The following is a 356628-nucleotide window of genomic DNA, read 5'->3' on the forward strand; positions in this document are numbered from 1 at the left end:
GACATCAGCGTCTGTTCGGTCCGCCAGGCTTCGTCGAGGGTGATGGCGGGATGGAAGCTCTGGTAGTCGACGGCGATCAGGTGGCGCTGCTCGTAACGCAGGCGCAGGGCGCGCCCGGCGCCGTTGTCCAGGCGGCTGATGTCGCCATGGATGTTGCGCTGCAGCGTCAGGCGGTTGTCGTAGCGGTCGCTGAGGGCGGTCAGGTGACCGTCGCGAAAGTGCAGAAACGGGGCGTTTTCGCCGGGCTGGGCGACGATCAGTTCGTCCGGCTCGGCCCCCAGGTAGATCGCCGCGCGGGCCAGGCTGTTGTGGATGGCCGGACGCTGGGCGTTGGGCAGGGGAAACGTCGTACGGCGGTTTTCCTGGTCGACCCAGGTGACCTGCTCGCTCTCAAGCTCCAAGCGATGGGCCAGGGCATGGCTCCAGCCGCGCCCGAGGCCGACGTCCAGGTCCACCGCGCTGGTGCGGTACAAACGGGTGAAAACAAACGGCAAGCGGCCATCGAGGGTGCCATCGTCGAGGGTCAGCAGTTCTTCGCCGGTGACCATCGACACTGGGCAGCCGCTGGTCTGGGTCTGGGCCGCGGTGTCGGCGCTGTCGCCGTTGGGGTTTTTCGACTGGGCGGGGGCGTCGTCGTGGGGTTCGTGTTTTTTCAGCGTGGTGTTGCGCTGTGCATCCCAGCGCAGTTGCATCCGGCCCTTTTTCACGCCGGCCGCGATACCGCGTGCCGCCACGGTTTTGTAGCGGTCCACGTAGGTCATGAAACCGTTGACCACTGCAAAGATCGCACCGATGAAACGCTGCAAGGCGCCCAGCAGGCGCGCGCCCACATTCCCCAGGCGCATCGACAGATAAGCGATACCGGCACCCGCCCCGGTGAAGGTCAGGACAACACCAATCAACAGGTCGATCAACAACTGGACCGTCGCCCTCGACAAGGCTTCGGCCGTTTCGCCGGCAACCTCACTGGGCGGCAACATATCCAACCAGAGGCTGGCGGTGCGCACCAACAGGCACAGCGCCGCTTCGTCGCTGGCCAACAGTTGCAGCTTGGCCATCACCCGCGGTGTTTTTTTCGCCAGGTCCTCCAACTGCCTGGCGCTTTCGCCCAACCGCTCAACAAACTGACCGGGATCCTTGAGGATGTCCGAGAGCAAACTGATGCTGTCCCACACACTTTCAATCGCCGCCCAACTGCCGGCGAGCAACCCGTTGCCCACCGCCGCCGCCGAAGTCGACAACGATTGTTGTGCCCATCGCGGCTTGAAGCCCTGCCACTCACCGCGCAACCAGTCCGTCAGATTGGTGGTCAAGCCATCGTAGGAAGAAAACAGATTCGCGATTTGCTTGGCGGACACCTCTCCCTGAACGTGAACACGATAGGATTTGCCCGCCTCCCCCATGAAGGTTCCCAGGCCGTGGGCATCCAGGGTGACCGGCGTGACCTCGCCGCTGGCCACATCCACCACGTCCACCACAATGTCGCCCAGTGGGATGTCGTATACCGATTCGAACTTGCTTTCGATCGTCATCGGCCCGCCCTTGGGACACTGGACGACCGTGGAGAGGAAGTCATCATCGCCGGTGCTGACAGCGGTGGTGCTGTCGCCAAAGCGGATCAACCGCTCCATGCCCATAAGCGAGGGCAAGTCAGCCATGTGACTGGCTCGATCCGCCGCTCGGCTGTACCAGCGCTCGAGTTGCTCGCGATAGACCGAAAGGGTGTCTTTGAAGCTGTCGAGTTCCTGCTCGATTCGGCTCACCTGATCCATCAGGACAGGGCTCGCTCAAAGGCCGGCAGGAAAAAACGATCGAACATGGGCAGACGTCTCGCAGCACTCAGGGAGCGCGAGACTTTGCCGGGGATGACTGGGGAATTAAGTCAGGGGGAGGAGACAGAGCCCGTAGGGCGATTCGCTAAATTCGTCTGACCTGCACAACGAATCGCCAGTGGATAACCCTAGAGATCGCGAGCTTCAAGTGATTTGAGCTTGATTTCGGCCAGCGGATGCCCGGCTTTCGCCGCCAAGGTCCACCAACGCGCCGCTTCAACCGGGTCCGGCGCCTTGCTGGCTGTGCCGGCCAGGCTGATCACGCCAACCTGGTAGGCGGCCTTGCCATCACCGGCCAATGCCGCCAGCCGCAACAGGCGAATCCCTTCTTCCCGGGCGCCCAGCCCTTGGCCGCGAAACGTGAGGATATGCCCATAGAAGCTTTGCGCACCGACGTCGCCCAAGTTCGCCATGCGAGAGAACTGCCCCTCGAGCCAGGCCCAGCCACGCGGCTGACGGACGAACCAGGACCAGTGAAACAACCGACGCGCCAGCCAGTAACCGGCCCGCGCCTTGAATCGCCAGAGCACTCAGGCCTCCGCCGACTCGGGGTACTCGTATTCAAATACCCGGACCACTTCCGAAGCGTGCCAGGAAGCAGCGGCCACGCCATCGGAAGGCCCGGAAAAGCGCCCCAGGCGTTCTACACATTCGAAAAACCCCGTGCGCGGCAACCGACTGGCACCCTGGCTGATCACCAATGAACTGCGCAGCGGCTGTTCCGCCCGGGCGTCCAGCGCCGCCAGGTGTTCAAGGGCCGCAGTCAAGGTCTGCATGGCCGGGCTGGGCAGCTGCAGACGCTCCAGCAACGCGCGGTAGGTCAATAAATGCCGCTGGCGGCGCGCCTGGTCCAACTCACCCAACAACCCATCCCAATGCTGCCGACTGATGCGTACGCTCACGATTCTTCCCTCCAACCCGGCACCGTCAACTCCCAGGCCAGACTGCGCCGAATCGCGGCATCGGGCTGACGCTCGCCGCTCTCGATCAAGGCCAGATAAGACGGGCTGATACCTACCGTGCGGGCCAGCGCCTCGATGGCGATGCCCTTCCCTTCGCGTAAACTGCGTAATTGATCCAGGCCAGGGAGAACCTGGCCCGGTGCCGCCGCGTGACGGACTGTCGCTTCGCGCGGCGGAGCTTGATCGATGCCTGCTGCCTTCAACAACGACTGGTACTGATCCCACGGCAAAACCGCGTATTCGGGCTCTCCGTCACGTGTGATTATTTGAATATCCATGTCTACCCCGTAGGACAACAACACTTAGCGAGACAGCCTTTTTTCTTAGAAGTGTAATCCTAATACCGGCTAAGGTCGCGGGGCGATGAATTCTCTGGGGCAAGTGCTACCGAATCAGGTTTTTTTCTGACCTTGGAGTTGAAGTTGTTCCGGGGTATCGGGAAGCCTTTCGACCTGGGCAAGCTTTTCGGGCGACTGCCGATAACGCCAGGCGCGGAAAGCCTCGAGTTCAGCGTCGAGGGTTTTCATGACCCAGGCCAGCACGGCGATATCGTCGAACATGCCAAACATCGGCAAGATATCTGGAATCGCATCCAAGGGGCTGAGGAAATACATGAGCCCTGCCACCACCGACAGCATCGACTTGGCGCTGACAGCGCGGTATTCGCCCCGCCAGTAGGCCAGGCACAAGGCCTGCAACAGATGCAGGTCCTCCTTGAGTTTGCCCAGTCGTCCGCCCTCCCGGGCACCTTTGCTGGCGACGGCGAACAGCAACGTAGGCAATCGACCGCGGGCCAGCAGGCGGCCTGCCAAGGGCAGAAATCGCGCAAAATTCCACGGGGCCTTCATTTTTTCTCCGACTGAAATGTTATCCACACAAATTGTGGATAACCTTGTGAACAGAGCTGCATTTCACCGCTGAAGCCCCCGTTTCATAAGGGCCCGGCTTAGATCGGGCGTTTTTTACTCACATAAAAAAACCCAATATTTCATTGACTTGACCGGCTGACTGCGTCTAGCACAGCGCCTGTAATGCCTATGACTATACCCTGCATCGTGCGTTCGGTTTTTTTGCCATTTTGCCGCAGCCCAGATGCGACAACGCCCCGCATGAGCGAGGCGTTGGCGTTATAGCAGACGCGATTACTTGGCTGCGTCTTCTTTTGCCGGATCCTTGATCGCCAGCAGTTCCAGGTCGAACACCAGGACCGAGTTGGCCGGGATTGCCGGGCTCGGGCTCTGGGCGCCATAGGCCAGGTCGCTCGGGATGTACAGCTTGTACTTCTCGCCGACGTGCATCAGTTGCAGGCCTTCGACCCAACCCGGGATCACGCCGCTGACTGGCAGGTCGATCGGGCTGCCACGTTCAACGGAGCTGTCGAACACAGTGCCGTTGGTCAGCTTGCCGGTGTAGTGAACAGTCACTACGTCGGTCGGCTTGGGCTGTGGACCGTCGGCTTTCTTGACCACTTCGTACTGCAGGCCGGAAGCGGTGGTGGTAACACCGGCTTTCTTGCCGTTTTCTTCGAGGAATTTCTTGCCGGCGGCTGCCGACTCTTCGCTCATCTTGGCCATGCGCTCTTCGGCACGTTTTTGCAGCGCGGCAAAGGCTTCGACCAGTTCTTCGTCTTTCAGCTTCTGTTCTTTCTTGCCGACGGCATCTTCGATGCCCTGGGCGACCGCTTTGGAGTCCAGGTCATCCATGCCTTCCTGAGCCAGGCTCTTGCCCATGTTCAGGCCAATACCGTAGGAAGCTTTCTGCGCCGGGGTCTTCAGCTCTACGCTGGTCTGCGAGTCGCAACCCGCGAGTACCAGGCCAACCAGGGCCACCGCCGCCGCCAACCGATGCTGTTTCATGCTATTTCCTTGTTCATGCGCCTAAAGGGCAATCGAATAAAGCCGCGAGCTTATCAGGCGGCCACGACCAATGGCTACCGGCATGTGAGCCACAAAGTCATGATAAGTTCAGGTCCGCAAACGCTTTTTAAGCCTGGACGAATGAAGCATCTGTCATCTGTTACGTACAGGGACAAATTGCCGCTCCCCTACAGGCCAGAGGTAATGGCCACTTGCCCGCCGCGCAGCACTGAGGCATAAGGGCTTATCAAAAAAACAAGGACGTTACCGTGCGCCTTCTCTCTCGCATCCTCTTGCTGCTCCTCGCGCTGCTGATCATTGTCGTGGCCGTGGTGCTTTATTACGTCGCCAATCCTCGCTTGCCGTTCTACACGCCCGTCGAACAGGTGAATTACCTGGACCAATGGAGTGCCGCCGAGCGCCAGACGTATTACTTCACGCCCCAGGGCACCCAGGTCAAAGGCCTGCGCTACGACTGGTTCACCGCCCTCGAATTACCGTTTTCGCAACAACGCTTCGCATCGCCCGAGTACCTGGCGCGCTTTGGGTTCCTGGTCGATCCGGCGCAGAAAGCCTCGTCGGCCAATCCTGGCAACTTGCCGGTAGGGTTTGCGCGGCACCAGAACCCGGGCAGCACCGAGCAGTTCCTGGATATCACTTGCGCGGCGTGCCATACCGGCGAATTGCGCTTCAAGGGCCAGGCAATACGGATCGACGGCGGCACGGCTCAGCACGTGCTGCCCTCCAGTGTTCCTACATTACGCGGTGGCAGTTTCGGACAAGCATTGGTCGCCAGTCTGGCGTCTACCTACTACAACCCTTGGAAATTCGAGCGCTTCGCCCGCAAAGTGCTGGGCAAGGACTACGAAGCCCGCCACGAGGAATTGCGCAAGGCCTTCAAGGCCTCCCTGGACACGTTCCTGCGGGTGGCCTGGAACGACACCCATCGTGGCCTCTACCCCACCGAAGAAGGGCCTGGCCGTACCGACGCCTTCGGTCGTATCGCCAATGCCAGCTTCGGCGACGCCATTTCGCCGCAAAACTACCGGGTGGCCAACGCCCCCGTGGATTACCCGCAGTTGTGGGACATATGGACATTCGACTGGGTGCAGTGGAACGGATCGGCCCAGCAACCGATGGCCCGCAACGTCGGTGAGGCGTTGGGGGTCGGCGCCACGCTGAATTTCTTCGACGCCCAAGGCAAACCGCTGCAGGGCGATGCGCGATACCCCTCCAGCGTGCGTGTGCGCGACTTGAACAAGATCGAAGAGACCCTGCAACTGCTCAAACCGCCTGTATGGCCGCAAGCGCTACTGGGCCCAATCGACAAACCGCTGGCCGCCAAGGGCCGGGCACTGTTTACCGAAAACTGCGCCGGCTGCCATGTACCCAAGGTGGTCCAAGGGCCCGACAGGCCGGTCCAGCAATTGCACATGCTGCCCGTGCAGGTGATCGGCACCGACCCGGGCACTGCCAATAACATCGCCGATCACCGCTTCGACCTGACCAGCCTGCAGTGGGATCCGGCCGAGCTGGCGAAGCTGGAAGTGCAACTGCACCCGAGCCCAACAGAACCGCTGGACCTGAGTCAACTCTCGGTCGCCAAAGGCCTGGCCTACGTTACGGCATTCGTCGAAAACCGCGCTTACCGCGACGCCGGCGTCACCCCCGCCGAGCGCCCGGCGCTGGACGGTTTCGGCTTGCCCATCGGCGTACGTGAAATGCGCGCCTACAAAGCCCGGCCACTGGCGGGTGTCTGGGCCACGCCACCGTTCCTGCACAACGGCTCGGTGCCGACGATCTATCAACTGCTGTCCCCCCAGGATGAGCGCGCGACCACGTTCTATAAAGGCAACTTCGAATACGACCCGCGCCACCTGGGCTATCGCACCGAAGCCTTTACCAACGGTTTTCTCTTCGATACCCGCATTACCGGCAACCACAACAGCGGCCATGAATTCCGCGCGGGCGAGCGAGGCAATGGCGTCATTGGCCGCTTGCTGCAACCACAGGAACGCTGGGCCTTGCTGGAGTATTTAAAGGTGCTGGGCGGGCCATTGGAGTCGCAACTGTAATGATGAACCCCACAGGTAAAAGGAAGTTTCAATGTTGATCACGCTCTGGCTGCGCCTCGGTGCCTTTTTGGGCAAGACGCTCCTGTGGCTGCTGGGCATCGGGCTGCTCGGCTGGGCACTGTCCACAGCCTGGTTTGCCTGGCAACACAAGGGGCCGGTCCCGGACAAGGAACAGGTGGCGCCCGGCGAAGCGGCCATGACCCAGGACATCATCCAGACCGCTATTCGCATCGTCGATCAGCACCGCGAAAGCACGCGTTATCTGCGCGATGCCCACGCCAAGGCCCACGGCTGTGTCATGGCCGAAGTCCAGGTGCCGAGCGACCTGCCGGCACCGTTGCGCCAAGGGGTATTCGCCGAGCCGGGGAAGGTCTGGCAGGCGACGATTCGCCTGTCCAACGGCAATGCCTATCCGCAGTTCGACAGCCTGCGCGATGCACGGGGGATGGCGATCAAGCTGACGAACGTACCGGGCAAGCAACTGCTCGCTGATCGGCAATCACAAGGTGAGCAGGATTTCGTGATGTTCAACCATCCGAACTTCTTTGTCAGTGATGTCGCCGAATATCGTCAGAATGTGGCGGCTCAGGCTGACGGGAAAAAGGCGATGGCCTTTTTTCCGAGCCTCGACCCGCGCAGTTGGCAGATTCGGCATTTATTCATCGCCCTGGCGACCCTCTCACCGCCACCGGCCAGTCCGACCCAGACCACTTATTTCTCGGTATCGCCCTATAAGTTCGGTGAGGCCAACGCCAAGTTTCGCGTCGCACCGGATCCGGACAGTTGCCCAAGCTACACCTTGCCGGCCCAGAACCAGGACCTGCCGAACTTCTTGCGTAGCGCATTGAACCAGCAGTTATCCACAGACCGGGTGCCGGCGTGTTTTGTCTTGCAGATCCAGCGCCAGGATCCGAGCAAGTACATGCCGATCGAAGACACCAGTATTGAATGGCAGGAAAGTGATGCGCCGTTCGAGACCGTGGCACGGATCAAGGTTCCGGCTCAGGATTTTGATACGCCCAAGCTGAACCTGGCTTGTGATAATCAGTCGTTCAATCCTTGGTTCGGCATTGAGGCGCATCGGCCTATTGGTGGGATCAATCGCTTGCGTAAAGCGGTGTATGAGGCGGTCAGCGATTACCGTCACAGCCGTAACGCCGAGCAATAGAGGCAGGCAAATGCCAGACAGCAAAAAGCCCGCTCAATGAGCGGGCTTTTTGTTGGTACCTGGCGTTCAGCATTCCAGATAACCGAATATGGCGCAGCGGACGGGACTCGAACCCGCGACCCCCGGCGTGACAGGCCGGTATTCTAACCGACTGAACTACCGCTGCGCGTAACACTGAAAGTTTGGTGGGTGATGACGGGATCGAACCGCCGACATTCTGCTTGTAAGGCAGACGCTCTCCCAGCTGAGCTAATCACCCTTCACTTTCGATGCGGGGCGCATTCTCTCACAGTTTTTCTTAACGTGCTGATTTAATTAGCAAATTCAGCAAAAAAACATGAGCAACGCACACCACAGGAACTGCAAACAGCAAAAAGCCCGCGTGAGCGGGCTTTCCGTGGTGACCTGGCGTTCAGTGTTCCAGGTAACCGAATATGGCGCAGCGGACGGGACTCGAACCCGCGACCCCCGGCGTGACAGGCCGGTATTCTAACCGACTGAACTACCGCTGCGCGTAACACGTTGAACGAATGGTGGGTGATGACGGGATCGAACCGCCGACATTCTGCTTGTAAGGCAGACGCTCTCCCAGCTGAGCTAATCACCCTTCGCTTTCGGTGTGGCGCGCATTCTACGGAGCACTCTTTAAGCTGGCAAGCACTTTTTAAATTAATTTTTTCAGGCCTTCCAAAGGCTTAGCGAAGGGTTGGCCTATGGCGCCGCGAAGAGAATAATGCCCCCCTTTGTATAAAGGAGAGACTCACCCCATGTGGTTCAAAAACCTGCTTATCTATCGCCTGACCCAAGATCTGCCTTTTGATGCCGAGGCGTTGGAAACTGCACTGGCCACCAAACTGGCGCGTCCATGTGCAAGCCAGGAGTTGACCACTTACGGTTTCGTCGCGCCGTTTGGCAAAGGCGAAGACGCGCCATTGGTGCATGTCAGCCAGGATTTCCTGCTGATCGCCGCGCGCAAGGAAGAACGCATCCTGCCGGGCAGCGTCGTACGCGATGCCTTGAAGGAAAAGGTCGAAGAGATCGAAGCCGAGCAAATGCGCAAGGTCTATAAAAAGGAACGGGACCAGCTCAAGGATGAAATCATCCAGGCGTTCCTGCCGCGCGCGTTCATCCGTCGCTCGTCCACCTTCGCCGCCATCGCGCCGAAACAGGGCCTGATCCTGGTGAACTCCGCCAGCCCGAAACGCGCCGAAGACCTGCTGTCTACCCTGCGCGAAGTGATCGGCTCGCTGCCGGTACGTCCACTGACGGTAAAAATGGCCCCGACCGCCACCATGACCGACTGGGTCAAGACCCAGAAAGCCGCGGACGATTTCTTCGTGCTCGATGAATGCGAACTGCGCGACACCCACGAAGACGGCGGCATCGTGCGCTGCAAGCGCCAGGACCTGACCAGCGACGAAATCCAGCTGCACCTGAACACCGGCAAGGTCGTCACGCAACTGTCCCTGGCGTGGCAGGACAAGCTGTCCTTCGTGCTCGACGACAAGATGGTGGTCAAGCGCCTGAAGTTCGAAGACCTGCTGCAGGACCAGGCGGAACAGGACGGAGGCGACGAAGCCCTTGGCCAACTGGACGCCAGTTTCACGCTGATGATGTTGACGTTCGGCGAGTTCCTGCCGGCGCTGGTTGAAGCCTTGGGTGGGGAAGAGATTCCGCAGGGGATCTAAAGGCTGTTGATCTCTAGTGTGGGAGCGGGCTTGCTCGCGAAGACTGACTGACATTCAACGATGATGTTGACTGACACTCCGCTTTCGCGAGCAAGCCCGCTCCCACATCGGGTTTTGTGGTGTTTTTAATAATAAGGATCAGGTCATGCGCGCATTGGCTGCATTGAGTCGCTTTGTCGGCAATACCTTCGCTTACTGGGTGCTGTTTTTCGCGGTACTGGCATTCCTGCAACCGCAGTGGTTTGTCGGCCTGAAAATCGCCATCGTGCCGCTGCTGGGCCTGGTGATGTTCGGCATGGGGTTGGCGCTCAAGCTGGAAGACTTCGCCGAAGTGGCCCGCCATCCTGGCCGCGTAGCCTTGGGGGTGGTTGCCCAATTCGTGATCATGCCCGGCACGGCATGGCTGCTCTGCCAAGTTTTCAACCTGCCGCCGGAGATCGCCGTCGGTGTGATCCTGGTGGGTTGCTGCCCGAGCGGCACGTCGTCCAATGTCATGACCTGGCTGGCGCGCGGTGACCTGGCCCTGGCCGTGGCGATTTCCGCCATCACCACCCTGCTTGCCCCTCTGCTGACCCCAGCGCTGATCTGGCTGCTGGCCTCGGCCTGGCTGCCGGTGTCGTTCTCGGCGCTGTTCTGGTCGATCCTGCAAATCGTACTGGTACCGATCGCGCTGGGCATCATTGCCCAACGCCTGCTGGGTGCCCGGGTTCGTCATGCCATAGACGTGCTGCCGCTGATATCGGTGGTAAGCATCGTGATCATTGTGGCGGCGGTGGTAGCGGCCAGTCAGGCGAAGATCGCCGAATCCGGCCTGCTGATCATGGCCATTGTGATACTGCACAACAGCTTCGGTTATCTGCTGGGGTATTTCACCGGGCGTTTGTTCAGCCTGCCGTTGGCTCAGCGCAAGACCTTGTCGTTGGAAGTCGGCATGCAGAACTCCGGCCTGGGCGCGGCGTTGGCCAGCGCGCACTTTTCGCCACTGGCGGCGGTACCCAGCGCGCTGTTCAGCGTCTGGCACAACATTTCCGGGGCCCTGCTCTCGACGTACTTCCGGCGCATGAGCGAAAAACAGGACCGTGAACTACAGGCCCGTCAAGCGGCGGACTGAAGGAGAATCTTGACCGACTCGTCAGCATTGGGCACTCTTGCGCCCAATGCGGGGACGACCCCGCAACGCTAGAGCGTTCGTTATCCGGGGACGACCCCATCCATCGATGAGGTGTGTGATGTCCTGGATCATTCTGTTTTTTGCCGGCCTGTTCGAAGTCGGCTGGGCTGTCGGCCTGAAATACACCGACGGTTTCAGCCGCCCTCTCCCCACTGCACTGACAATCGCCGCCATGGCGATCAGCCTCGGCCTGCTCGGCCTTGCAATGAAGGAACTGCCGCTGGGCACGGCCTATGCGATCTGGACCGGGGTCGGTGCCGTGGGCACGGTGATCGCCGGGATCATTCTGTTCGGTGAGTCGATGGCGCTGGTTCGGTTGGCCAGTGTCGCCTTGATCATCGTCGGGCTGGTAGGGCTCAAGATCAGCGCCTGAATTGACCTGCGGGAGCGAGCTTGCTCGCGATTGCAATTTGCCTTCTGATATTGCTGTCACTGGCAGACCGCTATCGCGAGCAAGCTCGTTCCCACAGGTTTCAACCTATCGGACAGTCCCACGCAACTCCCCCACCAACGCCTGCAACTTCGCCGGCTCAGCCACTTCCACCGCAACCGCCGAACCCGCCACCAGCGTCACCCGCGACCAGAACCGACGAAACAGTCCTTTGGCCGGGTCGCGACTGAAGAAGCTGCCCCACAACCCCTGCAGCGCCAAGGGAATCACCGGCACCGGGGTCTCTTGGAGGATGCGTGTCAGTCCACTCTTGAACTCATTGATCTCACCGTCGCCCGTCAGTTTTCCTTCAGGGAAGATGCAGACCAGCTCGCCGTCCTTCAGGTATTGGGCGATTCGCTTGAAGGCTTTTTCGTAGATGTGAATGTCTTCCTGGCGCCCGGCAATCGGGATCGTCCCGGCGGTGCGGAAGATGAAATTCAGCACTGGCAGGTTGTAGATCTTGTAGTACATCACGAAGCGAATCGGCCGACGTACCGCGCCGCCAATCAGCAAGGCATCGACGAAGGAGACGTGGTTGCACACCAACAGCGCAGCCCCTTCATCCGGTATCGCCTCCAGGTTGCGGTGCTCCACGCGGTACATGGAATGGCTCAGCAGCCAGATCATGAAACGCATGCTGAACTCGGGGACGATCTTGAAGATGTAGGCGTTGACGCCGATGTTCAGCAACGACACCACCAGGAACAACTGCGGGATCGACAACTTGGCCAGGCTCAGCAAGACGATGGAGACAATCGCCGAAACCACCATGAACAAGGCGTTGAGAATGTTGTTGGCAGCGATCACTCGCGCCCGTTCGTTTTCGACGGTGCGCGACTGGATCAAGGCGTACAGCGGCACGATGTAGAAACCACCGAAGACCCCTAGGCCAAGGATGTCGATCAATACCAGCCAGGCGTGACCGAAACCGAGTACTTCAAGCCAACCATGGCCATCGACGCTGTCGGGGATTCCACCGGAATGCCACCACAACAGCAGGCCGAACACCGTCAGCCCGAACGAGCCGAACGGCACCAGGCCGATCTCGACTTTGCGCCCGGAAAGCTTTTCGCAGAGCATCGAACCCAAGGCGATCCCCACCGAGAACACCGTCAGGATCAAGGTCACCACGGTTTCGTCACCGTGCATCCACTCCTTGGCATAGGCGGGGATCTGCGTCAGGTAGATCGCACCGACGAACCAGAACCAGGAGTTGCCGACAATCGAACGGGACACTGCCGGGGTTTGCCCCAACCCCAGTTTCAGGGTGGCCCAGGATTGGCTGAAGATGTTCCAGTTCAGGCGCATCTGTGGCGAGGCCGCGGCCGCGCGCGGAATGCCGCGGCTGGCCAAGTAACCGAGCACGGCAACGCCGATGATCGCGGTGGACACCACGGGTGCGTAATGCGCCGAGGACATCATGATCCCGGCGCCTATGGTGCCGGCCAGGATCGCCAGGAAGGTGCCCATTTCCACCAGGCCATTGCCGCCGACCAACTCTTCCTCACGCAAGGCCTGGGGCAGGATCGAGTACTTCACCGGGCCGAACAACGCCGAATGCGTGCCCATGGCGAATAACGCCACCAGCATCAGCGATAAGTGATCGAACAGAAACCCTACTGCACCCACCGCCATGATGACGATTTCGCCGAGCTTGATCAGACGAATCAACGCGTCCTTGGCGAATTTTTCCCCGAACTGCCCCGCCAGCGCCGAGAACAGAAAGAACGGCAGGATAAACAGCAGCGCGCAGAGGTTGACCCAAATCGAGCGGTCCCCCTCGATGGTCAATTTGTAGAGGATGGCGAGGATCAGCGACTGCTTGAAAATGTTGTCGTTGAACGCGCCCAAGGACTGCGTGATGAAGAACGGCAGGAAACGCCGCGTGCGAAGCAAGGTGAACTGCGAAGGGTGACTCATCTTCCATGTTCCTACAGTGGCGTGGACGCTTATTGGAATGAACGTTTTTCGATCCAGGCCACACATTACCTGTCTTTAGCGATTATTTCGCCAGCCCTGCAATGCAGGGCGACACAAACAACTCACCGTGCCAGGCGCCCTGCACCGTACGCCGTCCGACGATCAGCCACATCACCACCAGCATCGCCACCAGCACAGCCCCGAACACGCTGAAAAAACCCAGGCTCAGCAGCTCCGAAAGCTTCAACGTGGTCAACGCGTACACGCCCAGGGGAAAGGTAAAGCCCCACCAGCCGAGGTTGAAGGGAATGCCTGCGCGCAAGTAGCGCGCGGTGATCAGCAGCGCCATCAACATCCACCACAACCCCAGCCCCCACAGCGTGATACCGGCTATCAGGCCCAACCCGGCGGCGATTTCGCCCACGCCGGACAGGCCATTGGCGGCAAAAATCAGTGGGGCATCGTTGCCCAACAGCAACATGCCCAGGGCGCCAGTGCCGATCGGGCCGAGGGCCAGCCAGCTCGAGGCGGCCATGTTTTCGTGAGGCAGTTTGTGCAGCGCCATGCGCAACAGCAAAATCGTCAGGATGCTGAACGCCACCGGCAGGGAAAAGGCCCAGAGCACGTAGCTGGTCACCAGCATGACCAGTTGCCCATGAGCGTCGGCCAGATGCGGCGCCATCAGCCCGCCACTGGCCGCCGCGACTTCGGCGGCCACCACCGGCAAGAGCCACACGGCGGTCATCTGGTCGATGCGGTGTTCCTGGCGGGTGAACATCAAGAATGGGATCAGCACACCACAGGCCAGAGACATGGCCACGTCGATCCACCATAACGCTTCGGCCAACGGCACCACACCGTTGCCCCAGCGCGGCAGCCCGAATACCAAAAAGCCGTTGATGATGGTCGCCAGCCCCATGGGAATGGTGCCGAAGAACATCGAAACCGTGGAGTGGCCGAAGATCCGCCGCGCCTCGTCGAAGAACAACAGCCAACGGGCCGTGTACAAGCCGGCGAACACCACGAACAAGAGGATGTTGAACAACCACAACCCTTCACCGAGTAAGCGCAGGCCCGGTACGTTTCCGGGCCATTGCGCCAAAGCCAACGCCAGCACACCGGTGCCCATCACCACGGCAAACCAGTTAGGCGTGAATTGGCGAACAGCCTCCAGCGGCCTGGGCAAATGGCTCAATGGACGCAAGCGGTTTTTTGCAACGCAGCATGTCATGGCGAACTCCTGTCCTCGGATGAGGGTGGAGCCATGCTAGAGCCGGATCGAATATCTATATAACGGGTAATTTCTCTATCTGTTATCGGTTTCACAGATAACTATCAGACACTGCCCTCGGTCTCGATCACCAGGATTCTCGCTTCGCCCAACGGCCTGGCCACATGTTCAGTGCCCACCGAGGCGTAGAAAATGTCCCCGGCCTCCAGCAAGGTCTCCTTTTCGACACCCTCTTCCCGATAGCACATCCGCACTTGCCCATCGAGCACCACAAAGACTTCCTCGCCGTCATTGACGTGCCATTTATACGGTTGATCGGTCCAGTGCAGGCGCGTGGTGATGCCATTCATGTTGGCGATATCCAGCGCCGCCCAGGCGCGGTCCCCGGTGAAGGATTTGCTGCGGATAATTTTCAAAAGCAATCGACCAAAATAAATGCAGAGGCGTCCAGGCTAGCGCAAAACCGCCAAGGCGGCGCTTGCATTCAACACTTTCAAGGTCGAACCCCGTCGCCCAATGGTTTTACAGATTGACGCAGCAGCCCCAGCAAGGCGCCCGCCGACAACACGATCAGCACCGCGCCATAGCCATCGGTGGTCGGAATCAACCCGAATACCCGTGTCAGGTTCCCGGCCAACAGCGATGGAAGACTGAAGGCCAGGTAACTGAGGACATAGAACGCCGACATCAAGCCGGCCCGCTCGTGGGGCAAGGCCAGCGGCATGATGCTGCGCAGTGCCCCCAGGAACCCGGCGCCGAAACCACTGCCAGTGACCCATGTGCCGACAAAGAACAACGGCAAGCTGGCGCCGTGCACCGCGAGCAACACCAGCGCCAGGCCAATCACCAGCAGGCTGGCGGCCAGACGCAGCATCTTGTCTGCCCCCTGGTTGCGCAGCGTATAAATGGACAGCGCGCCGGTAAGCGTCAACACCGCCACCAGCGCGCCGCCAATCAGGTTGGACGTCGATCCCGTCGCGGCCCGCACCAGCGAAGGTGCCAGGGACAGATAAAAGCCGCCCACCGCCCAGGCCGCCAGGTTCAGCGGCAGGATCAACCACAAGGCGCGCCGCGCCTGGATTGGCACATGCAAGGTCGGACGCAGTGACTGCCAGGCGCCAGGCTGCGGACTGACGCTCTCCGCCAGGCGCCAGATATAAACAGCCTGGAGCAGGAACAACCCGAGCAGGATCCAGTACGTCAGTTGCAAAGGCCGCGGCGCGAATTCCGCCAGAAGGCCGCAACCGAGCGCCCCGCACGCCATGCCCAACAGCGGTGCGACACTGGTGATCAATGGGCCTTGGCGACGGTCGAAATCCAGCAAGGCAGCCCCCAGCACGCTGGTGGCCATGCCGGTGGCAAATCCCTGGATCAATCGGGCACTGATCAACCAGGCAACGTTGTCGGCGCTGATGAACAGCAGCATCGCCAGCATATTGAGCAACAGCGCCACGAAAATCACCGGTTTGCGGCCCAAGTAATCCGACAACGAACCCACCGTCAGCAAAGCCGCCAGCAGACTGAAGGCGTACACACCGAAAATCAGCGTCAGGACGGCCGGGGAAAATTGCAATTGTTCCTGGTAGAGGTGGTACAACGGCGTCGGCGCACTGGACGCGGCGAGAAAACCGAGCAAGGTAAGCGCCAGGAATATCAGGCTGGCGCGGGTCGAAGCTGGACGGGACATGGGCACGCTCCACAGGAGTATTCGCAAAAGCTAATTTTTTGCTTTTGCGGAGTGTGCTACCCGCATGCGCTTAAAGCAAATTCTTTGTGTTAAGGTCTGACGCATGGCGATTAAAGAAGGTTTACGCCCAGGCGGTAGAAGCGCCCGGGTCCAAGAGTCGATTCATTCGGCGGTCCGCGACCTGCTGCAAGAGCAGGACCGCGCGACCCTGACCGTGCCGCAAATCGCTGCGCGCGCTGGCGTGACGCCGTCCACCATCTACCGGCGCTGGGGTGATCTGCCGGCGCTGCTGGCCGACGTCGCCATCGCTCGTTTGCGCCCCGACAGCGACCCCGCCAACACCGGCAGCCTGCGCGGCGACCTGCTCGCCTGGGCCGAACAGTACCTGGACGAAATGAGTTCCGAGCCCGGTCGCAACATGATGCGCGACATCCAGGCCTGCGCCACTGCGGGGTATTGCGTGGGGATCATCAGCCGTCAGTTGCAGATCATTCTGGATCGCTATCCCGATGAGCCCAATCCAGGCGTCGAACGGCTGATCAATGTGATCGTGGCGCCGACGGTGTTTCGCATCCTCTTTGCTAGCGCGCCGCTGGGGGTCGAGGAGTTGCATCGGTTGGTGGATATTGCGTTGGGTGAGTAAGGCCGCCTTCGCGAGCAGGCTCGCTCATTTGATCTGGGTGAACCATGGATTTGTATTCACCCCAGGTCCCTTGTGGGAGCGAGCCTGCCCGCGATGAGGCCCGTCCAAACACCTCATCGCCCCGTGTTTACCGCAACCCGCGACACCCCGCCACGCCTCGACCTTGGTCGACACTGACGAACCCGAGCGGGCATGCGAGACTGTCCTGCCGGGCTCAAGTCCCGGTGTCTTTGTTGGGGAGTTTCCATGTCGTTGTCCAGCGGGCTGATCGCCGTTGTCGCCCTGGCCTATATGGCCATCATGTTCGCCATCGCCTTCTACGGCGACCGGCGCAGCACGCCGCTGCCGCCACGGGTGCGCGCCTGGGTCTACAGCCTGTCGCTGGCGGTGTACTGCACCAGTTGGACGTTCTTTGGCGCCGTGGGCCAGGCTGCTGAGCAGCTTTGGTCGTTCCTGCCGATCTACCTCGGGCCGATCCTGCTGCTGGTGCTGGCGCCGTGGGTTCTGCAGAAAATGGTGATGATCAGCAAACAGGAGAACATCACCTCCATCGCCGACTTCATCGCCGCTCGCTACGGCAAGTCCCAATCCCTGGCAGTGGTGGTCGCACTGATCTGCCTGGTGGGCGTGTTGCCGTACATCGCCTTGCAGCTCAAGGGCATCGTGCTCGGGGTGAACCTGTTGATCGGTGCCGGCGCCGATGCCATGGGCACCCGCGCCCAGGACACCGCGCTGATCGTCTCGCTGATCCTGGCGCTGTTTACCATCGTATTCGGTACGCGCAACCTGGACGCTACCGAACACCACCGTGGCATGGTGCTGGCGATTGCCTTCGAATCCCTGGTCAAGCTGTTCGCCTTCCTGGCGGTAGGCGCGTTCGTGACATACGGCCTGTACGACGGCTTCGACGACCTGTTCAACCAGGCCATGCTCGCCCCACGGCTGGAGCAATACTGGAAAGAAACCATCAACTGGCCGTCCATGGTGGTGCAGACCGGGGTGGCGATGATGGCGATCATCTGTTTGCCGCGGCAGTTTCACGTGACCGTGGTGGAGAACATCGAGCCCCAGGATTTGCGCCTGGCCAAGTGGGTATTCCCCGCCTACCTGGCCCTGGCCGCGCTGTTCGTGGTGCCCATCGCCCTCGCCGGGCAAATGATGTTGCCCAGTTCGGTACTGCCGGATTCGTTCGTCATCAGCCTGCCACTGGCCCAGGCCCACCCGGCCCTGGCGGTGCTGGCCTTCATTGGCGGCGCCTCGGCGGCTACCGGCATGGTGATCGTGGCCAGCGTGGCGTTGTCCACCATGGTTTCCAACGACATGTTGTTACCGTGGCTGCTGCGCCGCAACAACGCCGAGCGGCCCTTCGAAGTGTTCCGCCAGTGGATGCTCTCGGTGCGGCGGGTGAGCATCGTCGTGATCCTGCTGCTGGCCTACGTCAGCTACCGGCTGCTGGGTTCGACGGCGAGCCTGGCGACTATCGGCCAGATCGCCTTCGCCGCCGTGACCCAACTGGCCCCGGCCATGCTCGGCGCGCTGTACTGGAAACAGGCGAACCGCCGCGGTGTGTTCGCCGGCCTCGCCATGGGGATTTTCCTGTGGTTCTACACCCTGGTGTTGCCGATCGCCGCTCACAGCCTTGGTTGGTCGCTCACTAGCTTCCCCGGCCTGGCCTGGTTGCACGGCAATCCATTGAACCTGCCGATTACCCCTCTGACTCAAGGGGTGGTCCTGTCCCTGGCCGGTAACTTCACGCTGTTTGCCTGGGTGTCCGTGCTGTCGCGCACACGCGTGTCGGAACACTGGCAGGCCGGACGTTTCATCGGCCAGGAAATCAGCGCCCGCCCCAACCCCCGCTCAATGCTGGCGGTGCACATCGAAGACCTGTTGCAGCTGGCCGCGCGCTTCGTCGGCGAGGAACGGGCGCGGCAGAGTTTCATTCGCTTTGCCTACCGCCAGGGCAAAGGCTTCAACCCGACCCAGAATGCCGACAGCGAATGGATCGCCCACACCGAACGCCTGCTGGCCGGTGTACTCGGGGCCTCTTCGACAAGGGCTGTGGTAAAGGCCGCCATTGAAGGTCGGGAGATGCAGCTCGAAGACGTCGTCCGGATCGCAGACGAAGCCTCGGAAGTGCTGCAGTTCAACCGCGCGCTGTTGCAAGGCGCCATCGAGAACATCAGCCAGGGCATCAGCGTGGTCGACCAGTCCCTCAGGCTGGTGGCCTGGAATCGTCGCTACCTGGAACTGTTCAAGTATCCGGACGGCTTGATCAGCGTTGGCCGGCCCATTGCCGATATCATCCGCTACAACGCCGAACGTGGCCTCTGTGGCCCAGGCGAAGCCGAAGTGCACGTTGCCCGACGCCTGCACTGGATGCGCCAGGGCCGCGCCCATACCTCTGAACGACTGTTTCCCAACGGTCGGGTAATCGAGCTGATCGGCAACCCGATGCCCGGTGGCGGTTTCGTCATGAGTTTCACCGACATCACCGCCTTCCGTGAGGCCGCACAAGCGCTGACCGAAGCCAACGAGGGGTTGGAGCAACGGGTGGCCGAACGCACCCGAGAATTGTCACAGCTGAACCTGGCCCTGACCGAAGCCAAGAGCACCGCCGAAGCGGCCTATCAATCCAAGACCCGGTTCCTGGCGGCGGTCAGCCACGACCTGATGCAACCGCTCAACGCCGCGCGGCTGTTCTCCGCCGCGCTGTCCCACCAGCACGAAGGCTTGCCGGAGGAAGCCCGACAACTGGTGCATCACCTGGACAGCTCACTGCGTTCGGCCGAAGACCTGATCACCGACCTGCTGGACATCTCCCGCCTGGAAAACGGCAAGATCAACCCCGAGCGCAAGCCATTCGTCCTCAACGAACTGTTCGATACCCTTGGCGCCGAGTTCACCGCGCTGGCCCAGGAACAAGGCCTGAAATTCAGGGTGCGCGGTTCGCGGTTACGGGTCGACAGTGACATCAAGTTGCTGCGCCGGGTTTTGCAGAACTTCCTGACCAATGCCTTCCGCTACGCCAAGGGGCCGGTGCTGCTGGGCGTGCGACGGCGCAATGGGGAGTTGTGCCTGGAAGTCTGGGACCGTGGACCAGGCATCGCCGAAGACAAACAGCAGGTCATCTTCGAAGAATTCAAACGCCTGGACAGCCACCAGACCCGCGCCGAAAAAGGCCTCGGCCTGGGCCTGGCGATCGCCGACGGCTTGTGCCGCGTGCTCGGCCATACCTTGCGCGTGCGTTCCTGGCCGGGGCGCGGCAGTGTATTCAGCGTCAGCGTACCGCTGGCCAGCACCCAGGCCGTCGCCCCCAGCCCGGTGGCCGAACTCAACGGTCACTTACCCAGCGGCGCGCAGGTGCTGTGTGTCGATAACGAAGACAGCATCCTGATCGGCATGGACAGCCTGCTGACCCGTTGGGGTTGCCAGGTCTGGACCGCGCGCAACCGGGAAGAATGCGAGCGCTGGCTTGCCCAGGGCGGACGACCGCAACTGGCCTTGGTGGACTTTCACCTGGACGATGGCGAGACCGGCACCGAGCTGATGGCCTGGCTGCGCACGCGCATGGGCGAACCGATCCCGGGCGTGGTGATCAGCGCCGACGGCCGGCCCGAAATGATTGCCCAGGTGCATGCGGCGGGCCTGGATTACCTGGCCAAACCGGTGAAGCCGGCGGCACTGCGGGCGTTGTTGAGTCGGCATTTGCCGTTGTAGGGAACTCGGGGGATATAAGTGGCCCCTGTGGCGAGGGAGCTTGCTCCCGCTGGGCTGCGCAGCAGCCCCTTTTTGTGAGTGCTGCGCACTCAAGCGGGAGCAAGCTCCCTCGCCACAGGGGTTTGCATCAAGCTTAAGGGTTTCATTAATCCTGGGTTTTTGCCGTTTCTTCAGGCAACTCAGGCAGCCCATCCGCATCGGTCATCGCCCGTTCGAGCAAATCGGCGGGCAAACTCTTGCTCGCCCGGGCACCGAGGAGCTTGAGCTGTTCACTGCGACTGATCAGGTTGCCGCGCCCTTCGGTCAGCTTGTTGCGCGCTGCGCTGTAGGCCTTGTCCAGTTGCTGCAGGCGACTGCCGATCTCGTCCAGGTCCTGGATGAACAGCACGAACTTGTCATACAGCCACCCCGCTCGCTCGGCGATTTCCCGAGCGTTCTGGCTCTGGCGTTCCTGCTTCCACAAGCTGTCGATCACCCGCAATGTCGCCAGCAGCGTGGTAGGGCTGACAATCACGATATTGCGATCGAAGGCTTCCTGGAACAGGTTCGGCTCGGCTTGCAGGGCGGCGGAAAACGCCGCTTCGATCGGCACGAACAGCAACACGAAATCCAGGCTGTGCAGACCGTCCAGGCGTTTGTAATCCTTGCCGGCCAAGCCTTTGACGTGGGCGCGCAACGACGCCACATGTTGCTTGAGGGCATGTTGGCCAATGGCGTCGTCCTCGGCGGCCACGTACTGCTGATAGGCCGTGAGGCTGACCTTGGAATCGACCACCACTTGCTTGTCGCCGGGCAGGTAAATCAACACATCTGGTTGGAAACGCTCGCCGTCCGGGCCCTTGAGGCTGACTTGGGTCTGATATTCACGGCCCTTCTCCAGGCCGGCATGTTCGAGTACCCGCTCCAGGATCAACTCGCCCCAGTTACCCTGGGTTTTCTGGCCTTTGAGGGCACGGGTGAGGTTGGTGGCTTCATCGCTCAGGCGCAGGTTCAACTGCTGCAGCCGCTCCAGCTCCTTGCCCAGGGAGAAACGTTCCCGGGCCTCGGCCTGATAACTTTCTTCGACACGTTTTTCGAAGGACTGGATGCGCTCCTTCAGCGGATCGAGCAACTGGCCCAGGCGCTGTTGGCTGGTTTCGGCGAAACGCTGCTCACGCTCATCGAAGATTTTTCCGGCGAGCTCGGCGAACTGTGCCCGCAACTCGTCGCGCGAACCTTGCAGATCATCCAGACGTTGCTGATGGCTTTCCTGCTGCTCGCGCAGTTCGGCATGCAACGACGCCGCCTGGGCATCGAGCCGCCGCAGTTCCGCTTCCTTGTTGGCGCGCTCAAGGTTCCAGGCGTGGGCCGCATCCCGGGCGTTGTCGCGCTCGATCTGCAACAACTCCACTTCACGACAGGCTGCGGCAAGCTCGGCTTGCTTGGCGGCGTTCGCCTGGCTCAGGTCGCTGATCTCATCGCGGCAGGCATCAAGCTGGGCATTGAGGCCATCGTGGGCCATGTGGGCCGTGGCCAGGCGCTCTTCCAGCAGGGCCAGTTCGGTCTGCGCCGCGGCGGCCTGGCGTTGCAGGTGCCAGGCCAGTGCCAGCAACGGCACCGCAGCGCCCGCCAGGCCAAACAACAGGCTGGTCAAATCCATAGCCATGACAATTCCTGCCGATCAAATAAAGCCCGAAGGTTAACCAAGCGGCCGGGGGTTGCCCAGCTCGGTCTTCGTTTTCAGCCTTCGATTTCACCGAGGGCCCGGCGGGCTCGATCATCGCCGGCACGCGCAGCTTGGCGCAGCAGGTCCTGGCCGATACGGCGATCCCGGGCGTTGCCGCATTCACGGCACATCAATTGTCCGAGGCGACTTTGCGCGGCCACCACGCCTTCACGGGCCGGTTGCTTGAGTAACCGGCCGGCCAAGTGCTTGACGCTGGGGCTATCTCCCAGTCGTGGGCTATCGAGCAGCCACTCAGCCACCCGCATCGAAATACGCTTGGGTGGGGTAACACCAGGGGGTGTGGAGGTAACAGGATTTGATACGGAGCGAAACTTCATAAAACACTGTGGGATAGATCGGAAGGCGCGCCACTCTACTCCTTTTTTCGTACGGGTAAAGCCGAAAAAAACCGGCACGCCCGTGCTAGAGCAAGCGCTTGGGACAATCCACAGAAGCTGTGGATAACTCAGTGGACAACCCCCCCTGAACTCGCGCAAAGCCCTGTGGAACGGGGCCTGCGCTCAAACTGACGATTTTTTCACCAGTAAAAAAAAGCGATGTTTTTCATTGACTTAAATTTTGGATGCAGGCACCCACCCCGGATTGTTTCGACATGACAGTACAGTGACAAGTGGTGCAGCGAGTGTGCACAAGTAACAGCCGAATGGGTTATAACGCTGCGCTTTTTTTGTATGTTTGGCAGCAGAACCTGGGGATAACCTTGATGCCCTGCCCAGCGCAACAGTGGCTTGGATGCACCGCAGTCCTCGGGATCCTGTGCTATGTCGGTGGCGAGGGAGCTTGCTCCCGCTGGGGCGCGAAGCGGCCCTGCTTTTGGGGCTGCTGCGCAACCCAGCGGGAGCAAGCTCCCTCGCCACGGGGGCCGTGTCCATCCTGTCCCCGGTACAGACAGCATGGTTTGGCCTTTCTCTTATGGCCCATTTGAATATTTTTTAGCCAACGCTCTTCCCTTCACGAGTTCGATCCGTTAGTATCCGCGGCGTTAGTACCAAGCTGAAAGTCAATTCCGGGTCGAACACATCTCCAAGGTCAGCCATCCTTCAAAGGACGCCTCACCGAAAAAAGGAGACCGGCCCCCTCGATGGTTTCCAGGTAAACCTTGCGTCAACACAGCCTTTGATCGAATGCAAAGGGTGTTGCCAGGCTCCTTACTCTGACCGAACCAACCTGCAAAATTGATCAGGATCTTCACCCCGGGCCCAGAACCTTTGCCCTCGATGTGTTGCCTGCCCTCCTAAGTACCTACCTGCCAGCCCAAGCGCGCACTTCATATAGCGCTCAAACTGGCTGCTTTGTTCCAGTCGGGTTCTTCGTTCGACCAATGGTGGTCGACGTTACTGGAACGTTTTAACGTTGCACGGTTCTTAACCGTGTCATTTGCAGGAACACCCATAACATGTCCACTCAAATCCACGCACAGGATGCTATCCGCACCCTAACCAACGCTTTTGCCCCGATGAACTGCCTGATCATGGCCGCTCGCAAAGGCTGCTTCAGCTTCACCCTGGTCAACGAACACGGCATCGCCCGTCACAGCGAACGCCTGTACCCCGATCAGTACTCCAGCGCCGAGCCGCTGCAGGCCGTGATCGAGCGTACTCGTCAGGCACTGGTTGCCTGAGACGCCAGAAAGGCTGAAACCCCAAAGGCCCCGCCCCAAAAGCGGGGTTTTTTATTGCCCGGAATTCCTCGATTAAGCGAAACGGCGTAAGTACCAAGGGATATAACAGTTATAACCGTTCGTTGAAGATGTTTTAAAAACAGTCCTTTACAACGCAAATATGACACTAAACTTCAAGTCAAGCGGCATGATCCGCTTCCGGCGGGGCCTGGACCGATCCACCGCTGCCAAGCCCACACTCTTCAGGCTCCGCCCATTTCACACTTCGAGGGTTTTATGGGTATCGCTGCCAGCGAACTGTGTCGATATGTGATCCGCCCGACGCTCCTCTACCTTGAGCGTCACAGTGCAACGGCGGAATCCTTGTTGTTGGGTATTGCCGCCAGCCAGTCCGCCCTGGGTTCAGCCCTGCATGATCGCCGCGGGCATGGCCTGTATCGCATTACCGAGCCCCGACACCAGGCACTCTGGGACCATTACCTGGCGCTGGACCCAGAACGTGCCAGCCTGGTACGCGGCCTGGCCAGCCAGCACGCCTTTCTCAGCGGTCCGCACCTGGAATTGACCGTCAACCTGCGCTATGCCACTGCCATTGCCTGGCTGCTGGTGGAGGAACAGAACACTCCGCTTCCCGAAGCCGATGACCTGCTTGGCATGGCCCGCATCTGGCGACAAACCTTCCACCCCCAAGGGCGCCTGCGAGATTTCACCTGCGCCTGGCGAAGCTGTGTTTCATCACTGAATCAGGTCGCTTGCTGATGGGAAATTTGGAAACTTCCTGCAACGGTCGCGAATCTGGTCGGATTGTCCTACAAAACCCCTCTAAATCAAGCGATACGGGCTATAGCGCTTGCACGAAAATGTTGGTAATTTTCGCCCCGGTGATCATCAGGAGTTCTAACAATGAAAAAAATCATGCTCAAAACCACCCTCGGCCTTGCCGTCACCTTGGCATCCACCCAACTTTTCGCCAGTGGCTTTGCCTTGAACGAACAAAGCATCAGTGGCATGGGCACTGGTTTCGCAGGTCGTTCTTCCATTGCCGATGACGCCAGCACCGTTTTTGGCAACCCTGCCGGCATGTCGCGCCTCAAGCGCCAGCAAGTCACCGGTGGCTTCGCCGCCATTGATGCCTCCACCGATATCAACGATGCCAGCGGCACCCAGTCCGGCACCAACAAGGGTGACATGGTCCCGCTGACCGGCGTTCCGATGGGCTATTACGTCAAGCCTATCGATGATCAGTGGGCTTTCGGCCTGGGTGTCTACGCACCGTTTGGCTTGATCACCGATTATGAAAACGGCTTCCAGGGTCGGAGTTTCGGCAGCAAGAGCGAAGTGAAAGTCGTCACTTTCCAGCCAACCGTCAGCTATGCCTTCAACGACAAGGTATCGATCGGTTTCGGCCCGACCATCAACCGTATTTCCGGCTCCCTGGAATCGCAGTTGGGCGTACCGGGCCTGCCCGAGGCCGGCGTAGAGATCAAGGGTGACGACATTGGCTACGGCTATAATGTCGGCGTGCTGGTCCAGGCAACCGACACCACTCGTGTCGGCTTGACCTACCATTCCAAGGTCAAGTACAAGCTTGAAGGCCACACTGAAGTGAACCCGGGCGCCGGGATGCCTGCCTTCCTGCTTACCGACGGTCGCTACGACGCTTCGCTGGACATCACCACGCCTGAGTCGGTGGACTTTTCGGTCACTCAACAAATCAATGATGCCTGGACCGTCTATGCCGGTAGCACTTGGACTCGTTGGAGCCGCCTGAAAGAAATCACGGTGGAAAACGAAGGCACCAGCAGCGGCGGTGGTTTACTGAACCCGTCTCTCGGCACCATCACCGAAGAACAAAACTGGCACGACACCTGGGCCTACGCCATCGGGACTTCCTACCAGTTGAACAAACAGTGGGTACTGCGTACCGGCCTGTCTTTCGACCAGGCGCCCACCAACAACGCCGACCGCTCGCCACGCATCCCTACTGGCGACCGGACCATCTTCAGCCTCGGTGCCGGCTGGAGCCCAACCGACGACCTGACCATTGACGTGGCGTATTCCTACCTCAAGGAAGAAAAAGTCAAAGTCAGTGGCAGCAATGCTCTCAACCAATCCTACAACGCTGAATACGAAAACAGCGCCAACGGTTTTGGTGTCGGTGCAACCTACCGCTTCTGATGGTGCACGGCGAAGCTGAACGCCTCGCCGCTGAAACGAAAAAAGCCCCGCACTCTGCAAAGAGCCGGGGCTTTTTCGCGGCTGGCGGTCAGGGTTTCGAAGCGATGGCAGCTTCTACAGCCTTGATCAACTCAGGATCATCGGGCTTGGTCCGGCTGGAAAAACTGGCGATGACCTTGCCCTGTCGGTCCACGACGTATTTGTAGAAATTCCACTTCGGCGCACCGGACTGTTCGGCCAAGTGCCTGAACAACGGTATTGCGTCAGCGCCGCGCACCGGTTGTGGTTCGGTCATGGTGAAGGTCACGCCGTAATTGACGTAACAGACCTTGGCGGTTTCAGCGCCGTCCTTGGACTCCTGCTTGAAGTCATTGGACGGCACACCCAGCACTTGCAGCCCCTGGTCCTTGTAGCGCTGGTTGAGCGCCTCAAGACCTTTGAATTGCGGGGCGAACCCACAGAAGCTGGCAGTGTTGACCACCACCAGCGGCTTGCCAGCGAAACGCTGGCACAGATCGATGGTTTCCTTGGCCCGTAGCTTGGGCAACGAACCCTCCAGCAACGGTGGGCAACCAGCGGCCCAGACTTGCCCGGTCACAGCCAGCAACAGGGTGGGAACAGCAAACCAGCGCATCAACATGTCGATTTTCCTTAAAAGCACGTCAGACCAAGACGTTACTCGCAGCGTCCGACGCCGTCCATTGTCAGCAGTTGCTCATGCCCAACTGCATCAAGGCCAATCCGCCCTGATGCCAGCCCCACCAGGCGAACGCCAGCAGCAGGCCGGCACCGGCGGCGATCAACCACGGACCGATGCGACTCATGCTGCGCCTGCCTGGACTTGCAGGCGCGCCACCGGACGTTCACGTACTGGCCAGTTCAACGCCGCCGCCAACAGGCTGAGCAGGATCGACACCTGCCAGATCAAGTCGTAGCTGCCGGTGCGGTCGTACACCACCCCGCCCAACCAACCACCGAGGAACGAACCCAATTGGTGGAACAGGAACACGATCCCACCCAACATCGAGAGATTTCGTACACCAAACAAGGTCGCTACCGTGCCGTTGGTCAACGGTACCGTCGACAGCCACAGCAAGCCCATCGCCATGCCGAACAGGTACGCCGTGGTGGTGGTCACGGGCAGCCACAGGAACAAGCCGATCACCACCGCCCGCACCAGGTACAACCCGGTCAGCAGGCGTGGCTTGGACATGCGCCCGCCCAGCCAGCCGGCCGTGTAGGTGCCGAAGATATTGAACAACCCGACCAGGGCCAGCACGGTGGTGCCGACGCTGGCTGGCAGATGTTGGTCCACCAGATACGCCGGCAAATGCACGCCGATGAACACCACCTGGAAACCGCAAACGAAAAAACCAATCGCCAGCAGCCAGAACCCCGAATGGCTGCACGCCTCACGCAAGGCTTCGCCCAGGGTTTGCTCATGGCCGGCGACCGGCAACGGCGCGTCCTTGAGCATGCTCACCAGCGGCACGATCAACGCCACCAGCAACCCCAGCGCCAACAACGCCGCCGACCAACCGAGCCAGCCGATCAGCCCCAGCGTACCGGGCAGCATGGCGAACTGGCCGAAGGAACCGGCGGCACTGGCGATACCCATGCCCATGCTGCGTTTTTCCGGCGGCACGGCCCGCCCGACCACACCCAGAATCACCGAGAACGACGTGCCCGACAGGCCAATGCCAATCAACAGACCCGCGCTCAACGACAAGGACCATGGCGAATCGGCCATGCCCATGAACACCAGGCCCAGTGCATACAGCACACCGCCGATCAGCACCACTTTCGCCGCACCGAAGCGGTCCGCCAGCGCGCCGGTGAACGGCTGCGCCAGGCCCCAGATCAGGTTCTGCAAGGCAATGGCGAAGGCGAATACCTCACGGCCCCAGCCGAACTCGGCACTCATGGGCGCCAGGAACAGGCCGAAGCCATGCCGTACGCCCAGGGACAACGCCAAGATCAGCGCGCTGCCCACCAGGACCCAACCACAGGTACGCCACATCGATGTCATTCTTGTTCTCCGGTCGCGGGTATATACCCACTTATCATCGAACGAACCGGCTTCACGCCAGTTCATCCAGCAAGGCCAGCAAGGTCGCACGCTTTTCGGCGCCCAGCTTATCAATCAGTTTCTGCTGCGCCGCTTCCCAGGCCGGCAACGCCGCCGCCAACCGGGCCTGCCCCGTCTCAGTGAGCACGACGATGCGGTTACGCAGGTCTTCCCCCTCGGCCAGCGCCACCAGCCCTTCACCTTCCAGCACACGCAGATTACGACCCAGAGTGCTGCGGTCCAGGCCCATGGCTTCGGCCAGGGAAGAAATACTCGGCTGGTCCAGGCGCGCCAGGTTACTCAACAAAGAATACTGGGCAACGTTGATCCCGAAGCCGTCGAGGGCGCCGTCGTAATACCTGCTGACGCCACGCGCGGCGCGACGCAGGTTGATGCACAAGCATTGGGAAGGAAGCATGGTGCGTGTATATACCCGGGGTTGATTGAATGCAAATTTAAATGGCGATTTTCACTTATGCCATGTTCCCTAGCCTCGCTTTCTCCTGGTTTTTGCTTGGTCAGAACAAACGGAATCGTCAACCAGACGGAAATAAATCCCACAAAATCAGGCGCTTTGGCTGACAGCCTTTTCAACCATTACTCATTAGAGTCCCCCACCTGTAATGTCTGACAGGTTTCAGGTGCTTTGAATCAAGCTATAAACGAAACCGTGCTTTCAGCCCTGCCTGCAGGCTTGAAGACGGGTTGTGCGAACCATGCCATCAAGAAGTGGGAAGATTCCGCCACCCCCACGCCATCAAATAATGATGATGAATGGGAGTTTCAGTCATGTATCACAGCACCGCGATTTCTGGACGTTCGGCGCCATACCAGGACCATTACCACTCCACGGAAAAAAAACCTGCTCAAGCGATCCGACTCACCAATCGGGAGAAGGAATTCCTGCAGTGGAGCGAGGCAGGCAAATCTTCTTGGGAGATTGCCGTCATCGTTGATTGCAGCGAGGCCAACGTCAATTATCACTTCAACAACATTCGCCGAAAATTCGGCGTCAGTTCGCGTCATCTCGCGGGAAAAATCGCGCGCGAACGAGGCTTGATCTGAGCGCTCCGACGGCTTGTCAGCAGCGGTCGGGATGTACTTGACCCCTGTAGAGGCAGCAATGAATCTGAACCACACGCCCGAATGCCGCGACATTTTCGGCCTCAGCACCTGTGACGATACGCGAGTGTCGCACAGGCCTTCTTCGGACAACCCTATACGCATCATCCTTGCCGATGATCACCCCGTCGTGCTGACGGGTATCGAAATGGTCCTGGCGGGGGCTGGGTTTTCAGTGGTTGCCAAGGCTCGCAACGCCGATGAACTGCTCCAGCACTTGGAGCGCACCCCCTGCGACCTGGTCATCTGCGACTATTCGATGCCCGATGGGCAGTTCCCGGACGGCCTGGCCCTGATGGGCTATTTGAAACGCCACTACCGCGCCTGCCCCCTGATCGTGATCACCATGCTACGCAATCCGTCCGTGTTGCAGGCCTTGCTCAATACCGGCGTGAACGGCTTGTTCGATAAACGCAGTCCTTTGATGGAACTGAAACAGGCCATCCTCGGTGTCACTCAGGGGCGGCAGTATGCATGCCCGGCTTTTCTTGAGCTTCTGCGAGGGCAAACCTTGGCCGCCACGCGCTCGGACGCCAACCGGGTGAGCCTTTCCGAACGGGAGCTGGAGGTGGTGAGGCTGTTCGTGCACGGGATGTCGGGCAGACAGATTGCAGCCCAGCTCAATCGCAGTGAAAAAACTATCAGCCGACAAAAACGCACCGCCATGGACAAGTTGGGGCTTGGGCATGACGGTGGATTGATGGAGTTTGCTCGGGTGAGTGGGTTAAAGGGTTGACCCCTCAAATCCCGAAACGGCCCACCATCGCGTTTCCCGTCAACTCAGACCCACCCCAACCCCACCAACACCGCTATTTCAAGCAACTCCAGCAACGCCCCGGCTGTATCCCCGGTGCAGCCCCCGAGCCTGCGCAGCATCATCCGCCGCAAGCCAACGAACACCGCGAAAGCAACGGCCAATGCCCAAACGCCGGGCCACCCCGCCACCAGCACACAGCCCAACGCACACACCAACAACACCCATCCACCCGCGCGCCGGGGCAGATGATCGGCAAGCGCTTGACCCAACCCGCCGGCGCGCACGTAAGGTGTGCTGAGAAACAGGCCAAGCAACGCCGCACGCCCCAGCACCGGCACGATGATCAAGGCCAACGCTTGCCCCTGCTCGATCAACGCCAGCAGCGCGGCGAACTTGAGCAGCAGCACCAACACCAAGGTGATCACCGCAATGGGTCCGCTGCGCGGATCCTTCATGATCAGCAGCGTGCGTTCGCGGTCACCAAAACCGCCCAGCCAGGCGTCGGCGCTGTCGGCCAGGCCGTCGAGGTGCAGGCCTGCGCTGAGCAACACCCAGGCCGTCAGCAACAGCGCGGCGTGGAGTAGCGACGGTGCACCCAGCAGCAGTGCATTGAGCAGCCACAGCAAAGCACCGAACACCAGCCCCACCAATGGATAGAACAGCAGCGAACGCCCCAGTTGTTCGGGCTCGGGCATGCCAGGCAGGCGCACCGGCAGGCTGCTGAGAAATTGCAGGGCGATCCAGAAAGGCAACATGGTCAATCCGCCTCTTCGAGCACTGGACCTGCCGACACGGTCAGGGAGAACAGTGCGCCATGGGCGACTTCGACGTTGAGCAATTGCTCCCTTGGCAAGCCGCGGGCCTGGGCCAGCAGCAGGCGCATCACGCCGCCGTGGCTGACCAGCAAGACCCGCTGACCGGCATAAGCCGCGTGCAAGCGTTTGACCGCTGCCAGGACGCGGCTGGAAAACGCCAGCACCGGCTCGCCTTCGGGGGGCGTAAAGGCATAGGGATCGGCCCAGAACTGGCCCAGTGCTTCGGCGTCGGCGTCCATCAACGCCGCTGCGCTACGACCTTCCCAAGCGCCGAAATGCAGCTCTTGCAGGTCCTTGTCCAAGTGCACCGGCACGCCGAGTCGGGCGCCGAGTTGTTCGGCGAAACGGGCGCAACGCTGCAACGGCGAACTGACCAGCCGATCCCAGGGCCCGCCGTCTATGACTGCCGCGTACATTTGTTCCCAGCCCTTGGCAGTCAAGGCATCATCGAGGCTGCCGCGCAAGCCGCCACCCAATTCGGTTTCGCCGTGGCGCAGCAGGTCCAGGCGCAAGGTCATGCCGGGCGATCCGCCACGGCCGCTTCGGCAAACGTCGCCATCTGCCCGTGCAAGTCACAGGCCAGGCGCAACAGTGGCACCGCCAACGCCGCGCCACTGCCCTCGCCCAGGCGCAGGCCAAGGTCCAGCAGCGGTTCGGCGCCGAGGGTTTCCAGCACGTGGCGATGGCCCGGCTCGGCGCCGCGATGGCCGAACAGCAACCATGGCCGGCATCCGGGATTGACGCGTACCGCCACCAGAGCCGCGACACTGCAGATGAACCCGTCCACCAGCACGGCGACGCCTTGCTGGGCACAGGCGAGGTACGCGCCGGCCAACGCGGCGATTTCAAAACCGCCGAGATTGAACAGGGTCTGCAACGGGTCGTCGCGCAGGGCTGCGTGCAGCGCCAGGGCCCGTTCGATCACTTGGGCCTTGTGGCTGACACCCGCCGCGTCCAGGCCGGTGCCCGGGCCGACCAGATGCGCCACCGGGCAATCGAGCAAGGCGCAGGCCAGGGCGCTGGCCGCCGTGGTGTTGCCGATGCCCATCTCGCCGCCGATGAACAAGTGCGTCCCGGCCGCAACGGCACGCTGCACACTGTCGCGGCCGGCTTGCAGGGCTTGCTCGCCTTGGGCCACGGTCATCGCCGGGCCGTGGAGGAAATTCGCCGTGCCAGGGCCGACGCGCAGATGCCGCACGCCGGGCAGGTCCAGCGCAGGCGTCACGGTGCCCAGGTCCACCACTTCCAGCGAAGCGCCCAGTTGCCGCGCCAGGACGCTGATGGCCGCGCCGCCGCTGACGAAGTTGAGCAGCATCTGCCCCGTCACTTCCTGGGGAAAGGCTGAGACGCCCTCCGCCACCACGCCATGATCGCCGGCAAAAATCGCGATCCAGACGTGATCCAGGCTCGGCTTGACCTGCCCTTGCAGCCCCGCCAGTTGCACCGCCACCGACTCCAGCCGCCCGAGGGAGCCGGCCGGTTTGGTCAGTTGTTGCTGACGGGCCGTGGCCTGTTCCAGGGCCTGGGTATCGAGGGGCTTGCACGGGTCCAGCCACCAGCGGTGATTCATAACGCAGTACCTTTGAGAGTCAGGGGCAGGCCGGCGACGGTCAGCACGACGCGCTGACACCGTTCGGCCAAGGCTTGATGCAGCCAACCGGCTTCATCGACATAACGGCGAGTCAACTCGCCCAGGGGCACGACACCCATGCCAGTCTCGTTGCTGACAAAAATGATCTCCCCGGGCAGCGCGGCGAGGCAGTCCAGCAGCGCTTCCCGCTCGGTGTTCAACCGCTCGGGGTCCTCGAGCATCAGCAGGTTGGTCAGCCACAGGGTCAGGCAATCCACCAGCAGGCATTGTCCGGGGGCGGCGTTTTCTTGCAGCACCCGGGCCAGGGCCAAGGGTTCTTCCACCAGCGCCCATTCGGCCGGGCGACGGGCTCGGTGTTGGGCGACCCGTGCGTTCATCTCGCCGTCCAGGGGTTGGCTGGTGGCGATGTAGGTCACTGGCAAGCCCGTTTCGACCGCGAGTTTTTCCGCCAGGCGGCTTTTGCCGGAGCGGGCGCCGCCGAGGATGAGTTGGAGCATGATGTTTTTTACCTTTCAGATGGCGGTGTTGCTGCCGGCCTCAAATCCCACAGAGTTCACGCAACAACCCAGTGTCCAAATGCCGCTCCACCAGATCCGCCAGCCGCTCGATGTCCCGCTCGCGCAAGCCGTGGTAATCCACCGTCTGCACATCCTGCAACCCGGCCCAACGCAACAACGCGCTGCAGGCCTGGGGAGACTCGAACAGCCCATGCAGGTAGGTGCCGAAAATCTGCCCATCGAGACTTTGCGCGCCGTCGCAACGACCGTCTTCCAAGTACACCGCCGCGTGTTCCAGTGCCGGGCCGGTGGTCACCCCGGCGTGAATCTCATAGCCGCTGACTTCAGCCTCTTCCAAGGCCAATCGCCCGCGGACATTGCGCAATTGTTTCTCATGTTCCAGCGTCGTTTCGAGATCCAGCAAACCCAACCCGGCACTGGAGCCCGCCGCGCCTTCCAGCCCCAGCGGGTCGTGGACCTGCTGGCCGAGCATCTGCAAGCCGCCGCAAATGCCCAGCAGCTTGCCGCCATAGCGCAGGTGCCGTTGGAGCGCGCTTTCCCAGCCGTTGGCACGCAGGTAGGCCAGGTCGCTGCGCACGCTTTTCGAACCGGGCAGGATGATCAGGTCGGCCGGCGGGATGGGCTGGCCCGGGCCGATGAATTGCAGGTCGACCTGTGGGTGCAACCGCAACGGATCGAAATCGGTGTGGTTGCTGATGCGCGGCAGCACCGGCACCACCACCTTGAGCAGCTGTTCGGCCTTGTCGGCCTGGCGCTGGTCGAGGCCGTCCTCGGCTTCCAGGTGCAGGTCCATCACGTAGGGCAGCACGCCCACCACCGGTTTACCAGTGCGCGCCTCCAGCCAATCCAGACCCGGTTGCAACAAGGCGATGTCGCCGCGAAAACGGTTGATGACGAAACCCTTGACCCGCGCCTGCTCACTGGGCGACAGCAATTCCAGGGTGCCGACGAGATGGGCGAACACCCCGCCGCGATTGATGTCGGCGATCAGCAGCACCGGGCAGTCCACCGCTTCGGCAAAGCCCATGTTGGCAATGTCACCGGCTCGCAGGTTGATCTCCGCTGGCGAACCGGCGCCCTCCACCATCACTACCGGATAGGCCGCGCTCAAGCGCGCGTGGGAGGCCAGCACCGCTTGCATCGCGATGGCTTTGTAATCGTGATAGGCCACGGCATTCATGGTGGTCACGGCGCGACCGTGGATGATCACCTGGGCGCCCGTGTCGCTGTTGGGCTTGAGCAGCACCGGGTTCATGTCGGTATGCGGTTCGAGGCCGGCGGCCTGGGCCTGCACCGCCTGAGCGCGACCGATTTCGCCGCCGTCAGCGGTCACGGCGCTGTTGAGCGCCATGTTCTGCGGCTTGAACGGCACCACGCTGACACCCTGGCGGCGGACCCAGCGGCATAAAGCCGTGACCAAGGTACTTTTGCCGGCATCGGACGTGGTGCCCTGCACCATCACTGTGGTCATCGGGTGTCCTTGGCATAGGCCTCAAAGGCCTGTTCGAGGCGCAGGAATTCGCTGTCGTCGGCTGGCAGTCCGAAGCGCAGGCTGCTGGTGTTGGTAAACAAGCGCAGGAGAATGCCGCGATGGGCCATGAAATCATGAAGCCCCAGGGCGTGTTCGGTGACCAGCCATTGGAACAACCCGCAGCCGCCCTGCGGCTTGAAGCCGTGGCGTTCGAGCACCAGCGCCAGGCGTTGGCTGTTGGCTTCGCAGCGTTGGCGCTGGTAGGCGTGGGCATCAGTGTCCAGCAAGCACGCCTGCCCCAGCACCCGGGTCGGCCCGCTGACCACCCACGGCCCGACCTGTTCGGCGAGCAACTTGAGCAAGCGGCGCTCGGCCAGTACAAACCCCAGGCGAACCCCGGCCAGGCCAAAGAACTTGCCAAACGAGCGCAGCACGATCAACCCGACCAGATGGGTGTGCGCCGCCAGACTCAGCGCCGGCGTGACGTCCATGAAGGCTTCATCCACCACCAGCCAGCCACCGCGCTGGGCCAGGCGCCCATGCCAGTCCAGCAAGCGCTCGGGTGCAAGGCTCAGGCCCGTGGGATTGTTCGGATTGACCACCACCAGCACGTCGAGGCTGTCGAGAAAGAAATCCACCTCCGACTCCAGCACTTCGCGCACGATGTAGCCGCTGCGGCGCCAGGCTTCGGCGTGCTCGGCGTAACACGGCGACAAGACACCGACCTTGCCGGCCCGGCGCAGGCGCGGCAACAGCTGGATGGCCATTTGCGAACCGGCCACCGGCAACACATCCAACGCACCGTAGTAGTCGCAGGCGGCCTGTTCCAGCCCGTCATCGGTTTCCGGCAGGCGCGCCCAGGCCCGCAGGGGAATCGCCGGAACCTCGAACGGCCAAGGCGCCAGGCCGCTGGACAAATCCAGCCAGTCAGCCTCGGCGATGCCGTATTGCCGGGCTGCGTTACGCAGGCGTCCACCGTGCTCAAGCATAAAACTCAGCTCCCAGGCAGAGAATCAGCAGCCATAACCATACGCCGCGCTGGACCAATTGCCAGCCGCGATCGATGGAATCCGCGCTCGCCGGCACGCCTTCGCCGAGCGGCGGACGTTGGTGCAGTTCACCGTGATAAATCGCCGCCCCGCCCAACTCCACACCCAGCGCACCGGCACCGGCGGCCATGACCGGCCCGGCGTTGGGGCTGTCCCAGGTCGGGCCCTGGCTGCGCCAGCACTTGAGCGCCAGGCGGGTCTTGCCGAGCAGCGCGTAGGTCAACGCCACCAGGCGCGCCGGAATGTAGTTGAGCACATCGTCAATCTTTGCCGCCGCCCAGCCGAAGCGCTCGAAACGCTCGTTGCGATAGCCCCACATGGCATCGAGGGTATTGCTCAGGCGGTACAACACCACACCGGGCGCGCCGGCCACGGCGAACCAGAACAGCGCGGCGAACACCGCGTCGCTGCCGTTCTCCAGCACCGACTCGGTGGCGGCACGGGCCACGGCGGTTTCGTCCAGCTCGCGGGTTTCGCGGCTGACCAGGTAGCCGACACGCAGGCGCGCTTCGTCCAGATCGCCACTGCGCAGCGCCTGGGCCACCGGTTCGACATGTTCGCCGAGGCTGCGCAGGCCGAGGGCGCAGTACAGCGCGAGGATCTCCACCAGCCAGCCAACCATGGGCGCCCAAGACAGGGCCGTGGCGAGCAAGGTCAACGGCACCACGGCGATGATCCACGCCGTCACCCCATGGCTGCGCCAGCCGCGCCCACCGGAGTTGAAACGTTGTTCGATCCGCGAGGCAAAACCGCCGAACGCCACCAGCGGATGCCCGCGCCGGGGCTCGCCCAGCAGCGCGTCCAGCGCCACCGCGGCGACCGTGAGCAAGGCCACACTCATGGGCGCACGCCCCACTGGTTTTCATAGAGCAGTTCATTCAGCGAACGCGGTTGCGCCCAGCCTTCCAGGGCGAGCATCGGCGCCGGGTAAAAAGCCTCGACCGGACCCAGGCAGAGTATCGCCAACGGCTTGGCGCCCGCTGGCAGGCCCAGCAGATCGGCCAGGGCCTGGGGATCGAACAACGACACCCAGCCCATCCCCAAGCCTTCGGCGCGGGCCGCCAGCCACAGGTTCTGGATCGCGCAGGACAGCGAGGCCAGGTCCATTTCCGGCAAGGTCCGGCGACCGAAGATGTGCCGCTCGCGATCCTCCATCAACGCCGCCACCAGCACCTCGGCGCAGTCGTTGATACCTTCGACCTTGAGCTTCATGAATTCATCGCTGCGCTCGCCGAGGGCCTCGGCGGTGCGGATGCGTTCTTCTTCCACCAACTGCTGGATGTTCCCGCGCAAGGCGCGGTCACTGATGCGGATAAACCGCCAAGGTTGCATCAGGCCGACGCTGGGCGCCTGGTGCGCGGCTTCCAGCAGCCGGCGCAGCAAGGCCGGTTCAACCGTGCCACCGCTGAAGTGGCGCATGTCACGGCGCTCGGCGATGGCGCGGTAGATTGCGTCGCGTTCAGCCTGGGAGAAAGCGTTGTCGGTCATGGCCTTTTCGCGGCCTCAAGGTCAGGCGCAAACAGCGCGGCAATCGCCCTCGGATTCGACGGAAAATAAAAATGAACATAGGAAGCCGTCATCCGCCCCTGCCGAAACACCGCTTCTGCTCCACGCCCGCCGTTGGGGCTATGGCCACGGGCAATCGGTTCAAGTTCGGTGCTGGTCAGCGAATGATGATAGGTATGCCCACGCAAGATGCCTTCCGGCAAGTCCACCGATTGCAGCGCCAGGGCCGCCAGACGCTTTTGCATCTGCGCCTCACCCGCCAGCAAACCTAGTAGTTCGGCGCACACACCTTCAACGTCGGTCAATGAGTCCAGCAAATACAACATGCCGCCGCATTCGGCGAGCAACGGTTTGCCGGCTGCATGGTGGGCACGGATCGCCGCCAGCATCGGCGTGTTCCTGGCCAACGCAACGTGGTGCAGCTCTGGATAACCGCCGGGCAGATACAGGCTGTCCGCCTCGGGCAGTTCGGTGTCATGGATCGGCGAAAAGAAGCTCAACTGCGCGCCCATGGCCCGCAGCAGATCGAGGCTCGCGCCATAGGTGAAGGCAAACGCTTCGTCCCGGGCCACGGCGATGCGCACACCGTCGAGCCATGGCTGCGGGTCGATCACCTCAGGCGCGGCGAACTCGACCGCCGGCGGCAGCGCCACTTCGCAACTGCCGGCCAAGGCCTCTGCTGCCGCGTCGAGGCGCAGGTCGAGGTCATTCAACTCGCTGGCCTGGACCAGCCCGAGGTGGCGGCTGGGCAACTCGATGCCGGTTTCCCGGGACAGCGCGCCGTACCAGCGCAGGCCTTCGGTCAGGCTGCCTTCGAGCAACTGCGCGTGGCGCAAGGTGCCAACGCGGTTGGCCAAGACCCCGGCGAACGGCAAGTCCGGCTGATACCGGGCCAGGCCCAGGGCCAGGGCGCCGAAGGTCTGGGCCATGGCCGTGCCATCGATCACCGCCAGCACCGGTACACCAAAATGTCGCGCCAGGTCGGCGCTGGACGGGGTGCCGTCGAACAACCCCATCACCCCTTCGATCAGGATCAGGTCTGCTTCGGCGGCGGCTTCCCACAACAACCGACGACTTTCCTGCTCGCCGACCATCCACATGTCCAACTGATAGACCGGCGCGCCGCTGGCCCGCTCGAGAATCATCGGATCGAGAAAGTCCGGGCCACACTTGAAGACGCGCACCTTGCGCCCCTGGTTGCGATGCAAACGGGCCAGGGCGGCGGTGACGGTGGTCTTGCCTTGCCCCGAAGCCGGAGCGGCGATCAGCACCGCCGGGCAATGGCGACTCGTCATGGACGTGTCACTCACAGCTCGACGCCTTTCTGCGCCTTGATGCCGGCCTGGAACGCGTGCTTGACCATGCCCATCTCGGTGACGGTGTCGGCCAGTTCGATCATTTCCGGCTTGGCGCCACGACCGGTCACCACCACGTGTTGCATTGGCGGGCGGGCCTGGAGATCGCTGAGGACCTGATCGAGGTCGAGGTAACCGTGCTTGAGGGCGATATTGAGTTCATCGAGCACCACCAGGCCAACGGAAGGATCGCCGAGCAACTGGCGCGATACCGCCCAGGCCGCTTCGGCGGCGGCGATGTCGCGCTGGCGGTCCTGGGTTTCCCAGGTGAAGCCTTCGCCCATGACATGAAAACGCACCTGCTCCGGGAAGCGGCGGAAAAACAATTCTTCGCCCGTGCTGTTGCGCCCTTTGATGAACTGCACCACACCACACTGCATGCCGTGCCCCATAGCCCGAGCGAGCATGCCGAACGCCGAACTGCTCTTGCCCTTGCCGTTGCCGGTCAGCACCAGCAGCAGGCCACACTCGTTCGGCGAATTGGCGATGCGCTCGTCGATCACGGCTTTCTTGCGCAGCATGCGCGCCAGGTGGCGTTCGTCGCGATCCGGGGTGTCGATCATGGGGGAGCTCTCCGTTGGGCTTGGATAACGGCGGGCGGGCACAAAAAAAGACGGCAACAAGCCTGGCATCGCCCACCGTGATGCCGTTGGATGAATCAGGCCGGTCTCCGGGCTCATGAGCGGCGTGATGCCGGGCTGCGCGCCTTCCCATGTCCATGGACACAGTGGCCTGTAGGCAACCTTGACTCATTTACCGTTGCGGGGGCAGCGCCGGGTTCGTATGCACTCACCGGCTTCCCTGTTTCACTCTGTCGGCCACGGCCACAGAGCACCTGAAACAAGCGGCGAAGGTTAGAGGGTTGGGGGTGGAGCGTCAATTAAAGCCGCCACGGGTCCAGCGCTGTTTATTGGCCGGGATCAATGGAATGACGTCAATCTTGTGTCACGCTGAGGGAAGTGATATCAAAGCGGCATCACGACCCGATATCACAAGAACAAGAGGGCAATGTATGCAAGGCATGATCATCAGCAATCCAAAACTGGAATTCCTGCGTCCGGTGCTGGAACGTTGGTTTGACTGTATCGACCGCTACAACGCCGTGCGCGGCGATAACGACACGCCTTACTGGTTCGATGAACGGGCCAACCTGGGCCTGCTGTCGGCCGCAGCCTGGATGGCCGAGATGGTCACGCTGCAGGATGCCCCGACCCGCAAGCAGAATGAAGAAGGCGAACGCAACGTCAGCGCCGATCTGTTTATCGCCAGTACCGAGGAGCGCGCCTTCATCCAGGCCACCCAACGCTGGCCCAAGGTCAGCAACCTGAACCTGACCCAGCCCCTGCAGGAAGCCGCCAGCGATGCCAAGCGCATCAGCTATGCCAGCGACCTGAAGCTGGGTTGCCTGTTCGTCTCGCCGCAAAAAGCCCAGCAGAGCGCCACGCCCGAAGAACTGCAGGACATGATCGACGACCTGCAAAAGGAAAACACCTGCGCCGTGGCCTGGTATTTCCCTTACGCCTACCGCAAGTTGCGCAATGAAGCCGGCTTCTATCACCCCGGCATCGCCGTGCTGTTCAAACAGGCCCACGGCTGACTCATTCAAGAACTGTGGGAGCTTGCTCGCGATAGCGGTACGCCTGGCAACATCTATCTTGACTGTCACGCCGTCATCGCGAGCAAGCTCGCTCCCACAGGGTTTCGCGTGCAGTTTGAACCATCCGTGCGTCTACGCTTCTCTATGAATAACTCCATGCATTCATAGGGAAGCCAGCATGCTCAAGCCACCCCATCTCCTGATCGTCGCCCTTGCCGCCGGGCTTGTCGCTTGTGGCGAGTCGTCCACCCTGCAAGTGTCCGACGGCACCGGTCCCGCGCCGAAGCTGCCTGAACCGAACAAGACCCTGGTGCCTACCGTCAACATCGCCGAAGCCGTCGGCTGGGCCAGCGGCGCCAAACCCACCCCGGCCCCAGGCCTGCAAGTGGTCGCCTTCGCCGAAGGGCTGGACCATCCGCGCTGGCTCTATGTGTTGCCCAATGGCGATGTGCTGGTGGCCGAAACCAACGCCCCACCCAAACCGGACGATTCCAAGGGCATCCGCGGCTGGGTGATGAAAAAGGTCATGGGCCGCGCCGGTGCCGGCGTGCCCAGCCCCAATCGCATCACGCTGCTGCGCGACGCCAATCATGACGGCGTCGCCGAAACCCGCACGGTGTTCCTGGAAAATCTCAACTCGCCGTTCGGCATGACCCTGGTGGGCAATGACCTGTACGTGGCCGACACCGACCGGCTGATCCGCTTCCCCTATAAGGACGGTGACACGCAGATCAAGGCGCAACCGACCAAGGTCGTCGATTTGCCGGGCGGCACGCTCAATCATCACTGGACCAAAAACGTCATCGCCAGCCGGGACGGCAGCACGCTGTACGTCACCACCGGTTCGAACAGCAACGTCGCGGAAAACGGCATGGAGGCCGAAGAAGGTCGCGCCGCCATCTGGGAAGTGGACCGAGCCAGTGGCAATCACCGCATATTTGCCTCGGGCCTGCGCAACCCCAACGGCCTGGCCTGGGAACCCCGCAGCGGTGCCCTGTGGACGGCCGTGAACGAGCGGGATGAAATCGGCAGCGACCTGGTGCCGGACTACATCACTTCGGTCAAGGACGGCGCGTTCTATGGCTGGCCCTACAGCTACTATGGGCAGCACGTCGATGTGCGGGTCGAACCGCAGAATCCGGCCCTGGTGGCCAAGGCCATCGCCCCGGATTACGCCGTCGGCCCTCACACCGCATCGCTAGGCCTGACCTTCGCCGAAGGCAGCCGCTTGCCTGCACCCTTCACCGAAGGGGCGTTCATCGGGCAGCACGGGTCCTGGAACCGTAAGCCCCACAGTGGTTATAAAGTGATTTTTGTACCGTTCACTGGCGGCAAGCCCGTGGGACAACCCGTGGATGTGCTCACCGGTTTCCTGAACGCCGACGAAAAAGCCCAGGGCCGGCCGGTGGGCGTGGTGATCGATCAACAGGGTGGGTTGCTGGTGGCTGATGATGTGGGGAACAAGGTTTGGCGGGCGTCGGGTAAATAACCCACCACCCAAGACTTGTGAAAGAACCCTGTTTGGTCCGAGGACATGGTGAACACCCGTGGCGAGGGAGCTTGCTCCCGCTGGGCTGCGAAGCAGCCCCTGCTTCTGGCGGTTGCTGCGCAACCGAGCGGGAGCAAGCTCCCTCGCCACAAAAGCTTTCTAGCATTGCAAACGTTGAAGGGTCAGGGATTGCGCGCCAAATGCTCCGGCTGCAGCACCCGCTTGGCGCCCAGGTAAGCCCTCTGCCAGTAAGCCTTGGACAGGCTATCGAGCTTTACCGTGCCACCGGTGGCCGGTGCATGGACGAAACGGCCCTCCCCCACATAGATCCCGGCATGGCTGACCTGGGAGCCGCCGTTGGTGGCGAAGAAAATCAAATCACCTGTCTGCAACGCCTCCTTGCCCACATCCGGGGCGCGCATGCCGATCATTTCCCGCGTGGAACGTGGCAGGGAAATACCCGCCGCATCGCGGTAGACGTAACCAATCAAGCCGCTGCAATCGAAACCCGAATCCGGCGTATTACCGCCCCAGCGATACGGCGTCCCCACCAAACCCAATGCCCGGAACAGCACATCTTCGGCGGCAGGGGAAAAGGTTTGTGAGGGGGCAAAGACCACCGGAGCCCGCACGGGAGCTGGCGGTGGAGTGCGGCTGGCGCAAGCGCTGAGCAGCGCGGCGAGGAACATGAGAGCGAGGCGGGCCGACGTCGACATATGCAGAACAATCCTGATCTGGATGCGGCTTTTCTGCCGTGGGCATGAAAACAAATCCGCCTGCGGAGTACGCAGGCGGATTGCCATCAAACAATGATCAGGATTCTAGCGGCTATACGACAAACTTCAAGTAAGACTTTAAGTTTGCCTTACAAACTGTGTGCTTACTTGCGGGCAGTGACCACAGTCGGCGCCATGGCGAGGGCGCGCTTGGCTTCGATGAAGGTCTTGCTCCAGTAGCTGTCGCCCAGGCTGTCGATCCGCACGCCACCGCTGCGGCGGCTGCTGGAATGGATGAACTGGTTGTCGCCCAGGTAGATACCGGCATGGCTGACGCGACCGCGACGACCGTTGGTGCTGAAGAACAGCAGGTCACCGGGCTCCAGTTGGTTGCGAGCCACCAGTGGGGCGTTCACGTTGATCATTTCGCGGGTGGAGCGCGGCAGGTTCATGCCGGCCTCTTCGCGGAACAGATAACCGATGAAACCGCTGCAATCGAAGCCAGCTTCAGAGGTGCCGCCAAAACGGTAGCGGGTCCCGATCAACGACATCCCGCGTTCCAGGATGCTGTCAGCCAATACTGGAAGCTGGTAAGGCTTGCTGCCGGCGAAGGCTGCGAGCTCTTTGTCGGAGGCCATTTCTTCCTGGAACGCAACGGAGGAAGACTGGGCGGTAACGGAGTTCTTGACCTGTGGTTCCTGCGCTTGCTGGGACACTGGGGAGTGGGCAGCGCAACCAAACAACAGGGTAACGAGTGCGAGAGGCACGAGGGGTGCGAAGCGATTTAGCATGGGCACGACCGTGGCTGAAGTAGTAAAGATGGCGAGACTATGCCTTCTATCAACCTCATTTGCAAATTCAATCGATGCAAATGTGACTTCTCGGTTTTACGCTTACATCTAAGCGCTTAAGCCCGACCTGAGCGGGTTACAGCCCTACAGCCCAGTAAAACCGCGGGCTTCACCGGACCCAGAAGAGGCTTTAAGCCATCATCGGACGACAGTTTTACCAGCCCAAAGTTTCTTTCAAAAAAGGAATGGTCAGCTTGCGCTGGGCCTGAAGGGAGGCCTGGTCGAGGCGTTCGAGCAGTTCGAACAGCGCGCTCATGCTGCGGGTGCCACGGGTGAGGATGAAATGCCCGACTTCGTCGGTCAGGTGCAGGCCACGCCGGGACGCGCGCAGCTGCAAGGCACGAAGTTTGTCTTCGTCGGAAAGCGGACGCATCTGGAAAATCAGCGCCAGGGTGAGACGGGACTTGAGGTCCGCCAGCTTCACCGGCAGCTCCCGTGGCGACGTCGACGCGGCGATCAGCAAGCGCCGACCGCTGTCGCGCAACCGATTGAACAGATGAAACAGCGCCTCTTCCCAATCAGCCTTGCCGGCCACGGCCTGGAGATCGTCCAGGCAGACCAGTTCGTACTGCTCAAGGTTGTCGAGGATCTCAACACCGCGGTCAAGCAATTCGGCCAACGGCAGGTACACCGCAGGTTCGCCCAATTGTTCGAACCGCAGGCACGCGGCCTGCAACAGATGCGTGCGCCCTACCCCGTCCTTGCCCCACAGGTAGATCAGGCTTTCGGTCCAGCCGGCGTCGGCTTCGCAAAGCCGCTCGACATAGCCGAGTGCAGCGGCATTGGCGCCTGGGTAGTAATTGATAAAGGTGGCGTCATCACGCAGACGCACACCTAGGGGCAGCTGAATCGGTTTCATGCTGACTGAACAGTTCCAAAGGAACCGTTAGTGGCCTCTGTGTAAAGTTCGCAAAGTTTATACCCGTGACACGGACCGCACAATGCGCCGGACCACGAGCAAAATCAAAGGTTTGCAGCGGCAAGAGGACAGAGCGTCGGTTTCCCTGACGCTCCGCCAACGATTTGCCCTACAGGTCGGGGTCTTCAGCGCCGCTATAAATGTCCGAATCCTTGTACAAATCATGCATATGGCGCACCAGCACCATGATCACCGCCGCCACCGGCAGCGCCAACAGAATCCCGGTGAAGCCGAACAACTCTCCCCCAGCCAGGATCGCGAAGATCACCGCTACCGGATGCAGGCCAATACGATCGCCCACCAGCAGCGGCGTCAGCACCATGCCCTCCAGCGCCTGACCGACCATGAACACCGCGACGATGCCCAGCATCGGGTACAGGTCGCCGCCGAACTGGAACAGTCCGGCGATCAATGCCGCGCCAATACCAATCACAAACCCCATGTACGGCACGATGGCGGCCAGGCCGGCGATGAGGCCGATCAACAGGCCCAGCTCCAGTCCTACTAGCATCAGCCCTGCGGCATAGATGAAACCCAGCGCCACCATCACCAGCAGTTGCCCGCGCACGAACGCCCCCAGCACTTCGTGGCATTCGAAGGTCAAGGTCATGATGCGTTCTTCACGGTGACGCGGCAGCAGGCTACGAATCTTCGCCATCATCAGATCCCAATCCCGCAGCAGATAGAAGGCCACCACCGGAATCAGCACCAGGTTCGCCAGCCAGCCGATCAACGCCAGGCCCGAGGCCGTGGCCTGGCTCAACACCACGCCAACGATGTCGGTGGTCTGGCCCATGTGCTCGCTGATAGCCGCCTTGACCTTGTCGAACTTCCAGAAACCGTCCGCCAGCCCTAGCTTCGATTGCACCCACGGCACCGCGCTGTGCTGCAACCAATCGAGCATCTGCGGCGCCAATTCGTACAGGCGCAACAGTTGCTTGGCGAGCATCGGTATCAGCACCAGCAACAGGGCGCTCACAATCAGTGTGAACAGCGCAAATACCGCCACCACGCCCCATGTGCGCGACAGGCCGAGTTTTTCCAGGCGATCCACCACCGGATCGAACAGATAGGCCAACAGCAGCGCGACCAGGAACGGTGTGAGGATCGGATGCAGCAAATAGATAAGGGCGAACAGCAGGGCAACCCCACCCAACCAGAACCAACGCCGCGTATCGCCCATGAACCACTCCTAGCTATATAAAGAAAGAAAACCTACCAGCGGAACCGCAGATTGGCTGCCGGCGCCGGCACAGGTGCTGCAACCGGGGCCGAGCCATCGGCGGCGGGAGGCGCCACTGGCACTGGCGCGACGGCCTCGTCGGGCGGAACTTCCTGAAGTTTCGCCAGGGCCAGTTGCGCCTTCAACTGCTCGGCGCTGCCGTTGACTCGATAGACGATCCGATCACCCTCGACCTGCTGCAACTGCCCACCAAATGGTTCGAGCAAACGCCCAAGCGCCGCATACCGCTCAAGGTTCATGCCCTGCACCTCCAGCAAACGCTCAGTCGCCACGCCCGGCTTGGCGACGAAGCGCGGCGCCAGGCGCTGGTTCACCGCCAACATCACCGCGTCAGCCAATGCGGCCGGATCGGCGCCCTGGGCCGTACCCTGCTCACGCTGATCGCCCAGCCACAGGCGCCAGGCCCCATTCCACTGCCCGCCCTCCTCCTTGGCGTGGACCGCCAGCAAGGCGTCTGTCGCGTAGCGCTCCGAGGCATCGCGCAAAGGCGCCGGATCGCTGCCTTCCAGGTTTGGTGCGGTGGCAACGATCTGCTCGCTCAAGTCCGCCAGCGGCAGGTGCAACGCCAGCCCCCGATGCTGGGCGGCACGCCGCAATGGCGTGGCGCTGGCCTGGCCATCGCCCACCAGGCTGGAGCCCTCGGCTGAGTCGTTCAGCCACCAACCCAGGATCGATGGCCGGTTCGCACTCCACAGTGACAAGCCTGCCGAGCGCAACGCCCGGTCGGTACTCGCCGGGTCGAAGTCCACCTTGAGGCTTTCCGGCGGGCCGGCGTCGTAGCCATATTGAAGAATGATCTGTTGCGGGTCCTTGCGGATCGCCGCCAGGCCAGGATTCTGGGAGGCCTTGGCGTCGCCGGTCAGGCGCAGCACCAACGTGTCCAGCGCACGCAGAGTCGCCTGGTTACGCTCTTCCGGGGTCTGGCTGCTGACCGGCTCGAGCACTTGATACAGGCCATTGACGGTTTCGGCATGGCTCGCCAGGCTGATCAGCGCCAGGCAGCCCATAGACAAGAATTTGAACAAACGCATGGAAGATTCCCGGACATAACGGCTGGAACAGGCCGTGTGAAGAAGATTGAGCATGGCTGTGACCACAACACCCGGCAAAACATTCACACGCCCGATGGAAGTTTCGCATGGTCATCACCATAGCCGGTTACCGCTACACCTTATACAGACGCGCTACGCAGTACCAATATAAGAAATATCGGTTTTTTTCCGTGGATATGTCCCTGCCCGTCGGCGCGAGGATGGCCGCTGCCCCTCAAGCCTGATAAAATCGCGCGCCTTCGCAGACCGGCAATGGCTGGGCTCCCGGAATAATTCGTACAACGGTTATTCAATGGCCCCGGCGTCGGTCGTTACCCAGAAATCCCCCCTAAAGGCCTGGATCATGAGCAAGCAACCCTCCCTGAGCTACAAGGACGCCGGTGTAGACATCGACGCCGGTGAAGCATTGGTCGAACGCATCAAGAGCGTCGCCAAGCGCACTGCGCGTCCGGAAGTCATGGGCGGCCTGGGCGGTTTCGGCGCCCTCTGCGAGATCCCGGCCGGCTACAAGCAACCGGTCCTGGTCTCGGGCACCGACGGTGTCGGCACCAAGCTGCGCCTGGCCCTGAACCTGAACAAGCACGACAGCATCGGCATCGACCTGGTGGCCATGTGCGTGAACGACCTGGTGGTCTGCGGCGCCGAGCCGCTGTTCTTCCTCGACTACTACGCCACCGGCAAACTGAACGTCGATACCGCCGCTCAGGTGGTGACCGGCATCGGTGCCGGCTGTGAACTGTCCGGCTGCTCCCTGGTCGGTGGCGAAACCGCTGAAATGCCTGGCATGTACGAAGGCGAAGACTACGACCTGGCCGGCTTCTGCGTCGGCGTGGTAGAGAAAGCCGAGATCATCGACGGCTCGAAAGTCGCCGCTGGCGATGCCCTGCTCGCCCTGCCGTCCTCCGGCCCGCACTCCAACGGCTACTCGCTGATCCGCAAGATCATCGAAGTCTCGGGTGCCGACATCGAAAACACCCAGCTCGACGGCAAGCCACTGGCCGACCTGCTGATGGCCCCGACCCGCATCTACGTCAAGCCGCTGCTCAAGCTGATCAAGGACACCGGCGCCGTCAAGGCCATGGCCCACATCACCGGCGGCGGCCTGCTGGACAACATCCCGCGCGTGCTGCCAAAAGGCGCCCAGGCCGTGGTCGACGTGGCGAGCTGGACCCGCCCGGCGGTGTTCGACTGGCTGCAAGAGAAAGGCAATGTCGATGAAACCGAAATGCACCGCGTGCTGAACTGCGGCGTGGGCATGGTCATCTGCGTGGCCCAGGAGCACGTCGAGACCGCCCTGAACGTATTGCGTGAAGCTGGCGAGCAGCCTTGGGTCATCGGCCAGATCGCTACCGCGGCCGAAGGCGCTGCACAGGTCGAGCTGAAAAACCTTAAGGCGCATTGATGTCCGCAACCTGTGACGTGGTGGTGCTGCTGTCCGGCACCGGCAGTAATTTGCAGGCCCTGATCGACAGCACCCGGACCGGCGACAGCCCGGTCCGTATCCGCGCGGTAATCTCCAACCGCGCCGATGCCTATGGCCTGCAACGCGCCAAGGACGCGGGGATCGACACCCGCGTCCTGGATCACAAGGCGTTCGAGGGCCGCGAAGCCTTCGACGCCGCGTTGATCGAACAGATCGACACCTTCAATCCGCAACTGGTGGTCCTCGCTGGCTTCATGCGCATCCTCAGCGCCGGCTTCGTGCGTCACTACCAGGGCCGCCTGTTCAATATCCATCCTTCGCTGCTACCCAAATACAAAGGGTTACACACTCACCAGCGGGCGCTGGAGGCCGGAGACACGGAGCATGGCTGCTCGGTGCACTTTGTCACCGAGGAACTCGATGGCGGACCACTGGTCGTACAGGCAGTAATACCGGTAGAGTTGCACGACACGCCGCAAAGCCTGGCGCAACGGGTTCACGCCCGCGAGCACCAGATCTACCCGATGGCCGTGCGTTGGTTTGCCGAAGGAAGGCTGACCCTCGACGATCGCGGAGCCTCACTGGACGGCCAGTTGCTCGCCGCCAGCGGCCATTTGATTCGATACTAGGAGATTTTATGCGTCGCGCCCTGCTCTTCGCTTGCGCTCTGCTTGCCCTGCCCCTGGCACAGGCTGCGGAACTACAACCGTTCTCCGCCAGCTATACCGCCGACTGGAAACAATTGCCCATGAGCGGCACCGCCGAGCGCAGCCTGACCAAGGAAGCCAACGGCACCTGGAAGCTGAGCTTCAAGGCTTCGATGATGATCGCCAGCCTGACCGAAGAAAGCACCCTGACCCTGGACAAGGACACGCTGCTGCCACAGTCCTACCACTTCGAACGCGGTGGCCTGGGCAAAGCCAAGAAGGCCGACCTGGACTTCGATTGGAACACCAAGATGGTCACCGGCACCGATCGCGGCGACGCGGTCAAGCTGCCGCTCAACCGTGGCATGGTCGATAAATCCACCTATCAACTGGCCCTGCAGCACGACGTGGCGGCCGGCAAGAAAAGCATGAGCTATCAGGTCGTCGATGATGGCGAGATCGATACTTATGACTTCCGCGTGCTGGGCTCGGAAAAAGTCGACACCAAGGCCGGCCAGATCGACGCGATCAAGGTCGAGCGCGTGCGCGACCCGACGCAAAGCAAACGCATCACCGTGCTCTGGTTCGCCAAGGACTGGGACTACCTGCTGGTGCGCCTGCAACAGGTCGAGACCGACGGCAAGGAGTACAACATCATGCTCCTGGACGGCACGGTCAACGGCAAGGCTGTGAAAGGCAGCTGATCGACGCAAACACCAGGAAGCCCCGCCATGCGGGGCTTTTTATTGCCTGGATTTCAAGCTCCCACAGGATTTGTATTCATGGAGGATTGCGACATGAAATCTTCTTCATGAAAAACACCTGCGACCGAATGCCGCGCACCACTTGGCCTGCAGGATTATGGCGCTTTCCATGAAAACTTCTTAACGAACCGGGGCATTTACTTAGCACGCTATCCAAATCTATAACAAAGTCCTGCACACGCCTTGCTGCAGATAACAGAGATTGGAGCTTGCAAGATGACTGTGAAAGTAACTGAACGCGATGACGCCCATATGTCCCACGAAGGCATTGCCGCCGGTATCCGGATCTGGGATGTGCATCAACAGGATTTGCTGGTGGGGATGTTCCACTCGGAGACGGATGCCCATAGCTACAAGGCTGAGCTGGAGCGCGAGGAACGGCTGCGCTCGCGAGAAATGACGGAATCCTGAACGACACGGGGCCCCTGTGGCGAGGGAGCTTGCTCCCGCTGGGCTGCATAGCAGCCCTTTCTTGTGAGCGCTTCGCACTCAAGCGGGAGCAAGCTCCCTCGCCACGGGTCGTTTTTTCAGGTTGCCGGCTTTACCACATCAAATCATCCGGAATCTGATACGCCGCGTACGGATCATCGGCATCCACTTCTTCGGTCTGGGTGTTGAGCTGGACGATGCGCTTGGGATCGCGTTCCTGGATCTTCAGGGCCGCCTCGCGCGGGATCACTTCGTAACCGCCGGCATGGTGGACGATCGCCAACGAGCCGCTGCTCAGCTTGTTGCGCATCAGGGTGTTGACCGAGATGCGCTTGACCTTCTTGTCGTCGACGAAGTTGTAGTAATCCTCGGTGGTCAGCTTCGGCAGGCGCGAGACTTCGATCAATTGCTTGATCTGCGCAGCCCGGGCCTTCTGCTCGACCTTTTCCTGCTGCTGACGGTTGAGTTCCTGGTCGCGCTTGACCTTCTCGGCCATGGCCTCCTGGGCCGCGCGCTGCTGGGAATCGTCCAGTTCGATCTGGCCTTTATGGGCCAGGCGTTGCTGCTTCTGTTTCTCTTTGCCGACCTGCTTGGCCTGCTTTTGGTTGACCAGCCCTGCTTTGAGCAACTGGTCGCGAAGGGAAAGGCTCATGGTGCTTACTCACTTAGGCAACGGCCTCAGCCACAGCTGGGCAAATTCTTTTCCTGACGTTTGGCTTCGCCCCACAAGGCGTCCAACTCTTCGAGGGTGCAATCTTCCATGGGACGGTGGGTGTCGCGCAATGCCTGTTCGATAAATCGGAACCGTCGTTCGAACTTCCCGTTGGCGCCACGCAGGGCGGTTTCCGGGTCGACCTTGAGGTGGCGAGCCAGGTTCACCACGCTGAACAGCAAGTCACCGATCTCGTCGCTGATAGCCACCGGATCGTTGTCGGCCATGGCTTCAAGCACTTCGTCCAGCTCCTCCCGGACCTTGTCGAGCACCGGCAACGGGCCTGGCCAGTCGAAACCGACCTGCGCCGCACGCTTTTGCAGCTTCGCCGAACGGGACAACGCCGGTAGCGCCCCCGGCACATCGTCGAGTAACGACAACTGCTCGGGGGCCGCGGCTTTCTCGGCCCGCTCCTCTGCCTTGATCTCTTCCCAGCGCTGCTTGACCTGCTCTTCACTCAGGCGCGGGATGTCCACTGGCGCGTAAAGGTCCCCGGTAGGAAACACATGGGGATGGCGGCGGATCAGCTTGCGGGTAATGCTGTCGACCACGCCGGCAAATTCGAAGCGGTTCTCTTCCCGGGCCAGTTGGCTGTAATACACCACTTGGAACAACAAGTCGCCCAACTCGCCCTGCAAATGATCGAAGTCGCCGCGCTCGATGGCATCGGCCACTTCGTAGGCTTCTTCAAGCGTATGAGGAACGATGGTCGCGTAGGTTTGCTGGATGTCCCACGGGCAGCCGTACTGCGGGTCCCGCAGGCGATTCATCAGGTGGAGCAGGTCTTCGAGGCTATACATCAATCCATCTCATCACAAAATAACCCTGTGGGAGCGGGCTTGCTCGCGATGGCGGCCGGTCAGTGATGGACCGCTATCGCGAGCAAGCTCGCTCCCACATGTTTGGACTGCGCTTAACCTGGCGTCCGGTTACGCCGGGTCTCGATGATGTTCGGCAACTGGGAAATCCGCCCCAGCAACCGCCCCAGCGCATCCAGCCCCGGGATCTCGATGGTCAGCGACATCAACGCGGTGTTGTCTTCCTTGTTCGAACGGGTGTTGACCGCCAGCACGTTGATCCGCTCGTTCAGCAACACCTGGGACACGTCACGCAGCAGGCCGGAGCGGTCATAGGCGCGGATGACGATGTCCACCGGGTAGGTGAGCACCGGTACCGGGCCCCAACTGACCTGGATGATCCGCTCCGGCTCGCGACCGGCCAGTTGCAGCACCGAGGCACAGTCCTGTCGGTGAATGCTCACGCCACGGCCCTGGGTGATGTAGCCGACGATCGCATCCCCCGGCAACGGCTGGCAGCAGCCGGCCATCTGGGTCATCAGGTTGCCCACGCCCTGGATCTGGATATCGCCACGCTTGCCCGGTTTGTAGCCGGTAGCCTTGCGCGGGATCAGCTCCAGTTGCTCGTTGCCCCGCTCCGGCTCCACCAGTTGCTGGGCCAGGTTGACCAACTGCGCCAGGCGCAGATCGCCGGCACCGAGGGCGGCGAACATGTCTTCGGCGGTTTTCATGTTGGCTTTTTCGGCCAGCTTGTCGAAATCCACCTGCGGCAGGCCCAGGCGACCGAGTTCGCGCTCGAGCAGGGTCTTGCCAGCGGCGACGTTCTGGTCGCGAGCCTGCAACTTGAACCAGTGGACGATTTTCGCCCGGGCCCGCGACGTGGTGATGTAGCCCAGGTTCGGGTTCAGCCAGTCGCGGCTCGGCGTACCGTGCTTGCTGGTGATGATCTCGACCTGTTCACCGGTCTGCAGACTGTAGTTGAGCGGTACGATCCGCCCGTTGATCTTGGCGCCACGGCAGTTGTGGCCGATCTCGGTGTGGACCCGGTAGGCGAAGTCCAGCGGCGTCGCGCCCTTGGGCAGGTCGATGGCATGGCCGTCGGGGGTGAAGATATAGACCCGGTCCGGCTCGATATCGACCCGCAGCTGTTCGGCCAGGCCGCCGATGTCACCCAGTTCCTCGTGCCACTCCAGCACCTGACGCAGCCAGGAGATCTTCTCTTCGTAGTGATTGGAGCCGGACTTGACGTCGGTGCCCTTGTATTTCCAGTGGGCGCAGACGCCCAGCTCAGCCTCCTCGTGCATCGCATGGGTGCGAATCTGCACTTCCAGTACCTTGCCCTCGGGGCCGATCACTGCAGTGTGCAGCGAGCGATAACCGTTTTCCTTGGGGTTGGCGATGTAGTCGTCGAACTCCTTCGGAATGTGCCGCCACAAGGTATGGACGATCCCCAGCGCGGTGTAGCAGTCGCGCATTTCCGGGACCAGGACGCGAACGGCGCGAACGTCGTAGATCTGGCTGAATTCCAGGCCCTTGCGCTGCATTTTTCGCCAGATCGAGTAGATGTGCTTGGCCCGGCCACTGATGTCGGCTACCACGCCGGTGGCCTGCAACTCTTCGCGCAACTGGGTCATCACATCGGTGATGAAACGCTCGCGATCCAGGCGCCGCTCATGCAACAGCTTGGCGATCTGTTTGTATTGATCCGGCTCCAGGTAGCGGAAGGACAGGTCCTCCAGCTCCCACTTGATGTGACCGATGCCGAGACGGTGGGCCAGGGGGGCATAGATGTCGAACACCTCCCGGGCGACGCGATTGCGTTTTTCGTCATCGGCAGACTTCACGGCGCGGATGGCGCAGGTACGTTCGGCCAGCTTGATCAGCGCGACGCGCACGTCGTCAACCATCGCCACCAGCATCTTGCGCAGGTTTTCCACCTGGCCCTGGGTGCCCAGCACCATGGACTGGCGCGGGCTGAGGCTGGCGCTGATGGCGGCCATGCGCAGCACGCCATCGATCAGCTTGGCGACCACCGTGCCGAAGCGCTGGCTGACCACCGGTAGCTGGATCTGGCCTTCGCGCACGCCGCGGTACAACACCGCCGCCACCAGGGAGTCCTGGTCGAGCTTGAGGTCAGCAAGAATTTCGGCGATCTCCAGGCCCGTCTGGAAACTCGAGGTGCCTTCGGACCACAGGTTCTTCGCTGCGTTATGTTGCTGCTCCGCCTCACGAGCGAACTCGCAGGCGGCCTTCAAGGCTTCGCGATCCAGAGCCATGTCGACGCTGACCGCATGATCGAGCCAAGCCTCGAGATTGATACTGCCGTCGGTGTTGATCGGCTGGTGTGCTCTCACCTGTACCATCTTTACTTACCTTCCCTACGACGCAGATTCAATGCGTCAACTTCGCTGACCTTCATGCCCGTGTTTACGCCCAGGGCTGTGGCGAGTTGGCACGAACGGGTCAGTCGGACAAGCCATCCTGGCTCGCTTCAAATAACGCCATGGCCTCGACATGCGCCGTTTGAGGAAACATATCGAGAATCCCGGCACGTTTTAACCGGTAGCCCTGCTTGATCAGTTCGACCGTATCCCGGGCCAAAGTTGCCGGGTTGCACGATACATAGACCAACCGTTTGGCACCCAGGGACGACAGTTTGCGCACCACCTCGAAAGCACCGTCACGGGGTGGGTCCAAGAGTACCGCAGAAAAGCCTTCGCCGATCCATTGGGCATCAGCCAGAGGCTGGGATAAATCGGCCTGAAAAAAGGCCGTGTTATTCAAATTGTTACTGACGGCATTGGCCGCCGCACGATCCACCATGGTCTGCACGCCTTCGACAGCCACCACCTGGCGCACGCTTTTGGCCAGCGGCAAGGCAAAGTTACCCAGGCCGCAGAACAGATCCAGCACCCGTTCCTCGGCTCGCGGTGCCAGCCATTGCAGGGCCTGGGCGATCATCGCCTCGTTGACCCCGGCGTTCACCTGGATGAAATCCCCCGGTCGGTAAGCCAGCTCAAGGTCCCAGGCATCCAGGCGAAACCCGAGAGCTTGCCCGGGCTCGACCGGTTGCGGCTCACCTTCACCGTGCAGCCACAACTGGGCTTCATGGAACGCGCAGAAGTCCTTGAGGATCGTCAGGTCGGCCTCCGACAGCGGCGCCATGTGGCGCAGCAATACCGCGAGGGACGAACCGGCGAACAATTCCACATGCCCCAACGCCTGGGGTTTGCTCAAGCGACGCAGCATCTCCGGCAGGCGGCTCATGATCGGCTGCAAGGGCTGTACCAGCACCGGGCAATCACCGATGGCGACGATGTCCTGGCTGCCGACGGCGCGGAAACCGACTTCGAGTTTTTTCGCCTTCTGATCCCAGCGCACCGCCACGCGGGCGCGACGCCGGTAACCGAATTCCGGCCCGCTCAAGGGCGCGGCCCATTCCTCTGGCACCACCCCGGCCACCCGCGACAACTGCTCGGCGAGCATGCGCTGTTTCAGGGCGAGTTGTTCGTCATGGGGCAAATGTTGGACGCTGCAACCGCCGCAGCGACCAGCATGGACGCACGGCGCCGCACGTCGCAGTTCACTGGGCAGGAACACGCGCTCGGTACGGGCCTCGACCACTTTGCCATGGGCACCGAGCACCCGCGCCTCGACTTCTTCGCCGGCCAGGGCGCCGATGACAAACCAGGTGCGCCCTTCAATGAAGGCGATGCCCCGACCGTCGTTGGCCAGGCGCTCGATGGTCAAGCGCTGCTTCTTGCCGGTGGGCACTTGCGGGGCCCGGCTTCCGCCGCTGGGCTGGAAGCGCAGGCCTCTCTCTTGCTTGGCCATCAGTTGGGCGCGTCGAAAATGCCGGTCGACAGGTAACGGTCGCCACGGTCACAGATGATCGCGACGATCACCGCGTTTTCAACTTCCTTGGACAGGCGCAGCATCCCCGCCACGGCACCGCCCGAAGACACGCCGCAGAAGATGCCCTCCTCGCGCGCCAGGCGACGGGTCACGTCCTCGGCTTCGCTCTGGGCCATGTCGATGATGCGATCCACGCGGTCGGCCTGGTAGATCTTTGGCAAATACTCCTCGGGCCAGCGGCGGATGCCGGGAATGGCCGAGCCTTCCATCGGTTGCAGGCCAATGATCTGCACGTTCGGGTTCTGTTCTTTCAGGTAGCGCGAGGTGCCCATGATGGTGCCGGTGGTGCCCATCGAGCTGACGAAATGGGTGATGGTGCCGTCGGTCTGGCGCCAGATCTCAGGGCCGGTGGAGGTGTAGTGGGCCTCTGGATTGTCGCCGTTGGCGAACTGGTCCAGCACTTTGCCACGACCCTCGGCCTGCATGCGCTCGGCCAGGTCCCGGGCACCTTCCATGCCCTGCTCCTGGGTCACCAGGATCAACTCGGCACCGTAGGCCGTCATCGCTGCCTTGCGCTCGGCGCTGGAGTTGTCGGGCATGATCAGGATCATCTTGTAGCCCTTGATCGCCGCCGCCATCGCCAGGGCAATACCGGTGTTGCCGGAGGTCGCCTCGATCAGCGTGTCGCCAGGCCGGATCTGCCCGCGCAATTCGCCACGGGTGATCATCGACAGCGCCGGCCGGTCCTTGACCGAACCCGCCGGGTTATTCCCTTCAAGCTTGAGCAAAAGCGTATTAGTGGTCACGCCGGGCAAGCGTTGCAAACGGACCAGCGGAGTGTTGCCGACGCAATCGGCGATGGTTGGGTACTGCAGAGTCATGGCGTATTCGCAATCCGGACTGCGGGGGCGCCTATCATACCGGCAAACCTGGCGCGGCCATATCACGCAAAGTAAGGGGGTTATGGCTTATGGGAATAAGCGAGACGAAAGCCGAGCATGCTGCTGTGTGGGGAGCTTGTCTCCTCGCCACCAGATCCGCGCTATCCGCGCTCGTGCGCATGACGCTCAAGCCCATGTAATCGACCTTGTATTCCCCGCAGTCCTTTTGCTGCAGATCTGAGAGCTCAAATCGTGCATGCATATCTGTTGTAAGCACCATCTGTAGGCACTCTTCCGCCCTATTTGTGGGTTCGCTCCTCTTATATTGATGACTAAGCAGTCAAAGATGTCTGGCTTTACACCGTGTTCTTTACAGTCGTCCGGCTAAACGTATTAGTAGATATTGAGCAATAACAATGGCCAAGGCGAAACAAAAATATCCACAGCCCAGCGCCCGGCGGACTTGCGGGCAACGCTTGCGCAACCTATTGGAAGAGTACGGCATCTCTCACTCGGCCTTTGCCGAGGTGCTAGGCATCAGCCCTCAATGCCTGACGAACTGGAGCGCGCGGGGTATACCTAGGCTGCGGGTGGAGCCATTGGCACGTTTGCTGAGTGTCAGTGAAGTATGGCTGACGACTGGGGAGGGTGAGCGGACACGTGACCTACATCGGGAGGTGGAACAGGATCAGGCGGGTTCGAGAGGTTAAGACTGGAGCGCCCTCCCGATAAAAGCACCTTCCTCAATTTCCTCGCCTGATTGAAAAGCGCGATTTGGTTACCGGCATTCTGGCTGTAATCAATGGCTAGCTGGGCGTCCGGGCCTGTCACTGCGCCAAGGCTTTATCGTTCGCTTCCTCCATATTCGCTCCATCTAACCGAAAGATCTGTCACTTTCTGTAGTACTTATTACCCCACAAGGGAAGTTCTTTCCTCGCGCCACATAAAAATCTGTAGGAATACGATTTTTTATCGGATCTTTCCTGCGATTCATCGAGACATTCATGAACTAGTAAATCATCAGACATACCGATAACATTATTACCAAGAAATTCAGCACTCAATCTTAACCAAGGAAACAGCCAATTGAAGAAAAACAATGAAGACCTAACAAAGCGAGAACATGAAGTCCTGCAATTACTTCTGCTAGGCGAAACAAACAAAAAAATAGCTTTAGCGCTCGGCATTAGCGATTTCACTGTGCGAGAATATGTCTCCTCAATTTTAAGAAAGAAAGGGGTAAACACCAGAGGAAAATTATTTTCGGAGAGACTCAATAAACATTAAAACCCGCAACTAATTTAAGAATCTTAACCACCCACCCCTTCCAGACAAATTATCAGTCGCGGGACCACCTGAATTAGAAACACAAAAACAACCGGATATATAAACATAAACATCATATTATCTGAAATCGTATATTCAAACACGGACTTACATACCGCAACCAGCCCTCTTAAAGCAAGCCCCATCACTCCTCCTATTAAAATCCATAACAGAATAGACATACCAACCCCATTGAAAACCGATAAGGCAAGCGCTATGAATGCCTAAAACAACAGACATACCATATACATAGCGCCACCGACAAAACAATTCAAATACAAACAAAAGCCAAAGAAATCCAACAAAATCAACTTTTTAAATGGTTAGACTGCGATCAGATTATTTTATTTATTATTCCTCATCCGTCATGCGCCTTGCATTTCGCGACTTAGTCCTCCACCAAACACTCCGACTCCGTAGCCAATGCCACCCCCCTTTATCATATTGATGCTCACCGCGCCTTCCTAGCCATGGAACAGTCAACTAAAGAAAAAGACAAAGACCTAACAAAACAATAGAATGAAGTCCTGCAACTACTTCTACTGGGCGGAGCAAACAAAAAACATATTTAATTCTCGGCATTAGCGACTTGCCACTATCGGAAACGCTCACTGCATAGCACGTGACAATTTCACTAATCGGTCGTATGGCCCTGTAAAAATTGCACCATCCCTTTGGATGGTGCATGTGACAACTTCGGATTTGTAATCGAAAAGAAAGCTGGCATTCCTACCACACGGTAGATATACACCATCATACTTCTCTGAATAGCCGATGGATAGCATTGCGTCCCGCAACAAGCCTAGCTGCATATCAGCCCTCACTCTTAATTCAGAAAACGCCTCATCACAATACATTTTCTTGGCAGTTATCGCCAAGTATCCAATTGTTCCGCCCACAACCTCCCAACCTGAAAAACCATTTCTCAATGAAAACTCATCCATAAAAATAAATATCACAGCTATCAGTAATGAGAACACGATACTTTTTTCAACCAAGACAAAGATCTTGAAAGGATCCCCTGACAATTGCTCACTAAGCTTTAGCTTTTTCAGAACATTTTCTGCCATACTTTCGTCCTCGCTGCGCAACTTTTTTTAAAACACCCACCCAACGCCATTCCAAACAGCACACATGGATCAACGATAACGACGAAATTCGATGATTTGTACCCTACACATGTAGGGATGACCCAAACGGGCATCCATGGGATCTTCCCTGCCTCGCCGCGATGCGGCATGCCTTCCCAAGGGGCTTCGGAATGCAAATATTGTCAGCAAGGAATGCTCACATTGACCTAAGACACATCGCTATTCAGAACAGAAGCTCTAGAAGTCCAGCAAGTGCAATGGTTGGGCAGCATAGTGCTGATTCGCCCACTCTCGTTTACCTTCCTCACAGCCTTCGCCACATTCTTCGCATCAATCGTGATTATTGTTTTCATATGGGGGAGCTATACCAAGCGAAGCACCATGGCTGGGCAGTTACTGCCCTCATCGGACAGATTAAAGTTTATGCACCACAGTAATGACGAGTGCTCGAAAGCTTTATCCATGAGGAGCAATACGTTAAAGCGGGCACGGACTTGCTCACATTATCCAGTGAGCACTATGGCGAAAATTCCGATCCAATTCAGGAAAGCACAGCAACAACTTCAAGGAAAGGAAACTGCCCTTGATTGATGAGCTCAAAAAATAAAAACACTGCAGGCTGATGAAAAAAAAGCCTTACCAACCATTTAAGCACCCTAGAAAATGAGTTGGATATTCTAGCCGGACAAATTTCCAGTCAAAAACAGCTGGTCGCCTTGGCTTTAAATGCCACCAGTCGCTATTCGGGATTAATGGAAAAGGGATATATATGGATCAGCTACAGCAGCGCCAAGCAGAGCTACTCAATCATCGACAGAAATCAAATACCCTTGAACGTGACCGCTCCGCGCTGCGACAACAGATAACCGAGCGCCGCAACGAGCTTTCTGGCTTATCCTCTCGCCATGAAAATCAACTCGCCATCGTGCATAGAATGCTTTCGGAAATTGATCGAGAGTTCATTGAGAGTGAGGCGCGGCGAATATTAGTTATCAAGGCTCCTCAAACAGGTGTCGTGACTGCCATTTTTGCGGAGTCCGGACAGACCACAGGCATCACTAGACCGCTTTTAGGCATCGTTCCAAACAACTCGCTATTGCAGGCCAACCTTTATTCCTCAAGTAAATCCATCGGTTTCATCCGGGTCGGCGATAAATTACGTATTCGCTATCAAACCTGTCCCTATCAAGAATTCGGGCAGCACAACGATACAGTAAAATCCATCTCCAAGGCCTCGATTTCTGCCGGGGGAGCTTGCAAACGCGGTCGGAGAAATACCCGGCATTGGCTTGGACAGCGAACGCTATTATCGAATACGCGTCGATCTGGACCAACAGCATGTTCTAGCGTATGGCGAACAACGGCCATTGCAAACGGGCATGTTACTTGAAGCGGACATAATGCAAGAGACTCGCCATCTTTATGAATGGGTATTAGAGGCTCTTTATAGCCTAACGGGCAGGCTTCAGGCCCCATGCAGATGAATTATATGAATGCAGTCTCACTTTCAGTGGAGACGCCGGCTTCCATTACCGCAGGATCGCAGATTGGAAAGCAACGACAGATCGTCTGATCGCTTTCAATAAGGCAATGACGAACTCTCCTGCGGAGGCGCCGAAGTATTCACAGCAAGACTGCGCATCTTTTCGCGCTCCTGAGCCACCAACCTAAAGCTCAACGGCAGCCTCTTCCTACCACTCTGCACCCACAGTCGTCCTCCTCTGACACTGGTCTATCGGCGGATATTCACTAAGCGTTTCAGATCGCGTTACGACTGGTCTCCGACCGGACCGATGCACGGAGGACATGAATTTTACGAAGATCGCCCGCCCGCAAATCGCTACACTGCGCAGGTACTGCGTGCTGGATGCGCGCACCGCTCAATCAGACGCTGGATGCAGGAGACAAGTGTGCTCAAGAAACTGGGAATCAAAGGCCGCGTGCTGTTGCTGACCCTGTTGCCAACCAGCCTGATGGCGCTGGTCCTGGGCGGCTATTTCACCTGGATGCAGCAATCGGAGCTGCACGCCCAGTTGTTGCAACGTGGTGAAATGATCGCCGAACAACTTGCGCCGCTGGTCGCCCCAGCCATGAGCCGCCAGGACATCGATCTACTGGAGCGCATCGCCACCCAGTCCCTCGAACAGGCGGACGTGCGCGCCGTCACCTTCCTCGCCCCCGACCGCGTACCACTGGCCCACGCCGGCCCGACCATGCTCAACCGGGCGCCGGAGGGCAACAGCACGCAGCTACTGCAACGCACTGGCAACGACGCCACGCGCTACTTGCTGCCGGTATTCGGCAAGCACCGCAACCTGTCGGGCGAACTGATTCCCGAAGAAGCCGACCGCCTGTTGGGCTGGGTCGAGTTGGAGTTGTCCCACAGCGGTATGTTGCTGCGCGGCTATCGCAGCCTGTTCGCCAGCCTGCTGCTGATCGCCGCTGGCCTGTGCCTGACCGGCTTGCTGGCGCTGCGCATGGGCCGCACGATCAACCGCCCGCTGAGCCAGATCAAGCAGGCCGTGGCACAACTCAAGGACGGTCACCTGGAAACCCGCCTGCCGCCGCTGGGCAGCCAGGAGCTGGACGAACTGGCCTCGGGCATCAACCGTATGGCCAGTACCTTGCAGAACGCCCAGGAAGAATTGCAGCACAGCATCGACCAGGCCACCGAGGACGTGCGCCAGAACCTGGAAACCATCGAGATCCAGAACATCGAGCTGGACCTGGCTCGCAAGGAAGCCCTGGAAGCGAGCCGGATCAAATCCGAGTTCCTGGCGAACATGAGCCATGAAATCCGCACGCCGCTCAACGGTATCCTCGGCTTTACCCACCTGTTGCAGAAAAGCGAACTGACCCCACGCCAGCTCGACTACCTGGGTACCATTGAAAAATCCGCCGACAGCCTGCTGGGGATCATCAACGAGATCCTCGACTTTTCGAAGATCGAGGCCGGCAAGCTGGTGCTCGACAGCATTCCGTTCAACTTGCGCGACCTGCTGCAGGACACCCTGACCATCCTCGCCCCCGCCGCCCATGCCAAGCAGTTGGAACTGGTGAGCCTGGTCTACCGGGACACGCCACTGTCGCTGGTGGGCGATCCACTGCGCCTCAAGCAGATCCTCACCAACCTGGTGAGCAACGCCATCAAGTTCACCCGCGAGGGCACCATCGTCGCCCGGGCCATGCTCGAAGACGAGCACGAAGACAGCGTGCAGTTGCGCATCAGCATCCAGGACACCGGCATCGGCCTGTCCAACCAGGATGTGCGGGCGCTGTTCCAGGCGTTCAGCCAGGCTGACAACTCGCTGTCGCGGCAACCGGGGGGCACCGGCTTGGGCCTGGTGATTTCCAAGCGCCTGGTGGAACAGATGGGCGGGGAAATCGGCGTCGACAGCACACCGGGCGAAGGCTCGGAATTCTGGATCAGCCTGCGCCTGCCCAAGACCCGTGACGATGCCGAGGACCTGCCCGGCCCACCGTTGCTGGGCCGGCGTGTAGCGGTGCTGGAGAATCACGAACTGGCCCGCCAGGCCTTGCAGCACCAGCTTGAAGACTGTGGCCTGCAAGTGACGCCGTTCAACACCCTGGAAAGCTTGACCAACGGCATCACCATCGCCCACCAGACCGATCAGGCGATCGACTTGGCCGTGCTGGGCATCACCAGCAACGACATGCCACCGGAGCGCCTCAACCAACACATCTGGGACCTTGAGCACCTGGGCTGCAAAGTACTCGTGCTGTGCCCCACCACCGAACAGACCCTGTATCACCTCTCGGTGCCCAACCCTCACAGCCAGCTCCAGGCCAAGCCGGCCTGCACCCGCAAGTTGCGCCGCGCGCTTTCCGACCTGGTCAACCCGCGCCCGACCCGCAGCGACCCCCACGAACCGGTTTCCAGCCGCGCCCCGAAAGTGCTGTGCGTGGACGACAACCCGGCCAACCTGCTGCTGGTGCAGACCCTGCTCGAAGACATGGGCGCCAAGGTGCTGGCTGTGGAAAGCGGTTATGCGGCGGTCAAGGCCGTGCAGAAGGAAACCTTCGACCTGGTCTTGATGGACGTGCAGATGCCCGGCATGGACGGTCGCCAGAGCACCGAGGCGGTCCGCCAGTGGGAAAGCGAGCGGCACTGCACACCGCTGCCGATCGTCGCCCTCACCGCCCACGCCATGGCCAACGAAAAGCGCGCCCTGCTGCAAAGTGGCATGGATGATTACCTGACCAAACCCATCAGCGAGCGGCAACTGGCCCAGGTGGTGCTCAAATGGACTGGCCTGGCCCTGCGCAACCAGTCACCGGAGCGCAGCGGCGATGCCCCGGGCGGCAGCGAACTGTTGGTGCTCGATCACGAAGAAGGCCTTCGCCTGGCCGCCGGCAAGGCTGACCTGGCGGCGGACATGCTGGCGATGCTGCTGGCCTCCCTGGAAGCCGACCGCGAAGCGATCCGCCAGGCCATCGAGGCCAACGATCACAACGCACTGATCGAACGCGTCCACCGCCTGCACGGCGCCACCCGCTACTGCGGCGTACCGCAATTGCGGGCGGCCTGCCAGCGCAGCGAAACCCTGCTCAAGCAACAGGATCCCAAGGCCGCCGACGCCCTGGAAGAATTGGAGCGGGCCATCAACCGCCTGGCCAGCGAGGCGCGTATCAGCGCCTGATCCAGGGCAATGGCGACCGGAGCGATGGCGGTTAAGCTGGGTCTATTCCAATGCCAGGAGGCCGCCATGCGCGTGATTTTTTTCAGCAGCCAGACCTACGACCGCGACAGTTTCACCAAGGCCCCGACGCCCGCAGGCCTTCAATTGCAATTCCAGCCCGCCCGCCTGAACCTCGACACCGTGGCCCTGGCCGAACGGCATGAAGTGGTGTGTGCCTTCATCAACGATGACCTCAGCGCCCCGGTGCTGGAGCAACTGGCCGAAGGCGGCACGCGGCTGATTGCCCTGCGCTCGGCCGGCTACAACCACGTCGACCTGCTCGCCGCCCAGCGCCTGGGCTTGAGCATCGTCCGGGTGCCGGCCTACTCGCCCCATGCCGTGGCCGAACATGCCGTGGCATTGATCATGGCCCTCAATCGCTGCCTGCACCGCGCTTACAACCGCACCCGGGACGGCAATTTCAGCCTTCATGGGCTGACCGGGTTCGATCTGGTGGGCAAGACCGTTGGCGTGATCGGCACCGGGCAGATCGGCGCGACGTTCGCACGGATCATGGCAGGCTTCGGCTGCCAGTTGCTGGCCTATGACCCCTACCCCAACCCGCAAGTCGAAGCCTTGGGCGCCCGCTACCTGCCCTTGGCCGAGCTGCTCGCGCAGGCGCAGATCATCAGCCTGCATTGCCCGCTCAATGAACAAAGCCGACACCTGATCAATGCCCAATCGCTTGCTGCGATGCAACGCGGCGCCATGCTGATCAATACCGGGCGTGGCGGCCTGGTGGACACACCGGCCTTGATCGAGGCGTTGAAAAGCGGCCAGCTGGGCTATCTGGGCCTGGATGTCTACGAGGAAGAAGCCCAGCTGTTTTTCAAGGACCGCTCCGACCTGCCCTTGCAGGACGACGTGCTGGCCCGGCTGTTGACCTTCCCCAACGTGATCGTCACCGCTCACCAGGCGTTCCTGACCCATGAAGCCTTGGCGGCGATTGCCATGACCACCCTGGACAACATCGCCGCCTGGGCAGCCGGCACGCCGCAAAACCTGGTGGATGGCTGATCCGCTCTAGCCAGCCCCCCCCTGTAGGAGCTCGCTCACATAGGGACTTTGGTCGAGCTCCAATTTCGGCTTCACACAAACCCAATGTGGCGAGGGAGCCTGCTCCCGCTGGCCTGCGAAGCAGGCCTCTGCATTTTTTCAGCCGGACCGCATGATCCGGTTGGCGACTGCTGCGCAGCCGAGCGGGAGCAAGCTCCCTCGCCACGGGTTGTGGGTTGTCTGGGCTGACGCCATCGCGAGCTCGCTCCCACAGGGGTGGAGTTTCGTCGGTCAGATCCCTTATGGAGCATCCAAAGCCATGCCCCGTGCTAGCATGTCGCGCCTATTTGGAGGACCCATGGCCGAACACGATTTCCGCTACACCCTGATGAACCCGCAGCACACCTTGACCGAAGTCCGCGCACTGGCGCCGGGCCGCTACCAGGTCACCGGCAATGGCGGTTCGATCCAGGCCAACGATGTGTTGCTCGTCACGCTCAAAGGCAGCAAGGACTTGTCCATGCGCCTGACCGTGGACACCGTGCGGCACCTGCTCAAGCCCATGGGCCAATGGACCGCCATGACCACCGGCCCGGTGTTCGGTGAACTGGCGATCCACACCTGGCAGGTCAACTGCGACAGCTGCGCCAAGGAACTGAGCTTCGAATTCGCCGTCGATGCCAAGCTCGGCGTCAAGGCCGAAAAACCGGCCGCCTCCGCACGGATCGCCGAACTGGGCTGGATCACAGTGGGTGAAAAACACCTGTGCCCGAAATGCCAGGAAACCGCCTGATGAAACGTTTGGCCCTGTCCGCGTTGATCGGCATGAGCCTGATGGGCTGTGCCGCTGAACCTGTACAGCTGCAACATAACCGCAGCTACATCCTGGAGTGGATCGGTGAACGGCCATTGATGGACTACAGCCACCTGACCATCACCCTTGGGGATGACGGTCGCGCCTATGGCAATGGCGGCTGCAACCACTGGTTCGCGCCCTATACCCTGGAAGGCCACCGTTTGAGCTTCGGCAAGATCGGCAGCACGCGCAAACTCTGCGCCCCGGCGGTGATGGAGCAAGAAACGCGCTTCTTGCAGGCCTTGGAAAAGGTCGAGCGCTGGGACATCTCGCCCATCGAGCAAATACGCTTCTGGCCGGCCCAGGGCAAGCCGCTGCGGTGGTGGTTGGAAGAGGGCTGAGGCCTCCAGACATACCCGGTTGGACCAGGGACATGGTTAACCCTGTGGCGAGGGAGCTTGCTCCCGCTGGGCTGCGAAGCGGCCCCCGGATGCACCTGTCACTTTGATGTTTCAGGCGGAATGCAGGGGCCTGCTGCGCAGTCCAGCGGGAGCAAGCTCCCTCGCCACACAGCCCTCAGCCATGACAGGGGTTATTTGAACGCCTGCAACGCTTCAAGCTTGGCCATCACCCCCGCCGCCGTCTGCTCCCCCAGCAACTGCTCGCGCACCTTGCCCTTGTTATCGATGATGTACGTCACCGGTAGCCCTTCGCTGCGAGGAAGGTCGAAGATCTCGGCCGGATCCCGGGCCAGCACCGTGAAGCGAATCCCCATCTTGTCGCTGGCGCTCTTGAGTTCTTCGCCCTGCACCTGGTCGAAGTTGACCCCGAATACACCGACGTTGCGCCCCTTGAGCTGTTCGGCCAAGGCATTGAATTCCGGGATTTCGGTACGGCACGGCCCGCACCATTCGGCCCAGTAGTTGAGCACCACCCATTGTTTGTCCAGCCGCTGCGAGGCAATGGCCTGGCCGTTCTGGTCCACGCCGTAGTCGTTCCCGCAGCCGGCGAGCAACAAAATGCCGATAAATGTCAGTGCCGCCGTCAATCGCCTTGCCATGTGCCAATCCTTGTCTGAATGTGAACGCTGCTGCGACCCGTCGCCTCTCTCAGGTGCTAGGGGCTTCGCGGCACAGTAGAATAGCCGCCACCTTACGCAAGATGCGACCCACTCATGACCGATCTGACGCTTTATCACAACCCGCGCTGCTCGAAATCCCGCGGTGCGCTGGAACTGTTGGAGGCCCGTGGCCTGACGCCCACCGTGGTCCGCTACCTGGAAACCCCGCTCGACGCCGCGCACCTGGAGCGTCTGCTGGGCAAGCTCGGCATCACCGCCCGGCAATTGCTGCGCACCGGCGAGGACGAGTACAAAGACTTGAACCTGGCCGACGAAAGCCTGAGCCAGGCCCAGTTGATCGCAGCCATCGCCGCCCACCCGAAACTCATGGAACGGCCGATTCTGGAAGCCGGGGAAAAGGCCGTGATCGGCCGTCCGCCGGAGAAGATCCTGGAGATCCTGCCGTGACCACGCCGTACATCCTGGTGTTGTATTACAGCCGCAGTGGCGCCACCAACGAAATGGCCCGGCAGATCGCCCGTGGTGTCGAGCAGGCCGGGCTGGAAGCCAGGTTGCGTACGGTGCCGGCCATTTCCGCCGAGTGCGAAGCGGTTTCGCCAGACATCCCAGAACAAGGCCCGCTCTACGCCAGCCTCGATGACCTGAAGAACTGCGCTGGCCTGGCCTTGGGCAGCCCGACCCGTTTCGGCAACATGGCCGCGCCGCTCAAGTACTTTCTCGACGGCACCAGCAACCTGTGGCTGACCGGCGCGCTGGTGGGCAAACCGGCCGGGGTGTTCACCTCCACCGCGAGCCTACACGGTGGTCAGGAAACCACCCTGCTGTCGATGATGCTGCCACTGCTGCACCACGGCATGCTGATCACCGGCCTGCCCTACAGCGAATCGGCCCTGATCGACACCCTGGGCGGTGGCACGCCCTACGGCCCGAGCCATCACGCCGGGGCCGACGGTAAAAGCGGCTTGAACGAACATGAGGTTGCCCTGTGCCGCGCCTTGGGTTTGCGCCTGGCGAAAACCGCCCTGTTGCTGGAGAACGGCCGTGGCTAAGAAGCCGAAGATCCTGCCTTCGATCCAATGGCTGGAACCGCGCGTACGCATCGCCCGCGCCCTCAGCCTGCTGTGTTTTTTCGTCCTGGTGGGGCTGCTCAGCGCCTATTACCTGCTGATCGCCGACCTGCACGGCGCGCGGCCCTGGGTGATTCTGCTGATCGAACTGGTGCCGCTGCTGATACTCGCGCCCGGCATGCTCAGCGGCAGCGCCCGCGGACACTCGTGGATGTGCTTCGTGGTGAACCTGTATTTCATCAAGGGCGCACTGGCAGCCTATGACCCGAACCGGCAACTGTTCGGTGTGCTGGAAATGGCGGCGAGCGTGGCGGTGTTCTGCTCGGCGTTGTTGTATGTGCGGTGGCGGTTCCAGTTGAATCGACGGTTGGCGGGCGAGGGAGATGTCTCCGTCGCCTGATATACCGCTATCGCGAGCAAGCTCGCACACAGGGTGCCATCGAGTCCCTGTGGGAGCGAGCTTGCTCGCGATGGCCGCAACGCGGTCTCAATGATTCACGGTATACGCCAGCATCATCGATATCTGGCTCATGGGCCTTCCCCCGCTCTCTTCATGCCACTGGTTGAAGGCATTCTGCACCGTCGCCAGGTCCCGCTGGCTGGCGGGGACTTTGTCGATGATGTCCTGGGCATTGAGCGCGGCCACCACGTCATAACTGGGCACGAAGGTGTCCTTGCCCATCATCCGCAAAAAGCGCGGCGCCGACAGGCCGCCCAGTTGATGGCCGCGTTTTTTCAGGTACGTCCACAGGCCGACGATGTCGGTCACTGGCCAGTCGGCGACCAGTGCGGCGAAGCTGCCCTTTTCGTGGGCCACGTCCAATATCAGTTGCGCGTTGCGCGGTACGCTCTTGAGCTTGCCCAGATGGCGGATGATCCGCGCGTCCTGCATCAACCGCTCCAGGTGCTCGGCGCTCATCAGCACGACTTTCTCCGGATCGAACTTGAAGAACACCTCTTCGAACGCCGGCCACTTGGCGTCCACCAGGCTGTGCTTGAGCCCGGCGCGGAACACCCGCAGCGCCATGGTCGAAAGGTAGCGGTCGTCGCCGATCTTGCGCAGTTGCGCCGGGGTCTTGGGAACCGGCAGGTGGGCTTCCAGTTCAGCCGCCGAACCGAAGCGGTTCAGACAATACTCGTGCAGCCACTTGTAATCGCGCATGCCCTCTCCTGGGGTCGGAAATGAAAACGGCGCCAGTGGCCCTTATAGCCATTGGCGCCGTGAATAGAGCGGTTGGCGCCGTCAGAGGTTCACCACGTTGACGAACCGCGGCGTGGCGTTTTCGTCGATGCGCAGGTTGGTGAAGTCGAACAGGTTGCGGTCCGCCAGTTGCGACGGAATGACGTTCTGCAAGCCGCGGAAAATGCTCTCGGTACGGCCCGGCGTCTTGCGCTCCCACTCCTGGAGCATTTCCTTGACCACCTGACGTTGCAGGTTTTCCTGGGAGCCGCACAGGTTGCAGGGGATGATCGGGAATTGCTTGAAATCCGAATAGGCCTGGATGTCTTTCTCGCTGCAATAGGCCAATGGCCGGATCACCACGTTGCGCCCGTCATCGGCTCGCAGCTTGGGCGGCATGGCCTTGAGCGAGCCGTTGTAGAACATGTTCAGGAAAAAGGTCTCGACGATGTCGTCGCGATGGTGCCCCAGGGCCATCTTGGTTGCGCCGATCTCGTCGGCGAAGGTGTAGAGCGTTCCGCGCCGCAGGCGTGAGCACAGCGAACAGGTGGTCTTGCCTTCGGGAATCAGTTCCTTGACCACCGAATAGGTGTCTTTCTCGACGATGTGATATTCCACACCCAGCGATTCAAGGTAGGCCGGCAGCACATGCTCGGGGAACCCGGGCTGCTTCTGGTCCATGTTTACCGCGACGATGTCGAACTTGATCGGCGCAACCTTCTGCAGATGCATCAACACATCGAGCAAGGTGTAGCTGTCCTTGCCGCCGGACAGGCAGACCATGACCTTGTCGCCGTCCTCGATCATGTTGAAATCGGCGACCGCCTCACCGGCCAGGCGGCGCAGGCGCTTTTGCAGTTTGTTCTGGTTGACCGTAAGAGTGCCCATGACGCGAAATCCGTGAGGTGTGACGAAAGGGCGGCATTTTACGCAAAAAACCTCCCGTATGGCACCGCCCCCCTGTGGCGAGGGAGCTTGCTCCCGCTGGGGTGCGAAGCAGCCCCGAAAATGTATGTATCACCGCGGTGCCGGACAGAACGCAGGGGCCTGCTGCGCAGTCCAGCGGGAGCAAGCTCCCTCGCCACATGAATCTCTTCGCCTGAGAATTACGCATACAGATCAAGCCGCGATTAACCTGCTCCTTTACAGCGCGATTTGCTCTAAGCCCACCATCCCCCTTGGGGTGACTCCTTTCTATACTGCGACATAAGGTCGCACACACTTACAGACCTTTACTTACCCGGCCATTTGGCCCGTAGGCGCTCCGTTGGGGGGCGATGGCAATAACAAAGGAGTGACTGACTATGATCCATCATGTCGTGGGGCTCTTTACCCACCCTGATCAAGAATGGAAAGAAATCCGTGGCGATCAGGAGGAAAGCATCAGCCACATGTACCTCACCCATACGCTGATCCTGGCGGCCATTCCCGCGGTATCGGCGTTCATCGGCACCACGCAGGTGGGATGGGTCATCGGCAATCGTGCACCGGTCATGCTCACCCAGGAAAGTGCGCTGTGGATGACCGTCATGTCGTACCTGGCCATGTTGGGCGGTGTGGCAGTGATGGGCGCCTTCATCCACTGGATGGCCCGAACCTATGACGCCAACCCGAGCCTGGCCCGTTGCGTCGCGTTCGCCACCTACACCGCGACACCGTTGTTCATCGGCGGCCTGGCGGCGCTCTACCCGCACATGTGGCTGGGGATGATCGTCGGCACGGCGGCGATCTGCTACACGGTCTACCTGCTGTATGTGGGCTTGCCGACGTTCATGAACATTCCCCAGGACGAAGGTTTTCTGTTTTCCAGTTCGGTGCTTGCCGTAGGCCTGGTGGTGCTGGTAGCCATCATGGCGTTCACGGTGATTGTCTGGGGGCTCGGCGTCGGCCCGGTCTATACCAATTGAAGGATTGAAACGGTCCCGATAGTACCCTCCAATAAAAACAGGATCTGCCGACACAGGCCGCCGCAAGGCGGCCTTCCTGTGTTTGAGCCGCTCGACACGACCGCTGGGCGCCTGGACGATTCGCAACGGCCGACGCTTGCGGCATACTCGGGCTTCTGGAGACCCGTAAAGCATGCTCGAGCAACTCAATACCCGCGTCGAAGAGTGTTACCAACAAGCCGAATCCTTTTTCAAACGTCCTTTCAAACGCCCAGTGGTCAGCTTCAAATTGCGTGGCCAGAAGGCCGGCGTTGCACACCTGCATGAGAATCTGCTGCGCTTCAATCCACAGTTGTACCGGGAAAACGCCGAAGACTTCCTCAAGCAGACCGTCGCCCATGAAGTCGCGCACCTGATCGCCCATCAACTGTTTGGCGAACGCATCCAGCCCCATGGCGAAGAATGGCAACTGATCATGCGTGGGGTGTACGAACTGCCGCCCAACCGCTGCCACACCTACGAAATCAAACGCCGCAGCGTGACCCGCTACATCTACAAATGCCCCTGCGACGGCAGCGACTTCCCGTTCTCGGCCCAGCGCCACAGCCTGGTGCGCCAAGGGCGGCGGTATTTGTGCCGAAGCTGTCGCAATACCTTGGTGTTCAGTGGAGAAACCCGGGTGGAATAGCAGGCTTTTGTGGTGTCTGGGCTTGCCCGCGAAGAGGCCCTAAAGGGCACTACAAAATCACCTTGGCATCCCGCAATTGAGCGATCCGCTGCGCACTGAACCCCAACTCCCCCAACACCTGATCCGTATGCGCCCCCAATCCCGCGCCAATATGCCGAGGCTCAGGCAAGCCTCCGGAAAATCTCAACGGACAAGCCATCTGCGCCTGGCTTGAACCATCGCCCCGGGGCACCTGTGTCACCAGCTCCCGAGCCTGTAACTGCGGATGCCGAACAGCTTCCTCCAGGCTCAGGACCGGCTCGACGCAGGCATCGATCCCGGCAAACAGGCTGCACAGCTCGGCAAAATCGCGTTTTTCAAACTCGGCTTGCAGCGCCTGCTTAAGAGCGTGCTGTTGTTCAGGCTTGGGCGACAACCCGAGGGCCGCCAGTTCCGGCCGTCCCAAGGCCTCGCACAACGCCTGCATGAACACCGGTTCCAGGCTACCCACCGACATCCAGCGACCATCGCGGGTGCGGTAATAGTCATAGAAGCTGCCGCCGTTGAGCATCTGTTTTTCCCGCCCCGGCTCGACACCGCAGGCCAGGTAACCGGCACCGGCCATGGCGTTGAGGCTGAACACACAGTCAGTCATGCTCACGTCAAGATGCTGCCCCTGACCGGTTTGCTGGCGGGCGATGACCGCCGCCAACAGCCCGATCACCCCATGCAACGAACCTCCGGCGATGTCCGCCGCCTGGATCCCCAGCGGCAACGGACCGCTGTCGGCGCGGCCGGTGTGGCTGGCCAGCCCCGCCAGGGCCAGGTAATTGATGTCGTGACCGGCGCGGTCCTTGTAGGGCCCGGTCTGGCCGTAGCCGGTGATCGACACATAGATCAGCCGCGGATTGATGGCTTTCAAGGCTTCGTATCCCAGGCCCAACCGCTCCATCACGCCGGGGCGGAACTGTTCCAGCAGGATGTCGTAGTCCTCCAGCAATTGCGTGACCACCGCCAACGCTTCCGGTTGCTTGAGGTCCAGGGCCAGGCTGCGTTTGTTACGGTTGAGGTAGGCGTGGCTGGCCGAGGAGCCCTGATCATGGGGCGGCAGCACCCGCAGCAGGTCCTGGCGGGTCGGCGACTCGATGCGCAACACCTCGGCCCCCATGTCTGCCAGCAACAGCGAGGCAAACGGGCCGGGCAGCAGGGTCGAGAAATCCAGAACCTTGAGCGATGCCAGTGGGCCTTGCATAGCGATCTCCGGTGGGTGATGGCTAAAGACTAGGCAGGGGTTGGTGGTAGGGCAATCACCGCAGGTGCCAGTCTGGATGACCATTGCGCTCAGCGTGAGAGCTCTTGTGGCGAGGGAGCTTGCTCCCGCTGGGCTGCGCAGCAGCCCCCCCCGCCATTTGTCTGAGGCACCGCGGTGGCAGATACATCTTAGGGTCGCTTCGCAACCCAGCGGGAGCAAGCTCCCTCGCCACAGAAGCCTCCTCGACGGAAGAGTTCTTCCAATAAAAAACCCGCCGAAGCGGGTTTTTCATTACAGCCTGAAGTTTACTTCACAGTGACTGGAGCAGAGGACTCAGCCGCTGCAATCTGCGCCGCCGCGATCTGCTCGTCATCTTCACGGACATCGGCGATACCACGACCACCGGAAGCCAGCTCGGTCTGCAACTGGTCTTCGTCCAGTTCCTTGACCCACTTGGCAACCACGATCGTGGCAACGGCGTTGCCCACCAGGTTGGTCAGGGCGCGAGCTTCGGACATGAAGCGGTCGATACCCAGAATCAGTGCCAGACCGGCCACCGGCAAGGTGCCCACGGCCGACAGGGTGGCCGCCAGCACGATGAAGCCGCTACCGGTTACGCCAGCCGCACCTTTGGACGACAGCAGCAGCACCAACAGCAGGGTGATCTGGTGAGTCAGGTCCATCGGGGTATCGGTGGCCTGGGCGATGAACACCGCGGCCATGGTCAGGTAGATCGAGGTACCGTCGAGGTTGAACGAGTAGCCAGTCGGGATGACCAGGCCTACGACCGACTTCTTGGCACCCAGGCGCTCCATCTTGATCAGCATGCGTGGCAGGGCCGATTCCGACGAGGAAGTGCCCAGCACGATCAGCAGTTCTTCACGGATGTAGCGGATCAGCTTGACGACGCTGAAGCCGTGGGCGCGGCAGATGGCGCCCAGTACTACCAGCACGAACACCACGCAGGTGATATAGAAGCAGATCATCAGCTGGCCCAGTTGCACCAGCGAACCGACACCGTAGGCGCCGATGGTGAAGGCCATGGCACCGAACGCACCGATCGGCGCCAGCTTCATGATCATGTTGATGATGATGAACATCACATGGGCGAAGCGATCGATGAAGTCCAGTACCGGCTTGCCGTAGGCACCCAGGCGATGCAGGGCGAAGCCGAAGAGCACCGAGAACATCAGTACTTGCAGGATGTCGCCGTTGGCGAACGCGCCGACGATGGTGTTCGGGATCACGTTGAGAATGAAGGCAATGATGCTCTGGTCTTTACTGGCGCTGATGAAACCGGCGATCTTGCTGGTGTCCAGAGTCGATACGTCAATGTGCATGCCGGCGCCCGGCTGCACGACGTTGACCACCACCAGACCGATCAGCAGGGCGATGGTGGAGACAATTTCAAAGTACAGCAGCGCATAGCCGCCGGTCTTGCCGACCGATTTCATGTTCTGCATACCGCCGATGCCGCTGACGACGGTACAGAAAATGATGGGGGCGATGACCATTTTGATCAGTTTGATGAACCCGTCACCGAACGGCTTGAGGGCAACACCAGTCTGCGGGTAGAAGTGGCCGAGCAAAATGCCGATGGCAATGGCTACGATCACTTGGAAATACAAGGATTTGTACAGTGGCTGACGAGTCGTCATGGCAAACCTTCCTCAAGAGTCCCGTTTGACGACTTCCACCTGTCGTCCACGGCACCTCAATTGCGAACCCTCCTGCACTGGAGGGATTTGTTTTTTGTCGGCTGCACGCGGCAGACCTGTGTGCTGTATCGCAAGGCTCGTGCCATTTTTCGGAAAACCCCTACAAGCGCTGTCGCAGAAGGGTTCTGGAATTATTCACGAGTTAAACACGGCCGTGGAATGTGGCGGATTTCCGCCCACGGGGTGTTTATCACTCCGGGATTTGGCGGATATCCGCCTTGTCGGGCCGCAGTGCCCTGCTACCATCGCCCGCTTACCGGACGGATTCCAGCCATGCGCCAACGCACGATCGCCAGCCACTTCGCCCGCGCAGCCTTGGGCGGCGCGCGCCGGCAAGGCTTCGACTATGTTCCTGTGCTGCAACAGCTGGGCATCAGCCCAGAGCTGTTGGATGAGCCGCGCGCGCGGATTGCGCCCGAGCAGTTCGCGCGCCTGTTGCAGGCGCTGTGGCTGGCATTGGGGGACGAATACCTGGGATTCGGTAGGGCTGCGAGTAAACCCGGGACGTTTGCCATGATGTGTCACGCGTTGATCCACTGTCGGACCCTGGGCAAGGCCCTTCAACGCGGCTTGCTGTTCTACAGCCTGTTCCCCGACGCGCCGAGCCTGACCCTGGAAGCCGAAGGCGAGCGAGTGCGGCTGGTGCTGGACGATTCGACGCTGTGGGACCCGGATCATTTTCTGACTGAAAGCTTGCTGGTAGTCTGGCATCGCCTGGCCAGTTGGCTGATCGGCCAGCGTATCGGCCTGGAACAGGCGACTTTCGGCTACACCAAACCCGCCCACGGTGCCGAATACGACTTACTTTTTTCCTGTCCACTGGTGTTCGAAGCGCGCAGCAGCAGCCTGTTGTTCCACAGCCGTTACCTGGACATGCCACTGCTGCAGGACGAACGCACCCTCAAGCATTTCCTCGAACGCTCCCCCGCCGACCTGCTGTCGCGCCCGGACGATGGCCATAGCCTGAGCAGCCAACTGCGCCGCCTGCTCAGCCGCGACACCGCCCGCTGGCCCGACCTGGACACCGTCGCCGGCCATCTGCACATCAGCCCGCAGACCTTGCGCCGGCATTTGCGTGAAGAAGGCACCAGCTTCCAGGAACTCAAGGATCAGCTGCGGCGGGATATCGCCATCTACCACTTGGGGCGTGCGGACCTGTCGTTGCAGCAGATTGCCGAGCAGTTGGGTTTCTCCGAACCATCGGCGTTTCACCGGGCGTTCAAGAAGTGGACGGGGCTGACGCCAGGGGCTTATCGGGAGCAGGAGAATTGAGTGGTGACATCCAAATCCTGTGGGGAGCCCGCCGGCCCCTGTGGCGAGGGAGCTTGCTCCCGCTGGGCTGCGAAGCGGCCCCAAGAACTTGCGAGCGCTGCGCACTCGAGCGGGAGCAAGCTCCCTCGCCACAAAGGCCGGCAACCCCACCGAAGTATTCCAGTCAAACCACCGGAAAATGAATCCGGAACGCCGCCCCGCCCAGCTCTGAATCCCCCAGGGTCAACTTGGCGCCGTAGCTCTCGATGATGTCTTTCACCACCGCCAGTCCGATCCCCTGCCCCGGATGCTGGCGATCCAGTCGCTCGCCCCGCTGGAGAATCCGCGCACGTTGATCCGGTGGCACGCCCGGCCCGTCGTCCTCGACACTCAACTCCGTACCGCCAAGGGTCTGGTGCACGCTGACGCGCACCTCGCCCAGGCACAGCCGATAGGCGTTTTCCAGCAGGTTGCCGAGCATCTCCAGCAAGGCGCCCTGTTCGATCGGCACCTGGCAGTGCTCCGGCAGATCGAAACTGACATTGACTCGTTTGTCGCGATAGACCTTGTCCAGGGTGTCACACAGGCTTTGCAACACCGGGCGCAAGCGTACCTGATGGCGCACCAGCCCGCTTTTGCGCAGGCTGGCGCGCTGCAACTGGTAGCCGATCTGCTGGCTCATGCGCTCGATCTGGGTTTGCAGCACCCAAGCCTGTCCACGGTCCTCCGGGCGTCGGGCCATGTCCTCGCTGACGCCCTGCAACACCGCCAACGGGGTCTTCAAGCTGTGGGCCAGGTCATCGAGGGAATCGCGATAACGGCTGCGTTGCTCCCGCTCGCTGTACAGCAGGCGGTTGAGGGAGCCGGTCAGGCGCAACAGTTCCCGGGGATGCTCGGTACTGAGGCTTTCCCGGGCCCCGCTTTCGATTTCGTCCAGTTCCTGGCTCAGGCGCCGCAGCGCCCGAAGGCCCCAGGTCAAGCCGATCCACAACAGCGCCAGCAACACCAACAGGGCCGCGCCAAAGCCCAGGTACAGATTGTCCCGCAGGCCCTGCAGGGTCACCTCATAGTCGCGCACCGGTTGCAAGGTAACGATGCTGAACGCCGCGCTCTGGCCGCCGAGCAGCTTGATCTCGACGTCATAGACAAAAAACTCCTGGCCGTCGTTCTCGCGAATGCGCGCGAACTGGTTGCCCTGGCCGTCATAGCGTGGCGTGTAATTGATGTTTTCTTCCTGGGTCGCCTTCGAGCGCCAGACCAACCGCCCCTCGCGATCGTAGATGTAACCCAGCAGGCGGGCATCGGCGAGGTTGAAGCGCTCATCGGGCAACTGCGCCGGCATCCTCAAGCGGTTGTTTTCCACTCGGGCGGCGGAAATCAGCGTGGTCACGTCCGAAGCCAGGCGTTGCTCGATGGATTCCTGCAGCGCCAGGCTGAACGCGCCTTGCATGGCCGGCAACAAGGCCAGCATGAACAGCACCGCCAGGGTCATGGCGGCCAGCATCAACCGCAGGCGAAGCGAACGAATCACTGGCAGCGCTCGTTGAACAGGTAGCCCAGGCCGCGCACGGTATCGATCGGCTTGAAGCCCGCCGGCGCTTCCAGCTTACGGCGCAGGCGCCCGACCAGCACTTCGATGACATTGGGATCACGCTCGTCGTCATCGGGGTAAAGCTGCTCCATCAAGCGGTCCTTGGCCACCACCTGCTGGTGATGGCGCATGAGGTATTCGAGGATGCGGTACTCGTAGGCAGTCAACGCCAGCGGCTCCTCATCGAGGGACGCCTGCTTGCGGTTGAGGTCGAGCAGCAACGGACCGGCGACGATGGTCGATTGGGTAAAACCGCTGGAGCGGCGCAACAGGGCGTTCAGCCGGGCCTCCAGCTCTTCGAACTGAAACGGCTTGACCACGTAGTCGTCGGCGCCGGCGGCCAGGCCTTCGACCTTGTCCTGCCAGTTGCCGCGGGCGGTCAGGATCAGGATCGGAAACGTCTTGTCCTGCGAGCGCAGCCGGCGGATCAGCTCCAGCCCGCTGATGCCCGGCAAGCCCAGGTCGATCACCGCCAGGTCATGGTTGAATTCCCGAACCTGGTACAAGGCCTCGTCGGCATTGGCCACGGCCTGCACCACATGGCCGCTGTCGGTGAGACGGGTTTGCAGGTGGTGACGCAACAGCGCTTCGTCTTCGACGACCAGTAATTTCATGGAGCCTCTCCCAGGCAAATCAAACAATCCAGTGCGGCGCACTTCAACGAAAGGCGCCGGATCGTCTTCGACCGATCCGGCTGGATACGCTCACCATCAACCGCTTAGAACGTGTAGTTGGCGGACAGGTAGGTCTGGGCGCTGCTGGTCAGGTCCAACGAGCCAACCTTATCGCCACCGTGCGGGCTCATCTCGGTGCTGGCGTTGCTGCGCAGGTAACGGTAACCCAGTTCAACCGAGGTGTTCTGCGAAATTTGTTGCAGCACGCCCCCTTGCAAGCCCACTGCGTAGCCAATGTCGCTGTCGCGGCTGAAGCCGGGAGAATCCTGGGTCAGCTTGGTCAGGCCCGCCGTGCCGCCACCGAACAGCTTGGTGCTGCTGGTGACCGGATAGAACACATCGTAGCTGCCCAGCAGGTTTTCCTGGCGCAGCTTGATGCCGTTGTGGGTGCCCGAGACGTTGTCGTAGGTGGCGTAGTAGCGGCCCTGGTCGTTTTGCTTGCCCAGTCGCAGGCCATACGTGGTGTCCTTGCCGATGACGCCGTCGGCGTTCGGGTTGTTCAGGGCGCTGTCCAAGGCGCTGGATTTCTTCACCTTGTCGCTGGTCTGGCCGAGGGTCAGGCTGGCGAAGTTGTCATCGGCGTGGGCCAGGGCGCTGGCGCCCAGCACGGTGAAAGCCAACAGCAGTTTTTTCATAGCAGTCATGATCAAGTTCCTTTGCAGCGTGGGTGAATTGTGAAGTCGCCGTCACCTTAACCAGCGATACCTGAACCCCCCTTGAACGTTCTCTGAACCTTCGCTGAATGAATCGGCTAGAGTGTCCTGTCTCAGCACTTTTTAAGGAGATCCATCATGCGCAGGCTGCTTGCTGTTGTACTTCTGGCTATTAGCGGCGTGAGCCAAGCCGCCATCCAGACCCAGGAGCTCCCCTACACCAGTGCCGACGGCACCAAGCTGATCGGCTATTACGCGTATGACGACACCGTCAAGGGCCCGCGCCCGGGCGTGGTGGTGGTGCATGAATGGTGGGGGTTGAACGACTACGCCAAGCGCCGTGCCCGTGACCTCGCCGGCCTGGGCTATAGCGCCCTGGCCATCGACATGTACGGCGACGGCAAGAACACCGAGCACCCCAAGGACGCCATGGCCTTCATGCAGGCGGCGCTCAAGGACGGCAAGGCCGCCAGCGCACGCTTCCAGGCGGGGTTGGACCTGCTGAAAAAACAACCCCAGACCGATCCGGATAAACTCGCTGCCATCGGCTACTGCTTCGGCGGCAAGGTGGTACTCGATGCGGCGCGCCAGGGTGTGCCGCTGGCCGGCGTGGTGAGCTTCCACGGTGCGCTGGTGACCAACACCCCGGCAACACCTGGCAGCGTCAAGGCCAAGGTGCTGGTCGAGCATGGCGCCCTGGACAGCATGGTCACCCAGGACAACGTCACCGCGTTCAAGAGCGAGATGGACAAGGCCGGCGCCGACTATAAATTCGTCAGCCTCGAAGGCGCCAAACACGGCTTCAGCAACCCCGATGCCGACCGTTTGAGCCACGGCGAACATGGCGGGCCGGACATTGGCTACAACAAGGAAGCCGATGAGAAATCGTGGGCGGATATGCAGAAGTTCTTCAAGAAAGTTTTTGACTGACGCATAACCCTGTGGCGAGGGAGCTTGCTCCCGCTGGGCTGCGCAGCAGCCCCAACAGCAGCGATGCGTTCAATCTGATACTCCGAGCTGTCAGATTCAGGACTGCTTCGCAGCCCAGCGGGAGCAAGCTCCCTCGCCACAGAAGCTTCTTTTCCACTCACTTGCGCCACTCAGGCTTGCCCCACTACCCAGCCTCCCGTCAACCCGGCAAAATGCCGGGCATGAAGACACTCCCCACCCTGCCCGCCTGTTGCTCGCCTCTGGATGAACACTGGCTTTTGCCCGATGCGCTGCCCGATACGGTGCTGCTGAGCACCCGCTTCGACCCGTTGCTGCTGGTAGGCACCGACTTCCCCGACAGCGCCATCGAACCACCGGCGAGCATCCAGCGATCAGTGGCCAAGCGTCAGGCTGAATTCCTGGCCGGGCGGATCTGCGCCCGGGCGGCATTGCAGCGACTCGACGGCCTGGCCTGCGTGCCGGCCATCGGTGAAGACCGCGCCCCCGTGTGGCCGGCCCATGTCAGCGGCTCGATCACCCACAGCACGGGCCGGGCCGCGGCCATCGTCGCGAAAAAAGACCACTGGCAAGGCTTGGGCATGGACGTGGAAAACCTGCTCGACCCCGAGCGCGCCGAGCGCCTGGCCGGTGAAATCCTCACCTCGCCGGAGCTGCTGCGCATGGCAACGCTTGCGCATGACGACCGCGCCTTGCTGGTCACCCTGACCTTTTCAGTGAAGGAAAGCTTGTTCAAGGCGCTGTATCCCATCGTCAGGCAGCGCTTTTATTTCGAGCATGCCGAAGTGCTGGAATGGACACACGACGGACAGGTGCGACTGCGGTTGCTGACGGACCTGTCGGCCGAGTGGCGTCATGGCAGCGAACTGCAGGCGCAGTTCGGGGTGAAGGATGGGCAGCTATTGAGCCTGGTGGGGATCAAAGCCTGAGAGTTGTGGGTTTGGGAGCCCACCTATCAAGACCTGTCCTGATGCCTCGGCCAACTCAGGCTGAAACAGGCGCCACCCAGGCTCTTGCTCTTGCCGATCAACGCCCGACCGTCATGCCAGTGGATAATCCGCCGCACGATCGACAGCCCCAGCCCATGGCCGCCCGACGCCCGGGCGCGGCTGTCATCCAGGCGCAGGAAGGGCTTGAAGATCCGCTCCCATGCCGCCTCCGGCACACCAGGCCCGTCGTCCTCCACATCCACCCGACAGCGCAACTGGCCCACCTGATAGCTGACGGTGACCCGGGAACTGGCGTGACGCATGGCGTTGCCCACCAGGTTCTGCAGGGCCCGATGCAGAAAGCGTGGCTCGGCCTCGACCCAGGCGCCGTCGCAATCGACGGCCGACAGGCATAGACCGCGCTCGACCGTGATCCCGGCCCGCAACGGCCCCAATTCATCGATCACTTGATTGACCAGCGCATCCAGGTCCACCCGCTGGAAGTTCAGGGCCGGTGAACCCTGTTCCAGCCGCGCATAGGTGAGCATTTCGTCCACCAGCCGATCCAGGTCTTCGATGTCGTGGTCCATGCCCGCCAGGTATTTGTCCCGGGCCTGGGGCGTGGTGGCGCTCCCGAGCATTTCCAGGCCGAAGCGCAGGCGCGCCACCGGGGTACGCAATTCGTGGGACACCGCCCGCACCAGCTCGCGCTGGATGGCCAACAATTGCTGCAAGTGCTCGGCCATGCCGTTGAACGCAGCGGCCAGCCGCCCAACCGAGTCGGCACCTCGGGCCGGTACCCGGGTTTCCAGGCTGCCCTGGGCGATCTGGGTGGCGGCCGACTCCAGGCCGCGCAAGCGCCGCTCCAACTGGCGCACCAACAGGTAGACGATCAAGCCGATCAGGCTCAAGCCCAGCGCCGCGATCAGCACCAGCCATTGCGGCGGATAAGGGTTCATCTGGTACAGCGGACCAATCTCCAGCACCCACGGCGTGCCGACCATGCCGGCGAAGACCCGGATGGAGTCGCCGCCCTTGCCCAACGCCATCACCGTATCGCCCTCGGACACACGACGGCGCTGGTCTTCATCCATGTCCGCCTGCTCGGCGGTCATGAGTCGCAGATCGAAACCAAAACCTTTTTCCTGCGCCAGTTGCGCCAGCCGCTTGGGTTGTTCGGCCACCGGGGAACGCACCAGCTCGTCGGCCAACAGATAGATGGTCGCGCGGGCCAGTTGCTCACTGATCTGCTGGACTTCACCCACCAGCATCAACTGTTCGCCATCGCTGACCAGCCGGTAGACCTTCGCCGCATGGGGTCCGGTCTGCTCCACCAATGCCTGGCCACGCAGTACGCGGGTGCGCTGGCCGAGGTCGAGGTCGGTCTGGGCAAAGGTCTGCAACGCCAGGGGAATGCCCAGCAGGCGCTCCCATACCAGCAACGCCCGCCGCCGTTCGGTGTCGTTCATCGGCCGCAGGTTGTCGGCCATCAACGAAAACGTACCGTGGGCCAGGCGCTCGCGGTATTGCTCGCTGCGGGTCTGGTTGAGCAGGTGCAGGGCCAGTACGCCGAGGACCGCCACCAGCACCAGTGCGGCACACATGCCGCCATAAATACGCAGGAAGATCGAGTTCACGGTGTCGGGTCTACGCAGGCTTCAGGAACGAACAGGTAGCCTTTGCTGCGAATGGTCTTGATCAGCCGTGGATGGTCCGGGTCATCGCCGATCTTGGGGCGGATACGCGAAATGCGCACGTCGATGGAACGGTCCTGGCCGTCATAACCGATGCCGCGCAAAGCGGTGAAGATTTCTTCCCGGGACAGGATGCGCCCGGCATTGGACACCAGCAGCCACAGCAGGTCGAATTCGGCGCTGGTCAGCTCGATACCGTTGCCCTGCAACCAGGCTTCGCGCAGGGCGTCGTCGACCACCAGCGGGCCGAATTGCAGGCGTCGCTGCTTCTGCGCGACGCTCGGCTCCGGTTCGCTGCGCCGCAGCAGGGCCTGGATACGCGCCAAGAGCAAACGCGGGCGAACCGGCTTGCAGACATAATCATCGGCGCCCAGGTCCAGGCCCTGGATCTGATCGGTGTCGTCGGTGCGGGCGGTGAGCATGAGGATCGGCCCGTCATAATGCCCGCGCACCTTGCGACAGATGCTCAGGCCGTCTTCGCCGGGCAGCATCAGGTCGAGGACCACCAGGTCCGGCTGCTCAGCAATGATCCGCGCCGCCGCCACCGCGCCGTCGCCTTCGATGGCGACACGCAACCCGTTGCTTTCGAGGTACTCCCGGGTCAGCTCGGCCAGACGCTGGTCATCCTCGACGATCAATACCTGCCAGGCTTCTTGTTCCATGGGGGCCTCGTTTTGTTATGAAAATAAAGGACCGGATGGCCACAACCCTTGCAGAAGGATCACTACCCCGTGGCGAAGGAGCTTGCTCCCGCTGGGCTGTGAAGCGGCCCCTGTTTTTTGCGATTGCTGCGCAATCGAGCGGGAGCAATCTCTGGCCACAACAGTGTTCATTCCAGAGATTCGAATACAGCCTCCTCTTTTTGTCATATCAAAGGAGGATAAACATGCCAGCACACCGGTCGATTGTATAAACGTCGCACCCCTAGAAAACAAGCGGACAAATGCGTTCGGTCGAAGCAGGTTTTATGTGGTAACGTCCGCGCCCGCAAAAAACCATCGGGCAGTTTTCAGACCGTTGAAACCGATGAAAAAAGGTCCACTCCAGCTAGGTCGCGGCCTACAGAGCAGTTCCACGTTTCGCACACAAATTACGCACAGGCTTATCCACAGGTAGCACGTTGCATACCCCCCAAAAACGCATTATCTTGTAGCCCGCCGCGCAAAAAACCCTACATGTAGGGTTTCAGGCCAAAAACCAAACACAAGTCGGGCAGAGAATTCAAGCGCTTTTCTTGCTTCTGTCCAGCTGAAACACCGTATTTCCCCAAGCCCAGACCGCCCCTGCGGATGGCAACTGTTTCAAGGTCGAAAACGACCGAAACGGTACGGGTGTTGCAGTCAATTGCTGCCACCCCGGCAACCCGGTTTCGAGCCCCGCTCGCAACCTGAGAACTTCGGATGGAAGCGGCATTAAACGCCTGCTTCCTACTGTCCCGAAGTTGTTATGCCCGGCGCCAGTCGGTTGTAGTGCTTCAGGACGGAACGGTGGGCACCGTGATGGTGCCCAAACAAACATAGAGAACGTGGAGACACCCATGCACACCGACACAACTCGCGAGAACCCGCAGGGCACCGCGCCGCTGGCCGCCGATTCGAACCCGGATCTGTCCGCCACCGCGCCGGGCCAACTGCGTGTGATCAAGCGTAACGGCACTGTCGTTCCTTACACCGATGACAAGATCACCGTCGCCATCACCAAAGCGTTCCTCGCAGTTGAAGGTGGCACAGCTGCCGCTTCGTCGCGAATCCACGACACCGTGGCCCGCCTGACCGAACAGGTCACCGCGACCTTCAAACGTCGCATGCCCTCGGGCGGCACCATCCACATCGAAGAAATCCAGGACCAGGTCGAACTGGCCCTGATGCGTGCCGGCGAGCAGAAAGTGGCGCGCGACTACGTGATCTACCGTGACTCCCGCGCCAAGGAACGTGCGACCCGCTCCCCGGCCGACGCACCGGTCCAGGCCCACCCTTCGATCCGCATCGCCCGCGCCGACGGCAGCCTGGCGCCGCTGGACATGGGCCGCCTGAACACCATCGTCACCGAGGCCTGCGAAGGCCTGGAAGAAGTCGATGGCGACCTGATCCAGCGCGAAACCCTGAAGAACCTCTATGACGGCGTTGCACTCAAGGACGTCAACACGGCCCTGGTGATGACCGCGCGGACCCTGGTGGAGCGCGAGCCGAACTACTCCTTCGTGACCGCCCGCCTGCTGATGGACACCCTGCGTGCCGAAGGCCTGAGCTTCCTGGAAGTCGCCGAGAGCGCGACCCACCACGAAATGGTCGACCTGTACGCCAAGGCGCTGCCAGCTTATGTTGCCAAGGGTATCGAGTTCGAATTGCTGAACCCGGTCCTGGCCGAATTCGATCTGGAAAAACTCGGCAAGGCGATCAACCACGAGCGCGACCAGCAGTTCACCTACCTGGGCCTGCAAACCCTGTATGACCGTTACTTCATCCACAAGGATGGCGTGCGTTTCGAACTGCCACAGATCTTCTTCATGCGCGTGGCCATGGGCCTGGCGATCGAAGAGAAGCAGCGCGAAGACCGTGCGATCGAGTTCTACAACCTGTTGTCGTCCTTCGACTACATGGCCTCGACCCCGACCCTGTTCAACGCCGGTACCCTGCGTCCACAGCTGTCGAGCTGCTACCTGACCACCGTTCCGGATGACCTGTCGGGCATCTACGGCGCGATCCACGACAACGCCATGCTGTCGAAATTCGCCGGTGGCCTGGGCAACGACTGGACCCCGGTTCGCGCATTGGGCTCGTACATCAAGGGCACCAACGGCAAATCCCAGGGCGTGGTGCCGTTCCTCAAAGTGGTCAACGACACCGCCGTCGCGGTCAACCAGGGCGGCAAGCGCAAGGGCGCGGTCTGTGCCTACCTGGAAACCTGGCACATGGACATCGAAGAGTTCATCGAGCTGCGCAAGAACACCGGTGATGACCGTCGTCGTACCCACGACATGAACACCGCCAACTGGATCCCTGACCTGTTCATGAAGCGTGTCTTCGACGACGGCAAGTGGACCCTGTTCTCGCCATCCGAAGTGCCGGACCTGCACGACCTGACCGGCAAGGCTTTCGAAGAGCGCTACGAGTACTACGAAGCCCTGACCGAGTACAACAAGATCAAGCTGTTCAAAGTCGTCCAGGCCAAAGACCTGTGGCGCAAGATGCTCTCGATGCTGTTCGAAACCGGCCACCCATGGCTGACCTTCAAGGACCCGTGCAACCTGCGTAGCCCGCAGCAGCACGTGGGCGTGGTCCACAGCTCGAACCTGTGCACCGAGATCACCCTGAACACCAACAAGGATGAGATTGCGGTCTGCAACCTGGGCTCGATCAACCTGCCGAACCACATCGTCGACGGCAAGCTGGACACCGCCAAGCTGCAACGCACCGTGAACACTGCCGTGCGCATGCTCGACAACGTGATCGACATCAACTACTACTCGGTGCCACAGGCGAAGAACTCCAACTTCAAGCACCGTCCGGTCGGCCTGGGCATCATGGGCTTCCAGGACGCACTGTACCTGCAGCACATCCCGTACGGTTCCGATGCCGCGGTCGAATTCGCCGACAAGTCCATGGAAGCGGTCAGCTACTACGCGATCCAGGCTTCCTGCGACCTGGCCGACGAGCGTGGCGCCTACGAGACGTTCCAGGGGTCGCTGTGGTCCCAGGGCATTCTGCCGCTGGACTCGCAACAGATCCTGATCGCCCAGCGCGGCCAGAAATACATCGACGTTGACCTGAACGAATCCCTGGACTGGGCACCGGTTCGCGCCCGTGTGCAGAAAGGCATCCGTAACTCCAACATCATGGCCATCGCACCGACCGCCACCATCGCCAACATCACCGGCGTGTCGCAGTCGATCGAACCGACCTACCAGAACCTGTATGTGAAATCGAACCTGTCGGGCGAGTTCACCGTGATCAACCCGTACCTGGTTCGCGACCTCAAGGCCCGCGGCCTCTGGGACTCGGTCATGATCAACGACCTGAAGTACTACGACGGTTCGGTGCAGCAGATCGAACGCATCCCGCAAGAGCTCAAAGCCCTCTACGCCACCGCGTTCGAAGTGGACACCAAGTGGATCGTCGACGCCGCCAGCCGTCGCCAGAAGTGGATCGACCAGGCTCAATCGCTGAACCTGTACATCGCCGGTGCTTCGGGCAAGAAGCTGGACGTGACCTACCGCATGGCTTGGTACCGTGGTCTGAAAACCACTTACTACCTCCGTGCCCTGGCCGCGACCAGCACCGAGAAGTCGACCATCAACACCGGCAAGCTGAACGCTGTTTCCAGCGGCGGCAACCACGGTGACGATTCGGTCCTGGCGGCTCCAGCAGGCCCTGCGCCAGTGCCAAAGGCCTGCGCGATCGACGAGCCGGATTGCGAAGCTTGCCAATAAGCTGAGTGGGTGGGCGTGTAAAGGCGCCGACTGAAGAAGCCTCCGATAGACCGCTGGTTTATCGGGGGTTTTCTTTTGCCTTGGAAACGACGTCGCCTGGGCTGCCCTCATCCATATTCAGGGTGACATTCATTGTGGCGAGGGGATTATCCCCCCTGGGGCGCGGAGCGGCCCTGAATGCCAGCGACCCGGTGGATCAGGCAGGTCGTATTGACTGCTTGTGGAGGGGGCTGCTGCGCAGCCCAGCGGGGATAAATCCCCTCGCCACAAAGGGAAACCTGGCATGAGGACGGGCTCTAGCACGCATGAAAAAGCCCCTCTTGCGAGGGGCTCCTTGTGCAGCCTTCAAGCAACCATCGACATCAAGCCATCTGGATGATGGTCTGCATGATGGTGCTCTGGGTGGAGATGGTCTTGGCGTTCGCCTGGTAGTTGCTCTGGGCCTTGATCAGCTCGACCAGTTCGTTGGTCAGGTTGACGTTGGACTCTTCCAGGGAGTTGGAGACGATCGAACCCAGGGTGCCGGTTTGTGGGGCATCGTAGCCCGGGATGCCCGAGGCGAAGGTTTCTTTCCAGCTGGTGCCGCCTACCGGCTGCAGGCCTTGCTCGTTGGTGAAGCTGGCGAGCGCGAGCTGGCCGATCGGCTTGGTCTGGTTGTTGCTGAAGTTGGCCAACAGTACACCGCTGCCGTCGATGGTCAGGTTGGTAATCTGGCCCGTGGCGTAACCGTTCTGGGCTGGAATCGAGCGGGCGGTGTCGGCGTTGAATTGGGTGGTGTTGGCCATGGAGATCGTAATAGTCGACGAGCCCGCGCCATTAGCAGTCCATGTACCATTAGTCACAGTGCCTGGGACCCAGCCAACCAGATTCAGATCATTGCTGATGGTTGGCGCAGGTGTCGGAACAGTCGGCGGAACGGTCGGCGGAACCGGAGTGCTGACCTGGGTTAGTCTGCCGTTCGAGTCGAACGTCATTGTGGAAGGAACCGGAGCGTTCGGAGCAACCGGCGCGCTGCCATTGAGGTTACGACCATCGATCAAGGTATAGACGTTCCAGGTATTACCGGCAGTCTTGACCATGTACTGGTCCATGGAGTGCTGGTTGCCCTGGGTATCATAGACCGGGGTAGTGAATTGCTTGGTGAATGTGGCCGTGTCGGTCGGGTTGAACGCAACGGTGATCGGCGTCGCCGTGGAGTTCAGGTTGATCGTCGAAGAAACCAGGCTGGTGGCTTGCGGCGGCAGGTTCGAAGTGTCGATGCGCAGGTCGGTCAGGATCCCGTTCTGGATCTTGCCGTTGGCATCCACGCCATAGCCTTGCAGGCGCGAAGTGCCGTCACTGTTGGTGATGTAGCCTTCCTTGTCGGTCTTGAAGGTACCGGCACGGGTGTAGCTCAGGGAGCCGTCGTTGCTCAGGACAAAGAAGCCCTGGCCCTGGATACCCATGTCCAGCACGTTGCCGGTGTTGTTGACATCCCCCTGGCCGAACTGCTGGGAAACGTTGGCCAGGCGCACGCCGTTGCCGACGGTCTTGCTGCCCGAACCCAGCTTGGTGGCCGAGTAGACGTCTTCGAATTCCGCGCGGGACGATTTGAAACCGGTGGTCGCCACGTTGGCGATGTTGTTGCCGGTCACGTCCAGCTGTTTGTTGGCTGCATAGAGACCGCTAAGGCCGATGTTAAAAGACATGTTGACTCCTTTTGCCGGTTAGTCGGCTCTACATACCAATAGTTTGTACTTTGGACAGGGCAATGCTGCCCAGCCCGGCCAGGTTGAGCATCAGCTCACCGCCCGTCTGGCTGATCGTCACGCTGCTGACCGTGGCCGGCAGGTTGGTGATCAACGACGTGGCCTTGCCGTCGATGGTGGTCGAGGCGGCGAAGGTGTAAGTGCCCGATTCGACGACCGTGCCCGCATCGTTCTTGCCGTCCCAGATGAAAGCGGAATTGCCGGCGTTCTGGCTGCCCAGGTCGATGGTGCGGACGGTCTTGCCGTCCTTGTCCACGATCTTGACCGCGACGGAGGACACCGATGTCGGTACCACCACCGTGCCGTTGAGGCTCTTGGAGGTATCGACCACGGCTTTGTCGCCTGGGGCGATGACCGAGCGACCGACCAGCGACGAGGCCTGCAAAGCCTGGGACGAGTTGTAGTTGCCGGCGATACCGCTGACGGTCTCGTTGAGGGTGGTGATACCTTCCAGGCTGCTGAACTGCGCCAATTGGGCCACGAACTCACCGTTGTCCTGGGGCTCCAGCGGGTTCTGGTTCTTCAGCTGGGTAACGAGCAGTTGCAGGAACGCATCCTTGCCCAGTTCCTTCTTGCCGGTCGCCGCACCTGTCATTGCCCCGAGGGTATCGGAGGTGTTGTTGGTCTTGACCGAGGAATTGGCCAGAATCTCGTTCAGGCTCAAACCGCTGGTAGTGTTGGTAACGCTCATGTGACTCGCCCCTTATCACTGACCGAGGGTCAGGACCTTCTGCATCATGGTTTTGGCGGTGTTCATCATTTCGGCGTTGGTCTGGAACGAACGACTGGCGGAAATCATGTCGGCCATTTCTTCGACAACGTTGACGTTCGGGTAGTAGACATAACCCTTGGCATCAGCGGCCGGATGGTTCGGCTCATAACGGGCTTCGAGGTTGCTCTGGTCTTCGACCACGCCAAGCACCTGTACGCCCTGCCCGGCCGCGTCCTGCTCCTGGAACAGCGAGTCGCTGCCGCCGGACTGGCCGCCCTGGAACATGGTGGCGAATACCGGGTGGCGGGCGCGGTAGGTCTGGTCGATGCTCGACGAAACGGTCTCGGCGTTGGCGATGTTACTGGCGACGGTGTTCAGGCGAGTGGTCTGGGCACTCATGGCACTGCCGGCAATGTTGAATACGCTAGCAATCGACATGGCTTACTCTCCACGCAGGGCCGATACCAGCCCTTTGAATTTGCTGTTGAGCAGGGTGAAGCTGGCCTGGAAGTTCACGGAGTTTTCCGCGTAGTTGGACTGTTCCAGTTGAGCGTCCACGGTGTTCTGGTCGATCGACGGCTGCATCGGCGTGCGATACATCAACGACTCGTCGCCATTACCCAGGCCTTCGGCTTCGATATGACGGCTGTTGGTCATGTTCAAGGCGAAGTGGCCGTTCTTGGCCTTCTCGTTCTGCTCGGCGAGCACTTTGGAGAAGTCCAGGTCCCGAGCCTTGTAGTTCGGGGTATCGGCGTTGGCGATGTTGTTGGCCAGGACTTCGGCACGCTGGGCGCGGAAGCTCAGGGCCTGTTCGTGGATACCGAGCGCTTTATCGAAGCTGATGCTCATGTCGGAAACCTTTGGGTGACCAGAATGTACGTACGTTGGCTATAGCAAGCGGCGTGCCACTTTCCAAAGCCCCGTAAACCGGGGCTTTGCGGGCATCGGCAAGGCGGCAATGCCAGAAAAGCGGCAACTGGCTTCCGCAAGCTGCCGCTTTTCTGCCGCTTCTCAAGGGCAATGGCATTCAAACTGTGGGAGCGGGCTTGCTCGCGAAAGCGGTGTGACAGCGACATTTATCTCGACTGACCGCCGCATTCGCGAGCAAGCCCGCTCCCACAGGGATAATGGTGATAGGGAGGAATGAGCGGGCATAAAAAAACGGGAGCCCGTGGGGACTCCCGTTTTTTGTCAACCCAAGCCAATCACTTCGCCTGGTAAATGATCCCCGGGCTGCACTGGACCATCTGGTAATGATCCGGCAAACCGTTCAACGCCTCGGAGGCGCCGAGGAACAGGTAGCCGCCCGGCTTGAGCGTGCCGTGGATGCGCAGCAGGATGTCTTTCTTCACTTCGGCGGAGAAGTAGATCAGTACGTTGCGGCAGAACACGATGTCGAACTTGCCCAGGCTGGCATAGCTGTCCAGCAGGTTGAACGAGCGGAACTCCACCCGGCTCTTGATCGGCGCCTTGACCACCCACTTGCCCGGCCCTTTCGGGTCGAAGTAGCGTTGCAGGCGGTCCGGCGACAAACCACGGCCGATGGCCAGGCTGTCGTACTCGCCAGTCTTGCAGTTATTGAGCATGGTCCCGGACAGGTCGGTGGCGACGATCTGCACGCCGCCTTTCAACTGGCCGAGGTTGGAGCGTTCGAACTCATCGATGGACATCGACAGCGAATAGGGTTCCTGCCCCGACGAGCAGGCCGCCGACCAGATCCGCAGGCGCTGGCCCGGGCTGGCCTTGATGGCAGCCGGCAGCACTTTGTTCTTCAGCACTTCGAACGGATAGGTGTCGCGAAACCACAGGGTTTCGTTGGTGGTCATGGCGTCCACCACCATCTCGCGCAAACCACTGCGCGGTTGGGTCTGGATACGCTGCACAAGCTCGCCCAATGACTTGAGGCCCTGTTGCTCCATCAATTTATTGAGACGGCTCGACACCAGGTATTGCTTGTTTTCACCAAGCAAGATGCCACAGGCTTTTTCCAGGAAGACCCGGAACTGTTCGAAATCCAAATTACCCGTAGACAAGATACCGCCTCTTTCATCGTGTTGACTTGCCGGGCGCACAACGCGCCCGACCTTTACTTTATTCTGCTGCCTTGATCCGATCGACGACCCGGGACGCCAGGTCATCGGGACGGAATTTCGCCAGGAAATCGTCGGCACCGACCTTCTTGACCATCGCCTGGTTGAAAACCCCGGACAACGAAGTATGCAAGATGATGTGCAGCTTTTGCATGCGCGGATCGCTGCGGATTTCCGAAGTCAGGGTGTACCCGTCCATCTCCGGCATTTCAATGTCGGAGATCATCATCAGGAACTCTTCCTCAGGCTTCTTGCCCTCGTCGACCAGCTTGCGCAGGTAATCCAGCGCCTGTCGCCCGTCGTTCAACGCCACCACCTCGACGCCAACCGTTTGCAGACAACGGGTCACCTGCTTGCGGGCCACCGAAGAGTCATCGACGGTCAACACCCGCAGCGAAATCGCCTTGTGCTGGGTTTCGGCATCCACCACCCCCACGGAGATCGCTTCCGGCGTGGGTGCTACTTCGGCGAGGATCTTTTCCACGTCGATGATTTCCACCAACTGGTTATCGACCCGGGTCACTGCCGTGAGGTAGTGATCGCGGCCGGTCCCCTTGGGCGGAGGATGGATCTCTTCCCAGTTCATGTTGACGATGCGCTCCACCGAGCGGACCAGGAACCCCTGGGTCTTGGTGTTGTACTCGGTGATGATCACAAACGGATTGCTCTGGTCCAGCAGCCGACCGGAACCGGTCGCCATCGCCAGGTCGAGAATCGGGATGGTCGCTCCCCGAATATTGGCCACACCGCACACGACGGGGCTGGACTTGGGCATCAGGGTCAGCTTGGGGCATTGCAGCACCTCGCGGACCTTGAATACGTTGATCCCATACATTTGTTGGCCGTCGAGACGGAACAACAACAGCTCCAGGCGATTCTGACCGACCAGCTGAGTGCGCTGGTTCACCGAATCCATTACTCCCGCCATGCCCTGACTCCTACCTAACGCTAATGTGTCCGACGCGCATTCATCACTAAACGGCACGGGGCTTGCTATTGAACCGGCATGAACGCACAAACGACATTTTCTCGACGCCTGACCACTCACTGCCGCCACTGGCTCGGTGCACTGCTGGCTGTCTGCCTGTTCACTTCGGGCGGTCCTGCCCTTGCTGCTGTTCCGGTTACCTTGCCTGATCTCCTTATCGGCGTCACTCAGGGCTTTCTTGAATTCACCGTAGAAGACTATCTGGCTACCAGTCAAACCGAAGGTCGCTACGAAATCGAAGTCAACCAACTCGACCCGCGCCTGCGCATGCCAATGTGCGACAAGGAATTGACTGCTTCGCTGGAAAGTCCCGCTCGCCCCCTGGGCCGCGTCACGGTGAAGGTTCGTTGCGACAGCGCCGCGCCCTGGACGGTGTTCGTGCCCGCTCAAGTGCGCCTGTTTCGGGAAATTGTCACCACCACGCGTCCGCTCAAGCGGGCCGGGATCGTCGAGCCCCAGGACGTGATGCTGCGTGAACGGGACATCAGCCAGATCACCCAGGGCTTCCTGACCTCCGTCGATCAGGCCATCGGGCAGAAACTTGTCCGACCAATGGTCGCCGATCAGGTCGTGACGCTGGTGCACCTGGAGCAGGCCGAAGTGGTCCGCAAGGGCGACCAGGTGGTCATCACCGCCCGCAGCGGCTCCCTGGCCGTGCGGATGCCCGGCGAAGCCCTGTCCAACGGCGGCATGCGTGAACAGATACGGGTAAAAAACCTCAATTCCCAGCGCGTCATCAAGGCGCAAGTGATGGCTCCAGGCCAAGTGGAAGTGGCGATGTAATGACCCGGTAGAGGAGGTAGAAAGCTGGCGCTTGATCCCGGTGTTCCCTAGACTGTGCCTTACGCAAAGGCAAGCGCAGACGTGCGCACGTTCATTGAATAAATGAGCCTAAAGTTTTTTTGGGAATGGCCGAAAACATGGCAAGCGTCCAAATACCCAGAGGTTTTTTACCATGGTCATCGATTTCAATCGTTTAAACAGCTCTTCACCGCTGACAGGCACTACGCGTACCAGCGCTACCAAGGAAACCGCCGAAGCCGGCAAATCCGCGCCGCTGTCTACACCAGCCGACCAAGTCAGCAATGGGGAGTCGGTACACCTCAGCAATGAGGCTCAGCAGTTGCAGAAGGTCACTGACAAGCTGCGCGATCAACCTGTCGTCGACAACGCCCGCGTGGCCGAGTTGAAAGCAGCAATCGCCGATGGCAGCTACAAAGTCGACAGCAACCGCGTAGCCAGCAAACTGCTCAACTTCGAAGCCCAGCGCTAGGCCGCCGCCTGCGCCAGGCTTTTGGACGCTAAGACCCAAGGCCAGCCATGCACGACACTCATTTATTGCAATTGATCATCGACGACTTCGTTCCAGCGCAACAGCTACTGGAATTGTTGCAGGCCGAATCCGTGGCACTGCACGGTCGTGACATGCCTCTGCTGGAGAATATCCTGGCGCAGAAACAGGCATTGATCATCTTGCTTGACCAGCATGGCCGCAAACGCAGCGAGATCCTCGCCAGCCTCAACCTGCCTGCCAGCCATGACGGCCTCGAGCAACTGGCCAGCCAGTCGACGATCGGCGATCAGCTGCGCTCCCAGAGCAAAGTACTCAACGACCTGCTCGCCCAATGCCAGGCAACCAACGCCCGCAACGGCCAGTCGATCCTGATGCAGCAGGCCGCCACCGCCAACCAGTTGCGCATTCTCAACGGTGGCGAGATCCCGACGCTGTATGACGCTAGCGGTTCAACGGCCAGAATGGTCAAGCACCGCCCGCTCAGCCAGGCATGAAACGAACAATGCCTTCGCTCTATCAACGCGCGATACATGCTGGCAAAATGCCGGCCATTCGTAGTCGTATTTTGCCTGGAGATTGACTCACCGTGTTCAATGCATCAAACGCGGATGATGCTCCGCAGCCCCCCAAGGTCCTCACCACGCCCCTGGAAATCTCCGGCAACCTGCGGATGCTGCAAGAGAGCCACGACCCACTGATCATCACCTTCCACGAACGTAGCCAGCGCTTCCAGAGCTATCTGGTCAACGTCGATCGCGAGACCAACTCCATCGCCCTGGATGAAATGATCCCCCGGGACGGCGAGCGTTTCCTGCTGGCTGGCGAGCCGTTTCGTGTCGAGGGTTTTCATGACGGCGTGCGTATCGCCTGGGATGGCAAGGGTCCACTGACCATCGATGAATCCAGCGACGGTCGCTGCTATCGCGGCGCCCTGCCCGACGAAGTGGTCTACCACCAACGTCGCAACGCCTTCCGCGCCGCCCTGAAACTGGCACAACTGGTAAGCGTTGAACTGGGCGGCGACAAGCTCAAGTCCCCCGTAGATGGCAAGTTGCTGGACATCTCCGCCACCGGTTGCAAATTGCGCTTTGACGGCGACATCACGGAGCGTCTGCAATTGGGCCAGGTGTATGAGCGTTTCATCGCGGCCCTGCCTTTTGGCAACATGACCGCGCCAGTCGAGCTGCGTTACCTGCATTTCGAAGAAAGGATCAACACCACGTTCGCCGGTGTACGCTTCCATAACATCAGTGGCTTGGTGCAACGGCAGGTCGAGCGGTTCGTCTACCAGCTCCAACGAGAAGCCCGGCGCTTCGATAAAGACGACCTCTGATTTTTCGAGGCATGAAAAACGGGCAGTCCCTTACGGCGACTGCCCGTTTTTTTATGCCTGCTTCAAGGCCTGGCCTGGGTAAAACTCGGTGTCTCGGGCGCCTCGGTTTCAGTTTCAGCCTCGGCCGCAGCCTCAGTGGCCGGCTCGGGCTCCACGTCCGGATTGGCCGGCGCCTGCATCTGCTCCTGCACCACCTGCTCATCCACCCGCGGATCAAGACACGCCACCAAAGGCGAACTCGACATGCTGTCCGGCATCGCCACGTGATGCAGCGGTGCGTCATCGACCTGATGCAGGTTGGTCACCGCTTTCGGTCGGATCCGCCACACCAGTACCAAGGCGAAGAAAGCGAAAAAGCCGTAGAGCATCTGGCTGCCGAACATTTTCATCAGCACGCCGGCCACCAGCGGCCCGATGCTGGCTCCCACGCCGTAGGTCACCAGCAGCATCGCGGTCAGGGACACCCTTCGATCAGCTTCGACGTGGTCGTTGGAGAACGCTACCGCCAGCGGATACAGGCAGAACTGCACCAGCGAACAGAAGAACCCCGCGACGAACAGCACCTCCAGCGGCACCGTCGGAAGAATCGCCAATGGCAGCGCACAGATCGTCAGGACCAGCGCAAAGCAGCGGATCAGCAGCGCCCGGTCATATCGATCGGACAGCCAGCCCAGGGGCCACTGCACCAGCAGTCCAGCGAAGATGCAACTACCCATGAACAGACCGACCTGCTCGGTCGACAAGCCCTGCTGAGAGGCATACAGCGGCGCCAGACCATAGAACGAGCCGACGATCAATCCGGAACCCAGCACCGTACTCAATGACTGTGGCACACGCTTGATGAAGAATCGCGGCTCCATGGGCGCCGGATGCAGCGCCGCCGGGTGAATCCGCCGGGTCAGTGTCACCGGCACCAGGCACAAGGCGAAGCACAGCGCCACCAGCATCAACAGCTCAGGCCCCAGGGCCGGGTGCATGACCAGGATCAACTGACCCAGCACCAACCCCAGGTACGAGGCGATCATATAGCCGCTGAACACCACCCCACGCTGCTTGGCATCGGCTTGCTCGTTGAGCCAGCTCTCGATGACCATGTACTGGCACATCATCCCGAGGCCGACAATCATCCGCAGCACGACCCAGGCCGGCAGCCAGTCCACCAAGCCATGGCCCAGCACGGCCGCCCCGACAATCCCGGCGCAGGCCGAATAGGCGCGGATGTGCCCGACGCGGGCGATCAGCCGATGGCCGATCTTGCCCCCCAGCACCAGGCCGAAATAGTTGGCGGCCATCAGCGCACCGACCCAGAGACTGTCCACATGGTCGGCGGCCAGGCGCAAGGCCAGGTAAGTACTCAAGAGGCCCGAGCCGATCAACATCATCAGCGAAGCGAAATAAAGCGCTCGAAAAGGTTTCCAGATTTGGCGCATCGGCGTTCCGAGCGGCTCCTTGAGGTGAGTAAGGGCTACCTGTTGAAGATAGCCCGAATGCGACGGTTCGTTATGCCTGGGCCGCGAGGACACGTCGCTCCCAAGGCGTGATTTCATCGAAGAAGCTGGTCAGCTCCAGGGTCTTGGAGGCGATGTAGCCTTCGATGAACTCCGTACCAAACAGTTCCTTCGCCAGATGACTACGCTTCAGACGCTCCAAGGCGGCATGCAAGGTACATGGCAGCGACAGATTATCCGGCACTTCGAATTCACCCTGGATCGCCGCGCTCGGCTCCAGCCGATGTTCAATCCCATACAGCCCGGCGGCCAGGCTGGCGGCAATCGCCAGGTAGGGGTTGGCATCGGCTCCCGGCAAGCGGTTCTCGACCCGCCGGGCCACCGGCGAGCTGGCAGGAATCCGCAACCCGGCCGAACGGTTGTTATGGGACCAGCAGGCATTGTTCGGCGAGGCGAACGGGTGGCACAGGCGCTGGTAGGAATTCACGTTCGGCGCGAACAACGCGGTGAAATCCGCCAGGCACGCCTGTTGCCCACCGATGAAATGTCGGAAAGTCGCCGTCGGCTCGCCCGCTTCGTCGCTGAAGACGTTGCGGCCGCTGTCCGCCTCGACGACGCTCTGGTGGATGTGCATCGAACTGCCCGGTGTGTGGGCCAGAGGCTTGGCCATGCAGACCACGGTCAGGCCGTGCTTGAGGGCCACTTCCTTGAGCAGGTGCTTGAACAGGAACGTCTGGTCGGCCAGCAACAGCGGATCGCCGTGCAGCAGATTGATCTCGAACTGGCTTACGCCCATTTCATGCATGAAGGTGTCGCGAGGCAGGCCCAGCGCCGCCATGCAGGCATAGACTTCACTGAAGAACGGGCGCAGGCCATTGTTGGAGCTGACGCTGAACGCCGAATGGCCGTCTTCGCGACGCCCATCCAGGCCCATCGGCGGCTGGAACGGCTGGGTCGGGTCCGGATTGGGGGCGAACACGAAAAACTCCAGTTCGGTCGCCACCACCGGCGCCAGGCCAAGGGCGGCATAGCGCGCGACAACGGCCTTGAGCTGGCCGCGCGTCGAGAGCCGGGAGCTTTCACCGGTCAACTCGTCGGCATCGCAGATCGCCAGGGCACGGGGCTGCTGGCTCCAAGGCAGGCGATGAATCTGTTTCGGATCGGCCACCAGCGCCAGGTCGCCGTCGTCGCTGCCGTAGAAACGCGACGGCGGATAACCGCCCATGATGCATTGCAGCAGCACGCCCCGCGCCAACTGCAACCGCCGGCCTTCGAGGAAACCCTCAGCGGTCATTACCTTGCCCCGCGGCACGCCATTCAAATCCGGCGTGACACATTCAATCTCATCAATGCCCGTCAGTCGCTGCGCGAGTGAACGCTGGCCATCGGTCGTCATGACGCAATCCTTGTTATGTGCGAGCCGCGAACGGCAACCCGTACAAAATAGGCTTCGGCTGTTCGGAATATCAAGCACCCGGAGGCAATTAAAATTTACGCAATACGCGTGTGGGAGCGAGCTTGGTCGCGATGGCATCGGCTCAGTCAATATTGAGCTGACTGATACACCGCTATCGCGAGCAAGCTCGCTCCCACAGAGGATTTGTGCTGTTTTTTAAAAAGCGCACGCTCAGGGCAGGTAAAGCCGGAACACCCCACCACCCAACACACCGCCATTGGCAATCTCGGTACGCCCGCTCACGCCGCCGCGCTGGTGCAGCCTGGCGATCCGCGCGGCGAAGTACAGACCCAGCCCGGTGCTGCCGCTGCTGTGGTTGATGCCTTGCACGTACTCGGCCTGACGCTCGATCATCTCAGGCGGGTAACCTTCGCCGTCGTCATTGAGGGTCAGCACCAGTTGCCCAGCCTCGTCGCTCACACTGATCAGCAGCGCCTGGCGCGCATGGCGAATGGCATTATTGATGCAATTGTCGAGCACCGAAGCAATCAGTTCACGGTCGAAAAAACCCAAGGGGCTGAGCGGATCGACTTCATAGGTGACCATGATCCCGCGACTGCGGAACACGTCCTGATGGCCGGCCAGTTGCGCCTCGATGAAGTCATCCAGCTCATGGTAGGCCGGGTGCAGCGGCAACTGGTTGACACCGAGCTTGTACAGCCCCAGCAGTTGCACCAGCAAACCATTGAGATGGGCGAATTCGAACTCGATGACGCCTTGCTCCGAGGTCTGGCGCTCGGCGTCGGGCAAGCGCTCGAGCCATTGCGTATGCGTCTGCATGAGCAAGGTCAGGGAGTTCTTCATGTCGTGCACGGTCGATGCGATCACCGTGGAAAAATCGAGGACCTGTTCGCTGTCATTCATCGCCAAATGCCTTGCTTCGCAGTTTTTGATAGCGCGCAAAACGCGCATCGGTGTCGGGCATCATGCCCACCAGTTTCAGGCAGGCGCGACACTCCTGCAGCAGTTCCGACTCCACGCTGGTGTCGGTGCCATGCAGCAGCGATTGCGCCATGTTCAGGGCAATACTGATGTTCTTCGGTTGCATCTTCAGGGCGCGGCGGAACAGCTCCCGCGCCTCCGGCAACGCGCCGGTCTTGTAGACCCGCACGCCTTCGCGGTTCAGCTCGGCGGCGGCATTGCCTTGATTGAGGATGTTCGGATCGTCGGTCAGCTTGGCGATGCCTTGCATCACCGTCGGGTCATCACCGTAGATTTCCGCGCAGTTCTTGAGCATCGACTCGCCGGCGCTGGCCTGGCCAAGCATTTGTAACTGCTTGGCCACCAGCAACGCGGCCTCGGCGCTCATGAATTGCTCCATGCCATCGAGGCGCTGCAAAGCCTGTTCGGTGAGCTTCTCGGCGGTTTCGGCATCGTTGAGCAACAGGCTGGTGGCCTTCATCAGCCGCGCCCGGACCTGCAACCCCGGGTCGTTGAGGTTCTCCTTCGCCACGGCACTGAGCGTGGTGTTGATCTCCAGCCGGGTGCGGGTATCGAGGCCTTTTTCGCTGCCCTTGCTGATCAGCGCATGGGCCAGGCCGAGGTTGCTTTCCGGATCCTTGAAACGTGACTGCGCGCCCTGCCCGACCGCCTGGCGATAAGCCCGGGAAGCCGTGTCGTAGTCTTCGTTGGTCATCGCCAACTTGCCCAGCAACGACTGACGGCGCACCGCCAGCGGCGACAGGCGCACCGCCTCTTCCAGCACATGCTGCGCCTGCTTGGTGTCACCTTCGGCCATCAACACTTCGGCCATGCCATCGTACAACGCCGGCATCATTGGAAAGACTTTCAGGGCCTTTTCATAAACGGCCTTGGCCTGCCCCACCTGGCCGCGCTTGAACATCAACTTGCCCAGCCCCGCGTAGGCCCACGGCAACGGGCGATCCGCGAGGATGGAGTTGTACAGACGCTCCAGGGCCTCGTTCTGATTCAGGTCGCGTAACGCATCGGCCCGATAACGCAGGCACAACGGCCCGTAGCGCGGGTCCTGCTTGCACAAGGCGATGCAGGCATTGAGCACGTCCATCGGCTTGCCACGATCGAGGGCTTGCAGGATCGGCTTGAGCAGGGTCTTGCGCTGCTCGAGCCGCTCCAGCCGCTGGGCCAGGCCAGAGCGGTTGAACGGTTTGGTCAGGTACGCATCGGGCTCATGCTCCAAGGCACTGAGCACCATCGCCTGGCTGGTCTCGGCGGTCACCATGAGAAACACACTTTCATGGCTGATCAGCTTCTCGACCATCAGGTCTTCCAGCACCTGCTGGCCATTCTTGCGCCCATCGCCCAGATGATAGTCCTGCAAGATGAAGTCATAACGCTTCTGCGAGCACATGCGCAGCGCCACTTCACCGGTGTCGGCGGTGTCCACGTCCTTGACGCCCAGCTCACGCAGCATGGACCGGATCGAACTGCGGAAATCCGAGAAATCATCGACGATCAGAAAACTTTTTTGGTGGTACGCCAGCATCGAGGATGTCCAGGCAAGTAAAAAAATAACCCAATGGCATAACAACGAAACGCCGTGTCACAAGCCCGAGGCGCGCAGATGATAGCCACCAGCCAGCAACGTTCAAGGGATTTCAGCAATCGCTTGGCCTGGCTGTGTCGTGACGCACATTGCGAGCCAAAACGCAGGAGACAACCGGGCTCATCGGGTTATCGGCAGGAAATGGCGTTCCGTTAAGGGGAAGCTGTAGGGAAAACCGAGTGCAGAAAATCAGACCGTGGCGAGAAAGCTTGCTCCCGCTGGGCCGCGCAGCGGACCCGTTTTTTGACGGCTGCTGCGCAACCGAGCGGGAGCAAGCTCCCTCGCCACAAAGAATGCATTAAGAAGTGGGGACCAGGAAAAAAAACGAGAGCCGGGCAAAAAATTCGCTAAATCTTTGATTAATATGGTGTCCCAGGGCAGGTTCGAACTGCCAACCTTCCCCTTAGGAGGGGGATGCTCTATCCAATTGAGCTACTGAGACACGAGTCGACCACAAGAGATGCGGTGCGCAGGACGGCGTGCATGTTAACGACCTGCCCTGCGTTTGTCATGTCGCCCATGGCTTTTTAAGTGTAGGCAAATAGTACTCCCCTGTAAGGCTGGCAGATTCTGGACGCCGAGCGCGGGCCGCCATTCATCTGTCCTGGCTCGCTCATCCTAGTAAATCGGCCATTTGCCACTATCCTGTACAAGACAGGGATGGCACAGTTTTTTGTCCATTTCCGTTATCCGCCAGACGGTATGGCACATAGACACAATTCGACGGTCACAAATGCGAACCTGTTGTTTTTTACCAACCAGTCCGCATTTTTTGATGAAGGATACTGGCAGAACGCCTTTACCCCGATCAGAATTTGTCACAGAATTGGCGCCAATGATCTGGCAATTTTGAGGCATGATGCGGGCCTCTTAACAATTCAGGTTGAACATTTGGCAATGGAGCTTGTCCTATCGACATCCTGCGGCCAATCCCGAGAACCGCTCCCCTGAACTAACCGGTTAAATATATGCGCCCATTGAAACAGGCAATTTATTCCAGCCGTACGGCTGACAAGTTCGTCGTACGTCTGCCAGACGGAATGCGGGAACGCATTGCCGAAGTGGCTCGCAATCATCACCGCAGCATGAACTCTGAAATCATCGCGCGTCTTGAGCAAAGCCTTATTCAGGAAGGCGCGTTGGGTGAAGAGTTGAGCATGCGCCTGGACAGTCCAGAGCTGTCATTGCATGAGCGCGAACTGCTTCAACGCTTCCGACAACTCTCCCATCGCCAGCAGAACGCCCTCGTTTCGCTGATTGCCCATGACGCAGAAATGGCCGCAGACGCGACCTGATAGCCCAAAAATACTCAAGCCAGCCTCGTGCTGGCTTTTTTTTGCCTGGCGTTTGGCCTCAAGCCTGCTTTTCAAGCACTCATAGAGCCATCGAACCAACGCCACTGCTGATCCATGGCAGTGATGCTAAATTGATCCTCTAAAAAGTACGGGCATGGAGGCCTGCATGACAGGTCACGCATTCAAGATCCAAAGAATTCCAGGGCTGGGCGTGGAAATCGTCGAGGCCGATTCAGATCGAACGTTCGTCCGGCATATGCACGAACATTTTGGCATTGGCTTGCTTGTGCGCGGGGCGCAACGTTCAGCCAGCGGCCGAGGCCAGGTAGAAGCGATGGCTGGCGACCTTATATCGGTCAATCCGGCCGAAGTGCATGACGGCGCGCCCATCGGAAACGGAACGCGTCGTTGGCAGATGCTGTATTTCGACCCGCTGCTGATTGCGCAGGCATTCAAGGATATGGAGAACGATGGAGGCATCTGTGCCCAGGAATTCGCTTATCCGGTGCTGCAAAGCCCCCGTGCGGCAGAGTTGTTCCGCACGTTGTATCAAGCCCTCGCTCAAGCCGAGGAATTTGGCGCTCACCTGAAGATCGAAGAAACGCTCGCGCTTTTGCTCGAACATTTGCTGGATCGCTCCATGCCGATATCGTGTTTGCCGAAGGTCGCGGCAAACCGTGCAAAAGCCTTGATCGACGACGATCCGCAGTCGTCCATGTCGCTTGCCCTGCTCGCCAGGGAGGCCGATTTAAGCCGCTTTCAATTGGTACGCGCCTTCACCCGCCTGACCGGTTTGACACCCCACGCCTATCTGCTGCAACGACGCATCCACCGAGCACGACAACTGATCGCTGCAGGCATGCCGCTGGCCGATGCGTCCCTGGCCAGCGGTTTCGCCGATCAGAGCCATATGACTCGATACTTCGTGCGCAGCTTTGGATTTTCACCGGGCATGTACGCCCGGCAAGGACACCCGTAGCAACCTGCAATTTCGTTCAAGACGCCCCTCCTCACAGCAGGCAGGCTGGAGACTTCACAACTGCCAAGGTCGGCGTCGCATGAACCTCGAATTTTTTATCACTTCCCTGATCGTGGCGGCCTCGCCTGGCACTGGCGTGGTCTATACAGTGGCAGCCGGCCTGGCCCGGGGCTGGCGCGCAAGCGTGATAGCGGCATTGAGTTGTACCCTGGGGATCGTGCCGCACATGCTGGCAGCCATCACGGGCCTCGCTGCACTGCTGCACACAAGCCCACTGGCCTTCGAGATCATCAAGTACCTTGGCGTCGCTTACCTGCTGTGGATGGCATGGAGCACGCTCCAGAGCCATGGGGCATTGCATATTGATCCGCACAAGACCCCACGTTCGAACGGCGCGGTGATTTTTTCGGGCATCTTGGTCAATCTGCTGAATCCAAAACTGTCGATTTTTTTCCTGGCCTTTCTACCGCAATTTCTCGCGCCAGGAGAAACGGATGCCATGTGGCGCATGTTGCAACTGAGCTTCATCTTCATGGCGATCACCTTTGTCGTCTTCGTCATCTATGGCGTGCTCTGCGCATCGATGCGCCGCCATGTTCTGGAGCGTCCATCCGTGTTGCAGTGGATACGCCGGCTATTCTCGGCAGCCTTTGTGCTACTGGCTGCACGACTGGCGTTGATGCAGTGATGCGCAGGGGATTTTGCGTGATGAAAAAACCGCCAAACAGACTCGCGAAGGCGATGTGTCAATGTGCTCGCGATAGCGGTGCTGCAGTTGCATAGAGGCTGGACCTGCCTGCTGCTCGTGTCTTTGGTTCTTGACGCCCCGCAAACCAAAAGAAACGCAAAAAAAACGGCGCCGCCCATTTCTGAAGGAAGCGCCGTTTTTTCTATGTGGACAGTATTACGCCAAACAGGCGGGTTTTTCGATGAGCGACTCAGAGCAGGAAAATCGTCGCCAACCCCAGGAAAATGAAGAACCCGCCGCTGTCGGTCACCGCGGTAATCATGACACTGGCACCCATGGCAGGATCGCGCCCCATGCGGGCCAGGGTCATGGGGATCAAGACCCCCATCAATGCCGCCAGCAGCAGGTTGAGCGTCATTGCGGCCGTCATGACCACCCCCAGCGACCAACTGCCATAAAGCAGGTAAGCCACCACACCAATCACTCCCCCCCAAATCACGCCGTTGATCAAGGACACCGCCAGTTCCTTGCGCATCAATCGCGAGGTATTGCCGGTGCTGACCTGGTCCAGTGCCATGGCACGGACGATCATGGTGATGGTCTGGTTACCGGAGTTGCCACCGATACCGGCGACGATGGGCATCAGCGCCGCGAGCGCCACCAGCTTCTCGATGGAGCCTTCGAACAGGCCGATGACCCGGGAAGCGACAAACGCCGTGATCAGGTTGATCGCCAGCCAGGCCCAGCGGTTACGCAGGGACTTCCAGACCGAGGCGAAGATGTCTTCTTCTTCGCGCAGACCGGCCATGTTGAGAACTTCGCTTTCGCTTTCCTCACGAATCAAGTCGACCATTTCATCGATGGTCAGACGGCCGATCAGCTTGCCGTTCTTGTCGACCACCGGTGCAGAAATCAAGTCATAACGTTCGAACGCCTGGGCCGCATCGTAGGCGTCTTCGTCCGGATGGAAACTCACCGGATCGCTGGCCATGACCTCGGCCACCTGCTTTTCCGGGTCGTTGACGAGCAAACGCTTGATGGGCAGCACGCCCTTGAGCACGCCGTCGTAGTCGACCACAAACAGTTTGTCAGTATGCCCCGGCAGTTCCTTGAGGCGACGCAGGTAGCGCAAGACCACTTCAAGGCTGACATCCTCGCGGATCGTCACCATCTCGAAGTCCATCAGCGCACCGACCTGCTCCTCGTCATAGGACAACGCCGAGCGCACACGCTCGCGCTGCTGGCCGTCGAGGGCTTCCATCAGTTCATGGACAACGTCCCGCGGCAGTTCGGGCGCAAGGTCGGCGAGTTCGTCGGCGTCCATTTCCTTGGCCGCCGCCAGCAACTCGTGATCATCCATGTCGGCGATCAGGGTTTCCCGAACCGAGTCCGACACTTCGAGCAGGATGTCACCGTCGCGATCAGCCTTGACCAACTGCCAGACCGTCAGACGCTCTTCCAGTGGCAAGGCTTCAAGAATGTAGGCAACGTCGGCGGAGTGCAGGTCATCGAGCTTGCGTTGCAGCTCGACGAGATTCTGCCGGTGGACCAGGTTCTCGACCCGGTCATGATGCGGGCCTTCCTGGCGATGCGTCAGGTCTTCGACGACCCGCTGGCGCTGCAGCAGCTCAACGACTTGAGCGAGACGATCCTGAAGGCTTTCCTGCGTTTTTTTTACTTCTACTTGGGTCATAGGCGAACTCCACTCCCAGCAGTGGAGCACGCCGGAAGCATCAATCAGTTAATTCATGATTGGCAAAACTTAATATTGAGTAACTACTGGGTAAGTCCATGGATATATTCCAAAGCCCCGGCGGGGCTGACGGGCGCAATCATACACCGCTTGACGCTTTAAAACGCTAAAAAATCATGGCAAGAACAAGCGCTTGCGAGACAAACCTGAACACAGGCTGAACCTGTTCCTTTACGACGACTTATCCGGAAAAGAAAACACACGCCGCGGCAGAAATGCGGCGACTACTCTTCTCTTCTGCACCGTCAAGGAGGACGACCGGATGCACCTCAACCACTGCCTGTTCCTGCTCGCCTGCTTGCCTTTATGGGCTGCCGGGCAGACCGTGCATCGCTGCGAAAACATCGCAGGGCACGTGACATTCACCACCCTGAGCTGCGGCCCGGGAGAAGCTCTGTCACTACAACAGATCCATCCGTACCGCCCAGGTTCGATCGAACCGACAATCAAACCGACGACCGAGGCGATGCTGCCTGAAGCGGAGCGCGGACAAACATCCAGCAACAAAACCACGCGCAAGGAACCAACCGTGATTGGCCAGTTCCAGGACCGCTGCGGGAACCTCATCGACGCCAGGCGACGCCGCGACGCCATCCTGGGCCGACGCATCATCGCCGGCATGAGCCAGCAGGACGTAGAGAGCGCCCTGGGCAAGCCAGACTCGATCAAAGTTCGGAATTCGAGCACGCGCTATACCTACAAGGCGAAGAAAGGCCGCAGCGCAGAGGTCGTGTTCGATGAGAGGGGATGCGTGAAAGGCAAATCGTAGACAGCAAAAAGCCCGCGTTTAACGCGGGCTTTTTGGTGTTTGGTGCACTCGACAGGATTCGAACCTGTGACCGCTCGGTTCGTAGCCGAGTACTCTATCCAGCTGAGCTACGAGTGCAAGTTGTGGTTTTATACCAGATCACAACTGGTTGAAGCCAAGTTATTTGCATTGCTGCAAACAACTCTTAAATGGTGCACTCGACAGGATTCGAACCTGTGACCGCTCGGTTCGTAGCCGAGTACTCTATCCAGCTGAGCTACGAGTGCATTTGTTGCCGCGCATTATAGGTCGTCAATTCCTTTTGTAAAGCGCTTTTTTCAGTAATTTCAATCACTTACTGAGCAAGCCAGGTTTTGACGCACTAAACGAATAATGGCGGAGAACGGGGGATTCGAACCCCCGACACCCTTTTGAGGTGTACTCCCTTAGCAGGGGAGCGCCTTCGGCCACTCGGCCAGCTCTCCGCAACACGGGGCGTATATTAACCACCTTCATCCCCGTTTGCAAACATAAAAATCGATAAAAATTAATGGCTTGGTTCGTCGTCCTTCTCTTTCTTGATACGCAGGTAAATTTCCTCGCGGTGTACAGCAACCTCTTTCGGGGCATTGACGCCGATACGCACTTGGTTTCCTTTGACGCCGAGCACGGTCACGGTGATTTCGCCATCGCCAATAATCAGGCTTTCTGCACACCGACGGGTCAGAATCAGCATACCTTTCTCCTCACGCAATTCACTTAAGGGACAACAGTCTGCAAAAAAAAGGCATTGGACCTACAACCGAAACGGTCGAAGCCTACAGGCCTAGTATTGACCAGCGCGGGCAAAAGAACAGTTTTGGGACGCGCCATTCAGAAAAACAGAGGGCGCGGTCCAGCCGCGCCCTCCAGACAACGCTTTTTACTCGCCCGGCTGGGCAGCAGCGTCGAGTTCGAAAGCCGTGTGCAGGGCGCGCACGGCCAGTTCCAGGTACTTCTCTTCGATCACCACGGAAACCTTGATTTCCGAGGTAGAGATCATCTGGATGTTGATGCTTTCCTTGGCCAGGGATTCGAACATGCGGCTGGCCACGCCTGCGTGGGAACGCATGCCGACACCGACGATCGAGACCTTGGCGATCTTGGTATCACCCACCACTTCCCGGGCACCGATCTCGCCAGCGGTCTTTTTCAGGATCGCTTCGGCAGACTGGTAGTCGTTGCGGTGCACGGTGAAGGTGAAGTCAGTGGTGTTATCGTGCGAGACGTTCTGCACGATCATGTCGACTTCGATGTTCGCGGCACTGATCGGGCCGAGAATCTTGAACGCCACGCCGGGGGTGTCTGGCACGCCACGGATGGTCAGCTTGGCCTCATCGCGGTTGAAAGCGATGCCGGAAATGATCGGCTGTTCCATGGATTCCTCTTCATCAATAGTAATGAGGGTGCCCGGACCCTCTTTGAAGCTGTGCAGAACGCGCAGCGGAACGTTGTACTTGCCGGCGAATTCGACCGCCCGGATCTGCAACACCTTCGAACCGAGACTGGCCATTTCCAGCATTTCTTCGAACGTGATCTTGTCCAGCCGCTGGGCCACAGGCACCACCCGTGGGTCAGTGGTGTAGACACCGTCCACATCGGTGTAGATCTGGCATTCGTCAGCCTTGAGGGCCGCCGCCAGGGCAACCCCGGTGGTGTCGGAACCGCCACGGCCGAGGGTGGTGATATTGCCCTGCTCGTCCACGCCCTGGAAACCAGCGACGACCACGACACGGCCAGCCTTCAGGTCGCCGCGAATCTTCTGGTCGTCGATCTGCAGGATACGCGCTTTGTTGTGCGCGCTGTCCGTCAGGATACGCACCTGGTTGCCGGTGTAGGACACCGCTGGCACGCCACGCTTGATCAGCGCCATGGCCAGCAAGGCGATGGTCACCTGCTCGCCAGTGGAAACGATCACGTCCAGCTCACGGGGAACCGGTTGCTGGTCGCCGCTGATTTGCTTGGCCAGATCGATCAGACGGTTGGTCTCGCCGCTCATTGCCGACAGCACAACCACCAGGTCATCGCCCGCTTCACGGAATTTCTTAACCTTGTCGGCGACTTGTTCGATTCTCTCGACAGTGCCGACCGAGGTGCCTCCAAATTTCTGTACGATCAAAGCCATTTCAAAGCCGCCTCTGCCCATGAAGGGCGCCCAATAAATCACTCAAACAGCGGCCGGGCTCGTCACTAGACCACGAGCCCGCGACGCTGCCTTAAATACCCTGCTCTACGAATGCAACGGTCTGGGCCAGTGCCGCGTCCAGGGCGCCGACGTCGGTACCACCGCCTTGCGCCATGTCCGGACGACCACCGCCCTTGCCGCCCACTGCTGCAGCGGCTTGCTTCATCAAATCACCGGCTTTGAGTTGGCCAGTCAGGTCTTTGGTCACGCCTGCGACGAGAACGACCTTTTCCTCATGGACACTGCCGAGCAGGATCACTGCGCGGCCGAGTTTGTTTTTCAGTTGATCGACCAGCGCCAGCAGTGCCTTGCCATCCTGGCCGTCCAGACGCACGGCCAGCACCTTCACGCCCTTGACGTCCACGGCCTGGGCCGACAGATCGTCGCCCGCGGCGCTGGCGGCCTTGGCCTGCAACTGCTCGAGTTGCTTTTCCAGCAGGCGGTTGCGCTCCAGCACAGCCGACAGCTTGTCGATCAGGTTGTCGCGGCTGCCCTTGATCAGGGTTGCCGCTTCCTTGAGTTGTTCTTCAGCCGCGTTGAGGTACGCCAGGGCTGCGGCGCCGGTGACCGCTTCGATCCGGCGCACACCGGATGCCACGCCACCTTCGCTGATGATTTTCATCAGGCCGATGTCGCCGGTGCGGTTGGCGTGGATACCGCCGCACAGTTCAACGGAGAAATCGCCCATGCTCAGTACGCGCACGCTGTCGCCGTACTTCTCGCCGAACAACGCCATCGCGCCCTTGCGCTTGGCGGTCTCGATGTCGGTTTCTTCGGTTTCCACCGGGGAGTTCTTGCGAATCTCGGCGTTGACGATTTCTTCCAGCGCCTTGAGCTGCTCAGGCTTGATGGCCTCGAAATGGCTGAAGTCAAAGCGCAGGCGCTGACTGTCCACCAACGAACCCTTCTGCTGGACATGCTCGCCCAGCACCTGGCGCAACGCCGCGTGCAGCAAGTGCGTAGCGGAGTGATTCAGCGACGTGGCATGCCGAACGTCGGCGTCGACATGGGCGGCCACCGGGGCGGCGATCATCAGGCTGCCCGACGCCAGCACGCCGTGGTGCAGGAAGGCGCCGCCGGTCTTGGTGGTGTCACGCACGTCGAAACGCGAGCTGCCGGCCTGCAGGTAACCGCTGTCGCCGATCTGGCCGCCGGATTCGGCGTAGAACGGAGTCTTGTCCAGCACGATCACACCTTCCTGGCCTTCGCTCAGGATGTCGACCGATTGCCCATCCTTATAGATGGCGACGATCTTGGCCGAGCCGGTGGTGCCCGCATAACCGGTGAACTCGGTGGCCACGTCTACCTTGACCAGGCTGTTGTAGTCCATGCCAAAGGAGCTGGCGGAACGCGCGCGCACCCGCTGGGCTTCCATCTCGCGCTCGAAACCTTCCTCGTCGAGGGTCAGGTTGCGTTCGCGGGCGATGTCGCCGGTCAGGTCCATCGGGAAGCCATAGGTGTCGTACAGCTTGAACACCACGTCGCCCGGGACCACGTTGCCCTTGAGCTCGGCCAGGTCCTGCTCGAGGATCTTCAGGCCTTGCTCCAGGGTCTTGGCGAATTGCTCTTCTTCAGCCTTGAGCACGCGCTCGATATGCGCTTGCTGGGACTTGAGTTCCGGGAAAGCGTCGCCCATCTCGGCCGCCAATGCCGCAACGATCTGATAGAAGAAGCTGCCCTTGGCGCCCAGCTTGTTGCCGTGACGGCAGGCGCGGCGGATGATCCGGCGCAGCACATAGCCACGACCTTCGTTGGAAGGCAGCACACCGTCGGCAATCAGGAAGCCGCAGGAACGGATGTGGTCGGCGACCACTTTGAGCGAGGCCTGGTTGTCATTGGTGCAACCGATAGCCTGGGCCGACGCGCTCAGCAAGCTCTGGAACAGGTCGATTTCGTAGTTGGAGTGAACGTGCTGCAGCACCGCACTGATCCGCTCCAGGCCCATGCCGGTGTCGACCGACGGCGCTGGCAGCGGATGCAACACGCCATCGGCGGTGCGGTTGAACTGCATGAACACGTTGTTCCAGATCTCGATGTAGCGGTCGCCGTCTTCTTCCGGCGAGCCGGGTGGGCCGCCCCAGATGTCGGCGCCGTGATCGTAGAAAATCTCGGTGCACGGACCGCACGGGCCGGTGTCGCCCATGGTCCAGAAGTTATCGGAGGCGTAAGGCGCACCTTTGTTGTCGCCGATACGCACCATGCGCTCGGCCGGGACACCGACCTGTTTGGTCCAGATGTCATAGGCTTCGTCATCGGTGGCGTAGACCGTGACCCAGAGCTTCTCCTTGGGCAGGTTCAGCCACTTGTCGGAGGTCAGGAAGGTCCAGGCGAAGGTGATGGCGTCGCGCTTGAAATAGTCACCGAAGCTGAAGTTACCCAGCATTTCGAAGAAGGTGTGGTGACGAGCGGTATAACCGACGTTTTCCAGGTCGTTGTGCTTGCCGCCGGCACGCACGCACTTCTGGCTGCTCACCGCACGGGTGTAGGCACGTTTTTCCTGGCCCAGGAAGCAGTCCTTGAACTGGTTCATCCCCGCGTTGGTGAACAGCAGGGTCGGGTCGTTGCCCGGAATCAAAGAGCTGGAGGCTACTCGGGTGTGGCCTTGCTCTTCGAAGAAGCGAAGGAAGGCTTCACGGATTTCTGCGCTTTTCATTAGGTTCTTCCACGGAGGCTGCGGCCAAAGGCCTGTGCAAAACGTCAACAGACGAAGCAACGGCAAAGGGCCGCATTATATCGGCCCTGCGCGTGGGGTACAGCGTGTTTATGCGATAGAAACTGTCAATTGGCCCGGTTGACGGGTCAGTGGCGGGAAAATTCGACGAAAGTGGCGACCACCTGGTCGATTTGCGCCGCGCTCACGTCCATGTGCGTCACCATTCGCAGGCGTGGCGCAGCGCTGAGCTTGACGCCCCGTTCATCGGCAAATGCCTTGATCGCCTCGGCCCGCTCGCCCATTTGCACGTAGACCATGTTGGTCTGCACCGGCTCGACCTCGTAACCCGCCGCTCGCAAGCCCTCGGCGAGCCGCTGGGCATTGGCGTGGTCATCGGCCAGGCGCTGGACCTGATGTTCCAGGGCGTACAGCCCCGCCGCCGCGAGAATCCCGGCCTGGCGCATGCCGCCGCCGACCATCTTGCGCAGCCGACGGGCCTTGCCGATCAGCTCGACGCTGCCGCACAGGACCGAGCCCACCGGCGCGCCGAGGCCCTTGGACAAGCACACCGACACCGAATCGAAATGCTGCGTGATCTGCCGGGCGTCGACATTCAGCTTGACCGCGGCGTTGTACAGCCGCGCCCCGTCCAAATGCAGGGCCAGGCCATGTTCCTGGGTGAAACGCCGGGCCCGGGCCAGGTATTCCAGTGGCAGCACCTTGCCCTGCATGGTGTTTTCCAGGGCCAGCAGGCGGGTGCGGGCAAAGTGGAAGTCATCGGGCTTGATCGCCGCGGCCACTTGCGCCAAGTCCAGGGAACCGTCCGCTTGCACCTCGAGGGGCTGAGGCTGGATCGACCCCAGCACCGCCGCCCCGCCACCTTCGTATTTGTAGGTGTGGGCCTGCTGGCCGACGATGTATTCGTCGCCGCGCTCGCAGTGGGCCATCAACCCCAACAGGTTGCTCATGGTCCCCGTGGGCACGAACAACGCTGCGGCAAACCCCAGGCGTGCGGCCAGTTCGGCTTCGAGGCGATTGACGGTCGGGTCTTCCCCGTACACATCGTCACCAGTAGGCGCGCTGGCCATGGCATCCAGCATGCCGGCGCTGGGTTGGGTGACCGTGTCGCTACGAAGATCGATAACACTCATGAATCTGGCCTCGGGCTCAAGTGGAGGGAAATCCCTTTCGAAGGGCAATTACTGCGGGCATGGCGACGATTAATCAAGACCGACTGGAGGAATATTCCGTGGCGAGGGAGCTTGCTCCCGCTCGGGTGCGAAGCAGCCGCAAAATCTTGGGGCCGCTTCGCAGCCCAGCGGGAGCAAGCTCCCTCGCCACAGTGTTCTCGGGACATCCAGGTCATGCGTTGCGCTGAAATATGTGTTAAAAATCCCCAGCCGCCCCAAACCATGGCGGCAAAAACGTTCTCAGGGCGGGGTGTAATTCCCCACCGGCGGTAATTGCACGCAACGTGCATAGCCCGCGAGCGCTTGGTGGTGCACCGCTTTTTGAGGTGTAGCGACAAGGTCAGCAGACCCGGTGTGATTCCGGGGCCGACGGTCATAGTCCGGATGAAGAGAGAACGGGATTGATACCCAAGGGCCGACTGCGACTGTCCGTGCGCGGCGTACCCTCGAATCCCCTTCGATTCATGACGCCCTGTTTTTCACACAAACAGGAACCAGAACATGCAACCCACTGCAATCGACAGCAAAAGCAAAAGTCATCCGGGCGAGCGCATCGCGTTCATCCAGGCCTGCTGGCACAAGGAAATCGTCGACCAGAGCCGTAAAGGCTTCGTCGCCGAAATGATCATCCAGGGTTACCAGGAAAGTGATATCGACTTCTTCGAAGTCGGTGGCGCCTTCGAGATTCCGCTGCACGCCAAGCTGCTGGCCAAGTCAGGCCGCTACGCCGGCATCGTCGCCGCCGGCCTGGTGGTGGACGGTGGCATCTACCGTCACGAATTCGTCGCCCAATCGGTGATCAGCGGCCTGATGCAGGTCCAGCTGGAAACCGAAGTGCCGGTGTTCTCGGTCGTGCTTACGCCACATCACTTCCATGCCGGGGAAGAACATCAGAAGTTCTTCTTCGAGCATTTCGTGCACAAGGGCCAGGAAGCGGCGAAAACCTGCGCCGATACGTTGCACAAGACCCGGGCGTTGCGCCGTAGTGAGCAGCGGGCGGTAGCGAGCTAAAAACCACTGAAAAACCTGTGGGAGCGAGCTTGCTTGAGATAGCGGTGGTTCAGCCTGCATCGATGTTGACTGATACATCGCTATCGCGAGCAAGCTCGCTCCCACAATGGTTCGGTGTGGGTTTTAGATCAGGTTTTCGTCAGTCGCCGGAACGATCAGAATCCCAGCCCGCAAGCCATTCTTGACCTTGGGGTTCGGAAAGATGATCCGGGCGCCCTCTTCTTCGATCACCCAGCGGGTCTGGGCGATGTCTTCGGCCAGCACGTAGCCTTTCCCCAATTCCGAGAAGTTCTCGATGTCCGCCGGCAGGTTCAGGCGGAAACTGTCGCTGTGCTTGATGATTTCCCGGGCCACGCTGAACAGCTGCAGGCCATCGAGCCCTTCATCCAGCTCCGGCTCGTTGCCCTCGATGATCTGTTGCAGGCGGGTTTCCAGCAGACTGACGTTGACCCCGTCGTTCTGTCCGAATGGCCGAGCCTTGCCCAGTTCCAGGGTGAAGGACTCGGCACCGAGCTGGTCGTAGGTGTAGGCGCTGAACACAATGGACGGCTTGTTCTGCAGCAACACCGCCTCCATGCCCCCGGCACGCAGGCGTGCCAGTTCACGGCGTGAATGCTGGCGACCTTCTTTCCACGGGTAGAGGGCGAACTGCTCGATCTTCGAGCCGCGGATGGCGGTGTGCAGGTCGTAATGCAAGCGACTGCGTTCTGGCCGGCTGAAGAAACTGGCGGCCAAGCGCTCCAGCTCGCAGGCCCGTAGCGCCTCAGGACCGCCGCTCAGCTCATGGCGGCCATTGAACAGGCGGTTGACGTCCTGTTCGACGAAACGCTCACCGCGCCGTATGGCCTCGGGGTTGCCGAACAGGAACAGAATGCGCGCCCGCGGCTTCAAATGGCCACGGGCGATGTCGTGCAGCAAGCGGTCGAGCAGCTCGATCGGCGCGGTTTCGTTGCCGTGGATACCGGCCGACAGCAGCAGGTCCAGACCGTTATCCCGGGCTTCGGGCGGCTTGACCTCCAGCGCGCCCTCGCTCAACCAGCGCATCCGTACGCCTTCGACAGTCAGTTGAGTCTTCTCCGCCGGTTCACGGCCGGCGAGGGTCAGTTCAAGCAGTTTGCCGAGGGCGAGCATAGCGCGGTTTCCTTAATGGTCGTGGCCGCAATCCGGGCCATGGACATGGTCATCGTCGCCGACGTCCGCCGGTTCCATTTCCAGTTGCAGGCTGACCAGGTTGGTCGCCAATGGACGCAACAACAGGTTGGCGTATTCCTCGTCCCCTTCCTCGACATCGACGCCGATCAGCAACTGACCACGGCCATCCTGCTGGATCCACAACTCCTTGCCTTGCCACATCACCGCGACGCGGGTGCAGGAGGTTTCCAGTTGGGTGCCGTCGGTGTCTTCAAGGATCAGCTGCAAGGTATCGCTCATGTCTTTACATTCTCGTCTGGGGATAAGGCAACGCGCCCTGCTTTGACTGTAGTCAGGTCGCGCGCGCTTTCAATTGATCTGGAAAGGATAAACCGAGCCAAGTTTAAGGATTTGTGTCAGTTCATCCAGTGCCCCACGGCATTCGAGCAGCAACTGGGGGTCTGCCAGATCGTTTTCGGTCATGCGGTCGCGGTAGTGCCGCTCGACCCATTGGGTCAGCGAATCGTACAGCGGCGCGGTCATGATAACCCCTGGGTTGACGGCCGCCAGCTCGGTTTCATTAAGGGCCACGCGCAACCTCAGGCAAGCCGGGCCACCACCGTTCTGCATGCTTTGCTTGAGGTCGAAGACCTTCACTTCGCGAATCACCCCGCCAGTGCCCGTCAGGCCTTGCAGGTATTGCCAGACGCGCTCGTTGCCACGGCACTCTTCCGGCACGATCAACAGCATCGAGCCGTCGGGACGCGACAGCAACTGGCTATTGAACAGGTAGGAACGCACCGCATCATCCACCGTCACCGCCGAACGCGGCACGCACACCGACTGAAATTTCCCACCGACTTTGGCGAGTTTGCTGCTCAGCTCGGCCAACATCTTGTCGGTCTCGAGAAACGCGTCCTCGTGATAGAACAGCACTTCGCCATTGCCCACCGCGATCACGTCGTTGTGGAACACACCCTGGTCGATCACCGATGGGTTCTGTTGAGCGTACACCACGCCCTCCTCCCTCAGCCCGTGCAGGCGGGCAACAGCCTGGGAAGCTTCCAGGGTCTGGCGCGCCGGGTATTTCTGCGGCGCGGGATAGCGGGTGTCAAAAGCGCTGCGACCGAACACAAAGAACTCGACACCGGCCTCACCGTAGGCGCGGCAGAAACGGGTGTGGTTGGCCGCGCCTTCATCGCCGAACTGCGCCACCGCTGGCAACGCGGCGTGGTGGGCGAAGTGTTGCTGGTTGGCGAACATCGCCCCCAGCACACGACTGGTGGTCGGATGTTCGATGCTGCGGTGGTATTTGCAATTCAGGTTGGCGGCGGTGAAATGCACGCGACCATCAGCGGTGTCGGCACTCGGGCTGACGGTGGCGGCGTTGGCCACCCACATGCTGGAGGCCGAGCAACTGGCGACCAGCAGCGGCATCGCTTCTTTCGCGGCCTGCTGGATGACCTGGGCATCGCTGCCGGCAAAGCCCAACCGGCGCAGGGCCGCCACGTCCGGGCGCTCCTGCGGCGCCAGCACACCTTGCTGGAACCCCATGTCCATCAGCGCTTTCATTTTCGCCAGGCCCTGCAACGCCGCTTCCTTGGGGTTGGAGGACTGCTGGCTATTGCTCTGGGAGGCGACGTTGCCGTACGAGAGCCCGCCGTAGTTATGGGTCGGCCCCACTAGACCGTCAAAGTTGACTTCATAGGATTTCATCAGCGAGGCTCCACGAGAATCTGTTTTTATAGGCATCAATTACAACCGCGTCGCGGCTATCGCGAGCAAGCTCGCTCCCACAAAGGACTGCACAACCCCCTGTGGGAGCGAGCTTGTTCGCGATCGGGGTTCACACCATTCTCACGCCGGGGGTCAGGGCAGCCGGCATGGCAAGGCTCGGGGTCTCCAGGGACGCCACCGGGTACGCGCAATAATCAGCCGCGTAATAAGCGCTGGCGCGATGGTTGCCCGAGGCACCGACACCGCCGAACGGCGCGCTGCTGGCAGCCCCCGTCAGTTGCTTGTTCCAGTTGACGATACCGGCACGGCTCTCCAGCCAGAACTGCTGGTAACGCTCCTGGGAATCGGACAGCAACCCAGCGGCCAGGCCATATTGCGTATTGTTGGCCTCGGTGATTGCCGCTGCGAAATCTTTGTAGCGGATCACTTGCAGCAACGGCCCGAACAGTTCTTCATCAGGCCGCTCGGCCACGGTCGTCACGTCCAGGATACCCGGCGTCAGCAATGCCGCCTGAGGCTGGGGCTGGGTCATGCTCAACAGCGGCACCGCGCCTTTGCCCAGCAAATGGTTCTGCGCGTCCATCAGCGCCTTCGCCGCGCCCAGGGAAATCACCGACCCCATGAAGGGTGCCGGTTGCTGGTCGAAAGCACCGACTTCAAGGGTCGAGCTGACGGCCACCAGGCGCGCCAGCAAGGCATCGCCCCAGGCTCCTTCCGGCACCAGCAGGCGGCGCGCACAGGTGCAGCGCTGCCCGGCGGAAATGAAAGCGGACTGAATAATGGTGTAGACCGCAGCATCGACGTCGGCCACCTCATCCACCACCAGCGGGTTGTTGCCGCCCATTTCCAGCGCGAGGATCTTGTCCGGACGCCCGGAAAATTGTTGGTGCAACAGATTGCCGGTACGGCTGGAGCCGGTGAAGAACAACCCGTCGATGCCCGAGTTGGCCGCCAGGGCGATACCGGTTTCCCGCGCGCCTTGCAGCAGGTTCAGTACGCCCGCCGGCAGACCAGCCTCGACCCAGCACTTGACCGTCAGCTCGGCGACTTTCGGCGTCAGCTCGCTCGGTTTGAACAGCACGCTGTTACCGGCCAGCAGCGCTGGCACGATGTGGCCATTGGGCAAGTGACCGGGGAAGTTGTAGGGGCCGAACACCGCCACCACGCCATGGGACTTGTGGCGCAGCACGGCGGTGGCGTCGCCCAGGGGGCCGCTCTTCTCACCGGTCCGCTCGCGGTAGCTCTGCACCGAAATGGCAATTTTATTGACCATGGTGGTGACTTCGGTCGCCGCTTCCCACAACGGTTTTCCGGTTTCTTCACCGATGCACTGGGCCAGTTCGTCAGCATGGCTTTTCAGGCTCGCGGCAAAGGCTTCCAGTACCTGGATGCGCTCATCCAGCGTACGCCGAGCCCAGCCCGGAAACGCCTGGCGCGCGGCCTGCACCGCCGACTCCACCTGCGCAGCCGTGGCGCCCTTGCCCGACCACAGCACCTGCTGGGTCACCGGGTTCAACGACTCAAAAACGTCACCTTGGCCTTCCAGCCAACTTCCTGCGATGTACAGCGAATTCATTATTTCGACTCCCGAGCAGCAGACAACGCGACGGCACGCACCTGATCGCCGGCATTGAGTTGAAGACGTTTGGCAGTCAGCGGATCGACCACCAGGGTGCCCGCAGCCAGGCGCGCCGGTGCCGCCGTGATGCGGCAGTCCTCGCGCTTACGGTTATGAATGATGAACGGCGTGGCGTCATCACCCGGCGTACCGATGGCCAGCACCAGCGCCTGGCTGTCACGAATCGCGCGGATCTTGCCGGTTTCGCACTCCACCGCCGGGCCGGCGTCGAAGATGTCGACGTAACCCTGGTAACTGAAGCCTTCGCTCTTGAGCATCGACAATGCCGGTTCGGTGTCCGGATGAACCTGGCCGATCACGGCCCGGGCATCTTCGGACAAGAAACAGGTGTACAGCGGGAACTTGGGCATCAGCTCGGCGATGAAGGCCTTGTTGCCCACGCCGGTGAGGTAATCGGCCTGGCTGAATTCCATCTTGAAGAAGTGTCGGCCCAGGCTTTCCCAGAACGGTGAACGCCCCTTGTCGTCGGACATGCCGCGCATCTCGGCGATGATCTTGTTGCCGAACAGCTGTGGGAATTCGGCAATGAACAACAGCCGCGCCTTGGCCAGCATGCGGCCATTGAGGCCACTGCGGAAATCGGCATGCAGGAACAGCGAGCACAGCTCGGAATTGCCGGTCAGGTCGTTGGCCAGGAACAGGGTCGGGATTTCCCGGTAGATGTTCAGCTCCTGGGAGGCGCTGACCGTCAGGCCGACCCGGAAGTTGTACCAGGGCTCACGCAACCCCACGGCGCCAGCGATGGCGGAAATGCCCACCACGCGACCGTCATCGTCTTCGAGCACGAACAGGTAGTCCGCGTCACCGCGCCCGGCTTCGCCGCGAAAGGTCTTCTCGGCCCAGCCGACCCGATGGGCCAGGCGCTCTTCGTTGGCCGGCAAGGTGGTCAGGCCGGTGCCCGTGCTGCGGGCCAGGGCGATCAGAGCGGGTAAATCGCTGCTGCGTACGGGACGAACGATCATGCTATCTCCTCAAACGGGTCGCTTGCGCCACCCGCGAAACTCAGCTGTAAAGCGTTATACGGCTACCAGGCGCACGCTGGCGCCTTCGCCGACGCCCAAGGCTTCGGCCGCTTCCATGTCCAGCGTCACAGGCTTGCCCGGCGCGTAATCGAGCTCGAGCAGCACGGCGCGGTAATCCTGCAACTGGGCATTGGCCACCAGGTACTGGCGGCCGGCACCCTTGACCGGTTCGCCGATCTTGACCGGCACCACGCGGCTCTGGGCGATCGAGCGGATGCCCGAGACACGAGCATGCAGGGTCGGGCCACCGTCGAAGATGTCGATGTAGTGATCGGTCTCGAAACCCTCGCGCATCAGGATGTCGAAGGTGATCTGCGCCCGCGGATGGACCTGCCCCATGGCCTCTTGGGCGGCATCCGGCAACAGCGGCACGTAGATCGGGTAGTGCGGCATCAGCTCAGCGAGGAAGGTACGGCTTTTCAGCCCGCACAAGCGCTCGGCGGCGGCATAGTTGAGGTCGAAGAAGTTGCGGCCGATGGCGTCCCAGAATGGCGAGTCGCCATTCTCATCGCTGTAGCCGACGATCTCGGTCACCACCGAATCGGCAAACCGTTCCGGGTGGCTGGCGACGAACAGCAGGCGCCCGCGGGAATTGAGTTCCGACCATGGCGAACCCACCAGCTCCGGCACCACGTAGAAACTGGTCAGCAGGCTGTTGCCAGTCAGGTCGTGGCATTGGGAGAGCACGTGGATCTTGTTGTGGATCTTCAGCTCACGGGAGGCGTGAACGAAAGTCTCGTTGCGAAAGCTGTAGAACGGTTCGGAATAACCGGCCGAAGCGACGATGGCCGAACAGCCCACCAGCTTGCCGGTCGTGGTGTCTTCAAGGACGAAGAAATAGCTCTCTTCACCGTTGAAGCTGACTTCGGCGGCAAACGAGGCTTCGCTCGCGGCGATCTTGTCGCTCAGGCGTTCCACGTCATCCGGCAAGGAAGTGACACCGATCGGACTGTCCGCAGCCAGACGCTGTACCTCGCCCAGATCAGCCATTTGCGCGGGGCGCATCACCAGCATGGTGTCACTCCTTAACTTGAAATAAACGGTTCGACCATCAGGGTCGATACACAGAAAAAACTAAACGAACACGCGGGTCCGCATTGCATCTGCGGCGGTCTTCGATTTTTCAGCCGCTGCAAGACTCCTGTGGGAGCGAGCTTGCTCGCGATAGCGGTGTGCCAGTCAACATCGATGCTGGCTGGTCCGACGCCATCGTCGGATCGCCGCCCGGAGCAAGGTCGCCCCCACAAGGGGTCCGACTCAACCTTAGGCTTGGGTCAACTTCGCCACGGCCCGCTCGAAACGATCCAGGCCTTCGTCGATGTCGGCGTCTTCCACCACCAGGCTCGGGGCGAAGCGAATCACGTCCGGGCCGGCTTGCAGGATCATCAGGCCTTCCTGTTCGGCGGCGTTGAAGATGTCCTTGGCCTTGCCTTTCCAGGCGTCGTTCAGCACGCAGCCGATCAGCAGGCCCAGGCCGCGTACCTGGGTGAACAGGCCGTACTTCTCGCCGATCTGCTCCAGGCGCGCCTTGAACTTGGCGTGCTTGGTTTTGACACCACCGAGCACCTCAGGGGTATTGACCACATCGATCACCGCTTCGGCCACCGCGCAGGCCAGCGGGTTACCGCCGTAGGTGGTGCCGTGGGTACCGACGACCAGGTGCTTGGCCAGCGCTTCGGTGGTGAGCATCGCCGCGATCGGGAAACCACCACCCAGGCTCTTGGCGCTGGTGAGGATGTCCGGGACCACGCCGTAATGCATGTAGGCGAACAGGTGGCCGCTGCGGCCCATGCCGGTCTGCACTTCATCGAACACCAGCAATGCGTCGTGGGCATCGCACAGGTCGCGGGCGCCTTGCAGGTAGGCCTGCTCGGCCGGCAGCACCCCGCCCTCGCCCTGGATCGGCTCCAGCACCACGGCGCAGGTCTTATCCGAAATGGCGGCTTTCAAAGCGGCCAGGTCGTTGTAGGGAACGTGGGTGATGCCAGTAATTTTAGGACCGAAGCCGTCGGAGTACTTCGACTGCCCGCCGACGTTGACGGTGAACAAGGTACGACCGTGGAAGCTATTGAGTGCGGCGATGATTTCGTACTTCTCGCTGCCGAAACGATCGAACGCGACACGACGGGCCAGCTTGAAGGCGGCCTCGTTGGCTTCGGCGCCCGAATTGCAGAAGAACGCGCGCTCGGCAAAGGTTGCGTTGACCAACTTATGGGCCAGGCGCAGGGCCGGCTCGTTGGTGAATACGTTGGACACGTGCCACAACTTGTTGGCCTGTTCGGTCAGTGCGCCGACCAGCGCCGGGTGGGCGTGGCCCAGTACGTTGACTGCAATACCGCCAGCAAAGTCGATCAACTCACGACCGGATTGGTCCCATACGCGGGAACCGGCACCACGCACAGGGATGAAGGCAGCAGGTGCATAGTTGGGAACCATAACCTGGTCGAAATCGGCGCGTTGTACCGCGGCTTGCTCAACGGACATCGGAGTCTCCTGATGAGGAACACCCGCCTGGAACTGGCGGGCTTGGTAAGGATTGTAAGGACAGTTTTCAGCCCGGCCTTGCCGCCAAGCGACAACTTCTTATAGCGCCAACCCACGTTTTTCGCGGGTTTACGGCAATGCGACAAATAGCGTCGCAAAGGCGCAGTTTAAACGTTGGCGCGGGGTTTGAGGCAGCGACAATCACATTTCCCCTACTTGCTGGAGCCCCCCCCCCTGTGGCGAGGGGATTTATCCCCGCTGGGTTGCGAAGCGACCCCAAAGCCAGGCAACTCGGTGTGCCAGATAGATTGCATCGACTGTCTTGGGGCCGCTTCGCAACCCAACGGGGATAAATCCCCTCGCCACAGAGTGTTGTGTCTGCCCCACAGATGTTGTGCCAGCCTAGCCACAGGGACTCGTGCCTGCCCTAGCCACAGATGTTGTGCCAGCCTAGCCCCGTTCGGACGGCACCGACGACAGTTCGAACGGGCTGCTGCTGCGGCGCTGGTTGCGGTCTTCCCGCGGTGTGGCGCCGAAAAAGTTGCGGTAGGCGCTGGAGAAGTGCGGCCCCGAGGAGAAGCCGCAGGACAGGCCGATCTGGATGATGGATTTGCTGGTCTGCATCAGCATCTGCCGGGCCTTGTTCAGGCGCAGTTCCAGGTAATACTGACTGGGCACGCGATTGAGGTATTGCTTGAAGATCCGCTCCAACTGTCGACGGGATACACAGACATGCTGGGCGATCTCGTCGGTGGTCAGCGGCTCCTCGATGTTGGCTTCCATCAACAGCACTGCCTGGGTGAGCTTTGGATGGCTGGAGCCAAGACGGTTCTGCAACGGGATGCGCTGACGCTCGCCGCCCTCGCGAATGCGCTCGACCACCAACTCTTCCGACACCGCACCGGCCAGTTCCGCGCCGTGATCGCGAGCCAGCACCGCCAGCAACAGGTCGAGCACCGACATGCCGCCGCAAGCGCTCAGGCGATCGCGATCCCAGTCAAACAGATGGCTAGTGGCGATGACCTTGGGGAAGCGCTCGGAGAAATCGTCCTGCCAGCGCCAATGCACGGCGGCACGGTAACCGTCGAGCAAACCCAGTTGGGCCAGGGGATAGACACCGGCAGACAAACCACCAATCACACAACCGGCACGCACCAGTTGCTTGAGGGCACTGCTCAGGGATGAGGCCAGCGCAGCCGGCGGCTCATCGGCCAGCAGGAAAAGCTTCTGCAAGCCTTCGAGCTTGCCAGCCCAGGGCTCGCCCGGCAGTTGCCAGGCGCCGTCGACCGGTGGTTCGGCCTGCAAGAACGAAAGTTCATAGACCACATCCGGATGCACCCGCTGGGCAACACGCAAGGCCTCCTCGGCCAGCGCCAGCGTCAAGGCTTTAGTGCTGGGCCAAATCAGGAAACCTATTCGATGGGCAGTCATGGCGGGCGATCCGAAGCGAAAACAGTGTTAAAGCCAAAAGCGGCTGCAACCAAATTAGACCATCTGGCGCGCGGTGCGCAGCATGACCCAAATCAGGTGCGTAACGGGAGCGATTACTTGAGGCTGCCCGAAAGAAATTGTTGCAAGCGCTCGGATTGCGGATTGACCAGCACTTCGCGCGGGTTGCCGCTTTCTTCGACGATACCTTTGTGCAAGAACACCAGTTGGTTCGACACTTCACGGGCAAAGCCCATTTCGTGGGTCACCACCACCATCGTCCGGCCTTCCAGGGCTAGGCCCTGCATCACCTTGAGCACATCGCCTACCAGTTCCGGGTCGAGGGCCGAGGTCGGCTCGTCGAACAGCATCACCTCCGGCTCCATCGCCAGCGCACGGGCAATCGCCACACGCTGCTGCTCGCCGCCGGACATGTGGCCCGGGTAGGCGTCCTTGCGATGGGCCACGCCGACCTTGTTCAGGTAGTGCTCGGCTTTCTCCCGCGCTTGAGCCTTGGTCACGCCCAGTACATGCACCGGCGCTTCCATGATGTTTTCCAGCGCGGTCATGTGGGACCACAGGTTGAAATGCTGGAACACCATCGACAGCCGCGAACGCATGCGCTGCAGTTGCTTGGGGTCTGCAGCCTTCAACGCGCCGTCCTTGCCGGCGACCAGCTTCAACTCTTCGTTGTTGAGCAGGATCTTGCCAGCATGGGGTTGCTCAAGCAGGTTGATGCAACGCAGGAAAGTACTCTTGCCGGAGCCACTGGAGCCGATGATGCTGATCACATCGCCGGCGGCGGCTTTCAGGGACACGCCCTTGAGCACTTCGTGACTGCCATAGCGTTTATGCAGGTCTTGGACTTCAAGCTTGTACATGCGGTCGGTTCTCACAAAACGTCAGTCGTTGAGCAGTCGATCGGATCGATGCGTTATCAGTGCTTGCGCGGGGCCAGGTAACCCAGCCAGCGGCGCTCGGCCAGCTTGAACAGGCGCACCAGGATGAAAGTCAGGCACAGGTAGAAAACGCCGGCCGTGATGTAGGCTTCGAACGGCAAGTAGTACTGCGCATTCACCGTGCGCGCGGCACCGGTGATGTCGATCAGGGTCACGATGGAGGCCAGGCTGGTGGTCTGCAACATCATGATCACCTCATTGCTGTATTGCGGCAGCGCCCGACGCAAGGCCGATGGCAGCAGGATCCGGCGATACAGCTTGTAGCGCGACATGCCCATGGCCTTGGCCGCTTCGATCTCACCGTTGGACGTGGCCCGCAGGCTGCCGGCGATGATTTCAGCGGTGTAGGCGCTGGTGTTGATGGCGAACGCCAGGCACGCACAGAAGGTCGCACTGGACAGCCACGGCCAGAGAAAGCTTTCGCGAACGATCGCGAACTGCGCCAGCCCGTAGTAGATCAGGAACAGTTGCACCAGCATCGGCGTGCCGCGGATCACGTAGGTGTAGAGCCAGGCCGTCATGTTGACGACCGGCTGCTTGGACACCCGCATCAGCCCCAGGGGCAACGCCGCCAGCAGGCCGAAGAACAGCGACAGGGCCAGCAACTTCAGAGTGGTCAACAAGCCACTGAAATACAGCGGCAAGGCTTCATAGATGACGTTGTAGTCGAAGATCATAGATCAGCCGCCCTTACGCCTACCGAGTAGCGCTTCTCAAGGTGACGCAATGCCAGTAACGAGACACTGGTGATCACCAGGTACATCGCCGCCACTGCGAGGAAGAAGGTGAAAGGCTCGCGCGTGGCATCTGCCGCCTGCTTGGCCTTGAACATCATGTCTTGCAGGCCCACCACCGAAATCAGCGCGGTGGCCTTGGTCAGCACCAGCCAGTTGTTGGTGAAGCCCGGGATCGCCAGGCGAATCATCTGCGGCACCAGCACCCGGAAAAACACCTGGAACCCGTTCATGCCGTACGCCATGCCCGCCTCGGCCTGCCCCTTGGGGATCGCCATGAAGGCACCGCGGAAGGTTTCCGACAGGTAGGCACCGAAGATGAACCCCAGAGTGCCGATACCGGCCGCCAGCGGGTTCAGGTCGATGTAATCGTCGTAGCCGAGCATCGGCGCCACGCGATTGAGCAAGTCCTGGCCGCCGTAGAAAATCAGCAGGATCAGCACCAGGTCGGGAATACCGCGAATGACCGTGGCATACAGGTCGCCCAGCCACGCCAGCCAGCGCACCGGAGAGAGGCGCAACGCAACGCCAATCAACCCCAGGACGATGGCCAGGGCCATGGACGACAAGGCGAGCTCAAGCGTCAACCATGCGCCATCGAGGATGACAGCCCCGTAGCCTTTCAACATGATTCAGGTCCTCGAAAGTGGGATGAAAAAATGGCGCAAACCGCAGAGATCCTGTTGCTTGCGCCATTTCGCACGAGTGGCGGGACGTCGTTACTTGCCGTAGATGTCGAAAGCGAAGTATTTGTCCTGGATTTGCTTGTACTTGCCGTTCTCGCGAATGGCCGCGATCGCGCCGTTGATCTTGTCCTTCAACGCGTCGCCCTTGCGCACCGCGATGCCGACGCCGTCGCCGAAGTACTTGACGTCGGTAAAGGCCGGGCCGACGAACGCGAAGCCCTTGCCGGCATCGGTCTTGAGGAAGCCGTCATCCAACAGCGTAGCGTCTGCCACGGTGCCGTCGAGACGACCAGCGGACACGTCCAGGTAGATCTCGTTCTGCGAACCGTATGGCTTGATCTCGGCACCCAGCGGGGCCAGGACTTCACGGGCGAAACGCTCGTGGATCGAACCACGCTGTACGCCGATATTCTTGCCCTTGAGCTCGGTCAGACCGTCGCTGACCTGGGTTCCGGCCTTCATCACCAGACGAGCCGGGGTGTTGTAGTACTTGTTGGTGAAATCAACCGACTTCTTGCGATCTTCGGTGATCGACATGGACGACAGGATCGCGTCGATCTTGCGAACCTTGAGCGCCGGGATCAGACCGTCGAACTCTTGCTCGACCCACACGCACTTGACCTTCATCTCTTCGCACAGCGCATTGCCGATGTCATAGTCGAAACCGACGATGCTGCCATCCGGAGCTTTAGAAGCGAACGGAGGGTAAGCCGCTTCGATACCAATCTTCAGGGGTTTCTCATCAGCGAAGGTTGGCAGGGACAGCACGGACAGTGCCAGGGCGCCAAGCAGCACAAGTTTCTTCATCTTGGGACTCCATCGGTAAAGGGCAAAAACGGCAGAGTGAGCAACAGCCCAATATGCGAATGGGTGAAACGAACTTTGGTGCTGCGTCCTAGGAAGCTCACGATTTATTCAACACGAGCCACGACGAGCGAGTGATCGGCATTCTAACGACAGGCCCGAAGCCGATATTTCTTCAATGCGACAACAAATTACAGAAGCACCGAGAAAGCTGTTCGAGCGCATTGACAGCCCCGCAAATTCATGCAAGAGCAAAAGAAGGGAAACCGATCTATGCTGCAAATAGCGGGCCCATTATTCGCAAACCCTTCTAATCCGGCAAGCACAGCGTGTCGGCTTATTTTTGGAGACACCCGGAAGCGCCCTGTATCGGGGCTTGGCGTTTCACATCGCCCCGTTGTGGCGCCTTTGGTTACACATTTCGAAACACCGGTAACGTTCGGAAGCGTCTGACGACGAAGATCGATATTTATTCGCAGACCATGCCGGCCAAACACAAAACCCCGTGGCGAGGGAGCTTGCTCCCGCTGGGCTGCGCAGCAGCCCCAAAGCCATGCACCGCGGTCGTTCGAACACCCAACCTGTGGCGAGGGAGCTTGCTCCCGCTGGGCTGCGCAGCAGCCCCAAAGCCAGGCACCGCAGTCGTTCGAACACCCAACCCGTGGCGAGGGAGCTTGCTCCCGCTGGGCTGCGAAGCAGCCCCAAAGCCAGGCACCGCAGTCGTTCGAACACCCAACCTGTGGCGAGGGGATTTATCCCCGTTGGGCTGCGAAGCGGCCCTAAAACCAGGCAACTCGGTGTATCAGGAAGAATCAGTTGGGAATCTTGGGGCTGCTTCGCAGCCCAGCGGGGATAGATCCCCTCGCCACAAAGGCCATACGGCGCGCACAAAAAAGCCCCGCCAGGCAAATGCCAGGCGGGGCTGCTTGAGGTCACAAACCACCGTCAGGCCACGTTCATGGTCTTGTGCGTCTCGATCAGATGCGCCACCACGCTCGGGTCGGCCAGGGTGGAGATATCACCCAACCCGTCGTACTCCGCCGTGGCGATCTTGCGCAGGATGCGGCGCATGATCTTGCCAGAGCGGGTTTTTGGCAGCCCCGGCGCCCACTGGATCACATCCGGCGAAGCAATCGGACCGATCTCCTTGCGCACCCAGTTCTTCAGTTCCAGGCGCAGGGCCTCGCTGGTTTCTTCGCCGGCATTGAGGGTGACATAGACGTAGATGCCCTGCCCCTTGATGTCGTGCGGCACACCGACCACCGCCGCTTCGGCGACTTTCGGGTGGGCGACCATGGCGCTCTCGATCTCGGCCGTGCCCATACGGTGGCCGGACACGTTGAGCACGTCATCCACCCGACCGGTGATCCAGTAGTAGCCATCCTCGTCGCGACGCGCACCGTCGCCGGTGAAATACATCCCACTGAAAGTCTTGAAGTAGGTGTCGACAAAACGATCATGGTCGCCGTACAGCGTACGCGCCTGGCCTGGCCACGAATCGAGGATCACCAGGTTGCCTTCGGCCGCGCCTTCGATCAGGTTGCCGAGGTTGTCCACCAACGCCGGTACCACACCGAAGAACGGACGCGTAGCCGAACCTGGCTTCAACGCCGTGGCGCCTGGCAGTGGGCTGATCAGCACGCCACCGGTTTCGGTCTGCCACCAGGTGTCGACGATCGGGCAACGCTCCTTGCCAACATTCTTGTAGTACCAGTCCCAGGCTTCCGGGTTGATCGGCTCGCCCACCGAACCCAACAGGCGCAGGCTGCTGCCGTCGGCACCTTCGACGGCGGCAGTACCCGAGGCCATCATCGCGCGGATAGCGGTCGGCGCGGTGTAGAGGATGTTGACCTTGTGCTTGTCGACAACCTTGGCCACTCGGGTGATGTCCGGGTAGTTCGGCACGCCTTCGAACAGCAGCGTGGTCGCGCCGTTGGCCAGCGGGCCGTAGACGATATAGCTGTGGCCAGTGACCCAGCCGACGTCGGCGGTGCACCAGTAGACGTCACCGGGCTTGTAGTCGAACACGCGCTCATGGGTCAGCGCCGCGTACAGCAAGTAGCCGGCCGTGGTGTGCTGCACGCCCTTGGGCTTGCCGGTGGAACCGGAGGTGTAGAGGATGAACAGCGCTTCTTCGGCGCCCATTTCCTTCGGCGCGCAAACGGTGCCGGCCACTTTCATCAGGTCTTCGTACCAGATGTCGCGGTGCTGGTTCCACTTGATGCCACCACCGGTGCGCTTGCACACGATGACCTTCTGGATGCTGCTGGTTTCTGGGTTGGTCAACGCGTCATCGACGTTGGCCTTGAGCGGGATCTTCTTGCCGGCGCGAACGCCCTCGTCGGCGGTGATCACCACTTTGGACTTGCAGTCGATGATCCGACCGGCCAGTGCTTCCGGCGAGAAGCCGCCGAAAACGACCGAGTGGATCGCTCCGATCCGGGCACAAGCCAGCATGGCGACCACGGCCTCGGGGATCATCGGCATGTAGATCGTCACCACGTCGCCGCGATGCACGTCCTGGCCGCGCAGGGCGTTGGCGAACTTGCAGACTTCTTCATGCAGTTCGCGATAGGTGATGTTGCGGCTCTCGGCAGGGTCATCGCCCTCCCAGATAATCGCCACCTGATCGCCGCGCTCGGCCAGGTGACGGTCGAGGCAGTTGTAGGAAACGTTCAGGGTGCCGTCGGCGAACCACTTGATGTCGACATGGTGATCGTCGAAGGACGTCTGCTTCACCGTGGTGAAAGGCTTGATCCAATCGAGGCGCTTGGCCTGCTCGCGCCAGAAGCCGTCCGGGTTGACCACCGACTGCTGGTACATGGCCTTGTAGGTCGCCTCGTCAGTCAGCGTATTGGCCGCAACCTCGGGACGAACGGGATACACAGAAGCCGCACTCATCTTTCTTACCTCGGTGAATAGTTGTTTTTGTATGATCCCGTTGTAGCCCGGGGCGGGCCTATAGAACCATTCGACGATGGTAGTAACAAGTCCCTACAAAATGTCGGTACTAACGTGCAACTCCCTCCCGCCAGGCTTTTCCCTGTGCAGCAGCCGAGCCTGTGGGAGCCGAGCCTGCTCGCGATGGCGGTAGCCCATCCAACATAGATACAGCAGACAATCCCCCCACCTGCAGCGATTATTACCAGATCAACCAACAGTGTTTATCAAAACCGAGTCTTTTTGTGCCCCGCCCCACTCCCTAAAATTCATCTCGCCAACCGGCAAACACGATTAACGCAACACAGCCCCCACGAAGGCCGTTAATCCAACTTCCAATACTTGCTCCACACGCAACCCCAAAAAGGTTGCGTGACCCCACTCGACCTCAAGAAAGGTGAATCAGATGAAAGCTTTATGGGTTCTGGTCCTCGGCAGCCTTTGCGCCACCGCGATGGCAGACGAGCTCCCGACCGATGCTGCACAGCAAAAACCGGCCATTGAGGAGTACACCTACTCCACCCACCTGGACATCGCCAAAGTCATTTCCATGAGCGAAATCCCGAACGTCTGCGAAGTGGTCCCGGCAAAGATGGAATACGACGATTCCAAGGGCCAGCGCCACATCCTGCGCTACAGCGTCATGGGCAACGGCTGCTCCAACGGCTGATCAACCTTTAAACCAATCGGGAGCAACCACCATGAAAACCCCACTGATCCTCGTCCTGACCCTGTCCGTACTGGCCGGCAACACCTTCGCCGCCGACGGATTTGATCGCACCGGTTCTGCGGTCGCTGAAGACGGCTACGACCGCACCGGTTCTGCTACCGTCGCGCAAGACGGCTACGACCGTACCGGCTCCGCTACCGTCGCGGAAGATGGCTACGATCAAACCGGTTCGGCCCGTATCGGCTGATCATTACTGGCATTTTCCACGGCCCGATTTCGATCGGGCCTGGTTGTGTCTGAAAGCGCCGAAAACCCTCCATAAACACAACATGTAGTGCAAAACCGTAAAAAACGCTCATTTTTTGATCAAAAAAACCCGCCCCGCGACCCATGCAAAAAAAATCTTCAGCAGCCAAAGCCTTGTAAACCCTCGCTCCCACGCGGATATGCCCCCCGCCACCTCCTTCGTGGGCGATTTCGCCGCAGCACGTAGGCAAAAAAGTCCTTATAATGCCGCCTTAAACGGGCCTGCAATATTCCCTTACAGGGGATCAAGCCAGCCTGAAGCCCCCGCAGAGGCTTATCGCCTCCTCGCGTACACAGCCGCTTCAGAATGACCCGTACATTTTTCTGTTTATTGCCTGCGTCAGCTGCTGCAACAAACGATTTTTCCAAGATCCACCGCGGCCAGTAGGCCTTCATTGGGCATCTGGCCCTCACGCAGGAGACGACACGTCATGCTGAGCTGGGACGAATTCGACAAAGAAGACGGCGAAGTCGCTGTAAAAGGCGCCAACGCCGGCCACGCTTCTGAAGCCAACATGGACCGCCTCGACAGCGCCGGCGGTGCCGCCGCCCTCGAAGCCCGGGCCGTGACGGCCAACGACTCGGCCGCGATCATTCGCGCCAAGGCCGCCCTCGACAAACTCGACATCGCCGAAGGCCTCGCCGAACTCGAAGGCGCCTCCGCCCGTGTCGCCGTCGACGAAAAGCGCATGATCAACTGCCGCGCCGACCTTAACCAGCTCGTGCCATTCAAATACGATTGGGCCTGGCAGAAGTACCTGGACGGCTGCGCAAACCACTGGATGCCGCAAGAAGTCAACATGACCGCCGACATCGCCCTCTGGAAAAACCCGGAAGGCCTGACCGACGACGAGCGCCGCATCGTGATGCGCAACCTGGGCTTCTTCTCCACCGCCGACTCCCTGGTTGCCAACAACCTGGTCCTGGCCGTGTACCGCCTGATCACCAACCCGGAATGCCGCCAGTACATCCTGCGCCAGGCCTTCGAAGAGGCGATCCACACCCACGCCTACCAGTACTGCATCGAATCGCTGGCCATGGATGAAGGCGAGATCTTCAACATGTACCACGAGATCCCATCGGTCGCGAAAAAAGCCGCCTGGGGCCTGAAATACACCCGTTCGATCTCCGATCCGAAGTTCGAAACCGGCACCCCGGAAACCGACAAAGAGCTGCTGCGCAACCTGATCGCCTACTACTGCGTCCTGGAAGGCATCTTCTTCTACTGCGGCTTCACCCAGATCCTCTCCATGGGCCGCCGCAACAAAATGACCGGCGTCGCCGAGCAGTTCCAGTACATCCTGCGCGACGAATCCATGCACCTGAACTTCGGCATCGACGTGATCAACCAGATCAAGATCGAAAACCCGCACCTGTGGGATGCCGAGATGAAGGAAGAAGCGACCCAGATGATCCTGCAGGGTACGCAGCTGGAGATCGAATACGCCCGCGACACCATGCCTCGCGGCGTGTTGGGGATGAATGCGGCGATGATGGAAGACTATCTGAAGTTCATCGCTAACCGTCGCCTGTCGCAGATTGGTCTGAAGGAAGAGTATCCAGGCACGACTAACCCGTTCCCTTGGATGAGCGAGATCATGGACTTGAAGAAAGAGAAGAATTTCTTTGAGACGCGAGTGATTGAGTATCAGACGGGTGGGGCTTTGAGCTGGGATTGATTTCGAGAGAGAAATCCTGAGCTGAACCACCAGCGACTTAACTTAAAACCCCGTGAAAACGGGGTTTTTTGTGTTCCGCAGAAGCCAAGCCACGTTTAACTCTGGCGCAGGCGCGCTACCTTTGCCCTACGAAAAACTCAGAATCCTTCCGCATTGACGCCGTATCGCCTCGTTACCTATCTTAGTCGCAGGTGCCTAAGAAACGCCCAACGTAGTAGCTGATCGCCAAACATAGAAGCGCGTACCGTCTTAGAAGACGTATGCAACTCTGTATTGCGAAATAGCTTGTTGGGATTTTCTTACATCCTCTACGTCGGGCTCGCGCCGCTAACTTCAAACGTAGAGGTACGGTATGCCCAAAACACTCCACGCTGCTCTCCGCTCACCTCGGAGACCCATCATTTCCGATGCTTACGTTCCCGCAGTATTCACCCGCCACAACCTCCACCTGCACGCCCTCCTCCTGGAAAACCAACCCTGGTTCTGTGCCCGCGATCTCGGACGGTTGATGGGCGTGCATCTGAACGACCGTATGGTCAGCAAACTTGATGAGGACCAGCGACACGTTTTTTTGATTCGTTACCACGGCCGGCCTGAGAAGCGGCTGATGCTCAGTGAGTCTGGTGTATATGCCCTACTGGTTTACCACTATGTGCCAGGGAATCGTTTGTTGCGTGAGTGGCTAACACATCAAGTGGTGCCGGCATTACGGGACGCGCAGTCAAGCGATACCGATCGGCCGATGCTGAGTGTTTTGGATTGGCCAGAGATGTCCCTGAGTCTGCTGCATTGGCAAAACGACGGCTGGATTCGGCTTCGGGATATGCCGTATCTACTGCTCAATCGGACTCGAGGCCGAACGAAGGCGGCTAAGCCTTGGTGGCGTAGGTTGCGTGAGGCGTTTCACGTTCCTGGGCATTCCGTTTCTTAAGAGTGTCCCAAACGAGGTCAGTACCTTCTCTGTAGGAAATTTCGTAGACAGCCGTAATAGCCAGTCAGTATCGTCCGAGGGTTTTTAACCCTCGGCGACTGTATGGATACTCGAAAGGAAAAAAGCGGCTGGAGCGATGAAGAGCTTGAGGCCTCGGTTGATGCTTATCTGAAAATGCTCGACCGAGAATTAAACGGCCAGACCTTCAAGAAGTCGATTGAAAACCAGCGCCTGCGTGACGGACCGTTGGGCAAGCGCAGTGCCTCATCGGTTGAGTACCGCATGCAGAATATCTCGGCGGTGTTGGAGCAAATGGGGCTGCGGCGGATCAGCGGCTATATGCCCGCCAAGAACATTGGCGCAGGTGTGGCTCAACGAATCCGTAAGGTGCTCGCTAATAAAGCGATACCTGACGCGGGCGAATTTGCTCCGACCGCTGATCAGCAGACGTTGATCAGCCGAGCTTCCAAGCTGCAAAAGAAAGGGCTCAAGATCGAACCATCAGGGAACCCAAATCCCCAGCAGGTCAGCACGACTACGATGTCCTACGTTCGAGATCCTAAAGTCCGAGCTTGGGTTGCTGCGCTAGCTAAAGGGGTCTGCGAAGGTTGCGGTCAGAACGCACCGTTCGAGGTGGACGGGTTGCCGTTTCTTGAACTGCATCATGTGAAGCATCTGGCTCTGAATGGCTCGGACAGCATTACCAACGCGGTAGCGCTTTGCCCGAATTGCCATCGACGCTGTCATCTTGCCAGTGACAGAGAGGCTTTCACTTTGTCGCTGTATCAGAAAGTTGGTCGACTGGTCGTTGAGTGAAAAACACTCCGTTGGGGTGGGGCTGCTTCAGCCCAGCGAGGCAAGCTTCCACGCCACGGGTGTTTGGCGTTGAGGCTGGGGTTGTTGCTCACTCTCACAGGTTTTGCGATGTGTTGAAACAATATCAGTGTCCCGTCCCCCCCTTACAGTCGTACCCCTCGGGCCATACTAGACGGCGCTATCTGCAAAACTCACGCTTTTGACACCTATACCACTGAGTGGTAGCTTTGTACTCCAAAGGGAAAGCTTATGCCAATGAGGGTATTCAAAACGAAGACCTTTGCTACCGCAGCAAAGAAAGCAAAGATCACAGATGCTGATCTCTGCAAGGCGGTGCAGGAAGTCGTCAACGGACAAGCCGATGATTTGGGCGGAGGTGTTTGGAAAAAGCGCCTCAATGAGAATCGTCACCGCTCGATCATTCTTGCCAAAGGTCGTAGCTATTGGGTGTATCAGTTCCTGTTTGCTAAGAAAGACCAGGACAACATCACTAAAAATGAACTGGCCGCGTTTAAGAAGCTTGCTGATGCCTATAAAGGTTTGAGCAAGGAGCAAGTCCAGCTTCTGCTGGACGGAAAAGAATTTGTGGAGATATGCAATGGCGAAAAAATTCAAAAGTGAGGCTTTCGAGTCGATTCACAGCTCGGCTGAGGCACTGCTGAAAATCGGCGCTATCGACAAGGCCACCATGCGGGAATTCGATGAGACCTGCATTGCTGAGGTGCCTGTTGAAATCCCGCCTGCTCAGATCAAGAAGATTCGTCTGCGCAGCCACGTCAGTCAGCCGGTTTTTGCCCGCTACCTGAACACAAGCGCATCGACAGTTAAGCAGTGGGAAGCCGGTGACAAACGTCCAGGAGGAATGGCCCTTAAGCTGCTCAGTATCGTGGAAAAACATGGCCTCGAAATACTGGCCTAACAAGGCCACGTTGCGAGATATGCCGGCGGCACTGATGGATGATCCGTTTAGCCAGCACGAATCCTGATGGCGGAAAGCGTCTCGGGTTTTGCGAAGGTTTTGAGGCCCAATCTGAAGCCGTCGTCCGTGTTCGAGCGGCGGTTTTTTGTTGGTGATAGGAATTGGGGGCTGCTTCGCAGCCCAGCGGGAGCAAGCTCCCTCGCCACAGGGTCGGTGTTGAGCTGGAAGAATATCAATAACGTCTCGGGCGCTGTCCATGGGCGGGGCATTGCTACAAATTTGCTCTGAGCTGAAAACAGTCAGTGCAACCCACCCCGCCTCCCGCTATTAATACCCTTCCCCCTCAAGGACCCGAGCCCACCATGAAATTCGACCTCGCCTACTGCCGCAGCCTCGACGACAAGCTGTCGATCTATGACGTTCGCGATTTGAATTTCGACGAGACGGTGGCGTTCGATTCCGCGAAGGAACAGTTCCAGTGCCCCAACGATGCCTGTCGAATGGCGTTTGATGCGGCGAATGTGTTGGGGACGTTCAACGCCAAGAATGTGAATTACGTGCGCACGCCGCACTTCAAGAACATCCCCAGCACACGGCATATCGAAGGTTGTCCTTATGTCAGCCTGAAGGCATCGGCGTCGGGCTTGGAAGTGGATGGTGCGGAATCGGATGACGGTCGGGAGGAGCATTTCCCTTCGGAGTTGTTGCTGACTCGGCGTGAGTATGTGCGCAAGCCGTCCAGCTCGACGGTGGCGGCGGACGTGATGCGCGATGAGCGCCTGCCTTCAGCCGCCAGGCATGACGAGCACCTGGGCCGTGACTCGGCACCGGACAAGACCCATGTCTTCGCCCATCCGGTGGAGTGCTTCGTGTCGAACTTCGCGGACAAGGACCTGCTCAAGCGCATGATGCTGAAGATTGGCGAGCACACGGCGCCCTATGGCTCGTTCTTCAAGAAGGTCGAGTACCTGCTGGATAACAAGGGGCTCATTTACTGGGGCAAGATCAAGGAGATCAAGGATTACACGCAAAGCTTTCGCATCGATTTCGAACCGAAGGTCTGGTTCAGGCAACCGGACGAGACGAAGAAAAAGCCTTACTCAGTCAATGTTTACCTGAGCAAGAAGTTGATCGACAACTACCGCAAGCGCAAAGCGTTCCTGGAAGAGATCAAGCACGCCGCCGACAGTGATGCGCCGTTGTATTGCTTCTTTTATGGCGTGACACCGGAGCTCAAGCAGGTACCGAGCAAGAAAAAACCCGACCAGACGTTCGGGGTGTTCAGTGCCAATATCGAGAACCTCGATCACTTCGTTATTCGGGAGGCACCCGGGTTGGCTGAGGGTTAGTCACCAGTCCCGGGCAACTGAAGTTTGACCGCACCGGGGTGTTGTTTTACGACTGCGTATGGCAGCACCGACCAGCCAGGATCATCACAAACGCGTTGCGCGCGGGCGAAGAACGGTCCCAGGTACAAACCTTTTTCGGTGAAGTACCAATTGGAATATCCCCAGACGCCTTCATCGGTGTAGTCGCAGCTGTCTTCATCCGTTGGCTTCAGCATCTCGTCGGGGTACAGCGTGGTGAATTGCTTGATCAGCCATGGCGCGAATACCTCGCGCTGGTAAGTGTATCGCGCCTGGCTCTCTGCATCGGTCAACGGAGCATCACCCATGTCGTTGTGGCCGGCGTACAGCGGTGGCTTGCCTGTGCCAACCCAGAGCACATCTTCCAGCGACAAACTGTGGCCGGTGTGAGCATCGAGATTGAGCGGCGAATTGCCAAAATCCGGATGCACGCCGCCGCAGTAGTAACTTGTGGAAATGTTCAGGCTGATCACATCGGGCGATAGGAATTTGGGCGCAACGCCTTGGTCGAACTCGGCATTATCCGCGCCCTGCAACAGACAGCCGTGGTAGCTGATGACTTCGGTCCAGAGCCGTCCCAACAATTGCCGATTGACCCGTTGTAGTTCGTCTTTCGAGTAGCCGGACTCGACGCTGAACATGGAAATGCCGGAATCTGGCTCCGTCCACCATTGCAAGTCATGCCCCATGAAAGATTCTTTCTTGCCCGGCTTGAGTTTCAAGCCTTGCAGGCGGAGATACTCATAAGGATCACTTTTTTGCAGCTCGGCGATAACGGGGGAAAGATCAGCCCCAGGTGCCGGGAGCCTGGCCTCGGTCAACTGTACGGGCAGAACTTTGCCCTTGAGACTTTTCCATTCACCCTGCCAGCCGTTGGCCGTTTTTTGCAGCGTCAGGGTTGGCAGCGATTGGCCGTCGTCGTAACGGGTACCGCCCTCGACCAGCGTCAGGGTCTTTCCTTGCTGCGAGCCGCTCAATCCCAAGTCACGATGGTATTTCTCATAGAAATAACGACCGATGACCTCGTCCTCTTGAGCAGTGTTGAGTCCCAGCACAATCGGCATCTTGCCCAAGGTGCCGGTAAAGACGCCACTACCAGCATCGGCACTGGCTGTCGAACAGAGCGCGAGCAGGCACGCGGCGCTGGATGCGAGGAGCAACAGTCCTTTGAACATGGAATCTTCCTGGAAAAAGCGAGCGTCAGCTCACGAAATGAGTGGCGCGAAGTATGACGAATCAGCCTCATAGAATCGATATGCCACCCTCTCCCACAAAATTTTGAGCAATGCCACGCAGCAACTTACCGCACCGATATGCCCAACATCACGACGATCAACAATCCGATATAGACCCCGGCGTGAAATCGATCCGGTATCCGCCCGATCCATGGCGTAGCTAATCGAATCCCCACTAACGAGCCCAGTGTCAAAACCGCAAACGCCTGCAAATCCACATACCCAACAAACCACGGCCCCAAATCAAACTCGGTAAACCCGGCCATGGCCATGTAAGTCAACGTCCCGGCCACCGCAACCGGCAAACTCAGCGGGTTAGCCATGGACGTCGCGCGCGACATGTTCAGCCCGCAACGACGCAATAACGGCACGGTCATGACGCTGCCACCCACGCCCAGAAAAGTGGCGATGACGCCGATGCTGATTCCGCCTGCCGATACCTCTGCCCTGCCCAATCGCCGTGGGACTACAGCGTCAGGCTGCGTCAGAAAACCGCGTCTGAACAAGCAGTCCAGGATGGTCACGCCCAGATAAACGATGAAGGCATAGCGAATGACTTCGCTACTCGCCCACATCGCGGCAACGGCTCCGACGATAGCGCCCAGGCCGATGAAGCCGCCCAACGGCCACACGTAGTGGCGAATGAGGTTACCGGCGCGGTGATGCTTGGCGGTGGCGATCAGCGCATTGACTATCATCACGCAGGTCGAGGTGGCCACGGCAATATGCATCGCCGATTGGCCGATAGGGTCGTCAGCGCCGTGGCTGGCGGTGAGCATGCGGTATAGCAAGGGCACCACGACGAATCCACCGCCGAAGCCGAACAGCACAGCAGTGATGCCAGTCATGCAACCGAAGAGTGCCAGCAAGAGGTAGAACATCGCGCAGCATCCGTAAGTTGAGAGAGGCCGACGATAGAGCGATGGGGCTTGGCCTGCCTCAGCAAGTAGGCCAATAATGTTTGTGCTTACGCCAATCGCTGGATACCGCTCGATGCGCAATGTTTCGATTGACCTGCTGGACGACACGCCACGGCCAGTAGTGGCTATCGGCACGGATTACCCCGACGGTCATCGGTTGCCGCGCCATACCCACCGGCGGGCGCAGTTGCTCTACGGCGCCACCGGAGTCATGCAGGTCAGCACCGCGGACGGCAATTGGGTGGTGCCGCCGCAACGGGCGGTGTGGATCCCGCCCGGGGTTGCCCATGAGGTGCTGATGCTGGGCGTCAGCACGCGAAGTTTGTATATCGAACCGGCTGCGGTAACGGCCATGGACGCCCGTTGCCAGGTCATCAGCGTGTCGCCGCTGATGCGCCAGTTGCTGATGGAAGCCGTGGAACTTGCCCCGGACTATGACGAGGCTGGACGCGACGGTGCATTAATCGATCTGTTGCTGCACGAGCTGGCCCGCAGCGCGCATTTGCCGCTGCACCTTCCACTGCCCAAGGACCCGCGCCTGCTAGGCCTGTGCCAGGGTTTTCTGAAACACCCCAACGCCCACGTCTCGCCCGTGCAATGGGCGGCGCAGCTACATATCAGCTTGCGCTCGTTCAATCGCCTGTTCAGCCAGCAAACTGGGGCAAGTTTCAGCCAATGGCGGCAACAGGCGTGTGTGATGTCGGCATTGTCCCGATTGGCCGTAGGCGATTCGGTAACCCGCATTGCCCTTGATCTGGGCTACGACAGCCCCGCCGCGTTCTCCACCATGTTCCGCCGGGTACTGGGACACGCACCGAGTGCCTGGCTGGAAAAGACCGCTGGTCATTGATCAAAAAAATGAGATTGATCGGGATTCAAAACAACTGTACAAAAACACAGTACTTTTTTATCCCATAGCTTTGGAGCCCCCCCATGGCCTCTCTCGCAATCAAAACCACCCTGCAACGCATCGCTGTCTATCAATTCACCCCTGCTCACAGTGCACAGGCGCGAGCCATGCTGGGCTGGAGTGTCGAGGAGCTGTCCCGCCAATCCGGCGTCTCGGTCCAGGCCATCCGCCGCTTCGAGGCTGGGGGCGAGTTGCTCGATGTGACCCGCCTGGCCCTGGCCTTTCGGCTGGAGGCCGAGGGCCTGGTGTTCTTCCCCGGCTTCGCACCGGGGCGCGGCATGAACATCAAGGGCGCCACGCCGGATCCGATGGAGCGCCCAGACTACGCAATGATCGAATGATCGATGCGTCGGGAGTCAGGCCATGTCGGGCTGGTCCTGATAAGCCGAGGGCTCCACATCCAGCCACCAGGCGCGGCCACGTTTCGGCTGCGTCAGGGTGAATGCTTCGCCCATTTGCGGCGTAGCGATGCTGACGTTTCGCTCCCAGGCCAGGGCCAGGATGCGATCGAAGGGTTCATACCAGGCATGCATCGCCAGGTCGAATGTGCCGTTGTGAATCGGCAGCAACCAGCGGCCCCTGAGGTCGATATGAGCTTGCAGGGTTTGCTCCGGCTGCATGTGGACATGCGGCCAGTCGACGTTATAGGCACCAGTTTCCATCAGCGTCAGATCAAAGGGGCCGTATTGCTCGCCGATGCGTTTGAAACCATCGAAATAACCAGTGTCGCCGCTGAAGAAAATCCGGGTACCGGCGTCGATCATCACCCACGAGGCCCATAACGTGCCGTTGCTGTCGAACAGGCCGCGACCGGAAAAATGCTGGGATGGCGTGGCAATGAACTCGATACCGTCCACTTCGGTGCCTTGCCACCAGTCCAACTGACGGACCTTGCTGGCGTCGATGCCCCATTTGATCAGGGTGTCGCCCACGCCCAAGGGAGCCAGGAAGTGGCGAGTCTTGGCAGCCAGTTTGAGAATGGCCTGATGGTCGAGGTGATCGTAATGATCATGGGAAAGGATCACTGCTTCGATCGGCGGCAGTTCTTCCAGGCTGATGGGTGGCTGATGAAAACGCTTGGGACCGACCCATTGCACGGGTGAGGCACGTTCGGAGAAAACCGGGTCGGTCAGCCAGAACTTGTCCCGCAGCTTGAGCAGCACGGTGGAATGGCCGAGGCGCCAGACACTGTTGTTCGGCGCGGCCAGCAGGGTGTCGCGCGACAGCGGTTGAACCTCGATGGCGCCCGAAGGCCGAGTGGTGCGCGGCTTGTGGAAGATCATGTTCCAGATGATACGCAGGGTGGTGCCAAAGCCTTCCCGAGGCGTGAAGGCATGATTGCGATACTTGCCCTGTTCACGCCGGGATGCGTCTTGGGCGGACGGATTGTCGGTCGAAAGAGAGGGAATGGTCATGGTGCGATAACTCCAAGGGCGTCGGCGCAATTGCGCTTCGCCGTTGTGGGACGCTGGATGGCCGTTGCATGCACGCTCAGCCGCTTGACTCAAAAAACTACACCACTCGGTGTACTTTCTAGATTGCATGAATCCCGGCAGCAAGTAAACTGCCGAGTGTAAGTTCTCTCATCTCACCGACGAATTGCCCATGACCGTACCGCAGCGCCTTACCGAGCGAAAACGCGAAGCCATCCTCCAGGCCGCGATTGCTGAATTCCGTAGCAGCGGTTTCGAGATCACCAGCATGGACAAGATTGCGGCGACTGCCGGCGTATCGAAGCGCACGGTGTATAACCATTTTCCGAGCAAGGAAGAGTTGTTTGCCGAAATTCTGAATCGGTTATGGAACAGCATTACCGCGGAACAGGACATGCCCTACAGCCCGCGAAAGCCGCTACGGGAGCAGCTGCAAACGTTGCTGCAAGCCAAACTGCACATGCTGGCGGACGAGAACTTCCTTGACCTGGCGCGCATCGCCATCGCCGCAACCATTCATTCCCCGGAGCGGGCCCGGGACATGGTGTCGCGCATGGGCCAGCGGGAAGAAGGCCTGACGGCCTGGATTCGCCAAGCCCAGGCCGATGGCCGGTTGAAAGCCGTGGAACCGGCATTTGCCGCCCAGCAAATGCATGGGCTGCTCAAGACGTTCGCCTTCTGGCCGCAGGTCTCGATGGGGCAACCCAGCCTGACCCAGGAGGAGCAGACCCAGGTGATCGAATCGGCCCTCGACATGTTCCTGAGCCGTTACCAGGCTTGATCAAGAAGTCCTGGCGTGAAGGGCTACTGCACCGATGGGTTGTGCACGACCTTCTGGTGCATTTCAGTGGTCAAGTTGTCGATGCGCTCGGTCAATGCCTTGGTCATTTCCGTCAGGCGGGTGTTCTGTTCCAACAACTCAAGTAACTGCGCCGTATTCTGCGCGGCCTGGGCCTGGCGCTCGCTATTGGCGATGGCCAAGGCTTCACGATGCTGGGCATCGGCTTCCGCCTGGGCTTTGTCCCGAGCAGCCTGACGGGTTTGTGCCAGCAAGATCAGCGGCGCGGCATAGGCTGACTGCAGGCTGAACGCCAGGTTCAGCAAAATGAATGGGTAAGCATCGAAATGAAAGACCCCCAGCAGGTTCAAGCTGACCCATATCAACACGATCAAGGTTTGCGCGCCGAGGAACATCGGCGTCCCGAAAAAACGCGCAAACGCCTCCGCTCTCAGCGCAAAGCGGTCATTGCCGAAGGTCGGCGCCAGATGCGCGTGGGGGCGATGAAAACGCAAGTGGTCAACGGGTGCGGCGGGAGTGGGTTGGGAAGACTTCGTCATCGTGATGTTCTCTGCCAAGGGCGGGTGCTTGAGGCACTATAACCGTTGGGGGACGACCATCCATTGAGTCATGCACACCCTACTCGTTAAAAGTCAGCGCCAGCGCAGATTGCGCCCCAGCTCATCGAACAAGCTCACCACCGAGCGCAAGGCCCGGCAGTCGGGGCGAGTCAGGAGCCACAGGGCGGTGTCATACCCCTCCAGCGGTTCGCCAAGGGGTATCAGGCCCTGGTGTTCATCGATCAGAAAGTCTGGCAGCGCCGCCACCCCCAAGCCGGCTCGCACCAGTTCGGTGACCGAGAGCATGCTGTTGCAGCGATAGGCGGGCACCACGGCGGGTAGATGTTGGCGGCGCCAGGCTACGGTGGGGTGATCCGGGAGAAAATCGTCCGACGCGATCCAGGTCATGGAAGCCAGGTCATCCGTATTCGCCAAGCGCAGGTAGGTGGCGCTGGCGCATACCCGGTATGCCACATCGCCCAGGTTCCGACCGACCAGGTGTTCCGGCGGCGTACGGGTCAGGCGTAACGCGATGTCGGCATCGCGGCGGCTCAGGTTGGCGAAGTCGTTCGAGGTGCTCAGCTCAAGGGTCAACGCCGGATACGCGGGCATGAAACGCGCCAGCGCAGGCAGCAGCAACGCTTGCAGGACCGAGTCGCTGCACGTCAAGCGTACCGTCCCGCTGATGACCTCGCCGCCCTGCTCCACCCCCACCCGCGCCGCCTCCAAGGCCTGTTCGGCGCGCTCGGCTTGCTCGGCCAGCGCCTGGGCCAGGCTCGTGGGCAAGTACCCGGAACGGCTTTTTTCGAACAAGGGCTGGCCCAGGGCCGCCTCCAGCCGACGTACCGAACGAAACACCGTGGACACATCCACCTGCAGCAATCGAGCGGCCCGGGCCAGTGAGCCGCCACGGACCAGTGCGAGGATCAGGGACAGGTCGGGATAGTCCAGACGATAGTGCACTGCTGCATTGATCACTTGTATAAACGCCAATATTGATTGCGTGAACGCCAATCTATAGTGGCGACCAGGAATCAACAAGCGGCGACTCTCCCATGGAAAAACAGCGTCCTTTACACATCGCCCTGGTCGGCGACCATGACCCCCAGATAACGGCTCATCGGGCAATCCCCATCGCCCTTGAGCTCATCACCAGACAAACCGGCCAAGACATTCACTTCCAATGGTTGGCAACCGACTCCATCGCTGACAACAGCGTTCTAAATGACTTCAACGGCGTCTGGTGCGTGCCCGGCAGTCCTTACCGAAGTGAAGACGGCGCCGTGCAAGCGATTCGTTTTGCCCGCGAACAGCGTCGCCCTTTCCTCGGCACCTGCGGTGGTTTTCAGCATGCCGTGCTGGAATACGCGCGCAATGTGATGGGGTGGGCCGATGCCGCCCATGGCGAAACCGATCCCGAAGCTAAACGCGCGCTGTTGACGCCGCTGAGCTGTGCCTTGATCGAAACCATCGATAGCCTTCAGCTCGATGCGGACTCGTTGATTGCCAAGGCTTATGGTCGCCAGATGGTATTCGAGGGCTACCATTGCCGCTTCGGGGTCAACCCGAACTTTGAAGAAGACTTGCTCAATCAGCGCCTGCATCCCGTGGCCCGAGACTTGGCCGGCGGCCTGCGAGCGGTGGAGCTGCAGGACCATCCGTTCTTCGTCGCCACGCTGTTCCAGCCTGAACGTGCCGCATTGGAAGGGCGCGTGCCGCCGCTGGTCAGTGCGTTTGTCCAAGCCTGCGCCAGGACAACGCCATGAACGCCCACTACTACGCAGTGATTTTCACCTCCCTGCGCACCGAGGGGAACCAAGGATACGCCGAAGCCGCCGAGCGCATGCTGGCCTTGGCTCGAGAGCAGCCGGGGTTTCTCGGTGTCGAATCGGCGCGTGGCGAAGATGGCCTGGGGATTACCGTGTCCTATTGGAGCGATGAAGCCGCGATCCTGGCCTGGAAGCAGCATCCCGAACACTGCGCGATCCGTGAGCGCGGCCGCTCCACCTGGTATAGCCATTGCCATACGAGGGTGTGCAAGGTCGAACGCGACTATGCCTTCCAACGCCCAATCTAATGTCACAGTGTTTACCGTTGATCAATCTGTAGCGTGATAGCAGGGAAGCTTTTGTGGCGAGGGAGCTTGCTCCCGCTTGAGTGCGCAGCGCTCATCGCTTTTTTGCGGGCCGCTGCGCGACCCAGCGGGAGCAAGCTCCCTCGCCACAGGACCGTGCCATTCCAAAAATCCTTGTGGGCTCCCACAGGATCTCTGTTCAACGCAAGCTCGAGGGCTTCAGCCCTCCACCAACTGCCGCACCGCCACGATCTCTGGCAAATCACTGCGGGCCATGTACACCCGCAAGGGTTCGGTGAGGTTGATCCGGTCGTCGATGTGCTGGTCCAGCAGCAACTGGATCCGCTCGCGCTTGAGGGCCATGGTGCCGTCTGCCACGGGGGCCCAGACAAATTCGCAGGTGGGGATGATGCCGTCGTCGGCCACGTCCATGCCGAAAGCGTCTTCGCTGAAACGCACGATGTACTGGCCAGTCTTGCGGTTCAAGCCGACAAAACCCTTGAGCTGGTCGGCGGCCTGGCAGATGAATGTCGAAGTGGTGCGCATGGTAAACCTCATGGATGCGTCCCTCAGGACGTCTGATCAATGGTTTACACGCAGGGCAAGCGGACACAGGATTTAAGGTTTCCCTCTGCCGGGGAAACTGATGCGGCAAGGGTACTGCAAAGCGGCCTGGAAATGCGTGGGAAAAATCTTCTTTGCACAGCTTTATGTCGGTATGGCGATAGCGCCGACCGCGTTCAGTTGTTAAAAGATAGTTTTTTGCACACCGACGAAAGGATTTCGAGCATGCCTGTCACCTTCACCCGCACCGCCTTGATGCTGAGCCTGTTGCTCGGCTTCGGCCAGCCCCAAGCGTCCGAGGCCCCGAGCCCCAAGGCCCTGGCAACCCTCCAGGGCATTCCGCACCCCGCCGTGATCGCCCACCGCGGGGCCTCGTTCGACGCGCCGGAATCTACTGCTGCCGCCTACAAGCTGGCCCGCGACCTGGGCGCCGATTACCTGGAACTGGACCTGCAACGCAGCAAGGACGGCGTGTTGTTCGTCCTGCATGACGACAGCCTGCTGCGCACCACGGATGTCGCGGTCAAATTCCCCGAGCGTAAGGACAGCACCGCCAACGAATTCACCATGGCGGAACTCAAGACGCTCGATGCCGGCAGTTGGTTCAACACCGCTTACCCGGACCGCGCGCGCCCTTCGTTCGCCGGCCTGAAGATCCTGACCCTCGATGAAGTGATCAATATCGCCGAGGGCAATCCGCAGCAAAAACCCGGGCTGTACATCGAAACCAAAGAGCCGAAACTGTTCCCCGGCATCGAGCGCGACCTGAAGGACAAATTGCAGGACCGCGGTTGGCTGAGCCCGGCCGGGTCGAAACTGGCCAAGCGGGCCACGGGAGTCGGCCAGGGCAAGGGCAAAGTCGTCTTGCAGACCTTTGAAAAGAGCAGTCTCGAACTGCTGCACAAAGAGATGCCGAAGGTGCCGAAGATCCTGCTGTTGTGGGTGGGCGAAGGCAACATCGAGCCCAAATCCAAGGTGCCTTTTGCCGAGTCCGGCGAAACGGACAAGGCCGCCTATTACGCCAAACAGGAACCCAAGGACAAGGCTGAATTCGAAAAATGGATTCAGTACGCCAAGGCCCAGGGCGCCGTTGGTACCGGGCCATCCGCGGCGTTGACCCATGGCGGCAGCCAGAGTTACGCGGACCTGGTGCAACCATGGATGAACCAGTACACCCATGACCAGGGTCTGCTGGTGCATGTCTACACCGTGGATGAAGCGGTGGACTTCAAGAAAGTGATGGATGCCGGTGTCGATGGCATCTTCACCAACCGTGCCAATGAGTTGCTCAAGTACTTCCAGCGACCCGAGACAGGCAGCGTGGTGCAACTATTGGAAAAGAATGGCTACTGAGTCGCAAGACGGTTGCCAGGCAACTTGCTTCAGGTTTTTTCGAATTAAGGGTGAATTAAGTTGCCACAGTTAATCTGAGCTCACTTAAACGACTCACCCTTAACGACACCAAGGAAAGAACTCATGAAAACATTGACTGCCCTGTTTACCGCCGCTGCCCTGACCCTGACTGCTGGCCTGGCCCAGGCAGATGTTCGCGTCGATCAGATTCCTCAACTGGTCAAGGAAGGCAAGATCAAGTCCCTTGAGTCGATGAACGACGAAGCCCTGAAGTTGCACCCGGGCGCGACCATCACCGACACCGACCTGGATAACCACTTCAACGGTTATGAATATGAAGTCGAATTGAAAACCGCCGACGGCAAAGAGTTTGATGTTGATTTCGATGCCACCACCGGCAAAGTATTGAGCAACAAGCAAGACACTTGATCCATCAGCAAAAAAAAGAGCCGCGCAACCTTGGGGTTGCGCGGCTCTTTTGCGTTTATCAATACCTGTCGCGAACGACCGTCAGGCACTCAACCGCGCCGTCACTTCATTCAATTGTCCCGACAAACCGTGCAAATCCCGACTGGCGGCTTCGGTGCGCTGCACATTGTCCAGGTTAGTGCTGGCGATGCAGGTGATTTCCGTCAGGTTGCGGGAAATGTCTTCGGCCACGGAAGTCTGCTCTTCGGCTGCGGTGGCGATCTGGCGGTTCATGTCGCGAATCGCTTCGACAGCCTGGGTGATGCGTTCGAGCATCACACCGGCCTGGGTCACTTGCTCCACACTTTCTTCGCTGCGCGATTGCCCACTCTCAATGGCGTGGGCCGCGTCCACCGCTCCCGTTTGTACAGTCTGGATAATCTGGTTGATCTCGATGATTGACGAGGCTGTACGCTGGGCCAGGCTGCGGACCTCATCGGCGACCACCGCGAAACCGCGCCCCGCCTCCCCGGCTCGCGCGGCTTCGATGGCAGCATTGAGGGCCAGCAGGTTGGTCTGTTCGGCGATCCCGCGGATCACCTCCAGCACCTTGCCGATGCGCCCGCTGTCGGTTTCCAACTGACGGATGACCGTGGCCGTGTTGGCGATCTCGCCGCGCATCCGCGTGATGGTGTGAATGGTCCCTTGCATGACCTTCTCGCCCTGCTGCGCCGATTGATCGGCGTCATCGGCCGCCCTTGCAGCGTCAGCCGCATGGCGGGCCACTTCCTGGGCTGTGGCGGACATTTCGTTCATCGCCGTCGCCACCTGATCGGTGCGTTCGAATTGCTCGCTGGTGCCCTGGCTCATCAGGCTGGCGATGGCATTGAGCTCACCGCTGGCACTGTCCAGTTCCGTGGCACTGCGTTGCAGGCGGGTAAAGGTTTCGGCAAGGAAATCGCGCAATGTGTTGGCCGCTACCGCCAGATTGCCCAACTCGTCCTGACGGTTGCTCGTCACACGCTCGGCGAAACGCCCATGGCTGAGTCGGGTCACGTAGTCGATCAGGTTACGGATCGGTTGAACCAGGTTGCGATTGACCAGCCACAGGCTGAACAGCCCAATCAGCACACCCGACACCAGCATGATCACGGTGCCCAGCATAATCGTGCGATCGGCGCCGGCACTGATCAGCGTCGATTGCTCGGTGGCCAGCTTGCGCAGCTCCACCACCAGCGCACTCATTTGCTCACTGGCCGCACGGTCCACGCCCTTGACCGCCGCATCGCCCGCCGCCGAATCGCCACCGGAGGCGACAAATGCGTCACGGCCCTTTTGGTAGGCAGCACCCAACTGACGATGTTCATCGCGCAGGGCCACGATGCGGGTCTTGATTGGCGCCGGCACACCTTCACGCCCGCTCAATTGGCCAAGGATGTCTTGGACCTCACGCTGACGTTCCTCGAACTGCTTCCAGTATTTATCCAGGTCCGCCGGCTGCTTGCCGCGCAGCAGGACGTTTTTCCATTCCTGCACCTGCACCTTGAACTGCAAGTTGGCCTCGTCGATCAATTGCGAGGCACGCAACGGTCCATCGATCAGGTTGCGATAGTTCTGGACACCATTGGAAAGGAAATGAAAGGACGCCAGGGCGATCAGCAACATCGCCAGCAGGCTGCCGCTCAACAGGGCGAGAATCTGGGCTCGAAGGGATTTTTGTAGAATCATGGGGAGCAATCTCTAAGCAAGAGGAACAGGAACGATGTCCCGCCCCCATATCCGCAACACACCGAATACGGGGGATATGTACACGACATCGGCCTGCCCGGGGCATTCTTGAAACTTGGCGACTGCCGGTAGCGCCAGCTTGGCGGTGCGGATGGAACTGTCACAAAACCATCAAGAAAGCTTGCGAAGATGGCGTTCAAGTGAACCTGTAGCCGCGACAGGCACTTCCCGCCAGCGAGACTTCATGAACCACAGCCTTGATCAAAGCCACCGTGATCCGGACCTGTTCGGCCTGCTTTACGGGTTCCGTTTCCGCCCCGGCGAACGCGGGCAGGAAATCGATTCGGCCCAGGCCTTACGGAGCCTGCAACACCCGCAAGACTCGGATGAGTTCCTCTGGCTGCACCTGAACCTGGCCCACGCTGCGTGCGAGCGCTGGATGAAAGGTCACCTGGCCCTGCCCCAGGAATTTTTCGAAGCCTTGCACGAAGGCTCGCGCTCGACCCGCATCGAGCATGTCGACTCGGCGTTGCTGGCGGTGGTGAACGATGTCGTGTTCAACCTCAGCAACATGGTGTCCTCGGATGTCTCCACATTGTGGGTTTGCGTGCACAGCCGATTGATCGTCAGCGCGCGCCTGCAACCCTTGCACTCGGTCGACAAGCTGCGCTCGTCGGTGAAGGCCGGCGAGTGCTTTCGCTCGCCAGTGGAATTACTCGTGCACTTGCTGCGCGACCAGGGCGAAGTGCTGACCCAGATCGTGCGCAAGACCAGCCTGAGCGTCGACCAGGTCGAAGATCAATTGCTGTCCTCGCGGCTGTCCACCAACCGCGCCGAGCTGGGCAGCAACCGCCGGGTGCTGGTGCGCTTGCAGCGCTTGCTGGCCCTGGAGCCGGGTTCATTGCTACGTCTGCTCAACCGCCCGCCGCAATGGTTGCAGAAAGAAGACGTCAAGGAGCTGCGCAAATCCACCGAGGAATTCGCCCTGATCATCAACGACCTCACCGCGTTGAGTGAACGGATCAAGCTGCTCCAGGAAGAAATCGCCGCCAATCTCAACGAACAAAGCAACCGCACCCTGTTCACCCTGACGGTGGTCACGGTATTGGCGTTGCCCATCAACATCATTGCCGGTTTCTTTGGCATGAACGTCGGTGGCGTGCCGCTTGCCAGCGATCCCGAAGGCTTCTGGATCCTGGTGGCACTGGTGGCAACCTTCACGCTGATTGCCGGCCGCTGGGCATTTCGCAAGCGAGGTGACTATTGAACATGACGTGTCTAGACAATCCCTTTTGTCGGCCCGACGGGATTTAAAAGTCTTTTTGTCATTTCTCCTGCTGTATCCTGCCCAGGCTTTGTAAAAGCGCGGATCTACCAGATCTATCCACAGACCTTGCGAGGAGCGCGATATGCACGAGATCCCTAATCTCCCCTTCCCAAGCCTGCACGACACTGAGCAGACGACCACGCTACAAGCCGGGGGGCAAGCAGACGCCCAGCAACCCGAGCCAAAAGAAGCCACTGAACGCCGCCAGGCCGACAGCGAAGACTGATTGACCCGCACCACCAGACCGTGTGGAAAGCGCTAAGATGCGCTTTCCACACCGCCTGAACCCCGAGCCCTCCATGACCGATGACACCCCTCCATTCAGCGAAGCCCAGGCCAGCGTACTGATCGGCACTGCCGAAAAAATGGTCGAGATCTGGACCCGCCTTCCTGCCGAGAAACAAGCGGTCCTGCTGGCGCGCTTTGGCAGCGAAGAAAACGCCATCGCCGCACTGGTTACCACACGCCTGGTCAGCGGTGAGAGCGGCAACTGAACCACCATTGGGCAAATAGTTTTACTTTTCTGCGCCCTGACCCCACGGTCGCCGTTATCATAAGCAGCCTATCTATCCTGCTGCTCCGTGGACCTTTACCCCATGTCAGATTCCCAGCGCCCCCTGGCGGTCACGCTGCAAGTCGTCTCCATCGTCCTGTTCACCTTCATCGGCTACCTGAATATCGGCATTCCCCTGGCCGTGCTGCCCGGGTTCGTCCACGGCGAACTGGGCTTCGGCGCAGTGATCGCCGGGTTGGTGATCAGCGTGCAATACCTGGCCACCCTGCTCAGTCGTCCTTACGCCGGGCGAATCATCGATAACCTGGGGAGCAAGCGCGCGGTGATGTTCGGCCTCGCCGGCTGCGGGCTGAGCGGCGTGTTCATGCTGGTCTCTGCCTGGACGCCCCACCTGCCCACGTTCAGCCTGATCAGCCTGCTGATCGGTCGTCTGGTGCTCGGCAGCGCGGAAAGCCTGGTGGGCTCCGGTTCGATTGGCTGGGGCATCGGCCGGGTCGGCGCGGCGAATACCGCCAAGGTGATTTCCTGGAACGGTATCGCCAGTTACGGCGCGCTGGCGATCGGCGCACCGCTGGGAGTGTGGCTGGTCAATGCGCTGGGGCTGTGGAGCATGGGCGTGAGCATTATCTTGCTCGGTTTGCTGGGGTTGGCATTGGCCTGGCGCAAAACCGCCGCGCCCATCGTCACTGGCGAACGCCTGCCGTTCATGCACGTGCTGGGGCGCGTCCTGCCGCACGGCTGCGGCCTGGCCCTAGGTTCCATCGGGTTTGGCACCATCGCCACGTTCATCACCCTGTACTACGCCACCCAGCATTGGGACAACGCGGTGTTGTGCCTGAGCCTGTTCGGCGCCAGCTTCATCGGCGCGCGCTTGCTCTTTGGCAACCTGATCAACCGAATGGGCGGCTTCCGCGTCGCCATTGCCTGCCTGTCGGTGGAAACCCTGGGCCTGTTGCTGTTGTGGCTCGCACCGGATGCCCACTGGGCCCTGGCGGGCGCGGCGTTGAGCGGTTTCGGCTTCTCCCTGGTGTTTCCGGCGCTGGGCGTGGAAGCGGTCAACCTGGTGCCGGCCTCCAGCCGTGGGGCGGCGGTGGGGGCTTATTCACTGTTCATTGATTTGTCGCTGGGGATCACCGGACCGCTGGCCGGTGCGATTGCTGCGGGCTTCGGCTTTGCCTCGATCTTTCTGTTCGCCGCATTCGCGGCCCTGGGCGGGTTGGCATTGAGCGTCTATCTGTACCGACAGGCGCCGAGGCATCGCCAGGAACGGGAGAAAAGCTAGAAGTCCACCTTGCCGCGGCCGGCCTTGATCGAGCCGCGCTTGGTCTTGGATTCCAGGCGACGCTTTTTCGAACCCAGGGTCGGTTTGGTCGGACGGCGCTTCTTCTCGACCTTGGTGGCGCTGAGGATCAGCTCGAGCAGGCGCTCCAGGGCATCGGCCCGGTTCTGTTCCTGGGTGCGGTACTGCTGGGCCTTGATGATCAACACACCGTCGCTGGTAATGCGACTGTCACTCAGGGCCAGCAGCCGCTCCTTGTAGAACTCGGGCAGCGACGAGGCCGGAATGTCGAAGCGCAAATGCACGGCACTGGAGACCTTGTTGACGTTCTGCCCCCCGGCCCCCTGGGCGCGGATGGCCGTCAGCTCGATCTCGGCATCCGGGATGTGCACGGTGTTGGAAATCGCCAGCATGGAAAGTGTCCGGTATCAGGCCCCACAGGATACCGCGAATCCCCCCGACAACGCCTAACCCTGTGGGAGGTGTGAGCCGGAAACGACAAACCCGGCACTTGGCCTAATGCGGTTCATTCAAGAAAAATGATGGACCTGTGGCGAGGGAGCTTGCTCCCGTTCGGCTGCGAAGCAGTCGTAAACCGGCGGGTGCGGTGCGTCTGATGCTCCGCATCTGGCAGGTTTTGGGGCCGCTTCGCGGCCCAGCGGGAGCAAGCTCCCTCGCCACGGGTTTGCCGATTGCCTTGAGTGAACAGCATTACGGCACTTCGCCGGGTTTGTTGTATTTTCAGGATGGATTACTTGGCTGCAGCCGCCACAGCCAGTTCCTGCCGCGCACTGCGCTTGTTCTTGATCCAATAGCACACGGCCATGAACACCACCCACACCGGAATCGCATAGACCGATACCTGGATGCCCGGGATCAACAACATCACGCCCAGGATGAACACCACGAACGCCAGGCAGATGTAGTTGCCGTACGGGTACCACAGCGCCTTGAACAGCGGCGTCTGATGGGTCTGGTTCATGTGCTGGCGGAACTTGAAGTGCGAGTAGCTGATCATCGCCCAGTTGATCACCAGGGTCGCGACCACCAGCGACATCAGCAACTCCAGCGCATGTTGCGGGATCAGGTAATTCAACAGCACCGCCACCAGCGTGACCGCCGCCGATGCGAGGATCGAACGCACCGGCACGCCGCGCTTGTCGATCTTGGACAAGACCTTGGGCGCATCGCCCTGCTCGGCCATGCCCAGCAACATACGGCTGTTGCAATAGGTGCCGCTGTTGTACACCGACAGCGCGGCGGTCAGCACCACGAAGTTGAGGATATGCGCCGCGGTGTTGCTGCCCAGCATCGAGAACACCTGCACGAACGGGCTGCCGCTGTAGGCATCGCCGGAGGCGTTGAGCGTGCTCAGCAGGCTGTCCCAAGGCGTCAGGGACAGCAGCACCACGAGGGCGCCGATGTAGAAAATCAGGATCCGGTAGATCACCTGGTTAATGGCCTTGGGGATCACGGTTTTCGGTTTGTCGGCCTCAGCGGCGGTGAAACCGAGCATTTCCAGGCCACCAAAAGAGAACATGATGATCGCCATGGCCATCACCAGGCCGCTGACGCCGTTGGGGAAAAACCCACCATGGGACCACAGGTTGGTCACCGACGCTTGCGGGCCGCCGTGGCCACTGACCAGCAAATAGCTGCCCAGGGCAATCATGCCGACAATCGCCACGACCTTGATGATCGCGAACCAGAACTCGGCCTCGCCGAAGACTTTGACGTTAGCCAGGTTGATGACGTTGATCAGGATGAAAAACGCCGCCGCCGACACCCAGGTCGGGATATCCGGCGCCCAGTAATGGATGTACTTGCCGACAGCAGTCAGTTCGGACATGCCCACCAGGATGTACAGAATCCAGCAGTTCCAACCCGACAGGAACCCGGCGAAACCGCCCCAATACTTGTGGGCGAAGTGGCTGAAGGACCCGGCGACTGGCTCTTCGACGATCATTTCGCCCAACTGGCGCATGATCATGAAGGCGATGAAGCCGCAGATGGCGTAGCCAAGGATCATCGACGGGCCGGCTGATTTCAGCACCCCCGCCGAGCCGAGGAACAGGCCAGTGCCGATCGCGCCACCGAGGGCGATCAGTTGAATGTGGCGATTTTTCAGGCCGCGTTTCAGCTCGCCCGAATGCGAGTTTTGTCCACTCATGAAAAGGGTCTCACGCAAGGTTTGATGATGTTCGTTAGACGTTGCCGCTCGAATCGGATCTCAAGCAGCGCCGATCAAACCCCAGCGCAGGCACCAGGAATTCAGCGTTTTTACAACGGTCATGCGTCACCTGTTTGTTTTTATCTGTGACGAAATCGAACCCGACACGCTTGTGGCGTGGCGGAGTGAACAAGGTGGATAACCTTGAAAGTGCGTGGGTACGCGAAGGGTCACAGTAAAACGCGGCGCATTGTACACCGCTGACCCCCTGCTGCCAGACACCACCGGATCAGCGTGTCGTTTGCCGGGATTGCATGGGGCCGCCCCGAACATGCCGGGCGGCTGCAAAAAAGTGTCCAGGCCCTTGCGAGCCCCTGAAGGGTGTAGCGCTAAAAACGCTACGACGGGAGAAATGCACTTGAGCTGCGGCGTTCATTGCGCCTCCTTCTTGTTATTCACCTGCACGACAGGCATGAGGCGCATCTCACCCTGCCCATCGATTCGAAACAAGCGGGCCAGAGCTTTGGAAACCCCTGCAGGGCGGGGCTTACGGAAGTTTTTTCTTACGCTTTGGGAAAACGACGTTTCGGCCCCTCTCGATCGGCCTTTTACGTCAGCATTTCTTTACAACCCGTCACGCAAATTTTCCAAGTAGGAAATTTCCGTAGGCTGACTGCAAATTGACGGTAGGTAGCTACCTATTTAAAAAAACACCCAGGCGGCTGTTTTTGAATGAGTAATGTCGTCGCTGAAAATGGAACAAAAAGTTCAAACGAAAAAAAATAAATTATTTTTTTGCAATCCAAAATTCCCTCGACTAGGTTTTCAGCGACTTGCCAAGGCATCGTGCCGACAAGTTCTGCGGTGCCGTCGCCGGCCTGTTTCCACTCGCCGAAGCGAGCCGCTTATTTCCGTAAAAGTCATCTAGGAGATTCACTATGCAAGCACTGGACAAAGACTTGGAAACCGAACTGCAACTGGACGAATGGTTTGAAGCCCCAACCCATGAAGCCGCCGTTGAAATGATGCAGGCCGATGCCGTCGTTCCATTCGGCACGGCGATGTGGCCTCTGTAGGCACCGCCCGGCGGAGGCGATCCGGCCGGTCGACTCCGCCACTTTTGCCGGTTGTCAGGGACGTTTAATGAACTTGTCAGGGAAGAATAAGCATGGACACGCAACGAGCCATCTCACATTTCCTTTACTACCTCGAACACCATCCCGCCCTGGCCGGCATCCAGCCCGCCAAGGTGTTGCTCGGCCATACCGCTGACTACGAAGCGCTGACCGGCGCCATCGCCGAACAGGCGGGCAGCGGCTCGCCCTTCCGGTTCAGTGCCATGCGCCTGGACCTCGAACCCACGGAGCGCCTGTCCAAGGCCATTGCCGACTGCGATCTGTATATTTTCTTCTACGACTCCTCGACCCTGCCCAACCCTCGTCCCGACGGCCCGGACTTTGTCCGCGCACTGCAAGGCGTGATGGCCGACAACTGGAAGAAATCGCTGCTGTTCAAGGACTACGGCGACTACTTCTACGACACCTTCAGCGTGATTCCCCAGCGTATCGCCGGGCTCAACAGTCACCTGATCCGACGCATGTCCCAGGCGGCGACCCTGAGTTTCCAGGATGACCACGGTTCATATTTCGACACAGTCCTGGGCGGCGTGAAGAAGTGGACCGACATCAACGGCCTCGGCAACTACGACCTGGCGCCCGGCGAAATCGCCACTCACAGCGACACCATCAATGGTCGGGTGAATTTCGTCGGCACCTTCCTGAGCACCATCCCGTTCGCACGTAAATACGGCGTGCTGCAATCGCCGCTGGAGCTGTGGATCGAAGACTCCACCATCCAGAAAATCGCCACCGACGTACCGGGCCTGGAGCACGACTTCAACAAGTACCTGGACGCCAACCCGTCCAATCGCCGCATCGAGGAACTGGGAATCGGCACCAATGAAGGGGTCAAGAGTCTTTATGCACGCAACGCCGGTTTCGAGGAGCGCCATTGCGGCCTGCACCTGGGACTCGGTGGCGGGGCCAAGGGCAGCCATCACCTGGACCTGATTTTCGAGAGCGGCGTATTGGCGCTGGATAACGAGCCGATGTTTGATGGGCGGTTTGTGCTTTAGGGGCAGTTGCAAGCGGCGAGCTTCAAGCGGCAAGAAAGAGCGAGCAGCCTCTGGATCGTGGTGTGGAGCTGCTCGCGAAGACGGCCGCACCGGCAGCGTATCAATAACGCCAGACACAAAAACGGCAACCTAGTGGTTGCCGTTTTTTCTTGCAGCTTGCAGCTAGAAGCTCATGGCTGCCTCACTCCGGCTTACGACGCCCGAACCCCGGACGCTGTCCCGAACCTGCCGGTGCACCACGGCGCTTGCCCGATGGCGCATCGCGATCGGCCAGGACGATACCCGGGCGCTTTTTCGGCGCGGGCTTGGCCGGACGCTTGGTGTCGGCCGGGCGATCGGCGACTGGCGTACCGCGGCCAGCCGGAGCACCGCGCCCCTCACCACGTTCAGTCCGACCATTGGCCGGACGCGGCGTGCGTGGACCACGCTCGCCGTCCTGGCGAGGTGCAGGCTTGCGGGCCGGGCGCTCGCCTTCGATCTGCGGCTCGCGGGAAGGACGCGGACCGGTCGCCACACCTTCAGCAGCCGGACGCAGCGTACGCACGCGCTCGGTCTTGCCCATCGGGCGCGAGGATTTACGCTGCATCCGCTCCAGCTTGTCCTTGCTCTTGGCGGTCATCTGCGGCATTGCTACCGGCTTGAGGCCTACTTCGGCCGCCAGGATGTCGACTTCGTACTGGCTCATTTCGCGCCAGCGGCCCATCGGCAGGTCGGAATTGAGGAACACCGGACCGAAGCGCACGCGCTTGAGGCGGCTGACCACCAACCCCTGGGATTCCCACAGACGCCGCACTTCACGGTTGCGGCCTTCCATCACCACGCAGTGGTACCAGTGGTTGAAGCCTTCACCGCCGGGCGCCTGCTTGATGTCGGTGAAACGCGCCGGGCCGTCTTCCAGCACGACGCCGGCCTTCAGGCGCTCGATCATCTCGTCATCGACTTCACCACGCACACGCACAGCGTATTCGCGGTCCATCTCGTAGGACGGGTGCATCAAGCGGTTGGCCAGTTCACCGTCGGTGGTGAACATCAGCAGACCGGTGGTGTTGATGTCCAAGCGCCCGATGTTGATCCAGCGGCCTTCTTTCGGACGCGGCATCTTGTCGAACACGGTCGGACGGCCTTCCGGGTCGTCACGGGTGCAGATCTCGCCGTCGGGTTTGTTGTACATGATCACGCGACGCACCGTTTCGGCGGCCTCTTCGCGCTTGATCACCTTGCCATCGATGGTGATGGCGTCATGCATGTCGACACGCAGGCCCAAGGTGGCATCTTTGCCATTGACCTTGATCCGGCCCTGGGTGATCCAGGCTTCCACGTCACGGCGCGAACCGACGCCGATACGGGCGAGGACTTTTTGCAGCTTCTCGCCTGCTGGGCCGATTTCCTGGCTGTCGTTCTGGTCTTGGTCTTTCATTCTGGGCACCTCCCGGTGTGGTCGAGCCAGGCTTGGCCTGACGCTTTGAAAACGGGTCTTCGACGAAGGGATCGCCAAAGGGTCGCGAATCATACGCTCGTTGAGGCGATTGCGCATCAGAGACTAGCTGATCAACCCAGGCTCAGCGCTTTTTCCGCCGACCGGTGGCTGAAGGCCCCCTGTGGGAGCCGAGCTTGCTCGCGATAGCGGTGGGTCAGCTTGCATTGATGCTGAATGTTCCTCTGTCATCGCGAGCAGCTCGGCTCCCACAGGCGACCGCGTTCCAACCCAGTTGAATCAATCGTCGAACTGGCGCCGTTCGTTTTCGATCGCTTCGGCCAGGGCGCGGGCTTCGGCTTCCTCGTCGCTCAGTTCGGGTTCCGGCGGTTGGAGGGCGGCGACGGCGGCCAGCAGTTTTTCCCGGGCTTCGGCAACGCCGAGGATGTCTTCTTCCGGCTCAGGTTCAGGTTCAGGTTCAGGCTCCGACTCGCTGTCAGGCTCCGGCAACTCATCCGTCTCGCCTTCAGGCCCCGGCCCCTCACGCAGCAGGTCGTCGAAATCGGTCTTCAAGCCCTCCTCCATGGTGTCCAGCTCCAGCAACAACGAGTGGAAACTGGTCTCTTCCTTCGGCTCCTCAGGCTCGGCACTGGCGTCGGCCAATTCCTGCAGGCCCTGGGGCACCGGGGCGTCGTCGAATTCCAGCATCGGTTCGGGTTCCAGCTCCCGCAGTTCGGCCAGCGGCGGCAGGTCATCCAGGTTCTTCAGGTTGAAGTGATCGAGAAAGGCCTTGGTGGTGGCGAACATCGCCGGTTTGCCGGGCACATCGCGATAGCCGACGACGCGGATCCACTCGCGCTCCAACAGCGTCTTGACGATATGGCTGTTGACCGCCACGCCGCGCACATCTTCGATCTCGCCCCGGGTGATCGGTTGACGATAGGCAATCAATGCCATGGTTTCGAGCATGGCGCGGGAGTAGCGCTGCGGCCGCTCCTCCCACAGGCGCCCGACCCATGGCGCGAACTTCTCGCGGATCTGCAGGCGATAACCGGACGCCACTTCCTTGAGCTCGAAGGCCCGTCCCTCGCAGGATTTGCCCAGCAGCGTCAGGGCTTTCTTGAACACGGCCGGCTCAGGTCGCTCGCCTTCTTCGAAGAGTTCGAACAGGCGCTCCATCGATTGCGGCTTTCCCGAGGCCAACAGGAAAGCTTCAAGCAAGGGGGCCAGCTCGCGGGGTTCAGTCAGATTCATTGATTTGCTCGTTATTCGGCTCGTGCCCGCACATGGATCGCTGCGAACGGCTCATTCTGTACCAGCTCGACCAAGGATTCCTTGACCAATTCCAAGACCGCCATAAACGTCACAACGACCCCCAGGCGCCCTTCCTCGGCGGTGAACAGCTCGACGAACGGCACGAAACCGCCGCCCTTGAGCCGCTCCAGCACATCGCTCATGCGCTCGCGGGTGGACAGCGCTTCGCGGCTGACCTGATGACTTTCAAACATATCGCCCCGGCGCAGGACCTCAGCCATGGACATCAGCAACTCTTCCAGGCTCACATCCGGCAGCAACTTGCGCGCCCGCGCCTCGGGGGCATCGAGCTTGGGCACCACCACATCGCGCCCGACCCGATTCAAACCATCGAGGCCTTCGGCTGCGACCTTGAAGCGTTCGTACTCCTGCAAACGACGGATCAGTTCGGCCCGCGGGTCGTCCTCTTCCGCTTCGACCTCAGCCGAGCGCGGCAGCAGCATCCGCGACTTGATCTCGGCCAGCATGGCGGCCATCACCAGGTACTCGGCCGCCAGTTCCAGGCGCACCGACTGCATCAACTCGACGTAGCCCATGTACTGGCGGGTGATTTCCGCCACGGGGATGTCGAGGATGTTGATGTTCTGTTTGCGAATCAGGTACAGCAGCAGGTCAAGCGGGCCCTCGAAGGCTTCGAGGAATACTTCCAGCGCATCCGGCGGAATGTACAGGTCCAGGGGCATTTCCATGACCGCCTGGCCATAGACCATGGCGAACGGCAGCTCCTGCTGCGCGCCGGCCTGGCTGTCTGTACGCTCCACGGCTGTTTCCACGGCGGACATTCAGGCCTCGACCATGAACGGTGTCGGATCGCCACAACCGACGCGCACCACCTGGGGCTCGCCATCGGCCAGGTTGATCACCGTGGACGCCGACATGCCGCCGAAACCGCCGTCGATGATCAGGTCCACCTGATGCTCGAGGATCTGGCGCATCTCATAGGGATCGGTCAATGGATCGGTCTCGCCGGGCATGATCAGCGTCACGCTCATCAGCGGCTCCCCCAGTTCCGCCAGCAGCGCCAGGGCAATGGGATGGCTTGGCACCCGCAGGCCGATGGTGCGCTTTTTCGGGTGCAGCAACAGCCGCGGGACTTCCCGCGTAGCATTGAGAATAAAGGTGTATGGCCCCGGCAAATGCGCCTTGAGCAGGCGGAAGGTGCCGGTGTCGATCTTGGCGAACAGGCCCAACTGCGACAGGTCGCTGCAGATGAGCGCGAAGTTGTGCTTGTCGTCCAGTTGACGCAGGCGTCTGACACGCTCCACGGCATTCTTGTCGCCGATCTGGCAACCGATAGCATAGGACGAGTCGGTGGGATAGACCACCACGCCACCGCTACGAATAATCTCCACGGCCTGTTTGATCAGGCGCGCTTGCGGGTTTTCCGGATGAATCTGGAAAAATTGACTCACGTGTTCTACCTGTTCAGACGGCGGCGGTAACGGGATCATGTTTGAATCTACACCATAGTGGTGGCAGATCTTCCGGCAACGGGCGGTACTCGCCAATCTCGGACCAGCCCCCAGGGCCATGGAAATCACTGCCGGCGGTGACCAGCAGGCCGAACTCACGGGCCAGGATCGCCAGGCTGCCGACCTGCTCGGCAGGCTGATGGCCGTTGACCACCTCAATGGCATGGCCCCCCGCTTGAATATAGTCGGCGACCAGGCGACGGCGCTTGCTGCGAGTGAAATCATAATGCCATGGATGTGCCAGGCTGACCCAGGCGCCAGCGGCCCGCAGGGTCTGGACGGTTTCTTCCAGCGTCGGCCAGTGCTGCTTGACATCCCCCAGCTTGCCGGCCCCCAGCCATTTGCGGAACGCTTCGGCGCGATCCTTGACGAACCCTTCGCGCACCATCCAGTCGGCAAAGTGTGGCCGGGCCGGTGCGTTGCCGCTGTCGCCCAGTTCCTGCTGGATCTGCCGGGCGCCGTCCAGCGCACCGGGCATGCCCTTGAGGGCCAGCTTGCGGCTGATCTCTTCGGAACGCAGCCAGCGCCCGTCGCGCAACTGCGCGATGGCCTGGACCAATGCGGGCGCATTCACATCGAAACCATAGCCCAGCACATGAATGGTCGCCCCGCCCCAGGTACAGGACAACTCGACCCCATTGACCAGTTGCATGCCCAGTGCCGTGGCGGCGCTGCGGGCCTCGTCGAGGCCTTCGAGGGTGTCGTGATCGGTCAGGGCCAGGACTCGCACGCCGTGCTCGAACGCCCGCGCCACCAGAACCGCAGGCGCCAGGGCGCCATCGGAGGCCGTGCTATGGCAGTGCAAATCAACATTCACGAGAGTTTGTTACCTCAAATCAGCTGGCCCTATCGCGGCCAAGGATGTTTGTTATTATGCCGCCACATCCTGCTTCTGGCTGCCACTGTGAAACAATTCATCGACTTCATCCCGCTCCTGCTGTTTTTCATCGTCTACAAACTTGATCCCCGGGCCGTCGACTTCGCCGGTCATTCCTTGACTGTAGGCGGTATTTACAGCGCCACCGCAGTGCTGATCATCAGTTCCCTGGTGGTCTACGGCGCATTGTTCGTGTCCCAGCGCAAGCTGGAGAAGAGCCAGTGGCTGACCCTGATCGCCTGCCTCGTGTTCGGCAGCCTGACCCTGGCGTTCCACAGCGAAACCTTCCTCAAATGGAAGGCCCCGGTGGTCAACTGGTTGTTCGCCCTCGCCTTCATCGGCAGCCACTTTGTCGGTGACCGCTTGCTGATCAAGCGCATCATGGGCCATGCCATCAACCTGCCAGAACTGATCTGGACCCGGTTGAACATCGCCTGGATCGCGTTCTTCCTGTTCTGCGGCGCCGCCAACCTGTTCGTTGCGTTCACGTTCCAGGACTACTGGGTCGACTTCAAGGTCTTCGGTAGCCTGGGCTTGACGCTGTTGTTCCTGATTGGCCAGGGTATCTACCTGTCCCGTCATCTGCATGATGCCGACCCCACTACGCCAAAAACCGAGGACTGACATGCTCTACGCAATCATTGCTACCGACGTCGCCAACTCCCTGGAAAAACGCCAGGCCGCTCGTCCCGCGCACCTGGAGCGCCTGCAAAAACTCCAGGACGAAGGCCGCGTAGTGCTGGCTGGACCGCATCCGGCGGTGGACAGCAATGACCCGGGCGCCGCGGGCTTCAGTGGCAGCCTGATGGTGGTCGAATTCGACTCGCTGTCCGCTGCGCAGCAATGGGCCGAGGCCGATCCGTTCGTTGCGGCCGGCGTCTATGCCAATGTCGTGGTCAAGCCATTCAAGCAAGTCATGCCGTAAATGCCCTGGCGCGATGAGCCTTCGCGGCTCATTGCTTTCAATTGCTCATTGTTCTCGTTTGCCTGCCGACAACCTGTCTAATCTCGATTGGAATTCAGGAGTTGCAATGCGCAAAGGTCCGTTGTGCCTGTTATTGGTCACGTTGGCGATCGGGGCACCCGCCCATGGCGAGGAGAACACCGAGGGCAGTCATTCGACGCCTTTGTCCCTGAGTGCCGGCAGCCAGATCGCCGAACTGCAGCAACGCTTGAAAGACAGCGAACGCCAGCGCGAAGAACTGAGCAAGCAGTTGCAAAACGCTGACAGCGAACGCGAGAGCGCATTGCTGGCCCGGTTGCGCCAGGAGAACCAGCGCCTGAAGCTGCAACTCAAGGAAGCCCAGGCCAGCCCCCTGCCACGCCTGTTGACCGATCAACAGCAATGGTTTGTCATCGGTGCCGGGGTAGCGCTATTGGCCCTGCTGTGCGGTATCTTTGCCAGCGGTGGACGTAGACAACGTCGGCAATGGCTAAATTGAGTGAGTCATGAGCGAGCTGTTACTGATAGACGATGACCAGGAGCTGTGCGAGCTCCTCGTTAGCTGGTTGAGCCAGGAAGGTTTTCAGGTCCGGGCCTGTCACGATGGCCAAAGTGCCCGCAAGGCCCTGGCCGAAACCGCCCCGGCAGCCGTGGTACTGGACGTGATGCTGCCCGACGGCAGTGGCCTGGAACTGCTCAAGCAATTGCGCAGCGATCACCCGGAGCTGCCGGTGCTGATGCTGTCGGCCCGGGGTGAACCGCTGGACCGTATCCTCGGCCTGGAACTGGGCGCCGATGATTACCTGGCCAAGCCCTGCGACCCACGCGAACTGACCGCCCGCCTGCGCGCCGTGCTACGGCGCAGCCACCCGACGGCCGTGTCCACCCAGATCGAACTGGGTGACCTGACTTTCAGCCCGGTGCGTGGCGTGGTCAGCATCGATGAACAGGAACAGGCCCTCACCATTTCCGAAAGCCGCCTGCTCGAAGCGTTGCTCAAGCAGCCAGGCGAGCCGCTGGACAAGCAGGAACTGGCGCAGATCGCCCTGGGCCGCAAGCTGACCCTGTACGACCGCAGCCTCGATATGCACGTGAGCAACCTGCGCAAGAAGATCGGCCCCCACCCCGACGGCCGCCCGCGCATCGTGGCGCTGCGTAGCCGTGGCTATTACTACAGCCTTTAAAGGTTGTGGCTGCTATTACGGCCCTAGAGACTGTAATTGCTATTACAGCCCCTGGAGGCTTTTGTGGCGAGGGAGCTTGCTCCCGCTCGGTTGCGCAGCAACCGCAAAATATTGGGGCCGCTTCGCAGCCCAGCGGGAGCAAGCTCCCTCGCCACAATGAACCAAGAGCCCTCCTCCTTCCCATTGCATGCCCCACGGGGTTTTGTGCAGGCTGTTTGTCAGGTCCGTACCAAAACCTCTTTACCCAAGCTTTACCCACCCCTGACCGCCGCTGACCTTGATCTCCGTAATCTGCACTCATCCGGAACTGACCGGGAATGAGACAAGGAGACACACCATGCGCAAGACCCTTATCGCTCTGATGTTCGCTGCTGCCCTGCCGACCGTCGCCATGGCCATGCCTGGAGACGCCGGCCCGATGGGTCCGATGGATGGCCCGCGCCACGGCGGCATGATGCATGACAAAGGTCCCTTCAGCGATCTGGACCTGAGCCGCGAACAGCGCCAGCAGATTCGCCGGATCATGGGCGAACAGCGCCACGAACAACGCGAACTGGTAGACAAGTACCTGGCCAAGCTGTCGCCAGCCGACCAGAAAGCCATGCAAGACGAAATGGACGCCCGGCATCAGAAGATCGATGCCCAGATCCGCGCGCTGTTGAAGCCTGAGCAGCAGAAAGAGTTCGACGCGATCCAGAAGAAACAGGCCGAGCGTCGCGCCGAGTGGGCTGAGTTCAAGGCCTGGAAAGCGCAACAGCCGCAAAAAGCGCAATAATGCACTGAAGCCCCCAGCCCAACGGCAAGTCGCCGTTGGGCTTTCTTTGTTTTCGAGGATTTACCGTGCGTTCATTGTTCTGGCGCATCCTGGCCAGTTTCTGGCTGGCCATCGCTCTGGTTGCAGGACTTTCGCTCCTGATGGGCCACATGCTCAATCAGGACGCCTGGATCCTCAGCCGCCATCCGGGTCTCAACACCCTGCCCGAAGAGTGGACACAAACCTACGAAAGCCAGGGCGAGGACGCCGCGCAGGACATCCTGCAACAGCGCAAGCGTCAATATCACATCGACGTCCAAGTGTTCAATGAAAGCGGCGACCCGGTGGTGCGCGGCACCTTCCCACATCGCGCCGCGGCCTTCGAGGCTCGGCAGAACAACAACGAGCGACGCCTGCCCTGGCGGCGACTGACCGACGAATTCACCAGCGCCAAAACCGGCGACACGTATCTGTTCATCTACCGCATCCCCCATCCCGAACTGGACGCCTGGCACCGCGACAGCCTGCTCTGGCCCCTCAGTGCGCTGGGGATCGCGCTGGTGGTGCTGACCTTGTTCAGCCTGTTGGTGACGCTTTCCATCACTCGCCCGCTGAGCCGCCTGCGTGGTGCGGTGCATGACTTGGGCCAGGCCGCCTATCAGCAGAACAGCCTCGCCAAGCTGGCCAACCGGCGGGATGAGTTCGGCGTACTGGCCACTGACTTCAACCGCATGGGCGCACGCCTGCAAAGCTTGATCACCAGCCAGCGACAACTGCTGCGCGACGTGTCCCACGAACTGCGCTCGCCCCTGGCCCGGCTGCGCATTGCCTTGGCCTTGGCTGAACGGGCCAGCCCCGAGGAGCGTGAAAGGCTCTGGCCACGCCTGACCCGCGAATGCGATCGCCTGGAAGCGTTGATCAGTGAAATCCTGGTGTTGGCCCGGGTCGATGCCGACAACGCCAGCGCCGAAGAGGTGGAACTCAACGGTTTGCTGGTCACCCTGCAAAAAGATGCGCAACTGGCCTCACCGGAACAAACCGTGCAGCTCGAAACCGAGGCGGACCTGACCCTCAAGGGCTGGCCGACCATGATCGAGCGAGCAGTGGACAACCTGCTGCGCAACGCCCAGCGCTTCAATCCGGCCGGGCAATCGATCGAGATGCACGCGATGCGCCAGGGTGAACGGATCCTGATCAGCGTGCGCGACCACGGGCCAGGCGTGGATGCCGAACACCTGGGACAATTGGGCGAGCCGTTCTATCGCGCGCCCGGCCAGACCGCCGCCGGCCATGGCCTGGGCCTGGCCATCGCGCGCCGTGCCGCCGAACGCCACGGCGGCACGCTGGTGCTGGGCAATCATCCTGGCGGCGGGTTCATCGCGACGCTGGAGTTGCCGTTGGTGCCGGGGGCGGTCGTCCAGCCGTAACCTGCAAATGAACAGTTGATCTGTTGACTCCAGGGCAACGCTGCACCCTGTGGCGAGCAAGCCTGAGTGAGCAGTGTTGCCGCCAGGCAAGCGCGACCCCCTCAACCAAACGATAATTCCTCTTATTCAAACAGCCCCGCCCTGTTAGACTTTGCGCCCTCGTTTTCACTCATCTCCCAGGACGCCCGATGCCGTCGTTGCCTCTTCGTTTATGTGCGTTGTTCATGGCCCTGGGCCTGAGCGCCTGCGATGATGCCCCGCGCTTTACCCAGGCCGAACCGGGTGAAGCCCGTTCCGGTGGCGCCGCGACAGTACGCAAGACGGACCAGAACGCCTTTTCCCTGCCCTCGGCCAACCTGCCGCCCTCACGGCGCGTGGATTTCAGCGTCGGCAACAGTTTCTTCCGCAGCCCCTGGGTGATCGCCCCCTCGACCACCACCGCTCGCGACGGCCTCGGGCCCTTGTTCAACACCAACGCCTGCCAGAACTGCCACATCAAGGACGGCCGCGGCCACCCACCTGCGCCGGACGCGACCACCGCGGTATCGATGCTGGTACGCCTGTCGATCCCCGACACACCACCCTACGCCAAGGTCATCGAACAATTGGGCGTCGTGCCGGAACCGGTTTACGGCGGGCAATTACAGGACATGTCCGTGCCCGGCGTCGCCCCCGAAGGCAAGGTGCGGGTCGATTACACGCCGGTCCCGATGCGTTTCAAGGACGGCACCGTGGTGGAACTGCGCAAGCCGGACCTGCAGATTACCCAACTGGCCTATGGACCGATGCACCCGGACACGCGTTTTTCCGCCCGCGTCGCCCCGCCGATGATCGGCCTGGGACTGCTCGAGGCGATCCCCGACGAAGCCATCCTCGCAAACGCCGAAGCCCAGGCCCGGGAGAAAAACGGCATCGCCGGGCGTCCCAACGAGGTCTGGGACGATGCCCAGCAAAAAACCGTCCTGGGAAGGTTCGGCTGGAAGGCCGGACAGCCCAACCTCAACCAGCAGAACGTCCACGCGTTCTCCGGCGACATGGGCCTGACGACAAGCCTGCGACCCTTCGACGACTGCACCCAGACCCAGGTCGACTGCAAGCGTGCGCCCAGCGGCAACGGCCCGGATGGCGAACCGGAAGTCAGCGACAACATCCTGCGACTGGTGCTGTTCTATAGTCGCAACCTCGCCGTACCGGCCCGGCGCGAGGTGAATTCACCCCAGGTGCTGGCGGGCAAGAATCTGTTCTTCCAGGCCGGTTGCCAGTCCTGCCACACCCCGAAATACACCACCTCCGCCAACGCCGCCGAACCGGAGTTGGCGAACCAGGTCATCCGCCCTTACACCGACCTGCTGTTGCACGACATGGGCGAAGGCCTGGCGGACAACCGCAGCGAATTCAAGGCCAGCGGCCGTGACTGGCGAACCCCGCCGCTGTGGGGCATCGGCCTGACCGAAACCGTCAACGGCCACACCCAGTTCCTGCATGACGGCCGGGCCCGCAACCTGCTCGAAGCCGTGCTGTGGCATGGCGGCGAAGCACAAGCGGCGCAGCGTCAGGTTTTAGCGTTCAATGCCGAGCAGCGCACTGCGTTGCTGGCCTTCCTGAATTCCCTTTAAATGCCTTTTCCAGAAGTGGGAGCACGACATGTTCCGTCCCAAGCTGTTGTTCACCAGCCTCGCCGCCATCGCCCTCGGTGCCTGCTCGCCCCAGGATCCACAAGCCGTAACCTCGGCCGCCATCGCCAAGCAAGTGATCCTGCCGACCTATAGCCGCTGGGTCGACGCCGACCGGCAACTGGCGACCAGCGCCCTGGCTTTCTGCCAAGGCAAGGAAAACCTGGAAACCGCCCGCGCCGATTTCCTCAAGGCACAAAAAGCCTGGGCCGAATTGCAACCGCTGTTGATCGGTCCGCTGGCCGAGGGCAACCGCGCCTGGCAGGTGCAGTTCTGGCCGGACAAGAAAAACCTGGTGGGCCGTCAGGTCGAGCAATTGGTCAACAGCGAGCCACAGATCGACGCCGCCGGCCTGGCCAAGTCCAGCGTCGTGGTCCAGGGCCTCTCGGCCTATGAATACCTGCTGTTCGACGCCAAGATCGACATGGCCGACAGTGCGCAAAAAGCCAAGTATTGCCCGCTGCTCACCGCCATTGGCGAACGCCAGAAACAACTGGCCGAAGAGATCCTGTCGCGCTGGAACACCAACGACGGCATGCTCGCCCAGATGAGCAAATTCCCCAACCAGCGCTACGCCGATTCCCACGAAGCCATCGCTGACCTGCTGCGGGTCCAGGTCACCGCCCTCGACACCCTGAAGAAAAAACTCGGCACGCCGATGGGCCGCCAGAGCAAGGGTGTGCCGCAACCGTTCCAGGCCGATGCCTGGCGCAGCCAGTCGTCGCTGCAAGGCCTGGAGGCCAGCCTGAGCGCGGCCAGGACTGTCTGGGCCGGCGTGGACAACAAGGGTCTGCGCGGCCTGCTGCCCAGCGACCAGAAACCGTTGGCGGACAAGATCGACGCCGCCTACGATGCCGCCTTGAAGTTGTTCGCCAGCAGCCAGCGTTCGCTGACTGAAATGCTCAACGACGATGCCGGGCGCCAGCAACTCAACGATTTGTATGACAGCCTCAACGTCGTCCATCGCCTGCACGAAGGCGAACTGGCCAAGGCGCTGGGCATTCAACTGGGCTTCAATGCCAACGACGGTGACTGATCATGTTTCGACGTCAGGTCCTGGCACTGGGCAGCTTGCTGCTCGGTGCCGTCACCCTGGGCGGCTGGACGCTGTTCAAGCAAAAGGACAAGCACCCACTCTTGCTTTCGGCACGGGACGATGGCGACGGCAAGCACTACGCCGTCGGCTATCGACTGGACGGCACCCGGGTGTTCGTCACCCAGGTCGGCCAACGCTGCCATGACATCATCAATCATCCGACACAGCCGATTGCGCTGTTCGTCGCCCGTCGTCCAGGCACCGAAAGCTACTTGATCGACCTGCGCAACGGGGCGCTGCTGCAAACCATCGCCTCGTTGCCGAACCGGCATTTCTACGGCCACGCGGTCATCCATAACAGCGGCGAATGGCTGTACGCCACCGAGAACGACACCACCGACCCGGGACGCGGCCTGTTGGGCGTTTACCGTTTCGAAGGCGAGCGGCTGGTGCACAGCGGCGAGATATCCACCCATGGCATCGGTCCGCACCAGGTCTCATGGATGCCTGACGGCGAAACCCTGGTGGTGGCCAATGGCGGCATTCGCACCGAGGCCGAAAGCCGGGTCGAAATGAACCTCGACGCCATGGAGCCGAGCCTGGTGCTGATGCAACGCGATGGCACCCTGCTGAGCAAGGAAACCCTCGCCCAATCGATGAACAGCGTGCGCCACCTCGGCATCGCCAGTGACGGCACCATCGTCTCCGGCCAGCAGTTCATGGGCGCAGCCCACGAGTCGTCGGAACTGCTAGCGATCAAGCGGCCGGGCCAGCCGTTCCAGGCGTTTCCCCTGCCTGAGGAACAATTGCAGGCCATGGGGCACTACACCGCCAGCGTCGCCGTGCACAGCGACCTGCGCCTGGTGGCCCTGACCGCTCCCCGTGGCAACCGCTTTTTCATCTGGGACCTGGACAGCGGTGAAGTGCGCCTGGATGCACCTTTACCGGACTGTGCCGGTGTGGGTGCGGTGGCCGACGGTTTCGTCGTGACGTCGGGACAAGGGCGTTGCCGTTATTACGATTGCCGGCAGACACAACTGGTTGCAAAGCCGCTGGATCTGCCGGCAGGGCTCTGGGACAACCATTTGCATCTGGCCTGAGCCAGGGAGCGAAGCCCATCGGCGCCGAGCTCCCTGATTTTTCGGAAAAATCCCACGCACCTCCAGCCCGCCAGCATCTGGAATAGCCCGCACACTCAGGGTAATGTGCCCGCCTATCTGTATTTTCTCTCAGCTCTTTTCCAAGGAAGTGGAACATGCTGCGACGCCGCATGCTGATCATGTTGGGTGTTGTCCTGCTGGTGGTGCTGTTGCTCGCCGGCTACAAGGCCTTCTCCATCTACCAGCAGATCCAGATGTTTTCTGCACCGAAACCACCCGTCAGCGTGGCCGTGGCCAAGGCCATCGAGCAGCCCTGGCAGGCACGCCTGCCCACCGTCGGTAGCCTCAAGGCCCTGCAAGGCGTGGACCTGAGCCTGGAAATCGCCGGGACCGTGCAGAAGGTGCAGTTCCAGTCCGGGCAGAAGGTCAAGGCGGGCCAGCCGCTGCTGCAACTGGATAGTGAAGTCGAAAGCGCCCTGCTGGAAACCGCCGAGGCCGACCTTGGCCTGGCGCAACTGGATTTCGGTCGCGGCCGACAGTTGGTGGGCAGCCAGGCGATCTCCAAGGGCGAATTCGACCGGCTCTCGGCACAACTGAAAAAGAACCAGGCCACGGTCAACCAGCTCAAGGCTTCGCTGGCCAAAAAACAGATTCTGGCGCCATTCAGCGGCACCATCGGCATTCGCCAGGTGGACGTCGGCGACTACCTGGCCAGCGGCACGGTGATCGCCACCCTGCAAGACCTCAGCAGCCTGTACGTGGACTTCTACGTGCCAGAGCAAAGCGTGCCCCGGCTCGCGGTCGCCCAACCGGTCAACGTCAGCGTCTCGGCCTATCCCGGGCAGACCTTCGTCGGCACCATCAGCGCGATCAACCCCAAGGTCGAGGACAGCACCCGCAACGTGCTGGTGCGCGCCACCCTGGGCAACCCCGACGGCAAGCTGCTGCCCGGCATGTTCGCCAACCTGCAGGTGATCCTGCCGGACGTGGCCGCCGGAATCGTCGTGCCGGAAAGCGCCGTGACCTACACCCTCTACGGCAACTCCATGTACGTGGTGGCGCAAAAGAAAGCCGCCGACGGCACAGTCGAGAAAGACGACAAGGGCCAGCCGGTCCTGATCGCTGAACGGCGTTTCGTTGAAACCGGCGAGCGACGCGACGGGCAGGTGCTGGTTACCAAAGGTGTGCAGAGCGGCGAACAAGTCGTGATCGCCGGCCAGATCAAGCTCGATAACGGTACGCCCATCGCCATCAGCGACGACAAGACCCTGACCGAACAGAACAGCCCGCCGCGCGCGGACTGATCAAGGAACCCCCATGGCTTTTACCGATCCGTTCATCCGCCGTCCGGTGCTCGCCACCGTGGTCAGCCTGTTGATCGTGCTCCTGGGTTTCCAGGCCTGGAGCAAGCTGCCCCTGCGTCAGTATCCACAAATGGAAAACGCCCTGATCACGGTGACCACCGCCTACCCCGGGGCCAACGCCGAGACCATCCAGGGCTACATCACCCAACCGATGCAACAGAGCCTCGCCAGTGCCGAGGGCATCGACTACATGACCTCGGTCAGTCGCCAGAACTTCTCGGTGATTTCGGTCTATGCCCGCATCGGCTCCAACAGCGACCGGCTCTTTACCGAACTGCTGGCCAAGGCCAACGAGGTCAAGAACCAGTTGCCCCAGGATGCCGAGGACCCGGTCCTCAGCCGCGAGGCCGCCGATGCCTCGGCACTGATGTACATCAGCTTCTTCAGCAAGGAACTGAACAACCCGCAGATCACCGACTACCTGTCACGGGTGATCCAGCCCAAGCTGGCGACATTGCCCGGCATGGCCGAGGCGGAGATCCTCGGCAACCAGGTCTTCGCCATGCGCCTGTGGCTGGACCCGGTCAAGCTCGCCGGCTTCGGCCTGACTGCCGCCGACGTAACCAATGCCGTGCGCCAGCACAACTTCCTCTCCGCCGCCGGTGAAGTGAAAGGCGAGTACATCGTCACCAGCATCAACGCCAACACCGAACTCAAGTCCGCCGAGGCCTTCGCCGCGATCCCGCTCAAGACCGACGGCGATAGCCGGGTGTTGCTGCGAGACGTCGCCCGCGTGGAAATGGGCGCCGAGAACTACGACACCATCAGTTCCTTTGGTGGCACACCCTCGGTGTACATAGGGATCAAGGCCACACCCGGTGCGAACCCGCTGGATGTGATCAAGGAAGTACGCAAGATCATGCCGGACATGGAGGCCCAGCTCCCGGCCAACCTCAAGGCCGAGATTGCCTACGACGCCACCCTGTTCATCCAGGCCTCGATCGACGAAGTGGTGAAAACCCTGTTCGAGGCGGTGCTGATCGTCATCGTCGTCGTGTTCCTGTTCCTCGGCGCCCTGCGTTCGGTGGTCATCCCGGTGGTGACCATCCCGCTGTCGATGATCGGCGTGATGTTCTTCATGCAGTTGATGGGCTACTCGATGAACCTCCTGACCCTGCTGGCCATGGTGCTCGCCATCGGCCTGGTAGTGGACGACGCCATCGTGGTGGTGGAGAACATTCACCGGCATATCGAGGAAGGCAAGACACCATTCGACGCCGCGATAGAAGGTGCCCGGGAAATCGCCATGCCGGTGGTCTCGATGACCATCACCCTGGCGGCGGTGTACGCGCCGATCGGTCTGCTCCAGGGCCTGACGGGCGCTTTGTTCAAGGAGTTCGCATTGACCCTGGCCGGGGCGGTGGTGATCTCCGGCATCGTCGCCCTGACCTTGTCACCGATGATGTGCGCCATGCTCCTGCGCCACGATGAGAACCCCTCGGGGCTGGCCCATCGGCTGGACATGGTTTTCGAGCGTCTGAAGAGCCGTTACCAGCGCATGCTTCACGGCACGCTCAACACCCGGCCGGTGGTACTGGTGTTCGCCGTGATCGTACTGCTGCTGATCCCGGTGCTGATCATGTTCACCAAGTCCGAACTGGCCCCCGACGAGGACCAGGGCATCATCTTCATGATGGCCAACGCCCCGCAGCCAACCAACCTCGACTACCTGAACACCTACACCGATCACTTCATTACCATCTTCAAGGAGTTCCCGGAGTACTACTCCTCGTTCCAGATCAACGGCTACAACGGCGTACAGTCGGGCATCGGCGGCTTCCTGCTCAAGCCTTGGAACGAACGCAGCCGCACCCAGATGGAAATCCTGCCAGAGGTCCAGGCCAAGCTCGAAAGCGTGCCTGGTTTGCAGATCTTCGGTTTCAACCTGCCCTCACTGCCGGGCACTGGCGAAGGCTTGCCATTTGCGTTCGTCATCAACTCGCCGAAGGATTATGCGACGCTGCTGGAGATTGCCGAGCGTGTCAAAAAGCGCGCATTGGAATCCGGCAAGTTCGCCTTCATGGACATTGACCTGGCGTTCGACAAACCCGAAGTCGTGGTGGATATCGATCGCGCCAAGGCCGCCCAGATGGGCGTCTCGATGCAGGATCTGGGCGGTACCCTGGCGACACTGCTGGGTGAAGCCGAGATCAACCGCTTCACCCTCGAGGGGCGCAGCTATAAGGTCATTGCCCAGGTCGAACGCCCCTTCCGGGACAACCCGGACTGGTTGAACAACTACTACGTGAAAAATGCCAAGGGTGAATCACTCCCGCTGTCGACCCTGATCAAGGTCAGCGACCGGGCGCGACCGCGACAGCTGAACCAGTTCCAGCAGCTCAATGCGGTGACCATTTCGGGCTTTCCCGTCGTAAGCATGGGCGAGGCGATCGAGACCGTCCGCCAGATCGCCCGGGAGGAAGCCCCGGCGGGGTTCGCCTTCGATTACGCCGGGGCTTCACGCCAATTCGTACAGGAAGGCAGCGCGTTGTGGGTGACCTTTGCCCTGGCCCTGGCGATTATCTTCCTGGTGCTGGCCGCGCAGTTCGAGAGTTTCCGGGACCCGCTGGTGATCCTGGTGACCGTGCCGTTGTCGATTTGCGGCGCCTTGATTCCGTTGTTCCTCGGCTGGTCGAGCATGAACATCTATACCCAGGTGGGGCTGGTGACGTTGATTGGCCTGATCAGCAAGCATGGGATTCTGATTGTCGAATTCGCCAACCAGCTGCGCAGGGAACAGAACCTGACACCGCGGGAAGCCGTGGAACAAGCCGCGTCGATTCGTCTGCGGCCGGTGCTGATGACCACCGCTGCGATGGTGTTCGGCATGGTGCCGCTCATCTTCGCCACAGGCGCCGGGGCGGTGAGCCGCTTCGACATTGGCACGGTGATCGCCACCGGGATGTCGATTGGCACCTTGTTCACGCTGTTCGTGTTGCCTTGCGTCTACACGCTGCTGGCCAAGCCCGATAAACCCTGAAGGCGGCCAGAAGGGAACAGGAGGTTTTTTGTGGCGAGGGAGCTTGCTCCCGCTCGGCTGCGAAGCAGTCGTCAATGCACCAAGGCTACCTGAGCAATCGATTGGGACCGCTTCGCGGTCCAGCGGGAGCAAGCTCCCTCGCCACAGGTTTCAGTGCTCGACTGGAGATTGCGGCAGGAAAAAAAAGGCCTCGCACAAGCGAGGCCTTTTGGGCTTCGTGATGTTCAACTCTGCGGCCTCATTCCTTGGGACAGGCTGAACATGAACAGCAACAGATCATCGTCCGGTCGGATCGCCTCACTCGTCTTTGCCACACGCGGCAGCGGACAATACGCACCCGCACTGGACGCACTGAGGATCTGCGAACGAGGCTGTTCCCAGACAGCCAACGCCAACGACGCAACTGCCAGGGCTCCGACTAAAAACAAACCTCTAGCAATTTCTAGTTTCATCGCTATAAACCTTTGATAGCGCTGCCAAACGCCGCCTCGTAAAAATAGACCAGTTTTTTCCAGTCAGCCTCGCTGAACGACGAGTGGCGCCGCAACTGCTTCAGGTCATGGGATGCCGCACGTTGGGCGGTCAGACGCTGGCGACACTTTTCAAAATCGAGCAAAGCCACTTCGGCCTTGGCCGCCTCGCCCTCCCCGCTCACGCGCACAAAGACATGCTTGATGTAGATACAGCCATGTTGCCAACGGCCCTTGTGCATGCGAGCCAGGTTTTCAGCCAGTGCCAGGAGGATTTGATCATGCACGGCTTCGCCATGGCGCTCGCGGCCACCCCCGGCATACCAGTGCTCGATCTCTTCAAAACCTTCCAGCGCCTCGGTTACCAGCAGCGCACGCCACTGGTGAACCGGGTCCCATTGGGCGCCACAGAAAATGAGCTGGGGGACGCGAACATCCAGTCGGGTCAACGCCAGGAGTGCGTCTTGCTCGCGCAGCACGGTCGGTCTACCAAATGGGTGCAGCCAGCTGCGATAAATATGTCCGGTCTGACGCTTGGCATAAAGCAGCTTGCCATCCTTGCTCTTGATCCGCTGCACGCCGCTTTCACCACCGCGACGTACATTAGGTTCTTCCACCCAATCACCCTGCTGACTCCAGAAATGTTCAAAGTCGTCGAGAAGAAACATTGATGGTTCTGCTGCCTGTACACCCATGCCCTTACCTCTTGCGCAATACATAAACTCGCCACATGGCATAGAGCGGTAGGAAATCCAGCCGTTCCTGAATGCGAAACCCAGACTGCCGAAACTCTTCTTCTACTGTATCTGTCGGTAACACAAATCGATTCTGGTAGTCTTTCTGCGCACGAGTGCGCTCCAGACGCTTGCGTTTCCAGGCCTTGAAATTGCCATCAACCCACAATGAAACGATCACGCTGTCGCGGCTGACACGCTCGAATTCCTTCAGAATCGCCAGTCGGTGCGCGGGTTCACCGATGTGGTGCAACAGACGCATGCAAAAAATGCTATCGACGGCGTTATCAGGCAACGCGATGTCGAACGCAGAAGTGTGCAAGGGTTGTACCCGTTTCACCACATCGGTCGGTTGAGCCTCCATTGCGGTCTTGAGCATGGCCTCGGAATTGTCCGCGCCGATGATGACTCGATTCGGCTTTTCGGCTAACAAAGACCAGAAGCGCCCGGCACCGCAGGGCAGGTCCAGGACCAGGCCGGGGTCTGCGACGAGGGCCAATGCACGCCGGGCCAGTTGTTGATCTCGCTGATTGGAAAGACGGCGACTCAAGCCACGGCGGTGCTTATGAAAATATTCCCTGGCGTGCTGCTCGTCGTATTTTTCAGAAAATTCCAGCTTGATGGGCTTGGACATTAGGCGGGCCTCAATGACTGATCGGCCCCACCTTATGGATCGGAATGTCATGCCTTTGTGAAAATAAAGTCAGGTAAACGCTCCAATGTTTACAAGACTTTTCGGCATGGAGGTTTAGCCCTCTGGATTCAATTCCACCTCGAAGTGGCAACCATTGGGCTCCATCGTACTGAGGCTGACTGTCCAAGCCTGGTTCTCGCAGATGCGCTGCACCAGCGACAAGCCCAATCCCAATCCCTCACCGCGTTTTTCGTTTCCGCGCACGAACGGCTCGAACATCGCCTCGCGCTTCTCCTCTGGAATCCCCACGCCGCTGTCCTCGACCACGAATCCGGTGGTGGTCAGCGACAGGCGGATAAAACCCTGGTCAGTGTAGTGCAGGGCGTTACGCAATAGATTGCCCATCACGGCCGTCAGGAACGTGGCGTTATACAGGGTGTCGACGGGTTGCCCAGGTTCGAAGATCAGCGTCAGACCTTTGGATTCGATGGGGGCACGCCACACGCCAAGGAGGTTCTCGGCCACCTGCCCCAAGGTCAGTCGAGGCGACATGCCGTTGTCTTCACGCTCGGCCCTGGCGAGCATCAGGAAGGTCTGCACCAGCTCGCGCATCTCTTCACTGGCCCGATTGATGCGCTCGACCTGGGTACGACCGCGCGGGTCCAGCGCCGGGTTTTCCAACAGCAACTCACAAGAGGTCGCCAGGACCATCAACGGTGTGCGCAACTCGTGGCTCACGTCGCTGGTGAACAACCGCTCGCGGGTCAAGGCCTGGCGTAAACGCCCCAATGTGGCATCGAACGCCACCGCCAGTTCACCCACCTCATCGGCGGCATAATCCGGGGCCAGCGGCGGCGCGAGTCCCAGCAGCTGGTCGCGATGACGCACTTGCCGGGCCAGGCGAACCACGGGCGCCATTACCCGGCGTGCCAAGACCCAGCCCAGAAATACCGCCAGTGCCAGGCTGAGCACGAAACCCACCAGCACCACGGCGAACAGCACCCGTTCGCGCTCTTCGAAATCGCTCTGGTCCTGCAGCAACACGTAGTGCCGCCCATCAACGATCTCTACCATGGCGTGATAGGACAACTGCTCGCGAAACACCTCGTGGAAACCGCGCTCCAGATGGCGCAGATCCTTGGGCAACTCGAAGTCCCCCGGGCCGCCGCTGAAATAAAACAACTGGTCGGGTTCCGGCCGATGGTTCCAGTCCGAGACACTGTCCATCAACAGCAGGCGTTGCAAATCCCCGCCAAGCCCGGCGGAAATCAGCTTCTCTTCCACCAGGTGGACCGTCGCCACGATGCCCATGGCGAAAGCGCCTGCCACCAGTGCGCTCATCAGCGCAAAGGCGATGATGATCCGTTGGGCGAGGCTCTGCTTAAACTCCATCGCGGCCCTCGGCCAAGCGATAGCCGACGCCATGTACGGTGTGCAACAACGGTTTGTCGAACGGTTTGTCGATCACCTGGCGCAGTTGATGGACGTGGCTGCGCAGGCTGTCGCTGTCCGGGCAGTCATCGCCCCACAAGGCTTCTTCGAGGATTTCGCGGCGCAGCACGTGGGGGCTTTTCTGCATCAGTACCGCCAGCAGCTTGAGGCCTACGGGGTTGAGCTTGAGCAGCTTGCCTTCACGGGTCACTTCCAGGGTGTCGAGGTCGTAGCTCAGGTCGCCAACCTGCAAGGCACGGCGGCCACCGCCCTGGGATCGACGCATGACGGCTTCGATCCGCGCCGCCAGTTCCGACAAGGCAAACGGCTTGATCAGGTAGTCATCGGCGCCGGACTTGAAGCCCTGCAAACGATCGTCCAACTGATCCCGGGCGGTGAGCATGATCACCGGCGTATCGCGCCGGGCGTCTTCGCGCAGGCGCTTGCACAAGGTGTAGCCGTCGATGCCCGGCAGCATGATGTCGAGCACGATCAGGTCGTAGTGTTCGGTCGCGGCCAGGTGCAACCCCGACAAACCGTCCTGGGCACAATCGACGGTATAGCCCTTGAGCCCCAGGTAATCGGCCAGATTGGCCAGGATATCGCGGTTGTCTTCGACCAATAGAATTCGCATGGGCACCTCAGCGTACGCAATTAACGGCCATCTTGGCCCGCGCAGCTTACGGCCAAGTTTGGCTGACGGCTAGGATTGTATCGGCTGTGGCAGCCTGGACCCACAGCCAGACTGCAAGGCATTGACGAGTTTTTCACCCAACATTCACACCGTCCCGACGCAACACAGACCAGACTGCGCATCGCGCTGCTTACGCCCCCACCACCAAAGGTACTGCCATGGTTTCCACCGCCATCCGCCCCGCTTCCAGGCCCCTGAATTTCTGGATTGCCCTCGGCCTGCCTGCCTTTGTCGCAGCGATTCTGGTGTTACTGGAACTGACCACGTTGGACATGGACCTGGCGAAGCTGTTTTACGACCCGATGGCGGGTGGATTTATCGGTCGACACAGCTTTTTCCTGGAGGACATCCTGCACGACCGGGCCAAAGAGGTGGTGATCGTATTTTCCATGCTGGCGGTCCTGGGATTCATCAGCTCGTTCTTCATCGCCCGGCTCAAACCGCTCAAGCGCGAGCTCGGTTGCCTGGTGCTGTCCCTGGCACTGGCGACGTCCTTCGTCACGCCGATGAAAGCGGTGACAGCAGTGCAATGCCCCTGGAGCCTGAAGGAATTCGGTGGCAAGGAAACCTATAGCGAACTGCTCAGCCCACGGCCGGCCACGGACAAACCCGGTCGATGCTGGCCCGGCGGTCATGCCGCCACTGGGTTCACGTTGTTTGCGCTGTTTTTTGTGCTACGCGACCGCCGTCCACGCCTGGCCCGCCAGGCCCTGGTACTCGCCTTTACGTTGGGAACGGTGTTTTCCCTGGGGCGGATGATGCAAGGGGCGCATTTCTTTTCCCATAACGTGTGGACGGCGGTGTTCTGTTGGCTGATCTGTCTGGGGTGCTACTACTACATCCTGTACCGACCGGCCGCCACGGCTGATCGCGTAGCTGTAACCAGTCCCGCCAATGCCTGAACTGAACCACATCCCAATGTGGGAGCGAGCTTGCTCGCGATAGCGGTGGGTCAGTGCCGGATATATGAGCTGACACACCGTAATCGCGAGCAAGCTCGCTCCCACAGGGGATTGGCACCGCATCATGAAATCCAAGGTAATAAAAAACCCCACTTGCTTTCGCAGGCGGGGTTTTTCGCTACAGGGGTAAGGCTGGCTTACATCATGCCGCCCATGCCACCCATGCCGCCCATGTCTGGCATACCGCCGCCAGCTGGAGCGTCTTCCTTGATTTCAGCGATCATCGCCTCGGTGGTGATCATCAGGCTGGCAATCGACGAAGCCGCTTGCAGAGCCGAACGAGTCACTTTGGCCGGGTCCAGGATACCCATTTCGATCATGTCGCCGTATTCGCCGGTGGCAGCGTTGTAACCGTAGTTACCCGAACCCTGCTTGACCTTGTCGACCACAACGCTTGGCTCGTCGCCGGAGTTGGCAACGATCTGGCGCAGAGGTGCTTCTACAGCGCGACGCAGCAACTGGATGCCGACGTTCTGGTCATCGTTGTCGCCTTTGAGCTCGCTGATGGCTTGCAGGGCACGAACCAGTGCCACGCCACCGCCAGGTACCACGCCTTCTTCGACGGCTGCACGGGTAGCGTGCAGGGCGTCTTCAACGCGGGCTTTCTTCTCTTTCATTTCAACTTCGGAACCCGCGCCAACCTTGATCACTGCGACGCCGCCGGACAACTTGGCCAGACGCTCTTGCAGTTTTTCACGGTCGTAGTCGGACGAGGTCTCGGCCACTTGTGCGCGGATCTGGGTAACGCGAGCCTGGATGTCAGCCTCAACGCCGGCACCGTCGATCACGGTGGTGTTTTCCTTGGACAGGATCACGCGCTTGGCGTTACCCAGGTGCTCCAGGGTGGTGCTTTCCAGGCTCAGGCCGATCTCTTCGGAGATAACGGTACCGCCGGTCAGTACGGCGATGTCCTGCAGCATGGCCTTGCGACGATCGCCGAAGCCTGGTGCCTTGACGGCAGCGACTTTGACGATACCGCGCATGTTGTTCACAACCAGGGTCGCCAGGGCTTCGCCTTCAACGTCTTCAGCCACGATCAGCAGTGGGCGGCCAGCTTTGGCAACGGCTTCCAGCACTGGCAGCATTTCGCGGATGTTCGAGATCTTCTTGTCCACCAGCAGGATCAGCGGGCTGTCCAGCTCGGCGGTCATGGTGTCCGGCTTGTTGACGAAGTACGGGGACAGGTAGCCACGGTCGAACTGCATGCCTTCTACAACCGACAGTTCGTTTTCCAGGCCCGAGCCTTCTTCAACGGTGATCACGCCTTCTTTACCGACTTTTTCCATGGCTTCGGCAATGATGTCGCCGATGGAGTTGTCGGAGTTGGCCGAGATGGTGCCGACCTGAGCGATCGCCTTGGAGTCAGCGCAAGGCTTGGCCAGACCCTTCAGTTCCTTGACGATGGCGATGGTCGCCTTGTCGATACCACGCTTGAGGTCCATCGGGTTCATGCCGGCAGCGACGGCTTTCAGGCCTTCGTTGACGATCGACTGAGCCAGTACGGTGGCGGTGGTGGTGCCGTCACCGGCGTCATCGTTGGCACGGGAGGCAACGTCTTTGACCAGCTGCGCGCCCATGTTTTCGAAGCGATCTTTGAGCTCGATTTCCTTGGCTACGGAAACGCCGTCCTTGGTGATGGTCGGAGCGCCGAAGCTCTTCTCGATGATCACGTTACGGCCTTTCGGGCCCAGGGTCGCTTTTACTGCGTCAGCCAGGACGTTGACACCGGCGAGCATTTTCTTGCGGGCGGAATCGCCGAATTTAACTTCTTTAGCAGCCATGATCGATATTCCTTAAATACTTTGTAGTAACGGGAAAATGGGCGGGGGAATCAGCCTTCGAGAACAGCGAGGATTTCGTTCTCGCTCATTACCAGCAGGTCTTCGCCGTCGACTTTCACTGTGTTGCTGCCGGAGTAAGGGCCGAACACAACCTTGTCACCCACTTTCACGGCCAGCGCACGTACTTCACCGTTTTCCAGTGCCTTGCCTGGGCCTACAGCGAGAACTTCACCGTGGTTGGCTTTTTCAGCAGCCGAACCTGGCAGGACGATACCGCCAGCGGTTTTCTTCTCTTCTTCGCTGCGACGGATGACGACGCGGTCATGCAGAGGACGAAGCTTCATTGTCGATCTCTCCTAATTTTTGGTTTTCATCGGCCGGTGTAGTCCCGGCGGGTTTAACAAAGCCGGCGGAGCCGGGTGCGGTTCGTCAGTCGAACCGCGGAAGTCTGCCCGGTGTCACCACCGGAAACCTTGCGGTGACCGTTACATAAGGGCGCACAAGTGGATTACAAGGGCGGGGACAGAAATTTTTTTGCTCCGCGCCACCAAAACGAGCACGGCGCCCGAAGGCGCCGTGCTGATGGTTTTACTTGGAATCCCGGTGTTCGAATTCGCCTTCGATCACATTGGGCTCGCGGCCCATAGGCTCTCGCGGAGCCGGGCCGCCACGGGGTTGGAGGTCATCGGCGAAGGCGCGCTGACGCATCGCCTGCTCTTCGGCACGCTGGCGCATTTTATTGGCCAGCAGCCTACGGGTGAACGGCAACAGCATGACCAGGCCCAACACGTCGCTGATAAAGCCTGGCAGGATCAACAGACCGCCACCCAGGGCCAGCATCAGGCCTTCGAGCATGGTCTGGGCGGGCAGCTCGCCGCGGTTCAGGCTTTCACGGGCACGCAATGCCGTGGCGAGGCCGGCGATACGCAGCACGAACACGCCGAGCATCGAGCCGAGAATGACCAGCAGCAGGGCCGGGAAAAACCCGATCGCACCGCTGACCTTGACGAATACGAACAGCTCCAACACCGGGAACAGCAGAAAGAGCAACAAAAAAGGGCGCATCAAATGGTTCCTCAACGCAAGAATGCCTTGCTATGAAACCCTAAATGACGTCGCCCTTTCGTGAATTCAAGCGTCGACCTCGGCATTTTTCGGCCATTGCTCGGCGTGAGCCAGATAAACCAAGGCTTCGCGCACTTGTGTCGGGGTGTTGCAAGGCGTCGGGAACGCCAGCCAGTGCAGGCCCTGGCCGATGCGCAAGTGCATGCCCTCGCTGTCGATGCCCGCCAGTTGTGCCCGTTCGCTTTTCGGCAGGCCGGTCAGCTCCACGTAATGGGCAATGGCCTTGGCGTGATCGGCATTCATGTGCTCGACCATGCTGGCTTCGGCTTTGCCGGCGAAGGGGTTGGCCAGGGTGAGCTGGTCTAGCCAGTGGATGGCGCCAAAGCCGCCAATGTAGCGATGGCGCACCGGCTCGAGCACCCAGAAATCGAAATCATGGGCCTTGTGGTAGTTCTGCGAGTCAGGGAAATAGCGGTAGTAACGCTCGGCGGCAGCCTCGATGACGGCGCTGTCTTCGAGTTTGCGGGCCTCGGCCAGGTAGGTCAGGCGCCCCACGGCCTGCACATCCTCGGCGCCCCGCTCGCCCACCAGCATCGAACACTTGGGGTCTTTCTGCAGATTGTGAGTGTGCTGGGCGATACGGCTGATCAGGATCAGTGGCCGGCCTTGTTCGTCCAGGCAATAGGGCACCACGGAACCGAACGGAAAGCCGGGCATGGATTTGGAATGAGTGGAGAGCACTCCACGGTATTCCTTGAGCAGCAATTCCCGGGCATGCTTGGCAGCTTCAACGCTCAACTTATGACTCCTTTAATGAAATCCGTCTAGAAAACGGTCAGGCGACTGGAGTAATGTTCCGATACACCGATAGGACAGTTCTCGTGTGCAACCGGGCTACACGCCAATCGAGAGACGTCCCAAAAGGTCCCCTCCATCGCTGCGCCACCTGGACATGAGCATGCAACTCACTGACAAAGTAATCATTATCACCGGCGGTTGCCAGGGCCTGGGCCGCTCCATGGCCGAGTATCTCGCGGGCAAAGGCGCGAAGCTCGCCCTGGTGGACCTCAACCAGGAAAAACTCGACCAGGCGGTTGCCGCGTGTGCAGCCAAGGGCGTCGAAGCCCGGGCGTACCTGTGCAACGTTGCCAATGAGGAGCAGGTCAGCGACATGGTCGCCCGGGTCGCCGAGGACTTCGGCGCGATCCACGGCCTGATCAACAACGCCGGGATCCTGCGTGACGGCCTGCTGCTCAAGGTCAAGGACGGCGAAATGACCAAGATGAGCCTGGCCCAGTGGCAGGCCGTGATCGACGTCAACCTCACCGGTGTATTCCTGTGCACCCGTGAGGTGGCGGCGAAAATGGTCGAGCTGAAGAACAGCGGCGCCATCATCAACATTTCGTCGATCTCGCGCGCCGGCAACGTCGGCCAGACCAATTACTCGGCCGCCAAGGCCGGTGTGGCCGCCGCCACTGTGACCTGGGCCAAGGAGCTGGCACGCTACGGCATCCGTGTCGCCGGCATCGCCCCGGGTTTCATCGAAACCGAAATGACCCTGGGCATGAAGCCCGAGGCCCTGGAAAAAATGACCTCGGGGATTCCGCTCAAGCGCATGGGCAAGCCCGAGGAGATTGCTCATTCGGCGGCGTATATCTTCGAGAACGACTACTACACCGGTCGGATCCTGGAGATGGATGGCGGGTTGCGGATCTAAGCGCCCGTACACAGCCACTGTGGGAGCGAGTTTGCTCGCGATGGCGTCGGGTCAATCAGCCTTGATGTGACTGACACTCCGCTATCGCGAGCAAGCTCGCTCCCACAGTGGATAGGGTTTCACTCTATCAATCGTCACTGACCGTGATGTTCGGCATCATCGGTGAAGCGGCCTCTTGCAACACGATCCGCGCGCCCACGTGGCGGGCCAGTTCCTGATAGACCATGGCGATCTGGCTGTCCGGTTCGGCGATGACCGTCGGCTTGCCGCCGTCGGCCTGTTCGCGGATCAGCATCGACAGCGGCAGCGAAGCCAGCAATTCGACGCCGTACTGGCTCGCCAGTTTTTCCCCGCCACCTTCGCCGAACAGGTGCTCGGCATGCCCGCAGTTCGAACAGATGTGCACGGCCATGTTCTCCACCACGCCCAGCACCGGGATGTTGACCTTGCGGAACATCTCCACACCCTTGCGCGCGTCCAGCAAGGCCAGGTCTTGAGGCGTGGTGACGATCACCGCACCGGCCACCGGGACTTTCTGCGCCAGGGTCAGCTGGATATCGCCAGTGCCGGGCGGCATGTCGATCACCAGGTAATCCAGGTCGCCCCAGGCGGTTTGCGTGACCAGTTGCAACAAGGCACCGGAAACCATCGGCCCGCGCCAGACCATCGGCGTGTTGTCGTCGGTGAGGAAGGCCATGGACATGACTTCCACGCCATGGGACTGGATCGGCACAAACCACTTCTGGTCCTTGACCTGCGGTCGGGTGCCCTCGGCAACACCGAACATGATGCCCTGGCTCGGGCCGTAGATGTCTGCATCGAGAATCCCGACCTTCGCCCCTTCACGGGCCAGGGCCAGGGCCAGGTTGGCCGCAGTGGTGGACTTGCCCACGCCGCCCTTGCCCGAGGCCACGGCGATCACGTTCTTGACGTTCGCCAGCCCCGGCACCTGCGCCTGGGCCTTGTGGGCGGCGATCACACTGGTGACGTCGACTTTGGCGGCGCTCACCCCATCCAGGGCCTCGATCGCCATTTGCAGCATCTGCGCCCAACCACCCTTGAACAGGTCGGCGGCGTAGCCAATTTCCAGCTGGACGCTGACGCGATCGCCCTGGATGTCGATGGTGCGCACACATCCGGCGCTGACCGGATCCTGGTTCAGGTAGGGGTCGGTGTACTGGCGAAGGACGGCTTCCACCGCTGCGCGATTGACGGCGCTCATGGGCAACTCCGATAGCAAGACTTGAAAACAGGCCGCTATCCTACGCCCCACCTGCTTGTGTGGCGAGGGAGCTTGCTCCCGCTCGACTGCGCAGCAGTCGCCATCAGGCAGTAAAGGAGATTGAGGATTGACTGATTGGGGCGGCTGCGCCACCCAGAGGGAGCAAGCTCCCTCGCCACAGAGGCCCTGCCAGCATCTGGAAACAGGCTCACAGGGTGAAAAAAAGCCGCCAGCGCTTTATAGTGGCCGACCTCCGTTTCATCAAGTAGCCGAGCCCCATGTCCGAGCCACGCAAGATCCTCGTCACCAGCGCCCTGCCCTATGCCAATGGTTCGATTCACCTCGGCCATATGCTGGAATACATCCAGACCGATATGTGGGTGCGCTTCCAGAAGCATCGCGGCAACCAATGTATTTATGTCTGCGCCGACGACGCCCACGGCTCGGCCATCATGCTGCGTGCGGAAAAAGAAGGCATCACCCCGGAACAACTGATCGCCAACGTCCAGGCTGAACACAGCGCCGACTTTGCCGAGTTCCTGGTGGATTTCGACAACTTCCACTCCACCCACGCCGAAGAAAACCGTGAGCTGTCGAGCCAGATCTACCTGAAGCTGCGTGACGCCGGGCACATCGCTACCCGTTCGATCACCCAGTATTTCGACCCGGAAAAGAAAATGTTCCTGGCCGACCGCTTCATCAAGGGCACCTGCCCGAAATGCGGCACTGAAGACCAGTACGGCGATAACTGCGAAAAATGCGGCGCCACCTACGCACCGACCGACCTGAAGGACCCGAAATCGGCGATTTCCGGGGCGACGCCGGTGCTCAAGGACTCCCAGCATTTCTTCTTCAAGCTGCCGGACTTCCAGCAGATGCTGCAAGCCTGGACCCGCAGCGGCACCCTGCAGGACGCCGTCGCCAACAAGATCGCCGAATGGCTCGATGCAGGCCTGCAGCAGTGGGACATTTCCCGCGATGCGCCGTACTTCGGCTTCGAGATCCCCGACGAGCCCGGCAAGTATTTCTACGTGTGGCTGGATGCACCGATCGGCTACATGGCGAGTTTCAAGAACCTGTGCAACCGCACACCGGAGCTGGACTTCGACGCGTTCTGGGGCAAGGACTCCACTGCCGAGCTGTATCACTTCATCGGCAAGGACATCGTCAACTTCCACGCCTTGTTCTGGCCGGCCATGCTCGAAGGCGCCGGCTTCCGCAAGCCGACCGGTATCAATGTCCACGGCTACCTGACCGTCAACGGCCAGAAAATGTCCAAGTCCCGCGGCACCTTCATCAAGGCCCGGACCTACCTGGACCACCTGTCGCCGGAATACCTGCGCTACTACTACGCGGCCAAGCTCGGCCGTGGCGTCGACGACCTGGACCTGAATCTCGAAGACTTCGTGCAGAAGGTCAACTCCGACCTGGTGGGCAAGGTGGTCAACATTGCCAGCCGCTGCGCCGGTTTTATCCACAAAGGCAACGCCGGTGTTCTGGTAGCCGGCAACGCCGCGCCGGAGCTGACCGACGCTTTCCTGGCCGCGGCGCCAAGCATCGCCGATGCCTATGAGAGCCGCGACTTTGCCCGGGCCATGCGCGAGATCATGGCCTTGGCCGACCGCGCCAATGCCTGGATCGCCGACAAGGCGCCCTGGTCCCTGGCCAAGCAGGAAGGCAAGCAGGACGAAGTCCAGGCGATCTGCGCCCTGGGCATCAACCTGTTCCGCCAACTGGTGATTTTCCTCAAGCCAGTGCTGCCGCTGCTGGCCGCCGATGCCGAGGCGTTCCTCAACGTCGCACCGCTGACCTGGAACGATCACCAGACCCTGCTGAGCAACCATCAGTTGAACGCGTTCAAACCGTTGATGACCCGTATCGACGCGACCAAGGTGCAAGCCATGACCGACGCCTCCAAGGAAGACCTGGCCGCCAGCCAGACCGACACCGGTGCACCTGCCGGGAACGGCGAACTGGCCAAGGACCCGCTGTCGCCGGAAATCGACTTCGACACTTTCGCCGCCGTTGACCTGCGCGTGGCGCTGATCGTCAAGGCCGAGGCCGTCGAAGGCGCCGACAAGCTGCTGCGCCTGACCCTGGACATCGGCGACGAGCAACGCAACGTGTTCTCCGGGATCAAGAGTGCCTACCCGGACCCGGCCAAGCTCGAAGGTCGGTTGACGATGATGATCGCCAACCTCAAGCCGCGCAAAATGCGCTTTGGCATCTCCGAAGGCATGGTGATGGCGGCGGGCCCCGGCGGCGAGGAAATCTACCTGTTGAGCCCTGACAGCGGCGCCAAGCCGGGCCAGCGGATCAAGTAACGCGGCCGCTTGCTGCACCGATCCCACAGTCGCCTTGCAGGTGGCTGTGGGATTTTCATATCTGGCCCATGCTCCCGGCGTGCCGGATAATGCCTAATCTTGTAACAGGCCCTTTGTCGCCAACGCACCCATGACCGAAATCGTCCTCACGCTGTTCAGCGCTGCCCTGATCAACAACCTGGTGTTGCACTGGCCGCTGGGCGTCGATCCGCTGCTGGCGGCCAATGGTCGAAAGCAGGTGCACGCCTTGGGCCTGGCGACGGCGTGCCTGATGCTGATCGTCGGTACCCTGGGCTACCTGATCGATCATTGCCTGCTGGCGCCGAGCAACCTGGTCTCGCTGCGCTTGTTGGCCTGGCTGTCCTTGAGCGTGTTGCTGATCGGCCCCTTGCTGCGCCTGCTGGCACGCTGGCGGCCGGCAATGTCGTTCGAGGGGTTGTGGCCGCTGTTACTCGGCAATGCCGGCATACTGGGCGTCACACTGCTCAACGGCCAGGATGACCGGGGCCTGGGCCACGCCATCGCCCTGAGCCTGGGTGCCGGGCTGGGGTTCTGGCTGGTGCTGGGCCTGTTCGACGATTTGCGCCAGCGCACTTTCAATAACGATGTTCCCCTGCCCTTTCGGGGCCTGCCGATTCAGTTGATCAGCGCCGGACTGATGGCGGTGGCCTTTCTCGGATTACGCGGGCTGGTCAAAACATGAGCCTGATTCAACGTATCGACGCCCTGCTGCCGCAGACCCAATGCGGCAAGTGCGGCCATCCCGGGTGCAAACCCTACGCCGAAGGCATCGCCCAGGGCGAGCCGATCAATAAATGTCCGCCCGGGGGGCGCGAAACCATCGCAGCCCTGGCCGAACTGATGAAAATACCGGTGTTGGAGCTGGACACCAGCCGCGGCGTGGCCCCGGCGCAAATCGCCTTTATCCGGGAAGCCGAATGCATCGGTTGCACCAAGTGCATCCAGGCCTGTCCGGTGGATGCGATTGTCGGCGCCGCCAAGCTGATGCACACCGTCCTCATCGACGAATGCACAGGCTGCGACCTGTGCGTGGCGCCCTGCCCGGTCGATTGCATCGAAATGCGTCCGCTGCCGACGGCAAACGTGCTGCCGATTGTCGGCGGCCTGGCCTTCAGCACCGAAGAACAACAGGCGCGAACCGCCAAGCGCAACCATGCCCGGCGCCGCTTCGAACAACGCAATGCGCGCCTGCGCCGCGAAGAGGAACAGCGCCAGGCCGAGCGCCTGGCTCGGACCCAACGGGCGGCGCAGGCCCAGGCCCAGGCTCAAACCCAGGACCCGGCACTCGACCCCGTGCAAGCCGCGCTGGAGCGCGTGCGCGCGCAAAAAGCCGCCACCGCCGATGCCGCTTTGAAAAAAGCCAAGATCGACCTGGCCATGAGCCGGGCACAGTTGAACAAATCCTTGAAAGCGTTCGGCCACCCGCCAACCTTCGAGCAGCAGTCGCAACTGATCGTGCTGCAACGCCAGTTCGAAGCGGCCGAACAGGCGCTGAACCAACTGGAAAGCGCCGCGCCCGCGCCCGCGGCCGCGCCAGCCCCAGCACCGACGCAAAACGCCGAGCTGAAGCGGGCCAAGATCCAACTGGCGATGCGCCGCGCCGAACTCAGCAAAGCCCGGGCAGCTACGGCATCGGATGAACAACTGCAGGCATTGGAACAAGCGGTGAAGGATGCCGAACGCCAGGTGGACGCCCATGCCGCCTCTTGAGCCAGTGGACGAACGGCTGCGCCAAGCAATGACGCGAGTGTTGCTGGCGACGCTGCCCGGCGTACTGGCGTTGCTGTGGTTCCAAGGCTGGGGCGTGGCGCTCAACCTGCTGTTGTCCGGCGTCACTGCGCTGGCAGTGGAGGCGTTGGTGCTGCGTTTGCGACGCCAGCCACTCAGGCCCGACCTGAACGATGGCAGCGCGCTGGTCAGCGCCACGCTGCTGGCCCTGGCCTTGCCGGCCTATTGCCCCTGGTGGCTGACCGTCACGGCGGCCGCCTGCGCCTTGCTGTTCGGCAAGCACCTGTGGGGCGGCGTCGGCAGCAACCCGTTCAACCCGGCAATGCTCGGGTACGCCCTGGTACTGGTGGCCTTTCCTTCCCAGATGAGTCACTGGCCAGCGCTCCACGGCATGGGCCTGTCTGAAGGCTTGCAGCAGGTATTCGGCGCTCATCCGGCGCCCGATGCCTGGGCCGGGGCGACCGCACTGGACAGCCTGCGAATCAACGCGAGCCTGACCGTCGATGAACTGTTCGCCAACGATCCGGCGTTCGGGCGTTTCGGTGGCCGGGGTGGCGAATGGGTCAACCTGGCCTTCCTGGCGGGCGGTCTGTTTCTGCTGCAGCAACGGGTGTTCAGTTGGCATGCACCCGTGGGCATGCTGCTGAGCCTGTCCGTCGTCAGCCTGCTGTGCTGGAACGGTTCGGGCTCCGACTCCCATGGCTCGCCGCTGTTTCATCTGTTCAGCGGCGCAACCATGCTCGGCGCGTTTTTTATCGCGACCGAACCGGTCTCCGGTGCCAAGGCTCCTCTCGCCCGCCTGCTGTTTGGCGCGGGCATGGGATTGCTGGTCTATCTGATACGCACCTGGGGTGGCTATCCCGACGGCGTGGCGTTCGCAGTGTTGCTGATGAACCTCGGCGTGCCGGCACTGGACCGGTTTGCCGAGGCGCGACAACGGCGGCCACTGACATGAACAACCCCGTCGGCGTGGCAATCCTGACCTTGTTGATCGGCCTGGGGCTCGGTGCCACTTACCTCACGCACCTCCGCACGGCCGGGCGCATCGAGGCCCAGCAGCAAGCGCTGGCGAACAGGGCCTTGCTCGAGGTGCTGCCCACCGACCACTATGATAACCAGCCGTTGGCGCACCCCGTTGTCACAGCCTCAGAGCCCCTGGCCCATAGCACGCTGCTGGGCGGCTACCTGGCGACTCGCAGCGGCCAACCCAGCGCCGTGCTGCTGCGTAGCCAGGCGCTGGGCTATGAAGGCAGCATCGAATTGCTGGTCGCCATCGATCCACAGGGCCGGTTGCTGGGTGTCAAGACCCTGCGCCAATCCGAGACACCCGGATTGGGCGCAGCAATTGCCGGCTGGCCGAACGCCTGGTTGCAGACCTTCACGGGTAAATCTCGCCAGGCACCTGATGACAGCGGCTGGGCCTTGAAAAAGGACCAGGGCCAGTTCGATCAACTGGCTGGCGCGACAGTGACGTCCCGGGCGGTCCTCCAGGCTGTTCACGATGCGCTGCGTTACTTCGACGAGCACAAGGCTCAGTTGACGGGGGTGGCGGCCAATGAATAAGCCATGGGGACTGACACACGGCCTGCTGCTCGTCCCATTGGTCGGCGCGAGCGATTCGCTGGTTGGCGCGCTGGGGTTATGGCTGGCCTGGGCCCTGGTTCTTTTCAGCCATGGCTTGGCAATGGGGCTTGTGCGGCAACACCTGGCAGCCTGTCAACGGCTGCTCGCCTCTATCGTGTTGGCCGCTACCCTGAGCACCTGCATTGGCCTTGTCCTCCAGGCCTGGGCACTGGAATTGTATCGACCGTTGAGCCTTTACGTTGGCTGGATCGCCCTGAGCTGCGTAGCGCTGGAGCATGAGGGCTTCTTCGTTGATTCTCGCTGGCCCGGACGCCTCAGGCTGGCCGGGCTGTTTGGCCTTTTGATGATCAGCCTGGGCGCCGTGCGTGAGTTGATCGGCAACGGCCTGCCCCTGGCCCTGCTCGCCCCTGGCGGGTTCATTCTGCTCGGGCTGCTGTTGGCGGCCCGACAGGCCTGGACGGCCGCCAGACCCCATTCATCCGTTGAGGAAACGCCGCGCCCATGAACGCCGCAAAACGCCTGGAAATATTTCGTCGCCTTCACGAGGACAACCCGGAACCGAAAACCGAACTGGCCTATTCCTCGCCGTTCGAGTTGCTGATCGCGGTCATCCTGTCAGCCCAGTCCACCGATGTCGGCGTCAACAAAGCCACGGCCAAACTGTTCCCGGTGGCCAATACGCCAGAGGCGATCTATGCCCTGGGCGTCGAAGGACTGTCCGAATACATCAAGACCATCGGGCTGTTCAACAGCAAGGCCAAAAACGTGATCGAGACCTGCCGCCTGCTGATCGAGCGCCACGGCAGTGAAGTCCCGCAAACTCGCGAAGCGCTGGAAGCCCTCCCGGGGGTCGGCCGCAAAACCGCCAACGTCGTGCTCAATACCGCGTTTCGGCAGTTGACCATGGCGGTCGACACCCACATTTTCCGCGTCAGCAACCGCACCGGGCTGGCCCCCGGCAAAAACGTGGTGGAGGTCGAGAAGAAATTGATGAAATTTGTTCCCAAGGAATTCCTGCTGGACTCCCATCACTGGCTCATCCTTCACGGCCGTTACGTTTGCCTGGCGCGCAAGCCTCGCTGCGGCAGCTGCCGAATCGAAGATTTATGCGAATACAAGCACAAGACCTCCGACGATTGAGGTGCTATTGCTTTTATCGATCCATCGATTGAAAAAATCTTTTTTACCCGCCCGCGGTTTATCGATATAAGGAGCGCCAATGGCAGTCTTAGCCTGGAGTCGAACCCATGAGTGCTGGCAAAGAACAACTGGATGTAGAAGACGAATTCATCGCCGCTGAGGGCGACGACGTCGAACCTGTGGTCGTGGAAGTGGCGAAAACCAACCTGAGCAAGCGCCGCACCATCGATAACCTGCTGGAAGAGCGTCGCCTGCAGAAACAACTGGCCGATTATGATTTTGACCTCTGACACGTAAAAGCCTCCCTGATGGAGGCTTTTTACTGAGTACGCGTGACCCGAAAACTCACACCAAGCCATTGCGCTGCGCCAGTTCGATCAGGTCGACCAGCGAACGGGCATTGAGCTTCAATAACAGGCGCGTCTTGTAAGTACTGACGGTCTTGTTGCTCAAGAACATTCCATCGGCGATCTCCTTGTTGGTCTTTCCGCGCGCCAGTTGCTGCAAGACCATCATTTCCCGCCCCGATAATCGATCGACCATATCGGACTCACTGGCATTACCCAGGCTCGACCGCACCGTATGCAATGCCTGGTTGGGAAAGTAACTGTAACCGGACAGTACCGCCTTTATTGCACTCAGTAACTCGGTAAGATCCTGTTGCTTGCATACATACCCGGCCGCCCCCGTCTGCATGCAGCGCATTGAAAAATGTCCCGGCGCCTGGGAAGTCAGCACCAACACCTTCATGGGTGAAGGAATGGCCGTCAGACGAGCAATGACTTCCAATCCGTCCAGCTTCGGAATACCAATATCGAGAATGACGATATCGGGCATAAGTTCGCGAGCAAACTGTAACGCATCGACGCCATTATCGGTTTCGGCAACGACTTCATAACCATGACGCTCCATCAGCAAACGTACAGCAAGACGAATGACGGGATGATCATCCACGATCAGCACTTTATTCATGGGCAAATCCAACTTCGCTGTTCGAATTTTTAGAGCACGCACAATAGCCTAGTCATTTCTACCTTGGCATGCCGCCCCCCCCTGAACGCTCGCACCGAGAGACAGAACCTACAAGCTATACAGAAAAGTCCTACAAATCGCCGCAGAAAAAATGTGTCATGGATTTTTTTACAGAGAAGGAATGACCTTTCTTAACAATTCGGTAACCCTGTGAACAATGCGCTTTTTCAGCGGCCCACCCACCTATGGACAGCCCACTGGAAAGTTCTTCACTCATAGAAAGTAACTGAATTATTTACTGTTAAAACTACCTTCCACTCACTTAAGGAAGGGGAATCCTATATAAAACATATTCAGGCGCCTGACATCCAGCATCGGCAGCCATTGCGACCATGCCTATATTTCATTCGGCATGGACAACCACTTTCCAACCCACACACCGAGCACAAGTACTCCATGAGCATTAACCATGAACAAACCTTTGAAGACCATAACCAACCCCATGACCCTCATCGCCATATTCGCCACTTTATCCGAAACTTCCGCAGCGATTTCCCTGCCCTTTCTGGATGACCAGGATCGTGAGTATTACCTGTGGTTCCTGATCAGTTTTCCTTTTTATCTATTGCTGCTTTTTTTCATAACGCTCAACTTCAATTATCGTTCGTTGTATTCACCTTCGGATTTTCGCAAGAGCAAACACTTCATAAAGACCATGGATGATTCGCCCTGTCGACGCAAACGACAGCTACGTCGGGCCGACGACGTCAAGGAACTGCTGGTGATACGTCTTCATCGACGCAGGCGCGGACCAGATACCCTTTGTATCGTATGCAGCCAATCGAAACGCCCGATCGAGACTTGTCGATCAAGACATTTGAAGCAAACCAGCATCGTCGTGTACGTCATCTACAGCAGCGCAGACCTGGCAACGCACGGGCAGGATAAATAAGCGAGCCGGGGCAGCGCCGCAACAAAAGCCACACAAAAAAAGGGTAAAAAAAACGGCCTGCTCATGGCAGGCCGTTTTCAGGTCACCAGGGTCAGAACAACTTGCGACCCTTGTTCGCCGCGATGCGCATGCGCAGGGCGTTGAGCTTGATGAAGCCGGCCGCGTCAGCCTGGTTGTAGGCACCGCCGTCTTCTTCGAAAGTCGCGATGTTGGCATCGAACAACGACTCGTCGGACTTGCGCCCGGTGACGATCACGTTGCCCTTGTACAGCTTCAGGCGTACCACGCCATTCACGTGAGCCTGGGAGGCGTCGATCATCTGTTGCAGCATCAGGCGCTCTGGGCTCCACCAGTAGCCGGTGTAGATCAGGCTGGCGTACTTGGGCATCAACTCGTCCTTGAGGTGAGCCACTTCGCGGTCCAGGGTGATCGACTCGATCGCCCGGTGGGCGCGCAGCATGATGGTGCCGCCTGGGGTCTCGTAGCAACCGCGGGACTTCATGCCCACATAGCGGTTTTCGACGATGTCCAGACGACCGATGCCGTGTTCGCCACCGATGCGGTTCAGGGTTGCCAGCACGGTGGCCGGGCTCATCTCAACGCCGTCCAGCGCGACGATATCGCCGTTGCGATAGGTCAGTTCCAGGTATTGCGGAGTATCAGGAGCCTTCTCCGGGGAGACGGTCCAGCGCCACATGTCTTCTTCGTGCTCGGTCCAGGTGTCTTCCAGCACGCCGCCTTCATAGGAGATGTGCAGCAGGTTGGCATCCATCGAGTACGGGGATTTCTTCTTGCCGTGGCGCTCGATCGGAATCGCGTGCTTCTCGGCGTAGTCCATCAGTTTTTCACGGGACAGCAAGTCCCATTCACGCCACGGGGCAATGACTTTCACGCCCGGCTTGAGGGCATAGGCACCCAGCTCGAAACGCACCTGGTCGTTGCCTTTGCCGGTGGCGCCATGGGAAATGGCATCGGCGCCCGTTTCGTTGGCGATTTCGATCAGGCGCTTGGCGATCAGCGGACGGGCGATGGAGGTGCCCAGCAGGTACTCGCCTTCGTAAACGGTGTTGGCGCGGAACATCGGGAACACGAAGTCGCGGACGAATTCTTCGCGCAGGTCATCGATGTAGATCTCTTTGACGCCCATGGCCTGGGCCTTGGCGCGTGCAGGCTCGACTTCTTCGCCCTGCCCCAGGTCAGCGGTGAAGGTCACCACTTCGCAGTTATAAGTGTCCTGCAGCCACTTGAGGATCACCGAAGTGTCCAGGCCGCCGGAATACGCCAGAACGACCTTGTTTACGTCCGCCATGCCATCACTCCACGGGTTGTACGGAAAGCCGGGAAGTCTAACGTCCAATGCGGATAATTTACAGAGGCGCGACAGCTTATGACGACGAAGCGACAGATTATGTCGATTGAGCGACGGCCGCCCTTGATCAGGACGTGCGTGCAGTGGCGGCAGCGGGAACCTTGGCCGGTGCCGCAGCCGGTGCCGGAACCTTGGCGGGGGCTGCTGCTGGGGCTGGCGCCGGGGTTGTCGGCTGCGGGGCCGGTGCTTCGGTCGGCGCCACACGCTCCAGGCGCACGACCACGCGACGATTCTTGGCCCGGTTGGCGGCGTTGGTATTGGGCACCAGGGGATAACGCTCGCCGTGGAAACGCAGGGTGATCTGCGATTCCTGGAAGCCATTGGCCTTGAAGAAATCCTGGACCGCCAGGGCCCGACGGCGCGACAGTTCACGGTTGGTCAGGCGATTGCCACTGTTGTCGGAGTGACCATCGAGTTCGACATGATTGACGCTCGGGTCGGCCTTGATGAAGTCGAGCATCACCTGCAACTGGGCCTTGGCCCGCGCATCGAGCTCGACTTCCTCGCCAGGGAAGCCGATCTGGGTCTGCTTCACCTGTTCGAAATTCTTCGGCAGCAACTTGGCCACGCAGCTCTGATAGTCGCTGAAGGCTTTGTTGAAACGCACCGGCAGCAACCGGACTTCCGACACTCGACCGTCCTCGGTATTGCGCCGTACCACAGGGCTGCGACCGTCCATCAGGCCGCTGATCAAGCGACCGGCCTGGACCTGCGAGCTGTTGAACAACACATCGCCACTGCCAATGCTGACCGAGCCCAGGTTGATATCGCCTCGCCCCGGTTGCCATGGTGCGGCCGCCGCCAGCAAGGTCGCGGAACCGCCGCCGAGCATCGGATTATAGGCCTTGAGCCTGAAGGTGGCCTGCTCACCCGCCCGGCGCACGAATTCGCCACTGCCAAAATCAGTGATCGGCTGGCTCAGCCGGCACTCGAACTTGTCGCCTTCGACCGTCCACTCAATGCTCTCCAGACGGGTCTGGAAAGTGAGCGCCATGGCGGGAAGGCTGGCAAACACACTGAGCAAGGCTAGATAACGCTGGCGCACGGGAGGCTCCACTGACTTTTATACAAAGATCGACGCATGCCGAGGGCATGACGCCTGTCCGGGGCACTGAACGGATTCGTGGCACACCTGTAGGAGCTATCGGTAAGTTGCGCCAGAACTTGATAGCGGGTGCCTGAATCGGTCTTTTCCGGTAGCATTCCCACAGTTTGACCCGCCTGGAAGCCCCCCAATGTCCGACCGCCTGACCCTGCTGCGTCCCGACGACTGGCATATTCATCTTCGCGATGGTGCTGTGTTGACCCATACCGTCGCCGATGTCGCGCGCACCTTCGGGCGCGCAATCATCATGCCTAACCTGGTTCCGCCAGTGCGCAATGCCGCCGAAGCCGACGGCTATCGCCAGCGCATCCTCGCCGCGCGCCCGGCTGGCAGCCGCTTCGAACCGTTGATGGTGCTTTACCTCACCGACCGCACCCAGCCCGAAGAAATCCGCGAGGCCAAGGCCAGCGGCTTCGTCCATGCCGCCAAGCTGTACCCGGCCGGCGCGACCACCAACTCCGATTCCGGCGTCACCAGCATCGACAAGATCTTCCCGGCGCTGGAGGCCATGGCCGAAGTCGGTATGCCGTTGTTGATCCATGGTGAAGTCACCCGGGGCGACGTCGACGTGTTCGACCGCGAGAAAATCTTCATCGACGAGCACATGCGCCGCGTCGTGGAGCGCTTCCCGACCCTCAAGGTAGTGTTCGAACACATCACCACCGGCGATGCCGTGCAGTTCGTCAACGAGGCCCCGGCCAACGTCGGCGCGACCATTACCGCCCATCACCTGCTGTACAACCGCAACCACATGCTGGTGGGCGGGATCCGGCCGCACTTCTATTGCCTGCCGATCCTCAAGCGCAATACCCACCAGGAAGCCTTGCTGGACGCCGCCACCAGCGGCAGCGCCAAGTTTTTCCTCGGCACCGACTCGGCACCCCACGCCCAGCATGCCAAGGAAGCGGCCTGCGGTTGCGCCGGTTGCTACACCGCCTATGCCGCCATCGAGATGTACGCCGAAGCCTTCGAACAGCGCAACGCGCTGGACAAGCTCGAAGGCTTCGCCAGCCTGCATGGCCCACGTTTCTATGGCCTGCCGGTGAACACCGATCGTATTACCCTGGTTCGCGATGAGTGGACCGCCCCCGCCAGCCTGCCTTTCGGCGATCTGGCTGTCATCCCGCTGCGCGCCGGTGAAAAACTGCGCTGGCGCCTGCTGGAGGAAAACGCGTGAGTGAAGATCATTTCGACGACGAACTGGACGGCAACGGTGGTTCGGGCGGCGCCCGTCACCCCATGGCAGCTCGGTTCCGTGGCTACCTGCCGGTCGTCGTCGACGTAGAAACCGGCGGTTTCAACTCCGCCACCGACGCTTTGCTGGAAATCGCCGCGACCACCATTGGCATGGACGAAAAAGGCTTCGTGTTCCCTGACCACACCTACTTCTTCCGTGTCGAACCGTTCGAAGGCGCCAACGTCGAAGCGGCGGCCCTGGAGTTCACCGGGATCAAGCTCGATCACCCGTTGCGCATGGCTGTCAGCGAAGAAACGGCCCTGACCGACATCTTCCGTGGCGTGCGCAAGGCGCTCAAGGCCAATGGTTGCAAGCGAGCGATCCTGGTCGGCCACAACAGCAGCTTCGACCTGGGCTTCCTCAACGCCGCCGTCGCGCGCCTGGACATGAAGCGCAACCCGTTCCACCCGTTCTCCAGCTTCGACACCGCGACCCTGGCTGGCCTGGCGTACGGCCAGACCGTCCTGGCCAAGGCGTGCCAGGCGGCCGACATCGATTTCGATGGCCGTGAAGCCCACTCGGCCCGCTACGACACCGAGAAGACCGCCGAGCTGTTCTGCGGCATCGTCAATCGGTGGAAGCAGATGGGTGGCTGGCAGGATTTCGACGACTGACATCGGCCTGGCTCTTTGTGTGGCGAGGGAGCTTGCTCCCGCTTGAGTGCGCAGCGCTCACAAGATCTTGGGGCGGCTGCGCCACCCAGCGGGAGCAAGCTCCCTCGCCACGGGGTCTGTGTTCTGCTTTACAACCCCATAAAAAAACCGGCCTGTCGAGGGCCGGTTTTTTTATGCCTTGCGCGCTTACAGCTTGCCGCCGTGCTCGGTCAGGTAAGCGGCCACGCCTTCAGGCGATGCGTCCATGCCCTTGTCGCCTTTTTTCCAGTTGGCCGGGCAGACTTCGCCGTGCTCTTCGTGGAATTGCAGCGCGTCGACCAGACGGATCAGTTCTTCCATGTTACGACCCAGTGGCAGGTCGTTGATGATCTGCGAACGGACAACACCTTTGTCGTCGATCAGGAACGCGCCACGGAAGGCCACGCCGCCTTCGGACTCAACGTCATAGGCCTTGGCGATTTCGTGCTTCATGTCGGCAGCCATGGTGTATTTCACCTGACCGATACCGCCATTGTTGATCGGGGTGTTGCGCCAGGCGTTGTGGGTGAAGTGCGAGTCGATCGAAACAGCGACCACTTCGACGTTGCGCGCCTTGAAATCATCCATGCGGTGATCCAGTGCGATCAGCTCGGACGGGCAGACGAAGGTGAAGTCCAGTGGATAGAAGAACACCAGGCCGTATTTGCCTTTGATGGCCGAGGACAGGGTGAAGCTGTCGACGATTTCGCCGTTGCCGAGGACGGCTGGAACGGTGAAGTCTGGGGCTTGTTTGCCTACGAGTACGCTCATTGGATATCTCCTGATGTAATAGCGTGAAAACAAGGTCCGGGCCAGCCTGCCACCCTCAGGCGACAGCCCTGTGACACGAACCCGCTTGCAAGGGCCGATCATCATACACCGCGCATTTGGACTGTCTTCAACGGTTTTTCGGCGACATCGAAAAAATCGCCGTCCGGTTCCATGCCGCACCAGTCGTCCTGGATAAACCGTTCGTCAGCCTGGCAACGCTCTGGCGCAAGACCTTGAGAAACCACTTTGACAATCATTCTCGTTAACATTAAGATCCGTCCCAATTGAGTCACAACCAGCGACGGTTCTCACTTATGTATGTATGCCTCTGCACTGGCGTCACCGACGGGCAGATCCGCGAAGCGATCTACGAAGGTTGCTGCAGCTATCGCGAAGTCCGCCAGGCCACCGGCGTAGCCAGCCAATGCGGCAAATGTGCCTGCCTGGCCAAGGAAGTGGTTCGTGAAACCCTCGCCAAAGTGCAAACGGCTCAAGCCTCGATTCCCTATCCGGTAGAATTTACTGCCGCTTGAAACCAGCTTTTTGAAGAACCGGACTCAATGTCCGGTTTTTTTATGCCTGTAAATCAAGCGCTTAGCCTCCAGACGCGGAACACAAACATTCTTATTCCGATTAATTTTCATTTATTATTCAATAACTTAGGTTTGACACTCGTAAATACGCGGCTCAAACTCTGCCTTATACACAGCTATTACAGGGCAGGCCTCATCATGAAAGGCGACATTACAGTCATCCAGCATCTCAACAAGATCCTTGCCAATGAGCTGGTCGCGATCAACCAATACTTCCTGCATGCGCGCATGTACGAGGATTGGGGCCTGAACAAGCTGGGCAAGCACGAGTACCACGAATCCATCGACGAGATGAAGCACGCGGACAAGCTGATCAAGCGCATCCTGTTCCTTGAAGGCCTGCCGAACGTCCAGGACCTGGGCAAGCTGCACATCGGCGAACATACCCGCGAGATGCTCGAGTGCGACCTGCGTATCGAGCGCACCGGCCACGCCGACCTGAAAGCCGCTATCGCCCATTGCGAAAGCGTTGGCGACTTCGGTAGCCGCGAACTGCTGGAAGACATTCTCGAATCCGAGGAAGAGCACATCGACTGGCTCGAAACCCAATTGGGCCTGATCGACAAAGTCGGTCTTGAGAACTATCTGCAATCGCAGATGGGTGAAGAGTAAGCTTTCCCGAAAGCCAGCCACTAAAAAGCCCCGCCCTCTTTCGAGAGGCGGGGCTTTTTATTGCCTGAATTCCAGGCCACACCGAAAACCACTGTGGGAGCGAGCTTGCTCGCTCCCACAAGGTTTCCCGTTCACCACGACGGATGTGGTGAACATACATCCATGAATCAGGCTTCGGTCTTGTTCGCCGCCGCTTTTTCCACCGCTTCCTTGATCGTGGCCTGCAGAGAGCCGTCGGCGGCCATCTCGGTCATGATGTCGCTACCGCCGATCAGTTCACCACCCACCCACAGCTGTGGGAAGGTTGGCCAGTTGGCGTACTTGGGCAGGTTGGCGCGGATTTCCGGGTTCTGCAGGATGTCCACGTAGGCAAACTTCTCGCCACACGCCATCACAGCCTGAGCAGCCTTGGCCGAGAAACCGCACTGTGGCGCGTTCGGCGAGCCTTTCATGTAAAGCAGGATGGTGTTGTTGGCAATCTGGTCTTTAATCGTTTCGATGATATCCATGGAGCACCTCGGCTTAAAACTTTTGCGACTTAAGTTGTCGACACGGTGACGCATTGTAACGGAAAGCCGAACCTGCTCCAGAGACAATTTTACGCAGCTGCCACCTTCACCGGTACGCCGTTAAGCGCCGCATTGCCAGACAACTCATCGAGCTGACAATCATCGGTCAGGTCGTTGGCGCTGGAGCCCGGTTGTCCGCTGGCAATGGTCATCTGCACGCCCGGCCGGGCATGCCCCCAGCCGTGGGGCAGGCTGACCACGCCTTTCATCATGTCCAGGCTGCCCAGCACCTCGACTTCGATGACGCCCACCCGCGAACTGACGGTCACCCGTTGCCCGTCGACAAGGCCGCGACTGGCGAGGTCATCCGGGTGCATCAACAATTGATGGCGCGGCTTGCCCTTCACCAGTCGATGAAAATTATGCATCCAGGAGTTATTGCTGCGCACATGGCGGCGACCAATCATCAGCAATTCGTCTGGTTTTGGCGCCTGCAACCCAGCGAAGCGCTCGAGATCGACAAGTATCACGGCTGGCGCAGCCTGCACACGTTGGTTTTCGGTTTTCAGGCGCGCAGCCAGGTTGGGCTTGAGCGCACCGAGGTCGATGCCATGGGGATGATCGAACAGGGTCGCCAGGGAAAGCTTATGCGGCGAGGCATCGCCATACGCTCCGCTGCGCAGGCCGAAATCGATCATCTGCGCCGGCGGCATGGTCGGCTTGAGTTCCTTGCCGGTTCGGGCGGCAAAAGCCTTGGCCAGGCCGACGAAGATTTCCCAATCGTGCAGCGCACCCTCGGGCTTGGGCAGGATCGCCCGGTTGAAACGGGTCACGTTGCGCACCGCGAACAGGTTGAAGGTGGTGTCGTAATGATCGTTTTCCAGGGCCGAGGTCGAAGGCAGGATCAGGTCGGCGTAGCGGGTGGTTTCGTTGATGTACAGATCGACACTGACCATGAACTCAAGCCCATCCAGGGCCTGCTCCAACTGCCGCCCGTTGGGTGTAGACAGCACCGGGTTGCCGGCCACGGTGACCAGCGCCCGAATCTGGCCTTCGCCCTCGGTGAGCATCTCCTCGGCCAGGGCCGACACCGGCAGCTCCCCTGCGTACTCGGGACGCCCGGACACCCGGCTCTGCCAACGGTTGAAATGCCCGCCCGAGGTGGTAGCGACCAAGTCCACCGCCGGCTCGGTGCACAGCGCCCCGCCCACCCGATCAAGATTGCCGGTGACCAGGTTGATCACCTGGATCAGCCAATGGCACAGCGTGCCAAACGCCTGGGTCGAGACCCCCATCCTACCGTAGCACACCGCTGACGGCGCGGCGGCGAAGTCCCGGGCCAATTGCCGGATCTGCGCTGCCGGCACCGCACAGAGCGGGCTCATGGCTTCAGCCGTGAACGTGGCAACGGCCTCGCGCACCTCGTCCAGGCCGTCCACTGGCAGGTGGCTGTCACGGGTCAGGCCTTCGCTGAACAATGTATTGAGCAAACCAGACAGCAGCGCAGCATCACCGCCGGGGCGTACAAAGACATGCTGGTTGGCAATGGCCGCCGTTTCGCTGCGGCGCGGATCGACCACCACCACCTTGCCGCCACGGGCCTGGATCGCCTTGAGGCGCTTCTCCACGTCCGGCACGGTCATGATGCTGCCGTTGGAAGCCAGCGGGTTGCCGCCCAGGATCAGCATGAAGTCGGTGTGGTCGATGTCCGGAATCGGCAGCAGCAGGCCGTGGCCATACATCAAGTAACTGGTCAGGTGATGGGGCAGTTGATCCACCGAAGTCGCCGAGAAACGGCTGCGGGTTTTCAACAGGCCCAGGAAATAGTTGCTGTGGGTCATCAGCCCATAGTTATGCACGCTGGGGTTGCCCTGGTAGACCGCCACCGCGTTCTGGCCGTGGCGCGCCTGGATATCCGCCAGACGCTCGGCCACCAACGCGAAGGCATCGTCCCAGGCAATGGGTTGCCATTCATTGCCAACGCGCTGCATGGGCTGGCGCAGCCGGTCCGGGTCGTTCTGGATATCTTGCAGGGCCACCGCCTTGGGGCAGATGTGACCGCGGCTGAAGGTGTCCAGCGCATCGCCCTTGATCGAGGTGATTGCCAGGCCCTGGCCGTCGGTTTCGGTGGTTTCGAGGGTCAAGCCGCAGATGGCTTCACACAGGTGGCACGCACGGTGGTGGAGAGTCTTGGTCATGGCCAGTCTCTGTTTTATTCGTGGCGGGCGCTTTCGGCCGCGGGAACAAAACTATGGCGCGTGATTCCCGGCAGCGCCAGCGACGTTCGTCCTGTGAATTGCCGGGCATCAGGCCCACCGATGAGCGCGCGTCAAGGCTGATCGGAAGGCGGTGCCAGCATCTGGATTTCTTCGACGGTTTCCACCTGCTCCTGGGCAATGGGCACCCCCGTGAGCTCGCCAATCAGCCGCCAATGCTCGTCGAGGCCGCTGCTGATAGTGGCCATGCGGTCGATCATCCGACGGCCCGCTGCCTTGGTCACCTCGTCATCGCTGCGCAGCAACTCGAATGACATGGAAGTCACCGAAGCTGTCAGGTGCGTCAGCGAGCGTGCAGTCAGCCCCAGCAATTCCATCAATTGTTGCTCTTTCGAATCCATTTCGGGCTCCTGTGTCGCTGAGGTTCATTTATAACCCAGGCCTTTGCATTAGGAAATGTTTCACAGCCACCCGCAGACAGGCGAAAGGCTGGGATGCCACGGCGCAAAACGACGTTCATCCATGGCACGCCCGCCGCGCTCGATTGCCAATCCAAGCAACGCCAGTGTACAAATGGGTCGCTGCTGTCAGGAAACCGGCCACAAATATGCCATCACCTTCGCACGATGGCCTCGCTGAAATCCCCAAAAACCGTAGCCCTATTGGTAAGACGCGACATTTAATTATAAGATCGCGCCTTCCCCTATTTCGTCGCCCCGTGCGGCTTTTGCCGCAGGTCTCGCCCGTTTTTTGAATAAACAAGGCTTTGAGCATCTGCGGTCAGTTACAAAAAGGTAGTCAATCATGAGCGCAAGGCACTTTCTCTCCCTGATGGATTTCACGCCCGATGAGTTGCTCGGCGTGATCCGTCGAGGCGTGGAGCTCAAGGACCTGCGTAACCGCGGCGTACTGTTCGAGCCCTTGAAAAACCGCGTGCTGGGGATGATCTTCGAGAAGTCATCGACCCGCACCCGCATCTCTTTCGAAGCCGGCATGATCCAGCTGGGCGGCCAGGCGATCTTCCTGTCGCCGCGCGACACTCAACTGGGCCGTGGCGAACCCATCAGCGATTGCGCCATCGTCATGTCGAGCATGCTGGACGCGGTGATGATCCGTACCTTTGCCCACAGCACCCTGACCGAGTTCGCAGCCCATTCCCGCGTACCCGTCATCAACGGCCTGTCCGATGACCTGCACCCCTGCCAGTTGCTGGCCGACATGCAGACCTTCCTCGAGCATCGCGGCTCGATCCAGGGCAAGACCGTAGCCTGGATCGGCGACGGCAACAACATGTGCAACAGCTATATAGAGGCGGCGCTGCAATTCGACTTCCAACTGCGCATTGCCTGCCCTGAAGGTTATGACCCCAATGCCGAACTGCTCGCCAAGGCCGGCGACCGGGTGACCATCGTGCGTGATCCGAAACAGGCCGTGGCAGGCGCGCACCTGGTGAGCACCGACGTCTGGACCTCCATGGGCCAGGAAGAAGAAACCGCCAAGCGCCTCGAGCTGTTCGCGCCGCTGCAGGTCAACCGGGCCTTGCTCGACCTGGCGGATGCCGACGTGCTGTTCATGCACTGCCTGCCGGCCCACCGTGGCGAGGAGATCAGCTTCGATTTGCTGGACGATCCGCGCTCGGTGGCCTGGGACCAGGCAGAAAATCGACTTCACGCGCAAAAGGCACTGCTCGAGTTCCTTGTCGAGCCGGCGTATCACCACGCATGAGCCATTCGCTGCTGCTGAATTTGCACGACCTGGCCTGCGGTTACCAAAACCAGCGGGTCGTGCAGAACCTCAACCTGCACCTCAATGCCGGCGATATCGGTTGCCTGCTCGGTTCGTCCGGGTGCGGCAAGACCACCACGTTGCGTGCCATAGCCGGCTTCGAACCCGTGCACGAGGGTGAAATCCAACTGGCCGGGGAAACCATTTCCCGCGCCGGTTTCACCCTCGCCCCGGAAAAACGCCGTATCGGCATGGTGTTCCAAGACTATGCCCTGTTCCCCCACCTGAGCGTGGCCGAGAACATCGCCTTTGGCATTCGCAAGCATCCGGACAAGGATCGCGTCGTCGAAGAGTTGCTGGAACTGGTCAACCTGATGCATCTGGGCAAGCGCTTTCCCCATGAGTTGTCCGGCGGCCAGCAGCAACGCGTGGCCCTGGCCCGCGCGCTGGCACCAGAACCACAACTGCTGTTGCTCGATGAGCCGTTCTCCAACCTCGATGGCGAGTTGCGACGCAAGCTCAGCCATGAAGTGCGGGATATCCTCAAGGCCCGCGGCACCAGCGCGATCCTGGTCACACACGATCAGGAAGAAGCCTTCGCCGTGAGTGATCATGTTGGGGTATTCAAGGAAGGTCGACTGGAACAGTGGGACACGCCCTACAACCTGTACCACGAACCGCTGACGCCATTCGTCGCCAGTTTCATTGGCCAGGGCTACTTCATTCGCGGCCAGCTGGACAGCCCTGAATCGGTGCAAACCGAGTTGGGCACCCTGCGCGGTAACCGAGCCTACACCTGGCCCATCGGCGGCGCGGTGGACGTGCTGCTGCGCCCGGACGATATCGTCTACGCACCGGACAGCCCGCTCACCGCCAGCATAGTCGGCAAGACGTTCCTAGGCGCCTCGACCTTGTATCGCCTGCAACTGCCGACGGGCGCGCAACTGGAGTCGATCTTCCCAAGCCACGCCGACCATCAGGTCGGTGACCGGGTCGGCATCCGGGTAGCGGCAGAACACCTGGTGCTGTTCCAGGCCTCGGGCAGCACGGCGGCGCATATACCGCCGGTGGAAAGCGGCGTGCGGCGCTATAGCACCGCCAGCTAACGCCGGATACCCGCTTTTGTGTGGCGAGGGAGCTTGCTCCCGCTGGGCTGCGCAGCAGCCCTAAAACCTGACAACGCGGTGGATCAGGTAGATGTAGGCCGAGGTGACTGTTTTGAGGGCTGCTTCGCAGCCCAGCGGGAGCAAGCTCCCTCGCCACAGAAGTGCACAGACCGTGGTGTCAACCCAGCATCAACGTCCCACTGGCCACCAACGTCGCATTCCCACCGATCTTCACCCGCTCACCTTCCAACCGACAGAACAACGCCCCACCCCGGGCCGAGCATTGATAAGCCGTCAGCCCGTGTTTACCCAAGCGTTTGGACCAGTAGGGAATCAGGCTGCAGTGGGTCGAGCCGGTGACCGGGTCTTCGTTGATGCCAATCGCCGGGGCAAAATAGCGCGAAACAAAATCATGCTTGCTCCCCGGCGCGGTCACGATAGCGCCCGGCCAAGGCAGTTTAGCCAGGGCCGCCATGTCCGGCTTGCAATCAAGCACCGCTTGCTCCGACTCCAGCACCACGAACAGTTCGTTGGAGCTCAGCACGTCCACCGCTTCGACACCCAAGGCACTCTGGACTGCCAGGGATGCCCCCAGCTCGGCGGGCACGATGGCCGGAAAATCCAGCCACAGCCGATCACCTTCGCGCGTGACGCTCAACGCCCCGGACTTGCAGATGAAATCCAGCCGCCCTACGGGTTCGTGGTAGACCTCGAACAGTACATAAGCGCTGGCCAACGTGGCGTGCCCGCACAGCGGGACTTCGGTGGTGGGCGTGAACCAGCGGATATGCCAATGCTGGCCTTCACGCACCAGAAACGCGGTTTCAGCCAGGTTATGTTCGGCGGCGATCTTCTGCATCAAGTCATCAGCAAGCCAGCCGTCGAGGCGATAGACCATCGCCGGGTTACCGCCAAACGGCCGGTCACTGAACGCATCGACCTGATGAAACGCAAGCTGCATGGCACTTCTCCTTTTTTTTGATGCGCCAGCATGCGGCGCAGCGGCACAGCTTATCCAGTGACAGATCAGTAGAATTTTCACCCTACAGCGGGGGATGGAAGCTCTGACTCCAAGCTTAGCCTTTCATACCCTTGTGGCGAGGGCGCTGGCTCCCGCTCGGCTGCGCAGCCGTTATTCAAGCGCGCCCAATGTCAGCAAACGTCGCCCCGGTGTGCTCCTTCAATACCGAAGGCGCCAACTCGACTTCCAAGCCGCGTCTTCCCGCACTGACAAACATGCTGGCGAGCGGCTGTGCGGAACTGTCGATAAAGGTGCGCAGGCGCTTCTTCTGCCCCAGCGGGCTGATCCCACCCAGTAAATAACCGGTCGAACGCTGCGCAGCGGCGGGGTCGGCCATCTCGACCTTTTTCACCCCGGCGGCATGGGCCAGACCTTTCAAATCCAGGCTTCCGGCCACGGGCACCACCGCCACCAACAGTTCACCCTTTTCGCTGGCCGCCAACAACGTCTTGAACACCTGCGCCGGATCCAGGCCGAGCTTTTCCGCCGCTTCCAAACCGTAGGACGCGGCCTTGGGATCGTGTTCGTAACTGTGGATGCGATGTTCGGCGCGCACTTTCTTAAGCAGATCCAACGCGGGTGTCATGACTGCTCCTGACAAAGAAATGAAAAAAAGAGTGGCCGGATTCTAAGCCATCGCCAGCGAAAAGGCTTGGGAGGGCGTCGTGAGTGCCGGTGATCCGCCGCCAGCGCAAGAGTCATTCACGTCACGAATAGTTGAAATGTGACCGACGGTTCACTTTCGACCTTTGACACCAGCGTTTCTTGTCTATATTTTTTCGAAACTGAAAGTCATATCGCAGGTCTCAAGCAGCAACTCGAGATCAGGATGGGGATCCTGCCTCGTTGGAGATCGCGCCATCGAGCTTTATCGAAGGCGCAGCAAAACAACAAAAACCGAGGTTTGAATGACAACTGCTTTACAACAGCCGTCCCTGCCCAGCCAATGCCTGGCTGAATTCCTAGGCACCGCCCTACTGATTTTTTTTGGCACCGGTTGCGTCGCGGCCCTCAAGGTTGCGGGTGCCAGCTTCGGATTGTGGGAAATCAGCCTCATCTGGGGTGTCGGCGTCAGCATGGCGATCTATCTGAGCGCGGGCATTTCCGGCGCCCATCTCAACCCCGCCGTCAGCATTGCCCTGTGCATTTTCACCGGTTTCGAAAAGCGCAAACTGCCTTTCTATATGCTGTCCCAAGTGGCCGGTGCTTTCTGCGGCGCATTTCTGGTCTACACGCTGTACAGCAACCTATTCTTCGATTTCGAACAGTCTCGGCACATGATTAGAGGCACCGAAGCCAGCCTCGAACTGGCCTCGGTGTTTTCCACCTACCCCCACGCCGCACTGTCCACCGGCCAAGCCTTCCTCGTGGAGGTGATCATCACAGCCATCCTGATGGGAGTGATCATGTCCCTGACCGATGACAACAATGGTTTGCCTCGCGGCCCGCTGGCGCCACTGCTGATCGGCCTGCTGATTGCGGTGATCGGCAGCTCCATGGGGCCGCTGACAGGCTTTGCGATGAACCCGGCGCGGGACTTCGGCCCTAAACTGATGACTTTCTTCACCGGCTGGGGTGAAATTTCCCTCACGGGCGGGCGTGACATCCCGTACTTCCTGGTTCCGATTTTTGCCCCGATTGTGGGTGCATGCCTGGGTGCTGCGGCTTATCGCGGCTTGATTGCCCGCCACCTGCCCAGCGCCATAACTGCTACAAAGGATGCAAAACCGGCCATTGACGGCAAGCCCAGAACATCCTGAAACAGTCGGCGCAGGCTTCTGCCATTCCAGCCTGCGCCGTGGCTTCTTCCCTTATCTAGTCTCCCTTTTATAGAAAGACCCGAGGCAATCGACATGACCGATATACAGAACAAGAACTACATCATTGCCCTCGACCAGGGTACGACCAGCTCGCGGGCAATCATCTTCGACCGTGACGCCAACGTGGTCTGCACCGCCCAGCGCGAATTCGCCCAGCATTACCCACAGGCCGGCTGGGTCGAACACGACCCGATGGAAATCTTCGCCACCCAGAGCGCGGTCATGGTCGAAGCCCTCGCCCAGGCCGGCCTGCACCATGACCAGGTGGCTGCCATCGGCATCACCAACCAGCGTGAAACCACCGTGGTCTGGGACAAGACCACCGGCCGGCCGATCTACAACGCCATCGTCTGGCAATGCCGCCGCAGTACCGAAATCTGCCAGCAGCTCAAGCGCGATGGCCACGAACAATACATCAGCCAAACCACCGGCCTGGTCACCGACCCGTACTTTTCCGGCACCAAGCTCAAGTGGATCCTGGACAACGTCGAAGGCAGCCGCGAGCGTGCGCGCAACGGTGAACTGCTGTTCGGCACCGTCGACAGCTGGCTGATCTGGAAATTCACCGGCGGCAAGGTCCACGTCACCGACTACACCAACGCCTCGCGCACCATGCTCTTCAACATTCACTCGCTGGAATGGGACGCGAAGATGCTCGACATCCTCGACATCCCCCGCGAAATGCTCCCGGAAGTGAAATCGTCCTCGGAGATCTATGGCCGCACCAAGAGCGGCATCGCCATCGGCGGCATCGCCGGCGACCAGCAGGCGGCGCTTTTCGGCCAGATGTGCGTGGAGCCGGGCCAGGCGAAAAACACCTACGGCACCGGCTGTTTCCTGCTGATGAACACCGGCAGCAAGGCCGTCAAATCCAATCACGGCATGCTCACCACCATCGCCTGCGGCCCACGCGGCGAAGTCGCCTACGCCCTGGAAGGTGCAGTCTTCAATGGCGGCTCCACGGTCCAGTGGCTGCGCGACGAACTGAAAATCATCAACGATGCGCTGGATACCGAATACTTTGCCAACAAGGTCAAGGACAGCAACGGCGTGTACCTGGTGCCCGCCTTCACCGGCCTGGGCGCGCCGTATTGGGACCCCTATGCCCGTGGCGCGCTGTTTGGCCTGACCCGCGGCGTACGCGTCGATCACATCATTCGTGCAGCACTGGAGTCGATTGCCTACCAGACCCGCGACGTACTCGACGCCATGCAGCAGGATTCGGGTGAACGCCTCAAGGCCCTGCGCGTCGACGGTGGCGCGGTGGCGAACAACTTCCTCATGCAGTTCCAGGCCGACATCCTGGGTACCCAGGTCGAGCGCCCGAAAATGCGTGAAACCACCGCCCTGGGTGCTGCGTATTTGGCCGGCCTGGCATGCGGCTTCTGGGGCAGCCTGGAAGAACTGCGCGGCAAAGCGGTGATCGAGCGCGAATTCGAACCGCAACTGGACGAACAGGCGAAGGAAAAACTCTACGCCGGCTGGCAGAAGGCGGTCAGTCGCACCCGTGACTGGGAACCCCATGAAGACGCTGAATAAAGCCTGATAAGGTTCTGAAACTGGTCGGGAGTGGATTCCTGCGGCATCATGGGCAAATTTTGTACGGCAGCCCAAAGGAAGCCCCATGAATCTGCCTCCCCGCCAGCAGCAAATCCTCGAACTGGTCCGCGAACGCGGCTATGTCAGCATCGAGGAAATGGCGCAGCTATTCGTCGTCACCCCGCAAACCATTCGCCGCGATATCAACCAACTGGCGGAGGTGAACCTGCTGCGTCGCTACCACGGCGGCGCCGCCTACGATTCAAGCGTGGAAAACACCGCCTACGCCATGCGCGCCGATCAGATGCGCGACGAGAAGCAACGCATCGCCGAAGCCATCGCCGCCCAGATCCCCGATCATGCCTCGCTGTTCATCAACATCGGCACCACCACCGAATCCATTGCCCGGGCGCTGCTCAATCACAACCATCTGAAGGTCATCACCAATAACCTGCACGTGGCTTCGATCCTCAGTGCCAAGGACGACTTCGAAGTCCTGATCGCTGGCGGCAACGTACGGCGTGACGGCGGCGTGGTGGGCCAGGCGAGCGTCGACTTCATCAACCAGTTCAAGGTCGACTTCGCCCTGGTGGGCATCAGCGGGATCGATGAAGACGGCAGCCTGCTGGACTTCGACTATCAGGAAGTACGGGTTTCCCAAGCCATCATCGCCAACGCCCGGCAAGTGCTGCTGGCGGCGGACTCCAGCAAGTTCGGACGCAATGCCATGGTCCGCCTGGGCCCCATCAGCCTGATCGACTGCCTGGTGACCGACCAGCAACCGGTGCCGGCCCTGGCGCAGTTGCTGAGCCAGCACAAGATTCGCCTGGAAGTGGTCTGACTGCATCCAAGTCTCCCTGTGGCGAGGGAGCTTGCTCCCGCTGGGTGGCGCAGCCGCCCCCAATGATCTGACGCGACCTTTCAGGCACACCGCGCCAGCCGGTTTTACGACCGCTTCGCAGCCGAGCGGGAGCAAGCTCCCTCGCCACAGGGTTAACCATGCCTCCAAACAGTTATGTGTTCAGCCGAGGGGCTGGGTTACGACGAGCAGATGAACTCCAGGCGCTTGCCCCATTCCGTGAACATGGCATGAGCCAGAGCGACTTGCCAGGCGTTGGTACCCAGTCGGTGGTATCGGAGGTTTTGAGCGGTAAGCGTCAGCTCAATTTGAGGCAGATCCGCTGGCTGGCCGAGCGCTTCGGTGTAGCGCAGTGAAATACCGACCTGCTTTTGTGGCGAGGGAGCTTGCTCCCGCTCGGCGGCGCAGCCGTCGTAAAACCGGTTGACGCGGTCTGCCTGGAAGACCGCGTCAGTCCATCTTGGGGCGGCTGCGCCGCCCAGCGGGAGCAAGCTCCCTCGCCACAAACGCACTTCACCAGTAACTTTTTTGTTCGAAAATTTTCCTTTCAGCTTCCTTTGATCAGTATTTTCAATCGAAGTCAGCTGGCTGTTGCGGTCTTTATGGGCTAGTATTTTCGCAAATGAACATTTATGTTCGAATTCAAATATTGCGAAAAAGAGCCCGAGGCCAGCCGATGCCCACTTCTACCTTGCCTACGCCCCCTCTCGCCGAGATTTACGACATCGCCGTCATTGGTGGCGGGATCAACGGCGTGGGGATTGCCGCGGACGCTGCCGGTCGCGGTCTTTCGGTGTTCCTTTGCGAAAAGGACGACCTGGCCAGCCACACATCGTCGGCCAGCAGCAAGCTGATCCACGGTGGCCTGCGTTACCTCGAACATTATGAATTTCGCCTGGTGCGCGAAGCGCTGGCCGAGCGCGAAGTGCTGCTGACCAAGGCCCCGCACATCGTCAAGCAAATGCGCTTCGTATTGCCTCACCGCCCGCATCTGCGCCCGGCCTGGATGATTCGCGCCGGCCTGTTCCTCTACGATCACCTGGGCAAGCGTGAGCAGCTCGCCGGCTCCAAAAGCCTGAAGTTCGGTGCCGACAGCGCATTGAAAAGCGAGATCACCAAAGGTTTCGAATATTCCGACTGCTGGGTCGACGATGCGCGGCTGGTGGTACTCAACGCCATGGCCGCCCGGGAAAAAGGCGCGCACATCCACACCCGCACGCGCTGCGTGAATGCCCGCCGCAGCAAAGGCCTGTGGCACCTGCACCTGGAACGTGCCGACGGCAGCCTGTTTTCGATCCGCGCCAAGGCACTGGTCAACGCCGCCGGCCCGTGGGTCGCCAAGTTCATTCGCGATGACCTGAAGCTGGAATCGCCCTATGGCATCCGCCTGATCCAGGGCAGCCACCTGATCGTGCCGAAACTCTACGAAGGCGAACATGCGCACATTCTGCAGAACGAAGACCAGCGCATCGTGTTCACCATTCCGTACCTTAACCAGTTCACCCTGATCGGCACGACTGACCGCGAATACACCGGTGACCCGGCCAAAGTGGCGATCACCGAGGGTGAAACCGACTACCTGTTGAAGGTGGTCAACGCCCACTTCAAGAAGCAGATCAGCCGCGACGATATCCTGCACAGCTATTCCGGTGTACGCCCGCTGTGCAACGACGAATCCGACAACCCATCGGCCGTGACCCGCGACTACACCCTGGCGCTGTCGGGTGGCGGTGAAGAAGCCCCCTTGCTGTCGGTGTTCGGCGGCAAGCTGACCACCTATCGCAAGTTGGCCGAATCGGCGATGGCGCAACTGGCCCCGTATTTCACGCAAATGCGTCCGGGCTGGACCGCCGTAGAGGCCCTCCCCGGCGGCGAAAACATGACCACCCCGCAGGCGCTGTGCTCGGCGATCCGCGACAAGTTCGACTGGCTGCCAACCGACATCGCACGCCGCTGGGCCACTACCTACGGCAGCCGCACCTGGCGCATGCTCGAAGGCGTGCACAACCTGGGCGACTTGGGTGAGCACGTCGGCGCCGGCCTCTATACGCGCGAAGTCGACTACCTGTGCAGCGACGAGTGGGCCGTCGATGCCCAGGACATCCTGTGGCGCCGCAGCAAGCTGGGCTTGTTCACCACCCCGGTCGAGCAGGAGAAACTGCAGCAGTACCTGGACAAGGTCGAGCACAACCGCCGCAAGATCGAAGCGGCCTGACGGATATCCCGCAAAACCCAAAGCCCCTGAATCCAGCGATTCAGGGGCTTTTTGCTATCTGGCGTGCACCTCCGCCCCCCTGTAGGAGCGAGCTTGCTCGCGATGAGGCCAGCACATTCAACCCTGTATGGGACCGACACACCGCTATCGCGAGCAAGCTCGCTCCCACAATGGATCGAGACGGGCTCAAGCCATTCGGTTTTCCGAACATGACCCGCCCGTCAGTTCGGCTAACCGGATAAAGCAGCCCGCGTAAACCTGAAACAAAACATTAATTACCATATAAAACAACAAGTTAAACAGACAGCCCTGGCCTGGCACGAGTCATGCTCTACACTTCTGGAGACGAATGCCTGTACGCCAACACAACAGGAGCTGCCAGGCACTTCGAAGTACTCAGGGCCGACAAACCGGCCGAAATAAAAAAAACAATGTCGAGGAAACATCGATGCGTATCGTTCCCCATCTCCTGGGCGCAGCCATGGCTGCCGCTCTGATCAGCACCCCGGTTTTCGCAGCCGAACTGACCGGCACGCTGAAAAAGATCAAAGAGTCCGGCGTTATCACGCTTGGCCATCGCGACGCTTCCATTCCGTTTTCCTACATCGCGGACGCTTCCGGCAAACCGGTTGGCTACTCCCACGATATCCAGATGAAAGTCGTCGAAGCACTGAAAAAAGACCTGGACCTGCCCAACCTGCAGATCAAATACAACCTGGTCACCTCGCAAACCCGTATCCCACTGGTGCAGAACGGCACCGTGGACCTGGAATGCGGCTCCACCACCAACAACGTCGAGCGTCAGCAGCAGGTTGACTTCTCCGTTGGCATTTTCGAGATCGGCACCAAGCTGCTCTCCAAGAAAGATTCCAAGTACAAGGATTTCGACGACCTCAAGGGCAAGAACGTCGTGACCACCGCCGGCACCACGTCCGAGCGCATTCTCAAGGCGATGAACGCCGACAAGCAGATGGGCATGAACGTCATCTCCGCCAAGGACCATGGCGAATCCTTCCAGATGCTGGAATCGGGTCGTGCCGTCGCGTTCATGATGGACGACGCCCTGCTGGCTGGCGAAGCCGCCAAGGCCAAGAAAGCCGATGACTGGGCCGTGACCGGCACCCCACAGTCCTACGAAATCTATGGCTGCATGATGCGCAAGGGCGACGAGCCGTTCAAAAAAGCTGTCGATGACGCCATCAAGGCCACCTACGCTTCGGGCGAGATCAACAAGATCTACGAAAAATGGTTCATGCAACCTATCCCGCCAAAAGGCCTGAATCTGAACTTCCCGATGAGCGACGAACTCAAGGCACTGATCGCCAAGCCGACCGATAAAGCGGCTGACGACAAGAAATCCTGATTTCTGACTAACCTTATCCCCTGAAAGGGCCCGGCCCTTTCAGGGGATGGTCACTCCCTGCTGGCAAATCTGGAAACACTCGAACCGGTGGCTGTCGAGCCGATCGCGTGTGCCTGGCCTTCAAGTCGGGCGGGAACGGAGTTTCCCCAGGCGGGCATTTGTACATCGAACGATCTGAGGGGAGACCCTAATGAATTACAACTGGGACTGGGGCGTGTTCTTCAAGTCCACCGGCGTGGGCAGCGAGACCTATCTCGACTGGTACGTGTCCGGCTTGGGCTGGACCATCGCCATAGCCATCGTAGCCTGGATCATCGCCCTGCTGCTCGGCTCGATACTAGGCGTCATGCGTACCGTGCCGAACCGGCTCGTATCGGGTATCGCCACGTGCTACGTGGAGCTTTTCCGTAATGTGCCGCTGCTGGTTCAGCTGTTCATCTGGTACTTCCTGGTGCCGGACCTGCTGCCCGCCGATATGCAGGAGTGGTACAAGCAGGACCTGAACCCGACCACCTCGGCCTACCTGAGCGTAGTCGTGTGCCTGGGCCTGTTCACCGCCGCCCGTGTTTGCGAACAGGTGCGTACCGGTATCCAGGCGCTGCCGCGCGGCCAGGAATCCGCCGCCCGTGCCATGGGCTTCAAGCTGCCGCAGATCTACTGGAACGTGCTGCTGCCCCAGGCCTACCGGATCATCATTCCGCCGCTTACCTCGGAATTCCTCAACGTCTTCAAGAACTCCTCCGTGGCCTCGCTGATCGGCCTGATGGAGTTGCTCGCGCAGACCAAGCAGACCGCCGAGTTCTCCGCCAACCTGTTCGAAGCCTTTACCCTGGCCACGCTGATCTATTTCACCCTGAACATGAGCCTGATGCTGCTCATGCGCATGGTCGAGAAGAAAGTCGCGGTGCCCGGCCTGATCTCCGTGGGGGGTAAATAATGGAATTCGACTTCACTGGCATCATCCCGGCCATTCCCGGTTTGTGGAACGGCATGGTGATGACCCTCAAGCTGATGGCCTTGGGAGTGGTCGGCGGGATCATCCTCGGCACGATCCTGGCGCTGATGCGCCTGTCCCATAACAAGCTGGTCTCCAATATCGCTGGCGCCTACGTCAACTATTTCCGCTCGATCCCGCTGCTGCTGGTGATCACCTGGTTCTACCTGGCGGTACCGTTCGTGCTGCGCTGGATCACCGGCGAAGATACGCCGATCGGGGCATTCGGTTCCTGCATCGTGGCGTTCATGATGTTCGAAGCGGCGTACTTCTGCGAAATCGTCCGGGCTGGCGTGCAGTCGATTCCCAAGGGCCAGATGGGGGCCGCCCAGGCACTGGGGATGAATTACGGCCAGACCATGCGCCTGATCATCCTGCCCCAGGCGTTTCGCAAGATGACCCCGCTGCTGTTGCAACAAAGCATCATCCTGTTTCAGGACACCTCGTTGGTCTACACGGTCGGCCTGGTGGACTTCCTCAATGCTTCGCGGGCCAGTGGCGACATCATCGGCCGCTCCAATGAGTTCCTGATCATCGCAGGTCTCGTGTACTTCACCGTCAGCTTTGCCGCCTCGCAGCTGGTCAAGCGTCTGCAAAAAAGGTTCGCCGTATGATCTCTATCAAGAACATCAACAAGTGGTATGGGGACTTCCAGGTACTGACCAATTGCAGCACCGAGGTCAGCAAAGGTGAGGTGGTGGTGGTGTGCGGGCCGTCCGGTTCCGGCAAATCCACGCTGATCAAATGCGTGAACGCCCTGGAACCGTTCCAGAAAGGCGACATCGTGGTCGATGGCACGTCCATCGCCGACCCGAAGACCAACCTGCCGAAACTGCGCTCGCGCGTGGGCATGGTGTTCCAGCATTTCGAACTGTTCCCGCACCTGACCATCACCGAAAACCTGACCATCGCGCAGATCAAGGTGCTGGGCCGCAGCAAGGAAGAGGCCACCAAGAAAGGCTTGCAACTGCTTGAGCGGGTCGGCCTCTCGGCCCACGCCCACAAGCACCCGGGCCAGCTCTCCGGCGGTCAGCAGCAGCGCGTGGCGATTGCCCGTGCCCTGGCGATGGACCCGGTGGTAATGCTGTTCGACGAGCCGACCTCGGCTCTCGACCCGGAAATGGTCAACGAAGTGCTCGACGTGATGGTGCAACTGGCCCACGAAGGCATGACCATGATGTGCGTGACCCACGAAATGGGCTTCGCCCGCAAAGTGGCGAACCGGGTGATATTCATGGACCAGGGCCAGATCATCGAAGACTGCAAGAAAGAAGAGTTCTTCGGCGACATCAGCGCCCGTTCCGAACGCGCGCAGCATTTCCTCGAGAAAATCCTGCAGCACTAAGCGCCACGTCCTTTGGAGCGGCTCCTGTGGCGAGGGAGCTTGCTCCCGCTGGGTCGCGCAGCGACCCCAAAACCGGCGAATGCGGTGTACCTGGCATACTGCATGAGCCGATTATGCGACTGCTTCGCAGCCGAGCGGGAGCAAGCTCCCTCGCCACCGGACCGGGTTCGAAGGGCGGCCGCCGCCACACTGGTTGACCCAAGGCTTCTGTGATGAAATGCGACCCCACCCTCTATCGCGCCGCGCCGCCATCACTCGCCGTGAAACCCCGCCTGATCCGCCATCTGTTCCTGCCGCCACTGGTCATTGCCCTGATGATCGGCCTGGGTTACCTCGGCTTCTGGATCAGCGAGCACTATGGCGTACGTGGCCTCGCCGAGAATGGCGAGCGCCAGTTGGAACTGCACGCCCGTGCGGTCGAGAGCGAGATCAGCAAGTACACCTACCTGCCCAGCCTGCTGGAGCTTGAGTCAAGTGTCTCGCAACTGCTCGACGACCCGACACCCGAGCACCGCAAGATCGTCAATGAATACCTCGAAGGCCTTAACCGTCGCAGCCGCAGCCGGGCCATCTACGTGATGGACACCACCGGCCGGGTGATGGCCACCAGCAACTGGCGCGATGTCGACAGTTACCTGGGCGAAGACCTGTCCTTCCGCGCCTACTTCCAGAATGCCGTGCGCGGCCAGCCGGGGCGCTTCTACGGAATCGGCAGTACCAACGGCGAACCCGGCTACTACCTGGCCCATGGCTTGGAGCAACAAGGCAAGATCATCGGCGTCGCCGTGGTCAAGGTGCGCCTCGAAGCCCTTGAGGAACGCTGGCAACGTGCACGGCTGGAGGCGTTCGTCAGTGATGAGAACGGCATCATTATCCTGTCCAGCGACCCGGCGCGACGGCTCAAGTCGGTTCGCCCCCTGAGCGACGACACCAAGGAACGCCTGGCCCGCAGCCTGCAGTACTACTGGTTCCCGCTCAATGAACTGGTGCCCCTGGCCCGGGAACGCCTGGCCGAAGGCATGGAGAAGCTGACGTTCCCGGCCAACAGCGAACTGGTGTCCGACGAGCGCGCCATCAGCTACTTGTCGCAGACCCGGCCCTTGAGCGATACACCGTGGAGTTTCACCCTGCTGACCCCACTTGAAGACCTGCGTCGCCAGGCGATCAACCAAGGCATCCTGGTGGCCGTGGCCTTCGCCCTGGTGGCATTCCTGTTGATCGCCTGGAACGAACGGCGCAAGGTCATCGCCACCCGTCTCGCGGCCCGGGAAGCCTTGCAGCAAGCCAACAACCAGCTCGAGCGTCGGATTACCGAACGCACCACCGACCTGCGCGCCAGCAACGAACGACTCAAGGGCCAGATCCGCGAGCGGCGACAGGCCGAAGAGACCTTGCGCCGGGCCCAGGACGAATTGGTCCAGGCCGGAAAACTGGCTGCCATCGGCCAGATGTCCACCAGCATCGCCCACGAACTCAACCAGCCGCTGGCGGCACTGCGCACCTTGTCCGGCAACACCGTGCGCTTCCTGGAACGCGGCCAGCTGGATATCGCCAGCGCCAACCTCAAGACCATCAACGATTTGATCGACCGCATGGGCCGGATCACCGCCAGCCTGCGCTCCTTTGCCCGGCGTGGGGACGACCAGGGCCAGGCCAGCCTCGGCAATGGAGTCGAGGCCGCGCTGCAACTGCTGGGCGCTCGTCTTGAAAGCTTGAACATCCAGATTCATTCCAGCTTCGACGACGTCCAGGTGCAAATTGACCAGACGCGCCTGGAGCAGATCCTGGTGAACCTGATCGGCAATGCCCTGGACGCCATGCAGACGCAACCCGAACCGCAGCTCTGGCTCGAAGGCCAGGCCGGCGATGGCAAATATCGCCTGCGCGTGCGGGATAACGGCCATGGCATTGACCCAGAAGCACGCAAGCATCTGTTCGAACCCTTCTTCACCACCAAACCCGGCGAACAAGGCCTGGGCCTGGGCCTGACGCTTTCCGCCAGCCTGGCCGCTGCCACGGGTGGATACCTGGGCGTCGAACACCCGGTCGAGGGCAGTGGAACCACGTTTGTCCTCAGTTTACCGTTGGTAAGCCTTTTACCTGCCGAGCCGCTATGAACAACGACCTGAGCGTATTGATCGTCGAAGACGACCCCCATGTCCTGCTGGGCTGCAAGCAGGCACTGACCCTGGAAGACATTCCCTGCATCGGCGTGGGCAGCGCCGAAGAGGCCCTGGAGCGCGTCGACGATAACTTTGCCGGCATCGTCATCAGCGACATTCGCCTGCCGGGCATCGATGGCCTGGAACTGCTGACCCGACTCAAGGCGCGGGACCGCAGCTTGCCGGTGGTGCTGATCACTGGCCACGGCGACATCTCCATGGCCGTCGGCGCCATGCAAAAAGGTGCCTATGACTTCATGGAGAAGCCCTTCTCCCCTGAACGCCTGGTGGACGTCGCCCGCCGTGCCCTGGAGCAGCGCAGCCTCGCCCGGGAAGTGTCGTCGCTGCGTCGGCAATTGGCCGAACGCGATTCCCTGGAAGGCCGGATCATCGGCCGCTCGCCCGCCATGCAGCACCTGCGCGCGCTGATCGCCAACGTCGCCGACACCTCGGCCAACGTGCTGATCGAAGGTGAAACCGGTACTGGCAAGGAATTGGTCGCCCGTTGCCTGCATGACTTCAGCCGACGCCACGACAAGCAGTTCGTCGCACTGAACTGCGGCGGCCTGCCAGAGAACCTGTTCGAAAGCGAGATTTTCGGCCACGAGGCCAATGCCTTTACCGGTGCCGGCAAACGCCGGATCGGCAAGATCGAGCACGCCGATGGCGGCACGTTGTTTCTCGACGAAGTGGAAAGCATGCCCCTGCCCTTGCAGATCAAGTTGCTGCGCGTGTTGCAGGAACGCACCCTAGAGCGCCTGGGTTCGAACCAGAGCGTGGCCGTGGATTGCCGGGTGATCGCCGCCACCAAGTCCGACCTGGACGAAATGGGCCGGACCGGGCAGTTCCGCAGCGACTTGTATTACCGCCTCAACGTGGTGACCCTGGAACTGCCGCCCTTGCGCGAGCGACGCGAAGACATCCTGCAACTGTTCGAGCATTTTCTCCAGCAGTCGTCCCTGCGCTTCGACCGCACGGTGCCGGAGCTGGACAACCAGACCCTGTCGAACCTGATGAGCCACGACTGGCCGGGCAACGTACGCGAACTGCGCAACGTCGCCGAGCGTTACGCCCTGGGCCTGCCGGCGTTCAAGCGCTCCGGTGCCAGCGGCGGCAACCAGGGCCTGGCTTTCGCCGAAGCAGTCGAAGCCTTCGAGCGCAACCTGCTGGTGGACGCCCTGCAACGCAGCGGCGGCAACCTGACCCAGGCCAGCCAGGAGCTGGGCATGGCCAAGACCACGCTGTTCGACAAAGTCAAAAAATATGGCTTGAGCCATTAATCAACTGGGCGGGAAACCTGTGGATCTGATTTTCAAGGCAGCGCTCGGTGCAGCCGTGGTGGTCATCCTGGCAATGCTGGCCAAGACCAGGAACTATTACATCGCCGGGCTCGTGCCACTGTTCCCGACCTTCGCCCTGATTGCCCATTACATCGTCGGCAAGGGCCGTTCGGTGGATGACCTGAAGACCACCATCGTGTTTGGGATGTGGTCGATCATTCCGTACTTTGTCTACCTGGCGACGCTGTATGTGATGGTCGACCGCATGCGCCTGGAGGCGTCCCTGGCCGTGGCGGCGGTGGCGTGGTTGATGGCCGCGACGGTGCTGGTCAGCGTCTGGGTGAGAGTCCATGGCTAAATAAACTGTGGCCCCCATGTGGGAGCCACCCTGCTCGCGAAAGCGCCCGATCAATACCCGACGGTAAACCGTGTGCGCGAAAACTGCGGCGTTTCCACTTCATCGATCATCGCAATGGCGTAATCGGCAAAGCTGATCCAACTACGCCCGGCGTCGTCGAACAGCAAGTGATCCTTGCCGAGACGGAACTGCTCCGTGCGCTCGGTTTCGACGAACTCCGCCGAAGGCGAAAGGAAGGTCCAGTCCAGGTCCTGCTCCTGACGCAGTACGTCCAGGAACAATGCTCCGGCGCTGGCTTCGGCCAGGTATTCCTCCGGGAAGCCATCGCTGTCGATCACACGGCTGTTATCCGGCAGCAACAACGAACCCGCCCCACCGACGACCAGCAAACGCTTGACCCCAGCGGCTTTCACCGGCGCGATGACCTTGTCGGCCGGCACGGTGGCAAAGTGCGCCGCGCTGATCACCACATCGTGATCGGTCACCGCCGCCGTCAACGCCTCGCTGTCCAATACATCCAGTTGCTTGCTGACCACACCGGCCCTTTCACCGATTTTCGCGGTGTTGCGGGCAATGGCCGTCACGCTGTGGCCACGGCGCAGGGCTTCTTCCAGCAATTGGCTGCCGGCGCGACCGGTGGCTCCGATGATTGCGATTTTGCTCATGGTGTTCTCCAGTGATTAGCGATGTTGAATACATGCTCTTGTGGCGAGGGGATTTATTCCCGCTGGACTGCGAAGCAGTCCCCTAATGCATCACATGCAGCAGGCCTGATGTAACTTGATCAGCCTTCTCAGGACCGCTTCGCGGTCCAACGGGGATAAATCCCCTCGCCACAACTGTGTGCTCGCATTACAAACTGTGGTTCACCACTTCATTTCGCCCTTGGCAACCTTGGCGCTGAGCTCCAGGGAGCTGTCTTCACCCAGGTCCGGATAGCGTAGTTTCATGGCACGGATCAGCGCGGCGGAATCCTTGGCCTTGGCGGTTTCTTCGTCGAAAGCCCTGATGTAGTCGGCGGTGAAGCGCACCGGGGCCAGGGAACGGGCGCTGTCACTCAGGTAGTGACCTGGAATCACCGTACCCGGTTGCAGTTTTTCAATGTTGGCGAGGGTCGCCAGCCAATCCTTGTGAGACTGCGGCGTCTGGGTGTCAGCCATCCACACATGAATGTTCTCGGCCACCACCACACCGCCTACCACGGCCTTGATCGACGGAATCCACACGAAACTGCGGTCCGGCTGTGGGCCATCCAGGCCGACGACCTGCAAGCGCTGGCCTTCCAGGGTCAGGCTGTCGCCCTTGAGCACCTGGGGCACGATGGCTTTGGCCGGGGCATCGGTCTTCAGGATCGGCCCCCAATATTTCAGCTTGCCGTCCATGGTCTGCTTGATGTGCTCGACAGTCGGTGCGGACGCCAGCACCTTGGCCTCAGGAAACGCGGCAACCAGGGTTTCCAGACCAAAATAGTAGTCTGGATCGCCATGGCTGACGTAGATCGTGGTGAGTTGTTTGCCGCTGGCGCGGATCTTTTCCACGACCTGCACGGCTTGGGACTTGCCGAACTGGGCGTCTACCAGGATCGCCTCCCTCTCGCCGCTGACCAATACCGAGGTCACCGGAAAAATCGCTGCCGCCCCTGGGTTGTAGACGTCCAACGTCAGGTCCGCAGCCCAGGTGTGTGTGGCGAACGCCAGCGAGGCGGTCGCCAGCAACAGGCGCTTGAGTGGGGTGAATGCGGTCATGGGTGCTCCATTGTTCAAAAGCCCGAAGGGAATGAGACGAAGCTTAGTGACCTGATTCATTTCAAAAAATGCGATGATCCAACATAGTTTGTTTCTGAAATCGGGCAGATCATGGATCGTCTACAAGCAATGCGGGTGTTCGTCACGGTGGTGGACCTGGGCAGTCAGTCGGCGGCGGCCGAGCATCTGGACCTGTCGCGCCCAGTGGTGTCGCGGTATCTGGCGGAGCTGGAGGACTGGGTCGGTGCCCGGCTGATGCACCGCACCACCCGCAAGCTGAGCCTGACGGCCGCAGGCACGGAGATCCTGCCGCGGTGCCGACAGATGCTGGAGCTGTCCGGCGACATGCAAGCCGCCGTCAGCACCCCGGACGATGCGCCACGGGGCATGTTGCGTATCAGTGCCAGTACCTCGTTCGGCCAGGCCCAACTGGCGAGCGCCATGGCCGAATACGTCAAGCGCTACCCAGGGGTGAGCGTCGACCTGCAGATGCTCGACCGCACCGTGAACCTGGTGGATGAGCGCATCGACCTGGCGATCCGCATGAGCAACGACCTGGACCCGAACCTGATTGCCCGTCGCCTCACGGTCTGCCGCTCGGTGATCTGCGCCTCGCCACAGTATCTGCGCGAGCACTCGACACCGCTGCGAATGGAAGACCTGAGCCGACACAACTGCCTGACCCACTCCTACGTCGGCAAGAGCCTGTGGCATTTCGAGCAGGACGGCGAGCAGGTCTCGGTGCCGGTGCAAGGTAATATCAGCGCCAACGAAGCCAGCACATTGCTTCAAGCCACGATAGCCGGTGCCGGCGTGGCCATGCTGCCCAGCTACCAGGCCGGCGCCCATATCAAGAACGGCGAACTGATCCGCCTGCTGCCCCACGCCGAACCCCGCCGGATGAACATGTACGCGGTGTACGCCTCACGCAAGCACATGCCCTCGGCGCTGCGCAGTCTGCTGGATTTCCTGGTACAGAAATTTCCCGAGGTACCGGAGTGGGATGTGGGGTTGTAGAACATATTCGCCTCACCACCGTCCCCCTGTGGAAGTTCGGTGTGTTTCTCAAGAGTTGCACCAGGATTTCACCAATAGCCCGCCCCAAGGCATACTTGCGGCCCTCCGAGTTCCAGAACCCATCGCCCCATGCGTATCCACGTCAGTTTCATCGACCGCGTCGGCATCACCCAGGAAGTCCTGGCCTTGCTCGGTGGACGCAATCTAAACCTGGATGCGGTGGAGATGGTGCCGCCCAACGTCTACATCGACGCCCCGACCCTCAGCCCGCAAGTGCTCGACGAGTTGCGCGAGGCGCTGTTCAGCGTGCGCGGCGTGCAGGCGGTCACCGTGGTGGACATCCTGCCGGGCCAGCGTCGGCACTTGCAGCTCGATGCCTTGCTCGCGGCCATGACCGACCCGGTGCTGGCCCTGGACAGTGCCGGCAAGGTGCTGCTGGCCAATCCGGCGCTGATTGCCCTGTACGGGCGTGAACCGGCCGGGGAAAGCGTGGCCGAGCTGTTCGGTGACGAGGCATTGCTGGACGCCTTGCTGGAGAACGGTTTTCGCTTGCCGCTGCGGGAAATCACCCTCAATGGCCAGACCTTGCTGCTGGACGCTACGCCCATCACCGATGCCGGCGCGCTGCTGACGCTGTATCAGCCGAACCGCATCGGCGAGCGCCTGTCGGCATTGCATCACGATCACGCCGAAGGCTTCGACGCGCTGCTGGGCGAATCCCCGGCAATCCGCACCCTCAAGGCCCGGGCCCAGCGGGTCGCGGCGCTGGACGCACCACTGCTGATCCAGGGCGAAACCGGCACCGGCAAGGAACTGGTGGCCCGGGCTTGCCATGCCATCAGCGCCCGTCATGGCGCACCGTTCCTGGCCCTGAACTGCGCGGCATTGCCGGAGAACCTGGCCGAAAGCGAACTGTTCGGCTATGCCCCCGGCGCCTTCACCGGCGCGCAACGAGGCGGCAAGCCGGGGCTGATGGAGCTGGCGAACCAGGGCACGGTATTCCTCGATGAAATCGGCGAGATGTCGCCGTACCTGCAAGCCAAGCTGCTGCGCTTCTTGAACGATGGCAGCTTCCGCCGGGTGGGCGGCGACCGGGAAATCAAGGTCAACGTGCGGATCCTCAGCGCCACCCACCGCAACCTGGAGAAAATGGTCAGCGAGGGCTCGTTCCGCGAAGACCTGTTCTATCGCCTGAACGTGCTCAATGTCGAAGTCCCGCCGCTGCGTGAACGCGGCCAGGACATCCTGCTGCTGGCGCGTTATTTCATGCAGCAGGCCTGCGCGCAGATCCAGCGCCCGGTCTGCCGCCTGGCCCCCGGCACGTACCCGGCCCTGCTGGGCAACCGCTGGCCGGGCAACGTGCGGCAATTGCAGAACGTGATCTTCCGCGCCGCCGCCATTTGCGAAAGCAGCCTGGTGGACATCGGCGACCTAGACATCGCCGGCACCTCCGTCGCGCGCCAGGGCGATGTGGAAGTCGAAAGCCTGGAACAGGCCGTGGAAAACTTCGAGAAGCACCTGCTCGAAAGCCTCTACGTCAACTACCCCTCCACCCGCCAGCTCGCCAGCCGCCTGCAAACTTCCCACACCGCGATTGCCCATCGGTTGCGCAAGTACGGGATTTCCGGGAAGCCATAAACCCGCCGCAGTCCCCCTTGTGGGAGCTTGCTCGCGATGACGGTCGCCCAGCCAGCCATAGGTTGACTGACACACCGCTATCGCGAGCAAGCGCCCACAGGGTTCTGAGTTGCGGTCGAAATCATGTCAAAAACGACCTCCACCTGTACTGAAAGCGCTACAGTGGAACGATATCGCTACACTCATCGCCAAGCAGCGCTGCGCAAGGCTTTGATCCCACAACGATTTTATCCGGCCTCCCAGCTGTAGCGATTTCGCTACAGCTAAGTCGATCCAAGTTTCGACAAAACCAATCAAGCCATTGATATATAAGCACTTATTAACATTGGCCGCATTCTTGCTATGGGTATTAGCATTCGGCCGGGCCAAGCCCCGCGCCTTTCTTCGCGTCCACCAGACGAATCTGGCCCCAGGAGTTTCCATGAGCGAGTTGCGTTTCACTGAAGATCACGAATGGCTGCGCACCGAAGCCGACGGCAGCGTTACTGTCGGTATTACTGCGTTTGCCCAGAACGCCTTGGGCGATGTGGTCTATGTTCAGTTACCGGAACTGCAAAGCTACGACAAGGGTGCCGAAGCCTCCACCGTGGAATCGGTGAAAGCAGCCAGCGGTGTCTACATGCCACTGGACGGTGAAGTGCTCGAGGTGAACCCGGCCCTGGAAAGCAATCCGGAATTGGTCAACGAAGATCCCCTGGGCGATGGCTGGTTTTTCCGTTTCAAGCCAGTCAACGCCGCTGCCGTTGGCCAACTGCTGGATCAGGACGCCTACGACCGCCTGATCAAAGCCAACGCCGAAGCCTGAGGAGCGCCACATGACTGTTAATCTCGGCACTGCCAACGAATTCATTGCCCGCCACATCGGTCCGCGTGCCAGCGACGAGCAAGCCATGCTCGAGCGCCTGGGCTACGACTCCCTGGAAGCCCTGAGCGCCAGCGTCATCCCGGAAAGCATCAAGGGCACCAGCGTGCTGGACATGGGCGACGGCCAGAGCGAAGCCGATGCACTGGCCTCGATCAAGGCCATCGCCGCCAAGAACCAACTGTTCAAGACCTACATCGGCCAGGGCTACTACAACTGCCATACGCCGGCACCGATCCTGCGCAACCTGCTGGAAAACCCGGCCTGGTACACCGCCTACACCCCGTACCAGCCAGAGATTTCCCAGGGCCGTCTCGAAGCGCTACTGAACTTCCAGACCCTGATCAGCGACCTTACCGGCCTGCCGATCGCCAACGCGTCCTTGCTCGACGAAGCCACCGCCGCCGCCGAAGCCATGACCTTCTGCAAGCGCCTGAGCAAGAACAAGGGCAGCAACGCCTTCTTCGCCTCCGTGCACAGCCACCCGCAAACCCTCGACGTGCTGCGCACCCGTGCCGAGCCCCTGGGCATCGACGTGGTGGTCGGCGATGAGCGCGAACTGAGCGACGTCAGCGGTTTCTTCGGCGCGCTGCTGCAGTACCCGGCCAGCAACGGTGACCTGTTCGACTACCGCGAACTGACCGAACGCTTCCACACGGCCAACGCCCTGGTAGCGGTGGCCGCGGATCTGCTGGCACTGACCCTGTTGACCCCACCCGGTGAGTTCGGCGCCGACGTGGCCATCGGCAGCGCCCAGCGCTTCGGTGTGCCGCTGGGCTTCGGTGGCCCGCACGCGGCGTATTTCTCCACCAAGGACGCGTTCAAGCGCGACATGCCGGGCCGCCTGGTCGGCGTTTCCGTGGACCGTTTCGGCAAACCGGCCCTGCGCCTGGCGATGCAGACCCGCGAGCAACACATCCGCCGCGAGAAAGCCACGAGCAACATCTGTACCGCCCAGGTGCTGCTGGCCAACATCGCCAGCATGTACGCCGTGTACCACGGTCCCAAGGGCCTGGTGCAAATTGCCAATCGCATCCATCACCTGACCGCGATCCTCGCCAAGGGCCTAGGCGCGCTAGGGCTGAGCGTCGAGCAAGAGAGCTTCTTCGACACCCTGACCTTGCGCACCGGCGCGCAAACCGCTGCCCTGCACGACAAGGCCCGCGCACAGCGCATCAACCTGCGTGTGGTGGACGCTGAACGCCTGGGCCTGTCCCTGGACGAGACCACCAGCCAGGCTGACGTCGAAGCACTGCTCCGTTTGATAGGTAACCTGATGGCCGACGGCAAGGCCGTGCCGGACTTCGCGGCACTGGCCGCCAGCGTGCAAAGCCATATCCCGGCCGAGCTGGTGCGCCAATCGGCGATCCTCAGCCACCCAGTGTTCAACCGCTACCACTCCGAAACCGAGCTGATGCGCTACCTGCGCAAGCTCGCCGACAAGGACCTGGCCCTGGATCGCACCATGATCCCGCTGGGTTCCTGCACCATGAAACTCAACGCCGCCAGCGAAATGATCCCGGTGACCTGGGCCGAGTTCGGCGCCCTGCACCCGTTCGCCCCGGCCGAGCAGAGCGCTGGCTACCAGCAACTGACCGACGAGCTGGAGGCCATGCTCTGCGCCGCCACCGGCTATGACGCGGTGTCGCTGCAACCCAACGCCGGTTCCCAGGGCGAATACGCCGGCCTGCTGGCGATCCGTGCCTATCACCAGAGCCGTGGCGAAGACCGTCGCGACATCTGCCTGATCCCGTCCTCGGCCCACGGCACCAACCCGGCCACCGCCCACATGGCCGGTATGCGCGTGGTCGTGACCGCCTGCGATGCCCGCGGCAACGTCGACATCGAGGACCTGCGGGCCAAGGCCATCGAGCACCGCGAACACCTCGCGGCGCTGATGATCACCTACCCGTCCACCCACGGCGTGTTCGAAGAAGGTATCCGCGAAATCTGCGGCATCATTCATGACAACGGCGGCCAGGTGTACATCGACGGCGCCAACATGAACGCCATGGTTGGCCTCTGCGCCCCAGGCAAGTTCGGCGGCGACGTCTCGCACCTGAACCTGCACAAGACCTTCTGCATCCCCCACGGCGGTGGCGGCCCTGGCGTCGGCCCGATTGGCGTCAAGTCGCACCTGGCACCGTTCCTGCCGGGCCACGCCAACATGGAACGCAAGCAAGGCGCGGTGTGCGCGGCGCCGTTCGGTAGCGCGAGCATCCTGCCAATCACCTGGATGTACATCCGCATGATGGGCGGCGCCGGCCTCAAGCGCGCCTCGCAACTGGCGATCCTCAACGCCAACTACATCGCCCGTCGCCTGGAAGAGCATTACCCGGTGCTCTACTCCGGCAGCAACGGCCTGGTGGCCCACGAATGCATCCTCGACCTGCGCCCGCTCAAGGACAGCAGCGGCATCAGCGTCGATGACGTGGCCAAGCGCCTGATCGATTTCGGTTTCCATGCGCCGACCATGTCGTTCCCGGTGGCCGGCACGTTGATGATCGAGCCGACCGAAAGCGAATCCAAGGAAGAGCTGGACCGCTTCTGCGACGCCATGATCTGCATCCGCGAAGAAATTCGCGCGGTGGAAAACGGCAGCCTGGACAAAGACGACAACCCACTGAAGAACGCCCCGCACACTGCGGCGGAAATCGTCGGTGAGTGGACCCACCCTTACAGCCGCGAACAGGCGGTGTACCCGGTGGCGTCGTTGATCGAAGGCAAGTACTGGCCGCCGGTGGGCCGGGTCGACAACGTGTTCGGCGACCGCAACCTGGTCTGCGCCTGCCCGTCGATCGAAAGCTACGCTTGACCTGTAGGGGGGCGGGTTTGCTCGCCCCTCTCAACAACACCGCGAACCTTGTGGAAGGTCACCTTCTCAAGGAAACCACATCTCCTTTGTGGGAGTGAGCAAGCTCGCTCCCACAAAGGAGCCTGTGCCTCATTTCATAACCGTCGATCCTCATAAAAAGAAACCGGAGAAACACCATGTCGTTAAGCGTGTTCGACCTGTTCAAGATCGGTATCGGCCCGTCCAGCTCCCATACCGTCGGCCCGATGCGTGCCGCTGCCCGTTTCGCCGAGGGGCTGCGTCGCGATGACTTGCTCAATTGCACCACCAGCGTCAAGGTCGAGCTCTACGGCTCGCTCGGCGCCACCGGCAAGGGCCACGGCAGCGACAAGGCCGTGCTGCTGGGCCTGGAAGGCGAGCATCCCGACACCGTGGACACCGAAACCGTCGACGCCCGCCTGCAAGCGATCCGCAGCAGCGGTCGCCTGAACCTGCTCGGCGAACACTCCATCGAATTCAATGAAAAGCTGCACTTGGCGATGATCCGCAAGCCGTTGGCCTTTCACCCCAACGGCATGATCTTCCGCGCCTTCGATGCCGCAGGGCTGCAAGTGCGCAGCCGCGAGTACTACTCGGTGGGTGGCGGTTTTGTCGTCGACGAAGGCGCGGCCGGCGCCGACCGCATCGTCGAAGATGCCACGCCCCTGACCTTCCCCTTCAAGAGCGCCAAGGACCTGCTGGGCCATTGCAGCACCTATGGCCTGTCCATCAGCCAGGTGATGCTGACCAACGAAAGCGCCTGGCGCCCCGAAGCCGAGACCCGTGCCGGCCTGCTGAAAATCTGGCAGGTGATGCAGGATTGCGTGGCGGCGGGCTGTCGCAACGAAGGGATTCTGCCGGGCGGGCTGAAGGTCAAGCGCCGGGCCGCGGCGTTGCACCGCCAGCTGTGCAAGAACCCGGAGGCCGCACTGCGCGACCCGCTGTCGGTGCTCGACTGGGTCAACCTGTACGCCTTGGCGGTCAACGAAGAAAACGCCTATGGCGGGCGCGTCGTCACCGCGCCTACCAACGGGGCGGCGGGGATCATTCCGGCGGTGCTGCATTACTACATGCGCTTTATCCCCGGCGCCAGCGAAGATGGCGTGGTGCGGTTCCTGCTGACCGCCGCCGCCATCGGCATCCTGTACAAGGAAAACGCCTCCATCTCCGGCGCCGAGGTCGGCTGCCAGGGTGAAGTCGGCGTGGCCTGCTCCATGGCCGCCGGCGCCCTGTGCGAAGTGCTCGGCGGCAGCGTGCAGCAAGTGGAAAACGCCGCCGAGATTGGCATGGAACACAACCTTGGCCTGACCTGCGACCCGATCGGCGGCCTGGTGCAGGTACCGTGCATCGAACGCAACGCCATGGGCTCGGTGAAGGCCATCAACGCGGTGCGCATGGCCATGCGCGGCGACGGGCATCACTTCGTCTCCCTCGACAAAGTCATCCGCACCATGCGCCAGACCGGCGCCGACATGAAAAGCAAATACAAGGAGACCGCCCGCGGCGGTCTGGCGGTCAACATCATCGAATGCTGATGCGCTTGCCTCACTTCCACATTTTTTCCAGGAGCTGATATGTCCACCGAACAACTGCTGAAGACCCCGCTGCACGCGCTGCACCTCGAACTCGGCGCCCGCATGGTGCCGTTCGCCGGCTACGACATGCCGGTGCAGTACCCTCTGGGGGTGATGAAGGAACACCAGCACACCCGCGACCAGGCCGGGCTGTTCGATGTGTCCCACATGGGCCAGATCCGCCTGACCGGCGCAGGCGCCGCCAAGGCCCTGGAAACCCTGGTGCCGGTGGACATCATCGACCTGCCGGTGGGCATGCAGCGCTACGCCATGTTCACCAACGACAACGGCGGCATCCTCGACGACCTGATGGTCGCCAACCTGGGCAACGACGAACTGTTCCTGGTGGTCAACGCGGCCTGCAAGGACCAGGACCTGGCCCACCTGCGCACGCACATTGGTGATCAGTGCAGCATCGAGCCACTGTTCGAAGCCCGCGCCCTGCTCGCCCTGCAAGGCCCGGCCGCCGTCACCGTGCTCGCACGCCTGGCGCCGGACGTGGCGAAGATGACCTTCATGCAGTTCCAGCGAGTCACGCTGTTGGGCATGGACTGCTTTGTCAGCCGTTCGGGCTACACCGGTGAAGACGGTTTCGAAATCTCGGTACCTGCCGCTGAGGCGGAAAAACTGGCCCGCGCCCTGCTGGCCGAGCCGGAAGTCGCGGCCATCGGCCTCGGCGCTCGTGACTCGCTGCGCCTGGAAGCCGGCCTGTGCCTCTACGGCCACGACATGAACACCGAGACCACGCCGATCGAAGCCAGCCTGTTGTGGGCGATTTCCAAAGTACGTCGCGCCGACGGCGCCCGCGCTGGCGGTTTCCCCGGCGCTGAAACCGTGTACGCCCAACAACAGGGCGGCGTGAAGCGCAAACGCGTCGGCCTGCTGCCCCAGGAACGTACACCGGTGCGCGAAGGCGCAGAGATCGTCAACGAAGCGGGCGAGATTATCGGCACGGTGTGCAGCGGCGGTTTCGGCCCGACCCTGGGCGGTCCGTTGGCGATGGGTTACCTGGATAGCGCCTATGTCGCCCTGGATACGCCAGTTTGGGCCATCGTGCGTGGGAAAAAGGTGCCTTTACTTGTAAGCAAAATGCCATTCGTCCCACAGCGCTACTACCGCGGTTGATTGACTGTTTCTATAAGTAACGCGATTGCGTTATACGTGCACTAATGTGTAACGCAACCGCCATAAAAAGGTGCATATCCTTAGACATTCAATGGCGCTTATAACAGTCGTTAACAATTGAACTAGCCTATCGAATAAGCCCCGCCCGGCGATGTATGTAAATGCCTGCAAGCTGAGCAAATACGGGCTTCCCCGGGGGGTTGTTTTTTCATTCGTAGTTGGCGTAGAGTTTGGTCACTGTGTTTGCATGGGTCGCTTGGAATCGTGACCTGGGCAGTAGCTTATGAAGTTTGCTACATCCCGTTCGACGTCTCTTACTTTCCTGCAACCCAGCCCAGTACTCTTTCATGCGAAAGAGGCTGTCATCAATTTTAGCGTCAAAGGAAATAAGAAAATGTCTCAACGTCAGAGCGGTACCGTCAAGTGGTTCAACGACGAGAAGGGTTTTGGTTTTATCACGCCTGAAAGCGGTCCGGACCTGTTCGTGCATTTCCGCGCCATCCAGGGCAACGGCTTCAAGAGCCTGAAAGAAGGCCAGAAAGTCACTTTCGTTGCTGTGCAAGGCCAGAAAGGCATGCAGGCTGACGAGGTTGTAGCCGAAGCCTAAGGCTTTCGCGAACTAAAAAGCCCTTGATTGATATCAGGGGCTTTTTTATGGGCGTAAATCCGTAAAATGGCTTCTTTTTCGTCCGAGACCGTCATGCCCAAACACCTGCTCACGCCCCAGGGCGACTTCCCCCCCGCCGGCCTGGGCCGTCGCCTGGCGGCAATGTTCTATGACTTTTTGCTGTGCACGGCGCTGCTGATCGTAACCAGCGGCGCCTACAAGATGATCCAGATGGCGATCATCGGTGAAGAAAAAATGCGCGCCCTCACCGAGGCCGGTGCCCTGGACGGCGACCCGTTGCTGTCCACCGTGCTGCTGTTCGTGCTGTTCGGCTTCTTCGCCAAATTCTGGACCCACAATGGCCAGACCCTGGGCATGCAGGTGTGGTGCATCCGCGTACAGAACGCCGATGGCACGGCCATCAGCCTGTGGCAGGCGCTGTTGCGGTTCGTGGTATCGATTGCGTCATTGCTGCTGGTGGGGCTGGGCTTTATCTGGGCGCTGTTCGACAAGCGCAAGCGCAGTTGGCATGACATCTACTCGGATACGCAGCTGGTGCGGATTCCCAAGAAGACCAAGTAAAGCCACCTAATCAGAAAAGTTGAAATACATTTGTGGCGAGGGGATTTATCCCCGCTGGGTCGCGAAGCGGCCCTAAAACCTGACACCGTGCAATGTCAGGAAAATAGAGGGGGCTGCTTCGCAGCCCAACGGGGATAAATCCCCTCACCACAGATAAATCCCTTCACCACAAAACCTCGCTAGCCTCGAAATCTTCTTCAGCTTCAGGCATTCCCCGCCAGCTTCATTCGCGCCGCCTGGGTGAAGTCCAGCATGCGCTTGAGCGGACGAATCGCCTGGGGGATCAGCGCCGGGTCGACGAAGATCTCGTTGGCGCCCTCCTGCAAGCTCTTGAGCGTGCGTTCCAGGGTGTTCATCGCCATCCACGGGCAGTGCGCGCAACTGCGGCACGCCGCGCCGTTGCCGGCGGTCGGGGCTTCGATGAAGACCTTGTCCGGGCACAGCTGCTGCATTTTGTAGAAAATACCCCGGTCGGTGGCGACGATCAGCGTCTTGTTCGGCAGGGTCTGGGCCGCAGCGATCAATTGGCTGGTGGAGCCCACGGCATCCGCCAGTTCGATCACCGACGTCGGCGACTCCGGGTGCACCAGGATCGCGGCGTCCGGGTACAGCGCCTTCATGTCCTCCAACTGCTTGGACTTGAACTCTTCGTGGACGATACAGGCACCGTCCCAGAGCAGCATGTCGGCGCCGGTCTTGCGCTGGATGTAAGTGCCCAGGTGCTTGTCCGGGCCCCAGATGATCGTCTCGCCGTTGTCCATCAGGCTCTCGACGATTTCCAGCGCGCAACTGGACGTCACCACCCAGTCGGCCCGGGCCTTCACTGCCGCCGAGGTGTTGGCATACACCACCACGGTGCGCTCCGGATGCTGGTCGCAGAACGCCGAGAACTCGTCCACCGGACAGCCCAGGTCCAGGGAGCAGGTGGCTTCCAGGGTGGGCATCAGCACACGTTTTTCGGGGTTGAGGATCTTGGCGGTCTCGCCCATGAACTTGACCCCCGCCACCACCACGGTCTTGGCCGGGTGGGCATTGCCGAAGCGGGCCATTTCCAGGGAGTCGGACACGCAACCACCGGTCTCTTCGGCCAGGGCCTGGATGATCGGGTCGCAGTAGAAGTGCGCGACCAGCACCGCGTCCTGAGCCTTGAGCTCGGCGGCGATGGCGGCGCGGTACCAGGCCTCTTGCTCGGCGCTCAGCGGCTTGGGCTGCTTGGCGTCGAGGTGGGCCTGGACCAGAAGGCGTTCGGAAATTTGCGTCATGTTCGCAAGACCTGCAAGCGCGTTTAGCGCGAAAGTCGAGTATACACCCGGCTCCGGACCACTCGGGTACCGCCGGGAAAGTGGGTATCAATCAGGCACGGGACTGCATGAAGCCGGCAAGGCTACAGAATATCCCACCGATGCAAAAGATCATTCTGACCTGTGCCCAGGTCCCGGGGCCGGACGCGGCCCTCCGTGGCGAGGGAGCTTGCTCCCGCTGGGGCGCGCAGCGGCCCCAAAATCCATCATTTGACGCGCAAGGTGCGTTGTACCCAGCCTTTTTGGGGCTGCTTCGCAACCCAGCGGGAGCAAGCTCCCTCGCCACAAAAGTCCGTTCATGCCAGTGGATAAGCGCCTCCCTCAAGCTGACTGAAATGTAATCACCTGCCCAGCCGGCTTATGTCATCTTCTGTTCACACCGGCACTGGGCAATGCCCCAGTGCTCGCTGCGAATCGACTGACGGACTTCCATCGCATGCAAACAAAAACTTCCCGGCGAACCTTCGTAAAGGGCCTGACTGCCGGCGGCATCCTCGGTGGCCTGGGCTTGTGGCGCGCGCCTGTCTGGGCGGTCACCAGCCCTGGCCAACCCAACGTTCTGAGCGGCACCGAGTTCGATCTGTTCATCGGCGAAAGCCCGATCAACTTCACCGGCAACCCACGTACCGCCCAGACCATCAACGGCGGCATTCCCGGCCCGCTGCTGCGCTGGCGTGAAGGCGACACCGTCACCCTGCGGGTGCGCAATCGCTTGAAGGAGACAACCTCCATCCACTGGCACGGCATCCTGCTGCCAGCCAACATGGACGGTGTTCCGGGGTTGAGTTTCAAGGGCATCGAACCCGACGGCATGTACGTGTATCAGTTCAAGGTCCGGCAAAACGGCACCTACTGGTACCACAGCCATTCTGGCTTCCAGGAACAATCCGGGGTCTACGGCCCGCTGGTGATCGACGCCAGGGAACCGGAGCCCTTCCAATACGAACGGGACTATGTGGTGATGCTCACCGACTGGACCGATGAAGACCCCGGCAACATCCTTCGCAAGCTCAAGAAACAGTCGGACTACTACAACTACAACAAACGCACCGTCGGCGACTTCATTGACGATGTGGGCAAGAACGGCTGGGCCAGCACTGTGGCCGATCGCAAGATGTGGGCCGAGATGAAGATGAACCCCACTGACCTGGCCGATGTCAGTGGCGCCACCTACACCTACCTCATGAACGGCCAGGCGCCGGACATGAACTGGACCGGCCTGTTCAAGCCTGGCGAGCGTCTTCGCCTGCGCTTTATCAACGGCTCGGCCATGAGCTATTTCGACGTGCGCATTCCCGGCTTGAAGATGACGGTGGTGGCGTCCGACGGCCAATACGTCAAACCGGTGAGTGTCGATGAGTTTCGGATCGCCGTGGCCGAAACCTATGACGTCATCGTCGAACCGACCCAGGAGGCCTACACCCTGTTCGCCCAGTCCATGGACCGCACCGGCTATGCCCGCGGCACTCTCGCGGCCAGGGCCGGGTTGTCGGCACCGGTGCCGCCCCTGGACCCGCGGCCACTGGTGACCATGGACGACATGGGCATGGGTGGCATGGACCACGGCAGCATGAGCGACATGGGGCAAATGAGCGGCATGGACCACGGCTCGATGCAGGACATGGCCGGGATGGACGACAGCCAGATGCAGGGGATGGGCGACATGGCCGGTATGGATCACGGTGCCATGCAAGGCATGGACGGCATGCTGTCGCACCCCGACACCGAGAAAGACAACCCCCTGGTCGACATGCAGGCCATGAGCGTCAAGCCCAAGCTCGACGACCCAGGCATGGGGCTGCGCGACAACGGCCGCAAAGTGCTGACCTACTCAGACCTGCGCAGCACCTTCCCCGACCCCGACGGTCGCGAGCCGGGCCGTACGATCGAGCTGCACCTGACCGGGCACATGGAGAAATTCGTCTGGTCGTTCAACGGCGTGAAATTTTCCGACGCCGCGCCGCTGCTGCTCAAGTACGGCGAGCGACTGCGCATCGTGCTGATCAACGACACCATGATGACCCACCCCATCCACCTGCACGGCATGTGGAGCGATCTGGAGGACGAGAACGGCCAGTTCATGGTGCGCAAGCACACCATCGACGTGCCACCGGGCGCCAAGCGCAGCTACCGCGTCACCGCCGATGCCCTCGGGCGCTGGGCGTACCACTGTCATCTACTGTTTCACATGGAGATGGGGATGTTCCGTGAAGTTCGGGTGCAGGAATGAGGAGCCGACCATGACCACTTTTTTTCAATACCCCATGGCACTCATTGCCAGCCTCACCCTCGGCGCCACCACCTCGGCCTGGGCGGCGGGCAACGACATGCAAGGCATGGATCACAGCCAGATGCCCGGGATGGACCATAGCCAGATGCAAGGTATGGATTCAATGCAAGGCATGGACTCGATGCAGGGCATGGAGCCCATGCAATCAGCGCCGACCACCAGCCGCACGCCGATCCCGGAACTGACAGCCGCTGATCGCGCCGCCGTCTACGAGGATCATGGCGGACACGCGGTGCATGACAGCGCAATCAATTCGTTTTTCCTCATCGACCAGCTGGAGTGGCAAGACGCCGATGACGGCAGCGCCCTGAGCTGGGATGCCTCCGGCTGGATCGGTGGCGACATCGACCGTTTGTGGCTGCGCTCCGAAGGTGAACGCCTCAACGGCAAGACCGACGAGGCGGAACTTCAGGCCCTGTGGGGCCACGCCATCAGTCCTTGGTGGGACCTGGTGGCCGGCGTACGCCAGGACTTCAAGCCGGGCGATGCGCAAACCTGGGCCGCCTTCGGCGTGCAAGGCATGGCGCTGTACAACTTCGAAGCCGAAGCCACCGCGTTCATCGGCGAAGGTGGCCAGAGCGCGGCGCGGCTGGAAGGCGACTACGACATCTTGCTGACCAATCGGTTGATCCTGCAGCCCACCGCCGAGGTCAACTTCTATGGCAAGAACGACCCCGCCCGCGGTGTCGGCTCAGGGCTGTCGGACACCGAACTCGGCGTACGGCTACGTTATGAAATACGCCGCGAATTCGCGCCATACGTTGGCGTCACCTGGAACCGGACCTACGGCAACACCGCCGACTACGCCCGCGCAGAAGGTGAAGATCGCAGCGAAGCCCGCCTGGTATTGGGGCTGCGCATGTGGTTCTGACCCGCTGAGCTGTTTCACCCAAAATTAAAAAACCACGTTGTAGGAGTCCTTGCATGTCATTGCTCAAAAACGCTGTTGCTGTTGTCGCCCTGTCCACTGGCCTGTTGATCAGCGGCTTGGCCCAGGCCCATCCGAAGCTGCTCTCCTCTACCCCCGCCGAGGGCGCCGAGGGTGCGGCACCGGCAAAGATCGAGCTGCACTTTTCCGAAAACCTGATGACCAAGTTTTCCGGTGCCAAGCTGATGATGACCGAGATGCCCGGCATGGCGGCGCATTCGCCCATGCCCATGCCAGCCAAGGTCTCCGGCAGCGATGACCCGAAAACCATGGTCATTGTCCCGAATGGTCCCCTCAGCGCCGGCACCTATCAGGTCCAGTGGCGCGCGGTGTCGTCCGACACTCACCCGATCACCGGTAACGTCACGTTCAAGGTGAAGTGAGTTGATGAGCGACTCGATCAACATCGCCCTGCGGTTTGCCCTGTATTTGGATCTGATGTTGTTGTTCGGCCTGGCCGCGTTCGGGCTCTATAGCCTGCGAGGCCAGGAGCGGGCGTCGGGCGCGCAGTTGCCTTTCACACCGCTGCTAGTGACCACGGCGGTGCTGGGCGGACTGCTGTCCTTCGCCGCCATGGCGTGCATGGCCTGGGCCATGAGCGGTGTTTCAGACTGGGCCGAACTGTGGCCGCACATTGAAATGATGGTGTTGGAGACCGACGTCGGCTTGAGTTGGACACTGCGGATAGCGGCGCTGCTGTTGGCCGGTGTCGCCGCGACGCTCAATGGACGTTGGCCGACCCTCAGCCTATGGCTGGTCATGCTGGGCGGCGCCGTCGCGTTGGCGACGCTGGCCTGGGCCGGGCATGGCGCCATGGACGAAGGTGAGCGCCGCAACTGGCACTTCATCACCGACTTCCTGCACCTGTGGGCGGCGGGTGGCTGGGTCGGGGCCTTGGCCGCGTTTGCCTTGCTGCTGCGCCAGGCCGAACCTCGGCTGGCGGTACTGGCCCGGACGTTGACCGGGTTTGAAACCGCCGGAGCGGTGATCGTGGTGGTCATCAGCGTGACGGGGGTGGTGAATTATCTGTTTATCGTCGGCCCGAATGTCGAAGGGCTGCTGGACAGCACTTATGGTCAGTTACTGGCGCTCAAGCTGATCTTGTTCGCGGCCATGTTGGTGTTCGCCGCGCTGAACCGCTTTCATCTGAGCCCATTGCTGGAACAGGCCCGACAGACCGGCGAGCACGGCGTTGCGGTGAATGCCCTGCGGCGCAGCATGGTGCTGGAGTTCTGTGTGGCGGTGATCATTCTGGGATTGGTGGCGTGGCTGGGGACGCTGAGCCCGGCGATGGAATAGGAGGTTGTGAACGACTATTGTGTGGCGAGGGAGCTTGCTCCCGCTGGGTTGCGAAGCAGCCCCCTGGTTTGCCTGACACACCGCAAGGGGCCGCTACGCGCCCCAGCGGGAGCAAGCTCCCTCGCCACACAAAAACTCTGATCCCTTCACTGATTGCGTGCCGTATTTAATTTTTCGATACGCCCTGCCAGTTTTCAGTTTGCCCATGACAGGCCGCCCCAGCCTAAATGCCCTTTTGTCCAGCAAAGGCGGCTCCATGGAAAACATTCGAACCTCAACCACCCACGCCATCTGGCTGATGGTCAGCATCGTCTTGGTGGCGCTGAACCTGCGACCCTCAATGGCGGCGGTCGGGCCCTTGTTGTCGGCCATTCGCGGCGAGGTGCCCTTGAGTTTCAGTACCGCCTCGCTGCTGACCATGTTGCCCGTCATGGCGATGGGCCTGGCGATGTTCCTGGGCATGCGCATCGCCCTGCGCATCGGAGAACACCGCACCATCGTGCTGTCGCTGTTGATCATTGGCATCGCCACGGCCTCGCGCTTGTACCTGGACAGCGCCGCCGGGTTGATCGCCAGTGCGATCGTCGCCGGGCTTGGGATCGCCTTGATCCAGGCGGTGATGCCGGCACTGATCAAGTCACGCTTCGCCGACAACGTCTCGCTGTTCATGGGCTTGTACGTCACCTCCATCATGGGCGGGGCGGCGATTGCCGCATCGTTTTCACCCTTTGTCCTGACGCAGACCGGCAGTTGGCGCGTCGGCCTGGCAATCTGGGCATTGTTGGCGCTGGTCGCCCTGGGCTGCTGGTACGCCCAGCGTTCGAACATCACGCCCTTGCCCGAAGCAGCGTCCCGGCATCACGAAGCGTTTTCCCGCAACGCCCGGGCCTGGCTCCTGGCGATTTTCTTTGGCCTGGGCACTGCTTCCTACACCTGCGTGCTGGCCTGGCTGGCGCCGTACTACGTGGAAAAGGGCTGGAGCGAACAGCACGCTGGCCTGCTGCTGGGGTTCCTCACGGCAATGGAAGTGTTATCCGGCCTGGTCACTCCGGCTATTGCCAACCGCAGCCGGGATAAACGCCTGGTCCTGAGCGTCCTGCTGGCCCTGATCATCGGCGGCTTCTGCGGCCTGATCCTCAGTCCGGAACGCTTCAGCCTGCTCTGGGCCTGCCTGCTGGGGCTGGGTATCGGCGGCCTATTCCCCATGAGCCTGATCGTATCCCTCGACCACCTGGACAACCCACGCCGGGCCGGTGGCCTTACCGCGTTCGTACAGGGTGTCGGCTATCTCATCGCCGGCCTCTCGCCATTGATTGCCGGGATGATCCGCGACCAGTTGGGGAGTTTTGAGTGGGCCTGGTGGTCGCTCACGGCGGTCATGGCGTTGATGATGGTGATGGTATTGCGCCTGGACCCGAAACATTACGGACAGCACATCCGCTGAATTTCCAGTAGGAGGACTTGCTAGGTTGAAGATTTAGCTGGTGCGACTTGGCGTTACTATACCTGCCAGGATTTTTACCTCGTAAGGGAGCTACGCCTTGTCCGTCATTCCTGACAGAACCTTCGCTGAAGTGCTCAAGCACACCGTCAAACGCATTCTTTCCTATTGGACCCAGATCACCGTCACGTTAGGCCTACTCGCGACAGGGCTTGGGTTCGTCACGTTGTACCTTTATACCCGGACGATTGGACGAATCGATCTGTTCATGCCGTCCATCGATGTGAAGTCTGCACTGTTGGTCTGGGTCGTGCTGGTCCTGCTGCTGATGCTGTCGTATTTGTTCATCTTGGGGGCGACAACGTGGATGTTCGGCTGCTCGGTTTCGCTTTTTTCAAACATGAAGGACAACCAATCGAAGATTGTTTTCTATCTGGTGTTCCCCACGGTTGTGGGATTTAGCGCGTTCATCTGGGCCACCTTTTTCCTGTCCACATTGAACGCCTGGACGATATTCGCGGCATTGCTCCTGATCGTCTTCGTTGCGTGCTTTCTCATGTACGCATTCACGCCGTTCAAAAGGGTCATCAGGAAAAGCACTCTTGTCCAAGCCAGGCTGGAGCGAGCCCGCTTGAAACGCCTGGCAGCCCATCAACAAATAAAGCGGAAAAAGCTGCAGCAACATAAACCTGCCCGCCCCCGGAAGGCCTGGCTGCAAAAATGGCTCACCTGTTTGCAGGCACTCAAAAACAAGACGACGCCAGCGTGGCGCTGGCTAAAAGAAAAATGGCAGCGGCTACAGGCGTGGGTACGGGCTCGCAAAGAGTTCTGGCTCGTCACCCTGCTCTCGATCTCCATATTCGTCACCGTGCTCTTCGCCGCCTTTCCAATCCTGCTGACGATACGTTCATATATGGAGAGGGAAACACCTGACACCGTCCCCTACGTGGCGGGTCTGTCCTGGCTGACACTCATCTTCACCCTGCTACCGGTCGTCATATTTCATTGTTTCAAGGGGGACATCTACAGGCGGACCTTCAATGGCCTGATCGCAATGATCCTGGCCTTCTGCGCCTTCACATTGCTTTCGCCGGGCAGTTTGAGCCAGATCACCTACATCGCAGCAGGAGGCTTATCGGTTCGCCAACAAACGGCGGAGCGATACGCCTTGCCAGAAGAGATAAAACTGCAAGACCTGAGCGCCACCATGTGGAAAACACGTCAGGTTGCTGCGCAAAAAATAGAAGTCGAGGCGTTCCAGTTGTATTCCTTTGGGGACGTACTGTTACTGTGCCCAAAAGACATGCTGTCACTTGAACTCAAAGAGCTGAAAAACTACTCGAAGTTCTGTGTCAGCACGCTCAATAGCAAGGTTGTGCGCAAACCTCGGTTACCGGTATTCGCCAGGAAACCACAGAAAGAATGGGCTTGCCGGGTGCCCTCATGGCAGATCCAGGCAGGACGTTGGCTCGCATGGGAAGCGCTGGTTTCTGGCGCTCATCGCTCCGCGTCGGGCGAGAAAAAGGGCTGAAGGCCCTGGCAGTCGTGAGCATGGCGACGGCTCCACGACAGGACTGCTGACTCCCTGCCCTTGGGCGGGGGGACACTTAATTCCAGGCAAAAAAAAATCCGGAAATCCTCACTTTCGTGGGCCTTCCAGACTTTTAAAACTGAAAAAAATGGTGGGTCGTGTGGGATTCGAACCTACGACCAATTGGTTAAAAGCCAACTGCTCTACCAACTGAGCTAACGACCCGCTGTGTGGTGGCGCGTATAATACTGATTTCTAAGGACTATTCAACACCTAATTTGAAATAAATCAAAAATAACGGGTTGGATCGCTCACACCCGCCGCGGCAAAGCCTTCTGCGCGCAGGCGGCAGCTGTCGCACTTGCCGCAAGCACGGCCCTGATCGTCGGCCTGATAGCAGGAAACAGTGAGCCCATAGTCCACGCCAAGCTTCACACCGGCCTTGACGATGTCGGCCTTGCTGAGATTCTGCAACGGTGCCTGGATGCGGAAACCCTGCCCTTCTACGCCGGCCTTGGTCGCCAGGTTCGCCATGCGCTCGAAGGCTTCGACGAACTCCGGGCGGCAATCCGGATAACCGGAGTAATCCACAGCATTGACGCCGATGAAAATATCACGGGCGCCCAGCACTTCGGCCCAGCCCAATGCCAAGGACAGGAATACGGTGTTACGCGCCGGCACATAGGTCACCGGGATGCCTTCGCTAGGCGCCTCCGGCACGTCGATGGAGCTGTCGGTCAAGGCCGAGCCACCAATGCCGTTGAGGTTCAGGCCGATCACTTTGTGCTCCACCACGCCCAGGTCCCGGGCCACTCGCTCGGCCGCGTGCAGTTCTGCGCGGTGGCGCTGACCATAATCGAAACTCATGGTGTAGCAGCGGTAACCCTCGGCACGGGCCATGGCCACGACGGTGGCCGAATCCAGGCCGCCGGACAACAGGATGACCGCACGTTTTTCGGCAATGTTCGAATGTTCAGTCATATCAGCGCCCCGGCTCGTCGTTCCAAAGATATTTATGCAGCTGCAGTTGCAGGCGCACCGGCAGGTTATCCGCCACCACCCAGTCCGCCAGGTCCCGAGCGCTCAAATCGTGATGGCTCGGCGACAACAACACTTCGCCGGCCCGTTGGTCGAGCCCGTACTGGATCAGCTTGGACACGGCCCAGTCGTAATCTTCCCGTGAACAGATCACGAATTTGACCTGATCGTTAGGGGTCAGCAACTCGATATTCTCGTAACGGTTACGGTGCGCTTCCTTGGAGCCTGGAGTCTTCAGGTCCACGACGCGGCTGACGCGCGGGTCGACGGCCGAGATATCCAGGGCGCCGCTGGTTTCCAGGGAAACCTCGTAACCGGCATCACACAACTGCTTGAGCAAGAGGATGGCGTTGGGTTGCGCCAAGGGCTCGCCGCCCGTGACACAGACATAACGCGGACGATAACTGGCCACTTGCTCCAGGATATCGTCGAGGGTTCGCACAGTGCCGCCGCTGAACGCGTAGGCACTGTCGCAGTATTGGCAACGCAACGGGCAACCGGTGAGGCGCACAAATACTGTGGGCAGCCCAGCCGTCCGCGTTTCACCCTGCAACGAGTGAAAAACTTCGGTGATTCTCAATGTGTCTTGCATAGTCGCCACGGGCGTAACAGCTAAACAGGCTGTCCGCCTCCGTCAGGCACTTCAAGGAACCCCGCCAACGCGCAGATCCCAAAAAGCGTGTTTCATAAAAAGGGCGTGAATTCTAACGAAAAAACCCGCGACAGGCGCGGGTTTCTTCAAAACAGGTCAAGCCAGCTTACATGCGTTGCAGATCGCGCTGGGCCAACTGGGCGGCGGATGTCCCCGGATATTGGGCCACCACCTGCTGCAGAATGCCTTTTACCTTGTCGGTGTGACCGAGGCGGCGCTCTACATCAGCCAGCTTGTACAGCGAATCCGGCACCTTGGCGTGCTTGGGATACAGTTGCGAAACCTTGGCGAATGCCTGGCCGGCACCTTGCAGGTCGCCTTTGGCCAGGTTCACTTCGCCCAACCAGTATTGGGCATTGCCCGCGTACTGGCTGTTTGGGTATTTGCGCAGGAAAGCGGCAAAAGCCTGGCTGGCCTTGTCGAAATCCTTGGCCTTGATCAAGTCGAAGGCAGCATCGTAATAGAGCTTTTCCTTCGCTGGATCAGCCGGCTCGCCACCGGCGGCAGGTGCTGCGGGAGCGGCTGCCCCCGCGCCTGCGGCTACACCGGGGGCGTTCAAGTCGCCACCGGCAGGAGAATTCTCAGGGGTCGCGGCAGGTGCAGGTGCAACGCCGGTTCCTATGCGCCGATCAAGATCCTGGTATCGCTCCAGGTTTTCCTGCTTCATGCGCGAAATATCATTTTGCAGTTCTTCGATCACACCCTGTTGGCGCGAGATCTGATCCTGCATTTGCTGCAGTTGGTTGAACAGCTGGCCCTGTGCCGAGACAGGGGCCGAAACCCCTCCCCCGGCATAGGCGCCGTTCGTACCGTAACCCGCAGGCGGATAGCTACTCCCGCTATTGTTATAGCCGGCATCGTTATCGACCACAGGAACCGCAGCCCACGCCGCAAGCGGCGCAAGGCTGAGAGCCAGAACAGTTACAGCACGACGGCACGTTCGCATGACGAATTACTTACGCAGTTCGACGCGACGGTTTTGAGCCCAGGACTGCTCGTCGTTGCCGGTAGCAACTGGACGCTCTTCGCCGTAGGAAACCAGTTCCAGCTGAGCTGGGGAAACACCTTGCAGTACCAGGTAGCGCTGAACGGCTTTCGCACGACGCTCGCCCAGTGCCATGTTGTACTCACGAGTACCACGTTCGTCGGTGTTGCCTTCCAGAACAACGCGAGCGCCGTTTGCTTTCAGGTCCTTGGCGTGAACGTCCAGAGCGCGCATGGCTTCTGGCTTCAGGTCCGAGCTGTCGTATTCGAAGTAGAAGGTGGTGATTGCGCGCAGAGCGGCTTCTTCGCTCAGGGAGCCGTCAACTGCACCGGTGTTAGCGCCGTAACCAGCGTTTGGATCAACAGCGCCTTCACCGGCATTGTCGCCGCCTTTGGACGAGCAACCTACAGCTACAGCCATGGCCAGAGCCAGCGCAGCAAATTTACCAAACTTCAGCATTTCCATCGTGAAACTCCTAATGAACCCCAGTGTGTTAAGTAAAACGTATAGCGCCGCGTCAGTTCAGGTAAGGGGACCAGGACGGTTCTCTGACTTCGCCTTGAGCGGTAGGAAGCGGGAGCCTCACGCGTCCATTAATGGACACGAGCATCAAGACTCCCCGGCCCTGCTGGCGGGTGGCGTAGATTACCATGGTGCCGTTGGGCGCAACAGTGGGTGACTCGTCCAGAGTGCTATCAGTGAGGATTTTTACGCTACCGCGCTGCAAATCCTGGGCCGCCACCTTGAAATTAGTGAAACCATCCTGGCGATGGATCATCACCAGGGTCTTTTCATCTGCCGACAGCTTCGGGTTGGCGTTGTAGTTACCGACGAACGTCACGCGTTCGGCACCGCCGCCACCCGCACTGGTCTTGTAGATCTGTGGCTTGCCGCCACGATCGGAGGTGAAGTAGATGGTCGAGCCATCCTTGCCCCAGAACGGTTCGGTGTTGATGCCCGGGCCGTTGGTGACACGGGAAATCGAACGCGAAGCCAGGTTCATCACGTAGATGTCCGGGTTGCCGTCCTTGGACAGTACGAACGCCAGCCGCGAGCCGTCCGGCGACCAGGCTGGCGCACCGTTCAGGCCTTCGAAGTTGGTGATCTGCTCACGACGACCGGTGTCGATGTGCTGCACGAAAATGCGCGGACGCTTCTGCTCGAACGAGACATAGGCGATGCGCTTGCCATCGGGGGCGAAGCGCGGCGACAGGATCGGCTCGCGCGATTGCAGCAGTGTCACCGCACGGGCGCCGTCATAGTCGGAGCGCTGCAGGGTGTAGCGGGTGTTGTTCTCGGAGAAGCGCTCGGCCGTCACGTAGAGCATGCGAGTGGAGAACGCGCCCTTGATGCCGGTAAGTTTCTCGAACGACTGGTCGGCGATGTAGTGCGCCATGTCACGCAATTGATCGACGCTGCCCGACACGCTGCCGGTCAGCACTTGCTGTTCGGTGGCGACGTTGAACAGGGCGTACTGCACCTGCAGGCGACCGCCAGCCGGAACGATGCTGCCGACCATGATGTACTGGGCGCCCAGGGCCTTCCAGTCACGGTAGATGACTTCGCTGGCCTGGGTTGGCAGGCTGATCATGTTCTGCTTCGGAATCGGCGCGTAGTAACCCGAGTTGCGCAGGTCGTTGCCGATGATTTCCGCCATGTCGTCCGGCAGGACGTTACCGCCCTGCCAGCCGAACGGTACGACGGCAATCGGGGTCGCCCGGTCGCTGCCGCTGGTGACCAGGATGTTCTTTTCCTCTGCTACCGCTATCCCTGCCAGGCAGCAGATAACGACCAGCATTGATCGAAGAAGGTTTCTCACAAGGCTAGATCCTCAGGTGTGAATGTCATCTTGAATGAACGATAGGGAGCAAAGTCGCTCGGTTTCATTCCTTGCATTTCCGTCAATCGCCCAATGTTCTTGACCGCTGCGACCGCCGAAGCGTCGAACGGACCGTCACCACTGGACTTGGCGACGCTGACCGAGGTAACCGTACCGTCGGGCAACATGCCGATTTGCAATACGACCGTCATGCCTTTGCGCGCCGAAGGTGGACGAGCCCAGCCTTCTGCCGCTCGTGCGCGAATCAAGTCATCGTAGCTGCCGGCGACTTCATCGCCCTGCTCATCAGCCAATGCCTGCTGGCGCTCCGGCGTGTCGGAAAGCAAATCTGCCAAGGCCTGGGCCTTTTTGTCTTCGGCGGATTTACGCGCTGCGTCCTGGGCCTTTTTCTTGGCGGCGTCGGCGGCGGCTTTCTTCTTCGCGTCTTCGGCGACTTTCTTTTTCGCCTCTTCAGCTTCAGCTTTCTTCTTGGCGTCTTCGGCGGCTTTTTTCTTCGCGTCCTCGACGATCTTTTTCTTCGCTTCTTCAGCGGCCGCTTTCTTGGCCTCTTCTTCAGCGGCTTTCTTGGCTTCTTCTTCGGCTTTCTTCTTGGCTATATCAGCCAATTGTTTCTCTTCTGCCTTTTTGGCCTCGGCTTTCTTCGCTTCGTCAGCCTTTTTCGCCTCGTCCGCTTTTTTCGCCTCATCGGCCTTCTTGGCTTCCTCGGCCTTTTGAGCCGCTTCCTCTTTCTTTTGTTCCGCGGCCTTTATCGCTTCCTGCTCGACCTTCTTCTGTTCCATTTGCTCGACTTCAGTCTGGCGCGCGGCGGACTTCTTCGCCTCACCGGCAAGCTTCTGGTTCGTCTGGGTCGTCGCCTGGCTTTTCGACTTGAGCTGGTACAACGTCGCCTGCACGATCGGCTTGGCCGGTGGCAACTCCGGAGTCATGGCAAAACTGACGAACAGCATGCCGAACACCAGCACATGCAGGCCGATGGCCAGGACACTGGGCCAGAAGTAGCTTTCCGAGGCGGACGGCTCTCGCTGTTGCTGCATCAGGGCGCCTCAGTGATCAAGCCAACATTACCGACCCCGGCTTTCTGCAGGCCGCCCATGGCCCCCATCACGGCACCGTAGTCGACGGTCTTGTCGCCGCGAATGAAGACTTGCGTGCGCTTGCCGGCATCGTTGCCGACACGAATGATCTTGGTCACCGCATCGGTCATCTGCGGCAACGTCATGGCCCGGTCCTGCTGCTTCTCGGTGTCCACTTCGCTGCCAAGGTTCCAGTAGTAGGTCTTGTCAGCCTTGATCGAAATAGTCAGGACCTGGGTGTTGTTGTCCTGCGGCAAGGCTTCGCTGGAAACCTTGGGCAGATCGACCTTCACGCCCTGATTGAGCATCGGCGCGGTCACCATGAAGATGACCAGCAGCACCAACATCACGTCGATGTAGGGCACCACGTTCATCTCGGCGACCGGCTTGCGCTTTTTTCGGGCTCGAGCGATTAAAGCCATTGGGAAATACCTGCTTATTCTTCGCTGGTGTGCACTTTACGGTGCAGGATCGCCTGGAATTCATCGGCGAAGGTGTAGTAACGGCCGGTCAGCATTTCGCTGCGGGCAGCGAAGCGGTTGTAGGCGATAACGGCCGGGATGGCCGCGAACAGACCGATGGCGGTGGCGATCAGTGCCTCGGCGATACCCGGGGCCACGGTGGCGAGGGTCGCTTGCTGGGCGGAAGCCAGGCCACGGAAGGAGTTCATGATCCCCCACACGGTACCGAACAGACCGATGTACGGGCTGACCGAACCAACGGTGGCCAGGAACGACAGGCCCTGTTCGAGCTTCTCTTCCTCGCGGGAAATGGCGACGCGCATGGCACGGGCCACACCTTCCATCACCGCCTCAGGGTCGACGCCCGGCTGCTGGCGCAGGCGAGAGAACTCCTTGAAGCCGGCACGGAAGATCTGCTCGACGCCCGAGTCCGGGTCAGGGTTGCTACCGGCCTGGCGATAGAGCTTGGACAGGTCGATGCCGGACCAGAAACGCTCCTCGAAGCTCTCCAGGGCACGACGACCGGCGCGCAGCATGTTGCTGCGCTGAAAGATCATGATCCATGAGGTCACCGATGCGGCTACCAGGGTCAGCATTACCAGTTGCACCACGACGCTGGCATTGCTGACCAGGCTCCACATGGAGGAATGGTCGACGACGTTAGCTTCCACGCTTTATCTCCTGCTCTGAGTGTGTACCCGCGCCGCTCACGCCGGCAAAGGCCGCACGTAGAGCTTCGGGAATGGCCCGGGGTTTCAAACTATGGGTGCGCACACAGGCCACCAAAAACTGCCCTTCACAGAGCAGCACGTTATCCGTAGCCCGCCTGACCTGCTGCTTGAAACGCAGGCTGACACGGTTCAATTCGATGACATCGGCACTTACCAGCAACTCGTCGTCCAGTCGCGCCGGCGCGTGGTAGCGCGCTTCGCTGGAATGCACGACGAATAACAGGTCCTCCCCTGCCAGCGCGGATTGGGCAAAACCCAGTTCCCGCAGCCGTTCGGTTCGAGCCCGTTCCATAAACTTGAGGTAATTGACGTAGTAGACGATGCCGCCAGCATCGGTGTCCTCGTAATAAACGCGACAGCGATGTGCGAACGACTCCAGCCCGTTTTGCGCGCGCATACTCTAGTGCTTACTCCTCAGGTTGCCAATCGGCCAGGCAACTGTTTTTTCATTCTCGAACGCATTGACGCTCCAGGCGTCGTCTGGGACAGCACGAACTGGAAAAAAGTCGGCGTACAGAGCTCGTTCAATCGTCCACGGCATCGAGGAATTCGTCTACCACCGGCATCTCACCCATTCGTGTCGGGATGTTTAAACCAAAATGCAGATAAGCATGACGGGTCACCACGCGCCCGCGAGGGGTACGCATGATGTAGCCCTGCTGGATCAGGTACGGTTCCAGCACATCTTCAATGGTGTGGCGCTCTTCGCTGATGGCCGCCGCCAGGCTGTCCACGCCCACCGGGCCACCGTCGAACTTCTCGATCATGGTCAGCAGCAGGCGCCGGTCCTGGTGGTCGAAACCACGCTCGTCGATGTCCAGCAGGTTCAACGCCAGGTCGGCAATCGGCTTGGTGATGTGGCCCTTGGCCCGGACTTCGGCAAAATCCCGGACCCTGCGCAGCAGGCGGTTGGCGATCCGCGGCGTGCCCCGGGCACGCCGGGCGATCTCATACGCACCGTCCGGGTCCAGCGGCAACCCGAGGATGCCCGCCGAGCGGCTGACAATCGTCGCCAGGTCGGCGTTGTTGTAGAACTCCAGGCGCTGGACGATACCGAAGCGGTCGCGCAACGGGTTGGTCAGCATGCCTGCGCGAGTGGTGGCGCCCACCAGGGTGAAGGGCGGCAGGTCCAACTTGATGGAGCGTGCCGCCGGCCCTTCGCCGATCATGATGTCGAGCTGGAAATCTTCCATGGCCGGGTACAACACTTCCTCGACGATCGGCGACAGCCGATGGATTTCGTCGATGAACAGCACATCATGGGGCTCAAGGTTGGTCAGCAGCGCCGCCAGGTCACCCGGCCGCTCGAGGACCGGCCCGGACGTGCTCTTGATCGAGACGCCCATTTCCTGGGCAATGATGTTGGCCAGGGTGGTCTTGCCCAGGCCCGGCGGGCCGAAGATCAAGGTGTGGTCCAGCGACTCGCTGCGCCCACGGGCGGCCTGGATGAACAACTCCATCTGCTCGCGCACGGTCGGTTGACCGATGTAGTCGGCCAGGCTGACAGGACGAATCGCGCGGTCCTGGATTTCCTCGCGGTCACGGGGCGCGCCCGTGGCGGCGATCAGGCGGTCAGCTTCAATCACTTAAATCATTCCCTTCAGGGCACGACGAATCATGTCTTCAGTGCTCAGGCCTTTTTCCTTGATAGCGGAAATCGCCTTGCTGGCTTCCTGCGGCTTGTAGCCCAGGGAGATCAACGCGGTGACTGCATCGTTTTCGGCGCTGACCGCAGGCGCAGGCGCATCCGGCTGGTTCGGCACCAGGGCGAACATCGCCGGCACCGCCTCCCAGGCCTTGAAGCGGTCCTTGAGTTCGACCAGCAGGCGCTCGGCGGTTTTCTTGCCCACACCCGGCACCTTGGTCAGGGCCGAAGTGTCCTGGGACTGCACACAACGCACCAATTCATCGACTTCCAGGCTCGACATCAAGGCCAGGGCCAGTTTCGGGCCGACGCCATTGAGACGGATCAGTTCGCGGAAGAAATCCCGCTCGCGCTTGCCGACGAAGCCATAGAGTAACTGCGCATCCTCGCGCACGACCAAATGGGTGTGCAGGGTCAGCGGCTCGCCGACCGACGGCAAGCGATACAGCGTGGTCATGGGCACTTCCAGCTCATAGCCCAGGCCGTTTACATCCAGAATCAGGTGCGGCGGCTGTTTTTCAGCCAGGGTGCCGCGCAAGCGTCCAATCACGTTTCAGATCCTTGGGTGTTGGCCAGCCTTGGCTGGCGAGTAACAGCCCGGGCAGGAAGGCCGACGACACAGGCGCAAGATGCTCGGGCTCACGAAAGATTGCGCTGATGCTATCAGAGACGCAGGCGCCCGCCACGACTGCGTGCGGTTCCCAGGCCGTGAGGCAACAGGCTGGAACGGGTATGGGCATGGCAAATGGCAATGGCCAGGGCGTCCGAGGCATCGATCTGCGGCTTGCTGACCAGTTTCAACAGGTGCATCACCATCATTTGCACCTGCTCCTTGTTCGCCGCCCCGGTTCCGACGACCGCCTGCTTGACCTGGGTCGCGGTGTACTCGGCGATCTCCAGGTTTTCCTCGGCGCCAGCAACGATTGCCGCGCCCCGGGCCTGCCCCAGTTTCAAGGCCGAGTCGGCGTTGCGCGCCATGAAGACCCTTTCGATGCCCATGGTGACCGGGCCGTAGGTCTGGATAACTTCGCGAACGCCGCGATAAACGATCTGCAAGCGCTGGTGCAGTTCACCCGCCCCGGTGCGGATGCAACCGGACGCGACGTACACGCAGCCGCGCCCGGTATCGCGAACCACACCGTAGCCGGTGATGCGCGAACCAGGGTCGATACCAAGGATTAAAGTCATAGCGCCTGCGAAAGGTAATGCGGTTACAAGAGGATACAGCTCATCAAGGGCTTGCAGTGGATCCGTGGCGAGGGAGCTTGCTCCCGCTGGGCTGCGCAGCAGACCTTTTTGGGAGCGCTTCGCACTCCAGCGGGAGCAAGCTCCCTCGCCACAATGATTTCAAACAAGCCTTGAGTGCCCGTCAGCCCAGCTGTTCAGCCACCGACTCCGGAATATCGGCATTGGAATAAACGTTCTGCACGTCATCCAGGTCTTCCAGCATGTCGATCAGCTTGAGCACCTTCTCGGCCCCTTCCAGGTCCAGTTCGGCACTGGTGGTCGGCTGCATGACGATCTCTGCGTCGGCGGGCTTGAAGCCGGCCGCCTCCAGGGCGTTGCGCACGGCATAGAAGCTGGCGAACGACGTGAACACGTCGAACGAACCGTCTTCATGACTGACCACGTCATCGGCGTCGGCCTCCAGGGCCGCTTCCGTCAGGGCATCTTCATCGAGGCCCGGCGCGAAGCTGATCTGCCCCTTGCGCTCGAACAGATAGGCCACCGAGCCGTCGGTGCCCAGGTTGCCACCGCATTTGCTGAACGCGTGACGCACGGCGGCGGCAGTACGGTTGCGGTTGTCGGTCATGCATTCGACCATCACCGCCACGCCGCCCGGGCCATAACCTTCGTAGGTCAGCTCTTCAACGTTGTCGGCCTCGGTCGCACCCGCGCCACGGGCGATGGCCCGGTCGATGATGTCGCGGCTCATGTTGGCACCCAGCGCCTTGTCCAGGGCCAGGCGCAAGCGCGGGTTGGAACCGGGGTCGCCGCCACCCTGGCGGGCCGCGACCGTCAGTTCACGGATCCACTTGGTGAAGATCTTGCCTCTCTTGGCATCCTGACGTTCTTTGCGGTGCTTGATGTTCGCCCACTTGGAATGACCTGCCATAACTCGCTCCGTTTCTCTTTGGAACATTGCCCGCCCTGCGCGTACGCAGTGGCCGGCAATCAGAAATATCGACCCCAATGAAAAGGCGCATCCGAAGATGCGCCCTCTCAGGTGCCAGCCTTACTCAGCTTTTGGCTGTTCACGCAGACGAATGTGCAACTCGCGCAATGCCTTGGCATCCACCACACCCGGCGCCTGGGTCATGACATCGGCCGCGCTCTGGGTTTTCGGGAACGCGATCACTTCACGGATCGACTGGGCGCCGGTCATCAGCATCACCAGGCGGTCCAGGCCGAAGGCCAGGCCACCGTGGGGCGGTGCACCGTACTTCAGGGCGTCGAGCAGGAAGCCGAACTTCTCTTCCTGCTCGGCTTCGTCGATGCCCAGCAGGCGGAACACTGCCTGTTGCATTTCCTTGCGGTGGATACGGATCGAACCGCCACCCAGCTCGGTGCCGTTCAGGACCATGTCGTAAGCGCGCGACAGAGCGGTGGCCGGGTTGGCCTCCAACTCTTGCGGCGAGCACTTCGGCGCGGTGAACGGGTGGTGCAGCGCCGAGAAGCTGCCGTCGTCGTTTTCTTCGAACATCGGGAAGTCGACGACCCACATTGGCGCCCACTCGCAAGTCAGCAGCTTCAGGTCGTGACCCAGCTTGATGCGCAGCGCGCCCAAGGCTTCGCTGACGATCTTGGCCTTGTCGGCGCCGAAGAACACGATGTCGCCGTCAACCGCGCCCACGCGATCGAGGATCACATTGAGGTTGGCTTCAGGGATGTTTTTCACGATCGGCGATTGCAGGCCATCAACACCCGCGGCGCGCTCGTTGACCTTGATGTAGGCCAGGCCCTTGGCACCGTAGATGCCGACGAACTTGGTGTAGTCGTCGATCTGCTTGCGCGGCATGCTGGCCCCGCCAGGAACGCGCAGGGCCGCGATACGGCATTTCGGGTCGTTGGCCGGGCCGCTGAACACCTTGAACTCGACGTCCTTGAGCTGGTCAGCCACGTCCACCAGCTCCAGCGGGTTACGCAGGTCCGGCTTGTCGGAACCGTAGCGGCGCATGGCCTCTTCGAAGGTCATGTGCGGGAACTCGCCGAATTCCAGGCCCAGCACTTCCTTGAACAGGTTGCGGATCATGCCTTCGGTCAGGCCCATGATGTCTTTTTCGTCGAGGAAGCTGGTCTCGATGTCGATCTGAGTGAACTCAGGCTGACGGTCGGCACGCAGGTCTTCGTCGCGGAAGCACTTGGCGATCTGGTAGTAGCGATCGAACCCGGCCACCATCAGCAGTTGCTTGAACAGCTGTGGCGATTGCGGCAAGGCGAAGAAGCTGCCGGGGTGGGTACGGCTCGGCACCAGGTAGTCGCGGGCGCCTTCCGGCGTGGCGCGGGTCAGGATCGGCGTCTCGACATCGAGGAAGCCGTTCTCGTCCAGGTAACGACGGATGCTGGTGGTCATGCGCGAACGCAGGCGCAGCTTCTCGGCCATCTCCGGGCGACGCAGGTCGATGAAGCGGTAGCGCAGGCGGGTTTCTTCGCCCACGTCGGAGTATTCGTTGAGTGGGAACGGCGGGGTTTCCGATTCGTTGAGCACTTCAAGCTCGTAACCCAGCACTTCGATCATGCCGGACGCCATGTTGGCGTTGCCAGCACCGGCCGGACGCAGGCGCACCTTGCCGGTGATCTTGACCACGTATTCGCTGCGCACGCGGTCGGCGGTGGCGAAGGTGTCAGCGCGGTCCGGATCGAACACCACCTGGGCCAGGCCTTCACGATCACGGATATCGAGGAAAATCACCCCGCCATGGTCACGGCGACGATGGACCCATCCGCAAAGAGTAACTTCCTGACCTTCCAGGCTTTCGTTCAGTTGGCCGCAATAATGGCTGCGCATCATGGTAGTGGTTTCACTTCTCGTAATTCGAAATTCGGTTGGAGGACCTGCCCGTGCAAGCACTCGCGCGTGTTCAACTCAATCTGCTTTGTCGCCACCGGCCAAATTCTTCTTGGCGCCGGTCTTGAAGTCGGTTTCATACCAGCCTGTGCCGCCGAGGCGGAAACCAGGCATGGACAGCATCTTTTTCAGTTCTGGCGCCTGGCAGGCAGGGCAGTCGACCAGCGGTGCCGCGCTGATCTTTTGAATGGCTTCCATCTGATGACCACAGGAAGCACATTGATAGTCGTACATCGGCATGGGGTTGTCTCGGCGATCAGGTTACTCGCGCAAAGGCTGGGCTTTGCGGCAAAGAGCGGGATTATATCCATTAAATGCGGCCTGTGCAGCCGTAAGACCGCACAGGCCGTTTGCAGTCCGACTCAGTCATCGACAGGGCAGCTACCCGTCAATGACAGTCCGCCACCTGCGACACGGTTTCCTTCAAACCATGCACCACGCATACAACACGCACCAGCGCGCTGAAATTGCGTACCCCGCCATGGCGCAGGTGCACCTCTCTGTCGACATGGGACAGCAACGTACTGATGGAACAGCTGTTGAGCTGGGCCATGTCGCCGAGGATATCCCAATAGACCTGCTCCAGCCGCAGACAGGTGGCGAACCCGTTCAGACGAATGGATCGGGCCAGGGGACGCACCAGTTGCATGTCGAAACCCCTGACGAACGGATCGACGCTGATGGACTGAAAGCGCCCACGCACACCCTCCTCCGGTTCCTTTCCTTGAATCATACCGTTGACACTCCTTTGCCATACGAGCCTCTCAGTTGGAACAATCCACCTGTGGCTCTATGGAAGCTCAACGGCATCGCCAGTTCCAGACGACTTTATGACCATGGGCGTAGGACAAGCCAACAGCAGGCAGGCGACGAATTACGTCGTCCTACACCTGTGGCGAGGGAGCTTGCTCCCGTTCGGCTGCGCAGCAGGCGCAAAATCTTCCAGCCTCCAAAGAATCAGCGTCTGGTATGGGGGTCGCTTCGCAACCCAGCGGGAGCAAGCTCCCTCGCCACGACATTACAACGCGCTCCCTATTAGTTTTCCAACAGCGCGCGCAGCATCCACGCGGTCTTTTCGTGAACTTGCATGCGCTGGGTCAGCAGGTCGGCGGTGGGCTCATCACTGACCTTGTCCAACAAGGGAAAGATGCCACGGGCTGTACGCGTCACCGCTTCCTGACCCTCGACCAGTTGCCGGATCATGTCATCGGCGCCAGGCACGCCTTCCTCTTCCTTGATAGAAGACAGGCGCGCGTACACCGAGTAGGCCCCCGGAGCAGGAAAGCCCAGGGCGCGGATGCGCTCGGCAATCAGGTCCACCGCCAGGGCCAGCTCGTTGTATTGCTCCTCGAACATCAGGTGCAGGGTGCGAAACATCGGCCCCGTGACGTTCCAGTGGAAATTGTGGGTCTTGAGATACAGCACATAAGTGTCCGACAGCAGGCGCGAAAGCCCGTCGACGATGGATTTGCGGTCTTCTTCACTGATACCGATATCAATTGCCATGCTGGTTGATCTCCTGACGGTGATGAATTCGACAACGCCCCAAACTCTAGTGGTTTTGGCCGCCGATGGCCTGCGACAGATCGCCAGCCCTCCTGAACCGACAAGCCGGGGCAGCGGGCGGTTCCGACACCTCGAGGAATTCAACGCCGTTTGCCTGGCACCTTCAAGCATCGGCGAGTCTTTCCTGGCCGACGAACAGCGCGGTGCGCGCCCGTAACGGGTTTGAGAAGGCCCGAGCTTTACTGTTAAATAGGCAGTGTGTCGCTACGCTTATTTTCCCGGGCGTGGCGCATAGGCTGGTTCGGGTACGTGTCCAACGCCTCTCATTGTTTCGAAGCGAACCGTCCCCGACCCGCTCTTCCTTGTGATCTGTCTTAACCGTGAGCCAATCAAAATGTTGAAAATCGTCCACTTGCTAATGGGCGCAGCTGCCCTGCTGCTGTCCTTCATCCCTAGCCTGGGTTCCGAAGCCACACCTTACCTGCAACACCCCGATGCACTGTACCTGGCCTTTTTCGGCCTGCTCAATCTGACCCTTGCACCCGTCATCCCTTACTGGAACAAAGGTCCACGTCACCAACTGCAAAACCTGGTCAGCGCCCTGCTGGTACTGGCCGTTGCCCTGCAAACCCTGGCCCTGCTGGCGCCCATGCCGGAAATCGGCGGTCAACCGGCCATTCTGTTCAGCCTGGGCGCGGCACTGCTCGCCGTGGCACTGCACCTGGCCGTCAGCTTCTACAAGAAGTCGTCGCCGGCCGCCGCTGCGCAGAACTACGACATGTCCAACCGCGATACCGGCACGGTGAAGTGGTTCAATACGTCCAAAGGGTTCGGCTTCATCTCCCGCGACTCCGGCGATGACATTTTCGTGCATTTCCGGGCCATTCGTGGCGAAGGCCATCGCGTCCTGGTGGAAGGCCAGCGCGTGGAGTTCTCCGTGATGAACCGCGACAAGGGCCTGCAGGCCGAAGATGTGATCGCCGCGCTGCCGCGCCGCTGATCCCTGCCCCTAAAAAAACCGCGATGCAGCCTGGCTGCTCGCGGTTTTTTATTGCCCGTCAAACGAGAGTCGGGCCCAGTCAGTAGTGAGGAGGCGGCGCCTCTTCTTCGAACGACTCGAACTGCCCGGCCATTTCTTCCTGGCGCTTGAGCAACGCCGCCATCTGCAGTTGCAGACGCTCGACGATCCGCTGCTGCTCCACAAGCACATCGTTCAATGCCTGGATGGTGTCATCCTGAAACGCCAGGCGGCTTTCCAGATCGGTTACGCGGTCTTCAAGGTTCATGGTTCAGCCCTCCAGAAACTTGAAATCATCGGTCAAGGCCATTCGCAACCGTTCACGAATGGCCGCGACCTGCCCTGCATTATAAGGCTGGGCCGGGTGCTTGCCCCAGACCGGCGCGGGCCAGGCGGCGTCATCCCGTTTGCGCACGATGACGTGCATGTGCAGTTGACTGACAACGTTACCCAAGGTTGCAACGTTCATCTTGTCGGCATCGAACGAATCCTTGAGGGTTTCGGCCAACGCCGTGGTTTCTTTCCACAGCTGTTGTTGATCAACGTCATCCAATTGAAATAATTCGCTGATATCTTCCCGCCGCGGTACGAGGATGAACCACGGGTAGTTCGAATCGTTGGACAAGAGCAGTCGGCACAATGGGAAATCACCGATTGGCAATGTGTCTTGTTGCAGTCGTGGATCTAAAGCGAACACCGCGTGTACTCCTCGCTCGTTATCGGTTCTGCCCGGTTTGGCGGCCTACGGGCCTGCATCGGACTCAGATGCGCAGCATACCCGCGAACGCCGGATCGATCACGGTGTACCGTCCTGATGCTCGTCCTGCGAAGTTTTTTTCAACACACAGCATCAACCTGTGCAAGCTGACGCACCAACACAGCGCAAGCGGCACCACACAGTCCTGACAGGACCGTGCCAGGGGCCCAGGCAAGGCCTCGGCGTTGTAAGATTTTCGTACAGCCGGAAAATTTTTTGCACCAAAACAGCACAGTGCGTCTACGCTCAGTGCACAAAGTATCCGTGATCTACTCACTGGGTAGGGTGAACCGGTAACGTTTTTGATTGTCTCGCCGCGTTTGTCGGCGTCAATCACGAGAGCCGCACACGAGTCAACCCTATTTAAAACAAGGCCTTTGGAGCCCGGTTTCATGAGGTTTCACCGCGTCAACCGGTGAAATGTGAAAAAAATGTAAACGAAATTCGGGTTTGAGCATGCTTGTTGCATTCATCCCCGCACTGTCCAAAGGCCTCGCCGGAAGCGAGAACCTGCCGACATACAAATTAAAGTGGCAAGGCTGCCCACAGGAGCTTCAAGCGCGGTAATGACGGACTCTTTACACCGATGCCGGAAAAGAAAAAACAACATTAAGTTGTGGATACGGTTGCGTCGGACCAGCTGAAATGCGACATGGATCGAGCCATTGGCGACATGGTCGTAAAGAAGCTGAAAGGTTGAATGGGCAAGTATCGCCAAAGAATGTCGACGTGATATAAGTTTGCGCCGACACAAAAAGAAAGAGCCGCCCAGATAAAAAAACAGGTGGGACGGCAGTACTCTTCTAAAAACCAAAGGAGCAAATCACGATGCGCGTGATGAAGTGGAGCATGATCGCACTGGCTGTATCGGCCAGTACCTCGCAGTTCGCAATGGCGTCCTCCCAAGAGGAATCCAAGGGCTTTTTTGAAGATCAGAGCTTGAATGTTCTGACCCGTGCGCTGTACATGAACCGTGATTTCAAAAACAACCCAAGCTCTACACAAAGTTATCGTGAAGAGTCTGGTATTGCCGCACGCGCCATTTACGAGTCGGGCTTTACCCAAGGTACCGTTGGCGTAGGCGCTGATGCCTTTGCACTTGGCACCGTTCGCATTGACGGCGGCAGCGGTCGTGCCGGCAACGGTCTGTTCGCTCGGGACAGCGACGGCAACCTGGAAGAAACTCAATCGCGAGCTGGTGGCGCGGTTAAATTCCGTCTGTCCGACACCGTCCTGAAATACGGTAATCAGTTCGTTGCCAGCCCGGTTTTCTCGACTGACGACAGCCGCTTGCTGCCGGAAGTTGCCACCGGCACCTTGATCACCAGCAAGGAAATCAAGGGCCTGGAACTGAGCGCAGGTCGTTTCACCTCGCTGAGCTCGCAGACTGGCATGGGGCGTGACAGCCTCGGCCTGACATCTGCTGACATTGTTGGCGCAACCTACCAGTTCACCGACAATTTCGTAGCTGGCGTAGCGGCTTCCGACGTTGAAGATCACTACAAAAAGAAATACATCAACCTGAACTACACCCTGCCGATCAACGAAGATCAGTCCCTGAACTTCGACTTCAACGGCTATGACAGCCAGGATCAGGGCCAGAAGCTCAGCGGCGACGTTGACAACCGCATCTGGTCCCTCGCAGCGGCCTATGCCATCGGTGCCCACAAGTTCACCCTGGCTCACCAGCGCTCCACCGGTGACACCGGCTATGTGTATGGCGCTGACGGCAACGGCACTATCTTCCTTGCCAACTCCATCCAGTACTCCGACTTCAACGGTCAGGACGAGCGCTCCTGGCAGGCTCGCTACGACCTGAACATGAAGACCTACGGCGTTCCTGGCCTGAGCTTCATGACTCGTTACGTTACCGGTGACAACATCGAGACTGGCGGCGCAGAAGGCAAAGAGCACGAGTGGGACTTCGAAACCAAGTACGTTATGCAAAGCGGTCCAGCCAAGGACCTGTCTTTCCGCGTACGTGCTGCGTTCTATCGTGCTAACTCTGACTACAACGCCATCAACGGCAACGACAACAATGACACCCGTCTGATCATCGAATACCCACTGAGCATCTTGTAATTCAGTGCTAGTTCGATAGCGACACCCGCAACAAGCAAAAAACCGCTCATCTGGATCAGGTGAGCGGTTTTTTTATGTCCATTGCAATGTAAGCTTTAGCACAACTTTTTAAATAGCAAGCTAACTAAACATAACCTGACCTGACCCCAGGCCAAGTTATAGTCGAATCATTATTGCGCCGCCCCTTCCTGAACCACCCGAATCACTCGCTGTGGAAACGGAATATCAATACCGGCATCCTTCAAACGATCCCGCGCCTGCTCATTAAGCATGAACATCACGCTCCAGTAGTCCGCGGTCTTGACCCAGATACGCAGCGACACCGTGATGGAACTGTCGCCCAAGGTGGAAATCACCGCTTCAGGTGCCGGATCCGCCAGCACACGCTCATCCTTGGCCAGCTCCAGCAACACTTCCCGGGCCTTTTGCAGGTCAGCCTGGTAATCCACGCCGACATCGAACACCACCTTGCGGGTCGGCTGGCGGTTGGTGTTGGTAATGATGCCGTTCGAGAGATTGCCGTTGGGTAAAATGACGGTCTTGTTGTCACCGGTGCGCAACACGGTGTGGAAGATCTGGATGCTGTCGACCGTACCGGCCACACCTTGGGCTTCGATCCAGTCACCGATGCGGAACGGACGGAACAGCAGGATCAGCACGCCACCCGCGAAGTTCGCCAGGCTGCCTTGCAGGGCCAGGCCAATCGCCAGGCCGGCGGCACCAATGGCGGCAACGAACGAAGTGGTTTCCACACCGATCATCGAAGCGACGCTGACGATCAACAATATCTTCAGAATGATGTTGGCCAGGGTACTGATGAACCCTTGCAGCGCCAGGTCAGCGTTACGCAGGGCCAGCAGCGCACCCAGTTTCTGCGTGACTTTGTTGATCAACCACCAGCCGATGGCCAGGGTGATGACCGCCAGCAGCACGCGGCTGCCGTATTCCATGATCATGGGGATCCAGGTCTGGGAAGCCTTGACCAGGTTGTCCACTTCAGCATTCAAGTCCATCTCTCTCTCCTATTCCTGTTGCCACTAATAAGACCTGCAGAGACACATTGTGGCGAGGGAGCTTGCTCCCGCTGGCTGCGTAGCAGCCCCTTATAGGTGGGCGCTTCGCACCCAAGCGGGAGCAAGCTCCCTCGCCACAGGGTCACTGAAGTATCAGTCGCGGAAATTATTGAATTGCAATGGCATGCCGAATTCCTTGCCGCGCAGTGCCGCAATGGCTTCCTGCAAGTCGTCACGCTTTTTGCCGGTGACTCGCACCTGCTCGCCCTGGATGGCGGCTTGCACCTTGAGCTTGGCGTCCTTGATATGAGCGACGATCTTCTTTGCCAATTCCTTGTCGATGCCTTCCTTGAGCACGGCTTCCTGCTTCATCAGCTTGCCCGAGGCATAGGCGTCCTTGACCTCGAGGCACTGCACGTCGATCTTGCGCTTGACCAGCGCCAGCTTGAGGATCTCGATCATCGCCTCGAGCTGGAACTCGGCCTCGGCGGTCAGGTTCACGGTCAGGTCTTTTTCCTTGAACTCGAAACTGCCTTTGCCCTTGAGGTCATAACGACGGTCGAGTTCCTTGACGGCGTTTTCAACCGCGTTGGTGACTTCGTGCTTGTCCAGTTCGGATACCACGTCGAATGACGGCATGTAGTGTTCTCCAAATAAAAAGGCGCGCCAGTATCAACGGCGCGCGCTTGGCTTGTGGTTAAAATCGGGCTCATTATAACGGCTCTTTTCCTGCCGACACTGCGAGCCCTCAGATGCCTGCGCCAATCCGAGTAAAAAACTGATGTCGACCACCTGGCATGTCCTGGGGGCCGGCAGTCTCGGCACGTTGTGGGCCACGCGCCTGGCCCGGGCCGGGTTGCCGGTTCGGCTGGTGCTGCGCAACGAAGCCCGCCTGCAAGCCTACCGAAGCGCCGGCGGCCTGACGCTGGTGGAACAGGGCCAGGCGCAAAGCTACCCGATACCTGGCGAAACGGCGGACAACCCAGAACCGATCAGGCGCCTGCTGTTGGCCTGCAAAGCCTACGACGCGGAAGCGGCCGTGGCCTCGGTGGCCCATCGCCTGGACGCCGAATCGGAACTTGTCCTGTTGCAGAACGGCCTCGGCAGCCAGGACGCGGTGGCCAATTGTGTGCCCCAAGCCCGTTGCATCAGCGCCTCCAGCACCGAAGGCGCGTTCCGCGACGGTGACTGGCGCGTGGTATTCGCCGGCCACGGCTACACCTGGCTGGGCGATCCTGCTCACCCAGTGGCGCCGTTCTGGCTCGACGACCTGGCCGCCGCTGGCATTCCCCACGAATGGAGCGCCGACATCCTCACCCGGCTCTGGCGCAAGCTGGCGCTCAATTGTGCGATCAACCCGCTGACCGTGCTGCATCACTGCAAGAACGGCGGCTTGCAGGAACACCGCTGCGAAGTGGCGACCTTGTGCGCAGAGCTCACCGACCTGCTCGAACGCTGCGGCCAGCCCGCGGCGGCCGAAGATTTACAGCCGGAAGTCGAACGGGTGATCCAGGCCACGGCCGCCAATTATTCCTCGATGTACCAGGATGTCGCCAATCGGCGCCGCACCGAAATCAGCTACTTGCTCGGTTATGCCTGCAAGGTCGCCCAACGCCATGAACTGAGCGTGCCGCACCTGGAACAACTGCGACAGCGACTGATTGTCCACTTGCACAACCTCGGATTGCCCAGCGACTGAGCAGCGGCTACGCTGGCCCTCGTATTCCTTTTTAGCGACGAGTCTGATGCCATTGCGCCAGCGCCTTGAAAACCTCCCGGTCGGCCAGAAACTGCTGGCCGCCCTGTTGGTGTTGTTGACCACTGTCCTGCTGGTGGCCAACCTGACCTTTATCAGCGCCGCCTACTACATCTCCCAGGAAAGCATGGCACCCCAGGCCCTGCAGACCATTGGCCGGCTGGTGGCCAATCCAAGCCTGATCTCCGACGCCCTGCAATCGCCACAAAGCGCCCAACGCTTGCTCGACGAGCTCAACAGCTACGCACCGCTGCGGGCGGCGGCGCTGTACGACGGCCAGGGCGAACGCCTGGCACAACTGCAACAGGGCGAAAAGCTCAAGCTGCCGGACCATTACCGCAACATACAAGCCTGGCAGGCGGGCGAATTTCGCAGCAACCAGGTCATCACCCTGCCCCGCCCCGGCACGGTGCCCGGCCATCTGTTACTGGTGGCCAGCAGCGAATTGCCGACCGCGTTCTACACCGGCACCCTGACTGCCAGCCTCGGCATCCTGATTTTCAGCGTGTTGCTGTGGCTGATCATTGCCCAGCAGATCAAGCGCCTGATCACCCAGCCAATCCATCAACTCGAAGAACTGTCACGCCAGGTCACCCGCGAAGAGAACTATGCCCTGCGTGCCGCACGCGGCAACCACGATGAGATCGGCAGCCTGGCCGAGGCGTTCAACACCATGCTCTCGCGCATCGAAGCCCGGGAGCAGCAACTCAAGCGCGCGCGGGACGACTCCCAGGCCGCCTACGACCAGGCCCAGGGCCTGGCGGAAGAAACCCGCCACACCAATCGCAAGCTGGAACTGGAAGTCCAGGTGCGCAGCAAGATCGAGAAAAAGCTCACCGGTTTCCAGAATTACCTCAACAGCATTATCGACTCCATGCCGTCGGCGCTGATCGCCCTCGACGAGCAGCTCTACGTCACCCAATGGAACCAGGAAGCCAGCGCCCTCTCCGGCACACGGCTGGACGAGGCGCTGAACCAGCCGATCTTCCTCGCCTTCGAACCGCTCAAACCCTACCTGCCCCAGCTCAAGCAAACCGTCGAGCAGCACACGGTGGCCAAGATCGAACGCGTCACTTGGACCAAGGACGACGAAGCCCGGCATTACGCCCTCACCTTCTACCCGCTGATGGGCGGCGCCGGGCGTGGCGTGGTCATCCGGATCGATGACATCACCCAGCGCCTGTCGCTGGAAGAAATGATGGTGCAATCGGAGAAAATGCTCTCGGTCGGCGGCCTCGCAGCGGGCATGGCCCATGAAATCAACAACCCGTTGGGCGCGATCCTGCACAACGTGCAGAACATCCGTCGTCGCCTGTCGCCGGAACTGCCCAAGAACCTCGAACAGGCCGAGCTGCTGGGTATCCAGTTAGAGGAGGTCAATCGTTACCTCCAGGGTCGGGAGATCCCGCAGTTGCTCGACGGTATCCAGCAAGCCGGCGCCCGGGCAGCAAAAATCGTCACCCACATGCTCAGTTTCAGTCGTCGCAGTACCCGGCAAATGGCGCCTTGCGACCTGCCCGCGCTGATCGACCAGGCAGTGGAAATCGCTGGCAACGACTTCGACCTGGCCATCGGTTTCGACTTCAAGGGCCAGGCGATCACCCGTCAGTTCGACCCGAACCTGGGCCCGGTGCCCGGCACGGCCAACGAGCTGGAACAGGTGCTGCTCAACCTGCTGAAAAACGCCGCCCAGGCGATCCATCAGCGCCAGGACGACAGCGAACCGGGGCGTATCATCCTGCGCACGCGGTTGAATCCGCCGTGGGCGGAAATCCAGGTCGAGGACAATGGCATCGGCATGAGCGAGAACGTGCGCAAACGTACCTTCGAACCTTTCTTCACCACCAAGGAGATCGGCCAGGGCACGGGCCTCGGGCTGTCGGTCTCGTATTTCATCATCACCAACAACCACAAGGGCCAGATGGAAGTGCAGTCGGCGCCGGGCCAAGGCACCTGCTTCACCTTGCGCCTGCCCCTGGCCGGCACTTCAATGGTGCCGCAGGAAAACAGACAACTGGAGCGCTGAGCATGGGTTTTCGCCTGTCGAAGATTTACACCCGCACCGGCGACACAGGTGAAACCGGGTTGGGCGATGGTCGCCGCGTGGCAAAGGACCACCCACGGGTCGAGGCCATCGGCGAAGTGGATACACTGAATAGCCAGCTGGGTTTATTGCTGGCCGGGCTCGCCACTGAAACGACCCGGCATCCGGGGCTGAAGGAGGTCAGTGACGTGCTGGCGCCTTGTCAGCACCGTCTGTTCGACCTCGGCGGGGAACTGGCGATGCCGGCTTATCAGGCCTTGAACGTCGCGGAAATCGAGCGGCTGGAAGCGGCGATCGATGGGTGGAACGAGGAATTGGGCCCCCTGGAAAACTTCATCCTGCCAGGTGGCTCGACGTTGGTAGCCCAGGCCCACGTCTGCCGCAGCCTGGCCCGCAGCGCCGAGCGGCGTTGCCAGCAGTTGAACGCCATGGAGCCGCTGGCCGGGCCGGGGCTGGCCTATATCAATCGGTTGTCGGATCTGCTGTTCGTGGCCGCGCGGGTCATTGCCCGGCGGCAGGGGGTGGCGGAAGTGCTTTGGGTGGCGGCGGCCAAGCCTGAGGGCTGATCACCTGCATGATCGTTCCCCACGCTCTGCGTGGGAATGCAGCCCGGGACGCTCCGCGTCCCCCTCCAGAGCCGAACGCGGAGCGTCCGTTGAGGCATTCCCACGCGGAGCGCGGGAACGATCAGTTCACTGCAGCTTCAAGCCTCTGGCCAAAACGCCCGAATCCCCGCCACACCCTGCGCCCCGGCCTCCCAGGCTTTTTGCCGCTCGCCAGGCCCGACCCCGCCCAACAGATAAACCGGCCTGTTGAAGTCCTCGATCAACCGCGCCGCCTCTGCCCACCCCAACGGCTGTGCATCGGGATGGGTCTGGGTCGGTTGCACCGGCGAGAGTGTCACGAAGTCCACGTCCATCTGCTGCGCCAGGGACAGTTCCTCAGCGTTATGGCAGGAGGCCGCCAGCCAGCGGTCCTTGCCAAACGGTCGACCGGCCGCTGCATGCTTGCGCAGTTGCGCGGCGGTAATGTGCCAGCCAGCGGAAGGAAAATCCCCCAGCCATTCGAACGGGCCCTTGAGCATCAGCTGGGCCTTGCCGGCACACAGCCCCGCCGCGTCCACCGCCAGATCGCGGTATTGCGGGTCGTAACCGTTGGGGGCGCGTAGCTGGACCAACTTGATCCCACCGGCAATCGCCTTCTGCATGCCGCGCAGCAAGGCCGGTGTCTCAAGGCCGTCAGGCGTGATCAGGTACTCACCCGGCAAACGGGCCGCCGCGACAATCGGCTGATTGGCCGCCGGAAACTCATAGTTCGTCAGATCGCGGGCCGTCACCCAGGCCAACGGCTGCCCTTCGGCGCCGTGGGGCTGGCCGGTGAACGCCGAGACTTCCCAGACATCCAGCAACACCTGTTTGTCCGGGTAATCGTGGCGCACCTTGATCAACGGTCGGGCGGCATCGACGACAATGCACAACTCTTCATGAAGTTCGCGGGCCAGGGCGGTTTCGACGGACTCATCGGCCTCGACCTTGCCACCGGGGAACTCCCACAGGCCACCCTGGTGCTGGGTGTCGGCCCTTCGGGCGATCAGGATTTTACCGGCGGCGTCGCGAATGACCGCCGCCGCCACATGGACTCGTTTCACCGCGCAGTGTCCTCCAGGCCAGCGTGTTGCCACGCCTTGAACGCCGGCCATTGATAAAGGGTTTCGACGTAGGCCTCATCGACCTGCGACAGTTTCACCTGATAAGTGCGCAAGCGCACGGCAACAGGGGCAAAAAACGCATCGACCAGGCTCACGCGGCCAAACAGGTAAGGACCGGTTTCGGTCGCCGCGGCACGGCATTCGGCCCACAGCGCCAGCATCCGCTCGATTTCCACCTGGACGTCAGCCGGCATGGGTGACAGCGGTGCATCGTGCAGCAGGTCCATGGGCATGTGGTTGCGAATGGCGAAGAAGCCGCTGTGCATTTGTGCACAAGCCGACCGCGCCTGGGCCCGGGCGGCAACGTCCTTGGGCCAGAGGCCGGCATCCGGGAACTGCTCGGCCAGGTATTCGGCAATCGCCAGGGAGTCGGCGATCACGCCGAACTCGGTCTTGAGCAGCGGGACCTTGGCCGTGGCCGAATACTTGAGCAGCTTCTCGCGGGTGTCGGGTTGGCCGAGCCTGACCAGCTCTTCGGTGTACTTCGCGCCGGTCAGCGCCAGGGCCAACGCGCCACGCAGGGACCAGGAAGATAGATCTTTGTCGCCGATGATCAGGTGCAGGGTCATGCCTGGATTCCTTTCTTATGGTTCTGGGGTGTCTGTTCTGGCGCCATCGCGAGCAAGCTCGCGATGGCAGCAACTCGGTCCCGAGCCTGTTAAGTCCGGTACTCAGCGTTGATCTTGACGTACTCGTGGGACAGATCGGTGGTCCAGATGGTTTCGCTGCAATCACCCCGTCCCAGCTCGATACGGATGGTGATTTCTTCCTGTTGCATGACCGCCGCGCCCTGGGCTTCGGTGTAGGTCGTAGCGCGAGCGCCTTGGCTGGCGATGCAGACTTCGCCGAGGAACACATCGATCTTGCTCACGTCCAACTCAGGCACGCCGGCCCGGCCAACGGCGGCGAGAATGCGGCCCCAGTTCGGGTCGGAGGCGAACAATGCGGTCTTGATCAGCGGCGAGTGCGCCACGGTGTAGCCGACATCCAGGCATTCCTGGTGATTGCCACCGCCGTTAACCTGCACGGTCACGAACTTGGTCGCGCCTTCGCCGTCACGCACGATGGCCTGGGCCACTTCCATGCACACTTCAAACACCGCCTGCTTCAGCGCCGCGAACAGCGGGCCGCTGGCTTCGGTGATTTCCGGCAGGCTGGCCTTGCCGGTGGCGATCAGCATGCAGCAGTCGTTGGTGGAGGTGTCGCCGTCGATGGTGATGCGGTTGAACGACTTGTTGGCGCCGTCAAGCATCAGGTCTTGCAACACTTGGCGTGAGACCTTGGCGTCGGTGGCGATGTAGCCAAGCATGGTCGCCATGTTCGGGCGGATCATGCCTGCGCCTTTGCTGATACCGGTGACAGTGATGGTCACGCCATCGTGCTCGAACTGGCGGCTCGCGCCCTTGGGCAAGGTGTCGGTGGTCATGATGCCGGTGGCGGCGGCGGCCCAGTTGTTTTCCGACAGATCATCGAGAGCGGCTTGCAACGCACCTTCGATCTTCTCGACCGGCAGCGGCTCGCCGATCACGCCGGTGGAATACGGCAGCACCTGGCTGGCGTCGACACCGGTCAGTTCCGCCAGCTTGGCGCAGGTGCGCTCGGCAGCGGCCAGGCCTGGCGCGCCGGTACCGGCGTTGGCGTTACCGGTGTTGGTCAGCAAGTAACGCACCGGTCCCTGCACGCGTTGCTTGGCCAGGATGACCGGCGCGGCGCAAAAGGCGTTGAGGGTGAACACGCCAGAGACCGTCGAACCTTCGGCGCAACGCATGACCACGACGTCCTTGCGCCCGGGGCGCTTGATGCCCGCCGAAGCGATACCGAGTTCAAAACCGGCAACCGGGTGCAACGTGGGCAACGGACCAAGACCAACAGCCATGAATGCGCTCCTAAATGAGATGTATATCGACGCCATCCTCATTGGGACGGCGAATCAAAATGGCAAAACGCCGCGACGGATAAAATCCGGTCGCGGCGCGGGTGGTTCAGCGTTGAAACGGGGTTACTGGATCTGCCCGTGGCAATGCTTGTATTTCTTGCCCGAACCGCAATAGCACAGTTCGTTACGACCCAGCTTCTGCTCGTTGCGCACCGGTGCGGTCGCCAAGGCGACATCCACATCGACGCCCTCTTCGGCGACCACTTCCAGGCCCGGGGCTTCAGCGTGTTCGAACTGCATGCGCGCAGCCAGGGCTTCGGCTTCCTGGCGCAGGCGGGCTTCTTCTTCGGCCGGGTCTTCGCGGCGAACCTGAACGTGAGACAGCACACGGATCGAGTCGCGCTTGATCGAGTCGAGCAACTCGGAGAACAGCGTGTAGGACTCGCGCTTGTACTCCTGCTTCGGGTTCTTCTGGGCGTAACCACGCAAATGGATCCCGTGACGCAGGTGGTCCATGGTCGAGAGGTGGTCTTTCCACAGGTCGTCCAGCACCCGCAGCACGATTTGCTTCTCGAAGGAGCGCAGCGCTTCGGCGCCGGCCTGGTCTTCTTTCTCGTTGTACGCGGCGATCAGTTCGGCCAGCAGCTTCTCGCGCAGGGTTTCTTCGTACAGGTGATCGTCTTCGTCGAGCCATTGCTGGATTGGCAACGCCACGCCGAAGTCGCTCTGCAAGGCGGCTTCCAGGCCAGCGACGTCCCACTGCTCCGGCAACGACTGCGGCGGAATGTGGGCACTGACGGTGGCGTTGAGCACGTCCTGGCGGAAATCGGCGATGGTTTCGCCAATGTTGTCGGCGGCCAACAAACTGTTACGCATGTGATAGATCACTTTACGCTGTTCGTTGTTGACGTCGTCGAACTCCAGCAGTTGCTTACGAATATCGAAGTTGCGGCCTTCGACCTTGCGCTGGGCCTTCTCGATGGCGTTGGTCACCATGCGGTGCTCGATCGCCTCGCCCGGCTGCATGCCCAAGGCCTTCATGAAGTTCTTCACCCGGTCAGAGGCGAAGATGCGCATCAGGCTGTCTTCCAGGGACAGGTAGAAACGGCTGGAACCGGCGTCGCCCTGGCGACCGGCACGGCCACGCAGCTGGTTATCGATACGACGCGACTCGTGACGCTCGGAAGCGATCACCTGCAAACCGCCGGATTCGAGCACCTGTTGGTGACGTTTCTGCCAGTCGGCCTTGATCTGCGCGATCTGCTCGGGGGTCGGGTTTTCCAGGCTGGCGACTTCCACTTCCCAGTTGCCGCCCAAGAGGATGTCGGTACCACGGCCGGCCATGTTGGTGGCGATGGTCAGCGCACCCGGGCGACCGGCCTGGGCGATGATCTCGGCTTCCTTCTCGTGGAACTTGGCATTGAGGACCTTGTGCTCGATGCCTTCCTTGTTGAGCAGGGCGGACATGTGCTCGGAAGTCTCGATGGTGGCGGTACCCACCAGGATCGGACGGCCCTGGGCCATGCCTTCCTTGATGTCGTTGATGATCGCCGCGTACTTCTCTTCGGCGGTCAGGAACACCAGGTCGTTGTAGTCTTTACGGGCCAATGGCTTGTTCGGCGGAATCACCACCACTTGCAGGCCGTAGATCTGGTGGAATTCGAACGCTTCGGTGTCGGCCGTACCGGTCATGCCGGACAGCTTGTTGTACAGGCGGAAGTAGTTCTGGAAGGTGGTCGAGGCCAGGGTCTGGCTCTCGGCCTGGATGTTCAGGCCTTCCTTCGCTTCGATGGCCTGGTGCAGGCCTTCGGACAGGCGACGACCCGGCATGGTACGGCCGGTGTGTTCGTCCACCAGTACGACCTGGCCGTCCTGCACGATGTATTCGACGTTGCGATGGAACAGCTTGTGCGCACGCAGGCCAGCATAAACGTGGGTCAGCAGGCCCAGGTTGTGGGCCGAGTACAGGCTCTCGCCTTCAGCCAGCAAACCAATACGGGTGAGCATTTCCTCGACGAACTGGTGACCCGCTTCGTTGAGCTCGACCTGACGGGTCTTCTCGTCAACGGTGTAGTGCCCGGGTTGGGTCACTTCGCCTTCGACTTCCTCGACGTGCAACTTGAGCTGCGGGATCAGCTTGTTGATCTCGATGTACAGCTTGGAGCTGTCCTCGGCCTGACCGGAAATGATCAGCGGGGTACGGGCTTCGTCGATGAGGATGGAGTCCACTTCGTCGATCACGGCAAAGTTGAGTTCACGCTGGAATTTTTCTTCCATGCTGAACGCCATGTTGTCGCGCAGGTAATCGAACCCGAATTCGTTGTTGGTGCCGTAGGTGATGTCGGCGGCGTAGGCGGCGCGCTTCTCTTCCGGCGGCTGGAACGGCGTGACGACACCGACAGTCAGGCCGAGGAATTCATAGAGCGGGCGCATCCAGTTGGCGTCGCGGCGGGCCAGGTAGTCGTTGACCGTCACGACGTGCACGCCCTTGCCGGACAGTGCGTTGAGGTACACGCCCAAGGTCGCCACGAGGGTCTTGCCCTCACCGGTACGCATTTCGGCGATCTTGCCTTCGTGCAAGGTCATGCCGCCGATCAACTGAACGTCGAAGTGGCGCATGCCCATGATCCGCTTGCCGGCTTCACGGGCGACCGCAAAGGCTTCAGGCAGGAGCTGGTCAAGGGTTTCCCCCTTGGCGATGCGGTCCTTGAATTCGGCAGTCTTGGCGCGTAACTGATCGTCCGAAAGGGCCACCATTTGCTCTTCGAAGGCATTGACAGTCTGTACCGTCTTGAGCATGCGCTTGACTTCACGCTCGTTCTTGCTTCCAAAAAGTTTCTTTAACAAAGGCGCAAACATATCGGCAGGATCTTCCACACTAAAGGGATGGAGGGCGGCCCCGTGAGTCGCCCGTGCAGCCCTCATGGCCGCATGCGAACGAGCATTCTACCCGGAAACGATGGAGAGGAAAGTGGCGTTATTCCACGATGCTGGCACAGCGCTGTGACGGGGCCTGCATAAAATAAGGGCTTTTGCGCGAACTTCAACCCACAAAAGGCAGAAGTTACGCTTTGGTTGCGCGGGTAAAAGCCGCTGGGTATCAGGCCGAGGCGTGCCCGGCGCTTTCTGCTACCATGGCGCCTCTGTCACTTGCGGTATTCATTCATGGCCTTCCGCCCTCTTCCAGCCAAGGCACCCGCCGTTCTGCTGCGCGAAGCCAAGCCGCTGAAAGCCATCTTCGGCCACGCCAGACGCCTGGGCCACTTGCAGCGCCTGCTCGACAGCCAGTTGCAGCCTGCCGCGCGCGAGCATTGCCACGTGGCGTCCTGGCGCGAAGGCAGCTTGCTGCTGATCGTCACCGACGGCCACTGGGCCACACGCCTGCGCTATCAGCAAAAACGCCTGCTGCGCCAACTCCAGGCGTTCGAAGAATTCACCAATCTGACGCGGATCCTGTTCAAGGTGCAACCGCCCACCGTCCAGGTCGGCGCCAAAGGGCACACGCTGGATTTGTCCACCGACGCCGCGGCGACTATCCAGGCCACGGCGGATGGCATTAGCGATCCCAATCTGCGGGCGGCGTTGGAGCGGTTGGCGGCGCATGCTCGGCCCAAGGATTGATCTGGCGGTCTCGGTTGGGTGTGGGACCGCTATGGGCGGGGGGGTTGTAGTTTGTGTGTATATCCGTTTCTGCGGTAACGGCTGCTTAGGGTTCCACCCTGACGGCGGGTCACTTTCAAAAGCGCGAAAGTAACCAAAGCGCTCCTGCCCCACCACTTGGCACCTCGCCTAGGCTCGGTGTGCCCTCACTCCGGCATTGCTCCGTGGGCCCGCTGCGAAGGGCCATCCATGGCCCAGCGCAGCTATCCCGGCATCCATGCCGGGATGCCCACTCCACAATACCTGCGTTCGGCCATCGTGGTTAATGGGGCGCCGAGATCAACGTCCACCGCGAGGCGGCCTGAGAGCCGACCTGGTTGGGAGTGAACGCGTTCCTCCTGTGGGAGCGAGCCTGCTCGCGAAGGCGGTGTCACTGTCGATGAAAGATGTTGAATGGGCTGGCCTCATCGCGAGCAAGCTCGCTCCCACAGGTTTTTGTGTCGCATGCAGATGCTGTGAACACCCGCAACTCCATGTGTGCGAGCTTGCTCGCGATAGCGGTGGTTCAGCCACATAAATGCTGGAAGTGCTCTGCTCTGCTCTTGCTCTGCTTTTGATCTTGATCTTGATCTGGGCGGCCCCGTTAAACCACGCTGGCCGAACGCAGGCATTGCGCAGTGGGCACCTCGGCATGGATGCCGAGGTAGCCGCGCTGGACCATGGATGGTCCTTCGCGGCGGGCCCACGGAGCAATGCCGGAGTGAGGGCATGCCGAGCCCAGGCGAGGCACCAAGTGGTGGGGCATGAGCGTTTTGCTTACTTTTGCGCTTTTCAAAAGTGAGCCGCTGTAAGAGCGGAACCGCCAGCAGCCGTTACCAAAAAAACGGATATACACACAAACTCCCGCCTCCCTGGTGAAAGCAACTCGGCCTTGCCTACCGGCGCTTGCTGCCACCGAGCAACGACCCCATCAACCCACGCACCAATTGCCGCCCCAACTGATTGGCCGCCTGGCGCATCGCCGATTTAAGCGCCTGACCGGCCGCGGTGCCGAGAAATTCCCCGGCCTTTTCGGTGAAGCTCGGTTCTTCCGCCGTCGGCTTACCCGGTGCCTCTTCGGCCTGCGGTTCCAGCCCTTTGCGGCCCATCAGCACTTCATAGGCCGACTCGCGATCAATGGGCTTGTCATAGCGCCCTTGCAGCGACGAGCTGGCGATCAACCCGGCGCGCTCAGCCTCGCTCAGCGGCCCGATGCGTGATTGCGGCGGCGCCACCAACACGCGCTGGACCATTTCCGGCGTGCCTTTTTCCTGCAAGGTGCCCACCAGGGCTTCACCGATGCCCAGTTCGGTCAGCACCGCCAGGGCATCGAACTGCGGGTTGGGCCGGAAACCGTCGGCCACCGCCCGCAGGGATTTCTGCTCCTTGGCAGTGAAGGCCCGCAAGCCGTGCTGGATGCGCAAGCCCAACTGCGCCAGCACGTCGTCCGGCAAATCGCCCGGCGACTGGGTCACGAAATACACCCCCACGCCCTTGGAACGGATTAGCCGAACCACTTGTTCCAGGCGCTCCTGCAAGGCCTTGGGCGTCCCGGCAAAGAGCAGGTGCGCCTCGTCGAAGAACAGCGCCAGCAGCGGTTTGTCTGCATCGCCGCGCTCGGGCAACTGCTCGAACAGCTCGGCCAGCAGCCACAACAGGAACGTCGCGTAGACCTTCGGTGCTTCATGGACCAGGCGGCTGGCGTCGAGCAAGTGGATGCGGCCACGGCCATCGCTGGCCGGTTGCAGGATGTCTTCGAGCTGCAAGGCTGGCTCGCCGAACAACGCGTCCGCCCCCTGCTGTTCCAGGGTGGACAAGCGTCGCAACAACGCCTGGCTGGAACCGGTGGTCATCAAGGCCGCGTCGTCCCCCAGCAATTCTGGGTTGTCCTTGAGATGGTTGAGCAGCGCCTTCAGGTCCTTGAGGTCCAGCAACAACAGGCCTTCGCGGTCGGCCACCTTGAACGCGGCGTAGAGCGCCGACTGCTGGCTGTCCGTCAGTTCCAGCAGACTGCCGATCAACAACGGGCCCATCTCGCTCAGGGTGGTGCGCAATGGATGCCCGGACTGGCCGTGGATATCCCACAAGGTCACCGGGTAAGCCTGGGGCTTGTGGTTGAGCCAGGGCATGCCGGCGATACGCTCGGCGATCTTGCCCTGGGGATTGCCGGCAGCGCCCAGGCCGCACAGGTCACCCTTGATGTCCGCCGCGAACACCGCCACGCCGGCATCGCTGAACATTTCGGCCAGGCGCTGCAAGGTGACGGTCTTGCCGGTACCGGTGGCGCCCGCCACCAGACCATGACGGTTCGCCAGGCGCATGGCCTGGGCGATGGGCTGGCCGCTAAGGTCGGCCCCGATAACGAGTTGCGATGAGTCAGGCATGTAGTCACCCGTGGTGTTTGCGATATGACGCCATTTTGCACGCTTATATAAAAGCATGCCTGGCGCATTAAGCCCCCGGCGCTGGAAATAAAAATCGCATGTGGTCGCACTCATGTGGCGAGGGCGCTTGCTCCCGCTGGGCTGCGAAGCGGCCCCAAAATCTTGGGAGTGCTTCGCCCTGGAGCGCCAGCCCGGTCCAGCGGGAGCAAGCGCCCTCGCCACGTATTCATTTACATAGCCGCTACGTCACCATAACCCCAACCGAACATCTATTCTTACTAAAGGTCAACACAGGAGAACACTGACCGGAGGGACGTTCATCGTGCATATAGCGGACATAACCATGTTCTACGCCCCCGCCAGCGGAGGCGTGCGCACTTATCTGGATGCCAAGCACCGGCGCCTGGGCGATCGGCCCGGTATTCGCCACAGTCTGTTGATCCCCGGCGCGCATTTGAGCGAGCACGATGGGATCTACAAGGTTCCTGCCCCTGCACTGCCGTTCGGCAAGGGCTATCGTTTCCCCCTTCGCCTGGCCCCCTGGCGCAATGTCCTGCGCGATCTACAGCCCGACCTGATTGAAGTCGGCGATCCCTACCTCACGGCGTGGGCCGCGCTGGATGCCCGTCGCCAGCTCGACGTGCCCGTCATCGGTTTCTATCACTCCGACCTGCCACTGCTGGTCAGCAACCGCATGGGCAACTGGTTCACCCCCAACATCGAAGCCTATGTCAGCAAGTTGTACGGCAATTTCGACCGGGTCCTGGCGCCGAGCCAGGTCATGGCCGACAAACTGACCGGGTTGGGGGTCAAGAACGTCTACGTGCAACCGTTGGGCGTCGACCTGCAAACCTTCAACCCGGCCGCCCGCGACCCGGAGTTGCGCGCCGAGCTGGGCATCGCCGAAGACGCGCGCCTGCTGATTTTCGCCGGTCGCGGCTCCAAGGAAAAAAACCTGCCGGTGCTGCTCAAGTGCATGAAACGCCTGGGAGAGCGCTACCACCTGCTCCTGGTGGGCTCATCGATGCCCGCCTTGGTGCCGGACAACGTCACGGTGATCGATGAATTCTGCCCGGCGCCGCAAGTCGCCCGGCTCATGGCCAGCGCCGATGCCTTGCTGCACGCCGGAGACCAGGAAACCTTCGGCCTGGTGATCCTCGAAGCGATGGCCAGTGGCATTCCCGTGGTAGCGGTGGCGGCCGGGGCCTTTACCGAAATCGTCAACGAAGACTGCGGCCTGCTGTGCATGCCCAACAATCCACAGGCCATGGCCAATGCCGTGCGCCAACTGTTTTCCGAAGGTTGTCAGCGCCGGGGGGTATTGGCACGCCGGCACGTGGAGCGTCATTACGCCTGGGATACCGTGGTCAACAGCTTGCTGGGGCACTACTACGCCGTGCTCGGCGAACAAATGCCGTTGCTGGCCAATGGTTGAGGCGAGGACCGTGTCGATGAGTTCTTCGCCCAGCGTGCTATTGGTGCTGCACGACGTGGCACCGCAAACCTGGCCCGACTATCAGCCCTTCGTCGAAGCCGTTGACGCCCTCGGCCACGTGCCGATGACCTGGTTGGTGGTACCTGACTTTCACCGCAACAATGCCTTGGAGGCTCACCCCGGCTTTCGGCGCCTGCTCGATAGCCGGGTCGAGCGCGGCGACGAGCTGGTGTTGCATGGCTACTACCATTGCGACGACGGCCCTGTCGCCCGCCACCCCAAGGACTGGTTCATGCGCAGGGTCTATACCCATGAGGGTGAGTTCTACAACCTGTCCGAGGCCGCCGCCCTCGCCCGCCTGCGCGCCGGTATCGACACCTTCGAGCGCTACCATTGGCCGCTGGAAGGCTTCGTCGCCCCGGCCTGGCTGATGAGCGAAGGCACGCGCCTAGCCTTGCGCCAGTTACCGCTGAGCTACACCAGTGACACCCAACACCTCTATCGCCTGCCCGACTTCAGCGCCATCGACGCGCCGGGGCTGGTCTGGAGTGCCCGCAGTGCCTGGCGCCGTGGCCTGTCGAAAGTCATCAGCGACCAACGTGAACAGCGCTGGCGCCAGGCCCCGGTGATTCGCCTGGGCCTGCATCCGGTGGACATGCGCCATAGCTTTTCCCGGGACTATTGGCTGCGCACCCTCGAACGCCTGCTCAACGACGGTCGCGTGCCGATGACCAAGGTCGGCTGGCTGGCAACCCAGGGGCTGCGTGCCCGCAGCGCCGCATGAAACGGCTGATCTGGCTGGGCGCCGCCCTGCTCACGGCGCTGTTGGTGCCGCTGCTGGTCGGTGGTGGGGAAATGTGGTCGCGGGTGCAGCGCTTTCCCTTGTCGCTACTGCTGGCCATGCTCGGCATGATCGTGCTGTGCTGGGGCTTGAACTCCGTGCGCTTGCGCCTGCTGCTGGGGGAACACCGTGGGCGCATCGGCAGGCTGAAAAGCATCGGCGTGGTGATGTCCACCGAGTTCGCCATGTGCGCGACGCCCGGTGGCAGTGGCGGCCCACTGACGCTGATGGCCCTGCTGGCACGCAACGGCGTGCGCCCGGCCCATGGCAGCGCGGTGTTTGCCATGGATCAGTTGAGCGACTTGCTGTTCTTCCTCTGCGCCTTGGTGGGCATTCTGTTTTATGCGCTGTTCCAGAACCTCAGCCAGCGCATGGAGTGGATGCTGGGGTTGAGTGCGGTTTCAATGTTTGGCGGACTGTTCGCCTGCGCACTGGTGGCCCGCTTCCATCGCCGACTGATCCTGCTGGGCGCGCGGCTGCTGTGCCATTTGCGGGTCAAGGGCAGCACCCGCCGACGCTGGGCGCGCAAGATCCTGCACTTTCTCGCGGCCTTTACCGATACCTTGAAATTGCCACGGCAGACGCTGTTCCAGGTCTTTGGCCTGACGTGCCTGCACTGGGCCCTGCGCTACAGCGTGTTGTACCTGGCGTTGAAAGGGTTGGGCGCGGACTTGCAGTGGGCCTGGAGTTTCCTGATCCAGATGCTGTCCTTGAGCGCGGGGCAATTCAGCCTCTTGCCCGGCGGTGCCGGGGCGGCCGAGGTGACCTCGGCGGCGTTGCTGGCTCCCATGGTGGGCAAATCCACGGCGGCGGCAGCGATCCTGATCTGGCGAGCGGTGACCTATTACTTTTACCTGGTGGCCGGCGGACCGGTGTTCTTCCTGATGGTCGGGCGCCCCCTGATCAAGAAGCTGATAAAGCTCAAGCAGGCCTGAGCGATCAGCGCTTCTGCCCGGGCTCATCCTGGGGATGTAACTGCTCCCACAGTTGCGCGGCATCGGGGAACTCAGTGCCATCCTCGGGCCCCAGTGCATCAGGGTCGTAGCGGCTCAGGCAGCCTTCGCCCAGGGTGTCCGGCGCACGGGAGGTGGCTTTTTCCAATGGATCGGTCATGGTGCAAGGTTGTCCCTGAAGGTTTCATGAATCATTGTGCTTCAGTAAAAAGGCCTGGCGATCGCTCGTCCAGGCCCTTTGCAGTGTGGTCAGAACACCACGGTCTTGTTGCCGTGCACCAGCACCCGGTCTTCCAGGTGATAACGCAGGCCCCGGGCCAACACCATCTTCTCTACGTCACGGCCGAAACGCACCATGTCTTCGATGCTGTCACTGTGGCTGACGCGCACCACGTCCTGCTCGATGATCGGGCCGGCATCCAGCTCTTCGGTCACGTAGTGGCAGGTGGCGCCAATCAGCTTCACACCACGCATCGAGGCCTGGTGGTACGGCTTGGCCCCGACGAACGACGGCAGGAAACTGTGGTGGATGTTGATGACCTTATGGGCGTATTCGCGGCACAAGGCCGGCGGCAGGATCTGCATGTAGCGGGCCAGCACCACCACCTCGGCATCGTGCTGCTTGACCAACCGCGAGACTTCGGCGAACGCCGGCTGCTTGTCCTGCGGGTTGACCGGCACGTGGTAGTAAGGGATGCCGTGCCATTCCACCATGCTGCGCAAGTCGTCATGGTTGGAAATCACACAGGCGATGTCGCAATCGAGCTCATCGCTGTGCCAGCGGTGCAACAGGTCGGCCAGGCAGTGGGACTCACGACTGGCCATCAGCACCACGCGCTTTTTCTGCGCGGTGTCGGTGATACGCCAGTCCATCGAGAACTCTTCGGCAATGGGGGCGAATGCTTCACGGAAGGCTTCGATACCGAAGGGCAGCGAGTCGGCACGAATCTCGTGACGCATGAAAAACCAACCGCTTTGATTGTCCGAGTGATGGCTTGCTTCGGTGATCCAGCCGTTATGGGACGCCAGAAAGTTACTGACTTTAGCAACGATGCCGACGCGGTCCGGGCAAGCAATCACCAGACGAAAAGTGCGCATTAGGGAAACTCCAGAACTTCGCAAAGGCGGCCATTCTAGCCATTGCGCGGCAAAACTGCAGTATCGATGAGACGCCAAATCTCGACGACGGCCCCCGGGCCACGACCGGCGAGGCCCGGGAAAGCAAGCTATATGTGTGAACAGATGTGAAGACTCTGTCGCGGTATTTAACTGCAACAGGCGTTTTTGTGGCGTAGCACTAATTAATTAAATAAAACACCGGTTAAATGTTTACTTGATGAAACTGTCTGATTACTATTGTCGCACTGTGTCCTTGTCACCCGCGTCCTACATAAGGTAGTCCACATGTCCTTGATCAATGAATACCGCGCCACAGAAGAAGCTATCAAAGAACTGCAAGCTCGCCTGAAAAACCTGTCCCAAGACGACAAACTGCAAACCGAGCTTGAATTCGAAGGCAAACTGCGCACTCTGATGGGCGAATACTCCAAGTCGCTGCGCGACATCATTGCCCTGCTGGATCCAGAAGCCAAGTCGAGCAAAGCACCACGTGGCGCCGTGAAAACTACCGGCACCAAACGCGCTCGCAAAGTTAAGCAATACAAGAACCCGCACAACGGCGAAGTCATCGAAACCAAAGGTGGCAACCACAAGACTCTGAAAGAGTGGAAAGCCAAGTGGGGCGGTGACGTGGTTGAAGGCTGGGCAACCCTGCTGGGCTAAGCCCCACCGGTTCGCAGCGTTCTTAGCGAACAAAAAAACGCCAGCGATTGCTGGCGTTTTTTTTGCCTGTCATCTTTTCACTTCATCGCGGCCCAAGGCTTAAACGTTTGCGCAATTGCTGGCTGTAACCCTGCCACTCCCTGAGTACTTCTTGCTGCACTGGTGTAGACAGGTCCATCCACTCCCCCATCGCCGCATCAAAACTTTCCAAGGTATTAGGCGCGCCCCACTCCGGGGATGACAGCCGTTGTTGACAGAAAAGTCTCCAACGCTCCTGCTCTTCAGGATTCAACGTGTCTGGAAAGTTGCGTGCACGATATCGGAACAATAGTTCTGGTAAACGCTCATCATCGAAAGGCCAGCGTTCTCGAGCCAATTGCGCCGGGTCCGCCATGCGGACTTGTTCACATAAACGTCGATCGCGATCCCCCAGGAAGCCCGCGTATAACTGTTGCTCGGGATCCTCGCTGGCGGTGAAATCCTCGCGACCATAAATAGCCTGAAGTTTATCTTGCCAAACTTTCTGTGCGTCAGTTAGCCGCGATGCCCGTTGCTGATAGCCCTCCATGTCCAACTCCAGTCGCTGCTGGTCCTCGGCACGCAGCACCGACAATGGCGCGATCACCGGGCATTTGTTGATATGGATAAGCTTGAGCGGCACCGGCAACTCACCTTCGAGCAATTCTTCACGGCGGGTATACAAACGCTGGCGCAGGCTTTCGGCATCGTGGTCCAGCAGGCCCTGAGGGTCCAGGTGCAGGTCGCAGACGATCAGGGCGTTACGGTTTTTCGGGTGCCAGGCCAGCGGCAAGACCACACCGATGTAGTTGCGCGCCGCCGAGAAGCGACCGGAAATATGCACCATGGGCTGCAACAGACGGATCTGGTCCATCACCTTCTGTTTGCTGCGCAACTGGAATAGCCAGTCGTAGAGCCGGGGCTGCTGCTGACGGATCAGCCGGGCCAGGGCAATGGTCGCGCGCACGTCCGACAACGCATCGTGGGCCTGGCCATGGTCGATGCCATTGGCGGCGGTCAAGCGCTCGAGCTTGAGGGTTACGCGCCCGTCCTCTTGCGGCCAGACAATGCCTTGCGGGCGCAGCGCATAGGCCGCGCGCACCAGGTCGATCAAATCCCAGCGACTGTTGCCGCCCTGCCATTCCCGTGCGTACGGGTCGAAGAAATTTCGATAGAGGCTGTAGCGGGTCATTTCATCGTCGAAGCGCAGGGTGTTGTAGCCGGCGCCACAGGTTCCGGGCGCGGCCAGGTGCCCGTGGACACGGGTCATGAAATCGGCTTCGCTCAAGCCTTTTTCGGCCAGGCATGTCGGGGTGATACCGGTAATCGCACAGGCCGCCGGATGCGGCAGGATGTCATCGCTGGGCCGGCAATACAGGTTCACCGGTTCGTCGATTTCATTGAGTTCGAAATCGGTACGGATACCCGCCACCTGCAAGGGCCGGTCGCAACGCGGGTTGATGCCGGTGGTTTCGTAGTCGTACCAGAAGATGGAAGTCACGGGCTGTTCCTGAACTGAAGACTGGCGAAGTCTAGGCGCTCGGGCCCGCCCGAGACCAGCAGTCCTGTAACTTTTGAATTCCAACACGGGTTCCACACCCACAGTTTGAACCCTGGTGCTCATACGGGCAGTGTTCGCCTTCTCAATCCTGTTGCAAACCATGAAATGACCTGCACAGTTGTATCGTTTGCCCGCACGAAGACTGCTAGCATCTGGGCCGAGATTGAACATTCGGTCTGGCCCATCACAGGTTGCCCATGCTCGAGACACCAGCACTGCAAAGGAACGCGACGCTGCCCGCGCCCCTGGACACGCGCTATCAGGTTGAAACGCCCGAAGGCATCGACCTGCCGCTGCGCCCGGCGGGGCTGATGCCGCGTGCAATCGCCTTCGCCATCGACCTGGGCATACGCGGGCTGGTCCTGGGGCTTTTCTTTCTGGTCCTGGCGTTTTTCGGCGAGCTGGGGATCGGCCTTGGGTCCATCCTGCTGTTTGTCGTCAGTTGGTGGTACATGGTGCTGTTCGAGGTGCTCAACCAGGGGCGCTCTCCCGGCAAGCAGATCATGGGGCTGCGCGTGGTGCAGGACGATGGCCGGCCCATCGGCTGGTCGGCGTCGTTGATCCGCAACCTGCTGCGTTTCGTCGACATGCTGCCCTTCGGCTACACCTTCGGGGCCATCAGTTGCCTGCAGCATCCGGCGTTCAAGCGCTTGGGCGATCTCGCGGCCGGCACGCTGGTGGTGTATCGCGAACAGCCGGTCAAACGCCCTGCATTGCCAATGGCAGCGCCGATACGAACACCTTTCACCCTCAGCCTGCATGAACAACGCGCCGTGCTGGGCTTCGCCGAACGCCAGGCCGAACTGTCCCAGGCGCGGGTCAACGAACTGGCTGCCATCCTGGCCGCGCCACTGAACGTCCAGGTGCCAAACGCCGCGGCCGAACTCAATGGCGTCGCCCGCGGCCTGCTGGGGCCAACATGAAGCAAAGCCTGTTCGAAAGCCGTCACCAAGGGGAATGGGAGCACCTGGCCCGACAACTCGACCAACTGGAGCGCAGCCGCAGCGTGCCCCAGAGCAGCGACTTTCCCGCCACCTACCGACGGCTTTGCCACCACCTGGCATTGGCCCAGGCCCGGGGCTACAGCAGCTTACTGGTCGACACACTGCAACAACTCGCGCTGCGCGGTCACCAGCAACTGTACCGGGATCGCAGCCGGCCATCGACCGGTCTCTCGGCGTTTATCCTGGCCGGTTTTCCCCGACTGGTGCGTGAACAATGGCGATTCGTGCTGGCCGCCAGCCTGATGTTCCTGGGCAGCCTGGTGGGTATCGGGCTGCTGGTCTATCTGTTCCCGGAACTGGTCTACAGCGTGCTCGGCGCCGACGAAATCAGCCAGATCCGCAGCATGTATGACCCCGCGTCCGGGCACTTGGGGCGTTCGGTCGAGCGCGCCGCCAGCGAGGACTGGGTCATGTTCGGTTACTACATCATGCACAACATCGGCATTGCCTTTCAGACCTTTGCCAGTGGCTTGATGTTTGGCCTGGGGAGCGCGTTCTTCCTGTTTTTCAATGGCCTGACCATTGGCGCGGTGGCTGGGCACCTGACCCAGATCGGCTCCGGGGGAACATTCTGGTCGTTCGTGATTGGCCACGGCGCCTTCGAACTCACTGCCATCGCCCTGGCCGGGGCCGCAGGCCTGCAACTGGGCTGGGCTCTGATTGCGCCGGGACGCCTGAGCCGAGGCGAGGCCTTGCGGCTCGCGGCGGGCAAAAGCGTACTGATGATCGGCGGTGTGATGCTGTTCCTGCTCATTGCCGCGTTCATCGAGGCCTACTGGTCTTCCAGCGCCGTGACGCCCGCCACCAAATACACGGTGGGCGCCTTGTTGTGGCTGTTGGTCATCAGCTATCTGTCGCTTGCCGGACGGGTCCGCCATGCGCCTGAGTGACGCCACCGTCGTCATCCGCCCACGCACCACCTGGGAAGCCATGGACCTTGGGGTGTTGATGAGCCAGCAGCATCGACGCCTGCTGATGACCAGTTGGGCGCTCATCACGTTGCCAGTGTATCTGTTGCTGACCCTGCTGCTATGGGACTCACCGTCGCTGGTGGTGATGCTGTTCTGGTGGTTGAAGCCGGCCTTCGACCGGCTGCCGCTGTACATTCTGTCCAAGGCTCTGTTTGGTGAAACCCCCACCTTGCGCCAGGCGTTGCGCCAGTGGCCGGCGCTGCTCAAGCCGCAGTTGCTGGCCAGCCTGACCTGGCGCCGGCTGAGCCTGAGCCGCAGCTTCCTGATGCCGGTGGTGCAACTGGAGGGGCTTAGCGGTGAGGCGCGGACGCAGCGCTTGCGGGTTTTGATGCAACGCAACCGCGGCGCGGCGCAATGGTTGACCATCATCGGCGTGCACCTGGAAACCGCCTTGTGGTTCGGCCTGATGGCCCTGTTCTACCTGTTCGTGCCACAACAAGTCGAACTGCAATGGGATTGGGAGACGCTGGTGTCAGCGGCCGAGCACGACTGGTTGTGGTTCGAACACCTGGTCAACTTCCTCTACCCGCTGCTGCTGATCTTGTGGGAGCCGGTGTATGTGGCCTGCGGCTTCAGCCTCTACCTGAACCGGCGCACCATCCTCGAAGCGTGGGACATCGAACTGGTGTTCCGACGCCTGCGTCAGCGCCTGAGCGGCGTGGCCCCGGTGTTGATGCTGCTGGCGCTCATGCTGCTGCCGCCGACGCCCCCGGCGTTTGCCGCCGAAGACAGCGACGCCCCCGATAGCCCGCGGCTGCTCAACCAGCCCCTCACCAGCGAAGCCTCCCGGGACGGTATCAAGGCAATCCTCGACGCCCCGCCGTTCAAGAACCCCGAGACCGTCATCCGTTATCGTTTCGGCGAAGAAACTGCCGAATCCCCCGAGGCCGAGACCGAGGCCAAACCGAGCTGGCTCAAGGATCTGTTCAAATGGCTCGGCAGCCAACGTTTCGACATCGCCGCCGCACTGATCCAGGTGGTGCTGTGGGCCTGCCTGGGGGCAGCGATCGCCTGGCTGGCCTGGCGCTACCGTGAAAGACTCAAGGCCCTGGCCAATCGCCGACCGACGCAGCGCCTGCCGGTGGAACGAGCCGCACCGGCGCGCATGTTCGGCCTGGATATTCGCGAAGAGAGCCTGCCCGCCGATGTGGCCACCAGCGTCGAACAACTGTGGGCCACGCAACCCCGTGAAGCCCTGGGCCTGCTGTACCGGGCGCTGCTCAGTCGGTTGCATCATGACTTCAAGATCCCCTTGAAACCGGCCGACACCGAAGGCCAGGTGCTGGAACGCGTCGAACAACTCAAGCAGGACAACCTGCTGGGCTTCAGCAAAAACCTGACCCTGCATTGGCAGAACATTGCCTATGGGCATCGTCCACCGCCGACACACCTGCAACAGGAATTGTGTGACGGCTGGCGCGAGCTGTTCGGTCCGGGAGCCTCTCGATGAGCCGGCACGCAGGGTGGCTGATCGGCACCGTGCTGGCCGCGCTGGTGTGCGCATTCGGCCTCTACCTCTACACCAAGGCCGAACCCTATGAAGAGGTCGTCGAGCACGGCCCCTCCCCTGAAGCCCAGGCCAATCCTTACCTGGCCGCCGAACTGTTCCTGCGCCAACGGGGGATCAACGTCGAGCACGCCAACAGCCTGGAGGTGCTGCCCAGCCTGGAACCTCGCCAGCACAGCCTGCTGTTGCTGGGCGAGCGAACCCACATGACGCCACGGGAAGTCGAACAGTTGATGAACTGGACCCGGGCCGGCGGACGCCTGGTCTTTGTGGCCGAAGCCTTGTGGGACAACAACACCGGCAGCAGCGGCGACCTGCTGCTTGATCGCGTGCGCCTGCGTCAACTCCTGAGCGAAGACCTCAAGGAGCCCGCGCCCGAACTGATCAAGGACCGTTACCCGGAACTGACCAAGCTCTACCTGGAAGATGAAGAGGCGCCGGCGTATATCGGCTTCGACACCGATTTCCACCTCGAAGACCCGCATAACCTGGCCCAGGCCTGGGCCAACAGCGCACTGTCGACCCACATGATGCAGTTGAACCTCGGCCTGGGCTCGATCACCGTGATCACCGACGCCGAGCTGTGGAAGAACGACGCCATCGACCAATACGACAACGCCTGGCTGCTCTGGTATTTGAGCGCCGACACGGACGTCACCCTGCTGCTCAACACCGACCACGACGACCTGCTGACCTTGCTGCTGCGCTATTTCCCCCAGGCACTGGTGGCCCTGCTGGCTCTGGTTGCGCTATGGCTCTGGCGCTCGGCGGTACGCCATGGCCCACTGCAACAACCGGCGCCCAAGGCGCGGCGTCAGTTGGAAGAGCATGTGCAGGCCGGCGCCGGTTTCCACCTGCGCCACAACGGCCAGGCGTACCTGTTGCATGCCTTGCAACAAGACGTACTGCGCCGGGCACGTCATCTTCACCCAGGCTTCGAACAACTGGCCGTCGCCGAACAATGGCAGGTACTCGCCCGCCTGACCCGCCAGCCCACGCGAGCCATCAGCCAGGCCTTGAGCCCCCGGCCGAAACAGCGCATGTCCCGCGCAGAGTTCTGCCGCCAGGTCGCCCATTTGCAAACCCTTAGGAATGCCTTATGAGTTTTCCGCAGATAAATCCGCAAGAACACTCGAATTCATCTATCGTACGGCGTTACCAAGCCTAGCAATAACCGGCGCTGTAGCCGATTTTGTTTTCCGCATAAATTTCCGCAGGAATCACCGAGTAAGTAGCCGTTTAAGGGCGCCGGAATCAAACGATGATCACCTCGAAAACGTACCTTGACCCAGTACTGCCAGAAAATCTGCCCGACTCGATCATTCAGTCCGCGGATCAGTTGCCCCGCAAGGCAGAATTTCTGGCCGGACGACTTGCCGATGAGACATCGAAGCAACTGGCGGGCCTGTTGCGCATCACCAATACCTATTACTCGAACCTGATCGAAGGGCATCGAACCGAGATCGCCGACCTCCAGATTGCTCGCACGACACCAAAACGGGAAAGAAAAGAGCTCAAAGAGCTGGCCGTACAACACATGACGCAGCAGGAGGTGATGGAGCGGCTGCTTCGCATGCGGCCAGCGGATAATTTCTCTGCCATGTTCGATCCCAGGTTGATCGCGGCCATCCATCGTCGACTGTTCAAAGATGCTTCCACGCAGGAACTGACCCTGAGCGATGGGCGCATGATGGAACCGGGCAGGCTGCGGGTCGAAGAGGATGAACAGGTCCAGGTCGGCGCGCATATCGCTCCAGCGGCTGCAGTTGTATTGCCCATGCTTGAGCATCTGCAGTTGCACTACGGACGAATAAAGGATCCGCGACGCCAACTGATCGCGGCCCTGGCAGGCCATCACCGAGTGGCGCTTGTGCACCCCTTCCTCGATGGCAATGGTCGAGTGATTCGGATGCTCACCCACCTGCAACTGGTTCACCTCGGGCTAAAACCTTTCCTCTGGTCACTGTCCCGCGGCCTGGCTCGCAGGCAAGATGAGTACTATCGCTTCCTGGCTTTGGCTGATCGTCCTCGTGAAGGAGACTATGACGGGCGCGGCCAACTCTCACAGCGTCACTATTTCAACTTCATCGAGTTCATGCTCGATGTCTGCCACGACCAGATTGAGTACATGACGACCTCGCTAAACCCAGCCAAGCTGCGCGAGCAGGTTGTTCATGTGTTCTCAACGGATCCTGAGCTTCGCCGTGCCGGCATCAGGCATACCAGTGCAGCTGCCGTGCTGGCGCTGCTCACCCAAGGGGCGATGCCGCGTGCAGAGTTCAAGGTGTTCACAGGTTTGAAGGATCGGCTTGCCACGGAGGAACTGAGCCGCTTGATCGACGCGGGGATTGTGGTCAGCAGGACCCCCAGATCCCGCACGGTGGAGGCGGGTTTGCCCGCACGCTTCGCTGGGTTGATCTTTCCAAACCTGCACTTCCAAATGGGCTAGGTTATGTCGGCGGCTCAGATGTCACCGCCCAGTCATGGCAAAGCATGAAATGGTTAGATCATGTAACTAGATGATTTATCTAATAGAAATAGGATTTAACCGTTAGGAGAACTCCAGAATTGACGACTGAACAGAACGAACCTGTCGACGGCCAGGCCCACGCCGCCCAACAGCGCCAGCGCGCCAGTCAGTTGGCCCAGGCCATCCGCACCGAGCTGCGCAAAGCGGTGGTCGGCCAGAGCGCGGTGATCGACGATGTGCTCACCGCGCTGATCGCCGGCGGGCACGTGCTGCTCGAAGGCGTTCCCGGGCTGGGCAAGACCTTGCTGGTGCGGGCCTTGGCCCGCTGTTTCAACGGCGAGTTCGCGCGCATCCAGTTCACCCCCGACCTGATGCCCAGCGACGTCACCGGGCACGCGGTGTACGACTTGCAGACCGAGCAGTTCAAGCTGCGCAAGGGCCCGGTGTTCACCAACCTGCTGCTGGCCGACGAGATCAACCGCGCACCGGCCAAGACCCAGGCCGCGCTGCTCGAAGCCATGCAGGAACGCCAGGTCACCCTCGAAGGCCGCGCCCTGCCCATCAGCCAGCCGTTCATGGTCCTCGCCACCCAGAACCCCATCGAACAGGAAGGCACCTACCCGTTGCCCGAAGCCGAGCTCGACCGCTTCATGCTCAAGGTGCGCATGGACTATCCGGACGCCGACCAGGAGCTGGACATGGTGCGCCAGGTCAGCCGCTCGACCCGCGCCGACATGCTCGACGTGCAACCGCTGCGCGTGGTGTTGCAGGCCAAGGACGTGCAAGCGCTGCAACGCATTGCCAGCGACCTGCCGATGGACGACCAGGTGCTCGACTACGCCGTACGCCTGGCCCGTACCACCCGCAGTTGGCCGGGCCTGACCCTCGGCGCCGGACCGCGCGCGTCGATTGCCCTGGTGCGGTGTGCCCGGGCCCGGGCGTTGTTGCGTGGCGGCGAGTTCGTCGTGCCGGACGACATCAAGGGCTGCGCCCTGGCGGTGCTGCGCCACCGCGTGCGGCTGGCGCCGGAGCTGGACATCGAAGGGCTGTCGGTGGATCAGGTGCTGGGGCAACTGCTCGATCAAGTGCCGGCGCCGCGCTTGTGAATACGCATTTCATGATGGAGAAACTCATTGTGGCGAGGGGATTTATCCCCGCTGGGGCGCGCAGCGGCCCCTTGCAGTGTGTCAGACAAAACCAGGGGGCCGCTTCGCAGCCCAGCGGGGATAAATCCCCTCGCCACAAAAGCGCGCTCTGCATGTCTCCAACGGGAATGCACCCATGAAACCCTCGCGCCTGCTCTTGATCTGGCTCACGCTTCTGCTGGCCCTCGACATCGCGCTGGGCGCGCTGCGGGCACTGGGCGTGGCGCTGCCAGCGACACTGCTGTCGATCAACTGGGGTTTGCTGCTGGCCTTGCTGGCCCTGGCGCTGCTCGACGCGGTGCGCGTCCGGCGCCTGCCCTCGCCGCGGGTACAACGGCAGATGCCCGGCAGCCTGGCCCTGGGTCGCTGGGGTGAAATCCACTTGGACATCAGCCATGACTTTGCCCAACCGCTGGAGGCGCAGGTCTTCGATCACGTCCCCGACGGCCTGGACTTCGAAAACCTGCCCCTGTCCGTCGAGCTGCAACCCGGCCAACACAGCCAGGTTGGCTACCGCCTGCGCCCGCTCGAGCGCGGGCACTTCGCCTTCGAACATTGCGAAATCAACCTGCCGAGCCCGTTGGGCCTGTGGACCGACAAGCGTCTGCTGGATGCGCTCGATGAGACTCGGGTCTACCCGGATTTCGCCAGGCTCTACGACGGTCAACTGCTGGCGGTGGACAACTGGCTCAGCCAACTCGGCATCCGTCAGCGGCAACGGCGCGGCCAGGGCCAGGAATTCCATCAACTGCGCGAATTTCGCGAGGGCGACAGCCTGCGCCAGATCGACTGGAAGGCTACGGCCCGCCATCGCACGCCGATTGCCCGGGAATACGAAGACGAGCGCGACCAACAGATCATCTTCATGCTCGACTGCGGCCGGCGCATGCGCAGCCAGGACGGCGAGCTGTCGCACTTCGACCACGCCCTCAACGCCTGCCTGCTGCTCAGCTACACCGCGCTGCGCCAGGGCGATGCCGTGGGCCTGAACACGTTCGCCAGTGATCAGCCCCGCTACCTCGCCCCGGTCAAAGGCCCGGGCCAGCTCAACGTCTTGCTCAACACCGTGTACGACCTCGATAGCAGCCAACGCCCCGCCGACTACCAGGCAGCCGTCACCCAGTTGCTGGCCCGGCAAAAACGCCGGGCCCTGGTGGTGGTGGTGACCAACTTGCGGGATGAAGACGACGCGGATCTGCTCGCCGCCGTGAAACGGTTGGGCCAACAGCATCGGGTGCTGGTGGCCAGCCTGCGGGAAGAAGCCCTCGACCGCTTGCGCCAGGCGCCGGTGCAAACCTTGCCTGAAGCCTTGGCCTACTGCGGGACGGTGGACTACTTGAATGCCCGGGCCGAACTGCATCAGCAACTGAGCGCCCATGGCATCCCGACCCTGGATGCGCGCCCCAGTGAGTTGGGGGCGCAATTGGTGACGCAATATCTTGCATGGAAAAAGGCGGGGACCGCATAGGTCCTACAGCGAGCCAGCAAAGCTCCAGCTGACTACAGCGCCTTGCGCAACGGACTACAGATCCGCCAGAATCCGCCGGCTTGTGTGCCTTGGCCTTGCCCCGTAACTTGATTCGCGTCGCTGATATCCAGCGATCGGGTTTAGTCGCCCGGTGTTGAAGTGAGGTGCACAAGCGTCATCCAGTCGGGTTCCCCTATCCCCGCACTTGATGGTGGCTGTGCGCAGGGCGCCCTCGGGCGCGCCGGTTTCACTTCTCACCGGTCGACTAACCTGCGTCCAGCCGCCACCCCTCGTTTAGTCGCGAGCCGGATGGCAGCGCCACCAAAGAGAAGTGAATATGATCAAACCAACCCCCAATCCACCCCATACCGACCCGCTCCCCCCCCCCACGAAACCCTCGACCCCGAAAAGCTCGACGAAGCCGCCCAAAGAGCCCTCGACTATTACCTCAAGCCCAACCACGGCCAACCCGACAAGAAGCCTGGCAAACAACCGGACTACTTCATCGTCGCCCCCGACGCCGACCCCGAAGGCATGCTCGCGCACACCTACGAAACCTTCTGCTCGGTGAGCACGCTGATCCTGGATTTATCGGAAGACCTGGAAGGCGCCCCGCGCAACCTGGCCCTGGCGATTCACCAGATGGGCGAGATGGGGGTGTTGTTGCTGGAGAAGATGCTGGATAACGAAGCGAAGGTTCAGCGCTAGAAGAGGTGTATGAGAAACCTGTGGGAGCGAGCTTGCTCGCTCCCACAAAGTGTTGCGCCAACAAAAGTGACCGGGGCTCAGGCCGATTCCGGCAACGGATAAAAACTGAAATATTGCTGCAATGCGCTGATCAGTTGCCCGTACTCCGGCGGCGCCCATTGCAGGCTGAAACCGGCGTCGAAATGCTGCGGCGTCACGTCTTCGCGGCACCACAGGCAATTGGCCCTGAGCACAATGTTCTGCTGCGGTCCCTCGTCGGAAGGGATTTTCAGGTGCAAGTCAAAGTCCGCGCCGACCATCAACGGTAAATGGCTGATGAGCATCAGGCCATCTGCAGAAACGTTGCCCAAAAAACCGATGGGCTTGCCGTTGACGCCATTAAACACTCTCAGGAAATACGGCAACTGCTGCCGTTCGATGCGCCGTTTTTTGTACATGTCCTGTATCGCTTTTTGAACGACCCCGAATCGGGGCAACCTAATACTTCGGAACGAGCACACGCCAGCTCGCTCTCCCCGATCCCGGTGCCAGACGCTCGCAAGCGTTCAAGCCTAGTGCTGCCGGTCACAGGTGCCGCTTGAAGTTAGAGATTTAGCTCTAATGACGTTTTGTACAAATATAGCTCATGGTCGTGTGGCAGCCAGTCCGTGCGCACACCTTTCATAAACAAAAATACCCGGGGGGCTTGTGGCCAGGGATCGCCCCCGGCCCATGGCTTGATGAGCCTGTCAGGACGCCGTCGGGCGGATCGCCGACGCGCTGCGGGTCGGGTAATGGCCCAGGCTCTGCAAGGTCTCGAGCCGGGCGCGGGCGCGGAAGGCGTATTCACTGTTAGGGTATTGCGTGATGATGAACTGGTAGGTCTGCGCCGCATCGACAAACAGCTTCTGCCGCTCCAGGCACTGGCCGCGCAGCATCGAGACTTCCGGCTGCATGTAGCGGCGGGCACGGCTGGCGCGGTCGACCTGGGACAGTTCGAGCATGACCTGCTCGCAATTGCCGCGGTCATAGGCCTTGTAGGCCAGGTTCATGTGATGGTTCATCGACCAACGGGTGCAGCCCGTGACGCTCAGGGCCAGGGCAACAAAAAGCACGAATCGCATGGGAGGTTCTCCTGTCTTGAGCTCTGTATCGACCTGGCTGGGAAAATCTTCAGCCTGAAAATGGTGCCGGGCTTGCTCTTGTGGCGAGGAATTTGATCTGTGGCAAAGAATTTATCTGTGGCGAGGGGATTTATCCCCGTTGGGCTGCGCAGCAGCCCCATAACCAAACCACTCGGTGTGTCAGGCTGATCTCGTTCGAGCTTTTTGGGGCTGCTTCGCAGCCCAGCGGGGATAAATCCCCTCGCCACAGGGAGGTGTGTAGCCCAAAGAGGTGTGAAAATTTTCAGGAATGTTCATTTCGAAAAACAAACGAAAAAGTAGTGCATATGAACAATGACTACACCCAAAGAGCATAGTAGCCTTCGCTGGCGCTTGAACTTGAGGAGTCTTGCATGTCCGTCCGTCGCACCAAAATCGTCGCTACCCTTGGCCCGGCCAGTAATTCGCCGGAAGTTCTCGAACAGCTGATTCTGGCTGGCCTGGACGTCGCCCGCCTGAACTTTTCCCACGGTACCCCCGAAGAACACAAGGCACGTGCCAAGCTGGTGCGCGACCTCGCCGCCAAGCACGGCCGTTTCGTTGCCCTGCTGGGCGACCTGCAAGGCCCGAAGATCCGTATCGCCAAATTCGCCAACAAGCGCATCGAGCTGAAGATTGGTGACACCTTCACCTTCTCCACCAGCCATCCGCTGACCGAAGGCAACCAACAGGTGGTGGGTATCGACTACCCGGACCTGGTCAAGGACTGCGGCGTGGGCGACGAGTTGCTGCTCGACGACGGTCGCGTGGTGATGCGCGTCGAGACCGCCACTGCCACCGAACTGAACTGCGTCGTGACCATCGGCGGCCCGCTGTCGGACCACAAAGGCATCAACCGTCGCGGTGGTGGCCTGACCGCACCGGCCCTGACCGAAAAAGACAAGGCCGACATCAAGCTGGCCGCAGAGATGGAAGTCGATTACCTGGCCGTGTCCTTCCCACGTGACGCCGCCGACATGGAATACGCCCGTCAACTGCGCGACGAAGCCGGCGGTACTGCCTGGCTGGTGGCCAAGATCGAGCGCGCCGAAGCCGTCGCCGACGACGAAACCCTCGACGGCCTGATCAAGGCCTCCGACGCCGTGATGGTGGCCCGTGGCGACCTGGGCGTGGAAATCGGCGACGCTGAGCTGGTGGGTATCCAGAAGAAGATCATCCTGCACGCACGCCGCCACAACAAAGCGGTGATCGTCGCGACCCAGATGATGGAGTCGATGATCCAGAACCCGATGCCGACCCGCGCCGAAGTGTCCGACGTAGCCAACGCCGTACTGGACTACACCGACGCCGTGATGCTCTCGGCCGAAAGCGCCGCGGGCCTCTACCCGCTCGAAGCGGTGCAGGCCATGGCACGCATCTGCATCGGCGCTGAAAAGCACCCGACCAGCAAGACTTCCAGCCACCGCATCGGCAAGACCTTCGAGCGCTGCGACGAGAGCATCGCCCTGGCGACGATGTACACCGCCAACCATTTCCCGGGCGTGAAGGCGATCATCGCCCTGACCGAAAGTGGCTACACGCCGTTGATCATGTCGCGCATCCGTTCCTCGGTGCCGATCTACGCGTTCTCCCCGCATCGCGAAACCCAGGCTCGCGCCGCCATGTTCCGTGGCGTCTACACCGTGCCGTTCGACCCGGCCGCCCTGCAACCGGGCGAAGTCAGCCAGGCGGCGGTGGATGAACTGGTCAAGCGTGGCGTAGTGCAGACCGGTGACTGGGTCATCCTGACCAAAGGCGACAGCTACCACACCATCGGCGGCACCAACGGGATGAAAATCCTGCATGTTGGCGACCCGATGGTCTGAGTGACCGAGCGCTGGAAAACAAAAGCCCTGCCATGTGAATGGCGGGGCTTTTTGGTTTTTGCCCTTGGGGAATGTAGTGCCTGAACTGGCCCCTGCAGAACTTATTGCCTGTTGATAAACCCCGACAACGCTGCTACCGCCTCGGGCGAGCGCAGGCATTGGGTGAACAGCTTGCCCTCTGCTTCAATCACCTTGCGCAACTGTTCCCGGTCCGGCGCTTTCATCAGTTGCTTGCTGATACTCACCGCTTCAGCCGGCAGCGATTCGAAGCGCAACGCCACCTCCCGCGCCTTGGCCAATGCCGCCTCGCCACTGTCCATTGCCTCGGTGGCAATGCCCCAGGCGACCGCTTGTTCGCCACTGAAGCCCTCGCCCAACAGCAACAATTGCGCGGCCCTGGCCTGGCCCAGCAACCGTGGCAGGATCAGGCTGGAGCCGAATTCCGGGCACAGCCCCAAGTTGACGAACGGCATGCGCAGCCGCGCGTCCCGGCTGACGTAGACCAGGTCGCAATGCAACAGCAACGTGGTGCCGATGCCCACCGCCGGCCCGGCCACGGCGGCGATCACCGGTTTGCGGCAATCGAGCAGGCTGAGCATGAACTGGAACACCGGGTTATCGAGGTCGTTCGGTGGTTGTTCGAGGAAGTCGACGATGTCGTTGCCGGCGGTGAAGCAGTCGCTGGAGCCGGTGAGCAGCACTGCGCGAATCTGCGGGTCGCTGTCCGCCATCGCCAGGGCTTGGGCCAACTGACTGTACATGGCCCGGGTCAGGGCGTTTTTCTTTTCCGCACGGTTCAAGCGCACCGTCAGCAGGCCACACTCTCGGTCGAGCAACAGGGTTGGGGTCATGGTCGGTCTCGCGTCTGGAAATCAGCGCTCAACCACGGGGCAGGAAGACGTCGGCCAGCAGTTGGTTGCGCGGCAAGCCGGCCAGGTACAAGCGTTTGGCAAAGGCCTCGACCCGGTCGGGATGGCCGCAGAGTAAGGCCTGGGTTTGCCGTGAAACAAGCCGCAGTTGCGCCAAGGCGGACGGCGCCTCGGCCGCGGTCAACAGTTCCACGGTGAGGTTTTGGTGCTTGGCCGCCAGCGCCGCCAGGGGTTTGGCCAGGTAATGCCCGGCCGCATCATGGGCCACGTGAATAAGGCGAATCGCGCCTTGGTGATCCTGACGCAAGGCTTCGCGCAGCAAGCCGAACAGCGGCGCCAGGCCAGTGCCGGCGGCGAGCAGCCACAGCGGCCTGGCGTGCCAGTCGGGGTCGTAATGCAGGGCACCGCCGCGCAACTCGCCCAGGCGGATCGGATCACCGGCCTTCATCCGCCGGGCCGCATCAATGAATTGACCGGGCTCGCGGCAATCGAGGTGGAATTCCAGGAAACGGTCTTCCTCGGGCAGGCTCGCCAGGGAATACGGCCGGGCCACGTCGCCGGCCCACAGCACCAGATGCTGCCCGGCCTGATAACGCAGCGACCGCTTGGGGGTGATGCGCAGGCGCAGCACATCGCCACCAAGCCAATCCACCGCCGCCACCTGAGCGGCCTGGCCGTCACGTTGCGGGTCGAAGGTATGGATCTGCACATCCTCGACCACCTGGCATTGGCAGGCCAGCCGCCAGCCCTGGTCGCGCTGCGTCGGGCTCAGGGCGTCGGGGCGGCTGTCGCGCACATCACCGCCCACACACTGCACCAGGCAGGCGTGGCAACTGCCGGCGCGGCAACTGTAGGGCACCGCGACGCCTGCACCGTTCAAGGCGTCCAGCAGGTTACTGCCCGCCGCCACCGTCCATTGCCGACCGGCGACTGTCAGTTCAGGCATCGACGTTCTCCCAGGCAGCAGCGCACCGATTGCGACCGTCTCGCTTGGCACGGTACAGGGCCTGGTCGGCACGCTGCAACGCGTTGTCCAGGTCATCGCCCATTCCCAGCATCGTCATGCCCGCCGACAAGCTGAGGGCGCCGACCTGCAGACCGATCAGCTCGACTTCTGTGAATGCCAGCCGCAGCCTTTCACAGCAGGCCGTCAGGCGCTGGGGGTCGCAGGCGGGCAGCAGCATGACGAACTCCTCGCCACCATAACGGGCCAATACATCGCCCTCGCGCAGGCACGCTGTGGCGACCGCGGCAAATGCCTGCAGCACCTGATCGCCGGCGGCGTGGCCGTGCAGGTCGTTGATGCGCTTGAAATGGTCGAGGTCGATCAGGGCCAGGCCATGGGCGATGCCGGGCCTGAGGGTGTTGAGTTCGCGCGAAGCGAGGCGCAGGAAGTGGCGGCGATTGAACAGCCCGGTCAGCTCGTCGGTGGCCACCAGGTCTTCGAGCTGGCGCATCATCCCGCGCAAGGTGTCCTGGTGCGCCTGCAGGGCAAACCGCCGCTGGCGCATGCGCTGACGTGATATCTGGACGTAGCGGGCGTAAAACACCAGCCACACCAGCACCAGAAACAGCACGGCCACCTGCAACCCGGCCAAGGTGGGATCGGGAAGCCTGAAGAAGTAACCGTCCCAAAGGGTAATAGCGGCGAAGCTGATGAACACCAGCGTCGCGCAGCGCACGAAGGCCCGGCGCGACAGATGAAACAGCCCGAACAGCAGGATCAATACATAAAACACCAGGAACACGCCCCGGGCCTGGTCCAGGTGCGCCATCATCCAGGTCTGCCAGCCCAGGCCGATCAACACCTGCGCTTCGGTAAGGCTGGGGTCGGCGAAGCGCAGGTTACGATCCGTGATAAACAGCGCGAACAGCCCAGCCTGGCACAGCACGACCAACACGCTGCCGATGATGACACCGCGCAACGAATCGAGGTAATGACCACTGAAAAATGCCAGCCACAATAAAACCAGTGCCAGCGCGTACGTCGCTGCCGCCAAAGCGAAGCGTTTCAGCAAAAGACGTTGAATGGCGTTATGGGTCAATCGTTGACTCACCATGGGAAAGGAAACTGACAGGAGGCGTCCTACGCTACAGGCCAGACGCCACTTTAGTGGCGTGTAGGACAAATGACCATTCAATTCTGGAGCAGAAAAATGGCGTCAAAGCAATGGCCCAGATTGACGCATTTGTTTGCTGCGGGCGGAACCCAGTTTGGACCAGAGACAAGGTTCCCCTGTGACAAGGAGACCATCTGTGGCGAGGGGATTTATCCCCGCTGGGCTGCGCAGCAGCCCCTTAACCAGACAACTCGGTGTGTCAGGCTGATCTCGTTCAGCTTTTTGGGGCTGCTGCGCAGCCCAACGGGGATAAATCCCCTCGCCACAGATTAAATCCCCTCGCCACAAAGGCAGCTCGCTCCCACAGGGTGCCGGCCTGCGATATACTGCCGCGCCTTTTTAGCGTCGCGCCAGCATGCCCGGCGTGCCTTATAGAGGTGCCGCCCGTCGACCGATGCACCCAAGCGGCCGGCACCTTATTGAATGTTCCCGTCTTTAGAGAGGAGCGCGACTCATGACCGTGATCAAGCAAGATGACCTGATACAGAGCGTTGCCGACGCTTTGCAGTTCATTTCCTACTACCACCCCGTGGATTTCATCCAGGCGATGCACGAGGCCTACCTGCGCGAAGAATCGCCGGCGGCCCGTGACTCCATGGCGCAGATCCTGATCAACTCGCGCATGTGCGCCACCGGCCACCGGCCGATCTGCCAGGACACCGGCATCGTGACCGTGTTCGTGCGCGTGGGCATGGACGTGCGTTGGGACGGCGCGACCATGAGCCTGGACGACATGATCAACGAGGGCGTGCGTCGCGCCTACAACCTGCCGGAAAACGTCCTGCGTGCGTCCATCCTCGCCGACCCGGCAGGCGCCCGCAAAAACACCAAGGACAACACCCCGGCAGTCATCCACTACTCCATCGTCCCCGGCAATACCGTGGAAGTGGACGTGGCGGCCAAGGGCGGCGGCTCCGAGAACAAGTCGAAGATGGCCATGCTCAACCCGTCCGACTCCATCGTCGACTGGGTACTGAAAACCGTGCCGACCATGGGTGCCGGCTGGTGCCCACCGGGCATGCTCGGTATCGGCATCGGCGGCACCGCCGAGAAAGCTGCGGTGATGGCCAAGGAAGTGTTGATGGAATCCATCGACATCCACGAGCTCAAGGCGCGCGGCCCGCAGAACCGTATCGAAGAGATGCGCCTGGAGCTGTTCGAGAAGGTCAACCAACTGGGCATCGGCGCCCAGGGCCTGGGTGGCCTGACCACCGTGCTCGACGTGAAGATCATGGACTACCCGACCCACGCCGCTTCGCTGCCGGTGTGCATGATCCCCAACTGCGCCGCCACCCGTCACGCCCACTTCGTGCTCGACGGCAGCGGCCCGGCGTCGCTGGAAGCGCCACCGCTGGACGCCTACCCGGAAATCGTCTGGGAAGCCGGCCCGTCGGCTCGCCGCGTGAACCTCGACACCCTGACCCCGGAAGAAGTCCAGAGCTGGAAACCGGGCGAAACCGTGCTGCTCAACGGCAAGATGCTCACCGGCCGCGACGCGGCGCACAAGCGCATGGTGGAAATGCTGAACAAGGGTGAAACCTTGCCGGTGGACCTCAAGGGCCGCTTCATCTACTACGTCGGCCCGGTCGACCCGGTAGGCGACGAAGTCGTCGGCCCGGCCGGCCCGACCACGGCCACGCGGATGGACAAGTTCACCCGCCAGATCCTCGAGCAGACAGGCTTGTTGGGCATGATCGGCAAATCCGAGCGCGGCCCGACCGCCATCGAAGCGATCAAGGACAACAAGGCCGTCTACCTGATGGCCGTCGGCGGTGCCGCTTACCTGGTGGCCCAGGCGATCAAGAAATCCAAGGTCCTGGCGTTCGCCGAGCTGGGGATGGAAGCGATCTACGAGTTCGAGGTCAAGGACATGCCGGTGACCGTTGCGGTCGACAGCAAAGGCGAGTCGGTGCACATCACCGGTCCTGCCATCTGGCAAAAGAAGATCAGTGACAGCCTGGCGGTGGAAGTGCAGTAACAGGCACTTTGCTGCTGTAAAAAAGGCCGGTGGGCGACAAGCCCACCGGCCTTTTTTTTTGTGCAAACCGTGGCGAGGGAGCTTGCTCCCGCTTGAGCGCGTAGCGCTCACAAAAGGGTCTGCTACGCAGCCCAGCGGGAGCAAGCGCCCTCGCCACAATGAATGACACCTTGAATATGGATGTGCAGCCGTCTTCGCAACCGCCATGCTATCGTGCCCGCCCGACTTGCAACTGTTCACACCAGCATGCTGCCAACTACCCGTACCTTGCGTCTGTCGTTGTACACCTTGCTGATCCTCACCGGCGCAGCCGTTGCCGCCACCCTCGCCGTGCGCCACGCCGAACGCGTGGCCCTGGAAGAAGACGCCAGCCGTGCCAACCAGCAGTTGGCGCTGTACGCCAATTCGTTGCACACCCTGATCGAGCGCTATCGCGCCCTGCCTGCCGTGCTGGCGCTGGACCCGGAGTTACGTTCGGCCCTCAAGGGACCGGTCGGCGCGGCGCAGCAGGATGTGTTGAACCGCAAGCTGGAACGGATCAATGGCGCCGCCCAGTCATCCACCCTGGAATTGCTCGACCACACAGGCTTGGCCGTCGCGGCCAGCAACTGGCGCCTGCCCAGCAGCTATGTCGGGCACAACTATGGCTTTCGTCCGTATTTCCTCCAGACCCGCACCCAGGGCACCGGACGTTTTTATGCGGTGGGCGTGACCAGCGGCATCCCGGGATACTTCCTCTCCAGCGCCGTGACCGACGACAACGGCGAGTTCCTCGGCGCGATGGTGGTAAAGCTGGAGTTTCCGGAGCTGGAACGCGAATGGCGCCAGGGCAGCGACACTCTGCTGGTCAGCGATGCCCGGAGCATCATCTTCATCGCCAACCGCCCAGGCTGGCGTTATCGCCACTTGCAGCCGCTGAGCGACAGCGACCGCGCCGAGCTCAAGGCCACCCGTCAATACGACAAACAACCGTTGCAACCACTGGCTTACGAAACGTTGCGGCGCTTTGACGACAATAGCCATCTGGCCCGGGTCGAGACGCCCGATGGCTCGGCGGACTACCTGTGGGAATCCTTGCCGCTGACCGCCGAAGGCTGGACGCTGCACTTGCTGCGCCGTCCGCAGATCGCCTTCGAAGACCGCCGTAATGCCGGGCTCGCGGCCGCCGGTTCGTGGCTGGCGCTGGTGTTCCTGCTGCTGTTTCTCAACCAGCGCTGGCGCCTGGCAAGGTTGCGCCAGCGCAGCCGCGAAGAGCTCGAACGGTTGGTCGAAGAACGTACCCGGGATCTGCGCACGGCCCAGGACGGGTTGGTGCAATCGGCCAAGCTGGCGGCACTGGGGCAGATGTCGGCGGCCCTGGCCCATGAAATCAACCAGCCCTTGACCGCCCAGCGCATGCAATTGGCGACCCTGCGCTTATTGCTCGATCACGGTCGGGTCGATGACGCCTACAAGGCCCTCAAGCCGGTGGACGACATGCTGACGCGCATGGCCGCCCTCACCGGCCACTTGAAAACATTTGCCCGCAAAAGCCCCAGCGGCCTGCGCGAACGCCTGGACCTGGCGGCGGTGGTCGACCAGGCGCTGCAATTGCTGGACACGCGCCTGCGCGACGAACAGATCAGCACCGTGTTGCACCTGACTCGACCGGCCTGGGTGCGCGGCGATGCGATCCGCCTCGAACAAGTGTTGATCAACCTGCTGCGCAATGCCCTCGACGCCATGGCCGAGCAACCCATCAAGCGCCTGGAAGTGCGCCTGGAGGCCGATGAGCAATTGTGGCGCCTGACCGTCAGCGACAGCGGCAGCGGGATCGCCGAGGAACACCTGGCCCAGGTGTTCGATCCGTTTTTCACCACCAAGGCGGTAGGCGACGGCTTGGGCCTGGGGCTGGCGGTTTCGTTTGCGATCATCCATGAATCCGGTGGACGACTGACGGCGGACAACCATGAGAACGGCGCGGTATTCTGCGTGACCTTGCCCATCGATCAGGAGGCCCAACTGCATGCTTGATTCAGTCATGGTCGTGGATGACGAAGGCAGCATCCGCAGTGCCGTCGAGCAATGGTTGAGCCTGTCGGGGTTCCAGGTGCAGTTGTTCAGCCGCGCCGACGAATGCCTGGCCCGGTTGCCGGAGCATTTCCCCGGGGTGATCCTCAGCGACGTGCGCATGCCCGGCCTCAGCGGCCTGGAACTGTTGGCCGAAGTGCGTCGCCGCGATCCGGACCTGCCGGTGATTCTGTTGACCGGCCACGGCGACGTGCCCATGGCTGTGGAGGCCATGCGCGACGGCGCCTACGACTTCCTGGAAAAACCCTTCAGCCCCGAAGCCCTGCTCGGCAGCCTGCGCCGGGCCCTGGACAAGCGCACCCTGGTCCTGGAAAACCGTCGCCTGCATGAACAAGCCGACGCCCGGGCCCGCCTCGATGGCACGCTGCTGGGCGTTTCCCGTGCGTTGCAAAACCTGCGGCGCCAGGTGCTGGACCTGGCCGCACTGCCGGTCAACGTGTTGATCCGCGGCGAAACCGGTAGCGGCAAGGAACTGGTCGCCCGTTGCCTGCACGACTTCGGCACGAGGGCGAGCATGCCCTTCGTCGCGTTGAACTGCGCAGCCATTCCCGAAGCGCTGTTCGAAGCGGAGCTGTTCGGTCACGAAAGCGGCGCCTTCACCGGCGCCCAGGGCAAGCGCATCGGCAAGCTCGAATACGCCAACGGCGGCACGCTGTTCCTCGATGAAATCGAGAGCATGCCCCTGGCCCAACAGGTCAAGTTACTGCGGGTGTTGCAGGAGCAGAAGCTCGAACGCCTGGGTTCCAACCAGAGCATCCAGGTGGACCTGCGCATCATCGCCGCCACCAAGCCCGACCTGCTGGACGAAGCCCGGGCCGGGCGTTTTCGCGAAGACCTGGCCTATCGCTTGAACATCGCCGAGCTGCGCCTGCCGCCGCTGCGAGAACGGCGCGAGGACATTCCCCTACTGTTCGAGCATTTCACCCACAGCGCCGCCGAACGCCTGGGTCGCGCCGCCGCGCCCCTGAGCGGCCCGCAATTGAGCCACCTGCTCAGCCACGACTGGCCGGGCAACGTGCGAGAGCTGGCCAATGTCGCCGAACGCCAGGTGTTGGGGCTCGATCAACCACAGGCCCTGGAGACGGAGCCGGGCCAGTCTCTCGCGGCCCAGCAGGAAGCCTTCGAAGCCCAATGCCTGCGCGCCGCCCTGACGCGGCACAAAGGCGATGTGAAAGCCGTGCTCGAAGAACTGCAACTGCCGCGCCGCACCTTCAATGAAAAGATGCAACGCCATGGGTTGAGTCGGGAGATGTTTTTGTAGGGTGTTGATCGCTCCCACGCTCCCGCTGCCGCCAGGGACGCTCCGGAGGTGACGCAGAGCGTCACGGGATGCATTCCCACGCAGCGTGGGAACGATCAACATAAGCGGATTCCCGCTCATGCCGAATCCAAAGCAAGCGGATTTCCGCTCATTCAACGTCACTACCCCCTCTAAACCGGCCTTCTGCCACCTGGCACAGCTCCTGCTATAGCCCTGGCAGGCTGCGTTCCCACGCGCTCCACAAAAACAATTAAACGAAGGATCCTTCAATGGATAACTCCAACGCCCTGCCCCTTGGGTCGGCTGCCGTGCCCGCCCGTGAAAGAACCACCGCCAGCCGGATCAAATCGATCTTCAGCGGCTCGGTCGGCAACATGGTCGAGTGGTATGACTGGTACGTCTACGCCGCTTTCTCGTTGTACTTCGCCAAAGTCTTCTTCCCCAAGGGCGACACCACCGCCCAATTGCTCAATACCGCCGCGATCTTCGCCGTGGGCTTCCTGATGCGCCCGATCGGCGGGTGGTTGATGGGCCTGTACGCCGACCGCGCCGGTCGCAAACGTGCGTTGATGGCTTCGGTGTACCTGATGTGCTTCGGCTCGCTGATCATCGCCTTGAGCCCGAGCTACGAAACCATCGGCGTCGGTGCGCCGATCCTGCTGGTGTTTGCCCGCCTGCTCCAAGGCCTGTCGGTGGGTGGCGAGTACGGCACCTCGGCGACCTACCTGAGCGAGATGGCGACCAAGGAACGTCGCGGCTTCTTCTCCAGCTTCCAGTACGTGACCCTGATCTCCGGCCAGCTCATCGCCCTCGGCGTGCTGATCGTGCTGCAACAGTTCCTCACCACCGAACAGCTGTATGCCTGGGGCTGGCGCATCCCGTTCGCCATCGGCGCGCTGTGTGCGATCGTGGCGCTGTACCTGCGGCGCGGCATGGAAGAAACCGAGTCGTTCACCAAGAAGGAAAAAGCCAAGGAAAGCGCCATGCGCACCTTGCTGCGCCATCCCAAGGAACTGATGACCGTGGTCGGCTTGACCATGGGCGGCACGCTGGCGTTCTACACCTACACCACCTACATGCAGAAATACCTGGTGAACACCGTCGGCATGAGCATCTCCGACTCCACCACCATTTCCGCCGCTACCCTGTTCCTATTCATGTGCCTGCAACCGGTGATCGGCGGGCTGTCGGACAAGATCGGTCGCCGGCCGATCCTGATCGCCTTCGGCATCCTCGGCACGCTGTTCACCGTGCCGATCCTCACCACCCTTCACACCATCCAGACCTGGTGGGGTGCGTTCTTCCTGATCATGGCCGCGCTGATCATCGTCAGCGGCTACACCTCGATCAACGCCGTGGTGAAAGCCGAGCTGTTCCCCACCGAAATCCGCGCCCTGGGCGTCGGCCTGCCGTACGCACTGACCGTGTCGATCTTCGGCGGCACCGCTGAATACATCGCCCTATGGTTCAAGAGCATCGGCATGGAAACCGGTTACTACTGGTACGTGACGGCCTGCATCGCTGTGTCGCTGCTGGTGTACATCACCATGAAAGACACCCGCAAGCATTCGCGGATCGTGACCGACTGACCTCCAAGTCGTACAAACAAAAAGGGGCGAACCTGACAGGGTTCGCCCCTTTTTTCGTTCCTGGCTAAAGATCTTTCTGACATTAATCCCTGGTTAATGCCTGACCTTCACCCTCATCCTCAACAGAACGCCACTCGAATACGCCGGCAATGGCCTCATTGACCGCTCTGCTGCAACGGCTAACACATCGATTTTATCGATTTATTTGAGCATTTTTTTGCGCTTTTTAATCAAATTAACAAGCGTAATATCAACTCCACACCCAAGGCGCTAACGCCAAACATTCTGGAGCACGACCATGAAAACCAAACTGATCATCGCCCTGACCCTTTCCGTACTGGCTGCCAACACCTTTGCTGCCGACGGTTTCGACCGCACCAGCTCGGCCATCGCCGCCGATGGTTATGACCGTACGAGCGCCGCCACCGTCGCATCTGATGGTTACGACCGTACTAACGGCGCCACCGTTGCTGAAGACGGCTTCGACCGCACTAACGGCGCCACCGTTGCCGAAGACGGCTTCGACCGCACTAACGGCGCCACCGTTGCCGAAAACGGCTTCGACCGCACTAACGGCGCCACCGTTGCCGAAAACGGCTTCGACCGCACTAACGGCGCCACCGTTGCCGAAAACGGCTTCGACCGCACTAACGGCGCCACCGTTGCCGAAGATGGCTTCGACCGCACTAACACTGCTGCCATCAGCTAACCCGAGAACGACACCCTCACAGCCCGGCTTCGGCCGGGCTTAGTTATTCATGGGCTATGGAAAAAGGAAGACCGCCAGTGGTTTTGTTATCGCCACTCATCAAATTGTGGGAGCGGGCTTGCTCGCGAAGACAGTATGTCAGTCGACATCTATGTGTCTGAACCTGCGCATTCGCGAGCAGCCTGCTCCCACAGTGTCCCAGGGTGCTGACAAAAACAGCGCGGCCCTGCACTATCTTCCAATCCCTTTGAAAGCCCACCGCAGGACCTTCTTCAACCATGCCCGATGACATCCACTTCTACGAACCCGCCAACGGCCACGGCCTACCCCACGACCCATTCAACGCCATCGTTGGCCCGCGCCCCATTGGCTGGATTTCGTCCCAGGATGCCGAAGGCCGCCTGAACCTTGCGCCCTACAGTTTTTTCAACGCCTTCAACTACATTCCACCGATCATCGGGTTCTCCAGCGTTGGGCGCAAAGACAGCCTGAACAACATCGAACAGACCGGCGAGTTCGCCTGGAACCTGGCCACGCGCCCGCTGGCCGAGCAGATGAACCAGAGCTGCGCGATGGTCGCCCCAGAGGTCAATGAGTTCGAACTGGCGGGTTTGACGGCCGCCCCATCACGGGTAATCCAGGTTCCACGCGTCGCCGAAAGCCCGGTGTCCTTCGAATGCAAGGTCACGCAGATTATTCAACTGCAGCGAGCGGACAAAGGGCTCGTGCCAAGCTGGCTGATCCTCGGCGAAGTGGTCGCCGTGCATATCGCCAAGTGGTTGTTGAAAGACGGGGTGTACGACACCGCCGCCGCCGAGCCGATCTTGCGCGGTGGCGGGCCGGCGGATTATTTCCAGCTGGGGCCTGAGGCGTTGTTCAAGATGCATCGCCCGAAGTAAGCGACACGGCTCTCAAGAAGAAACAGCAACCTGTGGCGAGGGAGCTTGCTCCCGCTGGACGCGCAGCGTCCCCTTGCGGTGTGTCAGACAAACCGGGGGGCCGCTTCGCAGCCCAGCGGGAGCAAGCTCCCTCGCCACAAAAGCCCTACCGGGTGATCGTGCCGCTACCAGACCAACCCGCCCTCGTCGTCGACACCTTTGAGGTGGGTCAGCTGCAGGGCTGCCGCTTCATCGGCTTTGACCGCGGTCTCGAAGGTTTGCTCTTCAAGGATCTTGTTGAAACGCGGCGCACCGGAACCACCGATGGCCTTGGTGGCGATGGCGGCATGGTAGCCGCCGCCTTCTTTGGGGATTACAGCGGAAACAGCTTCAAAGGTTTCAAAGGCTTTACGTGCCATGTCTTGTGCATCCTGGCGTTGGAAAATGACGCTCATTAAACCTTCAACCAGCCAGTTTGTGTACCTGCGCCCGGCACCCTTCGGTCGCCTGGGCGGCGGACACGTCGCGGAACGTATGGAAATCCAGGCTGCTCACCACCAGGTCTTGCACCAGCTCGGCAAATATCGCCATGGCCGGGGAATTGAAGTAGGCATCCATGGCCGCCTGATTGACCCAAAGCCCGGACACCAGCCACAAATCGGCATCGCACTGCGAATGCTGCAAGGCAAAGTACAGGCAACCGGGGGCCTGGCGCGAAGGCGCGATCAGCGTACTCAGGCGTGCGCCCAGTTGCTTGGAGCAACCGACGCGGGCCCGGACAAAAGCCATGTGACTGACGGGGATCTGTGTAGACATGTTCAACCCTCCCAGGTCATCCGTTGTGCAGCCGGGGACAGGCCGCGACAGGATCAAAGGTTAAGCGCCGCCCTGCCAGTTTCGTTAGTCGATTCCTGCCGACCCATTGCACGATCCTGCGCGTCGGTATCATAAAATTTGCTATCGATCCGGTCGAAACCCGGGAAGTTGAAACAAAAGGTTTCAAGCAAGTTTCCACAGCATTGCAGCGTCATGGCCCTTTGCGCCGTGCAGGATCAGGCAAGCTTTCAACAGGATGTTGCTATCGCTGTGCCTTGCACAAACATAAGCTTTTGTTCATCGCTCCCTATCGCTTGAGGATCCCGGCATGTCGCCACTCGACCACGCCCACGTCCCACTGGACACGTATCTGGAACAACAGCGCGCCGAACTGGCATCGATCATCGACCGCAACACCAGCGAAGACGGAAGCTACGCCACGGCCATCGGCTCACTGAATCTGTCACGGCACAGCCAGCCGCATAAGTTCGCCCCGGTGTTGGCGCAACCGGCGCTGTGCATCATGGCCCAGGGCAGCAAACAGGTGCGCCTGGCGGATGAGTTGTTCAACTACGACCCACTCCATTACCTGGTGGTCTCGGTCTCGATGCCGTTGAGTGGTTGCGTTGCCGACGTTTCGCCCGAGCAACCCATCCTGGCCCTGCGCCTGGACATCGACCCGGCGGAAATCACCGCGTTGATCGCCGACGCCGGCCCCCTGGGCGTACCGACCCGCCCCGCCGGGCGCGGGCTGTATGTCGAACGCCTGGACACGCCAATGCTCGACGCCGTACTGCGCCTGGCACGGTTGCTCGATACGCCGAAAGACATTGCCATGCTCGCGCCCCTGGTGCGCCGGGAAATCCTCTATCGTCTGCTGCGCAGTCCCCAGGGTTATCGGCTGTACGAAATCGCTATCGCCAACAGTCAGAGCCATCGCATCAGCCAGGCGATCAAATGGCTCAACGGCCATTTCGAACAGCCGCTGCGCATCGATGACCTGGCCCGGGAAGTGAACCTCAGCGTCTCGACCCTGCATCACCGCTTCAAGGCCATGACCGCCATGAGCCCGCTGCAATACCAGAAGCAACTGCGCTTGCAGGAAGCCCGGCGCCTGATGCTCGCCGAAGGGCTGGAAGCTTCGGCGGCGGGCTATCGGGTGGGTTATGAAAGCCCTTCGCAGTTCAGCCGCGAGTACAGCCGATTGTTCGGCGCGCCGCCGTTGCGGGACTTGGCGCGGTTGCGGATGACGGTTTGATCTGGGTTTGCATTGCCTTTTGAAATCAGGCAGCGAGCACCCGACATGCCTGCGCCGGTATGGTCACCGACACCGCATGCCCGATGCCCAGGTCCATGCCCTGGCACGGCGTGCTCAGTGCCGTGAACGAGATTCCAGAACACTCCACCGTGGTCTCGATCGTCGCACCGATGTCGCGCACGAACGTGACCTTGCCCAGCAACCGGTTGCCCACCGTGGCCTGGGGCGCGGACAGTTGCAGGTCTTCGGGGCGCACCAGCAGCTTGATCTTTTCGCCAACCTTGAGGCTATCGCTGGCCGGCACCTCCAGCGCATCGCCACCCGGCAGCCCCACTCGCCCGTTGCCCAGGGTGGTCGCCGGAAAAATGTTGCCAGAGCCGATGAAGTCGGCGACGAACTCATTGGCCGGGTGCCGGTAGATCTCGATCGGCGTACCGACCTGTTGCACCCGATGTTCCCCCAGCACCACGACGATGTCGGCCATGGTCATGGCTTCGCGCTGATCATGGGTCACCAGGATCGTGGTGATGTTCAACCGCTGCTGCAGTTGGCGGATTTCCACTTGCATCGACTCGCGCAGCTTGGCGTCCAGGGCCGACAGCGGTTCGTCCAGCAAGAGGATCTTCGGCCGGGCAGCAATGGCCCGGGCAATCGCCACGCGCTGGCGTTGACCGCCGGACAGTTTGGCCACGGGCCGGTCGATCATCGCCTGGAGCTGGATCAGTTCCAGCAACTCCACCACCCGCGCTTGTTGCTCGGCCTTGCCCACGCCCCGCAGCTTCAGCGGATAGGCGATGTTCTCGCCGACGGTCATATGGGGAAACAGCGCCAGCGATTGAAACACCATGCCGAAGTTACGCAGGTGCGCCGGGGTATGGCCGATGTCTTCGCCATCCAGGCGGATTTCCCCGCCGCTGAGGCTCTCCAGGCCGGCGATCATGCGCAGCAAAGTGGTCTTGCCACAGCCTGAAGGCCCGAGAAAGCACACCAGTTTTCCTTCGGGCAAATGCAGGTTCACGTCCTTCACCGCACAGGCCGAGCCGTAATGTTTCTCGACGTTTTCCAGTATCAGTCCAGTCATGTCTTCACCTTGAAATCAAAAGGAAACGCCGCCCTCGCCCACCAGCTTCTCCAACGCCCAGATCAGCACGAAGTCGATCAGCACGATGAGCACGGCAAACGAGAAAACGGTGGGGTCCAGCGACGATACGGTGCGGCTGTACATCCAGATCGGCACGGTCATGACATCGATGGTGTAGAGGAAATAGGTCACGGTGAATTCGTTGAACGAGACAATGAACGCCAGCAGCATCCCGGCGAGAATTCCCGATTTCATCAATGGCACCACCACATCGACGATGGCCCGCTGTGGTGTGGCCCCGAGCATTCGCGCGGCTTCTTCGACTTCGCTGCCGATGCCAAGCATGGCGGCGGTGCAGTTCTTCACCACGAACGGCAAGGCGAGGATCACGTGGGCAATGACCAGCCGCGAGGTGGTCATCTGGAACGGCAGGCTGTCGAACACCAACAGCAGCGCCAACCCCAGCACCACCATGGGAAACACCAGTGGCAGCGACATCAGTTGCAGCGCCACAGCCTTGCCACGGAACTCGCAACGGGTCAGCGCGTAGGCCGCCGGCACGGCGATCAGCGTGGCGAAAATCATGGTCAGGCAGGCCACCAACAAACTGGTGCCCATGGCCTGGCCCAGGCTCAGCACATCGCTGGCATCCGGCGATACGAAGGTGTGCCAGGCCGCCCGGTACCATTGCAGGCTGTAGCTGCTCGGCGGAAAGTCCAGGTTCGCGGCGCCGCTGAAGGACATGACGATCATGGTCAGGATCGGCAGCACCGCCAGCAGCAGGATGAAACCCGACAGCAGCCCCACTGCGCGCCCGGTTTCACCGGGCAACAGCGACTGGCGTTTTTTGCTCAACGCGGTCATTGAGAAGCCTCCAGCATCCGCCGACGACGGCCGGTGAAATATTCGGACAGGGTCATGATCATCAACGTGGTGACAATCAGCACCACCCCAGCGGCGGACGCGGCGGGCCAGTTCATCAACGGGGCAATCTGATCGTGGACCATCACCGCCAGCATCGGCACCCGCCGGCCGCCCAACAGCAGCGGCACGACAAAGCTGCTGGCGTTGTAGGCAAACACCAGCGTCGCGCCGGTGATGATGCCCGGCAGGCTCATGGGCAGCACCACTTGGCGAAACACCTGGAAGCGGCTGGCGCCGAGGGTCGCGGCGGCCTCTTCATAGCTGCGGGCGACCCCACGCATGGCGCTGGCGATGGGCAACACGGCCAGGGGGAAGGCCGTCTGGACCAGGCCCATCAACACACCATTCTGGTTGTACAGCAGCATGACCGGTCGCTTGATCAAACCCAGGCCCATGAGCGCCTGATTGAGCATGCCGGCAGGGCCGAGGATCACCAGCCAGCCATAGCTTTGCAGCAGCAGGTTGACCAACAGTGGCAACAGCACCGCCGCCAGGAACACCCGCCGCAACAACGGCGAGGCCAGGCGCGACATGGTGTAGGCCACGGGGATCGCCAGCAGCACAGCAATCACCGCGCTGATCAATGCAAGGCGCAAGGTCAGCAGCAGGGACTTGAGGTAATAAGGCTCCAGCAACTGCTCGTAGCTGGCGAGGCTGAACCCACTCCACTCCGCGCCCTTGGTGCCGACGCTCATGCGCAGCACCAGCAGGCTGGCGGCGATCAGCACGCCGAGAAACAGCATGGATGGCGACAGGAACAGCCAGGCTCGGCCGGTGGGTGAAATCTCCCGGGGTGGACGCATGGATGCGACGCGCTGGGGATGGGTTAACGGTTGGGGTTCCATGGCAAGATCTCGTCAGAGGAACACGACAGGACAAACACAATTTCAAAACAACCCACTTCCCTGTGGAGCGAGCTTGTTCGCGAAGGCGGCGGCACCGTCAACATCTCCTTCAACTGACCTACCGCTATCGCGAGCAAGCTCGCTCCCACACTGGATCTCGGGTGGTCACAGAGGCCGCATACTCCTCAATTCCCTATGCTGGGCAGGCGGTGTGCAGCGCTTGTTTCAGGAAGAGAAGATTTCCGTGTACCGACGAATCCACTGGTCATGCACCGTCGCCAGGAAGGCGTTGTCATGCATGATCGCTTTGTCGGCGATTTGCTCCGGGGTGAGGATGTAGGGGCTCTTGCGCGCTTCGCTGGAGATGATGGCCTTGGCGTTGACCGGGCCGTTGAAGATGTCTTCGGCCATCTTGCCCTGCACCAGCGGGTCGAGGGAGTGGTCGATGAAGGCGTAGGCCAGGTCGGTGTCGCCCGGGCGGTTTTTTGGCATGACCGAGAGCATCAGGTCGGTGTAGAAACCTTCCTTCATGCCGAACGTCGCCCCCAGGCCGTAGGCCGGGTCGCGGATCTGCTTGGGGAAAAACGCCGGCGCATACAAGCCGCCCATGTCCAGGGAACCGGTGCGGAACAGCTCGGCGATCTGGTTCGGGTTTTCCCCCAGGGTCACCACCCGATCCTTGAGTTCGGCGAGTTTCTTGAAGCCGGGTTCGATGTTGTGTTCATCACCACCGGCCAGCTTGGCGGCGATGATGATCAGGTCCATGGCCTCGGTCCAGTTCGGCGGCGGCAGGAAAATGTTCGGCGCCAGCTCCGCGTCCCACAGCGCAGCGTAACTGTCCGGTGCCTGCTGCAAGGTACGGGTGCTGTAGACCAGGCTGTTGCACCACAGCAGGTAACCGATGCCATGGCCGCCAGCGCCGGTGCGGTATTGCGCCGGCACGTCAGCCAGGTTGGGAATGCGGTTGAGGTCAGGCTTTTCCAGCAGCCCGGCGACGGCCAGGCCCTCGGCGCCGACGCCTGCCAGGGTGATAATGTCGTACTGCGGCCGGTCGCCACCGGCCTTGAGCTTGGCCACCATCTCCGAGGTACTGCCGGTGCGGTCGGCGATGACCTTGGCCCCGGTCTTGGCCTCGAAGGTGGCGGCGATGTTGCGCAGCGCCGCCAGCCCGGTGTCATCGGACCAGGTCAGCAGGCGCAGGGTCTTGCCGACGAACCGCGTGTCACTGGCCCGCGCACTGATGAACGGCATGCTCATGGCCGCCGCTGCAACCGAAACCACACTTGCAGTCTTGATGAATTGACGTCTGTTCAGATCATGCTCGCCCATGAGGACTCCCTTTATTCTTTTAAGTATGAGGTGGGTGAAAACCGTTGTGCCCGCACCGTTCGGCGTCGACGAAAGCCCCGTATTGCCTGGGCTTTGCCGCCGCCTGCGGCCATCCTGAGGTTGTGCAAAATCCCTGACTATCGAAAAAAACTCATTGGAGCCATGTCCTTGGCGCATGCCTTTTTTCGAGGCATGCATGACCTGAAAACGTGCCGTCAGATCGCCCGGACCACATGCTTGATTTCCTGGAACGCGGCCAACCCCCAAGGTCCCAACTCGCGGCCCAGGCTGCTTTGCTTGTACCCTCCCCACGCCGCCTGGGGAAAAATCACCTGGGGCGCGTTGATCCACACCAGCCCAGCCTGCAACGCGTCGGCCACCTGCCCGGCGGCTTCGGCATCGCGGCTGACCACGCTGGCCACCAGACCGAAACGGCTGTCGTTGGCCAGGGCAATGGCCTGCGCCTGGCTGCTGAAACGGCGTACGCACACCACTGGCCCGAAGATCTCTTCGCACCACAGCGCACTGTCGAGGGGCACGTCAGTGAAGATTGTCGGCTGTAGAAAAAAGCCGCGCGGCAGGTGCGCCGGTCGCTGGCCGCCGCACACCAGGGTCGCTCCGGCGCTCAGGCCTCGGTCGATGTGCCCCAGCACCCGCTGGTATTGCGCCTGGTTGACCAGTGTCCCCATCTCCACGTCCGGATCGAACGGATCGGCTACGCGGATCGCTTCGGCACGGGCCTTGAGCCGGCGCAGGAATTCATCGGCCAGCTCATCGGCCACCAGCACGCGGCTGGTGGCCGAACACATCTGTCCGGCATTGAAGAAAGCGCCGCCACAGGCCAGCTCCACCGCCAGGTCCAGGTCGGCGTCCGCCAGTACCAGCAGGGACGATTTACCGCCCAGTTCCAGGCTCACGCCCTTCACCGTTTCTGCCGCCCGTTGCATCACTTGCACGCCCACCGCGTTGCTGCCGGTGAAGGAGATCTTCGCCACGCGCGGGTCCGCCGCCAGCGGCGCGCCAACTGCCAGGCCGGTGCCGCAGACCAGGTTGAACACCCCGTGGGGCAAGCCGGATTCGGCGATGATCGACGCCAGCGCAAGCTCCGGCAACGGTGTGACTTCCGAGGGCTTGAGCACCACGCAGCAGCCGGCAGCCAACGCCGGGGCGAGTTTCCAGGCCGTGGTAACCATCGGGAAATTCCATGGCACGATCAAGCCGACCACGCCGCACGGTTCGCGGCGCAGGCGTGCGCTGAAATCAGCACTGGGCAATGCCAACGGACTGTCTTGCCGAGCGTCCAGGCCTTCGGCCAACTCGGCGTAATACTCGAAGGTGGCGACCACATCGTCGACATCGATGGCCGCTTCGAACAACGGTTTGCCGTTGTTGCTCGATTGCAATTGCATCAACCGCTCGCGGCCTGCCTGCACGCCAGCGGCAATCCGGCGCAGGATCGCGCCACGCTCGGCGCCGGTGGTGATCGACCAGTGCGTGAAAGCCTGGGTCGCGGCGTTCAACGCCTGATCGACGGCGCGTTCACCACCGCCATGAACGGTGGTCAGCAGCGCTTCGGTCGCCGGGTTGATCACCCGCAGCGGTTGATCGCCGGCCAACCACTCACCGTTGATGTACAGCCCGTCTTGCGTCGTAGGGACATTCATTTCGACACCTGCGCCATCCAGGTTGCCTGGTCGATTTCGATCAGCGTCGGGCCCTGCCGGTCGCAAGCGGCGAGCAACGCGGCGTGCAGTTGCGCCACGCCGTCGATGGCTTGCGCAGCGCAGCCCAAAGCCCTAGCGACACCGATGAAATCCGGGGTGTAGATGTCCACGCCCACCGGTTCGATGGCGCGGTTGACCATGTATTTCTTGATCTCTTCGTAGCCCTGGTTATTCCACAGCAGCACGATCACCGGCGTGCGCGCCTCCACCGCGCTGGCCAATTCCGGCAGGGTGAACTGCAACCCGCCATCGCCGATCAAACACACCACTGCCGGGCGACCATGGCCCCGGTCCTTGCCACCAAGCCAGGCGCCAATGGCCGCCGGCAAGGCGTAGCCGAGGGTGCCGTAGCCGGTGGATGAATTGAACCAGCGGCGTGGCTGCTCCGGGTTGAAGGTCAGGTTGCCGGTGTACACCGGTTGGGTCGAATCGCCGACGAACACCGCCTCCGGCAGCGCTTGCAAGACGGTGTCGAGAAACAAGGTCTGGGCGCGGGTCGTGGCGTCCCAACTGCCTTGAAGCTCTGCGCGCAACCGGGCGGCACGCGTCGTGCCCCAATCGTCACGGCGCTCGGCCAAGGGGTGCTGGCTCAGCGCATCGAGCACGGCCCGGGTGGCGACGCGAGCGTCGGCCACCAGCGCCAGGTGCGGCGGGTAGTTGCGCACGGTCTGGTCCGGGTCGATGTCGATGCGCAGCAACGCACCGGGAATCTCGAAGCCGCCGGCGAAGGTGATGTCGTAGTCGGTCTCGGCCAGCTCGGTGCCGATGGCCAGCACCACATCCGCTTCGGCCACCAACGCGCGGGTGGCGACCAGGCTCTGCGTGGAGCCGATCAGCAACGGATGCCGGGACGGTAACAGGCCCTTGGCATTGATGGTCAACGCCACGGGTGCGCCGAGACGTTCGGCCAGTTCAGTCAATTCGGCCGCCGCGTCGATGGCACCGCCGCCGGCCAGGATCAACGGCCGTTGAGCCGATGCCAACTTTGCAGCCATTTGCGCCACGGCACTCGGCGCAGCACCGGCACGGTTGATGTTCACCGGCACACTGGCGAGCAAGGCATCGGCGTCTTCGACCAGCACGTCCAACGGAATTTCAATGTGCACCGGCCGCGGGCGCCCAGCCTGGAACACGGCGAACGCCCGGGCCAGCACACCGGGCAATTCAGCGGCGGACATCAGCGTGTGGGAAAACGCCGCGACACCGCCCACCAATGCAGCCTGGTTCGGCAGTTCATGCAACTTGCCGCGCCCGCCGCCCAACTGGTTGCGCGACTGCACGCTGGAGATCACCAGCATCGGGATCGAATCGGCGTAGGCCTGGCCCATGGCGGTGGTGATGTTGGTCATGCCGGGGCCGGTGATGATGAAACACACGCCGGGCTTGCCGCTGACCCGAGCGTAACCGTCGGCCATGAAGCCTGCGCCCTGTTCATGACGCGGGGTCACATGGCGGATGTTGGAACGGGCCAGCCCGCGGTACAACTCGACGGTGTGCACGCCAGGAATGCCGAACACCTGCTCCACGCCATACGCGTGGAGTAACTTGACCAATACTTCGCCGCACGTCGCCATTGCCATTGCCTTTTCTTGTCGTGTAAAGGGCCTCGCACGGCATGCGGCGGGACCCTTTTTCTGTCTTGGGAATGGCGTTATTGGAACGGTCCGACCATAGCGGCAACAATGGATAAAAAGTCATACTAGCCATGTCCTCACGTCATGGCTTGGATCCGAAATGAAACGACTTCCCCCGCTGCCGGCGCTGCACACATTTCTGATCACGGCCCAATGCTGCAATTTCACCCGGGCCGCCGAACAACTGCACATCACCCAAGGCGCGGTGAGCCGGCAGATCGCCGGGCTGGAAGATCATCTGGGTTATGCACTGTTCCAGCGCCAGGCACGCGGCCTGACCCTAACTGCCGAAGGCCTGGCGTGGCTACCCCGGGTGCAGCAGGTGTTCAGCCTGATCGGCGAAGCGGTTGAGCAGGTCGGCGAAAGACGCCAGACCCTGCAACTCAAGGCCCCGACCTGCGTGATGCGCTGGCTGCTGCCGCGCCTGTTGCAATGGCAGAAGGAACGGCCGGACGTGCCGGTGGAGTTGACCACCACGGTCAGGCACGGCGTGGATTTCCAGCGCGAAGCCTTCGACGCCGCGGTGGTCTATGGCCCAGCACCCGACGCCTCGCTGGCGTGCGTACATCTGTTCGATGAACAACTGACGCCCGTCTGCTCCCGCCCGATCCTGGAAGGGCCGGTGCCGCTGCATGAACCCGCCGACCTGCAACAACACGTGCTGCTGCACCCCACCCGTGACGAGCGCGACTGGAACGCCTGGCTGAAGGCAGCCGATGTGCACTTGAGCAATGTCAGCAAGGGCCAGCATTTCGAAACCCTGGACCTGGCGATGTCCATGGCTTCCCAAGGCACGGGCGTGGCAATTGGCGACTGGTCGCTGATCGGCGATGACTTGAGCGCCGGCCGCCTGGTGATGCCGTTCGAACTGAAGGTCAAGACCGGGCTGGGTTATCACTTGGTGCATCCGCGCAAACCCGAGGTGTCAGGGCCGTTGCAGGCCTTGATGGGGTGGTTGGTGGAGCAGGCACAGGCGCGGTAGGCGTCAGCCACCCAGATCATTCAAGGATGAACAGGACCGTGGCGAGGGAGCTTGCTCCCGCTGGGTTGCGCAGCAACCCCTGGGGTCTGCCTGGGGCACTGCGGCGGCAGGTAGATGATGGGGCTGCTGCGCAGCCCAGCGGGAGCAAGCTCCCTCGCCACATGATCACACCAGGCTCAAAAGATCAGTACGGGCTTGTCAGAGCAGATTAGGCGCCTGCACCGGCTCGATCTGCGCCCAATGCGAGGTGTCTTCGCGATGCTGCTGCAGATACGGCAACACGGCACCCAGCAACGGCGCCTTGAATGCCTCCTGGAAACGATGGGCCAGCCCCGGGATCAGCTTCAACTGGCTGCCCTGGATGTGCGCCGCCAAGTGCACGCCGTGCATCACCGGCAGCAACGGGTCGGCGGTGCCGTGGACAACCAGGGTCGGCACGCGCAGTTGATCGAGCAGCGTCACCCGGCTTGGCTCGGCCATGATCGCCATGATCTGACGCTTTACGCCCTCGGGGTTGAAGGCCCGGTCATAGGCCAGCGCGGCCTGATGCAACAGCGCCTCGCGGTCGTCGACCACCATCGGGCTGCCCAGGGCGGCCAGCAGATCGGCCTGCTGTTCCAGGGCCATTTCGCGATTCGGCGCACCGCGCCGGGACAACAGTTGCACCAGCCTTTCGCTGGGCGCCGGCAGGCCTGCGGCGCTGGAACTGGTCATGATCAGGGTCAGGCTTTCAACCCGCTCGGGGGCCATGGCCGCCATGTGCTGGGCGATCATCCCGCCCATGCTTACCCCCAGTACGTGGAAGCTTTGCACGTGCAAGGCGTCCATCAGCCCCAGTCCGTCGTCAGCCATGTCGGTCAAGGTATAGGGCGCGGCCACGGGCAAGCCGAGTTTGTAGCGCAGGGCTTCAAAGGTCAGGTTGGCGCTGCCGGGCGCTTGGCGCCAGGTGGACAGGCCGACGTCGCGGTTGTCGTAGCGAATCACCCGGAAACCTTGCTCGCACAGGGCGACCACCACTTCGTCCGGCCAATGGATCAACTGCCCACCCAGGCCCATCACCAGCAACAGCACCGGATCCGAGGCACGGCCAACACTCTGGTAGGCCAGGCTCACCTGATCCAGATCGACCCGTTGGGTCGCAACATTGATGTCACACCGAGAAGCCGCCAACGACGGCAGGCCGAAAAACAACGCGGCCAGGAAAATGAATACACGCATGAAGAAACACCGAAACGCAGAACCCCAGTAGAGCGCGAGTCTGATGAAGTTTGTTCAAGCGCGCTGCCACAATTGCGTGACAGTTTGATGAAGATTGCCGAGTGGTGATGGTTGCCCGGTCAAGGGGAGCAATAAAACCGAATGCTACCCCTTGTGGCGAGGGGATTTATCCCCGCTGGGCTGCGAAGCAGCCCCAGAAAAAGCTGGACGCAATCCACCTGATACAACAGGGCGCCTGGCTTCAGGGCTGCTTCGCAGCCCAACGGGGATAAATCCCCTCGCCACAGGTTAACCATGTCCCCGGACCAAACAGTGCATGTCACAGGGGGTGCAAATCTCGTAGGACCTCAGGCCAACTGACTGCGCAACTGCCGCGCCGCCGCCACCATGTTCACCAGCGCCGCTTCCGTTTCCGGCCAGCCCCGGGTTTTCAACCCACAGTCGGGGTTGATCCACAACCGCTCGGCGGGAATCCGCTTCACTGCCTTGCTCATCAGCGCAACCATCTCGGCCGTGTCCGGCACCCGTGGCGAGTGGATGTCGTAGACGCCCGGGCCGATGTCGTTCGGGTAGTCGAACGCCTCGAAAGCCTCCAGCAATTCCATGTCCGAACGCGAGGTCTCGATGGTGATGACATCGGCGTCCATGTCGGCGATGGCCTTGATCACGTCGTTGAATTCGCTGTAGCACATGTGGGTATGGATCTGGGTTTCATCAGCCACCCCCGACGCGCACAAACGGAACGCGTCAACCGCCCAGTCCAGGTACTCCTGCCATTGCCCGCGACGCAGCGGCAACCCTTCGCGGAACGCCGCCTCGTCGATCTGCACAATCTTGATCCCGGCCTTTTCCAGGTCCAGCACTTCGTCCCGCAGGGCCAGGGCCAGTTGTCGGGCCTGGACCTGGCGCGACACGTCTTCACGGGGGAACGACCACATCAGCATGGTCACGGGGCCGGTGAGCATGCCTTTCATGATCTTGTCGGTCAGGCTTTGCGCGTAGCGGATCCAGTCGACGGTCATGGCGCTCGGCCGACTGATGTCGCCATAGATGATCGCCGGTTTCACGCAGCGCGAACCGTAGCTCTGCACCCAACCGAAACGGGTGAAGACGTAGCCGTCCAGGTGCTCGGCGAAGTATTCCACCATGTCGTTGCGCTCGGCTTCACCGTGCACCAGCACATCCAGGCCCAGGCGTTCCTGGATCTGCACGGCATGGCGGATCTCGGTGTGCATGGCGTCCTGATAGTCATTGGCCGACAGCTTGCCTTGCTTGTAGGCCTGGCGCGCCAGGCGAATCGCCGGGGTCTGCGGGAAGGAGCCGATGGTGGTGGTGGGAAAGGCCGGCAGTTTCAGACGGACGCGCTGGCGTTCGATGCGCTTGGCAAACGGCGAGCGCCGCTGACTGTCCTGTGGCCCGATTGCCGCCAGGCGCGCCTGGACCGCGGGTTTGTGAATGCGCGCCGAACGGGCGCGACTGGCCTGCACCTCGCGGCTGTCGGCCAGGGCCTGTTGCACAGCGGGTGCGTGTGGATCGTTCAGGGCATCGCGCAGCACCGCGACTTCACCACACTTCTGCACGGCAAAGGCCAGCCAGCTCTTGAGTTCCGGATCGAGGCGGTCTTCACGCTCCAGGTCCACAGGGCTGTGCAACAGCGAGCATGAGGTGCTGACCCAGAGGTTGTCGCCAAAGCGCTCCTGGGCCGGTTGCAGCTGCGCCAGCGCCTGTTCCAGTTCACAGCGCCAGACGTTGCGGCCATTGACCAGGCCCACCGACAGAATCTTGTAGGTCGGCAGGCGGTCCAGCACCTGGCCCAGTTGTTCCGGGGCGCGCACCGCGTCGATGTGCAAGCCATCCACCGGCAGGCTGACCGCCAGGCCGAGGTTGTCTTGCAGGCCACTGAAATAGGTGGCCACGAGTTTTTTCAGCGGCGAGTACTGGAGGATGTGATAAGCCCGTTCGAAAGCGCTCTTCCAGGCTTGAGGCAGGTCGAGGGTGAGGATCGGTTCGTCGATCTGCACCCACTCCACGCCCTGGGCCTTGAGACGGTTGAGGATCTCCCCGTAGACCGGCAGCAGGCGCTCCAGCAGGCCGAGCTTGTCGAACGCCTCGCCCTTGGCCTTGCCCAGCCACAAGTAGGTCAACGGGCCGATGATCACCGGTTTGACCTGATGGCCCAAGGCATGGGCCTCGTCCACTTCATCGAACAACTGTTCCCAGGTCAGGGCGAAGGTCTGGTCGGCGGAAAACTCCGGGACCAGGTAGTGGTAGTTGGTGTCGAACCACTTGGTCAGCTCCTGGGCGTATTGCGCCTGGCCGTGGTCGGCCCCGCAGCAACTGGCCGTGGCGCCACGGGCCATGGCGAACAGGGTGTCGAGGGTCGGTCGGCCCTGGGCATTCAAGGTGCTGTGGAAACGCTGTGGCACGACGCCCAGGGTCAGGGAATGGCTGAGCACTTGGTCGTACCAGGCAAAGTCGCCGACGGGCAGCAGGTCGATGCCGGCGTCTTTCTGCAATTGCCAGTGCCGGGCCCGCAGTTCGCGACCCACCGCCTGCAACGCGGCCGGGGCCAGGTCACCTTTCCAGTAGGCTTCGAGGGCTTTTTTCAGTTCGCGGTCGGCGCCGATGCGAGGGAAACCGAGAGTGTGGGCCAGGGCCATGGTGTGCGTCCTCCTGTAAAAGATGGCGCCATTGTCGACAGCCGACCCTACATGAGACAAACTCAACCTTTTCGTGTTGATCACAAGTTTTACTCATGGAGCAACTCCGGTGCTTGAACTCCGTCACCTCAAGACCTTGCACGCCCTGCGCGAAGCCGACAGCCTGGTCGAAGCCGCCGAACGCCTGCACCTGACCCAGTCCGCCCTCTCCCACCAGTTCAAGGAACTGGAAGAGCGCCTGGGCATGCCGTTGTTCGTGCGCAAGACCAAGCCGGTACGGTTCACCAGCGCCGGCCTGCGCCTGTTGCAACTGGCCGATGCCGCCCTGCCCTTGCTGCGTGGCGCCGAACGGGACATCGCCCGCCTGGCTGGCGGCACCGCCGGACGGCTGCACATGGCCATCGAGTGCCATAGCTGCTTCCAGTGGTTGATGCCGACCATCGACCAATTCCGCGATGCCTGGCCGGAAGTCGAGCTGGACCTGGCCTCGGGCTTCGCTTTCGCGCCGTTGCCAGCCCTGGCCCGGGGCGACCTCGACCTGGTGGTGACCTCCGACCCGCTGGAGCTGGCCGGCATCACCTACGTGCCATTGTTCACCTACGAAGCGATGCTCGCCGTGGCCAACCAGCATCGACTGGCGGGCAAGCCCTACATCGTGCCCGAGGACCTGATCAGCGAAACCCTGATCACCTACCCGGTGGAGCGCGACCGGCTGGACATCTTCACCCGTTTCCTGGAACCGGCCGACATCGAACCGGCCCAGGTGCGCACCTCTGAACTGACGGTGATGATGATGCAACTGGTGGCCAGCGGTCGCGGTGTCTGCGGCATGCCGCACTGGGCCCTGCATGAATACAGCTCGCGGGGTTACGTGAAGGCCAAGCGGCTGGGGGAGAAAGGCTTGTTTGCCACGCTCTACGCGGCGGTGCGCACCGACATGCTCGACGCGCCGTACATGCGCGACTTTTTGCTGACGGCCAAGGACACGTCGTTTTCCACGTTGGACGGGGTCAGTGCCGTGCGCTGACTGCTTTTTGTGGCGAGGGAGCTTGCTCCCGCTGGGCTGCGCAGCAGCCCCCTCTGAAGCTCACTCAATCAACCTGATCCACCGTGTCGCCGGGTTCTAGGGCCGCTGCGCGCCCCAGCGGGAGCAAGCTCCCTCGCCACAGGAATTGGGCACGGCGTGGGTTAAAGGAATGCCTCGAATCAGTGTCAGTCTCAAGAGCAAATCGGTTGGTCGACCGGGATGCTTTTGAGCTTTTGAGCTTTTGAGCTTTTGAGCTTTTGAGCTTTTGAGCTTTTGAGCTTTTGAGCTTTTGAGCTTTTGGGCTTTTGGGCTTTTGGGCTTTTGAGCTTTTGTGGCGAGGGAGCTTTTGTGGCGAGGGAGCTTGCTCCCGCTTGGGTGCGCAGCGCCCACCTGAAAAGGGGCTGCTGCGCAGCCCAGCGGGAGCAAGCTCCCTCGCCACAAAAAAGCTCAACAGTCATGGCCGGTTGGTTTACAGCTCGAGCCACATGTGGATTTTGTCGAGGTACTCATCGTCCACGCAGATCGCCATCGGTTCGAGGCCGTACAGAACGAAACCACAACGCTGGTAGAGCTTGAGCGCCGGGGTGTTGCCGGCGGTGACGGTCAGTTGCACCAGGCGCAGGAAGGGATGACGCCGGGCTTCGGCGAGGGCGGCTTGGACCAGTTGGTAGCCGAGCCCACGATGGCGATGTTCATCGGCGACGTACATGCCGAACAGCAGCGCCTTGTGCCGGGCTTTTTCCCGGGGCTCCAGGGCCAGGCCGACAATGCCGACCAGCTCTTGCTCGACAAACGCCCCCAGCAGCACATCGAGCCGGCTGCCCAGGCGTGACTCCCACCAGTTGATAGGCAGCTTGGCCCGCTCGGTGACGCTGGAGGTGAAGGCTTGGGGATGCAGCGCGTATGCCTGCAGCATCAACTGGCGATACGCCTGGGCATCGCCGGCCCTCAACCGTCGGATGCTCACGCCGAACGCCGTTGCTCAAACATCAGGCGCAACGCCAGCGCACCGAGGACAAACCCCATGAAGTAGCGCTGCGCCGCCAGCCAGGTCGGGTTGTGGACGAACCATGAGGCAATGCCGGCAGCGAACAGGGCAATCAGCAGGTTGACGCTGAAACTGACGCTGATCTGGGTCAGGCCCAGGATAATGCTCTGGGTGAACAGCGAACCGTGTTCCGGGCTGATGAACTGCGGGAACACCGACAGGTAGAACACCGCGATCTTGGGGTTCAGGGCGCTGGTGAAAAAACCCATGGTGATCAACTTGCGTGTCGAGTCCGCTGGCAACTGCTGGGCCTCGAAGGGCGAACGCGCGCCCGGCTTGACCGCCTGCCAGGCCAGCCACAACAGGTACAGCGCACCGGCCCATTTCAATACTTCATAGGCCATGGGCACCGCCAGGAACACCGCAGTCAATCCGGCGGCCGCGGCGAACATGTGCACGAAGAACCCCGCCACCACCCCCAGCAGGGAGGTGACGCCGGCCTTGCGGCCCTGGCAGATCGAACGGGAGATCAAGTAGATCATGTTCGGGCCGGGCGTCAGTACCATCAGCAACGCGGCAGCGGCGAAAATCAACAGGTCCGGCAATGGAATCATGGGCATCAGTCCTTGAGGCGTGAATCAGCAGGTAGCTAGAAGTGTCGTTCGATAAAACGGCAGGATCACCTCGCCTGTCAACGGTGCCAGCAAAAGATTGCTGGCGCCGGCCGGGTCGATCCAGCACACCTCTTCAATTTCGGCTGCCGGCGAAACCGGGGCATCGATGCTCAGCAAAAATACCTCGGCCTGCACGATAAACCCCGGCTCGTTGGCCGCCGGAGCGCTGAACACGCCCAGGTAACGGGCCTGTGCCGGGTCGATCTGCAACCCAAGTTCCTCTTCCAGCTCCCGGGCCAGCGCCTGCACCGGCTGTTCATGGGCCTCGATCTTGCCGCCCGGCTGCATGAAGGCCCGGGTGCCGCGCTTGCGCACCAGCAGGGTTCGCCCGTCCGGCCCGAGCAACAGGGCGGCGGCGATGCGGATGAGGGAAGTGGTCATGATGAGTCAAAGCCTTGGGCAGAAAAATGCCAGGGAGATTACAGACCACGGTGGCAGGGAGCAAAGCCTGGCCCCAGTTTCAGGACCCACGCTTCCCCTTGTGGGAGCGCAATGCTGTTCACTTAAGGCAGTAGATGAATCTGTGGCGAGGGGATTTATCCCCGCTGGTCTGCGAAGCAGCCCCAAAAAAGCTTCAGACATGACTTTTGCCTGACACACCGAGTGTTCAGGTTTGGGGGCTGCTTCGCAGCCCAGCGGGGATAAATCCCCTCGCCACAATGATTCAACCATCCTTAAGTGAACAGCATTGCCTTGTGGGAGCGATGGCGTCGTCCGATCCGCGTCACCCCAAAATCGGCTTCGGCGCCGTAGGGTCGGCCTGCTCTTCGGGGATCTTGACGAACACGCTGTACCGGGCCCCTTCCATCGCTTCGAAGGCGATGAGCTTTTCCACCAGCGGGCCGCTCAGGACCTTGCCGGCGTTGAGCAGCAGCATGCCGTTGTCAGCGTTGAGGTTGCGGGCCAGGATCATGCCGGGCATCAGTTCGCGGGTGGTCTTGACCTCTACCGTCGGGTCGGACAGGGTCACGTCCTCCAGGTATTCCCCACAGGCCTTGATGAAATCCTCGACCATGTCCGGGTCGTACAGCTTGCCGGCGTATTTGCGGATGTAGACCAGCGCTTCGTCGCTGTTCATCTGCCGCTCCAGGATCAACCCGCGCTGCAGCTCGATGAAGTCCACCGCCAGTTTCAACAGCCTCGAACCGAACGGAATGGCCTCGCCCCTGAGGTGCTCGGGGAAGCCGCTGCCGTCCCAACGCTCCTGGTGATGGCGAATGATCCGCGCCGCATCCTTCATCGGGTCCAGGGTCATCAGCAGCGATTCGCTCTGCTTCGGATAGGCCCGATAGAGCTCAAGTTCGTTGTGGTGCAGCAAGTCGGCAGGCGTGACCATCATGTTGTCGGTCCAGCTCAGCTTGCCGATGTTGTAGAGCGCCGCGGCCATGGTCAGGTCGCGGTCGGTGGACTCATCGAGGAAATGCAGCCGGCTATAGACCCTGATCAACTCGATGATCTGCCGGTTGGTCTGCTTGGCCTTGGGCAGGCGCAGGTTGGCGATCAGCGAAAACACTTCGGTGCTGGTCACATAACTGCGCTTGAGCTCGTCATAGGCCAAATCGAGCATGTCGGCGGTCTGCTGCAGCTCGGAGGTGCGCGACGCCACGCGTTTTTCCAGGGTGGCGTTAAGGGTCTTGAGTTGCTGGTTCTGCTCGCGGTTCAGCGCTTCGAGGCGCTGGCGCTCGCTTTCGGAATGCTGGTGGGACAGGGCCTGGCGCAAGGCCTGCACCAGTTCCTCATCGTTCCAGGGCTTGCTGAGGTAGCGATAGAGTTGCCCCTCGTTGATGGCCTTGGTCATCATGTCCACATCGGCATAACCGGTGAGCAGGATGCGCAAGGTCGATGGGTACAGCTTGCGGATCTCGGCCAGCAGCGTGGCGCCATCCATGTTCGGCATGCGCGCATCGGTCATCACCAGGTCGACCGGCCGCTCCTTGAGAATTTCCAGGGCCCTGGCGCCACTGTCGGCCAGCAGGATCTCGTACGGCTGGCTGCGCAATAGCCGCCGCAGGCTATTGAGGATCGACTCTTCGTCATCGACCAACAGCACCGATGGCTTCCTTACCGGAACATCCGGCGATTGATCTTCCATTTGAAACCCCCCTCCTATTCACGACAACCGTTCTACCTTACCCCCGAAATACAGGCTAGTAGATTGCGAACATTTAGACACATTTGCCATCACTGACCGAGCGTATCCCGATGAGACGACTATGCTGTATCCCATGAAGGGCCATGTACAGGCCGAATACTCATGCCAGCGAAAGGGATATCAGATGTTTCCAGGGTTCTATAGTCAGCATCAAAACGGTGCACGGCCATGAGCCTGCCGTTGGATAAAACTAATCGGCGAATCCTGATTGTCGACGACACGCCGACTATCCATGAGGATTTCCGCAAGATCCTCAGCCCCGAGGCGAACACCCAGGACAGCCTGAGCAGCGCCGAAGAGGCCTTGTTCGGCTCGCCCGTGGCGGTTTCTGGTGCGAGTTTCGTGCTCGATTCGGCATTCCAGGGCATGGAAGCCTTGAACAAGGTCGAAACGGCGCTGGCCCAGGGGCAACCCTTCGCCATGGCGTTCATCGACATGCGCATGCCGCCGGGCTGGGACGGCCTGGAAACCATCGAGCGGCTGTGGCGCGCCGACCCCAAGCTGCAAGTGGCCCTGTGCACCGCTTACTCGGACTATTCCTGGGAAGACATTGCCGATCGCCTTGAACTGGGCGACCGCCTGCTCATCCTGAAAAAACCCTTCGACGCCATCGAGATCCGCCAGATGGCCAGTACCTTGACCGTCAAATGGCAAATGACCGAAGACGCGGCGCTGAAAATGGACATGCTCGAGCGCGCAGTCGAGGAACGCACCCGCGAACTGGCCGACGCCAACATCATCGTGCAGAACAGCCCGACCATTCTCTATCGCCTGCGGGGCGAGCCGCCGTTCGCATTGATGTACATCTCCCACAACATCACCAAGTTCGGCCATTCCGCAGCGCAACTGACCAACTCGCCGGACTGGGCGCAAACCCTGATCCACCCCGACGACCAGGAGAAGGTCCATGAGGCCATGGTCCGCGTTCTGGACCGCGACACCGCGGGGGCGTCCATCGAGTTCCGCATGCACACCGGCGACGACACGTACCGCTGGGTAGAGAACCGCTACATCCCGGTGCGCAACGAGCAAGGCCTGTTGCTGGAAATAGAAGGCATCATCCTCGACATTACCGAGCGCAAGCTGGCCGAAGAGAAAATCGCCCTGCTGGCCCGCACCGACGGCCTGACCGGGCTGGCCAACCGCGCCACCATGATCGAGCGCCTGCACCAGGCCTTCGCCGCCGCTCGTCGGGGTGCGGCGCCGTTTGCGATGTTCTACCTGGACCTGGACCACTTCAAACGGATCAACGACACCCTGGGTCACCCCATCGGCGACCTGCTGTTGCAGGAAGTCGCCACACGGATCAAGGCCTGCACCCGGGAAAACGACGTGGTGGCGCGCCTGGGCGGCGACGAGTTCGCCCTCCTGCAACTGGACGTCCATGAAGCGACCCATTGCGCCGCGCTGGCGGGCAAGATCCGCGATGCCCTCGTGGCACCGTACTCCCTGGACGGCAACGACGTGCGGATCTCGGTGAGCATCGGCATCGCCCTGTACACCCCGCAGAGCCTGAGTGCCGACAGCCTGATGGCGCAGTCCGACATGGCCCTGTACCGCTCCAAGGAAAAGGGCCGCAACCAGTACCATTTCCATAACGAGGAAATTAACCAGGAAGTCACCGACCGGGTCGCCCTGGCCAACGATCTGCGCCAAGCCATCGAAAACCAGGAACTGCACCTGCACTACCTGCCGGAAGTCGACCTCGGCACCGGCAAGATCCTCGGCATGGGCGTGCAAGTGCGCTGGAACCACCCCCAACGTGGCTGGCTGGAGCCGGCGGTCTTCATGCCCGCCGCCGAGAAAACCGGGATCATCATTGGCCTGGGGCATTGGGTGCTGGACCAGGCTTGCCAACAAATGCGCCAGTGGCGCGACCAGGGCATGGCGCCCCCGGTAATCGCCATCGACCTGTCCCTGACCCAGCTCAAGACCGGCCCGGAACTGATCTACGACGTGCTGCGCACCACCGCGCGCTGGGAACTGGCGCCCTGGGACCTGCGCTTCGACGTCACCGAAGCCACCCTGGCCCAGACCAAGTGGACCCACAACGACGTGCTGCCGCGCCTCTGCGAGTTGGGCGTGCAGATCGCCATCGATGACTTCGGCACCGAGTACTCTTCGTTCGATTACCTCAAGACTTACCGGGTCAATCACCTCAAGCTCGCCCAGCGTTTCCTCGACAGCGCCAACGCCGATCCCGAGAACGCCACGACGTTGCGGGCGATCATCAACTTTGCCCGGGACGTGGGCATCGGGATCATTGCCGAGGGCGTCGAAACCCAGGAGCAACGCACCACGCTGATGTCCAGCGGCGGCGCGATGCAGGCCCAGGGGCATTACTTCAGCACCGTGGTCGACAGCGGCCAGGCCGCCGAACTGCTCAAGGCCGGCACCATCGTTCCGGCGACAGACCACTGGACCCGACCAGCGAGCGAGCTATCGGAGAGCAATCCATGAACCCGATGTCGGTACCTGCCAACCGGCGAATCCTGGTGGTGGACGACACACCGGCGATCCACCAGGACTTTCGCAAGATCCTCAGCCCCAGCGCCGGCAGCGATGACTCACTGGACGACACCGAGAGCCTGCTGTTCGGCACCCCACAGGTCAGCCGGCTGCAATTTCAGATCGACTCGGCCTACCAGGGCGAAGAGGCGCTGGAACTGGTCAAGCGCGCCCAGGCCGAAGGCCAGCCCTATGCGATGGTGTTCGCTGACATGCGCATGCCACCGGGCTGGGACGGCCTGCAAACCATCGAGCGGCTGTGGGAAGCCGACCCGCGCCTGCAAATCGCCCTGTGCACGGCGTTCTCGGATTACTCCTGGGAAACCATGTCCGAACGGATCGAGTTCGACGATCAGTTGCTGATCCTCAAGAAACCCTTCGACACCCTGGAAATCCGCCAGATGGCCAGCGCCATGACTTGGAAGTGGCAGCTGGCCCAGGATGCGGCGAGGAAAATGCGCAGCCTGGAGCGCACGATCGAAGAACGCGTCCAGGAATTGCTCAAGGTATCCCACCTGCTGCAATACGACGTGCTCACCGAGTTGCCCAACAGCATGTTGCTCGGCGATCGCCTGACCCAGGCCATGGCCCAGTGCCGCCGGCACGACCGGCAGCTGGCGGTGATGTTCATCGGCCTGGACCGCTTCAAGCGCATCAATAACGCGCTGGGCCATCCCGTGGGCGATGAAATGCTCAAGCGAGTGGCCCGGGCACTGGCGACCGTGGTGCGTGAATCCGATTCGGTGTTTCGCTACGGTTCCGATGAATTCGTGGTGGTGCTGGGAGACATCGTCGACCCGCAGCAGACCAAAGGCGTGGCCGACAAACTACTGGCGGCCATCAGTTCCCCGCAACCCATCGACGGCCATGACCTGACCGTCACCGCGAGCCTGGGCATCAGCGTGTACCCCTCCGACGGTTTCGACGCCGTGGCGCTGATCAAGAAAGCCGAGACAGCGATGCGCAACGTCAAGGAAACCGGCCCCAACGACTACCGGTTTTTCACCGAAGACATGAACCGCCGGGCGCGACAGCAACAGACCATCGAATCCGGCCTGCGCCTGGGCCTGCAACGCAAGGAGTTCGTGCTGCATTACCAACCCAAGCTCGACCTCAAGAGCGGCAAGGTGGTCGGTGTCGAGGCGCTGGTGCGCTGGAACAGGCCGGATCATGGCCTGGTCTATCCGTCGGATTTCATTCCGGTGGCCGAGGACAGCGGCCTGATCGTTCCGCTGAGCCAATGGGTGCTTCAGGAAGCCTGCCAGCAGGCGTGTCGCTGGCAAGCCCAGGGCATGCGCCCGCTGTACCTGTCGGTGAACGTCTCGGCCATCGATTTTCGCCAGCGCGGCTTCGTCGAAGGCATCGCCCGCACCCTCAAGGAAACCGGCTTGGCTCCGACACAGTTAGAACTGGAGATCACCGAAAGTGTACTGATGCAGAACGTCGATACCACGGTAGCCATCCTCAAGGCCATCAAGCAGCTAGGCATTCGCCTGGCCATCGACGACTTCGGCACCGGCTATTCGAGCCTGAGCTACCTGCAGAAATTTCCGGTGGATGTGTTGAAGATCGACCAGTCGTTCGTCGGTGACCTGAGCATCGACAGCAACGACGCCAAGCTGGTGAGCACCATCATCAGCCTGGGCAAGAGCCTGAACCTGCACATCATTGCCGAAGGTGTGGAAACCCTCGAACAGTTGGAATTTCTCAAGAAGCACCATTGCGAGGAGGTCCAGGGTTATTACTTCAGCAAGGCCGTCGAACCGCAGGCCTTCGCCGACTGGATGACCGAGTGGGAAAAACGCCAGAACCCGTTTTCGTGAACACCTGAGTGTTATCAACCAAAGTTTCAAGGAAAGCATCCCATGGCGTTACATGGACTGATTCTGGCTCTCGGCCTACTCGTGGGATCAAGCGTGACCGCTCACGCCGAGCCACTGGACGAACCCCTCAAACCCCTGCCAGCGGCTCCGGCCCTGGACCCCAAGCGCGTCCAACTGGGGTTGCGGCTGTTCAATGACCCGCGGCTGTCGGTCAACAACACCCTGTCCTGTGCCAGTTGCCATCGCCTGGACAAGGGCGGTGCCGACGACAAGCCGTTCTCCCTGGGCTTCGACGGCAAGCCGGTGGAGGTCAATACGCCGACCGTGTTCAATGCCGGCCTGAACTTCCACCAGTTCTGGGATGGTCGCGTCGACACGTTGGAAGAACAGGTCCACGCAGTCGTGACCAGCCCGGCGGAAATGGGCAGCACCTGGGAATCGGTCGTCAAGCGCATCGCCAATGACCCCGGTTATGCCAAGGACTTCAAGGACGCGTATCCCGACGGCGTGACCAAGCCCAATATCCAGGGCGCACTGGCGGATTACGAGCGCACCTTGCAGACACCCAATTCGCGCTTCGACCAATACCTGCTGGGCAATACCGACATCCTCACGCCCCGGGAAAAGTTCGGTTACCAGCGCTTCAAGGAGTACGGCTGCATCGCCTGCCACCAAGGCGTGAACATCGGCGGCAACATGTTCCAGAAGTTCGGGGTGATGGGCGACTACATCAAGGATCGGGGCAACCCTACCCGAGCCGACGAAGGACGCTTCAACATCACTGGCGATGAAGCCGACCGCCAGGTCTTCAAGGTGCCCAGCCTGCGCAATGTGGCCGTCACCGCCCCGTATTTCCATGACGCGTCGGCACCGACCCTGGAACGCGCGGTGGAGATCATGTTCAAGTACCAACTGGGGCGTGAGCCCCTCAAGAACGATACGACCCTGATCGTCGAGTTCCTCAAGACGCTGACCGGTGAATCGGAGGGCAAGCCCCTATGACCACTCTCCGTCGCCTCGGCCTTGCGTTCATCGGCCTGTTGCTGGCATCGGTCCTGCTGTTCATGTACATCAATTCAGGGGCCCAGCAGGCCGCCTCGTACATTGAGTCCCGGGATCTGATTCGCCTGCTCAAGCAGCAGGACGCCATCTGGGACAACGAAGTGCTCAAGTCGCGGATCGCCCTGACCCAAAACTACGATCCCCTGGTCACGCCCCTGCATGAAATGGCGCGCCTGTGGCAGCGTCTCGACGCCATCGAATCGGAGCCCGGACGCCACAAGCCGTCACTCTGGGAAGCCCAGCGCGACGAGTACCTCAAGGCGGTCAAGGAAAAGACCCGGTTGGTGGAACAGTTCAAATCCCACAACGCGGTGCTGCGCAACTCCATGGCCTTCCTGCCCTCCGCCGAGGACGACATCCAGGCCCAGTTCGCCCGGCTGGCCGACACGGAGCGCCTGCAACTGCAAAACGTCGCCATCGACACCTACGACCTGTTGCTCAGCAGCATGGAGTTCGCCCAGTTGAGCACCAGCGAGGTAGCCGCCGAAGTGCTGCTGGGCCTGAACCGGCTGGACATCAACAAGGAGCGCATGCCCCAGGGGCTTCAAGGCCCTGTTGACATCCTGAGCAGGCACATCGCGCTGATCCTGCGCGAACAACCGCGGGTCAATGAGCTGTTAGCGGCCATCGAAGCGATCCCCGTGTCCGGACACCTGGACACCATTACTGACCTGTTGGAGAAAGACCAGAGCAAAGCCGCGGCCAAGTACGAACGTAACCACGTCTACCTGCTGGTGTTCGCCACGTTCCTGGTCTTGATACTGATCTGGCTGGCGATCCGGCTGGTACGCAGTTTCGCCGAGATCAAAAGGGTCAACAACGCTCTGCAAAGCGCCAACGATGAACTGGAACAGCGGGTTGAAGAACGGACCCGCCAGCTCAAGGACACCCAGAGCGAATTGATGGACACCGCCCGCCAGGCCGGCATGGCGGAAATCGCCACCAACGTGCTGCACAACGTCGGCAACGTCCTCAACAGCGTGAACATCTCCGCCGACCTGGTCAGCCGCAAACTGCGCAGTAGCAAGGCCCAGGGGCTGGGCAAGGCGATGCAACTGATCAACGAACACGCCGATAACCTCGGGCACTTTTTCACCGAAGACGCCAAAGGCAAGCTGCTGCCCGGTTACCTCAACCAACTGGTCGAGGCCATCGCGCTCGAGCAACAGGGCATGACCGACGAACTGGCCCAGTTGAGCAAGAGCGTGGACCACATCAAGGACATCGTTTCCACCCAGCAATCCTATGCCGGGGCCAACAGCCTGCTGGAACCCTTGGTGGTCAGCGAACTGCTCGAAGATGCCTTGCGCATGAATTCGGGCGCCCTGACCCGTCACCATGTTACGGTGATCAAGGAATACGGCGATGTGCCGCGGATCATGGGTGACAAACACCGCTTGCTGTTGATCCTGATCAACCTGATTAGCAACGCCAAATACGCCATGGCGGGGGTTTCCAATCATGCGCGAAACATGACCCTGAAGGCTGCCGTCGTCGATGGCCAGACCCTGCAAATCAGCGTCAAGGACGAAGGCGAAGGTATCCCGGAGGAAAACATGACGCGCATCTTCGCCCACGGTTTTACCACGCGTAAGGAAGGCCACGGCTTTGGCCTGCACAGTTGCGCATTGGCGGCCATTGAAATGGAAGGCCGCCTCACCGCCCACAGTGAGGGGCCAGGCAGGGGGGCGACGTTCCAACTGCAACTGCCCCTGAAACTTGCAGAAGGTGAGCCATGAATAGCATGAGTAACCGCCGCATCCTGTTGATCGACGATACACCCGCCATTCATGAAGATTTCCGCAAGATCCTCACCCCGGAGGATGACAGCAACGCTGACTTGCTGGACATGGAAAGCGCGCTGTTCGGCGAAGCACCAAAACCTGCTGCCACCGTGTTCGAACTCGACTCGGCCTATGGCGGGATGGAAGGCCTGAACAAGTTGCTGGAGGCATCGGCAAAAGGGCGTCCTTATGCCCTGGCCTTTGTCGACATGCGCATGCCCGAAGGCTGGGATGGCGCCAAGACCATCGAAGAACTCTGGAAGCGCGACCCGCAGTTGCAAGTGGTGGTCTGCACCGCCTATTCGGATTATTCCTGGGATGAACTGCTCGACCGTCTGAACGGCCACGACCGTTTGCTGATCCTGAAAAAACCGTTCGACAACATCGAAGTCCAGCAGATGGCCAACACCCTGACTACCAAATGGGAAATGACCTCCCGCGCGGAACTGAAAATGAACAAGCTCGAAGACCTGGTGGAACAACGCACCCAGGCGTTCAAACAGGCCAGCGAGCTGCTGCAAATGGAAATCGACGAACGCAAGATGCTGGAAACCCAACTGGTGCAATCGGAAAAGCTCGCCTCGCTGGGACAGTTGGCGGCTGGGGTGGCCCATGAAATCAACAACCCGATCGGTTTCATTTCTTCCAACCTCGGTGCATTGGACGGCTACTTCGGCAAACTCCAGGAAATGCTCAGCGCCTACGGCAGCGCCGAGGGGGCCATCGCCTCGCCGGAGCTGGTGGTGCAATTGCGCAAGCTGCGCGAACAGGTGGAGCTGGACTTTCTCGTCGAGGACATTCCCCTGCTGATCAAGGAGTCCAAGGATGGCATTGGCCGGGTCGGGCAGATCGTCAAGGACCTGAAGGACTTCTCTCGCGTCGATTCCAGCCAGGAATGGCAGATGGCCAATTTGCAGCAGGGCATGGATTCGACGTTGAACATCGTCGCCAATGAAATCAAATACAAGGCCGACGTGGTCAAGGAGTACACGCCGTTGCCGGAAGTGGAATGCCTGCCGTCGCAGATCAACCAGGTGATCATGAACCTGATCGTCAACGCCGCCCAGGCCATCGGCCCCGAGCGCGGCACCATCACCCTGCGCAACGGCGTTGGTGATGAAACCGTATGGATCGAAGTCGCCGACAACGGCTCGGGCATCCCCCCCGATACCCTGCAGAAAATCTTCGACCCGTTCTTCACCACCAAACCCATCGGCCAGGGCACAGGGCTCGGGCTGTCGTTGTCCTACGGCATCGTGAAAAAACACCACGGCGAAATCACGGTACGCAGCGAAGTCGGCGTCGGCACCACCTTCCGCGTGGAATTACCGTTGCGGCAGATGAAGCAGGCGGGCTGAGCAACTGTATCGCCTAACAGCAGCGAGCAGGCTCTTGTGGCGAGGGAGCTTGCTCCCGCTCGGCGGCGCAGCCGTCGCAAAACGCCTGACGCGGTCTACCTGAATGATCGCAGTGATCCAATTGGGGCCGCTTCGCAGCCCAGCGGGAGCAAGCTCCCTCGCCACAGGCTGAATTCCAAGCTAATGTCTCGCCAACCGCTCCCCCCCAAGGAAACCGCATGAGCCTGTCGCTGCTGAGCCGTTACGCCTTCTTCGCCGGCTGTGTCATCTTCACCCTCGCCAGCCTGCCGTTCCTGCAACACGACTGGCTCTGGCCGATGGCACTGGTGACGGGGCTGTTAAGCCTGCTGGGGCTGTTCGACCTGCTGCAAAGCCGCCATGCGGTGCGGCGCAACTATCCGATCCTGGGCAACATCCGCTACCTGGTCGAAGGCATCCGACCGGAAATCCGCCAGTACCTGCTCGAATCCGACAGCGAGGCCCTGCCCTTCTCCCGGGCCCAACGTTCGCTGGTGTACTCCCGGGCCAAGAACGAAAGCGCCGACAAACCCTTCGGCACCCTGATCGACGTCTACCAGACAGGCTTCGAATTCATCGGCCATTCCATGCGCCCGGCACCGTTGAGCGATCCCAGCGGTTTTCGCGTGACGGTCGGCGGCCCGCAGTGCACCCAGCCGTACTCAGCGTCAGTGTTCAACATCTCGGCGATGAGTTTCGGCTCCCTGAGCGCCAATGCGATCCGGGCGTTGAACCAAGGTGCCAAGTTGGGCAACTTCGCCCACGACACCGGTGAAGGCAGCATCAGCCCCTACCATCGCGAACACGGCGGCGACCTGACCTGGGAACTGGGCAGCGGTTATTTCGGCTGCCGCACCAGCGACGGGCGCTTCGACCCGGAGCGCTTCGCCGCCCAGGCACAGAACCCGCAGGTGCGGATGATTGAAATCAAGATGAGCCAGGGCGCCAAACCCGGCCATGGCGGGATCCTGCCCAAGCACAAGGTCACCCGGGAAATCGCCGAGACCCGGGGCATCCTCATGGGCGAGGATTGTGTTTCGCCGTCACGTCACAGCGCGTTTTCCACGCCGATCGAACTGATGCAGTTCGTCCAGCAACTGCGCGAACTGTCCGGCGGCAAACCGGTGGGCTTCAAATTCTGCCTGGGCCACCCCTGGGAATTCATGGGCATCGCCAAGGCCATGCTGGAAAGCGGAATCCTCCCCGACTTCATCGTGGTGGACGGCAAGGAAGGCGGCACGGGCGCGGCGCCAGTGGAATTCACCGACCACATCGGCGTGCCGCTGCGCGAGGGCCTGTTGTTCGTGCACAACACCCTGGTGGGCCTGAACCTGCGGGACAAGATCAAGCTCGGCGCCAGCGGCAAGATCGTCAGCGCCTTCGACATCGCCAGCGTCCTGGCCATCGGCGCCGACTGGGCCAACGCCGCGCGCAGCTTCATGTTCGCCATCGGCTGCATCCAGTCCCAAAGCTGCCACACCAACAAATGCCCCACCGGCGTCGCCACCCAAGACACCCTGCGCCAGCGCGCCCTGGTCGTCCCGGATAAAGCCCAACGGGTCTACAACTTCCACCGCAACACCCTCAAGGCCCTGGCCGAAATGCTCGCCGCTGCCGGGCTTGAGCATCCTTCGCAACTGCAACCCAAGCATCTGGTACGGCGGATGTCAGCGACTGAGATCAAGCTGTTTTCGCAGTTGCATGTGTTTTTGAAACCGGGGGAATTGCTCACTGGGGAGGTGAATGGGGAGTTTTATTCGCGGATGTGGCAGATGGCGCGGGCGGATAGTTTTGAGGCGAGAGAAATCGCTGCGGCCTAATCTTGCGCAACACTGAATTGCTGTGTTGCTGCAACCGCCATTCATTTTGGATCAAACTGATACTCAGTTAATGATGAGTTACCGACTATCTCTTTCCTGACCAATTTAAAATGATGTTTTTTCATATACTCCACATCAGCCTCAAATATGCCGCTCGTATTAAAAAAACAAATTCCCAGTGGTTCTTCAGCAGACTCAATATCCCTCTCCATCACACGGACACTATTTATTTTTAATGGCAAATCAAGAATCTTGGCATACCCTTGAGCCTCCACAGATACTCCCGAGTAAATTGAACGACCTGCGCATCGATCAACCATCATCCTTAGAACATCTCGCATCAGGCTTTTTGGGGGCAGTTGATTTTCAAAGCTATGAACAGGTTTATCCGCGGTATACAATGGTGTCATTGAAAAACAAAAAAAGGCAATGATCACACTATAAAAAAACACTTTATCGCGGACAAGACTGAGACCATATCCTGTCATGATCAAAAGCGCAGGCAAAACAACAATAAGATTGCGCATTGTCAATACAGGCTGAATGTAAATCGAGCGCACATAGGGAACCATCACGCAAACACCCACCCATAAAACTAATACCCATAAAGCTTCTTTCCTCTCTGTATCTCTCACTAGCTTCACAAGCCCCAACGCCATTAAAATCGCGGCAATGATGGAAAGTGATGCATTTCCAAAATACAACGTGAACAACTGAATAAAAAATGAGTCCTGCGGTGCAGGTATCCAAAACCCCTGCCGCCCAAGATTATTCTCGATGTATCCAGCACTCGGAAGTAGCGTCAGGAAAACAATCGCTCCCACCGTTAAAAATTTCAACATCATTTTCACTTGAAAAGCTTTTCGACCATAAATCAGAAAAAACAACCCAACCTGGGCGCCTACCGGCAAAAGCCCAAAGTAGTGAGTATTCACCAGCATTGCCATGACCAACGCATATAACACAACATTCAAGCTCGTAGGACTGCGCAAGAGCGAAATAAAAAATACAAATGAAAGCACAGCCAAAAGAACCAGCAACGCATACGACCTGGTTTCTTGAGAGTAAGTGATAAAATAAAAATTTACAGCCACTAACCATGAACAAATCAGCCCTGTGCGCCTATTGATCATCTGCCATCCGAGACAAAAAACACTTGGAATCAATAGAACACCAATAAAAACCGACAGATATCTCCCACTCATTTCAGTGTAGCCAAAAACCTTATAAAACAACCATAAAAGCACCTGATAGAAAGGTGGATGTACATCTATCAATGTTCTTTTATAAACGTCTATAAAGCTATTATTCGGATCACTGGTCGCTACGCTGAATGCTTCATCTACCCAAAGACCATTAACATCAATATTATGCAACCGCAAATAGCAACCGAAGAGCACTGCCCCTGCCAGGGGAAGATAAGCCGGCCATTTTTTGGTGCTCTGCCCAACGCTCATTTCTGACCTCGATTTCAGTGTCCAATTCATGATTTTTCTCGACCGATCAAGATTGCAGCCCCCAACCCCACCGCCAGCCACAACGTCACCAACCGCAACAAAACCGTCGCCGCTATCGCACTCGGCATGGCAACGCCGCCAGACGCCAGCAAAGCCACCATTACCGCTTCGGCACCGCCCAACCCGCCGGGCATGAAACTCAGCGCACCCGCCAGCATGGAAACGGCATAAATGAACATGGCAGAGGTCAGGGATACGTCCGCTTCCATGGCCTTCAAGATCCAGTAGAACGCCAACACTTCGAGCCCCCAGGCCATGAGGCTCAACAGCGTCGCGCCTACCTGGCAGCGTGGGGTGTGGCAATTGCGGGTCTGGTGCAACACTTGGATGACATAGTGCAACCATCGGGAGATCCAGCTGCGTTCCCGGTCGATGCGCCGCTCGATGCTGCCGACCAGCGCTGGATGGGCCACCAACAGTACGCCGCACGCCAGCAGCACCAGACTGGTGATGATCAACGGCAACCATTGAGGATGAACACTCAAGCCCAATAGCGCCAAAACCACCATCGCCAGCAGATCCGAAAGCCGCTCACTGAGCAACGCGGCAAAACTGTGTGCGTAAGGCACATTGCAGCGTCTTAGCAGAACGCCACGCAACGCTTCACCAGCCTTTCCTGGCGTCGTGGTCAGGGCAAATCCCGCCAGGTAGATTTTCAGGCTAGGCCAGCAGGGCAGTGAATGTCCCAGGGCATTGAGGTAAACCTGCCAACGCCAGAAACGCAGCCCATAGCCAAGCAGAACCAAGGCGACAATAGATGTCCCATGCCACCACCCGACCTGACTGATCGCCCTGCTCACCGCCGACCAGCCGCCCCAGAGGGAAATACCCAGGTACGCCAGGGCCGAACAGACCACCGAACCGATCAAGACCCGATAACGCCACCCGGAGAGCATCGGGACCTGGCTCACAGGTTTAGCCTTTTGAACAGTGACTGCGGCAATGCCCGTATCAAACACATGATCAGCGCCCAGAAAGCGGGCACATAAAGGACCGTCACCTTGCGCTCGATGCCTGCGACTATTCGCCGGGCGACGACCTCCGGCTGCGCAACTAGAAATGCCGGCAATGCCAAACCCTGGGTCATCGGCGTATCGATAAAACCGGGTTTGATGGTGATAACGTGCGCGCCCGCCTTGAACAGCCGTGCCCGCAGCCCTTCGCAAAACGTGGAAACAGCCGCTTTGGCCGAGCCATACACATAGTTGGAGGGGCGCCCCCGGTCCCCCGCGACGGAAGAGATGACCGCCAGCGTGCCGTTGCGCTGGGCGACCAACTGGTTTGCCACCAACGTCAATAATGCGATCACCGTGCTGCCGTTATTGGCGAACTCGGCCATTGCCAGCTCGACGTCCCGTTCGCACGCGGATTGATCGGGCAACGTGCCGTAGGCGATCAGGCAGATATCCACCGTGTGCAGTGTTTCCAGGCATCGCTCCAGCATGGCGCGATGCAGGGCAATGTCGTCATTGGCGTCCATGATGTAGGGCACCGCCGCGCTCGCGCCTCGTGCGCGCAGGTCCGCACAGGTTTGTTGTAGTTTTTGCTCACCTCTGGCGACCAGAAAAAACTCGCTCCCCTCGCCTGCCCAGAGCCGGGCGCAGGCATTGGCGATGGTTGAAGTCGCTCCCACAATCAGTATTTTTTTCATTGAGTGACTCGCCGCCAGAAACGGGACATCAATGCCGGGTCGCGCATGGCTTCCAATTGCTCCCAGGCGGGATAGGCTCGCTGAAAAAAGCTGGCGCTCATATGCGCATCCTTGGCCGGATACAAGCGGCCATCGGCCTCATGAACAATGGCGTCCAGATGCGGCAGCAATGTGGTGCTCAAGGCGCGGTTCTGAGGAAAATCCAACGCCAGCGACGTTCCAGGCATCGGAAAGGACAACAATCCTGGAGAGGCGATATCGCCACAACGCTTGAGTACTGCCAGGAAAGAACCCATGCCGCTCCGGGCAATGACGTTGAGCAACTCTGCCAGGGCGTCTTCGGCTACCGCTTGCGGCAATACACACTGAAACTGTTGAAATCCCTTGCGTCCATAGATTCGGTTCCAGTGCTCGATACCGTCCAGCGGATAGAAAAACGGGCTGTAGGCAATCGTCTGGGTTTTCCTGCTCGTCGGCTGCATGTGCCAATAACAACGGTTGAACACGCTCACCATGAGTGGGTTGACCAGGGATACCGGCGGCCGGACGGGCATATGCATGGCGCGAGCGGTCGGGACTTCGAGGGGTCCACTTTCGCAGTGAGCACCGAAGGTAATGACACCACGTCCCGATGCAGGTCCCGTGGCCAGGCAATCAATCCAGGCCACACTGTATTCATGCAAAGAATCGAGTTCTGCCGACAGGGCGAAGAACTCGCTCAATCGACCAAATCGCACCCGAGTCGTTTCGATCCGACTGGACTGGATTCTGCGCAGGCGAATACTGACCCAACTGATAATACCCGTCAGACCCAATCCACCGATTGTGGCCGCAAACCATTGGGGATTTTCCGTTGGCGAACACACCATCGCCGGTTGCTCGGACCTGTGCAGGCCAAAGCGCAAAACCGAATGGGCAAACGTCCCGCGGCAATGGTGATTCTTGCCATGAACATCGTTAGCCACCGCCCCGCCCAACGTCACATGGCGGGTTCCAGGCGTAACTTGCAAAAACCACCCGCGAGGAACAGCCAGCTGCAGCACTTCACCCAGGGTGACACCTGCCTCGGCGCAAACTTCTCCCGTTTGCCAATTGGCCTCGATGAACCGGTTCAAGGGACGCACGTGGACTACATGATCGCTGCCGGCCAGGCAACTGTCGCCATAGCTGCGGCCATTGCCGAACGGTAATGTCGAGCCATGTGCAATGGTCACTCGCCGCCACTGTTCATCGAGATCATTTCGCCAGGCACAAGGATGAGCGGCTTGCGGTTCAGCGGGGTATCGCCCCCACGAATTCAAGAGGAGTTTCATCGCTGGCACGATTGCGAGATATCAATGAGCCGGCCTCCGGCATCACGGCAGTCGTTCATGTCGCACTCCAGAAAACAAGACAAAACAGTGCGCCCACGATCAAGCTCCATCGGTCCTTGAGCGCAAATACCAGCGGATCATCTTTCATCAACCCGCGATGAGTGAGGATCCAGACTCGGGTAATCCAGAACAGCAACAAGGGGCAGGCAAGCCAAATGATTTGAGGGTGGTTGTATAGCGCGACAGTCGCGCTGTCGCGGATGTAGAGCGCCAGCACCATCACCGCGAGATAGCCTGAGGCCGCGCCTAACGATGACAGCATTGCCATATCGGCAGGGTAGTAATCCCGGCCACTGGTTTTATCGGTACGACCACTGCGCGAGACAACAAGCAGTTCGGTGTAGCGTTTGACCAGCGCAAGGCTCAGGAAAATAAACATGGAAAACGCTAGCATCCAGGCCGTCAGTTCCAGATTGAATACCGCGCCACCCGCAATGATTCGTAGCGTGTAGAGCAACGCCAACGTGACCACGTCCAGTGTCATGACCCGCTTTAACTTAAGCGAATAGGCCAAGGTCAAAACATAGTAGAACGCCAGCACCACGACAAATTGCGGAGGCAGCCACCACCAGGCGCCCCCAAGGGATACGATCAACAGCAGAGGACAAACCATCAGGCCGGATTTAATCGAAAGCTGCCCGCTGGCAAAGGGCCTGGTGCATTTGGTTGGATGCCCGCGATCGTCTTCCAGATCCAGCAAGTCGTTAAGTACATAGACGCCGGATGCACATAACCCGAAGAGCAGAAATGCCAGCAGGCCATGCCAGAACAACAGCGGATTAGCGATCTGATGCGCGGCCAGTAAAGGCACGAAAATCAGCGCATTCTTTACCCACTGATGAATGCGCAACGCCTTGCGCCAAGCGCCGAACCCCGTCACACCAGAACGGATCGGTTGCACAATGTTGTCCAGACTTTTGACCCCGAGCAAGACAGACGCCGAGGCATTGACAACATAGGCATATCTGGCAGAACGCCAGATTTTCAGATCTTCCAGTGAATTGCCGACGTAATCGAATCCTCGTTCACCGAACTGCTCGATCAATAAATCACGCTTGTGATGACCTGACAGATTGCACTCCAGCCGGGTCGCGAATATGTCGTCGAACATCTGCAAATGCTCGCCGATCCGCCGCGCCAATGAGTGATAGCTGGCAGTGGCCAGCACGATTTTGCGCCCCTGGCGGCGCTGCTCCTCAATCATGGCCAGCACGTCGGGGTCGTAAGGCAGCAGGCTGACATCGATATACGTCGATTGAGCCAGTTGTTTCTTCAGGTACGCCTTGCCTTGAGCGAGCCAACCCAAAAGGCTGAGGCATCGCCACGGTTGACTACGAACGAAAGCCATCATGCATTCAAAAAGCACATCGGACTTGAGGAGCGTTCCGTCCAGATCGACGACGAAGGGAATCACAGACCCAGGACTTTTAACGGTTGGCTGCAAGGCTTGCTGAGACGTGCTCATGTCCGATGATGACCATGAAGCCATTTAAACCGGAAAAAGCCGTACCCCATCGACAAACTCAGCAATGAATATGAAACCAGGGTCGTCCACCCAGGAGAATTCCAGGCATCACCGATCGAGCCGATACCATAACTCAAGGCGCCCATCACGCCATTCAACAACACATACCCGCGCCATGACTCCCCAGGCTCGAAGATGTAAAGCGCATTCAAATAAAACGAAAACGCCGCAGCCACACAAAACGCCGCGAGGTTACTGGTCGCTTGGGGTAGTCCAGCAGCGCCGTAGCACACAAAAAACACCTGCCAATGAATCAATCCATTAACAAGCGCGATAACCAGCAAAGCAGGAAAATCTTTCATCGTGATGCCTTGCCATATCCCAAGTGGCGGGCTTTAAAGCTATGCCATGGTACCGGACCGATCTACTGTCAGAACTTACAGGTCAAACACTGATTTCGACGGACGGTCAGTCACCCCCAAAAAAAAGCCCCGGTCATCTGACCGAGGCTCTCTTTACATCACCCTCAACTTACGAAGCTGAACGCACCGCCCCCTGCCCATCACCGGTCGGTTGCAACTTGAAGGTGTAAAACAACACTGTCAGCAGCACCAGGAACGCCGGGCCGACATAAAGCGCCACGCGAGTGTCCGGGAAGTACGCCATCAGGCCCACCACCAGCACCAGGAACGCCAGCGCCAGGTAGGAACTGACCGGGTACAGCCACATGCGATATTTCAGCGCCGCACGTTCCGAAGCGCTCAGGCTTTTACGGAATTTGAGCTGGGCCAGCAGGATCATCACCCAGGTCCAGATCGCGCCGAAGGTGGCGATGGAGGTCACCCAGACGAAGACTTTCTCTGGCACCAGGTAGTTGAGCAGCACGCCCAGCAGCAACGCGGCGATGGACAACAGCAAGGCGCGGCGCGGCACGCCGTTGGCCGAAGTGGTGGCAAAACCGGCCGGGGCCTGGCCATTCTGCGCCAGGCTGTAGAGCATCCGCCCGGTGCTGAAGATGCCGCCGTTACAGGACGACAGCGCGGCGGTGATCACCACGAAGTTGATGATGCCGGCGGCGGTCTTGATGCCCAGGCGCTCGAAGGTCATCACAAACGGGCTGCCCTGGGTGCCGATCTCGTTCCACGGGTAGATCGACAGGATCACGAACAACGCGCCGACGTAGAACAGCAGGATCCGCCAGAACACCGAGCCGATGGCGTTGGGGATGGTTTTCTGCGGGTTCTTCGCTTCGCCGGCAGTCAGGCCAATCATCTCCACGCCCAAGTAGGCGAACATCACCATCTGCAGGGACATCAGCACACCCTGCACGCCGTTGGGCATGAAGCCGCCGTGGGCCCATAGGTTGGAAATGCCCAGGGCTACACCGTCGTTGCCGAACCCGAAGGCGATGATGCCGACGCCGCCGATGACCATGGCAATGATGGTGACAATCTTGATCAGGGCGAACCAGAATTCGAACTCACCGAAGGCCTTGACCGCGATCAGGTTGATCGAGCCCATGCTGACCAAGGCGGCCAGGGCCCAGATCCAGCGGGGCACATCGGGGAACCAGATGCCCATGTACACCGCCACCGCGGTGATCTCCGCCACGCAGGTTACCAGCCACAGGAACCAGTAGTTCCAACCGGTCAGGAAGCCGGCCAGCGGGCCGAGGTAGTCCTGGGCATAGCGGCTGAACGAGCCGGCCACCGGGTTGTGCACGGCCATCTCGCCGAGGGCGCGCATGATCACCAGGATCGCCAGGCCGCCAATGATGTAGGACAGCATGATCGCCGGGCCGGCCATTTCAATGGCCTTGGCCGAGCCGAGGAACAGCCCGACACCGATGCAGGCGCCAAGCGCCATCAGGCGGATGTGCCGCTCACCGAGCTCACGTTTGAGCGGACCACCCTGAGCGGTCTCGCCATGGGGCAGATGATTGCCGACAGCCATAGGGATACAACCTCGTCTTGTTATTGGATTGACCACCGAGTCTCCAAAGCCGCAGGTCGATAAGCCTGCCACTTTGCCGAAACCAGTCTGTTTCGTGGACAGACCGTCCTGTGAACAGCGCCCTCAGGATCAGCGGGCCGTGCAGTATAAAAAGCCAGGGATAGAGAGATTCACTGTAAAACCGGGGAAATTCAGGGAGAAACCTCAGTAGAAACCGTGTTTCCGGAGATGCATTATCTGGACGACAGACCTTTCCGAAAGCGCCGCCGAGTATTGCACAGGGAGGGTGCAGCGTCATGTCTGGGCGCGGGGCGATGGCTCTGGCACAAGGCTTTCAGGCATCGCAGCCCTGTAGTGAGGATTCCCCTGTGACAAGGGGTTCACTTGTGGCAAGGGATACACCTGTGGCAAGGGATACACCTGTGGCGAGGGGATTTATCCCCGCTGGGCTGCGCAGCAGCCCCCTACGGCATCCAGGTATGTCTGAAAGATCCAGTTGTCTGCATTGGGGCTGCTTCGCAGCCCAGCGGGGATAAATCCCCTCGCCACAATAACCTCACCATCACAGATAATCTCCCCCATCGCAGATTAAATCTTTATCAGATAATTCTCCTCACCACAGGGAATCCGTGTTCCTCGGTCCAGACAGGGAGCATGAGGCGCTTCAAGGCCATGCAGTATCCCAGAGAGGGTAATCGCCAATACATTCCACCAGCCCAGCCCGTAGCGGATTATCAATGATGTAGTCGGCGAAGGGCCGCAGCTCTTCATTGTCACGAATCGCGCGATCATGGAAGCCGCTTTGCCAAAGCGGGCCAGAGGTTTTACTCATGTTATTGACGCGATGGGTGCATCGAGCTTTGGTGGCACCGATGACACGACTCAGATGGCCGTCGTGGAGTTGCAGCAACCAGTGAAAATGATCCGGCATCACCACCCAGGCTAAAGAGTTCACCAGGCCAGAATCATGGGCGTATTTGAATTCTGTAACCAACAATCTTCCAACCTTCCAGTTGGAAAAAACAGGACGGCGCTGATGAGTAACGGCTGTCACCAGATAGGCGCGTCCCTGCTCCGAATAACGTCCTCGACGCAGGCGATGTGAATTGGGGCGTGGATGCATTCCTTACTTCCTTTAAGAGGGTTTGGATGCAGCGTAGCCATGCTGTTGGTTGATCGACGCTGAGAAGGTCGAGCGAATATTCCGAAGTGGTCGTAGTACTTGTGGCTAGGACATTTATCTGTGACAGGGGATGTGTCTGTGGCAGGAATGTATCTGTGACAAGACATTTATCTGTGGCGAGGGGATTTATCCCCGCTGGGCTGCACAGCAGCCCCCAACTGCAACCCCGATATGCCTGGATAATCGCGTTGCCTGCATTGGGGCTGCTTCGCAGCCCAACGGGGATAAATCCCCTCGCCACAGATAAATACCTCCTCACCCACAGATAAATACCTCCTCACCCACAGATAATTACCTCCTCACCCACAGATAAATCTCTCCTGGTCACAAAGTCGTTGCCACAAAGGAATGCCACTGGCCATGACAGACCGCCACCCACAATTTCCCCTCCCCCCACGCCAACCACCGTCTAAGCTTCAAGCAAGTCCGATCAATCTGCGTGAATGGATCAGTCGACTATGGGCGCTTTGTGGCAAACCGATTCGAATGAACCTGTGGTCCCGACTGAACGTATGGAAGAAGCGCCTTTACCTCAAAAAAAACGCCGCGCCCGGCATGGCTGGCGGGCGTTCTGGTTGTTGTTGCTGATTATCGTCGTGGTGGTCGGCCTGGCGGTGGCCAAGGAAATGCGCACCTCGCGCTTCCAGGCCCGGGAGATCAGCAAGTACGCCGCGTCGCTGAGCTATTCGGTGCAACCAGGGCCCAGCGATGCCATCATCTACCCGGGTGCAGGCCCGTTCGATCGGCGGTTGGGCTACAGCTCGCTGGGGGAGTTTTTACCGCGGTTGCTCAAGCGCGACTACGTTATCCAGGCCCAGGCCCGTTTCTCACCGGCCTTGATGGATTACGTCGAAAAAGGCCTGTTCGTGCCCTACGCCGAAAAGATCCAGGCCGGGCTGACCATCACTGACTGCCGCGCCGCGCCGGTGTATCAGTTCAAGTATCCGCAGCAGTTGTACGCCAATTTCGATGCTATCCCACCGGTAGTGGTGCAAAGTCTGTTGTTCATCGAGAACCGTTTCCTGCTCGACCCCAAGCAGCCCTTGGCAAACCCAGCGGTAGACTGGCCGCGTTTCGCCATGGCGGCCTGGTCGCAAATGGCCAAGCTGTTGAGCTTGCCGGGACAATCCGCCGGCGGCAGCACGTTGGCGACGCAGTTGGAAAAATACCGTCACTCCCCCGAGGGCCTAACCGTGTCGGGCGGGGAGAAAATCCGCCAGATGATTTCCGCCAGCGTGCGGGCCTATCAGGCCGGCCCGCAAACCCTTGAGGCGCGGCAGCGGATCATCCGCGACTACCTCAACAGCGTACCGCTCTCGGCCGTGCCGGGGCACGGTGAAGTCCACGGCATGGCGGAGGGCTTGCGGGTTTGGTACGGCGCCGATTTCAAGCGGGCCAATGAGCGCCTGTCCAGTGCCGCCAACGACCCCAAGAGTCTGGCGGAAAAAGGCCTGGCCCTGCGGGAAATGCTGTCATTGATGATCGCCCAGCGCCGCCCGTCCCATTACCTGTCCAAGGGGCACGAAGAGCTGGCGCGCCTGACCGACAGCCATATCCGGCTGTTGGCGCAGAACGGCGTGATCGATGCGGCACTGTCGGAGGCGGCACTGGCGAGCCAGGTCAGCTATCGCGACTGGGTCCAGGACCCGACCGTGCAACCCAACGAAACCAACAAAGGCATCAGCGCCGCCCGCAGTCGCCTCGCCACGCTGCTCAATCGTCCGCTGTACGACCTCGATCGCCTGGACCTCTCCGCCACCAGCACCTTGCAAAGCGACTTGCAGGCCCAGGCCACCGAGTACCTCAAGCGCTTGGCCGACCCGGCGTTCGCTGCCGAGATCGGCCTGATGGGCGAACGCTTGCTAACCCCCACCAGCACCACCCAGGTGCGCTACAGCTTCACCCTGCTGGAACTGACCCCCGACGGCTCGCGGGTACGGGTGCAAACCGACAGCACCGACCAACCTTTCGACATCAATGAAGGCAGCAAACTGGAACTGGGCTCCACCGCCAAGTTGCGAGTCCTCACCACGTACCTGCAGATCATCGCCGAGCTGCACGAGCGGTATGCCGAGCAGACCCCGGCGGCGTTGAAGAAGGCCGATATCGCCGAACAGGATCGCCTCTCGCGCTGGGCCGTCGACTATTTGATCCAGAACACCGACCGCAGCCTGCCGAAGATGCTGGAGGCGGCCCTGGACCGCACCTATTCCGCCAGCCCCGGCGAGGCGTTTTTCACCGGTGGCGGCCTGCACACCTTCCACAACTTCCGCAACGAGGACAACGGCCGCAACCCGACCCTGCGCGACGCCCTGCGCGAGTCGATCAACCTGCCGTTCATTCGCCTGATGCGCGACCTGGTGCGCTACGCCACCTATGCCGGCCCCAATAACAGTTCCGAGCTGCTCAAGGACGACAAGGACCCGCGCCGCCAGGAATACCTGGCCCAGTTCGCCGACCGCGAAGGCACTTCGTTCCTGCTCAGGTTCTGGAAGAAGTATCAGAAAAAGGACACCAGCCAACGCCTGGAAACCTTCCTCGACGGAATGCGTCCCACGGCGATCCGCCTGGCGGCGGTGCACCGCTACTTCTTTCCCGGCGACAGCCAGGAAAGCTTCAACCTGTTCGTGCGCTCGCACCTCAAGTCGGTCAAGAACCCCGAGAAGCTCACCGACGAACGCCTGGAACGGCTCTACCAGAGCTACGGCCCCGGCGCCTATGACCTGCCGGACCAGGGTTTCATCGCCAAGGTCCATCCACTGGATTTATGGTTGATGGGCTACCTGCTGAATAACCCCGACGCCAAGTTCAGCCAGATCGTCAAGGCCAGTGAGTTCGAGCGCCAGGAAGTCTACAGTTGGCTGTTCAAGAGCCGGCACAAGAGCGCCCGCGACAGCCGCATCCGCACCATGCTGGAGATCGAAGCCTTCCTGGATATTCACCAGCGCTGGCAGAAAGTCGGCTACCCGTTCGATCACCTGGTGCCGTCGCTGGCCACCGCCATCGGCAGCTCCGGCGACCGCCCTGCCGCCCTTGCCGAGCTGGTAGGCACCATTCTCAACGACGGCATCCGCCAACCGGCGCTGCGCGTCGACAGCCTGGACTTTGCCGTCAACACGCCCTACGAGACACGGCTGGTGAGCAACCCGGATAACGGCAAGCGCGTGATGCCGGTGGAAGTGGCCCGGGCCCTGCGCGGCGCGCTGTCCCAGGTGGTGGATGCCGGCACCGCGAAACGCGTGGCCGGCAGTTTCAAACTGGCCGACGGCACACCGCTGGCCATGGGCGGCAAGACCGGCACCGGCGACAACCGCATCGAAGCCATCGGCTCGGGTGGGCGGGTGATCAGTTCCAAATCGATCAACCGCACCGCCACCTTCGTCTTCTACATCGGCGACAGCCATTTCGGCACACTCACCGCCTATGTCCCGGGCGCCTCGGCACAGAACTTCAAATTCACCTCGGCCTTGCCGGTGCAGGTGCTCAAGGGTATGGCGCCGTTTCTCTCGCCGTACTTGCAGCCGGGCAGTCATACCCAGTGCAAGCCGTTGGTGGCAAGCCAACCATAACCCCTGTGGCGAGGGAGCTTGCTCCCGCTGGGGCGCGCAGCGGCCCTGAAACCTGACGACGCGGTGGATCAGAGTGATTACGAGGCCCTTCAGGGGGGCCGCTTCGCAGCCCAGCGGGAGCAAGCTCCCTCGCCACACAAAAAATCACAGAGTTACACGGGGTACCGCATCGAAGATGACAGTGAAGTTCGCGGTATACAGGCCAGGAATGCGATCGATAGGCGAATGACTCGCATGGATGAACATCTCCACCTGGGTCCCAGGCGTGGATGTGGCGTCGTCTACTACTTCTCGAGGCACCTCGTTCAAGAATACGTCGTTGAAAAAGACGCGCAGAGGTATGCGCAAGCGACCATTAGACAAAAAAGAGCCCCCCTCAATGTAGGCATGAATCGAGCCATCGGTATTCTTCACATCAAAGGTCTGGCGTATGGTGCTCAAGTCGTAGTTTACAGTGTTGTAATACATGTACTCATCTTTACCAAAATCCGGATTGCGTGGCTGCACATGAAATTGCTTGTTCGGAATATTTGCGGTGATATGAATCGGTGCGCGGGCATCATCAGCGGCCAATACCAACGAAGGGCTCAGGGCTGCAACAACAAGGGCTGTTACGGACACGATTTTGTTTAACATACTTTTTCCTTCTGATTAATGAAACGAAGTGGAGACTCCCCGTGGCACGGTGAGTTACTGGGTGACCCGAGGGACCGCGTCGAAGACCACGGTGAATTGGCCGGTGTACAAACCTGACTGCATGGGACTAATCGGGAACGGCGCAAAGATGCGCATCTCAGCCGTCGTACCGGGCGTGGACGTGGCGTCATCCACCACTTCCTGCGGTGTTTCTTGCACGTGAACATTGTTGAACATTACAACAGTGACAATCGGATACTTGTCACCGTGCAGCCAGGAATCCCCTTCAAGGTAGGCATGGACCGAACCGTCGGTATTCTTTACATCAAAGATCTGGCGCACCGGAGACAACATTCTGGTCACAGTATTGAGGTGCATGACCTCGTCCTTACCAAACTCCGGATCCCGTGGCATCACATGAAACTGCTTGTTCGGAATGTTCGCCGTGATATGAATGGCTGCGCGAGCATCATCCGCCGCCAATACCCATGAAGGGTTCAAGGCTGCAACGACCAAGGCCGTAAAGGACACTGTCTTCTTAAACATGCTGAATTTTTCTTATGAGTAATGAAACAAAAATACAGATCAGAGGCTAACCCGAGGGACCGCGTCGAAGACCACGGTAAATTGTCCGGTGTACAAACCAGTCTGTTCCTGGGGATTGATCGGAAACGCCGTGGAGATGTGCAACTCTACCGTCGTACCTGGGGTGGATGTTACGTCATCAACCACTTCCTTCGGCAAGTGGTTCAGATAAACGTTGTTAAACACAACAGCAATGGGGATCGAGTTACGGCCGTTGAACAGATCGGGGCGCCTATCAATGTAGGCATGGACCGAACCGTCGGTGTTCTTCACATCAAAGAGCTGGCGCACCGGGGACAATGCGCTAGTCACAGGGTTGTAATGCATGACCTCGTTCTTACCAAACTCCGGATCCCGTGGCATCACATGAAACTGCTTGTTCGGAATATTCGCCGTGATATGAATGGCTGCGCGAGCATCATCCGCCGCCAATACCCATGAAGGATTCAAGGCTGCAACGACCAAGACCGAAAAAGATACTATTTTCTTAAACATGCTGAATTTTCTTATAAGTAATGAAATGAAATACAACACCCGTGGCGAGGGGATTTATCCCCGCTGGGCTGCGCAGCAGCCCCCGCAAAAAGCACCCAAACTAACCTGGATACACGGTGATGGCTTTTAGGGCTGCTTCGCAGCCCAACGGGGATAAATCCCCTCGCCACTAAATCAGCGGGTGACCCGAGGCACCGCGTCGAAGATCACGGTGAAGTCAGCGTTATACATACCGGGAGAGAGTGGGCTTGTAGGCGAGTTCGCAACCATGATTAGCATCTCCGCCTGGGTACCCGGTGTGGACGTGGCATCGTCCACGACTTCCTGAGGCAGGTTGTCCAGAGGTACACCGTTGAATACCGCCCTCAGGCTTACATGATCCACTCCGTTGCTCAGATAGATGGCACCTGTGCTGTTACCATTCTCAACATAGGCATGGACGGAACCGTCGGTGTTCTTCACATCATATATGTGGCGCAAAGGCGTAAATCTGTAGGTCATGGGGTTGTAGTACATGTATTCATCCTTGCCGAAATCCGGGTTGCGGGGCTGCACATGGAACTGCTTGTTCGGGATTTTCGCTGTGATGTGGATAGATGCGCGGGCATCATCCGCCGCCGACACCCATGAAGAACACAGGGCTACAACAACCGAGGCCGTGACGGGCACTATTTTTTTTAACATTGTTTGATACCTCTTCTGAGTAATAAAACGACATGCGGACTCCCTGTGGCGAGGGAGCTTGCTCCCGCTGGGTGGCGAAGCCGCCCCACGCTTTTCCAACCAACTGGATACCTCTGACTTGCCATCTTTGCGGCTGCTGCGCAGCCGAGCGGGAGCAAGCTCCCTCGCCACATAAAGCCAGTCAGCCAACTAACCCGTCAGCCGCCCGATCTTGTGAATTACCCCCCTAACTCCCCCATCCAGCTCGGCATCAAGGCCGGGAATTACCCACTCTGTAAGCTATCGGGCTCGTGTGGCGAGGGAGCTTGCTCCCGCTGGGTGGCGAAGCCGCCCCACGCTTTTCCAACCAACTGGATACCTCTGACTTGCCATCTTTGCGGCTGCTACGCAGCCGAGCGGGAGCAAGCTCCCTCGCCACAAAAGCCAGTCAGGGCGCAACCGCATCGAACACCATGTGCACCGTGCCGTAGTAATCACCCGACCTGTATCCATCACCGGGCTTGATCGCGGCGATTTCCAGGGGCACCTGGCGTCCGGGCCTGGCTTCGAGCGCCGTCACGACCTGGGTCGAGTCCAGGGTCAGTTCGACCTCGTTGAACTTCACCCGCAAGTCGATCCGCTCGCGGCCATTGGATAAATAGGCCTCCTCGGCCAGGCGCGCACCGATGCCGCCCGTGGTGTTCTTCACCTCATACGTCGCCCGCAGCGAACCGAGCTCGCCGGTGATGGAGCTGAAAGGCAGCCGTTGCTCACGCTGGACCAGTTGCGGGTCGAGGGGCAGCACAAAAAAATCGACCGTCGGGATGGTCACGTGGAGTTCGAAGGTTTCCCGCTCGACCGCTCCCCAGGCCGAAACCCAGGGCAGCATCAGCGCGGTCAACGCAAGAGGGCGTAGCAGTGTCTTGGACATATTGATTACCTGTGGCGTCTGCGACGGTTCGGCGACGACAACCGTCAACCCTTGATCTCGACGGCTTGGCTCTTGCTGCCCTCGATCAGCGTGAAGCGGTACTCACGCCCCGCCTCCTTGTCGAAGGAAAACGTGCGCCCGGCCATGACGTGGTGCTTGGTCGTCGGGCGGCAGTCGCTATCCGTCTTCGCGTCGCAATCCTTGAACTCATCGATCACCACGACGCTGTTGCCGTTGTTGCGCATCAGGTAGCGATTGGCGCTGTCATCGATCACGGTCTCGAAGCGGGTGTTCTTGGGCCGCACGAAAAACACCGTGCCGTAGCCCGCCAGGACCTTGACCCCCGCCGCCACCCGCTCCTTCTTGTACGCTTCGCGTTCCTCGGCGCTGACGGCAAATTCATCCTCGGCTTCCGGCACCACCGGCACGAAACGCACCCGGAAATAGCGCTCCTTGTCGCGGTTGCCCATGAACAGCAACCGGGTGCCCTGCATGCCGTTGGCCGGCACGATCAGCCGCGCCGGGCTGGCCATCAGGCCATCCTTGGAGGTGGCGCCGGCCTGGTTCTCCAGGGGCAATTCCTGGTAGCTGCCGTCCTCGTTGTAGACGATCTCCAGAATGTTGACCTTGACGAATGCCGTGGACGTTCCGCCGTTGAACACCCGCTTCATGTAGGTGCTTTTGTCGCCGTCGAGATAGTCGTAGACCACCCCGACACCAATCTGCGGCCCGGCCTGGGCCATGCTGCAAAACAGAAGAAAACCAACCCATGCCACTAGATGCTTCATCACTTCTCTTAACCTCATGTATTAAACGCAACTCACTGCACATTGCTGACTGAATAGGGCTCGCCGAACACCGCCGGACGACACGCCGTCGTTTCAAACCTCTGAATCCCAGATCACCGTGACGGCGCCGGTATAAGTGTCAGGCGCGCGATCGAGCATCGCCGCGACACTGACGCTGCGGATCTGGAAATGCAGGGTTGCGGGCTTGCGATCGATGTACCTGACCGGGAGAAATCGAACGGGATTGCCAAAGCTTCCAACAGGCACCGTTCGACGGTTGACCGGTGTCCCGTCAGGATTGGTCAAGCCGTCGGGCAGCGTCACATAGACATCCACCGGGTAATAGATAGCGGAACCCGGCGCCGTTACACCGCACTCGGTGCCGGCCATGTAGCGGCATTCGAGCTTCATCGTGAACGGCGAAGACGTCGAGATGTGGAACTGATGGTCGCGAAACAGCACCGTCGGTTTGCTGCCGTTGCTCAACCACGCCTTCCAGCCCTCTCGAGGCTCCAATTCCACCCGGTTTCCCCCCGGTGGAATTTCAACCTTGAGGACATGCTCGACATCCAGGGTGAAATTGAGCGTGAGCGCCGAATCATTGGGGCGCACGACGTCACCGAAGTCAAAATCCTGGCCCGGTCCGATGCCGAGCGTCAGCGAGCCCCGGTACTGGCCGCCTGTCATTTGCAAAGGATTGGGCGTGCGCAGCTCGTAGGCAAAGCTCAGGCCCTGGTATTCGAACTGAGGGATCAGGTAGCGGGCCGGTTTGGCACAGGCGTCTTCTACCGGTGTCTTCCAGAAGAACCAGGCGTGGGAAAGGGTCGCCCCCTGCCTCACACAGGGCGTCGGGGCTTGCCACCAGGTCGAGCCGAAGATCATGTTGTAGGCGGTTTCGTCACTCACGCCGCCACCGACAATCTCAGCGGGGCTGGGGCTCAGCCCGATCGCCCCGCCCAGGCCGACAACGCGAAACTCGAGGGTTTCGGTATGGCCTGTACCTGAATGGGTCACCTGTACCGTACGCCAGTTGGCCGGTGCCTTGAGCATCGCACCTTGCCGGCTATCTTCATGATTGGCCTGGATCGGCCCCCCTGAGGCGCCCGTACCCAATATCAGGCTGAATATCCCGGCCGACTGGCACAGCACGACGAATTGCTCGCAATAACCGCTGTTTCGAGTGGTATTGACGAACTTATTCTCGTGAGGCTTTGCGCTGTCCGCTCTGAATTGCGCGGTGATGTCCACCGTGGCGGCATGGACAGCCGGCACGCAGGCCAACCCAAGCGCGGCAGCCATACCGCTTGCCCGTTTTCTCGAAAGCTTCATCTATGCAACCTCCTGTAGCAGAGCGAATCGTGGCGGAGAAAAACAGCCGTTGACCGAACCCAGGGTTCAGACTTCCGAATCCCAAATCACCGTGACGTTGCCGCTATACGCCTTGGCGCCGGTGTCCAGCATCGCTTCGACCTGGCTACGGCCAACTTCGAAGTGCAGGGTTCCCGAGCGGCGATCGACATAGAAGCCCGGCTGGAACAGCTCGGTACCACTGCCATCAAGCCTTAGCTGACGACGGTTGACCGGTTGTCCGGCGGCGTCGGTCAAGCCATCGGGCAGGGTCACGCTGACGTCCACCGGCACGGCATGACCGCTGCCGGTTTCGGTGATCGCGCAGGTATTGCCGCTGACGTATTGGCATTCGAGCCCCATCTTGAAACGGGAGGAGGCTGAGATGTGGAAGCGCTGGTCACGGAACAGCCGGGTCGGTTTTTGCCCCTGGTTCAACCAGGCTTGCCAGCCGCCTTGGGGGACCAATTCGACGCGGTTGCCGCCGGGGGGTATTTCGACCTTGAGGGTGTGTTCGACGTCAAGTTTGAAGTTGAGCGTGAGAGCCGAATCGTTGGGGATCACCACATCGCCCATATCAATGTCCTGTCCCGGACCAACGCTATAGGTCAGCGACCCGGTGTATTGGCCGGACGACATCTTCAATGGGTTGGGTGTGCGCAGTTCGTAGGCAAAATCCAGGTGGGTATAACTCATGCTGGGGATCAGGTAACGGGATGTTTTGGCGCACACATCTTCTACTGGAGTCTTCCAGAAAAACTCGTAATCCGTAGCGGTGTAAAAACCTACACCACTGTATCGACAGGGCGCAGGAGCATATACCCAAGTATGCGAAACACCGCCCCAGAGTCTTTGATGAGCGGTGAGGACGTCTACGCCCCCACCTACCACATTGACCACGCCAGCAGGGATTCGGTATTTCGAGCCGAGACCGGAAAAGCGTACTTCAACGGTTTCGGTTTCACCGGTACTCGCATGGGTCACCCGTGCCGTACGCCAGTTGGCAGGTACTTTAAACATTGCACCCTGACGAGCACTTCCATGATTGGCCTGAATGGGACCGGCCGAATTGAAAGTCATGGGTAATCGAATGCTGAAGGTCTTTGTAGCCTTGCACTCCGACGGATGACTTGCACAGTAACCACTGACCGGAGTGGTGTTGAGAAATACATTTTCTTGGGGCTTCGCAGGGTCAGGCCTGAAAATCGCACTGATATCCTGCGTCAATGCACTGGCCGTTGGTGAGCCAGCAAGAAGCGAGGCAAACAACAGCACCGAAGCCACGCTGCGCACGGACACCGATAAAGGTTTCATCTATACAACCTCATACATCAAAGCGAATCCCTGCAAGTTGGAGAAAGAACCTTCACGCGGGGCGCACACCTTGCTCCCCGCGACACATCAGGAATCAGGAGCGCTGCCGGTCCTTGCCGGTCTCGCCCAACGAGTTATCTGCCAGGGTGTCCGGCGTGCAGCGCAAATCACCGATCATCAACACATCGCCTTCGCGGTTGGCGTTGTCCGGGTCGAGGCGGAACCGGCAGAACAATTCACTGCCGTAGCGCACTTCCAGGGTGGGTGAGCTGGCGTTCATTTCCATGGAGAAAAACCCGTCCGCCTCGCTGACGCCGCGGCTGGCGTGGTTGATCACGTGGTGGCCCCGAAGCGGCTCGCCCTGTTCGTCCACCAGGCGCCCGAGTACGGTCACGGTTTTCATCACCTGGACCTTGCGGTAGTCCACGCCGCCTTTGTTCAGGTGATAACGGGTCCGCGCAGGCTCGATATTGGCCGCCGGCGGATGCACGCCCTCGAAGTCGAAGGTCACCATGCTGTTCTTGTAGGCGGTGATGGGGATGAAGTTGCGCCCCGGGCGTAACGCCGTGCTGCCACCGGTCAAATCGTCGGCACGCAGGGCGACATCGTCCAGGTCGGTTTCCACGTCGACGATCAGGCCCGCGCCGCGCCCTTGGGGCAGGCCGGTGAAGGCGGCTTTCTGGCTGCCCACGGCGACGGTGCTGCTCAGGTTCAAGCCGCCGGTGAGGTTGTCGTTATAGGACGAACGCTGGACGAAACCGTCGCCATACAGCGAATCGGTCATGAAACTGCCGATGCCGGACAGCCCCACGCCATAGGTGTCGGCCATTGCCGTGGCGGAGACACTTTGCAAGACGTGGTCCTGCAGGTCCCGGCGATAGGTCACAGAGGCATTGTGGTCGCGGTCGCCGTCCCGCGATGTGCGGGTGCCGATGCTGCCCGACCAGTACTCGCCCGGCCCACCCAACGCGACACTGATGCTCAGGTCGACGCCGCGGTTGCGCCGGTCGGCGGTGCTCGACGTACCAGGGCGGTCGAACACCGACAGCCGCCAGTTGGCATCGCTGCCGCCCAGCTTGCCGCGCTGGGTCCAGCCCAGGTCCAGGCCGGTGCCTTGGACATTGCCTTCGCTGTAGGCCAGCCGTCCATTGATGGAGGTCTTGTTGCTCAAGCGATGGTTGACCGACAGCGAGGAGTTGCTGGTTTGGCCGACGAACACGTTGCGTTGGCGGATGCGGGTGCCGTCCGGCCGGGTTTCATAGGTGTTGCGGGTGTCCAGCCAACTGCGGTTGTGGCTCGCCACGACGCTGCCATGGCCATAACTGTACAGGCCTTGCACGTCCATGCCGGTGCCGTACTGCTGGGTCTGATAGACGTTGGCGTACAGGTTGGTGTTGCTGGCCAGCGTCCAGTCCACCGAGGTGCCCACTTGCAGTTTGTCCTGCACCTGACGCGTGGAGGCGCCCAGGATCACCCGGGGATGCAGCAGGTAGTTGAGGCCCACACCCGCCGTGGTGAAACCCGAGGGCTGGTCTTCCCAGTTGCTCCAGAGCCTGGTTTCGCGTCCGGCGAACAGGTTGTAGCGCCAGCGATCCTCGGAATTGCTCCAGTTATTGGGTTTGTACACCAGCTCCTGGCTGGTGGCGGTGGTTTGCCCGTCCTCGATCAGGCGCACTTCCACTTCATAGATGCCGCCGGGCAAGGGCCGGGTGTCCAGGCTCTGCAAGCCGGCACTGACCGCCTGAGAATTGATCAGCAGCCCGTTGCGATAAATCTCCACCGAAGCCTGGCGGCTGGCGGTGACATAGATGGGGTAGACGCTGGGCTTGGGGTTTTCCACCACCAGGCTGTCGGAGCTGCCGTACATGACGCCGAGCGCCGTGTCGGGGTTGGCCCCGAACGAACGGATCTGACGGTTCAAGCCATCGGAACTGGGCGTGAAATAACCCAGGCGGAAAAAATTCCCTTCCATCTCCCGTTGGGTGTAAAGCTCGTGGACGGCGTGGTACAGCTTGTCGTCCGGGCCGCCAAGACGCGAAAGCTGAAGGTCCAGTGACTGGCTCCAGTTGCCCACGCTGGAACTGGCGTTGAGGCCATAACGCCCGCCAGTGTCCTGTTCCTGGCCACCATTGATATTCAGTTGGTTGTTGAAGATCAGGCCGAGGCTGCCGCCTTCCGGCTGATCGTGGTAACGCTTGGTTTCGTTGGCTCGCTCCACGTCCCTGGTCAGGATCGACACCAATGAATTTTCCAGACTGTAATGCACAGCCAGCAGCCCGGACGGGCAGCGGCTTTCACAAGCGCCCAGCCTTTGTCCCTGCTTGAGATGCTGCTCCCATTGATCGCGCTCGGCAGCTTTTATCGAGCTGTCCTGCGTGTCGGTGAATTCGAGCAGGGTAATACGATCATCCCGCGTCAAGACCACCATGGCTTCACCGAGGTACTGTTGATTGAGTTCAACACGAACCGCCAAAGGCACATCGAAAAAGTGCGATTCAAACTCAGCCGGCAAACCCTTGGCCTGGGCTAGCAGGCTCTTGGGTGTGGTACCGGGGGCAGTCGGCGCAGCCAATGCACTCGCGCACAGAAACAGCGCGAGGGCACCCGCGATGGGTGTCATCGGAAACATCAACGGATTCTCATAATCAACGAACGATCAGGGCGTTTCGGGTGCGGGCCGCCCGGCAGGGGAGCGCCGGACGGCCTGCGGCAATGCCCGTGCAATGAGGTGAACCTCAACGGGCATCGAGCGGCATCACGGGCGTGGCACGGCGTCGAAGATCACAGTCATGTCGGCGGTGTACAGGCCGTTCTGGGTATCCAGGGGCTTGTCCGCGACGATGGTCATGTCAGCCTGGGTGCCTGGAGTGGAGGTTGCATCATCCACCACTTCCTGAGGGGTGGCGGACAGGGTGATGCCGTTGAACTTGGTGGTCAGGGCGATGGCGTCACGGCCGTTGTACAGCGCCGCCGGGCCACCCTCGATGTAGGCATGGACCGAACCGTTGGTGTTCTTCACGTCGAAGGTCTGGCGCAGGGAAGTCAATGTGCCGGCGACGAGGTTGTAGCTCATGACTTCATCTTTACCGAAGTTCGGGTCACGTGGCTGCACATGGAACTGCAGGGTCGGGATGTTCGCGGTGATATGGATCGAGGAGCGCGCATCATCAGCGGCGAACGCCGCCGAAGAACCCAGGGCAGCAGCGACCAGAGCAGTACCGGATACGAATTGTTTGAGCATGTTGTTAACACCTGTTCTTGACATAAAGAGAAGGGTTGAAAGTTGCAGGCCAATAACCGCTTGGCCTGCCCCCTTCAACGCCGGGGCATGATCGGCTCTCTTTAATCAAAAATAAGCAGGCACTTTCCCATAAGCATGTAGTACTTCGTGCATATAGCACGAAGAAAAAGAAGCCATTTCTTATAAAGTTGAAGTTTGGCTGTCAGAAACAACCCACATTGCCAGCCTACACGCTACTCAATCATTACAAATGTATGCAGCCCGTATGCTTGTCACCCCGGGTCTAGAGCTTTCATGTAAGGTTTTTTCCGAACCCAAGTAAGACCTTGCGAATAAAAATACATCTTAGTTCCAGAAACTTATCAAAGATATATCTTCAAATAAAGATATATCTAAGTTTTATCTTATGCAGAATGGAGAGCGCGCATATGACAGTCACTTATTCCCTTCCCAAGAACGATGGACTTGAACAACCCACGGCAGTCCGTGAGCGTGGCAGCCGGGGTCCACGGGTCTTCGCCTCCGGCGATCTGAAGCTGCTGTTGCTGGCGCTGATTGCCGAACAGCCTTGCCATGGCTATGACCTGATCCGTCGGATCGAAAATATGTTCGACGGCGCCTACAGCCCCAGCCCCGGGGTGATCTACCCGACCCTGACCTTCCTGGAAATGAGCACGATGGTGACCTGCGGCGTCGAGGACGGGAAAAAATGCTACAGAGTGACCGACGCCGGACGTCTATCCCTTGAGGAGCAAGCCGTGGCGCTGGATGAGGTAAGGATGCGTATTGAAGCCAGCAAACGCGCCCTGCGCGGACAGGACCGCCCCGCACAAATCCATGAAGCGGTGTATAACCTGCGGCATGCGCTGCACAAGCACCCCGGGCATTGGACCCCGGAGGAGATCAAGCGGGTAAGCGACTTGCTCAACGACACCGCCAAAGCCATCATCGACGGCCTCGACCGTCCACCCGTTTCGGAGTCAACGCCATGACTGCAGTCGATCCAAACACCATTCACCGTGTCAATCACGAGGTCAAACGCCGTCGCCTGGAAGTCTTGCGGGTGCAGGACCTGACCCCGCGCATGCGCCGTATCACCGTCGGCGGACCGGAACTGGCCGGGTTCGTCAGCCTGGGCACGGATGATCACGTCAAGCTGTTTTTCCCGCAGAACGCTGAGGAACGGGCGGCGCTGGAAAGCCTCAACCTCAGCGCCGGCAAGGCCCAGGGCGCGCTGCCGCAAATGCGCGACTACACCCCGCGCCGCTATGACCTGGACACCCTGGAGATGGATATCGATTTCGTGCTCCACGGCGACGGCCCTGCCTCGACCTGGGCGTCCCAGGCAACGCCGGGGCAGCACCTCGACATCGGTGGGCCACGGGGTTCGATGATCGTGCCGGACATCTTCGACAGCTACCTGCTGATCGGCGACGAAACCGCCCTCCCCGCCATCGCCCGCCGCCTCGAAGGCCTGGCGCCGAACCGGCGTGCCTTGGTGGTGGTGGAAGTGGAAAACGGCGCCGAGCAGCAGGTCCTCCAGAGCCCGGCGCAGGTGCATGTGATCTGGGTGCTGCGCGAAGGTCGCCAGGATAACCTGCTGACCACCGTGCAGCAGTTGGATATGCCCGGTGGCAAGCTCTACGCCTGGGTCGCCACCGAGAGCAAGGTGTCGCGGCAGATTCGCAAGGTGTTGCTGGACGAGAAAGGGTTGGATCAGGATTTCGTGAAGGCTGTGGGGTATTGGAAGGCGGAGGGGAGTGAGGAGGAATGAGCTATTGGCGGCGGCTAAACTACCCATTGAGCGACACAGAACTCCGTGGCGAGGGAGCTTGCTCCCGCTGGGCTGCGCAGCAGCCCCCCTCTCAAAGACCACTCAATTAACCTGATCCACCGGGTTGCCTGGTTTGGGGCCGCTTCGCGCCCCAGCGGGAGCAAGCTCCCTCGCCACGGGGAATATCGCTATCCTTCAATATTTGGCACGACATTTCACCAGGTACCCCCATGCTCTTCCTGATCGCCTACATCGCCAGCGTCGTGCTGATCAACTTCGCGTTTTCCGCCGCGCCGCACCTGGACATCATCTGGTCGGCCTGGGGCGGGCTGGTGTTTATCCTGCGGGACATGGTGCAGACCCGTTTCGGCCATGGTGCTATCGCGGCGATGCTGGTGGCTCTGGTGTTGTCCTATGTCACCTCGGATCCGACCATCGCCCTGGCCAGTGCCACGGCGTTTGCCGTGTCCGAGTGCATCGACTGGCTGGTGTTCACGATCACCAAACGCCCATTGCATGATCGGCTATGGATCAGTTCGGCCCTGAGCATTCCGCTGGACACGTTCATTTTCTTCGGCCTGATCGACGCTCTGACGCCTGCCGTGGTGATCACCGCCCTGCTCTCGAAATTCGCCGGGGTCACGGCTGTCTGGCTGATCATGGCCTGGCGTTTGCGCAAGCAAACCGTCGCCACCTGAAGCCAAAACCCGCAGTTCATGTAAAATGCCGCGTTTTCTCCCCACGGGAAGCTCGCCCGGCGTGCAACCCTCGACGACCGCTCCTGTTTGAGGACCTTCAGATGACCCGTATCGGAACTCCCTTGTCGCCCACCGCGACCCGCGTTTTGTTGTGTGGCAGCGGTGAGCTGGGCAAGGAAGTGGTAATCGAGCTGCAGCGCCTGGGCGTTGAAGTGATCGCCGTGGATCGCTACGCCAACGCGCCGGCCATGCAAGTGGCCCACCGCAGCCATGTGATCAACATGCTCGACGGCGCCGCCCTGCGTGCGGTGATCGAGGCCGAGAAGCCGCATTTCATCGTGCCGGAAATCGAAGCCATCGCCACCGCCACCCTGGTGGAACTGGAAGCCGAAGGCTTCACCGTGATCCCCACCGCCCGCGCCGCGCAGTTGACCATGAACCGTGAAGGCATCCGGCGCCTGGCCGCCGAAGAACTGGGCCTGCCGACCTCGCCGTATTTCTTCGCCGACACCGTGGAAGACTATCGCAAGGCCGTCGAAACCCTGGGCTTCCCGTGTGTGGTCAAGCCGGTGATGAGTTCGTCGGGCAAGGGGCAGAGTCTGCTGCGCAGTGCCGACGACGTGCAGAAAGCCTGGGACTATGCCCAGGAAGGCGGCCGTGCCGGCAAAGGCCGGGTAATCATCGAAGGCTTCATCGACTTCGACTACGAAATCACCTTGCTGACCGTGCGCCATGTCGGCGGTACCACGTTCTGTGCACCGGTCGGTCACCGTCAGGAGAAAGGCGACTACCAGGAATCCTGGCAGCCGCAAGCCATGAGCCCGGTGGCCCTGGCTGAATCCGAGCGCGTCGCCAAGGCAGTGACCGAGGCCCTGGGTGGTCGCGGCCTGTTTGGCGTCGAGCTGTTCATCAAGGGTGATCAGGTGTGGTTCAGCGAAGTCTCGCCACGTCCGCACGACACGGGCCTGGTGACGCTGATTTCCCAGGACTTGTCGCAATTCGCCCTGCACGCCCGCGCCATTCTCGGCCTGCCGATTCCGTTGATCCGCCAGTTCGGCCCATCGGCTTCGGCGGTGATCCTAGTGGAAGGCCAGTCGACCCAGACCGCTTTCGCCAACCTCGGCGCCGCCCTGAGCGAGCCGGACACCGCCCTGCGCCTGTTCGGCAAGCCGGAAGTCAACGGCCAGCGCCGCCTGGGCGTGGCCCTGGCCCGCGACGAATCCATCGAAGCCGCCCGCGCCAAGGCGACCCGGGCTTCGCAGGCCGTCAAGATCGAGTTGTAAGGCTGGCCCCCCCCCGTGGCGAGGGAGCTTGCTCCCGCTGGGGCGCGAAGCGGCCCTAAAACCCGGCGACACGGTAGATCAGGTTGATTGAGTGAGCTTGAGAGGG

334 protein-coding genes, 9 tRNA genes, 1 pseudogene and 2 riboswitches are annotated in these 356628 nt (G+C 60.7%); of the genes and pseudogenes, 157 read left to right on the top strand and 187 right to left on the bottom strand.

The genetic code is table 11. The annotated features are described in order from the left end of the window. The 6 genes from BLO97_RS08220 to BLO97_RS08245 form a co-directional block, all read right to left on the bottom strand. On the bottom strand, positions 1–1772 hold a 1772-nt coding region (locus tag BLO97_RS08220; protein WP_256571727.1), incomplete at its 3' end, for a DUF6531 domain-containing protein. 188 nt (positions 1773–1960) lie between these two features. Next, the gene (locus BLO97_RS08225; protein WP_092345534.1) at positions 1961–2362 is read right to left on the bottom strand and encodes an SEL1-like repeat protein; all 402 of its coding nucleotides are present in this window, start codon (positions 2360–2362) and stop codon (positions 1961–1963) included. Continuing rightward, positions 2363–2734, bottom strand: coding sequence for a hypothetical protein (locus BLO97_RS08230; protein WP_003179080.1), 372 nt, complete (start codon positions 2732–2734; stop codon positions 2363–2365). Next, positions 2731–3072 carry a helix-turn-helix domain-containing protein gene (locus BLO97_RS08235; protein ID WP_003204574.1) on the bottom strand — a complete coding sequence of 114 codons (342 nt, stop codon included), beginning with the start codon at positions 3070–3072 and terminating at the stop codon, positions 2731–2733. Before BLO97_RS08235 ends, BLO97_RS08230 begins: the two co-directional genes overlap by 4 nt. Positions 3073–3186: 114 nt before the next feature. Beyond that, positions 3187–3642, bottom strand: coding sequence for a YkvA family protein (locus BLO97_RS08240; protein ID WP_092345536.1), 456 nt, complete (start codon positions 3640–3642; stop codon positions 3187–3189). A 294-nt stretch (positions 3643–3936) separates the two neighbouring features. Continuing rightward, positions 3937–4650 carry a BamJ family beta-barrel-assembly machinery protein gene (locus BLO97_RS08245; RefSeq protein WP_003204577.1) on the bottom strand — a complete coding sequence of 238 codons (714 nt, stop codon included), beginning with the start codon at positions 4648–4650 and terminating at the stop codon, positions 3937–3939. 269 nt (positions 4651–4919) lie between these two features. On the opposite strand from BLO97_RS08245, the gene BLO97_RS08250 reads away from it, so the two are divergent. Together BLO97_RS08250 and BLO97_RS08255 are read left to right on the top strand one after the other, a co-directional pair. Then, the gene (locus BLO97_RS08250) at positions 4920–6725 is read left to right on the top strand and encodes a di-heme-cytochrome C peroxidase (protein WP_092345538.1); all 1806 of its coding nucleotides are present in this window, start codon (positions 4920–4922) and stop codon (positions 6723–6725) included. A 31-nt stretch (positions 6726–6756) separates the two neighbouring features. Then, positions 6757–7893, top strand: a complete 1137-nt coding sequence (locus BLO97_RS08255) for a catalase family protein (protein ID WP_063324784.1) — start codon at positions 6757–6759, stop codon at positions 7891–7893. Positions 7894–7982: 89 nt separating this feature from the next. On the opposite strand, the gene BLO97_RS08260 is transcribed toward BLO97_RS08255, so the two are convergent. The 4 genes from BLO97_RS08260 to BLO97_RS08275 all read right to left on the bottom strand — a co-directional run bounded on the left by BLO97_RS08260 (position 7983) and on the right by BLO97_RS08275 (position 8500). Further along, positions 7983–8059: transfer RNA gene (locus BLO97_RS08260), tRNA-Asp, on the bottom strand. Positions 8060–8076: 17 nt separating this feature from the next. Then, a tRNA-Val gene (locus BLO97_RS08265) sits at positions 8077–8152 on the bottom strand. A gap of 176 nt (positions 8153–8328) precedes the next feature. Beyond that, positions 8329–8405: transfer RNA gene (locus BLO97_RS08270), tRNA-Asp, on the bottom strand. A 19-nt stretch (positions 8406–8424) separates the two neighbouring features. After that, positions 8425–8500 (bottom strand) — tRNA-Val (locus tag BLO97_RS08275). A gap of 160 nt (positions 8501–8660) precedes the next feature. Here BLO97_RS08275 and rdgC point away from each other — a divergent pair. The 3 genes from rdgC (at position 8661) to sugE (ending at position 11125) form a co-directional block, all read left to right on the top strand. Next, the gene (gene rdgC / locus BLO97_RS08280; protein ID WP_063324783.1) at positions 8661–9581 is read left to right on the top strand and encodes a recombination-associated protein RdgC; all 921 of its coding nucleotides are present in this window, start codon (positions 8661–8663) and stop codon (positions 9579–9581) included. A gap of 145 nt (positions 9582–9726) precedes the next feature. Next, positions 9727–10692 carry a bile acid:sodium symporter family protein gene (locus BLO97_RS08285; protein WP_092145332.1) on the top strand — a complete coding sequence of 322 codons (966 nt, stop codon included), beginning with the start codon at positions 9727–9729 and terminating at the stop codon, positions 10690–10692. Positions 10693–10810: 118 nt separating this feature from the next. Continuing rightward, positions 10811–11125 carry a quaternary ammonium compound efflux SMR transporter SugE gene (gene sugE / locus BLO97_RS08290; RefSeq protein ID WP_092223612.1) on the top strand — a complete coding sequence of 105 codons (315 nt, stop codon included), beginning with the start codon at positions 10811–10813 and terminating at the stop codon, positions 11123–11125. A gap of 105 nt (positions 11126–11230) precedes the next feature. On the opposite strand, the gene BLO97_RS08295 is transcribed toward sugE, so the two are convergent. The 4 genes from BLO97_RS08295 to BLO97_RS08310 form a co-directional block, all read right to left on the bottom strand. Further along, positions 11231–13105: an MFS transporter gene (locus BLO97_RS08295; RefSeq protein WP_092145330.1), complete on the bottom strand. Its 1875-nt coding sequence runs from the start codon at positions 13103–13105 to the stop codon at positions 11231–11233. A gap of 82 nt (positions 13106–13187) precedes the next feature. Further along, on the bottom strand, positions 13188–14336 hold the full coding sequence (locus BLO97_RS08300) for a TDT family transporter (RefSeq protein WP_092345540.1): 1149 nt from the start codon (positions 14334–14336) through the stop codon (positions 13188–13190). A 104-nt stretch (positions 14337–14440) separates the two neighbouring features. Next, positions 14441–14752 (bottom strand): cupin domain-containing protein, encoded by a 312-nt coding sequence (locus BLO97_RS08305; RefSeq protein WP_018604299.1) that lies wholly within the window; start codon positions 14750–14752, stop codon positions 14441–14443. Between the two features lie 77 nt (positions 14753–14829). Continuing rightward, positions 14830–16023, bottom strand: coding sequence for an MFS transporter (locus BLO97_RS08310; protein ID WP_092345542.1), 1194 nt, complete (start codon positions 16021–16023; stop codon positions 14830–14832). 103 nt (positions 16024–16126) lie between these two features. On the opposite strand from BLO97_RS08310, the gene BLO97_RS08315 reads away from it, so the two are divergent. After that, positions 16127–16666 (top strand): TetR/AcrR family transcriptional regulator, encoded by a 540-nt coding sequence (locus BLO97_RS08315; protein WP_092223606.1) that lies wholly within the window; start codon positions 16127–16129, stop codon positions 16664–16666. Positions 16667–16912: 246 nt separating this feature from the next. Then, positions 16913–20383 (top strand): hybrid sensor histidine kinase/response regulator, encoded by a 3471-nt coding sequence (locus tag BLO97_RS08320; protein WP_092223604.1) that lies wholly within the window; start codon positions 16913–16915, stop codon positions 20381–20383. A gap of 145 nt (positions 20384–20528) precedes the next feature. Here BLO97_RS08320 and rmuC read toward each other — a convergent pair whose 3' ends face one another. Both rmuC and BLO97_RS08330 read right to left on the bottom strand, forming a co-directional pair. Continuing rightward, the gene (rmuC, locus tag BLO97_RS08325) at positions 20529–21914 is read right to left on the bottom strand and encodes a DNA recombination protein RmuC (RefSeq protein ID WP_170846012.1); all 1386 of its coding nucleotides are present in this window, start codon (positions 21912–21914) and stop codon (positions 20529–20531) included. A gap of 188 nt (positions 21915–22102) precedes the next feature. Beyond that, positions 22103–22426: an SEL1-like repeat protein gene (locus tag BLO97_RS08330; RefSeq protein ID WP_072348674.1), complete on the bottom strand. Its 324-nt coding sequence runs from the start codon at positions 22424–22426 to the stop codon at positions 22103–22105. Positions 22427–23505: 1079 nt separating this feature from the next. Here BLO97_RS08330 and BLO97_RS08345 point away from each other — a divergent pair. From BLO97_RS08345 to BLO97_RS08355, 3 genes are all read left to right on the top strand, one after another. Beyond that, positions 23506–23730: a hypothetical protein gene (locus BLO97_RS08345; RefSeq protein ID WP_003204606.1), complete on the top strand. Its 225-nt coding sequence runs from the start codon at positions 23506–23508 to the stop codon at positions 23728–23730. 276 nt (positions 23731–24006) lie between these two features. Further along, positions 24007–24489: a hypothetical protein gene (locus BLO97_RS08350; RefSeq protein ID WP_063324774.1), complete on the top strand. Its 483-nt coding sequence runs from the start codon at positions 24007–24009 to the stop codon at positions 24487–24489. Between the two features lie 144 nt (positions 24490–24633). Beyond that, positions 24634–25908: an OmpP1/FadL family transporter gene (locus BLO97_RS08355; protein ID WP_063324773.1), complete on the top strand. Its 1275-nt coding sequence runs from the start codon at positions 24634–24636 to the stop codon at positions 25906–25908. Between the two features lie 88 nt (positions 25909–25996). Here BLO97_RS08355 and BLO97_RS08360 read toward each other — a convergent pair whose 3' ends face one another. From BLO97_RS08360 to BLO97_RS08370, 3 genes are all read right to left on the bottom strand, one after another. Beyond that, entirely contained in the window at positions 25997–26548 is a 552-nt protein-coding gene (locus BLO97_RS08360; protein ID WP_092145316.1) for a glutathione peroxidase, read from the bottom strand. Between the two features lie 180 nt (positions 26549–26728). Next, positions 26729–27937, bottom strand: coding sequence for an MFS transporter (locus tag BLO97_RS08365; protein WP_092145314.1), 1209 nt, complete (start codon positions 27935–27937; stop codon positions 26729–26731). A gap of 52 nt (positions 27938–27989) precedes the next feature. Next, positions 27990–28394, bottom strand: a complete 405-nt coding sequence (locus tag BLO97_RS08370) for a MarR family winged helix-turn-helix transcriptional regulator (protein ID WP_063324770.1) — start codon at positions 28392–28394, stop codon at positions 27990–27992. Positions 28395–28765: 371 nt separating this feature from the next. Between BLO97_RS08370 and BLO97_RS08375 the strand changes: the two genes are divergently transcribed. Further along, positions 28766–29041, top strand: a complete 276-nt coding sequence (locus tag BLO97_RS08375; RefSeq protein ID WP_063324769.1) for a response regulator transcription factor — start codon at positions 28766–28768, stop codon at positions 29039–29041. 58 nt (positions 29042–29099) lie between these two features. Then, positions 29100–29834 (top strand): response regulator, encoded by a 735-nt coding sequence (locus tag BLO97_RS08380; RefSeq protein ID WP_063324768.1) that lies wholly within the window; start codon positions 29100–29102, stop codon positions 29832–29834. 44 nt (positions 29835–29878) lie between these two features. Here BLO97_RS08380 and BLO97_RS08385 read toward each other — a convergent pair whose 3' ends face one another. Genes BLO97_RS08385 through cobO form a run of 10 tightly spaced genes read right to left on the bottom strand, consistent with a single transcriptional unit; the run spans position 29879 to position 38723 of the window. Continuing rightward, a complete protein-coding gene (locus BLO97_RS08385; RefSeq protein ID WP_092145310.1) occupies positions 29879–30610 on the bottom strand; it encodes an adenosylcobinamide-GDP ribazoletransferase in 732 nt (243 codons plus the stop codon). Positions 30611–30612: 2 nt separating this feature from the next. After that, positions 30613–31188, bottom strand: coding sequence for an alpha-ribazole phosphatase family protein (gene cobC, locus BLO97_RS08390; RefSeq protein WP_092145308.1), 576 nt, complete (start codon positions 31186–31188; stop codon positions 30613–30615). Next, positions 31185–32240, bottom strand: a complete 1056-nt coding sequence (gene cobT, locus BLO97_RS08395) for a nicotinate-nucleotide--dimethylbenzimidazole phosphoribosyltransferase (RefSeq protein WP_092345544.1) — start codon at positions 32238–32240, stop codon at positions 31185–31187. Before cobT ends, cobC begins: the two co-directional genes overlap by 4 nt. After that, positions 32237–32758, bottom strand: coding sequence for a bifunctional adenosylcobinamide kinase/adenosylcobinamide-phosphate guanylyltransferase (gene cobU, locus BLO97_RS08400; protein ID WP_092345546.1), 522 nt, complete (start codon positions 32756–32758; stop codon positions 32237–32239). The genes cobT and cobU overlap by 4 nt, the downstream gene beginning before the upstream one ends. 40 nt (positions 32759–32798) lie before the next feature. Further along, positions 32799–34250: a cobyric acid synthase gene (locus BLO97_RS08405; protein WP_092345548.1), complete on the bottom strand. Its 1452-nt coding sequence runs from the start codon at positions 34248–34250 to the stop codon at positions 32799–32801. After that, positions 34247–35239 (bottom strand): threonine-phosphate decarboxylase CobD, encoded by a 993-nt coding sequence (cobD, locus tag BLO97_RS08410; protein WP_092345550.1) that lies wholly within the window; start codon positions 35237–35239, stop codon positions 34247–34249. Before cobD ends, BLO97_RS08405 begins: the two co-directional genes overlap by 4 nt. Continuing rightward, positions 35232–36140 (bottom strand): adenosylcobinamide-phosphate synthase CbiB, encoded by a 909-nt coding sequence (gene cbiB / locus BLO97_RS08415; protein ID WP_092145298.1) that lies wholly within the window; start codon positions 36138–36140, stop codon positions 35232–35234. Before cbiB ends, cobD begins: the two co-directional genes overlap by 8 nt. Then, positions 36137–36787, bottom strand: coding sequence for a 5,6-dimethylbenzimidazole synthase (gene bluB, locus BLO97_RS08420; RefSeq protein WP_092145296.1), 651 nt, complete (start codon positions 36785–36787; stop codon positions 36137–36139). The genes cbiB and bluB overlap by 4 nt, the downstream gene beginning before the upstream one ends. Then, a complete protein-coding gene (locus BLO97_RS08425) occupies positions 36784–38100 on the bottom strand; it encodes a cobyrinic acid a,c-diamide synthase CobB (protein WP_092345552.1) in 1317 nt (438 codons plus the stop codon). Before BLO97_RS08425 ends, bluB begins: the two co-directional genes overlap by 4 nt. Before the next feature lie 11 nt (positions 38101–38111). Then, positions 38112–38723: a cob(I)yrinic acid a,c-diamide adenosyltransferase gene (cobO, locus tag BLO97_RS08430; protein WP_092345554.1), complete on the bottom strand. Its 612-nt coding sequence runs from the start codon at positions 38721–38723 to the stop codon at positions 38112–38114. A gap of 80 nt (positions 38724–38803) precedes the next feature. After that, positions 38804–39014, bottom strand: a riboswitch (cobalamin riboswitch). A 158-nt stretch (positions 39015–39172) separates the two neighbouring features. On the opposite strand from cobO, the gene BLO97_RS08435 reads away from it, so the two are divergent. Both BLO97_RS08435 and BLO97_RS08440 read left to right on the top strand, forming a co-directional pair. Then, a complete protein-coding gene (locus BLO97_RS08435; RefSeq protein ID WP_092345556.1) occupies positions 39173–39757 on the top strand; it encodes a hypothetical protein in 585 nt (194 codons plus the stop codon). Positions 39758–39935: 178 nt separating this feature from the next. After that, positions 39936–41246 carry a PQQ-dependent sugar dehydrogenase gene (locus BLO97_RS08440; RefSeq protein ID WP_092345558.1) on the top strand — a complete coding sequence of 437 codons (1311 nt, stop codon included), beginning with the start codon at positions 39936–39938 and terminating at the stop codon, positions 41244–41246. A 182-nt stretch (positions 41247–41428) separates the two neighbouring features. On the opposite strand, the gene BLO97_RS08445 is transcribed toward BLO97_RS08440, so the two are convergent. The 5 genes from BLO97_RS08445 to BLO97_RS08465 all read right to left on the bottom strand — a co-directional run bounded on the left by BLO97_RS08445 (position 41429) and on the right by BLO97_RS08465 (position 46006). Beyond that, the gene (locus BLO97_RS08445) at positions 41429–41962 is read right to left on the bottom strand and encodes a C40 family peptidase (protein ID WP_092345560.1); all 534 of its coding nucleotides are present in this window, start codon (positions 41960–41962) and stop codon (positions 41429–41431) included. A 164-nt stretch (positions 41963–42126) separates the two neighbouring features. Continuing rightward, positions 42127–42753, bottom strand: coding sequence for a C40 family peptidase (locus tag BLO97_RS08450; protein ID WP_092345562.1), 627 nt, complete (start codon positions 42751–42753; stop codon positions 42127–42129). Between the two features lie 214 nt (positions 42754–42967). Then, complete coding sequence (hda, locus tag BLO97_RS08455; RefSeq protein ID WP_003178999.1) at positions 42968–43672, bottom strand: DnaA regulatory inactivator Hda; 705 nt, start codon at positions 43670–43672, stop codon at positions 42968–42970. A 169-nt stretch (positions 43673–43841) separates the two neighbouring features. Beyond that, positions 43842–44915 (bottom strand): AI-2E family transporter, encoded by a 1074-nt coding sequence (locus BLO97_RS08460; RefSeq protein ID WP_092345564.1) that lies wholly within the window; start codon positions 44913–44915, stop codon positions 43842–43844. Positions 44916–44947: 32 nt separating this feature from the next. Then, positions 44948–46006 (bottom strand): DUF2066 domain-containing protein, encoded by a 1059-nt coding sequence (locus BLO97_RS08465; protein ID WP_092345566.1) that lies wholly within the window; start codon positions 46004–46006, stop codon positions 44948–44950. Between the two features lie 364 nt (positions 46007–46370). On the opposite strand from BLO97_RS08465, the gene purM reads away from it, so the two are divergent. From purM to BLO97_RS08485, 4 genes are all read left to right on the top strand, one after another. Beyond that, positions 46371–47429 carry a phosphoribosylformylglycinamidine cyclo-ligase gene (gene purM, locus BLO97_RS08470; protein WP_003204658.1) on the top strand — a complete coding sequence of 353 codons (1059 nt, stop codon included), beginning with the start codon at positions 46371–46373 and terminating at the stop codon, positions 47427–47429. Then, positions 47429–48079 (top strand): phosphoribosylglycinamide formyltransferase, encoded by a 651-nt coding sequence (purN, locus tag BLO97_RS08475; protein ID WP_003204660.1) that lies wholly within the window; start codon positions 47429–47431, stop codon positions 48077–48079. The genes purM and purN overlap by 1 nt, the downstream gene beginning before the upstream one ends. Before the next feature lie 8 nt (positions 48080–48087). Further along, positions 48088–48801 carry a DUF3108 domain-containing protein gene (locus tag BLO97_RS08480; protein ID WP_063324753.1) on the top strand — a complete coding sequence of 238 codons (714 nt, stop codon included), beginning with the start codon at positions 48088–48090 and terminating at the stop codon, positions 48799–48801. A 276-nt stretch (positions 48802–49077) separates the two neighbouring features. Next, entirely contained in the window at positions 49078–49272 is a 195-nt protein-coding gene (locus tag BLO97_RS08485) for a hypothetical protein (RefSeq protein ID WP_092145286.1), read from the top strand. A gap of 130 nt (positions 49273–49402) precedes the next feature. Here BLO97_RS08485 and BLO97_RS08490 read toward each other — a convergent pair whose 3' ends face one another. From BLO97_RS08490 to cysM, 5 genes are all read right to left on the bottom strand, one after another. Then, positions 49403–49942, bottom strand: a complete 540-nt coding sequence (locus tag BLO97_RS08490) for a DUF2058 domain-containing protein (RefSeq protein WP_053124301.1) — start codon at positions 49940–49942, stop codon at positions 49403–49405. Between the two features lie 26 nt (positions 49943–49968). Then, a complete protein-coding gene (gene mazG, locus BLO97_RS08495; protein WP_063324752.1) occupies positions 49969–50802 on the bottom strand; it encodes a nucleoside triphosphate pyrophosphohydrolase in 834 nt (277 codons plus the stop codon). Positions 50803–50915: 113 nt separating this feature from the next. Beyond that, a complete protein-coding gene (relA, locus tag BLO97_RS08500) occupies positions 50916–53162 on the bottom strand; it encodes a GTP diphosphokinase (RefSeq protein ID WP_003204671.1) in 2247 nt (748 codons plus the stop codon). A 100-nt stretch (positions 53163–53262) separates the two neighbouring features. Next, positions 53263–54633, bottom strand: coding sequence for a 23S rRNA (uracil(1939)-C(5))-methyltransferase RlmD (gene rlmD, locus BLO97_RS08505; RefSeq protein WP_072346486.1), 1371 nt, complete (start codon positions 54631–54633; stop codon positions 53263–53265). Further along, positions 54633–55535: a cysteine synthase CysM gene (cysM, locus tag BLO97_RS08510; RefSeq protein WP_092345568.1), complete on the bottom strand. Its 903-nt coding sequence runs from the start codon at positions 55533–55535 to the stop codon at positions 54633–54635. The genes rlmD and cysM overlap by 1 nt, the downstream gene beginning before the upstream one ends. Before the next feature lie 1086 nt (positions 55536–56621). On the opposite strand from cysM, the gene BLO97_RS08525 reads away from it, so the two are divergent. Then, a complete protein-coding gene (locus tag BLO97_RS08525) occupies positions 56622–56822 on the top strand; it encodes a response regulator transcription factor (RefSeq protein WP_092345575.1) in 201 nt (66 codons plus the stop codon). Between the two features lie 647 nt (positions 56823–57469). On the opposite strand, the gene BLO97_RS08530 is transcribed toward BLO97_RS08525, so the two are convergent. After that, on the bottom strand, positions 57470–57931 hold the full coding sequence (locus BLO97_RS08530) for a hypothetical protein (protein WP_092345577.1): 462 nt from the start codon (positions 57929–57931) through the stop codon (positions 57470–57472). A 790-nt stretch (positions 57932–58721) separates the two neighbouring features. On the opposite strand from BLO97_RS08530, the gene BLO97_RS31860 reads away from it, so the two are divergent. The 5 genes from BLO97_RS31860 to BLO97_RS08555 all read left to right on the top strand — a co-directional run bounded on the left by BLO97_RS31860 (position 58722) and on the right by BLO97_RS08555 (position 64845). Beyond that, entirely contained in the window at positions 58722–59342 is a 621-nt protein-coding gene (locus BLO97_RS31860) for an HlyD family secretion protein (RefSeq protein WP_256571729.1), read from the top strand. A gap of 520 nt (positions 59343–59862) precedes the next feature. Further along, entirely contained in the window at positions 59863–62613 is a 2751-nt protein-coding gene (locus tag BLO97_RS08540) for a response regulator (RefSeq protein WP_092345579.1), read from the top strand. 66 nt (positions 62614–62679) lie between these two features. Next, on the top strand, positions 62680–63669 hold the full coding sequence (locus BLO97_RS08545) for a 2-hydroxyacid dehydrogenase (RefSeq protein WP_063324748.1): 990 nt from the start codon (positions 62680–62682) through the stop codon (positions 63667–63669). A gap of 337 nt (positions 63670–64006) precedes the next feature. Beyond that, positions 64007–64441, top strand: coding sequence for a hypothetical protein (locus BLO97_RS08550; RefSeq protein ID WP_092145280.1), 435 nt, complete (start codon positions 64007–64009; stop codon positions 64439–64441). Then, positions 64441–64845: an META domain-containing protein gene (locus BLO97_RS08555; RefSeq protein ID WP_003204689.1), complete on the top strand. Its 405-nt coding sequence runs from the start codon at positions 64441–64443 to the stop codon at positions 64843–64845. The genes BLO97_RS08550 and BLO97_RS08555 overlap by 1 nt, the downstream gene beginning before the upstream one ends. Positions 64846–65036: 191 nt before the next feature. Here BLO97_RS08555 and BLO97_RS08560 read toward each other — a convergent pair whose 3' ends face one another. After that, positions 65037–65504: a TlpA disulfide reductase family protein gene (locus BLO97_RS08560; protein ID WP_092345581.1), complete on the bottom strand. Its 468-nt coding sequence runs from the start codon at positions 65502–65504 to the stop codon at positions 65037–65039. A gap of 114 nt (positions 65505–65618) precedes the next feature. Here BLO97_RS08560 and arsC point away from each other — a divergent pair, with 114 nt between their 5' ends. From arsC to BLO97_RS08575, 3 genes are read left to right on the top strand one after another with little or no spacing between them, the layout of a single operon-like run. Continuing rightward, complete coding sequence (gene arsC / locus BLO97_RS08565; protein WP_057448610.1) at positions 65619–65972, top strand: arsenate reductase (glutaredoxin); 354 nt, start codon at positions 65619–65621, stop codon at positions 65970–65972. After that, entirely contained in the window at positions 65969–66574 is a 606-nt protein-coding gene (wrbA, locus tag BLO97_RS08570; RefSeq protein WP_092145278.1) for an NAD(P)H:quinone oxidoreductase, read from the top strand. The genes arsC and wrbA overlap by 4 nt, the downstream gene beginning before the upstream one ends. Then, on the top strand, positions 66567–66992 hold the full coding sequence (locus tag BLO97_RS08575) for a DUF2069 domain-containing protein (RefSeq protein WP_092145276.1): 426 nt from the start codon (positions 66567–66569) through the stop codon (positions 66990–66992). The genes wrbA and BLO97_RS08575 overlap by 8 nt, the downstream gene beginning before the upstream one ends. An 87-nt stretch (positions 66993–67079) precedes the next feature. On the opposite strand, the gene BLO97_RS08580 is transcribed toward BLO97_RS08575, so the two are convergent. Together BLO97_RS08580 and ttcA are read right to left on the bottom strand one after the other, a co-directional pair. After that, complete coding sequence (locus BLO97_RS08580) at positions 67080–67754, bottom strand: DNA-3-methyladenine glycosylase I (RefSeq protein ID WP_092345583.1); 675 nt, start codon at positions 67752–67754, stop codon at positions 67080–67082. 81 nt (positions 67755–67835) lie between these two features. After that, complete coding sequence (gene ttcA, locus BLO97_RS08585; protein WP_063324743.1) at positions 67836–68660, bottom strand: tRNA 2-thiocytidine(32) synthetase TtcA; 825 nt, start codon at positions 68658–68660, stop codon at positions 67836–67838. Between the two features lie 416 nt (positions 68661–69076). On the opposite strand from ttcA, the gene BLO97_RS08590 reads away from it, so the two are divergent. Then, positions 69077–69679 (top strand): Yip1 family protein, encoded by a 603-nt coding sequence (locus tag BLO97_RS08590; protein WP_058542562.1) that lies wholly within the window; start codon positions 69077–69079, stop codon positions 69677–69679. Between the two features lie 172 nt (positions 69680–69851). Beyond that, positions 69852–70346 carry a SprT family zinc-dependent metalloprotease gene (locus tag BLO97_RS08595; RefSeq protein ID WP_003204703.1) on the top strand — a complete coding sequence of 165 codons (495 nt, stop codon included), beginning with the start codon at positions 69852–69854 and terminating at the stop codon, positions 70344–70346. 49 nt (positions 70347–70395) lie between these two features. Here BLO97_RS08595 and BLO97_RS08600 read toward each other — a convergent pair whose 3' ends face one another. Both BLO97_RS08600 and BLO97_RS08605 read right to left on the bottom strand, forming a co-directional pair. Next, a complete protein-coding gene (locus tag BLO97_RS08600) occupies positions 70396–71577 on the bottom strand; it encodes a CaiB/BaiF CoA transferase family protein (RefSeq protein ID WP_092345585.1) in 1182 nt (393 codons plus the stop codon). A gap of 305 nt (positions 71578–71882) precedes the next feature. Next, positions 71883–73235 (bottom strand): dicarboxylate/amino acid:cation symporter, encoded by a 1353-nt coding sequence (locus BLO97_RS08605; protein ID WP_092223575.1) that lies wholly within the window; start codon positions 73233–73235, stop codon positions 71883–71885. A gap of 333 nt (positions 73236–73568) precedes the next feature. Here BLO97_RS08605 and BLO97_RS08610 point away from each other — a divergent pair, with 333 nt between their 5' ends. After that, positions 73569–74567, top strand: coding sequence for an AraC family transcriptional regulator (locus BLO97_RS08610; protein WP_092145270.1), 999 nt, complete (start codon positions 73569–73571; stop codon positions 74565–74567). Between the two features lie 163 nt (positions 74568–74730). Here BLO97_RS08610 and BLO97_RS08615 read toward each other — a convergent pair whose 3' ends face one another. From BLO97_RS08615 to BLO97_RS08625, 3 genes are all read right to left on the bottom strand, one after another. Beyond that, entirely contained in the window at positions 74731–76077 is a 1347-nt protein-coding gene (locus BLO97_RS08615; protein ID WP_092345587.1) for an ATP-binding protein, read from the bottom strand. Next, positions 76074–76751, bottom strand: coding sequence for a response regulator (locus BLO97_RS08620; RefSeq protein ID WP_092345589.1), 678 nt, complete (start codon positions 76749–76751; stop codon positions 76074–76076). The genes BLO97_RS08615 and BLO97_RS08620 overlap by 4 nt, the downstream gene beginning before the upstream one ends. Positions 76752–76855: 104 nt before the next feature. Further along, complete coding sequence (locus BLO97_RS08625) at positions 76856–77455, bottom strand: hypothetical protein (protein WP_092145266.1); 600 nt, start codon at positions 77453–77455, stop codon at positions 76856–76858. 147 nt (positions 77456–77602) lie between these two features. On the opposite strand from BLO97_RS08625, the gene BLO97_RS08630 reads away from it, so the two are divergent. Both BLO97_RS08630 and BLO97_RS08635 read left to right on the top strand, forming a co-directional pair. Continuing rightward, on the top strand, positions 77603–78394 hold the full coding sequence (locus BLO97_RS08630) for a dienelactone hydrolase family protein (RefSeq protein WP_092145264.1): 792 nt from the start codon (positions 77603–77605) through the stop codon (positions 78392–78394). A gap of 221 nt (positions 78395–78615) precedes the next feature. Beyond that, positions 78616–79341 (top strand): 4'-phosphopantetheinyl transferase family protein, encoded by a 726-nt coding sequence (locus BLO97_RS08635; protein WP_218189613.1) that lies wholly within the window; start codon positions 78616–78618, stop codon positions 79339–79341. A 26-nt stretch (positions 79342–79367) separates the two neighbouring features. Here the strand turns inward: BLO97_RS08635 and BLO97_RS08640 are convergent, their stop codons facing one another. Together BLO97_RS08640 and BLO97_RS08645 are read right to left on the bottom strand one after the other, a co-directional pair. Further along, positions 79368–80978 carry an ATP-binding protein gene (locus tag BLO97_RS08640; protein WP_063324735.1) on the bottom strand — a complete coding sequence of 537 codons (1611 nt, stop codon included), beginning with the start codon at positions 80976–80978 and terminating at the stop codon, positions 79368–79370. Beyond that, a complete protein-coding gene (locus tag BLO97_RS08645) occupies positions 80975–81697 on the bottom strand; it encodes a response regulator (protein ID WP_092145260.1) in 723 nt (240 codons plus the stop codon). Before BLO97_RS08645 ends, BLO97_RS08640 begins: the two co-directional genes overlap by 4 nt. An 875-nt stretch (positions 81698–82572) precedes the next feature. On the opposite strand from BLO97_RS08645, the gene BLO97_RS08650 reads away from it, so the two are divergent. Further along, on the top strand, positions 82573–85464 hold the full coding sequence (locus BLO97_RS08650) for a ribonucleoside-diphosphate reductase subunit alpha (protein WP_063324733.1): 2892 nt from the start codon (positions 82573–82575) through the stop codon (positions 85462–85464). Between the two features lie 362 nt (positions 85465–85826). On the opposite strand, the gene flgE is transcribed toward BLO97_RS08650, so the two are convergent. From flgE to BLO97_RS08680, 6 genes are all read right to left on the bottom strand, one after another. Next, positions 85827–87152, bottom strand: a complete 1326-nt coding sequence (gene flgE / locus BLO97_RS08655; RefSeq protein ID WP_092345591.1) for a flagellar hook protein FlgE — start codon at positions 87150–87152, stop codon at positions 85827–85829. A 28-nt stretch (positions 87153–87180) separates the two neighbouring features. Then, on the bottom strand, positions 87181–87903 hold the full coding sequence (flgD, locus tag BLO97_RS08660) for a flagellar hook assembly protein FlgD (protein WP_072346450.1): 723 nt from the start codon (positions 87901–87903) through the stop codon (positions 87181–87183). Between the two features lie 15 nt (positions 87904–87918). After that, a complete protein-coding gene (gene flgC, locus BLO97_RS08665) occupies positions 87919–88362 on the bottom strand; it encodes a flagellar basal body rod protein FlgC (protein ID WP_003204730.1) in 444 nt (147 codons plus the stop codon). Positions 88363–88365: 3 nt separating this feature from the next. After that, positions 88366–88773, bottom strand: coding sequence for a flagellar basal body rod protein FlgB (flgB, locus tag BLO97_RS08670; RefSeq protein ID WP_072346448.1), 408 nt, complete (start codon positions 88771–88773; stop codon positions 88366–88368). Between the two features lie 356 nt (positions 88774–89129). Next, on the bottom strand, positions 89130–89957 hold the full coding sequence (cheR, locus tag BLO97_RS08675; protein ID WP_063324730.1) for a protein-glutamate O-methyltransferase CheR: 828 nt from the start codon (positions 89955–89957) through the stop codon (positions 89130–89132). Between the two features lie 58 nt (positions 89958–90015). Next, positions 90016–90942: a chemotaxis protein CheV gene (locus tag BLO97_RS08680; RefSeq protein ID WP_058544891.1), complete on the bottom strand. Its 927-nt coding sequence runs from the start codon at positions 90940–90942 to the stop codon at positions 90016–90018. Between the two features lie 78 nt (positions 90943–91020). Here BLO97_RS08680 and flgA point away from each other — a divergent pair, with 78 nt between their 5' ends. The 4 genes from flgA to BLO97_RS08700 all read left to right on the top strand — a co-directional run bounded on the left by flgA (position 91021) and on the right by BLO97_RS08700 (position 93629). Further along, positions 91021–91785, top strand: a complete 765-nt coding sequence (gene flgA, locus BLO97_RS08685) for a flagellar basal body P-ring formation chaperone FlgA (RefSeq protein WP_063324729.1) — start codon at positions 91021–91023, stop codon at positions 91783–91785. Positions 91786–91957: 172 nt separating this feature from the next. After that, the gene (gene flgM / locus BLO97_RS08690; RefSeq protein WP_063324728.1) at positions 91958–92275 is read left to right on the top strand and encodes a flagellar biosynthesis anti-sigma factor FlgM; all 318 of its coding nucleotides are present in this window, start codon (positions 91958–91960) and stop codon (positions 92273–92275) included. 47 nt (positions 92276–92322) lie between these two features. Then, positions 92323–92790 (top strand): flagella synthesis protein FlgN, encoded by a 468-nt coding sequence (locus BLO97_RS08695; protein ID WP_072346436.1) that lies wholly within the window; start codon positions 92323–92325, stop codon positions 92788–92790. Positions 92791–92882: 92 nt separating this feature from the next. Further along, entirely contained in the window at positions 92883–93629 is a 747-nt protein-coding gene (locus BLO97_RS08700; protein ID WP_003204744.1) for a flagellar brake protein, read from the top strand. Positions 93630–93691: 62 nt separating this feature from the next. On the opposite strand, the gene BLO97_RS08705 is transcribed toward BLO97_RS08700, so the two are convergent. The 5 genes from BLO97_RS08705 to BLO97_RS08725 form a co-directional block, all read right to left on the bottom strand. Beyond that, positions 93692–95059, bottom strand: coding sequence for an MFS transporter (locus tag BLO97_RS08705; protein ID WP_063324725.1), 1368 nt, complete (start codon positions 95057–95059; stop codon positions 93692–93694). Between the two features lie 70 nt (positions 95060–95129). Then, positions 95130–96371, bottom strand: coding sequence for a glutamine synthetase family protein (locus BLO97_RS08710; protein ID WP_175489836.1), 1242 nt, complete (start codon positions 96369–96371; stop codon positions 95130–95132). A 333-nt stretch (positions 96372–96704) separates the two neighbouring features. Next, positions 96705–97397 carry a sensor histidine kinase gene (locus BLO97_RS08715; protein ID WP_063324723.1) on the bottom strand — a complete coding sequence of 231 codons (693 nt, stop codon included), beginning with the start codon at positions 97395–97397 and terminating at the stop codon, positions 96705–96707. After that, the gene (locus BLO97_RS08720; RefSeq protein ID WP_063324722.1) at positions 97390–98997 is read right to left on the bottom strand and encodes a tetratricopeptide repeat-containing response regulator; all 1608 of its coding nucleotides are present in this window, start codon (positions 98995–98997) and stop codon (positions 97390–97392) included. The genes BLO97_RS08715 and BLO97_RS08720 overlap by 8 nt, the downstream gene beginning before the upstream one ends. 425 nt (positions 98998–99422) lie before the next feature. Next, positions 99423–99499: transfer RNA gene (locus tag BLO97_RS08725), tRNA-Arg, on the bottom strand. A gap of 526 nt (positions 99500–100025) precedes the next feature. On the opposite strand from BLO97_RS08725, the gene BLO97_RS08735 reads away from it, so the two are divergent. The 3 genes from BLO97_RS08735 to BLO97_RS08745 all read left to right on the top strand — a co-directional run bounded on the left by BLO97_RS08735 (position 100026) and on the right by BLO97_RS08745 (position 102019). After that, the gene (locus tag BLO97_RS08735; RefSeq protein WP_003204761.1) at positions 100026–100352 is read left to right on the top strand and encodes an Arc family DNA-binding protein; all 327 of its coding nucleotides are present in this window, start codon (positions 100026–100028) and stop codon (positions 100350–100352) included. Positions 100353–100506: 154 nt separating this feature from the next. After that, positions 100507–101331: an AraC family transcriptional regulator gene (locus BLO97_RS08740; RefSeq protein ID WP_256571732.1), complete on the top strand. Its 825-nt coding sequence runs from the start codon at positions 100507–100509 to the stop codon at positions 101329–101331. A gap of 79 nt (positions 101332–101410) precedes the next feature. Further along, complete coding sequence (locus BLO97_RS08745; RefSeq protein ID WP_092145252.1) at positions 101411–102019, top strand: LysE family translocator; 609 nt, start codon at positions 101411–101413, stop codon at positions 102017–102019. Positions 102020–102269: 250 nt separating this feature from the next. On the opposite strand, the gene mgtE is transcribed toward BLO97_RS08745, so the two are convergent. Beyond that, positions 102270–103712: a magnesium transporter gene (gene mgtE, locus BLO97_RS08750; protein ID WP_072346428.1), complete on the bottom strand. Its 1443-nt coding sequence runs from the start codon at positions 103710–103712 to the stop codon at positions 102270–102272. 322 nt (positions 103713–104034) lie between these two features. Between mgtE and BLO97_RS08755 the strand changes: the two genes are divergently transcribed. Beyond that, positions 104035–104541: a cell envelope protein SmpA gene (locus BLO97_RS08755; protein ID WP_092145250.1), complete on the top strand. Its 507-nt coding sequence runs from the start codon at positions 104035–104037 to the stop codon at positions 104539–104541. 40 nt (positions 104542–104581) lie between these two features. Here BLO97_RS08755 and BLO97_RS08760 read toward each other — a convergent pair. The 7 genes from BLO97_RS08760 to ltaE all read right to left on the bottom strand — a co-directional run bounded on the left by BLO97_RS08760 (position 104582) and on the right by ltaE (position 110548). Next, positions 104582–104658, bottom strand: a tRNA-Arg gene (locus BLO97_RS08760). Positions 104659–104730: 72 nt separating this feature from the next. Continuing rightward, positions 104731–104807: transfer RNA gene (locus BLO97_RS08765), tRNA-Arg, on the bottom strand. A 107-nt stretch (positions 104808–104914) separates the two neighbouring features. Next, a tRNA-Ser gene (locus BLO97_RS08770) sits at positions 104915–105005 on the bottom strand. 62 nt (positions 105006–105067) lie between these two features. After that, complete coding sequence (csrA, locus tag BLO97_RS08775) at positions 105068–105256, bottom strand: carbon storage regulator CsrA (protein WP_003178872.1); 189 nt, start codon at positions 105254–105256, stop codon at positions 105068–105070. 186 nt (positions 105257–105442) lie between these two features. Continuing rightward, positions 105443–106684 (bottom strand): aspartate kinase, encoded by a 1242-nt coding sequence (locus BLO97_RS08780; RefSeq protein WP_014339802.1) that lies wholly within the window; start codon positions 106682–106684, stop codon positions 105443–105445. A 91-nt stretch (positions 106685–106775) separates the two neighbouring features. Then, positions 106776–109397 carry an alanine--tRNA ligase gene (gene alaS / locus BLO97_RS08785; RefSeq protein WP_092145247.1) on the bottom strand — a complete coding sequence of 874 codons (2622 nt, stop codon included), beginning with the start codon at positions 109395–109397 and terminating at the stop codon, positions 106776–106778. A gap of 146 nt (positions 109398–109543) precedes the next feature. Continuing rightward, a complete protein-coding gene (gene ltaE, locus BLO97_RS08790; protein ID WP_092145245.1) occupies positions 109544–110548 on the bottom strand; it encodes a low-specificity L-threonine aldolase in 1005 nt (334 codons plus the stop codon). A gap of 271 nt (positions 110549–110819) precedes the next feature. Continuing rightward, positions 110820–110988: riboswitch (FMN riboswitch) on the top strand. A gap of 100 nt (positions 110989–111088) precedes the next feature. Here ltaE and BLO97_RS08795 point away from each other — a divergent pair. Continuing rightward, entirely contained in the window at positions 111089–111598 is a 510-nt protein-coding gene (locus tag BLO97_RS08795) for a 6,7-dimethyl-8-ribityllumazine synthase (RefSeq protein WP_092345599.1), read from the top strand. 123 nt (positions 111599–111721) lie between these two features. Here BLO97_RS08795 and astE read toward each other — a convergent pair whose 3' ends face one another. The 13 genes from astE to acs form a co-directional block, all read right to left on the bottom strand. Beyond that, on the bottom strand, positions 111722–112729 hold the full coding sequence (gene astE, locus BLO97_RS08800) for a succinylglutamate desuccinylase (RefSeq protein WP_003204782.1): 1008 nt from the start codon (positions 112727–112729) through the stop codon (positions 111722–111724). A gap of 12 nt (positions 112730–112741) precedes the next feature. Continuing rightward, positions 112742–113029 (bottom strand): hypothetical protein, encoded by a 288-nt coding sequence (locus BLO97_RS08805; protein WP_003178862.1) that lies wholly within the window; start codon positions 113027–113029, stop codon positions 112742–112744. Between the two features lie 69 nt (positions 113030–113098). After that, a complete protein-coding gene (gene astB / locus BLO97_RS08810) occupies positions 113099–114445 on the bottom strand; it encodes an N-succinylarginine dihydrolase (protein ID WP_092345601.1) in 1347 nt (448 codons plus the stop codon). 130 nt (positions 114446–114575) lie between these two features. Further along, a complete protein-coding gene (gene astD, locus BLO97_RS08815) occupies positions 114576–116045 on the bottom strand; it encodes a succinylglutamate-semialdehyde dehydrogenase (RefSeq protein WP_175489837.1) in 1470 nt (489 codons plus the stop codon). Beyond that, positions 116042–117067, bottom strand: a complete 1026-nt coding sequence (astA, locus tag BLO97_RS08820) for an arginine N-succinyltransferase (RefSeq protein ID WP_063324712.1) — start codon at positions 117065–117067, stop codon at positions 116042–116044. Before astA ends, astD begins: the two co-directional genes overlap by 4 nt. A 54-nt stretch (positions 117068–117121) precedes the next feature. Beyond that, on the bottom strand, positions 117122–118141 hold the full coding sequence (aruF, locus tag BLO97_RS08825; protein ID WP_092145236.1) for an arginine/ornithine succinyltransferase subunit alpha: 1020 nt from the start codon (positions 118139–118141) through the stop codon (positions 117122–117124). A 249-nt stretch (positions 118142–118390) separates the two neighbouring features. Next, positions 118391–119611: an aspartate aminotransferase family protein gene (locus BLO97_RS08830; protein ID WP_063324710.1), complete on the bottom strand. Its 1221-nt coding sequence runs from the start codon at positions 119609–119611 to the stop codon at positions 118391–118393. A 450-nt stretch (positions 119612–120061) separates the two neighbouring features. Next, entirely contained in the window at positions 120062–121042 is a 981-nt protein-coding gene (locus BLO97_RS08835; protein WP_092223559.1) for a GlxA family transcriptional regulator, read from the bottom strand. Positions 121043–121155: 113 nt separating this feature from the next. Further along, entirely contained in the window at positions 121156–121920 is a 765-nt protein-coding gene (locus BLO97_RS08840; protein ID WP_063324708.1) for an ABC transporter ATP-binding protein, read from the bottom strand. A gap of 56 nt (positions 121921–121976) precedes the next feature. Continuing rightward, complete coding sequence (locus BLO97_RS08845; RefSeq protein ID WP_072346411.1) at positions 121977–122675, bottom strand: ABC transporter permease; 699 nt, start codon at positions 122673–122675, stop codon at positions 121977–121979. Further along, positions 122672–123361 (bottom strand): ABC transporter permease, encoded by a 690-nt coding sequence (locus BLO97_RS08850; RefSeq protein WP_003204800.1) that lies wholly within the window; start codon positions 123359–123361, stop codon positions 122672–122674. The genes BLO97_RS08845 and BLO97_RS08850 overlap by 4 nt, the downstream gene beginning before the upstream one ends. Positions 123362–123451: 90 nt before the next feature. Next, positions 123452–124225: an ABC transporter substrate-binding protein gene (locus BLO97_RS08855; protein WP_047701101.1), complete on the bottom strand. Its 774-nt coding sequence runs from the start codon at positions 124223–124225 to the stop codon at positions 123452–123454. 942 nt (positions 124226–125167) lie between these two features. Continuing rightward, the gene (gene acs / locus BLO97_RS08860) at positions 125168–127123 is read right to left on the bottom strand and encodes an acetate--CoA ligase (RefSeq protein WP_092145230.1); all 1956 of its coding nucleotides are present in this window, start codon (positions 127121–127123) and stop codon (positions 125168–125170) included. A gap of 445 nt (positions 127124–127568) precedes the next feature. Here acs and BLO97_RS08865 point away from each other — a divergent pair, with 445 nt between their 5' ends. The 8 genes from BLO97_RS08865 (at position 127569) to BLO97_RS08900 (ending at position 133832) form a co-directional block, all read left to right on the top strand. Then, positions 127569–127832 carry a DUF2790 domain-containing protein gene (locus BLO97_RS08865; RefSeq protein WP_003204807.1) on the top strand — a complete coding sequence of 88 codons (264 nt, stop codon included), beginning with the start codon at positions 127569–127571 and terminating at the stop codon, positions 127830–127832. Positions 127833–127863: 31 nt separating this feature from the next. After that, positions 127864–128079 (top strand): hypothetical protein, encoded by a 216-nt coding sequence (locus BLO97_RS08870; RefSeq protein WP_063324704.1) that lies wholly within the window; start codon positions 127864–127866, stop codon positions 128077–128079. 490 nt (positions 128080–128569) lie between these two features. Beyond that, positions 128570–129817, top strand: coding sequence for a ribonucleotide-diphosphate reductase subunit beta (locus BLO97_RS08875; RefSeq protein WP_092223555.1), 1248 nt, complete (start codon positions 128570–128572; stop codon positions 129815–129817). Positions 129818–130217: 400 nt separating this feature from the next. Continuing rightward, a complete protein-coding gene (locus BLO97_RS08880; RefSeq protein ID WP_256571772.1) occupies positions 130218–130748 on the top strand; it encodes a BRO-N domain-containing protein in 531 nt (176 codons plus the stop codon). A 102-nt stretch (positions 130749–130850) separates the two neighbouring features. Next, on the top strand, positions 130851–131564 hold the full coding sequence (locus tag BLO97_RS08885; RefSeq protein WP_092345607.1) for an HNH endonuclease: 714 nt from the start codon (positions 130851–130853) through the stop codon (positions 131562–131564). A gap of 249 nt (positions 131565–131813) precedes the next feature. Then, positions 131814–132185: a type II toxin-antitoxin system RelE/ParE family toxin gene (locus BLO97_RS08890; RefSeq protein WP_092345609.1), complete on the top strand. Its 372-nt coding sequence runs from the start codon at positions 131814–131816 to the stop codon at positions 132183–132185. Next, on the top strand, positions 132163–132483 hold the full coding sequence (locus BLO97_RS08895) for a helix-turn-helix domain-containing protein (RefSeq protein ID WP_092345611.1): 321 nt from the start codon (positions 132163–132165) through the stop codon (positions 132481–132483). Before BLO97_RS08890 ends, BLO97_RS08895 begins: the two co-directional genes overlap by 23 nt. A 362-nt stretch (positions 132484–132845) precedes the next feature. Continuing rightward, complete coding sequence (locus tag BLO97_RS08900) at positions 132846–133832, top strand: hypothetical protein (RefSeq protein ID WP_092345613.1); 987 nt, start codon at positions 132846–132848, stop codon at positions 133830–133832. Here the strand turns inward: BLO97_RS08900 and BLO97_RS08905 are convergent. Beyond that, the gene (locus BLO97_RS08905) at positions 133829–135025 is read right to left on the bottom strand and encodes a DUF3298 domain-containing protein (RefSeq protein ID WP_092345615.1); all 1197 of its coding nucleotides are present in this window, start codon (positions 135023–135025) and stop codon (positions 133829–133831) included. The two genes, BLO97_RS08900 and BLO97_RS08905, sit on opposite strands and share 4 nt — an antisense overlap. A gap of 125 nt (positions 135026–135150) precedes the next feature. Continuing rightward, the gene (locus BLO97_RS08910; protein WP_092345617.1) at positions 135151–135966 is read right to left on the bottom strand and encodes a sulfite exporter TauE/SafE family protein; all 816 of its coding nucleotides are present in this window, start codon (positions 135964–135966) and stop codon (positions 135151–135153) included. Positions 135967–136078: 112 nt separating this feature from the next. Between BLO97_RS08910 and BLO97_RS08915 the strand changes: the two genes are divergently transcribed. Continuing rightward, positions 136079–136855 carry an AraC family transcriptional regulator gene (locus BLO97_RS08915; RefSeq protein ID WP_092145221.1) on the top strand — a complete coding sequence of 259 codons (777 nt, stop codon included), beginning with the start codon at positions 136079–136081 and terminating at the stop codon, positions 136853–136855. 83 nt (positions 136856–136938) lie between these two features. Continuing rightward, positions 136939–137256, top strand: coding sequence for a helix-turn-helix domain-containing protein (locus BLO97_RS08920; RefSeq protein ID WP_063324696.1), 318 nt, complete (start codon positions 136939–136941; stop codon positions 137254–137256). Positions 137257–137271: 15 nt separating this feature from the next. Here BLO97_RS08920 and BLO97_RS08925 read toward each other — a convergent pair whose 3' ends face one another. Beyond that, complete coding sequence (locus BLO97_RS08925; protein ID WP_092223542.1) at positions 137272–138330, bottom strand: MBL fold metallo-hydrolase; 1059 nt, start codon at positions 138328–138330, stop codon at positions 137272–137274. 190 nt (positions 138331–138520) lie between these two features. Here BLO97_RS08925 and BLO97_RS08930 point away from each other — a divergent pair, with 190 nt between their 5' ends. Then, positions 138521–139129 carry a TetR/AcrR family transcriptional regulator gene (locus tag BLO97_RS08930; protein ID WP_092345619.1) on the top strand — a complete coding sequence of 203 codons (609 nt, stop codon included), beginning with the start codon at positions 138521–138523 and terminating at the stop codon, positions 139127–139129. 23 nt (positions 139130–139152) lie between these two features. On the opposite strand, the gene BLO97_RS08935 is transcribed toward BLO97_RS08930, so the two are convergent. Beyond that, positions 139153–139686, bottom strand: a complete 534-nt coding sequence (locus tag BLO97_RS08935; RefSeq protein WP_092145215.1) for a DUF1003 domain-containing protein — start codon at positions 139684–139686, stop codon at positions 139153–139155. A gap of 93 nt (positions 139687–139779) precedes the next feature. Beyond that, positions 139780–140727, bottom strand: a complete 948-nt coding sequence (locus BLO97_RS08940; RefSeq protein ID WP_092145213.1) for a LysR family transcriptional regulator — start codon at positions 140725–140727, stop codon at positions 139780–139782. A 14-nt stretch (positions 140728–140741) separates the two neighbouring features. On the opposite strand from BLO97_RS08940, the gene BLO97_RS08945 reads away from it, so the two are divergent. Both BLO97_RS08945 and BLO97_RS08950 read left to right on the top strand, forming a co-directional pair. Then, complete coding sequence (locus tag BLO97_RS08945; RefSeq protein ID WP_092223538.1) at positions 140742–141452, top strand: CTP synthase C-terminal region-related (seleno)protein; 711 nt, start codon at positions 140742–140744, stop codon at positions 141450–141452. Then, entirely contained in the window at positions 141449–141763 is a 315-nt protein-coding gene (locus BLO97_RS08950) for an antibiotic biosynthesis monooxygenase family protein (protein WP_092145209.1), read from the top strand. Before BLO97_RS08945 ends, BLO97_RS08950 begins: the two co-directional genes overlap by 4 nt. 216 nt (positions 141764–141979) lie before the next feature. Here BLO97_RS08950 and BLO97_RS08955 read toward each other — a convergent pair whose 3' ends face one another. Further along, complete coding sequence (locus BLO97_RS08955; protein ID WP_063324689.1) at positions 141980–142306, bottom strand: DUF2025 family protein; 327 nt, start codon at positions 142304–142306, stop codon at positions 141980–141982. 243 nt (positions 142307–142549) lie between these two features. Between BLO97_RS08955 and BLO97_RS08960 the strand changes: the two genes are divergently transcribed. Further along, a complete protein-coding gene (locus BLO97_RS08960; protein WP_092145207.1) occupies positions 142550–143677 on the top strand; it encodes a glycerophosphodiester phosphodiesterase in 1128 nt (375 codons plus the stop codon). Between the two features lie 123 nt (positions 143678–143800). Then, positions 143801–144106: a PepSY domain-containing protein gene (locus BLO97_RS08965; protein ID WP_063324687.1), complete on the top strand. Its 306-nt coding sequence runs from the start codon at positions 143801–143803 to the stop codon at positions 144104–144106. Positions 144107–144187: 81 nt separating this feature from the next. Here BLO97_RS08965 and BLO97_RS08970 read toward each other — a convergent pair whose 3' ends face one another. Next, on the bottom strand, positions 144188–145813 hold the full coding sequence (locus BLO97_RS08970) for a methyl-accepting chemotaxis protein (protein ID WP_092145203.1): 1626 nt from the start codon (positions 145811–145813) through the stop codon (positions 144188–144190). 244 nt (positions 145814–146057) lie between these two features. Here BLO97_RS08970 and BLO97_RS08975 point away from each other — a divergent pair, with 244 nt between their 5' ends. From BLO97_RS08975 to BLO97_RS08985, 4 genes are all read left to right on the top strand, one after another. Continuing rightward, positions 146058–147080 (top strand): transporter, encoded by a 1023-nt coding sequence (locus BLO97_RS08975; RefSeq protein WP_063324685.1) that lies wholly within the window; start codon positions 146058–146060, stop codon positions 147078–147080. Between the two features lie 142 nt (positions 147081–147222). Beyond that, entirely contained in the window at positions 147223–147366 is a 144-nt protein-coding gene (locus BLO97_RS31585; protein WP_003204853.1) for a hypothetical protein, read from the top strand. A gap of 37 nt (positions 147367–147403) precedes the next feature. Continuing rightward, entirely contained in the window at positions 147404–147634 is a 231-nt protein-coding gene (locus tag BLO97_RS08980; RefSeq protein WP_092223533.1) for a hypothetical protein, read from the top strand. Between the two features lie 102 nt (positions 147635–147736). Then, a complete protein-coding gene (locus tag BLO97_RS08985) occupies positions 147737–148936 on the top strand; it encodes an MFS transporter (RefSeq protein ID WP_063324684.1) in 1200 nt (399 codons plus the stop codon). Here BLO97_RS08985 and arfB read toward each other — a convergent pair. Both arfB and BLO97_RS08995 read right to left on the bottom strand, forming a co-directional pair. Continuing rightward, complete coding sequence (arfB, locus tag BLO97_RS08990; protein WP_092145197.1) at positions 148933–149346, bottom strand: alternative ribosome rescue aminoacyl-tRNA hydrolase ArfB; 414 nt, start codon at positions 149344–149346, stop codon at positions 148933–148935. The genes BLO97_RS08985 and arfB overlap by 4 nt on opposite strands. Positions 149347–149684: 338 nt before the next feature. Further along, positions 149685–151103, bottom strand: coding sequence for an amino acid permease (locus tag BLO97_RS08995; protein WP_063324682.1), 1419 nt, complete (start codon positions 151101–151103; stop codon positions 149685–149687). 938 nt (positions 151104–152041) lie between these two features. Between BLO97_RS08995 and BLO97_RS31590 the strand changes: the two genes are divergently transcribed. Both BLO97_RS31590 and BLO97_RS09000 read left to right on the top strand, forming a co-directional pair. Continuing rightward, positions 152042–152179 (top strand): hypothetical protein, encoded by a 138-nt coding sequence (locus BLO97_RS31590; RefSeq protein ID WP_003178782.1) that lies wholly within the window; start codon positions 152042–152044, stop codon positions 152177–152179. Between the two features lie 92 nt (positions 152180–152271). Further along, a complete protein-coding gene (locus tag BLO97_RS09000; protein WP_092145194.1) occupies positions 152272–153237 on the top strand; it encodes a M29 family metallopeptidase in 966 nt (321 codons plus the stop codon). 181 nt (positions 153238–153418) lie between these two features. Here the strand turns inward: BLO97_RS09000 and rluB are convergent, their stop codons facing one another. From rluB to BLO97_RS09025, 5 genes are all read right to left on the bottom strand, one after another. Further along, positions 153419–154654, bottom strand: a complete 1236-nt coding sequence (rluB, locus tag BLO97_RS09005) for a 23S rRNA pseudouridine(2605) synthase RluB (RefSeq protein ID WP_060740973.1) — start codon at positions 154652–154654, stop codon at positions 153419–153421. A 297-nt stretch (positions 154655–154951) separates the two neighbouring features. Continuing rightward, positions 154952–155905, bottom strand: coding sequence for an SMC-Scp complex subunit ScpB (gene scpB, locus BLO97_RS09010; RefSeq protein ID WP_092345621.1), 954 nt, complete (start codon positions 155903–155905; stop codon positions 154952–154954). An 11-nt stretch (positions 155906–155916) separates the two neighbouring features. Then, on the bottom strand, positions 155917–156615 hold the full coding sequence (locus BLO97_RS09015) for a segregation and condensation protein A (protein ID WP_165826070.1): 699 nt from the start codon (positions 156613–156615) through the stop codon (positions 155917–155919). A 132-nt stretch (positions 156616–156747) separates the two neighbouring features. After that, the gene (locus tag BLO97_RS09020) at positions 156748–157377 is read right to left on the bottom strand and encodes an L-threonylcarbamoyladenylate synthase (protein WP_063325238.1); all 630 of its coding nucleotides are present in this window, start codon (positions 157375–157377) and stop codon (positions 156748–156750) included. 13 nt (positions 157378–157390) lie between these two features. Further along, positions 157391–158254 carry a PHP domain-containing protein gene (locus BLO97_RS09025; RefSeq protein ID WP_060740970.1) on the bottom strand — a complete coding sequence of 288 codons (864 nt, stop codon included), beginning with the start codon at positions 158252–158254 and terminating at the stop codon, positions 157391–157393. A gap of 87 nt (positions 158255–158341) precedes the next feature. Here BLO97_RS09025 and BLO97_RS09030 point away from each other — a divergent pair, with 87 nt between their 5' ends. The 11 genes from BLO97_RS09030 to BLO97_RS09080 all read left to right on the top strand — a co-directional run bounded on the left by BLO97_RS09030 (position 158342) and on the right by BLO97_RS09080 (position 170775). Further along, complete coding sequence (locus BLO97_RS09030) at positions 158342–158938, top strand: septation protein A (protein WP_063324677.1); 597 nt, start codon at positions 158342–158344, stop codon at positions 158936–158938. 1 nt (position 158939) lies between these two features. Continuing rightward, on the top strand, positions 158940–159239 hold the full coding sequence (locus tag BLO97_RS09035) for a YciI family protein (RefSeq protein WP_057452480.1): 300 nt from the start codon (positions 158940–158942) through the stop codon (positions 159237–159239). A gap of 106 nt (positions 159240–159345) precedes the next feature. Then, positions 159346–159756 carry an SH3 domain-containing protein gene (locus BLO97_RS09040; RefSeq protein WP_063324676.1) on the top strand — a complete coding sequence of 137 codons (411 nt, stop codon included), beginning with the start codon at positions 159346–159348 and terminating at the stop codon, positions 159754–159756. Positions 159757–159763: 7 nt separating this feature from the next. After that, positions 159764–160441 carry a response regulator transcription factor gene (locus BLO97_RS09045; RefSeq protein ID WP_063324675.1) on the top strand — a complete coding sequence of 226 codons (678 nt, stop codon included), beginning with the start codon at positions 159764–159766 and terminating at the stop codon, positions 160439–160441. Positions 160442–160778: 337 nt separating this feature from the next. Then, positions 160779–161216, top strand: a complete 438-nt coding sequence (locus tag BLO97_RS09050; RefSeq protein WP_092145190.1) for a Spy/CpxP family protein refolding chaperone — start codon at positions 160779–160781, stop codon at positions 161214–161216. Positions 161217–161281: 65 nt separating this feature from the next. After that, entirely contained in the window at positions 161282–162622 is a 1341-nt protein-coding gene (locus tag BLO97_RS09055; protein ID WP_063324673.1) for a sensor histidine kinase, read from the top strand. 188 nt (positions 162623–162810) lie between these two features. Beyond that, positions 162811–164238: a di-heme oxidoreductase family protein gene (locus tag BLO97_RS09060; protein WP_092345623.1), complete on the top strand. Its 1428-nt coding sequence runs from the start codon at positions 162811–162813 to the stop codon at positions 164236–164238. A gap of 28 nt (positions 164239–164266) precedes the next feature. Next, positions 164267–165331, top strand: coding sequence for an imelysin family protein (locus BLO97_RS09065; protein WP_092345625.1), 1065 nt, complete (start codon positions 164267–164269; stop codon positions 165329–165331). A 2-nt stretch (positions 165332–165333) separates the two neighbouring features. After that, positions 165334–166431: a DUF1513 domain-containing protein gene (locus tag BLO97_RS09070; RefSeq protein WP_092345627.1), complete on the top strand. Its 1098-nt coding sequence runs from the start codon at positions 165334–165336 to the stop codon at positions 166429–166431. Positions 166432–166586: 155 nt separating this feature from the next. After that, a complete protein-coding gene (locus BLO97_RS09075; RefSeq protein ID WP_092145184.1) occupies positions 166587–167735 on the top strand; it encodes an efflux RND transporter periplasmic adaptor subunit in 1149 nt (382 codons plus the stop codon). 13 nt (positions 167736–167748) lie between these two features. Further along, positions 167749–170775, top strand: coding sequence for a multidrug efflux RND transporter permease subunit (locus tag BLO97_RS09080; RefSeq protein WP_063324669.1), 3027 nt, complete (start codon positions 167749–167751; stop codon positions 170773–170775). 224 nt (positions 170776–170999) lie between these two features. On the opposite strand, the gene BLO97_RS31865 is transcribed toward BLO97_RS09080, so the two are convergent. From BLO97_RS31865 to colR, 5 genes are all read right to left on the bottom strand, one after another. Then, positions 171000–171227: a hypothetical protein gene (locus BLO97_RS31865; RefSeq protein WP_092345629.1), complete on the bottom strand. Its 228-nt coding sequence runs from the start codon at positions 171225–171227 to the stop codon at positions 171000–171002. A gap of 2 nt (positions 171228–171229) precedes the next feature. Continuing rightward, positions 171230–171940 carry a lipopolysaccharide kinase InaA family protein gene (locus BLO97_RS09090; RefSeq protein ID WP_092345631.1) on the bottom strand — a complete coding sequence of 237 codons (711 nt, stop codon included), beginning with the start codon at positions 171938–171940 and terminating at the stop codon, positions 171230–171232. 4 nt (positions 171941–171944) lie between these two features. Further along, complete coding sequence (locus BLO97_RS09095; RefSeq protein WP_092223515.1) at positions 171945–172613, bottom strand: class I SAM-dependent methyltransferase; 669 nt, start codon at positions 172611–172613, stop codon at positions 171945–171947. 114 nt (positions 172614–172727) lie between these two features. Then, positions 172728–174005 carry a sensor histidine kinase gene (locus BLO97_RS09100; RefSeq protein WP_063324665.1) on the bottom strand — a complete coding sequence of 426 codons (1278 nt, stop codon included), beginning with the start codon at positions 174003–174005 and terminating at the stop codon, positions 172728–172730. Next, the gene (gene colR, locus BLO97_RS09105) at positions 173995–174678 is read right to left on the bottom strand and encodes a two-component system response regulator ColR (protein ID WP_058544498.1); all 684 of its coding nucleotides are present in this window, start codon (positions 174676–174678) and stop codon (positions 173995–173997) included. Before colR ends, BLO97_RS09100 begins: the two co-directional genes overlap by 11 nt. Before the next feature lie 218 nt (positions 174679–174896). On the opposite strand from colR, the gene BLO97_RS09110 reads away from it, so the two are divergent. After that, complete coding sequence (locus BLO97_RS09110) at positions 174897–175640, top strand: phosphatase PAP2 family protein (RefSeq protein ID WP_092345633.1); 744 nt, start codon at positions 174897–174899, stop codon at positions 175638–175640. A gap of 197 nt (positions 175641–175837) precedes the next feature. On the opposite strand, the gene groL is transcribed toward BLO97_RS09110, so the two are convergent. The 4 genes from groL to BLO97_RS09130 all read right to left on the bottom strand — a co-directional run bounded on the left by groL (position 175838) and on the right by BLO97_RS09130 (position 179344). Next, positions 175838–177481: a chaperonin GroEL gene (gene groL / locus BLO97_RS09115; protein WP_063324663.1), complete on the bottom strand. Its 1644-nt coding sequence runs from the start codon at positions 177479–177481 to the stop codon at positions 175838–175840. A gap of 50 nt (positions 177482–177531) precedes the next feature. Beyond that, positions 177532–177825: a co-chaperone GroES gene (locus tag BLO97_RS09120; protein WP_003204913.1), complete on the bottom strand. Its 294-nt coding sequence runs from the start codon at positions 177823–177825 to the stop codon at positions 177532–177534. A 244-nt stretch (positions 177826–178069) separates the two neighbouring features. Further along, the gene (locus BLO97_RS09125) at positions 178070–178546 is read right to left on the bottom strand and encodes an FxsA family protein (protein WP_063324662.1); all 477 of its coding nucleotides are present in this window, start codon (positions 178544–178546) and stop codon (positions 178070–178072) included. Between the two features lie 66 nt (positions 178547–178612). Further along, the gene (locus BLO97_RS09130) at positions 178613–179344 is read right to left on the bottom strand and encodes a HugZ family pyridoxamine 5'-phosphate oxidase (RefSeq protein WP_092345635.1); all 732 of its coding nucleotides are present in this window, start codon (positions 179342–179344) and stop codon (positions 178613–178615) included. A 160-nt stretch (positions 179345–179504) separates the two neighbouring features. Between BLO97_RS09130 and BLO97_RS09135 the strand changes: the two genes are divergently transcribed. Continuing rightward, positions 179505–180263 (top strand): SDR family oxidoreductase, encoded by a 759-nt coding sequence (locus BLO97_RS09135; protein WP_063324660.1) that lies wholly within the window; start codon positions 179505–179507, stop codon positions 180261–180263. A gap of 127 nt (positions 180264–180390) precedes the next feature. Here BLO97_RS09135 and apbC read toward each other — a convergent pair whose 3' ends face one another. Then, positions 180391–181485, bottom strand: a complete 1095-nt coding sequence (apbC, locus tag BLO97_RS09140) for an iron-sulfur cluster carrier protein ApbC (RefSeq protein WP_092145168.1) — start codon at positions 181483–181485, stop codon at positions 180391–180393. A 278-nt stretch (positions 181486–181763) separates the two neighbouring features. Here apbC and metG point away from each other — a divergent pair, with 278 nt between their 5' ends. The 8 genes from metG (at position 181764) to BLO97_RS09180 (ending at position 188572) form a co-directional block, all read left to right on the top strand. Further along, the gene (gene metG, locus BLO97_RS09145; RefSeq protein ID WP_063324658.1) at positions 181764–183809 is read left to right on the top strand and encodes a methionine--tRNA ligase; all 2046 of its coding nucleotides are present in this window, start codon (positions 181764–181766) and stop codon (positions 183807–183809) included. Between the two features lie 130 nt (positions 183810–183939). Next, a complete protein-coding gene (locus BLO97_RS09150) occupies positions 183940–184512 on the top strand; it encodes an Rnf-Nqr domain containing protein (protein WP_092223506.1) in 573 nt (190 codons plus the stop codon). Beyond that, positions 184509–185540 (top strand): electron transport complex subunit RsxB, encoded by a 1032-nt coding sequence (gene rsxB / locus BLO97_RS09155; protein ID WP_092345637.1) that lies wholly within the window; start codon positions 184509–184511, stop codon positions 185538–185540. The genes BLO97_RS09150 and rsxB overlap by 4 nt, the downstream gene beginning before the upstream one ends. Continuing rightward, the gene (locus BLO97_RS09160; RefSeq protein WP_092145162.1) at positions 185527–186513 is read left to right on the top strand and encodes an RnfABCDGE type electron transport complex subunit D; all 987 of its coding nucleotides are present in this window, start codon (positions 185527–185529) and stop codon (positions 186511–186513) included. The genes rsxB and BLO97_RS09160 overlap by 14 nt, the downstream gene beginning before the upstream one ends. After that, positions 186510–187121 carry an RnfABCDGE type electron transport complex subunit G gene (locus BLO97_RS09165; RefSeq protein WP_092345639.1) on the top strand — a complete coding sequence of 204 codons (612 nt, stop codon included), beginning with the start codon at positions 186510–186512 and terminating at the stop codon, positions 187119–187121. Before BLO97_RS09160 ends, BLO97_RS09165 begins: the two co-directional genes overlap by 4 nt. After that, entirely contained in the window at positions 187114–187647 is a 534-nt protein-coding gene (locus BLO97_RS09170) for an Rnf-Nqr domain containing protein (protein WP_092345641.1), read from the top strand. The genes BLO97_RS09165 and BLO97_RS09170 overlap by 8 nt, the downstream gene beginning before the upstream one ends. Next, positions 187644–188282, top strand: coding sequence for an endonuclease III (nth, locus tag BLO97_RS09175; RefSeq protein WP_003204935.1), 639 nt, complete (start codon positions 187644–187646; stop codon positions 188280–188282). The genes BLO97_RS09170 and nth overlap by 4 nt, the downstream gene beginning before the upstream one ends. A 107-nt stretch (positions 188283–188389) precedes the next feature. Next, positions 188390–188572 (top strand): PA3496 family putative envelope integrity protein, encoded by a 183-nt coding sequence (locus tag BLO97_RS09180; RefSeq protein WP_063324652.1) that lies wholly within the window; start codon positions 188390–188392, stop codon positions 188570–188572. 55 nt (positions 188573–188627) lie between these two features. Here BLO97_RS09180 and BLO97_RS09185 read toward each other — a convergent pair whose 3' ends face one another. Further along, complete coding sequence (locus tag BLO97_RS09185; RefSeq protein WP_003204939.1) at positions 188628–189254, bottom strand: response regulator transcription factor; 627 nt, start codon at positions 189252–189254, stop codon at positions 188628–188630. Between the two features lie 469 nt (positions 189255–189723). Here BLO97_RS09185 and BLO97_RS31870 point away from each other — a divergent pair, with 469 nt between their 5' ends. Next, the gene (locus tag BLO97_RS31870; protein ID WP_092223499.1) at positions 189724–190206 is read left to right on the top strand and encodes a hypothetical protein; all 483 of its coding nucleotides are present in this window, start codon (positions 189724–189726) and stop codon (positions 190204–190206) included. A 91-nt stretch (positions 190207–190297) separates the two neighbouring features. Here BLO97_RS31870 and BLO97_RS09195 read toward each other — a convergent pair whose 3' ends face one another. Both BLO97_RS09195 and BLO97_RS09200 read right to left on the bottom strand, forming a co-directional pair. Beyond that, positions 190298–191515, bottom strand: coding sequence for an argininosuccinate synthase (locus tag BLO97_RS09195; RefSeq protein ID WP_003204943.1), 1218 nt, complete (start codon positions 191513–191515; stop codon positions 190298–190300). Positions 191516–191642: 127 nt separating this feature from the next. Further along, positions 191643–192620: a flagellar protein MotY gene (locus BLO97_RS09200; RefSeq protein ID WP_063324650.1), complete on the bottom strand. Its 978-nt coding sequence runs from the start codon at positions 192618–192620 to the stop codon at positions 191643–191645. A gap of 190 nt (positions 192621–192810) precedes the next feature. Here BLO97_RS09200 and pyrC point away from each other — a divergent pair, with 190 nt between their 5' ends. Together pyrC and rnt are read left to right on the top strand one after the other, a co-directional pair. Next, complete coding sequence (gene pyrC / locus BLO97_RS09205; RefSeq protein ID WP_003204946.1) at positions 192811–193857, top strand: dihydroorotase; 1047 nt, start codon at positions 192811–192813, stop codon at positions 193855–193857. Next, entirely contained in the window at positions 193854–194531 is a 678-nt protein-coding gene (gene rnt, locus BLO97_RS09210) for a ribonuclease T (protein ID WP_063324649.1), read from the top strand. Before pyrC ends, rnt begins: the two co-directional genes overlap by 4 nt. 186 nt (positions 194532–194717) lie before the next feature. Here the strand turns inward: rnt and BLO97_RS09215 are convergent, their stop codons facing one another. Both BLO97_RS09215 and BLO97_RS31600 read right to left on the bottom strand, forming a co-directional pair. Next, positions 194718–195320 carry a peroxiredoxin gene (locus BLO97_RS09215; protein ID WP_025215179.1) on the bottom strand — a complete coding sequence of 201 codons (603 nt, stop codon included), beginning with the start codon at positions 195318–195320 and terminating at the stop codon, positions 194718–194720. A gap of 101 nt (positions 195321–195421) precedes the next feature. Beyond that, positions 195422–195577: a hypothetical protein gene (locus BLO97_RS31600; RefSeq protein WP_158265801.1), complete on the bottom strand. Its 156-nt coding sequence runs from the start codon at positions 195575–195577 to the stop codon at positions 195422–195424. Positions 195578–195634: 57 nt separating this feature from the next. On the opposite strand from BLO97_RS31600, the gene BLO97_RS09220 reads away from it, so the two are divergent. Both BLO97_RS09220 and bfr read left to right on the top strand, forming a co-directional pair. Beyond that, positions 195635–195853, top strand: a complete 219-nt coding sequence (locus tag BLO97_RS09220; protein WP_003178704.1) for a bacterioferritin-associated ferredoxin — start codon at positions 195635–195637, stop codon at positions 195851–195853. Between the two features lie 198 nt (positions 195854–196051). After that, entirely contained in the window at positions 196052–196525 is a 474-nt protein-coding gene (gene bfr / locus BLO97_RS09225; RefSeq protein WP_003178701.1) for a bacterioferritin, read from the top strand. Between the two features lie 167 nt (positions 196526–196692). Here the strand turns inward: bfr and grxD are convergent, their stop codons facing one another. The 3 genes from grxD to BLO97_RS09240 form a co-directional block, all read right to left on the bottom strand. Further along, complete coding sequence (gene grxD / locus BLO97_RS09230) at positions 196693–197034, bottom strand: Grx4 family monothiol glutaredoxin (RefSeq protein ID WP_003204956.1); 342 nt, start codon at positions 197032–197034, stop codon at positions 196693–196695. An 89-nt stretch (positions 197035–197123) separates the two neighbouring features. Further along, positions 197124–199232: a molybdopterin oxidoreductase family protein gene (locus BLO97_RS09235; protein ID WP_092223495.1), complete on the bottom strand. Its 2109-nt coding sequence runs from the start codon at positions 199230–199232 to the stop codon at positions 197124–197126. A 131-nt stretch (positions 199233–199363) separates the two neighbouring features. Next, complete coding sequence (locus BLO97_RS09240; protein ID WP_072348410.1) at positions 199364–199651, bottom strand: hypothetical protein; 288 nt, start codon at positions 199649–199651, stop codon at positions 199364–199366. Between the two features lie 403 nt (positions 199652–200054). Between BLO97_RS09240 and argF the strand changes: the two genes are divergently transcribed. Beyond that, entirely contained in the window at positions 200055–200975 is a 921-nt protein-coding gene (gene argF, locus BLO97_RS09245) for an ornithine carbamoyltransferase (RefSeq protein WP_092145150.1), read from the top strand. Further along, positions 200972–202081 carry an ABC transporter ATP-binding protein gene (locus tag BLO97_RS09250; protein ID WP_092145148.1) on the top strand — a complete coding sequence of 370 codons (1110 nt, stop codon included), beginning with the start codon at positions 200972–200974 and terminating at the stop codon, positions 202079–202081. Before argF ends, BLO97_RS09250 begins: the two co-directional genes overlap by 4 nt. A gap of 178 nt (positions 202082–202259) precedes the next feature. On the opposite strand, the gene BLO97_RS09255 is transcribed toward BLO97_RS09250, so the two are convergent. Together BLO97_RS09255 and ybaK are read right to left on the bottom strand one after the other, a co-directional pair. Continuing rightward, on the bottom strand, positions 202260–203042 hold the full coding sequence (locus tag BLO97_RS09255) for a PhzF family phenazine biosynthesis protein (protein WP_063324644.1): 783 nt from the start codon (positions 203040–203042) through the stop codon (positions 202260–202262). Positions 203043–203217: 175 nt separating this feature from the next. Further along, positions 203218–203688: a Cys-tRNA(Pro) deacylase gene (gene ybaK, locus BLO97_RS09260; RefSeq protein WP_063324643.1), complete on the bottom strand. Its 471-nt coding sequence runs from the start codon at positions 203686–203688 to the stop codon at positions 203218–203220. Positions 203689–204010: 322 nt separating this feature from the next. Here ybaK and BLO97_RS09265 point away from each other — a divergent pair, with 322 nt between their 5' ends. From BLO97_RS09265 to BLO97_RS09320, 12 genes and pseudogenes are all read left to right on the top strand, one after another. After that, complete coding sequence (locus BLO97_RS09265) at positions 204011–204862, top strand: MIP/aquaporin family protein (RefSeq protein WP_092145146.1); 852 nt, start codon at positions 204011–204013, stop codon at positions 204860–204862. 93 nt (positions 204863–204955) lie between these two features. After that, the gene (glpK, locus tag BLO97_RS09270) at positions 204956–206461 is read left to right on the top strand and encodes a glycerol kinase GlpK (protein ID WP_092223493.1); all 1506 of its coding nucleotides are present in this window, start codon (positions 204956–204958) and stop codon (positions 206459–206461) included. 85 nt (positions 206462–206546) lie between these two features. After that, the gene (locus tag BLO97_RS09275) at positions 206547–207302 is read left to right on the top strand and encodes a DeoR/GlpR family transcriptional regulator (RefSeq protein ID WP_003204973.1); all 756 of its coding nucleotides are present in this window, start codon (positions 206547–206549) and stop codon (positions 207300–207302) included. A 236-nt stretch (positions 207303–207538) separates the two neighbouring features. After that, positions 207539–207676, top strand: a pseudogene (locus BLO97_RS31875) (transcriptional regulator); the annotation flags it as partial. 320 nt (positions 207677–207996) lie between these two features. Then, complete coding sequence (glpD, locus tag BLO97_RS09285; RefSeq protein ID WP_092145144.1) at positions 207997–209535, top strand: glycerol-3-phosphate dehydrogenase; 1539 nt, start codon at positions 207997–207999, stop codon at positions 209533–209535. Positions 209536–209983: 448 nt separating this feature from the next. Continuing rightward, positions 209984–210898: a glutamate/aspartate ABC transporter substrate-binding protein gene (locus BLO97_RS09290; RefSeq protein ID WP_063324639.1), complete on the top strand. Its 915-nt coding sequence runs from the start codon at positions 209984–209986 to the stop codon at positions 210896–210898. A gap of 190 nt (positions 210899–211088) precedes the next feature. Beyond that, positions 211089–211835 (top strand): amino acid ABC transporter permease, encoded by a 747-nt coding sequence (locus BLO97_RS09295; RefSeq protein WP_063324638.1) that lies wholly within the window; start codon positions 211089–211091, stop codon positions 211833–211835. Continuing rightward, on the top strand, positions 211835–212506 hold the full coding sequence (locus BLO97_RS09300) for an amino acid ABC transporter permease (protein ID WP_063324637.1): 672 nt from the start codon (positions 211835–211837) through the stop codon (positions 212504–212506). The genes BLO97_RS09295 and BLO97_RS09300 overlap by 1 nt, the downstream gene beginning before the upstream one ends. After that, positions 212503–213237, top strand: a complete 735-nt coding sequence (locus BLO97_RS09305) for an amino acid ABC transporter ATP-binding protein (protein ID WP_003204983.1) — start codon at positions 212503–212505, stop codon at positions 213235–213237. Before BLO97_RS09300 ends, BLO97_RS09305 begins: the two co-directional genes overlap by 4 nt. 212 nt (positions 213238–213449) lie before the next feature. Further along, the gene (locus BLO97_RS09310) at positions 213450–215354 is read left to right on the top strand and encodes a two-component sensor histidine kinase AauS (protein WP_092345643.1); all 1905 of its coding nucleotides are present in this window, start codon (positions 213450–213452) and stop codon (positions 215352–215354) included. Continuing rightward, positions 215351–216679, top strand: a complete 1329-nt coding sequence (locus tag BLO97_RS09315; RefSeq protein ID WP_063324635.1) for a two-component response regulator AauR — start codon at positions 215351–215353, stop codon at positions 216677–216679. Before BLO97_RS09310 ends, BLO97_RS09315 begins: the two co-directional genes overlap by 4 nt. A gap of 28 nt (positions 216680–216707) precedes the next feature. After that, positions 216708–217037, top strand: a complete 330-nt coding sequence (locus BLO97_RS09320) for a GlpM family protein (RefSeq protein ID WP_170862026.1) — start codon at positions 216708–216710, stop codon at positions 217035–217037. Positions 217038–217087: 50 nt separating this feature from the next. On the opposite strand, the gene BLO97_RS09325 is transcribed toward BLO97_RS09320, so the two are convergent. Beyond that, positions 217088–217702: an NAD(P)-dependent oxidoreductase gene (locus BLO97_RS09325; RefSeq protein WP_092145142.1), complete on the bottom strand. Its 615-nt coding sequence runs from the start codon at positions 217700–217702 to the stop codon at positions 217088–217090. Between the two features lie 201 nt (positions 217703–217903). Further along, positions 217904–218782 (bottom strand): MBL fold metallo-hydrolase, encoded by an 879-nt coding sequence (locus BLO97_RS09330; protein WP_092345645.1) that lies wholly within the window; start codon positions 218780–218782, stop codon positions 217904–217906. Positions 218783–218893: 111 nt separating this feature from the next. Between BLO97_RS09330 and BLO97_RS09335 the strand changes: the two genes are divergently transcribed. The 8 genes from BLO97_RS09335 to BLO97_RS09370 all read left to right on the top strand — a co-directional run bounded on the left by BLO97_RS09335 (position 218894) and on the right by BLO97_RS09370 (position 229020). Further along, positions 218894–219799, top strand: coding sequence for a LysR family transcriptional regulator (locus BLO97_RS09335; RefSeq protein WP_092345647.1), 906 nt, complete (start codon positions 218894–218896; stop codon positions 219797–219799). A gap of 129 nt (positions 219800–219928) precedes the next feature. After that, entirely contained in the window at positions 219929–221437 is a 1509-nt protein-coding gene (locus BLO97_RS09340; RefSeq protein ID WP_063324630.1) for a sigma-54-dependent transcriptional regulator, read from the top strand. Between the two features lie 421 nt (positions 221438–221858). Beyond that, complete coding sequence (gene gcvH / locus BLO97_RS09345; protein WP_003205000.1) at positions 221859–222242, top strand: glycine cleavage system protein GcvH; 384 nt, start codon at positions 221859–221861, stop codon at positions 222240–222242. A gap of 10 nt (positions 222243–222252) precedes the next feature. Further along, positions 222253–225114, top strand: a complete 2862-nt coding sequence (gene gcvP, locus BLO97_RS09350; RefSeq protein ID WP_092345649.1) for an aminomethyl-transferring glycine dehydrogenase — start codon at positions 222253–222255, stop codon at positions 225112–225114. Positions 225115–225290: 176 nt separating this feature from the next. Beyond that, the gene (locus BLO97_RS09355; RefSeq protein WP_063324627.1) at positions 225291–226667 is read left to right on the top strand and encodes an L-serine ammonia-lyase; all 1377 of its coding nucleotides are present in this window, start codon (positions 225291–225293) and stop codon (positions 226665–226667) included. A gap of 39 nt (positions 226668–226706) precedes the next feature. After that, positions 226707–227831, top strand: coding sequence for a glycine cleavage system aminomethyltransferase GcvT (gcvT, locus tag BLO97_RS09360; protein WP_092345651.1), 1125 nt, complete (start codon positions 226707–226709; stop codon positions 227829–227831). A gap of 394 nt (positions 227832–228225) precedes the next feature. After that, positions 228226–228438, top strand: coding sequence for a cold-shock protein (locus tag BLO97_RS09365; RefSeq protein ID WP_063324625.1), 213 nt, complete (start codon positions 228226–228228; stop codon positions 228436–228438). Positions 228439–228531: 93 nt separating this feature from the next. Further along, positions 228532–229020: an RDD family protein gene (locus tag BLO97_RS09370; protein WP_014339905.1), complete on the top strand. Its 489-nt coding sequence runs from the start codon at positions 228532–228534 to the stop codon at positions 229018–229020. Between the two features lie 203 nt (positions 229021–229223). Here BLO97_RS09370 and nadA read toward each other — a convergent pair whose 3' ends face one another. Beyond that, positions 229224–230282, bottom strand: a complete 1059-nt coding sequence (gene nadA / locus BLO97_RS09375) for a quinolinate synthase NadA (protein WP_063324624.1) — start codon at positions 230280–230282, stop codon at positions 229224–229226. Positions 230283–230757: 475 nt separating this feature from the next. On the opposite strand from nadA, the gene BLO97_RS09385 reads away from it, so the two are divergent. From BLO97_RS09385 to BLO97_RS09410, 6 genes are all read left to right on the top strand, one after another. Beyond that, entirely contained in the window at positions 230758–232551 is a 1794-nt protein-coding gene (locus BLO97_RS09385) for a copper resistance system multicopper oxidase (protein WP_092345653.1), read from the top strand. 10 nt (positions 232552–232561) lie between these two features. Beyond that, entirely contained in the window at positions 232562–233482 is a 921-nt protein-coding gene (locus tag BLO97_RS09390; RefSeq protein ID WP_063324622.1) for a copper resistance protein B, read from the top strand. 53 nt (positions 233483–233535) lie between these two features. Then, the gene (gene copC, locus BLO97_RS09395) at positions 233536–233922 is read left to right on the top strand and encodes a copper homeostasis periplasmic binding protein CopC (RefSeq protein WP_063324621.1); all 387 of its coding nucleotides are present in this window, start codon (positions 233536–233538) and stop codon (positions 233920–233922) included. 4 nt (positions 233923–233926) lie between these two features. Beyond that, the gene (gene copD / locus BLO97_RS09400) at positions 233927–234838 is read left to right on the top strand and encodes a copper homeostasis membrane protein CopD (RefSeq protein WP_092223477.1); all 912 of its coding nucleotides are present in this window, start codon (positions 233927–233929) and stop codon (positions 234836–234838) included. A 256-nt stretch (positions 234839–235094) separates the two neighbouring features. Then, complete coding sequence (locus BLO97_RS09405) at positions 235095–236282, top strand: cyanate transporter (RefSeq protein WP_063324619.1); 1188 nt, start codon at positions 235095–235097, stop codon at positions 236280–236282. Positions 236283–236379: 97 nt separating this feature from the next. Next, the gene (locus BLO97_RS09410) at positions 236380–237810 is read left to right on the top strand and encodes a hypothetical protein (RefSeq protein WP_092145122.1); all 1431 of its coding nucleotides are present in this window, start codon (positions 236380–236382) and stop codon (positions 237808–237810) included. Positions 237811–237959: 149 nt separating this feature from the next. Here BLO97_RS09410 and BLO97_RS09415 read toward each other — a convergent pair. The 18 genes from BLO97_RS09415 to BLO97_RS09500 form a co-directional block, all read right to left on the bottom strand. Further along, positions 237960–238035, bottom strand: a tRNA-Lys gene (locus BLO97_RS09415). A 63-nt stretch (positions 238036–238098) separates the two neighbouring features. Then, a complete protein-coding gene (gene queC, locus BLO97_RS09420; RefSeq protein WP_170862027.1) occupies positions 238099–238773 on the bottom strand; it encodes a 7-cyano-7-deazaguanine synthase QueC in 675 nt (224 codons plus the stop codon). 19 nt (positions 238774–238792) lie between these two features. Beyond that, on the bottom strand, positions 238793–239440 hold the full coding sequence (queE, locus tag BLO97_RS09425) for a 7-carboxy-7-deazaguanine synthase QueE (RefSeq protein ID WP_063324616.1): 648 nt from the start codon (positions 239438–239440) through the stop codon (positions 238793–238795). Between the two features lie 166 nt (positions 239441–239606). After that, entirely contained in the window at positions 239607–240446 is an 840-nt protein-coding gene (ybgF, locus tag BLO97_RS09430; RefSeq protein WP_092345655.1) for a tol-pal system protein YbgF, read from the bottom strand. A 6-nt stretch (positions 240447–240452) separates the two neighbouring features. Further along, on the bottom strand, positions 240453–240950 hold the full coding sequence (gene pal, locus BLO97_RS09435) for a peptidoglycan-associated lipoprotein Pal (protein ID WP_003178634.1): 498 nt from the start codon (positions 240948–240950) through the stop codon (positions 240453–240455). A gap of 52 nt (positions 240951–241002) precedes the next feature. Further along, positions 241003–242304: a Tol-Pal system beta propeller repeat protein TolB gene (tolB, locus tag BLO97_RS09440; protein WP_063324614.1), complete on the bottom strand. Its 1302-nt coding sequence runs from the start codon at positions 242302–242304 to the stop codon at positions 241003–241005. Continuing rightward, entirely contained in the window at positions 242301–243359 is a 1059-nt protein-coding gene (gene tolA / locus BLO97_RS09445) for a cell envelope integrity protein TolA (protein ID WP_092345657.1), read from the bottom strand. Before tolA ends, tolB begins: the two co-directional genes overlap by 4 nt. Continuing rightward, positions 243359–243811 (bottom strand): protein TolR, encoded by a 453-nt coding sequence (gene tolR, locus BLO97_RS09450; protein ID WP_161798348.1) that lies wholly within the window; start codon positions 243809–243811, stop codon positions 243359–243361. Before tolR ends, tolA begins: the two co-directional genes overlap by 1 nt. 23 nt (positions 243812–243834) lie before the next feature. Then, positions 243835–244530, bottom strand: a complete 696-nt coding sequence (tolQ, locus tag BLO97_RS09455) for a protein TolQ (protein ID WP_014339916.1) — start codon at positions 244528–244530, stop codon at positions 243835–243837. After that, positions 244520–244987: a tol-pal system-associated acyl-CoA thioesterase gene (gene ybgC / locus BLO97_RS09460; RefSeq protein ID WP_025215227.1), complete on the bottom strand. Its 468-nt coding sequence runs from the start codon at positions 244985–244987 to the stop codon at positions 244520–244522. Before ybgC ends, tolQ begins: the two co-directional genes overlap by 11 nt. Positions 244988–245114: 127 nt before the next feature. Next, positions 245115–246176, bottom strand: coding sequence for a Holliday junction branch migration DNA helicase RuvB (gene ruvB / locus BLO97_RS09465; protein WP_003178599.1), 1062 nt, complete (start codon positions 246174–246176; stop codon positions 245115–245117). Then, positions 246177–246785 carry a Holliday junction branch migration protein RuvA gene (gene ruvA / locus BLO97_RS09470; protein ID WP_058542614.1) on the bottom strand — a complete coding sequence of 203 codons (609 nt, stop codon included), beginning with the start codon at positions 246783–246785 and terminating at the stop codon, positions 246177–246179. 113 nt (positions 246786–246898) lie between these two features. After that, positions 246899–247423, bottom strand: coding sequence for a crossover junction endodeoxyribonuclease RuvC (gene ruvC, locus BLO97_RS09475; RefSeq protein WP_092345659.1), 525 nt, complete (start codon positions 247421–247423; stop codon positions 246899–246901). 181 nt (positions 247424–247604) lie between these two features. After that, a complete protein-coding gene (locus BLO97_RS09480; protein ID WP_018614256.1) occupies positions 247605–248351 on the bottom strand; it encodes a YebC/PmpR family DNA-binding transcriptional regulator in 747 nt (248 codons plus the stop codon). Between the two features lie 120 nt (positions 248352–248471). Further along, entirely contained in the window at positions 248472–250247 is a 1776-nt protein-coding gene (gene aspS, locus BLO97_RS09485) for an aspartate--tRNA ligase (RefSeq protein WP_058542615.1), read from the bottom strand. A gap of 75 nt (positions 250248–250322) precedes the next feature. Next, positions 250323–250544 (bottom strand): FmdB family zinc ribbon protein, encoded by a 222-nt coding sequence (locus BLO97_RS09490; RefSeq protein WP_003178589.1) that lies wholly within the window; start codon positions 250542–250544, stop codon positions 250323–250325. A 148-nt stretch (positions 250545–250692) separates the two neighbouring features. Further along, the gene (locus BLO97_RS09495) at positions 250693–251037 is read right to left on the bottom strand and encodes a ribbon-helix-helix domain-containing protein (RefSeq protein WP_063324611.1); all 345 of its coding nucleotides are present in this window, start codon (positions 251035–251037) and stop codon (positions 250693–250695) included. Between the two features lie 302 nt (positions 251038–251339). Then, positions 251340–251810, bottom strand: a complete 471-nt coding sequence (locus BLO97_RS09500) for a Dps family protein (protein ID WP_072348928.1) — start codon at positions 251808–251810, stop codon at positions 251340–251342. Between BLO97_RS09500 and BLO97_RS09505 the strand changes: the two genes are divergently transcribed. Together BLO97_RS09505 and BLO97_RS32085 are read left to right on the top strand one after the other, a co-directional pair. Beyond that, positions 251809–252027 carry a hypothetical protein gene (locus tag BLO97_RS09505; RefSeq protein WP_092223473.1) on the top strand — a complete coding sequence of 73 codons (219 nt, stop codon included), beginning with the start codon at positions 251809–251811 and terminating at the stop codon, positions 252025–252027. The two genes, BLO97_RS09500 and BLO97_RS09505, sit on opposite strands and share 2 nt — an antisense overlap. A gap of 177 nt (positions 252028–252204) precedes the next feature. Then, positions 252205–252810: a cold-shock protein gene (locus BLO97_RS32085; protein WP_003205048.1), complete on the top strand. Its 606-nt coding sequence runs from the start codon at positions 252205–252207 to the stop codon at positions 252808–252810. A 79-nt stretch (positions 252811–252889) separates the two neighbouring features. Here the strand turns inward: BLO97_RS32085 and BLO97_RS09515 are convergent, their stop codons facing one another. Further along, positions 252890–253096 (bottom strand): SlyX family protein, encoded by a 207-nt coding sequence (locus BLO97_RS09515; protein ID WP_003205050.1) that lies wholly within the window; start codon positions 253094–253096, stop codon positions 252890–252892. Between the two features lie 3 nt (positions 253097–253099). Then, the gene (locus BLO97_RS09520) at positions 253100–253525 is read right to left on the bottom strand and encodes an HIT family protein (RefSeq protein WP_092145111.1); all 426 of its coding nucleotides are present in this window, start codon (positions 253523–253525) and stop codon (positions 253100–253102) included. An 888-nt stretch (positions 253526–254413) separates the two neighbouring features. Between BLO97_RS09520 and BLO97_RS09525 the strand changes: the two genes are divergently transcribed. Continuing rightward, positions 254414–255667, top strand: coding sequence for an OprD family porin (locus BLO97_RS09525; protein ID WP_092345661.1), 1254 nt, complete (start codon positions 254414–254416; stop codon positions 255665–255667). Between the two features lie 170 nt (positions 255668–255837). On the opposite strand, the gene BLO97_RS09530 is transcribed toward BLO97_RS09525, so the two are convergent. Then, on the bottom strand, positions 255838–256680 hold the full coding sequence (locus tag BLO97_RS09530) for a mechanosensitive ion channel family protein (protein WP_092345663.1): 843 nt from the start codon (positions 256678–256680) through the stop codon (positions 255838–255840). Between the two features lie 153 nt (positions 256681–256833). Further along, complete coding sequence (locus BLO97_RS09535; protein ID WP_060740892.1) at positions 256834–257319, bottom strand: YajQ family cyclic di-GMP-binding protein; 486 nt, start codon at positions 257317–257319, stop codon at positions 256834–256836. 142 nt (positions 257320–257461) lie between these two features. Here BLO97_RS09535 and BLO97_RS09540 point away from each other — a divergent pair, with 142 nt between their 5' ends. The 3 genes from BLO97_RS09540 to BLO97_RS09550 are packed head-to-tail and all read left to right on the top strand — an operon-like array spanning position 257462 to position 261046. Beyond that, positions 257462–258379, top strand: coding sequence for a putative 2-dehydropantoate 2-reductase (locus BLO97_RS09540; RefSeq protein WP_092345665.1), 918 nt, complete (start codon positions 257462–257464; stop codon positions 258377–258379). A 46-nt stretch (positions 258380–258425) separates the two neighbouring features. Further along, positions 258426–260462, top strand: a complete 2037-nt coding sequence (locus BLO97_RS09545) for a sensor histidine kinase (RefSeq protein WP_063324604.1) — start codon at positions 258426–258428, stop codon at positions 260460–260462. Between the two features lie 2 nt (positions 260463–260464). Next, complete coding sequence (locus BLO97_RS09550; protein ID WP_092145103.1) at positions 260465–261046, top strand: cob(I)yrinic acid a,c-diamide adenosyltransferase; 582 nt, start codon at positions 260465–260467, stop codon at positions 261044–261046. 137 nt (positions 261047–261183) lie between these two features. Here the strand turns inward: BLO97_RS09550 and BLO97_RS09555 are convergent, their stop codons facing one another. The 4 genes from BLO97_RS09555 to secA all read right to left on the bottom strand — a co-directional run bounded on the left by BLO97_RS09555 (position 261184) and on the right by secA (position 266923). Next, positions 261184–262128 carry a Nudix family hydrolase gene (locus tag BLO97_RS09555; protein WP_092145101.1) on the bottom strand — a complete coding sequence of 315 codons (945 nt, stop codon included), beginning with the start codon at positions 262126–262128 and terminating at the stop codon, positions 261184–261186. Further along, positions 262125–262757, bottom strand: coding sequence for a glutathione S-transferase family protein (locus BLO97_RS09560; protein WP_092345667.1), 633 nt, complete (start codon positions 262755–262757; stop codon positions 262125–262127). The genes BLO97_RS09555 and BLO97_RS09560 overlap by 4 nt, the downstream gene beginning before the upstream one ends. Positions 262758–262846: 89 nt before the next feature. Beyond that, a complete protein-coding gene (gene argJ, locus BLO97_RS09565; RefSeq protein WP_092345669.1) occupies positions 262847–264064 on the bottom strand; it encodes a bifunctional glutamate N-acetyltransferase/amino-acid acetyltransferase ArgJ in 1218 nt (405 codons plus the stop codon). A 123-nt stretch (positions 264065–264187) separates the two neighbouring features. Next, positions 264188–266923 carry a preprotein translocase subunit SecA gene (secA, locus tag BLO97_RS09570; RefSeq protein WP_063324599.1) on the bottom strand — a complete coding sequence of 912 codons (2736 nt, stop codon included), beginning with the start codon at positions 266921–266923 and terminating at the stop codon, positions 264188–264190. Positions 266924–267229: 306 nt separating this feature from the next. Here secA and BLO97_RS09575 point away from each other — a divergent pair, with 306 nt between their 5' ends. Continuing rightward, positions 267230–267685, top strand: a complete 456-nt coding sequence (locus BLO97_RS09575; RefSeq protein WP_092345671.1) for a DUF721 domain-containing protein — start codon at positions 267230–267232, stop codon at positions 267683–267685. Positions 267686–268307: 622 nt separating this feature from the next. On the opposite strand, the gene BLO97_RS31610 is transcribed toward BLO97_RS09575, so the two are convergent. Together BLO97_RS31610 and BLO97_RS09590 are read right to left on the bottom strand one after the other, a co-directional pair. Then, positions 268308–268469 (bottom strand): nucleoid-structuring protein H-NS, encoded by a 162-nt coding sequence (locus BLO97_RS31610; protein WP_072349343.1) that lies wholly within the window; start codon positions 268467–268469, stop codon positions 268308–268310. A 130-nt stretch (positions 268470–268599) separates the two neighbouring features. Then, complete coding sequence (locus BLO97_RS09590) at positions 268600–270087, bottom strand: helicase HerA-like domain-containing protein (protein WP_092345673.1); 1488 nt, start codon at positions 270085–270087, stop codon at positions 268600–268602. Between the two features lie 343 nt (positions 270088–270430). Between BLO97_RS09590 and BLO97_RS09595 the strand changes: the two genes are divergently transcribed. Genes BLO97_RS09595 through BLO97_RS09605 form a run of 3 tightly spaced genes read left to right on the top strand, consistent with a single transcriptional unit; the run spans position 270431 to position 273298 of the window. After that, positions 270431–271522 (top strand): N-acetylglucosaminyl phosphatidylglycerol synthase, encoded by a 1092-nt coding sequence (locus BLO97_RS09595; RefSeq protein WP_083569156.1) that lies wholly within the window; start codon positions 270431–270433, stop codon positions 271520–271522. Positions 271523–271538: 16 nt separating this feature from the next. After that, positions 271539–272306: an N-acetylglucosaminyl phosphatidylglycerol deacetylase gene (locus BLO97_RS09600; RefSeq protein ID WP_092345675.1), complete on the top strand. Its 768-nt coding sequence runs from the start codon at positions 271539–271541 to the stop codon at positions 272304–272306. Next, a complete protein-coding gene (locus tag BLO97_RS09605; protein WP_092345677.1) occupies positions 272303–273298 on the top strand; it encodes a glucosaminyl phosphatidylglycerol flippase in 996 nt (331 codons plus the stop codon). Before BLO97_RS09600 ends, BLO97_RS09605 begins: the two co-directional genes overlap by 4 nt. A gap of 4 nt (positions 273299–273302) precedes the next feature. Here the strand turns inward: BLO97_RS09605 and BLO97_RS31615 are convergent, their stop codons facing one another. Both BLO97_RS31615 and purU read right to left on the bottom strand, forming a co-directional pair. Then, complete coding sequence (locus BLO97_RS31615; RefSeq protein WP_175489835.1) at positions 273303–273476, bottom strand: hypothetical protein; 174 nt, start codon at positions 273474–273476, stop codon at positions 273303–273305. A gap of 89 nt (positions 273477–273565) precedes the next feature. Then, a complete protein-coding gene (purU, locus tag BLO97_RS09610; protein ID WP_003205089.1) occupies positions 273566–274414 on the bottom strand; it encodes a formyltetrahydrofolate deformylase in 849 nt (282 codons plus the stop codon). A 306-nt stretch (positions 274415–274720) separates the two neighbouring features. On the opposite strand from purU, the gene mvaT reads away from it, so the two are divergent. Continuing rightward, positions 274721–275098 (top strand): histone-like nucleoid-structuring protein MvaT, encoded by a 378-nt coding sequence (gene mvaT, locus BLO97_RS09615; RefSeq protein ID WP_003205091.1) that lies wholly within the window; start codon positions 274721–274723, stop codon positions 275096–275098. Between the two features lie 82 nt (positions 275099–275180). Here the strand turns inward: mvaT and sbcB are convergent, their stop codons facing one another. Then, positions 275181–276617 (bottom strand): exodeoxyribonuclease I, encoded by a 1437-nt coding sequence (gene sbcB / locus BLO97_RS09620; protein WP_092145089.1) that lies wholly within the window; start codon positions 276615–276617, stop codon positions 275181–275183. 257 nt (positions 276618–276874) lie between these two features. Between sbcB and BLO97_RS09625 the strand changes: the two genes are divergently transcribed. The 8 genes from BLO97_RS09625 (at position 276875) to BLO97_RS09660 (ending at position 285950) form a co-directional block, all read left to right on the top strand. After that, entirely contained in the window at positions 276875–277600 is a 726-nt protein-coding gene (locus BLO97_RS09625) for an RDD family protein (RefSeq protein ID WP_092145087.1), read from the top strand. Further along, positions 277597–278571 carry a stage II sporulation protein M gene (locus BLO97_RS09630; RefSeq protein WP_063324592.1) on the top strand — a complete coding sequence of 325 codons (975 nt, stop codon included), beginning with the start codon at positions 277597–277599 and terminating at the stop codon, positions 278569–278571. The genes BLO97_RS09625 and BLO97_RS09630 overlap by 4 nt, the downstream gene beginning before the upstream one ends. Next, positions 278558–280102 carry a DUF4129 domain-containing protein gene (locus tag BLO97_RS09635; protein WP_092345679.1) on the top strand — a complete coding sequence of 515 codons (1545 nt, stop codon included), beginning with the start codon at positions 278558–278560 and terminating at the stop codon, positions 280100–280102. Before BLO97_RS09630 ends, BLO97_RS09635 begins: the two co-directional genes overlap by 14 nt. Next, positions 280099–281262 carry a DUF4350 domain-containing protein gene (locus BLO97_RS09640; RefSeq protein ID WP_092345681.1) on the top strand — a complete coding sequence of 388 codons (1164 nt, stop codon included), beginning with the start codon at positions 280099–280101 and terminating at the stop codon, positions 281260–281262. The genes BLO97_RS09635 and BLO97_RS09640 overlap by 4 nt, the downstream gene beginning before the upstream one ends. Positions 281263–281420: 158 nt before the next feature. Further along, complete coding sequence (locus tag BLO97_RS09645; protein ID WP_092145081.1) at positions 281421–282608, top strand: Fic family protein; 1188 nt, start codon at positions 281421–281423, stop codon at positions 282606–282608. Between the two features lie 119 nt (positions 282609–282727). Then, positions 282728–283735: an AAA family ATPase gene (locus tag BLO97_RS09650; RefSeq protein ID WP_072345504.1), complete on the top strand. Its 1008-nt coding sequence runs from the start codon at positions 282728–282730 to the stop codon at positions 283733–283735. 175 nt (positions 283736–283910) lie between these two features. Next, complete coding sequence (locus BLO97_RS09655) at positions 283911–285242, top strand: DUF58 domain-containing protein (protein WP_092345683.1); 1332 nt, start codon at positions 283911–283913, stop codon at positions 285240–285242. A 309-nt stretch (positions 285243–285551) separates the two neighbouring features. Next, complete coding sequence (locus BLO97_RS09660; RefSeq protein ID WP_371914893.1) at positions 285552–285950, top strand: DUF6124 family protein; 399 nt, start codon at positions 285552–285554, stop codon at positions 285948–285950. Between the two features lie 77 nt (positions 285951–286027). On the opposite strand, the gene BLO97_RS09665 is transcribed toward BLO97_RS09660, so the two are convergent. Together BLO97_RS09665 and BLO97_RS09670 are read right to left on the bottom strand one after the other, a co-directional pair. Then, positions 286028–286387: a PilZ domain-containing protein gene (locus BLO97_RS09665; protein ID WP_063324586.1), complete on the bottom strand. Its 360-nt coding sequence runs from the start codon at positions 286385–286387 to the stop codon at positions 286028–286030. A gap of 291 nt (positions 286388–286678) precedes the next feature. Then, positions 286679–287053, bottom strand: a complete 375-nt coding sequence (locus tag BLO97_RS09670) for a tetratricopeptide repeat protein (RefSeq protein WP_053124682.1) — start codon at positions 287051–287053, stop codon at positions 286679–286681. 392 nt (positions 287054–287445) lie between these two features. Here BLO97_RS09670 and pyk point away from each other — a divergent pair, with 392 nt between their 5' ends. Further along, positions 287446–288897 (top strand): pyruvate kinase, encoded by a 1452-nt coding sequence (gene pyk, locus BLO97_RS09675; RefSeq protein ID WP_063324585.1) that lies wholly within the window; start codon positions 287446–287448, stop codon positions 288895–288897. 101 nt (positions 288898–288998) lie between these two features. Here pyk and BLO97_RS09680 read toward each other — a convergent pair whose 3' ends face one another. The 3 genes from BLO97_RS09680 to BLO97_RS09690 are packed head-to-tail and all read right to left on the bottom strand — an operon-like array spanning position 288999 to position 291811. Beyond that, complete coding sequence (locus BLO97_RS09680; RefSeq protein ID WP_092345685.1) at positions 288999–289748, bottom strand: enoyl-CoA hydratase; 750 nt, start codon at positions 289746–289748, stop codon at positions 288999–289001. Between the two features lie 28 nt (positions 289749–289776). After that, positions 289777–290712, bottom strand: a complete 936-nt coding sequence (locus BLO97_RS09685; protein WP_092345687.1) for an iron-sulfur-binding ferredoxin reductase — start codon at positions 290710–290712, stop codon at positions 289777–289779. Then, the gene (locus tag BLO97_RS09690) at positions 290705–291811 is read right to left on the bottom strand and encodes a GGDEF domain-containing protein (RefSeq protein ID WP_063325235.1); all 1107 of its coding nucleotides are present in this window, start codon (positions 291809–291811) and stop codon (positions 290705–290707) included. Before BLO97_RS09690 ends, BLO97_RS09685 begins: the two co-directional genes overlap by 8 nt. 529 nt (positions 291812–292340) lie before the next feature. Here BLO97_RS09690 and BLO97_RS09700 point away from each other — a divergent pair. The 6 genes from BLO97_RS09700 (at position 292341) to BLO97_RS09725 (ending at position 300392) form a co-directional block, all read left to right on the top strand. Next, a complete protein-coding gene (locus BLO97_RS09700; RefSeq protein ID WP_063324582.1) occupies positions 292341–293864 on the top strand; it encodes a fumarate hydratase in 1524 nt (507 codons plus the stop codon). A 246-nt stretch (positions 293865–294110) separates the two neighbouring features. Next, positions 294111–295877: a sensor histidine kinase gene (locus BLO97_RS09705; RefSeq protein ID WP_092345689.1), complete on the top strand. Its 1767-nt coding sequence runs from the start codon at positions 294111–294113 to the stop codon at positions 295875–295877. Continuing rightward, complete coding sequence (locus tag BLO97_RS09710) at positions 295870–297195, top strand: sigma-54-dependent transcriptional regulator (RefSeq protein WP_092223445.1); 1326 nt, start codon at positions 295870–295872, stop codon at positions 297193–297195. The genes BLO97_RS09705 and BLO97_RS09710 overlap by 8 nt, the downstream gene beginning before the upstream one ends. A gap of 269 nt (positions 297196–297464) precedes the next feature. Continuing rightward, the gene (locus BLO97_RS09715) at positions 297465–298784 is read left to right on the top strand and encodes an MFS transporter (protein ID WP_063324580.1); all 1320 of its coding nucleotides are present in this window, start codon (positions 297465–297467) and stop codon (positions 298782–298784) included. A gap of 298 nt (positions 298785–299082) precedes the next feature. Beyond that, complete coding sequence (locus tag BLO97_RS09720; protein ID WP_092345691.1) at positions 299083–299493, top strand: heme utilization protein; 411 nt, start codon at positions 299083–299085, stop codon at positions 299491–299493. 278 nt (positions 299494–299771) lie between these two features. Then, positions 299772–300392 (top strand): flavin reductase family protein, encoded by a 621-nt coding sequence (locus BLO97_RS09725; RefSeq protein WP_063324578.1) that lies wholly within the window; start codon positions 299772–299774, stop codon positions 300390–300392. A gap of 164 nt (positions 300393–300556) precedes the next feature. Here the strand turns inward: BLO97_RS09725 and BLO97_RS09730 are convergent, their stop codons facing one another. Together BLO97_RS09730 and BLO97_RS09735 are read right to left on the bottom strand one after the other, a co-directional pair. Continuing rightward, the gene (locus BLO97_RS09730; protein ID WP_063325233.1) at positions 300557–300790 is read right to left on the bottom strand and encodes a hypothetical protein; all 234 of its coding nucleotides are present in this window, start codon (positions 300788–300790) and stop codon (positions 300557–300559) included. A gap of 43 nt (positions 300791–300833) precedes the next feature. Next, complete coding sequence (locus BLO97_RS09735) at positions 300834–301187, bottom strand: putative quinol monooxygenase (RefSeq protein WP_072345530.1); 354 nt, start codon at positions 301185–301187, stop codon at positions 300834–300836. A 328-nt stretch (positions 301188–301515) separates the two neighbouring features. Between BLO97_RS09735 and BLO97_RS09740 the strand changes: the two genes are divergently transcribed. After that, on the top strand, positions 301516–302445 hold the full coding sequence (locus tag BLO97_RS09740) for an AraC family transcriptional regulator (RefSeq protein WP_092145061.1): 930 nt from the start codon (positions 301516–301518) through the stop codon (positions 302443–302445). A 25-nt stretch (positions 302446–302470) separates the two neighbouring features. Here BLO97_RS09740 and BLO97_RS09745 read toward each other — a convergent pair whose 3' ends face one another. The 6 genes from BLO97_RS09745 to BLO97_RS09770 all read right to left on the bottom strand — a co-directional run bounded on the left by BLO97_RS09745 (position 302471) and on the right by BLO97_RS09770 (position 309922). Further along, entirely contained in the window at positions 302471–303526 is a 1056-nt protein-coding gene (locus BLO97_RS09745; RefSeq protein ID WP_092223443.1) for an ABC transporter ATP-binding protein, read from the bottom strand. Positions 303527–303541: 15 nt separating this feature from the next. Next, positions 303542–304390 carry an ABC transporter permease gene (locus BLO97_RS09750; protein WP_092345693.1) on the bottom strand — a complete coding sequence of 283 codons (849 nt, stop codon included), beginning with the start codon at positions 304388–304390 and terminating at the stop codon, positions 303542–303544. Next, positions 304387–305295, bottom strand: a complete 909-nt coding sequence (locus BLO97_RS09755; protein WP_092145055.1) for an ABC transporter permease — start codon at positions 305293–305295, stop codon at positions 304387–304389. Before BLO97_RS09755 ends, BLO97_RS09750 begins: the two co-directional genes overlap by 4 nt. 225 nt (positions 305296–305520) lie before the next feature. Next, complete coding sequence (locus BLO97_RS09760) at positions 305521–306624, bottom strand: extracellular solute-binding protein (RefSeq protein WP_092145053.1); 1104 nt, start codon at positions 306622–306624, stop codon at positions 305521–305523. 215 nt (positions 306625–306839) lie between these two features. Beyond that, positions 306840–308288: an aldehyde dehydrogenase family protein gene (locus tag BLO97_RS09765; RefSeq protein ID WP_092345695.1), complete on the bottom strand. Its 1449-nt coding sequence runs from the start codon at positions 308286–308288 to the stop codon at positions 306840–306842. Then, the gene (locus tag BLO97_RS09770; RefSeq protein ID WP_092223439.1) at positions 308285–309922 is read right to left on the bottom strand and encodes a 5-guanidino-2-oxopentanoate decarboxylase; all 1638 of its coding nucleotides are present in this window, start codon (positions 309920–309922) and stop codon (positions 308285–308287) included. Before BLO97_RS09770 ends, BLO97_RS09765 begins: the two co-directional genes overlap by 4 nt. A gap of 160 nt (positions 309923–310082) precedes the next feature. On the opposite strand from BLO97_RS09770, the gene BLO97_RS09775 reads away from it, so the two are divergent. Then, positions 310083–310964 carry a LysR substrate-binding domain-containing protein gene (locus tag BLO97_RS09775; RefSeq protein ID WP_092345697.1) on the top strand — a complete coding sequence of 294 codons (882 nt, stop codon included), beginning with the start codon at positions 310083–310085 and terminating at the stop codon, positions 310962–310964. 198 nt (positions 310965–311162) lie between these two features. Here the strand turns inward: BLO97_RS09775 and BLO97_RS09780 are convergent, their stop codons facing one another. Together BLO97_RS09780 and metE are read right to left on the bottom strand one after the other, a co-directional pair. Beyond that, positions 311163–312182 carry an alpha/beta fold hydrolase gene (locus BLO97_RS09780; RefSeq protein ID WP_092345699.1) on the bottom strand — a complete coding sequence of 340 codons (1020 nt, stop codon included), beginning with the start codon at positions 312180–312182 and terminating at the stop codon, positions 311163–311165. A 347-nt stretch (positions 312183–312529) separates the two neighbouring features. After that, complete coding sequence (metE, locus tag BLO97_RS09785; protein ID WP_092345701.1) at positions 312530–314842, bottom strand: 5-methyltetrahydropteroyltriglutamate--homocysteine S-methyltransferase; 2313 nt, start codon at positions 314840–314842, stop codon at positions 312530–312532. Positions 314843–314951: 109 nt separating this feature from the next. On the opposite strand from metE, the gene metR reads away from it, so the two are divergent. After that, positions 314952–315869 (top strand): transcriptional regulator MetR, encoded by a 918-nt coding sequence (gene metR, locus BLO97_RS09790; RefSeq protein WP_063324568.1) that lies wholly within the window; start codon positions 314952–314954, stop codon positions 315867–315869. 469 nt (positions 315870–316338) lie between these two features. Here the strand turns inward: metR and BLO97_RS09800 are convergent, their stop codons facing one another. The 4 genes from BLO97_RS09800 to BLO97_RS09815 form a co-directional block, all read right to left on the bottom strand. Further along, entirely contained in the window at positions 316339–316836 is a 498-nt protein-coding gene (locus BLO97_RS09800; RefSeq protein WP_092146954.1) for a GNAT family N-acetyltransferase, read from the bottom strand. Beyond that, a complete protein-coding gene (locus tag BLO97_RS09805; protein WP_063324566.1) occupies positions 316833–317471 on the bottom strand; it encodes a LysE family translocator in 639 nt (212 codons plus the stop codon). The genes BLO97_RS09800 and BLO97_RS09805 overlap by 4 nt, the downstream gene beginning before the upstream one ends. 24 nt (positions 317472–317495) lie before the next feature. Beyond that, a complete protein-coding gene (locus tag BLO97_RS09810) occupies positions 317496–317912 on the bottom strand; it encodes an NUDIX hydrolase (protein ID WP_092223428.1) in 417 nt (138 codons plus the stop codon). Positions 317913–318255: 343 nt separating this feature from the next. Then, a complete protein-coding gene (locus BLO97_RS09815; protein WP_092146948.1) occupies positions 318256–319623 on the bottom strand; it encodes a response regulator c-di-GMP phosphodiesterase, NosR family in 1368 nt (455 codons plus the stop codon). A gap of 228 nt (positions 319624–319851) precedes the next feature. Between BLO97_RS09815 and BLO97_RS09820 the strand changes: the two genes are divergently transcribed. The 6 genes from BLO97_RS09820 to BLO97_RS09845 all read left to right on the top strand — a co-directional run bounded on the left by BLO97_RS09820 (position 319852) and on the right by BLO97_RS09845 (position 330056). After that, a complete protein-coding gene (locus BLO97_RS09820; RefSeq protein WP_092146946.1) occupies positions 319852–322143 on the top strand; it encodes a GGDEF/EAL domain-containing response regulator in 2292 nt (763 codons plus the stop codon). Then, complete coding sequence (locus tag BLO97_RS09825) at positions 322140–324014, top strand: putative bifunctional diguanylate cyclase/phosphodiesterase (RefSeq protein ID WP_092146944.1); 1875 nt, start codon at positions 322140–322142, stop codon at positions 324012–324014. The genes BLO97_RS09820 and BLO97_RS09825 overlap by 4 nt, the downstream gene beginning before the upstream one ends. A 42-nt stretch (positions 324015–324056) precedes the next feature. Continuing rightward, on the top strand, positions 324057–325016 hold the full coding sequence (locus tag BLO97_RS09830) for a cytochrome-c peroxidase (RefSeq protein ID WP_092146942.1): 960 nt from the start codon (positions 324057–324059) through the stop codon (positions 325014–325016). Next, on the top strand, positions 325013–326815 hold the full coding sequence (locus tag BLO97_RS09835) for a DAHL domain-containing protein (protein WP_092223424.1): 1803 nt from the start codon (positions 325013–325015) through the stop codon (positions 326813–326815). Before BLO97_RS09830 ends, BLO97_RS09835 begins: the two co-directional genes overlap by 4 nt. Further along, complete coding sequence (locus BLO97_RS09840) at positions 326812–328218, top strand: ATP-binding protein (RefSeq protein WP_092146938.1); 1407 nt, start codon at positions 326812–326814, stop codon at positions 328216–328218. The genes BLO97_RS09835 and BLO97_RS09840 overlap by 4 nt, the downstream gene beginning before the upstream one ends. A gap of 218 nt (positions 328219–328436) precedes the next feature. After that, positions 328437–330056, top strand: a complete 1620-nt coding sequence (locus BLO97_RS09845) for an FMN-binding glutamate synthase family protein (protein ID WP_092345705.1) — start codon at positions 328437–328439, stop codon at positions 330054–330056. 41 nt (positions 330057–330097) lie between these two features. Here the strand turns inward: BLO97_RS09845 and BLO97_RS09850 are convergent, their stop codons facing one another. The 8 genes from BLO97_RS09850 to BLO97_RS09885 all read right to left on the bottom strand — a co-directional run bounded on the left by BLO97_RS09850 (position 330098) and on the right by BLO97_RS09885 (position 339138). After that, on the bottom strand, positions 330098–331543 hold the full coding sequence (locus tag BLO97_RS09850) for a glycosyltransferase family 39 protein (protein WP_092223420.1): 1446 nt from the start codon (positions 331541–331543) through the stop codon (positions 330098–330100). Then, on the bottom strand, positions 331540–332484 hold the full coding sequence (locus BLO97_RS09855; RefSeq protein ID WP_092345707.1) for a lysylphosphatidylglycerol synthase transmembrane domain-containing protein: 945 nt from the start codon (positions 332482–332484) through the stop codon (positions 331540–331542). Before BLO97_RS09855 ends, BLO97_RS09850 begins: the two co-directional genes overlap by 4 nt. Then, entirely contained in the window at positions 332481–333224 is a 744-nt protein-coding gene (locus tag BLO97_RS09860; RefSeq protein WP_092345709.1) for an SDR family oxidoreductase, read from the bottom strand. The genes BLO97_RS09855 and BLO97_RS09860 overlap by 4 nt, the downstream gene beginning before the upstream one ends. Then, on the bottom strand, positions 333221–334537 hold the full coding sequence (locus tag BLO97_RS09865; RefSeq protein WP_092345711.1) for an FAD-binding oxidoreductase: 1317 nt from the start codon (positions 334535–334537) through the stop codon (positions 333221–333223). The genes BLO97_RS09860 and BLO97_RS09865 overlap by 4 nt, the downstream gene beginning before the upstream one ends. A gap of 55 nt (positions 334538–334592) precedes the next feature. Further along, positions 334593–336062 carry a UbiA family prenyltransferase gene (locus tag BLO97_RS09870; RefSeq protein ID WP_092345713.1) on the bottom strand — a complete coding sequence of 490 codons (1470 nt, stop codon included), beginning with the start codon at positions 336060–336062 and terminating at the stop codon, positions 334593–334595. Then, a complete protein-coding gene (locus BLO97_RS09875; RefSeq protein ID WP_092223409.1) occupies positions 336059–336424 on the bottom strand; it encodes a GtrA family protein in 366 nt (121 codons plus the stop codon). Before BLO97_RS09875 ends, BLO97_RS09870 begins: the two co-directional genes overlap by 4 nt. Positions 336425–336593: 169 nt before the next feature. Beyond that, positions 336594–338015, bottom strand: coding sequence for an amino acid permease (locus BLO97_RS09880; protein WP_092345715.1), 1422 nt, complete (start codon positions 338013–338015; stop codon positions 336594–336596). Between the two features lie 664 nt (positions 338016–338679). Beyond that, a complete protein-coding gene (locus BLO97_RS09885; protein ID WP_092223403.1) occupies positions 338680–339138 on the bottom strand; it encodes an REP-associated tyrosine transposase in 459 nt (152 codons plus the stop codon). A 518-nt stretch (positions 339139–339656) separates the two neighbouring features. Between BLO97_RS09885 and BLO97_RS09890 the strand changes: the two genes are divergently transcribed. Further along, positions 339657–342767 carry a transglycosylase domain-containing protein gene (locus BLO97_RS09890; RefSeq protein ID WP_092223401.1) on the top strand — a complete coding sequence of 1037 codons (3111 nt, stop codon included), beginning with the start codon at positions 339657–339659 and terminating at the stop codon, positions 342765–342767. 144 nt (positions 342768–342911) lie between these two features. On the opposite strand, the gene BLO97_RS09895 is transcribed toward BLO97_RS09890, so the two are convergent. From BLO97_RS09895 to BLO97_RS09940, 10 genes are all read right to left on the bottom strand, one after another. After that, positions 342912–343403 carry an adhesin gene (locus tag BLO97_RS09895; protein ID WP_092223399.1) on the bottom strand — a complete coding sequence of 164 codons (492 nt, stop codon included), beginning with the start codon at positions 343401–343403 and terminating at the stop codon, positions 342912–342914. 54 nt (positions 343404–343457) lie between these two features. After that, the gene (locus tag BLO97_RS09900; protein WP_092345717.1) at positions 343458–343949 is read right to left on the bottom strand and encodes an adhesin; all 492 of its coding nucleotides are present in this window, start codon (positions 343947–343949) and stop codon (positions 343458–343460) included. Between the two features lie 39 nt (positions 343950–343988). Further along, positions 343989–344483, bottom strand: a complete 495-nt coding sequence (locus BLO97_RS09905; RefSeq protein ID WP_092345719.1) for a CS1 type fimbrial major subunit — start codon at positions 344481–344483, stop codon at positions 343989–343991. A gap of 174 nt (positions 344484–344657) precedes the next feature. Next, complete coding sequence (locus tag BLO97_RS09910) at positions 344658–345167, bottom strand: adhesin (protein WP_092223393.1); 510 nt, start codon at positions 345165–345167, stop codon at positions 344658–344660. 427 nt (positions 345168–345594) lie between these two features. Continuing rightward, positions 345595–346077 (bottom strand): CS1 type fimbrial major subunit, encoded by a 483-nt coding sequence (locus BLO97_RS09915; protein ID WP_092345721.1) that lies wholly within the window; start codon positions 346075–346077, stop codon positions 345595–345597. Between the two features lie 44 nt (positions 346078–346121). Beyond that, positions 346122–346865 carry a pilus assembly protein gene (locus tag BLO97_RS09920; protein ID WP_092223389.1) on the bottom strand — a complete coding sequence of 248 codons (744 nt, stop codon included), beginning with the start codon at positions 346863–346865 and terminating at the stop codon, positions 346122–346124. 93 nt (positions 346866–346958) lie between these two features. Further along, a complete protein-coding gene (locus BLO97_RS09925; protein WP_092345723.1) occupies positions 346959–348194 on the bottom strand; it encodes a hypothetical protein in 1236 nt (411 codons plus the stop codon). Positions 348195–348260: 66 nt separating this feature from the next. Next, positions 348261–349526 (bottom strand): hypothetical protein, encoded by a 1266-nt coding sequence (locus tag BLO97_RS09930; RefSeq protein ID WP_092345725.1) that lies wholly within the window; start codon positions 349524–349526, stop codon positions 348261–348263. A gap of 94 nt (positions 349527–349620) precedes the next feature. Then, a complete protein-coding gene (locus BLO97_RS09935; RefSeq protein ID WP_092223383.1) occupies positions 349621–352155 on the bottom strand; it encodes a CS1-pili formation C-terminal domain-containing protein in 2535 nt (844 codons plus the stop codon). Positions 352156–352281: 126 nt separating this feature from the next. Continuing rightward, positions 352282–352767: a CS1 type fimbrial major subunit gene (locus tag BLO97_RS09940; RefSeq protein WP_092345727.1), complete on the bottom strand. Its 486-nt coding sequence runs from the start codon at positions 352765–352767 to the stop codon at positions 352282–352284. Positions 352768–353195: 428 nt separating this feature from the next. On the opposite strand from BLO97_RS09940, the gene BLO97_RS09945 reads away from it, so the two are divergent. The 4 genes from BLO97_RS09945 to purT all read left to right on the top strand — a co-directional run bounded on the left by BLO97_RS09945 (position 353196) and on the right by purT (position 356522). Beyond that, positions 353196–353759, top strand: coding sequence for a PadR family transcriptional regulator (locus tag BLO97_RS09945; protein ID WP_072345585.1), 564 nt, complete (start codon positions 353196–353198; stop codon positions 353757–353759). Next, complete coding sequence (locus tag BLO97_RS09950) at positions 353756–354541, top strand: siderophore-interacting protein (RefSeq protein ID WP_092345729.1); 786 nt, start codon at positions 353756–353758, stop codon at positions 354539–354541. Before BLO97_RS09945 ends, BLO97_RS09950 begins: the two co-directional genes overlap by 4 nt. A gap of 230 nt (positions 354542–354771) precedes the next feature. Beyond that, on the top strand, positions 354772–355239 hold the full coding sequence (locus BLO97_RS09955) for a preQ0 transporter (protein ID WP_092223379.1): 468 nt from the start codon (positions 354772–354774) through the stop codon (positions 355237–355239). Between the two features lie 101 nt (positions 355240–355340). Then, positions 355341–356522 (top strand): formate-dependent phosphoribosylglycinamide formyltransferase, encoded by a 1182-nt coding sequence (purT, locus tag BLO97_RS09960; RefSeq protein WP_063324546.1) that lies wholly within the window; start codon positions 355341–355343, stop codon positions 356520–356522. Positions 356523–356628 lie beyond the last annotated feature (106 nt).

Source organism: Pseudomonas sp. NFACC05-1 (assembly GCF_900100135.1).
Taxonomy (GTDB): Bacteria; Pseudomonadota; Gammaproteobacteria; order Pseudomonadales; family Pseudomonadaceae; genus Aquipseudomonas; species Aquipseudomonas fluorescens_Q.

What these genes read in the sequence shown, in the direction of transcription:
- BLO97_RS09240 (WP_072348410.1), bottom strand. Translation starts at nt 199,651, where the DNA reads ATGGATTCGAAAGAGCAACAATTGATGGAATTGCTGGGGCTGACTGCA.
- BLO97_RS08580 (WP_092345583.1), bottom strand. Translation starts at nt 67,754, where the DNA reads ATGCGCGATTACAAGTGGCTGCACGAGTATTGTCTGAACCGCTTCGGT.
- BLO97_RS09930 (WP_092345725.1), bottom strand. Translation starts at nt 349,526, where the DNA reads ATGAAACCTTTATCGGTGTCCGTGCGCAGCGTGGCTTCGGTGCTGTTG.
- metG (WP_063324658.1), top strand. Translation starts at nt 181,764, where the DNA reads ATGTCCGAGCCACGCAAGATCCTCGTCACCAGCGCCCTGCCCTATGCC.
- mazG (WP_063324752.1), bottom strand. Translation starts at nt 50,802, where the DNA reads ATGTATAGCCTCGAAGACCTGCTCCACCTGATGAATCGCCTGCGGGAC.
- metE (WP_092345701.1), bottom strand. Translation starts at nt 314,842, where the DNA reads ATGGCCCTGGCCCACACTCTCGGTTTCCCTCGCATCGGCGCCGACCGC.
- BLO97_RS08550 (WP_092145280.1), top strand. Translation starts at nt 64,007, where the DNA reads ATGGCCGAACACGATTTCCGCTACACCCTGATGAACCCGCAGCACACC.
- BLO97_RS08965 (WP_063324687.1), top strand. Translation starts at nt 143,801, where the DNA reads ATGAAAACATTGACTGCCCTGTTTACCGCCGCTGCCCTGACCCTGACT.
- BLO97_RS09065 (WP_092345625.1), top strand. Translation starts at nt 164,267, where the DNA reads ATGTTCCGTCCCAAGCTGTTGTTCACCAGCCTCGCCGCCATCGCCCTC.
- BLO97_RS09630 (WP_063324592.1), top strand. Translation starts at nt 277,597, where the DNA reads ATGAAGCAAAGCCTGTTCGAAAGCCGTCACCAAGGGGAATGGGAGCAC.
- BLO97_RS31860 (WP_256571729.1), top strand. Translation starts at nt 58,722, where the DNA reads ATGGATCAGCTACAGCAGCGCCAAGCAGAGCTACTCAATCATCGACAG.
- BLO97_RS08745 (WP_092145252.1), top strand. Translation starts at nt 101,411, where the DNA reads ATGAACCTCGAATTTTTTATCACTTCCCTGATCGTGGCGGCCTCGCCT.
- BLO97_RS09905 (WP_092345719.1), bottom strand. Translation starts at nt 344,483, where the DNA reads ATGTTTAAGAAAATAGTATCTTTTTCGGTCTTGGTCGTTGCAGCCTTG.
- tolA (WP_092345657.1), bottom strand. Translation starts at nt 243,359, where the DNA reads ATGCAGCAACAGCGAGAGCCGTCCGCCTCGGAAAGCTACTTCTGGCCC.
- BLO97_RS09665 (WP_063324586.1), bottom strand. Translation starts at nt 286,387, where the DNA reads ATGTACAAAAAACGGCGCATCGAACGGCAGCAGTTGCCGTATTTCCTG.
- BLO97_RS08555 (WP_003204689.1), top strand. Translation starts at nt 64,441, where the DNA reads ATGAAACGTTTGGCCCTGTCCGCGTTGATCGGCATGAGCCTGATGGGC.
- BLO97_RS09635 (WP_092345679.1), top strand. Translation starts at nt 278,558, where the DNA reads ATGCGCCTGAGTGACGCCACCGTCGTCATCCGCCCACGCACCACCTGG.
- BLO97_RS08425 (WP_092345552.1), bottom strand. Translation starts at nt 38,100, where the DNA reads ATGACGAGTCGCCATTGCCCGGCGGTGCTGATCGCCGCTCCGGCTTCG.
- BLO97_RS08435 (WP_092345556.1), top strand. Translation starts at nt 39,173, where the DNA reads ATGCAAGGCATGATCATCAGCAATCCAAAACTGGAATTCCTGCGTCCG.
- BLO97_RS09050 (WP_092145190.1), top strand. Translation starts at nt 160,779, where the DNA reads ATGCGCAAGACCCTTATCGCTCTGATGTTCGCTGCTGCCCTGCCGACC.
- BLO97_RS08865 (WP_003204807.1), top strand. Translation starts at nt 127,569, where the DNA reads ATGAAAGCTTTATGGGTTCTGGTCCTCGGCAGCCTTTGCGCCACCGCG.
- BLO97_RS09605 (WP_092345677.1), top strand. Translation starts at nt 272,303, where the DNA reads ATGAAACGGCTGATCTGGCTGGGCGCCGCCCTGCTCACGGCGCTGTTG.
- BLO97_RS09295 (WP_063324638.1), top strand. Translation starts at nt 211,089, where the DNA reads ATGAATTACAACTGGGACTGGGGCGTGTTCTTCAAGTCCACCGGCGTG.
- BLO97_RS09120 (WP_003204913.1), bottom strand. Translation starts at nt 177,825, where the DNA reads ATGAAGCTTCGTCCTCTGCATGACCGCGTCGTCATCCGTCGCAGCGAA.
- scpB (WP_092345621.1), bottom strand. Translation starts at nt 155,905, where the DNA reads ATGAATCTGACTGAACCCCGCGAGCTGGCCCCCTTGCTTGAAGCTTTC.
- argJ (WP_092345669.1), bottom strand. Translation starts at nt 264,064, where the DNA reads ATGGCTGTTGGTCTTGGTCCGTTGCCCACGTTGCACCCGGTTGCCGGT.
- BLO97_RS08295 (WP_092145330.1), bottom strand. Translation starts at nt 13,105, where the DNA reads ATGAGTCACCCTTCGCAGTTCACCTTGCTTCGCACGCGGCGTTTCCTG.
- BLO97_RS09710 (WP_092223445.1), top strand. Translation starts at nt 295,870, where the DNA reads ATGCTTGATTCAGTCATGGTCGTGGATGACGAAGGCAGCATCCGCAGT.
- BLO97_RS08925 (WP_092223542.1), bottom strand. Translation starts at nt 138,330, where the DNA reads ATGACCATTCCCTCTCTTTCGACCGACAATCCGTCCGCCCAAGACGCA.
- BLO97_RS08560 (WP_092345581.1), bottom strand. Translation starts at nt 65,504, where the DNA reads ATGGCAAGGCGATTGACGGCGGCACTGACATTTATCGGCATTTTGTTG.
- BLO97_RS08310 (WP_092345542.1), bottom strand. Translation starts at nt 16,023, where the DNA reads ATGTCCCGTCCAGCTTCGACCCGCGCCAGCCTGATATTCCTGGCGCTT.
- cbiB (WP_092145298.1), bottom strand. Translation starts at nt 36,140, where the DNA reads ATGAGTGTGGCCTTGCTCACGGTCGCCGCGGTGGCGCTGGACGCGCTG.
- BLO97_RS09700 (WP_063324582.1), top strand. Translation starts at nt 292,341, where the DNA reads ATGACCGTGATCAAGCAAGATGACCTGATACAGAGCGTTGCCGACGCT.
- BLO97_RS09080 (WP_063324669.1), top strand. Translation starts at nt 167,749, where the DNA reads ATGGCTTTTACCGATCCGTTCATCCGCCGTCCGGTGCTCGCCACCGTG.
- BLO97_RS08490 (WP_053124301.1), bottom strand. Translation starts at nt 49,942, where the DNA reads ATGAGCCTTTCCCTTCGCGACCAGTTGCTCAAAGCAGGGCTGGTCAAC.
- BLO97_RS08680 (WP_058544891.1), bottom strand. Translation starts at nt 90,942, where the DNA reads ATGGCGGGAGTAATGGATTCGGTGAACCAGCGCACTCAGCTGGTCGGT.
- BLO97_RS08630 (WP_092145264.1), top strand. Translation starts at nt 77,603, where the DNA reads ATGCGCAGGCTGCTTGCTGTTGTACTTCTGGCTATTAGCGGCGTGAGC.
- pyk (WP_063324585.1), top strand. Translation starts at nt 287,446, where the DNA reads ATGTCCGTCCGTCGCACCAAAATCGTCGCTACCCTTGGCCCGGCCAGT.
- BLO97_RS09830 (WP_092146942.1), top strand. Translation starts at nt 324,057, where the DNA reads ATGGCGTTACATGGACTGATTCTGGCTCTCGGCCTACTCGTGGGATCA.
- BLO97_RS09185 (WP_003204939.1), bottom strand. Translation starts at nt 189,254, where the DNA reads ATGAATAAAGTGCTGATCGTGGATGATCATCCCGTCATTCGTCTTGCT.
- BLO97_RS08870 (WP_063324704.1), top strand. Translation starts at nt 127,864, where the DNA reads ATGAAAACCCCACTGATCCTCGTCCTGACCCTGTCCGTACTGGCCGGC.
- BLO97_RS08740 (WP_256571732.1), top strand. Translation starts at nt 100,507, where the DNA reads ATGGAGGCCTGCATGACAGGTCACGCATTCAAGATCCAAAGAATTCCA.
- BLO97_RS09250 (WP_092145148.1), top strand. Translation starts at nt 200,972, where the DNA reads ATGAGCCATTCGCTGCTGCTGAATTTGCACGACCTGGCCTGCGGTTAC.
- BLO97_RS08985 (WP_063324684.1), top strand. Translation starts at nt 147,737, where the DNA reads ATGTCAGATTCCCAGCGCCCCCTGGCGGTCACGCTGCAAGTCGTCTCC.
- BLO97_RS09195 (WP_003204943.1), bottom strand. Translation starts at nt 191,515, where the DNA reads ATGGCGGACGTAAACAAGGTCGTTCTGGCGTATTCCGGCGGCCTGGAC.
- BLO97_RS09670 (WP_053124682.1), bottom strand. Translation starts at nt 287,053, where the DNA reads ATGCGATTCGTGCTTTTTGTTGCCCTGGCCCTGAGCGTCACGGGCTGC.
- astA (WP_063324712.1), bottom strand. Translation starts at nt 117,067, where the DNA reads ATGATCGTTCGTCCCGTACGCAGCAGCGATTTACCCGCTCTGATCGCC.
- BLO97_RS08650 (WP_063324733.1), top strand. Translation starts at nt 82,573, where the DNA reads ATGCACACCGACACAACTCGCGAGAACCCGCAGGGCACCGCGCCGCTG.
- BLO97_RS08915 (WP_092145221.1), top strand. Translation starts at nt 136,079, where the DNA reads ATGCGCAATGTTTCGATTGACCTGCTGGACGACACGCCACGGCCAGTA.
- BLO97_RS09755 (WP_092145055.1), bottom strand. Translation starts at nt 305,295, where the DNA reads ATGGAACCCCAACCGTTAACCCATCCCCAGCGCGTCGCATCCATGCGT.
- BLO97_RS09235 (WP_092223495.1), bottom strand. Translation starts at nt 199,232, where the DNA reads ATGACCAAGACTCTCCACCACCGTGCGTGCCACCTGTGTGAAGCCATC.
- BLO97_RS08975 (WP_063324685.1), top strand. Translation starts at nt 146,058, where the DNA reads ATGAACCACAGCCTTGATCAAAGCCACCGTGATCCGGACCTGTTCGGC.
- BLO97_RS08890 (WP_092345609.1), top strand. Translation starts at nt 131,814, where the DNA reads ATGCCAATGAGGGTATTCAAAACGAAGACCTTTGCTACCGCAGCAAAG.
- cobD (WP_092345550.1), bottom strand. Translation starts at nt 35,239, where the DNA reads ATGCTTGAGCACGGTGGACGCCTGCGTAACGCAGCCCGGCAATACGGC.
- BLO97_RS09090 (WP_092345631.1), bottom strand. Translation starts at nt 171,940, where the DNA reads ATGGGTGTACAGGCAGCAGAACCATCAATGTTTCTTCTCGACGACTTT.
- BLO97_RS09925 (WP_092345723.1), bottom strand. Translation starts at nt 348,194, where the DNA reads ATGAAGCTTTCGAGAAAACGGGCAAGCGGTATGGCTGCCGCGCTTGGG.
- ruvC (WP_092345659.1), bottom strand. Translation starts at nt 247,423, where the DNA reads ATGACTTTAATCCTTGGTATCGACCCTGGTTCGCGCATCACCGGCTAC.
- BLO97_RS09160 (WP_092145162.1), top strand. Translation starts at nt 185,527, where the DNA reads ATGCCGCCTCTTGAGCCAGTGGACGAACGGCTGCGCCAAGCAATGACG.
- BLO97_RS08715 (WP_063324723.1), bottom strand. Translation starts at nt 97,397, where the DNA reads ATGAATGACAGCGAACAGGTCCTCGATTTTTCCACGGTGATCGCATCG.
- BLO97_RS09530 (WP_092345663.1), bottom strand. Translation starts at nt 256,680, where the DNA reads ATGGACTTGAATGCTGAAGTGGACAACCTGGTCAAGGCTTCCCAGACC.
- BLO97_RS08780 (WP_014339802.1), bottom strand. Translation starts at nt 106,684, where the DNA reads ATGGCTTTGATCGTACAGAAATTTGGAGGCACCTCGGTCGGCACTGTC.
- flgE (WP_092345591.1), bottom strand. Translation starts at nt 87,152, where the DNA reads ATGTCTTTTAACATCGGCCTTAGCGGTCTCTATGCAGCCAACAAACAG.
- flgA (WP_063324729.1), top strand. Translation starts at nt 91,021, where the DNA reads ATGAACGCACAAACGACATTTTCTCGACGCCTGACCACTCACTGCCGC.
- BLO97_RS09920 (WP_092223389.1), bottom strand. Translation starts at nt 346,865, where the DNA reads ATGAAGCATCTAGTGGCATGGGTTGGTTTTCTTCTGTTTTGCAGCATG.
- cysM (WP_092345568.1), bottom strand. Translation starts at nt 55,535, where the DNA reads ATGACTCTGCAGTACCCAACCATCGCCGATTGCGTCGGCAACACTCCG.
- BLO97_RS08635 (WP_218189613.1), top strand. Translation starts at nt 78,616, where the DNA reads ATGAAGACACTCCCCACCCTGCCCGCCTGTTGCTCGCCTCTGGATGAA.
- BLO97_RS09545 (WP_063324604.1), top strand. Translation starts at nt 258,426, where the DNA reads ATGCCATTGCGCCAGCGCCTTGAAAACCTCCCGGTCGGCCAGAAACTG.
- BLO97_RS31615 (WP_175489835.1), bottom strand. Translation starts at nt 273,476, where the DNA reads ATGACCGATCCATTGGAAAAAGCCACCTCCCGTGCGCCGGACACCCTG.
- pyrC (WP_003204946.1), top strand. Translation starts at nt 192,811, where the DNA reads ATGTCCGACCGCCTGACCCTGCTGCGTCCCGACGACTGGCATATTCAT.
- BLO97_RS09040 (WP_063324676.1), top strand. Translation starts at nt 159,346, where the DNA reads ATGCGCAAAGGTCCGTTGTGCCTGTTATTGGTCACGTTGGCGATCGGG.
- BLO97_RS32085 (WP_003205048.1), top strand. Translation starts at nt 252,205, where the DNA reads ATGTTGAAAATCGTCCACTTGCTAATGGGCGCAGCTGCCCTGCTGCTG.
- BLO97_RS09325 (WP_092145142.1), bottom strand. Translation starts at nt 217,702, where the DNA reads ATGAGCAAAATCGCAATCATCGGAGCCACCGGTCGCGCCGGCAGCCAA.
- BLO97_RS08355 (WP_063324773.1), top strand. Translation starts at nt 24,634, where the DNA reads ATGAAAAAAATCATGCTCAAAACCACCCTCGGCCTTGCCGTCACCTTG.
- BLO97_RS09075 (WP_092145184.1), top strand. Translation starts at nt 166,587, where the DNA reads ATGCTGCGACGCCGCATGCTGATCATGTTGGGTGTTGTCCTGCTGGTG.
- BLO97_RS09595 (WP_083569156.1), top strand. Translation starts at nt 270,431, where the DNA reads ATGTTCTACGCCCCCGCCAGCGGAGGCGTGCGCACTTATCTGGATGCC.
- BLO97_RS08830 (WP_063324710.1), bottom strand. Translation starts at nt 119,611, where the DNA reads ATGTCCGTTGAGCAAGCCGCGGTACAACGCGCCGATTTCGACCAGGTT.
- BLO97_RS09480 (WP_018614256.1), bottom strand. Translation starts at nt 248,351, where the DNA reads ATGGCAGGTCATTCCAAGTGGGCGAACATCAAGCACCGCAAAGAACGT.
- BLO97_RS09915 (WP_092345721.1), bottom strand. Translation starts at nt 346,077, where the DNA reads ATGTCCAAGACACTGCTACGCCCTCTTGCGTTGACCGCGCTGATGCTG.
- purN (WP_003204660.1), top strand. Translation starts at nt 47,429, where the DNA reads ATGTCCGCAACCTGTGACGTGGTGGTGCTGCTGTCCGGCACCGGCAGT.
- BLO97_RS09335 (WP_092345647.1), top strand. Translation starts at nt 218,894, where the DNA reads ATGGATCGTCTACAAGCAATGCGGGTGTTCGTCACGGTGGTGGACCTG.
- BLO97_RS09745 (WP_092223443.1), bottom strand. Translation starts at nt 303,526, where the DNA reads ATGACTGGACTGATACTGGAAAACGTCGAGAAACATTACGGCTCGGCC.
- BLO97_RS09490 (WP_003178589.1), bottom strand. Translation starts at nt 250,544, where the DNA reads ATGCCGATGTACGACTATCAATGTGCTTCCTGTGGTCATCAGATGGAA.
- BLO97_RS09525 (WP_092345661.1), top strand. Translation starts at nt 254,414, where the DNA reads ATGCGCGTGATGAAGTGGAGCATGATCGCACTGGCTGTATCGGCCAGT.
- BLO97_RS09000 (WP_092145194.1), top strand. Translation starts at nt 152,272, where the DNA reads ATGGACACGCAACGAGCCATCTCACATTTCCTTTACTACCTCGAACAC.
- BLO97_RS09060 (WP_092345623.1), top strand. Translation starts at nt 162,811, where the DNA reads ATGCCGTCGTTGCCTCTTCGTTTATGTGCGTTGTTCATGGCCCTGGGC.
- BLO97_RS08330 (WP_072348674.1), bottom strand. Translation starts at nt 22,426, where the DNA reads ATGAAGTTTCGCTCCGTATCAAATCCTGTTACCTCCACACCCCCTGGT.
- BLO97_RS09315 (WP_063324635.1), top strand. Translation starts at nt 215,351, where the DNA reads ATGAACAACGACCTGAGCGTATTGATCGTCGAAGACGACCCCCATGTC.
- flgD (WP_072346450.1), bottom strand. Translation starts at nt 87,903, where the DNA reads ATGAGCGTTACCAACACTACCAGCGGTTTGAGCCTGAACGAGATTCTG.
- BLO97_RS09370 (WP_014339905.1), top strand. Translation starts at nt 228,532, where the DNA reads ATGCCCAAACACCTGCTCACGCCCCAGGGCGACTTCCCCCCCGCCGGC.
- BLO97_RS09765 (WP_092345695.1), bottom strand. Translation starts at nt 308,288, where the DNA reads ATGAATGTCCCTACGACGCAAGACGGGCTGTACATCAACGGTGAGTGG.
- BLO97_RS08710 (WP_175489836.1), bottom strand. Translation starts at nt 96,371, where the DNA reads ATGACCGCTGAGGGTTTCCTCGAAGGCCGGCGGTTGCAGTTGGCGCGG.
- BLO97_RS08705 (WP_063324725.1), bottom strand. Translation starts at nt 95,059, where the DNA reads ATGCGCCAAATCTGGAAACCTTTTCGAGCGCTTTATTTCGCTTCGCTG.
- BLO97_RS09405 (WP_063324619.1), top strand. Translation starts at nt 235,095, where the DNA reads ATGGAAAACATTCGAACCTCAACCACCCACGCCATCTGGCTGATGGTC.
- cobT (WP_092345544.1), bottom strand. Translation starts at nt 32,240, where the DNA reads ATGAATCACCGCTGGTGGCTGGACCCGTGCAAGCCCCTCGATACCCAG.
- BLO97_RS08625 (WP_092145266.1), bottom strand. Translation starts at nt 77,455, where the DNA reads ATGACTGCTATGAAAAAACTGCTGTTGGCTTTCACCGTGCTGGGCGCC.
- arsC (WP_057448610.1), top strand. Translation starts at nt 65,619, where the DNA reads ATGACCGATCTGACGCTTTATCACAACCCGCGCTGCTCGAAATCCCGC.
- BLO97_RS09880 (WP_092345715.1), bottom strand. Translation starts at nt 338,015, where the DNA reads ATGGCTGTCGGCAATCATCTGCCCCATGGCGAGACCGCTCAGGGTGGT.
- BLO97_RS09575 (WP_092345671.1), top strand. Translation starts at nt 267,230, where the DNA reads ATGGCCTTCCGCCCTCTTCCAGCCAAGGCACCCGCCGTTCTGCTGCGC.
- astE (WP_003204782.1), bottom strand. Translation starts at nt 112,729, where the DNA reads ATGCTCGCCCTCGGCAAACTGCTTGAACTGACCCTCGCCGGCCGTGAA.
- BLO97_RS08465 (WP_092345566.1), bottom strand. Translation starts at nt 46,006, where the DNA reads ATGCGTTTGTTCAAATTCTTGTCTATGGGCTGCCTGGCGCTGATCAGC.
- BLO97_RS08300 (WP_092345540.1), bottom strand. Translation starts at nt 14,336, where the DNA reads ATGACATGCTGCGTTGCAAAAAACCGCTTGCGTCCATTGAGCCATTTG.
- BLO97_RS09095 (WP_092223515.1), bottom strand. Translation starts at nt 172,613, where the DNA reads ATGTCCAAGCCCATCAAGCTGGAATTTTCTGAAAAATACGACGAGCAG.
- purU (WP_003205089.1), bottom strand. Translation starts at nt 274,414, where the DNA reads ATGCGCACTTTTCGTCTGGTGATTGCTTGCCCGGACCGCGTCGGCATC.
- BLO97_RS09275 (WP_003204973.1), top strand. Translation starts at nt 206,547, where the DNA reads ATGAATCTGCCTCCCCGCCAGCAGCAAATCCTCGAACTGGTCCGCGAA.
- BLO97_RS08345 (WP_003204606.1), top strand. Translation starts at nt 23,506, where the DNA reads ATGTCCACTCAAATCCACGCACAGGATGCTATCCGCACCCTAACCAAC.
- BLO97_RS08320 (WP_092223604.1), top strand. Translation starts at nt 16,913, where the DNA reads ATGTCGTTGTCCAGCGGGCTGATCGCCGTTGTCGCCCTGGCCTATATG.
- BLO97_RS08970 (WP_092145203.1), bottom strand. Translation starts at nt 145,813, where the DNA reads ATGATTCTACAAAAATCCCTTCGAGCCCAGATTCTCGCCCTGTTGAGC.
- BLO97_RS09640 (WP_092345681.1), top strand. Translation starts at nt 280,099, where the DNA reads ATGAGCCGGCACGCAGGGTGGCTGATCGGCACCGTGCTGGCCGCGCTG.
- BLO97_RS09815 (WP_092146948.1), bottom strand. Translation starts at nt 319,623, where the DNA reads ATGGAAGATCAATCGCCGGATGTTCCGGTAAGGAAGCCATCGGTGCTG.
- rsxB (WP_092345637.1), top strand. Translation starts at nt 184,509, where the DNA reads ATGAGCCTGATTCAACGTATCGACGCCCTGCTGCCGCAGACCCAATGC.
- BLO97_RS09045 (WP_063324675.1), top strand. Translation starts at nt 159,764, where the DNA reads ATGAGCGAGCTGTTACTGATAGACGATGACCAGGAGCTGTGCGAGCTC.
- BLO97_RS08930 (WP_092345619.1), top strand. Translation starts at nt 138,521, where the DNA reads ATGACCGTACCGCAGCGCCTTACCGAGCGAAAACGCGAAGCCATCCTC.
- gcvT (WP_092345651.1), top strand. Translation starts at nt 226,707, where the DNA reads ATGTCCACCGAACAACTGCTGAAGACCCCGCTGCACGCGCTGCACCTC.
- BLO97_RS08840 (WP_063324708.1), bottom strand. Translation starts at nt 121,920, where the DNA reads ATGTACAAGCTTGAAGTCCAAGACCTGCATAAACGCTATGGCAGTCAC.
- BLO97_RS08255 (WP_063324784.1), top strand. Translation starts at nt 6,757, where the DNA reads ATGTTGATCACGCTCTGGCTGCGCCTCGGTGCCTTTTTGGGCAAGACG.
- BLO97_RS08945 (WP_092223538.1), top strand. Translation starts at nt 140,742, where the DNA reads ATGGAAAAACAGCGTCCTTTACACATCGCCCTGGTCGGCGACCATGAC.
- BLO97_RS09220 (WP_003178704.1), top strand. Translation starts at nt 195,635, where the DNA reads ATGTATGTATGCCTCTGCACTGGCGTCACCGACGGGCAGATCCGCGAA.
- hda (WP_003178999.1), bottom strand. Translation starts at nt 43,672, where the DNA reads ATGAAACCGATTCAGCTGCCCCTAGGTGTGCGTCTGCGTGATGACGCC.
- BLO97_RS08755 (WP_092145250.1), top strand. Translation starts at nt 104,035, where the DNA reads ATGCACCTCAACCACTGCCTGTTCCTGCTCGCCTGCTTGCCTTTATGG.
- BLO97_RS09705 (WP_092345689.1), top strand. Translation starts at nt 294,111, where the DNA reads ATGCTGCCAACTACCCGTACCTTGCGTCTGTCGTTGTACACCTTGCTG.
- arfB (WP_092145197.1), bottom strand. Translation starts at nt 149,346, where the DNA reads ATGCTGGCGATTTCCAACACCGTGCACATCCCGGATGCCGAGATCGAG.
- BLO97_RS09645 (WP_092145081.1), top strand. Translation starts at nt 281,421, where the DNA reads ATGATCACCTCGAAAACGTACCTTGACCCAGTACTGCCAGAAAATCTG.
- BLO97_RS31590 (WP_003178782.1), top strand. Translation starts at nt 152,042, where the DNA reads ATGCAAGCACTGGACAAAGACTTGGAAACCGAACTGCAACTGGACGAA.
- BLO97_RS09655 (WP_092345683.1), top strand. Translation starts at nt 283,911, where the DNA reads ATGAAACCCTCGCGCCTGCTCTTGATCTGGCTCACGCTTCTGCTGGCC.
- BLO97_RS08480 (WP_063324753.1), top strand. Translation starts at nt 48,088, where the DNA reads ATGCGTCGCGCCCTGCTCTTCGCTTGCGCTCTGCTTGCCCTGCCCCTG.
- flgM (WP_063324728.1), top strand. Translation starts at nt 91,958, where the DNA reads ATGGTCATCGATTTCAATCGTTTAAACAGCTCTTCACCGCTGACAGGC.
- gcvH (WP_003205000.1), top strand. Translation starts at nt 221,859, where the DNA reads ATGAGCGAGTTGCGTTTCACTGAAGATCACGAATGGCTGCGCACCGAA.
- bfr (WP_003178701.1), top strand. Translation starts at nt 196,052, where the DNA reads ATGAAAGGCGACATTACAGTCATCCAGCATCTCAACAAGATCCTTGCC.
- BLO97_RS09305 (WP_003204983.1), top strand. Translation starts at nt 212,503, where the DNA reads ATGATCTCTATCAAGAACATCAACAAGTGGTATGGGGACTTCCAGGTA.
- BLO97_RS09780 (WP_092345699.1), bottom strand. Translation starts at nt 312,182, where the DNA reads ATGCGTGTATTCATTTTCCTGGCCGCGTTGTTTTTCGGCCTGCCGTCG.
- BLO97_RS09820 (WP_092146946.1), top strand. Translation starts at nt 319,852, where the DNA reads ATGAGCCTGCCGTTGGATAAAACTAATCGGCGAATCCTGATTGTCGAC.
- bluB (WP_092145296.1), bottom strand. Translation starts at nt 36,787, where the DNA reads ATGACCGACAACGCTTTCTCCCAGGCTGAACGCGACGCAATCTACCGC.
- BLO97_RS08895 (WP_092345611.1), top strand. Translation starts at nt 132,163, where the DNA reads ATGGCGAAAAAATTCAAAAGTGAGGCTTTCGAGTCGATTCACAGCTCG.
- BLO97_RS09910 (WP_092223393.1), bottom strand. Translation starts at nt 345,167, where the DNA reads ATGTTAAAAAAAATAGTGCCCGTCACGGCCTCGGTTGTTGTAGCCCTG.
- BLO97_RS08735 (WP_003204761.1), top strand. Translation starts at nt 100,026, where the DNA reads ATGCGCCCATTGAAACAGGCAATTTATTCCAGCCGTACGGCTGACAAG.
- glpK (WP_092223493.1), top strand. Translation starts at nt 204,956, where the DNA reads ATGACCGATATACAGAACAAGAACTACATCATTGCCCTCGACCAGGGT.
- BLO97_RS31865 (WP_092345629.1), bottom strand. Translation starts at nt 171,227, where the DNA reads ATGAAACTAGAAATTGCTAGAGGTTTGTTTTTAGTCGGAGCCCTGGCA.
- BLO97_RS09740 (WP_092145061.1), top strand. Translation starts at nt 301,516, where the DNA reads ATGTCGCCACTCGACCACGCCCACGTCCCACTGGACACGTATCTGGAA.
- BLO97_RS31610 (WP_072349343.1), bottom strand. Translation starts at nt 268,469, where the DNA reads ATGCCCCACCACTTGGTGCCTCGCCTGGGCTCGGCATGCCCTCACTCC.
- BLO97_RS08950 (WP_092145209.1), top strand. Translation starts at nt 141,449, where the DNA reads ATGAACGCCCACTACTACGCAGTGATTTTCACCTCCCTGCGCACCGAG.
- BLO97_RS08445 (WP_092345560.1), bottom strand. Translation starts at nt 41,962, where the DNA reads ATGTCGACGTCGGCCCGCCTCGCTCTCATGTTCCTCGCCGCGCTGCTC.
- BLO97_RS08610 (WP_092145270.1), top strand. Translation starts at nt 73,569, where the DNA reads ATGCGCCAACGCACGATCGCCAGCCACTTCGCCCGCGCAGCCTTGGGC.
- BLO97_RS09760 (WP_092145053.1), bottom strand. Translation starts at nt 306,624, where the DNA reads ATGGGCGAGCATGATCTGAACAGACGTCAATTCATCAAGACTGCAAGT.
- BLO97_RS08845 (WP_072346411.1), bottom strand. Translation starts at nt 122,675, where the DNA reads ATGATCTTCGACTACAACGTCATCTATGAAGCCTTGCCGCTGTATTTC.
- BLO97_RS09500 (WP_072348928.1), bottom strand. Translation starts at nt 251,810, where the DNA reads ATGGCAATTGATATCGGTATCAGTGAAGAAGACCGCAAATCCATCGTC.
- BLO97_RS08360 (WP_092145316.1), bottom strand. Translation starts at nt 26,548, where the DNA reads ATGTTGATGCGCTGGTTTGCTGTTCCCACCCTGTTGCTGGCTGTGACC.
- BLO97_RS09560 (WP_092345667.1), bottom strand. Translation starts at nt 262,757, where the DNA reads ATGACCCTGCACCTGATCATCGGCGACAAAGATCTATCTTCCTGGTCC.
- BLO97_RS08875 (WP_092223555.1), top strand. Translation starts at nt 128,570, where the DNA reads ATGCTGAGCTGGGACGAATTCGACAAAGAAGACGGCGAAGTCGCTGTA.
- BLO97_RS09875 (WP_092223409.1), bottom strand. Translation starts at nt 336,424, where the DNA reads ATGAAAGATTTTCCTGCTTTGCTGGTTATCGCGCTTGTTAATGGATTG.
- BLO97_RS08380 (WP_063324768.1), top strand. Translation starts at nt 29,100, where the DNA reads ATGAATCTGAACCACACGCCCGAATGCCGCGACATTTTCGGCCTCAGC.
- BLO97_RS09685 (WP_092345687.1), bottom strand. Translation starts at nt 290,712, where the DNA reads ATGCCTGAACTGACAGTCGCCGGTCGGCAATGGACGGTGGCGGCGGGC.
- BLO97_RS08315 (WP_092223606.1), top strand. Translation starts at nt 16,127, where the DNA reads ATGGCGATTAAAGAAGGTTTACGCCCAGGCGGTAGAAGCGCCCGGGTC.
- csrA (WP_003178872.1), bottom strand. Translation starts at nt 105,256, where the DNA reads ATGCTGATTCTGACCCGTCGGTGTGCAGAAAGCCTGATTATTGGCGAT.
- pal (WP_003178634.1), bottom strand. Translation starts at nt 240,950, where the DNA reads ATGGAAATGCTGAAGTTTGGTAAATTTGCTGCGCTGGCTCTGGCCATG.
- copD (WP_092223477.1), top strand. Translation starts at nt 233,927, where the DNA reads ATGAGCGACTCGATCAACATCGCCCTGCGGTTTGCCCTGTATTTGGAT.
- BLO97_RS08530 (WP_092345577.1), bottom strand. Translation starts at nt 57,931, where the DNA reads ATGGCAGAAAATGTTCTGAAAAAGCTAAAGCTTAGTGAGCAATTGTCA.
- queE (WP_063324616.1), bottom strand. Translation starts at nt 239,440, where the DNA reads ATGCAAGACACATTGAGAATCACCGAAGTTTTTCACTCGTTGCAGGGT.
- BLO97_RS08695 (WP_072346436.1), top strand. Translation starts at nt 92,323, where the DNA reads ATGCACGACACTCATTTATTGCAATTGATCATCGACGACTTCGTTCCA.
- BLO97_RS09515 (WP_003205050.1), bottom strand. Translation starts at nt 253,096, where the DNA reads ATGAACCTTGAAGACCGCGTAACCGATCTGGAAAGCCGCCTGGCGTTT.
- BLO97_RS08595 (WP_003204703.1), top strand. Translation starts at nt 69,852, where the DNA reads ATGCTCGAGCAACTCAATACCCGCGTCGAAGAGTGTTACCAACAAGCC.
- BLO97_RS08240 (WP_092345536.1), bottom strand. Translation starts at nt 3,642, where the DNA reads ATGAAGGCCCCGTGGAATTTTGCGCGATTTCTGCCCTTGGCAGGCCGC.
- cobC (WP_092145308.1), bottom strand. Translation starts at nt 31,188, where the DNA reads ATGACCTTGCGCCTGGACCTGCTGCGCCACGGCGAAACCGAATTGGGT.
- BLO97_RS08375 (WP_063324769.1), top strand. Translation starts at nt 28,766, where the DNA reads ATGTATCACAGCACCGCGATTTCTGGACGTTCGGCGCCATACCAGGAC.
- purM (WP_003204658.1), top strand. Translation starts at nt 46,371, where the DNA reads ATGAGCAAGCAACCCTCCCTGAGCTACAAGGACGCCGGTGTAGACATC.
- BLO97_RS08460 (WP_092345564.1), bottom strand. Translation starts at nt 44,915, where the DNA reads ATGGGCGATACGCGGCGTTGGTTCTGGTTGGGTGGGGTTGCCCTGCTG.
- cobU (WP_092345546.1), bottom strand. Translation starts at nt 32,758, where the DNA reads ATGCTCCAACTCATCCTCGGCGGCGCCCGCTCCGGCAAAAGCCGCCTG.
- glpD (WP_092145144.1), top strand. Translation starts at nt 207,997, where the DNA reads ATGCCCACTTCTACCTTGCCTACGCCCCCTCTCGCCGAGATTTACGAC.
- BLO97_RS09850 (WP_092223420.1), bottom strand. Translation starts at nt 331,543, where the DNA reads ATGAATTGGACACTGAAATCGAGGTCAGAAATGAGCGTTGGGCAGAGC.
- BLO97_RS31870 (WP_092223499.1), top strand. Translation starts at nt 189,724, where the DNA reads ATGAACAAACCTTTGAAGACCATAACCAACCCCATGACCCTCATCGCC.
- BLO97_RS08245 (WP_003204577.1), bottom strand. Translation starts at nt 4,650, where the DNA reads ATGAAACAGCATCGGTTGGCGGCGGCGGTGGCCCTGGTTGGCCTGGTA.
- argF (WP_092145150.1), top strand. Translation starts at nt 200,055, where the DNA reads ATGAGCGCAAGGCACTTTCTCTCCCTGATGGATTTCACGCCCGATGAG.
- BLO97_RS08440 (WP_092345558.1), top strand. Translation starts at nt 39,936, where the DNA reads ATGCTCAAGCCACCCCATCTCCTGATCGTCGCCCTTGCCGCCGGGCTT.
- BLO97_RS08620 (WP_092345589.1), bottom strand. Translation starts at nt 76,751, where the DNA reads ATGAAATTACTGGTCGTCGAAGACGAAGCGCTGTTGCGTCACCACCTG.
- BLO97_RS09940 (WP_092345727.1), bottom strand. Translation starts at nt 352,767, where the DNA reads ATGCTCAAACAATTCGTATCCGGTACTGCTCTGGTCGCTGCTGCCCTG.
- BLO97_RS09150 (WP_092223506.1), top strand. Translation starts at nt 183,940, where the DNA reads ATGACCGAAATCGTCCTCACGCTGTTCAGCGCTGCCCTGATCAACAAC.
- copC (WP_063324621.1), top strand. Translation starts at nt 233,536, where the DNA reads ATGTCATTGCTCAAAAACGCTGTTGCTGTTGTCGCCCTGTCCACTGGC.
- ttcA (WP_063324743.1), bottom strand. Translation starts at nt 68,660, where the DNA reads ATGGGCACTCTTACGGTCAACCAGAACAAACTGCAAAAGCGCCTGCGC.
- BLO97_RS08285 (WP_092145332.1), top strand. Translation starts at nt 9,727, where the DNA reads ATGCGCGCATTGGCTGCATTGAGTCGCTTTGTCGGCAATACCTTCGCT.
- rlmD (WP_072346486.1), bottom strand. Translation starts at nt 54,633, where the DNA reads ATGGCCAAGCAAGAGAGAGGCCTGCGCTTCCAGCCCAGCGGCGGAAGC.
- BLO97_RS08590 (WP_058542562.1), top strand. Translation starts at nt 69,077, where the DNA reads ATGATCCATCATGTCGTGGGGCTCTTTACCCACCCTGATCAAGAATGG.
- BLO97_RS08805 (WP_003178862.1), bottom strand. Translation starts at nt 113,029, where the DNA reads ATGAGCGATACCTTGCAGCTGATCCTTGAAGACACCGACGGCACCCAA.
- BLO97_RS09900 (WP_092345717.1), bottom strand. Translation starts at nt 343,949, where the DNA reads ATGTTTAAGAAGACAGTGTCCTTTACGGCCTTGGTCGTTGCAGCCTTG.
- BLO97_RS09625 (WP_092145087.1), top strand. Translation starts at nt 276,875, where the DNA reads ATGCTCGAGACACCAGCACTGCAAAGGAACGCGACGCTGCCCGCGCCC.
- BLO97_RS08370 (WP_063324770.1), bottom strand. Translation starts at nt 28,394, where the DNA reads ATGCTTCCTTCCCAATGCTTGTGCATCAACCTGCGTCGCGCCGCGCGT.
- BLO97_RS09330 (WP_092345645.1), bottom strand. Translation starts at nt 218,782, where the DNA reads ATGACCGCATTCACCCCACTCAAGCGCCTGTTGCTGGCGACCGCCTCG.
- BLO97_RS08935 (WP_092145215.1), bottom strand. Translation starts at nt 139,686, where the DNA reads ATGACGAAGTCTTCCCAACCCACTCCCGCCGCACCCGTTGACCACTTG.
- BLO97_RS09720 (WP_092345691.1), top strand. Translation starts at nt 299,083, where the DNA reads ATGAAAACCAAACTGATCATCGCCCTGACCCTTTCCGTACTGGCTGCC.
- BLO97_RS09165 (WP_092345639.1), top strand. Translation starts at nt 186,510, where the DNA reads ATGAACAACCCCGTCGGCGTGGCAATCCTGACCTTGTTGATCGGCCTG.
- flgC (WP_003204730.1), bottom strand. Translation starts at nt 88,362, where the DNA reads ATGTCGATTGCTAGCGTATTCAACATTGCCGGCAGTGCCATGAGTGCC.
- rluB (WP_060740973.1), bottom strand. Translation starts at nt 154,654, where the DNA reads ATGAAAGACCAAGACCAGAACGACAGCCAGGAAATCGGCCCAGCAGGC.
- BLO97_RS09950 (WP_092345729.1), top strand. Translation starts at nt 353,756, where the DNA reads ATGACTGCAGTCGATCCAAACACCATTCACCGTGTCAATCACGAGGTC.
- BLO97_RS08855 (WP_047701101.1), bottom strand. Translation starts at nt 124,225, where the DNA reads ATGAAGAAACTTGTGCTGCTTGGCGCCCTGGCACTGTCCGTGCTGTCC.
- BLO97_RS09935 (WP_092223383.1), bottom strand. Translation starts at nt 352,155, where the DNA reads ATGTTTCCGATGACACCCATCGCGGGTGCCCTCGCGCTGTTTCTGTGC.
- BLO97_RS09890 (WP_092223401.1), top strand. Translation starts at nt 339,657, where the DNA reads ATGGGCGCTTTGTGGCAAACCGATTCGAATGAACCTGTGGTCCCGACT.
- cobO (WP_092345554.1), bottom strand. Translation starts at nt 38,723, where the DNA reads ATGATCGACACCCCGGATCGCGACGAACGCCACCTGGCGCGCATGCTG.
- BLO97_RS09300 (WP_063324637.1), top strand. Translation starts at nt 211,835, where the DNA reads ATGGAATTCGACTTCACTGGCATCATCCCGGCCATTCCCGGTTTGTGG.
- ybgF (WP_092345655.1), bottom strand. Translation starts at nt 240,446, where the DNA reads ATGCGAACGTGCCGTCGTGCTGTAACTGTTCTGGCTCTCAGCCTTGCG.
- acs (WP_092145230.1), bottom strand. Translation starts at nt 127,123, where the DNA reads ATGAGTGCGGCTTCTGTGTATCCCGTTCGTCCCGAGGTTGCGGCCAAT.
- BLO97_RS09070 (WP_092345627.1), top strand. Translation starts at nt 165,334, where the DNA reads ATGTTTCGACGTCAGGTCCTGGCACTGGGCAGCTTGCTGCTCGGTGCC.
- BLO97_RS09265 (WP_092145146.1), top strand. Translation starts at nt 204,011, where the DNA reads ATGACAACTGCTTTACAACAGCCGTCCCTGCCCAGCCAATGCCTGGCT.
- BLO97_RS08350 (WP_063324774.1), top strand. Translation starts at nt 24,007, where the DNA reads ATGGGTATCGCTGCCAGCGAACTGTGTCGATATGTGATCCGCCCGACG.
- grxD (WP_003204956.1), bottom strand. Translation starts at nt 197,034, where the DNA reads ATGGATATCATCGAAACGATTAAAGACCAGATTGCCAACAACACCATC.
- BLO97_RS08920 (WP_063324696.1), top strand. Translation starts at nt 136,939, where the DNA reads ATGGCCTCTCTCGCAATCAAAACCACCCTGCAACGCATCGCTGTCTAT.
- BLO97_RS09660 (WP_371914893.1), top strand. Translation starts at nt 285,552, where the DNA reads ATGGCAGCGCCACCAAAGAGAAGTGAATATGATCAAACCAACCCCCAA.
- BLO97_RS09750 (WP_092345693.1), bottom strand. Translation starts at nt 304,390, where the DNA reads ATGACCGCGTTGAGCAAAAAACGCCAGTCGCTGTTGCCCGGTGAAACC.
- relA (WP_003204671.1), bottom strand. Translation starts at nt 53,162, where the DNA reads ATGGTACAGGTGAGAGCACACCAGCCGATCAACACCGACGGCAGTATC.
- BLO97_RS08980 (WP_092223533.1), top strand. Translation starts at nt 147,404, where the DNA reads ATGCGCTTTCCACACCGCCTGAACCCCGAGCCCTCCATGACCGATGAC.
- BLO97_RS09340 (WP_063324630.1), top strand. Translation starts at nt 219,929, where the DNA reads ATGCGTATCCACGTCAGTTTCATCGACCGCGTCGGCATCACCCAGGAA.
- BLO97_RS09895 (WP_092223399.1), bottom strand. Translation starts at nt 343,403, where the DNA reads ATGTTAAACAAAATCGTGTCCGTAACAGCCCTTGTTGTTGCAGCCCTG.
- BLO97_RS08905 (WP_092345615.1), bottom strand. Translation starts at nt 135,025, where the DNA reads ATGTTCAAAGGACTGTTGCTCCTCGCATCCAGCGCCGCGTGCCTGCTC.
- purT (WP_063324546.1), top strand. Translation starts at nt 355,341, where the DNA reads ATGACCCGTATCGGAACTCCCTTGTCGCCCACCGCGACCCGCGTTTTG.
- BLO97_RS09810 (WP_092223428.1), bottom strand. Translation starts at nt 317,912, where the DNA reads ATGACCACTTCCCTCATCCGCATCGCCGCCGCCCTGTTGCTCGGGCCG.
- BLO97_RS09860 (WP_092345709.1), bottom strand. Translation starts at nt 333,224, where the DNA reads ATGAAAAAAATACTGATTGTGGGAGCGACTTCAACCATCGCCAATGCC.
- BLO97_RS08385 (WP_092145310.1), bottom strand. Translation starts at nt 30,610, where the DNA reads ATGTTGCCTTTCTGGATCGCCCTGCAATTTCTCAGCAGCCTGCCGGTG.
- rdgC (WP_063324783.1), top strand. Translation starts at nt 8,661, where the DNA reads ATGTGGTTCAAAAACCTGCTTATCTATCGCCTGACCCAAGATCTGCCT.
- BLO97_RS09110 (WP_092345633.1), top strand. Translation starts at nt 174,897, where the DNA reads ATGGTTTCCACCGCCATCCGCCCCGCTTCCAGGCCCCTGAATTTCTGG.
- BLO97_RS09680 (WP_092345685.1), bottom strand. Translation starts at nt 289,748, where the DNA reads ATGACCCCAACCCTGTTGCTCGACCGAGAGTGTGGCCTGCTGACGGTG.
- BLO97_RS08450 (WP_092345562.1), bottom strand. Translation starts at nt 42,753, where the DNA reads ATGCTAAATCGCTTCGCACCCCTCGTGCCTCTCGCACTCGTTACCCTG.
- BLO97_RS09170 (WP_092345641.1), top strand. Translation starts at nt 187,114, where the DNA reads ATGAATAAGCCATGGGGACTGACACACGGCCTGCTGCTCGTCCCATTG.
- BLO97_RS09100 (WP_063324665.1), bottom strand. Translation starts at nt 174,005, where the DNA reads ATGGAGTTTAAGCAGAGCCTCGCCCAACGGATCATCATCGCCTTTGCG.
- BLO97_RS09835 (WP_092223424.1), top strand. Translation starts at nt 325,013, where the DNA reads ATGACCACTCTCCGTCGCCTCGGCCTTGCGTTCATCGGCCTGTTGCTG.
- BLO97_RS09775 (WP_092345697.1), top strand. Translation starts at nt 310,083, where the DNA reads ATGAAACGACTTCCCCCGCTGCCGGCGCTGCACACATTTCTGATCACG.
- BLO97_RS09125 (WP_063324662.1), bottom strand. Translation starts at nt 178,546, where the DNA reads ATGCGCCCTTTTTTGTTGCTCTTTCTGCTGTTCCCGGTGTTGGAGCTG.
- secA (WP_063324599.1), bottom strand. Translation starts at nt 266,923, where the DNA reads ATGTTTGCGCCTTTGTTAAAGAAACTTTTTGGAAGCAAGAACGAGCGT.
- BLO97_RS08910 (WP_092345617.1), bottom strand. Translation starts at nt 135,966, where the DNA reads ATGTTCTACCTCTTGCTGGCACTCTTCGGTTGCATGACTGGCATCACT.
- BLO97_RS09390 (WP_063324622.1), top strand. Translation starts at nt 232,562, where the DNA reads ATGACCACTTTTTTTCAATACCCCATGGCACTCATTGCCAGCCTCACC.
- BLO97_RS09885 (WP_092223403.1), bottom strand. Translation starts at nt 339,138, where the DNA reads ATGCATCCACGCCCCAATTCACATCGCCTGCGTCGAGGACGTTATTCG.
- nth (WP_003204935.1), top strand. Translation starts at nt 187,644, where the DNA reads ATGAACGCCGCAAAACGCCTGGAAATATTTCGTCGCCTTCACGAGGAC.
- BLO97_RS08365 (WP_092145314.1), bottom strand. Translation starts at nt 27,937, where the DNA reads ATGACATCGATGTGGCGTACCTGTGGTTGGGTCCTGGTGGGCAGCGCG.
- BLO97_RS09845 (WP_092345705.1), top strand. Translation starts at nt 328,437, where the DNA reads ATGAGCCTGTCGCTGCTGAGCCGTTACGCCTTCTTCGCCGGCTGTGTC.
- BLO97_RS08900 (WP_092345613.1), top strand. Translation starts at nt 132,846, where the DNA reads ATGAAATTCGACCTCGCCTACTGCCGCAGCCTCGACGACAAGCTGTCG.
- BLO97_RS09725 (WP_063324578.1), top strand. Translation starts at nt 299,772, where the DNA reads ATGCCCGATGACATCCACTTCTACGAACCCGCCAACGGCCACGGCCTA.
- BLO97_RS09365 (WP_063324625.1), top strand. Translation starts at nt 228,226, where the DNA reads ATGTCTCAACGTCAGAGCGGTACCGTCAAGTGGTTCAACGACGAGAAG.
- BLO97_RS09180 (WP_063324652.1), top strand. Translation starts at nt 188,390, where the DNA reads ATGAGTGCTGGCAAAGAACAACTGGATGTAGAAGACGAATTCATCGCC.
- BLO97_RS09805 (WP_063324566.1), bottom strand. Translation starts at nt 317,471, where the DNA reads ATGATTCCATTGCCGGACCTGTTGATTTTCGCCGCTGCCGCGTTGCTG.
- colR (WP_058544498.1), bottom strand. Translation starts at nt 174,678, where the DNA reads ATGCGAATTCTATTGGTCGAAGACAACCGCGATATCCTGGCCAATCTG.
- BLO97_RS09505 (WP_092223473.1), top strand. Translation starts at nt 251,809, where the DNA reads ATGCTGGTTGATCTCCTGACGGTGATGAATTCGACAACGCCCCAAACT.
- BLO97_RS08960 (WP_092145207.1), top strand. Translation starts at nt 142,550, where the DNA reads ATGCCTGTCACCTTCACCCGCACCGCCTTGATGCTGAGCCTGTTGCTC.
- BLO97_RS08835 (WP_092223559.1), bottom strand. Translation starts at nt 121,042, where the DNA reads ATGACTGCCCATCGAATAGGTTTCCTGATTTGGCCCAGCACTAAAGCC.
- aspS (WP_058542615.1), bottom strand. Translation starts at nt 250,247, where the DNA reads ATGATGCGCAGCCATTATTGCGGCCAACTGAACGAAAGCCTGGAAGGT.
- BLO97_RS08600 (WP_092345585.1), bottom strand. Translation starts at nt 71,577, where the DNA reads ATGCAAGGCCCACTGGCATCGCTCAAGGTTCTGGATTTCTCGACCCTG.
- flgB (WP_072346448.1), bottom strand. Translation starts at nt 88,773, where the DNA reads ATGAGCATCAGCTTCGATAAAGCGCTCGGTATCCACGAACAGGCCCTG.
- BLO97_RS09590 (WP_092345673.1), bottom strand. Translation starts at nt 270,087, where the DNA reads ATGCCTGACTCATCGCAACTCGTTATCGGGGCCGACCTTAGCGGCCAG.
- groL (WP_063324663.1), bottom strand. Translation starts at nt 177,481, where the DNA reads ATGGCTGCTAAAGAAGTTAAATTCGGCGATTCCGCCCGCAAGAAAATG.
- BLO97_RS09035 (WP_057452480.1), top strand. Translation starts at nt 158,940, where the DNA reads ATGCTCTACGCAATCATTGCTACCGACGTCGCCAACTCCCTGGAAAAA.
- alaS (WP_092145247.1), bottom strand. Translation starts at nt 109,397, where the DNA reads ATGAAAAGCGCAGAAATCCGTGAAGCCTTCCTTCGCTTCTTCGAAGAG.
- BLO97_RS09870 (WP_092345713.1), bottom strand. Translation starts at nt 336,062, where the DNA reads ATGAGCACGTCTCAGCAAGCCTTGCAGCCAACCGTTAAAAGTCCTGGG.
- BLO97_RS08405 (WP_092345548.1), bottom strand. Translation starts at nt 34,250, where the DNA reads ATGACCACAGTGATGGTGCAGGGCACCACGTCCGATGCCGGCAAAAGT.
- BLO97_RS09540 (WP_092345665.1), top strand. Translation starts at nt 257,462, where the DNA reads ATGTCGACCACCTGGCATGTCCTGGGGGCCGGCAGTCTCGGCACGTTG.
- ltaE (WP_092145245.1), bottom strand. Translation starts at nt 110,548, where the DNA reads ATGAGTGTTATCGATCTTCGTAGCGACACGGTCACCCAACCCAGCGCC.
- BLO97_RS08795 (WP_092345599.1), top strand. Translation starts at nt 111,089, where the DNA reads ATGCAACCCACTGCAATCGACAGCAAAAGCAAAAGTCATCCGGGCGAG.
- BLO97_RS09865 (WP_092345711.1), bottom strand. Translation starts at nt 334,537, where the DNA reads ATGAAACTCCTCTTGAATTCGTGGGGGCGATACCCCGCTGAACCGCAA.
- BLO97_RS08850 (WP_003204800.1), bottom strand. Translation starts at nt 123,361, where the DNA reads ATGTTGAAAGGCTACGGGGCTGTCATCCTCGATGGCGCATGGTTGACG.
- BLO97_RS08885 (WP_092345607.1), top strand. Translation starts at nt 130,851, where the DNA reads ATGGATACTCGAAAGGAAAAAAGCGGCTGGAGCGATGAAGAGCTTGAG.
- BLO97_RS09135 (WP_063324660.1), top strand. Translation starts at nt 179,505, where the DNA reads ATGCAACTCACTGACAAAGTAATCATTATCACCGGCGGTTGCCAGGGC.
- BLO97_RS08485 (WP_092145286.1), top strand. Translation starts at nt 49,078, where the DNA reads ATGACTGTGAAAGTAACTGAACGCGATGACGCCCATATGTCCCACGAA.
- BLO97_RS31585 (WP_003204853.1), top strand. Translation starts at nt 147,223, where the DNA reads ATGCACGAGATCCCTAATCTCCCCTTCCCAAGCCTGCACGACACTGAG.
- aruF (WP_092145236.1), bottom strand. Translation starts at nt 118,141, where the DNA reads ATGCTGGTGATGCGCCCCGCGCAAATGGCTGATCTGGGCGAGGTACAG.
- BLO97_RS08720 (WP_063324722.1), bottom strand. Translation starts at nt 98,997, where the DNA reads ATGCTGGCGTACCACCAAAAAAGTTTTCTGATCGTCGATGATTTCTCG.
- BLO97_RS08605 (WP_092223575.1), bottom strand. Translation starts at nt 73,235, where the DNA reads ATGACGACTCGTCAGCCACTGTACAAATCCTTGTATTTCCAAGTGATC.
- BLO97_RS09550 (WP_092145103.1), top strand. Translation starts at nt 260,465, where the DNA reads ATGGGTTTTCGCCTGTCGAAGATTTACACCCGCACCGGCGACACAGGT.
- BLO97_RS09735 (WP_072345530.1), bottom strand. Translation starts at nt 301,187, where the DNA reads ATGTCTACACAGATCCCCGTCAGTCACATGGCTTTTGTCCGGGCCCGC.
- nadA (WP_063324624.1), bottom strand. Translation starts at nt 230,282, where the DNA reads ATGACGCAAATTTCCGAACGCCTTCTGGTCCAGGCCCACCTCGACGCC.
- BLO97_RS09600 (WP_092345675.1), top strand. Translation starts at nt 271,539, where the DNA reads ATGAGTTCTTCGCCCAGCGTGCTATTGGTGCTGCACGACGTGGCACCG.
- BLO97_RS31600 (WP_158265801.1), bottom strand. Translation starts at nt 195,577, where the DNA reads ATGATTGTCAAAGTGGTTTCTCAAGGTCTTGCGCCAGAGCGTTGCCAG.
- BLO97_RS09770 (WP_092223439.1), bottom strand. Translation starts at nt 309,922, where the DNA reads ATGGCGACGTGCGGCGAAGTATTGGTCAAGTTACTCCACGCGTATGGC.
- BLO97_RS09840 (WP_092146938.1), top strand. Translation starts at nt 326,812, where the DNA reads ATGAATAGCATGAGTAACCGCCGCATCCTGTTGATCGACGATACACCC.
- BLO97_RS09385 (WP_092345653.1), top strand. Translation starts at nt 230,758, where the DNA reads ATGCAAACAAAAACTTCCCGGCGAACCTTCGTAAAGGGCCTGACTGCC.
- sugE (WP_092223612.1), top strand. Translation starts at nt 10,811, where the DNA reads ATGTCCTGGATCATTCTGTTTTTTGCCGGCCTGTTCGAAGTCGGCTGG.
- BLO97_RS09355 (WP_063324627.1), top strand. Translation starts at nt 225,291, where the DNA reads ATGTCGTTAAGCGTGTTCGACCTGTTCAAGATCGGTATCGGCCCGTCC.
- gcvP (WP_092345649.1), top strand. Translation starts at nt 222,253, where the DNA reads ATGACTGTTAATCTCGGCACTGCCAACGAATTCATTGCCCGCCACATC.
- mvaT (WP_003205091.1), top strand. Translation starts at nt 274,721, where the DNA reads ATGTCCTTGATCAATGAATACCGCGCCACAGAAGAAGCTATCAAAGAA.
- BLO97_RS09730 (WP_063325233.1), bottom strand. Translation starts at nt 300,790, where the DNA reads ATGGCACGTAAAGCCTTTGAAACCTTTGAAGCTGTTTCCGCTGTAATC.
- BLO97_RS09290 (WP_063324639.1), top strand. Translation starts at nt 209,984, where the DNA reads ATGCGTATCGTTCCCCATCTCCTGGGCGCAGCCATGGCTGCCGCTCTG.
- BLO97_RS08235 (WP_003204574.1), bottom strand. Translation starts at nt 3,072, where the DNA reads ATGGATATTCAAATAATCACACGTGACGGAGAGCCCGAATACGCGGTT.
- BLO97_RS08545 (WP_063324748.1), top strand. Translation starts at nt 62,680, where the DNA reads ATGCGCGTGATTTTTTTCAGCAGCCAGACCTACGACCGCGACAGTTTC.
- BLO97_RS08995 (WP_063324682.1), bottom strand. Translation starts at nt 151,103, where the DNA reads ATGAGTGGACAAAACTCGCATTCGGGCGAGCTGAAACGCGGCCTGAAA.
- ybaK (WP_063324643.1), bottom strand. Translation starts at nt 203,688, where the DNA reads ATGACACCCGCGTTGGATCTGCTTAAGAAAGTGCGCGCCGAACATCGC.
- BLO97_RS08645 (WP_092145260.1), bottom strand. Translation starts at nt 81,697, where the DNA reads ATGGAACAAGAAGCCTGGCAGGTATTGATCGTCGAGGATGACCAGCGT.
- BLO97_RS08955 (WP_063324689.1), bottom strand. Translation starts at nt 142,306, where the DNA reads ATGCGCACCACTTCGACATTCATCTGCCAGGCCGCCGACCAGCTCAAG.
- BLO97_RS09945 (WP_072345585.1), top strand. Translation starts at nt 353,196, where the DNA reads ATGACAGTCACTTATTCCCTTCCCAAGAACGATGGACTTGAACAACCC.
- BLO97_RS09535 (WP_060740892.1), bottom strand. Translation starts at nt 257,319, where the DNA reads ATGCCGTCATTCGACGTGGTATCCGAACTGGACAAGCACGAAGTCACC.
- BLO97_RS09215 (WP_025215179.1), bottom strand. Translation starts at nt 195,320, where the DNA reads ATGAGCGTACTCGTAGGCAAACAAGCCCCAGACTTCACCGTTCCAGCC.
- BLO97_RS09495 (WP_063324611.1), bottom strand. Translation starts at nt 251,037, where the DNA reads ATGATTCAAGGAAAGGAACCGGAGGAGGGTGTGCGTGGGCGCTTTCAG.
- mgtE (WP_072346428.1), bottom strand. Translation starts at nt 103,712, where the DNA reads ATGACCCAAGTAGAAGTAAAAAAAACGCAGGAAAGCCTTCAGGATCGT.
- BLO97_RS09310 (WP_092345643.1), top strand. Translation starts at nt 213,450, where the DNA reads ATGAAATGCGACCCCACCCTCTATCGCGCCGCGCCGCCATCACTCGCC.
- astB (WP_092345601.1), bottom strand. Translation starts at nt 114,445, where the DNA reads ATGAAATCCTATGAAGTCAACTTTGACGGTCTAGTGGGGCCGACCCAT.
- apbC (WP_092145168.1), bottom strand. Translation starts at nt 181,485, where the DNA reads ATGAGCGCCGTCAATCGCGCAGCGGTGGAAGCCGTCCTTCGCCAGTAC.
- BLO97_RS09715 (WP_063324580.1), top strand. Translation starts at nt 297,465, where the DNA reads ATGGATAACTCCAACGCCCTGCCCCTTGGGTCGGCTGCCGTGCCCGCC.
- ybgC (WP_025215227.1), bottom strand. Translation starts at nt 244,987, where the DNA reads ATGCGCGCGCAAAACGGGCTGGAGTCGTTCGCACATCGCTGTCGCGTT.
- BLO97_RS09255 (WP_063324644.1), bottom strand. Translation starts at nt 203,042, where the DNA reads ATGCAGCTTGCGTTTCATCAGGTCGATGCGTTCAGTGACCGGCCGTTT.
- BLO97_RS09825 (WP_092146944.1), top strand. Translation starts at nt 322,140, where the DNA reads ATGAACCCGATGTCGGTACCTGCCAACCGGCGAATCCTGGTGGTGGAC.
- BLO97_RS09955 (WP_092223379.1), top strand. Translation starts at nt 354,772, where the DNA reads ATGCTCTTCCTGATCGCCTACATCGCCAGCGTCGTGCTGATCAACTTC.